At 70.5% G+C, this 448003-nt stretch carries 429 protein-coding genes, 3 tRNA genes, 7 pseudogenes and 2 riboswitches (1 of these 441 only partly in view); of the genes and pseudogenes, 268 read left to right on the top strand and 171 right to left on the bottom strand.

What is annotated here, in order from left to right; all coding sequences use genetic code 11:
* Positions 1-194: 194 nt before the first annotated feature.
* From Q9S36_RS06695 to Q9S36_RS06670, 6 genes are all read left to right on the top strand, one after another.
* A complete protein-coding gene (locus Q9S36_RS06695; protein WP_311284431.1) occupies positions 195-506 on the top strand; it encodes an antibiotic biosynthesis monooxygenase in 312 nt (103 codons plus the stop codon).
* 229 nt (positions 507-735) lie between these two features.
* Positions 736-1857, top strand: a complete 1122-nt coding sequence (locus Q9S36_RS06690) for a GuaB3 family IMP dehydrogenase-related protein (protein ID WP_064001230.1) — start codon at positions 736-738, stop codon at positions 1855-1857.
* Entirely contained in the window at positions 1857-2714 is an 858-nt protein-coding gene (locus Q9S36_RS06685) for an SURF1 family cytochrome oxidase biogenesis protein (protein ID WP_311284430.1), read from the top strand. Before Q9S36_RS06690 ends, Q9S36_RS06685 begins: the two co-directional genes overlap by 1 nt.
* Before the next feature lie 10 nt (positions 2715-2724).
* Complete coding sequence (locus tag Q9S36_RS06680; protein ID WP_217531549.1) at positions 2725-3243, top strand: DUF3817 domain-containing protein; 519 nt, start codon at positions 2725-2727, stop codon at positions 3241-3243.
* Positions 3240-4820, top strand: a complete 1581-nt coding sequence (guaA, locus tag Q9S36_RS06675; protein WP_311284429.1) for a glutamine-hydrolyzing GMP synthase — start codon at positions 3240-3242, stop codon at positions 4818-4820. Before Q9S36_RS06680 ends, guaA begins: the two co-directional genes overlap by 4 nt.
* 124 nt (positions 4821-4944) lie before the next feature.
* Entirely contained in the window at positions 4945-6537 is a 1593-nt protein-coding gene (locus Q9S36_RS06670) for a PAS domain-containing sensor histidine kinase (protein WP_311284428.1), read from the top strand.
* Positions 6538-6607: 70 nt separating this feature from the next.
* Here Q9S36_RS06670 and Q9S36_RS06665 read toward each other — a convergent pair whose 3' ends face one another.
* Positions 6608-7516, bottom strand: coding sequence for a Bax inhibitor-1/YccA family protein (locus Q9S36_RS06665; RefSeq protein ID WP_311284465.1), 909 nt, complete (start codon positions 7514-7516; stop codon positions 6608-6610).
* 163 nt (positions 7517-7679) lie between these two features.
* On the opposite strand from Q9S36_RS06665, the gene Q9S36_RS06660 reads away from it, so the two are divergent.
* From Q9S36_RS06660 to Q9S36_RS06640, 5 genes are all read left to right on the top strand, one after another.
* Positions 7680-8675, top strand: a complete 996-nt coding sequence (locus tag Q9S36_RS06660; protein ID WP_311284427.1) for a glycerophosphodiester phosphodiesterase family protein — start codon at positions 7680-7682, stop codon at positions 8673-8675.
* A gap of 93 nt (positions 8676-8768) precedes the next feature.
* Positions 8769-10040, top strand: coding sequence for an MFS transporter (locus Q9S36_RS06655; protein ID WP_311284426.1), 1272 nt, complete (start codon positions 8769-8771; stop codon positions 10038-10040).
* A gap of 10 nt (positions 10041-10050) precedes the next feature.
* Entirely contained in the window at positions 10051-10983 is a 933-nt protein-coding gene (locus tag Q9S36_RS06650) for an ABC transporter ATP-binding protein (protein WP_311284425.1), read from the top strand.
* Positions 10980-12053 carry an ABC transporter permease subunit gene (locus tag Q9S36_RS06645; protein ID WP_311284424.1) on the top strand — a complete coding sequence of 358 codons (1074 nt, stop codon included), beginning with the start codon at positions 10980-10982 and terminating at the stop codon, positions 12051-12053. The genes Q9S36_RS06650 and Q9S36_RS06645 overlap by 4 nt, the downstream gene beginning before the upstream one ends.
* 153 nt (positions 12054-12206) lie before the next feature.
* On the top strand, positions 12207-15320 hold the full coding sequence (locus tag Q9S36_RS06640) for a S8 family serine peptidase (protein WP_311284423.1): 3114 nt from the start codon (positions 12207-12209) through the stop codon (positions 15318-15320).
* Positions 15321-15381: 61 nt separating this feature from the next.
* On the opposite strand, the gene Q9S36_RS06635 is transcribed toward Q9S36_RS06640, so the two are convergent.
* The gene (locus tag Q9S36_RS06635; RefSeq protein ID WP_311284422.1) at positions 15382-15810 is read right to left on the bottom strand and encodes a hypothetical protein; all 429 of its coding nucleotides are present in this window, start codon (positions 15808-15810) and stop codon (positions 15382-15384) included.
* Positions 15811-15879: 69 nt separating this feature from the next.
* Here Q9S36_RS06635 and Q9S36_RS06630 point away from each other — a divergent pair, with 69 nt between their 5' ends.
* Entirely contained in the window at positions 15880-16509 is a 630-nt protein-coding gene (locus Q9S36_RS06630) for a DUF1684 domain-containing protein (protein WP_311284421.1), read from the top strand.
* Positions 16510-16555: 46 nt separating this feature from the next.
* Positions 16556-17512 (top strand): aldo/keto reductase, encoded by a 957-nt coding sequence (locus Q9S36_RS06625; protein WP_311284420.1) that lies wholly within the window; start codon positions 16556-16558, stop codon positions 17510-17512.
* A 295-nt stretch (positions 17513-17807) separates the two neighbouring features.
* Here Q9S36_RS06625 and Q9S36_RS06620 read toward each other — a convergent pair whose 3' ends face one another.
* Together Q9S36_RS06620 and Q9S36_RS06615 are read right to left on the bottom strand one after the other, a co-directional pair.
* On the bottom strand, positions 17808-19988 hold the full coding sequence (locus tag Q9S36_RS06620) for a hypothetical protein (RefSeq protein WP_311284419.1): 2181 nt from the start codon (positions 19986-19988) through the stop codon (positions 17808-17810).
* Between the two features lie 259 nt (positions 19989-20247).
* On the bottom strand, positions 20248-20406 hold the full coding sequence (locus Q9S36_RS06615) for a hypothetical protein (protein WP_311284418.1): 159 nt from the start codon (positions 20404-20406) through the stop codon (positions 20248-20250).
* 25 nt (positions 20407-20431) lie between these two features.
* Here Q9S36_RS06615 and Q9S36_RS06610 point away from each other — a divergent pair, with 25 nt between their 5' ends.
* Positions 20432-21247 carry a hypothetical protein gene (locus Q9S36_RS06610; protein WP_311284417.1) on the top strand — a complete coding sequence of 272 codons (816 nt, stop codon included), beginning with the start codon at positions 20432-20434 and terminating at the stop codon, positions 21245-21247.
* A 31-nt stretch (positions 21248-21278) separates the two neighbouring features.
* Here Q9S36_RS06610 and Q9S36_RS06605 read toward each other — a convergent pair whose 3' ends face one another.
* Positions 21279-22175, bottom strand: coding sequence for a DUF6615 family protein (locus tag Q9S36_RS06605; protein WP_311284416.1), 897 nt, complete (start codon positions 22173-22175; stop codon positions 21279-21281).
* Between the two features lie 158 nt (positions 22176-22333).
* Positions 22334-22786, bottom strand: coding sequence for a single-stranded DNA-binding protein (locus Q9S36_RS06600; RefSeq protein WP_311284415.1), 453 nt, complete (start codon positions 22784-22786; stop codon positions 22334-22336).
* 311 nt (positions 22787-23097) lie between these two features.
* Between Q9S36_RS06600 and Q9S36_RS06595 the strand changes: the two are divergent.
* Positions 23098-23373 (top strand): annotated as a pseudogene (locus Q9S36_RS06595) (tyrosine-type recombinase/integrase); the annotation flags it as partial.
* A 3-nt stretch (positions 23374-23376) separates the two neighbouring features.
* Here Q9S36_RS06595 and Q9S36_RS06590 read toward each other — a convergent pair.
* Positions 23377-23451, bottom strand: a tRNA-OTHER gene (locus Q9S36_RS06590).
* An 82-nt stretch (positions 23452-23533) separates the two neighbouring features.
* A complete protein-coding gene (locus Q9S36_RS06585) occupies positions 23534-25015 on the bottom strand; it encodes a protein kinase domain-containing protein (RefSeq protein WP_311284414.1) in 1482 nt (493 codons plus the stop codon).
* A gap of 211 nt (positions 25016-25226) precedes the next feature.
* Here Q9S36_RS06585 and Q9S36_RS06580 point away from each other — a divergent pair, with 211 nt between their 5' ends.
* The 5 genes from Q9S36_RS06580 to ligD all read left to right on the top strand — a co-directional run bounded on the left by Q9S36_RS06580 (position 25227) and on the right by ligD (position 33107).
* The gene (locus Q9S36_RS06580) at positions 25227-26330 is read left to right on the top strand and encodes an FUSC family protein (RefSeq protein ID WP_311284413.1); all 1104 of its coding nucleotides are present in this window, start codon (positions 25227-25229) and stop codon (positions 26328-26330) included.
* 51 nt (positions 26331-26381) lie between these two features.
* Positions 26382-28829 (top strand): UvrD-helicase domain-containing protein, encoded by a 2448-nt coding sequence (locus Q9S36_RS06575; protein ID WP_311284412.1) that lies wholly within the window; start codon positions 26382-26384, stop codon positions 28827-28829.
* Positions 28830-28902: 73 nt separating this feature from the next.
* On the top strand, positions 28903-30897 hold the full coding sequence (locus Q9S36_RS06570) for a hypothetical protein (protein ID WP_311284411.1): 1995 nt from the start codon (positions 28903-28905) through the stop codon (positions 30895-30897).
* A gap of 68 nt (positions 30898-30965) precedes the next feature.
* Positions 30966-32048: an SseB family protein gene (locus Q9S36_RS06565; protein ID WP_311284410.1), complete on the top strand. Its 1083-nt coding sequence runs from the start codon at positions 30966-30968 to the stop codon at positions 32046-32048.
* A 45-nt stretch (positions 32049-32093) separates the two neighbouring features.
* The gene (gene ligD / locus Q9S36_RS06560) at positions 32094-33107 is read left to right on the top strand and encodes a non-homologous end-joining DNA ligase (RefSeq protein ID WP_253034964.1); all 1014 of its coding nucleotides are present in this window, start codon (positions 32094-32096) and stop codon (positions 33105-33107) included.
* Positions 33108-33110: 3 nt separating this feature from the next.
* Here ligD and Q9S36_RS06555 read toward each other — a convergent pair whose 3' ends face one another.
* From Q9S36_RS06555 to Q9S36_RS06540, 4 genes are all read right to left on the bottom strand, one after another.
* Positions 33111-34307, bottom strand: a complete 1197-nt coding sequence (locus Q9S36_RS06555; RefSeq protein ID WP_311284409.1) for an AI-2E family transporter — start codon at positions 34305-34307, stop codon at positions 33111-33113.
* Between the two features lie 44 nt (positions 34308-34351).
* Entirely contained in the window at positions 34352-35392 is a 1041-nt protein-coding gene (locus Q9S36_RS06550; RefSeq protein WP_311284408.1) for an ATP-dependent DNA ligase, read from the bottom strand.
* A gap of 54 nt (positions 35393-35446) precedes the next feature.
* Positions 35447-36673, bottom strand: coding sequence for an acyl-CoA dehydrogenase family protein (locus Q9S36_RS06545; protein WP_311284407.1), 1227 nt, complete (start codon positions 36671-36673; stop codon positions 35447-35449).
* A 68-nt stretch (positions 36674-36741) separates the two neighbouring features.
* Positions 36742-37404: a helix-turn-helix domain-containing protein gene (locus Q9S36_RS06540; protein WP_311284406.1), complete on the bottom strand. Its 663-nt coding sequence runs from the start codon at positions 37402-37404 to the stop codon at positions 36742-36744.
* Positions 37405-37477: 73 nt separating this feature from the next.
* Between Q9S36_RS06540 and Q9S36_RS06535 the strand changes: the two genes are divergently transcribed.
* Positions 37478-38992 (top strand): FAD-dependent oxidoreductase, encoded by a 1515-nt coding sequence (locus tag Q9S36_RS06535; RefSeq protein WP_311284405.1) that lies wholly within the window; start codon positions 37478-37480, stop codon positions 38990-38992.
* 1 nt (position 38993) lies between these two features.
* On the opposite strand, the gene Q9S36_RS06530 is transcribed toward Q9S36_RS06535, so the two are convergent.
* A complete protein-coding gene (locus Q9S36_RS06530) occupies positions 38994-39494 on the bottom strand; it encodes a small multidrug efflux protein (protein WP_311284404.1) in 501 nt (166 codons plus the stop codon).
* 152 nt (positions 39495-39646) lie between these two features.
* On the opposite strand from Q9S36_RS06530, the gene Q9S36_RS06525 reads away from it, so the two are divergent.
* The 5 genes from Q9S36_RS06525 to sucD all read left to right on the top strand — a co-directional run bounded on the left by Q9S36_RS06525 (position 39647) and on the right by sucD (position 44441).
* The gene (locus tag Q9S36_RS06525; RefSeq protein WP_311284403.1) at positions 39647-40843 is read left to right on the top strand and encodes a histidine kinase; all 1197 of its coding nucleotides are present in this window, start codon (positions 39647-39649) and stop codon (positions 40841-40843) included.
* The gene (locus Q9S36_RS06520) at positions 40840-41442 is read left to right on the top strand and encodes a response regulator transcription factor (protein WP_311284401.1); all 603 of its coding nucleotides are present in this window, start codon (positions 40840-40842) and stop codon (positions 41440-41442) included. The genes Q9S36_RS06525 and Q9S36_RS06520 overlap by 4 nt, the downstream gene beginning before the upstream one ends.
* 3 nt (positions 41443-41445) lie before the next feature.
* Complete coding sequence (locus Q9S36_RS06515; protein WP_311284400.1) at positions 41446-42198, top strand: phosphotransferase; 753 nt, start codon at positions 41446-41448, stop codon at positions 42196-42198.
* A 136-nt stretch (positions 42199-42334) separates the two neighbouring features.
* Positions 42335-43501, top strand: a complete 1167-nt coding sequence (gene sucC, locus Q9S36_RS06510; RefSeq protein ID WP_064001263.1) for an ADP-forming succinate--CoA ligase subunit beta — start codon at positions 42335-42337, stop codon at positions 43499-43501.
* Between the two features lie 37 nt (positions 43502-43538).
* Positions 43539-44441 (top strand): succinate--CoA ligase subunit alpha, encoded by a 903-nt coding sequence (sucD, locus tag Q9S36_RS06505; protein WP_064001264.1) that lies wholly within the window; start codon positions 43539-43541, stop codon positions 44439-44441.
* Positions 44442-44528: 87 nt separating this feature from the next.
* Here the strand turns inward: sucD and Q9S36_RS06500 are convergent, their stop codons facing one another.
* Positions 44529-45944: an NCS2 family permease gene (locus Q9S36_RS06500; RefSeq protein WP_311284399.1), complete on the bottom strand. Its 1416-nt coding sequence runs from the start codon at positions 45942-45944 to the stop codon at positions 44529-44531.
* Between the two features lie 55 nt (positions 45945-45999).
* On the opposite strand from Q9S36_RS06500, the gene Q9S36_RS06495 reads away from it, so the two are divergent.
* The 28 genes from Q9S36_RS06495 to Q9S36_RS06360 all read left to right on the top strand — a co-directional run bounded on the left by Q9S36_RS06495 (position 46000) and on the right by Q9S36_RS06360 (position 74613).
* Positions 46000-46341: a DUF2200 domain-containing protein gene (locus Q9S36_RS06495; RefSeq protein WP_311284398.1), complete on the top strand. Its 342-nt coding sequence runs from the start codon at positions 46000-46002 to the stop codon at positions 46339-46341.
* 65 nt (positions 46342-46406) lie between these two features.
* Positions 46407-47720 carry a DUF6350 family protein gene (locus Q9S36_RS06490; RefSeq protein WP_311284397.1) on the top strand — a complete coding sequence of 438 codons (1314 nt, stop codon included), beginning with the start codon at positions 46407-46409 and terminating at the stop codon, positions 47718-47720.
* Between the two features lie 4 nt (positions 47721-47724).
* Entirely contained in the window at positions 47725-48306 is a 582-nt protein-coding gene (gene purN / locus Q9S36_RS06485; RefSeq protein ID WP_064001268.1) for a phosphoribosylglycinamide formyltransferase, read from the top strand.
* A 37-nt stretch (positions 48307-48343) separates the two neighbouring features.
* Positions 48344-49951: a bifunctional phosphoribosylaminoimidazolecarboxamide formyltransferase/IMP cyclohydrolase gene (purH, locus tag Q9S36_RS06480; RefSeq protein ID WP_217531582.1), complete on the top strand. Its 1608-nt coding sequence runs from the start codon at positions 48344-48346 to the stop codon at positions 49949-49951.
* 98 nt (positions 49952-50049) lie between these two features.
* On the top strand, positions 50050-50754 hold the full coding sequence (locus tag Q9S36_RS06475) for a hypothetical protein (protein ID WP_253034955.1): 705 nt from the start codon (positions 50050-50052) through the stop codon (positions 50752-50754).
* A gap of 2 nt (positions 50755-50756) precedes the next feature.
* Positions 50757-51056: a hypothetical protein gene (locus Q9S36_RS06470; RefSeq protein ID WP_311284396.1), complete on the top strand. Its 300-nt coding sequence runs from the start codon at positions 50757-50759 to the stop codon at positions 51054-51056.
* 69 nt (positions 51057-51125) lie between these two features.
* Positions 51126-51776 (top strand): hypothetical protein, encoded by a 651-nt coding sequence (locus tag Q9S36_RS06465; protein WP_311284395.1) that lies wholly within the window; start codon positions 51126-51128, stop codon positions 51774-51776.
* Positions 51773-52888 (top strand): hypothetical protein, encoded by a 1116-nt coding sequence (locus Q9S36_RS06460; protein WP_311284394.1) that lies wholly within the window; start codon positions 51773-51775, stop codon positions 52886-52888. Before Q9S36_RS06465 ends, Q9S36_RS06460 begins: the two co-directional genes overlap by 4 nt.
* 135 nt (positions 52889-53023) lie before the next feature.
* Complete coding sequence (locus tag Q9S36_RS06455) at positions 53024-53644, top strand: hypothetical protein (protein WP_311284393.1); 621 nt, start codon at positions 53024-53026, stop codon at positions 53642-53644.
* Complete coding sequence (locus tag Q9S36_RS06450; RefSeq protein WP_311284392.1) at positions 53641-54243, top strand: hypothetical protein; 603 nt, start codon at positions 53641-53643, stop codon at positions 54241-54243. Before Q9S36_RS06455 ends, Q9S36_RS06450 begins: the two co-directional genes overlap by 4 nt.
* Positions 54240-54791, top strand: coding sequence for a hypothetical protein (locus Q9S36_RS06445; RefSeq protein WP_311284391.1), 552 nt, complete (start codon positions 54240-54242; stop codon positions 54789-54791). Before Q9S36_RS06450 ends, Q9S36_RS06445 begins: the two co-directional genes overlap by 4 nt.
* A gap of 25 nt (positions 54792-54816) precedes the next feature.
* Entirely contained in the window at positions 54817-55680 is an 864-nt protein-coding gene (locus tag Q9S36_RS06440) for a hypothetical protein (RefSeq protein WP_311284390.1), read from the top strand.
* The gene (locus Q9S36_RS06435) at positions 55677-57050 is read left to right on the top strand and encodes an RDD family protein (RefSeq protein WP_311284389.1); all 1374 of its coding nucleotides are present in this window, start codon (positions 55677-55679) and stop codon (positions 57048-57050) included. The genes Q9S36_RS06440 and Q9S36_RS06435 overlap by 4 nt, the downstream gene beginning before the upstream one ends.
* Positions 57051-57105: 55 nt before the next feature.
* Positions 57106-61704 (top strand): FtsK/SpoIIIE domain-containing protein, encoded by a 4599-nt coding sequence (locus tag Q9S36_RS06430; protein ID WP_311284388.1) that lies wholly within the window; start codon positions 57106-57108, stop codon positions 61702-61704.
* Between the two features lie 83 nt (positions 61705-61787).
* Positions 61788-62486 carry a WXG100 family type VII secretion target gene (locus Q9S36_RS06425; RefSeq protein ID WP_311284464.1) on the top strand — a complete coding sequence of 233 codons (699 nt, stop codon included), beginning with the start codon at positions 61788-61790 and terminating at the stop codon, positions 62484-62486.
* A 3-nt stretch (positions 62487-62489) separates the two neighbouring features.
* On the top strand, positions 62490-63119 hold the full coding sequence (locus Q9S36_RS06420) for a polymorphic toxin type 15 domain-containing protein (RefSeq protein WP_311284387.1): 630 nt from the start codon (positions 62490-62492) through the stop codon (positions 63117-63119).
* 9 nt (positions 63120-63128) lie between these two features.
* On the top strand, positions 63129-63689 hold the full coding sequence (locus Q9S36_RS06415; protein WP_311284386.1) for a GAD-like domain-containing protein: 561 nt from the start codon (positions 63129-63131) through the stop codon (positions 63687-63689).
* Positions 63690-63725: 36 nt separating this feature from the next.
* Entirely contained in the window at positions 63726-64286 is a 561-nt protein-coding gene (locus Q9S36_RS06410) for a GAD-like domain-containing protein (RefSeq protein WP_311284385.1), read from the top strand.
* A gap of 36 nt (positions 64287-64322) precedes the next feature.
* Positions 64323-64883 carry a GAD-like domain-containing protein gene (locus tag Q9S36_RS06405; protein WP_311284384.1) on the top strand — a complete coding sequence of 187 codons (561 nt, stop codon included), beginning with the start codon at positions 64323-64325 and terminating at the stop codon, positions 64881-64883.
* Positions 64884-64913: 30 nt separating this feature from the next.
* Positions 64914-65474 carry a GAD-like domain-containing protein gene (locus tag Q9S36_RS06400; protein WP_311284383.1) on the top strand — a complete coding sequence of 187 codons (561 nt, stop codon included), beginning with the start codon at positions 64914-64916 and terminating at the stop codon, positions 65472-65474.
* Between the two features lie 84 nt (positions 65475-65558).
* Entirely contained in the window at positions 65559-66119 is a 561-nt protein-coding gene (locus tag Q9S36_RS06395; protein WP_311284382.1) for a GAD-like domain-containing protein, read from the top strand.
* Positions 66120-66299: 180 nt separating this feature from the next.
* The gene (locus tag Q9S36_RS06390) at positions 66300-66590 is read left to right on the top strand and encodes a WXG100 family type VII secretion target (RefSeq protein WP_232321638.1); all 291 of its coding nucleotides are present in this window, start codon (positions 66300-66302) and stop codon (positions 66588-66590) included.
* Between the two features lie 108 nt (positions 66591-66698).
* Positions 66699-66923, top strand: a complete 225-nt coding sequence (locus tag Q9S36_RS06385) for a hypothetical protein (RefSeq protein ID WP_064001283.1) — start codon at positions 66699-66701, stop codon at positions 66921-66923.
* A gap of 7 nt (positions 66924-66930) precedes the next feature.
* Positions 66931-68610: an ABC transporter substrate-binding protein gene (locus tag Q9S36_RS06380; protein ID WP_311284381.1), complete on the top strand. Its 1680-nt coding sequence runs from the start codon at positions 66931-66933 to the stop codon at positions 68608-68610.
* 68 nt (positions 68611-68678) lie between these two features.
* Positions 68679-70184, top strand: coding sequence for an AlkA N-terminal domain-containing protein (locus tag Q9S36_RS06375; RefSeq protein WP_311284380.1), 1506 nt, complete (start codon positions 68679-68681; stop codon positions 70182-70184).
* A complete protein-coding gene (locus tag Q9S36_RS06370) occupies positions 70181-70672 on the top strand; it encodes a methylated-DNA--[protein]-cysteine S-methyltransferase (RefSeq protein WP_217531599.1) in 492 nt (163 codons plus the stop codon). The genes Q9S36_RS06375 and Q9S36_RS06370 overlap by 4 nt, the downstream gene beginning before the upstream one ends.
* Before the next feature lie 312 nt (positions 70673-70984).
* Positions 70985-72805, top strand: coding sequence for an ABC transporter ATP-binding protein (locus Q9S36_RS06365; protein ID WP_311284379.1), 1821 nt, complete (start codon positions 70985-70987; stop codon positions 72803-72805).
* Positions 72802-74613, top strand: coding sequence for an ABC transporter ATP-binding protein (locus tag Q9S36_RS06360; RefSeq protein ID WP_311284378.1), 1812 nt, complete (start codon positions 72802-72804; stop codon positions 74611-74613). The genes Q9S36_RS06365 and Q9S36_RS06360 overlap by 4 nt, the downstream gene beginning before the upstream one ends.
* 195 nt (positions 74614-74808) lie before the next feature.
* Here Q9S36_RS06360 and Q9S36_RS06355 read toward each other — a convergent pair whose 3' ends face one another.
* The 3 genes from Q9S36_RS06355 to Q9S36_RS06345 all read right to left on the bottom strand — a co-directional run bounded on the left by Q9S36_RS06355 (position 74809) and on the right by Q9S36_RS06345 (position 77040).
* Positions 74809-75645 (bottom strand): DUF559 domain-containing protein, encoded by an 837-nt coding sequence (locus tag Q9S36_RS06355; RefSeq protein WP_311284377.1) that lies wholly within the window; start codon positions 75643-75645, stop codon positions 74809-74811.
* A 220-nt stretch (positions 75646-75865) separates the two neighbouring features.
* Positions 75866-76789, bottom strand: coding sequence for a BadF/BadG/BcrA/BcrD ATPase family protein (locus tag Q9S36_RS06350; RefSeq protein ID WP_311284376.1), 924 nt, complete (start codon positions 76787-76789; stop codon positions 75866-75868).
* Positions 76786-77040 carry a glycoside hydrolase family 113 gene (locus Q9S36_RS06345; protein WP_311284375.1) on the bottom strand — a complete coding sequence of 85 codons (255 nt, stop codon included), beginning with the start codon at positions 77038-77040 and terminating at the stop codon, positions 76786-76788. Before Q9S36_RS06345 ends, Q9S36_RS06350 begins: the two co-directional genes overlap by 4 nt.
* 16 nt (positions 77041-77056) lie before the next feature.
* Here Q9S36_RS06345 and Q9S36_RS06340 point away from each other — a divergent pair, with 16 nt between their 5' ends.
* Positions 77057-77212: a hypothetical protein gene (locus Q9S36_RS06340; protein ID WP_311284374.1), complete on the top strand. Its 156-nt coding sequence runs from the start codon at positions 77057-77059 to the stop codon at positions 77210-77212.
* A gap of 6 nt (positions 77213-77218) precedes the next feature.
* On the opposite strand, the gene Q9S36_RS06335 is transcribed toward Q9S36_RS06340, so the two are convergent.
* Positions 77219-78187 carry an acetylxylan esterase gene (locus Q9S36_RS06335; protein WP_311284373.1) on the bottom strand — a complete coding sequence of 323 codons (969 nt, stop codon included), beginning with the start codon at positions 78185-78187 and terminating at the stop codon, positions 77219-77221.
* 136 nt (positions 78188-78323) lie between these two features.
* On the opposite strand from Q9S36_RS06335, the gene Q9S36_RS06330 reads away from it, so the two are divergent.
* On the top strand, positions 78324-80540 hold the full coding sequence (locus Q9S36_RS06330; protein WP_311284372.1) for an NADP-dependent isocitrate dehydrogenase: 2217 nt from the start codon (positions 78324-78326) through the stop codon (positions 80538-80540).
* Between the two features lie 63 nt (positions 80541-80603).
* Here Q9S36_RS06330 and Q9S36_RS06325 read toward each other — a convergent pair whose 3' ends face one another.
* The 3 genes from Q9S36_RS06325 to Q9S36_RS06315 form a co-directional block, all read right to left on the bottom strand.
* Entirely contained in the window at positions 80604-81056 is a 453-nt protein-coding gene (locus Q9S36_RS06325) for a GNAT family N-acetyltransferase (RefSeq protein WP_217531611.1), read from the bottom strand.
* A gap of 67 nt (positions 81057-81123) precedes the next feature.
* Positions 81124-82548: a L,D-transpeptidase family protein gene (locus Q9S36_RS06320; RefSeq protein WP_311284371.1), complete on the bottom strand. Its 1425-nt coding sequence runs from the start codon at positions 82546-82548 to the stop codon at positions 81124-81126.
* Positions 82549-82659: 111 nt separating this feature from the next.
* Positions 82660-83091, bottom strand: coding sequence for a hypothetical protein (locus Q9S36_RS06315; protein ID WP_311284370.1), 432 nt, complete (start codon positions 83089-83091; stop codon positions 82660-82662).
* A gap of 87 nt (positions 83092-83178) precedes the next feature.
* On the opposite strand from Q9S36_RS06315, the gene Q9S36_RS06310 reads away from it, so the two are divergent.
* Positions 83179-83301: a hypothetical protein gene (locus Q9S36_RS06310; protein ID WP_311284369.1), complete on the top strand. Its 123-nt coding sequence runs from the start codon at positions 83179-83181 to the stop codon at positions 83299-83301.
* On the opposite strand, the gene Q9S36_RS06305 is transcribed toward Q9S36_RS06310, so the two are convergent.
* On the bottom strand, positions 83292-84656 hold the full coding sequence (locus Q9S36_RS06305; protein ID WP_311284368.1) for an FAD-linked oxidase C-terminal domain-containing protein: 1365 nt from the start codon (positions 84654-84656) through the stop codon (positions 83292-83294). The genes Q9S36_RS06310 and Q9S36_RS06305 overlap by 10 nt on opposite strands.
* Positions 84653-85051 carry a YrdB family protein gene (locus Q9S36_RS06300; protein ID WP_064001298.1) on the bottom strand — a complete coding sequence of 133 codons (399 nt, stop codon included), beginning with the start codon at positions 85049-85051 and terminating at the stop codon, positions 84653-84655. Before Q9S36_RS06300 ends, Q9S36_RS06305 begins: the two co-directional genes overlap by 4 nt.
* A 106-nt stretch (positions 85052-85157) precedes the next feature.
* On the opposite strand from Q9S36_RS06300, the gene Q9S36_RS06295 reads away from it, so the two are divergent.
* Positions 85158-86294 carry an ROK family transcriptional regulator gene (locus Q9S36_RS06295; RefSeq protein ID WP_311284367.1) on the top strand — a complete coding sequence of 379 codons (1137 nt, stop codon included), beginning with the start codon at positions 85158-85160 and terminating at the stop codon, positions 86292-86294.
* 371 nt (positions 86295-86665) lie between these two features.
* Here the strand turns inward: Q9S36_RS06295 and nagA are convergent, their stop codons facing one another.
* The 3 genes and pseudogenes from nagA to Q9S36_RS06280 form a co-directional block, all read right to left on the bottom strand.
* Positions 86666-87814: an N-acetylglucosamine-6-phosphate deacetylase gene (gene nagA / locus Q9S36_RS06290; protein WP_311284463.1), complete on the bottom strand. Its 1149-nt coding sequence runs from the start codon at positions 87812-87814 to the stop codon at positions 86666-86668.
* Positions 87802-88656: a family 20 glycosylhydrolase gene (locus tag Q9S36_RS06285; protein WP_311284366.1), complete on the bottom strand. Its 855-nt coding sequence runs from the start codon at positions 88654-88656 to the stop codon at positions 87802-87804. The genes nagA and Q9S36_RS06285 overlap by 13 nt, the downstream gene beginning before the upstream one ends.
* A 67-nt stretch (positions 88657-88723) precedes the next feature.
* A pseudogene (locus Q9S36_RS06280) lies at positions 88724-89257 on the bottom strand (family 20 glycosylhydrolase); the annotation flags it as partial.
* Between the two features lie 91 nt (positions 89258-89348).
* Positions 89349-89432: riboswitch (ZMP/ZTP riboswitch) on the top strand.
* Between the two features lie 38 nt (positions 89433-89470).
* Between Q9S36_RS06280 and glyA the strand changes: the two are divergent.
* Complete coding sequence (glyA, locus tag Q9S36_RS06275) at positions 89471-90745, top strand: serine hydroxymethyltransferase (protein ID WP_311284365.1); 1275 nt, start codon at positions 89471-89473, stop codon at positions 90743-90745.
* Between the two features lie 124 nt (positions 90746-90869).
* Positions 90870-91760, top strand: coding sequence for a bifunctional methylenetetrahydrofolate dehydrogenase/methenyltetrahydrofolate cyclohydrolase (locus tag Q9S36_RS06270; protein ID WP_253034772.1), 891 nt, complete (start codon positions 90870-90872; stop codon positions 91758-91760).
* 207 nt (positions 91761-91967) lie between these two features.
* Here the strand turns inward: Q9S36_RS06270 and Q9S36_RS06265 are convergent, their stop codons facing one another.
* Genes Q9S36_RS06265 through Q9S36_RS06255 form a run of 3 tightly spaced genes read right to left on the bottom strand, consistent with a single transcriptional unit; the run spans position 91968 to position 94425 of the window.
* Complete coding sequence (locus Q9S36_RS06265; protein ID WP_311284364.1) at positions 91968-92702, bottom strand: amino acid ABC transporter ATP-binding protein; 735 nt, start codon at positions 92700-92702, stop codon at positions 91968-91970.
* Positions 92699-93544: an amino acid ABC transporter permease gene (locus tag Q9S36_RS06260; RefSeq protein WP_253034774.1), complete on the bottom strand. Its 846-nt coding sequence runs from the start codon at positions 93542-93544 to the stop codon at positions 92699-92701. The genes Q9S36_RS06265 and Q9S36_RS06260 overlap by 4 nt, the downstream gene beginning before the upstream one ends.
* A gap of 20 nt (positions 93545-93564) precedes the next feature.
* Positions 93565-94425 (bottom strand): ABC transporter substrate-binding protein, encoded by an 861-nt coding sequence (locus Q9S36_RS06255; RefSeq protein WP_311284363.1) that lies wholly within the window; start codon positions 94423-94425, stop codon positions 93565-93567.
* A gap of 179 nt (positions 94426-94604) precedes the next feature.
* Between Q9S36_RS06255 and Q9S36_RS06250 the strand changes: the two genes are divergently transcribed.
* From Q9S36_RS06250 to Q9S36_RS06240, 3 genes and pseudogenes are all read left to right on the top strand, one after another.
* Positions 94605-95399 carry an NAD(P)H-binding protein gene (locus Q9S36_RS06250; RefSeq protein ID WP_311284362.1) on the top strand — a complete coding sequence of 265 codons (795 nt, stop codon included), beginning with the start codon at positions 94605-94607 and terminating at the stop codon, positions 95397-95399.
* 63 nt (positions 95400-95462) lie between these two features.
* Positions 95463-96433: pseudogene (locus tag Q9S36_RS06245) on the top strand (squalene cyclase).
* A 23-nt stretch (positions 96434-96456) separates the two neighbouring features.
* Complete coding sequence (locus Q9S36_RS06240) at positions 96457-96699, top strand: PLDc N-terminal domain-containing protein (protein ID WP_311284361.1); 243 nt, start codon at positions 96457-96459, stop codon at positions 96697-96699.
* A gap of 10 nt (positions 96700-96709) precedes the next feature.
* Here Q9S36_RS06240 and Q9S36_RS06235 read toward each other — a convergent pair whose 3' ends face one another.
* Positions 96710-98368 (bottom strand): thiamine pyrophosphate-binding protein, encoded by a 1659-nt coding sequence (locus Q9S36_RS06235; RefSeq protein WP_311284360.1) that lies wholly within the window; start codon positions 98366-98368, stop codon positions 96710-96712.
* 170 nt (positions 98369-98538) lie between these two features.
* Between Q9S36_RS06235 and Q9S36_RS06230 the strand changes: the two genes are divergently transcribed.
* A complete protein-coding gene (locus tag Q9S36_RS06230) occupies positions 98539-98883 on the top strand; it encodes a DUF6054 family protein (RefSeq protein WP_064001314.1) in 345 nt (114 codons plus the stop codon).
* A gap of 187 nt (positions 98884-99070) precedes the next feature.
* Here Q9S36_RS06230 and Q9S36_RS06225 read toward each other — a convergent pair whose 3' ends face one another.
* A complete protein-coding gene (locus tag Q9S36_RS06225; protein ID WP_253034784.1) occupies positions 99071-100504 on the bottom strand; it encodes a helix-turn-helix transcriptional regulator in 1434 nt (477 codons plus the stop codon).
* A gap of 110 nt (positions 100505-100614) precedes the next feature.
* Here Q9S36_RS06225 and Q9S36_RS06220 point away from each other — a divergent pair, with 110 nt between their 5' ends.
* On the top strand, positions 100615-102516 hold the full coding sequence (locus tag Q9S36_RS06220; RefSeq protein WP_311284359.1) for a phosphoenolpyruvate carboxykinase (GTP): 1902 nt from the start codon (positions 100615-100617) through the stop codon (positions 102514-102516).
* An 89-nt stretch (positions 102517-102605) separates the two neighbouring features.
* On the opposite strand, the gene Q9S36_RS06215 is transcribed toward Q9S36_RS06220, so the two are convergent.
* A complete protein-coding gene (locus Q9S36_RS06215; RefSeq protein ID WP_311284358.1) occupies positions 102606-104480 on the bottom strand; it encodes an ABC transporter ATP-binding protein in 1875 nt (624 codons plus the stop codon).
* A 59-nt stretch (positions 104481-104539) separates the two neighbouring features.
* Here Q9S36_RS06215 and Q9S36_RS06210 point away from each other — a divergent pair, with 59 nt between their 5' ends.
* Genes Q9S36_RS06210 through Q9S36_RS06200 form a run of 3 tightly spaced genes read left to right on the top strand, consistent with a single transcriptional unit; the run spans position 104540 to position 107177 of the window.
* On the top strand, positions 104540-105481 hold the full coding sequence (locus tag Q9S36_RS06210) for an ABC transporter ATP-binding protein (RefSeq protein WP_311284357.1): 942 nt from the start codon (positions 104540-104542) through the stop codon (positions 105479-105481).
* Complete coding sequence (locus tag Q9S36_RS06205; RefSeq protein ID WP_311284356.1) at positions 105478-106359, top strand: ABC transporter permease; 882 nt, start codon at positions 105478-105480, stop codon at positions 106357-106359. The genes Q9S36_RS06210 and Q9S36_RS06205 overlap by 4 nt, the downstream gene beginning before the upstream one ends.
* Positions 106356-107177, top strand: coding sequence for an ABC transporter permease (locus Q9S36_RS06200; RefSeq protein WP_311284355.1), 822 nt, complete (start codon positions 106356-106358; stop codon positions 107175-107177). Before Q9S36_RS06205 ends, Q9S36_RS06200 begins: the two co-directional genes overlap by 4 nt.
* 3 nt (positions 107178-107180) lie before the next feature.
* On the opposite strand, the gene Q9S36_RS06195 is transcribed toward Q9S36_RS06200, so the two are convergent.
* The 8 genes from Q9S36_RS06195 to Q9S36_RS06160 all read right to left on the bottom strand — a co-directional run bounded on the left by Q9S36_RS06195 (position 107181) and on the right by Q9S36_RS06160 (position 114977).
* Complete coding sequence (locus tag Q9S36_RS06195) at positions 107181-108173, bottom strand: NADP-dependent oxidoreductase (protein ID WP_311284354.1); 993 nt, start codon at positions 108171-108173, stop codon at positions 107181-107183.
* A gap of 127 nt (positions 108174-108300) precedes the next feature.
* Entirely contained in the window at positions 108301-109749 is a 1449-nt protein-coding gene (locus Q9S36_RS06190) for an MFS transporter (RefSeq protein WP_311284353.1), read from the bottom strand.
* Positions 109750-109919: 170 nt separating this feature from the next.
* Entirely contained in the window at positions 109920-110267 is a 348-nt protein-coding gene (locus Q9S36_RS06185) for a Fe-S protein (RefSeq protein ID WP_311284352.1), read from the bottom strand.
* Positions 110268-110325: 58 nt separating this feature from the next.
* Positions 110326-110799 (bottom strand): 6,7-dimethyl-8-ribityllumazine synthase, encoded by a 474-nt coding sequence (ribH, locus tag Q9S36_RS06180; RefSeq protein WP_311284351.1) that lies wholly within the window; start codon positions 110797-110799, stop codon positions 110326-110328.
* Positions 110796-112076: a GTP cyclohydrolase II gene (gene ribA, locus Q9S36_RS06175; protein WP_311284350.1), complete on the bottom strand. Its 1281-nt coding sequence runs from the start codon at positions 112074-112076 to the stop codon at positions 110796-110798. Before ribA ends, ribH begins: the two co-directional genes overlap by 4 nt.
* Positions 112073-112720, bottom strand: coding sequence for a riboflavin synthase (locus Q9S36_RS06170; protein ID WP_217531042.1), 648 nt, complete (start codon positions 112718-112720; stop codon positions 112073-112075). The genes ribA and Q9S36_RS06170 overlap by 4 nt, the downstream gene beginning before the upstream one ends.
* Complete coding sequence (ribD, locus tag Q9S36_RS06165; protein ID WP_311284349.1) at positions 112720-113739, bottom strand: bifunctional diaminohydroxyphosphoribosylaminopyrimidine deaminase/5-amino-6-(5-phosphoribosylamino)uracil reductase RibD; 1020 nt, start codon at positions 113737-113739, stop codon at positions 112720-112722. Before ribD ends, Q9S36_RS06170 begins: the two co-directional genes overlap by 1 nt.
* Positions 113740-114017: 278 nt before the next feature.
* Entirely contained in the window at positions 114018-114977 is a 960-nt protein-coding gene (locus Q9S36_RS06160) for a sugar-binding transcriptional regulator (RefSeq protein ID WP_253034795.1), read from the bottom strand.
* Between the two features lie 130 nt (positions 114978-115107).
* Between Q9S36_RS06160 and Q9S36_RS06155 the strand changes: the two genes are divergently transcribed.
* Positions 115108-116805, top strand: coding sequence for a glycerol-3-phosphate dehydrogenase/oxidase (locus Q9S36_RS06155; protein ID WP_253034796.1), 1698 nt, complete (start codon positions 115108-115110; stop codon positions 116803-116805).
* A gap of 54 nt (positions 116806-116859) precedes the next feature.
* The gene (gene glpK, locus Q9S36_RS06150; RefSeq protein WP_311284348.1) at positions 116860-118392 is read left to right on the top strand and encodes a glycerol kinase GlpK; all 1533 of its coding nucleotides are present in this window, start codon (positions 116860-116862) and stop codon (positions 118390-118392) included.
* A gap of 1 nt (position 118393) precedes the next feature.
* Here glpK and Q9S36_RS06145 read toward each other — a convergent pair whose 3' ends face one another.
* Positions 118394-119257, bottom strand: a complete 864-nt coding sequence (locus Q9S36_RS06145) for an Fpg/Nei family DNA glycosylase (RefSeq protein WP_217531047.1) — start codon at positions 119255-119257, stop codon at positions 118394-118396.
* 43 nt (positions 119258-119300) lie between these two features.
* Positions 119301-119858 carry a GNAT family N-acetyltransferase gene (locus Q9S36_RS06140; protein ID WP_311284347.1) on the bottom strand — a complete coding sequence of 186 codons (558 nt, stop codon included), beginning with the start codon at positions 119856-119858 and terminating at the stop codon, positions 119301-119303.
* Positions 119859-120059: 201 nt separating this feature from the next.
* Here Q9S36_RS06140 and Q9S36_RS06135 point away from each other — a divergent pair, with 201 nt between their 5' ends.
* Complete coding sequence (locus Q9S36_RS06135; protein WP_311284345.1) at positions 120060-120923, top strand: DUF559 domain-containing protein; 864 nt, start codon at positions 120060-120062, stop codon at positions 120921-120923.
* A gap of 112 nt (positions 120924-121035) precedes the next feature.
* On the opposite strand, the gene Q9S36_RS06130 is transcribed toward Q9S36_RS06135, so the two are convergent.
* From Q9S36_RS06130 to sdhC, 8 genes are read right to left on the bottom strand one after another with little or no spacing between them, the layout of a single operon-like run.
* Complete coding sequence (locus Q9S36_RS06130; protein WP_311284344.1) at positions 121036-121485, bottom strand: hypothetical protein; 450 nt, start codon at positions 121483-121485, stop codon at positions 121036-121038.
* On the bottom strand, positions 121478-122482 hold the full coding sequence (gene trpS, locus Q9S36_RS06125; protein ID WP_082886045.1) for a tryptophan--tRNA ligase: 1005 nt from the start codon (positions 122480-122482) through the stop codon (positions 121478-121480). Before trpS ends, Q9S36_RS06130 begins: the two co-directional genes overlap by 8 nt.
* Before the next feature lie 47 nt (positions 122483-122529).
* Entirely contained in the window at positions 122530-123369 is an 840-nt protein-coding gene (locus Q9S36_RS06120; protein WP_311284343.1) for an exodeoxyribonuclease III, read from the bottom strand.
* Positions 123370-123379: 10 nt separating this feature from the next.
* Positions 123380-124543 carry a YihY/virulence factor BrkB family protein gene (locus Q9S36_RS06115; protein ID WP_311284342.1) on the bottom strand — a complete coding sequence of 388 codons (1164 nt, stop codon included), beginning with the start codon at positions 124541-124543 and terminating at the stop codon, positions 123380-123382.
* A 21-nt stretch (positions 124544-124564) separates the two neighbouring features.
* The gene (locus Q9S36_RS06110) at positions 124565-125332 is read right to left on the bottom strand and encodes a succinate dehydrogenase iron-sulfur subunit (protein WP_064001349.1); all 768 of its coding nucleotides are present in this window, start codon (positions 125330-125332) and stop codon (positions 124565-124567) included.
* Positions 125332-127158: a succinate dehydrogenase flavoprotein subunit gene (gene sdhA, locus Q9S36_RS06105; RefSeq protein WP_311284341.1), complete on the bottom strand. Its 1827-nt coding sequence runs from the start codon at positions 127156-127158 to the stop codon at positions 125332-125334. Before sdhA ends, Q9S36_RS06110 begins: the two co-directional genes overlap by 1 nt.
* 47 nt (positions 127159-127205) lie before the next feature.
* Complete coding sequence (sdhD, locus tag Q9S36_RS06100; protein ID WP_311284340.1) at positions 127206-127667, bottom strand: succinate dehydrogenase, hydrophobic membrane anchor protein; 462 nt, start codon at positions 127665-127667, stop codon at positions 127206-127208.
* Entirely contained in the window at positions 127667-128101 is a 435-nt protein-coding gene (sdhC, locus tag Q9S36_RS06095) for a succinate dehydrogenase, cytochrome b556 subunit (protein WP_311284339.1), read from the bottom strand. Before sdhC ends, sdhD begins: the two co-directional genes overlap by 1 nt.
* Before the next feature lie 232 nt (positions 128102-128333).
* Here sdhC and Q9S36_RS06090 point away from each other — a divergent pair, with 232 nt between their 5' ends.
* The 8 genes from Q9S36_RS06090 to Q9S36_RS06055 all read left to right on the top strand — a co-directional run bounded on the left by Q9S36_RS06090 (position 128334) and on the right by Q9S36_RS06055 (position 137839).
* Positions 128334-129446, top strand: a complete 1113-nt coding sequence (locus Q9S36_RS06090; protein ID WP_311284337.1) for a mannose-1-phosphate guanylyltransferase — start codon at positions 128334-128336, stop codon at positions 129444-129446.
* Between the two features lie 175 nt (positions 129447-129621).
* Positions 129622-130746, top strand: a complete 1125-nt coding sequence (locus Q9S36_RS06085) for a BMP family protein (protein WP_217531220.1) — start codon at positions 129622-129624, stop codon at positions 130744-130746.
* A gap of 111 nt (positions 130747-130857) precedes the next feature.
* Positions 130858-132372 carry an ABC transporter ATP-binding protein gene (locus Q9S36_RS06080; RefSeq protein ID WP_311284336.1) on the top strand — a complete coding sequence of 505 codons (1515 nt, stop codon included), beginning with the start codon at positions 130858-130860 and terminating at the stop codon, positions 132370-132372.
* Entirely contained in the window at positions 132369-133679 is a 1311-nt protein-coding gene (locus tag Q9S36_RS06075; RefSeq protein ID WP_217531057.1) for an ABC transporter permease, read from the top strand. The genes Q9S36_RS06080 and Q9S36_RS06075 overlap by 4 nt, the downstream gene beginning before the upstream one ends.
* A complete protein-coding gene (locus Q9S36_RS06070) occupies positions 133676-134962 on the top strand; it encodes an ABC transporter permease (protein ID WP_311284335.1) in 1287 nt (428 codons plus the stop codon). Before Q9S36_RS06075 ends, Q9S36_RS06070 begins: the two co-directional genes overlap by 4 nt.
* A 22-nt stretch (positions 134963-134984) precedes the next feature.
* Positions 134985-135410 (top strand): cytidine deaminase, encoded by a 426-nt coding sequence (locus Q9S36_RS06065; protein ID WP_308210407.1) that lies wholly within the window; start codon positions 134985-134987, stop codon positions 135408-135410.
* Positions 135407-136699: a thymidine phosphorylase gene (locus Q9S36_RS06060; protein WP_311284334.1), complete on the top strand. Its 1293-nt coding sequence runs from the start codon at positions 135407-135409 to the stop codon at positions 136697-136699. The genes Q9S36_RS06065 and Q9S36_RS06060 overlap by 4 nt, the downstream gene beginning before the upstream one ends.
* Positions 136700-136723: 24 nt before the next feature.
* The gene (locus Q9S36_RS06055; RefSeq protein WP_064001357.1) at positions 136724-137839 is read left to right on the top strand and encodes an adenosine deaminase; all 1116 of its coding nucleotides are present in this window, start codon (positions 136724-136726) and stop codon (positions 137837-137839) included.
* A 113-nt stretch (positions 137840-137952) separates the two neighbouring features.
* Here the strand turns inward: Q9S36_RS06055 and Q9S36_RS06050 are convergent, their stop codons facing one another.
* The 8 genes from Q9S36_RS06050 to Q9S36_RS06015 all read right to left on the bottom strand — a co-directional run bounded on the left by Q9S36_RS06050 (position 137953) and on the right by Q9S36_RS06015 (position 145529).
* Complete coding sequence (locus tag Q9S36_RS06050) at positions 137953-138768, bottom strand: DUF559 domain-containing protein (protein ID WP_311284333.1); 816 nt, start codon at positions 138766-138768, stop codon at positions 137953-137955.
* A gap of 390 nt (positions 138769-139158) precedes the next feature.
* Positions 139159-139917 (bottom strand): alpha/beta hydrolase, encoded by a 759-nt coding sequence (locus Q9S36_RS06045; protein ID WP_311284332.1) that lies wholly within the window; start codon positions 139915-139917, stop codon positions 139159-139161.
* Positions 139914-141077 carry a mannitol-1-phosphate 5-dehydrogenase gene (locus tag Q9S36_RS06040; RefSeq protein WP_311284331.1) on the bottom strand — a complete coding sequence of 388 codons (1164 nt, stop codon included), beginning with the start codon at positions 141075-141077 and terminating at the stop codon, positions 139914-139916. The genes Q9S36_RS06045 and Q9S36_RS06040 overlap by 4 nt, the downstream gene beginning before the upstream one ends.
* On the bottom strand, positions 141074-141514 hold the full coding sequence (locus tag Q9S36_RS06035; protein WP_311284330.1) for a PTS sugar transporter subunit IIA: 441 nt from the start codon (positions 141512-141514) through the stop codon (positions 141074-141076). The genes Q9S36_RS06040 and Q9S36_RS06035 overlap by 4 nt, the downstream gene beginning before the upstream one ends.
* Before the next feature lie 83 nt (positions 141515-141597).
* Entirely contained in the window at positions 141598-143223 is a 1626-nt protein-coding gene (locus Q9S36_RS06030; RefSeq protein WP_253035481.1) for a PTS mannitol transporter subunit IICB, read from the bottom strand.
* A gap of 29 nt (positions 143224-143252) precedes the next feature.
* The gene (ptsP, locus tag Q9S36_RS06025; protein WP_311284329.1) at positions 143253-144920 is read right to left on the bottom strand and encodes a phosphoenolpyruvate--protein phosphotransferase; all 1668 of its coding nucleotides are present in this window, start codon (positions 144918-144920) and stop codon (positions 143253-143255) included.
* Positions 144921-144927: 7 nt separating this feature from the next.
* A complete protein-coding gene (locus tag Q9S36_RS06020; RefSeq protein ID WP_311284328.1) occupies positions 144928-145203 on the bottom strand; it encodes an HPr family phosphocarrier protein in 276 nt (91 codons plus the stop codon).
* Complete coding sequence (locus tag Q9S36_RS06015) at positions 145200-145529, bottom strand: PTS sugar transporter (RefSeq protein ID WP_311284327.1); 330 nt, start codon at positions 145527-145529, stop codon at positions 145200-145202. Before Q9S36_RS06015 ends, Q9S36_RS06020 begins: the two co-directional genes overlap by 4 nt.
* Before the next feature lie 141 nt (positions 145530-145670).
* Here Q9S36_RS06015 and Q9S36_RS06010 point away from each other — a divergent pair, with 141 nt between their 5' ends.
* Positions 145671-147563, top strand: a complete 1893-nt coding sequence (locus Q9S36_RS06010) for a PTS sugar transporter subunit IIA (protein WP_311284326.1) — start codon at positions 145671-145673, stop codon at positions 147561-147563.
* Here the strand turns inward: Q9S36_RS06010 and Q9S36_RS06005 are convergent, their stop codons facing one another.
* The 3 genes from Q9S36_RS06005 to Q9S36_RS05995 are packed head-to-tail and all read right to left on the bottom strand — an operon-like array spanning position 147564 to position 150630.
* Positions 147564-148142, bottom strand: a complete 579-nt coding sequence (locus Q9S36_RS06005) for a GNAT family protein (RefSeq protein WP_311284325.1) — start codon at positions 148140-148142, stop codon at positions 147564-147566.
* A complete protein-coding gene (locus Q9S36_RS06000) occupies positions 148139-149803 on the bottom strand; it encodes a phospho-sugar mutase (protein WP_311284324.1) in 1665 nt (554 codons plus the stop codon). The genes Q9S36_RS06005 and Q9S36_RS06000 overlap by 4 nt, the downstream gene beginning before the upstream one ends.
* Entirely contained in the window at positions 149800-150630 is an 831-nt protein-coding gene (locus tag Q9S36_RS05995) for a purine-nucleoside phosphorylase (RefSeq protein WP_217531069.1), read from the bottom strand. Before Q9S36_RS05995 ends, Q9S36_RS06000 begins: the two co-directional genes overlap by 4 nt.
* A gap of 84 nt (positions 150631-150714) precedes the next feature.
* On the opposite strand from Q9S36_RS05995, the gene Q9S36_RS05990 reads away from it, so the two are divergent.
* Positions 150715-152175, top strand: a complete 1461-nt coding sequence (locus Q9S36_RS05990) for an NAD(P)H-quinone dehydrogenase (RefSeq protein ID WP_374209376.1) — start codon at positions 150715-150717, stop codon at positions 152173-152175.
* Positions 152176-152290: 115 nt separating this feature from the next.
* The gene (locus tag Q9S36_RS05985; protein ID WP_311284323.1) at positions 152291-154516 is read left to right on the top strand and encodes an FG-GAP-like repeat-containing protein; all 2226 of its coding nucleotides are present in this window, start codon (positions 152291-152293) and stop codon (positions 154514-154516) included.
* Positions 154517-154531: 15 nt separating this feature from the next.
* On the opposite strand, the gene Q9S36_RS05980 is transcribed toward Q9S36_RS05985, so the two are convergent.
* From Q9S36_RS05980 to Q9S36_RS05970, 3 genes are all read right to left on the bottom strand, one after another.
* A complete protein-coding gene (locus tag Q9S36_RS05980; protein WP_311284322.1) occupies positions 154532-155005 on the bottom strand; it encodes a hypothetical protein in 474 nt (157 codons plus the stop codon).
* A gap of 36 nt (positions 155006-155041) precedes the next feature.
* Positions 155042-156823 carry a biotin carboxylase N-terminal domain-containing protein gene (locus tag Q9S36_RS05975; RefSeq protein WP_311284321.1) on the bottom strand — a complete coding sequence of 594 codons (1782 nt, stop codon included), beginning with the start codon at positions 156821-156823 and terminating at the stop codon, positions 155042-155044.
* 81 nt (positions 156824-156904) lie between these two features.
* Positions 156905-157570, bottom strand: a complete 666-nt coding sequence (locus Q9S36_RS05970; protein WP_311284320.1) for a Maf family protein — start codon at positions 157568-157570, stop codon at positions 156905-156907.
* A gap of 71 nt (positions 157571-157641) precedes the next feature.
* On the opposite strand from Q9S36_RS05970, the gene Q9S36_RS05965 reads away from it, so the two are divergent.
* Genes Q9S36_RS05965 through Q9S36_RS05950 form a run of 4 tightly spaced genes read left to right on the top strand, consistent with a single transcriptional unit; the run spans position 157642 to position 161881 of the window.
* On the top strand, positions 157642-158922 hold the full coding sequence (locus Q9S36_RS05965) for a TRAM domain-containing protein (protein ID WP_311284319.1): 1281 nt from the start codon (positions 157642-157644) through the stop codon (positions 158920-158922).
* Positions 158923-158938: 16 nt separating this feature from the next.
* Positions 158939-159595 carry a response regulator transcription factor gene (locus tag Q9S36_RS05960; RefSeq protein ID WP_253036099.1) on the top strand — a complete coding sequence of 219 codons (657 nt, stop codon included), beginning with the start codon at positions 158939-158941 and terminating at the stop codon, positions 159593-159595.
* Complete coding sequence (locus Q9S36_RS05955) at positions 159585-160799, top strand: ATP-binding protein (protein ID WP_311284318.1); 1215 nt, start codon at positions 159585-159587, stop codon at positions 160797-160799. The genes Q9S36_RS05960 and Q9S36_RS05955 overlap by 11 nt, the downstream gene beginning before the upstream one ends.
* A complete protein-coding gene (locus Q9S36_RS05950; protein ID WP_311284317.1) occupies positions 160796-161881 on the top strand; it encodes a hypothetical protein in 1086 nt (361 codons plus the stop codon). The genes Q9S36_RS05955 and Q9S36_RS05950 overlap by 4 nt, the downstream gene beginning before the upstream one ends.
* A 217-nt stretch (positions 161882-162098) precedes the next feature.
* Here Q9S36_RS05950 and Q9S36_RS05945 read toward each other — a convergent pair whose 3' ends face one another.
* Complete coding sequence (locus tag Q9S36_RS05945; protein WP_253036102.1) at positions 162099-162329, bottom strand: acyl-CoA carboxylase subunit epsilon; 231 nt, start codon at positions 162327-162329, stop codon at positions 162099-162101.
* On the bottom strand, positions 162326-163915 hold the full coding sequence (locus tag Q9S36_RS05940) for an acyl-CoA carboxylase subunit beta (RefSeq protein ID WP_396653718.1): 1590 nt from the start codon (positions 163913-163915) through the stop codon (positions 162326-162328). The genes Q9S36_RS05945 and Q9S36_RS05940 overlap by 4 nt, the downstream gene beginning before the upstream one ends.
* 139 nt (positions 163916-164054) lie before the next feature.
* On the opposite strand from Q9S36_RS05940, the gene Q9S36_RS05935 reads away from it, so the two are divergent.
* The 11 genes from Q9S36_RS05935 (at position 164055) to Q9S36_RS05885 (ending at position 179526) form a co-directional block, all read left to right on the top strand.
* Entirely contained in the window at positions 164055-164837 is a 783-nt protein-coding gene (locus Q9S36_RS05935) for a biotin--[acetyl-CoA-carboxylase] ligase (protein ID WP_311284315.1), read from the top strand.
* Between the two features lie 51 nt (positions 164838-164888).
* A complete protein-coding gene (locus Q9S36_RS05930; protein WP_253036104.1) occupies positions 164889-165443 on the top strand; it encodes a PH domain-containing protein in 555 nt (184 codons plus the stop codon).
* A gap of 55 nt (positions 165444-165498) precedes the next feature.
* Positions 165499-166626: a 5-(carboxyamino)imidazole ribonucleotide synthase gene (locus tag Q9S36_RS05925; RefSeq protein ID WP_311284314.1), complete on the top strand. Its 1128-nt coding sequence runs from the start codon at positions 165499-165501 to the stop codon at positions 166624-166626.
* Positions 166627-166723: 97 nt separating this feature from the next.
* Positions 166724-167191, top strand: coding sequence for a 5-(carboxyamino)imidazole ribonucleotide mutase (gene purE / locus Q9S36_RS05920; protein WP_253036107.1), 468 nt, complete (start codon positions 166724-166726; stop codon positions 167189-167191).
* Between the two features lie 25 nt (positions 167192-167216).
* Complete coding sequence (locus tag Q9S36_RS05915; RefSeq protein ID WP_311284313.1) at positions 167217-168671, top strand: LCP family protein; 1455 nt, start codon at positions 167217-167219, stop codon at positions 168669-168671.
* Positions 168672-168690: 19 nt separating this feature from the next.
* Positions 168691-169800, top strand: coding sequence for a glycosyltransferase (locus Q9S36_RS05910; protein WP_311284312.1), 1110 nt, complete (start codon positions 168691-168693; stop codon positions 169798-169800).
* 90 nt (positions 169801-169890) lie between these two features.
* Positions 169891-172950 carry an SH3 domain-containing protein gene (locus Q9S36_RS05905; protein WP_311284311.1) on the top strand — a complete coding sequence of 1020 codons (3060 nt, stop codon included), beginning with the start codon at positions 169891-169893 and terminating at the stop codon, positions 172948-172950.
* Positions 172951-173047: 97 nt separating this feature from the next.
* Positions 173048-173944, top strand: a complete 897-nt coding sequence (locus tag Q9S36_RS05900) for an ABC transporter permease (RefSeq protein WP_311284310.1) — start codon at positions 173048-173050, stop codon at positions 173942-173944.
* Positions 173944-174684: an ABC transporter ATP-binding protein gene (locus Q9S36_RS05895; protein WP_064001387.1), complete on the top strand. Its 741-nt coding sequence runs from the start codon at positions 173944-173946 to the stop codon at positions 174682-174684. Before Q9S36_RS05900 ends, Q9S36_RS05895 begins: the two co-directional genes overlap by 1 nt.
* The gene (locus Q9S36_RS05890; protein ID WP_311284309.1) at positions 174632-176845 is read left to right on the top strand and encodes an acyltransferase family protein; all 2214 of its coding nucleotides are present in this window, start codon (positions 174632-174634) and stop codon (positions 176843-176845) included. Before Q9S36_RS05895 ends, Q9S36_RS05890 begins: the two co-directional genes overlap by 53 nt.
* Positions 176842-179526 (top strand): CDP-glycerol glycerophosphotransferase family protein, encoded by a 2685-nt coding sequence (locus tag Q9S36_RS05885; RefSeq protein WP_311284308.1) that lies wholly within the window; start codon positions 176842-176844, stop codon positions 179524-179526. Before Q9S36_RS05890 ends, Q9S36_RS05885 begins: the two co-directional genes overlap by 4 nt.
* Before the next feature lie 19 nt (positions 179527-179545).
* Here Q9S36_RS05885 and Q9S36_RS05880 read toward each other — a convergent pair whose 3' ends face one another.
* Positions 179546-180943 (bottom strand): bifunctional cytidylyltransferase/SDR family oxidoreductase, encoded by a 1398-nt coding sequence (locus Q9S36_RS05880; protein WP_311284307.1) that lies wholly within the window; start codon positions 180941-180943, stop codon positions 179546-179548.
* Positions 180944-181037: 94 nt separating this feature from the next.
* Here Q9S36_RS05880 and Q9S36_RS05875 point away from each other — a divergent pair, with 94 nt between their 5' ends.
* Positions 181038-182510 (top strand): glycosyltransferase family 2 protein, encoded by a 1473-nt coding sequence (locus Q9S36_RS05875; RefSeq protein WP_311284306.1) that lies wholly within the window; start codon positions 181038-181040, stop codon positions 182508-182510.
* Here the strand turns inward: Q9S36_RS05875 and Q9S36_RS05870 are convergent.
* The 3 genes from Q9S36_RS05870 to Q9S36_RS05860 form a co-directional block, all read right to left on the bottom strand.
* A complete protein-coding gene (locus Q9S36_RS05870) occupies positions 182507-184804 on the bottom strand; it encodes a CDP-glycerol glycerophosphotransferase family protein (RefSeq protein WP_311284305.1) in 2298 nt (765 codons plus the stop codon). The two genes, Q9S36_RS05875 and Q9S36_RS05870, sit on opposite strands and share 4 nt — an antisense overlap.
* A 323-nt stretch (positions 184805-185127) precedes the next feature.
* Positions 185128-186396, bottom strand: coding sequence for an O-antigen ligase family protein (locus tag Q9S36_RS05865; protein ID WP_311284304.1), 1269 nt, complete (start codon positions 186394-186396; stop codon positions 185128-185130).
* Complete coding sequence (locus Q9S36_RS05860) at positions 186393-187793, bottom strand: O-antigen ligase family protein (RefSeq protein WP_311284303.1); 1401 nt, start codon at positions 187791-187793, stop codon at positions 186393-186395. The genes Q9S36_RS05865 and Q9S36_RS05860 overlap by 4 nt, the downstream gene beginning before the upstream one ends.
* Positions 187794-187852: 59 nt before the next feature.
* Between Q9S36_RS05860 and manA the strand changes: the two genes are divergently transcribed.
* From manA to Q9S36_RS05840, 4 genes are all read left to right on the top strand, one after another.
* The gene (gene manA, locus Q9S36_RS05855) at positions 187853-188995 is read left to right on the top strand and encodes a mannose-6-phosphate isomerase, class I (protein ID WP_311284302.1); all 1143 of its coding nucleotides are present in this window, start codon (positions 187853-187855) and stop codon (positions 188993-188995) included.
* Between the two features lie 140 nt (positions 188996-189135).
* Entirely contained in the window at positions 189136-189456 is a 321-nt protein-coding gene (locus Q9S36_RS05850) for a WhiB family transcriptional regulator (protein WP_082886057.1), read from the top strand.
* Positions 189457-189522: 66 nt separating this feature from the next.
* Positions 189523-192363 carry a glycosyltransferase gene (locus Q9S36_RS05845; RefSeq protein WP_253035203.1) on the top strand — a complete coding sequence of 947 codons (2841 nt, stop codon included), beginning with the start codon at positions 189523-189525 and terminating at the stop codon, positions 192361-192363.
* The gene (locus Q9S36_RS05840) at positions 192360-193748 is read left to right on the top strand and encodes a DUF5719 family protein (protein ID WP_311284301.1); all 1389 of its coding nucleotides are present in this window, start codon (positions 192360-192362) and stop codon (positions 193746-193748) included. Before Q9S36_RS05845 ends, Q9S36_RS05840 begins: the two co-directional genes overlap by 4 nt.
* Positions 193749-193760: 12 nt before the next feature.
* On the opposite strand, the gene Q9S36_RS05835 is transcribed toward Q9S36_RS05840, so the two are convergent.
* Together Q9S36_RS05835 and Q9S36_RS05830 are read right to left on the bottom strand one after the other, a co-directional pair.
* Positions 193761-194183 (bottom strand): metallopeptidase family protein, encoded by a 423-nt coding sequence (locus tag Q9S36_RS05835; RefSeq protein WP_217531100.1) that lies wholly within the window; start codon positions 194181-194183, stop codon positions 193761-193763.
* Positions 194184-194212: 29 nt separating this feature from the next.
* Positions 194213-194848 (bottom strand): TetR family transcriptional regulator, encoded by a 636-nt coding sequence (locus tag Q9S36_RS05830; protein WP_253035201.1) that lies wholly within the window; start codon positions 194846-194848, stop codon positions 194213-194215.
* Positions 194849-194900: 52 nt separating this feature from the next.
* Here Q9S36_RS05830 and Q9S36_RS05825 point away from each other — a divergent pair, with 52 nt between their 5' ends.
* From Q9S36_RS05825 to hpf, 12 genes are all read left to right on the top strand, one after another.
* On the top strand, positions 194901-195521 hold the full coding sequence (locus Q9S36_RS05825; RefSeq protein ID WP_217531102.1) for a biotin transporter BioY: 621 nt from the start codon (positions 194901-194903) through the stop codon (positions 195519-195521).
* Entirely contained in the window at positions 195518-196207 is a 690-nt protein-coding gene (locus tag Q9S36_RS05820) for an ABC transporter ATP-binding protein (RefSeq protein WP_311284300.1), read from the top strand. The genes Q9S36_RS05825 and Q9S36_RS05820 overlap by 4 nt, the downstream gene beginning before the upstream one ends.
* A complete protein-coding gene (locus Q9S36_RS05815) occupies positions 196201-196794 on the top strand; it encodes an energy-coupling factor transporter transmembrane component T (protein WP_253035221.1) in 594 nt (197 codons plus the stop codon). Before Q9S36_RS05820 ends, Q9S36_RS05815 begins: the two co-directional genes overlap by 7 nt.
* A 51-nt stretch (positions 196795-196845) precedes the next feature.
* Entirely contained in the window at positions 196846-197052 is a 207-nt protein-coding gene (locus Q9S36_RS05810; protein ID WP_064002410.1) for a DUF3499 family protein, read from the top strand.
* 22 nt (positions 197053-197074) lie between these two features.
* Entirely contained in the window at positions 197075-198532 is a 1458-nt protein-coding gene (ahcY, locus tag Q9S36_RS05805; protein WP_311284299.1) for an adenosylhomocysteinase, read from the top strand.
* A gap of 62 nt (positions 198533-198594) precedes the next feature.
* Positions 198595-199029, top strand: a complete 435-nt coding sequence (locus tag Q9S36_RS05800) for a Fur family transcriptional regulator (protein ID WP_311284298.1) — start codon at positions 198595-198597, stop codon at positions 199027-199029.
* Positions 199030-199066: 37 nt separating this feature from the next.
* Entirely contained in the window at positions 199067-201406 is a 2340-nt protein-coding gene (gene katG / locus Q9S36_RS05795; protein ID WP_311284297.1) for a catalase/peroxidase HPI, read from the top strand.
* 142 nt (positions 201407-201548) lie between these two features.
* Positions 201549-202229: an MtrAB system response regulator MtrA gene (gene mtrA, locus Q9S36_RS05790; protein ID WP_311284296.1), complete on the top strand. Its 681-nt coding sequence runs from the start codon at positions 201549-201551 to the stop codon at positions 202227-202229.
* Positions 202230-202248: 19 nt separating this feature from the next.
* Positions 202249-203928, top strand: a complete 1680-nt coding sequence (mtrB, locus tag Q9S36_RS05785) for an MtrAB system histidine kinase MtrB (protein WP_311284295.1) — start codon at positions 202249-202251, stop codon at positions 203926-203928.
* The gene (locus Q9S36_RS05780) at positions 203925-205598 is read left to right on the top strand and encodes an LpqB family beta-propeller domain-containing protein (RefSeq protein WP_311284294.1); all 1674 of its coding nucleotides are present in this window, start codon (positions 203925-203927) and stop codon (positions 205596-205598) included. Before mtrB ends, Q9S36_RS05780 begins: the two co-directional genes overlap by 4 nt.
* Before the next feature lie 91 nt (positions 205599-205689).
* Complete coding sequence (locus Q9S36_RS05775) at positions 205690-206364, top strand: phosphoribosyltransferase family protein (protein WP_311284292.1); 675 nt, start codon at positions 205690-205692, stop codon at positions 206362-206364.
* Positions 206365-206464: 100 nt separating this feature from the next.
* Positions 206465-207124: a ribosome hibernation-promoting factor, HPF/YfiA family gene (gene hpf, locus Q9S36_RS05770; protein WP_311284291.1), complete on the top strand. Its 660-nt coding sequence runs from the start codon at positions 206465-206467 to the stop codon at positions 207122-207124.
* Between the two features lie 68 nt (positions 207125-207192).
* On the opposite strand, the gene Q9S36_RS05765 is transcribed toward hpf, so the two are convergent.
* Positions 207193-208020: a serine hydrolase domain-containing protein gene (locus tag Q9S36_RS05765; protein WP_311284290.1), complete on the bottom strand. Its 828-nt coding sequence runs from the start codon at positions 208018-208020 to the stop codon at positions 207193-207195.
* Positions 208020-209345 (bottom strand): hypothetical protein, encoded by a 1326-nt coding sequence (locus tag Q9S36_RS05760; RefSeq protein WP_311284289.1) that lies wholly within the window; start codon positions 209343-209345, stop codon positions 208020-208022. The genes Q9S36_RS05765 and Q9S36_RS05760 overlap by 1 nt, the downstream gene beginning before the upstream one ends.
* 177 nt (positions 209346-209522) lie before the next feature.
* On the opposite strand from Q9S36_RS05760, the gene secA reads away from it, so the two are divergent.
* Positions 209523-212297, top strand: coding sequence for a preprotein translocase subunit SecA (gene secA / locus Q9S36_RS05755; protein WP_064001414.1), 2775 nt, complete (start codon positions 209523-209525; stop codon positions 212295-212297).
* A 72-nt stretch (positions 212298-212369) separates the two neighbouring features.
* On the top strand, positions 212370-213593 hold the full coding sequence (locus Q9S36_RS05750) for a pyridoxal phosphate-dependent aminotransferase (RefSeq protein ID WP_064001415.1): 1224 nt from the start codon (positions 212370-212372) through the stop codon (positions 213591-213593).
* A 12-nt stretch (positions 213594-213605) separates the two neighbouring features.
* Here the strand turns inward: Q9S36_RS05750 and Q9S36_RS05745 are convergent, their stop codons facing one another.
* On the bottom strand, positions 213606-214043 hold the full coding sequence (locus Q9S36_RS05745) for an Rv3235 family protein (protein WP_064001416.1): 438 nt from the start codon (positions 214041-214043) through the stop codon (positions 213606-213608).
* Between the two features lie 142 nt (positions 214044-214185).
* Here Q9S36_RS05745 and Q9S36_RS05740 point away from each other — a divergent pair, with 142 nt between their 5' ends.
* On the top strand, positions 214186-214779 hold the full coding sequence (locus Q9S36_RS05740; RefSeq protein ID WP_311284288.1) for a hypothetical protein: 594 nt from the start codon (positions 214186-214188) through the stop codon (positions 214777-214779).
* A 22-nt stretch (positions 214780-214801) separates the two neighbouring features.
* On the opposite strand, the gene Q9S36_RS05735 is transcribed toward Q9S36_RS05740, so the two are convergent.
* On the bottom strand, positions 214802-215050 hold the full coding sequence (locus Q9S36_RS05735) for a helix-turn-helix domain-containing protein (protein WP_064001417.1): 249 nt from the start codon (positions 215048-215050) through the stop codon (positions 214802-214804).
* A gap of 121 nt (positions 215051-215171) precedes the next feature.
* Between Q9S36_RS05735 and Q9S36_RS05730 the strand changes: the two genes are divergently transcribed.
* Genes Q9S36_RS05730 through Q9S36_RS05720 form a run of 3 tightly spaced genes read left to right on the top strand, consistent with a single transcriptional unit; the run spans position 215172 to position 218567 of the window.
* Positions 215172-215801, top strand: coding sequence for an SAF domain-containing protein (locus Q9S36_RS05730; RefSeq protein ID WP_253035795.1), 630 nt, complete (start codon positions 215172-215174; stop codon positions 215799-215801).
* Entirely contained in the window at positions 215798-217033 is a 1236-nt protein-coding gene (locus Q9S36_RS05725) for a hypothetical protein (RefSeq protein WP_311284287.1), read from the top strand. The genes Q9S36_RS05730 and Q9S36_RS05725 overlap by 4 nt, the downstream gene beginning before the upstream one ends.
* Before the next feature lie 40 nt (positions 217034-217073).
* Positions 217074-218567 (top strand): sensor histidine kinase, encoded by a 1494-nt coding sequence (locus Q9S36_RS05720; protein WP_064001420.1) that lies wholly within the window; start codon positions 217074-217076, stop codon positions 218565-218567.
* 18 nt (positions 218568-218585) lie between these two features.
* On the opposite strand, the gene Q9S36_RS05715 is transcribed toward Q9S36_RS05720, so the two are convergent.
* Complete coding sequence (locus Q9S36_RS05715) at positions 218586-218834, bottom strand: WhiB family transcriptional regulator (RefSeq protein ID WP_018188706.1); 249 nt, start codon at positions 218832-218834, stop codon at positions 218586-218588.
* Positions 218835-219053: 219 nt separating this feature from the next.
* Here Q9S36_RS05715 and Q9S36_RS05710 point away from each other — a divergent pair, with 219 nt between their 5' ends.
* Positions 219054-219458, top strand: coding sequence for a histidine kinase (locus tag Q9S36_RS05710; protein ID WP_311284286.1), 405 nt, complete (start codon positions 219054-219056; stop codon positions 219456-219458).
* Here Q9S36_RS05710 and bcp read toward each other — a convergent pair whose 3' ends face one another.
* Genes bcp through aroA form a run of 3 tightly spaced genes read right to left on the bottom strand, consistent with a single transcriptional unit; the run spans position 219459 to position 222313 of the window.
* A complete protein-coding gene (gene bcp / locus Q9S36_RS05705) occupies positions 219459-219923 on the bottom strand; it encodes a thioredoxin-dependent thiol peroxidase (RefSeq protein WP_311284285.1) in 465 nt (154 codons plus the stop codon).
* 21 nt (positions 219924-219944) lie between these two features.
* Positions 219945-220988, bottom strand: coding sequence for a ribosome small subunit-dependent GTPase A (gene rsgA, locus Q9S36_RS05700; RefSeq protein WP_311284284.1), 1044 nt, complete (start codon positions 220986-220988; stop codon positions 219945-219947).
* Positions 220985-222313 (bottom strand): 3-phosphoshikimate 1-carboxyvinyltransferase, encoded by a 1329-nt coding sequence (gene aroA / locus Q9S36_RS05695; protein WP_311284283.1) that lies wholly within the window; start codon positions 222311-222313, stop codon positions 220985-220987. Before aroA ends, rsgA begins: the two co-directional genes overlap by 4 nt.
* Positions 222314-222516: 203 nt before the next feature.
* On the opposite strand from aroA, the gene Q9S36_RS05690 reads away from it, so the two are divergent.
* Together Q9S36_RS05690 and Q9S36_RS05685 are read left to right on the top strand one after the other, a co-directional pair.
* Entirely contained in the window at positions 222517-223110 is a 594-nt protein-coding gene (locus Q9S36_RS05690; RefSeq protein ID WP_197471557.1) for a sigma-70 family RNA polymerase sigma factor, read from the top strand.
* A complete protein-coding gene (locus Q9S36_RS05685; RefSeq protein ID WP_064001424.1) occupies positions 223107-223352 on the top strand; it encodes a hypothetical protein in 246 nt (81 codons plus the stop codon). The genes Q9S36_RS05690 and Q9S36_RS05685 overlap by 4 nt, the downstream gene beginning before the upstream one ends.
* 71 nt (positions 223353-223423) lie before the next feature.
* Here the strand turns inward: Q9S36_RS05685 and Q9S36_RS05680 are convergent, their stop codons facing one another.
* Positions 223424-227134 carry a multifunctional oxoglutarate decarboxylase/oxoglutarate dehydrogenase thiamine pyrophosphate-binding subunit/dihydrolipoyllysine-residue succinyltransferase subunit gene (locus Q9S36_RS05680; RefSeq protein ID WP_311284282.1) on the bottom strand — a complete coding sequence of 1237 codons (3711 nt, stop codon included), beginning with the start codon at positions 227132-227134 and terminating at the stop codon, positions 223424-223426.
* Positions 227135-227282: 148 nt separating this feature from the next.
* Here Q9S36_RS05680 and Q9S36_RS05675 point away from each other — a divergent pair, with 148 nt between their 5' ends.
* From Q9S36_RS05675 to Q9S36_RS05665, 3 genes are all read left to right on the top strand, one after another.
* Positions 227283-228755 carry a GuaB1 family IMP dehydrogenase-related protein gene (locus tag Q9S36_RS05675; RefSeq protein WP_311284281.1) on the top strand — a complete coding sequence of 491 codons (1473 nt, stop codon included), beginning with the start codon at positions 227283-227285 and terminating at the stop codon, positions 228753-228755.
* A gap of 116 nt (positions 228756-228871) precedes the next feature.
* Entirely contained in the window at positions 228872-230200 is a 1329-nt protein-coding gene (locus Q9S36_RS05670) for a hemolysin family protein (RefSeq protein ID WP_311284280.1), read from the top strand.
* Complete coding sequence (locus tag Q9S36_RS05665) at positions 230197-231249, top strand: hemolysin family protein (RefSeq protein WP_311284279.1); 1053 nt, start codon at positions 230197-230199, stop codon at positions 231247-231249. Before Q9S36_RS05670 ends, Q9S36_RS05665 begins: the two co-directional genes overlap by 4 nt.
* A 28-nt stretch (positions 231250-231277) precedes the next feature.
* Here Q9S36_RS05665 and Q9S36_RS05660 read toward each other — a convergent pair whose 3' ends face one another.
* Entirely contained in the window at positions 231278-232351 is a 1074-nt protein-coding gene (locus Q9S36_RS05660; RefSeq protein ID WP_311284278.1) for an NADH:flavin oxidoreductase/NADH oxidase, read from the bottom strand.
* A 22-nt stretch (positions 232352-232373) separates the two neighbouring features.
* Here Q9S36_RS05660 and Q9S36_RS05655 point away from each other — a divergent pair, with 22 nt between their 5' ends.
* From Q9S36_RS05655 to Q9S36_RS05630, 6 genes are all read left to right on the top strand, one after another.
* Positions 232374-233207, top strand: a complete 834-nt coding sequence (locus tag Q9S36_RS05655) for an ADP/ATP-dependent (S)-NAD(P)H-hydrate dehydratase (RefSeq protein WP_311284462.1) — start codon at positions 232374-232376, stop codon at positions 233205-233207.
* A 35-nt stretch (positions 233208-233242) separates the two neighbouring features.
* Positions 233243-234457 carry a glycosyltransferase 87 family protein gene (locus Q9S36_RS05650; RefSeq protein WP_311284277.1) on the top strand — a complete coding sequence of 405 codons (1215 nt, stop codon included), beginning with the start codon at positions 233243-233245 and terminating at the stop codon, positions 234455-234457.
* 16 nt (positions 234458-234473) lie between these two features.
* Positions 234474-234815 carry a thiamine-binding protein gene (locus Q9S36_RS05645; protein WP_311284276.1) on the top strand — a complete coding sequence of 114 codons (342 nt, stop codon included), beginning with the start codon at positions 234474-234476 and terminating at the stop codon, positions 234813-234815.
* A complete protein-coding gene (locus Q9S36_RS05640; protein ID WP_217531128.1) occupies positions 234812-236026 on the top strand; it encodes an MFS transporter in 1215 nt (404 codons plus the stop codon). The genes Q9S36_RS05645 and Q9S36_RS05640 overlap by 4 nt, the downstream gene beginning before the upstream one ends.
* A 63-nt stretch (positions 236027-236089) precedes the next feature.
* The gene (locus tag Q9S36_RS05635; protein ID WP_064001434.1) at positions 236090-236572 is read left to right on the top strand and encodes an SRPBCC family protein; all 483 of its coding nucleotides are present in this window, start codon (positions 236090-236092) and stop codon (positions 236570-236572) included.
* On the top strand, positions 236569-238020 hold the full coding sequence (locus Q9S36_RS05630; RefSeq protein WP_311284275.1) for an NAD(P)/FAD-dependent oxidoreductase: 1452 nt from the start codon (positions 236569-236571) through the stop codon (positions 238018-238020). Before Q9S36_RS05635 ends, Q9S36_RS05630 begins: the two co-directional genes overlap by 4 nt.
* A gap of 7 nt (positions 238021-238027) precedes the next feature.
* Here Q9S36_RS05630 and Q9S36_RS05625 read toward each other — a convergent pair whose 3' ends face one another.
* Positions 238028-239230, bottom strand: a complete 1203-nt coding sequence (locus tag Q9S36_RS05625) for a homoserine O-acetyltransferase (RefSeq protein ID WP_311284274.1) — start codon at positions 239228-239230, stop codon at positions 238028-238030.
* A gap of 165 nt (positions 239231-239395) precedes the next feature.
* On the opposite strand from Q9S36_RS05625, the gene Q9S36_RS05620 reads away from it, so the two are divergent.
* On the top strand, positions 239396-240202 hold the full coding sequence (locus tag Q9S36_RS05620) for a hypothetical protein (RefSeq protein WP_311284273.1): 807 nt from the start codon (positions 239396-239398) through the stop codon (positions 240200-240202).
* Positions 240203-240470: 268 nt separating this feature from the next.
* Here the strand turns inward: Q9S36_RS05620 and Q9S36_RS05615 are convergent, their stop codons facing one another.
* Complete coding sequence (locus Q9S36_RS05615) at positions 240471-240830, bottom strand: hypothetical protein (RefSeq protein WP_311284271.1); 360 nt, start codon at positions 240828-240830, stop codon at positions 240471-240473.
* Positions 240831-241030: 200 nt separating this feature from the next.
* Positions 241031-242353: a bifunctional o-acetylhomoserine/o-acetylserine sulfhydrylase gene (locus Q9S36_RS05610; RefSeq protein ID WP_311284270.1), complete on the bottom strand. Its 1323-nt coding sequence runs from the start codon at positions 242351-242353 to the stop codon at positions 241031-241033.
* Positions 242354-242518: 165 nt separating this feature from the next.
* Between Q9S36_RS05610 and Q9S36_RS05605 the strand changes: the two genes are divergently transcribed.
* Positions 242519-243304 carry an SDR family oxidoreductase gene (locus Q9S36_RS05605; RefSeq protein ID WP_311284268.1) on the top strand — a complete coding sequence of 262 codons (786 nt, stop codon included), beginning with the start codon at positions 242519-242521 and terminating at the stop codon, positions 243302-243304.
* A gap of 6 nt (positions 243305-243310) precedes the next feature.
* Here Q9S36_RS05605 and Q9S36_RS05600 read toward each other — a convergent pair whose 3' ends face one another.
* A complete protein-coding gene (locus Q9S36_RS05600; RefSeq protein WP_311284461.1) occupies positions 243311-244756 on the bottom strand; it encodes an MFS transporter in 1446 nt (481 codons plus the stop codon).
* Positions 244757-244871: 115 nt separating this feature from the next.
* Here Q9S36_RS05600 and Q9S36_RS05595 point away from each other — a divergent pair, with 115 nt between their 5' ends.
* The 3 genes from Q9S36_RS05595 to Q9S36_RS05585 are packed head-to-tail and all read left to right on the top strand — an operon-like array spanning position 244872 to position 246732.
* Entirely contained in the window at positions 244872-245390 is a 519-nt protein-coding gene (locus Q9S36_RS05595) for a phosphoribosyltransferase (RefSeq protein WP_064001441.1), read from the top strand.
* Entirely contained in the window at positions 245387-246073 is a 687-nt protein-coding gene (locus Q9S36_RS05590; protein WP_311284267.1) for a uracil-DNA glycosylase, read from the top strand. Before Q9S36_RS05595 ends, Q9S36_RS05590 begins: the two co-directional genes overlap by 4 nt.
* A 35-nt stretch (positions 246074-246108) precedes the next feature.
* Complete coding sequence (locus Q9S36_RS05585; RefSeq protein WP_217531138.1) at positions 246109-246732, top strand: GNAT family N-acetyltransferase; 624 nt, start codon at positions 246109-246111, stop codon at positions 246730-246732.
* Between the two features lies 1 nt (position 246733).
* On the opposite strand, the gene Q9S36_RS05580 is transcribed toward Q9S36_RS05585, so the two are convergent.
* The 8 genes from Q9S36_RS05580 to Q9S36_RS05545 all read right to left on the bottom strand — a co-directional run bounded on the left by Q9S36_RS05580 (position 246734) and on the right by Q9S36_RS05545 (position 254102).
* Entirely contained in the window at positions 246734-247042 is a 309-nt protein-coding gene (locus Q9S36_RS05580) for a protealysin inhibitor emfourin (RefSeq protein WP_311284266.1), read from the bottom strand.
* Positions 247026-248084, bottom strand: a complete 1059-nt coding sequence (locus Q9S36_RS05575; RefSeq protein ID WP_311284265.1) for a M4 family metallopeptidase — start codon at positions 248082-248084, stop codon at positions 247026-247028. The genes Q9S36_RS05580 and Q9S36_RS05575 overlap by 17 nt, the downstream gene beginning before the upstream one ends.
* A gap of 41 nt (positions 248085-248125) precedes the next feature.
* On the bottom strand, positions 248126-248878 hold the full coding sequence (locus Q9S36_RS05570; RefSeq protein WP_311284460.1) for an ATP-binding cassette domain-containing protein: 753 nt from the start codon (positions 248876-248878) through the stop codon (positions 248126-248128).
* Positions 248879-248919: 41 nt separating this feature from the next.
* Complete coding sequence (locus Q9S36_RS05565; RefSeq protein WP_311284264.1) at positions 248920-249711, bottom strand: ABC transporter ATP-binding protein; 792 nt, start codon at positions 249709-249711, stop codon at positions 248920-248922.
* Positions 249708-250589, bottom strand: a complete 882-nt coding sequence (locus Q9S36_RS05560; protein WP_311284263.1) for an ABC transporter permease — start codon at positions 250587-250589, stop codon at positions 249708-249710. The genes Q9S36_RS05565 and Q9S36_RS05560 overlap by 4 nt, the downstream gene beginning before the upstream one ends.
* The gene (locus Q9S36_RS05555; protein ID WP_311284262.1) at positions 250589-251539 is read right to left on the bottom strand and encodes an ABC transporter permease; all 951 of its coding nucleotides are present in this window, start codon (positions 251537-251539) and stop codon (positions 250589-250591) included. The genes Q9S36_RS05560 and Q9S36_RS05555 overlap by 1 nt, the downstream gene beginning before the upstream one ends.
* Positions 251536-253044: an ABC transporter substrate-binding protein gene (locus Q9S36_RS05550; protein ID WP_311284261.1), complete on the bottom strand. Its 1509-nt coding sequence runs from the start codon at positions 253042-253044 to the stop codon at positions 251536-251538. Before Q9S36_RS05550 ends, Q9S36_RS05555 begins: the two co-directional genes overlap by 4 nt.
* Positions 253045-253148: 104 nt before the next feature.
* Positions 253149-254102, bottom strand: coding sequence for an alpha/beta hydrolase (locus tag Q9S36_RS05545; RefSeq protein WP_311284260.1), 954 nt, complete (start codon positions 254100-254102; stop codon positions 253149-253151).
* A 44-nt stretch (positions 254103-254146) separates the two neighbouring features.
* Here Q9S36_RS05545 and Q9S36_RS05540 point away from each other — a divergent pair, with 44 nt between their 5' ends.
* A complete protein-coding gene (locus Q9S36_RS05540; protein ID WP_311284259.1) occupies positions 254147-254626 on the top strand; it encodes a carboxymuconolactone decarboxylase family protein in 480 nt (159 codons plus the stop codon).
* The gene (locus Q9S36_RS05535; RefSeq protein WP_311284258.1) at positions 254623-255336 is read left to right on the top strand and encodes a tyrosine-protein phosphatase; all 714 of its coding nucleotides are present in this window, start codon (positions 254623-254625) and stop codon (positions 255334-255336) included. The genes Q9S36_RS05540 and Q9S36_RS05535 overlap by 4 nt, the downstream gene beginning before the upstream one ends.
* 6 nt (positions 255337-255342) lie before the next feature.
* On the opposite strand, the gene Q9S36_RS05530 is transcribed toward Q9S36_RS05535, so the two are convergent.
* The 4 genes from Q9S36_RS05530 to Q9S36_RS05515 all read right to left on the bottom strand — a co-directional run bounded on the left by Q9S36_RS05530 (position 255343) and on the right by Q9S36_RS05515 (position 259436).
* A complete protein-coding gene (locus Q9S36_RS05530; RefSeq protein WP_311284257.1) occupies positions 255343-255789 on the bottom strand; it encodes a Fe-S oxidoreductase in 447 nt (148 codons plus the stop codon).
* On the bottom strand, positions 255786-256598 hold the full coding sequence (locus tag Q9S36_RS05525) for an arginase family protein (protein ID WP_311284256.1): 813 nt from the start codon (positions 256596-256598) through the stop codon (positions 255786-255788). The genes Q9S36_RS05530 and Q9S36_RS05525 overlap by 4 nt, the downstream gene beginning before the upstream one ends.
* A gap of 64 nt (positions 256599-256662) precedes the next feature.
* Positions 256663-257397, bottom strand: coding sequence for a PspA/IM30 family protein (locus Q9S36_RS05520; RefSeq protein WP_217531150.1), 735 nt, complete (start codon positions 257395-257397; stop codon positions 256663-256665).
* A 74-nt stretch (positions 257398-257471) separates the two neighbouring features.
* Positions 257472-259436, bottom strand: coding sequence for a TPM domain-containing protein (locus Q9S36_RS05515; protein ID WP_311284255.1), 1965 nt, complete (start codon positions 259434-259436; stop codon positions 257472-257474).
* A 152-nt stretch (positions 259437-259588) separates the two neighbouring features.
* Here Q9S36_RS05515 and Q9S36_RS05510 point away from each other — a divergent pair, with 152 nt between their 5' ends.
* From Q9S36_RS05510 to Q9S36_RS05500, 3 genes are read left to right on the top strand one after another with little or no spacing between them, the layout of a single operon-like run.
* Positions 259589-260422 (top strand): DUF3097 family protein, encoded by an 834-nt coding sequence (locus Q9S36_RS05510; protein ID WP_253035775.1) that lies wholly within the window; start codon positions 259589-259591, stop codon positions 260420-260422.
* Positions 260423-260481: 59 nt separating this feature from the next.
* Positions 260482-261228 (top strand): tRNA (guanosine(46)-N7)-methyltransferase TrmB, encoded by a 747-nt coding sequence (trmB, locus tag Q9S36_RS05505; protein WP_311284254.1) that lies wholly within the window; start codon positions 260482-260484, stop codon positions 261226-261228.
* Complete coding sequence (locus Q9S36_RS05500; RefSeq protein ID WP_311284253.1) at positions 261228-262130, top strand: CPBP family intramembrane glutamic endopeptidase; 903 nt, start codon at positions 261228-261230, stop codon at positions 262128-262130. Before trmB ends, Q9S36_RS05500 begins: the two co-directional genes overlap by 1 nt.
* 9 nt (positions 262131-262139) lie before the next feature.
* Here the strand turns inward: Q9S36_RS05500 and Q9S36_RS05495 are convergent, their stop codons facing one another.
* Positions 262140-262640, bottom strand: coding sequence for a hypothetical protein (locus tag Q9S36_RS05495; protein WP_311284252.1), 501 nt, complete (start codon positions 262638-262640; stop codon positions 262140-262142).
* A 125-nt stretch (positions 262641-262765) separates the two neighbouring features.
* Here Q9S36_RS05495 and Q9S36_RS05490 point away from each other — a divergent pair, with 125 nt between their 5' ends.
* Both Q9S36_RS05490 and Q9S36_RS05485 read left to right on the top strand, forming a co-directional pair.
* Positions 262766-263248, top strand: a complete 483-nt coding sequence (locus Q9S36_RS05490) for a pyridoxamine 5'-phosphate oxidase family protein (protein WP_311284251.1) — start codon at positions 262766-262768, stop codon at positions 263246-263248.
* Positions 263249-263346: 98 nt separating this feature from the next.
* Complete coding sequence (locus Q9S36_RS05485) at positions 263347-263502, top strand: hypothetical protein (RefSeq protein ID WP_311284250.1); 156 nt, start codon at positions 263347-263349, stop codon at positions 263500-263502.
* A 115-nt stretch (positions 263503-263617) separates the two neighbouring features.
* On the opposite strand, the gene Q9S36_RS05480 is transcribed toward Q9S36_RS05485, so the two are convergent.
* Together Q9S36_RS05480 and Q9S36_RS05475 are read right to left on the bottom strand one after the other, a co-directional pair.
* Positions 263618-263800: a hypothetical protein gene (locus tag Q9S36_RS05480; RefSeq protein WP_311284249.1), complete on the bottom strand. Its 183-nt coding sequence runs from the start codon at positions 263798-263800 to the stop codon at positions 263618-263620.
* An 81-nt stretch (positions 263801-263881) separates the two neighbouring features.
* Positions 263882-265114 (bottom strand): DUF222 domain-containing protein, encoded by a 1233-nt coding sequence (locus tag Q9S36_RS05475; protein WP_311284248.1) that lies wholly within the window; start codon positions 265112-265114, stop codon positions 263882-263884.
* Between the two features lie 73 nt (positions 265115-265187).
* Here Q9S36_RS05475 and Q9S36_RS05470 point away from each other — a divergent pair.
* The 3 genes and pseudogenes from Q9S36_RS05470 to Q9S36_RS05460 form a co-directional block, all read left to right on the top strand.
* A pseudogene (locus Q9S36_RS05470) lies at positions 265188-265784 on the top strand (tyrosine-protein phosphatase); the annotation flags it as partial.
* A gap of 143 nt (positions 265785-265927) precedes the next feature.
* A riboswitch (guanidine-III (ykkC-III) riboswitch) is annotated at positions 265928-265991 on the top strand.
* A gap of 12 nt (positions 265992-266003) precedes the next feature.
* Positions 266004-266321 (top strand): multidrug efflux SMR transporter, encoded by a 318-nt coding sequence (locus tag Q9S36_RS05465; protein ID WP_217531235.1) that lies wholly within the window; start codon positions 266004-266006, stop codon positions 266319-266321.
* A gap of 85 nt (positions 266322-266406) precedes the next feature.
* Positions 266407-266556 carry a hypothetical protein gene (locus Q9S36_RS05460; protein ID WP_311284247.1) on the top strand — a complete coding sequence of 50 codons (150 nt, stop codon included), beginning with the start codon at positions 266407-266409 and terminating at the stop codon, positions 266554-266556.
* Between the two features lie 58 nt (positions 266557-266614).
* On the opposite strand, the gene Q9S36_RS05455 is transcribed toward Q9S36_RS05460, so the two are convergent.
* Positions 266615-266687, bottom strand: a tRNA-Arg gene (locus Q9S36_RS05455).
* Between the two features lie 71 nt (positions 266688-266758).
* Here Q9S36_RS05455 and Q9S36_RS05450 point away from each other — a divergent pair.
* Positions 266759-267484 carry a CoA pyrophosphatase gene (locus Q9S36_RS05450; RefSeq protein ID WP_311284246.1) on the top strand — a complete coding sequence of 242 codons (726 nt, stop codon included), beginning with the start codon at positions 266759-266761 and terminating at the stop codon, positions 267482-267484.
* On the opposite strand, the gene Q9S36_RS05445 is transcribed toward Q9S36_RS05450, so the two are convergent.
* On the bottom strand, positions 267472-268476 hold the full coding sequence (locus Q9S36_RS05445; RefSeq protein ID WP_311284245.1) for a DUF2510 domain-containing protein: 1005 nt from the start codon (positions 268474-268476) through the stop codon (positions 267472-267474). The two genes, Q9S36_RS05450 and Q9S36_RS05445, sit on opposite strands and share 13 nt — an antisense overlap.
* 127 nt (positions 268477-268603) lie before the next feature.
* Between Q9S36_RS05445 and Q9S36_RS05440 the strand changes: the two genes are divergently transcribed.
* Positions 268604-269248, top strand: a complete 645-nt coding sequence (locus Q9S36_RS05440) for an NAD(P)H-binding protein (protein WP_253035765.1) — start codon at positions 268604-268606, stop codon at positions 269246-269248.
* Between the two features lie 4 nt (positions 269249-269252).
* On the opposite strand, the gene Q9S36_RS05435 is transcribed toward Q9S36_RS05440, so the two are convergent.
* Positions 269253-270044, bottom strand: a complete 792-nt coding sequence (locus Q9S36_RS05435; protein ID WP_311284244.1) for a GDSL-type esterase/lipase family protein — start codon at positions 270042-270044, stop codon at positions 269253-269255.
* 66 nt (positions 270045-270110) lie between these two features.
* Between Q9S36_RS05435 and Q9S36_RS05430 the strand changes: the two genes are divergently transcribed.
* From Q9S36_RS05430 to prfA, 10 genes are all read left to right on the top strand, one after another.
* Positions 270111-270935: a transglutaminase-like domain-containing protein gene (locus Q9S36_RS05430; RefSeq protein WP_311284243.1), complete on the top strand. Its 825-nt coding sequence runs from the start codon at positions 270111-270113 to the stop codon at positions 270933-270935.
* Positions 270936-270969: 34 nt separating this feature from the next.
* Positions 270970-272142 (top strand): GAF domain-containing sensor histidine kinase, encoded by a 1173-nt coding sequence (locus Q9S36_RS05425; protein ID WP_311284242.1) that lies wholly within the window; start codon positions 270970-270972, stop codon positions 272140-272142.
* 29 nt (positions 272143-272171) lie between these two features.
* Positions 272172-273839, top strand: coding sequence for an arginine--tRNA ligase (locus tag Q9S36_RS05420; protein ID WP_311284241.1), 1668 nt, complete (start codon positions 272172-272174; stop codon positions 273837-273839).
* Between the two features lies 1 nt (position 273840).
* Positions 273841-274614, top strand: coding sequence for a DUF2993 domain-containing protein (locus Q9S36_RS05415; RefSeq protein ID WP_311284240.1), 774 nt, complete (start codon positions 273841-273843; stop codon positions 274612-274614).
* Between the two features lie 106 nt (positions 274615-274720).
* Positions 274721-276148 carry a diaminopimelate decarboxylase gene (gene lysA / locus Q9S36_RS05410; RefSeq protein WP_311284239.1) on the top strand — a complete coding sequence of 476 codons (1428 nt, stop codon included), beginning with the start codon at positions 274721-274723 and terminating at the stop codon, positions 276146-276148.
* A complete protein-coding gene (locus Q9S36_RS05405; protein WP_311284238.1) occupies positions 276145-277482 on the top strand; it encodes a homoserine dehydrogenase in 1338 nt (445 codons plus the stop codon). Before lysA ends, Q9S36_RS05405 begins: the two co-directional genes overlap by 4 nt.
* Position 277483: 1 nt before the next feature.
* Positions 277484-278566 carry a threonine synthase gene (thrC, locus tag Q9S36_RS05400; protein ID WP_253035758.1) on the top strand — a complete coding sequence of 361 codons (1083 nt, stop codon included), beginning with the start codon at positions 277484-277486 and terminating at the stop codon, positions 278564-278566.
* Positions 278563-279495, top strand: coding sequence for a homoserine kinase (thrB, locus tag Q9S36_RS05395; RefSeq protein WP_064001473.1), 933 nt, complete (start codon positions 278563-278565; stop codon positions 279493-279495). The genes thrC and thrB overlap by 4 nt, the downstream gene beginning before the upstream one ends.
* A 164-nt stretch (positions 279496-279659) precedes the next feature.
* Positions 279660-281633, top strand: a complete 1974-nt coding sequence (rho, locus tag Q9S36_RS05390; protein WP_311284237.1) for a transcription termination factor Rho — start codon at positions 279660-279662, stop codon at positions 281631-281633.
* Between the two features lie 10 nt (positions 281634-281643).
* On the top strand, positions 281644-282723 hold the full coding sequence (gene prfA / locus Q9S36_RS05385) for a peptide chain release factor 1 (RefSeq protein ID WP_311284236.1): 1080 nt from the start codon (positions 281644-281646) through the stop codon (positions 282721-282723).
* 4 nt (positions 282724-282727) lie between these two features.
* On the opposite strand, the gene epsC is transcribed toward prfA, so the two are convergent.
* Entirely contained in the window at positions 282728-283333 is a 606-nt protein-coding gene (gene epsC / locus Q9S36_RS05380) for a serine O-acetyltransferase EpsC (RefSeq protein ID WP_311284235.1), read from the bottom strand.
* A gap of 26 nt (positions 283334-283359) precedes the next feature.
* The gene (gene cysK / locus Q9S36_RS05375) at positions 283360-284295 is read right to left on the bottom strand and encodes a cysteine synthase A (RefSeq protein ID WP_311284234.1); all 936 of its coding nucleotides are present in this window, start codon (positions 284293-284295) and stop codon (positions 283360-283362) included.
* 131 nt (positions 284296-284426) lie between these two features.
* Here cysK and prmC point away from each other — a divergent pair, with 131 nt between their 5' ends.
* The 13 genes from prmC to Q9S36_RS05310 all read left to right on the top strand — a co-directional run bounded on the left by prmC (position 284427) and on the right by Q9S36_RS05310 (position 295484).
* Positions 284427-285317 carry a peptide chain release factor N(5)-glutamine methyltransferase gene (prmC, locus tag Q9S36_RS05370; RefSeq protein WP_311284233.1) on the top strand — a complete coding sequence of 297 codons (891 nt, stop codon included), beginning with the start codon at positions 284427-284429 and terminating at the stop codon, positions 285315-285317.
* A 58-nt stretch (positions 285318-285375) separates the two neighbouring features.
* Positions 285376-286071: an L-threonylcarbamoyladenylate synthase gene (locus Q9S36_RS05365; RefSeq protein ID WP_311284232.1), complete on the top strand. Its 696-nt coding sequence runs from the start codon at positions 285376-285378 to the stop codon at positions 286069-286071.
* On the top strand, positions 286068-287228 hold the full coding sequence (locus tag Q9S36_RS05360) for an MraY family glycosyltransferase (protein WP_217531173.1): 1161 nt from the start codon (positions 286068-286070) through the stop codon (positions 287226-287228). Before Q9S36_RS05365 ends, Q9S36_RS05360 begins: the two co-directional genes overlap by 4 nt.
* Positions 287225-287719: a hypothetical protein gene (locus Q9S36_RS05355; protein WP_311284231.1), complete on the top strand. Its 495-nt coding sequence runs from the start codon at positions 287225-287227 to the stop codon at positions 287717-287719. The genes Q9S36_RS05360 and Q9S36_RS05355 overlap by 4 nt, the downstream gene beginning before the upstream one ends.
* A 129-nt stretch (positions 287720-287848) precedes the next feature.
* Entirely contained in the window at positions 287849-288637 is a 789-nt protein-coding gene (atpB, locus tag Q9S36_RS05350) for a F0F1 ATP synthase subunit A (protein WP_311284459.1), read from the top strand.
* A 46-nt stretch (positions 288638-288683) separates the two neighbouring features.
* The gene (gene atpE, locus Q9S36_RS05345) at positions 288684-288917 is read left to right on the top strand and encodes an ATP synthase F0 subunit C (protein ID WP_311284230.1); all 234 of its coding nucleotides are present in this window, start codon (positions 288684-288686) and stop codon (positions 288915-288917) included.
* Between the two features lie 28 nt (positions 288918-288945).
* Positions 288946-289497 (top strand): F0F1 ATP synthase subunit B, encoded by a 552-nt coding sequence (locus Q9S36_RS05340; RefSeq protein ID WP_311284229.1) that lies wholly within the window; start codon positions 288946-288948, stop codon positions 289495-289497.
* Entirely contained in the window at positions 289497-290285 is a 789-nt protein-coding gene (locus tag Q9S36_RS05335) for a F0F1 ATP synthase subunit delta (protein WP_311284228.1), read from the top strand. The genes Q9S36_RS05340 and Q9S36_RS05335 overlap by 1 nt, the downstream gene beginning before the upstream one ends.
* A gap of 74 nt (positions 290286-290359) precedes the next feature.
* The gene (atpA, locus tag Q9S36_RS05330; RefSeq protein WP_253035920.1) at positions 290360-292000 is read left to right on the top strand and encodes a F0F1 ATP synthase subunit alpha; all 1641 of its coding nucleotides are present in this window, start codon (positions 290360-290362) and stop codon (positions 291998-292000) included.
* Between the two features lie 23 nt (positions 292001-292023).
* Positions 292024-292920 carry a F0F1 ATP synthase subunit gamma gene (locus tag Q9S36_RS05325; RefSeq protein ID WP_311284227.1) on the top strand — a complete coding sequence of 299 codons (897 nt, stop codon included), beginning with the start codon at positions 292024-292026 and terminating at the stop codon, positions 292918-292920.
* 22 nt (positions 292921-292942) lie between these two features.
* Positions 292943-294391: a F0F1 ATP synthase subunit beta gene (gene atpD, locus Q9S36_RS05320; RefSeq protein WP_311284226.1), complete on the top strand. Its 1449-nt coding sequence runs from the start codon at positions 292943-292945 to the stop codon at positions 294389-294391.
* 1 nt (position 294392) lies between these two features.
* The gene (locus tag Q9S36_RS05315; protein ID WP_064001487.1) at positions 294393-294653 is read left to right on the top strand and encodes a F0F1 ATP synthase subunit epsilon; all 261 of its coding nucleotides are present in this window, start codon (positions 294393-294395) and stop codon (positions 294651-294653) included.
* Between the two features lie 66 nt (positions 294654-294719).
* Complete coding sequence (locus Q9S36_RS05310; protein ID WP_311284225.1) at positions 294720-295484, top strand: peroxide stress protein YaaA; 765 nt, start codon at positions 294720-294722, stop codon at positions 295482-295484.
* Here Q9S36_RS05310 and Q9S36_RS05305 read toward each other — a convergent pair.
* Positions 295474-296025 carry a DUF4870 domain-containing protein gene (locus Q9S36_RS05305; RefSeq protein WP_311284224.1) on the bottom strand — a complete coding sequence of 184 codons (552 nt, stop codon included), beginning with the start codon at positions 296023-296025 and terminating at the stop codon, positions 295474-295476. The genes Q9S36_RS05310 and Q9S36_RS05305 overlap by 11 nt on opposite strands.
* 178 nt (positions 296026-296203) lie before the next feature.
* Between Q9S36_RS05305 and Q9S36_RS05300 the strand changes: the two genes are divergently transcribed.
* Together Q9S36_RS05300 and Q9S36_RS05295 are read left to right on the top strand one after the other, a co-directional pair.
* Positions 296204-297022 (top strand): PP2C family serine/threonine-protein phosphatase, encoded by an 819-nt coding sequence (locus tag Q9S36_RS05300; protein ID WP_064001490.1) that lies wholly within the window; start codon positions 296204-296206, stop codon positions 297020-297022.
* A gap of 66 nt (positions 297023-297088) precedes the next feature.
* The gene (locus tag Q9S36_RS05295) at positions 297089-299812 is read left to right on the top strand and encodes an FtsK/SpoIIIE domain-containing protein (protein WP_311284223.1); all 2724 of its coding nucleotides are present in this window, start codon (positions 297089-297091) and stop codon (positions 299810-299812) included.
* A gap of 17 nt (positions 299813-299829) precedes the next feature.
* Here the strand turns inward: Q9S36_RS05295 and Q9S36_RS05290 are convergent, their stop codons facing one another.
* Complete coding sequence (locus tag Q9S36_RS05290; RefSeq protein ID WP_311284222.1) at positions 299830-300819, bottom strand: asparaginase; 990 nt, start codon at positions 300817-300819, stop codon at positions 299830-299832.
* A gap of 61 nt (positions 300820-300880) precedes the next feature.
* On the opposite strand from Q9S36_RS05290, the gene Q9S36_RS05285 reads away from it, so the two are divergent.
* On the top strand, positions 300881-301375 hold the full coding sequence (locus Q9S36_RS05285; RefSeq protein ID WP_311284221.1) for an OsmC family protein: 495 nt from the start codon (positions 300881-300883) through the stop codon (positions 301373-301375).
* Here Q9S36_RS05285 and Q9S36_RS05280 read toward each other — a convergent pair.
* The gene (locus Q9S36_RS05280) at positions 301344-302123 is read right to left on the bottom strand and encodes a lysophospholipid acyltransferase family protein (RefSeq protein WP_217531184.1); all 780 of its coding nucleotides are present in this window, start codon (positions 302121-302123) and stop codon (positions 301344-301346) included. The two genes, Q9S36_RS05285 and Q9S36_RS05280, sit on opposite strands and share 32 nt — an antisense overlap.
* Positions 302124-302263: 140 nt before the next feature.
* On the opposite strand from Q9S36_RS05280, the gene Q9S36_RS05275 reads away from it, so the two are divergent.
* Both Q9S36_RS05275 and dxr read left to right on the top strand, forming a co-directional pair.
* Positions 302264-303223, top strand: coding sequence for an FKBP-type peptidyl-prolyl cis-trans isomerase (locus Q9S36_RS05275; RefSeq protein ID WP_311284220.1), 960 nt, complete (start codon positions 302264-302266; stop codon positions 303221-303223).
* Positions 303224-303266: 43 nt separating this feature from the next.
* Positions 303267-304349 carry a 1-deoxy-D-xylulose-5-phosphate reductoisomerase gene (gene dxr / locus Q9S36_RS05270; protein WP_311284219.1) on the top strand — a complete coding sequence of 361 codons (1083 nt, stop codon included), beginning with the start codon at positions 303267-303269 and terminating at the stop codon, positions 304347-304349.
* A 31-nt stretch (positions 304350-304380) separates the two neighbouring features.
* Here the strand turns inward: dxr and Q9S36_RS05265 are convergent, their stop codons facing one another.
* The 3 genes from Q9S36_RS05265 to Q9S36_RS05255 all read right to left on the bottom strand — a co-directional run bounded on the left by Q9S36_RS05265 (position 304381) and on the right by Q9S36_RS05255 (position 307345).
* Positions 304381-305955 (bottom strand): UDP-N-acetylmuramoyl-L-alanyl-D-glutamate--2,6-diaminopimelate ligase, encoded by a 1575-nt coding sequence (locus Q9S36_RS05265; RefSeq protein WP_311284218.1) that lies wholly within the window; start codon positions 305953-305955, stop codon positions 304381-304383.
* Positions 305956-305995: 40 nt separating this feature from the next.
* Complete coding sequence (locus Q9S36_RS05260; protein ID WP_311284217.1) at positions 305996-306673, bottom strand: DUF1775 domain-containing protein; 678 nt, start codon at positions 306671-306673, stop codon at positions 305996-305998.
* A 90-nt stretch (positions 306674-306763) separates the two neighbouring features.
* On the bottom strand, positions 306764-307345 hold the full coding sequence (locus tag Q9S36_RS05255) for a hypothetical protein (RefSeq protein WP_311284216.1): 582 nt from the start codon (positions 307343-307345) through the stop codon (positions 306764-306766).
* A gap of 86 nt (positions 307346-307431) precedes the next feature.
* Between Q9S36_RS05255 and Q9S36_RS05250 the strand changes: the two genes are divergently transcribed.
* A complete protein-coding gene (locus Q9S36_RS05250) occupies positions 307432-308745 on the top strand; it encodes a site-2 protease family protein (protein ID WP_311284215.1) in 1314 nt (437 codons plus the stop codon).
* 8 nt (positions 308746-308753) lie between these two features.
* On the opposite strand, the gene Q9S36_RS05245 is transcribed toward Q9S36_RS05250, so the two are convergent.
* Positions 308754-310655, bottom strand: a complete 1902-nt coding sequence (locus Q9S36_RS05245; protein ID WP_311284214.1) for a chorismate-binding protein — start codon at positions 310653-310655, stop codon at positions 308754-308756.
* Between the two features lie 239 nt (positions 310656-310894).
* Here Q9S36_RS05245 and ispG point away from each other — a divergent pair, with 239 nt between their 5' ends.
* The gene (gene ispG / locus Q9S36_RS05240; RefSeq protein WP_311284458.1) at positions 310895-312025 is read left to right on the top strand and encodes a flavodoxin-dependent (E)-4-hydroxy-3-methylbut-2-enyl-diphosphate synthase; all 1131 of its coding nucleotides are present in this window, start codon (positions 310895-310897) and stop codon (positions 312023-312025) included.
* 42 nt (positions 312026-312067) lie between these two features.
* On the opposite strand, the gene Q9S36_RS05235 is transcribed toward ispG, so the two are convergent.
* Genes Q9S36_RS05235 through Q9S36_RS05225 form a run of 3 tightly spaced genes read right to left on the bottom strand, consistent with a single transcriptional unit; the run spans position 312068 to position 315223 of the window.
* Complete coding sequence (locus Q9S36_RS05235) at positions 312068-313087, bottom strand: 1-aminocyclopropane-1-carboxylate deaminase (RefSeq protein WP_311284213.1); 1020 nt, start codon at positions 313085-313087, stop codon at positions 312068-312070.
* Positions 313084-313743 carry a GntR family transcriptional regulator gene (locus Q9S36_RS05230; RefSeq protein WP_311284212.1) on the bottom strand — a complete coding sequence of 220 codons (660 nt, stop codon included), beginning with the start codon at positions 313741-313743 and terminating at the stop codon, positions 313084-313086. Before Q9S36_RS05230 ends, Q9S36_RS05235 begins: the two co-directional genes overlap by 4 nt.
* 46 nt (positions 313744-313789) lie before the next feature.
* Positions 313790-315223, bottom strand: a complete 1434-nt coding sequence (locus Q9S36_RS05225; RefSeq protein ID WP_253035985.1) for an RNB domain-containing ribonuclease — start codon at positions 315221-315223, stop codon at positions 313790-313792.
* A 260-nt stretch (positions 315224-315483) separates the two neighbouring features.
* On the opposite strand from Q9S36_RS05225, the gene Q9S36_RS05220 reads away from it, so the two are divergent.
* Complete coding sequence (locus Q9S36_RS05220) at positions 315484-316497, top strand: hypothetical protein (protein WP_311284211.1); 1014 nt, start codon at positions 315484-315486, stop codon at positions 316495-316497.
* Here the strand turns inward: Q9S36_RS05220 and pcp are convergent.
* Complete coding sequence (gene pcp / locus Q9S36_RS05215; protein WP_253035987.1) at positions 316490-317125, bottom strand: pyroglutamyl-peptidase I; 636 nt, start codon at positions 317123-317125, stop codon at positions 316490-316492. The two genes, Q9S36_RS05220 and pcp, sit on opposite strands and share 8 nt — an antisense overlap.
* Before the next feature lie 62 nt (positions 317126-317187).
* On the opposite strand from pcp, the gene Q9S36_RS05210 reads away from it, so the two are divergent.
* Together Q9S36_RS05210 and Q9S36_RS05205 are read left to right on the top strand one after the other, a co-directional pair.
* Positions 317188-318981, top strand: a complete 1794-nt coding sequence (locus tag Q9S36_RS05210) for a proline--tRNA ligase (protein ID WP_311284210.1) — start codon at positions 317188-317190, stop codon at positions 318979-318981.
* Between the two features lie 61 nt (positions 318982-319042).
* Positions 319043-320122 carry a TIGR00730 family Rossman fold protein gene (locus Q9S36_RS05205; RefSeq protein ID WP_311284209.1) on the top strand — a complete coding sequence of 360 codons (1080 nt, stop codon included), beginning with the start codon at positions 319043-319045 and terminating at the stop codon, positions 320120-320122.
* Here the strand turns inward: Q9S36_RS05205 and Q9S36_RS05200 are convergent, their stop codons facing one another.
* Positions 320123-320923: a DUF1206 domain-containing protein gene (locus Q9S36_RS05200; RefSeq protein ID WP_311284208.1), complete on the bottom strand. Its 801-nt coding sequence runs from the start codon at positions 320921-320923 to the stop codon at positions 320123-320125.
* A 120-nt stretch (positions 320924-321043) separates the two neighbouring features.
* On the opposite strand from Q9S36_RS05200, the gene nusA reads away from it, so the two are divergent.
* The 4 genes from nusA (at position 321044) to rbfA (ending at position 325689) form a co-directional block, all read left to right on the top strand.
* The gene (nusA, locus tag Q9S36_RS05195) at positions 321044-322033 is read left to right on the top strand and encodes a transcription termination factor NusA (protein ID WP_064001510.1); all 990 of its coding nucleotides are present in this window, start codon (positions 321044-321046) and stop codon (positions 322031-322033) included.
* A gap of 9 nt (positions 322034-322042) precedes the next feature.
* Positions 322043-322309, top strand: a complete 267-nt coding sequence (locus Q9S36_RS05190) for a YlxR family protein (protein WP_311284207.1) — start codon at positions 322043-322045, stop codon at positions 322307-322309.
* A gap of 92 nt (positions 322310-322401) precedes the next feature.
* Positions 322402-325116 carry a translation initiation factor IF-2 gene (infB, locus tag Q9S36_RS05185; protein ID WP_197471562.1) on the top strand — a complete coding sequence of 905 codons (2715 nt, stop codon included), beginning with the start codon at positions 322402-322404 and terminating at the stop codon, positions 325114-325116.
* Positions 325117-325254: 138 nt separating this feature from the next.
* Positions 325255-325689 carry a 30S ribosome-binding factor RbfA gene (gene rbfA / locus Q9S36_RS05180; RefSeq protein ID WP_253036074.1) on the top strand — a complete coding sequence of 145 codons (435 nt, stop codon included), beginning with the start codon at positions 325255-325257 and terminating at the stop codon, positions 325687-325689.
* Between the two features lie 9 nt (positions 325690-325698).
* Here rbfA and Q9S36_RS05175 read toward each other — a convergent pair whose 3' ends face one another.
* On the bottom strand, positions 325699-326565 hold the full coding sequence (locus Q9S36_RS05175) for an A/G-specific adenine glycosylase (RefSeq protein WP_311284206.1): 867 nt from the start codon (positions 326563-326565) through the stop codon (positions 325699-325701).
* A 23-nt stretch (positions 326566-326588) separates the two neighbouring features.
* Here Q9S36_RS05175 and truB point away from each other — a divergent pair, with 23 nt between their 5' ends.
* The 4 genes from truB to Q9S36_RS05155 are packed head-to-tail and all read left to right on the top strand — an operon-like array spanning position 326589 to position 329312.
* Positions 326589-327482, top strand: a complete 894-nt coding sequence (truB, locus tag Q9S36_RS05170) for a tRNA pseudouridine(55) synthase TruB (protein ID WP_311284205.1) — start codon at positions 326589-326591, stop codon at positions 327480-327482.
* Positions 327479-327847, top strand: a complete 369-nt coding sequence (locus Q9S36_RS05165) for a hypothetical protein (protein WP_311284204.1) — start codon at positions 327479-327481, stop codon at positions 327845-327847. Before truB ends, Q9S36_RS05165 begins: the two co-directional genes overlap by 4 nt.
* Positions 327848-327891: 44 nt before the next feature.
* Positions 327892-328350 carry a hypothetical protein gene (locus Q9S36_RS05160; protein WP_064001516.1) on the top strand — a complete coding sequence of 153 codons (459 nt, stop codon included), beginning with the start codon at positions 327892-327894 and terminating at the stop codon, positions 328348-328350.
* Positions 328347-329312, top strand: coding sequence for a bifunctional riboflavin kinase/FAD synthetase (locus Q9S36_RS05155; RefSeq protein WP_311284203.1), 966 nt, complete (start codon positions 328347-328349; stop codon positions 329310-329312). The genes Q9S36_RS05160 and Q9S36_RS05155 overlap by 4 nt, the downstream gene beginning before the upstream one ends.
* Positions 329313-329342: 30 nt before the next feature.
* On the opposite strand, the gene deoC is transcribed toward Q9S36_RS05155, so the two are convergent.
* Positions 329343-330053 (bottom strand): deoxyribose-phosphate aldolase, encoded by a 711-nt coding sequence (gene deoC, locus Q9S36_RS05150; protein ID WP_311284202.1) that lies wholly within the window; start codon positions 330051-330053, stop codon positions 329343-329345.
* 238 nt (positions 330054-330291) lie between these two features.
* On the opposite strand from deoC, the gene Q9S36_RS05145 reads away from it, so the two are divergent.
* The 3 genes from Q9S36_RS05145 (at position 330292) to Q9S36_RS05135 (ending at position 334529) form a co-directional block, all read left to right on the top strand.
* Positions 330292-332448, top strand: a complete 2157-nt coding sequence (locus Q9S36_RS05145) for a DEAD/DEAH box helicase (protein ID WP_311284201.1) — start codon at positions 330292-330294, stop codon at positions 332446-332448.
* 94 nt (positions 332449-332542) lie between these two features.
* Complete coding sequence (locus tag Q9S36_RS05140; protein ID WP_064001520.1) at positions 332543-333571, top strand: ATP-dependent 6-phosphofructokinase; 1029 nt, start codon at positions 332543-332545, stop codon at positions 333569-333571.
* Between the two features lie 10 nt (positions 333572-333581).
* Entirely contained in the window at positions 333582-334529 is a 948-nt protein-coding gene (locus Q9S36_RS05135) for a DMT family transporter (RefSeq protein WP_311284200.1), read from the top strand.
* A 5-nt stretch (positions 334530-334534) separates the two neighbouring features.
* Here the strand turns inward: Q9S36_RS05135 and Q9S36_RS05130 are convergent, their stop codons facing one another.
* The 3 genes from Q9S36_RS05130 to msrB form a co-directional block, all read right to left on the bottom strand.
* Positions 334535-334813 (bottom strand): hypothetical protein, encoded by a 279-nt coding sequence (locus Q9S36_RS05130; RefSeq protein WP_311284199.1) that lies wholly within the window; start codon positions 334811-334813, stop codon positions 334535-334537.
* A gap of 95 nt (positions 334814-334908) precedes the next feature.
* On the bottom strand, positions 334909-336150 hold the full coding sequence (locus Q9S36_RS05125) for a serine/threonine-protein kinase (RefSeq protein ID WP_311284198.1): 1242 nt from the start codon (positions 336148-336150) through the stop codon (positions 334909-334911).
* A 121-nt stretch (positions 336151-336271) separates the two neighbouring features.
* Positions 336272-336676 (bottom strand): peptide-methionine (R)-S-oxide reductase MsrB, encoded by a 405-nt coding sequence (msrB, locus tag Q9S36_RS05120; RefSeq protein ID WP_064001523.1) that lies wholly within the window; start codon positions 336674-336676, stop codon positions 336272-336274.
* Between the two features lie 87 nt (positions 336677-336763).
* On the opposite strand from msrB, the gene Q9S36_RS05115 reads away from it, so the two are divergent.
* From Q9S36_RS05115 to Q9S36_RS05105, 3 genes are all read left to right on the top strand, one after another.
* On the top strand, positions 336764-337024 hold the full coding sequence (locus Q9S36_RS05115) for a DUF3263 domain-containing protein (protein ID WP_064001524.1): 261 nt from the start codon (positions 336764-336766) through the stop codon (positions 337022-337024).
* Positions 337025-337033: 9 nt separating this feature from the next.
* Positions 337034-337666 carry a LytR C-terminal domain-containing protein gene (locus Q9S36_RS05110; protein WP_311284197.1) on the top strand — a complete coding sequence of 211 codons (633 nt, stop codon included), beginning with the start codon at positions 337034-337036 and terminating at the stop codon, positions 337664-337666.
* 142 nt (positions 337667-337808) lie between these two features.
* Positions 337809-338012 carry a cold-shock protein gene (locus Q9S36_RS05105; protein ID WP_064001526.1) on the top strand — a complete coding sequence of 68 codons (204 nt, stop codon included), beginning with the start codon at positions 337809-337811 and terminating at the stop codon, positions 338010-338012.
* A 10-nt stretch (positions 338013-338022) separates the two neighbouring features.
* Here the strand turns inward: Q9S36_RS05105 and Q9S36_RS05100 are convergent, their stop codons facing one another.
* Positions 338023-338193 (bottom strand): hypothetical protein, encoded by a 171-nt coding sequence (locus Q9S36_RS05100; protein ID WP_311284196.1) that lies wholly within the window; start codon positions 338191-338193, stop codon positions 338023-338025.
* 237 nt (positions 338194-338430) lie between these two features.
* Between Q9S36_RS05100 and groL the strand changes: the two genes are divergently transcribed.
* Both groL and Q9S36_RS05090 read left to right on the top strand, forming a co-directional pair.
* Complete coding sequence (gene groL, locus Q9S36_RS05095; RefSeq protein ID WP_311284195.1) at positions 338431-340050, top strand: chaperonin GroEL; 1620 nt, start codon at positions 338431-338433, stop codon at positions 340048-340050.
* A gap of 217 nt (positions 340051-340267) precedes the next feature.
* Complete coding sequence (locus Q9S36_RS05090; RefSeq protein WP_064001529.1) at positions 340268-340462, top strand: hypothetical protein; 195 nt, start codon at positions 340268-340270, stop codon at positions 340460-340462.
* Positions 340463-340532: 70 nt separating this feature from the next.
* On the opposite strand, the gene Q9S36_RS05085 is transcribed toward Q9S36_RS05090, so the two are convergent.
* The 3 genes from Q9S36_RS05085 to Q9S36_RS05075 all read right to left on the bottom strand — a co-directional run bounded on the left by Q9S36_RS05085 (position 340533) and on the right by Q9S36_RS05075 (position 343359).
* Positions 340533-340820, bottom strand: a complete 288-nt coding sequence (locus Q9S36_RS05085; RefSeq protein ID WP_253035785.1) for a WXG100 family type VII secretion target — start codon at positions 340818-340820, stop codon at positions 340533-340535.
* 112 nt (positions 340821-340932) lie between these two features.
* Positions 340933-342552 (bottom strand): HAMP domain-containing sensor histidine kinase, encoded by a 1620-nt coding sequence (locus Q9S36_RS05080; RefSeq protein WP_311284194.1) that lies wholly within the window; start codon positions 342550-342552, stop codon positions 340933-340935.
* A gap of 114 nt (positions 342553-342666) precedes the next feature.
* Positions 342667-343359, bottom strand: a complete 693-nt coding sequence (locus Q9S36_RS05075) for a response regulator transcription factor (protein WP_036311868.1) — start codon at positions 343357-343359, stop codon at positions 342667-342669.
* 99 nt (positions 343360-343458) lie between these two features.
* On the opposite strand from Q9S36_RS05075, the gene Q9S36_RS05070 reads away from it, so the two are divergent.
* Complete coding sequence (locus Q9S36_RS05070) at positions 343459-344832, top strand: type II CAAX prenyl endopeptidase Rce1 family protein (protein ID WP_311284193.1); 1374 nt, start codon at positions 343459-343461, stop codon at positions 344830-344832.
* 19 nt (positions 344833-344851) lie between these two features.
* Here Q9S36_RS05070 and Q9S36_RS05065 read toward each other — a convergent pair whose 3' ends face one another.
* The 3 genes from Q9S36_RS05065 to Q9S36_RS05055 all read right to left on the bottom strand — a co-directional run bounded on the left by Q9S36_RS05065 (position 344852) and on the right by Q9S36_RS05055 (position 348544).
* Positions 344852-346495: a DNA repair helicase XPB gene (locus Q9S36_RS05065; RefSeq protein WP_311284191.1), complete on the bottom strand. Its 1644-nt coding sequence runs from the start codon at positions 346493-346495 to the stop codon at positions 344852-344854.
* A 62-nt stretch (positions 346496-346557) separates the two neighbouring features.
* Positions 346558-348264: a helicase-associated domain-containing protein gene (locus tag Q9S36_RS05060; protein WP_311284190.1), complete on the bottom strand. Its 1707-nt coding sequence runs from the start codon at positions 348262-348264 to the stop codon at positions 346558-346560.
* A 1-nt stretch (position 348265) separates the two neighbouring features.
* Positions 348266-348544 (bottom strand): multidrug ABC transporter ATPase, encoded by a 279-nt coding sequence (locus Q9S36_RS05055; protein ID WP_311284189.1) that lies wholly within the window; start codon positions 348542-348544, stop codon positions 348266-348268.
* 106 nt (positions 348545-348650) lie between these two features.
* On the opposite strand from Q9S36_RS05055, the gene Q9S36_RS05050 reads away from it, so the two are divergent.
* Positions 348651-349034, top strand: a complete 384-nt coding sequence (locus Q9S36_RS05050) for a cold-shock protein (RefSeq protein WP_311284188.1) — start codon at positions 348651-348653, stop codon at positions 349032-349034.
* Positions 349018-349773, top strand: coding sequence for a DUF3027 domain-containing protein (locus Q9S36_RS05045; protein ID WP_311284187.1), 756 nt, complete (start codon positions 349018-349020; stop codon positions 349771-349773). The genes Q9S36_RS05050 and Q9S36_RS05045 overlap by 17 nt, the downstream gene beginning before the upstream one ends.
* Before the next feature lie 72 nt (positions 349774-349845).
* On the opposite strand, the gene serC is transcribed toward Q9S36_RS05045, so the two are convergent.
* A complete protein-coding gene (gene serC, locus Q9S36_RS05040) occupies positions 349846-350964 on the bottom strand; it encodes a phosphoserine transaminase (protein WP_311284186.1) in 1119 nt (372 codons plus the stop codon).
* A gap of 108 nt (positions 350965-351072) precedes the next feature.
* On the opposite strand from serC, the gene Q9S36_RS05035 reads away from it, so the two are divergent.
* From Q9S36_RS05035 to Q9S36_RS05005, 7 genes are all read left to right on the top strand, one after another.
* Positions 351073-351777, top strand: a complete 705-nt coding sequence (locus Q9S36_RS05035) for a metal-dependent transcriptional regulator (RefSeq protein WP_311284185.1) — start codon at positions 351073-351075, stop codon at positions 351775-351777.
* A 361-nt stretch (positions 351778-352138) separates the two neighbouring features.
* The gene (locus tag Q9S36_RS05030; RefSeq protein ID WP_311284184.1) at positions 352139-352870 is read left to right on the top strand and encodes a M23 family metallopeptidase; all 732 of its coding nucleotides are present in this window, start codon (positions 352139-352141) and stop codon (positions 352868-352870) included.
* Positions 352871-353175: 305 nt separating this feature from the next.
* Positions 353176-353673 carry an HNH endonuclease gene (locus Q9S36_RS05025; RefSeq protein ID WP_064001540.1) on the top strand — a complete coding sequence of 166 codons (498 nt, stop codon included), beginning with the start codon at positions 353176-353178 and terminating at the stop codon, positions 353671-353673.
* Between the two features lie 224 nt (positions 353674-353897).
* Positions 353898-354884: a nuclease-related domain-containing protein gene (locus Q9S36_RS05020; protein ID WP_311284183.1), complete on the top strand. Its 987-nt coding sequence runs from the start codon at positions 353898-353900 to the stop codon at positions 354882-354884.
* Positions 354885-355010: 126 nt separating this feature from the next.
* Positions 355011-355697, top strand: a complete 687-nt coding sequence (locus Q9S36_RS05015; protein WP_311284457.1) for a hypothetical protein — start codon at positions 355011-355013, stop codon at positions 355695-355697.
* Positions 355697-357280: a DNA polymerase Y family protein gene (locus Q9S36_RS05010; RefSeq protein WP_311284182.1), complete on the top strand. Its 1584-nt coding sequence runs from the start codon at positions 355697-355699 to the stop codon at positions 357278-357280. Before Q9S36_RS05015 ends, Q9S36_RS05010 begins: the two co-directional genes overlap by 1 nt.
* The gene (locus Q9S36_RS05005; protein WP_311284181.1) at positions 357280-360951 is read left to right on the top strand and encodes an error-prone DNA polymerase; all 3672 of its coding nucleotides are present in this window, start codon (positions 357280-357282) and stop codon (positions 360949-360951) included. The genes Q9S36_RS05010 and Q9S36_RS05005 overlap by 1 nt, the downstream gene beginning before the upstream one ends.
* A gap of 198 nt (positions 360952-361149) precedes the next feature.
* Here the strand turns inward: Q9S36_RS05005 and Q9S36_RS05000 are convergent, their stop codons facing one another.
* The gene (locus tag Q9S36_RS05000; RefSeq protein WP_217532333.1) at positions 361150-361551 is read right to left on the bottom strand and encodes a low molecular weight phosphatase family protein; all 402 of its coding nucleotides are present in this window, start codon (positions 361549-361551) and stop codon (positions 361150-361152) included.
* Between the two features lie 18 nt (positions 361552-361569).
* Positions 361570-362238, bottom strand: a complete 669-nt coding sequence (locus Q9S36_RS04995) for a helix-turn-helix domain-containing protein (protein ID WP_311284180.1) — start codon at positions 362236-362238, stop codon at positions 361570-361572.
* 48 nt (positions 362239-362286) lie between these two features.
* Here Q9S36_RS04995 and Q9S36_RS04990 point away from each other — a divergent pair, with 48 nt between their 5' ends.
* Both Q9S36_RS04990 and Q9S36_RS04985 read left to right on the top strand, forming a co-directional pair.
* Positions 362287-363039 carry an MIP/aquaporin family protein gene (locus tag Q9S36_RS04990; protein ID WP_311284179.1) on the top strand — a complete coding sequence of 251 codons (753 nt, stop codon included), beginning with the start codon at positions 362287-362289 and terminating at the stop codon, positions 363037-363039.
* Positions 363040-363049: 10 nt separating this feature from the next.
* Positions 363050-364432 carry an FAD-dependent oxidoreductase gene (locus Q9S36_RS04985; protein WP_217532337.1) on the top strand — a complete coding sequence of 461 codons (1383 nt, stop codon included), beginning with the start codon at positions 363050-363052 and terminating at the stop codon, positions 364430-364432.
* Positions 364433-364653: 221 nt separating this feature from the next.
* Here the strand turns inward: Q9S36_RS04985 and Q9S36_RS04980 are convergent, their stop codons facing one another.
* Positions 364654-365187: a PepSY domain-containing protein gene (locus Q9S36_RS04980; protein WP_311284178.1), complete on the bottom strand. Its 534-nt coding sequence runs from the start codon at positions 365185-365187 to the stop codon at positions 364654-364656.
* Between the two features lie 132 nt (positions 365188-365319).
* Between Q9S36_RS04980 and Q9S36_RS04975 the strand changes: the two genes are divergently transcribed.
* Both Q9S36_RS04975 and Q9S36_RS04970 read left to right on the top strand, forming a co-directional pair.
* Complete coding sequence (locus Q9S36_RS04975) at positions 365320-365574, top strand: hypothetical protein (protein ID WP_311284177.1); 255 nt, start codon at positions 365320-365322, stop codon at positions 365572-365574.
* A 33-nt stretch (positions 365575-365607) separates the two neighbouring features.
* A complete protein-coding gene (locus tag Q9S36_RS04970) occupies positions 365608-365967 on the top strand; it encodes a hypothetical protein (protein ID WP_311284176.1) in 360 nt (119 codons plus the stop codon).
* Positions 365968-366028: 61 nt separating this feature from the next.
* On the opposite strand, the gene Q9S36_RS04965 is transcribed toward Q9S36_RS04970, so the two are convergent.
* A complete protein-coding gene (locus Q9S36_RS04965) occupies positions 366029-366310 on the bottom strand; it encodes a Fe-S cluster assembly protein HesB (RefSeq protein ID WP_311284175.1) in 282 nt (93 codons plus the stop codon).
* Between the two features lie 190 nt (positions 366311-366500).
* On the opposite strand from Q9S36_RS04965, the gene Q9S36_RS04960 reads away from it, so the two are divergent.
* Genes Q9S36_RS04960 through Q9S36_RS04950 form a run of 3 tightly spaced genes read left to right on the top strand, consistent with a single transcriptional unit; the run spans position 366501 to position 368503 of the window.
* Positions 366501-366965 (top strand): hypothetical protein, encoded by a 465-nt coding sequence (locus Q9S36_RS04960; protein WP_311284174.1) that lies wholly within the window; start codon positions 366501-366503, stop codon positions 366963-366965.
* A gap of 43 nt (positions 366966-367008) precedes the next feature.
* Complete coding sequence (locus tag Q9S36_RS04955) at positions 367009-367587, top strand: hypothetical protein (RefSeq protein WP_311284173.1); 579 nt, start codon at positions 367009-367011, stop codon at positions 367585-367587.
* 19 nt (positions 367588-367606) lie between these two features.
* Positions 367607-368503 carry a hypothetical protein gene (locus Q9S36_RS04950; RefSeq protein ID WP_311284172.1) on the top strand — a complete coding sequence of 299 codons (897 nt, stop codon included), beginning with the start codon at positions 367607-367609 and terminating at the stop codon, positions 368501-368503.
* Between the two features lie 7 nt (positions 368504-368510).
* On the opposite strand, the gene Q9S36_RS04945 is transcribed toward Q9S36_RS04950, so the two are convergent.
* The 3 genes from Q9S36_RS04945 to Q9S36_RS04935 form a co-directional block, all read right to left on the bottom strand.
* Positions 368511-368651, bottom strand: a complete 141-nt coding sequence (locus tag Q9S36_RS04945) for a hypothetical protein (RefSeq protein ID WP_311284171.1) — start codon at positions 368649-368651, stop codon at positions 368511-368513.
* A gap of 171 nt (positions 368652-368822) precedes the next feature.
* Complete coding sequence (locus Q9S36_RS04940) at positions 368823-369944, bottom strand: GDSL-type esterase/lipase family protein (RefSeq protein ID WP_311284170.1); 1122 nt, start codon at positions 369942-369944, stop codon at positions 368823-368825.
* Complete coding sequence (locus Q9S36_RS04935) at positions 369941-370498, bottom strand: WHG domain-containing protein (protein ID WP_311284169.1); 558 nt, start codon at positions 370496-370498, stop codon at positions 369941-369943. Before Q9S36_RS04935 ends, Q9S36_RS04940 begins: the two co-directional genes overlap by 4 nt.
* A gap of 118 nt (positions 370499-370616) precedes the next feature.
* Here Q9S36_RS04935 and Q9S36_RS04930 point away from each other — a divergent pair, with 118 nt between their 5' ends.
* From Q9S36_RS04930 to Q9S36_RS04920, 3 genes are all read left to right on the top strand, one after another.
* Complete coding sequence (locus tag Q9S36_RS04930) at positions 370617-371327, top strand: hypothetical protein (RefSeq protein ID WP_311284168.1); 711 nt, start codon at positions 370617-370619, stop codon at positions 371325-371327.
* Between the two features lie 32 nt (positions 371328-371359).
* Positions 371360-372325: a hypothetical protein gene (locus Q9S36_RS04925; RefSeq protein WP_311284167.1), complete on the top strand. Its 966-nt coding sequence runs from the start codon at positions 371360-371362 to the stop codon at positions 372323-372325.
* A gap of 68 nt (positions 372326-372393) precedes the next feature.
* Positions 372394-372612: a hypothetical protein gene (locus tag Q9S36_RS04920; protein ID WP_311284166.1), complete on the top strand. Its 219-nt coding sequence runs from the start codon at positions 372394-372396 to the stop codon at positions 372610-372612.
* A gap of 337 nt (positions 372613-372949) precedes the next feature.
* On the opposite strand, the gene Q9S36_RS04915 is transcribed toward Q9S36_RS04920, so the two are convergent.
* Positions 372950-373276, bottom strand: a complete 327-nt coding sequence (locus Q9S36_RS04915) for a hypothetical protein (RefSeq protein ID WP_311284165.1) — start codon at positions 373274-373276, stop codon at positions 372950-372952.
* Between the two features lie 150 nt (positions 373277-373426).
* On the opposite strand from Q9S36_RS04915, the gene Q9S36_RS04910 reads away from it, so the two are divergent.
* From Q9S36_RS04910 to Q9S36_RS04895, 4 genes and pseudogenes are all read left to right on the top strand, one after another.
* The gene (locus tag Q9S36_RS04910) at positions 373427-374299 is read left to right on the top strand and encodes an HNH endonuclease signature motif containing protein (protein ID WP_311284164.1); all 873 of its coding nucleotides are present in this window, start codon (positions 373427-373429) and stop codon (positions 374297-374299) included.
* A 101-nt stretch (positions 374300-374400) separates the two neighbouring features.
* Entirely contained in the window at positions 374401-374721 is a 321-nt protein-coding gene (locus Q9S36_RS04905; protein WP_311284163.1) for a nucleotide pyrophosphohydrolase, read from the top strand.
* Positions 374708-376459 (top strand): annotated as a pseudogene (locus tag Q9S36_RS04900) (DNA/RNA helicase domain-containing protein). Before Q9S36_RS04905 ends, Q9S36_RS04900 begins: the two are co-directional and overlap by 14 nt.
* Positions 376449-376850 carry a (deoxy)nucleoside triphosphate pyrophosphohydrolase gene (locus tag Q9S36_RS04895; RefSeq protein ID WP_311284162.1) on the top strand — a complete coding sequence of 134 codons (402 nt, stop codon included), beginning with the start codon at positions 376449-376451 and terminating at the stop codon, positions 376848-376850. The pseudogene Q9S36_RS04900 and the gene Q9S36_RS04895 overlap by 11 nt, the downstream one beginning before the upstream one ends.
* On the opposite strand, the gene Q9S36_RS04890 is transcribed toward Q9S36_RS04895, so the two are convergent.
* Positions 376847-377776, bottom strand: a complete 930-nt coding sequence (locus Q9S36_RS04890) for a hypothetical protein (protein ID WP_311284161.1) — start codon at positions 377774-377776, stop codon at positions 376847-376849. The two genes, Q9S36_RS04895 and Q9S36_RS04890, sit on opposite strands and share 4 nt — an antisense overlap.
* Before the next feature lie 24 nt (positions 377777-377800).
* Positions 377801-378619: an endo alpha-1,4 polygalactosaminidase gene (locus Q9S36_RS04885; protein ID WP_311284160.1), complete on the bottom strand. Its 819-nt coding sequence runs from the start codon at positions 378617-378619 to the stop codon at positions 377801-377803.
* A gap of 47 nt (positions 378620-378666) precedes the next feature.
* On the opposite strand from Q9S36_RS04885, the gene Q9S36_RS04880 reads away from it, so the two are divergent.
* From Q9S36_RS04880 to Q9S36_RS51600, 4 genes and pseudogenes are all read left to right on the top strand, one after another.
* Positions 378667-378738, top strand: a tRNA-Arg gene (locus tag Q9S36_RS04880).
* Positions 378739-378970: 232 nt separating this feature from the next.
* Positions 378971-379135, top strand: a pseudogene (locus tag Q9S36_RS51605) (nucleotidyltransferase domain-containing protein); the annotation flags it as partial.
* A gap of 36 nt (positions 379136-379171) precedes the next feature.
* Positions 379172-379753, top strand: a complete 582-nt coding sequence (locus tag Q9S36_RS04875) for a hypothetical protein (protein ID WP_311284159.1) — start codon at positions 379172-379174, stop codon at positions 379751-379753.
* A complete protein-coding gene (locus tag Q9S36_RS51600; protein WP_396653717.1) occupies positions 379750-380358 on the top strand; it encodes a metallophosphoesterase in 609 nt (202 codons plus the stop codon). The genes Q9S36_RS04875 and Q9S36_RS51600 overlap by 4 nt, the downstream gene beginning before the upstream one ends.
* A 1-nt stretch (position 380359) precedes the next feature.
* On the opposite strand, the gene Q9S36_RS04870 is transcribed toward Q9S36_RS51600, so the two are convergent.
* On the bottom strand, positions 380360-381793 hold the full coding sequence (locus tag Q9S36_RS04870) for a tetratricopeptide repeat protein (RefSeq protein ID WP_311284157.1): 1434 nt from the start codon (positions 381791-381793) through the stop codon (positions 380360-380362).
* Between the two features lie 260 nt (positions 381794-382053).
* Between Q9S36_RS04870 and Q9S36_RS04865 the strand changes: the two genes are divergently transcribed.
* The 4 genes from Q9S36_RS04865 to Q9S36_RS04850 all read left to right on the top strand — a co-directional run bounded on the left by Q9S36_RS04865 (position 382054) and on the right by Q9S36_RS04850 (position 384509).
* Complete coding sequence (locus Q9S36_RS04865) at positions 382054-382257, top strand: hypothetical protein (RefSeq protein ID WP_311284156.1); 204 nt, start codon at positions 382054-382056, stop codon at positions 382255-382257.
* A 312-nt stretch (positions 382258-382569) separates the two neighbouring features.
* Positions 382570-383391 (top strand): SDR family NAD(P)-dependent oxidoreductase, encoded by an 822-nt coding sequence (locus tag Q9S36_RS04860; protein ID WP_311284154.1) that lies wholly within the window; start codon positions 382570-382572, stop codon positions 383389-383391.
* 44 nt (positions 383392-383435) lie between these two features.
* Positions 383436-383711, top strand: coding sequence for a DUF6412 domain-containing protein (locus Q9S36_RS04855; RefSeq protein WP_311284153.1), 276 nt, complete (start codon positions 383436-383438; stop codon positions 383709-383711).
* 84 nt (positions 383712-383795) lie between these two features.
* Positions 383796-384509, top strand: coding sequence for a membrane protein insertase YidC (locus Q9S36_RS04850; RefSeq protein ID WP_311284152.1), 714 nt, complete (start codon positions 383796-383798; stop codon positions 384507-384509).
* A gap of 5 nt (positions 384510-384514) precedes the next feature.
* Here the strand turns inward: Q9S36_RS04850 and Q9S36_RS04845 are convergent, their stop codons facing one another.
* Entirely contained in the window at positions 384515-385075 is a 561-nt protein-coding gene (locus Q9S36_RS04845) for a hypothetical protein (RefSeq protein WP_311284151.1), read from the bottom strand.
* A gap of 118 nt (positions 385076-385193) precedes the next feature.
* On the opposite strand from Q9S36_RS04845, the gene Q9S36_RS04840 reads away from it, so the two are divergent.
* Both Q9S36_RS04840 and Q9S36_RS04835 read left to right on the top strand, forming a co-directional pair.
* Complete coding sequence (locus Q9S36_RS04840; RefSeq protein WP_311284150.1) at positions 385194-385556, top strand: YidC/Oxa1 family membrane protein insertase; 363 nt, start codon at positions 385194-385196, stop codon at positions 385554-385556.
* A 4-nt stretch (positions 385557-385560) separates the two neighbouring features.
* The gene (locus Q9S36_RS04835) at positions 385561-385713 is read left to right on the top strand and encodes a hypothetical protein (RefSeq protein ID WP_311284149.1); all 153 of its coding nucleotides are present in this window, start codon (positions 385561-385563) and stop codon (positions 385711-385713) included.
* A 27-nt stretch (positions 385714-385740) separates the two neighbouring features.
* Here Q9S36_RS04835 and Q9S36_RS04830 read toward each other — a convergent pair whose 3' ends face one another.
* Entirely contained in the window at positions 385741-386364 is a 624-nt protein-coding gene (locus tag Q9S36_RS04830; RefSeq protein WP_311284148.1) for a cyclodeaminase/cyclohydrolase family protein, read from the bottom strand.
* Between the two features lie 102 nt (positions 386365-386466).
* On the opposite strand from Q9S36_RS04830, the gene Q9S36_RS04825 reads away from it, so the two are divergent.
* A complete protein-coding gene (locus Q9S36_RS04825; protein WP_311284147.1) occupies positions 386467-388827 on the top strand; it encodes a glycosyl hydrolase family 65 protein in 2361 nt (786 codons plus the stop codon).
* 66 nt (positions 388828-388893) lie between these two features.
* On the top strand, positions 388894-390207 hold the full coding sequence (locus tag Q9S36_RS04820) for a DUF222 domain-containing protein (protein ID WP_311284146.1): 1314 nt from the start codon (positions 388894-388896) through the stop codon (positions 390205-390207).
* Here Q9S36_RS04820 and Q9S36_RS04815 read toward each other — a convergent pair whose 3' ends face one another.
* Positions 390208-390411: an SDR family NAD(P)-dependent oxidoreductase gene (locus Q9S36_RS04815; protein WP_396653716.1), complete on the bottom strand. Its 204-nt coding sequence runs from the start codon at positions 390409-390411 to the stop codon at positions 390208-390210.
* A 102-nt stretch (positions 390412-390513) separates the two neighbouring features.
* Here Q9S36_RS04815 and Q9S36_RS04810 point away from each other — a divergent pair, with 102 nt between their 5' ends.
* Positions 390514-391392, top strand: coding sequence for an oxygenase MpaB family protein (locus tag Q9S36_RS04810; RefSeq protein WP_311284456.1), 879 nt, complete (start codon positions 390514-390516; stop codon positions 391390-391392).
* 8 nt (positions 391393-391400) lie between these two features.
* On the opposite strand, the gene Q9S36_RS04805 is transcribed toward Q9S36_RS04810, so the two are convergent.
* Complete coding sequence (locus tag Q9S36_RS04805; protein ID WP_253034118.1) at positions 391401-391790, bottom strand: DUF2510 domain-containing protein; 390 nt, start codon at positions 391788-391790, stop codon at positions 391401-391403.
* Between the two features lie 39 nt (positions 391791-391829).
* Positions 391830-392099, bottom strand: a complete 270-nt coding sequence (locus Q9S36_RS04800; protein WP_311284145.1) for a hypothetical protein — start codon at positions 392097-392099, stop codon at positions 391830-391832.
* 69 nt (positions 392100-392168) lie between these two features.
* On the opposite strand from Q9S36_RS04800, the gene Q9S36_RS04795 reads away from it, so the two are divergent.
* Positions 392169-392705, top strand: a complete 537-nt coding sequence (locus Q9S36_RS04795) for a hypothetical protein (protein WP_311284144.1) — start codon at positions 392169-392171, stop codon at positions 392703-392705.
* Positions 392702-393103, top strand: a complete 402-nt coding sequence (locus Q9S36_RS04790; protein ID WP_311284142.1) for a GNAT family N-acetyltransferase — start codon at positions 392702-392704, stop codon at positions 393101-393103. The genes Q9S36_RS04795 and Q9S36_RS04790 overlap by 4 nt, the downstream gene beginning before the upstream one ends.
* A gap of 3 nt (positions 393104-393106) precedes the next feature.
* Here Q9S36_RS04790 and Q9S36_RS04785 read toward each other — a convergent pair whose 3' ends face one another.
* The 4 genes from Q9S36_RS04785 to Q9S36_RS04770 are packed head-to-tail and all read right to left on the bottom strand — an operon-like array spanning position 393107 to position 396151.
* On the bottom strand, positions 393107-393985 hold the full coding sequence (locus Q9S36_RS04785; RefSeq protein ID WP_311284141.1) for a DUF6999 family protein: 879 nt from the start codon (positions 393983-393985) through the stop codon (positions 393107-393109).
* Position 393986: 1 nt separating this feature from the next.
* A complete protein-coding gene (locus Q9S36_RS04780) occupies positions 393987-394667 on the bottom strand; it encodes an iron-containing redox enzyme family protein (RefSeq protein ID WP_311284140.1) in 681 nt (226 codons plus the stop codon).
* Positions 394664-395803 carry a 3-oxoacyl-[acyl-carrier-protein] synthase III C-terminal domain-containing protein gene (locus tag Q9S36_RS04775; protein ID WP_311284139.1) on the bottom strand — a complete coding sequence of 380 codons (1140 nt, stop codon included), beginning with the start codon at positions 395801-395803 and terminating at the stop codon, positions 394664-394666. Before Q9S36_RS04775 ends, Q9S36_RS04780 begins: the two co-directional genes overlap by 4 nt.
* A gap of 51 nt (positions 395804-395854) precedes the next feature.
* Positions 395855-396151 (bottom strand): rhodanese-like domain-containing protein, encoded by a 297-nt coding sequence (locus Q9S36_RS04770; RefSeq protein WP_217532533.1) that lies wholly within the window; start codon positions 396149-396151, stop codon positions 395855-395857.
* 63 nt (positions 396152-396214) lie between these two features.
* On the opposite strand from Q9S36_RS04770, the gene Q9S36_RS04765 reads away from it, so the two are divergent.
* From Q9S36_RS04765 to Q9S36_RS04745, 5 genes are all read left to right on the top strand, one after another.
* Positions 396215-397099: a hypothetical protein gene (locus Q9S36_RS04765; protein WP_311284137.1), complete on the top strand. Its 885-nt coding sequence runs from the start codon at positions 396215-396217 to the stop codon at positions 397097-397099.
* 127 nt (positions 397100-397226) lie between these two features.
* The gene (locus Q9S36_RS04760; RefSeq protein WP_311284136.1) at positions 397227-398096 is read left to right on the top strand and encodes an aldo/keto reductase; all 870 of its coding nucleotides are present in this window, start codon (positions 397227-397229) and stop codon (positions 398094-398096) included.
* 40 nt (positions 398097-398136) lie between these two features.
* Complete coding sequence (locus tag Q9S36_RS04755) at positions 398137-398457, top strand: hypothetical protein (protein ID WP_311284135.1); 321 nt, start codon at positions 398137-398139, stop codon at positions 398455-398457.
* A gap of 40 nt (positions 398458-398497) precedes the next feature.
* Positions 398498-398662 (top strand): hypothetical protein, encoded by a 165-nt coding sequence (locus Q9S36_RS04750; RefSeq protein ID WP_311284134.1) that lies wholly within the window; start codon positions 398498-398500, stop codon positions 398660-398662.
* Positions 398663-398699: 37 nt separating this feature from the next.
* Positions 398700-399500 (top strand): MOSC domain-containing protein, encoded by an 801-nt coding sequence (locus Q9S36_RS04745; RefSeq protein ID WP_311284133.1) that lies wholly within the window; start codon positions 398700-398702, stop codon positions 399498-399500.
* Here Q9S36_RS04745 and Q9S36_RS04740 read toward each other — a convergent pair.
* From Q9S36_RS04740 to Q9S36_RS04710, 7 genes are all read right to left on the bottom strand, one after another.
* Positions 399438-399941, bottom strand: coding sequence for a hypothetical protein (locus tag Q9S36_RS04740; RefSeq protein ID WP_311284132.1), 504 nt, complete (start codon positions 399939-399941; stop codon positions 399438-399440). The two genes, Q9S36_RS04745 and Q9S36_RS04740, sit on opposite strands and share 63 nt — an antisense overlap.
* A 75-nt stretch (positions 399942-400016) precedes the next feature.
* Positions 400017-401972, bottom strand: coding sequence for a primary-amine oxidase (locus Q9S36_RS04735; protein WP_311284131.1), 1956 nt, complete (start codon positions 401970-401972; stop codon positions 400017-400019).
* Between the two features lie 26 nt (positions 401973-401998).
* Complete coding sequence (locus tag Q9S36_RS04730) at positions 401999-403483, bottom strand: aldehyde dehydrogenase family protein (RefSeq protein ID WP_311284130.1); 1485 nt, start codon at positions 403481-403483, stop codon at positions 401999-402001.
* Positions 403467-404630 carry an amidohydrolase gene (locus tag Q9S36_RS04725; RefSeq protein WP_311284129.1) on the bottom strand — a complete coding sequence of 388 codons (1164 nt, stop codon included), beginning with the start codon at positions 404628-404630 and terminating at the stop codon, positions 403467-403469. Before Q9S36_RS04725 ends, Q9S36_RS04730 begins: the two co-directional genes overlap by 17 nt.
* The gene (locus tag Q9S36_RS04720; protein ID WP_311284128.1) at positions 404623-405288 is read right to left on the bottom strand and encodes a DUF1028 domain-containing protein; all 666 of its coding nucleotides are present in this window, start codon (positions 405286-405288) and stop codon (positions 404623-404625) included. The genes Q9S36_RS04725 and Q9S36_RS04720 overlap by 8 nt, the downstream gene beginning before the upstream one ends.
* A complete protein-coding gene (locus tag Q9S36_RS04715) occupies positions 405285-405725 on the bottom strand; it encodes a RidA family protein (protein ID WP_311284127.1) in 441 nt (146 codons plus the stop codon). Before Q9S36_RS04715 ends, Q9S36_RS04720 begins: the two co-directional genes overlap by 4 nt.
* The gene (locus Q9S36_RS04710; RefSeq protein WP_311284126.1) at positions 405722-407044 is read right to left on the bottom strand and encodes an NAD(P)/FAD-dependent oxidoreductase; all 1323 of its coding nucleotides are present in this window, start codon (positions 407042-407044) and stop codon (positions 405722-405724) included. Before Q9S36_RS04710 ends, Q9S36_RS04715 begins: the two co-directional genes overlap by 4 nt.
* Before the next feature lie 153 nt (positions 407045-407197).
* On the opposite strand from Q9S36_RS04710, the gene Q9S36_RS04705 reads away from it, so the two are divergent.
* Positions 407198-408139: a LysR family transcriptional regulator gene (locus Q9S36_RS04705; protein ID WP_311284125.1), complete on the top strand. Its 942-nt coding sequence runs from the start codon at positions 407198-407200 to the stop codon at positions 408137-408139.
* Here the strand turns inward: Q9S36_RS04705 and Q9S36_RS04700 are convergent.
* Positions 408124-409842 carry an amidohydrolase gene (locus Q9S36_RS04700; RefSeq protein ID WP_311284124.1) on the bottom strand — a complete coding sequence of 573 codons (1719 nt, stop codon included), beginning with the start codon at positions 409840-409842 and terminating at the stop codon, positions 408124-408126. The two genes, Q9S36_RS04705 and Q9S36_RS04700, sit on opposite strands and share 16 nt — an antisense overlap.
* 104 nt (positions 409843-409946) lie before the next feature.
* Between Q9S36_RS04700 and Q9S36_RS04695 the strand changes: the two genes are divergently transcribed.
* From Q9S36_RS04695 to Q9S36_RS04645, 11 genes and pseudogenes are all read left to right on the top strand, one after another.
* Positions 409947-410954, top strand: coding sequence for an ABC transporter substrate-binding protein (locus tag Q9S36_RS04695; protein WP_311284123.1), 1008 nt, complete (start codon positions 409947-409949; stop codon positions 410952-410954).
* Positions 410955-410983: 29 nt separating this feature from the next.
* Entirely contained in the window at positions 410984-411826 is an 843-nt protein-coding gene (locus tag Q9S36_RS04690; RefSeq protein ID WP_311284122.1) for an ABC transporter permease, read from the top strand.
* Positions 411826-412593: an ABC transporter ATP-binding protein gene (locus Q9S36_RS04685; protein WP_311284121.1), complete on the top strand. Its 768-nt coding sequence runs from the start codon at positions 411826-411828 to the stop codon at positions 412591-412593. The genes Q9S36_RS04690 and Q9S36_RS04685 overlap by 1 nt, the downstream gene beginning before the upstream one ends.
* A complete protein-coding gene (locus Q9S36_RS04680; RefSeq protein WP_311284120.1) occupies positions 412586-414091 on the top strand; it encodes an FAD-dependent oxidoreductase in 1506 nt (501 codons plus the stop codon). Before Q9S36_RS04685 ends, Q9S36_RS04680 begins: the two co-directional genes overlap by 8 nt.
* A 122-nt stretch (positions 414092-414213) precedes the next feature.
* Positions 414214-415335, top strand: coding sequence for an SGNH hydrolase domain-containing protein (locus tag Q9S36_RS04675; RefSeq protein ID WP_311284119.1), 1122 nt, complete (start codon positions 414214-414216; stop codon positions 415333-415335).
* 195 nt (positions 415336-415530) lie between these two features.
* Positions 415531-416341 (top strand): annotated as a pseudogene (erm, locus tag Q9S36_RS04670) (23S ribosomal RNA methyltransferase Erm).
* 15 nt (positions 416342-416356) lie between these two features.
* A complete protein-coding gene (locus Q9S36_RS04665; RefSeq protein WP_311284117.1) occupies positions 416357-416791 on the top strand; it encodes a hypothetical protein in 435 nt (144 codons plus the stop codon).
* On the top strand, positions 416791-417006 hold the full coding sequence (locus Q9S36_RS04660; RefSeq protein WP_184216259.1) for a helix-turn-helix transcriptional regulator: 216 nt from the start codon (positions 416791-416793) through the stop codon (positions 417004-417006). The genes Q9S36_RS04665 and Q9S36_RS04660 overlap by 1 nt, the downstream gene beginning before the upstream one ends.
* Before the next feature lie 3 nt (positions 417007-417009).
* Positions 417010-417993 carry an NAD(P)-dependent alcohol dehydrogenase gene (locus tag Q9S36_RS04655; RefSeq protein WP_311284116.1) on the top strand — a complete coding sequence of 328 codons (984 nt, stop codon included), beginning with the start codon at positions 417010-417012 and terminating at the stop codon, positions 417991-417993.
* Positions 417994-418018: 25 nt separating this feature from the next.
* A complete protein-coding gene (locus tag Q9S36_RS04650; RefSeq protein WP_311284115.1) occupies positions 418019-419035 on the top strand; it encodes a Gfo/Idh/MocA family oxidoreductase in 1017 nt (338 codons plus the stop codon).
* A 25-nt stretch (positions 419036-419060) separates the two neighbouring features.
* Positions 419061-419360 (top strand): Dabb family protein, encoded by a 300-nt coding sequence (locus Q9S36_RS04645; RefSeq protein ID WP_311284114.1) that lies wholly within the window; start codon positions 419061-419063, stop codon positions 419358-419360.
* A gap of 16 nt (positions 419361-419376) precedes the next feature.
* On the opposite strand, the gene Q9S36_RS04640 is transcribed toward Q9S36_RS04645, so the two are convergent.
* From Q9S36_RS04640 to Q9S36_RS04625, 4 genes are all read right to left on the bottom strand, one after another.
* Positions 419377-420465: an alkene reductase gene (locus Q9S36_RS04640; RefSeq protein ID WP_311284113.1), complete on the bottom strand. Its 1089-nt coding sequence runs from the start codon at positions 420463-420465 to the stop codon at positions 419377-419379.
* A gap of 28 nt (positions 420466-420493) precedes the next feature.
* Entirely contained in the window at positions 420494-422548 is a 2055-nt protein-coding gene (locus Q9S36_RS04635) for an ABC transporter ATP-binding protein (RefSeq protein ID WP_311284112.1), read from the bottom strand.
* Complete coding sequence (locus Q9S36_RS04630; RefSeq protein WP_311284111.1) at positions 422545-424272, bottom strand: ABC transporter ATP-binding protein; 1728 nt, start codon at positions 424270-424272, stop codon at positions 422545-422547. Before Q9S36_RS04630 ends, Q9S36_RS04635 begins: the two co-directional genes overlap by 4 nt.
* Before the next feature lie 74 nt (positions 424273-424346).
* Complete coding sequence (locus Q9S36_RS04625) at positions 424347-424718, bottom strand: response regulator transcription factor (protein WP_253034101.1); 372 nt, start codon at positions 424716-424718, stop codon at positions 424347-424349.
* Between the two features lie 148 nt (positions 424719-424866).
* On the opposite strand from Q9S36_RS04625, the gene Q9S36_RS04620 reads away from it, so the two are divergent.
* Together Q9S36_RS04620 and Q9S36_RS04615 are read left to right on the top strand one after the other, a co-directional pair.
* Complete coding sequence (locus Q9S36_RS04620; RefSeq protein ID WP_311284110.1) at positions 424867-425550, top strand: hypothetical protein; 684 nt, start codon at positions 424867-424869, stop codon at positions 425548-425550.
* Positions 425547-426098: a hypothetical protein gene (locus tag Q9S36_RS04615; RefSeq protein WP_311284109.1), complete on the top strand. Its 552-nt coding sequence runs from the start codon at positions 425547-425549 to the stop codon at positions 426096-426098. Before Q9S36_RS04620 ends, Q9S36_RS04615 begins: the two co-directional genes overlap by 4 nt.
* 398 nt (positions 426099-426496) lie before the next feature.
* Here Q9S36_RS04615 and Q9S36_RS04610 read toward each other — a convergent pair whose 3' ends face one another.
* The 4 genes from Q9S36_RS04610 to Q9S36_RS04595 form a co-directional block, all read right to left on the bottom strand.
* Positions 426497-427840 carry a hypothetical protein gene (locus tag Q9S36_RS04610; RefSeq protein WP_311284455.1) on the bottom strand — a complete coding sequence of 448 codons (1344 nt, stop codon included), beginning with the start codon at positions 427838-427840 and terminating at the stop codon, positions 426497-426499.
* Positions 427841-427927: 87 nt separating this feature from the next.
* A complete protein-coding gene (locus Q9S36_RS04605; protein WP_311284108.1) occupies positions 427928-429622 on the bottom strand; it encodes a tripartite tricarboxylate transporter permease in 1695 nt (564 codons plus the stop codon).
* A 12-nt stretch (positions 429623-429634) separates the two neighbouring features.
* Positions 429635-430192, bottom strand: coding sequence for a tripartite tricarboxylate transporter TctB family protein (locus Q9S36_RS04600; RefSeq protein WP_311284107.1), 558 nt, complete (start codon positions 430190-430192; stop codon positions 429635-429637).
* Entirely contained in the window at positions 430189-431208 is a 1020-nt protein-coding gene (locus Q9S36_RS04595) for a tripartite tricarboxylate transporter substrate binding protein (protein WP_311284106.1), read from the bottom strand. Before Q9S36_RS04595 ends, Q9S36_RS04600 begins: the two co-directional genes overlap by 4 nt.
* Before the next feature lie 173 nt (positions 431209-431381).
* On the opposite strand from Q9S36_RS04595, the gene Q9S36_RS04590 reads away from it, so the two are divergent.
* The 3 genes from Q9S36_RS04590 to Q9S36_RS04580 are packed head-to-tail and all read left to right on the top strand — an operon-like array spanning position 431382 to position 434223.
* The gene (locus Q9S36_RS04590) at positions 431382-432953 is read left to right on the top strand and encodes an ATP-binding protein (protein ID WP_311284105.1); all 1572 of its coding nucleotides are present in this window, start codon (positions 431382-431384) and stop codon (positions 432951-432953) included.
* On the top strand, positions 432950-433612 hold the full coding sequence (locus Q9S36_RS04585; RefSeq protein WP_217532227.1) for a response regulator: 663 nt from the start codon (positions 432950-432952) through the stop codon (positions 433610-433612). Before Q9S36_RS04590 ends, Q9S36_RS04585 begins: the two co-directional genes overlap by 4 nt.
* A 20-nt stretch (positions 433613-433632) precedes the next feature.
* The gene (locus Q9S36_RS04580) at positions 433633-434223 is read left to right on the top strand and encodes an SRPBCC family protein (protein ID WP_311284104.1); all 591 of its coding nucleotides are present in this window, start codon (positions 433633-433635) and stop codon (positions 434221-434223) included.
* Positions 434224-434501: 278 nt separating this feature from the next.
* On the opposite strand, the gene Q9S36_RS04575 is transcribed toward Q9S36_RS04580, so the two are convergent.
* Positions 434502-437831, bottom strand: coding sequence for a GH32 C-terminal domain-containing protein (locus Q9S36_RS04575; RefSeq protein WP_396653726.1), 3330 nt, complete (start codon positions 437829-437831; stop codon positions 434502-434504).
* 341 nt (positions 437832-438172) lie between these two features.
* Positions 438173-439180, bottom strand: a complete 1008-nt coding sequence (locus tag Q9S36_RS04570; protein WP_311284103.1) for a LacI family DNA-binding transcriptional regulator — start codon at positions 439178-439180, stop codon at positions 438173-438175.
* 172 nt (positions 439181-439352) lie between these two features.
* On the opposite strand from Q9S36_RS04570, the gene Q9S36_RS04565 reads away from it, so the two are divergent.
* The 9 genes from Q9S36_RS04565 to Q9S36_RS04525 all read left to right on the top strand — a co-directional run bounded on the left by Q9S36_RS04565 (position 439353) and on the right by Q9S36_RS04525 (position 447467).
* Positions 439353-440462 (top strand): substrate-binding domain-containing protein, encoded by a 1110-nt coding sequence (locus tag Q9S36_RS04565; protein ID WP_311284102.1) that lies wholly within the window; start codon positions 439353-439355, stop codon positions 440460-440462.
* Between the two features lie 103 nt (positions 440463-440565).
* Entirely contained in the window at positions 440566-441600 is a 1035-nt protein-coding gene (locus tag Q9S36_RS04560; protein WP_311284101.1) for an ABC transporter permease, read from the top strand.
* Positions 441597-442397, top strand: a complete 801-nt coding sequence (locus tag Q9S36_RS04555) for an ATP-binding cassette domain-containing protein (protein WP_311284100.1) — start codon at positions 441597-441599, stop codon at positions 442395-442397. Before Q9S36_RS04560 ends, Q9S36_RS04555 begins: the two co-directional genes overlap by 4 nt.
* Entirely contained in the window at positions 442394-442726 is a 333-nt protein-coding gene (locus Q9S36_RS04550) for an antibiotic biosynthesis monooxygenase (protein ID WP_311284099.1), read from the top strand. Before Q9S36_RS04555 ends, Q9S36_RS04550 begins: the two co-directional genes overlap by 4 nt.
* A complete protein-coding gene (locus Q9S36_RS04545) occupies positions 442723-443643 on the top strand; it encodes a carbohydrate kinase (protein ID WP_311284098.1) in 921 nt (306 codons plus the stop codon). Before Q9S36_RS04550 ends, Q9S36_RS04545 begins: the two co-directional genes overlap by 4 nt.
* A gap of 326 nt (positions 443644-443969) precedes the next feature.
* A complete protein-coding gene (locus tag Q9S36_RS04540) occupies positions 443970-444437 on the top strand; it encodes an SRPBCC family protein (protein WP_311284097.1) in 468 nt (155 codons plus the stop codon).
* A gap of 85 nt (positions 444438-444522) precedes the next feature.
* A complete protein-coding gene (locus Q9S36_RS04535; RefSeq protein WP_311284096.1) occupies positions 444523-446190 on the top strand; it encodes an AAA family ATPase in 1668 nt (555 codons plus the stop codon).
* 15 nt (positions 446191-446205) lie between these two features.
* Complete coding sequence (locus tag Q9S36_RS04530) at positions 446206-446595, top strand: hypothetical protein (protein WP_311284095.1); 390 nt, start codon at positions 446206-446208, stop codon at positions 446593-446595.
* A 29-nt stretch (positions 446596-446624) separates the two neighbouring features.
* Positions 446625-447467 (top strand): hypothetical protein, encoded by an 843-nt coding sequence (locus Q9S36_RS04525; protein WP_311284094.1) that lies wholly within the window; start codon positions 446625-446627, stop codon positions 447465-447467.
* Here Q9S36_RS04525 and Q9S36_RS04520 read toward each other — a convergent pair whose 3' ends face one another.
* Positions 447468-447737 carry a hypothetical protein gene (locus Q9S36_RS04520; protein WP_217532311.1) on the bottom strand — a complete coding sequence of 90 codons (270 nt, stop codon included), beginning with the start codon at positions 447735-447737 and terminating at the stop codon, positions 447468-447470.
* A 103-nt stretch (positions 447738-447840) separates the two neighbouring features.
* Positions 447841-448003, bottom strand: the end of a protein-coding gene (locus Q9S36_RS04515; protein ID WP_311284093.1) for a LysR family transcriptional regulator ArgP. The gene runs 719 nt beyond the window's last position; the window shows 163 of its 882 coding nt (coding positions 720-882); its start codon lies off the right edge, out of view — the gene reads right to left on this strand; it ends in the stop codon at positions 447841-447843.

Below are 448003 nucleotides of genomic sequence, written 5' to 3'. Positions count from 1 at the left end.
AGCTCCGTCGGCCACCCGCAAGATGTCGATGATCGACGCGATAGCCGAACCGAAGCAGCCGTCGATCGCGATCAGTCCGATACGCATGACGTAAACAGTAGCAATCCTGCCGTATACGCCACTGCCCGCCGGCCCTTGCTCGTCATACGCTGAACTCGTCCCACGAAGAACCCCGACTGCAAGGAGAGTCCCTCATGTCCACACCCGCATCACTTCCGTATGCCTTCGTCGCCAAGATCGTCGCGGCGGATGGACAGCACGACGCGGTCGCCGATCTGCTCGCCGGCGCTGTCGCACTCGCCAACGAGGAAGTAGGGACGGTTGTCTGGTTCGCGGTCAGGACCCACGCCGACACCTTCTGGATCTTCGATGCATTCCCCGACGAGGCCGCTCGCGACGCCCACGCCAACGGCGCCATCGTCGCAGCCCTGATGGCCAACCAGCACCTCCTCGGCGCAGCACCCGAGATCCTGGCGGCCGACGTCCTCGCGTCCAAGCTCCCGTAGTCCGCCAACGCACGAGACGATCGCGCCCCGCCGGGCCGTCGGACCCGTCCAGGTCGCGACACAACGCCCCGCCGCGTTGCCGAGCGGTGCGAGGCCTACCGGCACACGGACAGGATGCCGGCCGCGAGCGCTCAGCCGGCGGAGGGTCCGTCGCGGAGGAGAGCGACGCCGCGCCCGGTGAGCAGGCGGGGCAGCGGTCGGGCCCCGACGGTAGGCTGGGACGGTGACCATGGAAATCGAGCTCGGCCGCGCCAAGCGCGCGCGTCGCGCGTACGCCTTCGACGACATCGCCGTCGTGCCCTCGCGGCGCACGCGCAACCCCGAGGACGTCTCGACCACCTGGTCGATCGATGCCTACAGCTTCGGCATCCCGGTCCTCGGGGCGCCGATGGACTCGGTGATGAGCCCGCGCACGGCGATCATGCTCGGTCAGCTCGGCGGCCTCGGTGTGCTCGACCTCGAAGGGCTGTGGACCCGGTACGACGACCCGGAGCCGCTCCTCGCCGAGATCGCCGCGCTCCCCGCGGACGGCGCGACCCGTCGGATGCAGGAGCTGTACTCCGCGCCGATCAAGCCCGAGCTGGTCCGCGACCGCCTCGCCGAGATCCGCGCCGCCGGCGTGACGGTGGCCGGCGCGCTCACCCCGCAGCGCACGCAGGATCTGTACGAGACCGTCGTCGCCGCCGGCGTCGACCTGTTCGTCATCCGCGGCACCACGGTCTCGGCCGAGCACGTGTCCAGTGTCGACGAGCCGCTCAACCTCAAGAAGTTCATCTACGACCTCGACGTCCCCGTCATCGTGGGCGGTGCGGCGACCTACACTGCTGCGCTCCACCTCATGCGGACCGGCGCCGCCGGCGTCCTCGTCGGGTTCGGCGGGGGAGCGGCATCCACCACTCGCGCCACCCTCGGCCTGCACGCGCCGATGGCCACCGCGGTCGCCGACGTCGCCGGCGCGCGCCGCGACTACCTCGACGAGTCGGGCGGGCGCTACGTGCACGTCATCGCCGACGGCGGTGTCGGCACGTCGGGCGACATCGTCAAGGCGCTCGCCATGGGCGCCGACGCCGTCATGCTCGGCGTCGCCCTCGCGCGCGCGACCGACGCCCCCGGCCGCGGCTTCCACTGGGGACCCGAGGCGCACCACGCCAAGCTGCCGCGCGGCACCCGTGTCGAGGTCGGTCAGGTCTCGCCGTTGGAAGAGATCCTCTACGGCCCGGCCCCCGTCGCCGACGGCACGGCGAACCTCATCGGTGCGCTGCGGAAGTCGATGGCGACGACCGGCTACTCGGATCTCAAGGAGTTCCAGCGCGTCGAGGTCGTCGTCGCGCCGTACGCGTCGTCCCACTAATGACCGGAACCCCCGCCGTCGACGATCTTCCCGACGTCTTCCCGCCGACGCTGCGGGAGGTCATGACCCGTCCGTTCTGGATCGGGATGCTGGGCCTCGCCCTGCTCGTGGCCGGGATCTTCGCGTGGCTCGGGCAGTGGCAGCTGGGGAACGCCATCGACACCGATCCGCCGCCCGCGGGCATGACCGAGCAGGTGCGTCCGCTGGGTGAGGTCGTGGCTCCCGGCGCTTACCTGCCGGAGCCGCTCGTGGGCCAACGGGTCGAGGTGACGGGTTCCTTCGTGGCAGGCGACTTCCGCGTCGTCACCTCCCGCTACGACGACGGCACGCCCGGATACTGGGTGGCGGGACAATTCCGCGTCGACCCGACGACCGCCGGGGTGGACGGTCCGACCTCGCTCGCAGTGGCGGTCGGGTTCACGCCTGACCGGGAGAGAGCGGATGCCGCGGCATCCGCTCTGAGCGACGCGCCGCCGCAGGACGTCACGCTGACGGGACGGCTCATCTCCGACGAGGGCGCGAAGGAGCCGCCGCGGGACGCCGACCCTCTCGAGATCACCGCGATGTCTCCGGCCGCGCTGCTCTCGCAGTGGAGCGACATCGAGGGGCTCGACGTCTACCGTCCCTACCTCGTCTCCGCGGAGGCCTTCGGCGCGCTGCAGCAGATCCATGCGCCGGCCCCGACCGAGCTGTCGTCGGTGAACTGGCTCAACATCTTCTACGCCATCGAGTGGGCGGTGTTCGCGGGCTTCGCCTTCTACATGTGGTACCGACTGGCGCGCGACGCGTGGGAGAAGGAAGTCGAAGCGCTCTCCGACGACGGCGAGGGCGCCGAGCAGCCCCTGCCGCGCCCGTAGACTGGAAGCCATGCCCGTCCAGCCCAAACTCGCCACGTTCCCGGCGATCCGCGGCGCCCTGCGGTTCTACCAGATCGCATCGATCATCACCGGTGTCGGCCTGCTTCTGCTGGTCGCCGAGATGATCCTGAAGTACACGCCGCTCCACGTCGAGCTCTTCGCCGGCGGCTCCGGTGGGCTGCTGTGGTTCGCGACGGCGATCCCCGGCCCCGACTGCCAGTGGTACTCGCTGTTCGCGCCGATGACGAACACGTGCGACATCGTCTCCACCGGAGACGGCGTCAACATCTCGCTCGCGATCCTCGTCGTGCACGGGTGGTTCTACGTCGTCTATCTCTTCGCGTGCTTCCGGGTGTGGAGCCTCATGCGGTGGCGCTTCCCGCGTTTCATCGTGCTCGCGCTCGGCGGCATCGTGCCCCTCCTGTCCTTCTTCATGGAGGCGAAGGTCGCTCGCGAGGTCAGGGAGTACCTGGCCGAACGGGAGGCCGCCGCATCCGTCCCCCTCGAAACCCCCACGGAGACCCGGTGACAGAGCAGACCGAAACCTCCCAGCGACCCGTGCTGGTCGTCGACTTCGGCGCCCAGTACGCGCAGCTGATCGCCCGTCGCGTTCGCGAGGCCGGCGTGTACAGCGAACTGGTGCCGCACACCGCGACGGCTGCGGAGATCGCCGAGAAGAACCCTGTCGGGATCATCCTCTCGGGCGGTCCCTCGTCGGTCTACGAGGAGGGAGCGCCGCAGCTGGATGCCGGTGTCTTCGACCTCGGTGTCCCGACGCTCGGCATCTGCTACGGCTTCCAGGTGATGGCCAAGACCCTCGGCGGCGAGGTCGCGAACACCGGCCTCCGCGAGTACGGGGCGACGGATGCGACGATCGTCACCGACAATGTGCTGCTCGACGGACAGCCCGTGGACCAGAACGTGTGGATGAGCCACGGCGACCAGGTCAGCGCCGCTCCCGACGGCTTCGAGGTCCTCGCGCGGACCGCGGCCACCCCCGTCGCCGCCTTCGCGAACGACGCCCGTAAGCTCTACGGCGTGCAGTGGCATCCCGAGGTCAAGCACTCCGACCACGGCCAGCGCGTGCTGGAGAACTTCCTGCACAAGGCGGCGGGACTGCCCGCCGACTGGAACAGCGACAACGTCATCGCCGAGCAGGTCGAGAAGATCCGCGCGCAGGTCGGGACGGGCCGGGTCATCTCGGCGTTGTCGGGAGGCGTCGACTCGGCGGTGTCCACCGCCCTCGTGCACAGGGCTGTCGGCGACCAGCTCACCGCCGTCTTCATCGACCACGGTCTGCTCCGCAAGGGCGAGCGCGAGCAGGTCGAGAACGACTACGTCGCCTCGACCGGGGTGCGCCTGATCACCGTCGACGCACGGGAGACCTTCCTCGACGCCCTCGCCGGCGTGAGCGATCCCGAACAGAAGCGCAAGATCATCGGCCGGGAGTTCATCCGCGCCTTCGAGAAGGTCCAGTCGGACCTCATCGCCGAGGCCGCCGCGGAGGGCGACCCGATCCGGTTCCTCGTGCAGGGCACCCTGTACCCGGATGTGGTGGAGTCCGGCGGCGGTGCCGGCACGGCCAACATCAAGAGCCACCACAACGTCGGCGGGCTTCCCGAGGACCTGCAGTTCGAGCTGGTCGAGCCGTTGCGCACCCTGTTCAAGGACGAGGTCCGCGCGATCGGTCGCGAGCTGGGTCTGCCGGAGGCCATCGTCGGGCGCCAGCCCTTTCCGGGGCCCGGCCTCGGCATCCGGATCGTGGGTGAGGTCACCGCTGACCGCCTCGAGATCCTGCGTGACGCCGACGCCATCGCCCGTGCGGAGCTGACGAAGGCGGGACTGGACGGCGAGATCTGGCAGTGCCCCGTGGTGCTGCTCGCCGACGTCCGCTCGGTGGGTGTGCAGGGAGACGGGCGGACCTACGGGCATCCGATCGTCCTGCGCCCCGTCTCGAGCGAGGACGCGATGACGGCGGACTGGACCCGCCTGCCGTACGACGTGCTCTCGAAGATCAGCAACCGCATCACGAACGAGGTGCGCGAGGTCAACCGGGTGGTGCTCGACGTCACGTCGAAGCCCCCGGGGACCATCGAATGGGAGTGAATCGCGGGGGGAACCCCCGTGACGAGCTGCGTCGCCAGCCCTTGACACGGCGTATCCGGCACGGCCAGAGTGAGCCCGGGCTCCTGCCCCGGTCTGCACCGCCGTCTGAGGAGGGGGTGAGGCGTTGATCGAGCGTCCGCGTACACAGCCGTACGCGCAGTTCGTCCTGGCCATCTCGGCCCTCATCGTCGTGCTGATCCTCGGGACGATCGACAGCGCCCGCATCACCCCGCTGCTGCTCGCCGGCTTCGGCGTCATCGTTCTGAGCACGGCGGCCATGACCGCCGTCTGGCTCGTCCAGCCGACCACGCACACGGAGTGGCTGGCGGCCATCCCGCTCGTGCAGATCCTCGCGTGCCTTCCCCTGCGGGACGCCGGTGTGGAGGTCCTGCCCGCGGCGGGCCTGCTGGTGATCTTCCCGCTCGGCTGGCTCGCCTTCGCCTTCCCGCCCGCCACCGTCGTGGCCGGCGTGCTGCTGACCGCTCTCGGACCGCTCATCCAGATCATCCGGACCGGTGGATTCCGCGACGCCGCCGACGTCGTCTCGGTCGTTGCCCTGCCCATCATCGCGGGGCTCATCGCGGGGACCGTCGCCCTCATCGCCCGGGACCTCAGGCGGATGCGGGCGCACACCGAGGCCGTGTCGGACGAACTCGATCATGCGCTGCGGCTGTCCGGCCGCGACACCGCCATGCTGCGGGCCACGCTCGACGCGACCGACAACGCCGTCGCCGTCTTCGGACCGGATGGGCGCCCGATCCTGCTCAACGCCGTCGCCGCCGAGATCAGCGGACGATCCGGGATCGACGAGATCGACCGGGACGGATTCCTCTCGGTCATCTGGCGCGCCGACACCTCGATGCCCGCCGAGGCCACCTCGGCCGATTTCGTCGAGCGCGTGCGCTCGGGAGACTTCGCCGCGCCGCGGACGGTGGAGTTCGGCGGCGACCCGCGGCGCGTGCTGCAGGTCATCGTGCGTCCCGTCGTCGCCGGCGGCGAGGAGGTCGGGATCGTGATCGTCGGTCAGGACGTCACCGAGCTCGTCGGTGCCGTCGAAGTCCGCGATCGGTTCCTCAGCACCGTCGGTCACGAATTCCGCACGCCCCTCACGGTGATCCTCGGGCACACCGACATCGCCCTCATGAACGAGTCGGCCGAGACCGAACGGTGGGAAGCCGTCGAGCGGTCAGCGGAGCGCCTGCTGCGGCTGGTCGAGCGCCTCATCGCGGCCGGACAGTCGACACGCGACGTCGAGGCGCGCTCGGGAGCCTCCCACGTCGGTCCCGTCGTCAAACACGCGATCTCGGAGGTCGCAGCCCGCGCGCGGGACCGCCGCATCCACATCCAGATGGGCGCGATGCCCGACCGGGCCGCCCGCATCGCCGTCCGCGATCTCGCGTCGATCCTGGAGGAGCTTCTCCGCAACGCCGTCGAGTTCACCCCCGCGGGAGGCGGCGACGTCGTGGTCTCGGCCTACGAGGAGGGACGCGAGATCGTCGTCACCGTCGCGGACCAGGGTGTCGGGATGACCGAGCAGGAGCGCACGCACGCCTTCGACCGGTTCTACCGGGCTCCGTACGCACACGATGCCGCCATTCCCGGCACCGGCATCGGGCTCTCCAACGCCGCGTCGCTCGCCGAGGCCTACGGGGCAACCGTGGCGCTCGAGTCGCACGCCCCGCGCGGCACGGTCGCCGTCCTGCGGCTCCCTTCCTGAGCACGCGGATCGCCCGCAACGACGAAGGCCGCCCGGTTTCCCGGACGGCCTTCGTCGTGTGAGGCGGGGGTCAGTCGTTGCCCCGCAGGATGGCGATGATGCGGAGGATCTCGACGTAGAGCCAGACGACCGTGACCATGATGCCGAAGGCGCCGATCCAGCCGAACTCGCGGGGAGCGCCGTTGCGGGCACCCTGCTGCACGAGGTCGAAGTCCTGGACGAGCGAGTACGACGCCATGAGGACGACCAGCAGGCCGATGATGAGGCCGAGCGGGATGCCGAAGAGCTCCTGGCTGTAGAGGCCGAAGGTGCCCTGGGTGACGCCCGTCCACATGAGGACCAGGTTGACGAGGCCGAACACCAGGTAGCTGACCATCGCGATCATGAAGATCTTGTTGGCCTTCTTGCTGACACGGACCTTGCCGCTCGCGAAGAGGGCGAGGGTCACGCCGACCACCACGAGGGTCGCGATGGTCGCCTGCAGGACGACGCCCGGCCAGATGAACTCGAAGTACGCCGAGATTCCACCGACGAACAGACCCTCAGCCGCCGCGTACGCCCAGACCAGAGCCGGGCGGACCTTCTTGCGGGACGTGAAGCTGATGACGAGCGCGAGGACGAAGCCCACGAGCGCGCCGATGATCCAGGGCATGATCGTCAGGTCGGCCGGCTCCACCTGCGTAGGCATGAGCGACCCGCCGAGGGTCCAGAACCAGCCCACGAGTGCGGTCACGAGCAGGATGCCGAACAGGCCCGCCGTCTTGACGACGGTGTCCTCGACCGTCATCCGGCCGGTGTTGGCGGAGGATGCGGTGGGGGCCGCGTACATGCCCTCGAGCTGAGCGCTCGCGGCGAGGTCGGCGGCCTGGTGCGAGGCGGCCGAGTAGTTCGTCGGGGCGGCAGGGGGAGTCAGGCCGGGACGGCGCTGATCCTCCTGGAACACCGGATTGTTAAAGGCGAAATTGCCGGACGCTGCCATTGTGTGTCTCACTCCAAAAGTCGACTCACAGCGCTGTGCTGTCGATCCAGCGTATCGGACCGTGTTTCCGCGGGTGCGGGCCCCCGCTGTGAGAGGACTATGAGGCCCCTCTGGCCGCGCTCCTGCGGCGGGTCGCGTCACCCGAGCTGGGTAACCTGACCGCATGTCCGTGAACCGCCCGCTCGTCATCGGTCACCGCGGCGCGCCGGGGTACCTGCCCGAGCATTCGCGCACCTCCTATGACCTCGCTCTCGCCTCCGGGGTGGACGCCGTCGAACCGGACGTCGTCTTCACCGCGGACCGCATCGCCGTGGTCCGGCACGAGAACGAGATCGGGTCGACGACCGACGTGGCCGACCATCCCCAGTTCGCGTCCCGCCGGACGACGAAGGTCGTCGACGGCGCGGACCTGACCGGATGGTTCACCGAGGACTTCACGTGGGACGAGCTGGCCACGCTGCGGTGCCGGGAACGGCTGCCGCACCTTCGGCCGGGGAGCGCGGCGAGCGACCGCGGTCAGCCGATCCTGCGGCTGCGCGAGCTCCTCGACCTCGTGGCTGCCGCCCCGGCGGGAGCCGGCGTCGTGCTGGAGGTGAAGCACGCGACGTACTTCGGATCGATCGGGTACGACGTCGCGGGGCTGCTCGCCGACGAACTGCGCAGCGCCGGATGGGATGTCGGGGCGCGGCCGCTGGTGATCGAATCGTTCGAGCAGCGGATCCTGCAGGAGCTGCGGGGTCGCGGCATCCGTGCCCGCTACGTCTACCTGCTCGAGGCGGAGGGGTCCGCGTGGGACCTCCGGGCGGCGGACGGCGACGACGCGGTCACCTACGCCGACCAGCTCACCCCGGAGGGACTCGACCGGCTCGCAGGGGAGGTGGATGGGATCAGTCTCGACAAGCGGATCGTGCTCGAGCATCCGTCCGTCGTGGCGGACGCGCACGGTCGCGGGCTCGAGGTCTACGTGTGGACGTGCCGACCGGAGAACGCGTTCCTCGACCCGCTCTTCCGCGGACCCGGCGACGACGCGACGTTCGGCGACTGGGAGGGGGAGTGGCGCCGGATCGCGGAGACGGGCGTCGACGGCGTCTTCGTCGACCACCCCGACCTCGGCGTCGCCTTCTTCGCCCGCCCGGGACGCTCAGGTGACGCGCGGTAGAATGGATGCCGGTGCGCCGGCACCCCGTGTAACTACCTGATCCGTGGAGAGTCAAGGCGGCACGACGCCTCAGCTGCACGGAGGTCATGACACATGCCCCTCACCGACTCGACACCGGTGCGCGCCCCCGAACGCGACAGCCCCCTCCGGACGCTCGCTGCGTCCGTGGGTATCGGATACTTCGCCATCGCACTGATCGCGCGACTGCCGTACGCGATGATCGTCGTCGGCGTCCTCACGATGGTGGTCGACGCCCGGGGATCGCTCGCCGTCGGCGGGCTCACCTCGGCGATGGTCGGCCTCGGCACCATCGCGACCGGCCCCCTCATCGGTGCGGCCGCCGACCGCTGGGGTCAGCGACCGGTGCTGCTGCTCGCGACGCTCGTCCAGAGCGCCGTCCTGGTGACCCTCGTCGCCGTCGCCTACGGCGACACCCCGGACGGTGTGCTCCTGGCCGTCTCGGTGCTCGCCGGGGCGACCGCCCCGCAGGTCTCGCCGATGTCGCGCGCCCGACTGGTCGGTTCCATCGGCCGGATGCGGCTCGACCGCGTCGCCCGCGGCCGACTCCAGGAGTCGACGATGGGCTACGAGTCGGCCGTCGATGAGATCGTCTTCGTCTTCGGGCCGGTCCTCGTCGGCGTCGTCGCGATCGCGGCGAGCCCCGCCGCCCCGGTTCTCGCCGCCGCCGCCCTCACCGTCGTCTTCGTCACCACGTTCGCGCTGCACCCGACCGCTCGCACCGCGGGCCACGCGGACCAGGGTGCGGCGCGTGAGCCGGCGCGGGCCGTGCTGCGCCCCGGCATCCTCGTCGCCGCCGCCGGCACCTTCGCGACCGGACTGTTCTTCGGAGCGATGCTGACTTCGCTCACCGCCTTCGCGGACGAGGGCGGGTTCCCCGAGCAGACCGGCATCCTCTACGGGATCATGGGCATCGGCTCGGCGATCCTCGCGCTCGGGGTGGGCCTGTTGCCGCGACGCTTCGCGTTGCCGTGGCGCTGGATCGGCTTCACCGCCGTCCTGCTGATCGGTGCGGTTCTCGCCGCCGGGGCAACGGGGGCGATCTCGATGGGGTGGGCTCTCGCGCTCGCCGGCTGCGGCATCGGCCCGACGCTCGCGACGATCTACGCGCTCGCCGCCGCTCGTTCGCCGCGCGGACACGAGGCGACGGTCATGGCCGTGCTCGGTTCGGCGGTCGTCGTCGGACAGGCCTTCGCGAGCATGGTGGTCGGCGCGCTGGCCGAGTCCGCCGGGGCCGCGGTGGCCCTGTGGGCACCCGTCGTCGCGGTCGCGCTGCTGCTGACCTTCGGCCTGCTCAATCTGCGTGTGCGTCCGCGCGTTCCCCAGGAGGACACCTCCGCCCCCTAGGGTGAGCGGTATGACTGATGCCGGCATCGTCGCCCAGGGGGTGCGACGATCCTTCGGGAACGTCCACGCCGTCCGCGACGTCACCTTCCAGGCGCCCGAGGGCGCGGTCACGGGCCTCGTGGGCCCGAACGGCGCGGGCAAGACGACGCTGCTGCTGATGCTCGCTTCGCTCCTGGCCCCCGACGCCGGCACCATCCGGATCGCCGGGATCGATCCCGTAACCGACCCCGCGGCGGCGCGGGCGAAGCTCGGGTGGATGCCGGACAGCCTGGGCGCGTGGCCCTCGCTCTCGGCCCGCGAGACGATCGCCGTCACCGGCCGGCTCTCCGGCCTCGACCGGACGGCCGCCGCGGCACGCGCCGCGGAACTCCTCACCACCGTCGGCCTCGAGTCTCTCGGGGATGCTCCGGCCCGGGTGCTCTCCCGCGGCCAGAAGCAGCGCCTCGGCCTCGCGCGCGCCCTCGTCCACGACCCGCGGGTGCTCCTGCTCGACGAGCCCGCCTCGGGTCTCGACCCGCAGGCGCGCATCGACCTGCGCCTGCTGCTGCGATCGCTCGCGGCGGAGGGACGCACGGTGCTGGTCTCCAGCCACATCCTCTCCGAGCTCGAGGAGGTCGTCGACGACGCCGTCTTCATGACGCAGGGCGAGACCGTGAGCTCCGAGCGCGTCGCCGAGGCGGCCGGTCGGGCACGGACGTGGCGGATCCGCCTCGCGGATCGGGATGCCGCGACCGCCGCCTTGCCGGTGGCCCAGGCCCTCGGGCTCGACGTCGCGACCCTCCCCGTCGACCGACGCGACCTGCTCGTGAGCTTCGCCGGCGACGTGGCCGCGGCGCAGGGACTCGCCGCGCTCGTCGCGGCCGGCCTGCCGGTCGCGGAGTTCTCCGCGGCCAGCGGCATCCTGGAACACACCTTCCTCGACCTCGAAGGAGGTGCGCGATGAACCTCTCGCGACTGTGGACCATCGCCCGCCTCGACCTGACCCAGCGCATCCGCACGGTGTCCTGGTACGTGCTGCTCGGTGTCTTCGCGCTCGTCCTCGTCGGGACGACCGCGCTCGCCTTCCTCTCCTTCTCGGGCCAGGAGGACTCCGGACCCGGCGTCTACTCGGTCGTCGTCTTCGTCACGCTGCTGCTGGTCGTGCTCGTCTCGCCGACCCTCAGCGGCAACTCCATCAACGGCGACCGGGATGCCGCGACCCTCGCCCCGTTGCAGGTCACCCAGGCGACGACCCGCGAGATCGTGCTCGGCAAGTTCCTCGCCGCGTGGCTGACGGGGCTCGCGTTCGCCGTGGTCGCCGTGCCGTTCCTCGTCATCGCCACCTTCGGCGGGGGCATCAACCCGCTCGCCGTCGTGGTCTCGGCCGTCGTGCTGGTCGTCGAAGCGGGTGTCGTCGCGGCGCTCGGGACGGCGTTCAGCGGCATCCTCGCCCGTCCGCTGTTCTCCGTCGCGACGACCTACCTCGTCGTGGCGGCCCTCACCGTCGGGACGGTCATCGCGTTCGGCTTGCTCGGGTCGAGCGTCCGCACCGAGCGCGTGGACCGGTACCAGTCGGCGCAGTACGACGAGACCGGCGCGCCCGTGTGCGCGGACGGCTCGTCGAACTGCCCGAACGATCCGGAGCAGTGGGTCTGCGGCGACTGGGAGAGCACCACCTCCGAGGTGCCGCGGTTCGACTACTTCTGGTGGATCCTGGCGGCGAACCCCTTCGTGATCCTCGCCGACGCGACACCGTCGAGCTTCAACGAGTACGGGAACCCCGACGACCTGTTCGGATGGACGAAGTACTCCGTCCGGCAGTCGCAGATCGCCCCCGAGCCGGTCAGCTCGTACAGCGACTGCGTCGTGCAGGACAGCGGCCCGACACCGGAGGAGATCATCGCGTCGACGGTGCCGAGTTGGTTCGTCGGCCTCGGCGTGCAGGTGATCGCGGCGGGCCTCCTGCTGTGGTGGGCGGGTGTGCGAACCCGCACCCCGGCGCGTCGTCTGCCGCCGGGGACCCGCATCGCGTGACGCCCGCCGGGTGAGGATCCTCTCATCTGCGCATCTTCCTCTTGGGGAACGGTCAGGGGGTGCATAGCCTCCTATCAGCCTCGGCCGCGGCATCCGATCGGATCCCGCCCAAGCCAGCCGAGCGCTCTTCCCAGAAGGAAAGGCGGTCCCCCCTTGCACCGACGCATCCTGGCGGTTGCGGGCGTCCTCGCGCTCTCACTGCCCACCACCGCGGCCCTCGCCGCGACGCCGGACGACGATCCCACCGCGCGGTTCGACCGCAGCACGTCGACCGGCGCTCTCGACAGCGACATCTCGGCGGCCGCGATCGACCCCGATCGGCAGGTGTCGGTCGTCATCGAGATGGAGGGCGAGCCCGTCGCCGTCGTCGAGGCCGAGGAGGGCCGCTCGCTGAGCAAGACCGAGCGGACCGACGTGAAGAAGGACCTGAAGGCCGCGCAGGACGCCATCCGCGGCGACATCACCCAGCGCGGCGGCAAGATCCGCGCGCAGATGCAGTCCGCCTACAACGGCATCCAGGCCATCGTGCCCGCCGCCGAGCTCGACGACGTCGCCGCGCTCCCCGGTGTCGTCGCGGTCCACCCCGTCGTGACGCACGAACTCGACAACGCCGTCTCCGTGCCGTTCCTCGGGGTCCCCTCGGTCTGGCAGAGCACCGGGTACACCGGTGAGGACGTCAAGGTCGCGATCATCGACACCGGCATCGACTACACCCACGCCGGCTTCGGCGGCCCGGGCACGGTCGAGGCCTACGAGAAGGCTGCGGCCGCCTCGGATGCGCCCGCCGACCCGAAGCTCTTCGGGCCGAGCGCCCCGCGCGTCAAGGGCGGCATCGACCTCGTCGGTGACGACTACGACGCCGGCGGCACCGGCGACGCCCTGATCCCGAAGCCCGACAACAACCCCCTCGACTGCGAGGGCCACGGCTCCCACGTCGCCGGCACGACCGGCGGATCGGGCGTCACCACCGACGGCAAGACCTACACCGGTCCGTACGACGAGACGACGCCGTCCGTCGACTTCCGGGTCGGACCGGGTGTCGCGCCCGAGGCCGACCTGTACGCCGTCCGCGTGTTCGGCTGCGACGGCTCGACCGACGTCACCATCCAGGCCATCGACTGGGCCGTCGACAACGGCATGGACGTCATCAACATGTCGCTCGGCTCGTCCTTCGGCCGCGGCGACGACCCGAGCGCCGTCGCCGCCGCCAACGCGGTCGGGGCGGGCGTGGTCGTCGTGGCGTCGGCCGGCAACTCCGGACCGAGCCCGTACCTCACCGGTTCACCGGGCAGCGGTGACGGCGTGATCGCGGTGTCGGCCGTCGACAGCACGGCATCCTTCCCCGGCGCCACCCTCACGGTCGGCGGCAAGAAGGTCCAGGCGATCAACGCGAACGGTGCCGCGCTCGACGACGTCGGGCAGTTGACGGTCGTGCGACTGACCGACGACCCCGCGACCGCCGCCAACGAGGCGCTCGGGTGCGCGGCATCCGACTACACCCGTGCCGGGATCACGCAGGGCGGCGGCCAGATCGCCGTCGTCGACCGCGGCACGTGCGCCCGCGCGGCCAAGCCGATCTTCGGGCAGCAGGCCGGAGCCGAGGCGGTCGTCATGGTGAACTCCACGAACGACCTGCCCCCGTACGAGGGCGTCATCACGGAGAACCCCGACGACGGCACGCCGTACGAGGTCACGATCCCGTTCTTCGGCGTCCGCTCGTCCGACGGCGCGGCTTTCACCTCGGGGGCGGTCGTGACTGTCCAGGCGGCGCAGATCGCGAACCCCGCGTTCCGTGACTACGCCTCCTTCAGCTCGTCCGGTCCGCGCAGCGGCGACAGCTCGATCAGCCCCGATGTCGCGGCGCCGGGCGTCTCGATCTCGTCGGTCGCCGTCGGCACGGGTGGCGACGCGTCGGTGCTCTCGGGCACCTCGATGGCCGCCCCGCACGTCGCCGGCGTCGCCGCGCTGACGGTGCAGGCCCACCCGACGTGGGACACCGAGCGGATCTCGGCGGCGATCGTCTCGACCGCCGACCCCGACGGCGTCGCGCGGATCAACCCGACCCGCGGCGGCGTCGGCCTCGTCGACACCGCGCAGGCGGTGCGGACGACGGTGACGGCCACGGGCGACAGCTTCCGCACCGACAGCGGTCGTGTGCGCGAGGCGGCGCTGAGCTTCGGCTTCGACGAGTCGAGCTCGACGCTCGGCGGGACGAAGAAGGTGACCGTCCGCAACGAGGGCACGAAGAGCGTGACCTTCACGGTCTCGACGCAGGCGTCGCCCCAGTCGCTGAAGGCCAAGGTCACGACGAGCACCAAGAAGGTGACCGTGAAGCCGGGTCGCACGGAGAGCGTCCGGGTGACGGTGTCCGCTCCGGCGTCCTCGGTGCCGGGCTCGCTGAGCGCGGACGACCAGTTCTCGTTCGCCGAGATCTCGGGTGATGTCGTCTTCACCGCGCCGGGGTCGACCCTGCGGGTGCCCTACCTGCTCGTCCCGCGCTCGAACAGCGAGGTGACGGTGAAGGGCTCGCTCAGCTCGCGCGGCCGCGTGGCCGACGCCGACCACGTCCTCGACCTGCGCAACCGCAAGGGTGCGCTGGATGCGGCAGCGGACGTGTACACCTGGGGTCTGACGGACAAGAAGGATGCCCCGAAGGCGATCTCCGACACGGGTTATGACCTGCGCGCCGCGGGTGTGCAGTCGTTCGCGACCGCGAGCGGTGACCAGCTGGCCGTCTTCGCCGTGAACACGCACTCGCGGTGGTCGAACGCCGCGAGCAACGAGTTCGACGTCGTCATCGACACGAACCGCGACGGCACGCCCGACTGGGTCGTGTTCTCGTACGACTCCGGGGCCGTGCGCAGCGGTTCGGTCGACGGTGTCGCCGAGGTGTTCGTGCAGAACGTGAAGACGGGCGCGCTCACCGCGAGCGGGTTCCTCGCGCAGGCGCCGACCGACAGCAGCACGATCCTGCTGCCGGTGAACCTCGCCGACCTGAAGATCACCGGGCCGTTCGACTACACCGTGCAGTCGTTCAGCCTCACGACCGACGGCAGCGACGCGTTCGCGGCGACGGCGACGTACAACCCGGGCGATCCCGCGATCACCAACGGGCAGTACGAGGTCGTGCCGAAGGGCGGCCGGGCCTCGGTGACCGTTCGCACGGACGCCTCCGCCTACGCGGCGCAGAAGCCGCTCGGCGCGATGGTGGTCGTCGTCGACAACGAGTCGGGCGCGGACGAGGCGCTGCTCGTCCCGGTGAAGTAAGGCCGGATTCACGAGAGGGGCGGTGCGTCAGCGGACGCGCCGCCCCTTTCGGCATCCGTCGTCAGCGCTCGCAGAGGCGGGGCTCGTCACCCGACCCGAAGCGGTAGTCGAACGTGCGGCCGTCCGCCCGCACGACGACGCGATAACCGTCGACGATCGCCTGCCTGTAGGACATGCCGGGGGAGGGGCACCCGAGCGAGCCGTCTGAGAACTCGACCCGTTCCGCCGACACGAGGACGGGCTCGCCGGCCACTCCGCGCGCGGCGAGGTCGGCGACGATCGCCTCCCACTTCGCCGGCGGGAGGTCGGCCGGCGACCCGGTCGGGCCGAGCGGGGCGGGGCTCGCCGTCCGGAACGGCGGTCGTGCGGAGGGGCTGGTGTCGCTCGTGTCGCCGGGGGAGGGCATCGAGGTTCCTTCCGTCGCGCAGGCGGCCAGGGTGAGCGCCGACAGCAGGATCGCTGCGGCGAGGGCGGCGCGTGGTGCGGGCATGATTCTCCTCCCGGCGAGGTTACGCCGGGATCCGGCCCGGAGACAGTGCCGGCCGCATAGCCTGAAGCCATGATCAGCGCTCCGGCACGTACCGCCCTCGAGGTCGCCGACTGGCGTCGTCGCGTCTTCGCCCTGTACGCGGAGGTGCGGACGGCCGGCGATCCGCGACGTGCGCACGACCGGTGGCGGGCGGAGCGCGACGACCTGTTCGCGCGGCATCCCGCCAGCCCCCTCCTCCCCGAGGACCGCGACGGCTTCGCGGGGCTGCCCGTCGCGCCGTACGACCCGGCCTGGCGGTTCGAGGTCCCGCTGCGCGAGGCGGAACCCGGCGGATTCGAGTTCCCGACCGGCACCGACGGCGTCGTCCCGTTCGAACGCATCGCAGTCGTCGACCTGCCGGAGGTCGGCAGTCTCGACGTCTGGCGGTTGACGACCTACGGCGGCGGGGTCTTCATCCCGCTTCGTGACGGCCTCGCCAGCGTCGCCGGGGGGACGTACGGCGGCGGACGCTATCTGATCGACACGATCAAGGGTGCGGACCTCGGGACGGATGCCGCGGTCGGCACGATCGTGCTCGACCTGAACTTCGCCTACAACCCGTCGTGCGCGTACGACCCGGCCTGGGCGTGCCCGCTCGCGCAGCCGGGCAATGTGCTCGCCCGGGAGGTCCCGGTCGGCGAGCGGTACGCCGCGTCCTGAGCATCTCCGGGCGCCGGCTGTCTCGTGACGCTCGATCCGGGGCAACGTGCCCGTCACCGAGGTCGGATTCGGGGCCGCGCAGCTGGGGAACCTCCATCGCGCGACGACGGACGACGAATCGACCTCTGCGGTCCACGCCGCGCGTGCCGCCGGCATCACCTACTTCGACACGGCCCCGCATTACGGCCTGGGTCTGTCCGAACGTCGCTTGGGGCGGGCGCTGGCGGGGACCCCGCGCGAGGAGATCATCATCTCCACCAAGGTCGGTCGCCTGCTCGTCGACAGTCCCGACACCGCCGACCTTCAGGACGGCGAGGGATTCGTCGTTCCGGCATCCGTCCGCCGGGAGTGGGATTTCTCGGCGGACGGCGTGAAGCGGTCCATCGAGGACAGCCTGACCCGTCTGGGCACGGACCGGATCGACATCGTCTACCTCCACGATCCCGACGACCACGAGGAGCAGGCGACACGCGAGGCGCTGCCTGCCCTCCTCGATCTGCGCGCACAGGGTGTGATCCGTGCCGTCGGCGCCGGGATGAATCAGTCGGCGATGCCGGCTCGGTTCATCGAGGCGCACGACCTCGACGTCGTGATGCTCGCGGGTCGGCTGACGCTCCTGGACCAGACGGGATCGACGGATCTGATGCCGCTTGCGGCCCGACGAGGGGTGGCCGTCGTGGCCGCCGGGGTCTACAACTCGGGGCTGCTCAGCTCGACGGAGATCAGCCCCGACGCCCACTTCGACTACGCGCCGGCGTCGAGCGAAATGCTCGCCCGCGCTCGCCGGCTCGCCGCGATCTGCCGCTCGCACGGCGTCGACCTCCCGTCTGCCGCCGTGCAGTATTCCCTTCGGCATCCGGCGGTCGTCTCCGCGGTGATCGGGATGCGTACTGCGGCGCACGTCGAGAGCAGCATCGACCGGCGCACGACGGACATTCCCGATGAATTGTGGGTCGAACTCGACGCCGAAGGACTCGCTCCGGATCTGACGAAGGGGAACTGACAGAGGCTGTCCGGTCGAGGCCCAGGTCGGTCGACCTCGCGCTTCGATCGATCAGACCTCCGACGCGACGGCGGGAGTCGAAACTTCTGTTGCGCGGATGTCAGTGCTGCTGGAGAAGCGCGAAATCACGCGGGTTCGGCCGTCCTGCCGCTGAAAATCAAGTACGTGCGGGCTGTGACGGAGTCTCGTGTCGTTCGGTTCTGATCAGCGAAATCGGTGTGGATCTGCGCGGATTGTGTCCACATGGTGTCCACTCGTGGCAACGGAGTTGGCGGGTCCGTGGGTCGTAGTTGCGTCATTCGCCCTCGTTTACCGGAGACGCCGGATACTTCGCGCGCCACGCCCGAGCATCTGCCGGCTGCCACGAGGGCGCGGAGACCCTCATGGCAAGATCGATGGCTAGCCGATCCATGATCCACCCGAGCTCGAGACGGGTGACGATTGCGTGTGGAAGCGACTCGAATCCATGCGCCGCTCCCAGAAGGGCGAAAGCGACCGGAGCTATGTCCCGCCCGCGCGCCGCGCGCGAGCAGAAATCGAGTGCACCCTCGGCGCCGTCGTGGTCAGCGAACGAGGCAGCGACGTACAGCCCTCCCAGTAGTGCGCCGAGGGCATTGCCCTCTGCTACGAGCCGGCTGAGGTCATCGCGGCTTCGAGGTGCCGTTAATCCGCGATCGATTGCACTGGTGATAGAGGCGCGAGGGAACCCGCTCATGCTAGTGAACCCAGGCAGGGAGAGCACGGAGTTTGCAGCGACACCGAGAGTCTCAGACAGGCTCGCGGTGGAACGGAGAACCTCGACGACAAGGAACGTTGAAACCACCGCACCGCCCGTGACGTGAGGATGGGTATGAGTCTCGGTTGCGAGCATTCCTCCGTAAGACGCGACCTTGTCGGCGCCGCTGTGACTGAACTCACCGGCGCCTGCCAGGGCCCCGTACGGGAGACCTTTAATCACGCCTCGCGAGCTCGGCTCCCGCGTCGGATTGCCCGTCAGTGCGACCTTCATCATCGTGGGAGAGGATCCATGCGGGATCGTCATCTCGGGGGTGTCGATCAGCCAACCGCGTGCGACCCGGCCATCCACTATTGGAAGTGGATCCCACCCGGGATCTAGAGAGCTCGCGCCCCTAAGCAGCGCCCATCGCTGGTATGCGTGCATCACCTCATTCGGCGACTGAATTGCCCAGTCGTAAGAGGTGAAGGTTCGCAGCAATCCTTCTACAGTCCACCCAGCCAGTTCGGTGGCAGCCCCTGCCTTGAGCCGCGTTCCGCTGGTTCCCGTCGAGCCGATGCTACCGACGGAGTCTCCGAGCGCGATGCCCAGCATTAGTCCGCGGACCCTGCTCGTCCAGGTCGCGACCGAAATACGCTCGTCGCCTACGGACGATCCGCGCGCGAGAGACCGGTCGGAGGTACGCGTAAGCGCCGGTCGGGGTGTCGTCGGCGTTCGCTGCCCACATCGATGCGGCTCGACGAGTTTGCGAACGAGTTGTTCGACCTCCTCGGGTGTCTTCGGGAGTTGGCTTTCCATACCGCCGGTATGGATAGCGCCCGCTTCATCAACGAGCACGAGCGGTTGGCCGTCTTTCAATCCCACCCACATCGGCTCGTGCCAGTATTCGGGCCGATGTGTTGCCACGCCCTCCGCGTACTGCGTTTCAAGGAGACCGAGGTACTCCATCATCGATGGTTGTGCAGTAATGAACCGGGTTTCGATCGACGTCACGGAGAGTGGGTCATCGTCGTTGCCGATGAACCGCGCGGGCATCACTCGCCAGCTATCGTCGAGACATATCAGCGTTGCCAATGCGTGATAGGCCGCGCACTTCGGAGTGAAGGATTCGTTGTCGTCGGCTGGCCCCCAAGTGGTCGACCAGGCATTGTGATCCGCGAGCGTCTCTGTCCACGTCAAGCGGATGATGCCCTCCGGAGCAGCGAAGGTTGGTCCCGTGACGCTATCAAAGTGGAGAGCGGGACCAATCGGGCCATCGTGGACGGCTAGGTGTGGCGTTTGGTCTGGGTGAGCAACCCAACTCATCGTCAGCCATGGGCGGGCGCGTACGTGATGCGCGCCGCATATCCAGGACAGGCGACGTCCATCACTTTCATCGAGTTCGCCAGCCGGCATCCCGTCATTCAGAAGTGAAAGCGGTGCTCGGTCAGAGATACGCGGGTGGCACTTCGGGCATTTGCCAACCCTGTACCACCAATGTCCTTGTGGCTGCTCCGTCCATTCCCAACCGCAGAGGTCGTGCGTGTCGTCGAGCAGGTCCCGACGGATGCAGTCGGCGACGTGCGCGGTGTAGGGAGGATTGGAGGCTGCGAACTTGTCGAGATCCTTCACCTCAAGCGTGACGTAGTCGCCGGTGACCGCGTCCTCGAGCACGAGACTGCCATCGTCGAGAATCGTGACGAATTCTTGAGAGATGACGTCGATCTGGATCAGGTAGGTGCGGCCGCGAGAGGCGCTCATTGCGCGATCACCACGTCGCAGTGCTCTTCGACGCCAGGACTGCCATCCCACCTGTTCGTTTTCGAGGTCGCCGACCTGCCTCGTTTGCTCGCCATTCGCATGACCGTCCCACCTCTCCGAACGAGAGCCTAGAAGAGGTCGCGGACAGTTGCAGCCGGTAGCCCCACGCTTACGACTTCAAGCCCGCGCTGCAGTGTCACGAGCCTGAACTTCGCAGCCGACGTGACAGCTAAAACGGAGAGTCACGTAAAAGAGAAAGTCACGCGCCGGCGGGCCGACCCACATTCAATGTCATCCCCACAAGCCAGCCAGCGGCTCTGGCCTTCTGGACCCAATCCGATGCGGTCCGCTCGGGCACGTCCAGTTCGAGGGCGATGAGCTCAACGGGTGGGAGGTCGGCCAGCGCGGCGGTGAGCACGTCGTGGACGATCTCGGCTACACCGATGCGCCTGACCCTCGACCGGATCGCGGTTGGGCAGGGCGAGCAGCGGCTTCTGGAAGGCGACGTCGCCCAGATTCCCCGCAATGACCGCGCGACCGGTGTGGAGAACCGCGCGGTATGGACTGTTCACCGGATCACATCAGCGGGCCTTGAGCTGCGCAGCGTCGACGATGCGATCGACACCCGCGTCGTGAGTTATGAGTACGCGGCCGAGCACGTGCACCTCGCGTACGCGTCGACGGTGCACGGCATCCAAGGTGAGACGACGGATGCCTCGATCGCCGGGCCAGGGGTCGACGCTTCGGGTCTGTACGTCGGCCTGACACGTGGTCGTGCGCACAACGAGGCGATCGCGATCGCGCGTACGGATGCTCTGGCGCGTGACGAGATCGCGGACAGGATGATGCGGGGCATCCCCGAGGTCAGCATCGACGACTCGATGCGAGCGGCGCGAAGCGAGCTAGGGAGAGCAGCACGGCTGGCCGCAGACGCCAATGATGCCGACCTCGCGCAGTTGAACCAGTGGCTGCGTCGAGCGAGACGAAAGCTGCTGAATCTCGGCAGCGAAATCAGTGCTGGTGAGTCATATAGACATGGACGCGGGCGAAGCGTTGACAGCGATTGGGCGAATGTCGAAGCCCGGGACTTACTCGCTGAGCGATATCGGCGGGCCGAAATCCTCTATGGAGACGAGTTGCGCCGCCGTAGCGAGGCTGCTTCTGACAGCGGAGGAGGCGAGACTTGGTCGAGAGTGGCAGTGAGCGCCCCGCACCACGCAGAAGCGGCGCACGGGGTTGCCACGGGCCCGCTCCGCTGAGTGGGAGAGCTTGACGACCGTGCTCCCGCCCTCACCCGTGGTACCGGCCACGAGTCTCTCCACCAAGAACCAGCGCAAAAGCTGGAAGATGGGGGTCGTTGGGAGGATCATCGCTCGGAGCTCGATCGACGTACCGGGGCAGACTCGAAATGATGCCGCTCGCGGCGCCCTGCAAATCGCTATCCGTTAGATACGCCGCGAGCTTGGAGAAGTCCTCCTCAACTCCAAACCCCCCTCGCAGGCGAGGGCTTGATGGCGTCGGCGGCAACGAGGTCACCGCGTTCGGCGCATTATTCGTGGCACTGCCCGATCGTTGTTCGAGTCGGAAGAGGTCTGACCAGGGGAACACGAAGTCCACAAAGTGCATGAGCTTGTTTGTATTGCTCTTCGCCGCGGGCCCGCGACCCTCTCGAATAGATCTCAGCTTGTGCGTAGAGATTGCGGCGCACCCGAACAGCTCCCGGTCTTCGTCGTCGAGGTGAGCGAACGGAAGGTAAGGGTCCCTTCGGCGCCATCCGTTGTAGAGCACATGAATGGGGATAGACCCGATCTGCGATGAGTGGTCGATCAGTGTGTCGTACTGGAAAGTGCCGGGCGCCAGGCCCGGATGGCCCAACTCCGTATAAACCGGGTGGCGCTGCGCCAAGTGCACGCGTTTAGCCTGCATCGAGAGTGCGAAGAAGTTCCCATCGTGTAGCCGCACAAAGAACTCGAAGTCCGCGCCGAGCTTGTTCTCTTGTACCGCACTGATTTGCTTGATGCTGATTGGCAGCCCCGCCGAGTCCGCGAAATGCGCGAGAGAGAGAAGCGCCCAGCTCGTGATCGATGGCTCAGGGAAGGGTTGCTTGAGACTGGATGCGACGGACAGGATCCTCCACGTAAGCAGAGACTGCTGGTCCATGTGGTCGGCAAACTTAGCGAACGACATACCGAGTCCTTTATCCCGCAAGTGCTGTGCAACTGACCGTAGCCGATGCTCGACTCTGGGTTGGGAGTCGGCCGCATGACCAGGTCGCTCGTCACGATCGTGCGAGAGCGGCCGCGGGAGTACGATGACTCCCACGCCGCTCTCCTGTTGCGGATGGGTCAGCGAGCAACCCCGACGCCGGTGGTCGAGACCGGCTGGGCTACTGGCCCCGTGGCGGATCTGTCCGCGGCGGGGCCGTCAGTCTTTGGGGTGCGGTCCACCGAGACCGTCGCGAACTTGAGCGACGCTCCGATGCTGTCGGCGACGATGTCGCGCGTCTCGCGGGTGTTACCGGTCTCCTTGTCGGTATAGGTGCCGAACCGCAGGTCGCCGGCGACGATCACGCTGTCGCCCTTGCGCAACGAGTTCGCGACGTTCGGCGACTGCTGGTTGAACACGACGACGCGGTGGAACACCGTGCCGGCGTCCTTCCATCGGTTCGTCGTCTCGTTGAGGCGGCGGTCGTTGACGGCGATCGTGAAACGGGCGTACGCGTTGCCCGATTCGCTCGCGCCGTATTCGGGGTCGCCGGTGAGGTTGGCCTCGATGGTGACCGGGATTCTGGTGGTCATGCTTTCTCCTTCCATTCAAAAACGCCGAGGCGGCTCACTCGGCGTGGGCCCGGCTGGTCCACGCCTGCCATTCCTGCTCGTCGACCACCTTCGTCCAAAAGCGAGGTTTGTAGCGGTTGCACCCGCGCGTGCACCCGCCGGCGTACGCCCTACGCAGACGGGGGAACGCGAGCGTGAGCCGCTCGTGCCATCCGATCGGGCCGAACCCGGAATCGGACGGATGAAACGCCACCGTGTGCGCGCCGTGGCCCCGTTCTTCGGGCGCGTCGCGTTCGTGGATCATGCGTGCGCTCGCGAATGCAGGTCCGCCCCGGATTACGGTGCACGATCTGAGACACACCGCGGCATCGCTCGTGATCGCGTCGGGAACGAACGTCAAGGCGGTCCAGCGGATGCTCTACCACGCCTCCGCAGCCATGACGCTGGACGTTTACGCAGACCTCTTCGATGACGGTGTCGATGCGTTTCGGCTGCGTTCGACCAGGCTCGCACGCCAGCGATCGTGTCCAGACCACGTCCATTCGCGCATTCCGACGCTGAGTGAGCGGCGGCGATGCCTTGAGAACGCTGGGATCGCGGCCCCCTGAGAGTGGACGCGACGGCGGGAGTCGAACCCGCTTCACATCCGGTATGACCCGGTGCCCGGGACCACCCGGACCGTCGCGATGACCTCACGCTAACCCGAGGCTCCGACCTCCGGTCGGGTCATGACCCGGGATGACGTCCGGTGTCCCCGTGTGACGCGGTTCATCCCTTCGCGCCCTTGCCTTTGCCGTTGTCGTTCTTGCCGTTCTTGTTCTTGTCCTTCGCGTTCTGCTGACCCTTGCCGACGTTCGGGGTCCTCCCGTGGACCGCGGCGTTGTCGGCGGCGTGCTGCTTCGCCTTCTCGTTCGCCCTGTCCTGCGCCCGCTGGCTCGGTTCGTCGCCGGCGTCTTGAGTGTTCGCGGGAGCGACGTCCGATGCGGGCTCCGCGGGCGCGACCGGCTCGGTCGGGGTGTCCGTCGTCGACGCCTGGTCGTCGGGCTGATCGACGGTGACGACGGCGGAGTCGCTGTCGTCGTCCGCGACGAGCTCGGCGGGGGCCGGTGTCGTCGGTTCGGTCAGCGTCTGCTCGGGCGCCGGCGCCTCACCCGGCGCGCCGCCGGCCCAGAGAGCGCCGACGAGGATGTAGGCGGCGACGATCACGGTCGCCGCCCCGGTGAGAAGCCAGACGCGCATCCGCCGCGTGCGACGTGCCGGTCGCGAGGCGAGGCGGGTGCGGGGGACGTGATCCTGCAGTGCGGTCGGCGCGGACGCCGCGCCGACGACCGCGGGTGCCGCAGCCATCGCGTCGAACGCCTGCGTGTCCTCGTCGAGGGTGACGGTGGCGGGGCGCGCCGGGCGGACGACGTCGCGCGGGAGTGAGCGGGCGCGGCAGGCCACCTGCGCCGCGGTCGGCCTGTCGGCGGGCTCGCGCGCGATCATCGACGCGATCAGCTCCGACCACTCAGGGCCGAGCCACACCGGGATCTCGGGGGTCTCGACAAGGCGAGCCATGACACGACCAATCCCGGATGCCTCGGGGAAGGCCCGGTCGCCCGTGATCGTCTCGAGCAGCAGCAGACCGAGAGCGTAGACGTCGGCGGGGGGACCGGCGGGTTCGCCGCGGACCTGCTCGGGGGCGAGGTAGGCGGCCGTTCCGATGACCGTGCCGGGGCTCGTATGCCGTGTGCTGTCGGCGAGGTAGGCGACACCGAAGTCGGCGAGCTTCGGCCAGAATCTGCGCCCCGGCGCCGTCGATGCGGCGAGCAGCACGTTCGACGGCTTGACGTCGCGGTGGACGATGCCCGCACGGTGGACCGTGTCGAGACCCGACGCGAGTTCCGCGGCGATGCCGGCGGTCTCGGAGGCATCCAGGGGGCCGTCCTGCAGCGCGACGGCAAGCGACGTGCCCTCGACGAACTCCATCACGAGGTACTCGGGCTGGCCCGGGACGACCTTCGCGTCGAAGAGCGTGACGAGTGACGGGTGGTTCAGGGACGCGAGCAGGGACATCTCGGTGCGCGCACGCGGCGGGATCGCGGGATGCTCCGCCTCGGTGCGCATGATCTTGATCGCAACGGTGCGACCCAGGACCACGTCTTCAGCGCGGTACACCCGCGCCATGCCGCCCTGACCGACGCAGCGCCCGAGGACGTAGCGCCCATCGAGCATCCCCGAGGTGATCGGTTCGGCGGGCAGTTCGGTCACGGCCACTCCTGCGGGTGTTCCGGGCTGCGGCGGGCCCGTCGGTACGTCGCCTGCGGCGCGACATCCCGACGGTATGACCTCTACGGATTCAGGTCTGGCGGCTTGACTCCGGGCTCGATCAGTGCATGCACCGCACGCCGACGGCTACGACGCCGCCGCCGTGGACGCAAGGGGGCCGCGGGGGTGGCGTGTGCGCGGCTACGGTTCCAGCATGGCCCCTTCGCTTCCTCGACGCACCGCGGCGCAGGTCGCGCTCGGCGTGCGGCGAGCCGGAGGCGACGTGTTCACGCCGCGACGACTGATCCTCGCGCTCAAGACCGCGGTCGCTGCTGCGGTGGCGTGGTTCTTCGCGCCCCTCGTCCCGTTCGCCGACGCGGACTACTCCTACTACGCGCCCCTCGGTGTGCTCGTCAGCATGTACCCGACCGTGGCGGACTCCGCCCGCGCGGGCGTCCAGTCGCTCGTCGGCCTGGCCTGCGGCATCGCGGTCGGGTTCGGAGGCCTCGCGATCGTCGCCTCGGGCGCTCCGGGGATCGTCGCCGTCGGTGCGGTGGTGCTGGTCGGCGTGGCGGTTGGCGGCATCCGTGCCCTCGGTGTCGGCCGGGACTGGGTGGCGCTGGCCGGGCTTTTCGTCCTCCTGCTCAGCAAGAACGATCCCGACGGCTTCTCGTCCTCGTACCTCGCCACGATGGCCTTCGGGGTGCTCGTGGGGGTCGTCGCGAACTACGTGCTCGTGCCGCCGCTGTACCTGCAGTCGGCGCGCGACCGGTTGTCCGAGCTGCGCGCCGCCGTCGCCACCGCGCTCGACCGTGCGGCGGACTCCGTGGCCCAGGGGCGGCCCGACGCCGGGGTGCTGCGCGAGGACGGCGAGGCGCTCGCCGAACTGTCGATCGCGGTGTCCGCCGACGTCGACGAGGCGTCCCGGTCCGAGCGCGCCAACATCCGCGCCCGCGGTGTCGGCGGTGTGCACGACGAGAACGCGCAGCGGTGGTGGGGTCTCGAGCGCGCGACGTATCTCGCCCGCGACCTGCTCGACGTCCTGGCGCAGCACGAACGGCTCGACGAGCGGCACGGCGATCCGCAGGCGCTCGCCACGGCGATGAGGTCCGTCGCGGACCTGCTCGCGACGCCGCCGGGAGACGCCGAGACGGGGGCGCGGACGGATGCCGCGTGGCGCGACATCGACACCTACGGCGCGTCGCTGCCCGCCCCCGACGAGGCCACCGACACGCACGACCAACCGGGGCTCTGGCTGGCGGCGACGCTGGGACGGATGACCGACATCTCGAGACGGGTCTCGGACGCCCTGCCCTGACCCAGGCCGGGCGGGATCGATGTCGGTGGGCGAACGTAGACTCGTGGGGACATGAGCGACTCCATCAAGCCCGTGATCGTCGGCGCCGGAGCGTCCCGCCCCGCCGGCGATTCCCGACCCGACGAGGACCTGCTGGCAGGGCTCAACCCGCCGCAGCGCGAGGCCGTCATCCACCGCGGTCCGGCGCTGCTGATCATCGCCGGCGCCGGCTCGGGCAAGACGAGCGTTTTGACTCGGCGCATCGCGTCGCTGCTGCGCACACGCGAGGCGTACCCCAGCCAGATCCTCGCCATCACCTTCACGAACAAGGCCGCGGGTGAGATGCGCGAGCGCGTGCGGCAGCTCGTCGGCGAGGGCGCCCAGGGCATGTGGATCTCGACGTTCCACTCCGCCTGCGTGCGCATCCTGCGCCGCGAGGCCGACCAGTTCGGCTTCACGAAGAGCTTCACGATTTACGACTCGGGCGATTCCCGCGCCCTCATCAAGCGCCTCGTGAAAGAGCACGAGGGCGACTCGTTCGGCTTCACCCCCGCGGCCGTTCAGGGTCGTATCTCCAAGCTCAAGAACGAGTTGGCGGATGCGGAGTCCTACGCGCGCCAGGCGAACATGAGCGACCCCGCCGAGCGCGTCTTCGTCGACATCTTCGCCGACTACCAGCGCTCGCTGCAGAAGGCGAACGCCTTCGATTTCGACGACCTGATCGCGCAGACCGTCTACCTGTTCCGCGCGTTCCCGCACGTCGCCGACGTCTACCGCAAGAGGTTCCGGCACATCCTCGTCGACGAGTACCAGGACACGAACCACGCCCAGTACGCCCTCATCCACGAGCTGACCCGGCCCGTCGTCGGCAAGGCCGGTGACGCCTTCTCCAGCGGCGGCATGATGATCTTCGAGCCCGATGAGGCGCCTGAGGTCGAGGGAGCGTCGCTCACCGTCGTCGGCGATTCCGACCAGTCGATCTACGCCTTCCGCGGGGCGGACATCCGCAACATCAGCGAGTTCGAGCGCGACTTCCCCGGCGCGAAGGTCGTGCTCCTCGAGCAGAACTACCGCTCGACGCAGAACATCCTGTCGGCCGCCAACGCCGTCATCGGCCACAACTTCGACCGCAAGGACAAGAAGTTGTGGACCGACGTCGGCGACGGCGACCCGATCATCGGCTTCACCGGCTACTCGCAGCACGACGAGGCGCAGTTCGTGGCCGACGAGATCGAAGCGCTGCACCGCAAGGGCGTCGATTACGCGCAGATGGCGGTGTTCTACCGCACCAACTCGCAGTCCCGTGCGCTCGAGGAGATCTTCATCCGCTCGGCCGTCCCGTACAAGATCATGGGCGGCACGAAGTTCTACGAGCGCGCCGAGATCAAGGACGCGCTGGCCTACCTCGTCTCGGTCGCGAACCCCGCCGACGAGATGGCGGTGCGCCGCATCCTCAACAAGCCCCGCCGCGGCATCGGCGACGTCACCGAGACCGCGATCGCCCGCTATGCGGCATCCGAGGGGATCACTTTCCGCGACGCGCTCGCGAACTCCTCCGCACTCGGCGTCGGCGCGAAGGTGCAGAAGGCGATCGCCGACCTCGACGCGGTCCTCGCCGAGGCATCCGAAATCATGCTGCCGAGCTCGGGCGAGATCGCGCCGTCGACGTCGGTGACCGAGGGGCTCCACGTCCTGCTGAACAAGTCCGGCTACTACGACGCCCTGCGCATGTCGAAGGACCCGCAGGACGAGGCCCGCGTCGAGAACCTCGACGAGCTCGTCGCGGTCACGCGCGAGTTCGCCCGCAACAACCCCGACGGCACGCTGCTCGACTTCCTCACCGAGGTGACGCTGGTGTCGGATGCCGACGACCTCGACGATGCCAGTGGTTCGGTCTCGCTCATGACGATGCACACCGCGAAGGGCCTCGAGTTCGACGCCGTGTTCGTCACCGGTGTCGAGGAGGACCTCATCCCGCACCGCATCTCGGCGGGGGAGCCCGGCGGACCGCAGGAGGAGCGGCGCCTGTTCTACGTCGCCCTCACCCGCGCCCGCAAGCGTCTGCACCTCTCGTTGGCGATGACCCGCGCGCAGTTCGGCGAGGTGTCTGCGGCGATGCCGAGCCGCTTCCTGCAGGAGATCCCGCACGAGCTCATCGACTGGCGGCAGTCGCCGGGCGACGTGAACTCGCGCGGCGGGACGCAGTCACGGGCGCTCAACGGGCGGTCGGGCGGATCCCGCTTCGGCGGCTCGAACCGCTACGGCGACGACCTCGTGCCGCTGCCGCCCCGTGAGAAGTCCGACGCGCTCGCGAAGTTCGCCAATCGCATCCCGGCGAAGATCCGCGACAACGGCGACATGGAGCTGGCGGCGGGCGACCGCATCCGTCACGACGATTTCGGCGAGGGCAAGGTCGACATGGTCACCGGCGAAGGCGCGAAGCGCGTCGCGCACGTGCGCTTCGACACCGCGGGCCCGAAGAAGCTCCTGATCAAGGTCGCGCCCATCACCAAGCTGTGAGGCGGGTGTGGTCTGGTAGGAATGTCGCAGCGTCGTCCTCCAGGGTGCGCAGGAACGGGATGAGGCGACAGCGGTGGGCTCAGGCAGCGTGCAACAGTCCGGGTGGCGCCGTTTAGGAAGCCTCCTCGTCGGCGGGGTCACCGTCGCAGCCCTCGCCCTCGGAGCGACTCCGGCTGTCGCTGACGATGCGGCGACGGGCGTCCTCAGCGGAGTGGTGTCCGCTCCGTCGGGCGCGATCCACCCCCGCGGCAGCGTCATTGCCTACGAGGTCGACACGGCCGGCGAATCTCACGACGGCGGCAGGACGGCGGATGTCGGGACGGACGGCCGCTTCACCTTCCACGCGCTGCCCGCAGGCGACTACAAGGTCTTTGTTCGCGCCGACGCGCGCGGCGTCCTCGACGAGTATTGGCCGGACGCCGTGACGGAGCGGGACGCCGCGATCGTGACGGTACCAGCGGGAGGTGCAGCGGCGGAACTCCGGGTCCGATTGGATGCGGCTGCCGTTCTCTCGGGCGTCCTGACCGATTACACCGGGGACCCCTTCCCCGGTGCTCGTGCCACCCTCTATCGGTTGGTGAACGGGGAGCCCGATCGAACCCCCGGCCGCACTGTCGTGGCCGACGCACAGGGGCGGTACGAGTTCGACGATGTCGTAGAGGGGTCCTATCGGGTCATTTACGGACCGCCCTACGACCCGACTCGACGAGCGACCCCCAGCGAGACCGACGAGACGTTGCAGATCGGTCGAGGCGAGGTGCGACCGGGGCTGAACAAGCGGGTCTGGTACGTCACCGATATCCGGGGAATTGTCACCGATGCCCGCGGCATTCCCGACGCGGAAGCGGAGGTGGTCCTGCACTATCGGGGTGGCGAATCCGTCTCCACGACTGCCAACGGTCGGGGAATCTATTCGTTCCACTACCTCCATCCGGGTGAGGCGACACTCGCCTTCCGGAGCTACGGAACCTCTGAGTGGACTTGGCTCGGCGGCGCTCCCTCGGTCTCATCCGCTCGATGGATCGCGGTGGATGAGGACACGATCGATGCCTCTCAGCAGCTCCGCCCGCGCACTTTCACCGGGCTGCGGGCAGGGGTGAGTGGTCTGCCGTATGTGGGGAACACGCTGCTGGGCGGGGCCGATGGCGGCAACTACGAGACGACTCGCGCGATCCAGTGGCTCGCGGACGGCATCCCCATCCCCGGGGCGACGGGGGACGAGTTCCGTCTGACCGCCGCGTACCGAGCAAAGCGCATATCGGTTCGAGTGACATGGTCCGAGCCGGGGTACACGACAGTCGTCCGAACCAGCTCCCCGACGTCTCCCGTGGCTGCGGGGACCCTCCTCGCCCCTCGCCCCTCGATCAGCGGGACCGCCAAGGTCGGGGGGACGCTCACCGCGAAGTCGGGGACGTGGACCAAGGGCACCACGCTCGGTTACCAGTGGTACGCGTCCGGCAAGGCGATCAAGGGCGCCACGAAGTCGACCTACAAACTCCCGGCATCCCTCGTCGGCAAGAACGTGACCGTCAAGGTCACCGGCAAGAAGGCGGGATACGTCACCGCAGCCAAAACGTCGAAGGTGACGCCCAAGGTGACTCAGTCCGCCACTCCCACCATCAAGGGGACGGCGAAGGTCGGGCAGAAGCTGACGGCGAACCCTGGAAAGTGGGGCTCCGGGATGAAGCTGACCTATCAGTGGTACGCGAACGGCAAGGCGATCGCAAAGGCGAAGGGGAAGACCCTGACCCTGACGTCCGGCGTGACGGACAAGAAGATCACCGTCAAGGTCACGGGAAAGAAGTCCGGGTACGCGACGGTGACCACCACCTCCAAGGCGACCGCGGCAGTCAAAGCGAAGACCGTCGCGAGTGCGGTCGCCAAGCCCGTCAGCAAGACGTCCTGCCCGAAGAGCCATCCCATCAAGGGCAACCAGACCACTCGGCATACGACGGACTGGATCTACCACGTGCCGGGCGGCCAGTTCTACAAGGCGACGCACCCCGAGCAGTGCTTCGCGACCGAGGCCGCAGCCAGGAAGGCCGGCTACCGCGCGTCGAAGCGATGACGACCGGCCGGACCCCGGACAGCTGAAGTCCGGCGTCCGGCCGCCCGCATCCCGCGTACCCTGAAGCAATGGCCCTGTTCTCCCGCCGCCCGAAGAAGGACTCCGACCCGAAGGGCGAGGTCCCCGTCGACGCGCAGGCCGACGTCGACGAGGTGCAGCAGGACGTCAACGCCGCCGTCGCCGCCGAACAGGGCGAAGACACGGATGCCGAGCCGGTGCCCCACGTGCCGATCTCGGTCTCGACCTACGGCAAGCCCGTCCCGCGCCCGGCCCCCGAGCCGGAGCGTCTGCCGAAGACCCCCGAGACCGCGCCCGCCCCGAGCGAGAGCCGTCCCGGGATGCCCGACAACACCCTGCTCAGCACGGTGCTGCAGGAAGTCCCCGAAGAGGTCTACAACGCCGCGATCCTCGCCGTCATGCGCCAGGCGCTGCAGGGCACCCTGTACCTGCGCATCCTCGGCGACGCTCGCGCCCAGGCCGCTGCCGGTGAGCCGCTGCGTCTGGCGATCTCGATCGTGAACGACAAGAAGTTCCTGCTCGCCTACACGGGGGCGGCCGCGCTGCAGGCGGGGCTCGGCGACGAGGCCCAGAGCACGTCGATCCTGGCTCAGCCTTCTCAGCGTGTGCTCCGCAACGTCATCGACGCCGGGTACGACGGCATCGTCTTCGACCACGCCGGCCCCGGCCGCCGCATCGTCCTGCCGACGGGCCTCATCCAGCGCAGCCTCGACCAGGCCGACCCCGAGTTCACGATCAAGAATCTCCTCGCCGGCCCGCGTACCGACGAGACCGCCCGCGCCGTCGTCGACGCGCTCGTCGCGCGCGGCGCCTGGATCGCGGCAGGCCCGCGAGCCGACGGTCAGGGGATGGGCGTCGCGGAGGCCCGCTCGGCCGAGGGCGGCCGCTACCTGCAGGTCTTCTCGCACCCGCTCGAGGTGCTAACCCTGCATCGCGAGGACCAGCCCATGCCGCTCACGGCCGCCCAGCTGGGCGCCGCGCTCAAGAGCGAATCGGGCCTCGACGGATTCCTCATCGACCCCGCCGGCCCGTGGATCCGCATCGAGCGCGCCGAGCTGGATGCGCTCATCACGATCGCCGACGCGGCCGAAGCCGTCGACGCCGCTGCCGACACCGACGGCGACAAGGCCTGAGCAAGCCCCTGTCCCGACCCCGAGTCCGCCCCTAGGGTGGGGCGCATGGCGTCGGAGCGGATCACCCTGCAGTTGCCCGGAGGCAGGGAGCTCTCGCTCTCGAGCCCCAACCGGGTCGTCTTCCCCGAGGCGGGGATCACGAAGCACGAACTCGCCGAGTACCTCCTCACCGTCGAGGTCCCGTTCCTGCGCGCGAACGGGCACCGCCCGGTGTCGCTCGAACGGTTCCCCGACACGGTCGACGGCGACAGCTTCTTCTCGAAGAACCCGCCGAAGGGGACTCCGGACTACGTCGACCAGGTGATGTGCACCTACAACAGCGGACGCCGGCACCCGCAGGTGGTACTCGGAGAGATCGCCGCGGCCGTCTGGGCCGTGCAGATGAACACCGTCGTCTTCCACCCGTGGGCCTCCCTCGCGTCCGACACCGACAACCCGGTCGAACTGCGCATCGATCTCGACCCGCAACCCGGGACGGATTTCGCGGATGCCGCCGCCGTCGCACCCGTGCTGCGCGAGGTGCTGCGCGAGGCCGGGCTCGAGCCCTGGCTGAAGACGAGCGGCAATCGCGGCCTCCACGTCTTCTGTCCCATCGAGCCGACGCACGAGTTCCTCGACGTCCGCCACGCCGTGATCGCCGCGGGTCGCGAGCTGGAACGGCGGATGCCGGACCGGGTCACGACGAACTGGTGGAAGGAGGAGCGCGGCGAGCGCATCTTCGTCGACTTCAACCAGGCCAACCGCGACCGCACGATGGCCGGCGCCTACAGTCCGCGCGCGCTGCCAGGCGCGACGGTCGCGACCCCGATCACGTGGGATGAGCTCGCCGACGGCGTCGACCCGACCGCGTTCACCGTGCGGACCGTGCCCGAGAGGCTGGCGGACAGCGGGGACCCCTGGGAGGGGCTGCAGGACTCGCCCGGACGCATCGACACGCTGCTCGAGTGGTGGCAGCGCGATCTCGAGGCGGGCCTGGGCGAGCTGCCGTTCCCGCCGGAGTTCCCCAAGATGCCGGGCGAGCCGCCGCGGGTGCAGCCGTCGCGCGCGAAGAAGGACTGACGCTCAGTCGGCGGTCCGGGGCGTGCCCGCCGTGACCGTGTCGGCCTTCTCCTCGATGGGTTGTTTGCGTCGTGCCCACCGGGCGGGCGTGTTCGGCCCGTCCCACACCTGGATGATGCCCCACACGGCCGCCGTGAGCGGCACGGCGAGGATCGCGCCGACGATGCCGCCGAGCACGGTGCCGATCGTCAGGGCGATGAGCACCGCGAAGGCGTGCAGCTTCATGGACCGTCCCATGAGGAAGGGCTGCAGGAAGTTGCCTTCGAGCTGGTTCACCGCCACGACGATCACGACGACCCAGATCGCTGCGATGAGGCCGTTCGTCACGAGGGCGACCAGCGCCGCCAGGATCCCGGCGACCGTCGCTCCCACGATGGGAATGAACGCGAGGACGAACACGAGTGCGCCGAGCGGGAGGGCGAGCGGGATCTGCAGGACCAGGAGACCGATCGTGATGCCGACCGCGTCCACCGCCGCAACGGCCGCCGTTCCCCGGAGGTAGGCGCCGAAGGTCTGCACGGCCTTGTGCCCGACTCGTACGGCGCGCTCGTAGTCCGATCCGCGGAAGGGGCGGATGAGGAACTCCCAGAGCTGCGGGCCGTCCTTCAGGAAGAAGAACAGCGTCACGATCATCAGGACGAGCCCGGTGAGGAAGTTGGCGACCGCGCTGACGCCGGCGAGAGCACCGGAGCCGAACTGCGCGCTTGTGAGGAAGTCGGTGGCCGTGCCGACCCATTCGTCGATCTGTTTCTGGTCGATGTCGAACGGCAGCGACTCGGCCCAGGCGAGCACGCTCTGGAACCCGTCCTGCGCCTTCTTCGACAGGTCGTCGAACTGGTCGCGGACGGCATCGACCACGAGCCAGCCGATTCCTCCGAGCACGACGACGAACGCGAGCAGCGTCAGGATGGTCGCGAACACCGAGGGGATGCCGTGCCGTCGCAGCCACCCCATGAGGGGCGCGGCTGCCGAGGCGATGATCAGTGCCAGGAGCACCGGGATGACCACGACGGTGAGCTGCAGCATCCCGAGGATGAGCGCCGTCGCGATCACGCCGACGATGATCACCTGCAGCGACCGGGTCGCGAGGGTGCCGAAGCCGTCGGACCACATGCTGCCGGGCTTGCCGGCTGAGGTCACCAGCAATGGCTTGTTCTCATCGGGTCGCACCGTGCGGGAGGAGGAGAAGAACAGGCCCATGCAGCGACCCTATCGACCGGCTGTCTCCGGTGAGGGCCCTTGACTCAGCTGAGGACGTCGGCCAGGTCGTACGCGGTCACGGTCTCGAGCTGGTCGAACGTGCACGAGCGGGCGTCGCGCTCGGGACGCCACCGCTGGAACTGCACAGTGTGGCGGAAGCGGTCGCCCTCGAGCTGGTCGTAGGCCACTTCGAGCACCCGCTCGGGTCGCAGACGCACGAACGAGGTGTCCTTCGAGGCGGTGAAGCGGGATCGGTCGGACTGGCCGGTCACCGCGTCACCGTCCTCGTCGCGGACGACCAGCGGTGCGAGCTCGTCGATCAGTTCGAGCCGGCGGGCGTTGCTCCACGCCGCCACGCCACCCACCTGATGCAGGTGCCCGTCGCCGTCATAGAGCCCGACGAGCAGCGAGCCCACTCCCTGACCGCTCTTGTGGATGCGGTAGCCCACCGCGACGACGTCGGCCGTCCGGGCGTGCTTGATCTTGAACATCGTGCGCTTTCCGGGTGCGTAGGGAAGGGCGAGAGGTTTCGCGACGACGCCGTCGAGACCCGCGCCCTCGAACTCGGCGAGCCACCGCTCGGCGACGGTCGGGTCGTCCGTCGTGCGGGTGAGGTGGATCGGATGCGGCACCTCGCCCAGCAGGTCCTCGAGCTGCATCCGCCGCTCGGCGAACGGCTCCTCGCGCAGGTCGCGGTCGCCGCGGGCGAGCAGGTCGAACGCGACGAACATGGCCGGGGTGGTCTCGCTGAGCATCGCGACGCGGGAGGCGGCGGGGTGGATGCGCTGCGACAGCTGCTCCCAGTGCAGCCGCTGCGCGCCCGGCTCGCCGTGGGCGACGACGATCTCGCCGTCGAGCAGGCACGGCTCGGGCACGAGACGGGAGATCGCGTCGACGAGCTCGGGGAAGTAGCGCGTGAGCGGCTTCGAGCCGCGCGACCCGATCTCGACCTCGGACCCGTCCCAGCCGATGAGGGCGCGGAAGCCGTCCCATTTCGGTTCGTAGAGCAGGCCGCCGGCGGTCTTTCCCGGATCGGGGATGCCGGGGACGGACTTCGCGAGCATCGGCGCGGGGATCTCGTACATGCCGCCCATCCTGCCCGCCCGGCCTTCGTGCCGGAACGGGGTTGCGGCGACGGGTCAGGCGAACGCGCTCACGCCGGTGATGTCGCGACCGAGCAGCAGCGCCTGCACGGACTCGGTGCCCTCGTACGTGTGGATCGCCTCGATGTCGGCCATGTGCTGCATGACCCCGTTCTCGAGCAGGATGCCGTTGCCGCCCAGCAGGTCGCGTGCCGTCGCGGCGACCCGCCGTGCGGCACGCGTGTTGTGGAACTTCGCGAGCGACGCCTGCGTGGGGCGCAGCCCGCCGGCGGTTTCGAGGTCGGCGAGGCGCCGGCAGTAGAGCTGCATCGCGGTGAGGTCCTCGAGCATGTGCGCGAGACGCTCCTGCACCATCTGGAACCGGGCGAGGGGCTTGCCGAACTGCACCCGCTGCTGCGCGTACTGCAGCGCCGTCTCGTAGCAGGCGGTCGCGTGGCCGAGCGCCGACCACGCCACGCCGGACCGCGTCGCGTACAGCACGGTCGAGGCATCCTTGAACGTCTTCGTGCCGGGGAGGACGGCGTCCGCGGGCACGCGCACGTCGTCGAAAGCGATGTGGGCCTGATGGATGCCGCGCAGCGACGCCTTGCCCGCGATCACGGTGCCGGTGTAGCCGGGCCGGTCCTGCTCCACGAGGAAGCAGCGCACATTGCCGTGGTGCTCGTCGCCCTCGGCGTCGACCCGCGCCCACACGAAGGTGATGCCGCCCGAGGCGCCGTTGCCGATCCACTTCTTCGCGCCGCGGATGACCCACTCGTCGCCGTCGCGGCGGGCGACGGTCTCGAGCGACACCGAGTCGGAGCCGTGGTCGGGTTCGGTCAGGGCGAAGGCGGCGGGCACCTCGAAGCGGGCGATGGGAGTCAGCCACCGCTCCTGCTGCTCGTCGCTGCCGAAGAGGGCGAGGGTGCGCAGCGCCAGCCCGCCCTGGACGGCGAGGACGGTGCCGAGCGACCCGTCGCCGCGCGAGATCTCCATGTTGACGAGCCCCGCGGCGAGGGGCGAGAACCGGGTGAGCCGCGGGTGGTCGATCCCGTCGTTCAGCAGGTCGAGCTCGCCGAAGCGCCGGGCGATGTCGAGCGGGTACTCGGCGGTGTCCCACGCGTCGCGCATCCGGTCGCCGACCTCGTCGACGAAGGCCCGCGTCCGCTGCCACACGTCCCGGTCGGCGGCCGGGATGTCGGCGAAGACGGCGTAGTAGTCGGTGTCGAGGGGGCCGAGCACGTCGTAACGGCCCGAGGCGCCGCCGGGCAGGGGAGTGGTCATCGCGCCAGGATACGCCGGGTTGGCATCCAGTTCCACCGAGGGTGGAACGGCGTATCAGGCTCTCCGTGTCACCGGAGGGAGCCGAGCCGACGTGCGACCTCGGCGGGCGGCATCCGTCGGGGGAACGTCGCGACGACGATGTCGTCCGCCGCCGGCGGCTCGGGGTCGGGGTGCACACCGAAGCGGCGGAGCAGCTCGTCGTAGGCGGACTCGAGGACGGCGGCGGGGACCCGCTTCGATCCGCGCAGCAGTCGACGCAGCACATGGTTGTGCACGGCGGTCACCGCCGCGGCGAAGGCCACGGCGTCGACGGGGTCGAGCCCGGGGACCGAGCGTCGCAGGTAATCGTCGAAGAGTCGCTCGTAACGGAAGACCGTGACGATCTCGCGGTCGCGGAGCGACGGTACCTGACGGACGACGGCGTAGCGACGCCGGGCGACCTCGGGGTCGGCGGCGAAGTGGCGGTACACCTGCACCGACGCCTCGCACACCGCCGCCCACGGGTTCTCGTGAGTCTCGGCGAGATACGTGCGGAGCATCTCGAGCAGGACCTCGTGGTCGGCGAAGACGACGTCGTCCTTGCCGCCGAACTGCCGGAAGAAGGTCGATCGCGAGACGCCCGCCGACTGCGCGATCTGCTCGACCGAGGTCTGCTCGTAGCCGTGCTCGGTGAACAGCGCGAGCGCGGCGGCCACCACTGTGCTGCCCGTGGGACGGAGGTCGTCGGCCATGGAGGGAAGCCTAGTCCGGCGGCCGTCTGTCAAGGCCTGTGCCGTCGGCGACGCGACACCGTTGACTCGGCCCATGTCCTCCCTGTGGAAGCAGCACCTCTCCGAGTCCCCCGGCATCCCCGTCACCCCCGGCAGTCGCCACGAGGTGGTCGTCGTCGGTGCGGGACTCACGGGACTCGCGACCGCGTACGAGCTCGCGCGGTCCGGCGTCGACGTCGCCCTCGTCGAGCGCGGCGGCGTCGGCCAACTCGCGTCGGGATCGAACACCGGCAAGGTGTCGCTGCTGCAGGGGACGACGCTCTCGTCGCTGCGATCGGGGCACCCGGCATCCCTCGTCCGGGCCTACGTCGAGGCGAACCGCGACGGCTTCGCGTGGATGACGGACACCGCCGACCGTCTCGGTGTGCCGCTCACCTCACGCACCGCCTACACCTACGCCCAGGGCGACGAGGGCCGGCGCTCGGTCGTGAAGGAGTACGACGCCGCGCGCGAGGCGGGCCTCGCGGTGCGCCTCGTCGACGATGCCGAGCTCCGCGAGGCGGCCGTGCCGATGGTGGCCGCCGTCGCGCTCGACGACCAGCGCGCGGTCGATCCGATGCAGCTGCTCGCGGCGCTCGCCGACGCGTTCGTCGCCGCGGGCGGGACCCTCCACCTCGGCGTCCACGTGCGCGGGGTGAAGGTCTTCCCCGAGCCGCGGGTGGAGACCGACCTGGGGCCGCTCCTCGCCTCGCAGGTCGTGGTGGCCACCGGCATCCCGATCCTCGACCGCGGCCTCTACTGGGCGAAGGTGAGCGGGATGCGGTCGGCCTGCGTCTCGTTCACCCTCACCGCTCCGCTGCCCGACGGCATGTACCTCTCCGCCGACGAGCCGACCCGTTCGGTGCGCACGATCCTCCCGGGCGACGGACCCTCCGATGTCGCGCAGATCGTGGTCGGCGGAGCCGGCCACCCCGTCGGACGCGCCGCGTCGGAGCGCGCGATGCTCGATGAGCTGTCGCAGTGGGCGCAGCAGACGCTGCCGGTGGGGGAGGAGACCCACCGGTGGTCGGCGCAGGACTACGTCTCGCATAACCGCATCCCGTTCATCGGCGCGATGCCGCGCTCGCTCGGCCGCGTCCGTTTCGCGACGGGCTATGCCAAGTGGGGGCTGACGAACGCGCCCGCGGCGGCGCTGCGCATCGTCAGCGAGCTGCGTGGCGAGAGCTGGCGTGACCGGCCGCGGTGGATGACGCAGATCGGCACGCGTCTGACGATGCCCGCCGACATCGCACAGGGCGCGGTCGAGAACGCGAAGGTCGGGCTCGCGGCGGCGAAGGGATGGGCCGCCGCCGAGGCCGAGGCCGTCCCGGTGCCGCAGCCGGCCGAGGGGGAGGGCGTGGTCGCGCAGCGAGGCGGCCGTCCCGTCGGGATCTCGACGACCGGGGGCGAGACCCGCGCGGTGAGCGCCGTGTGCCCGCATCTCGGCGGGGTCCTCGAGTGGAACGACCTCGAGTGCACGTGGGACTGTCCGCTGCACGCGTCGCGGTTCACGGCATCCGGGGAACGCATCGAAGGCCCCGCATCGCGAGGGCTCCGACGCGTGGACTGACTCAGCCGGCCGCGGCGATCACCCCGGTGATGATGAGGGTGACGAGGGTGGTCCACAGCACGATCGCGAGGCCCTGCCAGAAGAGCACGGTGCGCGTCGGCACACCGGTGCCCTTGAGGGCGGCCGCGGTGAACTGGGTGGGCAGGATGAGCGGGCCGAGCAGGCTCACCCCGGGTGTGCCGTAGCGGTGGTACGCCTTCTGGAACTTCTCGGAGCGCGCCGACACGGGCTTCTCGGCCGCTCCGGCACGGGTGGTGACGGCGGTGCGCACGCGCGCGGTGGCGAGCGCGACGATGGCGACGCAGAGGAAGTTGCCCGCGGCGCCGGCGAGCGCGGCGGCGACGGGGTGGATGCCGCCGATGATGCCGATCGCGGCGGCACCCTCGCCCTCGATGAAGGGGACGGCGCCCGCGAGCGCCACGATGAGCGGCTGCACGAGGTCGGGCACCTGCGCGACGAGGTCCTGGAAACCGGCGACGAGGTCGGAGACGGGGTTCGACATGATGTCCTCTCGGGTGCGGCGACCGGATCTCGTAGCGCCGTGATCCCATCCCACCGAGGATGCGGTGGCGGCGGCAGTGCCGCGGCGTCACCTCTCGCCGGGAGATGCGATGACCCGAGGGGTGACATTCGTCATGGTCGTACTGTGGCCGTGTGACCAGCCCCGACCCGACCCCGACGCGCACCGCCGTCTCCCTCGCCCGCGGGGTCACCGCGACCGGGTGGTACATCGCGTCCTCGATGGTGTTCTTCCTCATCGGTGGGCTGCTGGTGTGGGGTGTCATCGTCCTGGTGGCGCGCGGCGGCTGGCGCGACCCCGTCACGCTCGTGGGGTTCCTCGGCTTGTCGACCGTCGTCGTCGTGACGACGATCGTGCTGCTCGCCCGCTACCGCCGCGACGGCGACCTCGATGACACCGACCGTCCGTCCGGCGGTCGGCGTTTCCTGTCGCTGCCCGTCGTCGCCGGGGTGCTCGCATCAGTCGGCGTCGGCCTCGTGTCGGCCTCGGCGCTGCTGGGGGCGGCGCTCGTCGGCACCGTCCTCTGCCTTGTCAGGTGGGCCCCCGGCATCCGCTGGCGCGGTGTCGTGCTACTCGAGGTCGCCCTCGCCGTCCTGTGGGTCGTCGAACTCAGTCGGGCGTCGGGGGGCAGCGACGCCTTCCTGCCTGCGTTCTTCGCGCTCAGCCTGCCCGCGATGCAGGCGCTCTCGCTCTGGTCGTGGGACGTCGTCCTGGAACTCGACCGCGCGCGCCGGACCGAGGCGCGGCTCGCCGCGGTGCAGGAACGCCTGCGTCTGGCGGGCGAACTGCACGACCTGCAGGGGCACCACCTGCAGGTGATCGCACTGCAGCTCGAACTCGCCGAGCGCATGATCGGACGCGACCCGGATGCCGCCGCGCACCGGATCGCGCTCGCGCGCGCGTCCGTCGACGAGGCGCGCGAGGGCACCCGGTCGCTCGCCGGTCGCTTCCGCGGGGTGCCGCTGCCCGACGAGCTCGCCAACGCGGCGGACCTGCTGCGTGCGGCCGGTCTGGAGGTCACCCTCGACGTCGCCGCGGATGCGGCATCCGCTCCCGCCGACCTGCTGGGGCCGGTCGTCCGCGAGTGCACGACCAACGTGCTCAAGCACGGCGGCGGCCGGTGGGCGCGGCTCGGTCTCGAGCGCGCGGGACAGTACTGGCGGCTGACCGCCGCGAACGATCCCGGGCCCGGCTCGACCATCGGCGCGGGCGCGGGGCTCGAGGGCATCGCCCACCGGGTCGGCGTCGTCGGGGGCGACGCCGTCACCCGCCGTGAGGACGACCGATTCGAGCTCATCGTGACCGTCCCCGCCGACGGAGGCCCCGCATGATCCGCGTGCTCATCGCCGACGACGAGGACATGATCCGCACGGCGCTCGCCGCCCTGCTCGGTCTCGAGGACGACCTCGAGGTCGTCGCGGAGTGCGCCGACGGCGAGAGCGCCGTCGCCCGCGCGCTCGAGCTGCGGCCCGACGTCTGCCTGCTCGATCTCGAGCTGCCCGGCATCGACGGCGTCGAGGCGGCCGCCCGCATCCGTCAACGCATCCCCGCCCGGTGCGTCGTCGTCACCCGCCACGCGCGTCCGGGGGTGCTGCGACGCGCGCTCGGCGCGGGGGTCGACGGCTTCGTGCCGAAGTCCCGGCCCGCAGGCGACGTCGCCGCCGTCATCCGCGAGGTCGCCGCCGGCCGCCGGTACGTCGACCCCGAGATCGCCGCCGACGCCCTCAGCGACGAGCGCTCGCCGCTCACCGACCGCGAGCTCGACGTGCTGCGCGCCGGCGCCCGCGGCGAGACGATCGCCGACATCGCGGCATCCCTCCACCTCTCCGCCGGCACCGTCCGCAACCACGTGTCGTCGATCCTCGGCAAGCTCGGCCTCGCGACCCGCCAGCAGGCGGCGATCACGGCGCGCGAACGCGGCTGGATCTGACGGATGCCGCACGAAGAGCCCCTGCCGGGCGGCAACGCGAGCGGGGCCGTCGTCCGCATCGGCGACACGGTGCGCAAGCCGTGGACGGCGTCGACGCCGAGCGTCATCGCCTACGCGCAGGCGCTGCGAGCGGCGGGTGTCGACGCGCCCGAACAGCGCGGGCGGGACGATGCCGGGCGGCAGATCCTGGAGTACGTCCCCGGTGAGCTCGCGATCGGGCGCGGGCCGATGTCGGTGGGCGAGCTGCGGCGCGTGGGCGCGATGGTGCGGGCCATCCACGACGCGAGCGCCGCGTACGCGGTACCCGCCGACGCCGTCTGGGAGACCGCGATCCCGGCGCCCGGCGCCGAGCTCGTGTGCCACAACGACCTCGCCCCGTGGAACCTCGTCGTCGGCGAAGACCGGTGGGTCTTCATCGACTGGGATGCGGCCGCCCCCAGTACACGGCTGTGGGACCTCGCCTATGCCGCGCAGGCGTTCACGCTTAACGACACCTCGGTCGTCGCCGCGGAGGCGGCGCGCGGACTCGCCGCCTTCGTCGAGGGCTACGGCGCCGAGGCTCGGCTCCGCCGCGAACTGCCCGAGGCGATGGCGCAGCGGACCGCCGCGATGCACGACCTCCTCCGGACATCGCACGAGGCCGGCGCCGAGCCGTGGTCGTCGATGTTCGCGGACGGGCACGGTGCGCACTGGCGGAACGTGACGGCCTACGTCGAGCAGCACCGGCGGGTCTGGCGCGCCGCACTCGAGCGCTGAACGCACCCCCGCCGAACGAGGGTGCTCCCGCGCGGGGCACTCAGGCGCGGGTAGTAGGCTTTTCGACCGGGCGATCTCTCGACATCGAGATAATTCCGCGCCCGTCACCCCCACCGTCGCCCAGCGAAGGATTGCAGTGGACCTTTACGAGTACCAGGCACGAGACCTGTTCGAGAAGTACGAGGTGCCGGTGCTCGCCGGCATCATCGCCGACACCCCTGAGGAGGCGAAGGCGGCTGCCGAGAAGATCGGCGGTGTCGTCGTCGTCAAGGCTCAGGTCAAGACCGGAGGTCGCGGCAAGGCCGGCGGCGTCAAGGTCGCCAAGACCCCCGACGAGGCCTACGCGGCAGCCGAGGCCATCCTCGGCCTCGACATCAAGGGCCACGTCGTCCAGCGCGTGATGGTCGCCCAGGGCGCCGACATCGCCGAGGAGTTCTACTTCTCGGTGCTGCTCGACCGCTCGAACCGCTCCTACCTGAGCCTCTGCTCGGTCGAGGGCGGTATGGAGATCGAGGAGCTCGCCGTCGAGCGCCCCGAGGCGCTCGCGCGCATCGAGGTCGACCCGCTGCAGGGCATCGACAAGGCCAAGGCCGTCGAGATCGCGAAGGCCGCAAACTTCCCCGAGGACCTCGTCGAGAAGGTCTCGGACGTGTTCGTGAAGCTCTACGACGTCTACAAGGGCGAGGGCGCGACGCTCGTCGAGGTCAACCCGCTCGTCCGCACCGGCGCCGGCGACATCGTCGCCCTCGACGGCAAGGTGTCGCTCGACGACAACGCCAGCGAGGTGCGCCACCCCGAGCACGAAGAGCTCGAGGACAAGGGCGCCGCCGACCCGCTCGAGGCGAAGGCGAAGGCATCCGGCCTCAATTACGTCAAGCTCGACGGTCAGGTCGGCATCATCGGCAACGGCGCGGGCCTGGTCATGTCGACCCTCGACGTCGTCGCCTACGCCGGCGAGAACCACGGCGGCGTCAAGCCCGCCAACTTCCTCGACATCGGCGGCGGCGCGAACGCGCAGGTCATGGCCTCGGGTCTCGACGTCATCCTCGGTGACGAGCAGGTCAAGAGCGTCTTCGTCAACGTCTTCGGCGGCATCACGTCATGCGTCGCCGTCGCCGAGGGCATCGTGAAGGCCCTCGAGATCCTGGGCGACGCGGCCACCAAGCCGCTCGTCGTCCGCCTTGACGGCAACCAGGTCGAGGAGGGTCGCGCGATCCTCGCAGAGGCCAACCACCCGCTCGTCACGCTCGCCTCGGGTATGGACGAGGGCGCCGACAAGGCCGCCGAGCTGGCGAACGCCTGAGACGCGCCGAGACTACCGAGACACAGGGACAACAGACATGTCTATCTACCTCAACAAGGACTCCAAGGTCATCGTCCAGGGCATCACCGGCGGTGAGGGCACCAAGCACACCGCCCTCATGCTGAAGGCCGGGACGAACGTCGTAGGCGGCGTCAACGCCCGCAAGGCCGGCACGACCGTCACCCACGAGAAGCCGCACGAGGGCGAGGTCGACCTCCCCGTCTTCGGCTCGGTCGCCGAGGCCATCGAGAAGACCGGCGCCGACGTCTCCATCGCGTTCGTGCCGCCCGCCTTCACGAAGGACGCCATGATCGAGGCGATCGACGCCGAGATCCCGCTGCTCGTCGTCATCACCGAGGGTGTGCCCGTCGGCGACACCGCCGAGGCGTGGGCCTACGCGAAGAGCAAGGGCAACAAGACCCGCATCATCGGTCCGAACTGCCCCGGCATCATCACGCCCGGCGAGGCGCTCGTCGGCATCACGCCCGCGAACATCACCGGCAAGGGCCCCATCGGCCTCGTGTCGAAGTCGGGGACCCTGACCTACCAGATGATGTTCGAGCTCCGTGACCTCGGCTTCTCGACGGCCATCGGCATCGGCGGCGACCCCGTCATCGGCACGACGCACATCGACGCCCTCGAGGCGTTCGAGGCCGACCCCGAGACCAAGGCCATCGTCATGATCGGCGAGATCGGCGGCGACGCCGAGGAGCGCGCGGCCGACTACATCAAGGCGCACGTGACCAAGCCCGTCGTGGGTTACGTCGCCGGCTTCACCGCTCCCGAGGGCAAGACCATGGGCCACGCCGGCGCCATCGTCTCGGGCTCGGCGGGCACCGCGCAGGCCAAGAAGGAGGCCCTCGAGGCCGCCGGCGTCAAGGTCGGGAAGACCCCGTCCGAGACCGCCGACCTGATGCGCGCCATCATCGAGGCGCTCTAAGCCACACGAACGAAGGGGCGGATGCGAGCTGCATCCGCCCCTTCGTCGTTCCCGGAACGCCCGTGAACGACCTCGACGTGGGGGCGGTCAGACCCCGAAGGCGGCTTCGATGGGGCCGCGGGCGAAGTACAGGACGAAGCCGGCCGCGACGATCCAGAGCAGCCAGTGGACCTGCTTCGCCTTGCCCGAGAACGTGTTGAGCACGACCCAGCTGATGAAGCCGGCGCCGATGCCGTTCGCGATCGAGTACGTGAGCGGCATGACCGTGGCGGTGAGGAACACGGGCAGCAGGACGTTGAAGTCCGACAGATCGATGTTCTTGATCTGCGTGAGCATGAGCGCGCCGACGAGAACGAGCGCGGCCGCGGCGACGAAGCCGGGCACGAGGCCCGTCACGGGCGTGATGAACATCGCGAGCAAGAACAGGACGCCGGTGACGACGTTGGCGAGACCGGTGCGGGCTCCCTCGCCGATGCCCGAGCCGGACTCGACGAAGACCGTCGCGGAGGACGACGAGGTGCCACCGCCGACGACGGCGCCGACACCCTCGACGATGAGCGCCGACTTGATGCGCGGGAAGTTGCCGCGCTCGTCGGCGAGTCCCGCCTCGCGCGCGAGGCCGGTCATCGTGCCCATGGCGTCGAAGAAGTTCGTGAAGACGAGGGTGAACACGAACATGACGAGCGCGAGCACACCGACCCGCCCGAGGTCGAACCCGAAGTCGACGGCGCCCACGAGGCTGAGGTTCGGGGCCGCGAAGATGCCGTTCGAGAGCCCGAAGTCGGCGATCGGCGTGAAGATGTTCACGATCGCGGCGAGGATCGTCCCCGCGACGAGCGCGATGAGGATCGCGCCCTTCACCCGCAGGGCCATGAGGATGCCGCCGATGAGCAGCGTCGCGATGAACAGGAGCGTGGCGGGCGAGGTGATCGAGCCGCCGACGCCGAGCTCCAGCGGGGTGCCCTCGGCGGGGTTCACGAACCCGGCGTTGACGAACCCGATGAAGGCGATGAACAGGCCGATGCCGACCGTGATGGCGAGCTTCAGCTGCACGGGCACGGCGTCGAAGATCAGCTTGCGCAGGCCGGTCGCGGCGAGCAGCACGATGATGAGACCGTTGATGACGACGAGCGCCATCGCCTCGCCCCACGAGACCTGTCCGACGACCGAGAACGCGACGAAGGCGTTGATGCCGAGACCCGCCGCGAACGCGAACGGCAGGCGTGTGACGAGGCCGAACAGGATCGTCATGACGCCGGCGGTGAGGGCGGTCGCCGTGGCGACGGCCGCCGGCGCGAGGGTGATGCCCTCGACGTCGGGCGTCGACAGGATGGCCGGGTTCAGGATGACGATGTAGGCCATCGTCACGAAGGTGACGACGCCGCCGCGGATCTCGGTGCCGACGGTGGAGCCGCGGCGGCTGATCTCGAAGTAACGGTCGAGGAACGACGCGGATGCCGGGGCTGCGGTCCCACGGGACGAGCGGGATGTGGTGCTGTTCACCCTCCGAGGGTAGTGCGTCCTGGCGGGCCTCGCGGGGCGGGCGTATCCTCACCGCATGCACCGCATCTTCGGCACGCCGTTCGCCGCGGTCTACCCGCTCTACCTCGCGAAGGTGGAGCGCAAGGGGCGTACCAAGGCCGAGCTCGATGCGGTCGTGGAGTGGCTTACCGGCTTCGACGCCGCCGCCCTCGCCCGGCAGATCGAGAGTGAGGCCACGTTCGAGCAGTTCTTCGCCGCCGCCGAGCTGAATCCCGCCGTGACGCGGATCACCGGGGTCGTCTGCGGGGTGCGCGTCGAGGAGATCGAGGACCCGTTGATGCGCCGCATCCGCTACCTCGACAAGCTCGTCGACGAACTCGCCCGGGGCAAGGCGCTCGACAAGGTCCTGCGCGTCTGATGCGTCGGTCCGTGCCGGAGCGGGAGCCCGGCGGGAGGCCTGCGCGCGGGTAGGGTCGGTCTGTTGTGAATCGCCTGCTCGTCTCCCTCCTCGCCGCCGTCGACGCCCTCCTGGCCGTCGCGGTCGGTGTCGGTGTCGTGCTCGCGCCCGTGACCCTCGTCTGGATCTTCGGGATCGGCGGCGACGCGGACTGGGCGGCGTTGTGGCCCGCGGCCGCGACGATCTGGCAGCTCGGCCACTTCGCGCCGGTCGCCGTCTCCCTGCCCGCCGAGCTCGTCGTCTCGAGCGGTCTGCCGTCGGGCGGTGCGCAGTTCACCCTGTCGCTCGCCCCCACCGCCCTCGCGGCGTTCACCGCGATCTCGGCGTGGCGCTCCGGCGCACGCGCGGCGCGGGCGGGCGCGTGGGTGACGGGCGTGGCCGGCGGCACCGTCGCGGTCGCCGTCGTGTCCACCCTCATCGCCGTGTCCGGTCGCGCCTCGATCGCTGCGGTCGACCTGCTGCCCGCCGTCGCCGGCCCGACGCTCGTGTTCGCCGTTCCCGCCCTCGTCAGCGCCGTCATCCGCGCCTGGAACGACGGCGACGACGGCATCATCGATGCGCTCTCCGAGCGGCTCCCCGACGACGTGCAGGAAGCAGTGGATGCCGGTGCCCGCGGCGTCGCGATCTGCGTCGCCGGGATCGTGGCGGTCGGCGCCGTCGTCCTCGCCATCCTGTTCTTCGCCCGCGGCGGCGAGGTCATCGCATTGACGCAGGCCGCGCAGGCCGATCTCCTCGGCGTCGTCGTGCTCGCCCTCGGCAGCATCCTCTACCTGCCCACCCTGGTGATGTGGTTCGCCGGCTTCGCGGTCGGCCCCGGCTTCGCCGTCGGCACCGGGACGGCCGTCTCCCCGGCGGGGACGAGCCTGGGTGTCGTCCCCGGCATCCCTGTCTTCGGCGTCATCCCCGACTCGACGTCGGGGTGGCTGCTGCTGCTCGGACTCGTGGTGGTCGGCTTCGGCGCGCTGGCCGGCGCCGCGACGCGCAGCGCCCTGCTGGTGGGACCTGGGGCGGATGCCGAGCCGCTCCGCCCGCGCCTGGTCGCCCTCGCCGTCCTCGTCGTCGGCACCGGGGCCGTGGTCGCCGTCCTCGCGTGGGCGGCGCAGGGGTCGATCGGCCCGGGCCGCCTCATCCACGTCGGACCCGAGCCCTGGCTCGTCGCCCTCGTGGCGGCGGCCGAGGTGGCCGTCGGTGCCGCCGTCGTCCTCCTCTCACCGCGCGGTGAGGACACCGAGCAGCCCCTTGTGCGCGAGACGCCGGCGACGACCCCGACCGCCGAGTCTCGTCCGGCACCGGCCGCCGCGGTCTCGCCCGATGAGTTCCCCACCACCCCGCTAGACTGAGCCGGTGCTCACGGTCGCCGTCCTCATCTCGGGCACGGGATCCAATCTGCGTGCCCTTCTCGACGCCGCGAGCGAGCCCGACTTCCCCGCGCGCATCATCGTGGTGGGGGCCGACCGGCAGGCCGACGGCTTCGCTCATGCGGAGGCGTACGGCATCCCGACCTTCATGGTCCCGTTCCAGGAGTTCGACAGTCGTGAGGCCTGGGGCGAGGAGCTCCTGGCGCACCTGGATGTCTGGGAGCCCGACCTCGTCGTGCTGAGCGGGCTCATGCGCCTGCTGCCCGCCGCCGTCGTGGCGGCGTGGGCGCCGCGCCTGATCAACACGCACCCGGCCTATCTGCCAGAGTTCCCCGGCGCTCACGGTGTGCGGGACGCGCTCGCCGCCGGTGTCACCGAGACCGGTGCGAGCGTCATCGTCGTCGACGACGGCGTCGACACCGGGCCGATCCTGGCGCAGGAGCGCGTGCCGGTGCTCCCCGACGACACCGAGCACACCCTTCACGAGCGCATCAAGCCGGTCGAGCGCCGGCTGCTCATCGACGTCGTGCGTCGCATCGCGACGGGCGAGCTCGACCTCACTTCCTGAACCGCACCCGAACGCCCCCGACCCGAGGAGTTCCCGCATGGCCGGACCGCAGATCGATCCCTCCCTCTACCGCGACCGCGACGTCGTGCCGGTGCGCCGGGCGCTCGTGTCGGTGAGCGACAAGACCGGGCTCCTCGAGCTCGCGCAGGCCCTCGCCGCCGCCGACGTCGAGATCGTCTCGACCGGCGGATCCGCCGCGCTGCTGCGCGAGAACGGCATCTCCGTGAAGGACGTGTCCGAGATCACCGGCTTCCCCGAGTCGCTCGGCGGACGCGTGAAGACGCTGCACCCGAGCGTGCACGCAGGCCTCCTCGCCGACCTGCGGCTGGAGGACCACGAGACCCAGCTGGGCGAACTCGGCATCCTTCCCTTCGAGCTCGTCGTCGTGAACCTGTACCCGTTCGTCGAGACCGTCGCCTCCGGAGCGGAGGGCGACGCGGTCGTCGAGCAGATCGACATCGGCGGACCGGCCATGGTGCGCGCCTCGGCCAAGAACTTCGCCAACGTCGCGATCGCGGTCTCGCCGGAGTCCTACCCGGCGATCATCGACGCGCTCGGGCAGGGCGGGACGACCCTCGCGCAGCGGCGAGAACTCGCCGCCCGCGCCTTCGCGCACACCGCCGCCTACGACCGCGCCGTCGCGACCTGGTTCGCGGAGGAGACCCTCGAGGGCGAGGGCGACCTGCCGCAGCACCTCACGATCAAGGCGGAGCGTCTCGCGACGCTGCGTTACGGCGAGAACTCGCACCAGCGCGCGGCGATCTACACCCGTGTCGGCGGGCACGGCATCGCGCAGGCGACGCAGCTGCAGGGCAAGGAGATGTCGTACAACAACTACGTCGACGCCGATGCCGCGCTCCGCGCCGCGTTCGACCTGATCAAGCCGGCCGTCGCGATCATCAAGCACGCGAACCCGTGCGGCATCGCCATCGGCGCCCCGCAGGCGCTCGACCCGATCGCGTCGGCGCACCTGCGCGCGCACGAGTGCGACCCGGTCTCGGCCTTCGGCGGCGTCATCGCCGCCAACCGCACCGTGACGCTCAAGATGGCCGAGAACCTGCGCGACATCTTCACCGAGGTCATCGTCGCCCCCGACTTCGAGCCCGAGGCCCTCGAGGTGTTCAAGTTGAAGAAGAACCTGCGCGTCCTGCAGCTGCCCGCCGACTGGCGTCAGGAGCCCATGGATGTGCGTCTGGTCTCGGGCGGCCTCCTCCTGCAGGATGCCGACCGGTTCCCGAACGAAATCGAGTCGCTCGTCGACTCGTGGCAGCTCGTGTCGGGCGAACGCCCCGCCGACGACCAGCTCGAGAACCTATCGTTCGCGTGGAAGAGCTGCCGCGCCGTGAAGTCGAACGCGATCGTCCTGGCGAAGAACTCTGCGACGGTCGGCATCGGCATGGGGCAGGTCAACCGCGTCGACTCCTGCCGTCTCGCGGTGGAGCGCGCGGGCGACCGCGCAGCCGGATCGGTCGCCGCGTCCGACGCGTTCTTCCCGTTCGCCGATGGTCCCCAGGTGCTCCTGGACGCCGGGATCACAACGATCATCCAGCCCGGCGGGTCCGTGCGCGACCAGGAGGTCATCGACGCCGCCCAGGCCGCCGGGGTCACGATGTACTTCACCGGGGAGCGTCACTTCTTCCACTGAACAGGTGGCGGCGGATACTAGCGGGTCGGAGCCGGGGGAGTTCTCCCCATCGAAATCGGTCCCGTCGTTCGCCTAATGTCGTCGCGGGAGGTTCCGCCATGGGAATGATGCTGCCGAACGAGCTCATCTGGGTGATGGAGAAGCTCGGCTTCGACTGGCCTGACGTCGATGAGGACGAACTCCGCCGCGGCGGCCAGATCATCGAGGTGTTCCGCACGGAGCTCGAGGGCAAGCTGCAGGCGATGGACCGCAAGGTCAACACCGAGCTCGCCGTGGCGCTGCGCGGCCAGGCGGGCCCGGCGTACGTCGGGGCCTGGAACGCGAACCGCGCCCAGAACCTGCAGAAGCTGCTCGACATCCTCGGGCCCGTGCCGACCGGGGTGGACATCGCCGCCGGTGCCGTCACCGCGCTCAAGATCAAGGTCATCGCCGACGTCACCTCGACGATGATCGCGCTCGTCGCGATGCTGACGAACCCGATCACCGCAGCCGGGGCCGGCCCGATGCTCATCATCAAGAAGAAGCTGCTCAACGCTGCCGTCGACATGGCTGTCGAGCAGGTGCTGAACCAGGTCCTCCCCATGGTCATCGAACCGCTCGCGAACGAGCTGCCCGGTGTCATCATGGCCGCCCTCGACTCGCCCATCGTCGAGGCTGTCGCGGGCGACCCCGACGAGTTCTACGCCGACCTGCAGGCTCTCGAGCAGGCGCAGGGCGAGATGGAACAGCACGCCGCCGACGTCGAAACCCTCACGGAGAGGCTCATGTCCGACCTCGCCGGCCTGAACATCGGGGGCGATTGACCGTGCGGGACGCCGTGGTCACCGACGACGATCTGAGCGCCGCCATCGTCGCTCTGCTGGGCTGGGGGACGTCATCGCACCCTCGCTCTCGCGCGCAGGAGACCCCGGGCGGGGTCTCGCCCCTCGAAGATCGCGCCCAGGCGGCAGTGACCGAGTGTCTCGTCATCGCTCCCTATTGGACCCGCGACGACCTCCCCACGGCGGGTCGCCGAGCGCGGGCGCAGATGGTGGCGCGGCATCCGGAACTCTCGTCGGGCGCCCTGGATGCGCTGGCCTGGGCCTACACGTACAACTGGCGATGAAAGGGAGTGAGGTGAGTCATGAGGATCGGTAGCGAGGTCGTTCGACCCATGATGAATTCGCTCGAGGGGATGCCTGTCCACGTCCGTCAACTCGCGCAGATGTTCCGCAAGCACGGGCAGAAGCAGAATCAGAGCACGAACCGGGTGACGGACCTCGACGCGACAGACGTGCCCCAGCCCCTCCGCGACGGCTGGAAGAAGGACTCCTGGCACACGCCGGACCGCATCGTCGGATCGGGGAAGCCGAATCGGCCCTACCCGGCGGAATACCTCGACGCCGACTACATCCAGCAGCACCTGCAGCGGTTCGAAGGTGGCGCGACTCGGTTCTACCGCAGCGAGAGCCTGGACCGTTACGGGCCCGGCAATCAGGGCACGACGTTCGTGTTTCCGACCTCCGAGATCGACAACATCATCCAGCAGGCCGACGGTGACCCGAAGAAGCTCGGCGTCATGCTCGGCTTGGGGGAGTACTTCTTCGTCGATGCCAACGGCAACGCCGTCGACATCACGCGGGCCGACTTCAGCTACGAGGAGATCGTCAACGGGAACCTCCGGATGCCGCGGGGTAACGAAGCCGGCGCGAACGAGGCGTGGATCCCCGGCGGCTATCTGCCCGAAGGGATCCCCGAGGCCGTGCTGAACACTCATCCCGATGCCGGTCGCGGTGACCCGTCGGCCGGCGGGACGTGGGGCTCGTACACGCCCTTCCGACTGTGACCCTCGGCGACGCGGGCGCGGTCCGATACCCGGAGCGATTCGAGATCCACCGGCTCGAGGCCCTCGGCGAGAACCCGTATCTGACCGACGACGATGCCCGCCGCCGGTACGAGGACGGCAAGGGACTGAGCGTGGTCGCGGCGTCGACCCCGCCGACGTGGTTCCTCGATGTGTCTGTACGCCGCCACCGGTTCTCGGTCACGTTCTACGCACCGACGAAGACGCCGATCCGCCGGGTCGGGTGGGAGGAGACCGACGGGCGCCTGCTGCGTCGGAGTGCGGTCGATCTGTTCTATCCCGAGGGCGATCCGGGGCGGCGCGTACCGTACTCCCAGCTGCTGCGAGTCGAGCACCGCTGGTACGCGGACGGCGTCGTCCACATCGAGCGCTCCTCTCCGATCGATGAGGACCTCGTCACCGAGATCAGCGCGCCGCAGGAACTGCGGTGGCTCGACGTCCCGGCCTTCGGCGACTGGGGGCCGGTCATCGCGGCATCCGCTCCGCCCGAGTTCGCCCGGTTCAACCTGGATGCGATCGACGCGGCCGAGGCGTACGCGCGTGCGGAGATCGCCGCCGGTGGTTCCGCCTCCGAGCAAGGCGGCTGGATTCTGCCGGCATCCGATACCACCGTCCTCGACGCGGTCACAGCGCTCACCCGTTTCGAGCCGGTGCCCTCGGCGGTGCCGGTGATCGAGCGAGAGGCGGCGAGGATCGTGCCGGTGATACTGCAGGGCACCGCGCCGCGCGCATCCGGGCGGGATGCCGCGGAGGAGCGTCGACGCGTCGACGATCGTGCAGCGGGGCTCGCCGGCGCCTTCGAGTACGCCGCCGGGCGACCGATCGATCTGCCGCTCGACGGACGCGGCGACGGACCGGTGGCCGCCTACGCGGCGGCGCTGCGTGCGGCGGACGTCCGCGACGCACGATGGTGGGTCCTGAACGAGACCGGCGTCGTCCTCGTCCGCTCCGGAGATCCGGAGGCGGGCGATCTGGCGCTCGCGGTGCACCTCGTGCCGGCGCGCTGGGTGTCGGGGCGCAGTGCGACGACGTCCGGACGTGCGCCCGCCGACCTGCAATGGTCGAGGGCGGACATTGAGCCATGGACGGCCTGAAAGCAAGACCTGGGTGGCCGGCGATCGTCGTGGCTACCTTGAACGGGGAGGGGCATCATGGGCATCGGTGAGGTCATCAGACCGTTGAAGAACTCGCTGGACGGCGTTCCCGTCCACGTGCGTCAACTCGCGGACATGTTCCGTAAGCACAGTCAGCGCCAGGACCTGAACCGTTCGCAGGTCACTGCGCTCGACAACGTGAGCGGTGCGTGGCGCACCGACACGCACTGGACGCCGGACGCCGTCGTGAGCTGGAAGGGCGGCGCGCCCGACCCCGGCGACTACCTCGACGGCGACTACATCTCCCAGCACCTGGCGCGTTTCGACGACGGCGCCAGCAGGATCTACTTCTCCGACACGCTGCACACGTACGGCCCCGGGCAACGGGACGGCTCGACCTTCGTCTTCCCGACGTCCGAGCTCGACGAGATCATCCGCAATGCCGACGGCGACGTGAACATCATCGCCGATCAACTCGGCATGGAGCGCAGCTGGTTCTTCGACGACAACGGCAATCCGCTGCCCCTCGAAGTGCGCCATTTCGACCCCTCTGAGTTGACGAACCTCCGGATGCCGTCCGGCAACGAGGCGGGCGCGAACGAGCACTGGATCCCCGGCGGGTATCTGCCCACCGGCATCCCTGAAGCGGTCATCGACATCCCCCCCTCGGCGACGGGCGTGGGGCGCGACCTCGACGGCGACTACAACCCGGGCTTGTGGCCGGGCAGGGCGCAGAGGTTGGACCTGAACTCATGACTCAGCCCGACGCGACCGTGTCGGGAGAGCCCTGGCTCACGGGTCACGTGATCGATGCGGCCGACGTCCGCTCGGAGGACGGCGAGGGCGCCCTCGTCAGAGGCGGCCGCATCGTGGACGAGATCGAAGCGCGGCTCGTCGATGCCCGCGGCGACGAGCCTGACGGCGAGCTGATCCCGGGGACGCCGCTCCTCCGCCGCGGCGACGTGTCGATCGTGCCGCTCTCGTGGGAGCCCGCGGCGAGCGACGAGATCCGCGCGGCCGTGCGCGAGCGCGCCAGCGAACTGTGGCGGAGCATCAGCAGCGCCTGCGAGTACCGTCACGGCGCCGCCCTGGCCGTGGAGCAGGGCGACGCGCCCTCCAACGCGTATGTGCGGGCGTTGGAGCGCCACGGGGTCCGCCGCGCCGACTGGTGGGGCTCCGGCGACAGGGCGATCGTCCTCGTCGTGCACGGCGAACCGCTCCCGGCGCCCGCGTCGGCCAGTGCCGTCCACATCGTGCCCCTCGGATGGCTGTCGACGACTCGGCCGACGCGCAGGATCCCGCCCGTCGACCTGACGTGGTCGCCGGCGACGGACGGTCGTGGGGGCGACCGATGACAGCCGCGACCCGGCAATCGACGATCCTCCCCGAGGAGGCGCGGCGCGCGCTGGTGAGCGCGTACGCGGCGCCGGCAGGAGCGGTCAACGCGACGGATGACGGCCTGATCGAGGGAAGTGTCCCCGTTCTCGTCCGTGGCGAGGCGCGGATCGTGCCGCTGGCGGAGTGGCATTCCGCGGGAACACCTGCGGACGCCGAGGAACTCTGGCATTCGTTGAGCGCAGCGTGCCTGTATCGCGCGGGCAACTGGTCGCTGCTGGACCTCGACGCCGAGCGCGACGACGCGATCGGCGATTACACGGCGGCGCTGCGCGCTGTCCTTGCCACTCGGGTCCGGTATTGGATCTATCCGGACGGGGTCGGCGTGGCGCTCGTGCGAGCCGGGGACGGGTCCCCGGAGGCGACGGCATCCCTCGCCCTGCACCTCGTTCCCGACGGGTGGGTGTTCCACCGGTCGCCCGGCCCGAGCCAGGACGTCCCCGACCTTCGGTGGTCGTGGGGAGACGTCGACGCGCTCAGCGCCGATGACCGAGGACTTAGTCTGTGAGAACGCTGATGAGAGGGCTGAACCGATGAGTGCGATCGCGACGGATGTGACCGTGCGTATCTATGGTGCGAGCGAGCTGGGAGTGCTCGCGCAGACGGCTCCGGGGCCCGCGCACCCGCGGGTCGAGTACGTCGGCGGTGAGGTCTTCGTCGGGCTCGATCACCGTGATCGGGGCTCCGCCGTCACGCAGGGGGAGACGGAGGGGGCGGATGCCGGGTTCCGGGACGCCCTGCGCGCTGCGGTATCGCTCGTCGGTGAGCCCCCCTCCGCGGTGGAGGGGACGGTGGTCATCGAGGACGAGGCGCTCGCCGCTGCGGTGCTGCTCGACCCGTCGCGGGTGGCGGGGCTCGAGCTCTCCGGCGACCCGGTGGTGTTCCCGTACGCCCGTGATCGAGTGGTCATCGTGGGTGCGGAGGATCAGGCCGCCATTGCGCGGACGCTGGACGTCGCGGAGGAGCTGTTCGACGCGGACCGGCCCCTGGTGAGCGCGCACCCGATGGTGCGGACCGACGAGGGGTGGGCGCCGTTCCCGTGGCGGGAGCGAGTGCCGGAGCTGGCGATGCGGTTCGAGCGCGTGCTGCGGTTGTTCTCGGTGCGCGCGTATGACGTGCAGACCGTCGCCCTCCAGCGCCCCGACGTGCACATCGCGCCCGCGAAGATCCGGGTGCTGGAGTCGGGGGTGACCACGACGTTCGCGACGTGGCCGCAGGGCACCGCGACGCTTCTGCCGGTGGTCGACAATGTCATCATCGCCGACCCGTCGGGGACCCTCAGCGTCGCGACGCTGACCCAGTTCCTCGACGCCGCCGGTGACGCGGTCGTGCGCACCGGGCTCTCACCCGCGCGCTACTTCGTGCCCGGCGATCAGCCCGCAGCACCGACGGCATGATCTGGGAGATCGATCAGCCGGAGGACCGGCCGGACGGCGTCGACGCGATGGGTCGGCCCGACCCCGCGTACGCGGCCGCCCTGGGCCTCGTCCGTGCACCGTTCGGTCGTCGATCCCTCGCCTTCCTCCTCGACATCCTCATCTGGGCCCTCCTGCAGCTGCCGCTGTGGCTCGGGGCCGTCCCGCTGCTCCTGAAGCTCGCGACCGGGGCGATCTCGCCCTATGGACTCGTCAACCACCCCGGCTTCGTGCTGGCCGCCGTGATGGCGAGTATCACCGTGGCGCTCTCACTCGCCTTCCTCATCGTGCAGTGGGTCCTGCAGGCGCGGCGCGGGGTGACGATCGGCAAGGGGTTCACGGGGCTCCGGAGCATCAACGTCCGCACGCTCGAGAAGCCCGGCGCCGGAGCCGTCCTGCTCCGTGCGCTCATCGTCGGCCTCGCCGGCGTCATCCCGGTCATCGGCACCGCGGTCATCCTCGCTTCACCCACCTTCGACCCGCAGGAGCGGGGCCGCGGGCTGCACGACCGTGCCGCGCGGATGTGGTTGGTCGACATCCGCCGCGGCCTGAACCCGTATGACGAGAAGCGGATGCGGATCGCCCGGAAGACCGTCAAGGCGGAGCCTGTCCCCGAACGCCCGGAGCGCCCGTCGCTCGCCACCCCCACCCGTCCCGGCGCGCGCCCCGACTACCGTCCCGGCAACCGCATCAGCGCGGGAGTCCTCGGCGTGAATCGCGGATCCGACGGCCGCCCTGCGGCGACGGAGGATGCCGCGGCGTCGGCCGCTCCCGGGGTCATCGACGCCGCCCCCGGCCTCGCGACCCCCCGCGTCGGGCCCGCACCGTCGCCGGCACCGGCCCGCGAAGCCGCGCCCGCGCCCGCACCCGAGCTCTTGCCGGCACCGGCACGTGAAGCCGCGCCCGCGCCCGCACCCGAGCTCGTGCCCGCACCGGCACGTGAAGCCGCGCCCGCGCCCGCACCCGAGCTCGCGCCCGCGCCCCAGGTCGCGCCCGTGCCCACACCCGAGCCCGCGCCCGCGCCGTCGCCCCGGTGGGGCCTGCGCTTCGACACGGGGGAGACGGTCGCCGTCGCCGGGCCGCTCCTGATCGGTCGCGATCCCGACCCGGCGAGTGCACCGGGTGCCGAGCCGCACCGCCTGCTCGACGAGAGCCGTTCCCTCTCGAAGACCCACGCGATTCTGATGCCCACCGCCCACGGGCTCGAGGTCGTCGATCGCGGGTCCACCAACGGCAGTGCGGTCGTCCGTGCGGGCGTCGAGACAGCGGCCGTCGCCGGGGTGGCACTCGCCGCGGCCGTCGGCGACACCGTCCGCCTCGGAGACCGCCTCGCCGAGGTCGTCGCACTGTGATCGTCCCGCCCGCACCCGTCCGCCCGACGCGTCCCCACCCCCTCGGAGAAGAGCAATGCGGCTGAAGCTCACCCTGCACCGGCACGACAACGACCCCGTCGACATCGTCGTGACAGCCGACTCCACGGCGACCGTCGGCGACGTCGCGCGGTACATCGCAGCATCCGATCCCGCCCGGTCGACCACTTTCGCCGAGGACGACGTCCTCACCCTGTCGGTCGCGCCGCCGACCGCGTCCCGCGCCGTCGAACTGCCCCACGACCTGCCGATCGGCGAAGCGCCCCTCGGGTCGGGGTTCGCGGCATCCATCGTCAACTACGGTGCCGGATACATCCGCGCCGGACGCGGCGAGACCGTGGGCATCCTGAGGGCCACCGCCGGGCCGCTCGCCGGACAGGAGTTCGCCCTGTCGGCAGGTCACGTGACCATCGGGCGCGACCCGAGCAACGACGTCGTGCTCACCGACCCCATGGTCTCGAAGCGCCACGCGCGACTCGAGGTCGGTGCGCACGCCGAGGTCGTCGACCTGAACTCCGCCAACGGCGTCCTCGTCGACGGCGTCGAAGTGCAGCGTGTGCGCGTCGAGGACGGTCGGCCCTTCGTCATCGGCGCGACGACGCTCGTCGTCTACCTCACGAACGCGTGGGACGGTGCCGCCGCCGACGACCCGATCATCGAGCGTGGCGGCGGGCTGCTGTTCAACCGCAGTCCGCGCGTCGAGGTCCGCTACCCGGGCACGCGCTTCAAGCCGCCGCGCCTGCCCACCGAGAAGATCGGCAAGATCTTCCCCTGGCCGATCATGGTCGCCCCGATCCTCATGGGTGCCGCGCTGTTCGCGCTCAACGGCAATCCCCGCGCGCTCCTGCTGATCGTCATGACACCGCTCATGGCGTTCGGAAACCTCATCAACCAGTCGGTCCAGAGTCGCAAGAGCGAGGACCACGAGCGTCTGCTCTTCGAGCGGCAGTTCGAGCAACTGGAGGAGGACTTCTTCCGCGGCAAGCCCGAGGAGGAGGCGGCTCGCAACGCCGAGGCGCCGGCGGTCGCCGACGTCTTCGAAGAGGCGATGCGGCTCGGTCCGCTGCTGTGGACCCGACGTCCCGAGCACTGGAACTTCCTCGCCCTGCGACTCGGGACCTGCTCGCTCCCCGCGCGCAACGGGATCGACGACGCCGAGACGCCCGATGGGCTGCCCGAGTACATCGACCGCGTCGATCGGTTGCGGCTGCGCTACGAGATGGTCGACGACGTCCCCGTCTTCGAGACGTTCCCCACCTCCGGTTCGATCGGCATCGCCGGTCCGCGCGCGCTCGTGGCCGATGCGATGCGCGGCGTGGCCGTGCAGGTGTTCGGCCTGCACGCGCCCAACGATGTCGTGACCGTCGCCTTCTCGGACTCGTCCTGGACGCCCGAGCTCGAGTGGCTCAAGTGGCTTCCGCACACGACCGCCGAGCGCAGCCCGTTCCGCTCGGCGCCGCTGGCCGATTCCGCGCCGAGTGCCGCGGGCCTGCTCAACTCGCTCGAGGAGTACGTCCGTCGCGCCTCGGCCGGTGGCCGCGAGGGCGAGCCCCGTGGCCCGTTCAAGGACGACTGGAATCCCCTCCTCTACGGGACGGATGTCGCTCGTGCCGCCGAGGACCGCGTCCGCACACCCCCGATCTCGGTGGTCGTCTTCGTCACCGGCGATGCGCCGGTCGACCGCGGGCGCCTCACCGACGTCCTTGAGCGGGGCGCCGATCACGGTGTCCACGCCGTGTTCATCTCCGAGACGGTCGAGTCGCTGCCCGCGGTCTGCCGCAGCTTCATCGAGCTGCGGAACGACCTCGCCGATGCGCGGGTCGGTCTCGTCCGCAACGGCGAGGCCTTCGAGCACGTCGCCGTCGAGGGGGTCTCGAACGCCTACATGGAGATGTTCGCGCGACGCCTGTCGCCGGTGGTGGATGCCAGCACGGTCGTGCACGACGCGTCCGACATCCCCAACTCGGTCAACTTCCTGCAGCTCATCGACCCCGCGATCGCCGAGAACCCGCACGCGGCGATCGAGCGCTGGCAGCAGAACAACACGATCGTGGACCGCACGCCGACGCCGCGGCCCCGTCTGAAGAAGGCCGGCACGCTCCGCGCGATCATCGGGCAAGGGCCGAGCGACGCGATGGCGCTGGACCTGCGGACGCAGGGACCGCATGCGCTCGTGGGTGGCACGACCGGTTCGGGCAAGTCCGAGTTCCTGCAGGCGTGGGTGCTCGGCATGGCCGCCGCGCACAGCCCCGATCGCGTGACCTTCCTCTTCGTCGACTACAAGGGCGGCTCGGCCTTCGCCGACTGCGTCGACCTGCCGCACTGCGTCGGTCTCGTCACCGACCTCAATCCGCACCTCGTCCGCCGGGCGCTGACGAGCCTGCGCGCGGAGCTGCAGCACCGCGAGCACCTGCTGAACCGCAAGAAGGCCAAGGACCTCCTCGAACTCGAGAAGCGCCAGGACCCGGAGTGCCCGCCGTCGCTCGTGCTCGTCATCGACGAGTTCGCCGCCCTTGCCTCGGAGATGCCCGAGTTCGTGGACGGCGTCGTCGACATCGCCCAGCGCGGCCGCTCCCTCGGCATCCACCTCATCATGGCGACCCAGCGCCCCGCCGGTGTCATCAAGGACAACCTCCGCGCGAACACGAACCTGCGCATCGCCCTCCGTATGGCGGATGAGGCGGACTCGCGCGACGTGGTGGACGATGACGTCGCGGCGAGCTTCCCCGCGTCGGTCCCCGGGCGCGCGATCGCCAAGACCGGCCCCGGCCGCCTCGTGCCGTTCCAGTCCGCCTACACCGGCGGCTGGACGAGTCTGGAGGACACCGCGGTCGCCGAGGTGCGCGTCGCCGAGCTGCGTTTCGGTGCGGCCGCCGAGTGGGAGCCCGACCGCCCCGCCGAGTCGGACTCGCACGAGGAGGACCTCGGACCGAACGATCAGAGGCGCATCGTGTCGAACCTCGTGACCGCGTGCGAGGTCGCGGGTCTGCCGCGCCCCCGTCGTCCCTGGCTCGACGACCTGTCGGCGCTCGTCGACCTCGCGAACCTTGCGAACGAGGGCGACACCCGCATCCCCATCGCCCTCATGGACGTGCCCGAGAAGCAGCAGCAGGAGCCGGCGTTCTTCGTTCCCGACCGCGACGGATCGCTCGTCGTGTACGGCACGTCCGGGTCGGGCAAGTCGACCGTCCTCAAGACGATCGGTACGGCGGCGGGCATGCGACCGGACCGCGGCCGGGTCAACGTCTACTGCCTGGACTTCGCGACCGGCGCGCTCGGCGCGCTGTCGGCCCTCCCGCACGTCGGGTCGGTCGTCGACGGCTCGGACGTCGAGCGCATCCAGCGTCTGCTGCGCACCCTCGACGGCGAGATGGACCGCCGCGCGTCGGCATTCTCGGCGGCCAGCGCCGCGACGCTGCAGGAGTATCGCGAGATCGCGGACCCGAACCTCCCGCGCATCATCCTGCTGATCGACAACTTCCCCGAGTTCAAGAAGGACTGGGAGGTGGCGCCCGGTCGCGGCCCGTTCTACCGCACCTTCATGCGTATCCTCGGCGAGGGTCGCACGCTCGGGGTGCACACGGTCCTCACGGCCGACCGTGGCAACGCGGTCCCGAGCGCCGTCGCCTCGAACATCTCGCGCAAGGTCGTCCTGCGGATGGGCGACCCGTCGCAGTACATGCTGCTCGGCACTCCGCGCGACGTGCTCGACGAGCAGTCCGTTCCCGGGCGCGCCGTCATCGACGGTCACGAGGCGCAGATCGCCGTCCTCGGCGGGACCTCCAACGCCGTCGAGCAGACGAGGGCGCTCGGGGTCCTCGGTGACAAGCTCCGCGCGGAGGGCGTGCGCGATCTCCCCGAGATCGGTGCCCTGCCGACCGCGGTGCCGGCCACGGACATGCCGGCCCGGGTCGACGGGATGCCGGTGTTCGGCGTCGCCGACGACACCCTCTCGGCGCACGGTTTCGAGCCGATCGGTTCGTTCGTGATCTCGGGGCCGCCGGCATCCGGTCGCACCAACGCTCTCAAGTCGCTCGTCATCGCGATGGAACGCTTCGACCCGGGCGTCCAGCTCTACCACTTCGGCAGCCGGCGCGCCGAGCTCAAGGACTTCCGTCCGTGGGTGAAGAGCGCCACCCGTCCCGACGACGAGAAGGAGCTGGCCACCGAGCTGGCCGAGCTCATCACGCGGGATGTGTCGGAAGGCCGCATCCTCATCGTGATCGAGGACATGCCGCACCTGTCGGACGGCCCCGCCGACCGCCCGATGCGCACCCTGCTGCAGGCGATGAACGACAGTGAGCACATGCTGATCGGCGACGCCGAGATCTCGCGGGCGAGCGGCAGCATCGGTGTGCTGGGGGAGTGGAAGGCGGGCCGTCAGGGCATCGTCCTCAAGCCCGACACGTATGACGGCGAGGCGATCTTCAAGACGCCGTTCGGTCGGGTCAAGCGGTCGGACTTCCCCGTCGGTCGAGGCATCTTCGTGCAGGCGGGTCGCTCGGTCACCGTGCAGATGCCGCTCGTCGCCGATGTGGCACCCCCGCCGCAGCCGACGGTCGCGCCCCCGACGACACGGGCGGCCGCCCGCGAAGCGGTGACGGCGGATGCCGCGGGTACGACGCTCGGTGCCTGACCCCCGATGAGCCGGGGACTTCTCCCCATGTACCTCACGGCCGATCTTGCCTACTCTCGCTGGGGAGGTGATGCGCCGTGGGCATGATGCTGCCGAACGAACTGATCTGGGTGATGGAGAAGCTCGGATTCGAATGGCCCGACGTCGACGAGGACGAACTGCGACGCGGTGCGCAGATCGTTTCGCACTTCCGGGACGACCTCGAGGACTCCCTGCAGGCCATCGACCGGAAGGTGAACGGCGACCTGGCCGCGGCGATGCGAGGCCAGGCGGGACCCGCGTTCGTCTCGGCGTGGAACACCAACCGGTCGCAGAATCTGCAGAAGCTCGTCGACCTGCTGGGGCCCGTCCCGCCCGGGATGGACATCGCTGCCGGCGTCGTGCTGGGGCTCAAGATCAAGGTCATCGCCGATGTCACGACGACGATGATCGCGTTGGTGGGCATGCTCACCAACCCGATCACGGCGGCCGGTGCCGGCCCGATGCTCATCATCAAGAAGAAGCTTCTGAACGCCGCGGTCGATGTCGCGATCGAGCAGGCGCTGAACCAGATCCTGCCGACGGTCATCGAGCCGCTCGCCGATGAATTGCCCGCTGTTGTCATGGCGGCGCTGAACGCTCCCGTCGTCGAGGCCGTGGCCGGCAACCCAGACGAGTTCTACGCCGACCTGCAGGCGCTCGAGCAGTCCGAGGAGGAGCTCGATCTGCGCGCTGCCGACATCGAATCGTTGATGGACCGGCTCATGGCCGACCTCGCCGGACTGAACATCACGGGGGACTGACACATGGCTCGAGTCGGAGACGAACTCATCAAGCCGATGCTGCGGGCGCTGGACGACATCCCGGTCCACGGTCGGCAGCTCGGCGAGATGGTGCGAGGCTTGCGCGGCAAGCAGCGACGCAACCGCGACGGCGTCGAAGACATCGACACGTTCGATGTCACCTTGCGTCCGTTCAAGCGGAACAAGAAGCACGACCCGGTCGAGTACGACCGCCAGTACAACGAGCAGATGGATGCCCTGCAGCAGATGCCGCTGTCCGACTGGCTCCGCAACCGTACGGAGTACGTGCAGAACGGCCGCACGCCCGATTCGCTCCGGGCGCAGGAGTATGCGCGGGGCAACGCCCTCAAGGACAAGATCACCGAGTTGCGCGGCGAGGGGATGTCGAAGACCGACGCACAGGCAGCGGCCGATGCATGGTTGCGTACTCAAGCGGCGACGCACCGACTCGACGGTATCGCCGGCGGCAACGTCACGGATATCTCGGGCGTCGGAGATTCTCGGATCAACTCGTCGCTCGGTTCCCAATGGCGAACGCGAGTGGGTGATATCGACGCTGCGGTCGTTCAATTTATTCAGAACAATCCAGGTGTGAATCTCAACGATGTCTACATGAACGTCACGTTCGGATAAGTTTGAGCAATGGTGGAAATCGCGGATTTCGTCGTACATGCGCCCGTCGAGCCTGAGATCATTGAGACGTTTCGCGACCGCGTGCCCTCAGAGATAGTCGAGATTTGGGAGCAGTACGGGTACGGCACCTTCGGCGAGGGTTTCATTCGGGTGATCAACCCCGCGGTTTATGGTGCCGAGCTCGGAGACCGGATCGGGAAAACGCAGGGTGACGGCATCGCGATACCGGTGATGGTGACAGGGTTGGGCGATCTCATCACCTGGGAGCCCAGCCTCGGAGGACTGGTGGCGCTGCTTTTCCGGAAGAATCGCGGCACGGGGCTCGGAAAGCCGTCCTCGTTCCTGACCCTTCTGAGGCTCGACGGTGCGGAGCACCTCGAGGACGAGTTTGACTGGGGTATCTTCCCTGACGCGGTTGAGCGGCAGGGTGCACCCTCTTTCGACGAGTCCTTCGTATTCGTTCCTCTTCCTTCCTTGGGTGGACCGGGCACGGTCGACACCCTGCAGAAGCGTCAGACGCTGTCGGCTATCCAGGTCATGGTCGACCTGCAGGGGCCCATCGGGCACTGACCGGCCGCACCTGGGTTTGTCCCTAGGTTGGAGACCATGGTTCAGATCGCAGATTTCGTCCCGCATGCTCCGGTGGAGCCGGAGGTGGTCGCTGCGTACCGTGACCGGGTTCCCGCGGAGATCGTCGAGATCTGGGAGGAGTACGGTTACGGCACTTTCGGGGAAGGCTTCATCCGCGTCATCAACCCCGGCGTGTACGAGGCGGAGCTCGGCGACCGCATCGGTAAGACGCAGGGTGACGGGATCGCGATCCCCGTCATGGTCACCGGTCTCGGTGACCTGATCACGTGGGAGCCGAGTCTCAACGGGCTCGTCGTACTCATGTTCAGGAGCAACCGCGGGACGGGGATGGGCAAAGCCGCTACTTTCCTCGGTCTGTTGAAGCTGGACGGCTCGGATTACTTGTCGGAGAAGTTCGGGTGGGATGTCTTCCCTGAGGCGGTCCAGCAGCAGGGGGCGCCCGCATTCGACGAGTCGTTCATCTTTGTTCCCCTTCCTTCCTTGGGTGGACCTGGCACGGTCGACACCCTGCAGAAGCGTCAGACGCTGTCGGCTATTCAGGTCATGGTCGACCTGCAGGGGCCCATCGGGCACTGATCGGCCGCACCTGGGTTTGTCCCTAGGTTGGAGACCATGGTTCAGATCGCAGATTTCGTCCCGCATGCTCCGGTGGAGCCGGAGGTGGTCGCTGCGTACCGTGACCGGGTTCCCTCGGAGATCGTCGAGATCTGGGAGGAGTACGGTTACGGCACTTTCGGGGAAGGCTTCATCCGCGTCATCAACCCCGGCGTGTACGAGGCGGAGCTCGGCGACCGCATCGGTAAGACACAGGGTGACGGAATCGCGATCCCCGTCATGGTCACCGGCCTTGGCGACGTGATCACCTGGGAACCGAGCCTCGGCGGCCTGATCGCGCTGATGTTCCGTGGCAAGCGAGGCGCGGGTTTGGGCAAGGTGTCCAGCTTCCTGACCTTGACGCGTGCAGGCGGCGCACGTCACCTTGCGCGTGTTCTGGACTGGGGTGTATTCCCACAAGCGGTCGCGGCCCAGGGCGCGCCGGACTTCGATGAGTCGTTCATCTTCGTTCCGCTGCCGTCGTTGGGTGGGTCGGGCACGGTCGATACGTTGCAGAAGCGGCCGACGATCTCCGCCGTCCAGGTCATGGTCGATCTCCAAGGGCCTATCGGTCACTGATCGGCCACTGCGGGTTCTAGGTTGAAAACCATGGTCCAGATCGAAGATTTCGTCGCGCACGCGCCGGTCTCGCAGGAAGTCATAGCCGCGTATCGCGACCGAGTTCCCTCGGAGATCGTCGAGATCTGGGAGCAATACGGCTACGGCACGTTCGGCGAGGGGTTCATCCGCGTGATCAACCCTTCAGTGTTCGAGGCTGAGCTCGGTGATCGGATTGGGAAAACCCAGGGCGACGGCATCGCGATCCCCGTCATGGTGACCGCCCTGGGCGATCTCATCACCTGGGAGCCGAGCGTCGATTCACTCGTTGCGATCCTCTTCCGGAAGTTCGAGACGGTGGGTCTGGGTTCGCCCAAGACCTTCCTCGGCCTGACTCGCCTCGACGGGGCGGAGCACCTGGAGGAAGAATTCGCGTGGGACCCCTACCCGGAGGCAGTTGCCCGTCAAGGGGCCGTGACGTTCGACGAGTCGTTCATCTTCGTCCCGCTGCCGTCGTTGGGTGGTCCGGGCACGGTCGACACTCTGCAGAAACGCCCCACCATCTCGGCCATTCAAGTAATGGTCGATCTGCAGGGTCCGGTCGGTCACTGAAGTCGGCCGCGCCTGGGGTCAAGACTGTCCGCTGGCTCGAGTCGGAGACGAAACCACCATCGTCATCGTCGATAGGTTGTGGGCATGATCGAGTTCGCTGACTTCGTCGAGCATGCACCTGTCGAACCCGAGGTCGTGGCTGCCTATCGCGATCGGGTTCCCGCGGAGCTGGTCGAGGTCTGGGAGCAGTACGGCTACGGCACGTTCGGGCAAGGTTTCATCCGCGTCATCAATCCCGCGGTCTACGAGGCTGAACTCGGCGACCGAATCGGCAAGACCCAGGGTGACGGTGTGGCGATCCCCGTCATGGTCACCGGGCTGGGAGATCTCATCACCTGGGAGCCCAGTCTGGGTGGACTTGTGGGTCTCATCTTCCGCGAGAACAGAGGCGTCGGCCTGGGGGACGTGGATTCATTCCTTCTTCTCACCGAGGCGGTGGGCGTGGACCATTTGGCCGCGGAGTTCAACTGGGGCGTCTTCCCCGAAGCGGTTGCGACGCAGGGCGCACCGGACTTCGACGAGTCGTTCATCTTCGTTCCCTTGCCATCCCTGGGCGGCCCGGGCACGGTCGACACACTTCAGAAACGCCCGACCCTCTCAGCGATCCAGATGATGGTCGACCTACAAGGCCCCATCGGGCACTGAGCGCACGCGCGGAATTCCGCCGTCGACCAGCCCTTCGCCTCGGCGCGCGACCGGCCCGACGGAGGATTGTCAAGAGGGGACTTCTCCCCATGGGGCGGGGGAGACCTCTTCGCTAGCATCGTTCACGCGGGGGAGGAAAACGGTTCTCCGCACCACGACGACACGCTGGGAGGCGGGTTCATGGCTCACGATTTTGGTGCAACATACAGCGAGATGGAGAGCGCGGCGCAGCGCCTGCGCGATGGTCGTCAGACCGTCACCGACACGCTGAAGGAGCTCCAGGGCATCATCGATGACCTGGTGCAGGACGGCTTCAAGACCGAGAACGCGTCCGAGGCATTCTCGACCGCGTACTCGGAGCTCACGACGTCGCTCGACGACGCCGCCGAGGCCGTCAACGACATGGCGCAGGCGCTCGACCGCATGGCGGACCGCATCCGCGACACGGACGCCGAGCTCGCCGGCGGTTGATCCCTCCACACGCTCACGGGCCGCGATGCGATCTCAGGATCCGCATCGCGGCCCGTTGCCCGTGTTCATGATGATTAGGATCAGGATGACGAACGGAGTGTCGCGACGATGACCACCTCGCAGACCTACTGGTACAACCTCTCGACCCAGTCCGTGGTGCGCGACGACGAGCGCCCGTCGGAGGACTGCCTGGGCCCGTTCGCCAGCGCAGCCGAGGCGGAGGACTCGCCCGCCGTGCTGCTCGAGTACGCGAAGAGCTGGCTCGAAAGCGAAGAGAGCGAGCCGTACCGGCAGATGGCCGAGGAGCTCGGCGACGACACCGACCGCATCTGATCAGCGGATGCGAGCTTCCCGCCGCACCGCGGTCGCTGCTGTCGCGGTCGCCGTCCTGGCGTTGTGCGCGTGCGCGCCGGCGCTCCCGCCGTCCGTCGTCCCCGACAGCACGGTCACCGTCGGCTGGGCCGGTCCGGTGACATCCCTGAACGCCCGGGTCGATCCGACGCCGGGCAACCGCGACATCGCGGCGGTGACCCGATCGTCCTTCGGTCGCGTCGTGGACGGTGAGGTCGTCCCGGACGAGTCGTTCGGCACGGTCCGCATCCTTCAAAAAGACCCGTTCACCGTCCGTTACGACCTGGCGGAGCCGTCGTGGTCGGACGGCATCCCGCTCGACGCCGCCGACCTCGTCCTCGGATGGGCGGCATCCGTGGGTCTGCTGTCCGAGGACGGCCCGTCGGATGCCGCGCTGGCGGCCGAGCCGCCGGCGATCGACGAGTTCGCGCGGTCGATCGACGTCACGTTCGCAGCACCGACCATCGCGTGGCAGACCGCCGTGTCGGCGGACGCCCCGGCGCACACCGTCGGCATGCGCGCCTTCGACCTCGACGACCCCATGGAGGCGAAGCAGGCGGTCATCCGGGCCGTCCTCGATCGGGATGCCGGTGCCCTCGCCGCGATCGCGGAGGTCTGGAACACCGCCTTCGCCGTCTCGGGCGACACCGTCGACGCCGATCTCGCGCTCTCCAGCGGCCCCTACGTCGTCGCAGACATCGAGGACGAGGGCGCGAGCGTCACGCTGGCGCCCAACCCGGCCTACACCGGTGCGGCCGCGCCGAAGATCGCCGACATCGAGCTCGTCCCGCGCGGCGACGATCCCGTCGCGGCGGTGGGGGAGTCGCTCGACATCGTCTCCCTGAGCCCGACCCCCGACGACCGGGAAGCCGTCCGTCAACGCGAGCGACGGGACTTCGTCGTGCAGACGACGCACGACGGCACCATCTGGACGCTGCTCCTCAGCCCCGACGGGATCTTCACGGAGCGCGCCGCGCGCGCGGCCTTCCTGCGTGTCGTCCCCGCCGACGAGATGGTCGCCGCCGGTGCGGGCGAGTGGGCGCAGGCGTACCCGAAGACCACGTCGATGGTCACGGCGCCGGGGTCCCGCGCCTTCGACGTCGTCACGGAGGATTCCGGGTTCGCCGAGGCACTCGGCACCCCGGCCGACGACGCCGCCCTGGACCGGACGGCGGCGGGTGTCCGCGACGACGCGCGCGTGTGCGTCCTCTACGACTCCCGCAGCGGCTTCGCCAAGGGGGCGTTCGGCGCACTGAAGACGGCGGCTGCCGAGGCGGGATGGGACGTCGTCGACTGCGCCACGGACGACCTCGACGCCGCGCTGAAGGCGCCCGGGTGGGATGCCGTCATCCGGCGCGTCCGCGTGCCGCAGACTCCTCGGGCGATCGCCCAGCAGTGGGGCACCGACGGATCGTCGAGCCTCGTCGGCCAGGCCGACCCCGCACGCGACGAGCTGATCGCGACGCTCCAGCAGACCCTCGACGTCTACGCCGCGCGGGATCTGCTCGCCCGGATCGAGTCGACGATCGTGCAGGCCGCCGTCGCGCGGCCGCTCGCCGCCGTGCCGCGCGTGACGATCGTCGCACCCGACGTCACCGGGGTCACGGTGCGCGACGGTGACGACGCCCCGCTGCTCTCCGATGTCGCGGGGTGGACGCCCGCCGGCTGAACCGCGGCATCCGCTGTCGTGTCCGATTTCCGCGAGTCGGTGTCGGTGGCGCGTGTCAGGCTGGAACCATGACGATCGCGCCGATGACCTTCGACGAGCGGTACCGCGCGATCGACGCGCGGGACGCGCGGTTCGACGGTCAGTTCGTCACGGCCGTCCACTCGACCGGCATCTACTGCCGACCGAGCTGCCCGGCCCGCACGCCGAAAGCCGCGAACGTCACCTTCTACCCGACGAGCGCCGCCGCGCACGAGGCCGGTTTCCGCGCGTGCAAACGCTGCCTCCCCGAGGCGACCCCGGGCTCGCCGCAGTGGAACCTCCGCGGCGACGTCGCCGGTCGCGCGATGCGCCTGATCGCCGACGGCGTCATCGACCGGGAAGGGGTGTCGGGGCTCGCACGGCGTCTCGGCTACTCGGAACGCCACCTCACGCGTCTGCTCGCCGCCGAGCTCGGGGCGGGCCCGCTCGCCCTCGCGCGGGCCCACCGGGCGCACACGGCCCGGACCCTGCTCGTCGACACCGAGCTGCCGATGGCCGACGTCGCGTTCGCGGCGGGCTTCGGCAGCATCCGTCAGTTCAACGACACGATGACCGAGGTCTTCGCGCTGTCGCCGACCGAGCTGCGCGCGAGGCGGCGGGGCGGGACCACGACCGCCGGCCGCATCGACCTCGTCCTGCCCGTCCGCGAGCCCTTCGACTCCGTCGGCCTGTTCGGGTGGATGCGCGCCCATGCGATCCCGGGTGTCGAGGTGGGTGAGACGGCGTCGTTCGCGCGCACGATCCGGCTGGACGGCGGACCGGCGTGGTTCGAGGTGCGGCGGGATGCCGCGGGACGGATGCGGCTGCGCGCCGACCTCGCCTCGTTGCGCGACCTCGCCCCGCTCCTGTCGCGCGTCCGTCGCCTGTTCGACCTCGACGCCGACCCCGCCGCCGTCGACGCGGCGCTCGCCGCGCACCCCGAGCTGCGGCCCCTCGTCGCTCGGGTGCCCGGCGTGCGTCTGCCCGCAGCGATCGATGCGGACGAGATGCTCATCCGCGCGATGATCGGCCAGCAGATCAGCGTCGCGTCGGCGCGGACGGTGATGGGCCGCCTCGCCGCCGCCCTCGGCGAGCCCGTCGAGACCCCGGACGGACCCGCCGTCCTGTTCCCGACGCCGCAGGCCGTCGCCGAGCACGGTGCCGAGGTGCTCCGGGGACCGGGCGCGCGCATCCGCGCCATCGTCCACGCGGCGACGGCCCTCGCCGACGGCTCGCTCCGGCTCGGACCCGGCGACGACACCCACGAACAGCGCGCCGCCCTGCTCGCCCTCCCGGGGATCGGGCCGTGGACCGCTGACTACGTGCGCATGCGGGTGCTCGGCGACCCCGACGTCCTGCTGCCCGGGGACGTGGCGGCCCGGGCGGGAGCGGCGGCCGCCGGCATCCCGTCGGACGCGAAAGGCCTGACCGCCTGGGCGGCGCGGGTCGCGCCCTGGCGCAGCTACCTCATGGCGCACCTCTGGTACGCCGCGCCCGTCACGCAGGCCTGGCGTGCCGTGGACCTCGATCCCTCTTCCCGGAAGGCCGCCTCATGACCGCGATCCTGCAGACCATCGACACCCCCGACGGCCCCTTCACGATCCTCGAGGACGACGGCCGGGTGCTGTCGTCCGGGTGGACGGACGACCCCGAGCGCATCCTCGGGCGCCTCCGCGCAGACCGCGTGCCGCCGCACGTCGCGCCGGGGCGGACGCAGGCGGCGGCGCGGACGCTCGCGTACTACGACGGCGACCTCACCGCGATCGACGACGTGCCCGTGATGCAGGACGGCACCGCCCTGCAGACCGCGGGGTGGGCGGCCCTGCGTCGCATCCCGGCCGGGGGGCCGCTCACGTACCGCGAGTTCGCGGCCCACCTCGGATCGCCGAACGCGGTCCGGGCCGCGGCATCCATCTGCGCGCGGAACGCGCCGGCGCTGTTCGTCCCGTGCCACCGGGTCCTGCGCACCGGGGGAGCGCTCGGCGGGTTCGCGTGGGGGCTGCACGTGAAGCAGAGCCTGCTGCAGCGCGAAGCGGGGAAATGATCAATCCATCTGAGTAAGCGCTTGCTTACAGCGAATCCTCAGGGATATCCTGGAGGGCTCCCGCACGATGCGGGCGCCTCGTCCGGCCCCATCAAGGAGGAAGCCATGTCCCCGGAGATCGTCTACACGAAGTCCGCCGCCTTCCTCGTCGCCGGACGCCCCGTCCGTCGGGGATGACGAGCGAGGTCTGACCTCGCGCGGAAGCTTCCCGCGCCCCTCTTCGTTCTCCTCCGACGGGTCCCCGCGACCTGATCGTCCGCGCCCCGCTGCGCTCCGCGCCGCCCGGCATCCGCTCCACTCCTGTGCAGGATCATGACCTCCCCGACGCATCCCCGTCTGTCCACCGCCCGTTCCCTCGCCCGCCTGATCCCCTTCGCGAAGCCCGTGCTCCCGCGCCTGGGGCTCGGCGCCCTCAGCGCGCTCATCGCGAGCCTGCTGGGTCTCACCATCCCCCTCGTGCTCGAGCAGATCGTCGGCACGAACGGCCCCATCGCCTCGGGTGACCCGTGGCTGATCGCCCTCGGCGCCGGCGCCGTGCTGCTGCTCGGCCTCCTCGAGGCGCTCATGGTGTGGGCGCGCCGCTGGTTCGTGCTCGCCCCGGCCACCGCCGTCGAGTACGAGCTGCGCACCGACTTCTACGCGCGCCTGCAGCGGCTGCCGGTCGCTTTCCACGACCGCTGGCAGTCCGGCCAGCTGCTCAGCCGCATGATGCAGGACATCGGCCTCATCCGTCGGTGGATGGCCTTCGGTGTCGTGCTGCTCGTCGTGAACATGATCACGATCGTCGTCGGCTCGGTGATCCTGTTCAGCTGGCACTGGCTGCTCGGCACGATCTTCGTCGTCGTCTCCGCACCGCTGTGGATCGCCGGCTACGTCTTCGAGAACCGCTACGGCATGCTCTCGCGGCAGAGCCAGGACCAGGCCGGCGACCTGGCGACCGCCGTCGAGGAGTCGGTCCACGGCATCCGTGTCCTCAAGGCCTTCGGCCGCGGCAGCCACGCCCTGCGCAAGTTCACGCGTCAGGCGGAGACGCTCCGCGAGACCGAGATCAGCAAGGCCAAGGCCGTCGGCTGGATCTGGTTCTGGCTGGTGCTGCTCCCCGACATCGCGTTCGCGCTGTGCCTGGGCGCGGGCATCTACCTCGTGTCGGTGGAGCAGATCGACACCGCGGCGCTCATCGCCTTCTTCGCGATGGCGACCATTCTGCGGTGGCCCGTCGAGTCCATCGGGTTCCTGTTCTCGTTCCTCGTCGACGCGCGCACCGCGACGGACCGCATCTTCGAGGTCTTCGACGAGCAGAACACGATCGTCGACCCCGAGAACCCCGTCTCGATCGCCGAACCCCGCGGCGAGCTGGTCTTCGAGGGGGCGCGGTTCCGGTATCAGGATGCCGCGGCCACCGAGCGAGACCTGCTCGACGGCATCGACCTCTCGCTGCGGCCGGGCGAGACCATGGCGCTCGTCGGTCTCACCGGCTCGGGCAAGACAACGCTCACGACTCTGCCCGGACGCCTCTACGACGTCACCGGAGGCCGCGTGCTGCTCGACGGCGTCGACGTCCGTGACCTGGCGCTGACCGAGCTGCGCCGTCACGTCGGCATGGCCTTCGAGGACGCCACGCTGTTCTCGCAGACCGTGCGCGAGAACGTCCTCCTCGGTCGTGAGGACCTCGACCCGCACAGCCCCGAGGGCGAGCGCGTCCTGCGCGAAGCCCTGCAGGTCGCGCAGGCGGCGTTCGTCGACGACCTGCCCGACGGCGTCGACACCGTCATCGGCGAAGAGGGGCTGAGCCTCTCGGGCGGTCAGCGTCAGCGTCTCGCACTGGCCCGCGCCGTCGCCGCCCGCCCGGCCGTCCTCGTACTCGACGACCCGCTGTCGGCTCTCGACGTCGACACCGAGGCGCTCGTCGAGGACGCCCTCCGCGTGGTGCTCGCCGAGACGACGGCCCTCGTGGTCGCCCACCGGCCGTCCACCGTCACGCTCGCCGACCGCGTCGCCCTCCTCGAAGAGGGGCGCATCACCGCTGTCGGCACGCACTCCGAGCTCCTGCGCACCAGCGAGCACTACCGGCACGTCATCTCGAGCCTCGAGGACGAGCAGGAACGTCAGCAGAAGAGGGAGGTGTCCCTGTGAGCACCGTCACGGGCACCAGCGGCGAAGACCGCTCCGATTACACCCGCGAGGAGAGCCGGCAGATCCGGCGACGCTCGCTGCGACTGCTCGGGTCGCTCGTCACGCCGCTGAAGATGCAGCTCGTCCTCGCGGGCATCGTGCTGGTCATCTCGACCGTCCTCCGCGTCGCCGGCCCCGCCCTCGTCGGCTGGGGCATCGCGAACGCGCTGCCTGCCGTCCAGAAGGAAGCCGACTGGATGCCGACGATCGCCGTCGTCGCGGTGTTCCTGGTCACTGCGATCGGCGGTGCGGCCCTCATCGGGTGGTACGCGGTCGTCGTGGCGCGGCTGACTCAGGCGGTCATGCTGGACCTCCGCAAGCGGATCTTCCTGCACACGCAGAAGCTCAGCCTCGAGTTCCACGAGTCGTACACGTCCGGCCGCATCATCTCGCGTCAGACGAGCGACCTCGACACGATCCGCGAGCTGCTCGACGGCGGCCTGAACGAGCTGGTCTCGGGCCTGCTCTACGGCGGTTTCACGCTCGTCGCGCTCATCCTGCTCGACTGGCAATCCGGCCTGGTTCTCGCCGCGATGGGCATCCCGCTGTTCTTCCTCATGCGCTGGTTCTATCTGCGCTCGCAGGTCGTCTACCGCGAGTCCCGCGTCGTGAGCGCCAAGGTGATCGTCAAGTTCGTCGAGACGATGACCGGCGTCCGCGCCGTCAAGGCGTTCCGCAAGGAGCCCGCGAACGACCGCGAGTTCGGCGGCCTCGCGAGCGACTACCGCGACATCAACATGCGCTCGATCCGCCTGTTCGGCACGTTCGAGCCCGCGATGATGGCCCTGGCATCCTTCGCCCTCGCGGCCGTCGTGCTGTGGGGCGGGCTGCGCGTGGTCAGCGGTGCGCTCGAGCTCGGCTTCCTGCTGTCGGCGGTGCTCTACGTGCGCAACTTCTTCGCGCCCATGCAAGAGGTCGCGTTCTTCCTGAACTCGTACCAGTCGGCCACCGCCGCGCTCGAGAAGGTGTCGGGCGTGCTGGAAGAGGACCCGACGGTCCCCGACCCGACGAAGCCGGTCGACCTGCGTCAGGCCACGGGGCACCTGCGCTTCGAGGACGTGACGTTCGGATACTCCGAGTCGAAGACGATCCTGCCGCACTTCCAGCTCGACATCCCGGCGGGGCAGACGATCGCGCTCGTGGGCACCACGGGTGCCGGCAAGTCCACGCTCGCCAAGCTCGTCGCGCGGTTCTACGACCCGACGAAGGGGGCTGTGACGCTCGACGGGGTCGACCTGCGGGAGCTGCACCCGAAGGATCTGCGTCGCGCGATCGTCATGGTCACGCAGGAGGCCTACCTGTTCAGCGGGACCGTCGCCGACAACATCGCGCTCGGCAAGCCCGATGCGACGATGGACGAGATCCGTGCGGCTGCCCGTGCGGTCGGTGCGGACGGCTTCATCGAGAAGCTGCCCGACGGGTACGACACCGACGTGAACAAGCGCGGTGGTCGGGTCTCGGCCGGTCAGCGTCAGCTGATCTCGTTCGCGCGCGCGTTCCTTGCCGACCCCGCGGTGCTGATCCTCGACGAGGCGACGGCGTCGCTCGACATCCCGAGCGAACGGCAGATCCAGGAGGCCCTCGGCACCCTGCTCGCCGACCGCACGGCGATCATCATCGCGCACCGTCTGTCGACGGTCGCGATCGCCGACCGCGTGCTCGTCATGGAGCACGGCCGGATCATCGAGGACGACACCCCCGACGCCCTCATCGCCGGCACGGGCAAGTTCGCGCAGCTGCACCGCGCCTGGCGCGAATCGCTCGTCTGAGTCGGCGCTGAGCCGCTGACGGATGCCGGGGCCCGAAGTCGGGGCCCCGGCATCCGTCGTTCGTGGTGCGGTGTGTCCCGGATTCGGATCGCGACCTCGGATTCGGACCCGCAGGCGCGGTCCCGTCCGAATCCGAGGCGGATGTCCGAATCCGAGGCGTGCGGTGTCGGCGACGAGCGGCGCGGGGAGGGGTCTTCAGGTGGAGAGGTGCGCGCCCTGGGCGATGGCGCGAGCGATCGCCCGCTCGACCACGTCCCAGCGGTGCAGGACTTCTGCGTAGGTGAACCGCAGCACGGTGAAGCCGCGGGCGATGAGTTCGCGATCATGCGCGACGTCGCGGGTGCGGTTGGCGGAGGTCGAGTGGAAAGCGAAGCCGTCGAGTTGCACGACCAGTCGCTCGCCGATGAGCGCGTCCACGGGGTGGCCGGCCACGAACTGCTGGAAACGCACAGCGACTCCGGCGCTCCTCATCCTCACCGCGAAGATCGTCTCCAGACCGGAATCGTGCAGTCCGGTGATCTGGTCGCAGAGCTCCCGAGCGGATGCTGACCGCCACCGCACCCGCCGGAGATCGGCGGGCGTGAGTCTCTCGACACGGCAGGCCGACTCCCAGAGGACGGTCGCGGTTTCGCGGTCGACGCACGCGGAGATGTGGTCGAGAGCGTCGTGGACGGACTCCACGAGCGATGCGCGTCCCACGGGGGCGAGCGGCCGCGTCCAATGCGCGACGCGGTCGCCGCGCGGAGGCTCCGCGTGGGGGAGGACGTGCAAGTGCAGCCTCGCATCGACCTCAGGCGGCATCCACCACCCGCGGTGACGTGCGGCGGAGACGCAGGCGACGCGCGCAGTCGAGAGTGCTGCGGCGCGCAGATGCGCCGGCGCGGAGGGTGTGGCGAGCCAGTATCGGCGCACACGCTCGATCTCGCCTCGCGCTGCCGCGCGTTGCAGCGCCCGCGGGGATGCGCAGGCAGCGAGGAGCACCGAGCGGTGCACGATGCCACCGCGACTGTCGACGAACGCGCGAAGTTCCATACGGTGAGCGTGGCGCGCTGGAAGCCGTGCACACCCGCAGGAGCCGGTTCTTGTGCGCGCGTGCCGCGCCGGCCTGTTCGTGGAGAAGACGAGGGCGTGCGTCGGATTCGGATCCCGGCCCTGGATTCGGACGTGTTCGCGCGATCACGTCCGAATCCAGGGCACATCTCCGAATCCGCGACAGAGGGTCGGATGCCGCAGGTCGGCAGCAGGCCGCGGGTCAGATCGCGCCGGCGCGGTGCACGGCCGTACCCAGGGGGTGGGCCGTCGTGATCTCGGCCAGGGCGAGGGCGCCGTCGATCCCGACGCCCTGCGGGGCGACGAGTCGCAGCCCCGCGCCCTCGCCGAGCGCGGCCTCGAAGGCGTCGTGCAGCGTCCGCGAGGCGAACACCCCGCCGATCGCGCAGACGTCGAACACCGGCTCATCGGTGCGCACGCGGCGGACGGCGGTCCGAGCGGACCACGCGAGCTGCTGCGCGGCACGGTGCGAGATCTCCCGCGCGACGGCGTCGCCCGCATCCGCCGCCCGCGCGACGTTCCGCGCGAGCGACGCGACCACCCGCACGCGATCGTGATCGGCCTGCAGGGCCATGTACGCCTGCGAGAGGTCGGGCCACCGGGCGAGGGCATCGTCGGTCAGCAGCGTCGCCGGTCCGCGGCCGTCGTATGCGCGCATGACGGCGTCGAGCGCCTCTCGACCGATCCAGTAGCCGCTGCCGGCGTCGCCCATGATCCAGCCCCACCCGTCGACACGGGCCGTGTCGGTCGCGCCGACGGCCAGGGTGACCACTCCCGTTCCGGCCGCGACGACGGCGCCGTGCCGGTCGCCGAGCGCACCGAGGAACGACGTCGTCGAGTCGTGCGCGAGCATCGTGGCCCGCACGCCGTCGGCGTGGACGAGCGAGAGCAGCGCGTCGGCATCCGCGTCGCGGTCGGTGAGTCCCGAGATCCCCGCCGCGACGACGTCGGGTTCGGTGCCCGTGCGCTCGAGGGTCTCGTGGACGACGCGCGCCAGCTGGGGCAGGAGCGGTCCGCCGGTGTGGATGCCGCGGAACGCGAGGTCCTCCCGACGTGAGCCGTCGTCGACCCTCACCTTGATGTCGCTCTGGCCGGCGTCGATGGCCAGCACGCGGCGCGCGCTCATCGTCCTCCTCCTGTGGCAGCCGTCGTCAGCGCACGATAGTGCGAGCGCAAGAACTCACCCGCCGGCTTCCCGTATGGACAGTAGTCGTCGTTGTCCTCCGCCGCGTCGGGGGCGTAGAGCTCCGCCGGCCAGTCCCAGAGGAAGAAGCCCGACACCCACTCCCGCTCGCCCCACGCGTCGAAGATCACGCGGTAGCTGCGCGCACGGGACGACCAGCGGACGGCTCTGATCGGCTTCGACGACTTCGACACCGCCGACGTCCTGGGGGTGTCCGTCATCTCCTACGACCCGCTCGAGCTGGGGCGTCGCGCGGCGACGCTCGCGATGGAGCGCATCGGCGACCCGTCGGGGTTCGTCCGCCAGATCACCCTGCCGACGTGGATCATCGAGCGGGGGACCGGCGAGCGGCCTCCGTTCGACTGATCCCGGTCAGACCCGCGCGGCGAGGAACTCGGCCTGCCGCAGCCACTGGTGCGCCTGACCGCCCTCGTGCTCGTTGAAGGGGAACACCTCGATCTCCTTGTCCGCCCCCGCCCATGCGTTGAACGCGGCGAACACCGTCGACGGCGGGCAGATCGGGTCGAGGAGCGCGACGGAGAAGAGGGATGCCGCATCCGCCCGTGCGGCGAAGCTCACCCCGTCGAAGTACGACAGGGTCTCGAAGACGCGTTCCTCGGCGCCGCGGTGCACGGCGAGGTACCGTGCGACCTCCTCGTACGGGTCGCGGCCGGTCATGCCCACGGCGCGCTCGAAGTGGCAGAGGAACGGCACGTCGGGCATGGCGGCGACGAGCCCGTCGCTCAGTGCGGCCGCGGCGATCGCGATGCCGCCGCCTTGGCTGCCCCCTGTCACGGCGACGCGGGAGGCATCCACCTCGGGAAGGGTGCGGACCGCGTCGATCGCACGCACCGCGTCGGTGAATACGCGCCGGTAGTAATAGGTCTCGGGGTCGTCGATGCCCCGCGTCATGAAGCCGGGGAAGGCGGGGCCCGAGCCGTGCGGATCGGGCGTCGCGCCGCCCGCCCCCCACGCGCTGCCCTGGCCGCGCGTGTCCATGAAGAAGTGCGCGTACCCGGATGCCGCCCACCCGAGCCGCTCGACGGGGAGCCCGCGTCCGCCGCCGTAGCCGTTGAACTCGACGACGGCGGGCAGCGCCCCGTCACGGTGCGCGGGCAGGAGCAGCCAGCCCTTGACCGGGTCGCCCGCGAACCCGGGGAACGTGACGTCGAACGCCTCGATGCCGCGCAGCGGCGTCGTCACGGGCGTGACGACGGGCGCTCCGCCCGCCTCGCGAGCACCCGCGATCGTCGTCGACCAGAAGTCGTCGAAGTCCGCGGGGACGCGGACCTCGGGACGGTAGTTGCGGAGGTCGGACAGAGGCAGATCGAAGCGCGGCACGCGCTCACCCTAGCGGTCATCCGGCCGCGCACGCAGGTGTCGTCCGCTCCGGCCGAGATATCTCGACATCGAGAGAAACGGGGGTGGTGCGATACGCTGAGACCGATCCGCGACGCCCTTTTCTTGGAGACGACACGTGCCCGATTCCACCATCATCTACACCTACACCGACGAGGCTCCCGCGCTGGCGACGGCGTCCTTCCTGCCGATCGTCGAAGCGTTCGCCGGAAAGGCGGGCGTCGGCATCGAGACGCGCGACATCTCGCTCGCGGGGCGTATCCTCGCCGCCTTCCCCCAGAACCTCACCCCTGAGCAGCAGGTCGGCGACGCGCTCGCCGAGCTCGGCGGTCTCGCGACGCTCCCCGAGGCCAACATCATCAAGCTGCCGAACATCTCGGCATCCATCCCGCAGTTGAAGGCGGCCATCGCCGAGCTCCAGTCCCAGGGCTACGACATCCCGGACTACCCGGACGAGCCCAAGGACGTCGCCGAGAAGGACGTCCGCGCGCGCTACGACCGCATCAAGGGCTCCGCGGTGAACCCGGTCCTGCGCGAGGGCAACAGCGACCGCCGTGCGCCGCTGTCGGTCAAGAACTACGCGCGCAAGCACCCGCACCGCAATAAGCCGTTCGCGGAGGGTTCGAAGACGCGCGTCGCGACGCTCGGCCACGACGACTTCAAGTCCAACGAGACCTCGACGGTCATCGAGAACGACGACGTCCTCACGATCCGTTTCACGGGGGAGGACGGCTCCGTCACCGAGCTGAAGTCGGGTCTGAAGGTCCTGCCCGGTGAGGTCGTCGACGCGACGTTCCTCTCGGCGAAGGCCCTCGACGCCTTCCTCGCCGACACGATCGCCCAGGCGGCGGCCGACGACGTGCTGTACTCCGTGCACCTCAAGGCCACGATGATGAAGGTCAGCGACCCGATCATCTTCGGCCACGTCGTGCGCGCGTTCTTCGCCGACGTCTTCTCGCGCTTCGGTGACACGCTCGCGGCTGCCGGACTCACCCCGAACGACGGCCTCGGCGCGATCCTCGCCGGTCTCGGTGGCGTCGAGGGCGGCGACGAGATCCGCGCGGCGTTCGAGGCGGCCATCGCCGACGGCCCGCGCCTGTCGTACGTCAACTCGGACAAGGGCATCACGAACCTGCACGTCCCCTCCGACGTGATCGTGGATGCCTCGATGCCGGCGCTCATCCGCAACGGCGGCAAGCTGTGGGGCGCCGACGGCGGCGAGGACGACACCATCGCCGTCATCCCCGACTCCTCGTACGCCGGCGTCTACCAGGCGACGATCGACGACGTCATCGCCAACGGTCCGCTCGACCCGGCCACGATCGGCTCCGTGCCGAACGTCGGCCTCATGGCGCAGGCTGCCGAGGAGTACGGCTCGCACGACAAGACGTTCGAGATCGCCGCGGCCGGCGCCGTCGAGGTCGTGAACGCGGCGGGCGAGGTCCTCCTCTCCCACGCAGTCCAGCCCGGAGACATCTGGCGCGCGACGCAGACCAAGGACGTCGCCATCCGCGACTGGGTGAAGCTCGCGGTCACGCGTGCACGTGCGACGGGTGCGCCCGCCGTCTTCTGGCTCGACGAGAACCGCGCCCACGACGCGAACCTCATCGCGAAGGTGAAGACCTACCTCGCCGAGCACGACACCGACGGTCTCACGATCGAGATCCTCGCCCCGGCCGACGCGACCCGCTACTCGCTCGAGCGCATCCGCCGCGGCGAGGACACCATCTCGGTGACCGGCAACGTCCTGCGCGACTACCTCACCGACCTCTTCCCGATCCTCGAGGTCGGCACGAGCGCCAAGATGCTCTCGATCGTCCCGCTGCTGGCCGGCGGCGGACTGTTCGAGACCGGCGCGGGCGGCTCCGCCCCCAAGCACGTGCAGCAGCTCGTCGCGGAGAACTACCTGCGGTGGGACTCGCTCGGCGAGTTCTTCGCGCTGGCGGCATCCTTCGAGCACCTCGCCGACTACACCGGCAACCCGCACGCGAAGGTCCTCGCCGACACGCTCGACGCCGCGACCGGGACCTTCCTCGAAGAGGACAAGTCGCCGGGCCGTGCCCTCGGCACGATCGACAACCGCGGCAGCCACTACTACCTCGCGACTTACTGGGCGCAGGAGCTGGCGCGCCAGACCGTCGACGCCGAGCTCGCGGCGGCGTTCGCCCCGGTCGCCGAAGCGCTGACCGCCGGCGAGGAGACCATCGTCGCCGAGCTGGTCGCCGTGCAGGGCTCGCCCGCCGAGATCGGCGGCTACTACCGTCCCGACCCGGCGCTGGTGGAGAAGGTCATGCGGCCCTCCGCGACGCTGAACGGCATCATCGACGGACTCTGATCCGCACAAACGGATGCCCCGGCCGCGAGTGCGGGCCGGGGTATCCGTGCGTTCGGGGGAGCGTCAGAGCCGGATCTGCGCGACGACCTCGCCGTACTCGGTCTCGTCGACGGGGGTGAAGCCGACGCGGCGGAAGAACGCGTCGGGCCCGCCCTCTCCGGCCTCGTAGATGACGTTCACGTGATCGAACCCGCGCGCGCGGGCCTCGTTCATGAGCTGCTCGACGGCGTAGCGCCCGACGCCGCGACCCTGGTCGTCGGCATCCACGTTGATCCGCCACAGCACCGAGCGGAAGTGCTCGTGCGGGGCGTCGGCGTCGAAGCCGGCGCTCACGAAGCCGACCACCTCGTCACCGTCGAGGATCACACGCTGCCACGAAGTGGCGGGGTCGACCACCGTTGCGGCGATCGCGTAGCTCTCGGGCGCGATGAAGCGTTCCTGGCCCGGCTTGAGCGAGAGGGTGTTCACGGCGACGATCGTCGACGCCGACAGTTCTTCCACGCGGAGGTCAGCCATGAGCACAGGCTAACCGTGATCGCAGCCCGTCGCACGGGGACGACGGATGCGGGTCGTCAGATGACGCTCAGGAGTGGATCCAGACGTCGCCGCCGTCGGGCATCCAGTCGTAGAGCTTCTTCGCGAGGGCGGGCGGCATGTTCACGCAGCCCGCGCTCATCTGGTTGCCGAAGTTGTTGTGCCAGTAGGCGCCGTGGAAGGCCTGGTTGCCATTGAAGTACATCACCCACGGCACGTCAGGCTGCGTGTACTTCGTCCCGGTGTCGCGGGAGGTGCCGGTCATGTCCTGCAGGGGCGTGCGCCAGCCGATGGAGTAGTGGCCCGTGAAGGTCACCGCGCCGTCGCGGCCGCTCGAGATGAGCCAGGTGTCGACGACCTTGCCGTTCTCCTTCAGGTACAGGCGCTGCTCGCCCAGGTCGACCTCGGCCAGACGCACCGTGCTGACGGTCTCCCGCGGCGTGACGTCGACCGGCAGCGCGTACGACGCATCGCCCGTCGCGAGCTGGTCGGCGAAATCACGCGCGACGCCGGACGTGTCGCCCAGCACGCGCCCGTCCTGGCCTTCGACGATCGTGGTCAGGACCTCACCGGCCTCGTTCGCGAGCACCTGGGCCGTGACCGGGTCCTGGTTGACGACCTCGGGGAGCTCGTCGACGGCGAGCTGGATCGCGGCGGCGTCGGCGGTGATCGTGAAGGCGCCGGAGGCGTCGGTCTCGACGGTCAGCCACGAGGCGAGCTCCGCGGCGGAGACGGGGACCGCGCGGTCGTCGCCCGCGTAGAAACCGGCCTCGGCGATCATGCCGTTGAGGCGCTCGACGGCGGACTCGGCGGCGGCGGTCGTCACGGTGGCGGGGACGGCTTCGGGAGTCGCGTCGACCGTCGCCGTGGAGGCGCCCGACGCGAGAGCGGATCCGAGGGCGTCGCTGACGGCGGCGAGCGAGATGCCCGTGCCGTCGACGGCGGGCGTGCTGACGTAGGCGCCGTCCTGGAAGGACACCGCGGCGGGAGTGGGATCCACGTACGCGTCGGGGAGCGCGGCGCGCAGCGTCGTCGCGGCGCGCTCGGCGTTCAGGGTGACCGTCGGCGTGCCGTACTCGGCGAACCACGCCGAGACGTTCCAGAGGGGGCTGCCCGCGAAGGCCTCGTCGGCGAGGGCGGATGCGTCGACGGTCGCGCCGAGGTCGGCGGCGGACACCGTCGGGCCGCCGTCGCCCAGGGAGACCTGGATCGAGGAGAGCCGCGAAGAGATGGAGTCGGCGGCCATGCCCACCGTCTGCCCGCCGACGGGGACGCCGGCGGCGGTCGTGCCGGGAGCGATCAGCACGAGGGAGCAGACCGTCGCGGCCGTCACGACCGCGGCGACGGGCAGACCGATCTTCAGCCAAAGGCGACGGGGGCGCGGCGCGGGCTCGGCGGGAGCCCAGCGCACGTCGAGGTGCTCGCCCGAGGCGGGCGTGTCGCCGGTGTCCTGGCGTGTGATGATCTCCGACATCGGTCTCCCCCGAGCTGTGGCCCGGCGTTCCGGACGCCACGGGGATCCGGGGTCTCGTCGTCAGGCGAATGTCGCTTCAGGAAATGGTACGTGACGAGGGCGGATCACCGGTCATCCGCTGCACAGATCGTGATACTCGGCGAGGCCGGTGCGGATGCGATCGGTGGCGTCGGCGAGTCCCGTCGCGCCGGCGATGTCGCCCTTCGAGGCCGCGGCGGTGGCCTCGGCGAGGACGTCGAACCCCGCCCGCAGATCGGCCGCGACGGCCTCGACGCGCGCGTTGCCGATCGACGTCACCGCGGCGGCGAGGTCGTCGCGCACCTCGGCGGTCGCCTGCGCCGCGGCGGCCGGGTCGGCGGCATCCGCCTCGGTGAACGCCGTCATCGCCTGCTCGACCGAGTCGGCGAGGGTCGCGCACCCGGCGGCGACGCTCTGGCCGTCCGCCTCGGGATGCGACGACGACGTGCACGCGGCGCCGCCCAGCGCGACGAGGCCGGCCACGACCAGCGCACCGGTCGTGCGGACGGAGCGGGATGCGGGCACAGCGGACCTCCTCGAGGACGGGACCGTTCGAGACTGCCACGATCGCCCTGAGGGAACGGTGGACCGGGGGCGCGCGGACCCGTCGGCGTGCTGCCCGCGACCATCCCGGGTGTCGTCGGCATCGTCTCCATGGTGCTGGCGGTGACGACGAGTCCCGCCGCGCCGCGCGAGACGACCGCGGCGGCCGGCGCGACCGCGCGTCACGGCTGAGCGGCGAACACCTTGCCCGGATTGAGGATGCCGGCCGGATCGAACACGGCCTTGATGCCGCGCTGCAACGCCCACTGATCGTCGCCGATCTCGTCCGCGAGCCACCGGCTCTTGAGGACGCCGATCCCGTGCTCCCCGGTGAGGGTGCCCCCGAGGGCGAGCGCGGCGCGGAAGAGCGCGTCGGCGGCCTGCCAGACGCGCTCGGGGACCTCGTCGCCGTCGAAGATGAAGTTGGGGTGCAGATTGCCGTCGCCGGCGTGGCAGACGGTCGGGATCGTGAGGCCGAACTCCGCCTCGATGCGCGCGATCTCGTCGAACATCGCCGGAAGGGCGCTGCGCGGCACCGACACGTCTTCGATGAGCGCCGTCCCGAGGCTCTCCATCGCGGGGTGCATCGCCCGGCGCACCGCCCACAGCTGCGCCGCTTCGGCGTCGTCGGCGGCCAGGCGCACCGCGCCGCCCGCGGCGGTGAGGATCTCGGCGATCTCCGCCTGATCCGCGGCGGCGACGCCGTCGGTCTGGACCGTGAGCTGCGTCGCACCCGGTGTGGGGCTCGGCAGCCCGAGCAGCGCGTGCGCGGCCGCCAGGCTCACGGCATCCATCAGCTCCATGATCGCGGGCTGCACCCCGGCGGCGGTCACGGCGGCAGCACCCGCGGCGGCGGCGCGCACATCGGCGAACTGCGCGGTCAGGGTGCGGGACTGCCCCGGCACGAGCCGTCGGAGCTTGAGCGTCGCACCCACGACGACCCCGAGCGTGCCCTCCGAGCCGATCATCAGCGCGGTCAGGTCGTAGCCGGTCACACCCTTCACGCTGCGGTGGCCGGTCGAGATGAGGCGCCCGTCGGCGAGGACCACGTCGAGCGCGAGCACCGCGTCGCGGACGACGCCGTACTTCGCGCAGAGCAGTCCGCCCGCCCCCGTGGCGATGTTCCCGCCGACCGTGGAGATCTCGCGGCTGGCGGGGTCGGGCGCCCACCACAGGCCGTGGGGAGCGAGGGCGCGGCCGAGATCCGCATTGAGGATGCCGGGTTCGACGACCGCGAGCAGGTCGTCGGGGCGCACCTCGAGGATGCGGTCCATGCCGCGCAGCGAGAGGGCGATCTCGCCCGAGCCGGTGTTCGCGCCGCCGGCGAGGCCCGTGCCGGCGCCGCGGGTGACGACCGGCGTGCCCGTGGCGGATGCGATCCGCATCGTGGTCTGCACGTCCGCGACGGATGCCGCCCGCACGAGCGCGAGCGGTCGTCCCGACGCGCGGTGCCCCGACTTGTCGGCGCGGGCGTCTTCGAGGGCGGCCTCGCTCGTGTCGACGCGCTCGCCGAGCGCGTCGCGGAGGCGGTCGACGACGTCGGTCACGACAGCCGTCGACGACCCGCCAGGACGCCGACGACGACGGCGACGAGGGCGAAGCCCAGGCCGATCCAGGCCTGACCGGCGCTCCACCACGCGATCGTCGCCGACAGGTAGATGAGCAGTTCCACGAGGCCGCGCACGAACGGGTGGACCCGGACCACGGCGCGCGGTGAGGCGAACAGGCCCCAGACGATGAGGGTGGCGAGCGGGGTCGCGATGCCGAGGACGACGTTCCACGGGGCGTCCCACGCCGTGAAACCCCAGATGGCGAGCGACACGACGGCGAACATCGCGCACAGGAAGCTGAGGAGGTCGAGTCCGGAGAGACGTGCCGGGGCGGTCGCGGCGGGTGCGGGCTCCGCGGGTCGTTCGGGCCGGACGTGGGGGAGCTCGGACATGGTTCGATCCTACGCGGGCGGGGAAGTGTAACGAGTTTGTTAAGACTGCTCGCAAACAGGGTCGGGCGTCTTGTGGCGACCCTATTCGTAAGGTCTACTAACAAACATGTCGACCCCGACGCGACCCGCCCCCGCGACCCGTAGCCGCCGCACCGCCGGCAAGATCCTGCCCGAGCACGCCCGCGCCCACAACCGCGCGCTCGTGCTCCAGGCGCTCTTCACGCAGGGCGCCATGAGCCGCGCCGATCTCGCCCGCGAGACGGGCCTCACCCGCGTCACGATTTCGGACCTCGTCGCCGGCCTCATCGACGACGGCTACGTGATCGAGCAGGGGGTGCGCGAGGCATCCGGTCCCGGAAAACCGGCGATCCTCGTCGACATCGACCGCGACGGCCACCGCATCGCCGGGCTCGACCTGTCGGGCAGCGAGCAGTTCGCGGGCGCCGTGCTCACCCTCGACGGCGAGATCGTCGCCCGGCACGCCGTCGACGTACCCGCCGACCGCAGCGACGTCTTCGCCGCGATCGTCCGCCTCGCGCGCGACGTCATCGCCGACGCGCACGCGCCGGTGCTCGGCCTCGGCGTCGGCACGCCCGGTGTCGTCGACGACCGCGGCGTCGTGCTCGCGGCGCCCGGATTCGGGTGGACGGACGTCGATCTCGCTGGGCAGCTGGAGGCCGAGCTCGGTCTCCCTGTCCTCGTCGCCAACGACGCGAACGCGGCCGTCCTCGCCGAGCACACGTTCGGGGGAGCGGGCGACGACGTCATCCTCGTCCGGGTCGGCCGCGGTGTCGGTGCGGGGCTCCTCACCGGCGGCGAGCCGCTCGCCGGCGCCCGCTTCGCCGCGGGCGAGATCGGCCACGTGACGGTCGGCACCGACGGCGGCCCCGCGTGCGCCTGCGGCAGGATCGGATGCCTCGAGGCCTGGCTCGCGGTCCCCGCCCTCACCGAGCGGCTCGCCGCCGCAGACGACCCGCAGGGGGTGCTCCGCGACGCCGGCGAGCGCCTCGGCATCGCCCTCGCGCCGATCGTCGGCGCCCTCGATCTGTCGGAGATCGCCCTCTCCGGCCCCGCCGACCTGCTCGGCGGCACCCTCGCCGAGGCTGCCGCCGAGACGGTACGCACCCGGACCCTCGCCACGTTCCACGACGGGCTCCAGGTGCGCATGTCGACCCACAGCGAGGACATCGTCCTGCGCGGTGCGGCCGTCATGGTCCTGTCCGGCCGTCTCGGCGTGTCCTGAAAGCGCCGAATCCGCCGACCTGACCGTCTGGCTCGTCGGCACCGATACCCCCCCCAGGACGCGCGCGACGACCTTGAGGAGACCTTCGAGGAGCAGAACGACGGGTGGACCCTCACGATCCGACGAGAAGACCTGGGCCGACACCGCTGAAGGGTACGTCGCCGCGCTGTCGTCCAGCGATGCGCCCGACATCGTCGAGGTGGGCAACACCCCGGCGCCCGGCGCTCCTGGCGGGCGCGAGCGCGGTGACCGGGGTCTGAGACGGGCCGCGGTACGGGATTCCGTCCCGGCGAGTCGCTCACGGTCCCAACGACCCACGGATGCCTGATCCGGGGACGACGACGCGAACCCTGCGTCGAGCGGATGCCGCGTCAGACCGTGCCGGTGAAGACCCGCCGCACCTGCAGACCGGCGTCGAGCAGCACCGCGTCGGCGACGGCGCCGAGGGCGAGCGAGCCGAGCTCGGGCCGGCCGATCGTGCGCGCCGGCGTCGAGGTCAGGGCCGTGACCGCGTCCGGCAGCGCGACCCCCGCCGCGACCGCGGTGCGCAGAGCGGCGTCCTGCGTCAGCGTCGACCCCGCGATCGTGCCGTCCGCGAGCCGCGCGACGCCCGCCTGCACCGTGACGGACAGCGATCCCAGGCGATAGGTCCCGTCGGCCGCCCCGGCGGCGGCCATCGCGTCGGTCACGAGCGCGATGCGGGCGGGGGCGGCGGCGAAGAGGATGCGGATGACGTCGGGGTGCACGTGCACGCCGTCGGCGATGACCTCGATCGTCACGCGCGGGTCGCCGGTCGCCGCGCCCACCGGGCCCGGGGCGCGGTGGTGCAGGCCGGGCATCGCGTTGAACGCGTGCGTGAGCAGCGTGGCGCCCGCCTCGAACGCGTCGCGGGCGAGGTCGGCGTCGGCGGAGGTGTGTCCCACCGCGACGACTACCCCCGCGGCGGTGAGGCGTGCGATCGCGTCGAGCCCACCGGGCAGCTCGGGGGCGAGGGTCACCTGCACGAGCGAGCCGCGCGCGGCGGCGATCAGCGCCTCGATCGCGTCGGGTGTCGGGTGAGCGAGAAGTGCGGGGTCGTGCGCGCCGTGGTGACCCGGGTCGAGGAACGGTCCCTCCAGGTGCGCGCCGAGGACCGAGGCATCCGTCTCCGCCAGATCCGCGATGACTCCGAGGCGGGTCTGCAGATCCGCCGGCGAGCCGGCGACGAGGGAGACGACGGCGCGGGTCGTGCCGTGGGCGAGGTGCAGCGCGCGGGCCGCGAGGATCGCGTCGCGCCCCTCCTCGTGCGCCCGGCCGCCGCCGCCGTGGCCGTGCAGGTCGACGAAGCCGGGTGTGAGCAGCGCCGCGTCGCCGGCGACCTCCCGCGCGTCGACGACCTCGTCCGCGTCGAGCCCGCGCCAGGTGTCACCTGTGCCGGATGCCGCGACGCGGCCGGCCACGACGTGGATCCACGCGTCCGGGGTCTCGGTGCCGCCGTCGACGAGTCGGGCCGAGTGGACGATGCGGCTCAGGTCGTCCACGGGACCTCCTCGAGGGCGGGGAAGCGGATGCCGAGGGTCGTCCACAGCGGTCCGAGACCGCCGACCCGGCTGCGGAAGGACGCCCACGAGCGCTCCGCGCCCGACGCGGGCGACCAGGCGATCTCCGCCGCGGCCGCGATGCGGGGGAACGCGAGGGCGTCGATGTCCTCGAGGGTCGCGACGGTCTCGGTCCACAGGGGCGCCTCGACGCCGAGGATCGCCGCCTCGTCGACACCGTCCACGACACGGGTCGGCTCCCAGTCGTACGCACGGGCGAGGCTCGTCGGACCGTTCGCCCAGGTGAACCCCAGCGGGGAGTCGGCGGTGGGCTTCATGTCGAGGTAGACCGCGTCGGCGGGCGACAGGATGAGCCGGCCGCCCCGCTCGGCGAACGCGCGCGCGTGCCGGGCCGCGGCATCCGTCGGCGAGACGAAGCCCCAGAACTGGCCGACCGTGCCGGGCGCGAGACCCGCCGCGGCGCCGGCCTCGTGCCAGGCGACCGGGGTCTTGCCGAGTGCCGTGATCGCGGCGCTCGCGGACGCGACGAAACGCGCGAAGTCCTCGGGCGTCGTGCCGAGCGACTCGTCGCCGCCGAAGTGCAGCCAGGGGCCGGGGGTGAGGTCGGCGAGCTCGGCGAACACGTCGCGCACGAACGCATCCGTCGCCTCCTCCCAGATGCGCAGCGACGAGAACCCGACGCCGATCCCGGTGTAGGGCTCGCCGGCGACCGGCGTCGACCCCTCGCTGATGACCTCGACGGCGGGGGCCTCTGCGAGTTCGGGGTATGCGAGGCCGACGGCGTGCGTGTGGCCCGGCATGTCGAACTCGGGCACGACCGTCATGTGACGGGGATGCCGCGTACTCGACGATCGTGCGGTAGTCGTCCTGCGTGTAGTACCCGCCGGGGGCGCCGCCGACGGCGGTCGCCGACGCCTTCGCGGTGAGCTCGGGGCGCGAGCGCAGCTCGAGCCGCCAGCCCTGATCGTCCGACAGGTGCAGGTGAAGGACGTTGAGCTTGAGGGATGCCGCCCGGTCGATGTACGCCCGCACGGTGTCGACGTCGTGGAAGTGCCGCGCGACGTCGAGCATGACACCGCGGTAGGCGAAGCGCGGGCTGTCGACGATCCGCACGGCGGGGACGACCCACGCGTCGCCGTCGCGTCCGACCAGCTGGACGAGGGTCTGCACGCCGTAGAAGAGGCCCGCGGCATCCGCTCCGGTGATCCGGATGCCCGTGGTCGACGCCTCCAGCCGGTACGACTCCGCCGGGCCCGACCCGTCGACCGCCAGTGCGATGCCGTCGCCCGTGCCGAGGTCGAGTCCCGTGCGGGTCCGGACGAGCGCGCGCAGGTGCGCGGCGGCATCCGGATCGCCCGTCACCGCCGCCCCCGTCAGCGCGAATGGCGCGCCGTCCGCGACGGCGACGTCTGCGGGAAGGGGCACGAGGGGGAGGGGGAGCACCGCCACCACCGTTCTGTAAGGTGTCCTAACAAAACCGATCAGGCCAGCCTAGCAGCGGCGGCATCCGTTATGCTCGCAGTGTCGCGACTGGCGTTGAGGTGGGCTACCACCGGGGAGCGATTGACACGGCATTCGACCGCGCGCCTGGGCCGATGCGAGATTCCTCATCCCGAAAGCCGTCGTCAGGAGATCGTCATGACCGATTCGCTGTTCAACGCCCCCCTCTCCGAGGTCGATCCCGAGATCGCCGATGTGCTCGAGCGCGAGCTCGACCGCCAGCGCGGGTTCCTCGAGATGATCGCCTCCGAGAACTTCGTTCCCGTCTCGGTGCTGCAGTCGCAGGGCTCCGTCCTCACCAACAAGTACGCCGAGGGCTACCCCGGTCGCCGCTACTACGGCGGCTGCGAGGTCGTCGACGTCGCCGAGGAGCTCGCCATCGAGCGCGCCAAGGCGCTGTTCGGCGCCGAGTTCGCCAACGTCCAGCCGCACTCGGGCGCCTCAGCCAACGCCGCCGTGCTGCATGCGATCGCCCGCCCCGGCGACACGCTGCTCGGCCTCTCGCTCGACCACGGCGGCCACCTGACCCACGGCATGAAGATCAACTTCTCGGGCCGTCTCTACGACATCGTCGCGTACGGCGTCGACGCCGAGACCTCGCTCGTCGACATGGACGAGGTGCGGCGTCTTGCCCTCGAGCACAAGCCGAAGGTCATCATCGCGGGCTGGTCCGCCTACCCGCGTCAGCTCGACTTCGCCGCGTTCCGCGCGATCGCCGACGAGGTCGGGGCCCTCCTCTGGGTCGACATGGCGCACTTCGCCGGTCTCGTCGCGGCCGGCCTGCACCCCTCGCCCGTGCCGCACGCGCACGTCGTCTCGTCGACCGTGCACAAGACGATCGGCGGCCCCCGTTCGGGCTTCATCCTCACGAACGACGCCGACATCGCGAAGAAGATCAACTCGGCCGTCTTCCCGGGTCAGCAGGGCGGCCCGCTCATGCACGTTATCGCCGCCAAGGCGACCGCGTTCAAGCTCGCGGCGTCCGACGCCTTCAAGGAGCGCCAGCAGCGCACCGTCTCGGGCGCGGCGATCCTCGCCGACCGGCTCTCGCAGCAGGACGTGAAGGATGCCGGCATCTCGGTCCGCTCCGGCGGCACCGACGTGCACCTCGTCCTCGTGGACCTGCGCGACGCGGCGATCGACGGCAAGCAGGCCGAGGACCTGCTCCACGAGATCCGGATCACCGTCAACCGCAACGCGGTCCCGAACGACCCGCGCCCGCCGATGGTCACGTCGGGGCTCCGCATCGGCACCCCGGCGCTCGCGACCCGCGGCTTCGGCGACGCCGAGTTCACCGAGGTCGCCGACGTCATCGCGCTCGCGCTGCAGCCGGGTGCCGACCTCGAGGCGCTGCGCGCGCGCGTCGCGACGCTCGCCGACGCCTTCCCGCTCTACCCCGGCCTGCAGCAGTGACCGCCGGCATCCGCCCCCTCCTCCGCCCGCGAGACTGCACGCACGCCTCGAGACAGTGGTCGCGGACCGCCGTCTCGTGCTCTCCGTGCAGTCTCGCGGTCGAGGGGCGACGACAGGAGACACGATGACCGCGGCGGTCCTCGACGGCAAGGCGGCCTCGGCCGCGATCAAGACCGAGCTGGCGGAGCGAGTGGCCGTGCTCAAGGAGCACGGTGTGACGCCCGGGATCGCCACCGTGCTCGTGGGGGCGGACCCGGCATCCCAGCTCTACGTGGGGATGAAGCACCGGCAGTCCGAAGCGATCGGGATGAACTCGATCCAGCGGGAGCTTCCCGCCGACGCGACGCAGGAGCAGGTCGAGGCGCTGATCGACGAGCTCAACGCCGACCCCGCGTGCCACGGCTACATCGTGCAGCTGCCCCTGCCGAAGCACCTCGACACCGACCGGATCCTCGAGCGCATCGACCCGGAGAAGGATGCCGACGGCCTCCACCCGACGAACCTCGGCCGCCTGGTGCTCAACGTCAACACCCCGATCACCTCGCCGCTGCCGTGCACGCCGCGGGGCGTCATCGAGCTGCTGGTGCGCAACGGTTACGACCTGGCGGGCAAGCACGTCGTCGTCGTCGGCCGCGGTGTCACGATCGGCCGGTCGATCGGTCTGCTGCTCACGCGCCGCGAGTACAACGCGACCGTGACGCTCACCCACACCGGCACGACCGACCTCGGCGCGCACCTGAGCGAGGCCGACGTCATCGTGGCCGCAGCCGGTGTGAAGCACATCGTCACCGCCGAGCACGTGAAGCCCGGCGCGGCGGTGCTCGACGTCGGCGTCACCCGCGAGGACGACCCCGAGACCGGCAAGAGCCGCGTCTACGGCGACGTGCACCCGGACGTCGCTGAGGTCGCCGGCTGGCTCTCGCCGAACCCCGGCGGCGTCGGCCCCATGACCGTCGCGCTCCTCATGACGAACGTCGTCGAGGTCGCCGAGCGCGCGGCGGGCCTGCGCGCCTGACGCACACGTCGTGAACGAGGGATGCCGGGTGTCGCCCGGCATCCCTCGTTCTCGTCTTCGGAAGCCGCTCGCCTGTCGCAATCTGCGGAGGTGCGCCGCGTGTCGTGACAGGGGAGACGTGGGGGTAGTGCCCGACGCCGCTCGCCTGTCGCAAACTGCGGGGGTGCGCGGCGTGTCGTGACAGGGGAGTGACCCGCGCGGGGCGCCTCAGGCGGTGAAGCGGGCGAGGAAGGCGCGGGTGCGCTCCTCGCGGGGATGCCGCAGCACCTCCGACGGCGGGCCCTGCTCCACGATCGTGCCGGCGTCGAGGAAGACGACGTGGTCGGCGACATCGCGGGCGAACGCCATCTCGTGCGTCGCCATGAGGATGGTCGCGCCCTCGGACGCCAGATCGCGGACGAGCTCCAGGACCTCTCCGACGAGCTCGGGGTCGAGCGCGGAGGTGATCTCGTCGAGCAGCAGCACCTCGGGGTCGGTGGCGATCGCGCGGGCGATCGCCACGCGCTGCTGCTGACCCCCCGACAGTCGGTCGGGGTGGTCCTTCGCCTTGTCGGCGAGGCCGACGCGTGCCAGCAGGTCGCGGGCGCGGCTCTCGGCCTCGCGCCGCGGCACACGGTGCACGACGCGCGAGGCGAGCGTCACGTTGTCGATCACGGACAGGTGCGGGAACAGGTTGAAGCTCTGGAACACCGCGCCGAGCCGTGCCCGCACGCGGTTGCCGTCCACGCGCGGATCGGAGATGTCCTCGTCGCCGAGGAAGATCTGCCCGTCGTCGATGGGTTCGAGCAGTCCGAGGCAGCGCAGCAGCGTCGACTTGCCCGAGCCGCTCGCGCCGATGAGGGCGACGACCTCGTGCGCGGCGAGTGACACGTCGACGCCCTTCAGCACCTCGCGGTCGCCGAAGGACTTGTGGATGCCGGTGGCTCGCAGGACCGCGCTCACAGCACCGATCCCGTCTGCTCGCGCTCGCGCAGCCGCGCCGTGTACCAGTCCGCGAGGCGGATCGTGGGGATCGCAAGCAGGATGAACAGGATGCCGGCCACGACGTACGGCGTGAAGTTGTACGTCGTCGCGGTCACCGATCGCGCCCCGGCGATCGCGTCGATCCCCGCGATGATCGAGATGAGTCCCACGTCCTTCTGCATCGAGATGAAGTCGTTCATGAGCGCCGGTGTCATCTTGCGCAGGGCCTGCGGCAGCACGACGCGGCGGAGCGTCTGCACGTGGCTGAGACCGAGCGCGCGGGCGGCGAGGCGCTGCGACGGGTGCACCGACTCGATGCCCGCGCGGATCACCTCGGCGACGTACGACGAGTAGGTGAGGGTCACCGCGAGCACACCGAGGAACAGCTCGTCGATCCGCTCGCCGACGATCGTCGGCAGACCGAACCCGACCAGGTAGAGGACGATGATGAACGGCAGGCCGCGGAACAGGTCGGTGTAGCCGGCCGCCAGCATCCTGACCGGGAAGAACACCGGACCGCGGAGCGTCCGCAGCAACGCGATCGCCAGCGCGACGCCGCCGACCGTGAAGATCGAGACGCCGAGGACGGTGAGGTTGACGAGGAACCCGTCCCATACCTTGGGCAGCGCCTGCAGCGCGACGGCGGGGTCGAAGAAGCTCTGCTGGACCTTCGACCAGCCCTCGGTGTTGATCACCGTCGCCCAGACGACGACGGCGAAGACGAGGGTCGACGCGATGGCGATCAGCACGGATCGCCGTTCGCGGCCGCGCCGGTACGCGCGACGGTCGAGCTCGAGCTCGCTCGGGATGCGGGTGGTCACGGATCGACGCTAGCGCGCCCTCACGGGAGCTCGGTGACGCCCTCGGTCAGACCCGAGAGCCATTTCTCCTCGAGGTCGGCGAGGGTGCCGTCCTCGCGGAGCTCGTCGACGGCGGCGCTGACGGCGGGGGTCAGCGGCGAGTCCTTCGCGAGGAGGAGGCCCCACTGGTCCTCGATGCCCGACTTCGGCAGCTCGCCGACGAAGAACGAGTTCTCGATGTAGAAGTTCACCGCGACGTAGGCGGTCGGGGTGTCGAGGACGACGGCGTCGACCTGGCCCGCACTCAGGGCGGCGGTGGCGTCCTCGTTCGAGTTGTAGAGCTTCGGCTCCAGTCCGAGGTCGAGCGCGTCGAGGGTGAGGGCGCTCGTGGAGTTCGCCATCGCTCCGATCGTGATGTCCTTGAGCCCCGCGAGGTCGGTGACGCCGTCGGCCTTCCCGCCCTTGAGGGCGATCAGCGACTGGCTGGCGGAGTAGTAGGGCGACGAGAAGTCCACGCCCTGCTTGCGCTCGTCGGTGATCGTGTACTGCTGGACGTTGAAGTCGAAGCTCTTCGGTCCCGGAGCGATCGCCGCGTCGAAGCTCGTCCGCACCCACTCGACGTCGTCCTTCGCGAAGCCGAGCTTGTCGGCGACGGCGTAGGCGACGGCGGCTTCGAAGCCCTCGCCGGACTCCGGGTCGTCGTCGATGACGTACGGCTCGTACGCGGTCTCGCCGGTCGCGATCGTCAGCTTGCCGGGGGTGACGTAGTCGTCGGGGGAGGGGCCCGCATCCGACGAGGACGAGGCGCTCGGCGCGGCGCTGGTCGCGCAGCCTCCGAGGAGCAGGGCGAGGGCGGCAGCGGATGCCGCGAGTGCGGTGCGCAGGGCGGGACGACGGGACATGAGGGCCTCCGGAGGCGCCGAGCAGGCTCGGTCGAGGGGGGTTCGGGTGGCGACGCCGCGCGATCGGGCGGGTGCCGACCCTCATTCTCGCGCGGGGAGGGATGCCGCGGGCCCGGAGCGTCGCTTTGTTACACGCCCGTCATCGCCGCTGGTCGGTGAGCGCTTGAGAGGATGACGGGGTGACTCCTTCTCGCACTCTCATCGTCGGGTCCGGTCGGATCGGCTCGCGTGTCGCGGCCGCGCTGCGCGACGCGGGCGGCGAGGTCTGGACACTGCGGCGGTCGGCGGCATCCGAGCCCGACAATCACCACATCGCGGCCGACCTCTCGCGTCCGCTGGAACGCCCGCTGCCGGCCGTCGACGCCGTCGTCGTGACACTGCCGCCCGGGGACGACGACTTCCTCGCCGCGGCGGCGAGCCATCTGGCGGCGGCGCTTCCCGCGGCGCCGGGGCGGACGGTGTGGGTCTCGTCGACGCGCGTCTTCGAGGGGTACGGCGACGACCGCCCCCTGACCGAGGCCGACGAGCCGCGCCCGGCGGGTCCGCGCGCGCAGCAGCTCGTCGACGGAGAGGTGCGCGCCGTCGACCTGCTGGACGCGGTCATCCTGCGGCCGGCGGGGATCTACGGGCCCGGGCGCGACCGCCTCATCCGCCAGGTGCAGGGCGGCGTGCCGATCGACCACGAGCGCCGGACCAACCGCATCCACGAGACCGACGTCGTGCGGACGATCCTCGCCCTGCTCGCGGCGGACGCCCCGCCGCGGGTGGTGCACGGCACGGACGAGCGCCCCGCCACGCTCGGCGAGGTCGTGACGTTCCTCGCCGGACGCCTCGGGCTGCCGGTGCCGCCGCGCGGCGCACCGGGTGAGCGGCGCGGCACCGTGCTCGACGGTGCGCTGCTGCGCTCGGTCGTCGGCCCGCTCGCCTACCCGACGTTCGAGGACGGCTACGGCGAGATGCTCGCCGAGCGCTGACCGCCGCGGGAACCTGGGCGTCGACCCTTGGCGGGTGTCGGTGGCGCGCGGGAGGATGAGCACATGAGCGTCGACCCCCGGATCCTCGACTGGCTGCGCGACTCCGACCCGTCGCTGCGATGGCAGGTCGAGCGCGACCTCGCGGGGGAGCCGGCCGAGGTGTGGCAGGCGACGCGCGCCCGCGTGTCGCGACGGAGGGGTACGGCGCGGCCCTGCTCGCGCAGCAGGGTCAGGACGGACAGTGGGAGGGCGGCGCGTACTTCCCGGTCGGGTTCTTCGGCAGCCCCGAAGCGGAGATGCCGGGGCAGCCGTGGACGGCGACGACCTGGACGCTGAAGGATCTGCGCGAGTGGGGAGTCCCGGCATCCACCCTCGGGGACACCGCTGACAAGCTCGACCGCCACAGTCGGTGGGAGTACGACGACCTGCCCTACTGGGGCGGCGAGGTCGACGTCTGCATCAACGCCTTCACGCTCGGGACCGGGGCCTGGCTCGGCGCCGACGTCTCGCGGCTCGCGCAGTGGTTCCCCGAGCATCAGCTCGCCGACGGCGGGTGGAACTGCGAGGCCGAGGAGGGTGATTCCGTCCGCAGCTCGTTCCACTCGACCCTCAACGCCCTACGGGGCATGCTCGCTTACGAGGAGTTCACGGGCGATACCGCCCTGCGCGACAGTCGCCGACGCGGTCAGGAGTATCTGCTCGAGCGCCGCTTGCTGTACCGGCTGTCGACCGGCGACCTCGTCGGACCCTTCGTGACGCAGTTCGTCTACCCGAACCGGCACCGTTACAGCGCACTCGCCGCCCTCGACCATTTCCGCGAGGCATCCCTGCACGACGGCGTCGCCCCCGACGAGCGACTCTCGGACGCCGTCGACCTGGTGCGGGCCGCGCAGCAGCCCGACGGGACGTGGCACCAGGGTCGCGTCCTCGAAGGGCGCCGCTGGTTCGATGTCGACGCTCCCGAGGGACAGCCCTCGCGCTGGCTCACCTTCCTCGCGCTCCGCGCGCTGCAGTGGTGGGATGCCGACCGGTGAGCGGACCGCGTAGGTTCAGGGATGTGATCGTCAACCCGCTGCTCCCGTCCGTCTACGACGTGGTCTGGTCGCTCGTCGCGGTGATCGTGGTCGCGCTGGCCGTCGTCGCGCTCGTGTCGCTCGCGCGCGCAGGGCGAGGCTTCACGTCGGTGCAGGCGCTCGCCGGGGTCCTCGTGGTGCTGTTCGTCCCGGTCCTCGGCCCCGTCGCGTGGCTCGCGGTCGGTCGGCGGGCCGGCCTCGAGGGCCGCCCCGACGCCCGCACCTGACGTTCGCGCCTCAGCGCCGCAGGTTCACCTGCAGGATCTCCTCCTGGTACGGCGCGCGGACGGCGCCGGACACGCGCAGGTCCAGCAGCAGGAACGGGCGCTCGTCCGCCGGCAGCTCCCGCCAGTGTGCGAGCGCGTCGAGGTCGTCGAGGGTCCGCACGACGACGCCCTCGGCACCGACGGCGCGGGCGAGGCCGGCGAAGTCGACCTCGGGGATCTCCATCGGCCCGCGCGCCAGTCCCATCACCCCGTACAAATGCACCTCGGCGCCATACGCGCCGTCGTTCCACACGACCGCGAGGCCGCGGCCGCGCGCGACCCGGACGGCGGATTCGAGGTCGGCGATCGCCATGAGTCCGCCGCCGTCGCCGGTCGTGAGAACGATCGTCGACTCGGGACGCGCCGTCGCCGCACCGGGGACCGACGGGAAGCCGAGCCCGATCGACTGATATGCGGTGCCGACCATCATCATCCGGTCGGGTGAGGCGACCGGCCAGAACATGTTGGCCCAGCCGATGAAGTGGCCCCCGTCCGAGACGACGACGCGGTCCTCGGGCAGCAGCTCCGCGATGGCCGCCGCCGCGCTGCGGGGATCGAGCCGGCCGTCGGGGGCGATGCCGTCGCCGTGCTCCCGCGCGCGCAGTGCGGCGACGTCGACGCCTTCCCGCCAGCGCGACGCGCCGCCGCCGAGACGCTCGAGCTCGTCGGCGATCGCCCGCGCGGCGAGGGCGGCATCCGCCCGCAGGTACCGGCCGACCTGCGGATGCGTCGCCGCGGGTGCGACGTCGACCTGAACGATCGTCGCGTCGGGGGCGAACAGTTCGCCGAAGCGCATCGTGAACTGGTTGAGCGAGGCGCCGAAGACGACGACGACGTCGGCCTCGCGGACCGTCGCCATGGCCCGCTCTGCCCCGAAGCCGCCCGTGACCCCCAGGTCGAACTCCGCGCGCGGGAAGATCCCCCGGCCGAGGGCGGTGGATGCCGTCAGCGCGCCGGCTGCGTCGGCGAGACGTCCGAGCTCGTCGCCGGCCCCCGCGGTCCATGCGCCGCGGCCGGCGAGCAGCAGGGGTCGCTCCGCCGCGGCGAGCAGACGCGCGATCGTCGCGACGGTCGCCTCGGCGTGCGCACCGGTGGGTACGAGCGGGGCGGGCAGCACCGGATCGGGTGTCGCGGGGATCTCGCCCGCCTCGCGGCCGCCGACGTCGTAGGGGATCGCGAGGACGACGGGGATGCGGAACGACAGGGCGTGCTCGATGGCGATGACCGTCGTGGCCGCGGCATCCGTCCGTCCGACGGTGTAGGTGCGGACGCCGACCGCCGACGCGAGCGAGAGCTGGTCGACGTCCCACGGACGCGGACCCGAGGTCGGTTCGTCGCCGACCACGAGCACGAGCGGCACCCGAGCCTGTGCCGCCTCGGCGAGCGCGGTGAGCGTGTTCGTGAACCCGGCGCCGTAGGTGGCGGTCGCGGCGGCGAGCCCGCCCCCGGCCCGATGGTGCGCGTCGGCGGCGACGACCCCGCCCGCCTCGTGGCGGACGGCGGTGAAGGTGACGTCGTCGCGACGCTCGAGGGCGTCGAGGACGAGGGCGTTGCCGTTGCCCATCACGCCGAAGACATGGTCGATGTGGGCGGCGAGGGCGGAGGCGACGTGGGCGGCGACGGTGGGCATGGGTGCTCCTGGAGACGATGACGACGGATGCCGTATGTGTCTCGCTCCCCGCGGCGTCGCGGGTGGCTGCGTGCCCCTTTTCCGAGCACCAGGGTCGGTCGCGGCCCTGGACGGCATTCAGTGTAGCTACGACGCGCGCGGGAATCACGCCCGCGTGCCACACTGCGGTCATGTTGCAGACGATGGAGATCAGCCTCACCCCGTTCGACGCGGCACGCATCGTCCTCGACCATGTGCAGTCGTCGGGCATGACGGTCGAGTGCGTGGGGCAGCACGCCACGGCGACGGAGTCCGGTCACCAGATGGCGCTGCTGATCTTCGAGAAGTACTACATGCGCACGAGCAGTCGCGCGTCCCTCACGGTCGTGATCGAGAACCTCGCCGGCCCGACGAAGGCCGTCTTCCGCGGATCCGGCGGGGGCGAGGGGGCGCTGTTCCGCTTCGACTGGGGCGCGAGCGCCGACTTCGCCTCCAGCGTGATCGACGCGCTCGAGCCCTACGCGACGTCGGCCTGAGCGGATTGGATGCCGAGATGACGGATGCCGCGACGGTCCGCGCGCACCGGCTCCGCTCGCACCTGCTCGCCTCGCCCGCGGCGAGCGTCGTGGAGGTCGCCGAGCATCTGGGCGCCCTGCAGGCGCAGGACTTCAGGCGAACCTCACTCGCGCTACACCCGTCCCGCGGCGGCGATCAACACGACGTTCACGCGTGTCGGTCGAGGAACGCGTACACCTCGCCGTCGTCGACTCCGGGGAACATCCCGCGCGGCAGCGGCGAGAACATCTGCATGTGCACGCGGGCGCTCGGCCACGCCTTGCCCTGCCAGCGTTCGGTGAGATCGGCGTCCGGCCGCCGGCAGCAGGCCTCGTCGGGGCAGGTCGACGTGGCGCGCTTCTGCGTCTCGCGCCCCCGGAACCAGCGGGCATCGTCGAAGGGTACGCCGACGGTGATCGAGAACTCGCCCTCGGCGGTCGTTCCCGTCTGACTCGAGCACCAGAAGGTGCCGCCGGGGGTGTCGGTGTACTGGTAGTGCTCGGTCGTGCGGTTCTGCTCGGCGAACGCCGACCGCGCCGCGAACTTCCGACAGACGACCTGACCCTCGACCGAGCCGGTGACGTCCATGGGCAGCGGGAGACCGTCGTTCTCGTAGACGCGGTTGATGGCACCCGCCCCGTCGACGCGCAGGAAGTGCAGCGGGATGTCGAGGTGCTGCGTCAGGAGGTTCGTCAGCCGCATCCCGGCCGCCTCGTGCGTGACGCCGAACGCGTCGCGGAAATCCTCGACGGCCAGGTTGCGCTCCTTCTTTGCCTGCGACAGGAACGCGACGGATGCCGTCTCGGGCATGAGGCAGCACGCGGCGTAGTAGTTGATCTCGAGGCGCTGCTGCAGGAAGTCGGCGTAGTCCGTGGGTGGGGCGTGCCCGAGCAGGCGGTGCGCCATCGCCTGCAGGGCCATCGAGCGCAGGCCGTGTCCGCCGGGGATGGATGCCGGGGGCAGATAGATCCGGCCGTTCTCCAGGTCGGTGACCGAGCGAGCGGAGTGGGGGAGGTCGTTCGCATAGATCAGCTCGAAGCCCAGCTGTTCTGCCATGATGCTGACGGTGCGGTGGGTGAGCGCACCGGTCGTGTGGCCGGCTGCCTTCAGCTTCTTCTCCGCGAGCTTCTCGATGTCGGGCAGATAGTTGTTCTGCTCTCGCATCCGCAGTCGCAGTTCCGTGTTGGCGCGACGTGCCTCCTCCGGGGTCGCGATCGACTCGCGCTCCCGGCGCTCGAGTTCGCGGTGGAGCGCGAGGATCCCCTCGATCGTCTCGTCCGTCATCGTCTTGGTGACCTTGACGGGCGCCACGCCCAGGCGGCGGAAGACCGGGCTCTGCTGCGCGCGCTCGAGCTCGAGCTCGAGCGCGGCCCGCCGGTTCGGCGGCTCGTTCGAGAGCAGGTCGGTGACATCGGTCCCGGTCGCCGTCGCGATCGCCTGCAGGACCGACAGTTTCGGCTCGCGCTTGCCGTTCTCGATCAGGCTGAGCTGGCTGCCGGCGATGCCGACGATCGCCCCGAGCTCGTCGAGCGTGTACCCGTGGGCCTGGCGCTGATGACGGATGCGGTGGCCGAGGGTCGAGAGCTGGAGGGGCGTCGCCATGATCTTGAGCCTAGCGAAAAATTTCGGATTCTTTACGTCGAGAATCCCGGAAAGCGCCGCGATCCACCCGGCACAGTGGAACCACGACCACCCCGACCGAGGAGCGCCGAATGGCCATCGCAGACCTGTTCACCCGCCCCACCCGCATCGCGCCCACGCCCGCTGCGCACACAGCCGCGGCGGCGCCCACCGGCATCCGCCCCACCGTCACGGGTGAGGGCATGGCGGCCCTGCACGCCTGGGTCGACGAGATCGCCGCCCTCACTCAGCCCGCCCGCATCCACTGGGTCGACGGCTCCGCCGCCGAGAACGAGGCGCTCCTGCGCCAGCAGGTCGACGAGGGCAAGCTCATCAAGCTCAACCCCGAGTGGCGGCCCGGTTCGTACCTCGCCCGCTCGCACCCGAGCGACGTCGCCCGCACCGAGGCGCGCACCTTCATCGCGTCGGAGCGTGAAGAGGATGCCGGGCCCACCAACAACTGGATCGCGCCCGACGAGATCCGCGCTACCATCACGCCCCTGTTCGAGGGCAGCATGCGCGGTCGCACGATGTACGTCGTCCCGTTCTCGATGGGAGCCGTCGGCGGGCCGCTCTCGCACATCGGTGTGCAGGTCACCGACAGCGCCTACGCGGTCACCTCGATCGGGATCATGACGCGGGTCGGCGCGTCGGTGCTGGAGCAGATCGCCGACGGCAAGCCCTGGGTCAAGACGGTGCACTCCGTCGGCGCTCCGCTCGCGCCCGGCGAGCAGGACGCCGCCTGGCCCTGCAACGACGAGAAGTACATCGTGCACTTCCCCGAGACGCTCGAGGTGTGGTCCTTCGGCTCAGGCTACGGCGGCAACGCGATCCTCGCGAAGAAGTGCTTCGCGCTGCGCATCGCCTCGGTCATCGGACGGGACGAGGGCTGGCTCGCCGAGCACATGCTGCTCATCCGCGTCATCGACCCGGCCGGCAAGGCCTACCACGTCGCCGCCGCGTTCCCCTCGGCCTGCGGCAAGACGAACCTCGCCATGCTCCGCCCGACGATCCCGGGCTGGCGCGTCGAGACCCTCGGCGACGACATCGCGTGGCTGCGCCCGGGCGACGACGGACGCCTCTGGGCGATCAACCCCGAGGCCGGCTTCTTCGGCGTCGCGCCCGGCACCGGTGAGTCCACCAATGTGACGGCGGTCGACACGCTCTGGGGCAACACGATCTTCACGAACGTCGCGCTGCGCCCCGACGGCGACGTCTGGTGGGAGGGTCTCACCGACGAGGCGCCCGCCGAGCTCACGGACTGGGAGGGCAAGCCCTGGACCCCGGCATCCGGTCGTCCTGCGGCCCACCCGAATTCGCGCTTCACGGTCAGCGCGGACCAGTGCCCCCAGATCGCCGAGGACTGGGATGCCCCCGAGGGGGTGCCGCTCGACGCGATCCTCTTCGGCGGGCGCCGCGCGACCAACGTGCCGCTCGTGGTCGAGGCGACCGACTGGACCCACGGCGTGTTCATGGGCTCGAACATCTCGTCCGAGCGCACCGCGGCCGCTGAGGGACTCGTCGGCGAGCTGCGCCGCGACCCGTTCGCCATGCTGCCGTTCTGCGGCTACAACATGGCCGACTACTTCGCCCACTGGCTGAAGGTCGGGCAGCAGCTGCGCTTCGACCGCGCTCCGCGCATCTTCCAGGTCAATTGGTTCCGCAAGGGGTCCGACGGACGCTTCCTGTGGCCGGGCTTCGGCGACAACGCGCGCGTCATCGACTGGATCATCCGCCGGATCGACGGGTCCGTCGGCGCCGTCGACAGCCCCGTCGGACGCCTTCCGCGCACCGAGGACCTCAACCTCGCGGGTATCGAGGTGCCGCAGGCGGATCTCGACGAGCTGTTCGCGGTGGACCCGGCATCCTGGCTCGCCGAAGCCGACCTCACCGAGGAGTTCTACCGCACCTTCGGCGGCAAGGTCCCCGCGGCCCTGTACGCCGAGCTCGCCGCCCTCCGCTACCGCCTGAAGCGCACCCAGCAGCGCGCCTGACGCGCGACGTTTCGGCCGCCGACCCGACGCGAACGGCTGTTCCCGGATGCCGGGAGCCGCCGTTCGCGTCGGCTCGCGGTGCGTTCGGGTCAGACGAGCAGCTGACGGGCGGCGAGGTCGCGGTAGAGCGGCACGTCGCGGATGAGCTCGTCGTGCGTGCCCTGGCCGACGACGCGGCCGTGGTCGAGGACCACGATGAGGTCGCTGTCGACGACGGTCGAGAGCCGGTGGGCGATCACGACGAGCGTGCGGCCGGCCGCGACGGCGTCGATCGCCTCCCGCATCCGTTGCTCATTGAGCCCGTCGAGCGACGACGTCGACTCGTCGAGCAGCAGGATCGGAGGAGCGGCCAGCAGCGCCCGCGCGATCGCGAGGCGCTGGCGCTCGCCGCCCGAGAGCATGACGCCCGCTTCGCCGACCGGCGCCTGCAGCCGCAGCGGCGACCGCTCGAGCACGTCCGTCAGGTTGACGGCGGCGAGGACCCGTTCGCAGTCCGCATCGGAGGCGTCGGGTGACGCGAGCCGCAGGTTGTCGGCGATCGTGCCGGCGAGGGTCGGGGCGTCCTGCTCGACGTAGCCGAGGCGGGCGCGCAGCGAGAGCCGGTCGAGCGCGCGGGCGTCGACGCCGTCGATGAGCACGGCGCCGGCCGTCGGGTCGTAGAACCGCTCGATGAGTGCGAGGGTCGTCGACTTCCCGGCGCCGGACGGGCCGACGAGGGCGACGCGGGATCCGCGCGGCACCCGGAACGAGACGCCCCGCAGCACCGTGGCCTCGGGCTCCGGCTCGGCGTCCTCGGGCAGGGGTGCGCGCGCGTCCGCGAGGGTCTTCAGCGCCTCGTCCTGCGCGCTGCGGCGGGCGCGGACGACCGCCTCGGGGTAGGAGAAGTGCACGTCACGGAACTCGATCGCCGCCGTGCCGTCGGGGGAGGGGGTGACAGCGGATGCCGCGATCGCGGCATCCTCTGCCGTCTCGTCCGGCAGGTCGAGGACCTCCTGGATGCGGCCGAGCGCGCCGAGGGCCTGGTTCACCGACGTGATGGCTCCGAAGAACGAGGCGAGGGGCTGAACGAGGAAGAAGAGGAACATGACGAAGACGACCAGCTGGGCGATCTCGATCGCGCCCGACGCGACGCGGAAACCACCCACGCCGAGGACGACGAGGAGCGACACCTGCAGCGCGATGCCCGCGACGGGGACGACGACCGCCGACGCCTTCGCGACCGACACGCCGGCGTCGTACGCCTCGCTCGCGGTGGCCGAGATGGCCGCCTGCTCGCGGGACTCGGCGCCCGATGCCCGGATCGTGCGGATCGAGCCGATCGCGCGTTCCACACCCGAGGCGAGGGCGCCGACCTTCTCCTGCTGCACGGACGTCGCTCGCCGGATGCGTCCGCTCAGGACGCCGACGACGGCGGCCGAGGCGCCGATCACGACCACGATGAGCAGCAGCAGCACCGGGTCGATCACGAGCATCGCGACGATCGCGCCGACGAAGATGAGCGCGTTGCCGATCGAGTCCGCGAAGCCTTGCGTGAGGACCGCGTAAAGCAGTGTCGTGTCGGTGCCCACGCGCGAGACGAGGTCGCCGGTGCGCCGCGCGTCGTACTCCTGCACCGGAAGGTGCAGGAGCTTCGCGATCAGACGCCGCCGGCTCGAGTAGACGACCGCGGTGCCGGTGCGCTGCAGGAGGTAGTGCTGGAACCCGCCGATGAGGGACGAGACGACCACGAGGCCCACGAGGACCCAGACGAGGATGCCGAGGGCCTGGCCGGCCTGCACGCGCCCGATGACGTCGCCGACGAGGAGCGGCTGCACGAGGGTGGCGACCGCCTCGAGGACGCTCAGGACGGCGACGACGACGAGGACGCCCTTGTGCTCGAGCAGGAAGGGGAGGAGCTGGCGGAGGCTGGCGCGGGGGCCGTCGTCCTTCGAGGGGCGACGCAGACCGCGGCGGGGCGTGGACATCCCTCTATCTTCCCCCTCGCGGCTGAGGGGATGTCCGATGCCGTCGGTAGGGTGGTGCGGTGCCAGAAGCCGTGATCCGCGCCGAGAGCCTCGTGAAGGCCTACAAGACCAAGGGCAAGCCCGACTTCGTCGCCGTGGACGGCCTGTCGTTCGAGGTCGCGCCGGGCGAGTCGTTCGGTCTCCTCGGCCCGAACGGCGCGGGAAAGTCGACGACGATGAAGATGATCGGCGCCGTCTCGACCCGCACGAGCGGCGATCTCTCGATCCTCGGGCTCGATCCCGACCGGTACGGACCCGAGATCCGGTCCCGGCTCGGCGTGGTCCCGCAGCAGGACAACCTCGACGGTGAGCTCAACGCCCGCGAGAACCTCTACATCTACGGCCGGTACTTCGGGCTTCCCGGGAAGGTGTGCGCCGAGAAGGCCGACGAGCTGCTCGCCTTCGCGCAGCTCGAGGACAAAGCCAAGAGCAAGGTCGACCAGCTCTCCGGCGGCATGAAGCGTCGCCTCACGATCGCCCGCGGACTCATCAACGACCCCCGCATCCTGCTCCTCGACGAGCCGACGACGGGGCTCGACCCGCAGGCGCGGCACGTCCTGTGGGACCGCCTGTTCCGCCTCAAGGAGCGCGGGACGACCCTCGTCCTCACGACGCACTACATGGACGAGGCCGAACAGCTCTGCGACCGGCTCGTCGTCGTCGACAAGGGGCGCATCATGGCCGAGGGGAGCCCGGCCTCCCTCATCCGCGAGCACTCCAGCCGCGAAGTCCTCGAGGTGCGCTTCGGGTCCGACCGCAACGAGCAGGTCGCGGCGCAGCTGCAGGGGGTCGGCGATCGCATCGAGGTGCTGCCCGACCGCATCCTCGTGTACGCGCACGACGGCGAGGCCGCGCTCGAGCGCGTCACGGCCGCGGGCCTGCAGCCCCTCACGAGTCTCGTGCGCCGCTCGAGTCTCGAGGATGTCTTCCTCCGTCTCACCGGACGGTCGCTGATCGAATGAGCGGAACGACCGCGTCGGTGCAGCCGACGCTCGACGAGTTGCGCGCCGAGGCCCTGGAGTGGGGCCGAAAGCCGCGCCGGTACGGCAGCTGGTACGTGACTGAGCACATGGTCCGCGCGATGCGCGCGTACGGGTGGACGATCGTCGTCGGCGCCCTCGGGCAGCCGGTGCTGTATCTGCTGGGTCTCGCGGCGGGTCTCGCCGCCCTCATCCAGGCGCCCATCGACGACCGCGGCGTGCAGGTGGACTACCTCGTGTTCGTCGCCCCTGCCCTCCTCGTCACGGCGGCGATCTCGGTCGCCTCCGAGGAGATGACCTACCCCGTCATGGCCGGGTTCAAGTGGCGGCGCTACTTCTTCGGGTTCAACGCGTCCGCCCTGTCGAGCCCGCAGATCGCGAACGGCGTCGTCATCGGCGCCGCCGCCCGCATGACTTTCGCGGTCGCGGCGTACTACCTCTTCATCTGGCTCCTGGGTGCCCTCGGCATCGGGTGGACGACCGTGCCGCATCCCGAGACCGGCTGGCTCGCGATCCCGGCGGGTCTGCTCGCGGGCCTCGCCTTCGGCATCCCGCTCATGGCGTACGCGGGGTCGATCGAAGACGACAAGGGGCAGTTCGCGCTCGTCCAACGGTTCGTCTTCATGCCGATGTTCCTGTTCTCGGGCACCTTCTACCCGCTCGAGACCCTGCCGGTCTGGCTGCAGTGGATCGGCTGGGTCTCGCCGCTCTGGCACGGCGCCGAGCTCGGCCGACTGGCGACGTACGGTGCCGCCGTGCCGCCGGTGCTGATCGCCGTCCACCTCGCGTACCTCGTCGTGCTCGCGGGCGTCGGCTACCTGTGGGGCCGCAAGGTCTTCGTCGAGAGGCTTGCGAAGTGAACGCCGCGACGGTGCAGGCCTCCGCGCGTCGCGGCGGAGTGCGGGCGCTGTGGGCCGGCAACCCCGGCGCGGTCGTGCAGCGCGGCTTCCTCGCCGCCCGGTCGTCGAGCTGGGCGGTCGTCCTCTCCGGCTTCTTCGAGCCGGTGTTCTACCTCGCGTCGATGGGGCTGGGGCTCGGCGCGCTCATCGGCGACGTCGAGACCTCCCAGGGAGTCCCGGTGAGCTACGCCGCGTTCATCGCTCCCGCCCTGCTCGCCGTCTCGGCGATGAACGGCGCGATCTACGACTCCACCTGGAACGTCTTCTTCAAGCTCAATTACGGCAAGCTCTACGAGGGCATGCTGGCGACGTCGCTCGGCCCGCTCGACGTGGCGCTCGGAGAGATCCTCTACGCGCTCCTGCGTGGCCTGCTCTATGCCACCGGGTTCATGATCGTCATGCAGATTCTCGGGCTGAACCTGGCGTGGACGGCGATCCTCGCGATCCCGGCGGTACTCCTCATCGCGTTCGGCTTCGCCAGTCTCGGCATGGCCGTCACGAGCTACATGAAGACGTTCCAGCACATGGACTGGATCAACTTCGTCCTGCTGCCCATGTTCTTGTTCTCGGCGACGTTCTACCCGATCACCGTGTACCCCGAGTGGGTGCAGTCGATCGTCATGGCGCTGCCGCTCTGGCACGGCGTCGAACTGATCCGCGGGCTGACCACCGGCATCCTGTCGGCGGGCATGCTGTGGCACGTCCTGTACTACGTCGTGATGATCGCGGTCGGACTCGTCTTCACGACGAAGCGCCTGCGCGCGCTGTTCCTCGACTGAGGGTCAGCGTCCCGATTCCATGACCTCGCGCGCCTTGCGGATGCGGCGGGGGTTGACCGGATGCGTCGCGAGCACGACCTTGCCGCGCGAGTGCAGCTTCTGCAGGTCGTCGTATGCTTCGGCGACGTCGGCGAGCGGGTAGAAGCCCGACACGAGGACGTTGACCGCCCGCTTCTCGGCGAGCTCGACGACCTTGCGCAGCTGGTCGGTGCCATGGGCGACGGCCGCGGGGTCGTCCGACAGCAGGGCGACCTCGCGATCGCGACGGTCGGCGCTCGAGCGGAACTTGCTCGCGGGGACGCCGAGGGCTTCGGCGATCTCGTGTCCGTCCTGCCCGAAGTTGTCGATGTACGCGCTGACCCCGTCGGGGGCGAGGGCGCGGATCCGGTCGACGATCCCCTCGCCGTAGCGCACCGGCTTCACACCGAGCTGACGCAGGTAGTCGAAGTTGCGGTCGCCGCACGTCCCGATCACGCGAGCACCGCGGTGCATGGCGATCTGCGCCTCGACGCTGCCGACACCGCCCGCCGCGGCTGAGACGACCACCGTGTCGCCGGCGCCCACCTTGAGTTCGTCGAGGATGTCGAGGGCCGTCGTGCCGGCGAGGTAGAGACCGCCCGCGGTCTCGAACGTGACGTTCTTGGGCTTGCGCACGAGCCGGTCGGTCGACACCGTGAGGTGGCTGGCCTGCGCTCCCGAGCGGACGTGACCGACGACGTCGCTGCCGACGGGGAAGCCCGCCGTGTCGGGGCCCACGGCGATCACGGTGCCGGCGAAGCAGCTGCCTGATCGGCGGGGGAACGGGTCGTCCCATTCCTTCTCGGCGCCCGAGCGGACGAAGCCGTCGATGTGGTTGAGGCCCATCGTCATGACCTCGACGGTCACCTCGCCCGGGCCGGGCTCCGGAAGCGGGCGGGTGACGAGGTGGAGCACCTCGGGTCCGCCGGTCTCGTCGTACTCGACGACCGATGCCTGTGTGACCTTCTTGATGGCCATCGTCCACTCCTCACGTGCCTGTGGGGCCGACGATAGTCCTGCGCCCGGACGGAGGGGAGCTCTTGACAGACGGATGCCGCGACCCTCCCGGTGGGGTGGGGCGCGGCATCCGCTCGTCAGGGTCGGGTCAGCGTGCGCCGAGGTCGACGTGTCCGATGTTCGTCTCGTACTCGACGTCCTTCGTCTCCTTCGACAGCCACAGGGCGATGAAGGTGAGGACGGCCGAGCCCGACAGGTAGACGCCGACGAGCCACGGCGATCCGCCGGCGGCGGCCCAGAGGGCGGTCGCGACGATCGGGGCGAGCGCGGCGCCGAGGATCGACGACACGTTGTAGGAGATCGCCGACCCGGTGTACCGGACGTTCGTCGGGAACAGCTCGGGGAGCAGGGCACCCATCGGGCCGAACGTCGCACCCATGAGCATGAACCCGAAGATCAGGAAGGCCTGCACGAGGGCGCCGCTGAACTTCGGGTCGAGCTGGGGCAGGAGGAAGACGTTGAAGAGCAGACCGAAGACGGCGATCGCCCCCGTGATCCACAGCAGCAGGCGGCGACGGCCGATCGTGTCGGCGACGGGGCCCGAGAGCAGCGTGAAAACGCCGAAGAAGACGACACCGACGATCTGCATGATGACGAAGTCGGTGTACCCGAACCCGAGGCCCGGCACGTAGGTGGCCGCATCGAACGCCGTGCCCGCAGCCTCCGCTGCGGCGGCGGCTCCCTCGGCCGTGGCCTTCGTGCCGTAGGCGAGGGTGAAGCTCGTCATCAGGTAGAAGAGCACGTACGTGGCGAGCATGATGAACGTGCCGAGGATCAGCTGCTTCCAGTGGCGACGGACGACCTCGCCGAGGGGGAACTTGCGGATCGCGCCCGTCTTCTCGGCCTTGGCGAACGTGTCGGACTCGACGAGCTTGAGACGCACGTACAGGCCGACGATCACCATGACCGCCGAGAACAGGAACGGCACGCGCCAGCCCCAGGCGAGGAACTCCTCGCTGCGCTGCGCGGGGCCGTCGGGGTGCGGCAGCAGGAAGTAGATCATCAGGAACACCGTGTTGGCGATGATGAAGCCGATCGGCGCGCCGAGCTGCGGGAACGTGCCGTACCAGGCGCGCTTGCCCTTCGGGGCGTTCTCGGTCGCGACGAGTGCGGCACCCGACCACTCGCCGCCGAGGGCGAAGCCCTGCGCGAGGCGGAGGACGAGCAGCAGGATCGGGGCGAGCACGCCGACCTGGTCGAACGTCGGCAGGAGGCCGATGACGAAGGTCGCGACACCCATCGTGAGCAGCGACCCGACGAGGGTCGCCTTACGTCCGAACTTGTCGCCGAAGTGGCCGAAGATGACGGCGCCGACGGGGCGGGCGACCATGGCGGCGCCGAAGATGCTGAACGAGAGCAGCAGGTTCGTGGTGTCGTTGCCGGCGGGGAAGAACAGGATGGGGAAGACGAGGACGGCGGCGGTCGCGTAGACGTAGAAGTCGTAGAACTCGATCGTGGTGCCGATGAGGCTCGCCGTGATGACGCGGGAGCGGGGATTGGCGGGTGCGGTGGATGCCGCGGGTGCTGCGGATGACATGCGGGGGACCTTCGGAACGAAGCGGTGGGTCCTCATGGGACGCGTCGGCGGCGGACGTCCTCGCAGGGGTGATGCGAGGGCGTCACAGCTCTGGGATCACCGAGGCGCCGACGGAGTCGCCGGCGCCAAACCTCAAGCCTACTCCCGCATGTCCCCGCGAGCGGGGGTCGTCACCAGATGACCGCGAGCCCGGCGTTGAGGAGGGTGAGGATGCCGATGGGCCAGAAGATCCCGGCGGGCACCGACCCCGACTTCCGCAGGCGTCCCGCGCCGGCACCGAGGAGGCCGCCGATGAGGACGAGGACGACGAGCTTGATGCCGATCTTGGCGTAGTTCAGGTCGTGGTCGAGACCCCACGGCGCCGAGAGCGCGAGGCCCGCGACGAGTGCGATGCCGAGGCCCCAGTGCATGATGCGCGTCACTCGGCGCTGTCCGACGAGTTCGACCACCCAGGCCCCGAAAAGCGTCGCGAAACCGACGAGGTGGACGAGGACGACGATGCTGCGCAGGATCTCCATGCCCTCAGGCTACCTGAAGGTCGAAACCCCGCGCAGCATCGAGAAGGCGTGACGCGCGTCAGCCGCGGAGGTCCCGCAGGACGAGCGCGGTGCGGATGGCGGCATCCGCTGCTTCCGCGCCCTTGTCCTCCTTCGAGCCGTCGAGGCCGGCGCGGTCGAGGCCCTGCTGCTCGTCGTCCAGCGTCAGCACGCCGAAGCCGACGGGCTTGCCGGTGTCGAGGGCGACACGGGTGAGGCCGTCGGTCGCGGCCGACGAGACGAAGTCGAAGTGCGGGGTCCCGCCGCGGATGATGACGCCCAGCGCGACGGCCGCGTCGGCGCCGGCGTCGAGCGCGGCCTTGGCGGCGACGGGCAGCTCGAACGAGCCCGGAACGCGCACGAGGCGCCACGTGGCGCCCGAGGCGTCGAGGATGCGCTTCGCGCCCGCGATCAGGCCGACGGTGATCGTGTCGTGCCACTGCCCGGCGATCACGACGACGGACAGGCCGCTCGCGTCGACCGCTTCGGCCCGGGGTGCTCCGTGTCCGCTCATGCGGTGTGCTCCTCACTGTGCGCGAGGGCCTCGCGCAGTTCGTCGGCGTCGATGATGTGGCCCATGCGGTCGGCCTTCGTCGCCAGGTACTGATGGTTGTTCGCGCCGACCCCGACCAGCAGGGGCACCTGGTCGACGATGGTGAGACCGAGGGCACGCAGCTGCGCGACCTTGTCGGTGTTGTTGGTCAGCAGACGGATCTGCTTCACGCCGAGGTCGGACAGGATGCCGGCGGCCGCCGCGTAGTCGCGGGCGTCGGCCGGCAGGCCGAGCGCGAGGTTCGCATCGACGGTGTCGAGGCCCCGCTCCTGCAGGCTGTACGCGCGCAGCTTGTTGATGAGGCCGATGCCGCGGCCCTCGTGGCCGCGCATGTAGATGACGACGCCGCCGTCCTGCTCGATCGCGTCGAGCGCCGCCTCGAGCTGCGGTCCGCACTCGCACTTGAGCGAGCCGAACGCCTCACCCGTGAGGCACTCGGAGTGCACGCGCACGAGCGGTGCTTCCTCGGTGAGGTCGCCCGAGACGACGGCGATGTGGTCGGTGCCGGTGATCCGATCCTTGTAGGCGAGGAAGCGGAACTGGCCGTGCGAGGTGGGGACCGTCGCCTCGGCGCGCAGGCTCACGCGCCGCTTGGCGGTGTGGTCGGTGTGGGCGGCGGTGCCGTCGCCGTCGGCCGCGCTGACGTGCGCGATGAGCTGCTCGATCGTGATGACGGGGATGCCTTCGCGCTCGCCCATTTCGAGGAGTCCCGGCATCCGCATCATGCTGCCGTCGTCGGCGACGACCTCGCCGATCACGGCGACCGGTTGCAGGCCCGCGAGCTGCATGAGCTCGACGGCGGCCTCGGTGTGGCCGGCGCGCTCGCGCACGCCGCCGTCGACGGCGCGCAAGGGGAGTACGTGCCCCGGGCGGATGAGCGAGGACGGCACCGAGTCCGGGTCGGCCAGCACGTTGGCCGTGCGGGCGCGGTCCGAGGCGCTGATGCCGGTCGTGACGCCCTCCGCGGCGTCGACGCTCACCGTGTACGCCGTGCTCCGAGCATCCTGGTTCTGCTCGACCATGGGAGGCAGGTCGAGGCGGTCGGCCCAGTCGGCCGGCATCGGGGCGCACAGGAACCCGCTGGACCAGCGGATGGTCCACGCGAGCCACTCCGGCGAGGCGAGCTCGGCGGACAGGACGATGTCGCCCTCGTTCTCGCGGCTCTCGTCGTCGGCGACCAGGATCGGTCGGCCTTCCTTGAGGGCTGCCAGGGCGTCGGGGATGGACGAAAGGCTCATCGGGAGCCTCCTTCTTCTGCGGACGGGATGCCGTCGGTTGAGGCGAATCGGAGCAGGCGCTGCACGTGCCGCGCCAGGATGTCGGTTTCGAGGTTGACGCGGTCGCCGGGGGCGAGCGTGCCGAGGGTGGTCACCTCGAGCGTCTCGGGGATGAGGGAGATCTCGAACCAGTGCGACGCGGCGTCCGGCTCGGACACGTCCGAGACGGTGAGCGAGACGCCCTGGACCGTGATGGACCCCTTGTCGACGACGAGCGGGGCGAGGTCGGCCGGCAGCGAGACGCGGATGACGCGCCACTGCTCGCCGGGGCGGACCTCGAGGACCTCGCCCGTGCCGTCGACGTGTCCCTGCACGATGTGCCCGCCGAGGCGCGTGTGCGCGGCGAGGGCACGCTCGACGTTCACTCGGGAGTCGACCCCGAGGGTGCCGAGCGTCGACATGTCGAGCGTCTGCTTCATGACGTCGGCCGTGAACCCCTCGGAGGTCTGGTCGGTGACCGTCAGGCAGACGCCGCTGATCGAGATCGAGTCGCCGCGCTGCGCGTCCGAGACGGCGAGGGGCGCGCGCACGGTGAGTCGCACGCCGTCGCCGGAGGGCTCGATCGCCGTGATGACGCCCTGTTCTTCGATGATGCCGGTGAACATCAGGCCTCCTGTGGGATGAGGGTGACGAGGATGTCGTCGCCGAGTCGGTCGACGCCCGTGATGTCGAGGCGTCGCTGCTGGGAGATGGTCGCGACGCCGATGTCTCCGACCGCGAGGCGGTCGCCGCCGATCAGCGTCGGTGCGATGTAGACGAGGAGCTCGTCGACGAGCCCCTGGCGCAGGAAGGATGCCGCCAGTGTCGGGCCGCCCTCGATGAACACACGCTGGGCGCCGAGCTCGCGGAGGCGGTCCAGCAGGTCCCGCAGGTCCTCGCCCTCGTCCTGCATGAACGGCCGCGGGTGCTTGCGCAGTCGCGCCTCCTGCGGCACGGCGCGGACGCCGACCACGACGGGTCGGGGCTGGTCCTCGTAGAGTCCGCCGTCCTCGCGCCGTGCCGTCAGTGCGGGATCGTCCGCGAGGACGGTTCCCGTCCCCACCACGATCGCGTCCGCCAGCGAGCGTCGGCGGTGCACGTCGGCGCGGGCCTCGGGTCCCGTGATCCACTGGCTGGTGCCGTCGGATGCCGCGGCCCGCCCGTCGAGCGACTGCGCCCACTTCAGGGTCACGTGGGGCCTTCCGAGGCGCTGCACGGTCAGCCACGACGCGATGAGCGTCTCGCCCTCGTCGCGCAGCACGCCGCCCTCGACCTCGACGCCGGCGTCCCGGAGCCGCGCGGCGCCCCCGGAGGACACCTCGCCCGGGTCGTCGACGGCGTACACGACGCGGGCGACGCCGGCCTCGATGAGCGCGACCGCGCAGGGGCCGGTGCGCCCGGTGTGGTTGCACGGCTCGAGGGTCACGACGGCCGTCGCGCCGCGCGCGGCATCCGGTCCGAGCTTCGAGAGGGCGTCGATCTCGGCGTGCGGCGTCCCCGCGCCGTGATGCCAGCCCTCGGCGAGCACCTCACCCGCGGGGGAGAGGATGACCGCGCCGACCTGCGGGTTGACCCCCCGCGGTCCACGCTGAGCGAGCGCGAAAGCGTGGCGAAGCGCGGCGCGCTCTGCGTCGGTGGCACTCATCCGGATCCTCACGATGGGGTGCTCCGGGGCGCGGGCGCGTCAGGCGGTCCCGCAGGGTCGCTGCAGGCGCCCGTGCTGCCTCCCATCCGGACTAGCGACTCGCGTCGCATCACCGTCGGTTCCGGATTTCCACCGGATCAGCAGGACCTCGGGTCCCGCTCGCGGACTGTCACCGCCGGTTCGGATTCCCACCGACCCCGGAGCACGTTTCTTGCTCTCGAAGTGTAGTCAACCGGGATGACGCGGATTCATTCCCCGTCATCTCTTGACGCGGACGCTCATCCGGTCAACGCGCGGGCGGTGGCCTCGTCGACGACGAGCTCGGTGACCAGCCGCGCCGCGAGCGCACCCCGGAGGCTGTCGCGTTTGTCGACGCCCGACACGATGCACACCCGGCTCGGCACGCGACGCAGCACCTCGAAGCGGGGCCCGGTCGCCCGGTCGTTCAACTCGATCCCGCGGGTCGACCCGTCGAGGCGGTAGAAGACCGTGGCGACGTCGCCCACCACGCCCTCGCGGTCGAGCGCCGCGAGCTCCTCGGGTTCGAGGTAGCCGCCGGAGTACACGTGGCTGGGGACGCGCGAATCCGCCGCCCCCACGCTGAAGACGACGAGGTCCATCGCCGCCTGCATGGCCAGGATGCGGGTGGTGCTCCGCTCGCGCCACATGGCCTGCTTCGTGCGCGGATCGTCGAAGAACGCGGGCACCGGGAACTGCTGCGCGCTGCCGCCGTAGGCGACGGCGAAGCGGCTCAGGATGTCGCTCGCATACAGCAGGCCCGTGGTGCGGGTGTTCCCGGAGCCGTTCAGCTGCACGAAGGTCGTGCCGTGCACGGCCTTGGGGACGAGGCGGCGGCTGACCGCGGCGGTGGTGGATCCCCACGCGACGCCGACCGTCGCATCCGCTTCGATGAGATCGCCGAGCAGGTGCGCCGCGGCGGTCGCGACCCGCTCCAGTCGCTCCACCTCGCTCGCGTCGTCGGGGACCGGGACGACGTGAGCGGTGATGCCGTAACGATCGGCGAGCTCCTGCTCCAGCAGCTGCGGAGCGGCGAAGGGGGAGCGGATGCGGATGTCGACGATGCCCGTCGCGCGGGCGCGCGACAGCAGACGCGAGACGGTCGACCGCGAGGTGCCGAGCTCCCGGGCGATGGCCTCCATCGTGCGGTCCTGGACGTAGTACAGGTGCGCCGCGGTGAGCGCGCGTCGGATGTCGTCGGGGTCCAGGGTCTCGTCCACGGATGACAGTGTGCACGTATGTGCAACCGGACTGCAATCCCGTCCACCGCTGTCATCATGGTCCCATCGGCTTCTTCGGAAGCGGTCTGAGGCAAGCGGGGCGAGAGCCCGGCAGAAGTGGGAGTGTGACGTGGATACCGAGACCCGACAGGCGACGACGGCGCTGCGCGAGCGGCCGCAGGCGGACGTGCTCATCATCGGCGGCGGCATCAACGGCGTCGCGACCTTCCGCGACCTGGCGCTGCAGGGCGTCGACGTGGCTCTCGTCGAGCGCAGCGACTTCCTCTCCGGTGCGTCGGCGGCCTCGAGCCACATGATCCACGGCGGCATCCGTTACCTCGAGAACGGCGAGCTCCGCCTGGTCCACGAAGCGGTCACCGAGCGCAACGACCTCCTGACGACGGCGGCCCACTACGTGCGTCCGCTGCGGACCACCGTGCCGATCTTCTCGACGTTCTCGGGTCTGCTCTCCGCGCCGCTGCGCATGGTGCTCCACCGCAAGACCGCCTCCACCGAGCGCGGCGCCCTCCTGATCAAGGTCGGCCTCATCATCTACGACTCGTTCTCGCGCGGCGGCGGCCGCGTCCCGCGGCACACCTTCCGCGGTCGGCGCCGCTCGCTGCGGGAGCTCCCCGACCTGAACGCCGACGTGAAGTACACGGCGACCTACTGGGATGCCTCCCTCCGCGAGCCCGAGCGCCTCGGCCTCGACCTCGTCCGTGACGGCGTCGCGCTCGGCGGCAGCCGCGCCCGCGCCGCCAACTACACCTCCGCGGTCGGAGTGGACGGCGGCAAGGTCGTCCTCCGCGACGAGGTCACCGGCGAGGAGTTCCCGTTCGCGGCATCCGTCGTCCTCAACGCGGCCGGCCCGTGGACCGACCTCGCCAACGAGGCCCTCGGCGACGCGACCCGGTACATGGGCGGCACCAAGGGCTCGCACATCGTGCTCGACCACCCCGAACTGATGCAGGCGACCGGTGGTCGGGAGATCTTCTTCGAGCACTCCGACGGTCGCATCGTGCTCATCTACCCGCTCAACGGTCGGGTCCTCGTCGGCACGACCGACCTCGAGCACGACATGTCCGAGCCCGCCGTCTGCACGGAGGAGGAGGTCGACTACTTCCTCGACCTCATCGGCCACGTCTTCCCGTCGATCCCCGTCGACCGGTCCCAGATCGTGTTCCGTTACTCGGGCGTCCGCCCGCTCCCCGGTCACGGCGACATGGCCGCAGGTTTCGTCTCGCGCGACTACCGCATCGAGGAGGCGACGCTGCCGGGTTCCGACGGCGTGCCGGTGCTCAGCCTCGTCGGCGGCAAGTGGACGACCTTCCGCGCCGTCGCCGCACGCCTGGCCGACGAACTGATGTCCCGGATCGGACGCACGCGGGTCCGCTCGACGAAGGGGCTCCCCATCGGCGGCGCCGTCGGCTTCCCCCGCACCGACGCCGAGCGCGACGCCTGGGTGCACCACCACCTGTCGGACTTCGGTGCCGAGCGCGGCACCCGTCTGCTGCACCGCTACGGCACGCATGCCCTCGCCGTGGCAGCCTCGCTCCGGCAGGACGCCCAGGACGCACCCCTCAGCTCGCTGCCCCGCTTCAGCTCGGGCGAGTTCCGCCACATCGCGCGCACCGAATCGATCGTGCACCTCGAGGACATCCTGCTGCGCCGCACCAACATCGCGTTCCGCGGCGAGGCGACCCCCGAGGTCGTCGAAGAGGTGGCCGACGCCGTCGCGGATGTGATGGGCTGGGATGCCGCGACGCGCCGCACCGAGATCGATCGGGCGCTCGCCGCGGTGCACGCCGCCGATCCCGTCGCCGTCTGACGCCGGCATCCCCGTCGCCGCACCGGCGATGAGCACTCGAAGAGGAGACGAGACGTGACCGATCACGTGATCGCCATCGACCAGGGAACGACCTCGACACGAGCGATCGTGTTCGACGGGGAGGGCACCCTCGTCGCGACCGCGCAACGGGAGCACGAGCAGATCTTCCCGCGTGCCGGCAGGGTCGAGCACGACCCGGTCGAGATCTGGACGAACACCGAATGGGTGCTCGCCAACGCGCTCGGGCAGGTGGGCCTGTCCGCCGCCGACGTCGCCGCGATCGGCGTCACCAATCAGCGCGAGACGGCGATCGTCTGGGACCGTCGCACCGGCCGGCCGATCCACAACGCCCTCGTCTGGCAGGACACCCGCACGCAGCCCGCGATCGACCGCCTCATCGAGGCGCGCGGGGTCGACGCCTTCGCCGAGGTGACCGGGCTCCCGCTCGCGTCGTACTTCTCGGCGTCGAAGATCGCATGGATCCTCGACCACGTCGACGGGGCGCGCGAGGCGGCACGCCGCGGCGACCTGCTCTTCGGGACGCCCGACACCTGGGTCGTCTGGAACCTCACGGGCGGCAGCGACGGCGGCATCCACATCACCGACGTCACCAATGCGAGCCGCACCCTGCTCATGGACCTGGCCACGCTCGACTGGTCGGACGAGATGCTGCAGGTGTGGGACATCCCTCGCGAGATGCTGCCCGAGATCCGCTCGTCGTCCGAGGTCTACGGCGAGGTCGTGCAACCGCGCGTCGCCCGCGGCATCCGCATCGCGGGCATCCTCGGCGACCAGCAGGCGGCGACCTTCGGTCAGGCCGCCTTCGACGCCGGGCAGTCCAAGAACACCTACGGCACCGGCAACTTCCTGCTCGTGGGCACCGGTACCGAGCTGGTGCGCTCGGATGCCGGCCTCATCACCACGGTCGCCTACCGCCTCGGGGACGAGCCGCCGCACTACGCGCTCGAGGGTTCGATCGCCGTCACCGGTTCGCTCGTGCAGTGGCTGCGCGACAACCTCGGGATCATCTCCGAGTCCACCGAGGTCGAACGGCTCGCCCGCACCGTCGAGGACAACGGCGGCGCCTACTTCGTGCCCGCCTTCTCGGGCCTGTTCGCGCCGTACTGGCGCCCCGACGCCCGTGGCGCGCTCGTCGGCCTCACCCGCTACGTCACGAAGGCCCACATCGCGCGGGCCGCTCTCGAGGCCACCGCGTTCCAGACGCGCGACGTCATCGCGGCCGTCGTCTCCGACACCGGTCGCGAGCTCGAGGAGCTGCGCGTCGACGGCGGGATGACGCGCAACGACCTGCTCATGCAGTTCCAGGCCGACATCCTGGGCATCCCCGTCGTCCGCCCGAAGGTCGTCGAGACCACGGCCCTCGGCGCCGCGTACGCCGCGGGACTGGCCGTCGGCGTCTGGTCGGGGAAGGACGCCCTGCGCGGCTACTGGCAGGAGGACTGCCGGTTCGAGCCGCAGATGGATCCCGACGAGCGGGACCGCCGCTGCCGCCTGTGGGCCAAGGCCGTCGAGAAGTCCATGGGATGGGTCGACGACGACGCGCGCGTGCTCGCCGGGACCGTCTGAGCTACTTCAGCAGCCGCGACAGCCGGCGGTCGGCGAGGATCTTGCCGCCCGTCTGGCACGTCGGGCAGTACTCGAGGCTGTTGTCGGCGAAGAAGACCGACCGCACCTCGTCGCCGCACACCGGGCACGCCTCGCCGCGGCGGCCGTGGACGGCCATCCCGCGCCGTTTGGCGTCCTTGAGGTCGGCGGGCGGTTTGCCGGATGCCGCGGCCACCGCCTCGGCGAGCGTCTGCTGCATCGCGGCGTAGAGCCGATCGATCTCGGCATCCGTCAGCGTTGCCGCCAGGGCGTAGGGAGACATCTTCGCGGCGTGGAGGATCTCGTCGGAGTAGGCGTTGCCGATGCCGGCGATGATCGACTGGTCGCGCAGGACGCCCTTGATCTGCGTCCGGCGTCCGGCGAGGAGCTCCGCGAGCGTGTCGCGGGTGAATCCGTCGTCGAGCGGATCGGGACCGAGGCGTGCGATCCCCGGGACGTCGGCGGGGGAACGCGCGGCGTAGTACGCGAGCGACTTCTTGGTGCCGGCCTCCGTCAGGTCGAACCCGGAGCCGTCGTCGAAACCCACCCGCAGGGCGATCGGGGTCTTCCCCGGTCGGATCACAGTTGCGGGAAGCTGGTCGTACCACCGCAACCAGCCCGCCTTGGCGAGATGGAAGATGAGGTGGGCACCGGCATCCGTCTCGAGGTCGACGAACTTGCCGTGCCGCTGCGCACCCGTCACCGTCGCGCCCGTCATCGCGTCGATCGGCGGGTCGTACGTCTTCAGCGCGGCGATGTTCGCGACCGACACCTTCGTGACGGTCAGTCCCGTCGCGCGCTCGCGGAGGAAGTCGACCAGTCCCTGCACCTCGGGCATCTCAGGCATGCGGTCATCCTGCCACCCCGGTCCGACTGCGGTGAGGGGGTTGTCAGATCACCGGCCAGGGCACCGGGGTGCGGGCGTCGGTCGGCAGGAGCCCTGCGATCCAGCCGTCGTGGCGTCCGCGGGGGTCGTTCAGACCCTGCCGGAGGAGGCCCTCGTACCGGAAGCCGAGCTTCTGAGCGACGCGCGCCGACGGGACGTTGCCGACGATCGCGCGCCACTGGATGCGCGCGAGCCGGAGCGGTTCGGCGAAGCCCGCGTCGATCACGGCGGTCGCCGCCTCGGTGAGGTAGCCGTGGCCGCGGGCCGCGGCATCCATCCAGAACCCGATCTCGGCGGACCCCTGCTTCTCGAACCGGTGCAGCCCGATCATGCCGATCCAGCGGCCCTCGGTGCGTATACCCCAGGTGAGTTCGCTCTCCTCGTCCCACCAGGCGGCGGCCTTGGCGATGAACTCCTCGGCGTCGCGACGCTCGTACGGCGCAGGGAGCGTCGTCCACCGCGGCACCTCGGGGTCCTGCGCCGCGGCGGTGATCGCGTCGACGTCGTCCGCCGTCGGCACCGACAGCTCGAGCCGTGCGGTCCGCAGGGTCACCGGTTCCATCCTCCGACCCTATCCACGCACGTGCCGTCTTCCGTTCCGGATGCAGGTGCAGATGCGCCGTGGACGGCGTTCGTCGATGTATTCGCCTTCTCCTCCTGCATTCGGCACGGAGACTCCTCCCCGAGGTCGTCTTCGGAACGACCGACCACATTTCCCGCCGAAGCAGGCTGCGCACTGGGCGGTGTCGGGGAGCGTCGTCGCATGACCTCGTCGCACGATCGGCGTGCCTTCGCCGCCGAAGCAGAGACCCTCCTCGCCGTCCGGTCACAGACCGCGCACGAACTCCGTTCGGCAGGGATGTCGAAACGGTCGATCGCGCGGGCTGCGGCGGATGGCATGATCCTGGCGGTCCGTCGCGGCCGGTACGTCGCCTCGGACGCGCCGGTCGATGTCATCCGCGCCGCGCGCGTCGGCGGTCGACTGACCTGCGTGAGCGCGCTCCGGCTCTTGGGGATATTCACCCTCGCATCGGAGGATCTGCATGTGCACGTCCCGCCGCACGCGGCTCGCCTCCGGATACCGCAGGAGGGAGCCTTCCGGCACTGGTCGCCACCGATCGGGCAGCGACCTTCCGGCGCCGGCATTTCTCACCCATGGGACCTCCTCGCCCACGCGATCGTCTGCCAGCCACCCGCGGCGGCTGTGGCGACCCTCGACAGTGCCCTGCACCGGGGCCTGGTCGCTCCGTCTGAGCTCGATCTCGTCTTCGCCGCCGTGCCTCGGAAGTACCGCGTCATCCGGAATCTGCTCGACGGCCGAGCCGAGTCCGGGCCGGAGTCGTTGATGCGCCTCATCTTGCGTCGCCTCGGCGTGAGGGTGGAGTTGCAGGTGAGGATCGACGGCGTGGGGAGGGTCGATCTGCTCGTCGACGGATGGCTTGTCGTCGAGTGCGACAGTGATGCGCACCATTCCGGTCCGCTCGCCCACCGGGTCGACCGAGGCCGCGACCTGGCGCTCGCTGCACTCGGCTACACGACGCTTCGGCCGATGGCGGCCGACATCATGTGGAATCCCGACCGGGTGGTTGCAGCGGTGGGGGGATTGCTGCGCGCGCGGCGACGCTGACGCTGTGCCGAACGCAGGTTCAGCGTCGGTGATGCGGTCGGAAACGTCCTGAATGCGCGTCTGAACCTGCATCCGGTACGCGAACCGTCGTGCACTCCGCGCTCGTGCGGCGTCAGCCCTCGGGGTGCTGCTGGATCCAGACTGCCATCGCGGCCAGGTTCGCCAGCGGGGCCATGGCGCCGATCGCGGGGGCGTCGAACACCATCGAGGCGACGCCGGCCTCGGCGTAGGAGGCGACCCACCCTGCGGCATCCGGCAACGGCACGGCCAGCAGCCTGCCGGTCTCCTCGGGCGGGATGCCGAAGCCCGCCGCAGCGGCCTGTGCACGCTCCGGCGTCGAGAAGGCGAAGATCGCCGGACCCTGCTCGGTCGAGGCGGCGAACGGCGTGGGCTCCTCGTCGGTGCCGCGGGCGATGAAGATCCACTTCTCGAGCGCGAACACCGCCCGCCACAGGCGTTCCTGCGCGGCGCTGTCGTCGGGCGCGGCCATGGACGGGCCGGCCGCCGCGTCGATCGCGGCGACGAGCTCCGGCGCGGGGCTGAGCCTCGGTTCCTCAGACACGTCGCAGCAGTCCGAGCTTGTCGTACACGTCGTTCAGGGTGCGGTCGGCGACCTCGTCGGCGCGCGCCGCGTTGGCGGCGAGCACCCGGTCGAGCTCGGCCGGGTCGTCGAGCAGTTCGAGCGCCCGCTCGCGCACGGGACCGAACTCCGACACGACGACCTCGGCGAGCCCCTTCTTGAAGTCGCCGTAGCCGCGGCCGGCGTACTCGTCCTCGATCGAGGGGATCTGCCGCCCCGTCAGAGCGGCGTAGATCACGAGCAGGTTCGACACCCCGGGCTTGGCCTCGCGGTCGTACCGGACGACACCCTCCGAGTCCGTGACGGCGCGCATGACCTTCTTCGCCGACTTCGACGGGTCGTCCAGGAGCCAGAGCACACCGGCATCCGATTCGGCGGACTTCGACATCTTGGACGTCGGGTTCTGCAGGTCGTAGATGCGGGCGGTGTCCTTCTGGATCACCGGCATCGGCACGCGGAACGCCTCGCCGTAGCGGCCGTTGAAGCGCTCCGCCAACGTGCGGGTCAGTTCGACGTGCTGCTTCTGGTCGTCGCCGACGGGCACGATGTCGGTCTGGTACAGCAGGATGTCGGCGGCCATGAGGATCGGATAGGTGAACAGACCGACGTTCGTGGCGTCGGTGCCGTAGCGAGCCGACTTGTCCTTGAACTGGGTCATCCGGTTCGCTTCGCCGAAGCCGGTCACGGTCGACAGCACCCAGGCGAGCTCGGCGTGCGCACGCACGTGCGACTGCACGTACAGCGTCGACTTCGACGGCTCGATGCCCGCGGCGATGTACTGCGCCGCGGTCCGCCGGGTCTTCTCCCGCAGCTCGGCGGGGTCGTTCGGCTGGGTGAGGGCGTGCAGGTCGACGACCGAGAAGAACGCGTCGTAGGACTCCTGCAGGTCCCGCCACTGCATGAGCGCCCCGATGTAGTTGCCGATCTGGAGGGAGTCGGCGGAGGGCTGCATTCCGGAGTACAGGCGGGGTTTGCTCACCCTACGATCCTAGGCGCGAACGGATGCCGCGCCCTTCGCCGCCGGCTTCAGCCGCCGAGCGTGTAGTCGGCCACGACGGGCGCGTGGTCGCTCCAGCGCGTGTCCCAGGAGGGCGCCCGGACGACGTGGTAATCGGTCGCGCGGGTCGCGAGTTCGGTGGTCGCGAGGTGGTAGTCGATGCGCCAGCCGGTGTCGTTGTCGAACGCCTTGCCGCGGTTCGACCACCACGTGTACGGCCCGTCGATCTCTCCGGCGAACGAGCGCCCGACGTCGACCCAGCCGAGGCCGCGACCGCTCTCGCCGTCGACCGAGGTGACGGTCTCGCCCGCGGGTGCGGTGAACCGGTCGAAGTACGCCCGCTCGCGGGGCAGGAAGCCGGCCTTCTTGACGTTGCCCTTCCAATTGCGGATGTCGAGCTCGCGATGGCCGACGTTGAGGTCGCCGGTGATGAGCGCGAGGTCGCCGAGGTGCGGCATCCGCTCTTCCATTGCGTCGAGGAACGCGTACTTCGCGGCCTGCTTCTCGGTGCCGGCCTCGCCGGTGAAGACGTAGGCGCTGACGACCGTGAGGCTCTCGCCCTCGACCTCGATGTCGGCTTCGACCCAGCGTCCCTTCGAGTCGAGCGTGTCGTCGCCCAGCTCGATGCGCCAGACGTCCAGCGGCTCGCGGGCGGCGATGGCGACGCCGGCACGCCCCTTCGCGAGGGCTTCGTCGTTCACGATGTGCCAGCCGGGCAGGGCGGCGGCGAGATCGGATGCCTCGGCCCGCACCTCCTGCAGCGTGAGGATGTCGACCCCCGCCGTTTCGAGCCAGCCGTGCATGCCCTTCCGGGCGGCGGCGCGGATGCCGTTGACGTTGACGGAGGCGATGCGGACGGTTCGAGGCACGCCGTTCAGCCTAAGCGGGGCCGCCGACACCGGTCGTGCCGCGGGTCTGCGCGAGCAGGTCCTCGGCGCGGCGCAGGTCCCGGCGCGCGCCGGGGCGTTCCCACCAGCGCGCGCGGGAGAGCGCCGACCGGGCCTCGCGCACGCCCGCCTCGGCGACGACCCGCAGCGCCTCGCGCTCTGCGGCGCGCTGCTGCTCGGCGGTCGGGGGCGCGAGGGGGATGTCGGCATCCCGAACCGCGACCCCGATCCAGGATGCCGCGACGAGCATCACGATCCCGGCCAGACGCAGCCACAGCAGCAGACCGACGACGACGGAGAAGGTGGCGAGCAGGGGGTTGGTGGGGGAGTAGGCGGCGAGGAAACCGAAGCCCAGCTGCAGGAGCGCGAGCGTCGCGCCGCCGGCGGTCGCCCCGGGGATGATGGAGCGCCACGGCAGCGAGGTCCCGGTGAGGAAGCGGATCAGCAGCGTCAGAGCGGCGGAGTTGAGCGCGACGCTGACGACGACCGACCCGATCCGGCTGGCGAGTTCGGCGGCCGATGAGGGCACGTCGACCTCCAGCCACCGCAACGCCTGCGTCAGGACACCGCCGGCGACCAGCCCCAGGCCGGCGCCGAGGACGAGCGCGGCGCCGAACAGGATCGCCGCGACGAGGTCGCCGAGTTTCAGCAGCACGAAGCTGCGGGTGTCGAACGGCAGCCCGAAGATGTTGCGGACGGCCCGTCGGGTGAAGGTGACGAACCCGATGGCGGTCCACACGGCGACACCGAGGGCGATCGTTCCGGTGACGGCGAGCAGGCTGCCGCTGTCGCGGGCGATCGACGCCACGTCGTCGGGATCCACGGGCCCCGCCTCACCGATGAAGCCCGGGATGTAGGAGTTGACGACCCGGATGAGGCCGTCGATCGCCGCCTGCGACCCGCCGAGCCACAGGCCGACCACGGCGAACGCCGAGTACAGCGTCGCGAACAGCGCGAACAGGGACTGGTAGCTGATGGATGCCGCCAGCAGGAACCCGTTCCGACGCAGGAAGTGCCGCCACACCCGCACCGGGAACGACGCGACCGTCGCCCGGGTGAGCTGGGCGGCCCGCTCGATCGGCTGATCGAGGCGCTCACGAAGACGAGACGCCTCCCACCGCTCGCGCAGGGGAGGCGTCGTGTCGTCCGAGGTCACGCCTCGAGGCTATCGGCCGGTTCAGCCGCGCAGGACCGCCTGCTTGACCTCGGCGATGGCCTTCGTGATCTCGATGCCGCGGGGGCAGGCCTCGGTGCAGTTGAAGGTCGTGCGGCAGCGCCACACGCCCTCCTTGTCGTTGAGGATGTCGAGGCGCACGTCGCCCGCATCGTCGCGCGAGTCGAAGATGAAGCGGTGCGCGTTGACGATCGCGGCGGGGCCGAAGTACTGACCGTCGGTCCAGAACACGGGGCACGACGAGGTGCACGCGGCGCAGAGGATGCACTTGGTGGTGTCGTCGTAGACGGCGCGATCCTTGATGGACTGGATGCGCTCCTTGCCCGGCTCGGGCGCGGTGTTCGCCTGCAGGAAGGGCTGCACGTCGCGGAAGGACTCGAAGAACGGGTCCATGTCGACGATGAGGTCCTTCTCGAGCGGCAGGCCCTTGATCGCCTCGACGTAGATCGGCTTCGAGATGTCGAGGTCCTTGATCAGCGTCTTGCAGGCGAGGCGGTTGCGGCCGTTGATGCGCATGGCGTCCGAGCCGCAGATGCCGTGGGCGCACGAGCGGCGGAAGCTGAGCGTCCCGTCGACGTCCCACTTGATGCGGTGCAGCGCGTCGAGCACGCGGTCGGTCGGGTACATCTCGACGTCGTAGTCCACCCAGCGGGGCTCCGCATCCACTTCGGGGTCGAAGCGCCGGATGATGAAGGTGACCAGGTACGACTGGATGCCGGAGTCCGTGGACTCCTGCGTGCCGGTCGGAGCGTCGGAATCGACGATGGTCATCAGTACTTCCTCTCCATCGGCGGGTAGTTGTACTCGCCCTGCTCGTTCTTGGTGAACACGACCGGCTTCCAGTCCAGGCGGATGTGGTCCTCGGGGTTCGCGGAGTGCGGGTCGCCCGTGAGGTAGGCCATCGTGTGCTGCATGTACTTCTCGTCGTCGCGGTCGGGGTAGTCCTCGCGCATGTGACCGCCACGGCTCTCACGCCGGTTGCGGGCGGCGTAGGCGACGATCTCGGCGATGTCGAGCAGGAAGCCCAGCTCGACGGCTTCGAGCAGGTCGGTGTTGTACCGCTTGCCCTTGTCGTCGACGTGGACTTTCTTGTACCGCTCGCGCAGGTCGTTGATCGTGCCCATGACGTTGGTGAGCGTCTCCTCGGTGCGGAACACCTGGGCGTTGGCGTCCATCTCCTCCTGCAGCTTCTTGCGGAGGGTGGAGATGCGCTCGGTGCCGGTGTTGTTCCGCAGGCCCTCGATCATCTCGCGGACCTCCTTCGCGGGGTCCTCGGGGAGGGGCATGAACTCGGCCGTCTTCACGTACTCGACCGCATTCTGGCCCGAGCGCTTGCCGAAGACGTTGATGTCGAGCAGCGAGTTCGTGCCGAGACGGTTCGCACCGTGCACCGACACGCACGCGCACTCCCCGGCGGCGTAGAGGCCGGGGACGATGGTGTCGTTGTCGGCGAGGACCTCGCCCTTGGTGTTGGTCGGGATGCCGCCCATCGCGTAGTGCGCGGTCGGCATGACCGGCACCGGCTCGACGACCGGGTCGACACCCAGGTAGGTGCGGGCGAACTCGGTGATGTCGGGGAGCTTGGTCTCGAGGACCTCTGCGCCGAGGTGCGTGCAGTCCAGGTAGACGTAGTCCTTGTTCGGGCCGGCGCCGCGGCCCTCGAGGACCTCCTTGACCATGCACCGGGCGACGATGTCGCGGGGGGCGAGGTCCTTGATGGTGGGGGCGTAGCGCTCCATGAAGCGCTCACCCGAGGCGTTGCGGAGGATCGCGCCCTCGCCGCGGGCACCCTCGGTGAGGAGGATGCCGAGGCCTGCCAGGCCTGTCGGGTGGAACTGGAAGAACTCGATGTCCTCGAGCGGCAGACCCTTGCGCCACACGATGCCGACGCCGTCACCGGTCAGGGTGTGCGCGTTCGAGGTGGTCTTGAAGATCTTGCCGAAGCCGCCGGTGGCGAAGATGACGGCCTTCGCGTGGAAGACGTGCAGGTCGCCGGTGGCGAGCTCGTAGGCGACGACACCCGCGATGCCGGTGCGACCCACGGCATCCTTCACCGTGATCAGGTCGAGCGCGTAGAACTCGTTGAAGAAGTTGATGCCGAGCTTGACGCAGTTCTGGAACAGCGTCTGCAGGATCATGTGGCCGGTGCGGTCGGCGGCGTAGCAGGCGCGGCGGACCGGGTTCTTGCCGTGCTCGGCGGTGTGGCCGCCGAACCGGCGCTGGTCGATCTTGCCGTCGGGCGTGCGGTTGAAGGGCAGGCCCATGTTCTCGAGGTCGATGACCGCGTCGATGGCCTCCTTCGCGAGGATCTCGGCCGCGTCCTGGTCGACGAGGTAGTCGCCGCCCTTGACGGTGTCGAAGGTGTGCCACTCCCACGAGTCCTCTTCGACGTTCGCCAGCGCCGCAGCCATGCCACCCTGCGCCGCGCCGGTGTGGCTGCGCGTGGGGTAGAGCTTCGTGATGACGGCGGTCTTGGCCCCGGGACCCGCCTCGATCGCGGCGCGCATGCCCGCGCCGCCGGCGCCGACGATGACGACATCGAACTGGTGGTAGTGGACGCCGTCCTTGACGACGGAGTCCGCGGTCTGAGTGCTCACGTGACGATTGCCTCTGTTCTATCCGTATGCGGGCCGGTCGTACCGGCTCAGCCCTGCGCCTTGCAGACCTCGGCGACGATGCTGCCGTCGAGGTTCGGGATGCAGGGGTCGAAGGTGAAGACGACGAGGGTGCCCAGCAGGATCATGAATCCGGCGACGACCCACAGGCTGGTGACGAGCACCTTCCGCACCTTCGCGTTGGTGACGTAGTCGTTGACGATCGTCCGCATGCCATTCGTGCCGTGGATGAACGCGAGCCACAGCATCAGCACGTCCCAGATCTGCCAGAACGGGTTCGCGAACTTGCCCGCCACGAAGGCGAAGTCGAGCGCCGAGATGCCGTCGCCGACCATCAGGTTGACGAAGAGGTGGCCGAAGATGAGCACGATCAGCAGCACGCCCGAGACGCGCATGAAGACCCAGCCCCACTTCTCGAGGTTCGGTCCCTTCTTGCGGACGGCGGCCTTGCCCTGCGGGGTGCGGGGCGCGACGAGGGTGTCGGCGGTCATCAGCGCTCGCCTCCCATGTGCGAGAAGACGTTCGGAAGGTGGCGGGCGGAGAACCCGACGAGCGCGACGGCCCAGACGGCGAGGACGCCCCACCACAGTTGACGCTGGTGGCGCGTGGCCCACGGCCACAGGTCGACCGCGATGATGCGGAGCCCGTTGAACGCGTGGTACACGATGGCGGCGACCAGCGCGACCTCGCCGAGACCCATGATCGGGTTCTTGTACGTGCCGATGACTGCGTTGTATGCGTCGGGGGAGACCCGGATGAGGGCCGTGTCGAGCACATGCACGAGCAGGAAGAAGAAGATGGCGATGCCGGTGATGCGGTGCAGCACCCACGACCACATGCCCTCGTTGCCGCGGTACAGCGTGCCGCGCGGGGTCTTGGACGTGGTCTCAGCTACCGACGGCGTGACGCGTGCTGGTGCAGACACGGTCGTCCTCCCTTGGGTGAGATGGGTCGCGCTGCGCGGCGAGGTCACGGCATCCCGAGGGAATGTCGCCCATCGTCGCAAGCGGGCGCAGCGTCCATCCTAAGCGGCCCTGAAGGTGCCGGGCGAGGAAGGGGAGCCTTAGAACATCTTGGTCACGGGCGCGGCCTCGGCCGACCGTCGTCGTCATGCGTCCGGAACGGGGGCGTCACGAGCGGCCGGTAGGGTTCGGAGCATGGTCGAACACATCGAGGACTTCTACGCCGTGATCCCCGCCGGAGGCGTCGGTTCGCGGCTGTGGCCGCTCTCACGGGCGGATGCGCCGAAGTTCCTCCACGACCTCACCGGCTCGGGGCATTCGCTGCTGCGCGACACCTGGAACCGGCTCGAGCCCCTCGCCGGCCCCGACCGGATCGCCGTCGTCACCGGGCGCGCCCACCGTGCCGCGGTCGAGGCGCAACTGCCGGGCATCCCCGACAAGAACGTCATCCTCGAGTCCGAGCCGCGGGACTCGGCCGCGGCGATCGGTCTCGCAGCGGCGATCCTGCACCGCCGGCATCCCGACGTCGTCATCGGCTCCTTCGCCGCCGACCACGTCATCCGCGGATCTCGCGTCTTCGAGTTCGCGGTACGCGACGCCGTCGAGGTGGCCCGCGAGGGGTACATCTGCACGATCGGCATCCAGCCCTCCGAGCCCGCCGTGGGCTTCGGCTACATCAAGAGGGGCGGCGAGTTGATCGTCGACGGCGCCCGGGATGCCTCGCTGGTCGAGCGCTTCGTCGAGAAGCCCGATCTCGAGACCGCCAAGGCCTACGTCGCCGACCGCTCCTACCTCTGGAACGCGGGCATGTTCATCTCGCGGGCCGACGTGCTGCTCGCCGAAATCGAGGCCAACAACCCCGCCCTGCACGCGGGGCTCGTCGAGCTGGCGGAGGCCTGGGACGACCGCGACCGGCGCGGTCCCGCCGTCGACCGGATCTGGCCCACGCTCGAGAAGATCGCCATCGACTACGTCGTCGCCGAGCCCGCCGCCGAGAAGGGCCGGCTCGCCGTCGTGCCGGGCCACTTCGACTGGGACGACGTCGGCGACTTCGCGAGCCTCGCGAAGCTCAACTCCGGCGGCCGCACCGACCTGGCCATCCTCGGTCAGAACGCACGCGTGCTGTCGGACCGGGCCAGCGGCATCGTGGTGTCGCAGACGAGCCGGGTCATCAGCATCATCGGCGTGAAGGACATCGTCGTCGTCGACACCGACGACGCGCTGCTCGTCACCACCGCCGAGCACGCCCAGCGCGTCAAGAGCGTCGTCGACGCCCTGAAGGTCACCGGGCGCGGCGACGTGCTCTGATCGGCGTCATCCGGGATTCGCAATTGTGCAGGATGCCGCTCCCGTGACGGGATGATTGCGGCTTTGTAACCATTCCGGCGTACGGCCTGATCACGCTGCGTCCTCGGCGTCACAGTAGGTAACTTCAGTTGCGCACACCCGCGAAGTCCGCGGGTTCTCTTCCGTGGAGGCACTCTTGACCATCTCGAACCCGAAGAAGCTCGCCGGCATCGCCGGTGCCGCGCTTCTCATCGCCGCGCTGGCTGGCTGCGGTACCGCACCCGAGGCCAACCCGACGTCGTCCGGCGGCGCCGGTGGCGGCGACGTCGTCGACGGCTTCAAGCCCTGCCTGATCTCCGACGCTGGTGGCTGGAACGACAAGTCCTTCAACGAGTCGGCCAAGAACGGCATGGATAAGGCCGCCGATGAGCTGGGCATCGAGCCCCTCGAGTTCGAGTCGACCAACGACAACGACTACGAGCCCAACATGACCACGGCGATCTCCGAGGGCTGCACCCTCATCGTCTCGGTCGGCTTCAAGCTCGCCGCCGCGACCGTCGAGGCGGCTAAGGCCAACCCGAACCTGCAGTTCGCGATCATCGACGACTACGCGGATACCGACCAGGACGGCAAGACCGACGCCCCCAACATCAAGCCGCTCGTGTTCAACACGGCTGAGGCTGCCTACCTGGGCGGCTACGCCGCCGCTGCGTGGTCCGCGGAGGCCGGCGTCAACAAAGTCGGTACCTTCGGTGGCCTCCAGATTCCCTCGGTCGCGGTCTTCATGGACGGCTACGCCCTCGGCGTCGAGAAGTACAACGAGGACAAGGGCGCCGACGTCAAGCTGTTCGGCTGGGATGTTGCGGGCCAGAAGGGCGCCTTCACCGGCGGCTTCGACGCGAACGACACCGCCAAGCAGACCGCACAGTCGGTCCTTGACCAGGGCGTCGACGTCATCCTCCCCGTCGGCGGTCCGATCTACACGAGCGCGGCAGCGGCGATCAAGGACAGCGGTGACGACACTCTCATCCTCGGTGTCGACAGCGACCTCGCCGTCGCCGACGAGACGGTCTCCGACATCACACTGGTCTCGATCATGAAGGCGATCGACGTGGCCGTCTACGACACCACGGTCGCTGCGTCGTCCGGAGAGTTCGATGCTGCGCCGTACGTCGGCACCCTGGAGAACGAGGGTGTCAAGCTCTCGAGCTTCCACGACTTCGAGTCGAAGCTCCCCTCCGGTCTGACCGACGAGCTCGCCGCGCTCCAGAAGTCGATCATCTCCGGCGACATCACGGTGGAGTCCAAGAACTCGCCGTGATCTGAACGACATCCATTCGGGGCGGGCAGCGCAGAGCTGTCCGCCCCGAATGACGTTCGCTCAACGTTTTATGGCGGGTACTTCCACACACCCGCCGGTTAGGGTTCTCGTATGAAGCTCGAGCTCCGCGGAATCACGAAAAGATTCGGCAGCCTCGTCGCCAACGATCACATCGACCTCGTGGTCGAGCCGGGGGAGATCCACGCTCTTCTCGGTGAGAACGGCGCCGGCAAATCCACTCTCATGAACGTCCTCTACGGCCTCTATCGCGCCGATGAGGGACAGATCCTCCTGGACGACGCCGTCCAGAATTTCCGGGGTCCCGGCGACGCGATGGCGGCCGGCATCGGCATGGTGCACCAGCACTTCATGCTCATCCCCGTGTTCACCGTCGCTGAGAACGTCATGCTCGGTCACGAGAAGACGACAGGCCTCGGCAAGCTCGACCTCGCGCAGGCGCGCGCGCGCGTGCGCGCTGTCGCCGACCGATTCGGCTTCCAGATCGACCCCGACGCCCTCGTGGGCGATCTCCCCGTCGGCGTCCAGCAGCGGGTCGAGATCATCAAGGCGCTCTCCCGCGACGCGAAGGTCCTCGTCTTTGACGAGCCGACCGCGGTCCTGACCCCGCAGGAGACGGATGAACTCATGGGGATCATGCGTCAGCTGCGCGACGAGGGAACCTCGATCGTCTTCATCACCCACAAGCTTCGTGAGGTCCGCGAGGTCGCCGACCGCATCACCGTGGTACGCCTCGGCAAGATCGTCGGCACCGCGTCGCCGACGGCGACCAACGCGGAGCTCGCCTCCCTCATGGTGGGTCGTGCCGTCGAGTTGACTGTCCAGAAGGAGCCGGCGAAGCCGAGCTCCGGTGGCCTCGAGGTGCGTGACCTGCGCGTCCTCACCCCCGGCGGTGCCATCGTCGTCGACGAGGTGTCGTTCGATGTGCGCCCCGGCGAGATCCTCGCCGTCGCTGGTGTGCAGGGCAACGGCCAGACCGAGCTCGTCGAGGCGATCGTCGGCCTCGCCGCCCGCACCGAGGGCTCCATCAGCCTCGACGGCACCGAGCTCGTGGGCAAGAGCGTCCGAAGCATCCTGGATGCCGGTGTCGGCTTCGTCCCCGAGGATCGCAAGGAGGACGGGCTCGTCGGCGGCTTCTCGGTCGCCGAGAACCTCATCCTCGACCGCACCGCCGATCCTGCGTTCTCGCGCGGGGGCACTATCCGCCGCGCCGAACTCGACGCGTTCGCGCGTGCACGGATCGAGGAGTACGACATCCGCACGAGGGGTCCCGAAACCCCTGCCGGCACGCTGTCCGGCGGAAACCAGCAGAAGGTCGTCATCGCCCGCGAGATGAGCCGCGACCTGAAACTCTTCGTCGCCGCTCAGCCGACCCGCGGCGTCGACGTCGGATCCATCGAGTTCATCCACAAGCGCATCGTTGAGACGCGCGACGCAGGCATCCCCGTCATCGTGGTGTCGACGGAGCTCGACGAGGTCACCGCTCTCGCCGACCGCATCGCTGTCATGTACCGCGGGCGCGTCGTGGGCATCGTGCCCGGTGACACCCCCCGCGAAACCCTCGGCCTCATGATGGCCGGCGCAACCGACCCGGAGGTGGCTGCATGAGCGGCACGACGCCCGGCGCCGCCGACGCGGCGCATCCCGCTGCGCAGCTTCCCAGCGCGAGCGGTCCGCTGACGGGGGAGAAGGAGCCGAAGCAGCCCACTCGCACCGACGTGTTCTTCCGCGAACTGATGCGCGGCAGCGCCGTCACGACGATTCTCGCCTTCGTTTTGGCCATGGTCGTTGGCGGCGTACTCATCGCGGCGACGAACGAGGACGTGCAGCGCACGAGCGGCTACTTCTTCGCGCGTCCCACCGACACGCTCGTCGCCGCGTGGAACGCCATCTACACCGGTTACGAAGCGCTCTTCCGCGGCGCCGTGTTCAACCCGCGCGTCGCCGACTTCTCCGCGCAGATCCGCCCGCTGACCAACACGCTCGGATTCGCCGCGCCGCTGATCGCCGCCGGTCTCGGCGTCGCGCTGGCGTTCCGAGTCGGCCTGTTCAACATCGGTGCGCGAGGTCAGATGCTGGTCGGCGCCCTGTTCGCAGGCTTCTTCGCGTTCAACCTCGACCTGCCGCTGCTCGTGCACCTGCCCCTCACGCTGCTCGCCGGCATCCTGGGCGGAGCGATCTGGGGCGGTCTCGTCGGCCTGCTGAAGGCGCGCACCGGTGCGCACGAGGTGATCCTCACGATCATGCTCAACTACGTCGCGTACTACTTGCTGCTGTGGATGCTGCGCACCCCGGGTCTCCTGCAGGCCGAGGGCAGCAACCAGCCGCAGTCACAGCCGACGCCCGCGACCGCGCAGTTCCCGGACCTTCTCGGCCCGACGTTCCCGCAGCTGGATTGGGGCTTCGTCGTCGTGGTGCTGGCCACCGTCTTCGTCTGGTGGCTCATCGAGCGCTCCAGCCTCGGTCTCCGGATGCGCGCCGTCGGTGAGAACCCGCACGCCGCGCGCGCGGGCGGCATCAACGTCGAACGCATCTACATCTACGCGATGGTCTTCGCCGGTGGTCTCGCCGGACTCGCCGCCATGAACCAGATCCAGGGCAACGTCACGACCGGCTTCGCTGCGACCATCGATGCCGGCATCGGCTTCGATGCGATCACGGTGGCCCTCCTCGGGCGCAGCCGCGCGTGGGGGACCTTCGCCGCGGGCATCTTGTTCGGCGCGCTCAAGGCAGGGTCGTTCTCGATGCAGGCGCAGGGAATCCCGGTCGACATCGTGCTCGTGGTCCAGTCGCTCGTCGTGCTGTTCATCGCGGCGCCGCCTCTGCTCCGCGCTGTGTTCTTCCTTCCCCAGACCGAGAACGAGAAGGCGGAGAAGGCGCGAGCCAAGGCCGCGAAGAAGGCGGTGGCGGCATGAGCGCTCCGGCTCCCGCAGTCGAATCCGACGGCGCCATTCAGCTGACCGTCGTTACGGCGCGTCACATCAAGGTGCCGATCGTCTTCGCCGTCGTCGTCGTCCTAATGGCGCTGCTGTTCGTCCTCGTCCCTCGAGGCGTCGTCACGACCTTCCGCCTCGGCGACGCGACCTCGTCGATCGCCGTCCCGAACGTCGAGGTGCCGACCGGCCCGACGAGCTGGGCGATGGTCGTCGTCCTCGTCATCCTGACGGCGCTCGCCGCATGGAACGCGTGGAACTACCGTCGGACGCCCCTATGGCTGACCACGGTCTTCGCCGTCGTGGCCGTCGTCGCCTTCATCGTGTGGGCCGCCGCCGGGGGGACCTTCCCCGTGACGAGCCTGCTCTTCGGAGCGGTGTCGCTGTCCGTCCCGCTGGTGTTCGGGGCGCTCGGCGGTGTGATCGGTGAACGTGTCGGCGTCGTCAACGTCGCCATCGAGGGCCAGCTGCTGCTCGGTGCATTCTCGGCGGCGCTCCTGTCGAGCATCACGGGCAGCCCGTTAGTCGGCCTGATCGGGGCGATGATCGGCGGTGTCCTGGTGTCATTCGTCCTCGCGGCGTTCGCGATCAAGTACCTCGTCGACCAGGTGATCGTCGGCGTCGTCCTGAACGTCCTCGTGACCGGTCTGACCGGCTTCCTCTACGGAGCATTGCTGGTTCCCAACGAGGACACCTTGAACCGTCCCGAGCGATTCGGCCGCATCGAGATCCCGCTCCTGAGCGAGATCCCGATCATCGGTCCGGTGCTGTTCAACCAGACCTTCATCGTGTACCTCATGTACGTCACGGTCGCCGTCGTCTCGTGGAGCCTCTACCGCACGCGGTGGGGCTTGCGTCTGCGCGCTGTCGGTGAGCACCCTCAGGCCGCGGACACCGTGGGCATCAAGGTCAACACGACGCGATTCTGGAACGTCTCGCTCGCCGGTGCGATCGCCGGCATCGGCGGCGCGTACTTCACGCTCGTCTCGGTCCCGCAGTTCGGCAAGGAGATGACCGCCGGGCTCGGCTTCATCGCTCTCGCGGCCGTCATCTTCGGCCGGTGGGACCCGATCCGTGCGACGCTCGCCGCGCTCCTGTTCGGCTTCGCGACGAACCTGCAGAACCAGCTCACCGTGCTGGACACCCCCATCCCCAGCGAGTTCATGCTGATGCTGCCGTACGTCGTGACGATCCTCGCGGTCGCCGGTTTCGCCGGTCAGATCCGCGGACCCGCGGCCGCAGGTAAGCCCTACATCAAGGGCTGACCGGGATGCCGCGACCCGCGGCATCCGCTCAACTACAGAGGAAGAAGTCGTGACCGACATCGATTGGGATGAGCTGCGTTCGGCAGCCGTCGAGGCCATGGAGAAGGCGTACGCGCCGTACTCCCGTTACCGCGTGGGCGCTGCGGCGCTCGTGAGCGACGGACGGATCGTGACCGGCTGCAACGTCGAGAACGCGTCGTACGGCGTCGGCCTGTGCGCCGAGTGCGGCCTGGTCGGGAACCTGCACATGACCGGCGGCGGCGAGCTCGTGGCGTTCGTCTGCGTCAACAACGACGGCGAGACGATCATGCCGTGCGGACGGTGCCGGCAGCTGCTCAACGAGTTCGCGATCCCCGGGATGCTGCTCGAGACCGTGTCGGGAATCCGCACGATCGACGAGGTCCTGCCCGACGCCTTCGGTCCGCGCGATCTGGAGGCCGCCCGGTGAGCGGGGTCGAGGCGTTCGACGCCGTCGACGTCATCCGCATCAAGCGCGACGGGGGAGCGGTCCCCGAGGACGCCCTGCGCTGGATGATCGACGCCTACACGCGCGAATACGTCGCGGACTCGCAGATGGCGGCCTTCGCCATGGCGGTGCTGCTGAACGGCATGAGCCGCGACGAGATCCGCGTCATGACCGACGCGATGATCGCCTCCGGTGAGCGGATGAGCTTCGCCGGTCTCGGCAAGTCGACCGTCGACAAGCACTCCACCGGCGGTGTCGGCGACAAGATCACCCTGCCGCTGGCCCCCCTCGTCGCCTCGTTCGGTGTCGCGGTGCCGCAGCTCTCGGGCCGCGGCCTCGGCCACACCGGCGGCACGCTCGACAAGCTCGAGGCCATCCCCGGCTGGCGGGCAGCGCTCAGCAACGACGAGATGATCGCGCAGATGCAGGGCGTCGGCGCCGTCATCTGCGCGGCCGGATCGGGGCTCGCCCCCGCCGACAAGCGCCTGTACGCGCTGCGCGACGTCACCGGCACCGTCGAGGCGATCCCGCTCATCGCCTCGAGCATCATGTCCAAGAAGATCGCCGAGGGCACCGACTCGCTCGTCCTGGACGTGAAGTTCGGCTCCGGTGCGTTCATGCAGGACGTCGACAAGGCGCGCGAGCTCGCCCGCACGATGGTCGCGCTCGGCACCGACTCGGGTGTCGCCACGACGGCCCTCCTGACCGACATGAACACGCCGCTCGGCCTCGCCATCGGCAACGCGAACGAGGTCCGCGAGTCCGTCGAGGTTCTCGCCGGCGGCGGCCCTGCGGATGTCGTCGAGCTGACCGTCGCGCTCGCCCGCGAGATGCTCGCCCTCGCCGGTCATCCCGACGCGGACGTCGAAGCCGCGTTGAGGGACGGTCGTGCGATGGACTCGTGGCGCCGCATGATCCAAGCGCAGGACGGCGACCCGGATGCCGCGCTCCCGACCGCGCGCGAGACGCACACCGTCACCGCGACCGAGTCCGGCGTGATCACGCGCCTCGAGGCCCTGCCGTTCGGGATCGCCGCGTGGCGCCTGGGCGCGGGCCGGGCACGTGCGCAGGACCCCGTCATCCACGCCGCCGGCATCGACCTGCACGTGAAGCCGGGCGACACCGTGACGGCCGGACAGCCGCTGTTCACCCTGCTGGCCGACGATGAGAACCGCTTCGCGCGGGCCACCGAGGCGCTCGAGGGCGCCTGGGAGATCGGTGCCGAGGCGCCGGCATCCACTCCGCTCGTCCTCGAGCGCATCACCGCCTGACCCCCTCACGACAGGACTGCACCCATGGCCATCGACCAGCACGGCGACGCGAAGCTCGAGGGCGTCTCGATCCGCTCGCTCCCCAAGGTCTCGCTGCACGACCACCTCGACGGCGCGCTGCGCCCGCAGACGATCATCGAGATCGCCGACGAGGTCGGCGTCGAGGTCCCCGAGGCGGCCGCCGACGACCTCGCCGACTGGTTCGAGGACCAGTCCGACAGCGGCTCGCTCGTCGAGTACCTGAAGACCTTCGATCTCACGATCGCCGTGATGCAGACCCGCGACGGCCTGCGCCGTGTCGCGAAGGAGTTCGTCGAGGATCTCGCCGCCGACGGCGTGATCTACGGCGAGGTCCGCTGGGCTCCCGAGCAGCACCTGCAGGGCGGTCTGAGCCTCGACGAGGTCGTGGAGGCCGTGCAGGAGGGCATCGAAGAGGGTGAGGACGCCGTCGAGGCGTCGGGCCGCGACATCCGGGTCGGCCAGCTCATCAGCGCGATGCGCCACACCGACCGGTCGCTCGAGATCGCCGAGCTCGCCGTCCGCCACCGTGGGCGCGGCGCGGTCGGATTCGACATCGCCGGTCCCGAGGCCGGGTTCCCGCCGTCGAACCTGCGCCCGGCGTTCGACTACCTGGCATCCGCCTTCTTCCCCGCCACGGTGCACGCGGGTGAGGCAGCAGGCCTGGACTCGATCCGCTCGGCCCTCATCGACGGCCGCGCCCTGCGCCTCGGGCACGGCGTGCGCATCGCCGAGGACCTCGACGTCGTCGAGCAGAAGGGCGAGGAGGTGCAGGTGCGCTTCGGCGACCTCGCCCGCTGGGTGCGCGACCGCGAGATCCCGCTGGAGCTCTCGCCGTCGTCGAACCTGCAGACCGGCGCGATCGCCGCGTGGGGGACGCAGCTCGAGGACCACCCCTTCGACCTGCTCTACCAGCTCGGGTTCGCCGTCACGGTGAATGTCGACAACCGTACGATGAGCCGCACGTCGCTCACGCGCGAACTCTCGCTGCTCGCCGACGCGTTCGAGTACACGCTCGAGGACCTCGAGGCGTTCCAGCTGAACGCGGCCGCGGCCGCCTTCCTCACGATCGAGGAGCGCGAGGAGCTCATCGAGCTCATCGGCGAGGGCTTCTCGGCCTGACGGCTCTCGAGGTCCCGCGGCGCGCGCGGCTCACCGGCACTATCCGCGGAGATCTCCGGGTCCTGGCCCGCAATTCGGTCCGGAGCGGTGACGCACCCTCCGATTCTCCGCGGTCAGTGCCGGGCGAGGGCACAACTGATCGACGTTCGGACGCGATCACGGTGGTACTGGATGTCCTCCGCGAGCGGGCGCACCGTGGCGTAGCCGAGCGCGGCGGCCGCGAGGTCCCGTCTGCGGTCGCGCTTCTGCGCCTCCCACCCCTCGTGGTGGGCGCGGCTGTCGCATTCGATGATCAGCCATCCCTCCACGACGAAGTCGACCCGCCCGACGGTCGGGATCCTGACCTGCGTCTCGAATCGGCAACCCAGCGAGCGGAGGATCAGTCGCATCAGGGTCTCCGGTCCGGACTCTGCCGATGGGTCCATGAGGGATCTGAGGCTGCGATGCCTCTGGGGGAGCCGGCGGAAGGCCTCCGCGATGGCGGTCTCGTCGATGAGACCCAGGTGCCAGGCGCTGTCGAGGGTCGCGACGGCGGCTCGAGGTTCCTGGCACCGGACGGCAGCCACGACCGCGCTGACGATGTCGACGGCCGTCGCGGATGTCGGCAGCGATGCGGGCCGCCAGTGTCGGACGACGTCGGGCTCAGCCGGCGCGAGGCTGCTGCGGTGCGGCGTCACCTGGACGTGCAATCGCGTATCCGCGAGGACGTACACGCCGAGCGTCCGCAGCAGCGATACGCAGTCCAGGCGGTCACCCGATCGAGCAGCGCGAATCAGGTCGGGATGCGCGTTCCCCGGGAGGTAACGGTCCCGACGTACGCGTACGAGTCGGCCGGCGGCCACGGCGTCGTCAATGTCCCGACGTCGCATGCCGGCGTCGCGGAGCTCCCGCCGAGAAAGGGCGTGGGTGGGGAGTGTGTGAGCAGACATGCGCCCCAGGGTGACGGTTCCGGCGGAGACGCTTGCCGCGGCGGGACCGACCTGGGGAGCAGCGCCTCGATCCCGCGTCCGGGGAGGAGCCGGCGTCGACCCTGTGCGCGGAGTTCTGGGCCCGTACCGGGTTGCCTGCGCCCCGCGCGGAATTGGCCGTGTAGCGCCATCCGAGGAGTCTTGTCGCCGGGCGGCCGCTCAGGTCCGCGATCGACGGGGCCGAAGGAGATTTCTCCGCGGTTGGAGCTCGCGGAAAGGTCGGAGTGGGGCGGCAGTCGGAAGTGGAGACGAGAGTTTTTCCGCGGCTGTGGCCGGAGGTCCGGTGAGGGCCGGTTCCGCGGCTGTCGCCGGGCGTGCGGCTACCCGGCCGGAGTGGGACCTCGGCGGCGCTCAGCGGCGGGGGAGGAGCTCCGCGACGGATGCCGTGATCTCGGCCGTCATGTCGGCGTCGTCGATCGTGGGGGTGCCGTCACCGGCCTGGGGGCCGTAGTCCCCGAAGGAGGCGTGCGCGGCTCCCGCGATCTCCACGAACGCGGCGTCGGCGGGCAGCATCCCGCGGGCGTCCTGGATCTTCTCGGGCGTCGACAGGCCGTCCTCCGCGCCGGAGATGCTCAGCACCGGCAGGCCGGAATCCGACAGGTCGTTCGCGCAGTACGAGCCGAAGAGGACGAGCCCGTCGGCATCCGGTGCGAGCTGGCACGCGCGCACGCCGCCCAGGGAGTGGCCGCCCACGAGCCAGGCGTCCACATCCGGTGCGGCGGACGTGAAGTCCGACAGCGGCCGCGGGTCGAAGAACGCGAGGTTCAGCCAGGGACGGGTGATGACGACCGTCATCCCGTCTTCGGCGACGAGACCCGACAGCTTCGCCTCGTAGGCCTCGGCCTGGACCTTGGCTCCCGGGATGAAGACGAGACCGACCGTGCTCTCGCCGGACGCCGGCGACATCACGACGTTCCCGCCGGTGTCGGCGACGACGATCCGGTCGTCCTCGCGGACCGAGGCGAGCGGGCCGGCCTCGGCATCCATCACCCCGACCTGGCTCCAGACCACGATGCCCACGACGCCGGCGACGAGCAGCCCCGCCAGCGACAGCGCGACGATCGTGATGACGCGCCGTGCGCGCGACCGGGGCCGCTTCGCCGCGCTCACGCGCGGTAGACGCCGAGCTCGGTCTGCCGCTGCGCGACCTGCTCGAGCACGCGCGCGAAGAGCGGATGCTCCGCGTCGAGGCCCGTGACGGAGGTGGTGAAGGCCGCGGCATCCTCGGTCCGGATGCGCTCCTGCAACTCGACCGCTTGCGGATCCGCGGCGTCCTCGAAGCGCAGAGCGGCGGCGATCGCGGCGACGAGACCGTCCACCGGGAGTCCGCGCTCGGCGGCAGCAGCTGCCGGTCCGATGAAACGTTCGTGGCGCGAGAGCTTGCGCAGCGGCTGCCGGCCGACCCGCTGGACGGTGTCGGGGAGCGCCTCGTTCGAGAACCGGTCGAGAATGGTCGCGCGGTAGTCGGCGAGCTCGCCGGCATCGAGGCCGTGGGTGGCCGACAGGAAGGCGGACGTCTCCTCAAGGGCCCGCTCGACCTCGGTGCGGATGCCGGGGTCGGCGAGGGCGTCCGAGATGCGTGTGATCCCGGCGACGTACCCGAAGTAGGCGGTCGCAGCGTGGCCGGTGTTGACCGTGAAGAGCTTGCGCTCGATGTAGGGAGCGAGGTCGTCGACGAAGTGCGCGCCGGGGATGTTCGGCAGGTCGTCGCCGAAGGGACCGCGCTCGATCGCCCACTCGAAGAACGGCTCGACGGTGACGTCGACGCCGGCGCCCTCGGGCTGGCCCGGGACGATGCGGTCGACCGCGGTGTTCGCGAAGACCGCGCGGGCCTGGAGGTCGCCCCAGGCATCGCCGGCGAGCTTCTCGATCTCGGCGCGGAGGGTGTCGGTCGCGCCGATCGCGTTCTCGCACGCCATGACCTGTAGGGGCTTCGCGTCTGCCGCTCGACGGGCGAGCCCTTCGAGGATGTGCGGTGCGACGAAGGGCAGGATGTTGGGCCCGACCGCCGTCGTCACGACGTCCGCCGTCGCGATCTCGTCGGCGACCGCGTCGGGGTCGGCCCGGCTGTCGAGGGCGCGGAAACCGGTGACCGTCTTGTCGCCGCCGCCCGGTCCGACCTCGTGGACGGTGTAGGCGGATGCCGCGTTGATCGTCTCGACGAGGGTGGGGGCGACGTCGGAGAAGACGAGGTCGTACCCGCCCTCGTGAAGCAGCAGGCCGACGAAGCCGCGACCGATGTTGCCGGCGCCGAAGTGGACGGCTTTCATGCGTTGTTCACCGTCGCGAGCAGCTGGTACAGCTCCTCGGGGGTCTGCGCGGCCTTCAGCTTCGCGACCTCGTCGTCTTCGGAGAACAGCAGGGCGATCTGCGACAGGATCTCGAGGTGCTCGTCGCCCTTGCCGGCGATGCCGACGACGAACGTGACGTGCTCGCCGCCCCAGTCGACGCCGCCGTCGTAGCGGACGAAGGAGAGCGCCGAGTCGAGGATCGCGTCCTTCGTCTCGTTCGTCCCGTGGGGGATGGCGAGTTCGTTGCCCATGTAGGTCGAGACCGCGACCTCGCGCTGCTGCATGGCGTCGAAGTAGGCGCCGGTGACGGCGCCGGCGGCCTCGAGGATGTCGGCCGCCTCCTTCATCGCCTGCTCCTGGCTGACGGAGCCGGAGTGGATGCGGATCTGACCGAGGGTGAGGACGTCGCGAGCCATGACTTTCTCCTTCTGGGGACTGTGTGTGGGAAAAAAGCGCTGCGGGGCCGGGACCATTGTCTCCGACCCCGCAGCGGACCGCATCAGGCGTCGCCGCGCTGGCGGCGCACCATTTCCACGACCTCGTCGTACTTCGGCGAGTTCATGAAGTTGTCGACCGAGACGTGCACCGAGCCGGGGGTGACCCCGCGGGCACGATCGGTCAACTGTGCCTGGGTGATGACCAGGTCGGCGGACGGGTCGAGGTTGGCGATCGCCTTGTTGGTGACCGTGACGCCCTCGACGCCCGCCTTCTTGAACTTGTTGCGCAGGACGCTCGCACCCATGGCGGACGACCCCATGCCGGCGTCGCACGCGAACACGATGTTGGAGATCTCGCGGTCGGCCACGGCGGTGCCGGCCGGAGCGGATGCCGCAGCCGCCGCCGTGCCGGAGCCGCGGAGCGCGTCCATCGCCGAGGACGACTTCCCCTTGTTCGCCTCGGTCTGCGCGATCGCGGCGCCGAACGTGTCGCCCTCGGCGGCGAGGTCCCGCTTGCGGGAGGCCCGCAGGATGACCGCGGTGATGAGGAACGTCACGACGGCCGCGACGATCACCGAGAGGTACACGACGAGCAGGTTCGGCACACCCGCGCCGACCGCGGCCGCGGTGACCGCGATGATGCTGCCGGGGGCGGCCGGGAACTGGAGTCCGCCGTTGAAGAGCATGTTGACGGTCACGCCGCTCGCACCACCCGCAATGAGGGCGAGGATCGTAGCCGGCTTGCTCAGGGCGTACGGGAAGTAGATCTCGTGGATGCCGCCGAGGAACTGGATGATCGCCGCACCGGGGGCGGAGGCCTTGGCCTGACCGACACCGAAGAAGGTGAAGGCCATCAGCAGGCCCAGGCCGGGGCCGGGGTTGGCCTCGATGAGGAACAGGATCGACTTGCCGGTGTCCTCCACCTGCTGCAGGGCCAGCGGGGTGAACACGCCGTGGTTGATGGCGTTGTTGAGGAAGAGCACCTTCGCGGGTTCGACGAAGATCGACAGCAGCGGGAGCAGGCTGAGTGAGACGAGCCAGTCGACGATGCCGCCGAGGAACGCGCTGACGCCGAGCATGATCGGGCCGAACGCGAAGAACCCGATGATCGCGAGGATCATGCCGAGGATGCCGGCGGAGAAGTTGTTGACGAGCATCTCGAAGCCGGGCTTGATCTTGCCGTCCCACAGCTTGTCCATCTGCTTGGTGATCCAGGCCGCCAGCGGACCCATGATCATCGCGCCGAGGAACATCGGGATGTCGGTGCCGACGATGACACCCATGACGGCGATCGTCGCCACGACGCCACCGCGGGCGTCGTAGACCATGCGACCTGCCGTGTTGGCGATGAGCAGCGGCAGGAGGTACGTCACCATCGCGCCGACGAGGCCGATGTACCCGGTGTAGGTCCCGGCGTCACCTTCGGTGAGCGCGGTGCGGGCACCCTGCCACCCGATCTGGGCCACATCTCCGCCGCCGCCGAGGATCTCGGCGACGGGGAACCAGTGCCAGCCGAACGGGCTGCGGGCGCCGAAGAAGCCGTCGGGGATGAAGAGCATGGTGATGAAACCCCATGCGATGAACGCTGCGATGTTCGGCATGATCATGCCGGACAGGAACGTCCCGAATCGCTGCACGCCGACGCGTGCGCGGCTCGGTGCGCGGGTGGCTGTTGTCGCCGTTGACATGTGCTGGTTCTCCTTTGGTGTGCCGCGGGTCATGCGGCGGTGTGCTGTGCTGCGGCTTCCTGGGCCGCGGCTCGGGCGGATGCCGCATCGGATGCGGCGAGGGCTGCTTCGGCGATGCGCTTCGCGTCGTCGAGGCTGTGGTGCAAGAGAGTGGCGCGCACGTCGGCGAGCGCCGTCGGTGCCATGGAGAGCGTCGTCGCGCCGAGGCCGACGAGGACGACCGCGAGCAGCGGGTCGGCGGCGGCCTCGCCGCAGATGCCGACCGGCTTGCCGTGGGCACGGCCGCCGTCGCCGGTGAGCTTCACCAGCTGCAGGACGGCGGGATGCCACGGGTCCTGGAACGAGGCGACCGAACCGAGCAGGCGGTCGGCCGCGAGCGTGTACTGGGTGAGGTCGTTGGTGCCGATCGAGGCGAAGTCGGCGTGGGCGAGCACCCGGTCGGCGAGGAGGGCCGACGACGGGACCTCGACCATGACACCGGCCGTCTTGATGCCGTACTCCTTCGCGAGGGTGACGAAGTACTCCGTCTCCTCGACGGTCGACACCATGGGGGCCATGACCCACAGGTCGGCGTCGGTGGCGGCATCCGCGTTCGCAAGGGCGGTCAGCTGCTCGCGCAGGATGTCCTCGCTCGCGCGCAGTGCGCGGAGCCCGCGCAGACCGAGGGCCGGGTTCTCCTCGTGCGCGTCGTTGAGGAAGGCGAGCGGCTTGTCGGCGCCGGCATCCAGGGCGCGGACGACCACCTTCTTGCCGGGGAACGCCTGCAGCAGCTCGGTGTACGCCGTCGTCTGCTCCTCGACGGTGGGAGCCTGCGACGAGCTGAGGAAGAGGAACTCGGTGCGGAAGAGCCCGACACCCTCGGCGCCCAGCTCGACGGCCTTGGCGGCGTCGGCGGGCTTGCCGAGGTTCGCGAGCAGCGGCACCGTCGTGCCGTCCGCCAGCGCGCCGGGCGTGATCGGCGCGTCCGCGGCGGCGGCGCGGTCGGCCTCGCGGCGCTCGGCCTGCGCGATCTCGTCGTCGGTGGGCCGGGTCGTGACGATGCCGGCGGCGGCGTCCACGATCACCGTCTCGCCCTCGGTCAGCCCCGAGGCGCTGTGCACGCCGACGACGGCGACGATCGACTTCTCGCGCGCGAGGATCGCCGTGTGCGAGGTCGGGCCGCCTTCGGTCGTGACGAGGGCGAGCACTTTGTCGAGGTCCAGCAGGGCGGTGTCGGCCGGAGCGAGGTCCTTCGCGACGAGGACGAACGGATGCCCGGGGTCGGGCACGCCCGGTGCCGGCACCCCGCGCAGGTGGGCGATGACCCGCTGCGCGACGTCGTCGAGGTCCGCGGCGCGCTCGCCGAGGTAGCCGCCCATGGCGGCGAGGGAGTCACGGAACGAGGCGAACGCGTCGAAGACGGCGAACTCGCCGGTCGCGCCGGCGGCGAGACGGGTGGCGACCTCGTCCTCGAGGGCGGGGTCCTCGGCCATCATGGCCTGCGCCTCGAGTACCTCCTGCGCGGCTCCGCCGGCGGTGGCGCCGCGCTGCTCGAGCTCGCGGGCGACCGCCTCGATCGCCGCGGCGACGCGGGCCTTCTCCTCCTCGGCGCTGAGCGTGCTCTTCTCATCCTTCGGCGCGGGCAGCGGCTCGGCCATCCGCGCGACGGGCCCGTGGCTCACGCCCAGGCCGATTCCTACTCCTCGAAGCTCAGTCATGTGTCCCTCAGGCGTCGTGGTCGGTGGTCAGAAGTTCGGTCAGGGTGTCGAGGACGTCCGCCGCGCCCGGCCCGTCCGCGGTGAGCGTGACGTAATCGCCGCTCTCCGCGCCGAGCGAGATGACGCTCAGGATGCTCGCCGCGTTGACCGCGCCGCCGGCCCCCTTCGAGATGGTGACCGGGATGCCGGCATCCTTCGCCGCCTGCGCGAAGAGCTTCGCGGGGCGGGCGTGCAGGCCGTGGGAGGAACCGATCCTCACCGTCCGGCTGGCCGGTGCGCTCATCGCGGGGTCCTTTCGATGCGGTCGGCGGCGGTCGCGGTGGTGACGAGGGCGAGCGTGCGGGTTCCGTCACGATCGTCGAAGACGTCCTCCGGGAGCAGAACGACACGCGCCTGTCGGGTGGCGGCATCCCGCTCGATGTCGGGGAGGGCGGAGGCAAGATGCGGACCCACGAGCACCACGTCGCCGGCCTCAGTCCCCGTGGCAACCATGCCGGGGACACCCGCGTGGACGAGCAGTTCCCTGCCTTCGCGCTGTGCGGCCTGCCGCAGACGCTGGGCGACGAACGTGCTCGACGCGCCGGCGCCGCAGACGACGAGGATCTTCATCGATCCGCCTCCTTGTCTCCCCGTAATTCTCATCCGACTCCCAGGAAGCGACAACCAGGCCTTCTTCCGCGGGGGAGGAAACCCCGGTGGTCCCGCGGATGGTTGACTGGACCCGTGAGTCGGACGAGGCAGGATCGCGTCATGGCGCTCCTGGCGAGGGATGCCGGGTGGCGTACCGCCGGCGAGCTCGCCGACCTCGTCGGGGTGACGCCCCGCAGCATCCGTTCGTACGTGGCCGCCCTCAACGCGCGGGTGCCCGGCGGCGACGCCGTCGAATCGGGTCCGTCCGGCTACCGCGCGGGTGCCGGGGCGGCGGGGGCGCTGCAGCCCGTGTCGGAGGAGACCCCCCGCGACCGGTTGCACCGACTCGTCCGCGACATCCTCGATGCGCCGGACGGCATCGACGTGTACGCCGCGGCGCAGCGCTTCCACGTGAGCGACGCCACCCTCGAAGCCGACCTCGGGCGCGTGCGCGCACTGCTGAGCGGCACGCAGCTGACCCTCGAGCGCTCCGCTGAGCGCGTGCGGTTGGTGGGGACGGAGATGGCCCAGCGGCGCCTGCTCAGCCGACTGGCGCACGACGAGATGGAGCAGGGTGCGTTCGACCTGCGCGCCCTGCGGCGCGCCCTCGGCGAGAGCACCGCCGAGACATCCGCGCTCGCGGCGTTCAAGGACGACCTGGTGGCGGGCCTCGGCGACCTGGGATACCTCGTCAACGAGTTCGGCATCGGCGACGTCATGATGCACATCGCGATCGCCGCCGACCGGGTGGGGCGCGGACGCGGACTCGACGGCCCTCCGGTCGACGACGCGCCCGCGCGTGCGCGCATCGCCGCCCTGCTCGACCGCCTCGCCGTGAGTCACCTCGGCGTCCGGCTGGGCGACGGCGACCGCGACCACCTGGCCGCGCTCGTGCAGACCCGCGTCGTGGCGCCGGGCGCGGCCGAACCCGACACCGTCATCCGGGGCCGGCTCGATGCGGACGTCGAGACCGCCGTGCGCGGGATCGTCGCGCAGGCGGCATCCGAGTTCCTCGTCGACATCGATCACGACGACTTCATCCTGCGCCTCGCCCTCCACGTCCAGAACCTGCGTCAGCGCGCGCAGGACCAGGCCTGGTCGCGCAACGCGCTCACCCGTTCGCTCAAGTCCAGCTACCCGATGATCTTCGAGGTCGCCGTCTTCATCGCCGAGCAGCTGCGCGACGTCGTCGGCGCACCTCTGTACGAGGACGAGATCGCCTACATCGCAATGCACGTCGGTGGCCGGCTCGAGCGGTCCCGCCAGTCGGCTCGTCTGCTGACGGCGACGCTCGTGTGCCCGGGGTACTACGAGATGCACGAGCTGCTGCGGGCGAGCATCGACCGCGCGCTCGGTCGCGAGATCGAGGTCGTCGCCGTCGAGACGCGCGTCGACCCCGACTGGGCGGGGCTCGACACGGATCTCGTCCTCACGACGATCGATCCGCCCGCGCCGTCCGACCGCATCGTCCGGGTGCAGCCCTTCCTCACCGAACCCGACGTCGAGCGCGTCCAGGGCGCGGCGGCCCGCGCCCGCCGCGCGCGACGCCTGGCGGGCCTGCGCGCGGAGCTCGAGCGGTACTTCTCCGCCGAGGCCTTCGTGCCCCGCCTGCCCGCCGATGCGGACGAGGAGACCGTCATCCGCGGGCTCGGCGGACTGCTGGCGGCCCAGGGCGTCATCACCGAGGACTACGTCACCCGCACGCTCGAGCGGGAGCGGATCTCTTCGACGGCTTTCACCGATGCGCTCGCCGTCCCGCACGCCATCGGGATGACCGCGACCCGCACCGCGATCGCCGTGGGCCTGGCCGACCCGTCGATCCGCTGGGGCGACGGTCGGGTGCAGGTCGTGACGATGGTCGCGTTCTCCGAGTCCGACCGCGAGGCCTTCCAGACGGTGTTCGAGCAGCTCGTCGAGGTGTTCAGCGAACGCGACAGCGTGCAGCGGATCCTGCGCCGCGGCACGACGTTCGCCGCGTTCCTCGACGAGCTCGTCGCCGTCGTCGACGGCTGATCAGCGCGCCAGGCGCGCCTCGAGCCCCATCTTCACCCCGGGCCACTCGTGGGGGAGGATCGAGTACACGACGGTGTCGCGCAGCGTGCCACCCGGGCCGATGCGGTGGTTGCGCAGGACGCCGTCTCGGCGCGCCCCGAGCCGTTCGATCGCGGCCTGCGACTGCCGGTTGTGCCAGGACGTGCGGAATTCCACCGCGATCGCTTCGCACGCCTCGAACGCGTGCCCGAGCAGCAGCAGCTTCGCGGTCGTGTTGACGTCGGTCCGCTGCGCGCTCGGCGACAACCACGTGTAGCCGATCTCGACCCGGCGGTTGACCTGGTCGATGCCGCAGAAGGTCGTCATCCCGCTCGGGGTGCCGTCGACGAGGACCGCGAACGGGTTCATCCGCCCGGCTGCGTGCTCGGCGCGCCGCCAGCTGATCTCGTCGGGGACGGATGCCGGGATGGCGGTGTACCAGGCGTACTCGAGCCCCTCGCGGGCCGCCGCGAGGTCGTCGGCGTGCGCGGCGTCGAGCGGGACCAGGTGCACACGACCTCGGCTCAGGACGACCGGCTCCGTCAGCGGGGTCGCCGTCACGTCTGCGCCGCGGCGAGGATCTCCCGGACGCCGGCGTCCACCGCCGCCAGCCGGGCCGCCGCATCCTCCGCCGAGTCGCCGCGGACGTCGAGATAGGCCTTGAGCTTCGGTTCGGTCCCGCTCGGGCGCACGATGACGCGCGATCCGTCGGTCAGCCGCACCCGCAGTACGTCGCCGCGCGGCGAGCCCTCGGGTGCAGTGAGCAGGTCCTCGATGCGCTCGACGGCGACCGTACCGACGGATGCCGGGGGCGCCGCCCGCAGCGCGCCCATGATGCGCCCGATCACCGACACGTCGTCGACGCGGAGGGACACCTGCCCGCTCGCGAAGTGCCCGAAGGTCGCGGCCGACTCGTCGAGCAGGTCGCCGAGCGTCCGGCCCTCCTCGCGTGCCTCGGCGACGAGGCCCAGCACGGCGACGGCGGCCGAGATGCCGTCCTTGTCGCGCACGGTGTCGGGGTTGACGAGGTAGCCGAGCGCCTCCTCGAACCCGTAGACGAGCCCGGGGGCGCGCGAGATCCACTTGAAGCCGGTCAGCGTGGCGGCGAAGTCGAGGCCGTAGTGCTCGGCGATCGCCTGCAGGCCGGGCGACGAGACGATCGAGCACGCGAGGGTGCCCGCCGTCGCGGTGCGTGCGGCGCGCCAGCCGAGGAGCAGCCCGACCTCGTTGCCGGTGAGCCGGCGCCAGCCGCTGGGGGCGGCGGCATCCGGGATCGCGACGGCGAGCCGGTCGGCGTCGGGATCGTTGGCGAGGATCAGCTCCGCGCCGGCGGCGCGGGCCGCCTCGAACGAGAGGTCCATCGCGCCGGGCTCTTCCGGGTTGGGGAAGGCGACCGTCGGGAACCGCCCGTCGGGCTCGATCTGGTCGGCGACCACCGTCGGCGCCGGGTACCCCGCGGTCTCGAGGATGCGCGAGAGGGTCTCGTGACCCACGCCGTGCATCGCGGTGTAGACCCAGTTCAAGCCGGCCGCACCGGCCGGGGCGGGGGCGACGAGCGCCGTGGCGCGCACGTAGGCGTCCACGACGTCCTCGCTGGCGGTCTCGTAGTCCGCGGAGCGGGGGATCGCGCCGAGGTCCGCGCGGGCGGCGACCTCGTCGATGTGCGCCGCGATCTCGGCATCCGCCGGTGAGACGATCTGTGCGCCGTCATCGGCACCACCGAGGTACACCTTGTAGCCGTTGTCGTCCGGCGGGTTGTGGGATGCCGTCACCATGACCCCGGCGGAGGCGCCCAGGTGCCGGACGGCGAACGCGAGCACCGGCGTCGGCAGCAAGCGGGGGAGGAGGATGGCGCGCAGGCCCGCGCCGGCGAAGATCTCCGCGCTGTCACGAGCGAACACGTCGGAGTTGCGACGACCGTCGTAGCCGACGACGACCGACGGGATCTCGTCGGTCGCGCGCTCGCGCAGGTACGCGGCGAACCCGGCGGCCGCCTGTCCGACCAGCACGCGGTTCATGCGATTCGACCCGGCGCCCAGGGCCCCGCGCAGCCCCGCGGTCCCGAAGGCCAGCCGCGTGTCGAACCGGTCGTGCAGGTCGTCGAGCGCCGCCGCGTCACCGGCCTCGGCCCGCTCGATCAGCGCCCGCAGCTCGTCGCTCGTCTGCGGGTCGGGGTCCTGCGCGAGCCACCCGCGGGCGGCGTCGAGGACGCCCTCGCTCACAGGACGCCGATCACGCGGGCGAGCAGGTCGGAGATGACCGGCTCGGCCTCGCGGCCCGCCTCGATGACCTCCTGGTGGCTCAGCGGGGTGGTCTGGATGCCGGCGGCGAGGTTCGTGATGAGCGAGAAGCCCAGGATCTCCATGCCCGCCTGGCGCGCGGCGATCGCCTCGAGGGCCGTCGACATGCCGACGATGTGCCCGCCGATCGCCTTGGCCATCTGCACCTCGGCGGGGGTCTCGTAGTGCGGTCCGCGGAACTGGCAGTACACGCCTTCGTCGAGCGACGGGTCAACGGTGCGGGCGAGGTCGCGCAAGCGCCGCGAGTAGAGGTCGGTGAGGTCGATGAAGGTCGCGCCCTCGAGGGGGGAGTCGGCCGTCAGGTTGATGTGGTCGCTGATGAGCACGGGCTGCCCCGGCGTCCACGACGTCTTGATGCCGCCCGCGCCGTTGGTGAGGACCATCGTCTTGGCGCCGGTCGCGGCGGCCGTGCGCACACTGTGCACGACACGACGCACGCCGTGCCCCTCGTAGTAGTGCGTGCGCGCGCCGATCACGAGCACGCGCTTGCCGTCCGGGGTGAGGATGCTGCGGATCGATCCGACGTGCCCTTCGAGGGCGGGCTTGCTGAACCCGGTGACATCGGTCGCGGCCAGGGTCGCCGTGGTCTCGCCGATGAGCTCGGCGGCCTTGCCCCAGCCACTCCCGAGCGTCAGGGCGACGTCGTGGTGGTCGACGCCGGTGAGGCGGGCGATGTCGTCGGCGGCGGTCCGTGCGACCTCGAACGGGTCGGCGGTGGGGTCGTCGAGCGGGTGGGTCTCCTCGTGCATGCTCCCACTCTAGGAACCCGGGGACGGCTCGGCCACACGGCGCGCATCGCGTCGCGGCGCATGGGGACCCTGCGGACTGGAAGAATGGTGCGCATGTCTGTGAGCTTCGAGACCACCCAGAGCGTCGCGATCATCGGCGGCGGCCCCGGCGGATACGAGGCGGCTCTCGCAGCGGCCCAGCTGGGCGCCGAGGTGACGCTCGTCGAGCGCGCGGGCATCGGGGGATCCGCGGTCATCACGGATGTCGTCCCCTCCAAGACCCTCATCGCCACCGCCGACGCCGCCGTCGCCATCCGCGGCGCCTCCGATCTCGGGGTGCAGCTGTTCGCCCGGGGCGACAGCGGCAAGCCGCTCAAGCCCGAGATCGCCATCAACCTCGGGGCGGTCAACAAGCGGCTCCTGTCCCTGGCGCGTCAGCAGTCCGACGACCAGCGCGCGCAGCTGGTGGATGCCGGGGTCCGCATCATCTCCGGCCACGGCCGCCTCGACGGGACGCACGCCGTCGTCGTCTCGACCGGCCCCGGCGGCACCGACTTCGACCGGATCGAAGCCGACACGCTCGTGGTCTCGGTGGGCGCCTCGCCGCGCGAGCTCGACAGCGCGAAGCCCGACGGGGAGCGCATCCTGACCTGGACGCAGCTCTACAACATGTCGTCGCTGCCCGAGCACCTGATCGTCGTGGGATCCGGCGTCACCGGCGCGGAGTTCGCCGGCGCCTACATGAACCTCGGGTCGAAGGTGACGCTGATCTCGAGCCGCGACCAGGTCCTCCCCGGTGAGGACTCCGACGCGGCGGCCGTCATCGAGAAGGTCTTCACCCGCGGCGGCATGGAGGTGCTGTCGAAGTCCCGCGCCGAGAAGGTGGAGCGCACGAAGGACGGCGTGGTCGCGACGCTGTCCGACGGTCGCACCGTCGAGGGCAGCCACTGCCTCATGGCCGTCGGATCCATCCCGAACACCGCCGACATCGGACTGGAGGATGCCGGGGTCCAACTCACCGGTTCGGGTCACATCCAGGTCAACCGCGTCGCGCGCACGTCGGTGCCGAACATCTACGCCGCGGGCGACTGCACGACGTTCCTCCCGCTCGCCTCGGTTGCCGCCATGCAGGGACGCATGGCCGTCTTCCACGCGCTCGGCGACACCGTCATCCCGCTCGAGAAGCACCGCGTCACGGCGAACATCTTCACGGCGCCCGAGATCGCCACCGTCGGACGCCAGGAGCGCGACATCGAGTCCGGCGCGGTCAACGGCACGGTCCACAAGCTCCCGCTGGCCGCCAACGCGCGCGCGAAGATGATGGGCGTCAAGGACGGGTTCGTGAAGATCATCGCCCGCGAGGGGTCGGGCACCGTCATCGGCGGCGTCATCGTCGCCCCGCGCGCCTCCGAGCTGATCTACCCGATCGCCATCGCCGTCGAGCGGCGCCTCACGGTCGACCAGCTCTCCCGCGTGTTCGCGGTGTTCCCGTCGCTCGCGGGCAGCATCACCGACGCGACCCGCGCGATGCACCAGGTCGCCCGGGACGAGGACACCTACAGCTGATCCGCGTACCCGGGACGCCGCGTCGGCGTCAAGCCCCCTGGCGAGAGCCGACGGGCACGTAGAGTGGGAGCGTCCTGGGGAGGGCGAGCTGATCTGGGGAAACCCGGAGAGACCTATGCGCGCACCAGCCAGAGCCATGTTGAGCATCGCCGTTGCAGCGTCGGTCGTTCTGGCTTCTGTGCCGTTGTCGGCGGGCACACTGTTCGAGCCGTCGGCGACGACCTCGTCGCAGATTGGCGAAACCGGCGCCGACCCGAGCCCGCCCCCCGCACCGGAGGAGTCCCCGGCGCCGACACCGGATCCGCCGACATCGACACCGGATCCGGCGATACCGACACCGGATCTGTCCGCCGATCCCACGCCCGCCCCCACCGCGTCGGCGAGCCCGGAATCGACTCCCGGGACATCACCATCACCATCACCGTCACCCGAAACGGCCCCGGAAGAGGACCACGAGCGCGACGGTCCCACTCTGCCGCTCACGCGTGACCTCCCACCGGACTCATCGATTCCCGTCGCGCCCTTGCGTCTCACCGTTCCGCAGTACGGACCGCAGCCCGTGTTCCGTCTGCCCTTCGCCCCCGGGATCCGTTGGGGCGCGAGCGGATCCCACTCCGACAGCGACGGCATCAACCGCGGCGCGATCGACTTCTCGCCGCTGTCGTCCAAGGATCGTGCGGTGCGCACCGTCGCGGCTGGAACGGTCTACCGTGTCCGGTGCAGCACAGGGTGGTTCCTGGGCGTCGACCACGGCGGCGGCTGGATGTCGGAGTACTACCACTTGACCAATGCCAAATCCTCGCTCGTCGGCCAGTGGGTGGAGGCCGGGACGACGATCGGCACCGCCGGTCAGACGCTGCCGTGCGGCGGCACGCCCGGAGACAGTGCGCACGTGCACCTTTCCATCCTCAACGCGGCTCTCGACGTGCCCAGCGGCAAGCGCAAGTACGTCTCGGTCAGCGGCATCCAGTTCGACAACTACACGCTCCGCGACTCGAGCGGTGCCTATAACGGCGTCTGGCGGAACCTCCAGGGCGACGTCGTGCTGACGTCGCGCCGGGTCACCTGCTGCCTGACGGCATCCACCCGGATCGGGCCGACCGGCGGGTCCACCCTGCCCGACACCGACGGCAACGGGATCGACGACTACAGCGAAGCCACGACGTGGGATACCGACCTCAACAGCAACGGCTTGCCCGACATCGTCGCGTTCGGCGGCGCCGGTGTCTACACCGCTTTCAACAACGGCCGCACGTTCGGCTCCAATCGTCTCGCCCTTTCTAACTTCGGCACGTCGAAAGGCTGGCAACGCAGTTCGCATCCGCGCATGGTGCTCGACGTCACCGGCGACGGTCGCCCTGATGTCCTGGGCTTCGGTGCGTCCGGAGTCTCGGTTTCGGCGGGCAGTGGAGGCAGCTCGTTCGCCACGGCCCGCAAGTGGAGCTCGGACTTCGGGTCGGACAAGGGATGGCGCGTCGGTGTGCATCAGCGGGTCGTCGCCGACGTGACCGGCGACGGCCGTCCGGACGTCATCGGCTTCGGTGGTGCGGGGGTGTACGTCGCTCGGAATACCGGCTCAGCCTTCGCGTCGGCGCAGCTGTGGTCGCGACAAATGGGCTCGGATGGCGCGTCGGGCGGATGGCGGGCGTCCGCGCACCCGCGCTTCGTCGCAGACGTCACCGGCGATGGTCGTGGCGACCTCATCGGCTTCGGCGCTCGCGGCGTCTACGTCGCCCGCAACACCGGCAGCGGCTTCGCACCGATGCAACCGTGGGTCTCGGATTTCGCGGTGTCGCAGGGCTGGACCGTCGTGAACCACCCGAGATACGTCTTCGACATCGACGGCGACGGGCGGGCGGACATCGTGGGGTTCGGCGCCAACGGCGTCCAGGTCGCTCGGGGGACCGGATCCGGCTTCGCGGCGACCACGCGGTGGTCCGGTTCGTACGGCAGCTCAGCGTCGGCGGGCTCGTGGCGTGGGAGAGTGCATGCCCGGACCTTCGCCGACGTCAACGGCGACGGGCGTCCGGACGTCGTCGCTTTCGGGACGTCGAGAACATTCGTCGCGTTGAACCGCGGATCCTCCTTCGGCCCGTCCACGGCGTGGACCGATGATTTCGGTTCCCGCGAATGGACGCAGGGGTGGATGCCGAGAGTCGCCGTCGACGCGAATGGCGACGGGCGTGCCGACATCGTCGGATTCGCCCGTGATGGCGTGCATGTCGCACTGAGCACCGGCTCGCGATTCGGCGCGGCGACGCACTGGACAGGATCGTTCGGCTGGGACGCGTCGGCAGGCGGCTGGCGTGTCGGCTCGAATCCGAGGGCTATCGGCTTCTAGCCGGACGGCCTGAGGTCATTGCTCCACGCGCAGCTCGATGATCGCCGTTGCGTGCAGGTAGGTCGGAGCGCTGGCGACCCCCTCGATCATGAGGCTGTCGGCGGCTGTCGGCCGCAGGTCGACAGCGTGCGCCTCCTCGTCGCAGGGAATCTCTCGCTCGATGGTGTCATCGACGCCGTCTTCGGTATCCAGGGTGATCGTCACCACCGTGGAGATCGTTTCGACGTCTCCTCCATAGCAGCGGGCATCGACGCGGGTGAGTACGGTCCCTGGTTGGAGTTCCAGCAGCATCACCCCGGACTCCGACTCCTCCGTGCCGACTTCGGTCGCGGCGGCTCCCGCAAACCCGGGGCCATCCGACGCGGCAGCCCTCACCTCGTCGGCCCACTGCCTCGCTGCAGAAAGGTCGACACCCGGGTCTTGGGCGCAGCCCGCCAGCAGAAGCAGGGGGATAGCTGCCGCGGCGGCGATCGGACGTGTCGTCTCCATCCCCACACCATAGGTGGCGCGGCGACACCCCATGCGTCAGGAGATCGTGAGCAGCTGATGCCCCGCCGACACGGTCGTGCCGGCCTGCGCGTTGATCGCGCCGACCACGCCGTCCTTGTGCGCCTGGATGGGCTGCTCCATCTTCATCGCCTCGAGGACGACAACGAGGTCGCCCTTGACGACCTGCTGCCCCTCCTCGACGGCGATCTTGACGACGGTGGCCTGCATGGGCGACGCGACGGCGTCGCCGCTCGCGCCCGAGACGGCACTCGCGGTGTGCGAACGACGCGACGGGGGCACGGCGACGGGGCGTCCGACGGCGGCGGGTGCGTGGGTCAGGCGGTCCGGCAGGCTCACCTCGAGGCGCTTGCCCGACACCTCCACGACGACGGTGTGGCGGCCCTCGGGTTCGGCGGCGGGACCCGCCTCGCCGTCCCATGCGGGGATGTCGTTGTGGAACTCGGTCTCGATCCAGCGGGTGAAGACGCCGAACGTGCCGTCCTCGGCCGTGAAGGCGGGGTCGCGGACGACCTTCCGGTGGAAGGGCAGCACCGTCGGCATCCCGGCCACCTCGAACTCGTCGAGGGCGCGGCGCGACCGCTCGAGGGCCTCTTCGCGCGTGCGTCCCGTGACGATGAGCTTGCCCAGGAGCGAGTCGAAGGCGCCCGAGACGCTGTCGCCGGCGGTGACACCGGAGTCCAGGCGCACGCCCGGTCCGCCGAAGGTCTTGAACACGTGGATGTCGCCGGGGGCGGGCAGGAAGCCGCGGCCCGGGTCCTCACCGTTGATGCGGAACTCGAACGAGTGGCCGACCGGCTCGGGGTCGGCGTAGTCGAGCGTGCCGCCCTCGGCGATGCGGAACTGCTCGCGGACGAGGTCGATGCCGGTGACCTCCTCCGAGACCGGGTGCTCGACCTGCAGACGGGTGTTCACTTCGAGGAACGAGATCGTCCCGTCGGCGCCGATGAGGAACTCGCACGTGCCGGCCCCGACGTAGCCGACCTCCGTGAGGATGGCCTTCGACGCGGAGTACAAGGTCTCGTTCTGCTCGGCGGTGAGGAACGGTGCGGGAGCCTCTTCGACGAGCTTCTGGTGCCGGCGCTGCAGCGAGCAGTCGCGGGTCGAGACCACGACGACGTTGCCCGCGGCATCCGCGAGGCACTGCGTCTCGACGTGGCGCGGCTTGTCGAGGTACTTCTCGACGAAGCACTCGCCGCGACCGAACGCCGCGATCGCCTCGCGGGTCGCCGATTCGAAGAGCTCCTCGACCTCGTCGAACTCGCGCGCGACCTTGAGGCCGCGTCCGCCGCCGCCGTACGCGGCCTTGATCGCGATGGGCAGGCCGAACTCGCGCGCGAAGGCGACGACCTCGTCGGCGCCCTCGACCGGCCCCGGCGTGCCCGGGGCGAGCGGGGCGCCGACCTTCTCGGCGACGTGGCGGGCGGTGACCTTGTCTCCGAGCGCCTCGATGGCCTCGGGGGAGGGGCCGATCCAGACGAGCCCCGCGCCGATCACGGCGCGGGCGAAGCCGGCGTTCTCGGCGAGGAAGCCGTAGCCCGGGTGGACGGCGTCGGCGCCCGAGCGGCGCGCGACCGAGAGGATCTTCTCGATGGAGAGGTAGGTGTCGGCGCTCGTCGAGCCGCCGAGGCCGTACGCCTCATCAGCCAGCCGCGCGTGCATCGCATCGCGGTCCTGGTCGGCGTAGACCGCCACCGACGACTTCCCCGAGTCGCGTGCGGCGCGGATGATGCGCACCGCGATCTCGCCTCGGTTGGCGATCAGCACTTTCGAGATTCCGGTGGTCACGCTCTCAGGCATGGCTTCGAGCCTACCCACGAGTGAGGCCGCTCCTTTGGATCACTCGCACAAGATCATCGGGGTTTCGTGTCGCGGATCCCACTAAGCGGATGCCGCGCCGCCGCCGCCCGCGGAGTTCCACAGCGTCGTCCACTCGACCCCGAGCTCGCGGACGAGTCGGCGCAGGGTCGACAACGACATCCCGACCACGGTCGACGGGTCGCCCTCGACCCGCTCGATGAACGCGCCGCCGAGGCTGTCGACGGTGAAGGCGCCCGCCACCAGGAGGGGCTCACCGGTCGCCACGTACGCGTCGATCTCGGCATCCGTCACATCCGCCGCGAAGGTCACGGACGCGGCGGCCACCGCATGGGCCTCGACGGGGTCAGCGCCCGGGCGGACGAGGAACACGCTGTGCCCCGAGTGAAGCACGCCGGTGCGGCCCCGCATGGACTGCCACCGGGCGCGCGCCGCCTCGGGTGTGTAGGGCTTGCCGAGGATCTCGCCGTCGAGTTCGAACATCGAGTCGCCGCCGACGACGAGGCCCTCGAAACCTTCCGCGGCGACGGTCGCCGCGACGTCGGCCGCCTTGCGTCGGGCGAGGAGGAGCACGTGTTCCTCCGACGGCAGCGTGCGGGCCTGCGCCGCCTCGACCGCCGCGATCACGGCCTCCTCGTCGACCTGCGGTGAGCGGGTGGTCGGCTCGATGCCGACCTGGCGCAGCAGCATCAGACGGGCGGGGGAGGTGGAGGCGAGGCACACGCGCATACCGACCACGGTAGCCGCGCGGGCGGGAGTGGATGACGGTCCGCGGCGACCCGGTGTGACAGCATCGGAGCATGCAACCGGGAGACCTCCTCGACCTCGAGATCACCGCCGTCGCGCACGGCGGTGTGTTCGTCGCCCGGCACGAGAACCGTGTCGTGTTCGTCTCGGACGCGATCCCCGGCGAGCGGGTGCGCGTCGCCCTCACCGACACGCGCAAGGCGTCGTTCTGGCGGGGCGACACCGTGGAGGTGTTGGATGCCTCGCCCCACCGCCGTCCGCACGTGTGGGAGCCCGCCGATGTCAGCATGCCTCCCGACGCCCGGCCCGGCGGTGCGGACTTCGGTCACATCGCCCTCGCCCATCAGCGCGAACTGAAGGCCGACGTCCTCCGCGACGCGCTGTCCCGCTTCGCCGGGTCCACCGCTCCCGTCACGATCGAGCCGCCCCTCCCGCAGACGCACGGCGACCGTCTCGTCGAGGAATCCGCCGACGGCACGGGATGGCGCACCCGGGTCAGCCTGCACGTCGACGACGAGGGACGCATCGGCCCGTTCGCGGCCCGCAGCCACCGCGTCATCCCCGTCGACGACCTGCCCCTCGCGACCGCGGGCATCGCACGCGCGGCGAGCCGTCGGCGCGGCGGCTCCGCCGGCCGCCTCGACCTCGTGCAGCCCGCAGACGGACGCGTGCGCGTGATCCCGCGTGCCGAGCCCGGGCGTTCCCGGCGCCCGGCTCCGGTCGACCCCGCGGCCCGGGAGGTCGTGGTCGAGACCGTCGGCGACCGGGAGTTCCGCGTCGATGCGGGTGGCTTCTGGCAGGTCCACCGCCTCGCCGCCGGCACCCTGCACGACGCGGTCGCCGACGCCGTCGCGGATGCCGTCGACCCCGACGGGTGGCACCTCGATCTCTACGGCGGGGTCGGGCTGCTCGCCGCATCCGTCGCCGATGTCGGCGGTCCCGCCACCCGGATCACCTCGGTGGAGTCCGACGCCCGCGCGACCGAGCACGCGGGGGAGAACCTCGCCGCGTGGATCGGAGCCCGCGCGGAGACCGGCCGGGTCGACCGGTGGCTCGGAAACCTCGTCCAGACGGCCACCCCCGCGCAGCGCGCCCGGCTCGCGCGCGGCACCGTGGTCCTCGACCCGCCCCGCGCCGGCGCCGGACGCGACGTCGTCGAACAGCTCGTCGACCTCTCACCGGCGCGCATCGTCTACGTCGCGTGCGACCCCGTCGCCCTCGCCCGCGACCTCGGCACCTTCGCCGCGCACGGATACACGACGCCCGCGGTGCGGGCCTTCGACCTCTTCCCGCACTCGCACCACGTCGAGGCGATCGCCGTGTTGACGCGGTGACGGCTAGGGTGAGCGCATGATCCGCGTCGCCTTGATCGACGACCACGAATCCGTGCGTCTCGGCCTCGAGGCCGCGTGCAGCCGCACGGACCACCTGCGCGTCGTCTTCTCGGGCGAGAGCGTGGCCGCCTACCTCGATTGGCGGACGCTCACGCAGGAGAACCCCGCGGACGTCGTCGTCCTCGACCTCATGCTCGGGGACGGGGCCACCGTGACCGAGAACGTGACCCGCCTCGTCCACGACGGCTCGCCGGTCATCATCCACAGCGTGGCCGATCGCCCGGCCGCCGTCCGCGAGGCGCTGGTCGCGGGGGCTGCGGGCGTGGTGAGCAAGGCGTCGCGCATCGACGACGTCATCGCGGCGATCGACACGGTCGCCCGCGGCCATGCGCTCGACAACGTCGAGTGGGCGTCCGCCGTCGACGGCGACCGGGCCTTCGCCGACGCGCAGCTCTCCTCGCGCGAGCGCGACGTGCTGCGTCTGTACGCCGCCGGTCTGCCCCTCAAGACGGTCGCCGAGCGACTCGGGGTGGCCTACTCGACGGCGAAGGAGAACATCACCCGCGTCCGCGTGAAGTACGTGGAGGTCGGTCGGCCCGCCCCCACGAAGGTGGATCTGCTGCGGCGCGCGATGGAGGACGGCCTGGTCGCGGAGGAACCCGGTGGCAGTTGAGGTCGCACCGGCGGGAACGCTGACGATCCCGCCCGACTCGACCTTCTTCTCCCGCGAGAGGGTCGAGCGCATCCTCGCGCTCGTCGTCTCGGTGGGATGCGCCATCCTGGGCTTCCAGTCCCTGTTCCACGCGATCGGTTCCACGCAGGAGACGCCGACGTGGAACCTCGTGCTCAGCGTCGTCACCTTCGGCCCGCTGGCGCTCATGATCGCCGCCGGCGTCGTCGGACGCTTCTACCGGGCGCCCGCGGCCGTCTTCGCGATCGTGTTCCCGCTCGTCCTGGTCGTCTGGCCGCTCGCGACCGCGGGGCGGGAGGGCGGCGCGGCGGCGGAGCCCTGGATCTGGTACCTCCTCAACGTCGCGACGGTGGCGACCGCCCTCGTCTTCCCGCTGAGGTTGCAGTACGTGTGGTGCGGCCTCGTCCCGGTCCTCTACGGGGTCGTCCGACTGATTCAGATCGGTGTGGACGGCGCGAGCGTCATCCTCGTCTCGCGTCAGGTGGTCTACGCGATCATCCTCGCCGTCGTCATGATCATGATCGGGTGGATGCTGCGCCTGCTCGCCGAGCGCCTCGATCGCACCCGCGAGGAAGCGGTCCGTTCGTACGCGGCGGCGGCCGCCGCCGACGCGGTGGAGCAGGAGCGGATCTCGGTCGCCGCCCTCATGCACGACAGCGTGCTCGCCGCGCTCATCGCTGCCGAGCGCGCCTCGACGCCGCGCGAGCGCGATCTCGCCGTGGGCATGGCACGTGACGCGCTCACCCGCCTCGCCAACGCCGACCGGGAAGCCGAGGAGGGCCCGGACGAGCCAGTCGACCCGGCGTTCATCGTCGACGGGTTGCGCCGGGCGGCCGCGGAACACGATCTCGACCTCGACCTGCGCGTCACCGTCGATCCGCGGGCTCCGCGGCTTCCGGGACGGGTCGCACGCGCCCTCGTCCTCGCTGCCGATCAGGCGATCGTCAACGCCGTCGAACACGCCGACGCGGTCGGACTGTACGTCGACGTGAGCGCCGACGACCGTCGGGTCATCGTCCGGGTCGTCGACGCGGGCACGGGCTTCGACGTCCAAGCCGTCCCCGAGGACCGCCTGGGCATCAGCGGCTCGATCGTCGCCCGCACCGCGGCGGTGGGCGGGCAGGCGCTCGTGCGCAGCTCGCGCCGGGGCACCGTGGCCGAACTGCGCTGGGAGTACCCGCGATGAACGTGCGCGTCCAGACGGGACTCTCGATCGTCGCGGTCGTCTTCACCGCCTACCTCGCCGTCGGCGGACTCGTGTGGACCGCGCCGGTGGCGCAGCCGGCGCTGTTCATCGCCGCCCTGTCGCTGTACCTCGTCACCACCTGGCTCTGCGTGTTCTGGGGCTTCACGCCGCGGTCGGCTCCGACGGCGACGGCTCCGGTCGCGGCGGACGCGGACGGCCTTCCGCGCGGTGCCTCGCTGCCGCTGTGGCTGTGCCTGCTGGTCCTCGGCACAGCGGTCGTCGTGCCGTTCGCGACCTGGGCGGCGGTCGGCGAGGACCTCCGTCGCGCGACCTTCGCCACGTGGAGCCTCGGCGGCATCGGGGCGCTCCTGACGGTCGTCGTCGTCCGGCGCCGACCGCTCGTGGCGTGGATCGGTGTGGTCCTGCTCGGGGTGTCGTCGTCGTTCTGGATCGGCATCTTCGATTCCCTCGCCCTCGGACTCGTCGGCGCCGCCGTCTGGGTCGTCGCCGCGCAGCTCCTGACGCGATTGGTCGACCGGGCGGCCGTCGACACGGCGGAACTCACCGGCATCCAGCGCCGCTCCTTCGAGTGGCTCGCGAGCCAGGAGGGCCGTCGACGGGAGCGTCGCGTCCGCGTGCAGCAGGCACTCGCCGTCGCCGGCCCCATCCTCATCCGCACGATCGAGTCCGACGGCGACCTCGAGCCCGACGAGCGCGAGCGGGCGCGGCTGGCGGAGGGATCCCTGCGTGACGAGCTGCGCGGGCCGCGCCTGCTCGACGAGGCCGTGCGTGCGCGGCTGCAGGAGGCGCGGCTGCGCGGCAGCACCGTCACCGTCCTCGATGAGGGGGGATTGGATGCCGCCGGCCCGGCCGCGCTCGATCGCATCCGGGCCGAGCTCGCCGACGCCCTCCGCGGCGCCTCGTCGGAGCGGATCTACATCCGCACGTCGCCGCACCCTCGCGTCGCGGTCACGGTCGTGGGCCGGTCCCGCCGACGCGACGACCCGGACGGCGACGAGGTCGTCGACCTCTGGCACGAGATCGCCCATCCGCGACCGGTGGTAGATCGCCCGGCGTCCTGACGGCACCGCGCCGAGAGGACGCGCCGAAAAGAAGAGGCGAGGGGCGGCGAAGCCGCCCGCCCCTCGCCATGCGAGTGGTTACCCGAAAACCGACCCGCACATGTCGATCCGCGCTCTGAGGGATACGAATCGACAGAACGCAGAAGCGTTCCAGCGCTATTAGTCTCTCTGATCGCGAAAAGCGTGTCTGTAGGTACTTTGGGGGACAAATCGGGCGTCAGCCCGCCCACCGGCCCCACGGCACGTCGCGACGCAGATCGTTCCCGACGCCGCGGGCCGAGATCCGCCACGCCGACACGGTCGGCTCGTCCGCGACCGCGGTGCTCGCCTCCTGGGCCAGCGACTCGCTGACGACGGCGATCACCGCGGCGATCTCCTCGGGAGTCGCCGAACCGCGCCGCACCTGGAGGTGCGTCGCATCCGGGCGTGCGTCGTCCGACTCGCTCACAGCGGAATGTTCCCGTGCTTCTTGGCCGGCTGGCTCGCCCGCTTGCCGCGGAGGGCGCGCAGCGCCTTCGCGACGGCGACGCGGGTCTGCGCCGGCTCGATGATCCCGTCGAGCTCACCGCGTTCGGCGGCGAGGAAGGGGGAGGCGACGTTGTACGTGTACTCGTTGGCGAGGCGGGTGCGCACGGCGGCGACGTCCTCGCCGGCTTCCTCGGCGCGCTTGATCTCGCCGCGGTACAGGATGTTGACCGCACCCTGACCGCCCATGACGGCGATCTCGGCGGTCGGCCACGCGAGGTTGATGTCGGCGCCGAGCTGCTTGGAGCCCATCACGATGTACGCGCCGCCGTAGGCCTTGCGGAGGATCACGGTGACGAGCGGGACGGTCGCCTCCGCATAGGCGTAGAGCAGCTTCGCGCCGCGACGGATGACGCCGGTCCACTCCTGGTCGGTGCCGGGGAGGTAGCCGGGGACGTCGACGAGGGTGAGGATCGGGATCGAGAACGCGTCGCTGAACCGGACGAACCTGCTCGCCTTCTCGCCCGCGTCGATGTTGAGCGTTCCCGCCATCTGCGACGGCTGGTTCGCGATGATGCCGACCGTCCGCCCCTCGATGCGACCGAAGCCGATGACGATGTTCGGTGCGAACAGCGGCTGGACCTCGAGGAAGTCGCCCGCGTCGACGATGTGCGAGATGACCTCGTGGATGTCGTAGGGCTGGTTGGGGGAGTCCGGAATGACCGTGTTGAGGACGCGATCGGAGTCGGTCGTCTCGAACTCGAAGCCGGACTCGTACCCCGGGGCATCCGACATGTTGTTGTCGGGCAGGAAGCTGATGAGGGTGCGCGCGTAGTCGATCGCGTCGTCCTCGTCCTCGGCGAGGTAGTGCGCGACACCCGAGCGGGTGTTGTGGGTGTGCGCACCGCCGAGCTCCTCCATGCCGACGTCCTCGCCGGTGACGGTCTTGATGACATCGGGGCCGGTGACGAACATCTGGCTCGTCTTGTCGACCATGATCACGAAGTCGGTGAGGGCGGGGGAGTAGACCGCGCCGCCGGCGGCGGGTCCCATGATCAGCGAGATCTGCGGGATGACGCCCGAGGCCGCGGTGTTCAGGCGGAAGATCTCGCCGTACTTGCCGAGCGCGACCACACCCTCCTGGATGCGCGCGCCGCCGGAGTCGAGGATGCCGATGATCGGGATGCCGCTGCGCAGCGCCAACTCCATGACCTTGATGATCTTCTCGCCGGCCACCTCGCCGAGCGATCCGCCGAAGGTCGTGAAGTCCTGCGAGTACACCGCGACCGTGCGGCCGTGGATCGTGCCGGTCCCCGTGACGACCGAGTCGCCGTACGGGCGGGAGCGGTCCATGCCGAAGGCGGTCGTCCGGTGCCGGACGTACTCGTCGAGTTCGACGAAGGAGCCCGGGTCGACGAGCAGTTCGATCCGCTGGCGGGCGGTGAGCTTCCCCTTCGCGCCCTGCTTGGCGCGGGCGGTCTCCTCGGCGGAGACGACGGCTTCTTCGTAGCGGGCACGGAGGTCGGCGATCTTGCCGGCGGTCGTGAAGAGGTCGGGCTGATCGGTCACGCGTTCCACCCTAGCGAGCGCGGTCCCGGCGGCGTTGGATACCGGCGACAATCGCCGCGCGGATCCGCTGTGGCATCCCTCAGGATGTCGGCTGTCAAGCCGCCCGGCGCTCGACGCGGCCGCGTCTAGGGTGGGCGGCATGTCGATCCCCGAGAACGGTTATCCCCGCGCCGCCGCGGTCAGCCCCCGCCTCCACGTCGCCCCGAGCGTCGACTCGACCAACAAGAAGCTCCTGAAGGACGCCTTCGACGACCCCGACGGTCATCCGCACCTCTCCGCCGTGGTGACCCGCGACCAGACGGCCGGCCGCGGTCGCCTCGACCGCACGTGGGTCACGCCGCCGGATTCCGCGCTCGCGGTGTCGGTCCTGCTGCGGGTCGAGGCGGTCCCCGTCGCGCAGCGGGGGTGGATCCCCCTCATCGCGGGCGCGGCGATGACCGCGGCCGTCCGGGCGCAGCTGGAGGACCGCGAGGTCGGACTCAAGTGGCCGAACGACGTCCTCGTCGGGGGCCTCAAGATCTGCGGCATCCTCGCCGAGGTCATGCCCGGCGATCCGCACGCCGTCGTGGTGGGAGCGGGCGTCAACACCCGGATGACCGCCACGGAACTGCCGGTGCCGACCGCCACCTCGTTCGCGGCACTCGGCCGCACCGCCGACGAGGATCAGCTGCTCGCGGACTACCTCACGAGACTCCGCGACGGGATCGCCGACCTCGCCGTGGGCGGCACCGCCGCGGGCCTTGCGACGACCGCGGTCCGCGACGCGTGCACGACTGTCGGCAGCGACGTCTCCGTCTCCCTTCCCGACGGTTCCTCCCTCATCGGCAGGGCGACCGGCATCGACGATGAGGGGCGGCTGGTGGTCGAGGCCGCGGGCGTCGCGCACGTCGTGTCCGCCGGCGACGTCGTGCACGTCCGGTGACGGTGGGCGCGTCGGCGCACCCGGCATCCGTCGTCGCGCCATGATGGTCCCGTGAGCCAGCCGACCGCGTATCCGGGTCGTCCGCGGACGCCCGCTCCGGGTGCCGCCGCACCCGAGCTCGTGATCGCGCGCTTCCGCCGGCACGGACGCCGACTGCTGTGGCCTGCGATCGTGCTCATCGCCGTGGCGGGGACGACGGGCTACGTCAGCGGCAACCTCCCGTCGCCGTGGGAGGACTGGATGCTGTGGGCCGCCGCCGGGCTCGTGGTGCTGCTGCTCGCAGCCGTGCCCTATTTGCGGTGGTTGTCGCACACCTACACCGTGACCACGCGGCGCGTCATCGAGCGGACGGGTCTCGTCCAGCGTCGCCGCGTCGACATCCCGCACGCCCGCGGCTACACCATTTCCGAACGGCGGGGTCCGGTGCAGCGGCTGTGGGGGAGCGGCACCCTGATCCTCGCCAACGGGGTCGACGAACCGGTGCGGCTCGTCGATGTCCCCTCGGTCCGTCTCGTGCACGAGACGCTGTCGGACCAGGTCGAAGTCAGCCAGATCCTCGCCCACCGCGACTCGCACAGCGTCCCGGTCATCGCGACGGACGACTGAGCGTCTGCGGGCGCCCGCCCGGATGCGCGAGAATGTCGGGGTCGGGAGGAGACGCATGGCACTGCAGGTCGGAATCGTCGGAGGCGGTCAGCTCGCGCGGATGATGATCGCGCCCGCTGTGGAACTGGGACTCGGCGTCCGGGTCCTCGCGGAGGAGCCCGGGATGTCCGCCGGTCTCGCGGCGACCGCGGTCGGCGACTACCGCGACCTCGACACCGTCCTCGCGTTCGCGAAGGACGTCGATGTCATCACCTTCGACCACGAGCACGTCCCGCAGGACGTGCTGCGCGGCCTCGTGGACGCCGGTGTCGCCGTACACCCCGGTCCCGACGCGCTCGCCTACGCGCAGGACAAGATCGACATGCGCACGAAGCTCGGCGAGCTCGGTCTGCCGCAGCCCGACTGGGCTGCCGTGACGGATGCCGCGGCCCTCGACGCCTTCATCGCCGACCACGGCGGCCGCGCCGTTGTGAAGACGCCGCGCGGCGGATACGACGGCAAGGGTGTGCGCGTCGTCTCCTCCTCCGCCGAGGCCGCCGACTGGCTCGACCGCCTGACGGACGGAGCGGCGCTGCTCGCCGAGGAACTCGTCCCCTTCACCCGTGAGCTCGCCCAGCAGGTCGCCCGCCGTCCCTCGGGCGAACTCCTCGTCTACCCGGTCGTCGAGACGGTGCAGCAGGGCGGCGTGTGCGCCGAGGCGATCGCGCCGGCACCGCACTCCGCCGGCCGCCTCGCGGACGTCGCCGCCGAGATCGGCGAGGCGATCGCGACGGGCCTGGGGGTGACGGGCATGCTCGCCGTCGAACTGTTCCAGACCGGCGACGAGCGGCTCCTCGTGAACGAGCTCGCCATGCGTCCGCACAACAGCGGGCACTGGACCCAGGACGGCTCCATCACGAGCCAGTTCGAGCAGCACCTGCGCGCCGTCCTCGACCTGCCGCTGGGCGACACCGCGATGCGCGCACCGCACGCCGTCATGGTCAACATCCTCGGCGGCCCGGCCGAGGGGACCCTCGGTGAGCGGCTCCCCGACGCGCTCGCCGCGCACCCCTCGGCGAAGGTCCACACGTACGGGAAGGACCCCCGCCCCGGGCGCAAAGTCGGGCACGTCAACGTGGCCGGGGACGACCTCGACACGGTCGTCTACGAAGCGCGCGCGGCGGCGGCGTTCTTCCTCGATTGACCCGTGCCGTTCCGGAGTTCTCCAGGCTCGCGCGCCTAGCCTTGATCGGGTGAACAGCCCCCTGCACTCATCGACCGCTCCGCTCATCGGCGTCGTGATGGGATCCGATTCGGACTGGCGTGTGATGTCCGACGCGTCGCAGGCGCTGACCGACTTCGGCATCCCTCACGAGGTCGAGGTGGTGTCCGCCCACCGCACGCCCGACAAGCTGCTGCGCTACGGCCGCGAGGCGCGTGGGCGGGGCCTGCGCGCGATCATCGCCGGTGCCGGCGGCGCGGCGCACCTGCCGGGCATGCTCGCCTCGGTCACGACGCTCCCGGTCATCGGCGTTCCGGTGCAGCTGTCCACCCTCGACGGCCTCGACTCCCTGCTGAGCATCGTGCAGATGCCCGCCGGCATCCCCGTCGCGACGGTCTCGATCAACGGGGCGAAGAACGCGGGCCTGCTCGCCGTGCGCCTGCTCGGCTCGGCCGATCCCGAGGTCGCCGACCGCGTCGCCGCCTACGCCGCCGACCTCGAAGTGCAGGTCGAGGAGAAGAACCGCCGCCTGAAGGACTCCCTGTGAGCCGCCGCCCGGTGGGGGAGCTCCGGTGAGCGTCCTGAGCCCGCCGCGGGCGACCTCGTCGCCCGGCCGTGCTCTCGTCGAAGAGCGTCCGCTCCGCAACCCCGATGCCTCGGCCCCCGGCATGATGTCGCGGCGCGCGTGGTGGCTCGTGGCATCCAACTTCCTCCTTCCCGGGTCCGCGCAGATCCTCGCGGGTGGTCGACGTCTGGGCCGCGTCGGCCTCATCTCGACGATCGTGATGTGGGTGTTCCTCTTCACGACGGTGCTCCTGGCGCTGATGTGGCGCTCGATGCTGACGACCCTCGTCGCATCGTGGTGGACGCTGACCTTCGCGCAGGTGCTGCTCTGGGCGTACGCCGCGCTGTGGGTCGTCCTGACGATCGACACGCTCCGGCTCGCTCGGCTGCGGCGCGTGCCCGGACGCACCCGCGCCGCCGTGTCGATCGTCGCGCTGGTCCTCGCGCTCGTTCCCGCCTCGGCGGCCGCATACACGGCCCAGTCGGTCGTCGCGCCGCTGCGCTCCGGGCTGTCGATCTTCGCCTCCGGCCCGAGCGTGCCCCCGTCGGACGGCTACTACAACTTCCTCCTGCTCGGTGCCGACAGTGGGCAGGGACGCGACTCCATGCGCTTCGACAGCATCTCGGTGGTGTCGGTGAACGCGGACTCCGGCGCGGTGACGATCTTCGGCATCCCGCGCGACCTCCGCCACGTCCCCTTCTCGGACGGACCGATGCGCGACCTGTACCCCGACGGGTTCGAGGGCCACACCTCGTCGACGTGCGGGTGGTCGTCGGGCATCAACCAGCTCATGAACGCCGTCGAGGTGTGCCGCGAGGATCGCGGGGCGAGCCTCTACCCCGATGCCGCCGCGCAGAATTCGACACCGGCCGTCGAAGCGACGAAGGACGCCGCGGAGGGGATCCTCGGCATCGAGATCCCGTACCACGTCTTCATCGACATGCACGGGTTCGCCGACCTCGTCGACGCCCTCGGTGGCGTCAAGATCACGGTCAAGGAACGCCTCCCCGAAGGCCCCGGCCCGCGCTTCGAGGGTCAGCCCGCGGAGGAATGGGCGACCGGATGGATCGAGAAGGGCACCCAGGTCATGGACGGCGAGACCGCGCAGTGGTACGCGCGATCGCGGTACACGACCAGCGACTGGGACCGGATGCGGCGCCAGCGGGAGCTCCAGACCGCGATCCTCGCCCAGGCGACCCCGTCGATGGTCGCGACCCGCTTCAGTGAGGTCGTGGCGGCGGGCAAGAACCTCGTGCAGACCGACATCCCGGACTCCCTGCTCCCGTTCCTCGTCGATCTCGGCGTGAAGGCGAAGGACCAGAAGGTCCAGGATCTCGAGCTGACGCCGAAGGGGGTCGGCATCGATCCGGAGGACCCCACCGCCGAGGACTGGGCGAAGATCCGCGGCGAGGTCCAGGCGCTCCTGCATCCGCCGACGCCGACACCGACGACCGCGCCGTGAGCGCACAGGGGGAGTTCCGATGACGACCACACTGCGGGTCGTGTTCGACCCGTCCGCTCCCGGCACCGGGCCCGATCTCGCGACCGCCTCTCGGGAGCTGGCCGCCGCGCTCGTGGCGACGGCGCCCAGCGGGTGCGAGGTGCGCGCGATCGTCCCCAGCGACGCGGGGGACGACACCTTGGCCGCGCAGGGCGTGGCGGCCGCCGATCGCCTCCCGGTCGGCTCCGCCGCCGCCGCAGCCCTGTGGCGGCGCGGACTCCGCGCGGGCGCCGGCGACGGCCTCATCCACTCGGCGACGCTCGCAGCGCCGCTCGTGCGGCACGACCGCGTCCACGACCACGACCAGACGGTCGTGACACTGTGGGACGTCCGTCCGTGGGACCACCCCGACGAGGTGCCGCGGACGGATGCCGCTTGGGCCCGCGCCATGCTGCGCCGGGCCGTCCGGCACGCCGACGCCGTCGTGGTGCCGACGCACGAGCTCGCCCACCGGGTCGCCGAGCTGGCGCCTCTCGGGGACCGGATCCGGGTGATCGCAGGAGCTCCCGAGAGCGCCCTCCGCGTCCCCAGTGACGAGATCGGACGTCGGCGCGACCTCGGCCTGCCCGAGGGGTACGTCCTGCTCTCGGGGTCGTCGGCGGCATCCGACCGTCTGCGCACCGGTTTCGAGGCCGTCGTGACATCCGGACGGGACACGGCCGTCGTCGTGATCGACGCGCCCGACGGCCAGGAACCCGCGATCGCCGAGCTCGCCGCCGCGGCGGGCCTGCCCGAGCGACGGGTGCACGTGCGCGGCCATCTCGAGGCGCCCGATCGCGCCGCGGTCCTGGCCGGCGCCGTCGCTTTCCTCGTGCCGTCGGACAGCACGGCCTTCCCTTGGCGGACGCTGGATGCGCTCCGACTGGGGGTCCCCATCGTGGCCGCCGACAGCGCGACGCACCGCGAACTCCTGCTGGACGGAGCGACCTTCGCGCCGGGCGACGCCGGGTCGCTGGGGGACGAGCTCGCCGCGACACTCTCATCGACCTCCGCGGTGGAGCGCCTCGCCGTCCTTGCCGCCGATCGCGGGCGAGCGTTCAGTTGGGCGGGAGCGGCGGAGCGCGTCTGGCAGCTCCACGCCGAACTCTGAGGTCGTCCGAACGCCGGGAAATCGGCGTGTCGCACAAGTGATGTCCAGCCACGACTGGTAACGGAACGTGACTTCAGTAACACTGTTCACATGCGCCTCACATCTTCCGTGCCCCGTCGGTCCCTGCGGAGCATGGCGATGGTGCTCGCGGCGCTGCTCTCGATCTCGGTCCTGATGGCCGTCGCGCCGACATCCGCTGCCCGCGCCGCTGAGCTCCCGTCATCCATCACGGACGGCGGCTACATCATCAGCGACGCCGAATTCTTCAACGGAAACTCGATGACGGCGGCGCAGGCGCAGACGTTCCTCGAGGCCCGCGTGCCCTCGTGCAAGGCGACGACCGGGCCGACGTGCCTGCGGAACTTCACCGCTGACCTCCCCGCGAAGGCGAAGGACTCCTATTGCAACGCCATCACCGGTAAGAAGAAGGTGCGCGCGTCCGAGATCATCGTCACGGTCGGCAAGGCGTGCGGGATCAGTCCGAAGGTGATCCTGGTCATGCTCCAGAAGGAACAGGGACTCGTGACCTCGACCAAGCCGAGCGACTGGAGCTACCGCGCCTCGATGGGCATGAACTGCCCCGACACGGCGCCGTGCAGCGCGGCGTCCGCGGGGTTCGTCAACCAGGTCTACCTCGGCGCGCGCCAGCAGCAGGTCTACAAGAAGAACCCCACGAAGTACGGTTACCGCGCGAATCAGGTCAACACGGTCAAGTGGCACCCGGACAGCGCGTGCGGGACGTCGAAGGTCTTCATCAAGAACCAGGCGACCGCGAATCTCTACATCTACACGCCGTACCGTCCGAACATCGCGGCGCTCGCGGCGGGCTACGCACAGGGCGACGGGTGCTCCAGCTACGGCAACCGGAACTTCTACAACTACTACGTGCAGTGGTTCGCTCCCAGCGCGGTCCCGAACGCCACCGGCGCGCCGGCGACGGTCGCCGCCTGCACCGTCCCAGCGACGGCCGACGTCGTGTCGACTTCGGGAACGGCGACCGTCACGACGGCGACGACGGCGCGGAAGGCGCCCGTCGCATCCTGCACGTCGGGGACCAAGGCGCTGGCGACGTCGACCGCCGTGACGGTCAAGGGCACCTACGGCTCATGGGTGCAGATCGCGAACGGGTCGGGCACCTTGTGGGTCGCGAAGTCCGCGCTGCGGATGCCGGTCGGCTCGCCGGCCGCCGGCTCGGACGCCTGCAAGCTTCCTGCGGAGTCGAGCATCACGAAGGCGTCGGGCGAGGCTGTGGTCGTGACCAAGTCGTTGAACGCGCGCAAGGCTCCGACGACCAGCTGCGAGACCGGCAAGCGATCGATCACCGATGGGCAGACCTTCGCGCGGACGGGCACGTACGGCGCATGGTGGCGGCTCACCGTCAGCGGTTCGACGTACTGGGCTCACAGCGACTACCTCACCCTCAAGGCGGCGCCCGCGCCGGTGTCGATGTTCACGACGGATGTGGTGCATCTGCGTCCGCAGAAGAGTCAGAGTGGGATGACGGCGACGGCGCGCAAGGGTGAGCAGGTCTCGGTCGTGAAGGTCGAGGGTGCGTGGACTCAGGTGAAGCTGGGTGGGGCGACGGGCTGGGTCGATAGTAAGCGTCTGGTGGTGAAGAAGCCGTCGGTGTCTGCTCCGGTGTCGGCGACGACGACGGTGGCGGTGACGGTGCGTGCGGGTGCGTCGGGTTCGACGGCGTCGGTGGTGTCGTTGGCGAAGGGGGCGAAGGTCTCGATCGTCGATTCGTATTCGGGGTGGCGTGCGGTCACGTCGGGGAGTTCGACGGGGTGGGTGCTCGCGAGTGCGGTGACCACCGCGCCGGTGTCGATGTTCACGACGGATGTGGTGCATCTGCGTCCGCAGAAGAGTCAGAGTGGGATGACGGCGACGGCGCGCAAGGGTGATCAGGTCTCGGTCGTGAAGGTCGAGGGTGCGTGGACTCAGGTGAAGCTGGGTGGGGCGACGGGCTGGGTCGATAGTAAGCGTCTGGTCGCGAAGAAGCCGTCGGTGTCTGCTCCGGTGTCGGCGACGACGACGGTGGCGGTGACGGTGCGTGCGGGTGCGTCGGGTTCGACGGCGTCGGTGGTGTCGTTGGCGAAGGGGGCGAAGGTCTCGATCGTCGATTCGTATTCGGGGTGGCGTGCGGTCACGTCGGGGAGTTCGACGGGGTGGGTGCTCGCGAGTGCGGTGACCACCGCGCCGGTGTCGATGTTCACGACGGATGTGGTGCATCTGCGTCCGCAGAAGAGTCAGAGTGGGATGACGGCGACGGCGCGCAAGGGTGATCAGGTCTCGGTCGTGAAGGTCGAGGGTGCGTGGACTCAGGTGAAGCTGGGTGGGGCGACGGGCTGGGTCGATAGTAAGCGTCTGGTCGCGAAGAAGCCGTCGGTGTCTGCTCCGGTGTCGGCGACGACGACGGTGGCGGTGACGGTGCGTGCGGGTGCGTCGGGTTCGACGGCGTCGGTGGTGTCGTTGGCGAAGGGGGCGAAGGTCTCGATCGTCGATTCGTATTCGGGGTGGCGTGCGGTCACGTCGGGGAGTTCGACGGGGTGGGTGCTCGCGAGTGCGGTGACCACCGCGCCGGTGTCGATGTTCACGACGGATGTGGTGCATCTGCGTCCGCAGAAGAGTCAGAGTGGGATGACGGCGACGGCGCGCAAGGGTGATCAGGTCTCGGTCGTGAAGGTCGAGGGTGCGTGGACTCAGGTGAAGCTGGGTGGGGCGACGGGCTGGGTCGATAGTAAGCGTCTGGTCGCGAAGAAGCCGTCGGTGTCTGCTCCGGTGTCGGCGACGACGACGGTGGCGGTGACGGTGCGTGCGGGTGCGTCGGGTTCGACGGCGTCGGTGGTGTCGTTGGCGAAGGGGGCGAAGGTCTCGATCGTCGATTCGTATTCGGGGTGGCGTGCGGTCACGTCGGGGAGCTCGACGGGGTGGGTGTTGTCGTCGGCGTTGGTCGCACCGGCCCCGAAGCCCGCCACGAAGGTCACCACGGCTGCGCTGAACCTCCGGTCCGCACCGTCGACAACGGGGGGCATCATCACGACCCTGGCGAAGGGGACGACGGTGACGATCGTCTCGACGAAGGGGGAGTGGCGGCAGGTCAAGGCGGCTTCACGCACCGGTTGGGTGCACGGAGCCTACCTCCGTTGACCGCGCGCCGAGGATTTCCAGGCAGGGGTCCATTAGACTCGATCCGGCCTGCCCGGTGCTGATCACCCGGTCTGGATCCCGACCCGCTAGGAACCTTGTGACACAGATCGATTACAGCGCCTTCGAGACGCCCGGCCGCGGCCGCGGTCTTCTGGATGTCTTCCGCTACCACTATCTGCTGCGCCTGCTCATCGGCAAGAGCACGTCCCTGCGTTACCGCAACTCGGTTCTCGGGTGGTTCTGGTCTTACGTCCGGCCGACTGTGCAGTTCCTCGTCTACTACCTCGTCGTGGGGCAGATCCTCGGCCTGCACAACCAGGTCCCCGCCTTCCCGCTCTACCTTTTCAGCGGTCTCGTGCTGGTCAACCTCTTCAACGACACGATCTCTGCCGCGACGAGCTCCATCGTCAGCAACAAGGCGCTCGTTCGAAAGATCTACCTGCCGAGGGAGCTGTTTCCCCTCGCCGCCATCATCGGGACCTTCACGCACTTCCTTCCGCAGCTGGCCGTCCTGGTCGTCGTGAGCCTCCTCTTCGGGTGGCTGCCGTCGTTCGCATCGATCGGCCTGGCACTCCTCGGCATCCTTCTCGTCGTCACTTTTGTCGTGGGCATCGGGTTGTTCTTCTCCGCCGTGAACGTTCGTTTCCGCGATGCAAGCAACATCGTCGACATCATCCGGACGATCGCGACGTGGTCCGTCCCCATCCTCTACACGTGGGAGATGGTTCGGAAAGTGACGACCGATTACGCGGTGCCGTGGCTGTTCGACCTCTATATGGCCAACCCGCTCGCGGTGGGCGTCGAGTTGTACCACCATGCCTTCTGGGGTTCGCTCCCCGTTGTCAATGACGCGCGGCCTCGCCCCGTCAACCTCGATTGGCCGCCTCAGTTCGAGTGGCACTTCGTCGCTGCCATCGGGGTCATCGTCCTCTCCCTGGTCATCGGCCAGTTCGTCTTCCGGCGCTTCGAGCGCAGCTTCGCACAGGACCTGTGATGTCGATTTCCGCAGAGACCCAGCCCCGCATCATCGTCGACCACGTGTCGAAATGGTTCAGCAAGCGCAGCACGCGGTCGATGAAGGATGCCTTCATCGCTGCGGCGCGACGACAGCCGGTGAGGGCTCGACAGTTCCATGCATTGAAAGACGTGTCGTTCTCGATCGGCGAAGGGGAGTCCGTCGCTGTGATGGGCCTGAACGGGTCGGGGAAGTCCACGACGCTTAAGCTCGTCTCGGGAGTTCTCGAGCCGGACTCGGGGCGTGTCCTCACCCGAGGGAAGGTCGCGGGTCTCATCGAGGTCGGAGCCGGGTTCCACCCCGATCTCACCGGGCGGGAGAACGTCTTCCTCAACGCCGCCATTCTCGGGATGAGTGAGAAGGAGACCAAGGAACGGTTCGATGAGATCGTCGCATTCAGCGAGATCGGCGACTTCATCGATCAAGAGGTCAAACATTACTCGTCCGGCATGTTCATGCGGCTGGCGTTCAGTGTCGCCATCCACGTGGAGCTCGATGTGCTTCTCGTGGACGAGGTGCTCTCCGTCGGCGATGCCCCTTTCCGCGCCAAGTGCAACGCGAAGCTGAAGGAACTCGCGGCCCGTGGCGTGACGATGATGGTCGTCAGCCACAGCAAGGGCCAGGTCAAGGAGCTCTGCACCCGAGGAATCGTGCTGAGCAAGGGCGATGTCGTGTTCGACGGGCCCATCGCGGAAGCACTCGAGGTCCTCGAATCCTGACGTGCAGTTCGACATGCCTCCGGCGGTTCGGAGAATCCACCGAGACGTCAGCTCGAACATGAGCGGCACCCTCTCGTTGCCCTCCCATCGGCGACCCGCGGATCATGAGGTTCGCGCTCCGCGCGCGGACATCCAGGCGTTACGAGCGATCGCCGTCGGCGTCGTGGTCGTCTATCACTTCTTCCCCGATCTGCTTCCCGGAGGCTTCGTGGGGGTCGACGTCTTCTTCGTCATCTCCGGCTTCCTGATCACAGCTCATCTCATCGACAGGCCGCCCCGGTCGGGACGTGACCTGGCCGCGTTCTGGGGACGTCGCATCCGTCGGCTGCTACCCGCATCCTTCCTGGTACTCGGAACCACTTTCGTGCTCGTCCTCCTGCTCGCGCCGGCGACGGTTCGGACGCAGACCGCTGAAGAGATCGCTGCATCTGCGCTCTACGTGCAGAACTGGTTCCTCGCGGGCGAGGCGGTTGATTACCTCGCAGCGGACAATGCGGCATCCCCGGTCCAGCACTTCTGGTCGCTGTCGGTCGAGGAGCAGTTCTACCTCTTCTGGCCCGTCCTGGTGATGATCGTCTCGCTCGCGGTCGCTCGACGTCGTCTCCGTTCCCTGCGGGGCGGTATCGGGGTCGCTGTCGTGCTGGTGTCGGTGATCTCGTTCTCGGCGTCCGTGGTCCTCACCGCAACCGACCCGGGCTCGGCGTACTTCGTCACCTGGACGCGGATCTGGGAGCTGGGCGTCGGCGCTCTCGCTGCGTGCCTCTTCCCGGCGATCCAGCACGTCCTGGCGGGACGTCGCGGGCTCCGCACCGTTCTGGCCTACCTGGGTATCGCCGGAATAGCGGGTGCGGCTTTCATCTTTTCGGAATCGCTGCCGTTCCCCGGGAGCGTCGCCTTGCTGCCGGTGCTGTCGACCGCCCTGGTGCTCGTTGCCGCCGTGGAGCGGGACCGCCTGTCTCCGTCCGTCCTCATGGAGTGGCGACCGGTGCAGCTGGTCGGTGACCTGTCCTACAGCATCTACCTGTGGCACTGGCCTGCGCTTATTCTGCTCCCTGTCGTCCTCGATCGGGAGGTTCGGGGATGGCAGAAGATCGTGGTCCTCGCCGGTGTCGTCGCTCTCTCGTGGGCGACCAAGCGCTGGGTGGAGGACCGGTTCCGCGGGACTCGGCCTTTGGGACGGCCCCTCCGGCGATCGTTCGTCTTCGCGGGAGTCGGGATGCTGGTCTTCGTGCTCGCGGCGGGCGCGACGGTCCATGCTCAAGCGCGGGCGGTGGCGGACGAGCAGGCGCGGATCGATGCATTGGTCGACGGCTCGGCGCCGTGCTTCGGGGCGAGGGCACTCATCGATACCGAGTCGTGTGATCCACACGGGACCGAGTTGCTGACATCGCCGGGTTTTGCCGCCGCTGATCGCCCCGACCCCTATGAGGACGACTGCTGGACCCTCGCCGACTATTCGGAAACGCGAACGTGCGAGTACGGATCCGATGCTCCCGATGCGACGCGGGTAGCACTGATAGGCAACTCGCACGCGGGGCACTGGCTCCCCGCTCTGCAGGAGATCGCCGCGGAACGCGGGTGGCGCATCACGACGTATCTCATCAGCGTGTGCTACACCGTGGATGTGAAGATCGACCTCGGCTCCGAGCCGGCATCCAGTAATTGCCTGGCGTGGAACCGGCGCTCCATCGCCGATATCGCCAACGGCGGATACGACCTCGTCGTGATCTCGGATCGCACGTATCAGCCGATCGAAGGCTACGACCGTGCCGACAACGCCACCGTGGCTCAGGAGGCCTACGGTCGTGTCCTGGATCGATGGTCGGATGCCGGGGTACCCACCCTCGTCCTACGCGACACGCCGTACGCCACGGACCTCGCGAACGTGCCGCAGTGCGTGGAGGAGGCCGGCGATGATCTCGCCGCGTGCGACGGGACGCGTCGGCGCGAGGTGGTCGACCCCCTGGCCGACGCTGCGGCGCTGCGGTCGGACGACCCGAACGTCCGTCTCCTCGACCTCACCGACCGCATCTGCTCGACCGACGTCTGCCAGTCCGTCGTCGGCGGCGTCATCGTCTACTTCGATCGCGGCCACCTGAGCGCGACATTCTCCCGAACTCTCGCTCCAGACATCTGGGCGACCGCGAAAGGATTGCTATGACCTCACACCGCGACGTTCCCCGCACCGGGCGTACCATCTCAGTCGTCTCGCCCATGTACAACGTGGCGCGGTACCTCGACGACTACTTCGAGTCCCTCTTGCGCCAGACGTGCGGCTTCGAGAGCCTCGAGGTCATCCTGGTGGACGACGGCTCCACTGATGAGACGGGAGAGTTGGCGCAGGCGTTTGCGGCGCAGCATCCCAACGTCTCCTACGTCTACAAGGAGAACGGCGGGCAGGCTTCTGCGCGCAATGTCGGTCTCGAGCAGGCGACCGGGGTATGGGTGACCTTCCCCGACCCGGACGACGTTCTGACACCCAACTACTTCGCCGACGTGCTGGCGCAGATGTCGGAACCCGGCGCGGCGGATGCCGCCATGTTCAGCGCGCGCATGATCCTTTGGTTCGAAGCGCGGGAGGCGGACGCGCTTCGAGACACGCACGCCCTCACCTGGCGGTTCGCGGAGGGCACTCGACTGGTCGACCTCTCGCAGGAGCCGACCGTCATCCAGGCTCACGTGACGACCGGCTTCCTCCGTCGCGAGGTGCTGCTCGCTCATGGGATCCGATTCCGCGAGCGTCTGCGCCTGCGTTTCGAGGACGGCAACCTCGTCTCCCGCTACCTGCTGCAGTTCGATGCCCCGCTGGTCGGACTCGTGAGGTCGAGCGAATACCACTACCGCCAGCGTGCCGACGCGTCGTCGACCGTCCAGGCGAACGTCGCGGATCCGCGCAAGTACACCGACACCATTCGCTACGGATACCTCGACGTCGTCGACGCCGCCCAGGGGAGGCTTCCGCGCTGGGCGCAGAACCTCATGGTGTACGACCTGCTCTGGCTCTTCCGCAGCTCTCAAACACCGACTGTCCGTCGCACGCAATTCCCTGCGGCGATGCATGACGAGGTGGACGAGTTACTGCCCTTGTGGCTGGCGCACATCGATGAGGACACCCTCATGGAGTGGACCATCATGCCCGTTCCCAGCTGGATGACGGAAGCGTTGGTCCTCGTCAAGCGCGGCACCGGACACAGCGATCTGCATTTCGGGAGCATCGATCCCAAGCGTGGGCTCGTCTCGCTCGTGTACCGCTACCGGGGTGATCGCCCCTCGGAGGTCGTCCATGCGGGCGACCGAGGGGTCGAGCCCCGATACACAGCCGAGGTCGGTCTCGAATACCTCGGCAGGCGCATCGTCTGGCAGCGCTACCTGTGGCTCCCCGTGGAGTCCGGACTCACGGTCGAACTCGGCGGTGAGCCGGCCAGCATCCATCTGCGAGCCAACGCGGGGCGGTCCGCCGGGATCGACGGGGACCTCCTGGCGGCGAGGACGGCGTCGGCGGAGTCGCGAGCGGAGCCCCAAGCGACCCTGCGCGGGCTCCGTCGGTTGCGTCGCCGCGGCGGGCTCATGCTTCGGGAGGTGAAGGCGCTGGCGCGCGAACGCCCCACCATCTCCGTTGCGTTGCGCCGGGTCGGCGTCGCGTGGGGAGCGATGTCGCCACGGCTGGGACGAGAATTCGAAGGCGCCTGGGTGTTCATCGACCGGGACGTCGACGCGAATGACAGTGCGGAGATCCTCTACCGGTGGGTCAAGCAGAACCGCCCGGAGATCAACTCGTGGTTCGTCCTCCGGCGGGGATCCGTGGACTGGGGGCGGCTCGAGAAGGAAGGCTTCCGACTCGTCGAATACGGCTCGGCGCGGTTCGCGGCGCTCATGATGGCTGCCGAGCACGTCGCGTCGAGCCACGCCGACCGCTTCATCACCGACCCGCTCCCACGGCGTTTCGGGCGTCGGCCGTGGAACTTCACCTTCCTGCAGCACGGCGTCATCAAGGGCGACATCTCGGGGTGGCTGAACACCAAGCGCATCGCGACGTTCGTCACCTCCACGGAGGACGAGTACGACTTCATCGCCGGCCCGTCCCCCTTCCGGTTCGGTCCCAAAGAGGTGCGGCTCACAGGGCTGCCACGTTTCGATGCGCTACTGGCGCAGGATGCCGCGGTCTCCGAGGACGAACGCGACATCGTCCTCGTCATGCCGACGTGGCGTGACTATCTGGTCGGGAAGATGATGTCGTCCTCGCGGGATCGGGAAGGGGTGCAGGACTTCGGTGACACCACCTACGCACGAGCGGTGCAGGGTCTCCTGACGAGCGACTCGCTGCGATCGGCCGTGACGACGCGCGGCATGCGCGTCGTCTTCATGCCGCACCCGAACATGCGGGTCTACCTCGATCGTTTCGAGGTCCCCGACTTCGTGGAGATCGTTTCCTACGACGACGTCGACGTCCGCGAGATGATCGCGCGCGCCCGCGTACTCGTCACCGACTACTCCTCAGTCGCCTTCAACATGGCGTACGTCCAGCGCCCCGTCGTCTACTTCCAGTTCGACCGGGACGAGTATTACGCAGGGCACACCGAGCGTCCGGCCTACTTCACGTACGAGACCCACGGTTTCGGTCCGATCGTGGAGACCGCCGATGACGCCGCGCGGGCGGTCGAGGAGGCTCTGTCCGGCGCCGTGGATGCGGTCTTCCTCGAACGGATGAGGCGGACCTTCCCCGTCCGCGATGGTCAGAACTCACGCCGGGTCTTCGACGCGATGGTCGAGTCTCGGACGCGGAGACCCCTCACGGAGCGATCGATAGCAGCGCCGATCGATCGATGGCAGAACCTGACGTGATGCACGCCGGCGGCGCCCGTCAGCGCAGGTTCTTCATCTCAGACACCTGCACGGTCACGATCTGACCGGTCAGGTCTGAGCCGAGGATGCCGAGGGTCACCTTCGCCACGTCGTCGGCATCGAGAAGGGAGCCTTCGGGTTCGTCACCGAACGCGGCGGTGCGCATGGGCGTCGCCGTGCGCTGGGGGTTGATGCAATTGATCCGGACGCCGTTGTCGGCCCATTCCTCGGAAAGCGCCTGGGTGAGGTTGACGACGCCTGCCTTCGTGGCCGAGTAGGCCGCGTAACCCGATCGGCCGCGCGTGTACGAGCTCGACGTGAACAAGATGACCTGCCCGCCGTGGCGCGCGAGGTGGGGATAGGCCTCTCGGGCGATCACCGCCGGGGCGAGCAGGTTGGTTTCGATGGTGTGCTCGAGGTCCTCCTGCGACGTCTCGACGAGAGGTCCGATCCGGAGGACACCGGCCGTCACGATGACGGCGTCGATACGCCCGAGGGTCTGAGCCGCCTCTGTGAGCGCGTCCCCGACCTGGAACGCGGAACGCACATCGGTGCCCGTTGAGGTGCGGCTGAACTCCATGACGTTCGCGCCACGTGCACGGGCCAGGTCGACGATGCTCGCGCCGATGCCGTAGCTCCCGCCGAAGACCACGATGCCCGCGCCGGACAGGTCGGGGAGCTCTTTCACCAGACGCTCCATGGAGAGGCTCGCGGACTGCAACTGGAACAGCTTGTCCGCGATGTGCACGTCGATCGGCTCCGTGACCTTCATGTTCTCGGGGGTGCCGTCGACGACGAAGATGGGGACGTCGGGGAGATAGGTGAACACCACTCCGCAGTCGTCGGTGGCTCGGAACTCGGGGTCGCCCTCGGCGATCTGGTACGCGCGTCGGATGGTCCCGAGCCGGAAGGCTTGCGGGGTCTGACCGCGGCGCAGCCGCGAACGATCCGGGATGCCGGTGATCAAGCTGGACCGATCGACTTCGATGATGGTGTCGGCTGAGGGGATCGCGGTGTCGACGGCGTCGTATGTGTCGAGGGCGTTCACGCAGTCACGGATGATGCGCGCGTCGATGAAGGGTCGGACGGCGTCGTGGAAGAGAACCTTGGTGTCCTCACCCTCGAGGACGCTGATCGCCAACTTGGTCGTGTCGTTCCTGGTCGCCCCGCCCGGAAGGATGCGGCTCAGCTTGGAGAAACGGCCGCTGGAGATCAGGTGATCCAGCTCACCTATGGACTCCGCGTTCATCATGACGAGGATCTCGTCGACGTCCGCGCTGGCCTCGAGGGCTTCGAGAGTGTGCTCGACGATCGCCTTGCCCGCGATCTTGAGGAGCTGCTTCGGGATGCCGAGGCCCACGCGGACCCCGATCCCGCCCGCCAGGACGACGGCGACGGTTCGGCTCTGAGCGGTCATGTGACTCCTCCGGTGGGGACGGTCCATCCTATCCGGCGGCCCCCTTGGTCCCCGCGGCCGGGAGCGGCGCGGACGGCCGTTCTACAATGATCGAGTGCGCGGGGGAGAGTCGTCGGTCTCGGTCAGGATCACCGCCGTCATCCCCCTCTATCGCGTCGAGCCGTACCTGCCCGATCTGCTCGGTTCCCTCCGAGCGCAGCACCTCGGCCCTTACGAGCTCGACCTCGTCTTCATCGACGACGGTTCGCCGGACGCCTCGGGGGACGTGGTGGAACGTTGGCTGCCGACATCCCCGTTCCCGGCTCGACTCATCCGGCAGGAGAACGCTGGGGTCAGTGCGGCGCGGAACCGCGGGTTGGACGAGGCCGCGGGGGAGTGGATCACGTTCCCCGACTCGGATGACGTGCTGGCGGACGATTACTTCGCCAGCGTCGCCCGGTTCCTCGTTCGCGATGCCCACCGCCTCGATGTCGCGTCGGCCCGTCTGCTCCGCCTCCGCGAACCGAATCCCACCCCCGAGGACGTCCACGCACTGAGTTTCCGCTTCGCGGGCGGCGATCGTGTCGTCCCTCTCTCCGCGTATCCGGATTTCTTCCAGCTCAACGTGGCGTCGGCGTTCTTCCGGCTCGGCGACCTGCGGCGTGCGGGGGTCCGGTTCCGAACCGGGCTCCACGCGTCCGAGGATGCGCTTTTCGTCGCCGAGTACCTGCTCGGTCTGCCTTCCCCGCGGCTCGGTCTCGTCGCCGGCGCGTCGTACATCTATCGCCGGCGCGCATCGCGCGACTCCGCCGTCGACGCCTTCCGCACCGATCAGCGAGCGTACTTCGAACGATTCGAGGCGGGTTACGAGCCACTCATGCGCTCGTGTGGCGAGAGCGGCGTGCCGGAGTGGCTGCAGTCGATGTTCCTCTACGAGTGCCAGTGGTTGCTTCCCGTTCAATTCACCCCCGATGGCCGCGCCGATGTCCTCGACGAGGAGGGCCGTGCTCGCGTCCTCCGCGCGCTGGGCGCATGCGCTGTGCACGTCAGCGAGTCCCGTCTCTTCGGCTACGACGCGACGGCTCTTCCGCTCGAGAGTCGGCTCCTCCTGCAGCTGCTCGCGGGCCGCGACCTGCCGCGCTGGGTCGGCGCCTACGCCGTCAGTGAGGGCGGGGAAATCCTCACCTCGACGCCGATGCGCCTCGGCTCGGCGGTGGCGGTCACCTGCAGCGAAGGGTCTCGCCTGCCCGCATCCGCTGTCGACACCGTCGTCCCGGACTACTTCGGACAGACGGTCCTCGCCGTCGCCCGGATCACGACGTCGAGCCCGCTTCGGAGTGTGACGGTCGACGGGCGGGCCCGCCGCATCGTACGCGCGCGCCGAGGGGAGCAGCTTGCGGAGGTCACGGACCGGGACCGTCGCCGCCGTGCGGGGTCGTGGGCCATCCCTGCGCGTGAGGGTGAGGTGCGTGTGTGGAAGCCGATCACCGGCCCAGACGCTGGTCCGGTCCACCGTCTGCGCCGCCTGCTCCGAGTGGCCCGACGCCAGCTCGCTCGCACGATCAACCGGCGTCGCCGAGGTCGTTAGCGCATCGTCTCGAGGACCATCGTCGCGATGGCGTCGGCGCAGGGAGTGGCTCCTGCGGCTGAATGAACGGGCGCCTGCACCCACCGGTCGGCGAAGCGACGTGCATCCTCCGTCGAGGCCGCGTCTGCCGCGACGGCAGTTGTCAGTTCGTCCACCGTGCGGACGATCGGGCCGGGAAGGTCTCGCCGGTAGTCGAGGTAGAAATCGCGCGATTCGAGGTAGGTCTCGAGGTCGGGCGCGAGGAAGTAGGTGGGGATGTCGAGGACGGCTGCTTCGTAGAGCGCTGAGGAATAGTCGGTGATGAAGAGGTCGGCGATCGCGAGCATCTCCTGCGTCGAGAAACCCCCGCCCGTATCCACCTCCGGACCGAAGTCCGCGTGCATGAGGGGGTGAAGCTTGACGACCGTGTGGATGCCGACGGCTTCGAGCGCATCGGACAGGGCTCGCACGTCGACCGCCACGGTCCCGTCGAGGCGGAAGGTGGGCGCGAAGACTGCGATCCGCCGACCGGCCAGGTGCGGGAGAGCCTCGAGGATCCGCTCGCGGGTTCGGGCTCGGGCCTCCGGGTCGCGAAGACGGTCGACGCGCGGCAGGGGTGCCACACGCACGCGTTCGAGAGGCGCACCGAAGGCCTCGGCGAACGCCGGTCGGCAGTCCTGTCCGCTGGTGAGCACGATGTCATACCCCGCATGCATGCGCATCGCCCGCGCGAGCCGCTGATCGCGACCCTCCTCACGCCCCAGAATGCTGAGGCCGAACTTCTTGAAAGCTCCCAGGGCATGCCACATCTGTATGACGGTGAGTTCGTCCCGGTGTCGGAGGACGCTCGCCACGATCGCGTAGGTGTCGACGACGACCACGCGTGCGGTGGCCACGTGATACAGCTGGTGCAGCAGGTGTGCCGCGTAGCGGATCTTGCGAATCACCCCCGGGGGCACCATCCGCACGAGCATCACCACGCGCACATCCGGGTCCTGACGGATGAGGGATGCGGCCAGGTCGGTGAAATCGTCCGGTACGGTCGGGTGCTCGCGGCTGATCATGACGACCTTGCGCTGCACGGGCAGGAGCTTCAGGGGCGCATACACAGCCGACAGGGCGATTCTCGTCAGATGCGCCGCCAGGACTCGGAGGCCCATCAGCCCGTCAACTCGAGTCGGCTCCACGGACCCCGGCGCTACCGTCTCCTCGTCGACGTCAACGCGCGTGGAGTCGCTCAGCAGCATCCGGTCGACGATCCTCTGCGTCGACCGGCCGTCGAGCGCGCCGCAGAACTCCTCCAAGAATGCGGTCAGCGCGGCCGGGTCGACGGTGGCATCGCGCAGAGCGTCCACGAGTTCCGACGGGTCCTCGACCACGGGTCCGGTGACGTAGGCCGAGAAGGGACGGTAGAACGAACGCGACCCGGCGTATTCGGTCAGATCGGGAACGAACAGGACGATCGGCCGGCGGAGAAGGGCGAACTCGAAGATAGAGGATGAGTAGTCGGTGACGAGCACGTCGGTCGCCATGAGCAGATCATTCATGTCGGCCGTCGAGCCGTCCAAGACGTGCGGGGGGAGAGGCGGCGCGGATGCGGCCGCGAAGGGGTGCTGGCGGACCGCGACCCGGAATCCAGCTCCCAGGCTGTCGGCGATCGCCCCCCAATCGGCGCTTCCCTCGGAGCGGGCGCTGAGCTGGCCGTTGCCACGAAAGGTGGGGGCGTACAGGACGAGACGCTCTTCTTCGCTGACGCCGAGCTCGGAACGCACCCGACGACGTGTGCGTTCGACGTAATCGGTGTCGAAGAAGACATCCGTCCGCGGAACACCGAGCGCCTGCACACGTGCGACATCGATGCCGAAAGCCTCGGCATAGTCCTTTCGCACCGATTCCGAGCTCACCGGTACGTGCGTGTAGTTGCGGTGGATGTCGCTGCCGGGGACCGGGCCTCCGGGCAGACCTGCGCGGCTGTGCCCGACCTGCTTGAACGCTCCGGCCGCGTGCCAGATCTGCACGAGACGGGCACCCCGTCGGATCGGGAGGGGGTAGATGATCGGATAGAAATCGTCGACGACGATCGTGCCGCTCGTCGCGAGCAGCCAGGGGAGTCTCAATACATCCCGAAGGGGACGGGGCGCGTTGAGGCTGGGTTTGAAGACGCCGACCACCTCGGCCCCCGGCATCCGGCGCAGCAGCTCGTCTCGGACGAATCGCATGTTCCCCTCGAAACCGAGGTGGGAGTCAGACAGGAAGAGGAACCGGTCACGGCGGAGTCTGAGTACTCGGCGGAGGATCCGGTAGGGGACAGCCACGGGGAGGGCACGGAGCCATCGGAGGAGCCGACTGGCCCGAAGACGTTCGCGCACGCGCAGTCACCGCTTTCACAAGGGAATCCTCGAGATTCTACGAGATCCGGCCTCCGAGTCCGGCGTGACCGAAAGGGCCGGAACCCGCGCTGTCCAGAATTCGATCAGGACGCATCCGGTGGGATCGGTCAACGCCTGAGTGACGGTGTTCGCGGTGATCGTCATCGTCCCCGGTCACGAGTCTCCTCGCGCGGTATTCCGGAGCTCCCAGGGGTGGAATTGTGGATCGCGATCGACCATTCCGCGCTAACCGCGAGACGAAACCCGCCTCAGCCCCCGGCACGCTCCGACAGGTCCCGACGCCACCCGCGCACCTTCGACGCGCTGACGCTGCACACGACGAGAAGGAACCAGCCGAAGCCGCCGAGCAACGCGCTCGTGACGACCGAGTCGGCCAGGAGGATGATGAGCACGAGCGGCGTCCAGGTGTAGACCGTGGAGCGTCGCTCGGTCGCGCTCATCCACGAGCGGGCGAGTGCGAAGCCGGCGAGCAGGGCGAGGAGGGCGACGCCGACGCCGCCCGCCTGCAGGAGCATGTCCACCCAGGCGTTGAGGGCGGACCCGTGGTCGCGCCCTGTGATCAGCCGGATGTAGGAGTACGGCGAGAGATACTCGGGCCACGTGCCGACCCATCCCCATCCCTGCACCGGCCGGCTCTCGGAGAGGTCGATTGCCGCGTTCCACAATCGCGATCGCACGAGGAAGTCCGGCTCCGCGTTGAGCCAGTAGACGAGCGGGCGACGGAAGACGTAGGCGAGGACGAGCCCGAGGGCGACAGCTCCGCCGATCACCCGCTGAAGGGCGGGCCGTGCCGGCGCGGGCGCCCGCCGCAGGAGCGCGAGGATGAGCGTCGCGAGCACGGTGACGACGGCCATCATCAGGACGATGGGGGAGTCCGTGAAGACGGCGAGGACGGCGGCGAGGACCACGGAGAAGAGGGAGATCCCCGGTGCGACAGACCGGGTCCGCCACTCGACGAGGAAGGTGATGAGCGCGATCATCGTGACGACGCCCAACACGGTACGTGTGCCGAAGATGCCTTGGATGGGGCCGCCGAGCGCGAGGTTGCCGCCGATGCCCAGAAAGCGGATCGGTCCGTCGAGGAGGATGCCGCTGAGGATCTCGAGTCCGAGCGACACAGCGAGCAGGAAGCGGAGCACGTCCCCGGTCGATCGGACGGTCTGCAGCGTGTCGCGCAGTTGAGCGACGACGACGGCGAGGAAGGTCGGGACGGCGAGTTGCAGCCAGCCGGCGAACGTCTGCGATGCGGACGGTCCCCAGAAGAACGAGGCGAGCAACCAGACGAGGAGAAGGCCCAACGTCGTCGGCATGATCTCGACGACGCGAAGCTCGCGTCGGCGGGCGACGAGCATTCCCGCCCCGATGACGCACAGGGTGGTCGTGACGGCCCCCAACCCGGCGTCACCCATGAGCTGACGGAGCGCGTGCGTGGCGAACAGGGCGCCGATCGTCGCGCTGGTGTAGGCGGCTGCGAACTCGCTCGAGCGGAGGACGTCGAGGACGCGCACGGTCCTCATCGCTCGGTCGGCCTGTCGCCCTGTTCGCCGATGAGGCGCTCCTCGGATGGTCCGCGGCCGACCAGCGGCGCCTGCTTGATCTTGAACGCGAAGAGGATGAGCAGGAACCATCCCCAGTTCAGCAGCGGCGTCGACTCGGCGAGGCCCTGCACGAGGAGGATCGCGCCCGTGAGGGTCGGGAGCAGCGTCACCGCGGTGTACGGCCGGTCCGCCACGAGGTCCCACCGGGGGCGGTCGACGGCGAAGAACCACGACCGCCAGACGAACGCGACGTACGCGGCGGCGATGAGGACGACGCCGACGGCGCCGAGCTGCAGGAAGACGTCCACCCACATGTTGTGCGCCTGCATGACGGTCTGACCGTGGTCCACGATCCAGCGGTCGAATGCCGGTTCGGTCGGGATCCAGGGCGTGGAGAAGCCCCAGCCGATCACCGGGTGCGCGACCGCCCGCTCGAGGACCTTCTCCCAGATCGACTCGCGGCCGGTGAGGTCGCTCGAACGCCCGAGCGCCGAGAAGACGCGGTCTCGCAGCGCCCAGACCGCGAGCAGCCCGCCCACGGCGACGATCGCGTAGACGAGGTAGTAGCGGGTGCGCTCGCCGGCCCGGGTCGTCGTGCGCATCACCAGCACGGTGATGAGCACCACGACGACGGCGACGGCCGACACGGTCGCGGTCGCGGACCCCGCCCGGACGAAGAGGTACACCGCGAGGAGGATCCACAGCACGAGGACCGGGCGCCGAGGCGCGCGGGAGGCGATCCGGATGGCGAAGACGACGATGGCGAGGAGCGCGACGTAGGCGAGCGCGTTGGCGTTGCCGAAGACGCCCTGGATCCGCCCGCCGTCGAGCAGGTTGTCGCGAGACCACAGCACGATCGGATCGTCGACGGGCCCGTCGGGGCGGACGAAGTGCGGCAGGATCGGGCCGATCCAGACGAGGCTGACCCAGAGCTCGAAGAGGATCGACAGCGCCAGCATCCATTTCAGAGCGGATGCCAGGGCGCGCACGACCTCGCGCCAGGTGAGCACGGCGCCCACGAACAGGGCGCCGACCGTCGTCACGATGAGGAGGGCGACGGTGGCGAGGGTCGCGTCCGGCCAGCGCGACCAGAGGAGGGAGAGGACGGCGAAGGCGAGGTAGGCGAGCGCGTACCACGGCAGTCGGCGCCACTGCACGCGCGGGCGGATCGTCACCCACAGCACGACCGAGACGAGGAAGCTCACGATCCCGATGCCCGCGGCGACCTCTATACCGAAGGCGAGAGGGAGGGCCGTGCCCGACAGGGTGATGACGAGCAGGAGGATGCACCAGCCTCGCAGGAGGATGTGGCTCGTCCGCTCGCGCGGCGGGGCGGCCGGCGGCGCCGAGACCGGGTGCGAGGAATGGACGGCCATGGTGACAGAAGGGTACCGCGCGGCCCTGGTCGTTCCTCCGCACGCCCTAGGCTGATTGCGTGCTGCAGACCCTCTCGAACGAGCCCCGCGACTACGCCTGGGGATCCCCGTCCGCGATCGCCGACCTGCAGGGGCGGGTGCCGACCGGCGGCCCCGAGGCCGAGGTGTGGTTCGGTGACCACCCCGGCAGCCCCGCCCGCCTCGGTGACGGGCGGTCCCTGCCCGAGGCGCGCGCGGCGGCCGGAGAGCCGCCGCTGCCCTTTCTCCTGAAGATCCTCGCCGCCTCGTCGTCGCTGTCGATCCAGGCCCACCCCGACCTCGCGCAGGCGAAGGCGGGCTTCGCCGCCGAGGAGGCCGCCGGGGTCCCGCGCGACGCCGGCGACCGCATCTACCGCGACGACAACCACAAGCCCGAGGTCATCGTGGCGCTGAGCGATCCGTTCCGCGCGCTCGTCGGTCTCCGCCCCGTCGCGGACACCCTCCGGCTCCTCGACGGACTGGGCGATGCCGCCGGGGTCGACCGTCTGCGCTCCGCCCTGACGGCGACCGACGCGTCCGCCGCCCTGCGCGGGGTGATCGAGGAGGTGCTCACCGGACGCGCCGAGGACGTCGTCCGCGACGTGTCGGATGCCGTGGCGGATGCGGTCGTGCCCGGCTTCGCGCAGGAGCTCGACGTCCTCCGCGCGATCGTCCGCGACTTCCCCGGGGACGCGGGCATCGTCGTCGCGCTCCTGATGAACCTCGTCGTCCTGCGTCCGGGGGAGGCCGTCTTCGCCCCGGCCGGTGTGCTGCACGCCTACCAGGACGGTCTCGGCGTCGAGTTGATGGCCGCGAGCGACAATGTCCTGCGCGGCGGTCTCACCCCGAAGCACATCGATGTCCCGGAGCTCCTGCGGATCGTCGACACCGAACCGGGACCGGCGCCGCTGCTGACACCTGTGCCGGAGGGTGAGGGCGAGGTGTTCGACGCCGGCGTCCCCGACTTCCTGCTCACGCGTCACGTCCTCGCCGGCGCGCCGGTGCAGGCGCCGCTCAGCGGTCCCGCGATCGTCCTGGTCGTGTCGGGAAAGGTCACCGTCGGGATCGCGGAGCGCGAGGTGACGCTCACGCCGGGGACGGCGGCGTATGCCCAGGACGAAACGTCGATCGCCCTGTCCGGCGACGGGGTCGCCTACCTCGCTCAGCCCGGCCGACCCGCCTGACGCGGCGACACGCCGGAAGCGTCAAGAAGATTCAATCACCGGTTGAGGGTTTACGATTTGCGACTTGACCGGAGCGAATCACACGGGTGTAATTAGGCATCGGCCGCACCGCGGCGAGTGTCTACAGGTGGGAGAGCAAGATGACGGGTTACCGTTCCGGCGTTCCCGAGAATTGGTTCGTCGACCCGGTGAACCTCGGGGTGCCCGGTGTCCGCCGGCGTGTCGAGACCGACGAGGACACCGCGCTCGCGTGGCAGGCCGATGCGCTCTGCGCACAGACCGACCCCGAGGCGTTCTTCCCCGAGAAGGGCGGCTCGACGCGTGACGCCAAGCGGATCTGCACGTCGTGCGACGTCCGCGGCGAATGCCTCGAGTACGCGCTCCAGAACGACGAGCGCTTCGGCATCTGGGGCGGACTGAGCGAGCGCGAGCGCCGCAAGCTCAAGCGTCGCGCGTCCTGACACGATCCGCGCCACCCCGTCCGTCCTCCCCGAGTCGGGCGGGTCGCGACCTAGGCTGACCTGGTCATGCCCGCCCGAGTACACGCGATCCTCGTCGTCCGCCCCCACGGACGAGGCCCCACGGATCTCCATCTGAGCCGCACGCTGCGCGCGCTCGCCGCCCAGACGCGGCGAGCCGACGTGCTCACCGTGGTCCTCTGCGGACCCGACGAGACCCTGACCCGCCTCGCCTCCGAGTCCGGTGCGGAGGCGGTGATCGTCGCGGGCCGGAACACCGGCTTCGCGGAGGCCCTGCGTCTGGCCGGCCGTCGCATCTCGGGCGACGCGGTGTGGCTGCTTGCGCAGGACACCGCCCCCGCCCCCGATGCCCTCGCCCGGCTGGCCGGTGCTCTCGAGACCGCGCCGTCCGTCGCCCTCGCGGCGCCCAAGCTCGTCTCCTGGGACGATCCGACCCGCATCGTCTCGCTCGGCGTCACCCTGACGCGGACGGGCCGTACCGTCGGACTCGCCGACGGCGAACTCGACCAGGGCCAGCACGACGCCGGCGAGGACGTCCTCGGCTCCGACATCCGCGGCGTCCTCGTCCGTGCCCAGGTGTGGCAGGCGCTAGGGGGCGTCGACCCGGGGCTCGCCGGCGCGGACGAAGGTCTTGACCTCGGCATCCGCGCCCGATTGGCCGGCGGGCGCGTCGCTCTCGCACCGACCGCGATCGTCGCCGTCGCAGGAGACGGTGTCGCCGGTACCCCCACGGCGCGCTCCGCGGGTGCGCGCGGCCGGCGGCTCTACGCGGTGCGCAAAGCGCAACTGCACCGCCGGCTCGTCTACGCCCCGGCCCCGGTCGTCCCTCTGCACTGGCTGTCACTCCTGCCACTGGCCCTGTGGCGCACCCTCGGTCATCTCGTCGCGAAGAACCCGGGCAGGATCGGTCCGGAGTGGGCGGCATCCGTCTCGGTCCTGGTCGGACTCGCGTCCGTCATCCGGGCGCGCCGCACGATCCGCCGGACCCGCACGACGTCGTGGCTGTCCCTCGCGCAGCTGCGCATCGGTCGACGGGACCTGCGCGAACGCCTCGAAGACGAAGCGGATGCCGCGACCGCGCCGCGCGAGGAGCTCCGGTTCTTCAGCGGCGGCGGGGCGTGGGTCGTGCTGGGCGCCCTGGCCACGTCGCTCCTCTCCTTCAGTGCCCTGCTGGCGTGGCCGGTCCTCGGCGGCGGCGGACTCGCGCCGCTGCGCAGCGGCGTCCTCGCGCTCTGGACCGACGCCGCCTACGGGCCGCGTGCGCTCGGATGGGACACCGTCGGGCCCGCCGATCCGTTCGCGGCGGTCGTCGCGCTCATCGGCTCGCTCTCGCCGCTCGCGCCCTCGCGCGCTCTCGTGATCCTGTGGCTGCTCGCGCTGCCTCTGGCCGCCCTCGGCGGCTGGTTCGCGGCCACCCGCGTGACCGAGCGCTCGGTGCTGCGCTGCACGGTCGCGTTCGCCTGGGCGGTCGCCCCGACCTTCCTCGTCGCGCTCGTCGAGGGGCGGCCGGCGGCCGTCATCCTCCATCTCGCGCTGCCGTGGCTCGTCTACACGGCGACCGCGGCGCGTCGTTCCTGGAGCAGCGCTGGTCTCGCCTCGATCCTCCTCGTCATCGTCGTCGCGTGCGCGCCGTCGCTCGCCCCCGCGCTCGGTGCGCTGTGGCTCGTCGCCCTCATCCTCGCGATCGTCGTGCGGCGGGGCCGCGGGGCGGGCCGCATCATCTGGCTCGTGATCCCCTCTGTCGCCGTCTTCCTCCCCCTCGTCTGGTACCACCTGACGAGGGGCGACCCGTTGGCCGTGTTCGCCGACCCCGGGCGCCCGCTGGCCGTCGCCGGCAACCCCGACGGACTGCTGCCGAAGATCCTCTTCGCCTTCGGCTACCCGTCGACCGACGGCGCCGGCTGGCTGCAGTTCCTCGGCGAGGACGGCCGGGCATGGTGGGTCGCGGCCTTCACCGCACCCGTGCTCGTGCTGGCGCTGCTGGGCCCGGCCCTCGGCCGGCTCCTCCCCGCCTCGCTCGCGCTCGTGGCGGCGGGCCTCGGCGTCGCGACCGCGGTCCTGGCCTCCGGCATCGCGCTGACGGCAGGCAGCTCCGGACCGGTCGCGATCTGGCCGGGGAGCGCGCTCTCGCTCGCGTGGGCGGGCCTGCTCCTCGCCGCCGTCGCCGGGCTCGACGGGTTCCGCCGCGTCGACGCGCTCGTGCCGGTGGCGGCATCCCTCGTCATCGCGTTCCTCGCCATCGGCGCCGTCCCGGCCCTGACCGCGGTGATCCGCGGCGACGCGGCCCTCACGGACGGGCCCGCCAGCACCCTGCCCGCCTACGTGCAGACGGCGGGCAGCGAAGGGGAGCGGGACGGCGAGCAGACGGCGACCCTGGTCCTCACGGTCCAGGCGGATGCCGCCTACTCGGCCGCCGTCGTCTGGGGAGCGAGCGAGACCCTCGGCGGTCAGACGACCGTCCAATCCACGCGCCCCGCGCTCACCGCCGGTGACCGCGAGCTCGCCCACGTGACCGCCGACCTGGTCTCGACCGCGACGGGTGACGTCGTGGCGGACCTCGCCCGGCACGGCATCGCGTACGTGCTGCTCGAGGAGGCGCCGGGGGAGAGCGACGTCGCGCGCGCGGCCCGCCTCGGCGCGCAGAACCTGCTCAATCAGCGAGCCGACCTCGTCAGCGTCGGCGAGACGGCGCGCGGGGCGCTGTGGAGCGTCGACGGGACGATCTCCGAGCGCACCGTGGACGACGCCTCAGGTCCGCATTCGATCCGCGTCGCCCTCCTGCAGCTCGGTGTCATCGTGGTCGCGCTCCTGCTCGCCGTCCCGACCCGCGCCAGCCTGCGCGCCGGGCGCCGGCATCCGCGCATCATCGGCGAAGGGGTCCGGCTGTGATCGCGGCGCGGACCGTCCGCCGCGGGGTCGGGGCGATCGTGAGCCTCGCCGTCGTGGCCGGCGCGTTCCTCGTCATCACGACGCCGTGGCAGGGCGTCGAGCGCTCGACGCTGTCGATCACGACGCGACCCGAGCCCGCGACCTCCGTCCTCTCCTGCGACGGTCCGCTCGTCGCGGTCGGGCGTGACGTCGAGGACCCGGGTGCCCTGCAGGTCGCCGCGGGCGCGAGGATCGTGTCGGGCACGGCCGCCGGGTCGCCCGAACCGGTCCCCGGCGAGATCGCCTCGGCGATCGAGGGCGCCGACCCGATCCCGTCGTTCTCCGCCGAGCCCGTCGACCGCATCCGCGCGGACCTGGCCGCCGCGCAGTCCGCCCGGGTCGCAGCCGACGACCTCGCCGGCTTCGCCGCGTCGACGTGCGCCCCGCCCGCTATGGAGACCTGGCTCGCCGCCGGCAGCGGTCTCACCGGCGCCGCCGACCTGGTGGTGATCGCCAACCCCGGCGACGTCGCGTCGCGGGTCGATCTCACGGTGTTCGGCGCCGAGGGCCGCACCGCCCCGGAGGCCGGCACGAACATCCTCGTCCCCGCGGGGGAGCAGCGGATCGTCCCCCTCGCGGCGCTCGCCCTGAACGAGGCGAGCCCCGTCGTCCTCGTCTCCGCGAGCCAGGCACCGGTGCAGGCCGCCCTCCAGTCGATGCTCACCCGGACGCTCGTCCCCGTCGGCGTCGACCAGGGCGGCGCCACCGGACTGCCGCGCATGCAGCAGACGATCCCGGCGTTCTCGGCGGTGGGCGGCGGCGACGAACACACCGACACGACGATCCGTCTGCTGGCGCCGTCCGACGACACGACGGCATCCGTCACCGTCACCCCCGTGGGTGGGTCGATGACGGCCGCGTCGTTCACCGACCTCGCGCTCACCGCGGGGGTGCCGATCGAGGTCGACCTCGAGACGCTCCCCGAGGGGCGCTACCGCGTCGAGGTGCAAGCGGGTGCCCCCGTCGTCGCCGCCGCGCACACCTCCACGGGAGCGGATGCCGGGTCGGACTTCGCGTGGTACGGCACCGCCGACGACGTCCGCGTCCCCACACTGGTCGCGGTCTCGGACGGCCCCCGTCCGCAGCTCGCGCTCGTGAACCCGGGCCCGCAGGAGGTCGCCGCGGTGCTCGCGGACGGCGCCGGGGCGGGCGAGCCGCGCGAGGTCCGCGTGCCCGCCGGCGGGTCGGTGTCCGTCGACCTCGCCGCCGGGGAGCTCTACCGCCTGGATCCGGCGGGCGGGACGCTGCGGGCGAGCGTGACCTTCACCGCCTCCGACGCGATCGCGGGCTACGCGGTCGTGCCGGCCGACGCGGCGGCCGCACCCGTCGAGGTCCGGCCGCGCTGACGGGATCGCGGGTCAGAACCGGAAGCGGTCGGGACCGAGGTCCCAGGGATCGCGGTCGAGGTATTCCGCGGCCGCGCGGAACACGCAGCTCTCGATCATCATGCGCCGGTGCAGCTCGTCGTTGCGGTGCAGCCGCGCGAGGCGCTCGATGGGCAGGCGGAACAGCACGATCCGCTTCTGCTCGGACTGCACCACCCAGCGCGGGATGCCGTCGTCGTCGGCGGCGTCCGGCATCCATCCGATGTCGAAGCGGACCTCACGCAGTTCGGGCCAGGCGCTGCGCAGGAACTCGACGGCCGTCGTGACGGTCAGGTCGAACTTCTCGGCGCGCGTCTCGATGGCCGGCAGCGGCGGCCGGACGACCGGGCTGCGGTCGAGGCGTCCGTGCCGGCCGTGGCGGTCGGGGCGTGCGGTCGTGCGGGCGCGACGCCTCACGAATCCCCCTTGCAGCGCATGACGCCATCCTAGGCGCCCGGTGCCGCCGCGTCGGGCGCTCGCCCGATGTCCGCGCGCCAGGGGGCGATGCCGCGGGCGATCAGCGCGAGCGCGGCCTCGAAGGCGTCCGGTGCCGGTGCGGCGGCCGACTCCGGTGAGAGGGCGACAGTGGATGCCGCGGTGCCCCAGGCATCCGCCGCTCGCCGCTGCTGCTCGTGGAAGGTGACGCCCATGACGTAGTGTGTGACCGCGTCGGCGACGACGTCCGCAGCGAGGGAGTGGTCGATCGCGCGGAGGGCGTCGTGCACCGGGGAGGCGACCAGTCCGAGGGCGAGCGAGCTAGAGACGACCTCCGCGCCGTCGCGGTGCGCGAGCAGGCGGTCGTGCAGGCGGCGCCCGAGCGTCACCGCGGCCCGCTCGAGATCGTCGGAGTCGCCGTCGCGGAGCGCGACCGGGGCGAGGATGCGGGCGCTCACCTGAGCCAGCAGCTCCTGCTTGCTCGCGACGTGCCAGTAGAGCGCGCTGGGCTGCACCCCGAGCTCCTCGCCGAGGCGGCGCATCGACAGGTCGGGCAGGCCGACACGGTCGAGCAGGACGAGGGCCGCGTCGACGACGTCGTCCTTCGACCGCCGCGCGCCGCGGGGGTTTGGATCGCGCGGAGACATGCCGCTACCCTACCTGAACGGTGTTCACGTGAACGCTGTTCAGGAGGATGAGATGACCCACGACCACCCCGCCCGCACCCCGCGGCTCGACACGACCGACCTAGCCCGCGCCGCCGTCTTCGCCGGTGTCATCGCGATCCTGGGGCTGCCGGGGTCGTTCTCCGTCTTCGGCGGGGTGCCGATCACGGCGCAGACCCTCGGCGTCATGCTCGCCGGCGCCGTCCTGGGACCGCTCGTGGGCGCCGTCTCGGTCGGCACGCTGCTCGTGCTCGTCGCCGTCGGCCTGCCGCTGCTCGCGGGCGGACGCGGGGGAGCAGGTGTCTTCGTCGGCCCCACCGCGGGATACCTGGTCGGCTGGCTCGTCGGTGTCGTCGTGATCGGCCTCATCGTGCACCTGGGCGGCCGGCGGCCGGTGTGGTGGCGGACCCTCGCGGGCGTCGTGATCGGTGGGGTGGTCGTGGTCTACGCGTGCGGCATCCCGATCCAGAGCCTCGTCATGCGCATCGGAGTGGACCAGGCCCTCCTCGCGAACCTCGCGTTCGTCCCGGGCGACCTCGCGAAGGCCGTCGTCGCGACGGTCGTCGTCGGCGCGCTCGTGCGCGGCTATCCGCGCGCGTTCCGACGGACGTGGGCGCGCGCGGCCGCCCCGCGTGAGGCGGCGCCGGTCCGGTGACGAGCGCGCTCCGCCTCGCCGACGTGTCGGTGCGGCTGGCCGACACCGACGTCCTGCGGGGGATCGACCTCGCCGTGGATGCGCGGACCGTCGCGATCGTCGGCGACAACGGGTCCGGCAAGTCGACCCTCGCGCGGCTGATCGGCGGGCTCGTCCGTCCGACGAGGGGCCGCGTCGAGGTGCTGGGGCTCGACGCGGCGAGGGATGCCGCGGCCCTCCGACGTCGCGTGGCGGTCGTCTTCAGCAATCCCGACGCCCAGATCCTCATGCCGACGGTGGCCGAGGACGTCGCCTTCTCGTTGCGTGCGGACCGCCTGCCGCGGGCGGAGCGCGACGCCCGCGTCGCCGCAGCGCTGGAGCGTTTCGGGCTCACCCCGCTCGCGGACCGGCCCGCGTTCGAGCTGTCGGGCGGGCAGAAGCAGCTCCTCGCCCTGTGCGGCGCGTTCGTGCGGACGCCGGATCTCGTCGTGGCGGACGAGCCGACCGCGTTCCTCGACGGTCGCAACGCCCACCTCGTCGCGGGTCACCTGCTCGCCGACACCGGCCACCGCCTCGTCGTCGTGACGCACGACCTCGAGCTCGCCGCGCGATGCGACGTCGCGGTGCGGGTCGACGACGGACGCATCGCCCAGGTGGGGGAGGCGCCGGACGTGGTCGCCGCACACACCGCGAGGTGGCGGTGCTGACGCTGTACCGCTCCGGCGACGGCCCGTGGCACCGGATGCCCGCCGGACGCAAGACCGTGCTGCTGCTCATCCTCGTCCTCGCCGTCTCGCTGCTGCCTCCCGTCTGGCCGGCCGCGGTGGCGGCGTCCGTGCTGTGCCTCGCGTGCTACGCGGTGCCGGGCGTCGGGGTGCGGGAGCTCGGGCGGCAGGTCTGGGCGCTCCGCTGGCTCGTCCTCGTGGCTTTCGGCATCCCGTGCTTCTTCCTGGGTGTCGAGGCCGCCGCCGTCGGCACGGTCCGCATCGTCGCCGCGGTCGCCCTCGCGGGCCTGCTGTCGCTGACGACGCCGGTCGCGGTCCTCCTCGACGTCGTCGAGCGGGCGCTGCGACCGCTGCACCGCGTGGGGGTGGATGCCGCCCGCACGGCCCTCCTGCTCGTCGTCGCGCTCGGCACGGTGCCCACCCTGGCCCGTCTCGCGCGCGAGGTGCGCAGCGCGCAGCACGCGCGCGGCGCCCGCGGCATCCGGGTGTTCGTCGTCCCGTTCCTCGTCCTGGCGCTGCGTCACGCGGACGACCTGGGCGACGCCCTGACGGCGCGCGGCGTCCGCTGAACCCGGCGCGGCATCCCGGTGGCGGGGGAGGCGCCGGATAGCGTGGAAGCGATGCTCGACAGACTCTGCTCCAAGGTGGGCTGCGCCCGCGAGGCCGTGACGACCCTGACCTACGACTACGGCGACCAGATGGCCGTCCTCGGTCCGCTCGGCGCCGGGAACGACCCGCATGCGCACGACCTGTGCGCCATCCACACCACTCGGATGTCGGTGCCCAAGGGCTGGGTCGTCGTGCGTCACGAGACCCTCCGCGTCTGAGCCCGCGTGGGAGAATGGGCGCGTGCCCACTCCCGTGAAGACCATCGAACACGTCGTCGCCGACCTCTCGCTCGCCGATGCCGGCCGTCACCAGATCCGCCTCGCCGAGAACGAGATGCCGGGTCTCATGGCGCTGCGCGAGGAGTACGGTCCCTCGCAGCCCCTCGCCGGCGCGCGCATCGCCGGTTCGCTGCACATGACCGTCCAGACCGCGGTGCTCATCGAGACCCTCGTCGCCCTCGGCGCCCAGGTCCGCTGGGCCAGCTGCAACATCTTCTCGACGCAGGACGAGGCCGCCGCCGCCGTCGTCGTGGGACCCTCCGGCACCGTCGCCGAGCCCGCGGGGGTGCCGGTGTTCGCCTTCAAGGGCGAGACGCTCGAGCAGTACTGGGAGCTCGCCGACCGCATCTTCGACTGGTCGGAGGAGGGCTTCGACGGCCCCAACCTCATCCTCGACGACGGGGGTGACGCGACTCTCCTCGTCCACAAGGGCGCCGAGTTCGAAGCCGCGGGCGCCGTGCCCGAGGCGGGCCCCACCGACTCCGCCGAGTACCGCATCGTGCTCGAGACGCTCCGGCGCTCGCTCGCGCGCGACCCGCAGCGCTTCACGCGCATCGCGGCCGGTCTCCTCGGGGTGACGGAGGAGACCACGACCGGCGTCCACCGCCTCTACGAGCTCCACGCCGCGGGCAAGCTCCTGTTCCCCGGCATCAACGTCAACGACTCCGTCACGAAGTCGAAGTTCGACAACAAGTACGGCATCCGGCACTCGCTCCCCGACGGCATCAACCGGGCCACCGACGTCCTGATCGGCGGCAAGGTCGCGTTCGTCGTCGGGTACGGCGACGTCGGCAAGGGGGCCGCCGAGGCGCTGCGCGGCCAGGGCGCGCGCGTCATCGTGAGCGAGGTCGACCCGATCTGCGCCCTGCAGGCCGCCATGGACGGCTACCAGGTCGCCCGGCTCGAGGACGTCGCCGACCAGATCGACATCGTCATCACGGGGACGGGCAACACCCGCGTGGTGACCGTCGACCACCTGCTCTCCCTCAAGCACCTCGCCATCGTCGGCAACGTCGGTCACTTCGACGACGAGATCGACATGGCCGCGCTCGAGTCGCTGCCCGGTGTCGAGAAGATCGAGATCAAGCCGCAGGTGCACGAGTACCGGCTGCCGACCGGGCGCAGCATCCTGGTCCTGTCCGAGGGGCGTCTGCTGAACCTCGGCAACGCGACCGGACACCCGTCCTTCGTCATGAGCGCGTCGTTCACCAACCAGGTGCTCGCCCAGATCGAGCTGTACACGAAGCTCGACGAGTACCCGACGGGGGTCTACGTCCTGCCGAAGGCACTCGACGAGAAGGTGGCGCGGCTGCACCTGCCGGCCCTGGGCGTGCAGCTGACGCAGCTCACCGACGAGCAGGCCGCCTACATCGGAGTGCCCGTCGACGGACCCTACAAGCTCGATCACTACCGCTACTGACCACGCGACACGCCCGGCTCGACTCTCTTTTGATCTGATCAAAAAAGAACTAGACTGAGGGCATGACCGATCCCGCCCCGAACCCCGACATCGCGCTCCGCGACGCCGGTCTGCGGGTGACGGAGTCGCGTCGTGCCGTCTTCGCCGCGCTCGCCGCCCACGCGCACGCCAGCGCGGAGGCGCTCTACGCCGCCGTGGCGGACGAACTCCCCAAAGCGAGCCGGCAGTCGGTCTACAACGCGTTGCACGACTTCGCGGATGCGGCCCTCGTCCGCCGCATCGAGCCGGCCGGGCAGCCGATGCTCTTCGAACTCCGGGTCGACGACAACCACCACCACCTCGTCTGCACGTCGTGCGGGCGTGTGGAGGATGTGGACTGCGCCGTCGGCGCCGCTCCGTGCCTGCATCCCTCCGACGACCGCGGGTTCCGCATCGCGTCCGCCGAAGTCACCTACTGGGGTCTCTGCGCCGACTGCGCCGCCGAGACCGCCGCCTGACCATCCCCTCTCCCACACCCCGAACGGAAGGATCACCATGAGCGACCGTGACCCCCAGGCCGAGCCCCTCGGCGCCGAGGCCACCGACGTCGACCAGGCCGTCACCCCCATCGACACGCCCGTCGACGAGCGCGCCGACGGCGAGGACCGTCCGCGTTCCAACGAGGCCGACGGATGCCCCGTCTTCCACGGCGCGCCCGGTGCCGACCGCGAGAACCACGGCGCACAGCCGCACCCGACCGTGGGGTCTGCGAACCAGGTCTGGTGGCCGAACCAGCTGAACCTCCGCATCCTCAAGAAGAACCCCGCCGTCGGCAACCCCGTCGGCGAGGACTTCGACTACAAGGCCGCGTTCGAGAGCCTCGACCTGGCCGCCGTGAAGGCGGACATCGCCGAGCTCCTCACCACCTCGCAGGACTGGTGGCCCGCCGACTTCGGCAACTACGGGCCGCTCATGATCCGCATGGCGTGGCACTCCGCCGGCACCTACCGTGCGACCGACGGTCGCGGCGGCGGCGGCACCGGACAGCAGCGTTTCGCGCCGCTGAACAGCTGGCCCGACAACGTCAACCTCGACAAGGCCCGCCGACTCCTCTGGCCCGTCAAGAAGAAGTACGGCCAGTCGCTGTCGTGGGGCGACCTCATGATCCTCGCCGGCAACGTCGCGCTCGAGACCATGGGCTTCGAGACGTTCGGCTTCGGCGGCGGCCGCCCCGACGTGTGGGAGCCGGACGACGACGTGTACTGGGGACCCGAGACGACGTGGCTCGCCGACGAGCGCTACAGCGGCGACCGCAACCTCGAGAAGCCGCTCGCGGCGGTCCAGATGGGTCTCATCTACGTCAACCCCGAGGGCCCGAACGGCGAGCCCGACCCGCTGAAGTCGGCCCGCGACATCCGTGAGACCTTCGGGCGGATGGGGATGGACGACGAGGAGACCGTCGCGCTCATCGCCGGTGGTCACACGTTCGGCAAGACCCACGGCGCCGCGCCTGACACGAACGTCGAGGCGAACCCCGAGGCCGCCGGCCTCGAGCAGCAGGGCCTCGGCTGGAAGAACAACCACGGCGCCGGGAAAGGCGACGACACCATCACGTCGGGCCTCGAGGTCACGTGGACCTACCACCCGACCCGGTGGGACAACGAGTTCTTCCACATCCTCTACGCCTACGAGTGGGAGCTCATGCGCAGCCCCGGCGGGGGGCACCAGTGGCGGCCGAAGAACGGTGCCGGCGCCGACATGGTCCCGCTCGCGCACTCCGACGGGCGCCGCGAGCCCCGCATGCTCACGAGCGACCTGGCGCTGCGCACCGACCCGGCGTACGACGCGGTCTCGCGCCGCTTCAAGGACGACCCGGTCGCGTTCGGCGACGCGTTCGCCCGCGCGTGGTTCAAGCTGACCCACCGTGACATGGGCCCCGTGGCCCGCTACCTCGGACCCGAGGTGCCGCAGGAGGAGCTCATCTGGCAGGACCCCGTGCCCGCGGTGGACCACCCGCTGATCGACGAGGCCGCCGCCGCCGACCTGAAGCAGCGCATCCTCGCGACCGGCCTGACGGTGTCGCAGCTCGTCTCGACGACGTGGGCCGCGGCATCCACCTTCCGCGGCAGCGACAAGCGCGGCGGCGTGAACGGCGCCCGCATCCGTCTGGCTCCGCAGAAGGACTGGGAGGTCAACAACCCCGCCCAGCTGCAGACGGTCCTCGCCGCCCTCGAGGGCGTCAAGGCCGCCTTCGACGCCGAGCGGACGGACGGCACGAAGGTCTCGCTCGCCGACCTCATCGTGCTGGCAGGCAACGCCGGCGTCGAGAAGGCCGCGAAGGATGCCGGGGTCGAGGTCACCGTGCCGTTCCACCCCGGTCGTACCGACGCGTCGCAGGAGCAGACCGACGAACTGTCGTTCGGTTACCTCGAGCCGGCGGCCGACGGGTTCCGCAACTACTACGGACCGAACGCGTTCCTGCCCGCCGAGCACCACCTCATCGACAAGGCGAACCTGCTGACCCTGAGCGCGCCCGAGACGACCGTCCTCGTCGGCGGCCTCCGCGCCCTGGGGGCGAACTGGGACGGCTCGTCGCACGGCGTGTTCACCGACCGGCCCGGCGTCCTCACGAACGACGTGTTCGTGAACCTGCTCGACCTCGGTGCCACGTGGAAGCCGCTCGACCCCGGATCGCATGCGTTCCGCGGAACGGCGGCGGACGGTTCCGAGATCGGTGTCGGCACCCGCGTCGACCTCGTCTTCAGCGCGAACTCCGAACTGCGCGCGCTCGCCGAGGTCTACGCCTCGGACGACGCCGCGGAGAAGTTCGTCCGCGACTTCGTCGCCGCGTGGACGAAGGTCACCGAGCTCGACCGGTTCGACCTCCACGCCTGACCCCCGCCGGTCACCCGCACGGCCCGTCCCTCCGGGGCGGGCCGTGCGTCGTCCCGGAGGGCAGGTCACGGTTCGGTTACTGTGGACTCACCCGTGGGCGGAGCACCGGCATCCGCTGACCCCGAAGGACGACATCGGCCCTATGACATCGCGCATCCTGGTTGTCGACGACGACACCGCTCTCGCAGAGATGATCGGCATCGTGCTGCGCACCGAAGGCTTCGACGTCGCCTTCTGCGCCGACGGCGGCGCCGCGGTCGACGCGTGGCGGGACGAGCGTCCGGATCTGATCCTGCTCGACCTCATGCTGCCGGGGATGGACGGGATCGAGGTGTGCACGCGCGTGCGCGCCGAGTCCGGCGTCCCGATCATCATGCTGACGGCCCGCACCGACACCGCCGACGTCGTTCGCGGGCTCGAATCCGGCGCCGACGACTACATCGTCAAGCCCTTCAACCCGAAGGAGCTCGTCGCGCGGATCAAGACCCGGCTGCGCCCCACGGCCGAGGCGCGCTCCGAGAGTCTGCGCATCGGGGACCTCACCGTCGACGTCGCGGCCCACGAGGTGCGCCGCGGGGATTCGCCGATCGCCCTCACGCCGCTCGAGTTCGAGCTCCTCGTCGCGCTCGCGTCCAAGCCGCAGCAGGTCTTCACCCGCGAGATGCTGCTCGAGCAGGTCTGGGGTTATCACTACAAGGCCGACACGCGCCTGGTGAACGTGCACGTCCAGCGCCTGCGGGCGAAGGTCGAGCGCGACCCCGACAACCCGCAGATCGTGACCACCGTGCGCGGCGTGGGCTATCGCGCCGGCGCCGCGGTGTGACCACCGGGAGCACCCCGCCGTGTCGGTGACCGCCCGCACCGGCACGCACACCGTCGTCCCGCCGTGGCGCGACTGGCGGTCCTGGCAGCGCCGCGTGCAGTACGCCTGGCGTCGCTCGCTGCGCTTCCGCACCCTGTCGGTGACCCTCACCCTCACGGCGCTGACGATCCTCGTCGCGCTCGTCTGGATGTCGCTCGCGATCCTCACCGACCTCTACGAGTCGCGCGCCGAACAGGTGCAGGATGCCGCGCAGCGCGCGACGCAGGCGGCGCAGAGCACGTTCGACGCGGCGGTCGTCGACAGCGACGAGGTCGCCCTTCAGGTGCTGATGGACGAGGTCCGGCGCGAGATCCTGTCGCGGCAGGCCGGGACGACGATGCTCGCGGTCTTCCGCATCGACGACGAGCCGTCGGCGATCGCGCCGCAGAACTTCGAGGCGGGCGGTCTCGAGGAGTCGATGATCTCTCCCGAGCTGCGCGAGAGCGTCCGCCTCACGGGGGACCGGCAGTGGTGGCAGTCGATCGGGCTGCCCGAGGCCGACGGGGGCGAGACACCCGGGATCATCGTCGGTCAGCAACTGGTGCTGCCCGAAGCGGGGGCCTACGAGGTGTACTTCGCCTACGACCTCGGGTCCGAGGCGCAGACCCTGCAGTTCGTCCAGGTGACGCTGTGGGTCGTCGGTGTCGCCCTGCTCGTCCTCATCGGCGGGATCTCGCTCTTCGTGCTGCGTTCGGTGACCGTCCCGATCGCCCAGGCCGCCGAGACGAGCGCGAAGCTCGCGGCGGGGGACCTGGGCGTCCGACTGCCGGTGCGCGGCGAGGACGAGTTCGCGACCCTGGGCCGGTCGTTCAACGCGATGGCCGACAGCATCGAGGGGCAGATCAAGGAGCTCGCCGAGCTCTCGCTCGTCCAGCAGCGGTTCGTGTCGGACGTCTCGCACGAATTGCGGACGCCCCTGACGACCATCCGACTCGCGGCCGACATGATCAACGATCAGCGCGACGAGTTCGACGCGTCGACCGCGCGTGCCGCAGAGCTCCTGCACGCGCAGGTGCAGCGGTTCGAGGTGCTCCTCGCCGACCTCCTGGAGATCAGCCGCTACGACGCCGGCTCGGTGCAGCTCGAACTCGAACCGACGAGCCTCGCACACCTGGCGGAGGACGTCATCGAGTCGATGGCGCAGCTCGCCGAGCAGCACGGCAGCGACGTGCGACTGGTCGCCCCCGGAGGCTACTCGCCCGTCGACATGGACCCGCGCCGCATCCGCCGTATCGTCCGGAACCTCCTCGGCAACGCGATCGAGCACGGCGAGGGCCGGCCGATCGTCGTGACCGTCGACAGCGACCAGCGCGCCGTGGCCCTCGGCGTCCGCGACTACGGTCTCGGGATGAGCGAGGCCGACGCCGAGCGGGTCTTCGACCGGTTCTGGCGCGCCGACCCGTCGCGTCGACGCACGATCGGCGGGACGGGTCTCGGACTCTCGATCGCCCTCGGCGACGCGCGACTGCACGGCGGCACGCTCGAGGTCTGGTCCGAGCTGGGCGGCGGCAGCCACTTCGTCCTCACCCTGCCGCGGCAGGCGGGAGAGCACCTCTCAGGCCCGTCGCCCATCGAACTCGATCCCCGGGACGACGCCGCCCTCGGCGACCTCGGCCTCACCCAGCCCATCTCCCTGCCGCCCCGGGAGGAGAACCCGTGACCGTCCGTCGTCCGCTCGGTGCCGCCGTCCTGGTGGTCGTCGCCCTCGTCCTCTCGGCCTGCGCCGGGCTGCCCCTCGGGGGTCCCGTCCACGTCGGCAAGGCGATCGACGAGGTCGAGGGTCCGCCCGACTTCGCGTTCGTCCCGGACGGTCCGGTGAAGGATGCCACGCCCCAGCAGATCGTCGAGGGGTTCGTCGCGGCCGGTTCCGGCCCCCGCGGCAACTGGGAGGTCGCGCAGGAGTTCCTCACGACGCAGTTCCGTCAGCAGTGGCAGCCGCAGGCGAACGTCACCGTCTATCGTCCGGGGGAGAGCTCGATTTCCTCGCCCGCCGAGAACGAGATCGTCTTCACGGTCGACCCGGTCGCCAACGTCGACGCCACCGGATCGTACGAGCCGGCCGAGCAGGGCCGCATCCCGTTCGCCTTCTCCCTCGCGCAGGAGGACGGGCAGTGGCGCATCTCCCAGGCGCCTGACGGCATCGTCCTCGACGCCAACCGCTTCGCCTCGGTCTTCCAGAGCTACGATCTCGCCTACTTCGACCGCGGGTGGGACACGGTGATCCCCGACGTCCGCTGGTTCCCGTCGACCAACGCCGCCACGCGGATCACCGCCGCGCTCGTGTCGGGCACGCCGAGCCCGTGGCTGGCCGAGTCCGTGCGCACCGCGTTCACGGGCGAGGTGGGTCTTGCGCAGCCGTCGGTGCCCGTCGAGGCGGGGGTCGCGCGCATCTCGTTCGACCCGGCGATCCGCGACCTCGGCCGCGAGACGATCGCGCGCATGAAGACCCAGCTCGGCGCGAGCCTGGCGGGCGCCGGCATCCTCGACGTGCAGCTGCTCGTCGGGGACGAGCCGTTGGACGTGACCGCCGTCCCGACCCGCTCGACCGCGGTCGACGCGCGCCCGCTCGTCCTCCAGGACGGCAGGTTCGGGTTCCTCTCGGGCAACGATCTCGACGAGGTCGACGGCTTCGGGGAGGCCTTGCAGAGTCTCGACGCCCGGGCCGTCGAAACGGATGCCGCACGCCGGACGGCGGCGGTCCGGACGGGCTCCGGCGCGATCCTCCGCGTGCCCGCGAACGGCGAGTACACCGAGCTCGACACCCGCTCGGGCATGACGAAGCCGTCGATCGACACTGAAGGCTACATCTGGACGGTGCCGCGGGACCAGCCGGAGGAGGTCGTTGCGTACGGTCCCGACGGTACCGCGCAGACCATCCCGTCCGGCTGGGTGGGCGCAAGCGAGGTGAGCGCGATGCGGGTCTCCCGCGACGGTGCCCGGATCGCCGCGCTCGTGCGCAGCGGAGGCGGGTCGGCCGTCTGGGTGGCCGGCATCGTCCGGGACGAGAACGGGGCGCCGGTGTCGCTCGGCCAGCCGCTGCTCGTGGCGAACCTCGCCGGTCGCGGTGTCGACCTCGCGTGGGTCGACGGCGCGACGCTCGCCCTCGTCTTCGTCGACGGCGATCAGCGCGTCGTCCGCGAGCAGACGATCGGCGGGCAGGGCACGGAGGTGCGCGCGCCCGACGACGTCGTCGCGATCGCCGCCGGGAACCAGAGCGGCAGCGCGCGGCTGCTGACGTCCGACGGCAGCCTCTACGTGCAGCGCGGCTCCTGGCAGGTGATCGCCTCCGACGTGTCGGCCCTCGCCGTCCAGCAGGGTCTCCCCGGGTGAGTCCTCCTCCCCACCCGCCGCGATGGGGAGACCCTCCTCGTTCTGCGCCGCCCGCGGGTGGGCGGGCCTGCCGGGGCGGCAGGCTGAGCGGATGCCGCCTCCCGCCGCTCCCGTCGTCGCCGTGCGCCGCGCCGTCGCCGACGCGCTCGCCGTCGTCTTCCCGGTCGCCTGCGCCGGATGCGACGAGGCGGATCGCGACCTCTGCGGCGCGTGCCGGCGCCTGCTGAGCCCGACGCCGATCGTCCGCCGCCTGCCGAGCGGTCTCGAGGTCCGGAGCGGTCTCGTCTTCGAGGGGGTGCCGGCCCGCGTCATCCGTTCGTTCAAGGAGGACGGGCGCACCTCGCAGGCCCGGGCGCTGGCCGCTGCGCTGGCGGCGGCGTGGCCCCTCGACGTCGACGCCGTCCCCGTCCCGGTGCCGGCGAGCCCGGCCTCGCTCCGCCGCCGCGGGTACGCGCCCGTCGAGCTGCTCTGTCGGCGCGCGGGATGGCGGCCGCACCGGCTCCTGCGTGTCGCGCGGCGCACCGCCGATCAGCGGTCTCTCGCGAAGGAGCAGCGCGCCGCGAACCTCGCCGGCGCGCTCGCCGTCCGTCCTCGGGCGCATCGCCTCCTGGGGGATATGCGCGTCGTCCTCGTCGACGACGTCGTGACCACGGGAGCGACCCTCGAGGAGGCGGCGCGTGCCCTCCGTGCGGCCGGGATCCCGGTGGTGGGCGCCGTCACGGTCGCAGCCACGCCCCGGCGCGCGGGCTCAGGGGATTCATCGTGATCGGGTCGTGACACGAGCGGGGACCGGCACTACGGTGGGGGGACACAAGGCGAACCGAGGTCCGCCCTTGACCGGGTGGACCGGAACAAGGAGGTCAGGGATGGAGATCAACATCGTCGGTGTGGGCGTGAGCGTCAGCGATCGTTTCCGCACAGTCGTCGAGGAGAAGTCCGCCCGCATCGAGCACCTTGCCCCTCGAGCCCAACGGCTCGACATCAAGGTGACGCATCACACCTACCACAACGGGGGCCGCGAGGACGAGACCGTCGAGGTCACCCTCACCGGCAAGGGACCCGTCGTCCGCGCCGAGGCGGTGGACGGCGACAAGTTCGCCGCCCTCGATCTCGCGATCACCAAGCTCGCCGAACAGATCCGCCGCGCGAAGGAGAAGCGCGTCGACGCACGCAACCACCCGCGCGGCGCCAAGCTCGAGAAGGGCACCGGCACGCTGCAGGGCATCGACGTGCAGCCCGCGTCCGTCGACGTCATCCGCGCCGTCGCGACCGGCGAGGTGCCCATCATGACCGGCGCCGAGGACGAGGAGGACTACACCCCCGTGGTCATCCGCACCAAGCGGTTCGACCCCGAGTGGATGACCGTCGAGGACGCCGTGGACCGGATGGAACTCGTCGGTCACGACTTCTTCCTCTTCATCGACGCCCGCACCGACCAGCCGAGCGTCGTCTACCGCCGCAAGGGCTGGGACTACGGCGTGATCTCGCTCACGACCACCGCCGCACCCGCGGAGCTCGTCTCCTGACCGACGAGCGGTGACATTGAGGGCGGATGCCGCGCGGCATCCGCCCTCTTCCGTGTCCGGCGTGCGGCTCAGTGTGCCGCGAGGGCTGCGAGGACCGCGTCGCTGAAGGGTGGCCAGGCCTCTGCCGCCCATTCGCCGAACGGCCGGTCGGTGAGGGCGACGAGGGCTGCGCCCGCCCGCGGGTCCACCCAGAGGAAGGTGCCGGACTGGCCGAAGTGGCCGAAGGTCTCGGGGGAGTTGTGCGCCCCGGTCCAGTGCGGGCTCTTCGTGCCACGGATCTCCGGACCCAGGCCCCAGTCGTTCTCGCGCTGCAGACCGAAGCCGGGGAGGACGCCCCGCAGGCCCGGGAAGGCCACACCCGTCGCTGCGGCGAGCGTCGCGGGGGCCAGCAACCGCGGCCGCTGCAGCTCCGCCGCGAACCGGGCCAGATCGGTGCACGAGGACGCCCCGCCCGCCGCGGCGGAACCGCCGATCTTGGTGGACGTCATCCCGAGCGGGGCGAAGACCGCCTCGTGCGCGTACGCATCGAAGCCGATGCCGGTCTCCGATTCGAGCAGGTCCGCGAGCACCTCGAACCCGGTGTTCGAGTAGAGGCGCCGCTCGCCGGGCTCCGCGCGGAGCGTCGACGTCGAGAAGTCGTATCCGGCCGTGTGGGCGAGCAGGTGGGCGACCGTCGCCCCGGGCGGGCCCGCGGGCTGGTCGAGGGCGAGGGCGCCCTCCTCGACCGCGACGAGGGCGGCATAGGCGCTGAGGAGCTTGGTGACCGAGGCGAGCCGGTAGACGCGGTCCTGGTCCCCGGCGGACGCAGCCGTCCCCTCCGCCGTCACGACGACGGCGGAGGCGTGGGGGACGCCCCAGGTCTGCGAGAGGGCGAGCGCGTCGTCGAGGGCGGCCATCAGTCGAACATGCCGTCCAGCAGACCGCCGATGACGAGTCCGCCGAGCAGGCCGCCTGCCAGGCTGCCGCCGCCCATCCCGCCGCCCATCCCTCGGCCGCCGTATCCGCCGTTCCCCCAGTCGTTCGGCCGGGACGAGTCGATGTCGCGCTGCGCCAGCTGGAGCGCCTCGCCCGCCAGGTGCGCGGCGCGACGGGCGAGACCCATCGCCTCCTCGCGGTCGTCCTCGCCGATCGGGCCCGAGAAGCGCAGCAGGTCGCCGCGGATGCGCTCGGCCTCGGCGAGCCGGGTGCGGGCGTCGGCGCCGATCCACCCGCGGTGGCCCGAGATCACACTGCGCGCGACCCCGATCTGGCGGTCGGCGTCGTCGATCGCGTGGCGCACGTGCTCCTCGGACGGCACCGGACGCTCGGCGCGTTCCCGCGCCTTGGCGACGGCCGCGTCGAGCGCGGCGTTGGCGGCGCGCAGACGGGTCAGTTCGGCGAAGGGGTCGGGCTTGCTGCCCGCGGGGGTGAGCGAGGCGAGCGCCGCCTCGAGCTCGGCGGCGGCCGCCGCGACGGCCGGGGTGCCCAGCATCGGCTGCGCGACGATCAGGTCGTCGCGCGAATCGTCGACGATGGCCGCCAGGGTCGACTCCGCCCGCAGGGCCTCGATCTCGAACGTGTCGACGGCCTCGACGAGCGTGCCCGCCCGCCGCGAGGCCTCGATCGCGGTCTCGAGGGCGAGGTTCGCCTGCTCGCGCTGACCGCTGTCGCGGCGGCGCTCCGAGACCTCGGCGCTGTGCTCGGCGAAATCCAGCAGCTGGGCCGCTTCGGCCGCATTGCCCAGCACGGTGCGCATCGCGGCATCCGAGTACCGCGTGGACAGTCGCTCGAGGCTCGCGTTCAGTGCGGGGAGGCGCTCCCGCAGGCGCGTCACGTCCGCGCGGATGCCGGCGATGATCTCGGGCGCGCGCCGGGCACGGGCGATCGCCTCGGCGAGGGACTCGGTGCGGTCGTCGAGCAGGTCCTGGGCCCATTCGCACAGCTGGACGATGCGCGCGTTGCGCGTGCGCAGCTCCTCGGGGGTGTCGGGGATCTCGTCGTGGTTCAGCTGGTGCAGCTGGAACGCCTCACCGAGGTGCTGCCGCACCGCCGCGAGCGCCTCGCGCAGCGGAGCGGTCGCCTCGCGCCCGAGCTCGATCTCGGCGTAGGACAGCTCGTCGTCCGTCACGCGGATGCGTTCGTCGGCCGAGACGAGAGCGGCTCCCGCCTTGCGGCTGAGCTCGGCGTCCTGTGCCTCGATCTCCGCGTCCTCGCGCTTGCGTCTTCCCCAGAAACCGGCCATGGGCCGATCTTACGGGCCGACGGATGCCGCCGGTCGACGCACGGGGGAGAGGCCGGATGCCCCCAGCAACCTCGTAGGTCACAGGCGGATAACATGGCGGTGTATGTCTGCGCGTCCCGCGCACCGGCATCCCGACATTGCACGTCGGGGTGGCGAATCGACAGATGGAGATCCTCCGTGGCGAACCCCCTCGAGAAACTGCTTCGTGCCGGTGAAGGCCGCGTCCTGCGCAGGCTGCAGCAGGTCGTGAAGGCCGTGTCGGCCCTCGAAGAGGACTATGCGCACCTCACCGACGAGGAGCTGCGCGGCGAGACCGCCGAACTCCGCGCCCGCTACGAGGCGGGCGAGAGTCTCGACAAGCTCATGCCCGAGGCCTTCGCCGCCGTCCGCGAAGCCGCGAGCCGCACCCTCGGCCAGCGCCCCTACGACGTGCAGGTGATGGGTGGGGCCGCCCTCCATCTCGGCAACATCGCCGAGATGAAGACCGGTGAGGGCAAGACCCTGACCGCCGCCCTCCCGGCGTACCTCAACGCGATCGCGGGCAAGGGCGTCCACGTCATCACGGTCAACGACTTCCTCGCCTCGTACCAGTCCGAGCTCATGGGTCGCGTCTACCGCGCGCTCGGGATGACCACCGGCACCGTCGTCTCGGGTCAGAACCCCGAGGTGCGCCGGCAGCAGTACGAAGCCGACATCACCTACGGCACCAACAACGAGTTCGGCTTCGACTACCTGCGCGACAACATGGCGTGGCGCCGTGAGGACCTCGTGCAGCGGGGTCACTTCTACTGCATCGTCGACGAGGTGGACTCGATCCTCATCGACGAGGCGCGGACGCCGCTCATCATCTCGGGCCCGTCCTCCGGTGAGGCGAACCGCTGGTTCACCGAATTCGCGAAGATCGCCCGCACCCTCGAGGCCGGTGTCGACTTCGAGGTCGACGAGAAGAAGCGCACGATCGGTGTGCTCGAGCCCGGTATCGAGAAGGTCGAGGACTACCTCGGCATCGACAACCTCTACGAGTCGGCGAACACCCCGCTCATCTCCTTCCTCAACAACTCGATCAAGGCGCTCGCCCTGTTCAAGCGCGACACCGACTACGTCGTGATGAACGGCGAGGTGATGATCGTCGATGAGCACACCGGCCGCATCCTCGTGGGGCGTCGCTACAACGAGGGCATCCACCAGGCGATCGAGGCGAAGGAGGGTGTCGCGGTGAAGGCCGAGAACCAGACCCTCGCCACCGTGACCCTGCAGAACTACTTCCGCCTCTACGAGAAGCTCTCCGGCATGACCGGTACCGCCGAGACCGAGGCGGCGGAGTTCATGTCGACCTACAAGCTCGGTGTCGTCCCGATCCCGACGAACAAGCCGATGATCCGCAAGGACCAGTCCGACCTCGTCTACAAGAACGAGCAGGCGAAATTCGCGCAGGTCGTGGAGGACATCGCCGAGCGTCACGCCTCCGGTCAGCCGGTCCTCGTCGGAACCGTGAGCGTCGAGAAGAGCGAGTACCTCTCCCGCCTCCTGGCGAAGAAGGGCATCAAGCACGAGGTCCTCAACGCGAAGAACCACGCGCGCGAGGCCGAGATCGTCGCCCGCGCCGGTCGCTACGGCGCCGTGACGGTCGCCACGAACATGGCCGGTCGAGGCACCGACATCATGCTCGGCGGCAACGCCGAGTTCCTCGCCGTCTCGGAGATGAAGGCCAAGGGCCTCGACCCCGTCGAGACGCCGGACGAGTACGAGGCCGCGTGGGAAGAGGTCTACGCTGCCGTCAAGGAGAAGGTGCAGGAGGAGGCCGACCGCGTCGTCGAGGCGGGGGGACTCTACGTCCTCGGCACCGAACGACACGAGTCACGCCGTATCGACAACCAGCTCCGCGGTCGCTCGGGCCGTCAGGGCGACCCCGGTGAGAGCCGGTTCTATCTGTCGCTCACGGACGACCTCATGCGACTGTTCCAGTCGGGTGCGGCCGAGGCGATCCTGGCCCGCACGAACTTCCCCGACGATGTGGCCATCGAGTCCTCGATGGTCTCGCGCGCGATCAAGAGCGCTCAGGCGCAGGTGGAGGCGCGCAACGCCGAGATCCGCAAGAACGTCCTCAAGTACGACGACGTCCTCAACCGGCAGCGCGAGGCGATCTACGCCGACCGCCGGCACATGCTCGAGGGCGACGACCTCTCGGAGCGCATCGAGCACTTCCTCGAGGACACCATCGCCGCGATCATCGACGAGCACACCGGTTCCGGCCACAACGAGAGCTGGGACTTCGATGCGATGTGGGCCGAGCTCGGCACCCTCTACCCGGTCGGCGTCACGATCGACGAGGTCGTCGCCGAGAGCGGCAGCAAGGGCAAGGTGACCCCCGAACTGCTCAAGCGCGAGCTGCTCTCCGACGCCAAGATCGCCTACCGCAACCGCGAGGAGAAGCTCGGAGCGCCCGCCATGCGCGAGCTCGAGCGTCGCGTCGTGCTGCAGGTCCTCGACCGTCGCTGGCGCGACCACCTCTACGAGATGGACTACCTCAAGGACGGCATCGGCCTGCGCGCCATGGCGCAGCGCGACCCGCTCATCGAGTACCAGCGCGAGGGGTACCAGATGTTCCAGTCGATGATGGCCCAGATCAAGGAGGAGTCGGTCGGCTTCCTCTTCAACCTCGAGGTCGAGGTCCGTCAGACCGAGGGGGGCGACATCGAGGCGAAGGGCCTCGCCGCGCCCGAGATCGACGCGCAGAAGCTGCAGTACACCGCCCCGAACGACGCGGGCGAGGTCGAGGTGCGCAACGAGCGCGGCCAGGTCCAGCAGGCGGCGACCAGCAAGGCACGCCAGCGCGAGGCCGAGCAGGAGGCCCCCGCCGACGCCCCTCGCGGCTCCTTCGGGCAGCAGGTGCAGGCACCGGCCGAGGCGGGCAACCGCGCGCAGCGACGGGCGTCCGGTAAGAAGAAGTGATGTCGGTCCGACGGTGTCGGCCGGGCCACCGGACCGCCATTGGCCCCGTCGGGTCCCCGATATCCTGAACCGATGAGCCCGCGCACCTTCGACCAGTCATCCAAACTCAAGGACGTCCTGTACGAGATCCGCGGAGCCGCCCTGGTCGAGGCCGACCGGCTGCAGGACGAGGGTCACACGATCCTCAAGCTCAACACCGGCAACCCCGCGATCTTCGGATTCGAGGCGCCGTTCCAGATCGTCCGCGACATGATCGAGGCGGTCCCGCAGGCGCACGGCTACTCCGACTCCCGCGGCATCATGTCCGCGCGGCGGGCGATCGTCTCGCGGTACGAGGAGGAGCCGGGCTTCCCGAAGTTCGACCCCGATGACGTCTACCTCGGCAACGGTGTGTCCGAGCTCATCACGATGACGATGCAGGCGCTGCTCGACGAGGGCGACGAGGTCCTCATCCCCGCGCCGGACTATCCGCTGTGGACCGCCATGACGAGCCTCGCCGGCGGCACCCCGGTGCACTACCTCGCCGACAGCGAGAACGGCTGGCAGCCCGACCTCGAGGACATCCGGGCCAAGGTGACGCCGCGCACCAAGGCGATCGTCGTGATCAACCCGAACAACCCGACCGGCGCCGTCTACACCCGCGAGGTGCTGCAGGGGATCGTGGAGATCGCCCGCGAGCATCAGCTCCTCTTGCTCTCCGACGAGATCTACGACCGCATCCTCTTCGACGGCGCTCGGCACATCCCGCTCGCGACCCTCGCGCCGGACCTGCTCTGCCTGACCTACAACGGACTGTCGAAGACTTACCGCGTCGCCGGGTACCGCTCGGGGTGGATGGTCATCACGGGACCGAAGAAGCACGCTGCGGGCTTCCTCGAGGGCATCCAGCTGCTCGCCTCGACACGTCTGTGCCCCAACGTCCCCGCGCAGTTCGCCGTCCAGGCGGCGTTGTCTGGTGTCCAATCCATCGATGCGCTCATCGCACCGACAGGTCGGCTCCATGAGCAGCGTGATGCCGCCTGGGCCGGCCTCACCGCCATCCCCGGCGTCACCTGCGTCAAGCCCGAGGGCGCCCTGTACGCCTTCCCCCGGCTCGACCCCGAGGTCCATGACATCCACGACGACGCCAAGTTCGTCTACGACTTCCTCGTCGCCGAGCACGTGCTTCTCGTGCAGGGGACCGGGTTCAACTGGCCGACGCCGGATCACTTCCGCATCGTCACGCTGCCCGAGGCGCGGGTGCTCACCGAGGCGATCGAGCGCCTGGGCAACTTCCTCGCGTCGTACAAGCAGTAAGGGGCCGCGAGGTCAAAGCAGGGCGAGGGAGGTCGCGCGCCAGCGCCCGTCCCAGCCCTCGAGGCGCATCGCGACGGCACGTGTGCGGATCGGACCGCCGACGACCACGACCGCCTCGAGCACGCCGTCGGCGGGTTCGCAGGTGCGATCGCTCAGGATGCGGTGCGCCGGCCGGACGGCGGCGACGCCGCGTGCGCTCCGCGCGCGGGCCGACAGGTTCGCTCGGGTGACGAGCGCCCGGTACGCGTCCTCGCCGAGCCAGCGCGCCAGCTGATCGACGTCGCGCACGCCGGCCAGCACCTCGAGGACGCCGATCGTGAGGTTCTTCACGAGGGGGAGCGGGTCGGGCAGATCGGCCGTCGAGGTGCGCTGCGGTGCGAAGTACTCGGCGACCTCGAGGGCGCTCCCCGAACGCGGTATCCGGCTGTCTTCGGTGGCGGTGAGGGCCATGTCGGTTCCTCTCGGGCGACAGGTGTCTGCGGGTCGATGAACGCCACGAGTACAGCACAGGGTGACGAGAGGGTGGATGAGAATACTCCAACCTGTGGACAAACCCCGCGGTGCCGGCGGGTGGTCCTCTACATTCGCGATCGTGCGCTGGGATCGATTCTTCGAGGATCTCGAAGACCAATTGGACTCCGAATGGGAGGCCGAGCGCGCGGCGCTCGACACCGAGGCCGAGCGGCTGCGACTGGCCCGGCTGTCGCTGTTCCAGCGGTTGCATGCCCTGGTGGGTGCCGTCGAGGACGCGATCACCCTGGATCTCGTGGGCGGCGCCGCCGTGACCGGCGTACCCGTCGCGGTCGGACCGGATTGGCTCGCGGTGGACGACGGCGGCGCGCGGGGTGCCCTGATCGTCCCCCTGGCCGCCCTCGTCGCGGTGGGGCCGACGCACGCCGACCTGCTTCGCAGCGCCCGGGGGAGTGAGCCCGGGCGGCTCCGCGAGCGGATGACGCTCGGCTTCCTCCTGCGCGACCTCGCGCGGCGGCGTGTCCCCGTGACGCTGTACACCGTCGACGGGCGGGAGTACTGCGGCACGATCGACCGTGCGGCATCCGATCATCTCGATCTCGCCCTGCACGACCGCGGTTCACCCCGTCGCGCCGACCTCGTGAGCGGATACCGCATCGTGCCGCTGTCGGCGGTCACGGCCGTGCGGCTGGAAGCGCCGGCCTCGCTCGCGTGAGCGCGGCGTGATCAGGCCGTGATCATTCGCCGCCGCGGCGGCCGCGCCCCCAAAGCTCGGGGAAGCTCGCGGCGTTGGACTCGCGCCAGAGCGCGTGGAGTCGCGCGTCCTCCGCCTGTTCGTCCAGGTAGTCCTCGACGCTGTCCGCCTCGATGCGCCACGCGAGCGGGGAGCCGAGCCGAGCCCCCCGCAGACGTCCGTCGAGGATGAGAGCCACGACCTCGTCGACCTCCAGTTGCAGCATCTCCGCGACCTGGGCGGGCGTGAGCATACGCAGGGGGGACGCATCGGGCATGAGGCCATTATGGGCCCGCGTACCGGTCGCATCGGTTGCATCGCCGGCTTGTGGATAATCGCGGTGGCACCGCCGCGGGCTCGGTCACCATGGCGTCATGACCACTCCCGACACCGTCCGGCCCGCGCCGCGTGCATTCTGGGCCGACGCGCGATTCCTCCTCGGTATCGCGCTGATCATCGCGTCCGTCGCGGGCGTCTGGCTCGTCGTCGCCTCGGCGCGTCAAACCGCGCCGGTGTTCGCCGCCGCCCGCACGATCGTCCCCGGTCAGACCGTGACGGCGGACGACCTGCGGGTGGTCGACGTCGCCCTGGGGTCCGCGGGTGACACATACGTCTCGCCCGCCTCGCTCGAGCCCGGCGTCATCGCGACCCGCACGATCCTGGCGGGCGAACTCGTCCCGCACGCGGCCGTGGACGAGGCGGATGCCGCGACCACGACGAGCGTGGTGATCCGGACGGCCGGAGACGTGTCCGACGCCGTCACCGCGGGCTCGGTCGTGGAGGTCTGGGCGGCACCGGCCGAGGAGGGCGGCGAGGTCGGCGAGCCGCGGATCCTCGTGCCCTCGGCGACGGTGGTTACGGTGACGAAGGACGACGCCGTCGTCTCGGGCAAGGACGTGTCGCTCGAGATCGTCATCCCCCGCGCCGATGTCGCCGCGACGCTCGCCGCGGTGTCCGACGACTCCCTCCTGTCGGTCGTGCCCGTGGCGGGGGAGTCCCGGTGAGGGTCGTCGTCGCGGCGGACGGTCCCCGCGCGGACACCCTCGCCGCGCGACTGCGCCACGAGGACGCCGACGTGCGCGCGGTGGTGGCGGCATCCGCCCCCGCTGCCGCCGCGCTCGATGCGATGGCCGCGCCCGAGGCGGCGGAGCTCCTCGCCGAGCTGGCTCGGGCGGACCTCCTGATCGTCGAGGGGCGGGCGGCGACCCTGACCGCCGAGCTCGTCGCCGCCTGCGACCGTCTGTCGGTGCGCATCGTGCCGCTGTGCGCTCGAACCTCGGATCGGCGCCTCGCCGCATCGCTCGGGCTCGCGGCCCACGATCCGGACGCACCGGCGGCCGAGCTCCTCGCGAGCCCTCCGTCGTCCCTTCCCGTCGAGCCCACCCGCGGCCGTGTCATCACCGTGTGGGGCGCACAGGGGGCGCCCGGGCGGACGACCCTCGCCATTGAGATCGCCTGTGCACTTTCGAGTGCCGACCACCGCGTCGCGCTCGTCGACGCGGACTCCCACGCGCCCTCGCTCGCCCTCGCGACCGGCCTCGCCGACGAGGGCCCTGGGTTCGCCGCCGCATGCCGGCAGGCCGAACGCGGCACGCTCACGGTGGCCGAGCTCAGCCGCATCGCGTCGACGCTGGCCGACGTGGACGTGCTCACCGGCCTCAATCGGCCGGGACGGTGGCCCGAGCTGTCCCATGCCCGCGTGCTGGCCGCGCTCGAGGCGTGTCGCGGATGGGTGGATGACACCGTCGTCGACACCGCGGCATCCCTCGAACGCGACGAGGAGATCGTGAGCGACCTCGTCGACGGTCCCCGCCGGAATGCCGCGACGCTCGCGGCCGTCGAAGCGGCCGACGTCGTCCTCGCCGTCGTCGCCGCCGATCCCGTCGGGATGTCCCGTTTCGTGCGGAACTGGCCCGAGCTCCGCGCGGCGGCGGGCACCGCCCCCGTGCGGGTGGTGGTCAACAAGATCCGCGCCGGCGCCCTCGGTGTCGACGCCCGCGGACAGGTGCGGCGCACACTCGAGCGCTACACGGGCGTGACGGACGTGTCCTTCGTCCCGTGGGATGCCCGGGGGACGGATGCCGCGCTCCTCGCCGCGCGCCCGATCGCTCACGTCGCACCGCGCTCGTCGGTGCCGACCGCGGTGCGACGCCTCGTGGCCGAATCGCTCGCCCCGCGGCGTGCCGCGGAGGCCGCGACCCGGCACTCGCTGCGCCGCCTGGCCCGGAGCGCGTAGAGCGCGGGAAGCCCCCGGGAGGAGGATCTAGGGTGGAGGCGTGTCCACCCTCAGCGACCTCGTCTACGCCCAAGGCCGATCCACCGCGGAGGATGTGGAGTGGCTCCACCGCCTGGCCGGTGACGGTCAGCTCCTCGCCGACCTGGCCTTCGCGGACATCGTCATCTGGGTGCCGACGTCGGACGACTCGTTCATCGCCGTCGCGCACACCCGGCCGAGCGGCGCCGCGACCCTGTTCTACCGCGACATCGTCGGCGATGCCGTGCGACCGCAATGGCGCACGCAGGTCACGGACGCGTTCACGCAGGTGCGCGTCGTGGATTCGTCCTCGCCGGACTGGTTCGAGGAGACGCCGACCCGCGTGCGGGCCGTGCCGATCGTGCGCGAGCGCGCGGCGGAGGGACGCGAGAGCCGGGTGATCGGCGTGCTGACCCGGCACACCAACCTCGGTGAGGCCCGCACGCCGTCGCGTCAGCAGATCACCTTCAACGACTGCGCGGACGACCTGTTCGGGATGATCGCATCGGCGGACTTCCCCGACCTCACGGCGCCGACCTCGCCGCGCCGGGGCGCCCCCCGCGCCTCGGACGGCCTCATCCGTCTCGACGTCGACGGGATCACGACGTTCGCGAGCCCGAACGCCCTGTCGGCCTTCAACCGGCTCGGCTTCGACGACGAGCTCGAAGGCGAATCGCTCATGGAAGTGGCGACGAAGATCATGCCGGCGTCGCGCCAGTTCGACGAGTCGCTGCCGATCGTGATGGCCGGTCGTGCGCCGTGGCGTGCGGACGTCGAGGCGCGCGGCGTCACCGTGTCGCTCCGCACGATCCCCCTGCGCGAGAACGGCACCCGCATCGGTGCCATCGTCCTGTGCCGCGACGTGAGCGAGATCCGCCACCAGGAGCAGGAGCTCATCACGAAGGATGCGACGATCCGCGAGATCCACCATCGCGTCAAGAACAACCTGCAGACCGTCGCGTCGCTCCTGCGCATCCAGGCGCGGCGAACCCATTCCGACGAGGGTCGGGACGCCCTGACGCAGGCCATGCGCCGGGTGAGCGCGATCGCTGTCGTCCACGACACCCTGTCGGAGGGGCTCACGCAGAGCGTGGACTTCGACGACGTGTTCGAGCGCGTCCTCAAGCTCGTCGCCGAGGTCGCGGCGGCGCCCAACACGCGTGCCCGCACGGTCAAGACCGGCACGTTCGGGACGCTGCCGAGCGAGTACGCGACGCCGCTCGCCCTCGCGCTTACCGAGCTCGTGACGAACGCCGTCGAACACGGTCTGGCCGACAAGGAGGGCGAGGTCGAGATCATCGCCGAGCGCGACGAGGACCGGCTCGCGGTCCGCGTCCGCGACACCGGTGTCGGCCTGCCCGAGGGTCAGGTCGGTCGGGGTCTCGGCACGCAGATCGTGAGGACGCTCATCCAGGGTGAGCTGAGCGGGACGATCGACTGGCACACCCTCATGGGCAGCGGGACCGAGGTGACGATCGAGATCCCGATGCGGTACATCGAGCGCGCGCGGGCCTGAGGCCCGCGCGCGGCGGTGTCAGGACGCGCGGCGGGCGCGGGCGGCGCGGCGCTTGAGGGCGCGGCGCTCGTCTTCGGAGAGACCGCCCCAGACACCCGAGTCCTGGCCGGTCTCGAGGGCGTACTGGAGGCAGAGTTCGGTGACGGTGCACCGGGCGCAGACGGACTTCGCCTTCTCGATCTGGTCGACGGCGGGCCCGGTGTTCCCCACGGGGAAGAACAGTTCGGGGTCGACGGTCAGGCAGGCGGCTTTGTCGCGCCAATCCATAGCGGTGCTCCTTGTGGGGGATCGGAAGTCGGGATGCGACGCCGGGCGACGTCGACTAACCTGAGTGGTGTGCGAGCTGATGCTCGCCCCACGCCGCTGTGGGAGCACACTTGTCCGTCAATATTCCCATGCCCGGGCATGGGAATCAAGGGTTACGTGAATCACGGGTTAACGGAGTATTTCGGCGCCTCGCCGTGCCCCGGGCGCCCAGGAGGAGCAGTGAACGTGCGTACCACCGGCGTCGAGCGGATCGCGGCCGGTTGGCTCGCCCTCGAGGCGATCGGCGTCCTGGCCCTCGCCGCGTGGGAGCTGTTCGCGCTGGTCCGCGGCGACAGCGAGAGCGTGCCGAGTTCGCTGGCGCTCCTCGCCCTGACGGTGATCGGCGCGGCCGCCGTCGCAGGCTTCGCCGTCGCCGTGTGGCGCGGCGGGTCGTGGGGACGCTCCGGCGGCGTCGTCGTGCAGTTGCTCGTCCTGTCCGTCGCGCTCGGGACCCTCACGGGGGAGGGAGCCGACACGCGCCTCGCCGCGACGATCGCGGTCCCCGCCGTCGTGGGGCTCGTCCTCCTGATCGCGGCCGCTCGGGCGGCCGGCGCGCGATCGCGGAGCGAGGCCGACGAGGTCTGATCAGACTTCGAGCAGGCTCCGGATCCGCGCGACGTGGCCAGTGGCCTTCACGTTGTAGAGCGCGTGCGCGACCGTGCCGTCCTCATCGATGACGAAGGTCGAGCGGATGACGCCCTCGACGACCTTGCCGTAGTTCATCTTCTCGCCCCACGCGCCGTAGGCCTCGTGGACGCTGTGGTCGGGATCGCTCAGGAGGGCATAGGGGAGGGCGTCGCGCTCACGGAACTCGCGCAGCTTCGCCGGCTCGTCGCGGGAGATCCCCACCACGGTGTACCCGGCCGCCTGCAGCGGCGCGACGCTGTCGCGGAAATCGCAGGCCTCGGTCGTGCAGCCCGGCGTCATGGCGGCGGGGTAGAAGAAGACGATGAGGCGCCCGCCGCGGAAGTCGCTCAGCGAGACGGCCCCACCGTCCTGGTCGACGAGGGTGAAGTCGGGGGCGGGGGATCCGGGGTTCAGGCGCGGCATCCCCTCATTTTAGTCGGCCGCTCAGGTCGCGAAGGTGGCGAGGAGTCGCTGCAACGAGTCCAGTCGCGCAGGACCGCGCTCGCCCAGCCGACCCTCCGCCACGGCCTCGACGATCGCGCAGTCGGGGGCGTCGGGCAGGTGCGTGCACCCGCGCGGGCACTCCTCGGCGACGGCGGCGAGATCGGTGTAGGCGCGGAGGATGTTGGCGGGGTCCACGTGGCCCAGACCGAACGACCGGACGCCGGGGGTGTCGATCACCCAGCCGCGACCCTGGTCGCCGACGTAGCGGAGCGAGACGGCCGAGCTCGACGTGTGGCGGCCGCGCCCGGTCACCTCGTTGACGTGTCCGGTCGCGCGCGCGGCGTCGGGGACGAGGGCGTTGACGAGGGTCGACTTGCCGACACCGGAATGGCCGACGAACACGGTGGCGTGCCCGGCGAGGCGTTCGCCGATCTCGGCGACCGGCATCGCGCCCGTCCCGCTGGTGAACACCTCCAGGTCGTCGAGGCCCTCGAAGTGCGCGAGGAAGGATGCCGGATCGGCGAGATCGGTCTTGGTGACGACGAGCAGCGGGTGCATGCCGGCATCCAGCGCCGCGATGAGGTAGCGGTCGACGAGGCGCGGGCGGGGTTCGGGGTCGGCGGCGGCCACGACGATGAGCAGCTGATCGGCGTTCGCGACGATGATGCGCTCGACCTGGTCGGTGTCGTCCGCGCTGCGGCGCAGCAGCGAGGTGCGCTCCTCGATGCCGACGATGCGCGCGAGGGTGCCGTCGTCGCCGGAGGTGTCGCCGACGACCCGGGCGCGGTCGCCGTTGACGATCGGCTGCTTGCGGAGTTCGCGGGCGCGCGTTGCGAGGATCTGGCGCTCGTCCGGGCCGTCCTCGTCGATCAGGACGGTGTAGCGGCCACGGTCCACGCCGAGCACGCGGGCGGTCTGCGCATCCGCGTGCGCGGGGCGGCGCTTGGTGCGGGGGCGGTTGGCCTTGGGATTCGGCCGGACGCGGATGTCGGCCTCGTCGTAGTCGAGGTCGTCGTCGTCGCCATCGTCGTCGAGCCAGCTCACGCGAGCATGCCCGCCCACAGCCGGGGGAACTCGGGCATCGTCTTGGCCGTCGTCCCGATGTCGTCGACGACCACCCCGGGCACCCGCAGGCCGATGACCGCGCCCGCCGTCGCCATGCGGTGGTCGTGGTGGGCGCGCCACACCCCGCCGTGCAGGGGCCTCGGGACGATGTGGATGCCGTCCTCCCGCTCCTCCGCCTCGCCGCCGAGCGCGCGGAGGTTCTCCACGAGTGCCGCGATCCGATCCGTCTCGTGGCCCCGGATGTGACCGATGCCGTGGAAAGCCGTGGGCGCGTCGGCGAACGCGGCGAGCGCGAACAGCGTCGGGGTGAGCTCGCTCGCCGCCGACAGGTCGAGGTCGAGGCCGGCGATGCGGTCGCCCGCGGTGACGGTGAGCGCTCCGGCTCGGCGGGAGACGTGCGCTCCCATGACGGGCAGGATGTCGGCCAGCAGCGCGCCCGGCTGGGTGGAGTGCGCGGGCCAGCCGGGGACCGTCACCGACCCGCCGGTGAGGACGGCGGCGGCGAGGAACGGAGCGGCGTTGGAGAGGTCGGGTTCGATCGCGATCTCCTTGCCGCGCACCGGTCCCGCGGGCACGAGCCACTCGTTCGGGGTGGGGTGCTCGACGTGTACCCCGCGGCGGGCGAGTGCCTCGACCGTCATCTCGATGTGGGGGAGGCTCGGCAGGCGCTCGCCGTCGTGGATGAGACGCAGGCCGACGTCGAAGCGCGCCGCGGCCAGGAGCAGTCCGGAGACGAACTGACTTGACTGGCTCGCATCGATCGTGACCTCGCCGCCACGGAGGTGCCCGTGGCCGCGCACGTCGAAGGGGAGCGACCAGCTGCCGGCGTCGTCGATGTCCGCCCCGATGTCGCGGAGGGCATGGATCATCGCCCCCATCGGGCGGTGCAGGGCGGTGGGGTGCGCGGTCACGTGCACGTCGCCCACGGCGAGGCCGGCGATCGGGGAGACGAATCGCATGACGGTGCCGGCCTGACCGCAGTCGATCGTCGTATCGCCGGTGAAGCGGGACGGCGGGGTGACCTCGAGGTCCGGACCGAAGGGGGAGTCGCCGGCGACCGGCTCGATCCTCACGCCGAGGCGACGGAGGGCGTCGATCATGCGCGCGGAGTCGTCCGAGTGGAGCGCGCCGGTCAGCAGGCTCGGTCCGTCGGCGATGGCGGAGAGGACGAGTTCGCGGTTGGTGAGCGACTTCGACCCGGGCACCGTCACGTGCGCGCGGACCGGCTCGCCCGGCGTGGGCGCCGGCCACGACCCGCCGGGGATCTCGTGGGCGGTGGCGGGGGAGGAAGGGGCGTCGCTCATCGCTCCCAGCCTACTGATGACACGGAATCCGTTCACCCGTCGCCGCGACCTGAGCCGCGGCATCCGCGAACCTGGGAATAGGCCCCGCCCTTCGTCCGTTGACCCCTCTGTCGACACCGTGCATGCCAGGGGAGAGGAGCGCGATGATTGCGACAGCTGATGCGCCCGTGCTCGCCGAAGGGGCCGACGTAGACTGGCCTGCGATGAACGATCAGGCGGTCGACGACCCGCGTACCCAGTTCGAGGAGCAGGCGCTCCCCTTCATGGACCAGCTCTACGCTGCGGCCATGCGGATGACCCGCAACCCGGCCGACGCGTCGGATCTCGTCCAGGAGACCTTCGTGAAGGCGTTCGCCGCGTGGGCGTCGTTCACGCAGGGCACCAACCTCAAGGCGTGGCTTTACCGCATCCTCACGAACACGTACATCAACACGTACCGGAAGAAGCAGCGCGAGCCCTACCAGGGCACGATCGACGACCTGGAGGACTGGCAGCTCGGCGGGGCCGAGTCGACCACGGCGTCGTCGGCGCGATCGGCCGAGGCCGAGGCGATCGACCACATGCCGGCATCCGTCGTGAAGGACGCGTTGCAGGCGCTTCCGGAGGACTTCCGACTGGCCGTGTACCTCGCGGACGTCGAAGGATTCGCGTACCAGGAGATCGCGGACATCATGAAAACCCCCATCGGCACGGTCATGAGCCGTCTGCACCGTGGCAGACGTCAGCTCCGCGACCTGCTGTCCGAATATGCGAAAGAGCGCGGCATCGATGTGCCCGCCACGAGGAGTGCGAAATGACCGACTGCGGTTGCGACAAAGCCCGGCAGGACCTCGAGGAGTACCTGCGCAACGAGATCTGCCACACGCGCCACTCGGACATCACCGAGCACCTGGAGAACTGCGCCGCGTGCCGTGACGAAGCCTTGGTCGCCACCACCCTGACCGCGGTGGTCGCGCGCGCGTGCAAGGAGGCGGCGCCGGAGGACCTGCGCGATCAGGTGCTCGCGCGGCTGCGCGCGGAGCAGGCGACGCACCACTGACCGGACACCACCCTCCGTCCCACGAAAGAAGAGGCCCCGCCGAAGCGGGGCCTCTTCTTTCGTGAAGGCGCTCAGAAGGTGAGCGCCTTCTCCATGATCGCGGCGTGCTCGCGGGCGTGGACCTTCGGCGAGCCGGTCGCCGTGGAGGCGGCCGAGGAACGCGAGATCCGCTTGATCGTGCGGCCGTGGAGGTGCTTGACGACCTCGAGCGCCATGAACGGCCAGGCGCCCTGGTTCTCGGGCTCTTCCTGGACCCAGAACAGCTCGGCGTTCGGGTAGCTGTCGAGCACCGCGTTCAGCTGGTCGATGGGGGCCGGGTAGTACTGCTCCAGGCGGACGAGCGCGACTTTCTCGTTCGGGTTCTTCTCGAGCTCGGCGGCGAGGTCCCAGTGAATCTTGCCGGAGTGCAGCAGCACCCGGCTGACCGCCTCGCGGTCGAGGGAGCGGCTGTCGTCGATCACCGGCTCGAACCGGCCGTCGAGGAAGTCCTCGACGGGGCTCGTGGCGTTGCGCAGGCGCAGCATCGCCTTCGGCGTGAAGACGACGAGCGGCCGGCGCGGGCGGGCGTACGCCTGACGGCGCAGCAGGTGGAAGTACGACGCCGGCGTCGACGGACGTGCGACGGTCATGTTGTCCTGCGCACACATCTGCAGGTAGCGCTCGATGCGCGCCGACGAGTGGTCGGGTCCCTGGCCCTCGTAGCCGTGGGGGAGCAGGAGCACGACGCCGGACTGCTGGCCCCACTTCTGCTCGGCCGAGGAGATGAACTCGTCGATCACCGACTGGGCGCCGTTGGCGAAGTCGCCGAACTGGGCCTCCCACAGCGTGAGGGTGTCGGCCCGCTCGACCGAGTAGCCGTACTCGAACGCCATCGCGGCGTACTCGCTCAGGAGCGAGTCGTACACGTAGAAACGGCCCTGGTTGTCGCTCAGGTTCGCCAGCGGCAGCCACTCCTGACCGTTCGCACGGTCGTGCATGACGGCGTGACGCGTCACGAACGTGCCGCGTCGGACGTCCTGACCGGCGAGGCGGACGTTCGAGCCCTCGACCAGCAGCGAACCGAACGCGAGCAGCTCGCCGAAGCCCCAGTCGATCTTGCCGTTGCGGCTCATGTCGTGCCGCTTCTCGAGCAGCTGCTGCAGCTTGGTGTGGACCGTGAAGCCCTCGGGCTTGTTGACGAAGGCGTCCCCGATGCGCTCGATGACGTCGCGGGCGACCCCGGTGGTCTCGGGCTCACCGACGGCCCTGTCGGCCGGTTCGTCCGCCGCGATGACCGGCGAGGTACCGGTCTGGGCGGCGTGCGTCTCGGCGAAGGCGATCTCGAGGCGGTTCTGGAAGTCCTGCTTGGCCTTCTCGTACTCCTCCTCGGTGATGTCGCCGCGACCGACGAGCGCCTCGGTGTAGAGCTTGCGCACCGAGCGCTTGGCCTCGATCAGGTTCGTCATGAGCGGCTGCGTCATCGAGGGGTCGTCGCCCTCGTTGTGACCGCGGCGCCGGTAGCAGACGAGGTCGATCACGACATCCCGGTTGAACTCCTGCCGGTAGCGGAAGGCGAGCTCGGCGACGTGGACGACGGCCTCGGGGTCGTCGCCGTTCACGTGGAAGATCGGCGCCTGGATCGTCTTGGCGACGTCGGTCGCGTAGATCGACGTGCGCGCGTCCAGGGGGAGCGTCGTGAAACCGACCTGGTTGTTGACGACGACGTGCACCGTCCCGCCCGTGCGGTAGCCGCGCAGACGCGACATCTGCAGGGTCTCCATCACGACGCCCTGGCCGGCGAAGGCCGCGTCGCCGTGGACGAGGATCGGCAGCCACGAGAACGAGCCGATGGGGAGGCGGTCCTGCTTGGCGCGGACGATGCCCTCGAGGACGCCGTCGACCGTCTCGAGGTGCGAGGGGTTCGCCGCGAGGTAGACGGGGAGCTCCTCGCCGCCGTCGGCGACGAAGGTGCCCTGGGTGCCGAGGTGGTACTTGACGTCGCCCGAGCCGCTCTTCGAGCCGACGGCGACGGACCCCTCGAACTCGCGGAAGATCTGGCTGTAGGTCTTGCCGGCGACGTTCGTGAGGACGTTGAGGCGACCGCGGTGGGCCATGGCGATGGCGGCGCCGTCGAGGCCCTCGGCCGCCGCGCCCTGCAGGATCTGGTCGAGCAGGGGCACGAGCGACTCGCCGCCCTCGAGGCTGAACCGCTTCTGGCCGACGAACTTCGTCTGCAGGAAGGTTTCGAACGCCTCGGCCTCGTTGAGCTTGCCGAGGACGCGCAGCTGCTCGTCGTGGCCGGGCTTCTGGTACTTGACCTCGAGGTTGTCCTGGAACCACTTGCGCTGCGTTGGGTCCTGGATGTGCATGTACTCGACGCCGATGGTGCGGCAGTACGAGTCGCGCAGGATGCCCAGGATGTCGCGCAGCTTCATCGTGCGCTTGCCGCCGAAGCCGTTCGTGACGAACTCGCGGTCGAGGTCCCAGAAGGTCAGGCCGTGGTTCTCGATCTCGAGGTCGGGGTGCGTGCGCTGCACGTACTCGAGCGGGTCGATGTCGGCCATCATGTGGCCGCGGACGCGGTAGGAGTTGATGAGCTCCTGTACGCGAGCCGTCTTGTCGACGCGCTCGGCGACGTCGACCTTGATGTCGCTCGACCAGCGGATGGGGGAGTAGGGGATGCGGAGCGCCGCGAAGATGTCGTCGTAGAACCCCTCCTGGCCGATCAGCAGCTGGTGCACGATCTTCAGGAACTCGCCCGAGCCGGCACCCTGGATGACGCGGTGGTCGTAGGTGCTCGTGAGCGTGATGGTCTTGCCGATGCCGAGCTCGCCGAGCGTCTTCTCGCTCGCGCCCTGGAACTCGGCCGGGTAGTCGAGGGCGCCGGCGCCGATGATGCAGCCCTGGCCCTTCATCAAGCGCGGGACGGAGTGGACCGTGCCGATGCCGCCGGGGTTGGTCAGCGAGACCGTCGTCCCCTGGAAGTCCGCCGCGGTGAGCTTGTTCTTGCGGGCGCGCTGGACGAGGTCCTCATAAGCGGTGAGGTACTCGCCGAACGTCAGCGTCTCGGCCTGCTTGATGCTCGGCACCATGAGGGCGCGCGTGCCGTCGGGCTTCGGCAGGTCGATCGCGATGCCGAGGTTGATGTGGGCGGGCGCGACGACGGACGGCTTGCCGTCGACCTCGGCGTAGTACACGTTCTGGGTCGGGAAGGCCTTCAGGGCCTGGATGAGCGCCCACCCGATGATGTGGGTGAAGCTCACCTTCCCGCCGCGCGTGCGGGACATGTGGTTGTTGATGACGATGCGGTTGTCGATCATCAGCTTCGCCGGGATCGTCCGCACGCTCGTCGCGGTCGGGACGGTGAGGGACTCGTCCATGTTGGCCGCGAGGGTCTTCGGCAGTCCGCGCAGCGGGGTGACGGTGTCCTCGAGGACGGCCTTATCCGCGGCGGGTGCGGCCTTGGGAGCCTCGGCCGGGATCGGCTGCGGAGCGGCCGGACGCGCGGTCGTCCGGGCGACGGGCGGGGCGCCGGCCGCGGCGGGACGGTTCTCCGCTGCGGGGGCCGCCGGTGCGGAAGCCGGTGCGGCGGATCCGGCCGGTGCGGATGCCGCCGGTGCGGGTTCCGTTGCGGGTGCGCCGGAGGCTCCGTCAGGGGTGTAGGCCTCGAGGATCGGCCACCACTCCTTGTCCACCGAGTTCTTGTCGCGGCTGTACTGCTCGTACAGCTCCGCGACGAGCCATTCGTTGGCTCCGAACTCCCCGTCGCTCGTAGTTCCCACGCCGGTCGCCTGACTGGACACGGTTCCGCCTGCTTTCGTCGTCGACGTTCGAAATGTGCGGTGCCCGCGCGGCCTCGCGCACAGAGATCAAGGGTATCCCAGGTTCGCGCGCGCCCGACCCGCTCACGCCGTCCGGCGCAGGGGCTCGACGGTCGCCTAGCGTGGGAGTATGCACTTCTCCGGTGAGCGGCCCGCAGGCGACCTGACCTACTCCGACGTGTTCCTCGTCCCGCGACGGTCGGACGTGACGAGTCGCCTCGACGTCGACCTCTCACCCGGCGACGGGACGAGTGCGACGATCCCGCTCGTCGCCTCCAACATGAACTCCGTCACGGGACCGCGCCTCGCGGCGACCCTGGCCCGTCGCGGCGGGCTCGCGGTGCTGCCCCAGGACATGCCGCTGCAGGAGGTCGACGCGGCTATCCGGTGGGTCAAGGACCAGCCGGTGCGCTGGGACACCCCGCTCGTCCTGCCGCCGGAGGCGCTCGTGTCGGAGGCCGCCGCACTCCTGCCTCCGGCCGCGGGTCACGCCATCGTCGTCGCGACGTCCTCCGCGCACGATGCGGGCGCACCGCGGGTGCACGTCGACGACATCCTCGGCATCGTTCCCGCCGAGCGGCTCGGGACGGCCCTGCCGGACGCGCGGCTCGGCGACCTCGTGCGGGGGCGGGCGGCATCCATCGACGCCGACGACGTGGACACTGCGCGGGCGGCCTTCGACCTCCTGGTCGCGGCGGATGCCGACATCGTCACGGTCCTGCAGCACGGCCACCTCGTGGGCACGCTGTCGCAGCGGACGGCCCTGCGCTCCTCGCTGTACCGGCCGGCGGTCGACGCGGACGGACGCCTCATCGTCGCCGCAGCCGTCGGGATCAACGGCGACGTCGCGGCGAAGGCGCGCGCCCTTGCGGCCGCCGGTGTCGACGCGCTCGTCGTCGACACCGCGCACGGTCACCAGGAGAGCATGATCCGGGCGCTCCGCGCCGTCCACGCCGAGGGTCTCGACCTCCCCATCGTCGCCGGCAACGTGGTCACCGCCGAGGGGGTCCGCGACCTCGTCGAGGCGGGCGCCACGATCCTGAAGGTCGGCGTCGGCCCGGGCGCCATGTGCACGACCCGCATGATGACGGCCGTCGGCCGTCCGCAGTTCTCCGCCGTGCTCGAGACCGCCGAGGCGGCGGCCGCCGCCGGTGCCCACGTCTGGGCGGACGGGGGTGTCCGCTACCCCCGGGACGTCGCCCTGGCCCTCGCGGCGGGCGCGGCATCCGTCATGATCGGCTCGTGGTTCGCCGGCACGATCGAGTCGCCGGGCGAGCTGCGGGTCGACGCCGACGGGCGGGTCTTTAAGGAGTCGTGGGGCATGGCGTCGACGAAAGCGGTACAGGGACGCTTCGGTCGCCTCGACCCGTTCGAGCGCGCCCGGAAGGAGCTGTTCGCCGAAGGCATCTCGTCGTCGCGCATCTACCTCGACCCTTTGCGCCCGAGCGTCGAAGACCTGCTCGACATGATCACCTCGGGCGTGCGTTCGTCGTTCACGTACGCCGGAGCCGCGACGGTCGCCGACTTCCACGAGCGGGCGACGGTCGGTTTCCAGTCGGCGGCGGGATACGAGGAGGGCAAGGCCCTGCCCGTCAGCTGGTGAGCCGCCGCCCCCGGGCGGGGGCGGGCGTGCCGTAGAATCGTCCGCACAATGGACGACCCTCCCAGTAGACCCTCGCCCCACCGACCCTGCTCCCCGATGATCGGGGGTGACGTGTGATGGACTACGTCATGTTGGGCGTGGGGCTGCTCCTGACCGTGGGAACCGGTCTGTTCGTCGCGAGCGAGTTCGCCCTCGTGAACCTCGACCGCGCCGACCTCGAGGCGCGCCGCGCCGCCGGCGAGAGCCGTCTGTCGCTGACGATCAACGCGCTGCGGATCACCTCGACGCACTTGTCGAGCGCGCAGCTCGGCATCACGCTGACGACGCTCCTGACCGGTTACACGATGGAACCGGCGCTGTCGAACCTGCTGAACCCGGTCTTCGCCCTCTGGGGCGTGCCGGAGGCGGCATCCCGTCCCATCGCGACCGTCGTGGCGATCACGGTCGCGACCGTCTTCTCGATGATCATCGGCGAGCTCGTCCCGAAGAACTTCGCGCTCGCCGTCCCGCGGCAGACCGCGAAGCTCGTGATCGGGTTCCAGACGGTCTTCACGACGGTCTTCCGCCCCGCGATCCTCCTCCTCAACGGCAGCGCCAACGCGGTGCTGCGTGCCATGGGCGTCGAGCCCAAGGAGGAGCTGTCGGGTGCCCGCACCGCCGAGGAGCTGTCGAGCCTCGTGCGGCGCTCCGCGAGCGCCGGCGTCCTCGAGGAGGACACCGCGTCGCTGCTCGATCGCACCCTGACCTTCTCGCGGCTCACGACCGCCGACGTCATGACGCCCCGGCCGAGCGTCCACGCCGTCGCCGCCGACGACAGCGTCGAGGAGATCGTGCAGCTGGCGCGCCGCACCGGCCACAGCCGGTTCCCCGTCTACGGCGAGTCGATGGACGACATCACCGGCATCGTCCACCTCAAGCAGGCCGTGTCGGTGCCGCGCGAGCGTCGCGCCGACGTCCCCGCCGCCGCGATCGCGCAGGAGCCCCTGCGCGTCCCCGAGGCGGTCCACCTCGACGGCCTCATGTCCGAGTTGCGCTCGCGCGGGTACCAGATGGCGATCGTCGTCGACGAGTACGGCGGCACGGCGGGTGTCGTGACGCTCGAGGATCTCGTGGAGGAGATCGTGGGCGAGGTGCTCGACGAGCACGACCGCAGCCGCGCGGGCGTCGTGCGGGCGAAGGGGTCGATCATCTTCCCCGGCGACCTGCGTCCCGACGAGGTGCTCGACCGCACCGGCATCCGCGTCCCCGAGGGTGACGTGTACGACACCGTCGGCGGCTTCATCATGGCCACGCTCGAGCGCATCCCGGCGGTCGGCGATCAGATCACCCTCGAGGACGGGACCATCACCGTGCAGCGGATGGACGGTCGCCGCGTCGACCGCGTCAAGTTCGTGCCCGCTCCCGTGCCGGTCGGCGCCGAGACCGAAGGGGGTGAGCGCCGATGAGCGACTGGGCCGGAATCGCCTGGCTGGTCGTCCTCCTCGTGGCCAACGCCTTCTTCGTCGGCGCGGAGTTCGCCGTCATCTCGGCGCGACGCTCGCAGATCGAGCCTCTCGCCGAGAAGGGGTCCCGCTCGGCGAAGACCGCGCTGTGGGCGATGGAGCACGCCACGCTCATGCTCGCCACGTGCCAGCTCGGCATCACGATCTGCTCGCTCCTGATCCTGAACGTCTCGGAGCCGGCGATCCACCACCTGCTGGCCGTGCCGCTGGAGGCGATCGGTCTGCCGTACGCGGTCGTCGACGTGACCGGTTTCGTCATCGCGCTGCTGCTCGTGTCGTACCTGCACGTCGTGTTCGGCGAGATGGTGCCGAAGAACCTCGCGTTCTCGCTGCCGGACCGCGCGGTCCTGCTGCTCGCGCCGCCGCTCGTGTTCGTCTCGCGGGTCTTCCACCCGGTGATCGTCGCGCTCAACTGGATCGCGAACCACGTCGTCCGGCTGTTCCGCGTCGAGCCGAAGGACGAGGCCGCCTCGACCTTCACCCTCGACGAGGTCGCCACGATCGTGAACCAGTCGCGCATCGAGGGTGTGCTCGACGACGCGTCGGGCGCCGTCGCGATGGCGGTCGAGTTCACCGACAAGAAGGCGAAGGATGTCGCGGTCCCGCTCTCGGAGCTCGTCACCCTGCCCGAGCACACGACGCCCGACGAGATCGAGCGGGCCGTGGCCCGTCACGGGTTCTCGCGCTACGTGATCGTCGACGACGAGGGGATGCCGCTCGGTTACGTCCACCTCAAGGACGTGCTGCGCGCGGCGGACGGGGCGGATGCCGAGGCGACGGTCGACGCCCCGATCAAGCCGAAGCGCATCCACCACATGATCCCGATCGGCGAGGCCACCGACCTCGAGGACGCGCTCGCGCTCATGCGGCGTTCGAGCCGCCACCTCGCGCAGGTGCGCGATTCGGCGGGGGAGACGACGGCGGTGCTGTTCCTCGAGGACATCATCGAGGAGCTCGTCGGCGAGGTGCACGACGCGACGCGGCGCCTCTGAGGTCGCCGGCGACGCGTCGCGGGGCGGCTCAGCGTCGCCGGGCACGGAGGTACTGCGGCGGCCACAGCGTCGCAGCCTCCGCGTCGCCGAGCTCGTCGGCGGCGCGCAGAGCGAAGTGGGGGTCGCGGAGCCAACCGCGACCGACCATGACGGCGTCGGCGAGCCCGTCCTGCAGGATCGTCTCGGCCTGCGCGCCGTCGAGGATCTCGCCCACCGCCGTGACGAGGAGTCCGGTGCGCTCGCGTACCGTGGCCGCGAACGGCACTTGGTAGCCGGGACCGGTCGTGATGCGCTGGTGGGCGACGAGGCCGCCGGTGGAGATGTCGATGACGCTCGCGCCCCGCTCACCGACCCAGGCGGCGACCGTCGCCGTCTCTTCTACGCCCCAGCCGCCGTCGGCCCAGTCGGTGGCCGAGAACCGGACGGCGATCACCCGGCTCGGCGCGGCCTCGCGGACGGCGGTGACGACGCGCAGCAGGAGGCGCGCACGGTTCTCGAGCGATCCGCCGTAGGCGTCGGTGCGCTCGTTCGACAGCGGCGAGAGGAACTGGTGCAGCAGGTAGCCGTGGGCGGCGTGGACTTCGAGGAGATCGAACCCGGCCTCGTCGGCGCGGCGGGCGGCCTGCGCGAAGGCGTCCACGAGGACGTCGATGTCGCCGTTGGTCATCGCGACCGGCTGCGCGTAGCCGTCGAACGCGATCGCCGAGGGGGCCACCGTCGTCCAGCCGCCCTCCGCGGGGGCGACGGAGCCGCGGGCGTCGTCCCACGGCCGGTGGGTCGAGGCCTTGCGGCCCGCGTGCGCGAGCTGCACTCCGGCGAGGGCGCCGCGGGCGTGGATCGCGGCGACGATCGGAGCCCAGGCGTCCCGCTGCGCGTCGTTCCAGAGCCCCGCGTCGTGCGGGGTGATCCGCCCCTCCGGGGTGACGGCGGATGCCTCGGCGATGACCACGCCCGCACCGCCGGTCGCGAACTGGGCGAGGTTCACGTGGTGCCAGTCGTTCGGCACGCCGTCCACCGCCGAGTACTGGCACATCGGCGAGACCCACAGGCGGTTGCGCGCGGTGGCGCCGGCCAGTTCGAGGGGGCGGAACAGCAGGGTCATGGGCGGACTCCGTCGCAGTAGGGTGGGCGCCATGGCGGCGCGGGGATGGACGAGGGCGGACACGGCCGAGGTCGTCTTCGGGCCAACGGCGGACGACGACAAGTATTCCCGCGGTGTGGTCGGCCTGCGGACCGGATCGACGGCCTTCCCCGGTGCGGCGGTGCTCGGCGTCGAAGCCGCCTGGCGGACGGGCGTCGGCATGGTGCGCTATCTCGGACCGCAGCGCGCGGCGGACCTCGTACTCGCCCGGCGCCCGGAGACGGTGACCGCGGACGGTCGCGTGCAGGCGTGGGTGGTCGGGTCGGGGACGGATGCCGCGCACCGCTCCGCGCGCGAGCGCGCCGCGCTCGGCGGCATCCTCTCGGGGGAGGTCCCCGTCGTGGTCGACGCCGGCGCCCTGGATCTCGCCCCGGCGGCGGCTGCGCCGGTCGTGGCGACACCGCATGGCCGCGAGCACGAGCGGCTGCGGCGGATGCTGGGGCTCGACCCGGACGTGGACGATGCGTCCGAGACGGCGGCCGTCCTCGGCGGTGTGGTGGTACGGAAGGGCGCGATGACGGTGGTCGCCGCGCCCGGCGAAGAGGCGATCGGGATCACGGCTCCCACCTCGTGGCTTGCGACTGCCGGCACCGGCGACGTCCTCGCCGGGACGGTCGGTGCCGTGATCGCCGGCGTCGTCGGGCGGGGCGGGGCGCCGGGCGACCTGGGCGCGCTGCAGCGGGCCGCGGCATCCGCTGTCTGGCTGCACGGCCACGCGGCGGCGCTCGCCGTCGCCGCCCACCGCGGCGGACCGATCGCGGCGCTCGACGTCGCGGAGCACCTGCCGTACGCGGTCGCCGAGGTGCTGGCCGGCTGACACGCGTCGGTCGGCGGCGCCCGTAGGCTGGGCGCGTGACGAACCGCGTGCTGCTGTGGACCGTGTTCGTCCTCGTCCACGCGGGTGTCGGCCTGCTGGGGTTCCTCCTGCCGAACGAGCCCATGGGCGACGTGTACCGCGTGTACGAGCCGTGGTCGCGCGCGGTGTTCTCGGGCGGCGGCGTCGTGGGCGTGACGCAGGACTGGGTCTATCCCCAGCTCGCGCTGCTGCCCATGCTGCTCGCCCATCTGCCCGCCGGCCTCGTGGGCGACTACACGGTCGGCTGGGCCGTGCTCGTGACGCTGGTCGACGCGGTCGCCTTCGGTGTGCTCGTCGGCCGCGGACGCTCCCGCGGGCGCGTCGTCGCCGCCGTCTTCTGGCTCGCGGCGATCGTCTGCCTCGGCCCCGTCGGCCTGTATCGGATCGATGCGGTCTCGGTACCGCTGGCGATCCTCGGATGCCTGTGGCTGTTGCGCCGGCCCGCGCTCGCCGCCGCGCTCCTCGCGGCCGCGACCTGGATCAAGGTGTGGCCCGCCGCCCTCCTCGCGGCGGCCGTCGTCGCGGTGCGCCGCCGCGCGAGGGTGATCGCCGCCGCAGCGCTCGTGAGCGTCGCGGTGCTGGGTGTCGTCGTCGCCGCCGGCGGAGCGGACCACGCGCTGGGATTCGTCACCGGGCAGACCGGGCGCGGACTGCAGGTCGAGGCGCCCGTGAGCGCGCCGTACGTCTGGGGTGCGCTGCTGGGCGCCGACGGGTCGGCGGTGTACTACGACCAGGGCCTGCTCACCTTCCAGGTCACCGGCCCGCAGGTCGACCTCGTCATCGCCGCGATGACGCCACTGCTCGCCCTCGCGGCCGCCGGCGTCCTCCTGCTCGGGACCTGGCAGGTGCGTCGCGGAGTGCCGTTCGTGCGCCTGTTCCCCGTCCTCGCGCTCGCCCTCGTGCTCGTGCTCATCGTCGCGAACAAGGTCGGGTCGCCGCAGTTCCACACCTGGCTGTTCGCCCCCACCGTCCTGGGCCTCGTGATCGACCGGCGCCGATGGGTGGCTCCCGCCGCCCTCGTGCTCACGGCCGCCGCGCTCACCCAGCTCGTGTATCCCGTCCTCTACGGCGGCATCATCACACCGGCGGTCCTGCCCGTCGCGGTCCTCACGCTCCGCAACCTCGTGCTGGTGGGCCTCCTGGTGTGGATGGTCGCGCGCCTCGTCCGCCTTCCCGCATCCGTGTCCGCTCCCGTCCGCGTCGCCCCCTGATCCCGGAGGTCCTCCCATGCTCGTCGCCTTCTCCGTCGCCCCCTCCGGTGACGGCAACCCGGACGGTTCCGTCCACGACGCGGTCGCCGCGGCCGTCACGGTCGTCCGCGCGTCGGGGCTGCCCCACCGCACCACCAGCATGTTCACCGAGATCGAGGGGGAGTGGGACGAGGTGATGGCCGTCGTCAAGGGCGCCGTCGACGCCGCGCAGCCCTTCGGTTCCCGTGTCTCGCTCGTGCTGAAGGCCGACATCCGCCCGGGGTACACCGGCGAGATCGACGGCAAGATCGCCCGGTTGGAGACGGCGATCGAATCGATTCGTGGCGAGCAGGGGAGCGGGACTACGATCTCGGAGTGATCTCCGCCCCCACGCGTCCCCGCCGCGCGCTCCTCGCGCTCGCCGTCGGCAGCTTCGGCATCGGCATGACCGAGTTCGTCGTGATGGGGCTGCTCCCCGAGATCGCGCGCGAGCTGCTGCCCGCCGCGTGGGCGAGCTCGCAGGAGGACGCGATCGCGCAGGCGGGGTGGCTCATCACGCTCTACGCGCTCGGGGTGGTCATCGGAGCGCCGACGATCGCGGCATCCGTCGCCAAGTACCCGCGTCACCGCGTCATGATCCTGCTCGCGGCGGCGCTGACGCTGTTCAACGCGCTGACCCTCGTGCTGCCGACGTTCGAGCTCGTCGCGGCATCGCGCCTCCTGGCGGGACTGCCCCACGGCGCGTACTTCGGCATCGGCGCGCTCGTGGCCGCCGACGTCATGGGTCCGGGGAACCGGGCCAAGGGCGTCGCCTTCGTGCTGACCGGTCTGACGGTCGCGAACGTCGTCGGCGTGCCGCTCGGCACCTTCCTCGGGCAGAACCTGGGCTGGCGGTGGGCGTTCGTGCTCGTCGTCGCCATCTTCGCCGCTGCGACCGCCGCGATCGCCGTGACGGTGCCGCGCCGGGCGGGGGAGCCTTCGCGCACCCTCCGCGCCGAGCTCGGGGTGTTCCGCATCGGACAGGTCTGGTTCGCGCTCGGGATCGGCGCCATCGGCTTCGGCGGCTTCTTCGCCGTCTACACGTACGTGTCGCCGCTCGTGACCGAGGCCGCCGGGTCGCCCGCGTGGGTCGTCCCGATCACGCTCGTGATCCTCGGGATCGGGATGACGGTGGGCAACCTGGTCGGCGGGCACCTCGCCGACGTCGACCTGATCCGCGCGATGTTCGGGCTGCTCGGCCTGCTGGCGCTGTCGCTGCTGCTGCTCGCCCTGACCTCGGGGTGGATCGTGACGGTCGTGATCTTCGTCTTCGCGGTCGCCTTCGCCGCGTCGGCGGTGAGTCCCACCATCCAGACCCGCCTCATGGACGTCGCCGGCGACAACCAGTCGATCGCCGCCGCGCTCAACCACTCCGCCCTCAACACCGGCAACGCCATGGGAGCGGCCCTGGGCGGTGCCGTCATCGCCGCGGGGTTCGGCTTCGCGGCGCCCGTGTGGGTCGGCTTCCTCCTCGCGCTTGCCGGGCTCGGCATCGCCGCGCTCAGCGTCACCCTCGAGCGGCGGCACGCCCGCACACCCGCTCTGGTCTGACACGCCGCAGCGGGCGGCGCAACCCCGTCCGCGACCGAGCCTGCGACTCGCTAGCGTCGAGCCATGTCCCGTAACTCGCGCCGGTTCGCCTGCACACCCGACGACGTGTTCGCCGTCCTGGCGGACGGCTGGCTGTTCCCGTCATGGGTGGTCGGCGCGTCCCGCATGCGTGAGGTCGCCGACACGTGGCCGCAGGTGGGCTCTCGGCTGCACCACTCGTTCGGCGTCTGGCCGGTGCTCATCGACGACGCGACCGAGGTGCTCGTCTACGACCCGCCCCGCCACGTGCTGCTGCGGGCGAAGGGATGGCCGATGGGCGAGGCCCAGGTCGACATCCAGGTCAAGCCGCACCGGGACGGGTGCATCGTACGGATCCAGGAGGAGGCGGTCGCGGGGCCGGGCAGCCTCGTGCCGCAGCCGCTGCTCGATGTCGTCCTGCAGCTGCGCAACCACGAGACGCTGCACCGGCTCGCGTACCTCGCCGAGGGGCGGGCCGCGCGGCCGACGGACGAGACGACCGCCGAGGACGAGGGCGTCGCCGAATGAACGACCTCGACGTCGTCGTCGTGGGGGCGGGCCCCAACGGCCTCGCCGCGGCCGTCACCCTCGCCCGTGCGGGCTTGGCCGTCCGCGTCTACGAGAAGGGCGCGACGATCGGCGGCGGAGCTCGCACCGCCGAGATGACCCTCCCCGGGTACCAGCACGACGTCTGCTCCGCCGTGCACCCGCTCGCCTTCGAGAGCCGCTTCTTCCGCGAGTTCGGCCTCGGCCGCCGCGTCGAGTTCGTCGTCCCGGAGGCCTCGTTCGCGCATCCGCTCGACGGCGGTCGCGCGGGCGTCGCCTACCGTGACCTCGACCGCACCGCCGACGGCCTGGGCCGCGACGGCGACGCCTACGCGCGGCTCCTGCGCCCGCTCGTCGAGCGTGCGTCGGAGGTCGCGGACTTCACCGGGCATCCGCTGCTGCGGGTGCCGCGGCATCCGCTCGCGGCGGGCTGGTTCGGCGCCCGCACGCTGGAGCAGGGGAGTCCGCTGTGGAACGCCCGGTTCCGAGAGGATGCCGCGCCGGCGCTGCTCACAGGGGTCGCCGCGCACACGATCCTGCCGCTGCCGAGCCTCGCCGGTGCCGGGGCGGGCCTCGCGCTCACGACTTACGCCCACGCACGCGGCTGGCCGATCCCGGTCGGCGGCAGCCAGGCGATCGTCGACGCGATGGCCGACGACCTGCGCGCCCACGGCGGCGAGATCGTGACCGACCACGAGGTCACCTCGATCGCCGAACTGCCGCCGGCGCGCGCCGTGCTGCTCGACGTCATCCCGCGCGCGTTCCTGCGGATGGCCGGCGACGCCGTGCCCGCGGGGTACCGCGGTGCGCTCGAACGGTTCCGGTACGGCGGGGCGGTCGCGAAGGTCGACTTCGCCCTGTCGGGACCGGTGCCGTGGGCGAATCCCGAGGTCGCGGCGGCCGGCACGGTGCACGTCGGGGGCACGCGCGCCGAGGTCGCGGCATCCGAGACCCTCATCGCGCATGGGGGCCTTCCGGACGCGCCCTACGTGCTCGTCGCGCAGCCCTCGTCGTTCGACGCGTCGCGCGCGCCGGCGGGCGGCCACACCCTGTGGACGTACACGCACGTCCCCGCGGGGAGCACGGCCGACCGGGCCGAGGCCGTCATCCGGCAGATCGAGCGCTTCGCCCCCGGCTTCCGCGACCTGATCCTGGCTGTCAGTTCGCGGAACGCCGTCGAGGTCGAAGCCGAGAACCCGAACTACCCCGGCGGGGACATCGCGGCGGGGGCTCCCGCCCTCTGGCAGCTGCTCAAACGGCCGGTCGTGTCGCGTGAGCCGTGGCGCACGCCGCTCGACGGGGTCTACCTGTGCTCGGCGTCGACGAGTCCGGGGCCCGGTGTGCACGGCCTGGCTGGGTGGCATGCGGCGAGGTCGGCGCTGCGCCACACGTTCGGCACGCGGATCTCCCCGGATCTCGCGCCGCGGTAGTCGGACGTCAGCTCTCGAGCAGACGGCGCAGGTGCCGACCGACGGGCTCGGTCTCGATGAGGAACCCGTCGTGGCCGAAGTCGCTGTGCAGCACGACGGTGTCGTCGTCGATGGCGGTGCGGATGCCGCGGCTGATGCGGTGCTGGCCTTCCACGGGGAACAGCCGGTCGCTGTCGATGCCCAGCACGAGCGTGCGCGCCGTGACGCGTGCCAGGGCGTCCTCGACGCCGCCGCGATCGCGCCCGACGTCGTGCGAGTTCATCGCCTCGACGAGGGTCACGTACGAGTTCGCGTCGAAGCGGCGCGTGAAGCGGTTGCCGTGGAAGTCGAGGTAGCTCTCCACGGCGTACCGGCCGCCCGCGCCGAAGGGACTCTTGTCGGACTGCCACGACCGCTGGAACCGCTGGTTCAGCTCGGTGGGCGTGCGGTAGTTCAGCAGGGCCATGCGGCGCGCGAGCGACAGGCCGCGATGCGGACCGTCGCCGTCGGGTGCGTCGTAGTAGTGGCCCCCGGCGAACCGCGGGTCCATCTGGATCGCCGCGAGCTGCACGGAGTTGAGCGCGACCTGGTCGGCGGTCGTCGTCGGCGGGGAGCACAGCACGCCGAGCCGCTCGACCCGCTCGGGATGCGTGACCGCCCACTCGAGCGCGTGCATGCCGCCCATCGAGCCGCCGACCACGCCCGCCCACACGTCGATGCCGAGGGCGTCGGCGAGCATGACCTGCGCGGCGACCTGGTCGCGGATCGTGAGGAAGGGGAACCGCGACGCCCACTCGTAGCCGTCGGGGGCGATGCTCGCGGGGCCGGTCGACCCCTGGCATCCCCCCAGGATGTTCGGTGCGACGACGCACCAGCGGTCGGTGTCGATCGGGGCGCCCGGGCCGACGATCTCACCCCACCAGCCGTCGGTCGCGTGGCCCGGGCCGGCCTCGCCGCGCACGTGGCTGTCGCCCGTGAGGGCGTGCAGGATCAGCACGGCGTTATCGCGGGCGGGGGACAGCTCGCCCCAGGTCTCGTAGGCGAGTCGGATGCCGGGCAGGCTTGCGCCGCCCTCGGTCGCGAACGCGCCGAACCGCGCGAACCTGCGCTCCCCGATCGGGTCGCCGTCGCGCCAGGCGCCGGTCGCCGGTGGGCGCCCGAGGAGCGACCGGGCGTCTGCCTCGGTCACCGGAGCCGAGGGCACCGTGTCTTCCGAGGTCTGCCAGTCCATACGACCATTCTCCCGGCCGATGGGGAGGGTCAGCGCAGTGTTACGGGGGGCACGGACACCTTCGAAAGTTTCCGCCGAAAGGCGGGCGCGGGACCTTCGGACCCGTCGTTAGCGTCGGGGAGATCACCATTCTGTGACCTGATCGCTCCACCGGAAGAGACCCTGATGACACGTTCCTGGCGCCGCACCGCCTCCCTCACGATGGTCACAGCGCTCCTGGCGTCGACCATCGTGGCATTCCCCTCCATCGCATCGGCGGACGACGAGGTCGACGCGGCCTCGATCGCCGTCGCTGCGCAATCACTGGCGAATCTGGATGAGTCACTGCTCCTTGCTGCATCCGATGGAGCCGGGACCGGGACGGTGCAGACCAGCCAGGGCACCATCGGTGTCCCGTCGCGGTTGACGGACGGGGTGTCTATACACTCTCCCGGGCGGTCGCCCTTGACGATCGATCTCCCCGAGGCGGACGCGGCGGACGATGCCGTCCTCCTCCAGGGTGGGGCGGTGACCTACCCGGGTGAGTCCCTGACCAATTCTGTGATCGTCGGTGACGCGGGTGTGCAGATGCTGACGACGATCACTTCCGCCGACGCGCCGGAGCATCTCGAGTACGACGTCGACCTCGGCGTCGGCGAGTCGTTGCGATCGACCGAGGACGGCGCCGCGGTCGTCGCCGCTGACGGCACTGTCCTCGCCGTGGTCGCGGATGCCTGGGCACTCGACGCGGACGGCGACCCTGTCGCGACGCACTACGAGATCGAGGGCTCCACGCTCATCCAGGTCGTCGATCACCGCGCGGCGGGGGTCGCCTACCCGGTGGTGGCGGATCCGATCTGGATCGCTCCGTGGGTGTTCACGTGCCTCCTGGGCCTCGGGCTCAAAGGGCCGCAGATCACGCAGGCCTTCGCCACCGGCACGATCTGGGGTGGCCTCGGCGCGGCCGCGCTCGCCTGCGCACTGGGCAAGTGATCGCCGTGCAACCTGAGGAGCTGGCACGGAGGATCGCGAAGGTCGATTCTCAGATCGCGGCGCACCCGCTGTCCAGCGAACGCGTTACGCAGGCGCATGCCGTCATCGAGGCGCACGGGGGCACGGACGACTCCGATGCGATCTCGCGCGAGTTGGCCTCTCGAGGGCTCCCGAGTCTGGTGGAGCTCGGCCGTATCCAGGCGCGGAGCTCGTTCAGCTGGTGGCGGCTCCACCGCAAGCGGCGAGCACTGCTCCGTCGCGCGGATCGCTAGGCGACCCGCGCGCGGCGGACCGAGGAGACGATCGAGTCCAGCACAGCGTTCGACTGACGCAGCAGCGGGCGGGACGCGGCATCCTCGACCAGACGGTCCATGAGCAGCTGGGTCCTCGACACGATGGGACGCCAGTAACCGCCGGGGTGGTGCCGGTCCAGATCCAGGCGCAGTGACCCGTGGTCCGTCGTGAGCACGGCGGTGCCGGGCGCCAGGTCGAGGTCCGGGTCGGTCTGCGTGATCATGACCAGGACGGAACTCCACAGGCCCGAGAACGCGCCGGGGAACGGGAACCGTGTGGTCCTCAGGTCCAGGGTGGCACCCCGGATCTCGGTCCAGTCGACCTGCTGCGTCACGGCGGGTCCATCTCGGTGACTGATGGTGTCCACGCCGAGGACGAGGTGACGCCGACCGGGATCGCCGATCGCGAGCCCGTCAGGCACAGCGTGAAGAGGTCCGTAGCGTTTCATCGTCTTCCCTCGAGCGTATCGGGCCGGACGCGCGACACCCCGCCGCGGTGACCCGGGCGGGGTGTCGGTCTCCTGAGGAGGGGAGGTCAGGCGCGGGCGGCCTCCGAGAGGCGGCGCGCGGCGGCGAGGGCCTGGTCGAGGTCGGCCTTCAGGTCGTCGATGTTCTCGAGGCCGACCGAGAGGCGGACGAGGCCCGGAGTGACGCCCGAGGTGAGCTGCTGCTCCGGGGTCAGCTGCGAGTGCGTCGTGGATGCCGGGTGGATGACGAGCGAGCGCACGTCGCCGATGTTCGCCAGGTGGCTGAACAGGGTGAGCGCGTTGACGAACTCGCGACCTGCGGCCACGCCGCCCTTGAGCTCGAACGACAGCACCGCGCCGACGCCCTTGGGGGCGTAGCGGTTCGCCGCGGCGTACCAGGGCGAGGTGGGCAGACCCGAGTAGTTCACCGAGGCGACGTCGGGGTGGTTCTCGAGCCACTCCGCGATCTCCTGCGCGTTCTGCACGTGACGCTCGATGCGCAGCGACAGCGTCTCGACACCCTGGATGAGGTTCCACGCGCTCTGCGGCGAGATGGCCGAACCGAGGTCGCGCAGCAGCTGCACGCGCGCCTTGATGATGTAGGCGAGGGCGTCGCCGACCGCTGCGGTGTAGACGGCGCCGTGGTACGACTCGTCGGGCGTGGTCAGGCCGGGGAAGCGCTCGGCGTGCTGGGACCAGGGGAACGAGCCGCCGTCGACGATGACGCCGCCGATGGTCGTGCCGTGGCCGCCGAGGAACTTGGTCACCGAGTGGACGACGATGTCGGCGCCGTGCTCGAACGGACGGATCAGGTACGGGGTCGCGATGGTGTTGTCGACGATGAGCGGCACACCGGAGGCGTGGGCGACGTCGGCGACCGTCCGGATGTCGAGGACGTTGATCTGCGGATTGCCGATCGTCTCGGCGAAGAAGAGCTTCGTGTTCGGGCGGACCGCGCGGCGCCATTCTTCGGCGTCGTCCTGGTTCTCGACGAACGTCGTCTCGATGCCGAGCTTGGCGAGCGTGTACTTGAAGAGGTTGTAGGTGCCGCCGTAGATCGAGCTCGACGAGACGATGTGGTCGCCCGCCTGTGCGATGTTGAGGATGGCGAAGGTGGAGGCCGCCTGGCCGGAAGAGACGAGGAGGGCGCCGGTGCCTCCCTCGAGGCCCGCGAGACGCTGCTCGAGGACGTCCTGCGTCGGGTTCTGGATGCGGGTGTAGATGTTGCCGAACTCCGCCAGGGCGAACAGGTTCGCGGCGTGGTCGGCGTTGTCGAAGACGTACGAGGTCGTCTGGTAGATGGGTGTGGCGCGGGCCTTGGTGACCGGGTCCGGAGCGGCGCCGGTGTGGATCTGCTTGGTCTCGAAGCGCCAGTTCTCGGGTGCGGACATGACGGGCTCCCTGCGTGAGTGGACGGTGGGGTGACGGCCTGCGGACGGATGCCGCGGGCTCGACACCGACGTTACGAGCCGCACCCGGCGAGGACAACGGAACGGACACGCGGCGTAACGTGACGGCGTGCCGGGGGCGGGTCGCGAGTGGCTAGCGTGGACCTCATGGCGAATCGACGTGCAGTGGTGACCGGCGCGAGCTCGGGGATCGGTGAGGCGGTCGTGCGCGACCTCCGCGCGAGGGGCTGGGACGTCGTCGGAGTGGCCCGGCGCGCGGCGCGCCTGGAGGCCCTCGACGCCGAGATCGGGTCGCGCTCGTACGCCGCCGACCTCACGAGCGAGGCGGACGTCGCGGCACTCGCCGCGCACCTCGCCGACACCGGTCCGGTGCACGCGTTCGTCCACGTCGCGGGCGGCGCCCGCGGGACGCAGCGCGTCGAGGACGGCGACGCCGCCGACTGGCGCTGGATGTTCGAGGCCAACGTCCTGTCGGCGCAGCTGCTGACGGCAGCCCTCCTGCCGCTCCTGCGGCGCGCCGCCGAGGCCGACGGTCACGCCGACACGGTCTACGTCACCTCGACCGCGGCCCAGACCGCCTACCCGGGCGGTGCGGGGTACAACGCGGCGAAGGCGGGCGAGTCGATGCTGGTGCACGCGCTGCGGCTCGAGCTGAACGGCGAGCCGATCCGCGTCGTCGAGATCGCCCCCGGGATGGTGCAGACCGAGGAGTTCTCACTCAACCGCCTCGGCGGCGACCGGGCCGCGGCCGAGAAGGTCTACGACGGCGTCGACGAGCCGCTGACGGCGGCCGACGTCGCCGACGTCATCGGGTACGCGCTCGAGGCGCCGGGACACGTGAACCTCGACCTCGTCACGATGCGACCGGTCGCCCAGTCGGCGCAGCACCTGCTGGCGCGGGGGCGCCTCCGCCCCCGCAGCGACAAGGACTGACCGCGCTCAGCCCGCGGGCGGGGCGTCGGCGAACGCCACCTTCGGCACGAACACCAGCAGCACGGCGGCGAGGAATCCGCCGGCCGCGCAGATCGCCCACACCGTGAGGTAGCCGCCGAGCGAGCTCGCCGTCTGACCGACGACGCTGCCGGCGCCGGCGGCGAGGACCACGCCGAACACGGCGGACGAGAACGCGCCGCCGATCGTCTTCGTCGTGTTGGTCAGGCCGGAGGCCTCACCGGTCTTGCCGAGCGGGGCGGCCGCCGCCGCGGCGGCGGGCAGGGCACCCACGAGCGCGCCGCAGCCGATGCCCGCGATCGACAGGTTCAGCAGCACCTGCCACACCTCGAGGTGGAACGGCAGGAAGAGCGCGTACCCGATGCCCACCAGGGCGGCGGAGGCGATGAGCGCGAGGCGCGGGCTGACCCGTCGCGAGGTGACGGCGAACAGCACCGCGCCGACGATCAGCGACACGAGGTACAGCCCGATCACGTACGAGCGCTCGGTCGCATCCAATCCGAGTCCGTAGCCGAGCGAGGAGTCCGTCCCGGCGTAGGTGGACAGCGGGCCCTGCGCACCGAGCAGGCTGATGCCGATGAGGAAAGCGGTCGCCTGCACCGGCCACATGTCGGGTCGGGCGAGGACCCGCACGTCGATCACCGGGGAGGCGTGGCCCCGCTCGTGACGGACGAACCAGACGAGCACGCCGACGCCGACCACGAACAGCCCCACGACCCCCGCCCACGCGACCGGGCCGAGTGCGAGCTCACCGATGAGCCGCATCCACGCCAGTGCGCCGGTGACCAGCAGCAGACCCCATGCGAGCAGGACGACGCCCCACGTGTCGAGGCGCCGTTCGCCGCTTGGCGTCGACTCGGGGACGAAGAGCCAGATGACGACCGCGATGAGCGAGACCGCGACGGCGGGCACCATGAGGGTGAGGCCGAGGTCGCCCGTCGCCGCGTAGATGCGACCCGCCGCGAGGGCGCCAATGATGGCGCCGGCCTCGAGCCCCACGACCAGCAGACCCGCGGCGCGCCGGGTCATCGAGACGCCGCGGTTCTGCTGCCGCCCCCGTTCGAAGATCAGCGCGATCTCGAGAGGGAGCCACACGACGTAGAAGCCCTGCAGCGACCAGAACAGCAGGAAGGTCCAGAACGAGTCGGCGAAGACGAGACCCCACGAGGCGAGCGCGGTGAGGATCGCCGCGACGAGCAGGATGCGCTTGTGGCCGAACATGTCGCCGAGCTTCGCGAGGATCGGCACGACGAGGGCGCTGAGCAGCAGCTGCCCCGCCTCGAACCAGTTGACGTCGGCGTCGCGGATCCCGAGCTGGATCACGATGTCGCTGAACAGGGGCACGTAGAACCCCTGCAGGATGCCGCTGACGATCTCGACGAGGATGAACCACCCGATGAGCCCGGCGGTGATCCCCGCGGCCGAGGAACGCAGCGCGGACGATTGCAGGGCCGAGGAGCGCGCGGAGCCGGTCACGAGCGCGAGCCTAGCGCCGGAGGAGCCCGCGACCGCGAAGGCGCCCGCCCCGCAGGTCGTAGTCTGGGACCTCATGGACGAAGGGATGCCGGTGGCCGCCGAACGCGAGACGTTGACCTGGGACGATTTCGGCGGGGCGACCCGCGACCTCGCACGATCGATCATCGCCGACGGGTTCGCTCCCGACATCGTCGTCGCCATCGCCCGCGGCGGACTGCTGCCCGCCGGAGCGATCGCGTACGGCTTGGGGGTGAAGAGCTGCGGCGCGTTGAACGTCGAGTTCTACACGGGCATCGGCACGGTGCTCGACGCTCCCGCGCTCCTGCCGCCCGACCTCGACCTCGGCGCCCTGCCCGGCAAGCGCGTGCTCCTCGTCGACGACGTCGCCGACAGCGGCCGCACCCTCGCGCTCGCCGTGAAGATGCTGCGGGAGGCCGGCGCCGACGTCCGCTCGGTGTGCATCTACACGAAGCCCGGGTCGATCGCGATGCCCGACTACTCGTGGCGCGAGACCGACCTCTGGATCGACTTCCCCTGGTCGTTCCGGGGAACTGTGGTCCAGGAGGACCAGGGGCTCCCCGCCGGCGCATGACCGCCCGCTCGCTCGACGACCTGGCCGCCGACGGTCTGCTCGACCCGGAATGGGCGCAGGCGCTCGGGCCCGTGGCATCCGACATCGCGGCCCTCGGCGACCGCCTGCGCGCCGACGAGCGCGGCTACCTGCCCGAGGGACGCCACGTCCTGCGCGCCTTCGCGCAGCCGCTGTCGCGGGTGCGGGTGCTCATCGTCGGTCAGGACCCGTACCCCACCCCGGGGCATCCGATCGGCCTTTCGTTCGCCGTCGAGCGCCACGTGCGCCCGCTGCCGCGCAGCCTCGCCAACATCTACGCCGAGCTCTCGGCCGATCTCGGCATCCCCCCGGCCCCCCACGGCGACCTGTCGAAGTGGACCGAGCAGGGCGTCCTGCTCCTCAACCGCGTCCTCACCGTCGCGCCCGGGGAGGCGGGCTCCCACCGCGGCTGGGGGTGGGAACGCGTCACCGAGCACGCGATCCGCACCCTCGTCGCGCGGCCCGGTCCGCTCGTCGCGGTGCTGTGGGGGAGGGATGCCGCAGGCCTCATCCCCATGCTCGGCGACACCCCGCGCGTCGAGTCGACGCATCCGTCCCCCCTCTCGGCGCGGCGCGGCTTCTTCGGGTCGCGGCCGTTCTCCCGGGTGAACGCGCTGCTCGAGGCGCAGGGAGCGGCCCCCGTCGACTGGCGGCTGCCCGACTGACGGGACGGGCCGCCGGTGAGCCGTATGCTGGCGGCATGCTGGAGGACGAGTACGAGCGCGATCGTCGCCGCCTGCCCCGTCACCTCCGCCGCCGGCCCGAGCCCGAGCGCGAGTTCTCCTTCGAGCTGCGCCCCGCCGTGCGCACCGACATGCCGGACGTTCGGGAGATCTACAACTACTACGTCACCAACTCGGTCGTGACCTTCGACGAGAAGCGCTGGACGCACGCGCAGTGGGTGGAGAAGTTCGACCACCTGACGAAGCTCGGGCTGCCGTTCCTCGTCGCCGTCTCGCCGACCGGGCAGATCCTCGGCTACGGCCTGGTCTCGCCGTGGACGGGCAAGAGTGGCTTCCGCTACACGGTCGAGAACTCGATCTACCTGGGTCAGGCGGCCACCGGCAAGGGACTCGGCACGGCGCTCCTGCAGGCCCTCATCGCCGCGTGCGAGGAGAAGGGCATCCGCGAGATGGTCGCCGTCATCAGCGACAAGGGTGCCGAGGGCTCGCTCGCCCTGCACGAGCGGCTCGGTTTCGTCGAGGTGGGCCGGATGGGCCGCGTCGGGTACAAGTTCGGGCGATCGCTCGGCACGATCTACCTGCAGAAGCACCTGAACCCGAAGAAGAAGGAATCGATCCTCTCGCGCATCCGCGCGCGCTGAGTCAGGGCGCCGGAACCGTCGCGCCGTCGGCCTGCACCCGGTCGATCAGGTCGCGCCACGGCCCGGCGGCGTCGCCGTCGCCGAGCGACGCCCGGCGGTGGCACGAGCCGCCGGCCACGGCGACCTCCCACGAGAACCGGTCGGCACCGGGAGCGGATGCCGGTGGCTCCTCCCACGGGCACGCGTCGATGAGCGGCATCCACCCGTCCGTCTCCTCGGGAGCGACCTCGACGCGCCACGCCCGGCGCAGCCCCGCGAAGCCGCCGGTGCGCACCACGACGATCGTCATCGGGTCAGCGAGTTCGGGCATCCTCCACGACTCCGACGCTCGCCCACGCGGTGCGGACGGCGACGGCCTCCTCCGAGTCCTCACCGTACTCCCGCGCCGCCGTGTCCGCGGTCGCCGTCGCGAACTGCGCGAAGGTGGCGGTGGGGCTGAGGGAACCCGCGGTGAGGGTGAGGTACCAGATGCGTCCCGCGCGCTCCCAGGCGTAGCCGCCGAGCGCCGTGGCGACGAGGTGGAACGCCTTGTTCGGGATGCCGGAATTGATGTGCACGCCGCCGTTGTCGCCCGAGGTCTCGACGAAATCGCGCATGTGCGAGGGCTGCGGGTCCTTGCCGAGCACGTCGTCGTCGTAGGCGGTGCCCGGGGCGGCGAGCGAGCGCAGCGCCGATCCGGTGACGGCGTCGGTGAAGATCTCGGCGCCGATGAGCCAGGTCGCGGCATCCGCTGTCTGTCCGCGGTGATGCTGGTCGGTGAGCGCCCCGAAGACGTCGGCGATCGATTCGTTGAGCGCGCCGGACTGCCCCGAGTAGTCGAGGCCGCCGGCGCTCTCGATGACGCCGTGCCCCAGCTCGTGCGCGATGACGCTGAGCGAACGGGTGAACCCGGCGAACACCTCGCCGTCGCCGTCGCCGAACACCATGCGCTCGCCGTCCCAGAACGCGTTGTCGTACGCCCGGCCGTAGTGCACGGTGGCGGCGAGAGCGCCGCTGCGGCCGTCGAGACCGACCCGCTCGAAGGCGTCCCAGAGCAAGGTGAAGGTCGCGCCGAGCCCGTCGTATGCCTCGTCGACCGCCGCGTCGCCGGTGGGGGCGGCGCCCTCGGCGCGGGCGGGGGTGCCCGGCAGCTCCTCCCGGTTCTGCGCGTCGGAGATCAGCCGGTCGGGGTCGGGCGCCGCCGAGACGACGAGGGCGTCGCCGTCGACCGACAGGTCGAGGTGCGCGCGCATCGGCGCGTACGCCCGCGGGACGGCGAGGGTCGCGCGTGCGGCGGCGACGGCGTGCGGGAATCGTTCGGCCGGAGCGGCCGCGAGACGGGCGAGCAGGTACGGCGGGACGATGGCGTGCATGCCGCCACGCTAGTGCCCGGCGCCGACACCCGGGCCGTCGGTCAGCGCTCGCGCGGGTCGATGACGGGGATCGACGCGAGCAGGCGACGGGTGTAGGCGACCTGCGGATCGAGCAGGACCTTCTCGGTCGGGCCCTCCTCGACGACACGGCCCTCGGTCATGACGACGACGTCGTCGCAGAGGTTCTGCACCACGCCGATGTCGTGCGAGACCATCACCAGGGTCAGGCCGTCCCGCTGCCGCAGGCCCCGGATGAGATCGAGGATCTGCGCCCGGACGGTCACGTCGAGCGCCGACAGCGGCTCGTCGCCGACGAGGACGTCGGGACGGTGCACGAGGGCGCGGGCGAGGGCGATGCGCTGCCGCTGACCGCCTGAGAACTCGTGGGGGAACCGCTCCGCGGTGTCGGCGGGCAGGCCGACGTCGTCCAGCACCTCCCGCACGCGCGCGCGGTGGTCGCCCGGGATCTCGAGCGCCGACAGCGGCTCGCCGACGATGCGTCCGACGCTCATCCGCGGGTCGAGCGACCCGTACGGGTCCTGGAAGACGATGCCGGTCCGCCGTCGCAGCCAGTGCAGGGAGCGAGCGGGTGCGCTGCCGTCGACGGGACGCCCGTCGAACTCGACGGTGCCGACGGTCGCCGTGTCGAGGCCGAGAAGCAGGCGCACGAGCGTGGACTTGCCCGAGCCGGACTCGCCGATGATGCCGAGGGCGCTGTGGGCGCGGACGTCGACGTCCACGTCGTCGAGCGCCGTCGTCCACCGTTTCGGTGCGAAGGCGCCGGCCCGCGGCATCCGGTACCGCCGCGTGAGTCCGCGCGCACGGATCAGTTCGCTCACGCGTCCCCCCTCGGTCGCCACAGGGTCGCCGTCGCGTCCCGCAGCAGGGCCTGCGTGACGGGGGAGGCGGGGGAGCGCAGCAGCGTGCGGAGCGGTCCCTGCTCGACGACCCGTCCGGTGTCGAGGACGACGGCGTCCGTCGCGATCTGCGAGAGCACCGCGAGGTCGTGCGTGATGAACACGAGCGACATCCCGTCCTCGTCGACGAGCTGGTGCAGCAGGTCGAGGATCTCGGCCTGGATCGTCACGTCGAGCGCCGTCGTGGGCTCGTCGGCGATGAGCAGGCGCGGCCGGCAGGCGAGGGCCATGGCGATCGCGACGCGCTGACGCTGCCCGCCCGAGAGCTGGTGCGGGTAGCGGCGGACGATCGACTCCGGATCGGGCAGGCGCACCCGGCGCGCCTCCTCGACCGCCCGCGCCCACGCGTCGGCGCGGGAGACGTCGCGATGGTGGATGCGGATCGACTCGGCGATCTGTCGCCCCACCGTGCGGATCGGGTTGAGCGCCGTCTGGGGCTCCTGGAACACCATGCCGATCTCGTCCCCGCGCAGCTGCGCGAGGTCGCGGTCCCGCATCCCGACGAGCTCCCGCCCGTCCCAGCGGATGCTGCCGCCGACCTCCGCGCCGTCGGGGAGGAGCCCGAGGATCGCGAGCGCCGTGAGGGACTTGCCCGACCCCGACTCGCCGATGAGGCCGACGCGGTCGCCGTCGCCCACCTCGAGGTCGACGCCGTCGACGACGCGGCGACCGCCGACGTCGATCGTGAGTCCCGCCACCGAGAGCGTCATGCCGTCACCGCCGCGGGCGGTTCCGCGCCGACCGGGCCGACACGGCGCGACAGCGTGGGGTCGGTGGCGTCGCGCAGGGCGTCGCCGAGGAGGTTGAAACCGAGCACCGTCAGGGTGATCGCGAGCCCCGGCCACACCACCGAGAGCGGGTGGACGCTGATGAACCGCTGCAGGTCGGCGAGCAGCAGCCCCCACGACGGCTCCGTCACGGGGGCGCCGAACCCGAGGTAGGACAGTCCCGCCTCGGCGAGGACGGCGACGGCCATGCCCCAGGACAGCTGCACGATGAACACCGGCGCGACGTTGGGCAGCAGGTGGCGCCACAGGTTCTGCCAGGGGGTCAAGCCCGAGGCGCGTCCGGCGAGCACGAAGTCGCTGTGCAGCACCCGGCGGAGCTCGGGCCGGGTCACCCGGGCGATGTTGACCCCGAACCCGATGCCGACCGAGACGACGACCACGAGAAGGGAGCCGCCCCACACCGCCGAGATCATCATCGCGATGAGCAGCACGGGGAAGGCGATGAGGACGTCGATGAGCACCGTGACGGCCTCGCGGACGGGCCGCGGGGTGAGCGCCCCGAGAGCCGCGAGCAGGAGTCCGATGACGGTCGCGATGACCCCGGCGCCGACGGCGACGAGGACCGTCGTGCGCGCACCGGCCATGAGCAGGCTGAGGATGTCGCGGCCCGAACCGTCGGTGCCGAGCAGATGCGCGGCATTCGGTCCGGACCACCGGTTCGGGACGTCGACGCGTTGCGGATCGAACGGTGTCCAGACCAGCGAGACGGCGGCGACGACGAGGATCACCAGCACGACGACGACGCCGAACCGTCCCGTGCCCGACCCCCAGAGCCGCTGCGCCCACGCGAACCGCTGCATCACTCGGCCTCCCGCTGACGCGGATCGAGGAGGCGGTGCGCGAGGTCGACCGCGAAACCGATGACGAGGACGAGGCCTGTGAGGACGAGCAGCTCGCCTTGCACCTTCACGAGGTCCCGGTTGCCGGTGTCCTCCACGAGCATGCGGCCGATGCCGGGGAGGCTGAAGAGTTGCTCGATCACGACGGCGCCGACCATGATGCCGGCGACCTGGACGCCCAAGACGGTGACGACCGACAGGCCGACGCTCGGCAGGCCGTGCCGCAGGAGCGCCTGCGTGCGGGTGAGTCCCTTCGCGGCCGCCGTCCGCACGAAGTCCTGCCCCATCGCCTGCAGGGTCGCCGAGCGCACGAACCGGAGCAGGACCGCGCCCTCGACGACGCCGATCGTGAGGGCCGGCAGGAGCAGGGCGCGGACGGCCGCGCCGGGGTCGGACCAACCGGCCCGCGGGAACCCCTGGGCGGGCAGCCAGCCGAGCGACACGGCGAAGACGACGACGAGCATCATCCCCGCCCACACGACCGGGACGGCGGCGAGGGCCTGCGCGCCGACCGAGACGAGGACGCCGTCCGGTCGGCGGCGCCGGACCGCGGCGTGCACGCCGAACGGGACCGCGACGATGAGGGCGATGACGAAGGAGAGGATGCCGAGGGGCACCGTGACCTCCGCCTTCTGCAGCAGCTCCGAGGCCACCGGCGTGCCGGTCAGCTGCGAACGTCCCAGGTCGCCCGTGAGGATGCCCGCGATCCAGTCGCCGTACTGCACGGGCAGGGGCCGGTCGAGTCCCAGGCGCTCGCGGATCCCTGCGATCTGCTCGGGGGTGGAGTTGACGCCCGCGATGAGCTGCGCGACGTCACCGGGGAGGATGCGCAGGGTCGTGAAGATCAGCGCACTGGCGACGAACAGGCCCAGCACCAGCAGGGCCAGTCGCGTCAGCGCGTAACGGATCACCCCTCGCTCTTGGCCAGTTCTGCGACGTTGAGTCGCTCGTTGACGTTGACGGTCGGCATCCCGCTCACGTTCGAGCCGACCGCCACGACGGACGCACCGTTGTAGAGCCAGTCGGCGGCGTCGTCCTCGGACACGATGCGCGCGGCCTGCGCGAGCAGGTCGGCGGCCTCGGCGTCGTCGGTCGCGGCGACCGACTGCGCGTACAGCGCCTGCACCTCGGGGTTGTCGTAGGTGAAGTAGTAGTCGGGGTTCGCCCAGTTCTCGAAGTCGCGCGCCTCGGTGTGCAGCACGAAGCTCAGCTCGTAGTCCTTGTTGACGTACACGTCATTGATCCACGCCGGGAACTCGACGGGGTTCACCTGGAGGGTGATCCCCACGTCGCGCAGGTTGGAGACGAGGATCTGCGGGACCGTGGTGCCGTACGCCGAGGGGATCGTGAGCGTGAGGGTGAGGTCCTCGGCGCCCGCCTCGGCGAGCAGGGCGCGCGCGGCCTCCGGGTCGAACGGGGCGACGTCGGCGAGGTCCTCGTAGCCCGGGTCGAGCGACGGGATCGGGCCGTACATCGTCGTGCCGGCGCCGAGCGCCTCGACGATCGACGCGTTGTCGATCGCCTGGCGGATCGCCTGGCGCACGCGGTCGTCGGCGAGCGGACCGGAGGTCTGGTTGAACGCGAGCGTGCCCTTGTCGGTGGACTCGCCGATCTCGAGCGAGAAGTCGCCGTTCGCCTCGATCTGGTCCTTCAGGTTCGCGTCGAACCCGGTGAGCACGTCGAACTCGCCGGCCAGCGCGCCGCTGAGGGCGGCCTGGTTGTCGCCCACATAGGAGAAGACGACCTCGGCCGCGGCGGCCGGGGTGCCCCAGTACTCGGCGAAGCGCTCGAAGACGATGCTGTCGCCCTCGCGCCATTCGGTGAGACGGAAGGGGCCGGTGCCGTTCGCCGCGGTCTTGCGGTCGATCTTGTCGCCCTCCTTCAGGACGAGCCCGGCGCGACCGGTGAGGCTCCACAGGAGCGTCGAATCGGGCGCCTTCAGCGTGAGGGTCACGGTCTGCCCGTCGGCGGCGATGTCCGCGACGTTCGCGAGCCGCGCGGAGTCGCGGAAGGTCGAGGTGTCGCGCACCTGCGTCAGCGACCACACGACGTCCTGGGGGGTGAGCGGCTGACCGTCGTGGAAGGTGACGCCTTCGCGCACCGTGAAGGTGTAGGTCAGCTTGTCGTCGGAGACCTCGTAGTCGCTCGCGAGCGCCGGGACGATCTCCTGGTCGGGGGTGCGGGCGACGAGGCCCTGGTAGACGTTGTCGACGAGGATCTGGTCGAGGGCCGAACCGGCCGTCTCGCGGATGTCGAGGTTGCCCGGCTCGAGCACGAGACGCACGTTGACGGATGCGTCGGGGTCGGGGGTGCCTGCCGAGGCGGACGGACCGGGCTGGGAGCCGGTGCAGCCGGACAGGAGCAGGGCGCCGGCAGCGACGAGCGCGGCGGCGGCCAGGGCGGTGCGGCGAAGCATGTGCGTGGGGGATCCTTTCGGCACGATGGGGGTCGTCACTACGGCCGCGCCATCGGAGTGCTCGGGTGCGCGTTACAGCCTAGAGTCCCGCGCGCGCAGTTCGGTCACCGGCCGTCATGTGCCGCGCGCACGGCCGCGGCGAGCTCGACGGGGCGCTCCTCCTGCACGTTGTGCCCCGACTCCAGCTCGAGATGGCGTGCGGCCGGCATCCGCTCCCGGAACTCGCGCCGGTCCGCCTCGGTGAGGAAGCCCCGCGTGCCGGTGACGAGGGTGACGGGGGCGGTGACCGCGGCGAGGTGGTGCCATCCCGCGGCGGAGAGGACACCGGCATCCGCCCGCTGCGCGGCGTCGACCGCTGCGGCGGCCCCCGGGTCCGCCGCGAGCCGGTTCGCGAGGTGCGCGTAGTGGTGCTTCCACTCGACGCGGCCGTCGGGGCGGATGCGGGAGTTCAGCGACACCCCTCGCGTGGCCGCCTCGCGCGAGCCGCCGAGACCGAACGAGAGCGCGCGGTCGACGAGCTCGTCGCGGCTGGCCCAGTCGGTGGGACCGGCGAAGAAGGCGCGGATCGAGGCGGCGGCGCCGTTCGGGTCGATGCCGGGGGAGATGTCGACGAGGACGAGGGCCGCGACGAGCTCGGGATGCCGCGCCGCGAGGGCCGCGGCGGTGAGCCCGCCGAGCGAGTGCCCGACGAGGGTCTGCGGGCGGCCGCCGGTCCAGGCGGTGACGGCGGGTGCGATGTCGGCGGCGAGGGTGTCACCGGTGTACTGCGCGTCGCTGCGCCACGACGAGTCGCCGTGCCCCGGCAGGTCCAGGACGAGCGCCGGGAGACCGGCGGCGAGGACCGTCGTGTCCCACGTGTGGGCGTTGAGTCCGGCGCCATGGAGGAACGTGACCTCGTCCGCGAGGCCCGGGTCGCCGAACCGCAGGGCGCTCACCCTCCGTCCGTCCGGCAGCTGGTGCGTCAGGCGGCGCACCGGCGGGACGGGGACCCCGAGGGCGTCGCCCTGCGCGGGGAGGTAGGAGAACTCGTCGAACGCGTCGTCGCTCACGTTCCTCATTGTCGCCGATCCCCGGTGGCGGGGACGCGGCTACGGTGGACGGCATGAGCGATCCCCACCGCGTGCACCTGGCCCGCGCGAGCCGGCCGGCCTACGACGCCCTCGAGGCGTTCGCCAAGACCGTCGGCGACCTCGCCGCCGAGGCGGGGATCGACGCCCGCCTGCGGGAGATCGCCCTCATCCATGCCTCGCAGCTGAACGGATGCGCCTACTGCGTGCGCGTGCACGCCGATCGTGCCGCCAAGGCGGGGCTCACGATGGACGTCGTCGCGCAGATCGCCGTCTGGCGTGAATCGGGCGTCTTCACCGAGCGGGAGCGCGCGGCGCTCGAGCTCACGGAGGCCTACGTCTTCATCCACGAGGAGGGCGTCCCCGACGACGTCTACGACCGGGTCGGCGGCATCCTCTCCGAGGAGGAGTACGTCGCGCTCAGCTGGCTGCTCGTCTCGATCAACGCCTTCAACCGGATCGCGATCGCGGGGCGCTACCCCGTGCCCGAGCGCCCGGCGCCGCCGACACCGTGACGGTCCACGACGTCCCCGGCGTCTTCAACGTCCGCGACGTCGGCGGGCTGCCCGCGGACGGCGGCCGCACGAGGGACGGCGTCCTGTTCCGATCGGGGCACCTGGCGCGGCTGACCTCGGAGGGTCGCGAGCGGCTCGCGGCGTTCGGCATCCGTCGCATCGTCGACCTCCGCGACGAGCAGGAGCGACGCGACGAACCGTCCCGCATCGACGGGCTCGGCGTCGAGACCGTGTTCCTGCCGATGTTCGCCGGGTCGGCCGCCTCGTTCTTCGACGACGACCTCTCGCTCGACGACCTGTACCGGGCGCTCGTCGACGGTTCTGCGTCGCGGCTGGTCGAGGTGGTGCGCGCCGTGCTGGCGGCGCAGCCGGTGCTCGTCCACTGCACGGTCGGCAAGGACCGCACCGGGCTGTCGGTCGCCCTCGTCCTCGCCGCCGCGGGGGTCGACGAGGAGGCCGTCGTCGCCGACTACGCGCGCACCGAGCACCTGCTGCCCGCGGCCCGCAACGACGCCGTCCTGCGCTTCCTCCGCGCCCGCTACCCGCACGCGCGACACCTCGAGGACCTCGCGACGCGCTCGCCGGCAGAGGCGATGCGCGCCGTCTTCGAGGACCTGCGGCTGCGCTACGGCGGTCCGGTCGACTACCTGCGGGCGTACGGACTGCGCGACGACGAGATCGCCGAGCTCCGCCGCATCCTCATCGCGTGATGCCCCTCAGCGGCGCGGCACGTAGCGGCCGTCCTCCAGCCCCGCCTCGATCTCGAACCGGTTGGTGAGGGGGTCGCGGCCGGCGAACAGGTACAGCAGCGGCATGAGCATGCCGTAGCGCCGCCACTGCTCCCGGTGCACCGCTTCGTGGGCGAGCAGCCGGTCGTCGATGGGGCCGGTGCCCGTGAGGAAGCAGCCGCCGACGCAGACGCCACCGCGTCCGAACGTCACCTCGGGCATGCCGCGGAACACCCAGAGCCCGCCGCGGCGTTCGACCCGCCCCGTCGACCAGAGCGACCCCCACACGAACCCGAAGGCGGTGCCGGCCAGATACCCGAGGCGGCTGAGCGGGGAGTCGAGCAGGATGCCGGGGATCCACCGGTCCCACCGTCGCCCGCGGTCGAGGGCACGCTCCGCGCGCTGCTCCCATCCGGACGGAGGGAGCGGACTCACGCGAGGGCTCCCAGCAGGCGGAGGATCGTGCCGAGGTCCTCGACCGCGGCGTCCCGGCTCGCCGGGGCGAAACCCGCGACGGAGGCGCCGACCAGCGGCATCCGCTCTCGCAGTCGTCCGATCGCGGCGACGACCTGGGCGGGCTGGGCGCCGAACGGCACCGGTTCGAGCACGCCCGTGATCGTGGCCGGGTCGAGGACATCGAGGTCGATGTGGACGTACACCGCGTCGGCGCCGGTCGCGGCGACGGCGTCCGCGAGGGCCGCGGGGTCGGCGAGGGCGTCGGCGGCGAGCATCGTGACCGGCGAGGAGTCGAGCACGTCGGCCTCGCCGTCGTCCAGCGCGCGCGCCCCGACGAGGACGGTGCGCGCGGCGGCGGCGGGAGGCGCGTCCGTGAACGGACCCGGCGCGATCGCGGCGCGCAGGGCCATGCCGGCGAGGGCGCCCGAGGGCGAGGACGCGGGGGTGTGCAGGTCGCCGTGCGCGTCGAACCAGACGACGGCGAGGGAAGGATGCCGCGCGGCCGCGGCCGCGATCCCGGGCACCGCGACGGCGCAGTCGCCGCCCACGACGACGGCGGGCTCGTCGGCGCCGTCGAGCGCTTCGGCGATCGCATCGCGCACGCGGGTGAGGGTGCTGAACCGACGGATGCCGGTGCCGAGCGCCTCACCTGCTTCGGCGGGGACCTCGATCCGCGTGAGCGCGGACCGGGGGAGGTCGTCGGCGATCGCCTCGGCGCCGTCGATGAGGCGCATCGCGCGGGCGGACGGCGAGCCCTGCCACTGCGGGGCGACGACGAAACGGGTCATGGACACCTCCGGGGAGCAGGACGGCGCCGGACCCGAGGGCCCGGCGCCGTCCGTGCGGATGGGTTTACTGCTCGATCGCGCCGGCGTTGCCGCCGGTCTTGAGCGCGGCCAGGCGCGCCTCGACCTCGGTCAGCTCGCCGATGTCCTCGAGCTGGTTGAACTGCGCGTCGATCGACGACGCCGCGATCTCGGCCTTGCCGGCGGCGAGGGCCTCCTGGCGACGGACCTTGTCCTCGAAGCGGCCGAGCTCGCTCGTCGGGTCGAGCACGTCGATCGACTTGACGGCGTCGTGCACCTTGTTCTGCGCCTCGGCGGTCTTGGCGCGCGCCAGCAGCTCGGAGCGCTTCGAGCGCAGCTGGTCGAGCTTCTGCTTCATGCCGTTGAGGCCGTCCTTGAGCTTCTCGACGACCTCGGTCTGCGCGGCGATCGAGGGGGCGATGGCGCGGGCCTCGTTCTCCTCGCTGATCTGGCGCTGCAGGGCGATCTTGGCGAGGTTGTCGAACTTGTCGGCATCCGTCGTGTTCCCGGCGGCGCGCAGCTCGTCGGCCTTGCGGCTGGCGGCGATGGCCTTGTTGCCCCACTCGGCGGCGGCCTTGACGTCCTCATCGTGGTCGCGCTCGAGCAGACGCAGGTTGCCGATGGTCTCGGCGATGGCCGTCTCGGCGTCGGCGATGTTGTTCGTGTAGTCGCGGACGAGCTGGTCGAGCATCTTCTGCGGGTCCTCGGCGGAGTCGAGGAGGGCGTTGATGTTCGCCTTCACCAGAGTCGAGATGCGGCCGAAGATGGACTGCTTTGCCATCGTGTTTCCTTTCCTAGCGGGAGGTCGTGAGGTCGAGGTCGGTGGGGAGGTCGTGGCCCTGCGGCGTCGGAAGATCAGAAGCGACCGCCTCCTCTGCGGGATCGGGAGCCGCCGCTGGAGCGTCCGATGGATCCGCCGCTGCGACCGCCGCTGCGCCGGGAGGAGCCGCCGCCGAACCCGCCGAACCCGCCGGAGGAGCGACGGGACCCGCCGCCGCTGAGGAGGGATCCCATGATGATGCCGCCCAGCATGCCGCCGAAGTCGCCTCCGCCGCCAGCATTTCCGCCGCCGGCGAACGACCCCACGTCGCTCTGCGCGCGCCGTGTCGCCTCCTCCGCCAGGCTCGCGGCGCGCTGCGCCAGGGCGAGCGCCCGTTCCGGGTCGCCGTCCTGCGCCTGCGTGGCCTGCACCAGCGTGGCTCCGGCCTCGGCGAGCCGGGTGCGCGCGGTCGCTCCCACGGCGCCGCGACGGGCGGTGATGAAGTCCTCCGCGGCGGAGATCTGCGCCCTCGCCTGCAGCAGGGTCTGCGAGAGCACGCTGCGAGCGCGGTCGGCGCGCTGCTGCGCTTCGCGGACCTGGCCGAGCGCACCGTCGATCGCGGTGTTCGCGCGCTCGAGCAGGGTGAGGGCCGAGAGCGGGTCGCGATGCGCGCCCGTGAGATCCTCGCGCGCCGCGTCGAGGTTCTGCCGCGTGGCGGCGATGACGGGGGCGAGGCGGGCGTCGGGATCGGGTGTCGCCGCCGCGGCCGCGAGATCCGCTTCGAGCTCGGTGACGAGGGCGGCGCCGTCGCGTTCCGCGGCCTCGAGGTCGGCGGCGAGCTTCGTGATCGCGTCCTGCAGTTGGGCCGCCTGCGCGACGGCTTGCTCGGCCGCGCGGATGCCGACGGCCGCCGCAGCGCCGTCGCCCGCCGCGACCTCGCGTTGCGCCTCGGCGAGCCGCGCGTCGGCGAAGGTCAGCCGGTCGCGCGCCTGGTCGGGGTTGTCGGCGACGGCGCTCAGCGCCTCTGCGCGGTAGGCGGCGCGGAGCTGCGTCAGCCGGGCGTCCGAATCCGCGGCCCGCGCGCCGACCTCGGCGCGGCGCTGCTGCACGCGGGCGAGCGCCTCGGGGGCGTTCGCGGCGAGGTCCCGCAGGGCTTCGAACGCGCCCGCCTTCTCCGCCAGGGCCGCTTCGGCGGCGCGCGAGCGCTCGAGGATCTCCTCGTACCAGGCGCGGCGCTGCTCGGGGGAGTCGGGCGTCTCGTCATCCATCTTCTGCTGCAGGGCGAACGCCTGCTGCAGCGAGGCGCGCGCCGCGGCGATCGCCTGTTCGAACTCGCCCGTCGCGGCATCTCCGAACTCCGCCTTCGCGAAGCCGAGCTCCTGCGCGCTCGTCGAGATGGCGTCGTCGGTGCGGACCAGGGCTGCGCCGGCCTGTCGCTCGAGCTCCTCCAGCGGGACCTGGGCCTTGCCGGATGCCGCACCCGCCCCGCGGCGTCGACGCCGCACGAGCGCCCACACGACGAGGGCCGCCAGCGCAGCCACGACGATCACCACGACCCAGACGAGTCCGCCGCCACCGCCCCCGGACCGGGCCTCCTGGAGCCCGTCGGCCGCGGCGGTGCCGGCGCCCGCCCAGTCGCGGTCGCTCAGGGCGGGGAGCACGCGTTCCTGCTCGATGCGTGCGACGGCGTCCGGGGAGATCGGGCCGCTCGAGTCGGCGGAGAGGTAGTACGCGCGCCCCTCGGTCGCGACCGCGAGGAGGTACTGGTTCGGACCGAGGTTGTTGCGTTCGGCGGTCGCGTCCGCCCAGTCCTCGGCGCTCGACGGATCGGTGAAGTCGTCGACGTAGACGACCCACAGGCCGAGGCCGGTGTCGTCCTGCAGCTGCGCGAGACGGGCGTCGAGGCGGGCTTCCTGCGCGTCCGTGAGGACGTCGGATGCGTCGAGCACACGGGTCTCGTCGAGGGTGACCGGCTCGGTCGCGGCGGCCGGTGCGGCGACGGCGGCGCCGAAGAGGACCGCGAGCGACACCGCCACGACGGGCGTCAGGCGGGATCGCATCGTCCAGACCTCCGGGAGTCGCTCGAGTGCGGTCGGAACCGCCTGTCGCGAGTCTATGCCGCGACCCGTATGCCTCGGTACCGGCATCCGACCGGAGCGCCTGTGCGTTCGCTCTGTGTTCCTCCTCTAGGCTTCCCGATTCGGAGGTGCCGATGGACGACCGGTATGGAAGCGACGTGCTCGCCGCGGGATGGCGCGACAAGGGGCGGCCCACGGTGGCGACGGTCCCCGCCGAGCGGGGTCTCGTCGTCGAGGTCGCGCTGGACGACTTCGTGGGTGCCGTGACCGGCGTGACGGCGGGCCACGTCGAGCTCGAGGACCGGCACGGCCGTGTGCGGCTGTTCCCGATCGGCGGCGGGTTCCTCGTCGACGGTCGGCCCGTTCACCTCGTCCCGCCCCGCGCCGCAGCCCCCGCGGGACGGACCCGCACCGCATCCGGGTCCTTCGCAGACCCGCAGGCGCGGGCGCGCGTCGCCCGGGCCTCGCGCATCCTCGTCGAGGGTCGCCACGACGCCGAACTCGTCGAGAAGGTCTGGGGCGACGACCTCCGCATCGAGGGGGTCGTGGTCGAGTACCTGCAGGGCGTCGACCTGCTGGAGGATCTGCTCCGCGCCGAGCCGCCGAGTGCGGAGCGTCGCTACGGCGTGCTCGTAGACCACCTCGTCCCGGGGTCGAAGGAGACGCGCATCGCCGAGCAGATCCTGCGGGGTCCGCACGGACCGTTCCTGAAGATCGTCGGACATCCCCACATCGACGTCTGGCAGTGCGTGCTGCCGCGCGCGGTCGGCATCGCCGCCTGGCCGGAGGTGCCGCGGGGGATCGAGTGGAAGAAGGGCGTCAGCCGCGCCCTCGGCTGGCCGGCCGAGGACCAGACCGACATCGCCCACAACTGGCAGCGCATCCTCGGGTCCGTCACGACCTACCGCGACCTCGACCCCGCCCTCCTCGGCCGCGTCGAGGAACTCATCGACTTCGTGACCGCATGAGCGGGCGACGCAAGGGCCGGCCCGCGGGGGCGCGGGACACCGCGGGATACCCTGGTCGCATGCCCGACCCCGATGCGCCCGAGGCCGCGCCGCGCTTCCGTGACAAGCCGGTGTCGTTCGTGCGGCGCAGCGGACGCATGAGCGATGCACAGGAGCGCGCGTGGGACGAGCTCTCGGGCACGTACCTGCTCGAGGTCGAGCGGGATGCCGCGGCCACCAGCATCCGCCCCGGTTCCACGATCGACCCCGCCGCCGAGTTCGGCCGCGCGGCCCGGCTCGTCGTCGAGATCGGCTCCGGGCAGGGGCACGCGATCGTGCACGCCGCGGCGGCCGACCCCGCCACCGACTTCATCGCCGTCGAGGTGTTCCGCGCCGGGCTCGCCCGCACGATGCTCGACGCCGACCGTGAGGGCGTGCGGAACCTGCGGCTCGTCGAGGCGAACGCGCCCGAAGTCCTCGAGCACCTGCTGCCCGAGGCATCCGTCGACGAGGTGTGGATCTTCTTCCCCGACCCGTGGCACAAGACCAAGCACAACAAGCGCCGGCTCATCGCCGACGGATTCCCCGCGCTCGCCGCCCGCGCGCTGCGGGACGGCGGGGTGTTGCGGCTCGCGACCGACTGGGAGGACTACGCGCTGCAGATGCGCGAGGTCCTCGCCGGCGCAGAGCAGCTCGAGGCGACGTTCGACGGGGAGTGGGCGGCGCGGTTCGAGGGTCGCATCATGACCGCGTTCGAGCGCAAGGGCATCGCCAAGGGGCGCGACATCCGCGACCTGACGTACCGCCGCCGGCCGCGGACGCCGTGATGGTGCGCGCCGACGCAGGAGCACGTCCGCTCGTCGGTGTGCGCCTCGTGCCGGCGCTGCTCGTCTGCCTGGCGGCGCCGGCGTTCTTCGTGCTGCTGACGCCCTGGCTCGGCTGGATCCTGCTCGCCGCGGGGCTCGGGAGCGCTGCGCTGATGGAGCGCGGGCGTGGTGGTGAGGTCGTCTCGGTGGGGTCGACCCTCGAGTCGTCCACGCAGGTGGGCGTCGCCCGGACCCCGTCGCTCACGCGCGACCTCTCGCTCATCGCGATCGGGATGCTGATCGTCAGCGTCATCCCGTTGAAGGCCGAGCTCGACGACGCGGCGATGGTGCGCTTCACCCTGGCGCTGGGCGGCGCGGTCCTCGTGCCCTACCTCGTGTCGCGGTTCGTCTACCGGGACCATGCGATCCGGTTCCCCTGGCGCGGCGGCGGGCGGTGGACGCGATGGCAGTGGGCCTGGCTGGTCGCGGTCCTCGTGCTCGGCTGGCTGATCCTGCCGTTCTACTTCATCACGTCGGGCGTCTACGAGAACTGGCCCGTCGTGGACACACCCGACCTCATCGCGCGCCTGTTCGTCGGTGTCGGCGCGGTCGGCATCTGGGACGAGCTGTTCTTCAACTGCACGTGCTTCGCGCTGCTGCGCCGTCACTTCGCGGATGCGACGGCGAACGTGCTGCAGGCGATCGTGTTCGTCTCATTCCTGTGGGAGCTGGGATACCGCGCATGGGGTCCCGTGCTGACGATCCCGTTCGCGCTGCTGCAGGCCGTCATCTTCCTGCGGACGAAGTCGCTCGCCTACGTCGTGACGGTGCACCTGCTGTTCGATGCGGTGGTGTTCGGTGTGCTCGTCCACGCCCACAACCCGGGACTGCTCGACGCGGTCTTCCTCGTTCCGGCGCCCTGACCCGGGCCGTCAGGCGGGAGAAGCGGATGCCGTCGCGCGCGCCGACGTCGCGTGCGCGACACCCCAGACGACCAGGGCCATCGCCGCGACGGCGCTCGCCGCCATCAGCACGGCGCCGCCGGGGGCGTGATCGCCGCCGCCGATCATGAACGTGTCGGCGAGCGACATCCCGGGCCCGAACGAGGCCATGAAGTACGCGGGCGCGCCGCCGACGATGATCGCGAGGTAGGAGGCGGCCACGGCGCGGGTCGAGGCGTGACGGACGATGAGGGCCGGGACCAGGACGAGGAGCGCGAGGCCGACACCGACCGCGGCGAACACCCAGGGGACGGGGGTGAACACGGTCTCGCCGCGGGCTGCCGCCGTCTCGCGGATCTCGTCGAGGGTGAGTCCGGGTGCGGCTGCCAACGGGTTCCAGACGGCGATCTGGAGGACGAACACGGCGGCGTACGCCGTGACGGCCACGGTCCCGAGGATCGCGAGGAGGGTGCGGAACGATCGCGGCGTCATGGCCCGAGCCTGGCACGGGTCGGGCGGCGGCGGTACCTCGGGTCGCGCATCCGATCGAGGGTGTCAAGCCCTGCAATCGCGTCGCGCCCCGGTGCGAGCCTGGCGGAAAGACGAAGGAGGGCCTCATGGCCGATGAGAAGGATCCGCACGCGACACTCATCGACCTGCTGCCGAAGTTCCGCTTCGCGATGGTCACCACGATGAACGAGGAGGGTGCCCACACGGCGCGGCCGTTGACGGTGCAGGATCGCGAGTTCGACGGCGACCTGTGGTTCATCGTCGGTCGTGACTCGTCCGTCGTCGCGCATGTCGCCGCCCGTCCTCAGGTCGGCGTCGCGCTGAGCACGAACGACGCGTGGGTGTCGATCGCGGGCAACGCCGAGGTGGTCGACGACCTCGCGCGATTGCGTGAGTACTGGTCGCCCGCGGTCGAGGCGTGGTTCCCCGACGGCCCCGAGGACCCGAACGTCACGATGCTGAAGATCGATGCGGTGTCGGGGGAGTATTGGAGCAGCCCGGGAGGGGTCGTCGCCTCGGTGGTCAGCCTCGTCAAGTCGAAGATCACGGGTGAGCCGTACGAGGGGCGCAACGCGACCGTCGACCTCTGAGCGTCCCCGGCGCATCGGGTCTGTCAAGGCCCTGAGCGGGACGAGGGCGGCTGCGTAGCGTCGCCGACACGTGACCGACAACGACCGGAAGGACTGCGATGAGCGACACGAACGGCTCGGACGAGCACAACACGCAGGGTGTCCCCGACGAGAGCGCTGACGCCGACACCGCGTCCGGCGGATCGCCCGACGAGAACCCGCCCGTCACGACGGACGAGGACGGAACCCCCATCGAGAACCCGTCGGGCGGCTGAGTCCGCCCGACGCAAGGCCTGCCGTCGCACGAGGATGTCCGCCTTCGTGCGACGGCAGTTCCGTGTGCGGGCATCGCTGAGCCGACGCGGATGCCGCGCCCCGCCGCGCCTGGTGTCAGAACAGGGCGAGCAGGGACGCGCCGAAGGTCACCAGGAGGGCGACCGGGACCACGAGCAGACCGATCGCCGCGATGCCGATGGCGACGATCGTGCCGAGCACCGACAGCACGGCCGCCGAGGCCGCGCCACCTGCGCGGGCGACGGAATGCGAGCGTGTGGAGAGGGTCGCGGTAGCCATACTCCGACGCTACGAACCGGCGCTCGCCGGCGCGTCCGCCGCGAGGGTGGCCGGGGTCATCCTCGGGGATGATGTCGGCCGCTAGAACGGCGGTGGTCCGGGTGGGTCGGTGGCGAAGGTGGGGATGCGGCGCTCGGGCCTCACGAGGTAGACCCGGCCGGCGGGTGAGGTCCATTCGAGTGCGCCGCCGGGTTTGGCTCTGACCTGCCAGTCGGAGTGGTGTTTGAGGGTGTGGTGCCCGCGGCACAGCGGGGCGAGGTTGTCGGCGGCGGTGGTCCCGCCGTGGTGCCAGTCGATGGTGTGGTCGAGGTCGCACCGGTCCGCGGGGATGCCGCAGCCGGGTGCCATGCATCGGGCGGCCCGCCAGGTGACGAGCCGTCGGAGGTCGGCGGGTGGCCGGTACTGCTCGCGCCCGACAGAGAGGACGACCCCGGTTTCGGGGTGGGTGAGCACCCGCATCCACCCGGATGCTGCTCCGCAGAGTTCGCGGGCGCGGTCGAGGGGGATCGGGCCGATGCCGTCGACCTGCGCGGCCGGGCCGTCGCCGGTGAGAAGGGTCAGGGCGGGGACGGTGATCGCGACGGTGGGGCGGATCCCTCGCGCGGAGTCGGGGAGCGCGTCGGTCTCACCGTCGAGGAGCAGGTCCCCGAACACATCGGCGCGCTTCTGATCCAACGTCCGCTCATCGTCGAGCGTCTTCGCGATCGCGGTGAGCCTGCCGGCGATCGCGTGTGCTTCGACTGCGGGCAGGTGCGCGGTCAGCCACGCCATCCCATCCACCCCCGCATCCACCCGCACGTATCGGTGCGCGACGGCGGCGGCGTGCTGTTCGGCGAGGGTCGCTTCCTGCTCGCGGTCGACGATGCGTTTCATCGCGCGCCGGAACGGCCCGGTCGGGAGTTCTTCCGCGAGGCTCAGCACCTCAGACACGAGCCCCGCGGTCACGTCGTCGAGCTGATCGAACCCGTCGACGATGATCGTCGCGTGGGTGTCGGTGATGTCCGCGCGGCTCATCGCCTCCCACACCTTCGGGTACCGACGCAGCAGCGCGTGCCCGACACCCATCAACCGTCCCGCGGCGTGCTCGGTGATCCGCAACGCGGCGGCGACCTCGAGCCGCACCGACCGTTCCACGAACGCGACCGGCTCCTCCCGACGGCGCGCGTGGGCGATCGCGTCATCCCACAGTTCGACGATGCACGCGTACCGTTGCGCGGCATGGATGGTCGCCATATCCGCGCACATCACCACCCAGTCCAGGGTCGTCGGGATCCCCTCCGGGACCTCATCGCGACGATCGGCTGAACTGGACATAGTCCCAGACTAGGAGGGGGTTCCGACATCGATTCCGGCACGGTGCCACCCCCCGGCGTGGAAGGATCGGGGCATGCAGACGCCTCTGGGGATCGATGGGTTGGCCAACGCAAGAGACCTCGGTGGGCTCGAACGGATCGACGGTTCCCGCACGCCGACCGGCGTCTTCATCCGGGCTGAGACGCTCGACCGTGTGACCGACGCCGGGTGGGATCGCCTCCGAGCGCACGGCTTGGGAACCATCGTCGACCTCCGCCGTCCGAGTGAACGAACGGCGTCCGTCCCCCGCGACATCGCCGTCCGGCACGTCGATCTCGACGGGAACGAACGGCACTTCTGGGAATCTCGGGAGAAGGACGGGCAGTGGGGAACTCCGCTGTACTACCTGGACCACGTCGGGGAGCTGCCGCATCGGCTCGCGGGTGCCCTCGAGGAGATCGCGCGAGCCCCTACGGGCGGCATCCTTTTCCACTGTGGCGCAGGCTGGGATCGGACCGGCCTGCTGGCTGCGGTCCTGCTGAAGGCCGCCGGTGTGACCGAGGATGCCGCGACCCGCGACTACCTCTCGTCGTTCGCCAACGCCGTGGCCATGGCGGAGCTCCACAGCCGTTCGTTCGACGTCGCTGAGCGTCTGAGCGTCCTCGACCGCTTCGGGCATACGCCGGAGTCCGCGTTCCGCGACATGTACCGCCGGCTCGATCTCGGCGCGTGGCTGAGCTCGTACGTCGACGGCGACACCGCCAGGGCCATCACGACGTGGCGCGGCGCCATCGCCTCTGCACCGGGTCTGCAGGCAGCCTCGATAGACTCGGCGGCGGGCCCCGACCAGGCCCCCGGACGAGGGTTCAGTACCCGGTGAGCGACAAGACTGGCCAGGAGGTCAGTGATGTTGTCGTGGATCGTTCTCATCGTCGCCGGGATGCTCGAAGCCGTGTGGGCCACCGCGCTCGGGCGCTCCGAAGGCTTCACGAAGCTGTGGCCGACGGTCACCTTCGGTGTCGCGCTCGTCGCCAGCATGGGCGGTCTCGCCTTCGCGCTGCGCGAGATCCCCACCGGGACGGGGTACGCCGTGTGGGTCGGCATCGGGGCATCCCTCACCGTGGTCTGGGCGATGGTGACGGGCGCCGAGTCGGTCTCCGTGGTGAAGATCCTGCTCATCCTCGGCCTCGTCGCGTGCATCGTCGGGCTCAAGCTCGTCTCGGATTGACGCGCCGCGCTGTCAACCCCGGGCATCCGCGCGAGCGTCGCGTTAGCGTCACGTCCACAGAGGACACCGACCGACGGAGGGCGACATGACCGGCGACGACCGCAGCATCGATGACAACGCGTACGAGGGGCCGGATGTGGAGCTCCCCACCCACGACGGCGCGGTACCGGGCGGCGTGCCGCCATTCGGCCATCCCGCCCACCCGGACGAGGACCAGGACGCGCGCGAGGACTGAGGTCCCGTGGAACGACGAAGGGGACCCGGCGCGATGCCGAGTCCCCTTCGCTTCCGTGTGCCCCCGGAGGGATTCGAACCCCCGACTTCTGGTACCGGAAACCAACGCTCTATCCCCTGAGCTACGGAGGCGTACCGATCGAGACTATCACCGGTGCGGCCGCTCCCGCGCGCACGTCCACGCCGTCGCCTAGCCTGAAGCGATGACCTCCTCCGCTCCCGCCCCGACCGCGCGGGAGCAGCTCGTCGGCCTCGTCGAATCCGTCGCGAGCGGCGCCGCCCAGCCGGGTTTCGAGGTGCTGCGTTCGATGCCGGAGGTGCCGGGTGCCCGGCCGGCGGCGGTGCTCATCCTGTTCGGCGTCCTCGACGAGGTGCCGGCCGACCGCGACGCGGCCGAAAATGCCGTCTCCCGCGATCTCGACGTGCTGCTGCTGTCCCGCGCCGAGACGCTGCGCGCCCACCCGGGACAGGTCGCGTTCCCCGGCGGACGCGTCGATCCGGGGGATGCGGATGCCGTCGCGGCATCCCTCCGCGAGGCGTGGGAGGAGACGGGGCTCGAGGTCGACGGGGTCGACGTCCTCGGCACGCTCGAGCCGATCCCGCTCGAGTTCTCCCGCCACCTCGTGACACCCGTGGTCGCGTGGTGGCGCCGCCCGTCACCCGTGCGCGTCGTGGACGAGGCCGAGTCGGCGGACGTGTTCCGCGCTCCCGTCGCCGATCTGCTCGACCCCGCCCACCGGGGCGTCACCGTTGTGCGGAGCGACCGGGGCGAGTTCCGAGGGCCCGCGTTCCTCATCCCGACACCTCGCGGCGACCGCCTCGTGTGGGGGTTCACCGCCATGATCCTGGCGGGCCTGTTCACCCGGCTCGGCTGGGAGGAGCCGTGGGATGCGGGCCGCGTCATCCCCCTGCCGGGTCAGAACGCGTAGAAGTTCGCGTAGTCCGACAGCAGCAGGTCGGTCGCATCCTCCGGGACGAGGTAGGCGACGAGACCCTCGACCGTCTCGCCCTCGGCGATCGTGCCCTGGTCGACCAGCAGCGTCGTGTCGTCAGGCGGCACGACGTACGCACTCGGGTAGCTCATCCCGTCCGGGGTCGCGACCGACAGGTCGTACGACGCGTACGACGCCTCGATGCCCTCGGGATCGAGTCCCGTCACCGTCATCTCGACGAGGACGTACCGCATGCCGGTGATGTCCCTCTCGTTGTAGGCGTTCCACCCCAGGATCTCGTCGGTGGCGTCCTCGTCGACGAGCCGGACGTCGGCACGGTACTCGTCGCGCGACGACGGACCCGCCACGTACGGCAGGGGGAGCGGGTCCTCCAGGGACCCGGGACCGGTCTCGGGGGCGTACGGCTCGAAGCCGCGGTCCGAGGGGGATGCCTCGGGTGCCGGTGCCGCGCCCGCATCGGGATCGCTGTACGACGGGCTCGGTGCCCAGATCAGGGAGCCGATCGAGATCGACACGATGAGCGCCCACGCCAGTCCGAGGCCGGAGAGGACCGTGCCCGTCACCGCGAGCGCCTTGCGCTGCCGGCGGACGAGGGCGATCACGCCGATGACGGCGCCGGTCAGGGCGATGAGGAGTCCGAGGAACGGGATCCACGCCGACAAGAAGGCCGCGATGCCGAGCACGAGTGCCGCGACCGCCCACCCCTGCGGCGCGCTCGGCGCCAGGACGGGGCCGCCGTACGGTGCGTACCCCGCCGGCGGCGCTCCGTACGGTGCCGGCGGCGCTCCGTAGGGCGCGTGCGGCGGCACCGGGCCGTACGCGTGCACGGGACCCTGCGCCGGAGGAACGGCGGCGGCGTCGGCGGGGAGGAACGGGGGAGCGGCGTGCCACGCCGCGCCGTCCCAGTAGCGGAGTTCGTTGCCGGCGTGCGGAGCCGGATACCACCCGGGAGGCGTCGTCTCGCTCACGTCCGTGTTCCCCCTCGTCGATGCATCGGGAGCCCACCGGCCCCTTCCACGTCGAGCGTACAAGCGCAAGGGGACGCGCCTCCGGGGCTGTCCACCGTAGCGTCGAGGCGGTAGGAAGGGAGCCCACATGGCACGCATCACGATCATCGGGGGACACGGGAAGGTCGCGCTGCTGCTTGCGCCGCTCCTGGTCGAGGCCGGACACGACGTCACGTCCGTCATCCGCAACCCGGAGCACGAGCAGGACGTCGCCCGCACGGGCGCCCGCCCGGTCGTCGCCGACGTCGCGGCATCCGATCTCGACGCCCTCATCGATCTGCTGGCCGACAGCGACGCGGTCGTCTGGTCCGCCGGCGCCGGTGGCGGCTCGCCCGAGCGCACCTACGCGGTGGATCGGGATGCCGCGATCCGATCGATCGACGCGGCCGTCGCCGCTGAGGCGCGCCGCTACGTCATGGTGTCCTACTTCGGCGCCGGGCCGGATCACGGGGTCGACCCGTCGGACGGCTTCTACGCGTACGCCGAGGCGAAGGCGGCGGCGGACGAACACCTGCGGGGCGCCGACCTCGACTGGACGATCCTCGCGCCGTCAGCGCTGACCCTGGATGAGCCGACGGGGAGGATCGACGCCCGCTCCGACGAGGGGACCTCGGTCCCGCGTGCGGACGTCGCCGCCGTGATCGCGGCGGTGCTGGCGGAACCGGCCACGATCGGACGGACCGTCTCGTTCAACACCGGCGACGTGCCGATCGCCGAGGCCATCCGGCCGTGAGAGGTCAGGGCCGGACGGGCGCCGACTCGTCCTCGGCCGGGGCGACGGCGTCGGTGCTCGCGCTGCGGTCGACGAGCGCCTGCTGAAGCCGCTCGGCGAGGTACGCGTGACCCCGGTCGGAAGGATGCCGCTTGCCGGCGCCGACGTCGATCACGTCGAGGTAGTTGGCGGGGGTGACCCACTGCTCCTGGAGCGGCGAGATGTACCACCAGTGCCGGTCGGCGGCCGCCTTCTGGAGGTCGCGGTCGATGCGGGCGGTGCCCTCGTCGATCGGGAACTGGTGCGGGGTCGGCCCGAAGATCACGATCTGCGCGTGCGGGTACAGCCGGGCGAAGACGTCCCAGGTGGCGTCGACGGCCTCGCGGTAGCCGCGCTCGCCCTGCTGACGGTCGTTGATGGAGCCCTGGATGATGATCAGGTCGTAGTCGGCGGCCGGGTCGAGCCACTTCGCCCGCGTGCGGAAGTCGGGACCGTCCCACCCGGGCTTCATGTAGCCCGAGCCGCGCACGCCGTCGACGGTCACGTCCCATCCGGTGAGCCGCCCGAGGCGGTACGCGTAGCCGTCCGTGGGGACGGTCGCTGCCGCGCCGTAGGTCCAGGAGTCGCCGAAGACGAGCACGTCGGGGTCGGCGGGGAGCGAGAGCGGCTCGACGGTGGAGACGCCGTCCGATGAGGAGGCGGCGTCGACGGCGGAGATGCTGCGCCACGGCTGCCACGCGGCGAGCGCGACGATGGCGGCGACTCCGACGGCGATGATCCCCAGTCCCCACCCCCGAGCGCGTCGTTCAGAGGTCATGCGACGAGGGTAAGCGATGATCCCCGAACTCGCCGAGCACGATCTTCACCGTGGGAGGATTGCTCGGTGCAGCGTGTCGTCACGGCGGAACTCGACCTCGACCTCGAGGGCGAGCTCGACCTCATCCTCTCCGTCGCCGTGGCCGCCGGCACTCCGCTCGCCCACGAGCGCCTCCGCATCCTGCGGAACGGCGAGGATCTGCCCGCCGTGACGGTGACGGATGCCGTGGGCACGCGGTTGCACCGCCTCCGTGTGGGGGCGGGCCCCGTCCAGGTGCGGTACGAGGCGCGCGTCGACGGGCCGCTCGCCGTGGCTCCGGCCTCCGATCTCGACACCGCCGTCTACCTCCGGCCGAGCCGCTACGCCCCGTCGGACTCCGTGTTCGCGCAGGCGCGCCGCCAGTTCGGTGGGCTCCGCGGCACCGACCTCCTCGCCGCCGTCGAGTCCTTCGTCGCCGAGACCGTGACCTATTCGCCCGGTCTGTCGCTCGGCACCGACTCGGCCGTCACGACGCTCGCCACGGGGCAAGGCGTCTGCCGCGATTACGCGCACCTCGTCATCGCGCTCCTGCGGGCGATGGACGTCCCCGCCCGCTACGTCGCGTGCTACGCACCGGGTCTCGTCCCGATGGACTTCCACGCGGTCGCCGAGGCGTGGATCGACGGGCGCTGGCTCGTCGTCGACGCGACCCGGCTGTCGAACCGTCGCGGGCTGGTGCGCATCGCGACGGGGCGGGATGCCGCGGACTGCGCCTTCCTCAGCTATTACGGGGCGAACCTGGCGCTGCGACGGCTCGTCGTGGACGCGCGCATCGACGCCGACGGCGCGGTCGCCGCCGCGGCATCCGATCCGCAGCAGGACGATCGGGCAGCGCTGGTCTCGATCGGGTGATTAGGGTGATGCGTAGGACATCGGGGAGGTGCGGGTGAAAACCGCAGATGACGCCATTCGGCGAGCGATCATCGAGGACTACCGCGTGCTGGGCGAGGCCCCGGAAGCGGACCTCCAGGGCCTGGTGCAGCTGGCCGCCACCGTGTGCGGCGTCCCCACCGCGGTCATCAACCTCATCGACGATCGGTTCCAGCATCAGATCGCGGCGGTCGGCATCGAGCCGGCCGTCTGCAGCCGCGAGGACTCGATGTGCGCGGTCGTGTTCCGCAAGCCGGGTCACACCGTCGTCACCGACGCGAGCCTCGACGAGCGTTTCGCGGGCAATCCGTTCGTGACCGGGGAGATCGCCAACGTCAAGTTCTACGCCTCGAGCCCGCTCATCACCCCGATGGGGGTGCCCATCGGCACCATCTGCATCTTCGACGAGGTGCCGCGTGAGCTCCCCGAGGACGAGAGCGCGGCGCTCGCCCTCATCGCGCGCCAGATCGTCGACGTGCTCGAACTGCGACGCATCACGCGGGAGCTGGGGGAGTCGAACGAGCAGCTCGAGAACTTCGCGGCGCAGGTCGCGCACGACCTCCGCAACCCGCTGACCGCGCTCACCGGCTACATCGAGCTCGCCGCGGACGTCCCCGAGGTCGCAGGTCTCCCCGCGGCGTCGCGCGCGCTCGCCCGCGCCGAATCGGTCGCCGACAGAATGTCGGGGATGATCGCGCGGCTGCTGGACTACGCGCGCATCGGCGGATCGCCCATCCGTCGTACCGCGGTCGACGTCGAACCGCTCGTCGCCTCGACGATGGAGGACCTCCGCAGCGCGGGCGAGGACAACGGTGCCGAGGTGACGGTCGAGGCATCCGTCCCCGTCCAGGCCGACCCGACCCTGGCAAGCGTCCTCGTGCAGAACCTCGTCGGGAACGCGGTCAAGTTCGCCGGGACCGGCGGTCGCCTCCCGCGGGTCGTCGTGTCGGTCGGAACGGTCGCGTCCGGCGTGCGCATCGTCGTCGACGACAACGGCCCGGGTGTCCCGGTCGCCGAGCGGGAGCTCGTGTTCGAGCCCCTCGAGCGCGGATCGAATGCCGAGGCCCCGGGCTGCGGCATCGGCCTCGCGACGTGCCGTCGCATCGTCGAGTCCCACGGCGGCCGCCTCGGGATAGACGACTCGCCGCTCGGGGGAGCCCGCATCTGGGTCGTCCTGCCGTCGGCGTGAGGACCTCCCGACCGTAGACTTGTCGGGTTATGACTCCCGACGCCCTCTCCGCCGCCCTCCTCGCCGTCGTCCTCCCGCTCGTCGAGGCGCGACGACCCGGCGCCGGTGAGGCGCTCACCGTCGCCGACTTCCCGGTCGAGCGTCCGAAGAACCGCGATCACGGCGACTGGGCCTCCAACGCCGCCCTGAAGCTCTCGAAGCAGGTCGGAGCGAACCCGCGCGAGTTCGCGGCCGACGTCGCCGACGCGCTCGCCGCCGTCGACGGGATCGCCTCGGTCGAGGTCGCCGGTCCCGGGTTCATCAACATCCGACTGGATGCCGCCGCCGCCGGCGCGCTCGCGAAGACGATCGTCGACGCCGGTGCGAGCTTCGGACACGGGCGCGCGCAGGCGGGCAACACGATCAACCTCGAGTTCGTCAGCGCGAACCCGACCGGTCCCATGCACATCGGCCACACGCGGTGGGCGGCGCTCGGCGACGCGATCGCGCGTCTGCTGCTGGCCAGCGGCGCGACCCTCGTGCGCGAGTTCTACATCAACGACGCCGGTGCGCAGATGGATCGCTTCGGCCGCTCGGTCCTCGCCCGCATCGAGGGCAAGCCGACGCCCGAGGACGGGTACGCCGGCGCGTACATCGACGACCTCGCGACCCGGGTCGCCGCCGCCGAGCCGGGTCTGGGCGACCTGCCCGAGGCCGAGCGCGTCGCGGTGGCCCGGGACAAGGCCTACGAACTGCAGCTCGCGGAGCTCCAGGCATCCCTCGAGAAGTTCAACGTGCACTTCGACGTCTTCTTCAGCGAGCGCACGCTCCACGCGAAGAAGCCGGACGGCGGCCCGAGCCTCGTCGACGAGGCCGTCGACCGCCTCCGCGCGCAGGGCCACGTGTTCGACGCCGAGGGTGCGGTCTGGGTGCGCACGACCGACTTCGGCGACGACAAGGACCGCGTCATCCGTCGGTCCAACGGCGAGTACACCTACTTCGCCGCCGACGCCGCCTACTACTTGAACAAGGGCGACCGGGGCTTCGCGCACAAGATCTACCTGCTCGGCGCCGACCACCACGGGTACGTGCACCGCCTCAAGGCGCTCGCGGGGGCCGCCGGCGACGACCCGGAGAAGGACATCGAGGTGCTCATCGGGCAGCTCGTGTCGGTCAACGGCGCGCGCCTGTCCAAGCGCGCGGGCAACATCATCGAGCTCGACGACCTGCGCGAGTGGCTCGGCACGGACGCGCTGCGGTACTCGCTCGCGCGCTACCCGGCCGATTCGCCGTTGACGCTCGATCCCGAGATCCTGCAGAAGCGCACCAACGACAACCCGGTGTTCTATGTGCAGTACGCCCACGCGCGCACGCACAACGTCGCTCGGAACGCCGCGGACTCCGGCGTCTCGCGCGACGCATTCGCGCCCGAGCTGCTCACGCACGAGACCGAGTCCGCTCTCCTCGGCGCCCTGCAGGAGTTCCCGCGCCTGGTCGCCTTCGCGGCCGAATTGCGCGAGCCGCACCGCATCGCGCGCTACCTCGAGGAGCTCGCGAGCCTCTACCACCGCTGGTACGACTCCTGCCGTGTGACGCCCCTCGGCGACGAGGAGGTCACCGACCTGCACCGCACGCGTCTGTGGCTCAACGACGCCACCGGCCAGGTGCTGCGCAACGGTCTCGACCTGCTCGGCGTGAGCGCGCCCGAGCGGATGTGACATGACGACCGTCACGGCGCCCCGCCGACGTCGCCGCGGCTGGGTCGTGGTGATCGTCGTCGTCGCGGTGCTCGCCGCCCTGGTGGTCGCGGCGGAGTTCGCGGCGCGGGCGATCGTGCCGCAGGTCGTCCGCTCGCAGCTGATCGAGAACCTCGGCCTGCCTGCGGACCAGGCGATCGACGTCGAGATCCCCGGGCTCGTCCTGCCCCAGCTCGCCGTCGGCAGCATCGCTCAGATGAGCGTGTCCGCCGACGACGTCGACGTCGAGGGGATCTCGGGCGATGTCCGGGTCGACATCCAGGATGCCCCGGTCCGGGGCGGCGACTGGAGCAGCGCCCGCGCCGTCGTCGTGCTGGACGAGGACCAGGTGCGCACGATCTTGTCACGGGTGGACGGTTTCCCGGTGGACGCCTTCCGCCTCGCGCCCCCAGGGGTCGCCCTCGATACGGAACTGAACCTGTTCGGGGCCGCCATCCCGCTGGGTGTGCGCCTGTCCGCGGCCGCGGAAGACGGCGACCTCGTCCTCTCGCCGACGACCTTCCGGCTCGGCGACGTGGACGTGAGCGCCGACGCGCTCCGCGAGCAGGTCGGGCCGCTCGTGGGGTCTTTCGCACAGAGCTGGCCGGTGTGCCTCGCGCAGTACCTGCCGCGGGCGCTCACGCTGACGGGCGTCGCCGTCGAGGAGCGCGGGGTCGTCGCGACGTTCGACGTCGACAGCGCGATTCTCCGCGACGAGACCGCGCAGCAGCCCGGTTCCTGCTCCGACGCCTTGTAGCGTCACGGGGCCGGGGGCGGCGGCCGGGGTGCCCTAGACTGTGGGCACCGTCGGGGCGTGGCCACACCGCCCGACGATCCCGTTCCCACCCGATTGGTGCCCCTGCGTGTCCACCGCCTCCGACCGTCCCGCCGTGCCCGAGTGGCTCTCGAAGCCGGATGATGCGAATGTGCTCGTCGAGGCCGTCTGGCCCGCCGGCGCGACGCGCGACGACACCGGCGCGCTCGTCCTCGGTGGCGTGCCGGCGACCGAGCTGGCCGAGCGGTTCGGCACGCCGCTCTACGTCGTCGACGAGGACCTCGTCCGCGCCCGCGCCCGCGAGGTGCTGACGGCGTTCCGGGATGCCACGGCCCGCCACGGCGGCGCGGCGCGGGTCTACTACGCGGGCAAGGCGTTCCTCACCACCGACGTCGTGCGCTGGGTGACCGCGGAGGGCCTCGGCGTCGATGTCGCCAGCGGCGGCGAGCTGGGGGTGGCCCTGGCCGCGGGCGCGGACCCGAGCCGTCTCGGACTCCATGGCAACAACAAGCTCCTGCCCGAGATCGCCCGCGCCGTGCGCGCGGGCGTCGGCTCGATCGTCATCGACTCGCTCGTCGAGATCGAGCGGATCGCGGCTGAGGCCGCCTCCCAGGGCGTCGTGCAGACCGTCCTCGTCCGCGTCAACAGCGGCGTCCACGCCGAGACGCACGACTTCCTGGCGACCGCCCACGAGGATCAGAAGTTCGGCTTCGCCCTGACGGATGCCGAGGCGGCGGTCGCCCGCATCCGCGAGCTGCCTTCGCTGCGCTTCGCGGGCCTGCACTGCCACATCGGCTCGCAGATCTTCGGCACGGCCGGGTTCGCCGAGTCCGCCGCCCGCGTCGTCGAGGTCCACGCGCGGCTGCGCGAGGGCGGCGAGGTCCCGATGCTGAACCTCGGCGGCGGCTTCGGCATCGCCTACACGTCGAAGGACGACCCGACCCCCATCGCGGAGCTCGCCGAGGGGATCGTCGCGGCGGTCGCCCGCGAGTGCGCGAGCCGCGGCATCCCTCTTCCCGAACTCGCGTTCGAGCCGGGACGGGCGATCGTCGGCCGCGCCGGCGTGACCCTGTATTCGGTCGGCACGGTGAAGCCCGTGCGCGTCTCGGACGACCTCGAGCGGCTGTACGTGAGCGTCGACGGCGGCATGAGCGACAACGCGCGGACGGCGCTGTACGGCGCCGACTACAGCGCCCGCATCGCGAGCCGCCGCAGCGACGCGGACGCCGCGCTCGCGCGCGTCGTCGGTCGGCACTGCGAGGCGGGCGACATCGTCGTCGGCGCGGAGTACCTCCCCGGCGACGTGGCCCCGGGCGACCTGCTGGCCGTCGCGGCGACCGGCGCGTACTGCTTCTCGCTCGCGAGCAACTACAACTACCTGACGCGCCCTCCCGTGGTCGCCGTCGGCGGCGGTGCCGCCCGGCTGATCGTCCGCGGAGAGGACGAGAACGACCTGCTGGCGCGCGACCTCGGCGTCGCACCGGCCTCATCCCGCACCACCGAGGAGTCCGCATGATCGAACCCCGCCGCCTGCGCGTCGCGCTGCTGGGAGCCGGCGCCGTCGGATCCCAGGTCGCCCGCCTGCTGCTGACCCACGCCGACGAGCTCGCCGACCGCGCCGGTGCACCGCTCGACCTCGTCGGGATCGCCGTCCGCGACGTGGACGCCCCGCGCGAGGCCGACCTGCCGCGCGACCTGTTCACGACCGACGCCGACACACTCATCGCCGGCGCCGACATCGTGATCGAGGTCACCGGCGGTCTCGAGCCGGCGCGCACCCGGATCCTCCACGCCCTGTCCTCCGGCGCCGACGTCGTCACCGCCAACAAGGCGCTGCTGGCCACCCACGGCAGTGAGATCTTCGACGCCGCCGACCAGGTCGGTGCGACCGTCGCCTACGAGGCCGCCGTCGCCGGCGCCATCCCGATCATCCGTCCGCTGCGCGACTCGCTCGCCGGCGACCGCGTCCGACGCATCATGGGCATCGTCAACGGGACGACGAACTACATCCTCGACCGTATGGACCGCGAGGGCCTCGGCTTCGACGAGGTGCTCGCCGAGGCGCAGCGGCTCGGGTACGCCGAGGCCGATCCGACGGCGGATGTCGAGGGCTACGACGCGGCGCAGAAGGCCGCCATCCTCGCGAGCCTCGCCTTCCACACCACCGTCCCGCTCGAGGCCGTGCACCGCGAGGGCATCACGGCGGTGGATGCCGGCGTCATCGAGGCTGCCCGCAAGGCGGGCTACGTCGTGAAGCTGCTCGCCGTCTGCGAGCGTCTCGTCGACCAGCCCGACGCTGCGCCCACGGGCGAGGCCATCTCGGTGCGCGTCTACCCGGCGCTGGTCCCGCGCGAGCATCCGCTGGCGTCCGTCCACGGCGCCAACAACGCCGTGTTCGTCGAGGCCGAGGCCGCCGGCGACCTCATGTTCTACGGCGCCGGCGCCGGGGGAGTGCAGACCGCGTCGGCCGTGCTCGGCGACGTCGTCTCGGCCGCGCGTCGTCACGTCGCCGGGGGGCCGGGTGTCGGCGAGTCGACGCGGGCCGGACTTCCGATCGTGCCGATCGGCCGCATCCGCACCAGCTGCCAGATCACGCTCGAAGTCGATGACCGACCGGGCGTCCTCGCCACCGTCGCCGGCATCCTCAGCGACGGGAACGTGTCGATCGCGACCGTCGAACAGACCACCTCGGGCGGCGCCGTCGCCCAGGGGAGCGGGGATGCCGTCGCGCACCTCGTCATCGGAACCCACACGGCCCGGGAGCAGGACCTGGCCGACACCGTCGAGCGCCTCGCTGCCACCAGCGCGGTGCGTCGGGTGGTCTCGGTCCTGCGCGTAGAAGGAGACTGACATGGCACACGTCTGGCGCGGAGTCCTCCGCGAGTACGCCGATCGACTGGGCGTCACCGACGCCTCGACCGTCGTGACCCTCGGCGAGGGCGGCACCCCGCTCATCCCCGCCGCGTCGCTGTCGCGCATCACCGGAGCCGACGTCTACATCAAGTTCGAGGGCATGAACCCGACCGGCTCGTTCAAGGACCGCGGCATGACGGTCGCGCTCTCGCGTGCCGTCGAGCACGGGGCCGAGGCCGTCATCTGCGCCTCGACGGGCAACACCTCGGCATCCGCTGCCGCCTACGCGGCGCACGCCGGCATCACGGCGGCCGTCCTCGTCCCCGAGGGCAAGATCGCGATGGGCAAGCTCAGCCAGGCCGTCGCCCATGGCGGCAAGCTCATCCAGATCCGCGGCAACTTCGACGACTGCCTCGAGATCGCGCGCGAGCTCGCCGTCGGCTACAAGGTGCACCTCGTCAATTCGGTCAACCCGGACCGCATCGAGGGGCAGAAGACCGCCGCCTACGAGGTCGTCAGCCAGCTCGGCGACGCCCCCGACTTCCACTTCATCCCGGTCGGCAACGCCGGCAACTACACCGCCTACTCGCGCGGGTACCGCGAGGAGGCCGAGCGCGGCGTCGCGACGCGCGTGCCCCGCATGTTCGGCTTTCAGGCCGAGGGTTCGGCGCCGCTCGTGCGCGGCGAGGTCGTCAAGAACCCCGAGACGATCGCCTCGGCCATCCGCATCGGCAACCCCGCGTCGTGGGACCTCGCTCTCGAGGCCCGCGCGGCGACCGACGGGTGGTTCGGCGCGATCGACGACGAGCGCATCCTCGCGGCGCAGAAGCTGCTCGCCGGGACCGTCGGCGTCTTCGTCGAGCCGGCCTCCGCGATCAGCGTCGCGGGTCTGCTCGACCGTGCCGAGGCCGGCGTCATCCCGAACGGCGCCAAGGTCGTGCTGACCGTCACCGGCCACGGACTGAAGGACCCGCAGTGGGCGCTGCGCAACGCCGACGGCTCGCAGGTCGAGCCGCTCGTCGTGGATGCCGCGACCAGCGAGGTCGCGTCCGCGCTCGACCTCACGCGCGTGGCGGGATGACGCTCGCCGGGCGCAGCGTCGCCGTCCGCGTGCCGGCCACGAGCGCCAACCTGGGCCCGGGCTTCGACACGTTGGGCCTCGCCCTGAGCGTCCACGACGAGCTCGTCGTGACCGCGCTCGACGCGCCGGGGCTCGAGATCGAGGTCACCGGCGAGGGTTCCGCGGACGTGCCGACGGACGCCTCGCACCTCGTCGTGAAATCTATGGCGTACGCGTTCGAGGCCGTCGGCAGGCCGATGCCCGGCATCCGATTGCGCGCGCACAACGTGATCCCGCACGGCCGGGGCATGGGATCGTCGGGGGCCGCCGTGGTCGCGGGCCTCCTCGCGGCGCAGGGACTGCTCGAGGGGGACGTCACCCTCGGGCCCGAGACCCTGCTGCGCCTCGCCACCGAACTCGAAGGGCACCCCGACAACGTCGCCCCGGCGCTGTTCGGCGGTCTGACGATCGCGTGGATGGACCAGGACGGTCCGCAGCACAAGAAGCTCGCGGTCCACCGCGGTGTCTCGCCCCTCGTGTTCGTTCCCGAGTTCACGATGTCGACGTCGGTCGCGCGGGGACTCGCGCCGCTCCACGTCACCCGCGAGGACGCCGTCTTCAATGTCTCGCGGTCCGCGCTGCTGATCGCGGCGCTCACGCAGAGCCCTGAGCTGCTGATGGCGGCGACCGAGGACAAGCTGCACCAGTCGTACCGGGCGCAGGCGATGCCCGCGACCGACGCGCTGGTGCAGTCGCTCCGGGGCGCCGGTTTCGCCGCCGTCGTCTCGGGCGCCGGCCCCAGCGTGCTCGTCCTGGCCGACGGCCCCGGACGCCGCCTCGAGGCGGTCGAGTTCGCGGCGCGGTCCACGGACACGCCATGGAAACCCCTGCTGCTGGCCGTCGATGTCCGGGGTGGTACAGTGAAGGACCATACGGAGGATGCCACGTAATCACGTGAATCTGCCCTCCATCGCAATCTGCGAACCACCGCACACCCCCTTCTGACGGGCCTGCGCAACTTCTGTGCCTGCGCGAACACCCCGCTGAGGAACCGGATCTGTCGTGGACGGAACCACCTGCGGTTATGACTTTCCACATCTGAAAGGGAGAACTCGTGGAGTCCATCTCCGAGATCCAGACCGGCGACGACGTCGCCACCGGCGGCACCGTCGCCGACGAGACCACCGCCGATGCCACCGCCGAGTTGGCCGCGCCCGCGACCGAAGAGACGCCCGTCGAGGAGACCCCCGCGGACGAGGCGCCCGCCGCCGAGGCGCCCGTCGAAGAGGCCCCCACCGCGGACCCCGCCCCCGTCGCCGACGAAGAGGTCGCCGCTGCGCAGCCGGTCGACGAGACCCCGGCCGAGGAGAAGCCCGCCGAGAAGCCGGCGAAGGCGCCGCGCAAGCGCGCTCCGCGTCGCGCGAAGAGCACCGATGTGCCGGCCGCCGATGCCGCCGTCGCTGCCGACGCTGCGGAAGCCCCCGCCGTCGAGGCCCCCACTGCCGAGGCCCCGGCCGCCGACGCCGCCGAGACTCCGGCCGCCGATGCCGCGTCCGCCGGCGAGGCACCCGCGGCCGACGCCGCCCCCGAGACCACCGAGCAGGCCGCGACCACCGAGGCGCCGACGGTTGATGCCGCGGCACCGACGGCATCCGCCGACGACAGCGAGAACGCCGGCGAGGGCAACGGCCGCAGCCGCAGCCGTTCGCGCAGCCGCAGCCGCAACCGCAACAAGGGCGAGAACGCCCAGAACGGCGGCGCCCAGAACGGCAACGCCCAGAACGCGCCCGCCGACAAGCCCGCCGTCGAGCAGGCCTCCGACGACGAGCAGGGTCAGGGTCGCGGTCGCCAGCGCAACAAGCGTCGCGGTCAGTCCACGAACGACGAGTTCGACACCGAGATCGGCGAGGACGACGTCCTCATCCCGATCGCCGGCATCCTCGACGTCCTCGACAACTACGCGTTCGTCCGCACGACCGGCTACCTCCCCGGCCAGAGCGACGTCTACGTCTCGCTCGGTCAGGTCAAGAAATACAACCTGCGCAAGGGTGACGCCGTCGTCGGCGCCATCAAGCAGCCGCGCGAGGGCGAGCAGTCGAGCCGTCAGAAGTACAACGCGCTCGTCAAGGTCGACGCCGTCAACGGCCTCTCGGTCGAGGACGCCGCGACGCGTGTCGAGTTCGGCAAGCTCACGCCGCTCTACCCGCAGGAGCGCCTGCGCCTCGAGACGGCCCCCGAGAAGCTGACGCAGCGCATCATCGACCTCGTCGCCCCGATCGGCAAGGGTCAGCGCGGCCTGATCGTCGCGCCGCCCAAGGCCGGCAAGACGATCGTCCTGCAGCAGATCGCGAACGCGATCGCGACGAACAACCCCGAGGTCCACCTCATGGTCGTGCTCGTCGACGAGCGCCCCGAAGAGGTCACCGACATGCAGCGGACGGTCAAGGGCGAGGTCATCGCCTCGACGTTCGACCGACCCGCCGAGGACCACACGACGGTCGCCGAGCTCGCCATCGAGCGCGCCAAGCGCCTCGTCGAGCTGGGCCGCGACGTCGTCGTCCTGCTCGACTCGATCACCCGCCTCGGTCGCGCCTACAACATCTCGGCGCCGACCTCGGGCCGCGTGCTCACCGGCGGTGTCGACGCATCCGCTCTCTACCCGCCCAAGCGCTTCTTCGGCGCCGCGCGCAACATCGAGAACGGCGGATCGCTCACGATCCTCGCGACGGCCCTCGTCGAGACCGGTTCGAAGATGGACGACGTCATCTTCGAGGAGTTCAAGGGCACCGGCAACAGCGAGCTGCGCCTGTCGCGTCAGCTCGCCGACAAGCGCATCTTCCCCGCCGTCGACGTGAACGCGTCGAGCACGCGTCGCGAGGAGATGCTGCTCTCGGCCGACGAGGTCAAGATCACGTGGAAGCTGCGCCGGGCCCTCGCGGGTCTCGACCCCCAGCAGGCCCTCGAGGTCGTCCTCGGCAAGCTCAAGGAGACGACGTCGAACGTCGAGTTCCTCGTGCAGATGCAGAAGTCGATCCCGGCGCCCGCCGCGGGCGGCCACGGCCACGGGCACGAGAACAGCATCCGCTGACCTTCGCGTAGTGTTCGAGTCCGTCCAGACGCTGATCGACGAGCACCGCGCGGTCCAGGAGGAACTCTCCGACCCCGCGGTGCACGCCGATGCGGCGCGCGCCAAGCGCGTCAACCGGCGGTACGCGGAACTCTCGCGCATCGTCGCGGCGCACGATGCCTGGCGGGCCGCGGAGGAGGACCTCGCGGCTGCGCGGGAACTCGCGAAGGAGGATGCCGCCTTCGCCGACGAGGTCCCCGCCCTCGAGCAGCGGCTCGCCGAGGCGCAGGAGAAGCTCCGCCGCCTGCTCATCCCGCGCGACCCCGACGACGCCCGCGACGTGATCCTCGAGATCAAGGCGGGAGAGGGCGGCGCCGAGTCGGCGCTGTTCGCCGCCGACCTGCTGCGCATGTACCTGCAGTACGCCGCCTCGCAGGGGTGGAAGACCGAACTGCTCGAGCGCAACGAGTCCGATCTGGGCGGCTACAAGGACGTCCAGGTCGCCATCAAGGGCTCCTCGAGCGATCCCGCCCAGGGAGTGTGGGCCCACCTGAAGTACGAGGGCGGCGTGCACCGTGTGCAGCGCGTGCCCGCGACCGAGTCGCAGGGCCGCATCCACACCTCCACAACGGGAGTCCTCGTCTTCCCCGAGGTCGACGAGCCCGAAGAGGTGCAGATCGACGCGAACGACCTCAAGATCGACGTCTTCCGCTCGTCGGGTCCGGGCGGTCAGTCGGTCAACACGACCGACTCCGCCGTCCGCATCACCCACCTGCCCACGGGCATCGTCGTGTCGATGCAGAACGAGAAGAGCCAGCTGCAGAACCGCGAAGCCGGCATGCGTGTGCTCCGCGCGCGCCTGCTCGCCAGGCAGCAGGAGGAGCGGGATGCCGCGGCCTCCGACGCCCGCAGGTCCCAGATCCGCGGAATGGACCGGTCGGAGCGCATCCGCACGTACAACTTCCCCGAGAACCGCATCGCCGACCACCGCACCGGGTACAAGGCGTACAACCTCGACCAGGTGATGGACGGCGCGCTCGGACCGCTCATCGAGTCCGCGATCGCGGCCGATGAGGAAGCGCGGCTGGCCGCCGTCGGCTCGGAGGCCTGACCGCTCAGATGTGGTACTCGGGCGCCGTCAGGATCGCCCGGCTGTCCTCGCCGACCGCCCGCCGTCGGGCCCGCGCCGGCACTCCGACGAGCACGGAGTCGGACGGCGCGTCCTTCGTGACCACGGCGTTCGCGCCGATGACCGAGTGCGCGCCGATGACGATCGGTCCGAGGATCTTCGCTCCCGCGCCGACGGCGACGCCGTCTTCGAGGGTCGGATGCCGCTTGCCGCCGTCCCGCGTCCGGCCGCCCAGCGTCACCCCGTGGTAGAGCATGACGTCGTCGCCGACCTCCGCCGTCTCGCCGATCACGACACCCATGCCGTGGTCGATGAAGAAGCGTCGCCCGATGCGGGCGCCGGGGTGGATCTCGATGCCGGTGAGCCAGCGGGTGACCTGCGAGAGCGCCCGCGCGGGGAAACGCCGGCCCCGCCGCCACAGCGCGTGCGATACCCGGTGGCTCCACACGGCGTGGAGGCCCGGGTACAGCAGCGCGATCTCGAGCCCGCCGCGTGCGGCCGGGTCGCGCAGCTTCGCCGCCGCGATGTCCTCGCGGACGGCGCGGAGGACGGCGACGAGGCTGCGGCGCAGGGAGCGGGCGATGCCGGGCACGACGGACCTTTCGGAGACGACCGGGATCAGTCGCGGAACTCCTCGAAGAGCGCCGTCGAGAGGTACCGCTCGCCGAAGGAGGGGATGATCACGACGATGTTCTTGCCCTCGGCCTCGGGACGTGCGGCGACCTGGAGCGCCGCCCAGATGGCGGCGCCGGACGAGATGCCCACGAGGATGCCCTCGGTCGTGGCGACCTTCTTGGCGGTCACGATCGCGTCGTCGAACGTGACATCCTGGACTTCGTCGATGACGCCCTGGTCCAGGATCGGCGGGATGAAGTTCGGGCCGATGCCCTGGATCTTGTGAGGTCCGGGCTTGCCCTCGGTCAGCAGGGGGGAGTCCTTCGGCTCGACCGCGACCACCTTCGCGGCGGGCACGCGCTCCTTCAGCACCTGGCCGACGCCGGTGATCGTCCCGCCGGTGCCGATGCCGGCGACGAAGTAGTCGACGGCGCCGTCGGTGTCGCGCAGGATCTCCTCGGCGGTGGTCTTGCGGTGGATCTCGACGTTGGCCTGGTTGGCGAACTGCTTCGCGAGCACGGCGCCGGGGGTCTCTGCGGCGATGCGCTCGGCCTCGCCGACGGCGCCCTTCATACCGAGCGACGGGTCGGTCAGGACGAGCTCGGCACCGTAGGCGCGCAGCAGCATCCGACGCTCGATCGACATCGAGGACGGCATCGTCAGGATGACCTTGTAGCCGCGGGCCGCGCCCACCATGGCGAGGGCGATGCCGGTGTTGCCGCTCGTGCCCTCGACGATCGTGCCGCCGGGCTTCAGCTCACCGGAGGCCTCCGCGGCGTCGACGATCGCGATGCCCAGGCGGTCCTTGACCGACGAGGCGGGATTGTAGAACTCGAGCTTGGCGAGGATGGTCCCCGGCAGCCCCTCGGACACGCGGTTCAGTCGGACGAGGGGGGTGTTGCCGAATGCGCTCGTGATGTCGGAGTGGATGCCGGTCATGGGATGCCTTCCGTGCGGGTCGGATGAATTGGGTGCGGCTCAGGTGTCCGCGATGCGCCCCCCAGCCTACGGTCCCGGCGACCCGGGCGGCCCTGTGTGACGATGCCGTGCGCGGTATCCTGAGGCTTCCCATGTCGACTTCACGGACTTCCGACGCGCCCACGGGCAGCGACCTCGCCCCCCTCGTGCGCCGCGCCGCCGAGCGCCTCGCCGCGTCCGGCGTGCCGTCCGCCGATGTCGACGCCGAACTCCTCGCCGCGCACGTCCTGGGCATCGGCCGGGGGGAGCTCGCCGCCGCCATGATGCGCGGTGATCGGATGCCGGAGGCCGCCGCCACGCGCTTCGCCGAGCTCGTCGAGCGCCGCGCCGCGCGCGAACCGCTGCAGCACCTCACCGGGACGGCGCCGTTCCGCCACCTGGAGCTCCGGGTGGGGCCGGGGGTGTTCGTCCCGCGTCCCGAGACCGAGATGGTCGCGCAGCTCGCGATCGACGCGCTGCGCGCCGCGCCCGGTCCCGAGCCGGTCGCCGTCGACCTCGGCACGGGCAGCGGCGCGCTCGCCCTGTCGCTCGCGACCGAGGTGCCGCACGCGCAGGTGCACGCGGCCGAGAACTCTGTCGACGCCTTCCTCTGGGCGAAGGAGAACTTCGCCCTCCACGCCCCGCATGCCCGTCTCGCGTTCATCGACCTCGCCGATGCGTTCCCCGAGCTCGACGGCACCGTCTCGGTCGTGGTGTCGAACCCGCCATACGTCCCCGACGACGCGATCCCGCGCGACCCCGAGGTGCGCTTCTGGGACCCGCCGGCGGCGCTGTACGGCGGCCCCGACGGCCTCGACGTCGTGCGCGTGCTGTCGCACGTGGCGCTGCGGCTGCTGCATCCCGGCGGCACGCTGGTGATCGAGCACGGCGAGTGGCAGGGCCCCGGCATCCGCGATCTGCTGACCGCCGACGGGTGGCGCGGCGCGGCCACGCACCGGGACCTCACGACGCGCGACCGCGCGACGACGGCGCTGCGTCCCTGAACCGGGGCCGCCCGCGTGCAGGCGGTCCCGAGCCCGGTCCTCGTAGAATGCTGCGGATATGTCTCCCGTCCTCGACTGCCGCGACGCCGACCAGCTGCTCCCCGCTCTCCGCCAGGCCCGCCAGGCCATCGGCCGCGGCGAACTCATCGTGATGCCGACCGACACCGTCTACGGCGTGGCCGCCGACGCGTTCAACGCCTCCGCCGTCGCGCGCCTGCTGGCGGCCAAGGGCCGCGGACGGCAGTCACCCCCGCCGGTGCTCGTCTCGGGACCCGACACCATGCGTGCGCTCGTGGCCGAGGTGCCCGAGCCCGTCGATCGCCTCGTGGAGCGGTTCTGGCCGGGGGGTCTCACCATCGTCCTGCCCGCCCAGCCCTCGCTGCGCTGGGACCTCGGCGAGACCCGCGGCACCGTCGCGGTGCGGATGCCGGACGACGTCTTCGCCCTCGAACTGCTGCAGGAGACCGGTCCACTCGCCGTCTCGAGCGCGAACCTGACGGGCAAGCCCGCGGCGCTCGAGATCGACTCGGCGATCGAAATGCTCCGCGACAGGATCTCCGTCTACCTCGACGGCGGGCTCGTCGACACCGGGGTCGCCTCCACCATCATCGATGCGACGGGACTCGTCGGCCGCGATCCGCGGCCCGTGACGGTGCTGCGCGACGGTGCCGTCTCCCGCGCCGCCCTGCGCGAGGTGCTTGGCGACCTGCTCGAGCCGGATCCGGTCTCGCCCGACGAATCCGACGACGCGTGAGGGACTACCTGCTCGCGTTCGTCATCACCGGCGCCCTCACCTTCGTCTTCTCGTGGGCAGTCTGGCGTGTGGCGATGAAGTTCGGGCTGCACCCGGCGATCCGCGAGCGGGACGTCCACAAGACCCCCACGCCCCGGCTCGGGGGCGTGGCGATGTTCATCGGCATGCTCGGCTTCTTCGTGCTGTCCTCCCAGCTCCCCGCCTTCGCGATCGTGTGGCAGGAGCCGTCGATGGTGTGGTCCCTGCTGGGGGCCGCCGCCCTCATGGTCGTGGTCGGCGTCGCCGACGACCTGTGGGACCTCGACTGGATGATCAAGCTCGGCGCCCAGTTCGTCGCCGCCTGGATCGTCGTCTCGCCCGGCGGCATCCAGATCTTCTACCTGCCCTTCGGCCAGCAGGTCGTCGTGTCGAGCTGGGTCAGCATCAGCCTGTCGATCCTCCTCATCGTGATCGTCATGAACGCCGTCAACTTCATCGACGGACTCGACGGGCTCGTCGCGGGGGTGTGCCTCATCGCGAACGCGGTGTTCTTCGCCTACTCGGCGATGCTCGTGCGCGACTTCGACAACAGCGAGCAGAGCAACACCGGGGTGTTCATCGCGATCGTGCTGCTCGGGATGTGCGCGGGCTTCCTGCCGTTCAACTGGAATCCGGCCCGCATGTTCATGGGGGATGCCGGTGCCCTCCTCCTCGGGCTCATGATGGCGTCGTCGGCGATCGTCGTCACCGGCAACCTGCCGCCGAACCTCCTGAGCGATAACGACCTCTTCGGCCGCTCTCAGCTGCTCGGTGCCTTCATCCCCGTCATCCTCCCCGTCGTCATCGTGCTGTTGCCGCTCGTCGACTTCGGTCTCGCCGTCGTCCGGCGGATGGCGCAGGGCAAGTCGCCGTTCTCGCCCGACCGCAAGCACCTCCACCACCGGATGCTCGACATGGGCCACACCGACCGCAACGCCGTCTTCGTGTTCTACGCGTGGACCGCCGTCGTCTCGCTGTCGGTCCTGCTGATGTACATCGGCACGACGAAGGGCTGGCCCGGCCGGTACTGGCCCGGCGTCGCGTTCCTCGTCATCGGCTGCATCGCCTGCGTCCTCGTCACACTGCCCCCCGCGCGCCGCGCCCGATCGGTCGCGCCCGAACAGAAGGCCCTCTCGTGAGCTCCCTGTCCTCCACCTCCATGCTGCGCACCGCCCTCGTGTGGTCCGGAATCGTGACCGCGGTCCTTCTCGTCGCGGGGGGAGCGGTCGGACTGCTCGTCGCCGGGACGTCGGGCCTGTGGAGCGCCCTCGTCGCCGTCCTGATGGCGGCGGTCTTCCTGGGCTTCACGATCGTGTCGATCCTCATCGCCAACCGTTTCTACGGCGATCCGCTGTTCGTGCCGATCTTCTTCGGTTCCGTCATGGGCGGATGGATCCTCAAGTTCGTGGTCTTCCTCGTCGTGCTCTTCGTCCTGCGCGATCAGCCGTGGCTGACCCCGCTGGTCTTCCTCGTCTCCCTCGTCGTCAGCATCGTCGCCTCGCTCGTCGTCGACGTCGTCGTCATGCTCCGGATGCGGACTTCCGCCGTCAGCGACACGACACTGCCCACCGCCGCGGAGGTGGAGGCCGGGGAACGCCCGCCCGGGGACTCGGTGGCGCCCCAGGACTGATAGGCTGTTCTCGAGCCCGCCTGAACCCCGACGGGAACGTCTGCGGAGTCAGCTCACCGACCATCGTCGCCCGATCTGTTGATCGACGCCCCGAAGCTGGAGCCAGCGCTGTTTACTCAAGCTGCGACCCTGATCGCTACTGCCGCCGAAGAAGCCCCTGAGTTCAAGGGGCCTTCGATCTCCGAGTTCTTCCCCGAGACGCTCTTCCAGATCGGCTTCCTCGAAGTCAACCGGATCCACCTGATCCAGTTCCTGTCGACGATCGCGATCGTCCTCATCTTCTGGCTCGGCACCCGTCGCATGACGGTCGTCCCCGGCCGCTTCCAGAGCGTCGTCGAGATGGGCCTGGACTTCGTCCGCGTCAACATCGCCGAGGACCTGCTCGGCAAGAAGGACGGCCGCCGGTTCCTGCCGATCCTCACCACGATCTTCTTCATGGTGCTGTTCATGAACATCACCGGCATCATCCCGGGTCTGAACATCGCGGGAACCTCGATCGTGGCCGTCCCGCTCCTGCTCGCCGTCGTCAGCTACGTGACCTTCATCTACGCCGGCATCAAGAAGAGCCCGAAGAACTTCTTCAAGAACTCGCTCTTCCCGACCGGTGTGCCGTGGCCGATCTACATCATCGTCACGCCGATCGAGCTGATCTCGACGTTCGTCATCCGTCCCGTCACCCTGACGCTGCGACTGCTGATGAACATGATGGTCGGCCACCTGCTGCTCGTCCTCTTCTTCGGGGCGACGCAGTTCTTCATCTTCGAACTGGGTGGCTGGTGGTCCGCTCTGGCCGCGGGCTCCCTCGCGTTCGGCTTCGTCTTCACCCTGTTCGAAATCCTGGTCGCTGTTCTCCAGGCCTACGTCTTCGCCCTCCTCACCGCGGTCTACATCCAGCTCGCGGTCGCTGAAGAGCACTAAGCGGTCCGGCGCACGCCGAACCATCCAACCGAAAGGAAACACCTCCGTGGACGCAACTACGGTTCTCGCCGCCCTCGAGGGCAACGTCGCGACGATGGGCTACGGCCTCGCCGCCATCGGTCCCGCCATCGGCGTGGGTATCGTCGTCGGCAAGACGATCGAGGGCGTCGCCCGTCAGCCCGAGCTGGCCGGTCGTCTGCAGGTCCTGATGTGGATCGGTATCGCCTTCACCGAGGCGCTCGCCTTCATCGGCATCGCGACGTACTTCATCTTCGTCTGATCCCCGAACAGATTCCTAAGGAGACAGGATGCTGAACGCTCTTGTCATCGCCGCCGAAGAAGGCGAGGCGTACAACCCGCTGTTCCCGGCGATCTACGACATCGTCTGGTCCGCGGTCTGCTTCGTCGTGATCCTGTTCGTCTTCTGGAAGGTCGCTCTTCCGAAGATGCAGGCTCTTCTCGACCAGCGCGCTGCCGCCATCGAAGGCAACATCGCGAAGGCCGACGAGGCGCAGCGCAAGGCGGAAGCCGCCCTCGAGGAGTACACGGCCCAGCTGGCCGAGGCTCGCAAGGAGGCCGGTGAGATCCGTGAGGCAGCCCGCGAGGACGGCAAGAAGATCGTCACCGAGGCCAAGGACAACGCCGCCGCTGAGGCGGCACGTCTGACCGCCGCTGCTCACTCCCAGATCGAGGCCGAGCGCCAGAGCGCGCTCGTCTCGCTCCGCAGCGAGGTGGGCACCCTCGCCCTCGACCTCGCCGGCGGCGTGATCGGTGAGACCCTGTCGGACGACGCCAAGGCCCAGGCCGTGGTCGACCGCTTCCTCGCCGACCTCGAGGCATCCGAGAAGGCGGCGAAGTAATGGGCAGCGCGACCACTCAGGCCCTCGCGGCGACGACGTCGGCCCTGCAGGCCGCGCCGGGCGTCGACCTCGACGTCGCCCGCGAGCTCTTCGCCGCGGCGCGCGTCCTGGCCGGCTCGTCGCAGCTGAGCGGCGCGCTCTCCGATGCGTCGGTTCCCGCGGAAGGCCGCCAGAAGGTCGTCGCGAACGTGTTCGGCACGTTCTCGCCGGCCACGGTGGCCGTCCTCGACGCCGCCGTCAGCGAGCGGTGGTCCTCGGCCGCCGATCTGCTGACCGGTATCGAGGAGGCGGGCATCCGTGCCGCCGCCATCGCGGCGCCGCAGGCCGACATCGAGGGCGAACTGTTCTCGGTGGCTCGCACGATCGCGGCCAACCCCGAGCTCGAACTGGCGCTCGGCAGCCGTCTCGGCGAGGCATCCGCCAAGGGTGCCCTCATCGAGAAGCTGCTCGCCGGCCGCGCCGCCGAGCCGACGGTGATCATCGTCTCCTCGCTCGCGCAGCTCCCGCGCGAGCGGCGGGTGCGTTCGATGCTGAGCTGGGCGCTCCGCGTCGTCGCCGAGCAGCGCGGTCGCGCTGTCGCGACGGTGTTCGCCGCAGCGGAGCTGACCGAGGCGCAGACCGCGCGTCTGCGGCAGACCCTCGCGGCGCGGTACGACACCGAGGTCTCGCTCAATGTCGTCATCGACCCCGAGGTCGTGGGCGGCATCCGCATCGAGATCGGCGACGACGTGATCGACGCCACCGTCTCGTCCCGACTGGGCGACCTCCGCCAGCGTCTGGCGGGCTGACTCTTCCCGCTCCACCGAGGAGCGGACCCGGCTGGCCAGGTGCCCGCCACAAGACCTCACTAAGAAGGAAGACCATGGCAGAACTGTCCATCAGCCCCGACGTCATCCGTGACGCGCTGAAAGACTTCGTCGCCGCCTACGAGCCCACCGGGGCTGCGGCGACCGAGGTCGGCACCGTCGTCGACGCCGCGGACGGCATCGCCCACGTCGAGGGCCTGCCCGGCGTCATGGCGAACGAGCTCGTCCGCTTCGAGAACGGCGTCGAGGGCCTCGCGCAGAACCTCGACGAGCACGAGATCGGTGTCGTCGTCCTCGGCGACTTCGCCGGCATCGAGGCCGGTCAGAAGGTCACCCGCACCGGCGAGGTCCTCTCGGTCGGTGTCGGCGAGGGCTACCTCGGTCGCGTCGTCGACCCGCTCGGCAACCCGATCGACGGTCTTGGCGAGATCGCGACCACCGGCCGCCGCGCGCTCGAGCTCCAGGCTCCCGGCGTCATGCAGCGCAAGTCGGTCCACGAGCCGATGCAGACCGGCATCAAGGCGATCGACGCCATGATCCCCGTCGGCCGCGGTCAGCGTCAGCTGATCATCGGCGACCGCCAGACCGGCAAGACGGCGATCGCGATCGACACGATCATCAACCAGAAGTCCAACTGGGAGTCGGGCGACGTCACCAAGCAGGTCCGCTGCATCTACGTCGCGATCGGCCAGAAGGGCTCGACCATCGCTTCGGTGAAGGGCGCGCTCGAGGACGCCGGTGCCATGGAGTACACGACGATCGTCGCGGCCCCGGCATCCGACCCCGCCGGCTTCAAGTACCTCGCTCCCTACACCGGATCGGCCATCGGCCAGCACTGGATGTACGAGGGCAAGCACGTCCTCATCATCTTCGACGACCTGTCGAAGCAGGCCGAGGCCTACCGTGCCGTCTCGCTGCTGCTGCGCCGCCCGCCGGGCCGCGAGGCGTACCCCGGTGACGTCTTCTACCTGCACTCGCGTCTGCTGGAGCGTTGCGCCAAGCTCTCCGACGAGCTCGGGGCGGGATCGATGACGGGTCTGCCCATCATCGAGACGAAGGCCAACGACGTCTCGGCGTACATCCCGACCAACGTGATCTCGATCACCGACGGCCAGATCTTCCTGCAGTCCGACCTCTTCAACGCCAACCAGCGTCCCGCGGTCGACGTGGGTATCTCGGTCTCGCGCGTCGGTGGTGACGCTCAGGTCAAGTCGATCAAGAAGGTATCGGGAACGCTCAAGCTCGAGCTCGCCCAGTACCGCTCGCTCGAGGCGTTCGCGATGTTCGCCTCCGACCTCGACGCCGCGTCGCGTCGTCAGCTCGCCCGCGGTGCGCGTCTGACCGAGCTGCTGAAGCAGCCGCAGTACTCGCCGTACCCCGTCGAGGAGCAGGTCGTCTCGATCTGGGCCGGCACCAACGGCAAGCTCGACACGATCGAGGTGGAGGACGTCCTCCGCTTCGAGCGCGAGTTGCTGGACCACCTGAAGCGGAACACGTCGATCCTCGACACGCTGCGCGAGACGAACGTCCTCGACGACAGCACCGTCGCGGAGCTCGACAAGGCGGTCGACGCCTTCGTGCTCGAGTTCCAGGGCGGCAAGGGTCAGGCACTCGGCGCGCCGGGTCACGAAGAGGTCGCTGCTGCGGACGCCGACGACGTGAACCAGGAGAAGATCGTCAAGGGCCGCCGCGGCTGACGCCGACGGGAGACTCATAACCAATGGGCGCACAACTCAGGGTCTACAAGCAGAAGATCTCTTCTGCTCAGACGACCAAGAAGATCACGAAGGCGATGGAACTCATCGCGGCTTCGCGCATCCAGAAGGCGATGGCACGCGTGCGCGCGTCCAACCCCTTCGCGCGGGCCGTGACGCGGGCCGTCTCCGCCGTGGCGACGCACTCGAACGTGCAGCACCCGCTGACCACCGAGCGCGAGGACCTCCGACGCTCCGCCGTCGTCGTCTTCGGCTCGGACCGCGGTCTCGCCGGCGCATTCAACTCCCAGGTGATCCGCGAGGCGCTGCAGCTCGGCGAGCTGCTGCGCAGCGAGGGTCGCGAGCCGGTGTACTACCTCATCGGTCGCAAACCCGTCGGCTTCTTCCAGTTCCGTCGCATCGCGACGGCGGGGGAGTGGATCGGCGACACCGACACCCCCGCCTTCTCGACGGCGGAGGAGATCGCGGCGGCGCTGATCGAGGCGTACGAGAAGGGCGGCGCGGACGGCGGCGTCGACGAGATCAACCTCGTCTACAACCGGTTCGTCAGCATGATGACGCAGACGCCCGAGACCGTGCGTCTGCTCCCGCTCGAGGTCGTCGAGGCGGAGGATGAGGCGTCCAGCCAGGTCTACCCGCTCTACGAGTTCGAACCGGATGCCGAGACGGTGCTCGACGCGCTGCTGCCGGTGTACGTGCAGAGCCGCGTGTTCAACGCGCTCCTGCAGTCGTCCGCCGCCAAGCAGGCCGCCACGCAGAAGGCGATGAAGTCCGCCAGCGACAACGCCGACAAGCTCATCACCGACTACACCCGCCTGCGCAACAACGCGCGTCAGGCGGAGATCACGCAGCAGATCGCCGAGATCGTCGGCGGCGCCGACGCGCTGGCGTCGGGCAAATAGACCACACGAAAGAAGAGAAGCCATGAGCCTCACCGCTGAGAAGACGGAGACCCCCGTCGTCGGTCGCGTCGCGCGCGTCACCGGCCCGGTCGTCGACATCGAGTTCCCGCACGACTCGATCCCCGAGGTCTACAACGCCCTCAAGACCACCATCACGATCGACGGCGAGTCGACCGAGATCACGCTCGAGGTCGCGCAGCACCTCGGCGACGACCTCGTCCGCGCCATCTCGCTCAAGCCCACCGACGGCATGGTCCGCGGCCAGGAGGTGCGCGACACCGGCGGCCCGATCACGGTCCCCGTCGGCGACGTCACCAAGGGCAAGGTGTTCAACGTCACCGGTGAGGTCCTCAACGCCGCGCCGGGCGAGACCATCGAGGTCACCGAGCGCTGGGGCATCCACCGTCAGGCGCCGAACTTCGACCAGCTCGAGTCCAAGACCGAGATGTTCGAGACCGGCATCAAGAGCATCGACCTGCTCACCCCGTACGTCCAGGGTGGCAAGATCGGCCTCTTCGGTGGTGCCGGCGTCGGCAAGACCGTCCTCATCCAGGAGATGATCCAGCGCGTCGCGCAGGACCACGGTGGTGTGTCGGTGTTCGCCGGTGTCGGTGAGCGCACCCGTGAGGGCAACGACCTCATCGGTGAGATGGAGGAGGCGGGCGTCTTCGACAAGACCGCCCTCGTCTTCGGCCAGATGGACGAGCCGCCGGGGACGCGTCTGCGCGTCGCCCTGTCGGCTCTCACGATGGCGGAGTACTTCCGCGACGTGCAGAAGCAGGACGTCCTCCTGTTCATCGACAACATCTTCCGCTTCACGCAGGCCGGTTCCGAGGTCTCCACGCTGTTGGGCCGCATGCCCTCTGCCGTGGGTTACCAGCCGAACCTGGCCGACGAGATGGGTGTCCTCCAGGAGCGCATCACGTCGACCCGCGGTCACTCGATCACGTCGCTGCAGGCGATCTACGTCCCCGCCGACGACTACACCGATCCGGCTCCGGCGACCACCTTCGCGCACCTCGACGCGACGACCGAGCTCTCGCGTGAGATCGCCTCGAAGGGTCTGTACCCCGCGATCGACCCGCTGACTTCGACCAGCCGCATCCTGGACCCGCGGTACATCGGTGAGGACCACTACCGTGTGGCCACCGCCGTGAAGCAGATCCTGCAGAAGAACAAGGAACTGCAGGAGATCATCGCGATCCTCGGTGTCGACGAGCTCTCCGAAGAGGACAAGATCGTCGTGTCGCGTGCACGCCGCATCCAGCAGTTCCTCTCGCAGAACACCTACATGGCGAAGAAGTTCACCGGTGTCGAGGGCTCCACGGTCCCGATCAAGGAGACCATCGAGTCGTTCGACGCCATCGTCAAGGGTGACTTCGACCACGTGGCCGAGCAGGCCTTCTTCAACGTCGGTGGCATCTCCGACGTCGAGGAGAAGTGGGCGCAGATCCAGAAGGAGAACGGCTGACATGGCGCTGACCGTCACCCTCGTCTCCGCTGAGGCGGAGGTCTGGCACGGCGAGGCGAGCCTCGTCGTGGCCAAGACGGTCGAGGGCGAGATCGGCTTCATGTCCGGTCACGAGCCCGTCCTCGCCATCCTCGCGGAGGGTGAAGTCCGGATCACGCAGTCGAACGGCGAGAAGATCGTCGCGACGGCGGAGGACGGCTTCCTCTCGATGGAGAACGACGAGCTCACCATCGTGGCCGGGAACGCAGCCCTGCAGTCCTGACACCCTTTGCGCGCAGCGCCGTCCGGTTCGCCGGGCGGCGCTGCGCTTTTCCCCGGAGGTGCCGCCGTGCTCATCCTGCTGCCCCCGTCCGAGACCAAGCGCCCCGGCGGCGACGGCCCGCGCTGGCGTCCGGACGCGCTCGCCTATCCGACGCTCTCGACGCAGCGCGAGCAGGTGATCGACGCGCTCGTCGCGCTCAGCGACGACGAGGAGGCCGCGGCCCGCGTGCTCAAGCTCTCCGCCCGGCAACGCGGCGAGGTCGCCGTCAACGCCGCGCTCCGCGGCTCCCCGACGATGCCCGCCGTCGACCGCTACACCGGGGTCCTCTTCGACGCCCTCGACGCCGCGACTCTCGACGACGCGTCGCGTGCCTGGCTGGCGGGCCACGTCGCGATCCACTCCGCCCCGTTCGGCGTGGTCGGGGCGCTGGATCCGATCCCGGCGTACCGTCTGGGAGCCGGCATCCGCGTCCCCGGACTCCCGCCGATGCGGGCAGTGTGGGCGGATGCCGTCGGTGCCGCGATCGCAGCATCCTCACCCTCGTTCGTCCTCGACCTGCGTTCGGAGGCGTACGTCGCCCTGGGGCCCGTGCCCGCCGGGATCCCGCAGGCGTACGTGCGGGTCGTGTCGGAGGGGCCGGACGGCGCCGTGCGGGCCCTGAACCACTTCAACAAGCACGCCAAAGGGGAGCTCGTCCGCCGCCTCGCGACCTCACGGCCGGACGTCTCCGGACCCGACGCTCTCAAGCGATGGGCGCAGGACGAACAGATCGTCCTGCGCCCATCGGCGGCCGGCGAGCTGGAGCTCGTCGTGCCGCCCGTTACGAGATGAACCGGAAGGTCACCGGGTAGCGGTAGCTGCCCCCGGCGTTGACCCGTACGGCCCCGAGGATCGAGAAGATGATGTTCGCGACCCACACGGCGAACGGGAGCAGCCCCCCGATGAAGCCGAGGAACGGGATGAAGGCCAGGATGCCCGCCACGATGTAGGCGACGATCATGGCGATCGTGAAGGTGATCTGCCAGTTCAGCGCCTCTTTGCCCTCGACGTTCGTGCGAGGACCGCGGTCCTTGAACACGAGCCAGATGATGAGGGCGGGCAGGAAGCCGACGATGCCGCCGAGGTGCGCGAACATCGCCCACTGCTTGTCCTGATCGGGGGTGAGAGCGGCGCCCGGCTGCGGCTGCCCGTAACCCGGCTGCCCGTAGCCCGGCTGGCCGTAGGGCTGCTGGCCGTTGGGCTGCTGGCCGTAGGGCTGCTGGGGCGGCGGCGGAGCGTAACCGCCCGGGTTCTGTCCCGGCGGAGGGGTCGGCGCGCCTGCGGGAGGAGGAGACGCGGGGCCGTCCTGCGGCGGCGTGTTCGGGTCGGTCATCGGTATGCCCTTCTGTCGGCGTCGCCGCGGCGCGCGGCGTTCAGCGCGCGTGCGCTGCCACACACGAAAGGTAGTGCCGGGAACGGGTCGGGGGCAACGCCCCGCGCCGCATGATGACGGGAGAGGACGTCCACTAGAGTGTGAGGACGCTGCACCGATCAGGAAGAAGGGTGGGAGCGTGCCCGAAGCCGTCACCTCGTCCCGCGTCGTCCCCTCCGGCGCGGGCCCCATCGAGGTGCGCTGGGCCGAGGTCACCCACCAGGGCCGCCGCCGCGAGAACAACCAGGATGCCGTGCTGTCGGCGTTCCCGCTCTTCGTCGTCGCCGACGGGATGGGCGGCCACATCGGGGGAGAGATCGCCAGCTCGCGCACGGTGGAGCGCCTCTCGGCTGCCGTCGACCGCGGCACGGTCTCGCCGGAGGCGATCGAGGACGCCCTCGAGCACGCGGTGGCCGACATCGCCTCGCACGCCGAGACGACCGACGACGGCACCGGCACGACGGTGACGGGTGTCTACCTCGACCTCACCGGTGCCGAGCCGACCTGGGTGACCCTCAACATCGGCGACTCCCGGGTGTACCTGCTCCGCGACGGCGCGCTCGCGCAGGTGACGACCGACCACTCCGTCGTCCAGGAGCTGATCGCCGCAGGCCGTCTCAGCCCGGAGGAGGCCGAGAATCACCCTTACGGCAACGTCATCACCCGGGCCGTCGGTCCGAGCGACGGGGTGGTGCCCGACTACGTGCGACTCGAGGTCGTCGACGGCGACCGCTTCGTGGTGTGCAGCGACGGACTCACGAAAGAGCTCACCGACTACGGCATCCTGCACTTCCTCCTGCAGAACCAGGACCCGGCTGCCGCGGTCGACGCGATGCTCGAGGCGGCGCTGGAGAACGGCGGCCGCGACAACGTGTCCATCATCGTCGTGAGCGCGCGGCACGTCCCGGCCGACGAGGACACCGCCACGGTCGAGATCTCCTCACCAGTGCGCCCCTGACGCGGATCGTCCACAGGACGTCCGTGCATCGGCCGCCGGACCGGGCCCTCCGCGCACAGTGGAGCGGTGTCCACCTACGCACCCGATGACCCCCTCGCGCTTCCCCGCCGTGCCGAGCCGGCACCGCGCCCGCCCCTCCCGCTCCTGACCGTCGTCGTACCGGTCGTCGGTGCGGGCGTGCTGTGGATGGTGACGGGGTCGGCCTACGCTCTGCTGTTCGCCGCCCTCGGCCCGCTCATCGCGATCGCCTCGGTCGCCGACGCGGCGCGCACCTCGAAACGGACGGCGAAGAAGGATGCCGCGGCGCTCCGCCGTCGGCTGGCGCAGGCGGAGGTCGACGTGGCGAACCGCCACGACGACGAGCGCGCCCAGCGTTGGGCGACGCATCCCGACGTCCCGCGCTTCCTCGCCCGCCCGGAATCGATCTGGCGCGTCGTCCCCGAGCGCGAGTCCATGCTCGTCGTCGGTTCGGGAGAGGACGTGAGTGCCCTGCGGACGACGGGCGGTGACGGGGACGACGCGTCGGCGGAGCTCCGCCGACGCGCGGCGCGGGTGGACGACGTGCCCGTCCTCGTGCCGCTCACGACGGGTGTCGCCGTGGTGGGGCCGCCGGCGCTGGCCGCCGCGGTCGCGCGCGCGCTCGCGTTGCAGGTGCTCCTGTGCCTCTCGCCCGGGCGCGTGCGTCTGAGCGACGCCGGTCCGTCATGGGCGGATGCCGCGCCCCACCGCGCCGCCGCGGTCGGGCCGCTCCTGCAGGTGCTCGAGGACGGCGGACTCGTCGGCGGCGGGGTCGACATCCCCATCGTCGTCGTGCCCGACGGCGCGCCGCCGCCGCCGCGGTGCGGGGCGGTCCTGCGGTTGACCGGGCCGACCCGGGCTCGGCTCGATCTCGACGGCCGGTCCCGTGACGTGACCGTGGACGTGCTCTCGGCGGCGCAGGCGGCGGATCTGGCCGGCCTCCTCGCCGATCGGGCGGAGCGCGCGCTCGGGCAGACCGCGGGGGACGTCCTGACCCTGCGCGAGACGCTGCGGCAGGCTCCGCCCGCCCGGCGCGGCGCACTGCCGGCGGCGTTCGGAAGCGCGGGCGGAGCGGCGGCGCCCGTCGACCTCGTGGCCGACGGCCCGCACGCGGTGGTCATCGGGATGACCGGGGCGGGCAAGAGCGAGCTGCTCACGTCGTGGGTCGTCTCGCTGTGCGCGGCGCACACGCCGTCGCAGCTGGGACTGCTGCTCGTGGACTTCAAGGGCGGCCGCACCTTCGACCATCTGGCACCTCTGCCGCACGTGACCGGTGTCCTCACCGATCTCGACGAGGCCACGACGCTGCGCGCCATCGAGAGCCTTCGCGCCGAGGTTCGCTTCCGGGAGCGCACCCTCGCGTCCCTCGGAGCGCGCGACGTCGACGAAGCGGGTGAGGGGCTCGGACGGCTCGTCATCGTGGTCGACGAGTACGCGGCGCTCGTGGCGGCGCACCCCCTGCTGCATGACGTGTTCGGTGATCTCGCCGCGCGCGGGCGGGCCCTCGGCATCCACCTCGTCCTCGCGGCGCAGCGCGCGAACGGCGTCTTCCGCGACGCCGTGCTCGCCAACGCCCCGCTCCGCATCGCGCTGCGGGTCGGCGATGCGACCGACTCCCGTGCGGTGCTGGGCGTCGACGACGCCGCGCGGCTCTCGGGACGAGCGGATGCCCGCGGCACGGCGCTTGTGCGACGATCCGGCGACGCGTCGCCGCAGCCGGTGCGGGTGGCTCTGTGCGATGCGACGGTGATCGCCGAGGCGGCGGCGAGGTACGAGGGCGAGAGCGCGCGACGCCCGTGGTTGCCGGCTCTTCCCGAGCGCATCCCGCTCGCCTCGGTCCGGCAGGCCGGCGTCGTCGTGCTCGGAACCGCCGACGAGCCCGAGCAGCAGCGCCAGCGCGCCGTGGTCTGGGACGAGCCGGCGCTCGCGGTGGTCGGCGGCCCGCGGAGCGGGAGGACGGGGGTGCTCCGGGCGATCGCCGCGCAGACGGAGACGCTCCTGGTGCCGGGGGATCCCGAGGGGGCGTGGGACGCACTGACGACCCTCGAGCTCGTGCCCGCCGGCACCACGGTGCTCGTGGACGACCTCGACGCCATGCTCGCCGCCCTGCCGGGGGAGTACGGCGCCGTCGCTGCCGAGTCGCTCGAGCAGGCCCTGCGCGGCGCGCGCCCCCGCGGCATCCGGATCGCCCTCACGACGCAGCGCGTCGGCGCCGGCGTTGGCCGGATCCTCGAGCTCGTGCCGCGGCGTCTCGTCCTCGGGACGGCCACGCGTGCCGACCACGTCGCCGCCGGCGGCGACGCGAGCGATCACCTGCCGGATCTGCCGCCGGGACGCGGACGGCTCGGGCGGACGCTCGTCCAGGTCGTTGACGCTGGCGCCCAAACCCTCTCCGTCGTCAGCGATCCGCCGCCCGTCTGGCAGCCCGGACGCCGGCCCGCGGCGGTCGTCGCGCCCGCCGGCGCGCGTCTGCGACGGCTCACGGCGGAGTGGGAACGCTGGGGAATCCCGGTGACACCCGTCGACGGGCAGGCGTCCCTGACGCGCGGCGGGGTCGTGATCGGCCCGCCCGACGCCTGGCTCGCCCAGTGGCGGCTGCTCGCCGAAGCGCGCGCGGACGCGGACCTCGTCATCGACGCCGCGTGCGCGGCGGAGTACCGCGCTCTCGTCGGGTCCCGCGACCTGCCGCCGTTCGTCGTCCCCGGTGCGGGTCGCGGCTGGTGGCACGTGCCCGATCGCCCGGTGCGGCGCGTCCTGATGGAGCGCGACTGAGCGGCGGGCTGCCGGGATCAGACGGTGGGACGGATGACGCCGACGTCCCTGCCGCCGCCGGTCACCGTCAGCGGCAGGTCGGCGAGGGTGCGCGCCACGTCCGCCGCCTGCAGGGCGCCGGCGCGGACGAGCAGCGTGAGCGCCGTCACGGCGCCCGCCCGGGTGCTGCCGTCGAGCATCTTCAGCACGGCGGTCGTGCCGTTCGGGGCGATCATGGCCATGACGCCCTCGGCGCCGTGCTTGGCGAACACGCCGAGGCGCTCCGTCACGATCGAGTCGGGCTGACCGGGGCCCTGGATCACCCACGGGTTCTCCCGGACGGCACGGACCAGGGTGCCCGCGCTCCGGTGCAGCGCGAACGGCGACTTCTCGGACGAGGCGCCGATGCGATGGAAGGCCCGGGCGAGGGCAGTGAGACTCATCGCGTGCACCGGGGCGCCGCATCCGTCCGTCGCCGTCGCCGTGATCTTCGTCCCGGTCAGGCGCTCGATGACCTCACGGGTGTGGATCTGCAGCGGATGCTGCGGGTCGAGGTAGGTCGTCGTGTCCCACCCGCTCGCTTGACAGGCCAGCAGCATCGCCGCGTGCTTGCCCGAGCAGTTCATCCGCACGCGCTGCGGCCCGATCAGCTCGCGGGTCATCTCGTCGCGCGCGGCCGGGTCGCCCGGCCACGCGGGCGGGCACTGCAGCGCATCCTCACCGAGACCGGCGGCGGTGAGGATGTCGGTGACGAGGGCCACGTGCCGGTCCGTGCCGGAGTGGCTGGCGGTCGCGACGGCGAGGTGCGGGCCCTCGAGGGTCGCCCCGGCCGAGACGCTCGCGAGCGCCTGCATCGGCTTCAGGGTCGAGCGGGGCAGGATCGGCGCCTCCACGGCACCCAGCGCCGAGACGACCCCGCCCTCGGGGTCGAGCACGATCGCCGAGCCCGCGTGACGGGACTCGATGAAACCGCTGCGTTCGACGACGGCGAGTTCGACGGCATCCGTCACGGCGAAGGTCTCAGGCACCCGTCCAGCCTAGCCAAGGCCCTCCCGCGCCCGCCCCGGCTGCGCGTGCGAGACTGGCCGCGTGCACGACGAACACCACTATCGCGTGAAGACCCTCTGGACGGGCGACCGGGGGAGCGGAACCAGCGGGTACCGCGACTACGACCGCGCCGTCACCGTGCAGGTCGAGGGCAAGCCCGACCTGCTCGCGTCGGCCGACAAGCCGTTCCGCGGCGACCCGACGCGCTGGAACCCCGAGGACCTGCTGCTCGCCGCCCTCTCGGAGTGCCACCTGCTGTCGTACCTGCACGCCTGCGTCACGGTGGGTGTCGTCGTGACCTCCTACGAGGACGACGCGACGGGCACGATGACGCTCGACGGCAGAGGAGGTGGCTCCTTCCGCGAGGTCACCCTGCGGCCGCGGGTGACGGTGGCGGATGCCGCGATGGTCCCCGCGGCGGAGGCCGCCCACCGGCAGGCGCGCGAGTGGTGCTTCATCGCGAACTCGGTGAACTTCCCCGTGCGCCACGAGGCCGTCGTGACCGTCAGCGACGTTCGTGCGGCAGGACCTGCTTGAGACGCTCGACCGGATTCTGCGCGGGCACCTCGTTGTACGAGCCGGCGAGCTCCTGACCCGAGAGCGCGTGGATCGCCGACATGATGTGGTCGGTGGCCTGGCGGCGGGCACGGCCCGACGACGCCGGACCGTGATGGGACAAATCCATCGGCTCGCCGTAGCGGATCGTCACCCGCGGCGACATGCGCGGCCACTTCGCGCCCACGGGCATCGCGTCGTTCGTGCCGACGATCCCCACCGGCACGACCTTCGCGCCGGTCTCCAGCGCGAGGAAGGCGACACCGGTGCGGCCCTTGTAGAGGCGTCCGTCGAGCGAGCGCGTGCCCTCGGGGTACAGCGCGATGGCCTTGCCGGACTCGAGGATGCGGCGCTGCTGGTCGAGGGCGTCGAGCGCGGCCTGGCCCGCCCCGCGCTGCACGGGGGTGGCGCCGAGGGCGCGGAAGAAGCGGTTGCTGAACCAGCCCTTGATTCCCGACCCGTCGAAGTAGCTCGACTTGGCCAGGAAGTAGACGGGCCGCGGCGCGAACAGCGGCAGCACGAACGAGTCGATGAAGCTCAGGTGATTGCTCGCGAGGATGATGGGGCCCGACCGCGGGATGTTGCCCACGCCCTCGATGCGGGGGCGGTAGATCAGCCGTGCCAACGGGCCGAAGCCCCAGCGCACGAGGTAGTAGAGGCCACCGGCACGCGCGAGTTCGTCGTCGGATGACCCGGCGGAGTTCTCGGGGGGAATCGGCGCTTCGGTCACCTGAAGAGGGTACTGCCAAACCCATGCGGGCCAGGACATGCCCCGGTGCATCGCGGCGCTCGGAACGCCGACTCACACCCGGGACAAAAGAAGGTGGGGGAGGATGGAGGCACTCCCCGTTTCTCTGTGAGGTCTACTCCGTGCGTCTTCGTCCCTTCGCCGCCCTGTCCGCTGTCGCCGTGACCGCGCTTCTGCTGACCGGATGCGGCTCCTCCGACACCGCCGCTCCGACGCCCACCGGCTCGGCGGCCGCAGATCTCTGCGACGCTGCTGCGAAGCCGGGCGAGGCATCCGATTCCGTCAAGGTCGACGGCACCGTCGGCTCGCCCTCCACCGCGACCTTCTCGACGCCGCTCGAGCCGAAGGAACTGCAGGTCACGGTGCTCGACGAGGGCGACGGCCCCGCCGTCGAGGCCGGCGAGTTCGTGTCGTACGCGATGACCGCGTACAGCGCCGAGGACGGCAAGGAGCTCGCCACGATCGGGTACGAGCCCGGCCAGTTCCTGCCCTCGCAGCTCTCGCCCGACACGGTTCTCGGTCAGGTCTTCGGATGCGGGCACGTCGGTAAGCGCGTCGTCGCCGCGTTCCCCGCCAGTGACACGGCGCAGGCCGAGGTCTACGTCCTCGACTTGCTCGGTACGGTGCCCACCGCGGCCTGGGGTGAGCCGCAGGCCGCCCCCGCCGGCTTCCCGACGGTCGAGCTCGCCGAGAACGGCGCGCCGAAGATCACGATCCCCGAGGGCGAGGAGCCCCCGACCCAGACCGAGGTCGCGACCATCAAGAAGGGCGACGGCTACACGGTCCAGAAGGGCGACTACGCCCTCATCCAGTACACCGGCGTCCGGTGGTCGAACGGCGAGACCTTCGACTCCACGTGGGACAAGGGATCGCCCATCGCCTACCCGACGACGAACTACGTCCAGGGCTTCCAGAAGGCGCTCGAGGGCCAGACCGTCGGGTCGCAGGTCCTCGTCGTGATCCCGCCCGCCGAAGGCTACGGCGAGGGCAAGATCAACGAGGCCGACCTGAAGGGCGAGACGATCGTCTTCGTCGTCGACATCCTCGGCGCGCAGACACCGGCGGCGGCTCCCGCGCAGTGACGGCGGCCCGGCCGAGCCGGTCCCCGCGGGTAGGGTGAAGCGCATGCGACGCATCCTGATCCTCGGTTCGACGGGCTCGATCGGGACGCAGGCGCTCGACGTCATCCGCGCGAACCGCGACCGCTTCGAGGTCGTCGGTCTCGCGGCGGGGCGGGATGCCGAGGGCCTCCGTCGTCAGGCGGAGGAGTTCGGCGTGGCCGCGACTGCGCTCGGGGCCGGCGGCGCCGAACGTCTCGTCCGCAGCGTCGAGGCCGACGTCGTCGTCAACGGGATCACCGGATCGGTCGGGCTCGGGCCGACGCTCGCGGTGCTCGAGACGGGCGCGGCGCTCGCGCTCGCCAACAAGGAGTCGCTCATCGTCGGCGGCGAGCTCGTCACCCGGCGGGCGGCCCCCGGCCAGATCGTCCCGGTCGATTCGGAGCACTCCGCGATCGCGCAGTGCCTGCGGTCGGGCGATGCGGGCGAGGTGCGCCGCCTCGTCCTGACTGCCAGCGGTGGCCCCTTCCGCGGGCGGAGCCGCGAGCAGCTGCGGGAGGTGACCCCCCGCGAGGCGCTCGCGCACCCCACCTGGGACATGGGGCGTGTCGTGACGACGAACTCGGCCACCCTCGTGAACAAGGGCCTCGAGGTCATCGAGGCGCACCTGCTGTTCGACGTCCCCTACGACCGCATCGACGTGACGGTCCACCCGCAGTCGATCGTGCACTCGATGGTCGAGTTCGTCGACGGGTCGACGATCGCGCAGGCGTCGCCGCCCGACATGCGGCTGCCGATCTCCCTCGCCCTCGACCACCCGCGCCGCGTCGCGGGGGTGGGTGCTCCGCTCGACTGGACGACGGCGTCGACGTGGACGTTCGAGCCGCTCGACGCGGCGGCCTTCCCGAGCGTCTCGCTCGCGAAGCAGGTCGGTGTCGCCGGGTCCACCTATCCCGCGGTGTTCAACGCCGCCAACGAGCAGGCCGTCGAGGCGTTCCACGACGGCGCGCTGCCGTTCCTGGGCATCGTCGACACGATCTCGCGCGTCGTCGACGCGCATGAGCCGCCCACGGAGCTGACGCGCGAGAGCCTCGCCGACGCCGAGCGCTGGGCGCGGACCACCGCGGACCGGCTCATCGCCGCCGGCTGAGGCTCCCTCGAGTCCCGACCCTCCCCGAACGTCAGGCGGGAACCGGCCATCCCGCGCGCCGCAGGGCGTCCGTCGCGGCGCCCTCGGCGTCGAACGGCGTGCGGACTCCCTGGATCTCGCGGTAGTGCTGGTGGCCCGGTCCCGCCCACAGGATGGCGTCGCCCTCGCCGACCAGCGAGACCGCCGTCGCGATGGCCTCCTCGGGCGGGGTGACCTCGTGGATGACGGCGTCCGGTCGCGCCGCGCGCGCCCCATCGACGAGCGCACGCCGGATGAGAGCGGGATCCTCCGAGCGGGGATGCTGGTCGGTCACGACGAGCACGTCGCTCCCGAGCGCCGCGACGGCGCCCATGTCGGCGCGCTTGGTGGTGTCGCGGTCGCCGTTGGCCCCGCACACCATGACGACCCGCCCGGGGGTGACCCGACGGACCGCGTCGAGGGTCTTCGCGAAGGCGTCGGGGGAGTGGCCGAAGTCCAGGTAGAGCGCCGGGCCGTCGGCGCCCGAGATCCGCTGGATGCGGCCGGGCAGGCGCGCGTCGATGGCGCGGTGGCCGATGAGGGCGGTCAGCGTCTCCCACTCCCAGCCCGCCTCGAGCAGCATGACGATCGCGAGGCCTGCGTTGGACGCCATGTGCGGACCGATCACCGGCACCGTCGTGGTGACCGAGCCCGCCGGGCCCGACAGCGTGAAGGTCGTGCCCTCGGGCGTCTCGGCGACGAGGTCGACGCGCCAGTCGGCGGCCGCCGTCGGGTCCTCCGCGATGGCGGCGGTCAGCACCGTCGTCACCGGGATGCCGGCACGCTCGGCGATCGCCTGTCCCGCCGGCTGGTCCACGCAGACCACCGCGCGGCGCGCGCGCTCGGGGGTGAACAGGGCCGCCTTGGCGGCGAGGTACTCGGTCATGTCGGCGTAGTCGTCGAGGTGATCGTGCGACAGGTTCGTGAACCCGGCGACGTCGAAGACGAGACCGTCGACGCGGTGCCGGGTGAGGGCCTGCGCGCTGACCTCGACCAGGATCGCCTGGACGTCCTTCTCGCGCATGAGTGCGATCAGGGCGTGCATCTCGGATGCCTCGGGGGTCGTCAGCCGTGAGGGGATGACTTCGCCCGCGATGTGGCGCTCCGCCGTCGACGACAGACCCGTCGTGACGCCGAGACCGTGCAGCATCCCCTCCATGAGGTGGGTGACGCTCGTCTTGCCGTTCGTCCCGGTGACGGCCAGGAGCGGCGGGAGGTCGGCATCCGCGCCCGTCCCGTAGACGAGTGCAGAGAGTCCGCCCAGGCGCGCCCGGGGGTCGTCGACGACGAGGACCGGGACGCGGACGTCCGCCAGGAGCGCCGCACCGTCGGCATCCGTCACCACGGCGACGGCGCCCTTCGCGATCGCGTCGGGCGCGAACTCCGCCCCGTGGCGATGTGCGCCGCGGACGGCGACGAACAACTCGCCCGCGCGCAGATCGGCGGTCGCGAGGGTCACACCGTGGACGGACACCCCCGCGAGGTCGCCCGACGCCGTCGCGCCGAGGTGGGCGGCGACGTCCTGCAGTGGCACGGCACGGGGGTGCGACGGCCGGAGGACGGGGGGAGGTGCGGAGGGGTTCTGCATGGTCCCTCCATCATCGCACCCGGCCTCCGGCCGGCCCGGGTCAGACCCGGCGTCGGTTCAGCAGGGCGACGACGAGTGCCGCGGCACCGAGCACGAGAGCGCCGCCCCCGAGCCAGGTCGCGACCGGGGCGCTCGCCGCGGCCTCCGCCTCGGGAGCAGCCCCGGCCTGGCCGTGGCCGTCGCCGTGCTCGGAGGTGCCCGCGGCCGACGCCGCAGCGACGGCCACGATCGGCGCGGGGGATTCGAGCTCCTCCGGGTCCTGACCGTCCTCGGCCACCTGCGTCCAGCCCGTCTCGCCCACCTCGCACCGCTGCGTCACGGGGAACGCGATGTCGGTGTCGCCCACGTCCGAGGAGAAGAGCGCGTCGAAGGATGCCGAGGCGGCGAAGCCGTCCTCGATCGGGGTGAGCGCGGTGTACGTCACCTGCGTCGGCGTGCCGTCGTCGCCGAGGACACGGCTGATCTTCCACACGCCGTCGACGACGGGGGTGACGTTGGCCACCCCCTCGGGGACGTCGAAGACGAGGGCCGTCGTGGGGGAGCCGTCGCACCCGTGGCTGAACGAGAAGTCCAGGCGCGACGTGGCGCCGGCGGCGGCACCGTCGGCGTGGACGTGGACGTGGGCGGATGCCGCCAGGGGGGCGGCGAGGACGAGGGCGCCGCCGAGGGCGATGCCGGTGAGGGTGAGCGCCGAACGGCGCGGGGAACGCGTGGTCATGAGTCGATGTCTCCCGAAGAGGTGTGCGGGGCGCGCCCGAGGGCAGGCCCGCGCGGAAAGGTGAGGAACGTGCCGCCGTGGACGGCCGGCTCAGCGGGGAGGTCCGCGGCGGGAGAGATCAGCGAGGGCGAGGCGGGGGCGGAGGCCCCGCGGCGTCGTGAGCGGAAGGGCCGGCGCGGGCCATCCGCCCGTCGGCGGGGCGACGACGGCGACGCGCAGGAGGGAGTGGATGCCGCGTGCCACGGCGCGCAGCATCCGTTCGCCGTGGCAGACCGCCACCGCGGTGACGACCGCGGCGAGGGCGTGGCCGGCGATCATCGCGCCGTCGACCGAGACGGTGCCCCCGGCGGTCGCGCCGAGCGCGAAGGCGGCGTGGTGATGGCCGGCGGGGGCGGCCGTCGGCTGGACGTCGCCGACGAGGGCGAAGGCCAAGTGGAGGAGCGCCTGCGCGGCGGCGACGGCGAGCCTCGTCCGGACGGCGGAGGGACGGGACCCCACGATCACGAGAGCGATCGGCCACGCGAGCAGCATCACGGTCGCGACGAGCCAGGGAGCGGGGGCGGTGCCCCCGCCGAGGGTGTGGGCGGCCGCCCCGGTCAGGGTCGCGACCGCAGCCGCCCCGCCCGCACGCACGACGCGCACGCGCCGCGAGTCGACGGGTCGGGGGATCACCCTCCCAACCTAGATCCGAGACGAGCCGCGATGACGGCGGCGACGTCATCGCCGCTTCATAGCGTCCGGGGGTAGCGTGTCGGCTCGTGACCGTACTCGCATTCATCATCGGCGTCGTCGTGCTGGTGGTCGGGCTCGCCGTGTCGATCGCCCTCCACGAGGTCGGACACCTCGCCCCCGCCAAGGCGTTCGGTGTCCGTGTGGGCCAGTACATGATCGGCTTCGGCCCGACCGTGTTCTCGCGCCGGGTCGGCGAGACCGAGTACGGCTTCAAGCTCCTGCCGCTCGGCGGTTACATCTCCATGGCGGGCATGTACCCGCCTTCGGCGGCGACCACGGGCGAGGGTGAGGACGCGCGGCCGCGCCGCCGCCGCCTGTTCGAGACGCTCATCCAGGACGCCCGCACGGCCAACGACGAGACGCTGCAGGGCGACGGTGCCGGGCGTGCCTTCTACCAGCTGCCGGTCTACAAGCGCGTCATCATCATGCTCGGCGGCCCCGCGATGAACCTCGTGCTCGCGATCATCCTCTTCGCGATCATGTTCTCCGGTATCGGCGTGCAGACGGCCACGACCACCGTCGCGTCGGTCAACGAGTGCGTCCTCCCGGCCGGCAGCACGCAGACCTCGTGCGCGGCGGACGATCCGGCCTCCCCGGCGGCGGCCGCCGGCATCCGTCCCGGTGACGTCCTCGTCTCGGTGGACGGCACCCCGGTCGACACCTTCGCCGAGGCGTCGGCGATCATCCAGAAGTCCCCGTACCGGCAGATCCCGGTCGTCGTCGAGCGCGGCGGCACGCGGCAGACGCTCGAGGTGACCCCGGTGCTCGCGACCCGCGAGATCGCGACGGCGGACGGCGGCACGACGACGGCCGAGGTCGGCTTCGTCGGGATGTCGGCGACCGTCGCGTTCGTGCCGCAGCCCATCTGGGACGGGCCGCAGGCGGCCCTCGCGCAGACCGGCCAGGTCGTGGGGATCATCTGGCAGCTCCCGGCCCGGGTCTACCAGACCGCCGTCGACACGATCACCGGCGCCGGTCGCGACCCGAACGGCCCCCTCTCCGTCGTCGGCGCCGGGCGACTCGCGGGCGAGGTCGCCGCGACCGAGACGCCGATCCTGAACCGCGTCTCGGGCATGCTCGCGCTGCTGGGTTCGCTCAACATCGCCCTGTTCGTGTTCAACCTCGTGCCGTTGCTCCCGCTCGACGGCGGCCACGTCGTCGTCGCGCTGTGGGACGGGCTCAAGCGCGTCTGGGCGCGGATGACCGGGCGCCGCGCGACGCGTCCGGTGGACGCGACGAAGCTCGTCCCGATCACCTACATCGTCGTGATCGGCCTGATCATCATGGGCGGCACCCTGATCCTCGCCGACATCGTCAACCCCGTGCAGCTGCTGGGCTGACGCGCGGCTCAGGCCTCGACGGGGCTGAGCGCGTGCGTGACGAGCCGCTCGAGGGTGGTGAGACCGTCGCGCGAGAGGATCGACTCGAGGTGGCCCTGCACCGACGCGTACGCGGGACCGCGCAGCGCATAGACGTCGCCGGTCCGCGCATCAGCCGACACCTCGGTCGCCCCCACGCGGGTCGTTCCCGGGGAGACGCGGGCCGTGAACGTGTTGTAGAAGCCGATGGATGCCGGGGTGCCGAAGACGTCGACGGTCTTCTGCAGGCCCTGGTGCGGGCTCGCGAGCGGCGCCAGCTCGAGTCCGAGGCGGTCGGCGAGCACCTGGTGGCTCAGGCACACCGCGAGCAGCGGCGCACCGGCATCCACCCGTTCCGCCACGATCTCGCGGAGACGGGCGATGCGGGCGCTGTCGGCGTCGCGCGGGTCGCCCGGACCCGGGCCCGAGACGACGAGGTCCGCCGCGGCGACAGCTGCCGGGGAGGCCTCGGACCAGTGCGCGATCGTCACGTCGAAGCCGAGGTGGCGCAGCTGGTGGGCGAGCATCGTCGTGAACCGGTCCTCGGCGTCCACCACGAGGGCGCGTCGCCCGGCGAGCGGACCGCGTCCCGGCTCGCCCTGGGGGTTCAGCCAGAAGGCGGCCAGGCGGGCGTTGCGCGAGGAGAGGAGCTCGGCGATGGCGGGATCCTCGGCGAGCGGCCGCGGGGCCGGGGCCGGGGCGTCCTCGTCGACGGTGCGGGCGACGACGTCGCGCGGGATCGCGCCGATGGCGCCCAGCACACCGGCCGCCTTGCCGTGGGTCTCGCCCACCTCGCCGTACGGGTCGGAGTGGCGCACGAGGGTCGCGCCCACAGGGACCCGCAGCCGGCCGTCGACGACGTACGCGGTGCGGATGAGGATCGGCGCGTCGAGGTCGTGTCCGCCGTCGGCGCGCGGCGTGAACAGGGCCGCCACGCCGGAGTAGTACCCGCGCGGGCTCTGTTCGTGGCGGGCGATGACGGTGCAGGCGTTCTGCATGGGCGAGCCGGTCACGGTGGGCGCGAACATGGTCTCGCGGAGGATGTCGCGCGGATCCATCGTGCTCGTCCCGCGCAGCATGTACTCGGTGTGCGTCAGCCGCGACATCTCCTTGAGATGCGGGCCCGTGATGCGGCCGCCGTCGCTGCAGACCGCCGACATCATCTTGAGCTCCTCGTCGACGACCATGAAGAGCTCCTCGGTCTCCTTCGTCGAGGAGAGGAACTCGGTCAGGGTCTCTGCCGTCGCGCCGCCCGCCGGGTGGCGGAAGGTCCCCGAGATGGGGTTCATCGTCACGACGCCGCCCTGGGCGCTGACATGCGCCTCGGGGCTCGCGCCGACGGCGAGGTGGTCGGGCGTCGACACCAGGAACGTCCAGTAGGCGCCGCGCTCGTGCTCGAGCAGCGCGCGGAACCACGTCAGACCCGCCGTCAGCGGGTCGCCGCCGACCTGCGCGACGTAGTCGCGGCGGATGACGAAGTTCGCCCCCTCGCCGCGGCCGATCTCGTCGGCGATGACCCGGCGGACGATGTCGGCGTACGCCTCGTCGTCGATGTCGAAACCGGCGTCCTCGAGGGCGACGGGCTCGGTCGGCAGTTGGGCGAGCGCCTCCGACAGGGGCAGGGAGTGCCGTTCGCCGACGACGAGGCAGCGCAGCGGCGCGCCGTCGTCGTGGCACGCGAAGCCGCGCTCGACGACCTGACGGAACGGGACGAGCGCGAGCACCTCGCGCGGGGACCCCGCGGCATCCGTGAGGGGGATGTCGGCGAGCAGCTCGACGTCGACCACCTCGCCGGTGAGCACCTCGACGGTCGCGCCGTCGCGGGCGAGGAGGGCGAAGGGGACGCTGCGCGCGGCGAGGTCGGCGAGGATGATCGGGGCGGTGCCGGTCATGGGGGATCTTCCGTTCGGGGCGGTCGCCGGTAAACGAGAAACGACCGCCGGGCTGTCAGCTCAGGCGGTCGTCGGGATGCACGTGGCGTCCGCCTCAGGCGGAGCGCCACCACGTGCGGTTCGCGAACATGGGGCCGAACCTACCACAGGCGACCCTCGCGGCATCCTCTCGGCCAGGTGCCGTGCCCGAGCGCCCCCCCGCGGCTTAGGCTGGAGCCGTGCCAGCTGTGAACATCGGGATGCCCCGCGTGCCGGAGGTCCTCGCGCCTCGTCGCAATAGCCGTCAGATCAAGGTCGGCAAGGTCCTCGTCGGTGGCGATGCCCCCGTCAGCGTCCAGTCGATGACGACGACGCCGACCACCAACATCAACGCGACGCTGCAGCAGATTGCCGAGCTCACCGCCTCCGGATGCGAGATCGTGCGGGTGGCCGTGCCGTCGCAGGATGACGCGGACGTCCTCCACATCATCGCCGCGAAGAGCCAGATCCCGGTGATCGCCGACATCCACTTCCAGCCGAAGTACGTGTTCCAGGCGATCGACGCCGGCTGCGCGGCCGTGCGCGTGAACCCCGGCAACATCCGCAAGTTCGACGACCAGGTCGGCGCGATCGCCAAGGCGGCCCAGGCCGCGGGTGTGTCGCTGCGCATCGGCGTCAACGCCGGGTCCCTCGACCGGCGCCTGCTCGAGAAGTACGGCAAGGCGACGCCCGAGGCCCTCGTCGAGAGCGCCGTGTGGGAGGCATCCCTCTTCGAGGAGCACGACTTCCACGACTTCAAGATCTCGGTCAAGCACAACGACCCCGTCGTCATGGTGAAGGCCTACCGGCAGCTCGCCGAACGGGGCGACTGGCCGCTCCACCTCGGCGTCACCGAGGCGGGCCCCGCCTTCCAGGGCACGATCAAGAGCGCGACCGCGTTCGGGATCCTGCTCGGCGAGGGTATCGGCGACACGATCCGTGTCTCGCTGTCGGCGCCGCCCGCCGAAGAGGTCAAGGTCGGCCACCAGATCCTCCAGTCGCTGAACCTCCGCGAGCGCAAGCTCGAGATCGTGTCCTGCCCGTCGTGCGGTCGCGCGCAGGTCGACGTCTACACCCTCGCCGACAACGTCACCGAGGGCCTGAAGGACATGACGGTCCCGCTCCGCGTCGCGGTCATGGGCTGTGTCGTGAACGGTCCGGGCGAGGCCCGCGAGGCCGACCTCGGCGTCGCGTCGGGCAACGGCAAGGGGCAGATCTTCGTCAAGGGCGAGGTCATCAAGACCGTCCCCGAAGAGGACATCGTCGCCACCCTCATCGAGGAGGCCAACCGCCTCGCCGACGAGATGGGGCCGGATGCGCCCCTCGGAACGGCGCAGGTCGTCACCTCCTGACGCGAAGCGGATGCCGGGCGGTCCCGGCATCCGCTGTTCTCGTCAGCTCCAGAGGGAGTGATAGGCGTTGATCGCCGGCTGCCCGCCCAGGTGTGCATAGAGGACGGTCGAGTCCTTCGGGATGTCGCCGCTCTTCACAAGGTCGATGAGACCGGCGAGCGACTTGCCCTCGTAGACGGGGTCGGTGATCATCGCCTCGAGCTGCGCGCCGAGCGCCATCGCCGCCATCGTGGAATCCACCGGGATGCCGTAGAGGTCGCCGGCCCATCCCTCGAGCACCTGGATCTCGTCGTCGCGCAGGTCGCGGCCGACTTCGATGAGTTCCGCGGTGTGGCGTGCGATCCTGGCGACCTGGTCACGGGTCTTCTGCAGCGTCGCGGAGGCGTCGATGCCGAGGACGCGGCGCTTCACACCGGTCAAGTCTTCGAGCGCGGCGAAGCCCGCGATCATGCCGGCGTGCGTCGAGCCGGTCACCGTGCAGACGATGATCGTGTCGAAGAAGACGCCCAGCTGCTTCTCCTGCTCGGCCACCTCGAAGGCCCAGTTCGCGAAGCCGAGGCCGCCGAGGCGGTGCTCGGAGGCTCCGGCGGGGATGGGGTAGGGGGTGCCGCCGGCATCCTCCACCTCCTGCAGCGCCTGCTTCCAGGAGTCACGGATGCCGATGTCGAACCCGGCGTCGTCGAGGCGGGAGTCCGCGCCCATCATGCGCGAGAGCAGGATGTTGCCGACCTTGTCGTTGACGGGCTCGTCCCACGGGACCCACTTCTCCTGGACGAGCCGCGCCTTCAGACCCAGGTGCGCGGCGACCGCGGCCACCTGACGCGTGTGGTTGGACTGGTAGCCGCCGATCGAGACGATCGTGTCGGCGCCGCTGGCGAGGATGTCGGGGACGATGTACTCGAGCTTGCGGGTCTTGTTGCCGCCGAATGCGAGTCCGCTCGAGACGTCCTCGCGCTTGGCCCAGATCTCGGCTCCACCGAGGTGCTGGGTGAGGCGCTTGAGGTGCTGCAGAGGGCTCGCGCCGAAGGTCAGCGGGTGGCGCGGGAACTGGTCGAGGATCACGGGGTCTCCTGGGTGGTGTCGGTGAGCAGGTCGAGCCAGAGGCCTTCGGCCACGGCTGCCGCGGCCTGCGCGTCGCGCGCCGCGCAGTGGCGGATGAGCTCGGCATGGCGGGTGGCGGAGGCGGTCGCGTCGTTCGAGGCGAAGCGCAGGCGCTCGGCGCGTTCGAGGACCGGTCCGTAGAGGGCGAGGACGGTGCGCACGGCCTCGTTGTCGGCGCGGTCGACGGCGACGGCGTGGAACGCGTGGTCGGCAGCGAGGGCGGCGGACGTGTCGCCCGCGTCGTGTGCGGCGACGAACGCGTCGTTCGCCTGACGCATGCGGTCGATGTCGTCGTCGGTGAACCGGGGTGTCGCCTCGACGACCGCGACCCGGTGCATCGCGGCGACGACCGCCGCGGCATCCCGGACCTTGTCGTCGTCGACGGGAGCGACGACGGTCGACCGGCCCGGGAGGGCGAGGACGAGGCCGGAGCGGGCCAGGTTGAGGAGCGCTTCGCGGACGGGGGTGCGGGAGACCCCGAGCCACGTGGCGAGCTCGACGTCGCGCAGCTGCTCGCCGGGGGCGAGGGTCCCGTCGACGATCGCGTCGCGCAGTCTCGTGCGGACTTCGTCGCGCAGCAGCCCGCGCGGGGGAAGGGAGGTCGAGGGCACCGGCATGCAATATATTGCACACCCGACGGCGGCCGGACGCACATCGGCGCGCTCAGGCGGGCGCGAACTCGACCTTTCCGGAGGCGACGTCGGCGGCGACGAGGCGCACCCGGATCGTCGCGCCGGGCTCGGCGTCGACGCCCGCGACCGTCGTCTCGAGGGGCGGGACCGTCAGGGCGACCCGCCCGCCGTTCTCGCGGCGACGGAGCACGACGGCGTCGAAGACCTCGCCCTCGCGACCGCGGAGGACCGCCGCGGCGACGTGCTCGATCGCGGCGGCGTCCACCTGCGACGCGACGCGCGAGGATCGTTCCATCGCCTCGGGCAGCTCCGTCAGCGACCCGCGGACCTCGGCCGGCACCTCCTCGCCGTTCGCGAGCGCGTGGCACACGAGCAGCGACCAGCGATCGACGAGGCGCCGCAGCGGCGCGGTCGTGTGCGCGTAGGGCGCGGCAAGGGCCGCCTGCGTCACGAGGTCCGGTACCTCGCCGTCGAGGACGGTGTACCCCGCTCCGCGGAAGAGGCCCGCGGCCTGCTCGCGGATCGCGCGGCCGACTGGGGTCCGCGGCAGATCGCGGAGGTAGTCGCCGTAGGGGACGTCCGGGTGCCACGGCACGCCGAGCCCGACGGTCTGCGCGCGGAACGCCGCGACGTCCTCCTCGGATGCCGGGGGCATCGTCCGGAGGATGCCCACCTTGCCGGCGAGCATGATCTCCGCGGCGGCCATCCCGGTCAACAGCGACACCTGGGCGTTCGCGTCCTCGAGCGGCACGCCCTCGTCGGCCTGCAGGTCGTACCCCTCGGGCGTCGCCACGACCCGGATCTCGGGCAGGTTCAGGCTGGCGCCGCCGCGCTCGCTCTCGCGCCGGGCGCGCTCGTCGCCGAACCACACGAGGTGCTGGATCGTCTCGGGGGCGTCGCCGCGCCCCAGCGCCGCCTGCGCGTCGACGTACGACCACTGCGCGCGGGACCGGATGACCCCGCGTGCGAGCGTGACGGCGGCTGGGCGGGCACCGGCATCCAGCTCGAAACGCCAGACGAAGGCGCGCCGGTCGCGATCCGGTAGCAACGAGGCCGCGTCCTCGCTGAGGACGGCCGGGTGCAGCGGGATGCGGCCATCGGGCGCGTAGACGGTCTGGCCGCGCCGCCGCGCCTCCGCGTCGACGGCGCCGCCCATCGGCACGAACGCGGGCACGTCGGCGATCGCGTAGTGCAGGATGCCGCCGCCGTCCGCGGTCCGCTCGAGGTGGACGGCCTGGTCGAGGTCGGTCGAGCCCTCGGGGTCGATCGTGAGGAACGGGATGCCGCGCAGGTCGTCGAGCTCCGCGGACGCCGACACCGGGACCTCGCGTGCCGCCCGCTCCGCCGCGGCCTGGACCTCGGCGGGGAAAGCGCCCGGCAGATCGAACCGCTCGCGCAGTGCGCCGAGTGCGGCACTCAGTTCCGACTGGACGGGGGAGACGAGGCGAGCGCGGCGGGAGGGCACGCGGTCAGTGTAGGCCGGGCTGCCTCAGCGGGTTCCTCGATTGCATCCAGCGCGCCCATGACGGAAGCGCATACCGTGAGCGGCATGAGCAAGCTCTCGCGACTGATCGGCGGGTGAGCAGGTCTCCGGCCTCGGGGAGCAGATCTCGGGCTTCGGGGAGAACCTCGGCGGCTTCGGGCTGCCCGGACTCGACGACATCTTCGGCCGCTGAATCCTCGCGCATCCTCGCGCGCGTAGGCGCGCTCTCTTAAGGTCGCCTCATGAGCACTCGGGGGAGCGGTACACGTCGTCGGATCACCGGAACGAGCCTGGCGGCTGCGGCCGCCGTCCTGCTGCTGGCGGGATGCGCGGGTGCCGTCGAGGCATCCCCGTCCCCCTCTTCGGCGTCACCGTCCGCGCCGTCCGCCGGACCGTCGCCCTCGCCGGAGGAGCCGGATGCCGGAGCGCAGGGCATCTCGGCGACGTGCGACGACCTGCTCGCCGATCCCTCGCTGAGCGATGCGACCGGCTCGGCGTCGTCGGCGGAACCCGACGGCCTGTGGTCGACGGCGGCGGAGGTGGCGGGCGGGCTCGTCTGCGGGTTCGACTCCGCCCAGCTGTCGGGCACGATCGTCGCGCTGCCCGCCGACCGGGCAGGGTCGCTGGCCGCCGCGGCGGACGCCGCATGCGCCCCGTCCTACGATGCCGTCGAATGCATCGGGACGGGTGCCGCGGACGGAATGACCGTCGCCGTGTCGTTCCTCACCGTGGAGCAGACGCAGGCGCAGACCGATCTCGTGACGCGACTGCGCGACGCCGCGCTCGACGCGGTGCGCGCCGCCGACCGGGCGCCGCTCGCCGAGCCGGCGGCGCTGCCCCCGTCGTGCACCGAGCTCGGCGACGCCATCGACCCGTCCGCCGTGCTGCGCGCCGAGGAGGTGTTCCCGGAGCCGATCATGGAGGGCGACCTCCCGTTCGACCGGCGGACCGTCGAGGCGGCGGAGCTCGTGCGCGCCTGCGACTGGTCCGAGTTGACCGACTCCCGCGAGCTGCAGGTCGTCATCGTCCCGGGTGGAGCGGAGAAGTGGGACGAGGTGAGCGACCGGCTCGGCGGCACGGCTGCGTCCGTCGACGGCGCCGACGCCACCGAGGTCCAGGAGGACAACCGCGTCCGGCTCCTCGTCCGCGGAAGTGTCGACCTGATCCTGGTCGAAGGCCGGTTCGGCGATCCCGAGCGAGCCGTCAGCCCGGAGGATCTCCGGACGGTGGCGCAGAAGCTCCTCGCCCTCAGCTGATCTCGCCGCCGACCCCGCCGGCGTCGTCACCGGCGTCGAGCGACACCCGGACCGCGACCTCGAGCGCGTCGACGAGGCGGTCGAAGGGCAGCGACGGCACGTCGCCGGGCCCGGTGCCGTCCGCCCACGGGAGGTGGACGAATCCCGCGCGCACCGGGGCACCGTCCGTGGCGTGCAGGGCGGCGTACATCACCGCGTTGCAGACGAACGTGCCGGCCGTGTGCGAGACGGTGGACGGGATGCCGCGGTCCGTGAGTGCCGCACCGATCGCCTTGACGGGGAGCGTCGCGAAGTACGCCGCGGGTCCGCCGTCGACGACGGGGGCGTCCTGGGGGCGGTGGCCTGCGTTGTCGGGGATGCGGGCGTCGGCCAGGTTCACGGCCACGCGTTCGGGGGTTACGGCCGCACGACCGCCGGCCAGACCCGTGGCGACCACGACATCCGGTCGATGCTCCTCGAGGAGCGCGGCCAGACGTGCCGTCGCACCGTCGAAGGTGACGGGCAGCACCTCGGTGATGAGGCGCTCGGGTCCGCGCCAGCGCGCGGCGAGTGCGCGGACGGCATCCCCCGACGGGTTCACCGCGTCGCCGGCGAACGGTTCGAATCCGGTCAGGAGGACGGTGCGCATCCCTTCAGGCTAAGCGCCTCGCCGCCACGGCGTCCCGGCCCGCGCACCTAGACTTGACCCTCGTGGTCACCCGTCTCTCGACATACTTCCTCCGCACGCTCCGCGAAGACCCGGCCGACGCCGAGGTCACCAGTCATCGCCTGCTGGTGCGCGCCGGCTACATCCGCCGCGCCGCCCCCGGCGTCTTCACCTGGCTGCCGCTCGGCCTGCGGGTGAAGGCGAAGCTCGAGCAGATCATCCGCGAGGAGATGGCGAACGCGGGGGCCTTCGAGGTCCACTTCCCCGCGCTGCTGCCGCGTGAGCCGTACGAGCAGACCGGACGCTGGACCTCCTACGGCGACGGGATCTTCCGCCTGCAGGACCGCAAGGGCGCCGATTACCTGCTCGCTCCCACGCACGAGGAGATGTTCACGCTCCTCGTGAAGGACCTGTACTCCTCGTACAAGGATCTGCCGCTGACGATCTTCCAGATCCAGGACAAGTACCGGGATGAGGCGCGTCCCCGCGCGGGCCTGCTGCGCGGCCGTGAGTTCACGATGAAGGACGCGTACTCGTTCGACTACACCGACGAGGGGCAGGACGTCTCGTACCAGTCGCAGCGCGACGCGTACGAGCGGATCTTCACGCGCCTCGGCCTGGAGTACGTCATCGTCGCCGCCGACAACGGACTGATGGGCGGTGCGCGCAGCGAGGAGTTCCTGCACCCGATCGCCGTCGGCGAGGACACCTTCGTCCGGTCCGCCGGCGGCTACGCGGCCAACGTCGAGGCCTTCACGACGGTCGTGCCCGACGCCCTTCCGCTGCCCGACGGCGCCCCGGTCGTCTTCGACTCCCCGGACACCCCGACGATCGACACGCTCGTCGCGCACGCCAACGCCCACCTCGACGCCCCGGCGCCCGGCATCGCCGGTCCCGCGACGGACGGCGCCGACACCTGGACGGCGGCCCACACGCTGAAGAACGTCGTCCTCGCCCTCACGCACCTCGACGGCACGCGCGAACTCGTGATCGTCGGCCTGCCCGGCGACCGCGACGTGGACGACAAGCGGGCGGAGGTCGCCTTCGCACCCGCCGCCGTCGAAGCGGCGACCGAGGCCGACTTCGCGAAGCACCCCGGCCTTGTGAAGGGGTACATCGGACCCTGGTCGCCGAGCGGTCCGGTCCTCGGCGAGGAGTCGACCACCGGCATCCGCTACCTCGTCGACCCCCGCGTCGTCGAGGGCACCGCCTGGGTCACCGGCGCGAACGAGCACGAGAAGCACGCCCACTCCGTCGTCGCGGGCCGCGACTTCACGCCCGACGGCGTCATCGACATCTCGGACGTCCGGGCGGGCGACCCTGCCCCCGACGGTTCGGGGCCGGTCGAGCTCGCGCGCGGCATGGAGATCGGGCACGTCTTCCAGCTGGGACGCTTCTTCGCCGAGACGTTGGGGCTGAAGGTCCTCGACGAGAACGGCAAGCTCGTGACGGTGACGATGGGCTCGTACGGCATCGGCGTGACCCGCATCCTCGCGATCCTCGCGGAGCTCAACAACGACGACCGCGGCCTCATTTGGCCCGAGTCGATCGCGCCGTTCGACGTGCACGTCGTCGCGACCGGTCGCGATGCGGTGGCGTTCGAGCTCGCCGAGAAGCTCGCCGCCGACCTCGAGGCCGCGGGCCGCGACGTGCTGCTCGACGACCGGCCGAAGGTCTCGCCGGGCGTGAAGTTCGGCGACGCCGAGCTGGTCGGCGTGCCGTGGATCCTCATCGTCGGACGCGGCGCCGTCGACGGCCAGGTCGAGCTGTGGGATCGCCGCTCGGGCGAGCGGTCGACCCTGGCCGCCGCCGACGCGATCGCCGCGCTCACCGCCTGAGCTGCGGCATCCGTTCTCATCCGTTCACCCGACGGATGCCGGATCGTGACAGCCTGGGGAGATGTCGCCGAGTCCCACCTCTTCCCTCGACGGTGACGTCACCGACGCCGTCCGTGCCCTCCTGACCGACGCCGGGGTGACCGACGACGCCGATCTCGTGGCCCGCATCCTCGTGACGGGACTCGGGATGGGGGTCGACGACACCGACCGGCTCGACCTGAAGATCGCGTCGGCGGCGCTGTCGGAGATGCGCTCCGCGTTCGGGCTGTTCGCGCCCTACCGCGGGACGCCGAAGGTGACGATCTTCGGCTCGGCGCGCACCCGGGCGAAGGACCCGCTGTATCGCGCGGCCGCCGAGATCGCCGGCGCGCTCGCGCAGCGCGGCTGGATGATCGTGACCGGCGCCGGTCCCGGCATCATGCAGGCCGCGGCGGAGGGCGCGGGTCCCGAGCACTCGCTCGGCGTGTCGATCCGGCTGCCGTTCGAGGAGAAGCCGAACGCCGTGATCGCCGAGGCGGACCGCGTCGTGGCGATGAAGTACTTCTTCACGCGCAAGCTCATGCTCGTCAAGGAGTCGCGCGGGTTCGTCTGCGTTCCGGGAGGTTTCGGCACCCTCGACGAGCTGTTCGAACTGCTCACCCTGCAGCAGACCGGCAAGGCCGAGCCGACGCCGATCGTGCTGCTCGACGCCCCTGGGGGGACGTTCTGGCAGGGTCTCGAGCGGTTCGCGTCCGACCATCTCATCCCGTCGGGGGTGATCTCGCCCGACGACCTCGACCGTGTCCTCGTGACCGATTCGGTCGCGGCGGCGGAGGCCGAGATCACCGGGTTCTGGCGCAACTACGACTCGCTGCGGTGGATCGGTTCCCGCCTCGTGCTGCGGTTGTGCGCGGAGCCGACGGATGCCGAGGTCGCAGACCTCAGCGACCGTTTCACGCACCTGCTCACCGGGGGCCGCATCCAGCGCACCGCACCCCTGCGCCGCGAGCGTCAGGACGACGATCGGCTGGAGATGCCGCGCCTGCTCCTGGACTTCGACCGGCACCGTATCGGCGAGCTGCACCACCTCATCCGCGCGATCAACGCGCTCCCCTCGGCGCCCCCGGCCACGCCGCCGACCGAACCCCACGCCGTCGGCTGATCAGAGCTTCGCGTAGCGGGTGCGGAGGAAGCTGAAGACCGCGTAGACGACGAGGCCGAGCCCCACGAGGAAGACGAGGACGGGACCGATCATCTGCGAGAGGAGGGCCTCGATGGCGGCGTCGAAGCCGCCGGCGGCCGCGGAGTCCTGCTTCACGGCCGCGACGATGAGGAGGATGCCGACGATGAGCACCGACACCCCCTTGCCGATGTAGCCGAGGATCCCCGACACGGTCACGGCGACGCCCAGCGCGCCGTCCGGGATGCGGACCTGCTTGTCGAAGGATCGGCGGACACCGATCGACGCGAAGACGAGCGCTCCGATCACGAGGCCCACGCCGGCCGCAGCGACGACGAAGACCCCGCCGGGGGTTTCCAGGAGACCGCGCGTGATCTGCTGTGCCGTGCGGTCGCCGTCGGGGCGCGCCCCCAGCGCGATGGTGACGGCGATGGCGCCGAGGGCGAGGTAGACGACAGACTGCCCGGCCGCCGAGCCGCGCCTGCCCCACGCCGCGGCATCCTTCCCCTTCACGAGGCAGGCGCGCAGGGCCTGGAACAGTCCGAGCGCGGTCAGGAGGAGGCCGAGGATCCAGACGAGCACGAGCCCGAGCGGCGCGTCCAACAGGGCCTTGAAGACCCCGGCCTGGTCCGATTCACCTCGGCCGCCGAACGAGATGACGATGACGACGACGCCGAAGACGAGGTGCACGACGCCGTTGGCGGCGTACCCGCCGCGGGCCAGGATGCGCGCGACGGGGGAGCGGCGTACGGTCTGTGCGACATCCTCCACGGCATCGGTCATCCGTCGATCTTCTCAGGTCGCCCGCGATCCGATCGGGTAACGTTGACGGGATGCCGCGACGCACCGGGAAGCCGGGCGTGATCGCGGCGCCGTGTTGAGCAACTGAAAAGGGAGGCACCTGTGGACATCGACCTGGGGCTGCTGAGGACTGTCGAGCGCGAGCGGGAGATCCCGTTCGACGAACTGGTCCGGATCATCGAGCAGGCCATCCTGACCGCTTACGCGAAGCACACGTCCCCCGACGGTGAACTCCCCGAGGGCGCGCGCGCCCGGCTCGACCGCAAGACCGGTCACGTCGCCGTGTACATCCCGCTGCGCGACGAGGAGGGTGCCGTCATCGGCGAGGAGGAGTCCACGCCGGACGACTTCGGCCGGATCGCCGCCTTCGCCGCGAAGCAGGTCATCAGCCAGCGTCTGCGCGACATCGCCGACGACGCGGTGCTCGGCGAGTTCAAGGGCAAGGAGGGCGACATCGTCGCGGGTGTGGTCCAGCAGGGCCCGAATCCGCGCATGGTGCACGTCGACCTCGGCACGATCGAGGCGATCCTCCCTCCCGAGGAGCAGGTCCCCGGCGAGGACTACGCCCACGGCTCCCGCCTGCGCGTCTACGTGACCTCGGTCTCGAAGGGCCTCAAGGGGCCGCAGATCACCGTCTCGCGGACGCACCCCGGTCTCGTCCGCAAGCTCTTCGCCCTCGAGGTGCCCGAGATCGCGTCGGGTGTCGTCGAGATCGTCTCGCTCGCCCGCGAGGCCGGCCACCGCACCAAGATCGCCGTCAAGGCGAACGACCCCGCCGTCAACGCGAAGGGCGCCTGCATCGGCGAACTCGGCCGCCGCGTGCGCGCGGTCACCGAGGAGCTCGGCGGCGAGAAGATCGACATCGTCGACTACGACGAGACCCTGCCCAAGTTCGTCGCGAACGCCCTCTCGCCGGCGAAGGTCACCTCGAGCTTCGTGCTCGACCAGGCCACGAAGGCCGTGCGTGCCCTCGTCCCCGACTACCAGCTGTCGCTGGCGATCGGGAAGGAAGGCCAGAACGCCCGGCTCGCCGCGAAATTGACCGGCGCGAAGATCGACATCCAGCCCGACAGCATTCTCGACGAGTCCTGACGCGGTAGGATGGAACCTGTTCGAACGTGCGTGGGATGTCGCGCGCGTGCCCCCCGGTCCTCGTTGCTCCGCATCGTGGCCCGGGACGGTGCCCTCGTCATCGACGAGAAGGCCGTCCTGCCGGGTCGGGGCGCGTGGGTGCATGACACGGACACCTGCGTGACGACCGCTCTCAAGCGGCGCGCATTCGGACGCGCACTACGGGCATCCACTCCGCTGGACACAGCGGTACTGGATGCGCGGACCACCAGAGAATCCCTCCAGCGAAACGGCTGAACGGCTATGGACACAAAGTGAACGGCTCGAAATGAGACCCGTCCGCGAATGACGGTCCGCCCTGTCCGGGGCGGGCCCCAGACAGGAGAATTGTGGCAAAACCACGCGTGCACGAGATCGCTTCCGAGCTCGGCGTCGACAGTAAGGTCGCCCTCGCGAAGCTGAAGGAGCTCGGCGAATTCGTCAAGAGCCCCTCATCCACCATCGAGCCCCCCGTGGCTCGCAAGCTCCGCGCCGCCCTCGAGGCGGAAGGCGTGAAGGCACCCGCCGCCGCGCCCGCGAAGCCCGCGGCGAAGGCCCCGACATCCGGTGCGACCCCCGGTCCCCGCCCGTCGGCACCCAAGCCCGCCCCGGCCCCCGAGCCCGCCGCGCCTGCGGCCCCCGCTCAGCCGGCCGCAGAGAAGCCCGCACCGTCGGCCCCCGAGGGCGGTGCGCCCAAGCCGGGCGCCCCCGCTCCCGCGAAGCCCGCGTCGCAGGCCCCGCGTCCCGGCGGCGCTCCGCGCCCCGGCAACAACCCCTTCGCCAGCTCGCAGGGCATGGGACAGCGTCCCGCCGGCCCCCGCCCCGGCAACAACCCCTTCGCCTCGGCGCAGGGCATGGGCCAGCGTCCGACGCCCGGCAACATCCCGCGCCCGCAGGCGCCGCGTCCCGGTTCCCCGCGTCCGGGTGCCCCGCGTCCCGGCGGCGCCGGTCGTCCCGGTGGCGGCGGTCGTCCGGGTGCACCGTTCCAGCAGCGTCCGGGTGGTCCCGGTCGCCCCGGCGGCGGCGGCTTCGGCGCTCCGCGTCCGGGCGCCCCGGCCGGTGGTTTCGCCGGTCGTCCCGGTGGCGGCGGCGGTCGTGGTCGTGGACCCGGCGGCGGTACCGCCGGTGCCTTCGGTAAGGGCGGCGGCAAGTCGAAGCAGCGCAAGTCGCGTCGGGCGAAGCGGCAGGAATTCGAGATGCGGTCGGCGCCCGTCGTCGGCGGCGTCAACGTCCAGAAGGGCAACGGCGAGGTCATCCGGCTCCGCCGCGGCGCGTCCATCGCGGACTTCGCCGACAAGCTCGAGGCGCTGCGCGGATACACCGTCCAGCCCGGCACCCTGGTGACGATCCTCTTCAACCTCGGCGAGATGGCCACGGCCACCGAGTCGCTGGACGAGGCGACGTTCGAGATCCTCGGTGAGGAGCTCGGCTACAAGATCCAGATGGTCTCGCCCGAGGACGAGGACAAAGAGCTCCTCGAGGGCTTCGGTCTCGACCTCGAGGCCGAGCTGGAGGCGGAGAACGAGGACGACCTCGAGATCCGTCCTCCCGTGGTCACCGTCATGGGCCACGTCGACCACGGTAAGACCCGACTGCTCGACGCCATCCGCCAGACCAACGTGGTCGCAGGCGAGGCCGGCGGCATCACGCAGCACATCGGTGCGTACCAGGTCTGGACCGAGCACGAGGGCATTGAGCGCGCGATCACCTTCATCGACACCCCGGGTCACGAGGCGTTCACCGCCATGCGTGCCCGCGGTGCGCAGGTGACCGACCTCGCGATCCTCGTGGTCGCGGCCGACGACGGCATCATGCCGCAGACGGTCGAGGCGCTGAACCACGCCCAGGCGGCGAACGTGCCGATCGTGGTCGCGGTCAACAAGGTCGACAAGCCCGACGCCAACCCGGCGAAGGTCCGTCAGCAGCTCACCGAGTACGGCCTCGTGGCCGAGGAGTACGGCGGCGACGTCATGTTCGTCGACGTGTCGGCTCGTCAGGGCACGAACATCCAGGCACTGCTGGATGCCGTCCTCCTCACCGCCGACGCGGGCCTGGACCTCACGGCCAACCCGAACAAGGCGGCGCGCGGTGTCGCGATCGAAGCGAAGCTCGACAAGGGTCGCGGTTCGGTCGCCACGGTGCTGATCCAGTCCGGAACGCTCCGTGTCGGCGACGCGATCGTCGCGGGCACCGCGTACGGCCGTGTCCGCGCCATGATCGACGAGAACGGCGATGCGGTCGACGAGGCCTACCCGTCGCGTCCGGTCCAGGTGCAGGGTCTGAACTCCGTGCCCCGCGCCGGTGACGTCTTCATCGTGACCGAAGAGGACCGCATGGCCCGCCAGATCGCCGAGAAGCGTGAAGCGGTCGAGCGCAACGCCCAGCTGGCCAAGGCCCGCAAGCGCATCTCGCTCGAGGACTTCACCCGCGCTCTCGAAGAGGGCAAGGTCGAGTCGCTCAACCTCATCATCAAGGGTGACGTCTCCGGTGCCGTCGAGGCGCTCGAGGAGTCGCTGCTCAAGATCGAGGTCGACGACAGCGTCCAGCTGCGCATCATCCACCGCGGTGTCGGTGCGATCACCGAGTCGGACATCAACCTGGCGACGATCGACAACGCGATCGTCATCGGCTTCAACGTCCGTCCCGACACGAAGGCCCGCGAGCGCGCCGCCCGTGAAGGTGTGGACGTCCGGTTCTACTCGGTCATCTACAACGCGATCGACGACGTCGAGCAGTCCCTCAAGGGCATGCTCAAGCCGGAGTTCGAAGAGGTGCAGTCGGGTGTCGCCGAGATCCGCGAGGTGTTCCGCTCCTCGAAGTTCGGCAACATCGCCGGTGTCATCGTCCGCTCGGGCACGATCACGCGCAACGCCAAGGCGCGGGTCATCCGCGACGGCGTCGTGATCGCCGACGGCCTGGCCATCGAGTCGCTGCGCCGCTTCAAGGACGACGTCACCGAGGTGCGTACGGACTTCGAAGCCGGTATCGGCCTCGGCAAGTACAACGACATCCAGGTCGGCGACGAGATCGAGACGACCGAAATGGTGGAGAAGCCGCGCGGCTGATCCACGGTGTTGCTACGGCGATGGATGCCGCCGGGATAACGGGACCCCCAAGACCCCGACTATCCCGGCGGCACCCATCGCCTCCGCAATTCATCCGTCAGCCGATCGCGGCCGGGGGAGAACAAGAGGAGAAGGACTATGGCCGGGGAACGGCAGGCACGGTTGGCGGACCGCATCCGCGTGCTCATCGCGGAGCGCCTCGAGAAGGGGCTGCGCGACCCGCGGCTCGGATTCGTCACGATCACCGACGTGCGTGTCACGGGCGACCTGCAGCACGCGTCGGTCTTCTACACGGTCTACGGCGACGACGAGGCCCGCGAGGGCACGGCTGCGGCGCTGAAGGCCGCGACGGGGATGCTGCGCAGCGAGGTCGGGCGTCAGCTCGGCACGCGCCTCACGCCGTCGCTGGAGTTCATCCTCGACGGGCTGCCCGAGAACGCGGGTCACATCGAGGACCTGCTGCGCGAGGCGCGTGAGCGCGACGCGGCCGTGGCGGCCACCGCCGCCGGCGGCACCTACGCAGGCGAGGCGGACCCGTACGTCAAGCCGCGCGAGAGCGACGACGAGGACTGAGCGGTCCGGTCAGCGGGGCAGGTGCAGGGCACCGTCCGTGACCTCCACCAGCCCGTCGGCGATCAGCGAGTCGACGGCCCGGTCGCGCTGAGCGGCATCGGGCCACTCCGAGGCCACCTCGTCCGCAGGGACGGGGTGGCCTCCGGCGTCCCGCAGCGCCTTCAGGATCGCTCCGCGGACCTGACGGTCGCTGCCCTCGTAGCGCGCCTGCTTGCGCCTGTCGTCGCCGGTGTCGGGGTATCCCGCCGCCCGCCAGGCGCAGACGGCCGCGAGCGGGCACGCCTCGCACCGCGGCGCACGCGCCGTGCAGACGATCGCGCCCAGCTCCATCGCGGCGGCGTTCACGACCGCGGCGTCCTCGTCGTCCGCGGGCAGGATCGCCGCCATCGCCGCGAGGTCCGCCTTCGCGGGCGGTCCGGGCTGCGAACGGCCGTCGACGGCGCGCGCCAGGACGCGTCGGGTGTTGGTGTCGACGACCGGATGCCGGTCCCCGTACGCGAACACTGCCACCGCGCGGGCCGTGTAGTCGCCAATCCCGGTGAGGGCGAGCAGGGCGTCCACGTCGCGGGGGACGACCCCGTCGTGCCGGTCCCGGATCTGCGTCGCCGCGCGGTGCAGCCACAGCGCCCGACGGGGGTAGCCGAGGTTCGCCCACAGCCGCACCGCGTCGGCCGGGGGAGCGGCCGCGAGGTCGGCGGGGGTGGGCCAGCGCGCGAGCCACTCCTCGAGCCGCGGGACGACCCGCGACACGGGCGTCTGCTGCAGCATGAACTCGCTGACGAGCGTGCCCCACGCGCCGAAGCCGTCGCGCCGCCAGGGCAGGTCGCGGGCGTTCTCGCGGTACCACGCGATGAGCGGCGAGGCGAGGTCGGGCACCGCTCCAGCCTAGGCTGGAAGCCATGCAGCAGAGCCAGGGGAGCGGCGGGATCCTCCTCGTCGACAAGCCGGGCGGCGTGACGAGCCACGACATCGTGGCGCGGGCGCGCCGCGCGCTGAACACCCGCAAGATCGGCCACGCCGGCACCCTCGACCCGATGGCGACCGGGCTGCTCGTCCTGGGCGTCGGTCACGCCACGCGGCTGCTCACCTACGTCGTCGGACTCGACAAGACCTACGAGGCCACCATCCGCCTGGGTGTCACGACGGACTCCGACGACGCCGACGGTGTCGAGACCGCCAGAGCGGATGCCGGTGGTGTCGCCGACGAGGCGATCCACCGCGGCATCCGCTCATTGACCGGACCCATCTCGCAGGTACCGAGCACCGTCTCGGCGATCAAGGTCGGCGGGCGCCGCGCGTACGACCTCGCGCGCGCGGGCGAGCAGGTCGAGCTGAAGGCGAGGGATGTCGTGATCAGCCGGTTCGAGGTGCGCGGCATCCGTCGGGGCGTCGACGTCGTCGACGTCGACGTGGTCGTCGACTGCTCGAGCGGCACGTACATCCGGGCCCTCGCCCGCGACCTCGGCGCGGACCTCGGCGTGGGCGGGCACCTCACAGCGCTCCGGCGCACGCGGATCGGTCCGTTCGACGTCGCCGACGCCGTCACCGAGCTGACCGAAGACATCCCGCTGCAGGATGCCGCGGGTGTCGCGGCATCCCTTCTCGGCACCTTCGCGGTCACCGCCGACGAGGCGCGCGATCTCCGTCACGGCAAGCGTCTGGTCGGGGCGGCGGACCGACTGCCGACCGACACACCCGCCGCGATCGCCCCGGACGGTGCGCTCGTCGGGATCGTCGGCCGTCGCGGCGACGACGTCAAGAGCCTCATGAACATGCCCGAGGAGCAGCCGTGATCGCGTGGTTCACCGTCGTTCAGATCGCCGTCGCGTGCGGGGCGGGCCTGCTGTGCACCGTGCTGGGTCTCGCCGGTCGTCGCCCGAGCGATCTCTCCGTGGGTACGCAGGCGCTCGTCCTGCTGCTGCTCATCGTGCAGGTCGTGATCGCGATCATCGCCCCGCTCGCCGGCAATCCGCCGACGGGGGACCTGCTGGAGTTCTGGGTCTACCTGGTCTCGGCGGTTCTCATCCCGCCGGCCGCGGTCGCCTGGGCGCTCATCGAACGCGGTCGCTGGAGCACGGTCGTCATGGGGGTCGCCGCGTTCGCGATCGCCATCATGATCTGGCGCATGAACGTCATCTGGACGGTGCAGGTCGCCTGACCCCGGCCGGGCCGCGTCCGCGGCGGTCGTAGGATTGAGGGGCCATGCCTGAGACCGCGCCGACCTCGACCGCTCCGTCGGCCGCCTCCCCGCGTCGGATGACCGGTGTCGGCCGTGTGCTCGTGGTCGTCTACGCGATCATGGCCCTCGGCGCGACGGGTCGTTCGTTCGTGCAGATCGTCCGCGAGTTCGACGACGCACCGCTCGCGTACTCGCTGTCGGCCCTCGCCGCGCTCGTCTACATCCTCGCCACCCTCGCGCTCGTGTTCAGCGCGTCCGAGCGGTGGTACCGCGTCGCGTGGGCGGCGATCGTCTTCGAACTCGTGGGTGTGCTCGTCGTCGGGACGCTCTCGCTGACGCATCCCGAGCTCTTCGACCACCCCACGGTGTGGTCGGGGTACGGCATCGGATACGTCCTCGTCCCGCTCGTGCTGCCCTTCCTGGGGCTCTGGTGGCTCATCACCCACCGGCACGCCCGGTCCGCCGCGGAGGGCGCCGCGTGATCGTCTTCCGCGATCCCGCCGAGGTGCCCGCGGGCTTCGGCCCGAGTGTCGTCGCGATCGGCAAGTTCGACGGCGTGCACTCGGGGCACCGCGCCGTCATCGACCGCGCGCGCGTGGCCGCGATGGACGACGGCGCACGCGTGGTCGCCGTCACATTCGACCGAAACCCGCTCGCCCTGCTGCGACCGGACCGCTGCCCCGAACCCCTCGTGAGCGTGGATCAGAAGATCGCCCTGCTCGCCGAGGCCGGTGTCGACGCGGTGCTCGTGCTGCGCTTCGACGAGGAGCTCGCCGCGCTCGCGCCCGAGGAGTTCGCGCAGCGCATCCTCGTCGACGCCCTGCACGCGGTGTGCGTCATGGTGGGGGTCGACTTCCGCTTCGGACGCGGCGGAGCGGGTGATCCCGCCTTCCTCACGACGTTCGGCGAGACCCACGGGTTCACGGTGGACGTCGTGGGTGACGTCCAGGGTGGCGGACGCCGGGTCTCGTCGACCTGGGTGCGCGAGATGCTCGCCGCCGGCCAGGTGGAGGACGCAGCGCGTCTGCTGGGGCGCCCGCACGCTGTCCGCGCCGAGGTGGTCCACGGGCTCAAGCGCGGCCGCGAGCTCGGCTACCCGACCGCCAACCTGTCGACGGATGCCGAGGGGTTCATCCCCGCCGACGGCGTGTACGCCGGCTGGCTGATCGACGAGGGGACGGATGCCGGGCGCGTCCGCGCCGCGACGCGATACCCGGCCGCCGTCTCGGTCGGCACGAACCCGACGTTCGACGACGTGCCCCAGCGTCAGGTCGAGGCGTACGTCCTCGACGAGACCGGCCTCGACCTCTACGGCCACACGGTGCAGGTGCAGTTCACCGCCCGCATCCGCGGCATGGTCCGCTTCGAGGGCATCGAGGCCCTCATCGAGCGGATGGATGCCGACGTCGCCGAGGTGCGGGCGGCGCTGCAGCCCGGCGCCTGAGTCCGAGCGGCGCCGGGCGAGCCGTGCCGGTCAGTAGGAGCCGGAGTCGACCGCTCCGGTCGCCTCGTCGCCGGCGTCGATGCGACGCGCTTCGCCGAGGATGACGGCGCTGCCGCTCGTGCCGAGGCGGGTCGCGCCGGCCTCGAGCATCGCGATCGCGTCGCCGTAGCTGCGCACCCCGCCGGAGGCCTTCACCTCGACGCCTGCACCCACGGTGCGACGCATGAGCTGGACGTGGGGGATCGTGGCCCCGCCGCCGGCGAATCCGGTCGAGGTCTTCACGAAGTGGGCGCCGCCGGCCTCGCTGAGGCGGCTGCCGCGCTCGATCTGCTCGTCGTCGAGCAGGGCCGTCTCGAGGATGACCTTCGTGACGCGGCCCTCCGCCGCCGCGACGACCGCGCGGATGTCCTCGACCACGACGTCGTCGAAGCCCGAGCGCAGCGCGCCGATGTTGACGACCATGTCGACCTCGCTCGCGCCGTCGGCGATCGCCTGTCGCGTCTCGGCCACCTTCGCGGCGGTCGAGGTGGTGCCGTGCGGGAACCCGATGACCGTGCCGACCGCGACGCCGGTGCCGTCGAGGCGCGCCACGGCGTGGGGGATGTCGCTCGGGCGCACGCAGACGCTGAACACACCCCATTCCGCGGCGATGTCGAGCTCGGCGTCCACGTCGGCGCGGGTGAGCTCCGGCTTGAGGATCGCGTGGTCGATGGTGGCGGCGAGTTCGCGTTCGGTGGGCATGACACCAGCGTACGCGGCACCGCGCGCGGCACCGCCGAGTCGCGGTGGGAGCCCGGGACCGCGACGCGCTAGAATGAGGGGGAAGGGCCCGTCCCGTCGCCGCCGCTCGCAGAAGCGAGTACCCGCAGCCGTGACGACCCGGGGACCACATTCGTGTCGCGACCGACCTCGCGGCCTCGCAGACCGTCGTCTCGTACGACGCTCGCCGGCATCTGCCGGTGTCACGCTCAGGAGGAGCATGCCGACCACGGCAGCCACCGCCCCCAAGACCGCCGCTCGGCGTCGTCGGGGATCATCGTCGCGCCGAGACGACGAGGCACCCCTCATCCCGATCCTCGCCCGGAAGGTGCGCGAGGTCGAGGCCAAGGCCCAGCGGGGCAAGCTCGGGCCGACCAACCGCGTCAAGTTCCAGGTGATCGCCTTCCTCGTGCGCGAGGAGCGCGCCCGCGTGAAGGCGGCGTCCGACATCGCCGACGGTGCGCGCGCCGAGCTGCTCAAGCGCCTCGACGGCGTGGCGACGATCCTCGCGAAGACCGCCGCTCGCGACACTTCGCTCATCCAGCTGCTCGAGGTCGATCAGGCGGCCTCGCCGGTCGCGCGCCGCATGCGTCGTGACTGGCTCCTCGAGTCCGGGGCGGAGCTGCCCGAGGACGAGCTCATCATCACCGACGCGAAGCCCGTGCAGGCTCCCGTCGTCCCCGAGGCGATCGCGGACCGTCAGGTGGTGCCGCCGCAGGTCGAGGCCCGCAAGGAGGCCAACCCCTTCCTCGCCCCCGACGTCGCCCTTCGCGCGCCCGTGTCGACGCCACGCCGCCGGCTCGACGGGTGGGAGCTCATGGGCCCGCTGTACAAGGCTTTCGAGACCGGTGCCGGGGGAGGGGCCGCGTCCATGGACTTGCCGCCCGTCCCCGAGTTCGACCGCATCTCGCCCAAGGGGCTCGACGTCATGCCGCACCAGTCGCGGTTCCTCGAGGCCGTCCGCACGGGGCACCGCAGCTTCCTGCTGGCCGACGAGCCGGGTCTCGGCAAGACGGCGCAGTCGGTGCTCGCGGCATCCGTCGCCGACGCCTACCCGCTGCTGGTCGTCGTCCCCAACGTCGTGAAGATGAACTGGGCGCGCGAGGTGGAGCGGTGGACCCCGCAACGTCGCGCGACCGTCATCCAGGGTGACGGCGAGACGATGGATGCCTTCGCGGACGTCTTCATCGTCAACTACGAGATCCTCGATCGCCACCTGTCCTGGCTCAGCTCGATCGGGCTGAAGGGCATGGTCGTCGACGAGGCCCACTTCATCAAGAACCTGACCTCGCAGCGCTCGCGCAACGTGCTCGCGCTCGCCTCGCGTATCCGCGAGCAGGTGCGCGATCCGCTGCTGCTCGCCCTGACGGGTACCCCGCTCATAAACGACGTCGAAGACTTCGACGCGATCTGGCGCTTCCTCGGCTGGACCAACGGCGAGAAGCCCGGTCCCGAGCTGATGGCGCGCCTCGACGAGACCGGCCTCACCCCCGCGGACAAGGCGTTCTACCCCGAGGCCCGCTCCGCCGTCATCTCGATGGGCATCGTGCGGCGCAAGAAGAAGGACGTCGCCGCCGATCTCCCCGACAAGCTCGTCGCCGACCTCCCCGTCGAGCTCGACGACGAGTACGGCCGGTCCATCCGCGCCGCCGAGCGGGAGCTCGGGGAGCGTCTGGCGGCGAAGTACCGCCGGATCATCGAAGCCCGCGGCGACCGCGTCGTCCGCGGCGAGGCCGACGAGGACATCGTGCGTCTCGTCGCGCACGGCGAGCTCGAAGAGGCCAAGGCTGCCGGCAGCGGCTCCGAGAACGTCTTCACGATGGTCCGCCGCATCGGTCAGGCGAAGGCGCAGCTCGCCGCCGACTACGCCGCGCAGCTGCAGCGCTCGGTCGGCAAGGTGGTCTTCTTCGCCAAGCACATCGACGTGATGGATGCCGCCGAGGCGCACTTCGCGTCGGCGGGGCTCCGCACCGTCTCGATCCGCGGCGACCAGACGACGCCCGTCCGCCAGCAGGCGATCGACGCGTTCAACGGCGACCCCGACGTCGCCATCGCGGTGTGCTCGCTCACGGCGGCGGGTGTCGGCCTCAACCTGCAGGCCGCCTCGAACGTCGTGCTCGCCGAGCTCAGCTGGACGGCCGCCGAGCAGACGCAGGCGATCGACCGCGTGCACCGCATCGGTCAGGGCGAACCGGTCACGGCGTGGCGCATCATCGCGGCGCACACGATCGACACGAAGATCGCCGAGCTCATCGACAGCAAGCAGGGTCTCGCGCAGCGCGCCCTCGACGGCGACGCGGTCGACCCGACCTCGAGCGACTCCGTCCAGCTGTCGGCGCTCATGCACCTGCTGCGGCAGGCGCTCGGCGCCGCCTGAGCCCGCTCGGCTGGCAGACGACGCCGTCGCGGCGATAGTGTCATCGAGGCAGCGTCGCCCCCAGCACCAACCCGAGATCACCTAAGGACCCCTCATGAAGATCGGTATCCTCACGAGCGGCGGCGACTGTCCAGGACTGAACGCCGTCATCCGGGGCATCGTGCTGAAGGGCACGACGACGTACGACATCGAGTTCGTGGGCATCCGCGACGGGTGGCGCGGCGTGGTCGACGGTGACTTCTTCCCGCTCACGCGCCACGAGGTGAAGGGTCTGTCGAAGGTCGGCGGCACGATCCTCGGCACGAGCCGGACGAACCCCTACGAGGGCCCGCGCGGCGGCGCCGAGAACATCTCGAAGACGATGTACGGCCACCGTCTCGACGGCATCGTCGCGATCGGCGGCGAGGGCACCCTGGCGGCGGCCGACCGGCTGCACAAGGACGGCATCAACGTCCTGGGTGTGCCGAAGACCATCGACAACGACCTCCACGCCACCGACTACTCGTTCGGCTTCGACACGGCGGTGAACATCGCGACCGAGGCGATGGACCGCCTGCGGACGACCGGTGACTCGCACCAGCGCTGCATGGTCGCCGAGGTGATGGGTCGTCACGTGGGCTGGATCGCCCTGCATTCCGGGATCGCGGCCGGCGCGCACGTCATCTGCATCCCGGAGCACCCGATGTCGATCGACGAGATCGCCGAGCAGGTCCAGAAGGCCCACGACCGCGGTCGTGCGCCGCTCGTGGTCGTCTCGGAGGGCTTCACCCTCACCGGCATGGACGAGGCGTACAGCGACAAGGGGCTCGACGCCTTCAACCGCCCCCGCCTCGGCGGCATCAGCGAGATCCTCGCCCCCGAGATCGAGCGGATCACGGGCATCGAGACCCGCGCGACCGTCCTCGGCCACATCCAGCGCGGCGGTTCGCCGTCGGGCTTCGACCGTGTCCTCGCGACACGTCTGGGCCTGCACGCCGCGGACGCCGTCGTCGACGGCGCGTGGGGCCAGATGGTCGCCATGCAGGGCACCGAGATCGTGCGGGTGCCCTTCGCGGAGGCGCTCGGATCGCTCCACACCGTGCCGGCGCACCGCTACGAAGAAGCCGCCGCGCTGTTCGGTTGAGTCGGCTCGCGTGACGGGCCCGTCCGCGCGGACCTCGCTGGCGCCCGCCCTGGTGGGTGCGGTGTCGGTCGGCGTCCTCACCGCCGTCCAGGCGCGCATCAACGGTCAGCTCGGCGTGCGTCTCGAGCACGCCATGGTGGCCGCCGTCATCTCGTTCGGCAGCGGTCTGCTGCTGATCGCGCTCGTCTCGGTGCTGACCCCGGGTGGGCGTCGCGGTGCGGTCCTGCTGAGCCGCGGCATCCGCGAGCGCAGCATTCCGTGGTGGATGCTGGTGGGCGGCGCCGCGGGAGCGTTGACGGTCGGTACGCAGGCCGTCGCCGTCGGGATCGTGGGGGTGTCGCTGTTCACGGTCGGCATCGTCGCAGGGCAGACGCTGGGCGGGCTGATCCTCGACCGGGTGGGGTACGGGCCCGGCGGGGCCGTCGCCGTCACGGTGCCGCGACTGGTCGGCGGCGCGCTTGCCCTGGCCGCCGTGGGCGTGGTGCTGGTCTCGGGGGACGGGCTGGCGGGCGTGCCCGTCTGGATGGTCGTGCTCCCCGTGGTCGTCGGAGCGGGACTCGCCTGGCAGCAGGCGACCAACGGCCGGCTGCGGGTGCGCGTCGGGACCCCGGTGACGGCGACGTTCGTGAACTTCACGCTGGGGACGGCGATCCTGGCGGTGCTGGCGGTCGTCGTGACGATCGTCGACGGACCGCCGGCGGCGCTGCCGTCGGAGCCGTGGCTCTACCTCGGCGGCGCGCTCGGCGTGGCGTACATCACGCTGACGGCCGCGCTGGTGGCCCGCACGGGGGTGCTCCTGTTCGGGTTGGCCGCGGTGTCGGGGCAGCTCCTCGCGTCACTGGCTCTCGATGTGCTCTGGCCTGCGCCGGCCGGACCGGGGGTCGTCATCGAAGCCGTCACGGTCGTCATCGGACTGGCGTCGGTGTTCGTCGCCGCGTTCTGGCCCGTCCGGCGCTGACGCGGTCAGCCGGTCGGGGCGGGCGACGGTTCGGCGGGAGCGGGGCTGTCGGCCGGGTCGGGCTCGGTGACGGCGTCATCAGTGGGTGCGGGGCTCGGCTCGACGGGGGCCGTGCCGCCGCCCTCGACGGTGCCCTCGTCGTCGGTGGCGCCCTCGGCCGGGGCCGTCTCCTCCGCCGGCTCCGTGGCGCCCTCGTCCGGTGTCGCCTCCTCGTCGGGCGCCTCGGTGGTCACCTCGGGCGTCGGCGTCGTTCCCTGCTCGTCCGTTGTGTCCGTGTCGCTCACGGTGTCGACCTCGTCGGGGGCCTCGTCCTCGGTGAGCGGGGCGGTCGGACTGACGTCCGGGGTGGGGTCGGTGACGGGAGCGGGGTCGGGGGGAGCTACCTCGTCGCCGCCGGCGGTGAGGGCCAGAATGCCGCCGGTCCCGGCGACGAGCGCCGCCGCGGCGGCCGCGGTGATCCAGACCGTCGCTCGGCGCCGTGACCGTCGGCGGGGCCGGCGTTCGGCCGGCTGGCCCTCGGCAGGGGCTGCCGGGGCGGGCGCCGCGTCGATGGTGCGGGTCGCCTCGGCTGCAGGCGAAGCGCTGGAGGCGGCCGCCAGCACCTGGTGGGGGCCGTCGCGGGCGTGGATGGAGGGGGAGCGGCGTCGGTCGCGGCGGCCCCGGCGGGCAGGAGAGCCTCGGTCGCCGCATCCGGAGCATGGTCGACAGAGCCCGCCGCCATCGCTGCGCCGGCGCTGCCGGCGGCCACCGCGCCGGCCGCGGGAAGCGATTCGGTGCGGGCGTCGGACGTGGTCGCGGCGAGCGCGCGTGCGCGCATCGCGACGTCGAGGGCCGTGGGCCGCTCGGCCGGGTCGATGCGCGTCATGTCGCGCAGCAGGTCCCGCCATTCCGGGTCGAGCTCCGCAGGGATCTCCGGTGGGGCCTCGAGTCGGGCGAGGGCGGTGGCGACGCCGGCCGCGTCGGGGAAGGCCCGTTTCCCTGTCAGGGATTCGATCAGGACCAGGCCGAGGGCGTAGACGTCGGCGGGCGGTGCCGGATCGACGCCCTGTACCTGCTCGGGAGCAAGGTAGGCGGCGGTGCCGATCACCTCGCCGGGGTTCGTCACCCGTGCGGTGTCGACGAGATATGCGATGCCGAAATCGGCGAGCTTGGCGCGGAACTCGTGATCGGGGAGGGGAGACGGTGCGAGCAGGACGTTGGATGGCTTGACGTCGCGGTGCACCACGCCGGCGCCGTGTGCGACGTGGAGGGCTTCGCCGAGCTCGGCGGCCATCGTCGCCGCCGCGGACGGGGTCAATGGAGACCGGGCGATGCGCGTCGTGAGGGTGGGTCCCTCGACGAGCTCCATCACGAGGTACGGCGGGTCCGCGTCGAGTTGCGCGTCGTAGAGCGTCACCAGCGACGGGTGGTTGAGCGCCGCCAGCACGCTGACCTCGCCGCGCGCACGGCTGTCGGCGGCGACTCCGTCGGCCCCCGAGCGCACGACCTTGATCGCGACCTCTCGGCCGAGGACGACGTCCTCGCCGCGGTGGACGTCAGCCATGCCGCCGCGGCCGAGCGTCTCACCGAGACGGTAACGGCCGCCCAGCAGGTCGTCTGCGTGGTCGGTGGTCTCGGGCATGTGCATCCTCCGACCGCGGCGTCCCTCACCGCGTCCGAAGCCACGGTAGACGCACGGCGCCGCGCCGACACCGGGGTTGACGGTGTCGGCGCGGCCTGCAAGCGGGGCGGTGCCCCGGAGGTCAGTCGTTCTTCGGGGTGAACGACAGCGACAGCGAGTTCATGCAGTAACGGTCGCCCGTGGGGGTGCCGAAACCGTCGGGGAACACGTGCCCCAGGTGCGAGCCGCAGTTCGCGCAGCGCACTTCGGTGCGCACCATGCCGTGGCTGCGGTCCTCGATGAGCTCGACGGCCTCCGGGCGGACCGACTCGTAGAAGCTCGGCCAGCCGCAGTGCGAGTCGAACTTGGTGCCGCTCTGGAACAGCTCTGCGCCGCACGCGGCACAGGTGTACAGGCCGGCGCGGTCCTCATCGAGGAGTTCGCCCGTCCACGCGCGCTCCGTCCCGGCCTGCCGCAGGACGGCGTACTGCTCGGGAGTCAGCTCCTCCCGCCACTGCTCGTCGGTCTTCTCCACGCGATAGCTCATGTGTTCTTCCTTCCCTCGACATATTCAACCGGACGAACCGCCCCGATGTTCCGGGATGTCGGAGGATCTCGGTCGTACCGTGGGGGAGTGCCCCTCTCCGATCGCGACCGCGCCGTCCTCGATTTCGAGGCGCGCTGGCACGGGCACTCCGGGGCGAAGGAGGAGGCGCTGCGCGCCGAGCTCTCGCTGACCCCTGCGCGCTACTACCAGCTGCTGGGGCGGATCCTCGAATCAGCGGATGCCGTCGCCTACGATCCGGTCCTCGTGCACCGTCTGCGGCGGCTGCAGACTGCGCAGGAGCGGGAGCGGCGCACCCGCTCCAGGGTGCTCCCGGCATCCGCCCGGTAGCATTCTCGGGTGCCGTCTCCGACCTCCCCGCCCGAGCCAGAGCAGCCCACCGCCGCGGACCCGTCCGAGACCGCGGCGCGCTCCGCAGTGAAGGATCGCTTCGACGACCTCCCGGCCCGTCCGGCTCGCATCGGGGCGCACCGCGCCGAAACCCCGCGGCTGCGCGTCGGCGTCATCGTGCTGTGGTCCGTGGTGGCCACCGTCGCCATCGTCGCGGCGGGGGTGCTCAGCACCCTGTTCGCGACCGGTCGACTGGACTTCAACTCCCGTTCGGCGCCCGGTTCGTCGTCGCAGGTGGTCGCTCCGCAGGTGGACACGTCGTACGAGGTGCTCGTGCTGAACGCGACCCCCGACGTCGCGCTGAGTGATGCCGTCCGCCAGGACGTGATCGCCGCCGGGTGGGCGGAGGCGGACGTCCAGGAGAGCAACGCCAGCTCCGACGACTTCCCGACCACGACCGTCTATTACGGCACGACCGCCGACGAGGCTGCGGCCCGCGGTCTGGCCGACGCGATCGGCGGCGCCGAGGTCTCCCTCGACGACACGTATCAGGTCGTCGCGCCGCCCGAGACGGCGAGCGCCGGCGGTGACCCTCGATCCCAGCTCGTGGTGATCGTCGGGCTCGATTTCGGCTCGGAGTGAGCCGTCCGCGGCGGCGCGGCCGTCGCGTGTTTCGCCGCCGTAAACACTTGGGTTCGGGAGTGTCAACAAAGCCGGGAACCGCCGGATCCGGTAGGGGGCCGTGGCTAGCATTTCGGGTGTCCTACAGCTTCAGGAGATGCGCATGACCCAGGGAACCGTCAAGTGGTTCAACGCCGAGAAGGGCTTCGGCTTCATCACGCTCGGCGACGGACAGGATGTCTTCGTCCACTACTCGAACATCGAGATGTCGGGGTTCCGCGTGCTCGAAGAGGGTCAGGCCGTCGAGTTCACCGTCGGAACCGGGCAGAAGGGCCCGCAGGCCGAATCCGTCCGCGTCGTCGCCTGACGCCGGTCGGTCAGCCCGCGTAGCGGGCGAGGAACGGCCCGCTCAGCTCGGGCGGGTTGAGTTCCGTGGCGGAGCGGTTCTCGATGGACTCGGACGCATTGCCGTCGAGCGTGGCGACGGCGTCATCGAATGCGGCGAGAGTCGCCTCGCGCAACACTGCACGGATGGCAGGGCGGCTCATCCGGGGACCTCTGCGACCGTGATCATCCATTCCTTCCGTGCGGTGAGGCGGCCGTCGCCGCGGTGCTCGCCGCGGCGTGTGCCACGGTAGCGCGAGCCGGTGTCGCGCGGCTTGCACTCCCTAGGGTCGAGTGCCAGAATGATTTAGCACTCACTCATCCTGAGTGCCAGAACTATCCCGCTCCCAGTCCCTGGGGGCACGGTACTGAACCTCACGTCCGGGAGGGACGACACACTTATGGCAAAGATCATCGCTTTCGACGAGGAGGCCCGCCGCGGCCTCGAGCGCGGCCTCAACACCCTGGCCGACGCCGTCAAGGTGACCCTCGGCCCCCGTGGCCGCAACGTCGTGCTCGAGAAGAAGTGGGGCGCCCCCACGATCACGAACGACGGCGTGTCGATCGCCAAGGAGATCGAGCTCGACGACCCGTACGAGAAGATCGGCGCGGAGCTCGTCAAGGAGGTCGCGAAGAAGACCGACGACGTCGCCGGTGACGGTACGACGACCGCCACGGTCCTCGCTCAGGCGCTCGTGCGCGAGGGTCTGCGCAACGTCGCAGCCGGTGCCGACCCGATCTCCCTCAAGAAGGGCATCGAGAAGGCCGTCAAGGCTCTCTCCGACGAGCTGCTCGCCGGCGCGAAGGAGATCGAGACGAAGGACCAGATCGCGGCGACGGCATCCATCTCGGCTGCCGACCCCGAGATCGGTGCCCTGATCGCCGAGGCCATCGACAAGGTGGGCAAGGAAGGTGTCGTCACCGTCGAGGAGTCCAACACCTTCGGCACCGAGCTCGAGCTCACCGAGGGTATGCGCTTCGACAAGGGCTACATCAACCCCTACTTCGTCACCGACGCCGAGCGTCAGGAAGCGGTCTTCGAGGACCCCTACATCCTGATCGCGAACCAGAAGATCTCGAACATCAAGGACCTTCTGCCCGTCGTCGACAAGGTGATCCAGGACGGCAAGGAGCTCCTGATCATCGCCGAGGACGTCGAGGGTGAGGCTCTCGCCACCCTCGTGCTCAACAAGATCCGCGGCATCTTCAAGTCGGCTGCCGTCAAGGCCCCCGGCTTCGGCGACCGTCGCAAGGCCCAGCTGCAGGACATCGCGATCCTCACGGGTGGCCAGGTCATCACCGAGGAGGTCGGTCTCAAGCTCGAGAACGCCACCCTCGACCTGCTCGGCCGTGCGCGCAAGGTCATCATCACCAAGGACGAGACCACGATCGTCGAGGGTGCCGGTGACGCGTCGCAGATCGAGGGTCGCGTGACCCAGATCCGTCGCGAGATCGAGAACACCGACAGCGACTACGACCGCGAGAAGCTGCAGGAGCGCCTCGCCAAGCTCGCCGGCGGCGTCGCCGTCATCAAGGCGGGTGCGGCCACCGAGGTCGAGCTCAAGGAGCGCAAGCACCGCATCGAGGACGCCGTCCGCAACGCGAAGGCGGCCGTCGAGGAGGGCATCGTCCCCGGTGGTGGCGTCGCGCTGATCCAGGCCGGCGAGAAGGCGTTCGCGAGCCTCGAGCTCGAGGGCGACGAGGCGACCGGCGCGAACATCGTCAAGGTGGCCATCCAGGCTCCCCTGAAGCAGATCGCGCTGAACGCCGGCCTCGAGCCCGGTGTCGTGTCGAACAAGGTCGCCGAGCTCCCCGCGGGTCAGGGCCTCAACGCCGCCACGGGCGAGTACGTCGACATGTTCGCCGCGGGCATCATCGACCCGGCCAAGGTCACGCGCTCCGCGCTGCAGAACGCCGCGTCGATCGCAGGTCTGTTCCTGACCACGGAGGCCGTCGTCGCCGACAAGCCCGAGAAGGTCGCGGCGCCGGCAGGCGACCCGACCGGTGGCATGGACTTCTGATCCACCGCTGAACGGCTCACGAAGGGCCCCTCCTCCGGGAGGGGCCCTTCGTTGTCCGGCTACGGCCCAGGCTTCCGCAGAGTCTCGTGCAGAAGTCAAGGGAGCATCCTTCTCGGTCGAAGCGGACGAGTCTGGGTCCAGGCGCCGAGCACGCAGCAGTGGTGGTCGTCATCGCGCAGCGTCGCACGGGCCGTCACGTCGATTCGAGGAGGTTCCCATGACAGACCACGATGACTCCGCCGCCCACGCCGACGACGCGCCCCCGCGGAACGGTTCGGACAGCGACGGGACCGAGAAGCCCGGAGGTCTCGGCAAGGACGGCACCATCCCCGCCGATCCGGACGGCGTCGCCGCCGGGCACAGCGACACCGCGTCCCACTTCAACGCGGAGGAAGACGAGGACGCGTCCTGACGGGCGGGAGACGTCTCGTCGGCACGAAGGGCCCCTCCTCCGGGAGGGGCCCTTCGTCGTCCGCCGACGGTCAGCGGAACATGCTGGCCGCGGCCATCTCGGTCTGCGCGTACTGCTGACCGACCGCGCCGAGCGCCGTGCTGATGTCGGCGAGCGCGGCATCCAGTTCGCGTTGCGCTGCGCGCCAGCGCTCGACGACGGACTGGAAGGCGACCGACGCGCTGCCTGTCCACGACCCCTGCAGCTGGGTCAGGTGCCCGAGCATCGCGGTGGTCTCGGACTGGACACGGTCGCCCGTGGCACGGATCGTGCTGGTGGCGGCGAGGACGGCGTCACTGTCGACGGTGAAGGTGGACATCGCGGTTCCTTTCGATCGGATGCCGCCACGCTAGGAGCCGGGCAGGAGCGATCCGCGAGCAGGCCGCGGCCCTGGGGACGCCAGCGGAAGGCGCGTGCCTGGGGAGGAGGCGTCAGACATCCTCTCGCGGGGCGCGCGGCAGCGGCTGGGTCGCGAGATCGAGTGCGGCGCCGGCCGTCGCCCGGTCGACCGCGAGCGGCAGCCACACCGTGAACGTCGCGCCGCCGCCGGGGGTGTCGGTCACCTCTATCGTGCCCTGCAGGGTCGCCACGATCGACGCGACGATCGACAGTCCGAGCCCCGACCCGCCGGTCTCGCGGGTGCGCGAGGAGTCCGCGCGCCAGAAGCGCTGGAAGATCTTGGCGCGGATCTGCTCCGGGATGCCCTCACCGTGATCGGCGACCGCGATCCAGCCGCGCGCGGTCTCGAGGTCCGCGCCGACGGAGAGCTCGATCGGCGAGCCTTCGGGGGTGTAGCGGCGCGCGTTGCCGAGGAGGTTCGCCACGACCTGCCGGATGCGGTTCTCGTCGCCGAGCACGATCGGCGCCGGGGTGGCGGGGACGACGGGCACGACGATCGGCGAGGTCTCCAGTGCGGGGGGCGGGGTATCCGCTCGGCCCCGTCGGCGCAGCAGTCGTCCGGCGCCGGCGATCGGTCCGCCGCGGCGCTTGGGCGATGCCGGGTCGGGCTCGGTGAGCATGGCGAGGGGGATCGCCGAGCTCGGCGCCTGCCCGGTGAAGGTGACCTCGCGATCGGGCGCCGCCGCGCGGGCGTCGAGCGCGGCGTCGCGGGCGATGGGCCGGAGGTCGACCGGGACCACCGCGATGTCGCGCTGCTCGTCGAGACGCGCGAGGGCGAGGAGGTCCTCGACAAGGGCCCCCATCCGGATCGCCTCCTTCTCGATGCGTTCCATGGCCTGCGCCGTCTGCTCCGGGTCCTGGATGGCGCCCATCCGATAGAGCTCGGCGTACCCGCGGACGGTCACGAGCGGGGTCCGCAGTTCGTGGCTCGCATCGCCGATGAAGCGCCGCATCCGCTCGACCGTGGAGTCCCGCTCGCCGAGAGCCTCGTCGATGCGGTCGAGCATGACGTTGATCGCGGTCTTCAGGCGCCCGACCTCGGTGCCCGGAGCGATGTCGCTCATGCGCTGACTGAAGTCGCCCTTCGCGATCGTCATGGCGGTCGATTCGACCTGCCCGAGACCACGGAAGGCGAGGGTGACGAGACCGCGGGTGAGGACCGCACTGCAGAGGATCGTGAACAGGGCGAGCGCCGTGTAGATGCCGATGTAGTTGGCGACGGTGCGGTTGACGTCGTTCAGGGGCAGCGCCACCAGCTGCGTGTAGTAGTCCCGGGAGCCGGGGATCGGCAGGGTGTCGACGCTGGCGCGGTAGCGGACGGTGCCGTCAGCCGAGGCGAGGTCGAAAGGCGCCGTTCCGTTCAGGACGGTCTGATCGAGGGAGAACGTCGAGGGGAACTGCGGCGGGGAGAGCGAGGAGTCGCCGCCCGCGACGGCGAGGAGCCGCCCGTCGCCCTTGCCGCTGTAGACGGCGACGGAGAAGTCGGTCGGCGCAGCCGCGATCGGGGTGAAGGTCGCCTCGCCGTCGTCGAGGTCGACGTTCATGAGGTTGCTCGCGATGTCGGTCGTGACCGTCTGGGTGAGCGACTGGTCGACCGCGTTCAACTGCGCGTTGCGCAGGAAGATCATGGTGCCGACGCCGGCGCCGATCATCCCGAAAGCGAGGACGCTGACGGTGACGCCGGTGACCTTCGCGCGCAGGCTGAGACCGCGCCACCACCGGGTGACGCGGTCCTGCTTCTCGGTCGGGCCCAGGGGCGCCTCCGTTCAGGCGGTGCGGTCGGCCTTCAGCATGTATCCGAAGCCGCGCTTGGTCTGGATGAGCGGCTCGGAGGAGTGCGGGTCGATCTTGCGGCGCAGGTAGGAGATGTAGCTCTCGACGATGCCGGCGTCGCCGTTGAAGTCGTACTCCCACACGTGGTCGAGGATCTGCGCCTTGCTCAGCACCCGGTTCGGGTTGAGCATCAGGTAACGCAGCAGCTTGAACTCGGTGGGGGACAGGTCGATCGAGACGTCGCCGACCTGGACGTCGTGCGTGTCCTGATCCATCGTGATCTCGCCGGCCTTGATGATCGAGTCCTCGTCGGCCTGCATCGTGCGGCGCAGGATCGCCTGGATGCGGGCGACGATCTCGTCGAGGCTGAAGGGCTTGGTGACGTAGTCGTCGCCGCCGGAGTTGAGGCCCTCGATCTTGTCCTCGGTCGCGTCCTTCGCGGTGAGGAAGAGGATGGGGGCGGTGTAGCCCGCGCCGCGGAGGCGCTTGGTGACGCTGAACCCGTTCATGTCGGGCAGCATGACGTCGAGGATGATGAGGTCGGGTTCTTCCTCGAGGACGGCCGAGATGGTCTGGGCGCCGTTCGCGACGGCGCGGACCTGGTATCCGGCGAACCGAAGACTCGTGACCAGCAGGTCCCGAATGTTCGGCTCGTCGTCGACGACGAGGATTCGCGCAGCGGTCATGAGCCCATACTGGCACCGGAATCCATCGGTTTGCTGGACATTCCGGCGCTGGGTCGCCTCAGGGTACGATCCCCGCCCGGCGTGGGACAGGATGGAACGGTGACTGTTCCGCAGCCCCGACCTCCCCAGCCCCTTCCCGCCGACGCGACCGGTTCCGGTCTCGCATTCCACCGGCTCGTCTTCGCGCGCCAGCGCCGCGGCTGGTGGGTGCCGATCGTCACCGGCATCCTCGGTGTCGTCTTCTTCCTCGTCGGCTCGCTCCTGATCGGGCTGGTCTTCGGGATCCTCGTGTTCGCTGCGGACCCCGGCGCCGGTGCCGAGGTGATGCTGCGACGGCTCACGGTCATGGACGTCACCGATCCGGTGGGGCTCGCGGTCATCCTCCTCTCGCTCGCCATCCTCTGGCCGTCGTACCTCTTCGCCTCGTGGATCGTCGCGGGCAAGCGGATCGGCCACATCTCGTCGGTCGCGGGTCGACTGCGGTGGCGATGGATGCTGGTGTGCACCGGTGCCGCCGTCGTGGTCTACATCGTGGTGTCGGCGCTGACCTTCCTGATCCCCGTCGAGGAGGGCTCGAGCGGTGACCTGGTCGCGCCGCAGGACAACCCGTCGTTCGTCGCGTCGCTCCTGGTCGTGCTGCTGTTCGTCCCGTTCCAGGCGACCGCCGAGGAATACGTCTTCCGCGGCTACCTCATGCAGACGGTCGGGCGCTGGCTGCGGCATCCTGCCTGGGCGATCCTCCTGCCCGTGCCGCTGTTCGTCCTCGGGCACGTGTACGACGTGCTGGGGCAGACGAGCGTGGCCGCGTTCGCCATCGCGGCGGGCTGGCTGACCTGGCGGACCGGGGGACTCGAGGCGGCCATCGCGCTGCACGTGATCAACAACATCGTCGCGTTCGGGTTCTCGGTCTTCGGCCTCAGCGACGCGAACGCGAACGACACGACCGTGCTCGGCCTGGTGTCGTCACTCGTGATGATCGGCATCTACGTCGGGGTCGTGGAGTGGCTGTGGCGCCGCGGCGACGGTCGCCGCACGCTGCGTCTGACACCCGCACCCGAGCCCGTGTACGCCTCACCCGTCTACGGGCAGCCGGTGTACGGCCAGCCGCCGGTGTACGGCCAGCCGCCGGTGTATGGTCAGCCGCCTGTGTACGGCCAGCCGCCGGTGTACGGGCAGCCGCCGGTGTACGGGCAGCCGCCTGTGTACGGCCAGCCGCCGGTGTACGGGCAGCCTCCCGTGTACGGTCAGCCGCCTCTTATCCCCGAGCCGCAGCCGACGCCGCCGGCCGAGCCGTACTCCGGGCCGCCGCTCGAGCCTCACCAGGCCCCGCGATGGGGCGAGTATGCGCCGGCACCCGACTCCTCCCCGAGCTCGGACCTTACGCCGACCGCCTCGGACCGGGGCTCGTCGTCGGACACCAGCGGCCCGTCGGGCGACGGCGGGGCATCCGGATCGTCCTCATCGTCGGACTGACGCCGAACCTCCGCGTCGCTCAGGCGGCGCGGAGGTCGTCGGCGTCGAGGATCGTGTAGCTGTAGCCCTGCTCGGCGAGGAACCGCTGGCGGTTCTGCGCGAAGTCCTGGTCGACGGTGTCGCGGGCGATGAGCGTGTAGAAGCTCGCCTTGTGCCCGTTCGACTTCGGACGCAGGAGGCGCCCGAGGCGCTGCGCCTCCTCCTGACGCGACCCGAACGAACCCGACACCTGGATCGCGACGGAGGCGTCCGGCAGGTCGATCGAGAAGTTCGCGACCTTCGAGACGACGAGCACCGGGATGCGGGCGTGCCGGAACGCGTCGAACAGCTCTTCGCGCTCGTCGACGGGCGTCGAGCCGGTGATCTTGGGTGCGCCGAGTTCCTCGGACAGCACGTCGATCTGGTCGAGGTACTGCCCGATGACGAGGATCTGCTCGCCCTGGTGCTTGGCGACGAGGTCGCGGACGACGTCGATCTTGGCGTGCGCGGTCGCCGCGAGGCGGTACCGCTCGTCGTCGGCGGAGGCCGCGTACTCGAGGCGATCGGATGCCGGCAGGTCGATGCGCACCTCGTAGCAGACCGCGGGCGAGATGAAGCCCTGCGCCTCGATCTCCTTCCACGGGGCGTCGAACCGCTTGGGCCCGATGAGGCTGAATACGTCGCCCTCGCGGCCGTCCTCGCGCACCAGTGTCGCGGTGAGGCCGAGTCGCCGCCGTGCCTGCAGGTCGGCGGTCAGCTTGAACACGGGGGCGGGCAGCAGGTGCACCTCGTCGTACACGATGAGACCCCAGTCGAGCGCGTCGAGGAGCGCGAGGTGGGCGTACTCGCCCTTCCGCTTCGCCGTCAGGATCTGGTACGTCGCGATCGTGACGGGCTTGACCTCCTTGGACTGGCCGGAGTACTCGCCGATCTCCTCGGGTGTGAGTGAGGTGCGCTTGAGCAGCTCGTCGCGCCACTGCCGGGCGCTGACGGTGTTCGTCACGAGGATGAGGGTCGTCGTCTTCGTGTCGGCCATCGCCGCGGCGCCCACGAGCGTCTTGCCCGCGCCGCAGGGGAGCACGACGACTCCCGAGCCGCCCTCGCTGAAGATGTCGACGGCTTTGCGCTGGTAGGGGCGCAGGGTCCAGCCGTCCTCGTGCAGCTCAATCTCGTGCGGGGTGCCCGGGGTGAAGCCGGCGTGGTCCTCGGCCGGCCAGCCGATCTTCAGCAGTTCCTGCTTGATCTGGCCGCGCGCCCACGCGTCGATGACATAGGTGTCGGGCGTCGGGTGCGCGATGAGGAGCGGCTGGATGCGGCGGTTCCGCGCGATCTCGGCGAGCACGGCCTTGTCGGTCGAGCGCAGGATGAGGGTGCCCTCGTCGTCGCGCTCGATGATCAGGCGCCCGTAGCGGCCGACCGTCTCGCGGATGTCGATGGAGACCGACGGCGGCACGGGGAACTTCGCCCACCGCTCGAGGGTCGCCAGCATGTCCTCGGCGTCGTGGCCTGCGGCGCGGGCGTTCCACAGGCCCAGCCGCGTCACGCGGTAGGTGTGGATGTGCTCGGGGGCGCGTTCGAGCTCGGCGAAGATCGCGAGTTCGTGCCGCGCGTTCTCCGCGTCGGGATGCGCCACTTCGAGCAGCACGGTGCGGTCGCTCTGGACGATGAGGGGGCCGTCAGCCATAACGGACGAGTCTACCGGCCCTGCCGGTCGCCCCGGCCCGACCGGCCACGGTGCGGGACCGGTCAGGCCGGGCGCACGCTCACGATGCTCGACAGCGGGAGGGTGCGTTCGACGTCGGCGGCGCGGTCGCGGCCGCGCAGGCGTCCGCCGCCGAGACCCGCCGCCTCGAGCGTCACGTCGCGCGAGGAGCCGTCCGGCATGCGCACCGTGATCTCGATCGTCGCGCGGGTGCGGACGGCCTGGTCGAGCTCGCGTTCCAGCCAGGCGGCATCCGCGTCGTCCGACAGACTCGCCCGGAGCGTCTCGATGAGGGTGCGGTACCGCTCGGATGCCGGGGGTTCGGGTCCGGCGTCCTCGACCGCCTCGTGCCGACCGAGCGCGCGCGGCGAGCCGTCGGCGTCCACGGCGAGCACGGGATAGCGGGCGTCCGCGAGCATCCAGTAGGTCGTCTCGGGGCTCGTGCGCGTGACGAGGTCGTCGCCGTCGAGCACGAGTCCGAGCGGACGCAGCGCCTGGTCGACGCCTATCGCCTCCAGGAGGTCGGGATCGCCCGAGACCCGCGTGTACCCCTGCTGGTCCGGTCCGACGCGCAGCCGACCGTGACGCGCGGCGGCGCGCTCGATCTCGTAGGCCAGCGGCTGCGGCACGCCCGTGAGCGACAGGTCGGTGAGGAAGGCGGTGAGGGATGCCGCGGTCTCGCCGGCGGCGAAGGCGGCGCCGATCGTCTCGGCCGTGAACCGGTACGTCGCGGCCTGCGCACGCGATTCGCGCCGCGCCGTCGTCCGCAGGCGCTGGTCGAGTCGGGGCTCGAGCGGACCGGGGGCGATCGCCGTCAGGTCGTTCTGGAGGTAGACCTTGTCGACCTCGTGGGGGAGGAGGGAGCGCAGGGTGCCGGCGTCGGCATCCGCACCGGCAGCGAGTCCCGCGGCCCAGGTGGGCGGCGTGCCGTCGGGGGCGGTCATGGCCCACTGCGTGAGCATGGCGGCGAGGTGGCCGACGCGATCGGGCCACGCTGGGTCGAACGGATGGGCACCGGGCCACTCGGCGGCGGGGCGCCATCCGCCGTCGGGCGTGCGGAGCGCGCGGGGGAGTCGGTCGCGCAGGCGGTGGGCGACGTCGAGCCAGCGCTCGAGGGTGCGCGTTCCGAGCCACCGCGTCCCCGCGTCGGAGACCGTCCAAGTCCGCTCCGAGCCCGACAGCAGTCCCGCGTGCGCCGCGATCGCGACGAGGGTGTCGGCGTCCTCCGACGTGTGCGCGGCTCCGATCTCGACGAGGCGGCGGCGGTCGCCGGCGCTGAGCGCCCCCGAACCGATGCGTCCGAGCGGGCTGCGCGAGGCGGCGTGCAGGATGTCGGCGAGCGAGGCCACGGCGTCGAAGGCGCGCTCGGCACTCGCGGCATCCGATTCCGCTCCGCCGTCGAAGACCGTCGGCGCGGTGACGGGCGTCGCCGAGGCGAGCGCCGCTGCGACCGCCTCATAGGGGCGTCCGGCGTCGTCGACGAGCGCGCGGCCCACCAGGCCGTCCCGGACGGCGGGGGAGACGGCCACGCCGTTTCGCGCGGCCGCGCGCACGGCGGCGGCGTCGACGTCGGAGACCTCCGCCAGTGCGCGGGTCAGCTGCGCTGGATCGAGCAGGGCGTCAGCGGCGTCGAAGAAGTCGGTCCAGGAGGTGCGGGGGGAGACGTGGCGGGCGTCGAAGAGGGCGGCGAGGGCGTCCGGATCGAGTGTCGCGAGGCGGGTCGCGAGAGCACGAGCGTCGGATGCGGTCACGTCAACGACCCTTGTTGGCCCGTCCCCGTCGCACGAAGGTCATGATCAGCAGGGTCAGCAGCAGCGCGAAGGCGATCGGCGGCGCGACGTAGACGATCAGCGTCACGACGGGCCAGAACCCGGTCGCGAAGTCGGCCTGCTCGAGGCCGCCCGGGCCGGACGCGATGATGATCGACAAGAAGCAGACGACCGAGAGCACCAGCAGCCCAAGGGACATGAACGCCAGGATGCGGTCGATGCGACGGACGGGAAGATCGCCGGCCGAGGGCGGAGTGCTCATCCGATCAGAGTAGCGGCTCGCCGGGGTGCCGTAGTCTGGTCGTGGGGCTGAGACGGTCCCACTTTTCCATGCCCGCACGCGGGCTCGAGCAGCGAGGTTTCGACACATGCCCACCGGCAAGGTCAGGTTCTACGACGAGGCGAAGGGATTCGGCTTCATCACCGACGACGATGGTCAGGACGTCTTCCTGCACGCGACGGCGCTCCCCGCCGGGACCACCACGATGAAGCCCGGTACGCGCCTGGAGTTCGGCGTCGTCGACGGCCGCCGCGGCCTGCAGGCGCTCGCGGTCCGTGTGCTCGACGCGCCCGTGAGCCTCAGCAAGCGCAACCGTCCGAAGGCCGACGACATGGCCGTGATCGTCGAGGACCTCGTGAAGCTCCTCGACGGCATCGGCGGCGACCTGCGTCATGGCCGCTACCCGAGCACGTCGCACGGCAAGAAGGTCGCGGCGATCCTGCGCAAGGTTGCCGATGACCTCGATGCCTGAGCAGCCCGCCGAGACCGAGCAGCCCGCCGAGGTCGAGCAGGCCGCCGAGGCGGAGCAGCCTGCCGAGGCGGAGCAGCCCGCCGAGGCCGAGCAGCCCGAAGCGGCGGAGCCTGCGGCGGTCGAGGAGCCGGAGTCCGCTCCGGACGAGCCGATCGTCGTCGACGAACGGCTGTTCCACGCGCACGACCTCGCGCGCGCAGCGCTGCGCGAGGTGACTCCGGAGTCGACGATCGGCGAGGCCGCCGGTTACATCGTCGAGGACGGCGGGGTCGTCTCGCTGCGGTTCGCCAACCGCATGGACGGCTATCCCGGGTGGTTCTGGACCGTCAGTGTGGCGGTCGTCGAGGGCGCCGAGCCGACCGTGCTCGAGGTCGAGCTGCTTCCCGGTGACGGCGCGCTGCTCGCTCCCGAGTGGCTGCCGTGGGCCGAACGTCTGGCCGAGTACCAGGCGGCCCAGGCCGCGGCGGGCGGGGACGACGAGTCCGAGGACGACGAGGACGACGACGCCTCCGATGAGGACGAGGACGACGCGGAGGACGCCGAAGACCTCGATGCGGCCGATTTCGACAGCGACGGGTCGCCGATCCTGCACGCCGGGGACGTCGACGGCGTCGACATCGACGAGCTCGACGACACCGCCGCCGATGCCGAGCAGACGGCCGACGACGACGATGAGTCGGACGACGACGACGAGGACGACGAGGACGACGAGTCGGGGGAGTCGCTGCGCGAGTACTGACGCGCGGCATCCACTGTCACACGACGGCGGCCCCGGGGAATCGCTCCTCGGGGCCGCCGTCGTACAGCCGGGTCAGTCGGCGAGGTGCTCGACCGTGTAGTCGATCGCCTGGATGAGCGTCCGCACATCGGACGGCTCGATCGAGACAAAGGTCGCGACGCGCAACTGGTTGCGGCCGAGCTTGCGGTACGGCTCGGTGTCGACGATGCCGTTGGCGCGCAGGCTCTTCGCGATCGCGGCGGCATCCACCGCCTCGTCGAAGTCGATCGTGACGACGACGGGGGAGCGGTCGGCGGGGCTCTGGACGAACGGGGTCGCGAACGAGGCGGCATCCGCCCACTCGTACAGCGCACCCGACGACTCCGCGGTGCGGGCACCCGCCCAGGCGAGCCCGCCGTTGCGGTTGATCCACTGCAGCTGCGTATCGAGCAGCTGCAGCGTCGCGATGGCGGGGGTGTTGAGCGTCTGCTGCAGGCGCGAGTTGTCGAGCGCGTTCTTGAGGCTCAGGAACTCCGGGATGTACCGACCGGATGCCGCGACCCGCTCGATCCGCTCGATGGCGGCCGGCGACACCGCGGCGTACCAGAGGCCGCCGTCGGAGCCGAGGTTCTTCTGCGGCGCGAAGTAGTAGACGTCGGTCTCGGTGACGTCGAAGTCGATGCCGCCGGCGGCGCTCGTCGCGTCGACGACCGTCAGGGCGCCGGCGTCGCCGAGCACGCGGGTGATCGCGGTCGCGACACCGGTCGACGTCTCGTTGTGCGGCAAGGCGTAGACATCCACGCCCTCGACCGCCTCGGGGGCGACGCTCGTGCCGGGCGCCGCCTTGCGGACGTCGGGGGCCTCGAGCCACGGGGCGGCGGCGGCCGCGGCGAACTTGCCGCCGAACTCGCCGAAGACGAGGTTCTGGGCGCGCTTCTCGATGAGGCCGAAGGCGGCGGCATCCCAGAACGCCGTCGAGCCGCCGTTGCCGAGGATGATTTCGTAGCCGTCGGGCAGGCGGAGGAGCTCGGCGAGACCGGAGCGCGTGCGACCGACGAGGTCCTTCACAGGGGCCTGGCGGTGCGACGTCCCGAACAGCGACGCTCCCTGCGTGACGAGCGCTTCGAGCTGCTCGGCACGGACCTTGGACGGGCCGCAGCCGAAGCGTCCGTCGACGGGCAGGAACTCGGGGGGCAGGGTCACAGTCGCCATGCCGAGAAGTCTAGGGCGAGAGCCCCCGGCGCCCCGGCCGCGTGACGCCCCGTGAGCGGATGCCGGATAGGCTGGGAACGCACTGTCTCCCGCGCGAAAAGGCCACTGATGACCGACCTCATCGACACCACCGAGATGTATCTGCGCACCATCCTCGAACTCGAGGAGGAGGGCATCACGCCGCTCCGCGCACGCATCTCGGAGCGCCTCGGGCACTCGGGTCCCACGGTGTCGCAGACGATCGGGCGCATGGAACGCGACGGTCTCGTCGTCGTGTCGGAGGATCGCAAGCTCGAGCTCACCGACCCGGGGCGCCAGAAGGCCGTCGACGTCATGCGCAAGCACCGCCTCGCCGAGCGGCTGCTCTCGGACGTCATCGGTCTCGACTGGGCCTACGTCCACGAAGAGGCGTGCCGCTGGGAGCACGTCATGAGCGAGCTCGTCGAGCGTCGCCTCATCGAGCTGCTCGATCACCCGACCGAGTCCCCGTACGGCAACCCGATCCCGGGACTCGACCAGCTGGGCGACGTCCCGGCGAACGCATTCGACAGCGGTGTCGTGGGTCTGGTCCGCCGACTGACGGATGCCGGTGGCCCGATCACCGGCAGCGTGCGGCGTTTGGCGGAGCCGATCCAGGTCGATCCCGAACTGCTCGCGCAGCTGCGTGACGCGGGTGTCGTCCCCGGACGCACGGGCACCTTCCGCTTCAACGAGGGGTACGTCCTCGTCGAGATGGACGGTGTCGACGAGGCCCTCGAGCTGCCCGTCGAGGTCGCCTCCCACATCTTCCTCGTGGACGTCCGCGAGATCTGAGCCGTCGTCACCGGCCCTCGGTTCGGGGGCGGGAGCGTGACATATTCGTTACCTTCGGGTAGCCTCGGAGAGTCCATCGGCGAGAAGCCCGCCACGGACCGCTCCGCGAGTTGCCTCTCCGGCTCGTCATTCGCGAAGTGCCCCGTACATCTGTGCCCGACACTGAGTGCCGACGAGCCAGCATCCTGCCAGCAGGGATGCGGAGGCGCCGGAGGACAGCTTGGCTGAAGAGTTCCACCCGTCGAACGAGATTTCTGAGGCGTCGACGGCCCCCCGTAGAGGTCGTCTGAGCCGCCGCGTCGCCGCGAAAGCGCCCGCGACCCGTTCGACCGCCACCCGTCCGCACCCCGTCCGCAGTTTCGTGACCGTCGCCGCCGTCGCCGGCATGGTCGCCACCGTGGCCATCCCCGCTTTCGCGGCGACCGACCGCGGCGACGTCGCCGAGGCGCGCACGCTGCAGCAGATCTCCGCCGACGACGCGCAGTCGCTCGTCGTCGCCTCGGAGGGCAGCCCCGAGACGCTCGAGCGCGGCGGCTACTCCGCCACGACGCCCGAGGAGATCGCGGCCGCCAAGGCGAAGAAGGCAGCGGAAGAGGCGGCCAAGGCTGCTCTCGCCGCGCGCCTCGCCGCGGCATCCAGCGCGTCGAGCTCCAGCTCGCGGTCGTCGAGCTTCTCGTCCTCGGTGCCGCTCGTCGCTCCGGGATCGGGCACCGTACGTCGCCCGCTCGCTAACTTCAACAACTTCGGCCGTCCGTACGCCGGTCACAAGGGAACCGACTACATGGACGGTCGCGGCGAGCCGATCTACGCGGTCGCCGACGGCACCGTGGTCGCCTCGTCCGAGTCCGGACCGGGGTGGGGTGTGTACGTGAAGATCGCCCACAACATCGGCGGCACGAGCGTCACCTCGCTCTACGCGCACATGGACTGGGGCACGCGTCGCGTCTCGGTCGGTGAGAAGGTCTCGGCCGGGCAGCTGATCGGTCAGGTCGGCGACACCGGCCGCGCCAACGGCACCCACCTGCACCTCGAGATCCGCGTGAACGGCGGATACACGAACGCCGAGTCCTGGCTGCAGGCCAACGCGGGCTGACGACACACGGCATCCGTTCGTCTGCTGTTCGCCCTCGGGCCTCCCTGGGTGTATTACCCTGACCCCGACGCTCGTTCGAGCCGAGGGGAGCCGCATGGACATCCAACCCCGCATTCGCAACCGGAATGCGCTAGGTCGGCATGTGCTGCGGCATCGTGTGCACGATTGCCACGACGTCGGTCGTGCGATGAAGGCGCTGTCATCATGACAGCGCCTTTTTTCGTGCCCGCACCCCTCTCGACCCGTGCCGCGTCGACGCAACGGAAGGCCGCTGAAGCCGTCACGGCAGTTCGAGAGGACACCCCATGCGCACCCTGGTGCTGAACGCAGGTTACGAACCCCTGGCCGTCGTCTCCTTCAAACGAGCGCTCGTGCTCGTCATGACGGAGAAGGCCACCATCATCGAGCGCGTCGAGGAGGATCCCGTCTGGGGGACCCGCGACGTGTACGACCGCCCCGCCGTCATCGTGCTGACCCGCTACGTGCGGATCCCCGCCGGGCGTCGCGTGCCCGTCACGCGCCGCGGGGTGCTGCGGCGCGACGGCAACCGGTGCGCCTACTGCGGCAAGAGCGCGACGACGATCGACCACGTGCTGCCGCGGTCGCGCGGGGGAGCGGACTCGTGGGAGAACCTCGTCGCCGCGTGCCTGCGGTGCAACAACGTGAAGGGCGACCGGACTCCCCAGGAGATGCACTGGGAGCTGCGGTGGACGCCATCGGCCCCGCGCGGCGCCGGCTGGCGCGTGCGCGGCACCGAGCGCACCGATCCGGCCTGGGAGCCGTACCTGGCGCTCGCCGCGTAGCGCGGGGGCCGGCGCGCGCGGTGCGCGTGGTGGGCGTGCCGTGGTGCGGCATCCGTCGAGACTGCATGACGCGCCCGAAACGGGAGCGTGTTTCGCGCGCGTCATGCCGTCTCGATGCGGGGGGGCGTTCCGCGGTGACGAGCGGGGGTGTGGGGAGTGGGCTCGCGTGTCGGAGCGCTCGCGTAGCGTGAGGTTCGACCGACACCACGGCCCGCGGGAGCATCATGGACACGACGACGGTAGTGCTGCCTGTGGTTCTGGGAGCTCTCGTCGTGGGTTTGGTCGGCTGGGTAGTGGTCTCGCATCGGCGGCACACGCGTCGGCTGACTGCTCTCGCGGATGCTGCCGCACGCGAGCGCCAGCAGTGGGAGATGCACCTGCAACATGTCGTACATGAGGCCACATCGGCCCATCTCGCCGAGGTCGCGGTGGAGCGACGGGAGAGGGAGGAAGTCGAGGCTCTCGTCGCTCGCTATCACCAGGCGTACACGGCATCCCTCAAGTGGGAGGTGGGGAGTCGGGCGACGCTCCTGGGGTTGCTGTCGCAGCACGGCCTGGACGGCGTGTTGTTCTCAGGGGTCGTCTTCACGACAGTCGGGCGTGGCCAGCAGAGATACGTGACACAGCTCGATCACGTGCTGCTCCTGGATGATCGCGTGATGGTGATCGAGGCGAAGAACTGGAAGGGCGTCGTGTTCGACGGGGTGGCTCCATCGTCCCTGCACGCGGCGTTCGGCGCGCTCATCGACGCCGGTTCGGACGGGGAGTTCGCCATCCACGTGCGGCGTCCGGAACAGGGAACAGGGCTCTTGATCACGCGGCATCCGGACCCGAGCGGTAGCTCGGAGAAGCACACCGTGGCTCCGCGCGCGCAGGTCCGAAGACAGGCCTTCGCGCTGCGCCGGCTCATCGAAGCCAGGACCGGTGAGGACCTCAGCATCGACGCGTGCGTGTTCTACTCCCACAAGAGCGTCCGACTCTTCACGCCGATGAAGGGGGCTCCGTCACGGACGCCGTACACCCCGGTCTTCGACACTGCGGGTATGGGGGCCCACCTCAGCGCGCTCGGCCCCGGTCGCGTGGGACCGGGCCTCATCGGGCGGCTCGCCCCGGGCCTGGGTTCGATGGCGACGGATGCGACGGGCGTTGGTGCGCACGCCGAGGCATGGCAGAGCGTTCTCGACGCCGGTCGGGGTGAGGCCGTGGGCTGAACCGCGTCATCCGTCATGCCGTCTCGATGCGGGGGTGGGAGCGATGTCCGTGGCCGTGCGTATCTTCGAACTCGACCGCTTGAGTCACTCGAACAAAGCTTCTACCATGTCGAGGTGAGATCCATCGTGCGAAACACCGCCACTGCCCAAGAGGTGCAGCGGCTGCGTGCGCAGATGGCCGCGATCCAGGGGCGCAAGCTCGATGCGCCGCCCCTTCCTACCCATCCTGCCCTGGCCGAGCTGCTGCCGGGCGGGGGACTGCGCCCCGGTTCGTCGTATGCGATCGGCGGATCGATGTCGCTGCTGTTCGGTCTGCTGGCGCAGCCGTCGCAGACGGGCAGCTGGTGCGGGGTGGTCGGGATGCCGGGGTTCGGCGCCGAAGCAGCCGAGAAGGCGGGGGTCGACCTCTCGCACCTCGTGCTGATCCCGGAGCCTGGGCCGCGCTGGCTCGCGGTGACCGCGACGATCGCCGACGTGCTGCCGGTCGTCGCAGTGCGGCCGCCGAGCAGAGCGAAGGATGCCGAGATCTCGCGGCTCGCGGCCCGCATGCGCGAGCGGGGGGTTGTGCTGCTCGTGCAGGGGCCGTGGCCGCAGACCGAGGCGATGATCGATGTGACGGATGCCCGGTGGTCGGGGCTCGGCGACGGGTACGGCGTGCTCGAGGGGCGCGAACTGACCGTCACGGTGACGAGCCGGCGCTTTCCGGTGCCGCGGTCGTCGCGGATGCTGCTGCCCGCCCCCGACGGGGCGATCGCGGTGCGCGAGCAGCCCGTTGCCCCCGTGGTCGACCTGCCGATGCGGGCGGTGAGCTGATGGATCCCGCGCTCGTCGACACCGGCACCGAGCCGGTCCGCAGCCTCGTCGTGTGGGTGCCGGACTGGCCGGTCGTCGCGCTCGCCCGCGAGGGCCTCGCCGACGCCGCACAGCCGATCGCCGTCTTCGCCAAGGGGATGGTCGCGGCGACGTCGCCCGCCGCGCGCGGCGACGGGGTGCGACGGGGGATGCGGCGCCGCGACGCGCAGGCGCGGTGCCCGCAGCTGCAGGTCGTCGACGCCGACGACGCGCGCGACCATCGCACGTTCGCGCCGCTCATCGCCCGGCTCGAGGAGATCGCGCCGGGGGTGCAGCTGCGCGAACCGGGGCTGTGCGCGCTGCGGGTGAAGGGTCCGGCCCGCTTCTACGGCGGCGAGGCGGGCGCGGCGACGGCCCTCACCGGCGCGCTCGCCGAGCTCGGCGTGCTCGACGTGCGGGCTGGCGTGGGCGACGGTCCGTTCACGGCGGAGCAGGCGGCGCGGGCGACCGGCGCCGACACTCCGCTGCGGATCGTGCCGCCGGGGGCGGCGGCCGCGTTCCTCTCGCCGCTGCCGGTGTCGGCGCTCGAGGACGAGGGAATCGCGAGCCTGTTCGCGCGTCTCGGCATCCACACCCTCGGTCAACTCGCCGCGCTGCCGCCGCAACGGCTCGTCGAACGGCTCGGTCCCCGTGGGGCGCGGCTGCACGCGCTCGCGTCGGGGCTCGACTCGCAGCCGGTGCAGCCGCGCACGCCGCCGCCCGAGCTCGAGCGCGAGGTGAGCTTCGAGCCGCCGCTCGAGATCGCCGACCAGGTCGCGTTCGGCATCCGGCTCGCCGCGGAACAGTTCATTTCGGGACTCGGCGCCGTCGACCTCGTCTGCACCGAGCTGAGGGTCGCGCTGACGGGCGACCGCGGCGATCACAGCGAGCGGGTGTGGCTGCATCCGGGCGCGTTCGATGCGGCGGCCGTCGTCGACCGGGTGCGCTGGCAGCTCGCCGAGCGGGGGCTCAAGAGCGCCGTCGCGAAGGTGCGGATCGCGCCCGAGAAGGTGGATGCGGCATCCCATCACGTGAAGGGGCTGTTCGGCTCGGGTCCCGAAGAGCGTGTGCACTCGGCACTCTCGCGCGTGCAGGCGATGCTCGGGCACACCGGCGTCGTCACCCCGCAGGTCGGCGGCGGGCGCTGGCTCGCCGAGCGGCAGGTGCTCGTGCCGTGGGGGGACCGTGCCGTGATCGCCGAGCGGGCGCGGCCGTGGCCGGGGAGCCTGCCCGACCCGCTGCCGGCGACGGTGTTCCCCGAGCCGGTGCCGGTCGCCGTCATCGACCGCGACGACGACATGGTCGCCGTCGACGGCCGCGGCGAGCTGACGGCCGAACCGGTCGCGCTGATCCTCCCGGGAGCGCCGGACGCGTCGGGGGCGCGCAGGCCCCGGCATCCGCGTCGCATCTCGTCGTGGGCGGGACCGTGGCCCGTCATGGAGCGGGGGTGGGATGCCGCCCGCGCCCGTCGCGCGCACCGGTTCCAGGTCGTCGACGAGGCGCAGACGGCGTGGCTGCTCGTGTGCGAAGAGGGTGTCTGGCACGCCGAGGGCAGGTACGACTGATGGGCTGGGGCAACAACCCGTCGGTGTCGTGGTCGGAGATGGAGCGGATCCTCAGCGACCGGCGCCGGCCCGAGGGGGCGCCGGCGGGCACCGACGGCGGCGACAGTCCGGCGTGGTCGCACAAGCGAGGGAAATACCGCGCGCCCGAGATCGAGCGGCCGCGGAATGCCGTGCCCTACGCCGAGCTGCACGCGCACTCGTCGTTCTCGTTCCTCGACGGGGCATCCTCGCCCGAGGACCTCGTCGAGGAGGCGGAGCGGCTCGGGCTGCACGCTCTCGCGATCACCGACCACGACGGGTTCTACGGCATCGTCCGGTTCGCCGAAGCGGCCGAGCACCTGCAGCTGCAGACCGTGTTCGGTGCCGAGCTGTCGCTGGGGCTGCCCGGTCCGCAGAACGGCGAGCCCGATCCGCACGGCACGCACCTGCTGGTGCTCGCTCGCGGCGAAGAGGGGTACCACCGGCTCGCCGCCGCCATCACGCACGCGCAGCTGTCGGGAGGTGAGAAGGGGCGTCCGGTGTACGACCTGCACGACCTCGCCGACCGGGCGGGCGGGCACTGGCAGGTGTTGACCGGATGCCGCAAGGGCGCCGTCCGGCAGGCGCTCGCCGCCGACGGGCCGGCCGCCGCGGCGTACGAGCTCGATCGGCTCGTCGACCTGTTCGGGTCAGAGCGGGTCGACGTCGAGCTCATCGACCAGGGGGCGCCGACGGACTCGCGCGACAACGACGTGCTCGCCGCCCTCGCCGCCGAGCGCGGGCTGCCGGTCGTCGCGACGAACAACGTGCACTACGCCGTGCCCGAGAAAGTGCACCTCGCGGCGGCGGTTGCGGCGGTGCGGGCGAACCGCGGGCTCGACGAGCTCGACGGCTGGCTGCCCTCGCATGCGAGCGCGCACCTGCGGTCGGGCGCCGAGATGGCGCGGCGGTTCCGGCGGTACCCGGGGGCTATCGAGCGCACCGTCGTGCTCGCCGACGAGCTCGCGTTCCCGTTGCGCCGCGCGAAGCCGGCGCTGCCGAAGATGCAGGTGCCCGAGGGGCACACGCCGATGACGTGGCTGCGGCACCTCGTATGGGAGGCGGTTCCCCGCAAGTACCCGGATGCCACCGACGCGAACCGTGCGCGCATCGAGAAGGAACTCGGCGTCATCGAGCAGAAGGACTTCCCGGGGTACTTCCTCATCGTGCACGGCATCGTGCAAGAGGCGCGGCGTCGCGGCATCCTGTGTCAAGGACGGGGGTCCGCCGCGAACAGTGCCGTCTGCTACCTGCTCGACATCACGGCGATCGACTCGATCTTCTACGATCTGCCGTTCGAGCGGTTCCTGTCGGCGCTGCGCGACGAGGAGCCCGACATCGACGTCGACTTCGACTCGGATCGGCGCGAGGAGATCATCCAGTGGGTCTACGAGACGTACGGGCGCGAGCGGGCGGCGCAGGTCGCGAACGTCATCCAGTACCGGCCGAAGAACGCGGTCCGCGACATGGCGAAGGCGCTGGGGCATTCGCCGGGGCAGCAGGATGCCTGGTCTAAGCAGGTCGAGCGCTGGGGGGCGGTGCTCGACACCCCGCCCGATCACGACATCCCGGAGCGGGTGATCGAGTATGCGGGGGAGCTGTTGAAGGCGCCGCGGCACCTCGGCATCCACTCGGGCGGGATGGTGCTGACGGATCGTCCGGTCGGTGAGGTCGTGCCGATCGAACACGCGCGCATGGAGAACCGCACCGTCATCCAGTGGGACAAGGACGACGCGGCGTGGATGGGGCTCGTGAAGTTCGACCTGCTGGGGCTCGGGATGCTCGCCGCCCTGCAGTACTGCTTCGACATGATCGCGGCGGCGACGGGGGAGACGTGGTCGTTGGATTCGATGCCGAAGGAGGAAGCGGCGGTCTACGACATGCTGTGCCGCGCCGATTCGATCGGCGTGTTCCAGGTCGAGTCCCGCGCGCAGATGGGGCTGTTGCCCCGCCTGCAGCCGCGGAAGTTCTACGACCTCGTGGTCGAGATCGCGCTCATCCGGCCGGGTCCGATCCAGGGCGGCGCGGTGCACCCGTTCGTGCGGCGCAAGCTCGGCGACGAGCCGATCACCTACGCGCACCCGAAGCTGAAGCCTGTGCTGGAGCGGACGCTCGGCATCCCGGTGTTCCAGGAGCAGCTCATGCAGATGGGCATGGCGATCGGTGACCTCTCGGGGGAGGATGCCGACCTGCTGCGCCGTGCGATGGGGTCGAAGCGCGGGATTGAGCGGATCGACTCGCTGAAGAAGAAGCTGTACGAGGGGATGGCGCGCAACGGCCTGACCGGCAAGGCCGCCGACGACATCTACGTGAAGATCCAGGCGTTCGCGAACTTCGGGTTCGCCGAGAGCCATTCGCTGTCGTTCGGGCTGCTCGTGTACGCGTCGTCGTGGCTGAAGCTGCACTATCCGGCGGCGTTCCTCGCCGCGTTGCTTCGCGCGCAGCCGATGGGCTTCTACTCGCCCGCGACCCTCACCGCCGACGCCCGGCGACACGGGGTGGAGGTGCGGCGCCCGGATCTGCACGCGTCGGGGGTGGACGCGGGGCTCGAGCCGGTTGACGAGGGCGGGGCTGGAGCGGAGGTCGGCCGTCGCGCGGGGATCGGCCGTGCCGCGGAGGTCGGCCTTGCCGCGGAGATCGGCCGTCACGAGGAGGTCGGCCGTGCCGCGGAGGTCGGCCGTGCCGCGGAGGTCGGCCGTGCCGCGGAGATCGGCCGTCACGAGGACGTTTCGAGCGGGATTCCTCCTCGGGAGCGCAGATCTCCGCTCGAAGGCCGGGATTTCGAAGGGCGGGATGCCGGGGGTGCCGGCCCGGGCGACGGCTCCGATGCCGAGCACCGCCGCCCGCCGACGGGCCGGGACTCGTGCACCGACCGCATCCAGCCGCCGGTGCCGGAGTTCGACCGGTCGCTACCGGACGACTCGGCGGCGCATCGGCGGGACGGCAACTTCGCGGTGCGGCTGGGGCTCGCCTCGATCACGGGCATCGGCGTGCCGCTGGCGACGAAGATCGTGGCGGAACGCGAGGCATCCGGTCCGTACCGGGACCTGCGCGACCTTGTGCGTCGCACCGGCGCGACGGCGGCGCAGCTCGAGGCGCTCGCGACGGCGGGCGCGTTCGAAAGCCTCGGGATCACGCGGCGCGAGGGCATCTGGCTGGCGGGGGATGCCGCGCAGGACCGGCAGGAGTTCCTCGAGGGATCGCTCGTCTCGGTGCAGCCGCCGCTGTTCCCCGACCAGTCGAGCTACGACGTGCTCGCCGCGGATCTGTGGGCGACGGGGGTGTCGGCCGACGACCATCCGCTGACGCACTACCGCTCGCAGCTCGACGCGCGCGGGGTGATCACCTCACGCGGGATGCGCGAGCACGAGGTCGGGCGGCGCATCGAGGTCGCGGGTCTGGTGACGCACCGGCAGCGGCCGGCGACGGCATCCGGGATCACGTTCCTGAACCTCGAGGACGAGCACGGCGTCATGAACGTCATCTGCTCGGTCGGGGTGTGGAACAGGTACCGCCGCATCCTGCGCGACAGTCCCGCCCTGATCGCGCGCGGCATGCTCGAGCGTTCACCCGAGGGCGTGACGAACCTCGTCGCCGACGGGTTCGAGGATCTGCGGGTCGGGGTGCAGCACCGGTCCCGGGACTTCCGGTGAGCTCTGCCCGGTGCCCGCCGGTCGCCCGCCCAACACGCGCGTCGCGCCCGTCGCCCGCCCAACGCGCGCGTCGCGCGCATCGCCCGCCCAATGCGCGCGTCGCGCATCCGCCGAATCACCATCCGCGTGCCGAGACACCCCCCGAATGCGCGGATTCGGGGGGTGATTCGGCGCGCGAGTGGTGACTCGGCGAGGGGGCTAGCGGGACAGCAGCTCGGCCCGGATTCGCTCCGCCACCGCCTCGCGGAGCGGGCGGACCGCGTCGACGTCCCACGACTCGGGATTCGGGAAGGACCACTCCAGGACTTCTCCCCGCGGATCGGCCGGCAGCGTCAGGCCGGGCTTCATGAGGACGACGACGTCGGCCTCGTCGAGGTCGGTGGGTGTGACCGACCGCGGCACGCGCGCCGAGATGTCGACGCCGATTTCGGCGAGCGAGGCGGCGACGGCGTCGTTCACTTCGTCGGCGGGGGAGAGTCCCGCCGAGGTCGCAGCGAACCTGTCGTCGGCGAGTGTCTCGAGGAGGGCGGCGCCGAGCTGGGATCGTCCGGCGTTGTGCTGGCAGATGAACAGGACGGTGGGGATGCGGGTGTCGCTCATGGTGTCTTTCGGGTCGGGTCAGCTCGCGGCGAGCCGGGGGGCGAGTTCGGCGATGCGCCGCTCGAGTTCGTCGTAGGCGTGGTCGAAGGCGTCGTCCGTCCCGATGCGCACGGGGTCGGGGATGGACCAGTGGAGGTCGCCCGGGACCTGGAGCTCTTCGTGCGCGTTGTCGCACACGGTGATGACGAAGTCCGAGTCCCCGAGGACGGCGTCGAGGGCCTGCGGGGGAGCGTCTCCCAGCGGGAGGTCGTGCCGCTCGGCGGCCGACACCGCCCCGGGAGCGATGTGCTCGGCAGGATGCGTGCCGCCGGACGCCGCCGGGATGCTGCTGCGCGCCGTCCAGATGGCCGCGGCGAGCTGCGAGCGGGCCGAGTTCGCGGTGCACACGAACACGACTCTGCGCGCGCGAGCGGTGCGTCCGGGCGTCAGGTCGGCAAGTGCCGTCTCGGTCAGCCGGACGTAATTGCGGCGGCGGTCGCCCTCCGAGCGTGAGCGCGTCACCATCCCGACCGACTCGAGCGCGCGCAGGTGGTGCGCCACGAGGTTGGACGGCATCCCTAGCGCGACGGCGATCTCGGTCGGCGACAGATCGCTCAGCGTCAGCAGATCGACGATGCGCAGGCGCGACGGGTCTCCCAGCGCGGCGTGGCGAGCCGCCCGGTGCACCAAATCTTGCTCAGCGTTCATTGACTCAATATTGACTGAATCATCCATCTCGGTCAAGATGAGGACGTCATGGAAGCCCCCTCATCGCTCCACCGCCGTCCCGCTCTGCCGCGACGACTCCTCGCGGAGTTCCTCGGCACCGCTCTGCTCGTCGCCGTCGTCGTCGGGTCGGGTGTCGCGGCGCAGCGTCTCTCGCCCGACGACGTCGGCCTGCAGCTGCTCGAGAACAGCCTCACGACCGCTCTGGCTCTCGCTGTCCTGATCCTCATGCTCGGTCCGGTGTCGGGTGCGCATTTCAACCCGGTCGTCAGCCTCGCCGACTGGTTCGTCGGGCGTCGCTCGCGCACCGGGCTTCCCTTCCGTGAGGCCGGGCCTTACGTGGCGGCGCAGATCACCGGTGGCGTCGGCGGCACGCTCCTCGCGAGCGTCATGTTCGATGCCGCTCCCGCCTTCTCGGGCAACGAGCGGGCCACGGGTGGGCATCTCGTGGCGGAGGTGGTCGCCACGGCCGGACTCGTGCTGCTCATCTTCGCGCTCGCGCGGACGTCGACCCCTGCGGTGATGGCGGCGGCCGTCGGCGCCTACATCGGCGCCGCCTACTGGTTCATGAGCTCCACCTCGTTCGCCAACCCCGCCGTGACCGTGGCGCGTATGTTCACCGACACGTTCGCCGGGATCGCCCCGGCATCCGTCGCTCCGTTCGTGCTCGCGCAGGTGGTCGGCGCCGCCGTCGGTGTCGGCCTGCTGCTCGCGCTCTACCCGTCCGCCCGTGACGCCGCGGGCGACGTCGTCGTCCCCACCCGACCCGAGACCACCCCCTGAGAGGCATCCCATGCACCTTGTCGCCATCGGAGGAAGCGACGCCGGTATCTCCACCGCGCTGCGCGCCCGCGAACTCGACCCCTCCGTCGAGGTGACCGTCGTCGTCGCCGACGCCTACCCGAACTTCTCGATCTGCGGCATCCCATACTACTTCTCGAGGGAGGTGCAGCCGTGGCAGTCCCTCGCGCACCGCACCCACGCCGACCTCGAGGCCACGGGCATGAACCTGCGGCTCGACACTCTCGCCACCGCGATCGACGTCGACGGGCGCCGGCTCACGGTGCGCGATGCCGACGGCACCGAGTCCGCGATCCCGTACGACGCCCTCATGGTGGGAACGGGGGCCTCGCCGTCGACGGCAGGTATCGCCGGGCTCGAGGAGCTCGGGCCGGAGGACGGGGTGCACCTGCTCCACTCCATGGGCGACACGTTCGCTCTCGAGCGCTACCTCGACGAGCACGAGCCCGAGTCGGCGATGATCGTCGGCGCGGGCTACGTCGGGCTCGAGATGGCCGAGGCGTTGACCGCCCGAGGGCTGAGGGTCACCCAGCTGCAGCGCGGGCCCGAGGTGCTCTCGACGCTCGACCCTGAACTCGGTGCCCTCGTGCGCGACGAGCTGACGCGCCACGGCGTCGACGTGCACACCGACACGCGCATCGAGGCCGTGCACCGGGACGGGACGCGCCTCTCGGTGACCGGCTCGCGGCACGGCGCGCCGGTGAGCCACGCCGCCGACCTCGTGCTCGTGGTCGTGGGGGTCCGGCCGAACACCGACCTGCTGACGAATGCGGGTGCGACGACCGGTGCGGGCGGCGCGGTCGTCGTCGACGAGCGGATGCGGACCGGCCTGCCGCACGTCTGGGCGGCCGGCGACGGGGTCGTGACGCACCACCGGCTGCTCGGCGTGACCTACCTTCCGCTCGGAACCACCTCGCACAAACAGGGGCGCGTCGCGGGCGAGAACGCGATCGGCGGTGACGCGAGGTTCGCGGGCAGCCTCGGCACCCAGGTCGTGAAGGTGTTCGACCTCGTCGCGGCACGGACGGGACTGCGGGATGCCGAGGCGTCCGTCGCAGGGTATCGGCCGCTCAGCCACACCGCCGTCGCGGACGATCACAAGCGGTACTACCCCGGCGCCACGCCCATCAGCATGCGGATCACCGGCGACGAGCGCGACGGTCGCCTGCTCGGTGCGCAGCTGGTCGGGACGCGCGGAGCCGAGATCTCCAAGCGCGTCGACACGTACGCGACCGCGCTGCATCACGGGATGAGCGTCGCGGCGATGAGCGAGCTCGACCTGTCCTACACGCCGCCGCTCGGGTCGCCGTGGGACGCCGTGCAGATGGCCACCCAGGCCTGGGAGGCCCGGGCGCGCGCCGCGCTCGCCGTCTGACCCGGCCGCGAGGCGCGCGTGCGCGCGAGGGCCCCGGCGGTCCGGGCTTCCGCCGCCGAATCACCACCCGCGTGCCGAATCACGACACGATGGCGCACAGTCGAGTGGTGATTCGGCAGCGGGGTGGTGACTCGGCGACGAGGAGGGCAGCGCGGTGCGCTTCGGCGAGGAGGAGGGCAGCCCGGTGCGCTTCGGCGAGGGGGAGGGCAACCCGGCGCAGCTCAGCGAGTCGCCGCGCGCCGCCGCTGCGCCGCGTCGACCGCGACGTCGATCACGACGAAGGCTGCGAGCGTCCAGCCGACGAGCGGCAGCGCGAGACCGATCAGCACCCCGCCGACGACGACAGCGGTGACACCCCACCAGGGGACGCCGTCGAGCACACCGCGACGGGGCGGCATCCCGACCCGCGCGGTCTTCGTCGGGCGGCGCTTCACCCACATGACGTAGCCGAGCACGACCATGCCGGCGATGCCGACGGCCAGCAGCAGCATGACGATCTGGTTGGCGAGGCCGAACATCGTGCCCGTGTGGAAGAGCAGCTGACTCGCGGTCGCGGCGACGGCGAGCCGGACGAGCGACAGGTGGCGTCCCGCGAGGGCGGTGCAGACGGCGACCGAGAGCACGAGCGGCACCGCGACACCGAGCCAGCCCGGCATCGCGCCGCCGGCGGCGACGTGCGAGAGCAGTGCGGCCCACGTGGCGAGGGATGCCGCGACCCCGCCGCGAGCGACGCGGGAGAGACGGGAGGGGCGCACGCGTCCACCATCTCAGGAGTGTTCCTGCTGAGATTGCAACCCCTGGGATCGCGTCGGCCCGCGCCCGTACCGTGAGGGGACGATCGAGGGTCGGAGGCCACCATGTCGAACCAAGCACAACGGAACGCAGCGATGCAGCGGAAGCAGATGGGCTCGGGCGCGTTCATCGCGATCTTCATCAGCCTCGTGTTCCTCGTCGTCGCCGCGGGCTTCGCGATCCTCGGGGTGCTGTTCATCACCAACCCGATGCCCGTGATCGTGCTGGGTGTCCTGATGCTGATCGGAGCCGTCGTGCTCCTCGCGACGAGCGGCGCCTGCATCGTGGCGAGTGTGCAGGCGATCGCCCGCCCGGCGAAGGCGAAGGCGCGCGTCGACCGCATGGCGTGACGAGCTGACGCCGATCGGTGCGAGGATCGGCGGATGCTGGCTGATGTGCTCGAGTTCCTCGGCGAGGCGGTCGTGGGAGTGCGCGAGGCTCTCCGGGGCCCGCGCTTCATCCACGGTCGCTTCCGGTTGATCGACGGCGCGGCGGACGGGGTGGCGCGCGGCGAGGAGATCTCGGCGGAAGCGATCGTCGATCACCGCACCATCACGCTCGGTGAGCTCGAGCTGACGGGCGTCGCGGTCTCATCGCAGGCGCTTCGGATCTCGTATCTCGGCGACATCGACCAGCGCGCGCAGGTGGTGCGCGTCGAGTTCGACGGCGGCGCCGGGGAATGGACGATCCCGGCATCCGTGGATCTGCGGAGACTCCGCAAGCGTATCGGCGCCTCGTTCTGACCCGGCCCGGACGCACGAGAGCCCCGAACCGATCGGTCCGGGGCTCTCGGGAAGTTCTGGCTCAGACGGCCTGCGCGAGGGCGAAGCCGACGGCGCCGTCCTCCTGCACGCGGGCGTCGAGGATGCGGTCGTCGAGCGCGACGCTGGCCGCCTGGTCGACGAACACTCGCGCGCCGTCGCTCTCGACGACGGTGTCGCCTTCTTCGGGAGCGGAGGCGAGGGAGAGGGCGTACCCGTTCTGCGGGTCGGCAGCCTCGGCGATACGGAGTCCACCTGTCTCGGTGGGGATCTGCGAGGCGAGGTTCTTGACGGCGCTGCTGGCGTTCTCGGTGAGAGTGAGCATGATGCTCCCTTCCGTGGATTGCGGGCGTGAGTCGGCCACGATTTCGAGAATCGGCTCGTCCTGCAACCGCTGACACACCTTGCCCCGGCACTCACACGGTTTACCGAGGTTCGCGGGATCATCCGCCCGGCGTACGCGGATCATCACGCGGGCCGATTCCCCCCGGCGGCGCAGCGGCTTGGCTGGAGTCATGTCCCACCTCACTGCATCCTCGTCGTCCCGTCGTCTTCGTCTCGCCGCTGCCGCCGGCCTCGTCGCACCGCTCCTCGCCCTGACTCTCGCCGCCTGCAACCCGATGGACGTGCTCGAGAAGGTGCACTCTGAGGAGTTCGACGACCGCGCGGCCGCTGAGAAGGGCTGGGTCGGGGTCGCCATGCCGGAGTGGATCCCGGCGGATGCCACGAAGATCAAGAACACCGCCACGAACGACGAGACCAATTCCGTCATCGCCGTCGAGGGCGGTAGCGCTCCAGAGGGCTGCGAGAAGAAGGAGCGTCTGGCGCTGCCGTTCGATGACCGTTACGGCGAGCTCGGCGAGCCGCTGCCGACGGAGGTGTTCGCCTGCGAGCCGTACGAGGTCGTGCAGACCGAGACCGGTTGGCTCGGCTGGTTCAACGCGCGCGAGGAGATTCAGACCCCCGACGACCTCCGGTGAGACACTGGAGCCTCGATCTCTCGGGGAGGCAACGATGGGGCGGATGAGGATGCCGGTGGCCGGCGCGTGTACCGGTGCGCTCGCCGCCGTCGCGGTGCTGCTGCTCGCGGGGTGCGCCCCCGAGCCCGTGCCGACCCCCACGGCATCCGTGTCTTCTCCGGCGCCGACCGCGTCGTCGCCGTCGCCGTCGGTAACGCCCTCCGCGTCGCCGTCGCCGAGCGCGACCCCGACGCCGACCCCGAGCGACAACCCGACTCCGACCCCGGTCGCGCCGCCCGCGACGCGTCCCGTCGAGCCGCCGACCGGCACCGACCCGGATGCCGCCGGCATGAGCGCCGCGCAGGCGGGAGAGCTCTGCGCCGCCGAGCAGCGGAACGGGCTGGGCGCGGGGGACACGCAGGTCGGAGATCCGACGGCGTACGAGCGGACGATTGACCCGCAGTGGTACGTGACGATCCTCGCCGAGAACGAGTTCGGGCAGTACTACCAGGAGTGCGTCCTCGGGGGCCCCGCCGACGACCCGGAGTGGTCGGTCGTGCAGCAGACGCCGAAGGATCAGCTCACGAAGGCGCATATAGAGCACATGCGCACCGAGAACGAGGGGTTCGACGAGGACCGCTGACCGCCGGATACGGTGAGGCATGGCCATCACCGTTTTTCCGCCGCGCGACTTCGCCCTCGACGGACAGCGCGCCCGCGTGCACGTCTACGACGTCGTGACGGGCACCGACCGCATCGTGTTCGAGACCGACGAGATCCTGCTCGAGGCACCGAACTGGGCGCCGGAGGGCCTGCTGCTGAACGGCGCGGGAAAGCTGTGGTCGCTCGAAGCGGATGCCGACGCTGGCGACCTCAGCGAAGTGCCGCTCACCGGCATCCCACCCATCAACAACGATCACGTGCTGGTGCCGGGGACGGCCGACATCCTGCTGTCGGCGAACGACGGCCAGATCTACCGCGCGCCGCGCGCCGGGGGAGAGGGCGTGCGGATCACGGACCCGAACGACCCGTTCATGCACTTCCTGCACGGGGTGAGCCCGGATGCCGCGTGGATCGCGTACACGGCGCTGTCGATCGACGACGGGCGGGTGCTGTCGGCGAATCTGCGGACGGCGCGGATCGACGGATCGGAGGATGTTCCATTGACGCTGGGTGACGTCGCCGACGGCAGCGAGTGGGCGCCGGACGGATCGTGGATCTACCTGAACACCGAACAGTTCTCCGAGACGCCCGGGCACGCCCAGATCGCGCGCATGCATCGCGATCGGTCGCAGCTCGAGCAGCTGACGTTCGACGACCGCGTGAACTGGTTCCCGCACCCGTCGCCGACGGGCCGGGATGCGGTCTACATCAGCTTCCCGCCGGGCACGCAGGGGCACCCGGCCGACCTCGAGGTCGAGCTGCGGCTCGTGCGGGGCGGGCGCTGGCGGCATCCCGAGACCGTCGCGACGGTGTTCGGCGGACAGGGCACGATCAACGTGAACAGCTGGACCTCGGACGGGTCGCGGTTCGCGTACGTCGACTATCCGGTGGGGTGAGGCGGCGTCAGCAGTCGACCTCGGGGACGGGTTGACCGTCGAGGGTGACCACCGAACGACCGTCGAGCGGTCCGTCGAGTTGCGTGACCAGAGTCGCCGGCGAGGCGTCCGCCGGGTAGGAGCCCGAGCCCGCCGTGTTCAGCGACATCGTCGGGAACCTGCTGCAGCTCGCGGCGTACAAGGCCTGAGTCTCACGGCGCGCGGCTCCCGGCATTCCGGCCGAATCACCATCCGGCTGCCGAGTCACCAGCGAGATGTGCGCGTTCGGGTGGTGATTCGGCACGCGAGCGGTGATTCGGCAGCGGCTACGGGCTGACGGTCAGAACGCGATCGCCGCGAACCTCTCGCCAATGAGGCGGTGCGCTTCGGGGCTCGGGTGCAGTCGGTCGGGGAGCGGGTGGGTGGCGGCATCCGCTTCGCCGTAGAGGGCGAGGCCGTCGACGAGGTGCAGGTTCGGGTCGTTCCGGCGGGCGTAGACCTCGCCGAGGGCGTCACGGATGACCTCGAGGGTGAGGCGTCCACCGGCGGTGTCGCCGGGGGTGCCGGCAGCGCCGAAGAGCAGCGTGCCGGTGGCGAAGGACTCGGGCTCGATGATGCCGGGGCCGGGGGTGTCTTCGTGGATGCCGCACCAGATAGGCGTGATGAGGTGCAGAGGCGTGTCGGGGTGGCCGTCGCGGATCGTGTCGAGGAATCCGTGGACCGCCGGGACGAACGCGCGCAGCCGCATGGCGTCGGCGTTGACGACGTTGATGCCGAGCGCGACGCTGATGACGTCGGCGGGGGTGTCGCGGATGACGCGGGCCATGAAGGGGTCGACCTGCGCGCTGCCGCCGACGCCGAGGTTGCGGAGGTTCAGTCCGGCGCGGCGCGCGGCGAGCGAGACCCAGGTGGAACTCGGCTGCGTCGCGTTGGAGCCCTGGCTGATCGAGCTGCCGTGGTGCACCCAGTGCGGCCGCTCGGTCGTGTCGGGGGTGGCGGCGGCGTCGGCGCGCAGCGCGATGAGCTCGATCGTCTCGTTGTGCGGCAGCCAGAGCTCGACGAGCATGTCGCGCGGGTCGAGTCCGTCGACGGTGATGCGCTGCGCGGGTCCGTCGACGAGCTGACGGATGCCGGTGGCCGGATCGGTGTCGACGGTGTCGCCGCCGTCGAGCTCGACGCTGCCGTGCAGGGCGCCGTCGATGCGGACGTCGACGCGTCCGCGCGGGCGGGAGAGTCCGCGCAAGGTGGCGCGGGTCGAGTGGAGGTCGAGCTCGAGGCGGGATGCCGCGGTCCGCACCGCGACGCGTGCGCCGGCGGGTTGCGCCTCGACGCCGAGCAGTTGCGGCTCGGGGTACTGCGTGCGGACCCAGGCGGGCAGGCGGTGCGGGCGCAGGCCGCGGTCGGTGGGTTCGAGCTCGGCGAGTCCGCGGACGGTCGTGGTGTCGAGGGTGATGTCGATCATGCGGGGTCCTTCGGAGTCCAGGTGCGGAGGGCGCGGTCGAGGGCGTCGAGGGCGCGGTTCCAGGAGGTGTCGGTGGTCTCGTCGCGGTGGGCGAACGACGAAGCGGATTCGAGGGCGAGGTAGCCGGCGATGGTGGCGCTCGCGAAGCGCACCGCGTGGACCGTCTCGCTCTCGGGTAGGGCGTAGTCGCCGAGCGATCCGACGACGAGCGCCGAGATGCGGGATGCCGCCGGCTCGGTGATCTCGTTGCGGTCGACCGGCTGCGAGATCATCGCCCAGCGCGCCGGATGCGCGAACGCGTAGGTGCGCTGCGCGTTGGCGAGGTCGCGGAGGGTGGGGGACTCCCCGATGGTGTCGGCGAGCTCGTGGAAGACGGCGGCCTGGACGGCGCTGCGGAGCGCGGCGAGGTCGCGGACGTGCGCGTAGAGGCTGGCGGTCTGCACGCCGACGCGGCGGGCGAGCGCCGACATCGAGAGCGCGCCCGGTCCGTCGGCGTCGATGAGATCGAGCGCCGCCCGGGTGAGCGCGTCGGGGGAAAGGTTCGCGCGGGGCACGAGGAGTAAAACTACACCCTTTAGGTTCATGCGTCGATCGCCGCCGAACCGTGACCCCGCGCCCGACCCTCGCGCGCTACGTTCGGCGCAAGGGGATCGCTCGGGCGAAGGGGCACGCATGGCCGGCAGCGGGACGAGGCGGTGGCGCATCGCCGCGACGGTCGTGGCGGTGCTGGGTCTGCTCGCCGGCGGTGCACCCGCGGCATCCGCTGCTGAGGGTGACACTCCTGCCGACGTGGTCGCGGCGTTCTCGGTCGAGAACGCCGTCGAGCTCGGGGCGGACGAGGCGAGTGGGCTCGAAGATCTGGCGGATGCGGCATCCTTCGGCACCGTGCACCGGGTGCACGCGTGGCGCGCGTCGCTGATCGCGGGGGAGGCGAGCGACCCGGTGTCGGCGATGGACGAGTGGGTGGCGCCGATCCTGTCCGCGTCGGGTGAGGCTGTCGGTGTCTACCGGGTCTGGCGTGAGACGCCGGACTCCGACGCGACGTTCGCCGGAGTCGACGGCGATGCCGCGACCGCCGCAGCGCTCGCCGAGGTCGCCGCCGGCGCGACGGTCGTCGAAGACCCGACGATCGCCGCCTGGTACACGCTGGATGCCGGGATGGTGACGCCGGTGGGTTCCGCACGGTTCGACGACATCCGTGTGGCGACGCCGATCGACCGGGTGGCCGAGATCGTGTCGGCCCGGTTCGCGCAGAATGTGCGGGATGCCGCGCCTCCGGTGGGTCTCTCGTACGAGAGCTGGATATGGGCCGGCATCGCGCTGCTGGTGGTGGCGGCGGTCGGGGTCGGCTTCGTGGTGCGACGGCGACGCCTGCCGGCGTGAGGGAGGGATCGCGCGCGTGGGAGCATGACGGCATGGATCCTGAGGATGAGCTGCCGCGCCTCCACAACCACGCTGTCGACCCCGCTGCGCTCGAGGGGGAGGGCGAACCGTTCGTCGACCTCGTGCGCAGGTGCGGTGCCGATCCGATTCCGGTGCCGGTGGCGCGGGGGTGGCGGATCCTCCGGCAACACGAGTCGAGCGCCGTCATCGGCGCCCCGGCCGACGCTGACCGTCAGACGTGGTGGGTGGGTACCGTCCACGAGGGCGAGAGCGTGTGGGCCGAGGGCAGCCCCGCGCGGCTTCGCGGCAGCTACGCCGAGCGGCGGCGCGGCTTGGCGCTGCGGTGGCCGGCAGGTCAGCGGACGGAGGCCGGGCCCGACGGGTTCGCGATCGACATCGTCAATGAGGGCGAGCGGCGGTGGGAACCTGACGGCGACACGTTCCACGTCGTCGGTGCGGTGGCGGGGCCGGAAGAGTCGCGCGTCGTGGTGCACTGGGCGGCTTCCGACGGGACGCCGGCGGTGGCGCTCGATCCCGGTGAGTATGCGCGCGTCCCGGTCGTGATCGACCGGGACTCGTGGGCGCAGTTGCAGCCGGGCGAAGCGACCCTGCGCGCGTGGCTGGTGCCGCTTTGGGTGATGGGTGAGCCGCTGCCGATCATCGTCACCGCGGCATCCATCGACGCCCTTCGTCCGAGCGAGAGGTGGGAGGACTCGGGCTGGTCGCTGCGGGAGATGACGCAGGAACTGAACCAGCAACGCGCGGTGTCGGATGCCGCATCTCGCCTCCCGGACATCGTCGCCGCACTCGAGGGGACGATGACCGACGACGAGGCTGTCGCCGCGATGGCTGCGCGCCTGGAGGTCGACGAGTCGGCGGCGGGCGCCATCTTCAACGCTTTCCTGCGGGACCTGCACCCGGCGTCGGCGGACGACCGTCGCGAGCGGATCGCCGAGCTCGAGCAGATGATGCAGCAGGAGCGCAACGTAGCCGACTGAATCCGTCGCGCGGGGGAGGTCCGCTGCGTGCGGCCAGGCCTAGCCTCGAACCGCGGAAGGAGTGAACCATGACGGAAGAGAAGGCTGAGGTACCTGTCGCGGTCTGGTACTTCGTCGGAGCGACGTTCGCCGGAGTGGCGCCGGTGCTGTTCTTCAACTTCGCGGAGTGGTGGGTGAAGCTGCTGTTCATCCCCGTGACGCTCGGTCTGATTGTGGCCGGGTTCGTGCAGCTGCGACGCGAGACCGGGTGGGGCAAGAGCGAGGGCGATCAGCCTCCGACGGGGTGACGCATCAGGACTGACCGGGCTTCCACGGGAACGGGTTGAAGATGAAGTTCTCCTGCAGGGTGAAGTCGCCCTCGCGCGTGCCGCCGTAGACGCCGTCGTACCAGTCCTCGGGCGACGTGCCTTCGTAGTTGTTCGGGAACGCGTCCGACAGGTACGCGTCGCGGATGACGTCGAGGTAGCCGATCGCGGCATCCTCATCGCCCCGGTCGAAGGCGGCGCGCGCGGCGTCGACGTTGGCGTACTCGAAGTAGCTCCAGATGCGGTTGGCGGTTGTGACCTCGGCCCAGTTCGGCCCGTCTTCGGGGCGGTCGTAGTAGCCCGGGTCGACGGGGAAGGACTACCCGGCGGGGAGCGGGAAGGGGAACGCCATCGCCGCGGCGCGGTAGTACTCGAGGATGCCGTCGAGGTCGCGGTGCAGCATGTGGTTCGGGTTCGCCTGCATGTAGGTGTCGGCGTACTCCGCGGGCGAGACCGGGTCGGAGGGGAGACCCTCCCAGTCGGGGGCGTGGGGGCCGCCTGTGATCTTCGGCGCCTCGGATGCTGCGGGGGTCGCGGCAGGCTTCTCGCTCGTCGCGACGATCTCCATGGCCGAGCATGCCGTGACCGATCCCGCCGTGAGGAGCGCCGTCGTGGCGAGAGCGAGGATCGTCGAGGCGCGGCGCATGGGGGCAGTCTGGCAGACGGGGTGGTGGGATGCGTCGCCCGATGAGGTGAGGTGGCGCGTGACTCCGCGGTGTGGACCTGACGCAATCGCCAGCTAGATAGAGTGAGCTGCTGATCCTGTGGTGGATGAGCTATTCACCCTGGGGGTCTGATGGTTGTCTTGGCGACGGCGCCTTTCGACATGTGGGCGATAGCGTTTTGGCTGCTTGGCGCGGTGGTTGCCGTTCTCGTCGCCGTCGGGGCAATCACGGCGGCGCGTGCCTCCATTCGACGGCGAACTCGTCGTCGGGTCGCTGAGTCGAGTGCGGCCCTCGAGATGCTGGGCCGCTTGAATCATCGATTTGAGGATGCCGTCGCCCCGTTACCGCCGATCTCTTTCTCATTCGAGGTGCGGCTCGATTCGAAGCCCAAGTTTGATGCTTTCAATCTCGGTCGCCGGTTTCGCGAGGAAGTGCTGCAACGCGAACCATTCATCGCAGAGCAAATGGATCTTCGGCGGCAGGTCCTCCGTCACTATCTGGACTACGAAGCGCGGGTTGGCGCCGAAGCGATGCCGAAGCTCGGTCGTAGCGAACGGCCTGATGTCCCGAAGGACCGTTTCGATGCGGTCGAGGGCGAACTCTTCACAGAGCTCCTCCTTGACCGGCCAACTCCGCAGGCGCGGATTCTCGGAGTGGCGCGATACACGAGCCCCCAGGGACGCAATTCCTATGAGAAGTCTCATGTGTGGGGCTTTGACGATCTGCGTCAGGAGCTGGGGCTTGCGCGGGAGGACAGGGAAAGACGCTCGACAACGCAGTTCCTCCGTGATCGCGAGCGCTCTCTTCTGACGCCGAAGCTGCGCATCGATGTCCTTCAGCGCGATGGGCGGCGATGCCGCGCATGTGGTGCTACCGCGGACGACGCCACGCTTCACATCGACCACATCGTCCCGGTATCGCGTGGCGGCTTGACCGAGATGTCCAATCTGCAGGTGCTCTGTCAGTCCTGCAATCTCGGGAAGAGCAATCGGTTCGTCGGCTGAGCCCCGACACCAACCTCAAGCCGCTCGCGCGCCTGCACTTCAACGGAAGCGGTGATCCGGTATCGCTGAGCTGTGTTCGAGGCGCTGATAGCGTCGGTCCTGTGACGAGTGAGCAGGTCAGGCGTGCGCTGCGCGACTTTGTCGAGGAGCGCGATTGGGCACAGTTCCACTCACCGGCGAACCTCGCGAAGAGCGTCTCGATCGAGGCCGCCGAACTCCTCGAATGCTTTCAGTGGAGCGACGACGCGGATGCAGCGCGCGTTCGAGAAGAACTTGCCGATGTGGTGACGTACTGCACCCTCCTTGCCGAGAAGCTTGGTCTCGATCTCGACGAGATCGTGCTTGAGAAGCTCCGAACAACGGCGCAGAAGTATCCCGTCGACCGCGCGAAGGGGACCAGCGCCAAATATGACGCCCTTTGAGATCGAGCGCTTTCCGTTCGCGAAGGACGCTGCGGATGCCTGGGCCCGAGCCGACGATCGTCGGCGCAATTGGCCGGTGGTCTATGTGCTTGATGGTGCGGGCAAAGCCGGTACATCGTCGGTGTACGTGGGTGAGACCGTCAATGCGGGTTCCCGGATGCGGCAGCACCTCGCCAGTGCGTCGAAAGCGAATTTCCGCCACGTCCGTGTGGTCTTCGACGAGACGTTTAACAAGTCCGCGTGTCTCGACCTAGAGTCCCACCTCATCAGATGGCTAGCCGGCGACGGGCAGTTCGAGGTGGTCAACGGCAACGAGGGGATCGTTGACGCTCGTTACTACGAGCGCGAGATCTATCGCGAGAGCTTCGCCGACATCTTCGATCAGCTTCGCTCCGAAGGATTGTTCCGACAGACCATCCCCGAGATCGAGAACAGCGATCTCTTCAAGCTGTCGCCGTTTAAGGTACTCACTGCCGAGCAGGCTGGCGCGGTGGAGAACATCCTGGATGGACTTTTCGAGGACCTCGCCGTCGGAGGCACGTCGACGAGCGTCATCGAGGGGCACCCCGGCACGGGCAAGACGATCGTCGCGATCTATCTCATGAAGCTGCTCGCCGACATCCGTGACTACGACTCAGCGGTCGATTTCGAACCCGATTCGGTGTTCGCCGAGCACTTCGTTCCCGAGAACAGGGAGCTCCTTCGCGACCTCCGTATCGGCATCGTGGTGCCGCAGCAGTCGCTTCGTGAGTCGATCAGGCGGGTCTTCCGGAAGACCCCGAAGCTGAGTCAGGCTCAGGTCCTCACGCCGTTCGATGTCGGTGCGTCTCCCGAAGAATGGGACATTCTCCTCGTCGACGAAACGCATCGGCTGAACCAGCGGGCGAACCAGTCGTCCGGGGTCAACAACAAGCGGTTCTCGAGTATCAATGCGGACCTGTTCGGTGCGGATGATCTGTCCAAGACTCAGTTGGATTGGATCCGCGCGAAGAGCAAGCACCAGATCTTCCTCCTCGATGCGGAGCAGACGGTTCGACCGGCTGATTTGCCACTGGCAACCCTCCGCGGCATTCTCGAGCAGGCGAAGGCCGAGAACCGTGCCTTCCATTTGATGACCCAAATGCGCGTCGCCGCGGGATCGGACTACGTGGCGGGCATTCGCGGCCTTCTCCGTGGCGAGTCGTCGCCGGACGCGCTGCGCGGTCTGGGGGACTACGACTTGCGCTTCTTCGATGACCTCGGCGAGATGCGTCGTCAGATTCTCGAGCGCGAGCGGGAACACGGGCTCGCCCGGCTCCTCGCCGGTTACGCGTGGAAGTGGCGAAGCCGCAAGGACCCGTCAGCCTTCGACATCGAGATCGGCGATGTTCAGCTGAGGTGGAACAGCACCGACAAGGACTGGATCAACCAGGCGAACTCGGTGAACGAGGTCGGATCCATTCACACCGTGCAGGGCTACGACCTGAACTACGCGGGCGTGATCGTCGGGCCGGACCTGCGATTCGATGAGACGAGCGGCCGGCTGTTCGTCGACCGTGCGGCGTATCACGACGCGAAGGGCAAGGAGAACAACAAGTAACTCGGCGTCGTCTACTCCGACGACGATCTGCTGACGTTCATCCGCAACATCTACGGGGTCCTGCTCACGCGCGGGATCCGCGGGACGTACATCTATGTCTGCGATGCACCGCTGCGCGAATACGTTCGAGACCAGCTGCGGAGCGTCCTTGAGCACTGAGCGTGCGCTGGATGTCGTTGCCGCTGTAGTCCTCCGCGACGGGCTGGTGTTCGCCGCGCGCCGAAGTCCAGAAAAGGCGCAGGGCGGCAAGTGGGAGTTTCCTGGCGGGAAAATCGAACCGGGCGAGACGGCCCGTGCTGCACTTATGCGCGAGATCAAAGAAGAGCTCGGTGTACAGCTGTCGGTCCGTCGCCATTTCGCGACCAGCACAACTCAGGTCGACGATCTGAAGATCCGCCTGCGTTGCTTCCTCGCGGACTTTGTCGACGGAGAGCCGGTCGAAAGCGCGGATCACGACCTTCTACGGTGGGTGCCATCAGAGGAGCTGGTGGAACTGGATTGGGCGCCCGCAGACCTGCCAGCCGTGGCTCTGCTCAGCACCCAGGGTTAGGCAGCTGCAGTCTCGAACCCTGTGGCAGTCTCGTACGTTAGACCAAACCCCGACGACCAAATCAGATCCCGCAGATCCGCTGTCGGTCGCGATGGGGGGAGGACGGCGCATTTCAGATCGGGAACATCTACGTGTCGCCGGTAATCCAGCAGCTGTCCGATGGCCATACGTACGTCGGAGCGGCTAGTGATTGCCTTTGCCTCGAACAGTGTCCGCTCGTTCCGGTCGTAGACGTCCGTGAGGAGTGTTGTGCGTTCAGTCGGAAGTGAGATCGCCCAACGCTTGAACTCATGGGAGGGGCGGCTGGCGACATATCGTGCAACGAGATTCGACTCCCGCCGCACCGCGACCTGGTCCGTAGACCCGGTCCGCTCGAAGTACTCGACCGAGCTCAGCTCGACGGGCACTTCGATGGAGCGGATCGATTCTGTTATCTCGGACGTTCCGACTGCCGCGACTACCTCGTCGGGAACGGAACGTACCGGGAGCAAACGGAAGACCAGAACTGTCCTAGTTTTCCCGTGGCGGTCGGGTGCGGGCATCCGGTCGTAGGGGTGTGTCGGATCAAGCACAAACTCGCCAATGTAGCGCTGGAGTTTGGTGCTCGTGCCGGGCAAGACACCAGCGGGGCTGAACGCGTGGAGAGTGCGACCTTTTTGCGCGTGAGTCAGGATGGGAGAGTTGCTGCCACTTGTCTTCTGATCTCCGTCGCGCCCAGCGCCCGTGTAATGGAGAACCTTCCCATCGACTGAAAACCCGTCGTACACGTAACCGAACTGAGTGCCTTCATCCGGATCGGTGAAGACGAACACCGTGTTCGAGGTGGTGCTGGGGACTATTCCGCCGGATTGGACGCTCCCGCCATACTCAAGGACGAGGTCAGAGCGGGTGACAACGTCCCCAGCTCGCAGATTGACCATCGACACTCGATCACCATAGCGACACGCGCGTCAATCCGGGCACGTCTCGAACCTGTACGCCGGCTCATCCGGCGGGACGAGGTCCCGGTCTCGCAGAACGACGGATGCCGGTGTCTCCGGGTCGGCGCAGACCTCGTCCCACGGGCGGGGGAGGTTGTCGGTGTACTCGATGGCGAGGACGTGGTCGCCGTAGACCTCTGTGTAGCCGGCGCACTCCTCGTAGGCCGCGCACTCCTCGACCACGGCGAAGTCGAAGCCGGCGCGCGAGTGGAGGAGCGAGGCGTCCTCGGCGGCGTTCTTCTGCCCGGCCGCGAGTCCGACGTCGTGCGCCGTGTCGACGAGCAGGGTCGCGAAGTCGAGCGCGTCGTCGCGGGTGAGGGTGCCGTCGGTGCGGGTGTAGGTGTCGAGGTTGTCGAGCTCGACGGCGTCGAACCCGTCGGACGCGCACTCGCGGATCCATGGCGCGACGATCTTTGCGATCTCGTCCGCCTTGCGGGTGTCGAGGATGACCTCGTCCGGCCAGTCCGGGTCGATCACCGGCTCGCCGTCGTCATCGTGGAGCAGGAGCTCGTCGGGCCAGGTCTCGAGCTCACCCGGCTGCGTCTGGAAACCGTTGACGTAACAGACGGAGTAGAGGTCGTCGACGGATGCCGCGGCCCGGTCGCGCACAACGATCTCGACGCCATTGGGCGGGTCGTAGGCGCCGCCAAGCTGGTAGTCGAGCTGACCTCCGGCGGGTGGCAGCTGCGGTCCGGCGGGCGGGTCCCAAGGCGGAGGCGACTGGCCGGCGCATCCGGTGAGCAGCAGCGCGGTCGCGGCGAGCAGGGGGAGTGCGCGCCGGACGGTCATGTCGCGAACCTACCCGACGCCGGGGGATCGGTAGACTCGACGGGCCAGCCTCTGTAGCTCAATGGAAGAGCAGTTCCGTCCTAAGGAAACGGTTGGGGGTTCGAGTCCCTCCAGGGGCACCGTTTCTGACACTGACTGTCTCTCAGCCGTACCGAGGCAGCGTCAGCGTGGGCAACCGGTTTGATGATCGACCGATGGAGTCGAGACCGGCGATCTCCAAATCGGGGCCGTGGCCGCGTCTGGTGCTCCGTCGAAACGGTTGACATTCGTGCAGGGATGCCTGACTGCGCAACTAAGGAATGCGTTGAGCGGTTGGCGACTCGAGATCGATGGCCAGTAGGTTGAGTGACGATGCGAAAAGGACGAGTACTGCGTATTCTCCGTGACCTGGAGCTGCCTCCGGAGATGATCAAAGGCTTCCCTCGCCTACCGCGAGATGTCCAGGGACTACTTATGTATGGAAGCCGTGCACGTGGAGACGCTCTTCCGGATTCAGATCTCGATCTGCTCGCCCTTGTTCCCAGTGCGCGCGCCAGCATCACCCGGGCCAACGTGAGCGTGAGCTTCTATACCTCCGCCCAGCTTGCGACGGGGGTCGGTACACTCTTCGGCGCACATCTTCGACGGGATTCGCGCGTGCTGTGGGACCCAGCTGGCAGCATTGCGCAGTCAGTCGGTTCGATGGGAGATGTGGACACCGCACGTCTTCGCCGCAGGGTCAAGGCGATGACGACGATATTCACTACTCCCGAAATGGACCTCCCCAAGTATCTGGAGGGTATGGTCCGCCATGCGCGCTACCTACTACGCAGTTCCCTCTACTCGCAGGCGATCGAGCAGGGTGAGCCGTGCTTCTCAGTTCGAGAGCTCGAGGATCGCCTAAAAGACCCCGGGCTAGCAGCCGTGCTCGCCTCGCGGCGCGCGTCCGCCGCGACCCAGGAGGAGCTGGCCGACTGCCTTAAGCGGCTCGAGGCGATCGTCGGTGCATTTCCCGCCAATCATCATGGCTCCCTCGAGGCCACCGTCGTCAATGAGTGGGGGCGGCGAGGGGACATATTGTCGGGTGCGTTCCTCGTGCTCGGATCCTCAAGTTCAGGATCCGTCTACGCGGAAGTAGACAAGATCCTGCTATGAAAGGACTCGCGTTCGTAGGTGACATTCACGGCTCGATAGATGCGCTTGAGGGAATCCTCGATGTGCTCGCCTCACATAATCTGCGTCGTATTGTCTTTCTGGGTGATTACATCAACAAAGGCCCAGACTCCAGAGCGGTGCTCGAGAGACTCCTAGAGCTCGATCCGTCATGTGTGTCAGTCCTCCGCGGCAACCACGAGGACGGAATGTTGAAGGCGCTACAAGATCACGATCTGTCGAGTTTCTTGAAGATGGGCGGAGCCGCGACTGTCCGGTCCTACATCGCTGGTGATGCAGATGCAGACGTCGCTGCTCAGTTCCTCGCGGCTGTCCCGGAGGTTCACTTGAACTTTCTGCGTTCGATGCCTCTGGAGTTCAGGTCACGGGGCATTGTGGCGCGCCATCACCCTTTGAGAACACTCGATCTCAATTATCGAGTGAGTGCTCACCGGCCCGTCGGAAGTAGACCACGTGTTGGCCCGCGGTCTGCGCACATCGACACGGGTTGCGGTGATGACGAGGGTCGGCTGACAGCATTCCTCTGGCCAAGCAGACGATTCGAACAGGTCGACATGAGCGGAAATCGTGTGTCCCCGCGGAGCTGACTCATGCCGACATCTGCTCCAGCAACCACTGCGCTCGATCGGCACCTCGAGAATTCCCCATCTCTAGGTTCAGCCGTCGACATTCTCGTGCGTGCTCGGCGGCGCGATCATGATCGCCCATCGCGCGGAAGATCTGGGCGAGGAGAAGCAACGCGATCGCCTCACCGGTTGTGTTTGCAAACTGTTCATTGTAGGCGAGCGCGCGCTTTGCATGAATGATCGCTTCTCCCTGGTCTCCGCGTCGCAGGTGGATTTGCGCAAGTAGGGTCGCCGCATTGGCATGCAAAGACGTCGGAGCGGCATTCCGAAGTAGATCATTCGCAGTGACCGCGTGTGCGATCGCTGCATCCAAATCCTTCCTGCCCACCTCGAGCCGCGCGAGGTTAATGTGCGACTGCGCAACGTCTCCCGAGCGCGTCCCAGACATTCGAATTTCGAGCGACTCAGCGAAGGCCTCGGCGGCGTCGTCAAACTCGTCGAGTTTCTGGTGCGCCAATCCGATTTCATCGAGAATTCTTGCTTTGATGCTCGCAGCGAATGGATCGGAGTCGAGCAACAACGTTGAAGCACTCCTCAAGCGACCAATCGCTGCGTTATGGTCGCCTTTCCGACGCAGTATGCCCGCCTGTGCGGCGAGCGCTTCAGCAGTCAGCGTCGCGTAAAGGTCGGAGGCACCGCTGAGACACTGGTCGATGGCGATCTGCGTCGATTCAAAAGCCCCGTCGAGATCACCTTGCCGGGCGAGGAATTGGCCGAAGGCAAGGTTCTCCGCTGGGCCGCCTATCGCGGCCGCCTCCTCGAGGCTGGCGCGGCCCGCAGCGGGCTGGCCGAGTTCAACGAGCTTTTCCCCTGCGATCCGCAGGCGTGCCGCCCTCAAGACTTCCTTGCCCGTAGACGATATGAGGTCGACATGCCGGGACCGCTTGCTTGAGGCCATGTCCTCCCAGCTAAGGAGTCGCGCTTTAAGCCGTTCCTTCAATTCTCGGATTCCAGGTATCGACTCGAACAAAAGCGCATGGTCACGGACCAGTTGTTCCCGGAGCCGCTCCGTGCGTTCATGAGGTCTTGCGTGCGCCATGAAAGTGACCCAGACGTCTCTCATTGGCTGTTCGGTCTCGCCTAGCTCGAGGAGACCGGTGAACAGTTCCTCTTCGGTCCCTGATGTATACCCCCAAGGACTGCCCGGTTCACTCCCCCACTTTTCCTTGAACATGACAATCATGAAGTGGCTCTCGCGTATGAGCTCGTTGATCGCCTCCTGCGGGCGTCGCGCGGTGCCGCGGACCTGTTCCCAACCCACTACCTCGAAGTGGACGTTCGAGAGTCGACGCCGGCGCCGATTGTGTTCTTCGACGGCAGACAGCACCACTCCTCGTTCGTCCTGCAGATCGCCGGGAGTTGCGAGGAAAATGCGTAGAGGAATCGATTCGGTCACAGCTAGACCATATCGACTGGGCGGCACAGCAACCGGTATGCAACAACGGATCGGTCGCCGGAAATGAGCCGCGGTGAGACACAGCCGCTTCATTCGGCTGACGTCCTGAACCCCTGTCGAATGAGGGTCCGCACTTAGTAGGTGGACTCCCGTACCAAACTGATGAAGCGACCGGGGACTGCGTGCGGTCACCGTTAGGAGGGCATTGACTTCGCGTGACGGAGCCCTACCGGTCGGGGGGCGTGCTTCAGTTTCGCGAGGTGCCCACCGACCTCATCCCGTCGCCGATCGTCACATTGCTCTATTCCGTGTTCATCCACGAAAGCATCGCTGGTCACACCAACGAGCCGCTGTCGCAGACGCTGTTCGGCGTTCAGCTCGGCACGAGCCTACTGCGGGCCCGCGCGACCGGAACGTCAGATATTGCGGCCTGGCTAATGATCGAATGTCCCCTAACGATCTAAGCGGCGAGAGAGATCTGCTCACGAGCCTGTTGGACGACCGGCTGGTCGAGATTGAGCTATCCGTCATCCTGACCGCGGGCTCGGCGGCGCGGCTGTTCTCAATGCTGTAGGTAGGGAGATAAGGGCCACGACGTGGGGTCGGTCCGAACTGAGGAATCCTTCTCACCGGCGTATCCGGTCTGTTACGGTCCTGCTCCTCACCGCGGCGTCTCGGTGAGGAGATCGGTCAGTGACGGATGCCGGGGCCCTGCACCCGGCAGCCGTGCCGTCAATGGTTCCGCCGACATCCGCCGCGGGTGTGACACTCGCCTGATGCGCACCATCGTCATCACCGGAGCCAGCGACGGGATCGGGGCCGCGGCATCCCGTCAGCTCGTCGCTCGTGGCCACCGTGTCGTCCTCGTCGGCCGTTCGCCGAAGAAGACGCGGGCCGTCGCGGCTGAGCTCGGCACGCCGTACCACCTCGCCGACTTCTCCGACCTGGCGCAGGTGCGCCGGCTGGCGGGGGAGCTGCTCGAGGCGTACTCGCGCATCGATGTGCTCGCGAACAACGCGGGCGGGGTGTTCGGCAAGCGGCAGCTGACCGGTGACGGGTTCGAGCAGACGTTCCAGGTGAACCACCTCGCGCCGTTCCTGCTGACGAACCTGCTGCGCGAGCGGCTGGTCGAGAGCGAGGCATCCATCATTCAGACCGCGAGCGCGGCGGCGCGACTGTTCTCGCGCTTCGACGTCACCGACCTCAACGCCGCGCGCAGGTACTCGGGGTGGCGGGCATACGGCAACGCGAAGCTCGCGAACATCCTCTTCACCCGCGGGCTGCAGCGCCGGTGGGGGAGCGACGGCGTCTCGGCGGTCGCGTTCCACCCCGGCGTGGTCGCGACGAACTTCGCGGGCAACACGGGCGGTGCGCTGCGCTGGATGTACCACAGCCCCCTCGCGCGCCGTGTGCTGACGACGACGGAGGAGGGCGGCAAGCGCCTCGTGTTCCTCGCCGACGGCACCCCGCGCGAGGACTGGCTGCCCGGCGCCTACTACGAGAACGACCGCGTCACGAAGACCCACCGACTCGCGACCGACCCGCGCCTCGCGCAGGAACTGTGGGAGCGCAGCGCCGAGATGGTGCAGCTCGGATGAGGCTCCGTTAGCCTGAGGTCCACACGACGCGACGGGAGGCGAGCATGATCCACGATCTTTTGCGCGTCATCCTCGAGGTCCTCGGGCTGCTCGTCGCCGTCGATCCGTCGCTGAGCGGGTCCGCCCTCACCGTCGCGCTGCTCGCGCTCGCCGTCCTCACGCTCGCGCTCCTCGCGACCGCCGTGCATGCGAGCACGCGCGGAGCGGCGCCGCATCCCACCCGTCGCATCGAACTCACAGCACCGCTCGCGCAGAGCGATCCCGACGCGGCCGGACACGTCCGCCGTCGCGGGCCCGGTCAGGTGACCGCGGCCGCGTAGCGTCGAACCGTCCGGGCACCTGTTGCCCCGGCATCCGTTCGCGGCCGATCAGCCGACCCTGATCGCTCCGACGAACGGAACCCTGTGGACATCACCACCCTGCCTGTCATCTCCACCCTGCTCGACCTCACCTCGCGCGGCCTGCTCGCCCTGACCTCGCTGCTCACCCCCTGGACGGGAGCGTTCGCCGGCGCGCTCGCCATCGTGCTCGTGACCCTCGTGGTGCGGTCGACGCTGATCCCCGCCGGCATCGCGCAAGCCAAAGCCGACCAGGCGAGGATGCGGCTCGCGCCGCGGCGGCGCGAGATCCAGACCCGGCACCGCGGCGACCGGGAACGCCTGCAACGCGAGACGATGCAGCTCTACCGCTCCGAGAACGTGTCGCCGTTCGCGAGCTGCCTGCCGATCCTCATCCAAGCGCCGATCGTCGGGCTGCTGTACTCCGTCTTCATCCACGCGAGCATCGCCGGCCACGCCAACGAGCTGCTGTCGCAGACGCTGCTCGGCGTTCCGCTCGGCACGAGCCTGTTGCACGCCGTCACGACCGGAACCGCCGACCCCGCGACCTGGCTGGTGATCGGATGCCTCGTCCTCGCGATCGCGGCGGTGGGGGAGATCACGCGCCGGGCGTTCCGGGTCGAACCGGTGGAAGGGGTGCCGTTGGGTGTGCTGGGAGCACTGCAGTTCGCCACCGCGGTCGTCGCCGTGTTCGTGCCGCTCGCGGCGGGGGTGTACCTGCTGACGACAGTGACGTGGACGCTGGCGCAGCGGGTGGTGCTCAGGCGGGTGTACGGGTGAGCTCGCTAAACGTGTGCGCACCGCTCGCACTGGTTGCGGGTCCGGTCCTGGTCTTTACCGCTGACGAACAACCAAAGCATCAAGGGCAGCGCGAGTGTTATCACCGCGAGGATGATCCAAGAGGCGAGCATCAAGTCTAGGGTCACGCCCAATCTAAGCCCCGCGACAACAAAGGCGGCGGTGAGTGCGCTCACCGCCATCAGCTTGCCGAAGTGATCTGCCTTTTTCGCCCAGAACTCTCGTCCGTGGGCCACTGCCCTGAGCATGCCACCCACCAGACCGATCAAACCGCTGACGAGCACGACTGCCCCTAGGGTCGCGGCGGTGCGGTTCGCCTCGGCGGTCGATCGGAGAAACTCCTCGCGAGCGAGAATTGCGAATTGCAGAGGACCAGGCGAAACCCCGGCGATTCCCGATCGATAGTTCTCTAGCGGAAGCAGCGAATCGGTGGCCAGAAGGAGGCCAACCGCGATTGCCCATCCCGCACTAATGCTCAACGCGACCAGAACTGAATTGCCCTGACGGAGAGACGTCAACTGAGAAAGTCGGTCCATCAGCGCACGCACCTGGACATCCTCGCACGGCGTACGCCTTTCCGTCAGAGCGGCAAGATCCGAGGGAGCCCCATTACTCGCGAGCCCGGGCCCCGCCGGCATCACGCAAGCCAAAGCCGACCAGGCGCGGATGCGTCTCGCCCCGCGCCTGCGCGAGATCCAGACCCGCTACCGCGGCGACCGGGAACGCCTGCAGCGCGAGACGATGCAGCTCTACCGCTCCGAGAACGTGTCGCCGTTCGCGAGCTGCCTGCCGATCCTCATCCAGGCGCCGATCGTCGGGCTGCTGTACTCCGTGTTCATCCACGCGAGCATCGCTGGGCACGCCAACGAGCTGCTGTCGCAGACGCTGCTCGGCGTCCCGCTGGGCACGAGCCTGCTGCACGCCGTCACCACCGGAACCGCCGACCCCGCGACCTGGCTGGTGATCGGATGCCTCGTCCTCGCGATCGCGGTGGTGGGGGGAGATCACGCGCCGGGCGTTCCGGGTTGAAGCGGTGGAAGGGATGCCGGTGGGCGTGCTGGGAGCGCTGCAGTTCGCCACCGCGGTCGTCGCGGTGTTCGTGCCGCTCGCGGCGGGGGTGTACCTGCTGACGACGGTGACGTGGACGCTGGGGCAGCGGGTGGTGTTGCGGCGGGTGTATGGGTGAAGCGCGCGGTCCGTCGCGCTCGCCGGTCTACTCGGACGACCAGCCCGCGACGATGCGCGTGCACTCCGCCCGCGCCTCGGCGAGGTCGACGAGGTCCCGCTCGAAATTGGCGACCTGTGAGTCGAGGTGGTCGTTCGCTGTCCGATGCCTGACCAAGAGGTCGAGGTTGGCTCGCGCAGTGTGGTCCGTGCCCTCGAGCGCCGCCCTCAGAGCCTCCACCGCGACGCGGAGATCCGCCTCGACATGCGGATTGCCGATGTCCACCAGCAGTCGGACCTCCTCGAGAAGGGATGCCGCGATCCGGCCGACATCCAGGACAGACGAGAGGGCGTCGACCGTCGCCTCCCGGACCGCCCTTTCCCGGTCGGGGCCCTGCTCCATCGCGAGAGCCGCACCGAAAGCCGCGGACCGGACGCCGTCCTCCTCGGCGGCCTCCATCGCCCGGCGCCGTTTGTCGCTGAGTCGCTGCTCAGCCCGTCGAGCCTCGAGGTCGTCGGCGGTGTAGGCCGCCACCATCCCGAGCAGCCCTGCGGCGATGCCTGTCATCACGCCACAGGCGGCGCCTCCGCCCGGTGCGCCGTTCGCCTGGGCGAGGCGGTCCACCCATTCGGCGAGCGGCGTCTCTGCGGGGTCGATGTCATCGCTGGCCATGCGACGACGCTACCCGGCGAGGATACGGCCGGCGAGGATACGGCCGCGGTCGCCCGCTGCAACCCTTCGAGGCGAAAAGACACCGTGCTCTACCGTGACACCATGACCCGCCCCCTGCCCTTCGACGTCGCGCCGTGGAGCATCGGCCTCAGCGGCGTCGACGTCGACCGCCTGCCGCACCGCGAATCCGTCTTCGCTCTCTCCAACGGGCACATCGGCTGGCGGGGCCTGCTCGACGAGGGGGAGCCCCACGGCGTGCCGGGCAGCTATCTCAACGGCGTCTTCGAGGAGCATCCGATGCCCTACGCCGAGGACGGCTACGGCTACCCCGAGTCCGGGCAGAGCGTCATCAACGTGCCGAACGGCCAGGTCATCCGCCTCACCGTCGACGACGAGCCCCTCGACATCCGCGAAGGCACCCTCCACGACCACGAGCAGCACCTCGACTTCCGCGCGGGCACCCTGGAACGCACGCTCACCTGGACCTCGGCCGCCGGCAGCACCGTCCGCATCCGCTCGACCCGCCTCGTCTCGCTCGCTCACCGCTCCGTCGCGGCCGTCCGCTACGAGGTCGAAGCCCTCGACGACCCGGTCACGATCACCGTCCAGTCCGAGCTCGTCGCGAACGAACCCCTGCCCGAGCCGCACCCCGACCCGCGCGTGCAGGACATCCTCGAGACTCCGCTGCGCAGCGCGGGCAGCTTCGTCTTCGGCAGCGCCGCAACCCTCGTCCACGAGACCCGCAACAGTGGGATCGGCGTTGCCGTCAGCATGGACCACCTCGTGTCGGGCGCGACCGCCGAGGTGCGCACCGCGGCATCCGACGACCTCGCGCGCACCACCATCCGCGCCCGCCTCGCACCCGGCGAACGGCTCGAGGTCGTCAAGATCGTCGGGCACGCATGGGCGCCCGGACTCTCGGCGCCCGCACTGCGCGACCGCGCCGAAGCCGCCGTCGCCGACGCGATGCGCGACGGCTGGAGCGGCCTCGCCACCGCGCAGCGCGAACGCCTCGACGACTTCTGGGCCTACGCCGACGTCCGCGTCGACGGGCAGCCCCGCCTGCAGCAGGCGGGGCGGTTCGCGCTGTTCTCGGTGTTCCAGGCAGCCGCGCGTGCCGAGCAGCGCTCCGTCCCCGGCAAGGGGCTGACCGGCGCAGGCTACGCGGGCCATACGTTCTGGGACGTCGAGGCCTACGTTCTGCCCGTCCTCACGGCGACCGCACCGGATGCCGCGAGGGAAGCCCTCCGCTGGCGCCACGCCACCCTCGACCACGCCCGCGACCGTGCGCGCCAGCTGCACCTGCGCGGCGCGGCGTTCGCGTGGCGCACCATCGACGGACGCGAGTCGTCGGGATACTGGCCCGCCAGCACCGCAGCGTTCCACATCAACGCCGACATCGCCGCCGCCGTCGTCCACTACATCCGCGCCACCGGCGACGTCGACTTCGAACGCGACGCCGGCTTGGAGATCCTCATCGAGACCGCCCGCCTCTGGCAGTCCCTCGGCCGCACCGACGCCGACGGTCGCTTCCACATCGACGGCGTCACCGGCCCCGACGAGTACACCGCCCTCTACGACGACAACGTCTTCACGAACCTCATGGCCCGGGCGAACCTCGAAGCCGCCGCGGATGCCGCGCGTCGGCATCCGGATCTCGCCCGTGCTTTCGGGGTCGACGACGGCGAGATCGGCGGGTGGGTGCGCACGGCCGGCGCGATGCACGTGCCGTACGACGAGGAACGCGGCGTGCACCCGCAGGCGGCGCGGTTCACCGAGCTGGAGCGGTGGGACTTCGAGACGGACACCCCCGGCGACGAGCTGCTGCAGGAGCGCTACCCGTACGTGCAGCTCTACCGCAAACAGGTGCTCAAGCAGGCGGATCTCGTGCTCGCCCTGTTCTTCTGCACCGACGCGTTCACGGCGGACGAGAAGGCGCGGGCGTTCCGCTACTACGAGGCGCTGACCGTGCGCGACTCCTCGCTGTCGGCGGCGATCCAGGCGGTGGTCGCCGCCGAGGTCGGGCACCTCGGGCTCGCGGCCGACTACCTCGCCGAGGCCGCGACGATCGACCTCGACGACCTCCACGGCAACGCCGAAGACGGACTGCACATCGCGTCGCTCGGCGGCATCTGGACGGCGCTCGTCGCCGGCTTCGGCGGCATGCGCGACACGGCCGACGGACTGCGATTCGCCCCTCGGCTGCCGGAACAGCTGACGGGGCTCGCGTTCGGCATCCGCTGGCAGGGGCGCACGCTGCACCTCGAGATCACGCCGGATGCCACGACCTATCGCGTCAGTGCCGGTACGCCGCTGACGATCCGGCACTTCGGCGAGCCGGTGGAACTGACGTCCCGCGCGGACGTGACGATGCCGACACCGCCGCTGCCTGACCCGGGGGAGCGCCCGACCCAGCCGAAGGGGTGCGCGCCGCGGCCGTTCGCGGAGGCGTTCGCGGAGTGACGGTGCGGGTCTCGCTGGCCCCCGGCATCCGAAACCGATGTCGGAGGCCCTCACCACAATGGGGGTATGACCACCTGGCACGGCACGATCGGCACGCGGGAGCGACTCGCGCCCCTCGCCGACATCGCGCACGAGGCGGTCATGGCCGAGAAGCTGCTCACCCAGGCGCAGATCGTGCAGCTGCAGGTCCTCGCCCGCGCGGGCGAGCTCGCCGAGAAGCAGGCCGCTGATTCGCCCGCGCGCGTGCAGGCGCACGACATGGCGCTGCGGGCGATCGCCGCCGAGCTCGGTGGGCTCATGCACCTCACCGACCGCGCCGTGCAGCGCCGCATCACCCGCGCCCGCACGATCGTCGAGGACTACGCCGCCTCGCTCGCGGCGTGGCGCGCAGGCTCCATCACCCGCGCGCACGTCGACATCATCGTCGACGCCGGCGCCGACCTGCCCGCCGACATCCGTCTGCCGTTCGAAGCCGTCGCGATCCAGCGCTGTCGGCGCGACACCCCCAACCGCGTGCGTGCCGAGATCGAGATGCTCGCCCTGCAGATGCACCCGCGCACCTTCACCGAACGCCATCAGGATGCCGCCGCCCACCGCGCCGTGCGCCTCGTCCCCGGGCGCAACGGCATGAGCGACGTCGTCGCCACGGTGCCCACCGTGATCGCCGAGGGCATTCACGACCGGCTCACCCGCCAGGCCCGCGCGGTCATCGACACGCGCACCGAACGCTCCAGCGACGTCGTCGACACCGACGGCCGCACCATCGACCAGGTCCGAGCCGACGTCTTCGCCGACCTGCTCCTCGCCGGAACGCCGGCCCTCGACGACACCCGCGACACGACCGCCGGCCCGCTCGGAGCCATCCGCGCCCACGTGCAGGTCGTCATCCCCGCGCTCGCGCTGTCCGGCACCGAGGTGCCGTGCGACCTCGTCGGACGCACCCCCATCGACGCGGCCACAGCGCGGCGCCTCGCCGGCGACACTCCCTCGTGGGAACGCCTCGTCACCGACCCCGTCACCCATACGGTGCTCGCCGTCGACACCTACCGGGTGCCCTCTCCGCTGCGCCGGCACCTGCGCGCCCGCGACCAGCACTGCCGATTCCCCGGATGCCGCGTCCCCGCCATCCGCTCCGAGATCGACCACACGCACGACCACGCCCTCGGCGGCCGCACCGAACGGGCGAACCTCGCCCACCTGTGTCAACGGCACCATTCGATGAAGCAATTCACCGCCTGGAGGGTCCGACAACTCGGGGGTGGCGTCCTCGAATGGACCTCACCCCTCGGCAGGATCTACCGCGAAGACGCACCCACCCCGGCCGTCGCGTTCACCCCTGCCAGGCGGAAACCGCACAGCCACGAACCCGCGCCGTTCTGATCAGGGCGCCCCGGCGACGCCCCGGACCGCAATCCCGCCCAGCGACGCGACCGCCTGCGAGACGCGCTCCTCGTTTCGGCCGTTGATCACGACGTCCGCGCCGGCCTCGGCGAGCCGCCGCGCGATCGCGAGCCCGATGCCCTGCGTCGAGCCGGTCACCACCGCCGTCTTGCCGCTCAGATCCAGAGTCAGTCCGTCAGTCATAACTCGTCCTCTCTCGTCCCTCCTTCGACGCTCGCAGACCCACGCTGCCCCGGCGCCGCCCGGCGGTGGCACGCTGGAAGGGTGACGTCCGCACCGCCCTACATGACCCGCATCCGCGGGCGCGTACTCACCGCCCTCGCGGGCGACCCGACCGGAATGGCGCCGTACGTCCGCGCCCTGGCCGAGGGCGACGACGCCGGACACTTCGCCGAGAACGGCCCCGCCTGGACGGTCCACGCCGGCATGGGCACCCTCGTCGCCGGCATCCGCGCGCTGCTCCTCCAAGCCCTCCACCCGGGCGCCCTCGCCGGCGTCCACGACTGGTCGCGCTACCGCGACGACCCGATCGGCCGCCTCACCGGCACCGTCCGCTGGGTCATCACCCTCACCTACGGCTCGACCGAACAAGCGGATGCCGAGACGGCCCGCGTCGGCCGCTTCCACCGCCGCGTGCAGGGCGAGTACGTCGCCGGCGACGGCTCCGCCCGCACCTACACCGCCGAGCAGACCGACCTCGTGCGCTGGGTGCACCTCGCCTTCACCGACGCGTTCCTGCGCAGCCATCAGGCCTACGGCGGACCCATCCCCGGCGGACCCGACGCCTACGTCGCCGACTGGGCCACCGCCGGACGCCTCATGCGCGTCACCGACCCGCCCCTCACCGACGCCGCCCTTCGCGCCGAGATCGACGGCTACCTCGACCGCGGCGAACTGCGCCGCGACGACCGCGTCGACGACGTCGTCCGCTTCCTCAAGAAGCCGCCGTTCACCGGGATGATGGGCGTCGCCTACCGCGTGCTGTTCGCCGCCGCGGTCGCGACCTTCCCGCCGCGCATCCGGCGGATGCTGGGCCTCCGCCGCTCGTGGCTGCCGGTGAAGACGGCGACCCGGATCGTCCTGCGCGTCACCGAGCGCGCGCTCGGGTCGGGGCCCCGCGCACAAGACATGGCGCGCCTGCGGCTGCGTCGGCTGGGGCGGTAGCCGACCGGTCAGACCAGCTTCTCGAACACCATCGTCGCCTGGATGCGGTCACCGCCGCCGAAGCCCGTACTGCCCGACGACGCCGTCGTGATCGTGTGCAGGCGATACCCGAGCGCCGCCTGCCGGTTGATCGCCGCCTCGAGCTCGACGAGGTTGTTCGACCCCGCGCCCCACATCTTCTCCTTCAGCACGACCTGCAGCACGACGTAACTCATCCCGGCCGGGGCCTGCCGCGGCTGCGCACCGGCGACAGCGTCTGCCTGTGCCTGCGCGATGAAGCCGCCGAGACCACCCTGCGGGGGAGAGGCGGGCTGGGTCTGCTCGGTCCAGGCCGTGCCGTCCCACCACCGCATCGTGCCCGAACCGTCGTCGTACCACCCTGCTGCCGTGTCGCTCATGTCGTCACCGTAGTGGCCCCGAACGTCCGCGGTGAAGAGTCAGGCGCTGCCGGGCGCGCCGATCAGCCACGCCATCAGGGCGATCGTCGAGATCAGCCCCGTGATCGCCGCGACCGCGCCGAGCGACCCGCCCGTCAGCGCGAGCGGCTTCGACTGACCGCGTGTGAGCGCGAACACCCCCAGCGCGAACGCCGACAGGCCGAGCAGCAGCCCGACCCACGGGATGAGTCCGGTGAAGAACGCGAAGATGCCGACGATCAGCGTCGTGATCGCCAGACCGTTCTTCGGCTTCGCCTCTGGCTGTGTCATCGTTCCCCGTTCCGTTGCGGCCCTCCCACGCTAACGCGAACCACACCCCACCGATGCCAGGATGGTCCGGTGGCCGAAGCCGTGAACGCGCTCCAGAATCACCCGGGTGACGTCGAGTACCCCGTCCGCTCCCGTCGTCGGTACACCCGGGCCCTCGACGCCAAGCGCAAGGCCGACCCGGCCGAGATGCGCCGTCGCGCCCTCCCGGTGACGCTGATCGCCTCCCCGTTCGGCACCGCCGCCTTCACCCCGACCTTCGCCGAGCTGCCGCAGGAGCTCCGCGCGAAGCACCGCGACGGCGAGGAGGGTGCACCCTGGTTCGCGCTGCCCGTGGCCTCTCTCAAGCAGCTCCGCAGCGCCCTCGACGAGCAGTTCAAGATCGTCACGAAAGCCGACGCCGAGCTCCTGCTCGAACCCTCCGTCGAGAAGGCGTTCGCCACCTACCGCAGCTGGGACGAGTACTGGCGCGAGGTCGTCATCGCGACCGCGTTCCGCACCGATTCGCTGCAGGCCGTGCAGAGTCAGCGCGACGCGCTCGCCGAACTGCGCACGTCGCGGTGGCCGGCGGCATCCGTCCCCTGGCCGATGGGCGGGGCAACCGCATGAGGGTCACGACCGACCTCGCCGAGATCGACCTGGACGTCGTCCACCGCTGGCTGTCGGAGGGCGCGTACTGGGCTCTCGGCCGCAGCCGCGACCTCGTCGAACGCGCCGCGCAGAACTCCCTCAACTTCTGCGCCCTCGACGACGACGGCACACCCCTCGGCTACGCGCGCGTCGTCACCGACTCGGCCACGTTCGCGTGGCTGTGCGACGTATACGTGGACCCGGGGGCGCGCGGAAAGGCCGTCGGCAAGACACTCGTCGGCGCCGTCGTCGACGCACTCGAGCCGATGGGACTGAAGCGCACACTCCTCGTGACCGCGGACGCGCACCGGCTGTATGAGCAGTTCGGCTTCGAGCTCCACCCGACGCCCGAACGCGTCATGCAGCGCGGCGCCTGAGGCTCAGTCGAACGTCGCCGGGGTGTCGCGCGGATACTCGCCGCCGGCGAGCTTCACGAGGTGCGCGTGCGCGTACTCGCACACCAGCGCGTGCCGGTAGACCATCTGCGGCACGTCCACGTTCGAGTCCATCCACAGGCTCAGCGCGCCGACCTTCCACGCGCGGAACGTGTCGTCACCCGTGATCGTCGTCAGGATCTCGAGGAACGAGTCGTCGAACTTCATCGAGTGCACCGCCCGGCGGTACTCCTCGACGGTCAGCGCCATCGAGAACGGGATGTTCATGAAGCAGAGCGCCGTCTGGATGTCGAGACGGATCAGCCGGCGCACGTGCCGCTCGGCATCCACCCGCGGGATGTCGAGCTGCTGGAAGTCGAGCTCCGCCCGCTCCGTCACCCGCACGGTGTCGAGCGCGATCAGCACGTCGTAGACGTTGACGTCGTGCTCGACCACCGCCGAGTCGCCGAGCCCCGACAGCGCCGTCGGCCGCAGCGTCACCGGCGCCATGTCGACCGGCGTGTTCCGGATGATGAAGTTCACGAGGTTCGTCTCGACGACGAAGTGCCGGATCAGGAGGTCCACCGCGCTCGGCGACACGAAGTGCCGCAGGAACCACACGCACAGCGCGTCCATGACGCGCAGCGGCATCCACCGGAACGGCAGCACCCGCTTCACCACCGACACGACCCCCACCACGACCCGGGAGAACACCCGCGCGATCGGGTACAGCCACCGCCGCGACAGCCGCCGCTGGTCGTTGATGATCTGCCGGATCACGGCACGGTCGAGCGGCACCGACGGGTCGGCGTAGATCGCCTCCCACATGCTCGGGTCGCTCTTCGCGAACTCCGGCACGACCGGCAGCGGCGGCCGCTTCGCCACGTCAGCGATCCAGCTCTTCGAGCTGCAGCGCGTACAGCCGCGCGACGACCTGCGCGCACCGGACGATCTCGTCCGCGTCCTCGTCGGTGATGATCCCCGACGTCAGGATCGCCTCGAGGTCGCCCGTGTGGTTGCCGTCGGCGACCTCGTGGTACCGCATGAAGTTCACCTGGTTGTCGGCGAGCCCCAGCGCCTCCTGGAACCGCGCCGCCCAGCCCGCCGCGCGTTGCGCGCCGAGCCCCTCGATGATGAACATCGCGCCGAGCAGCCCCGTCGGGTTCGGCCGGTCGGCGTACGTGAACATGTACCCCGACAGCGCCTCGGACCCGAGGTTCTTGCGCCCCGCGCGCAGCTCGGCCAGCGACCCGCCGATCGCGACGTAGTCGCGCTCGAGCATCAGGTAGTCGCGGTGCTCCTCCTCGGCGTGCTTGATCGCCGCCGCCCGCAGATCGAAGTGCGCGATGTCGAAATTGGATGCCGCCCGCGAAATCCACGGCGACCCGTCGACCACCTGCTGCCGCAGGTTGAACAGCAACCGTTCGTAGTCGCACAGGGTGACGGTTCCGGCATCCAACCGCTGCAGGATCGGGACGCGCGAGAGGTGCTCCTCGAGCTCCTCCCACACCGCGGCGAGGCGGTCGGCGAGCGAGTCGACGGTGGCGGTGGCGGTGTCGGTGGTCATGACGATGCTCCTTGCTGCGGTGGGGCGACGACGGTCAGGTGGGCGAACGCGAACGAGAACCGGCCCGACTCGGGCACGGCGAGCAGGATCGTCTCGCCGGGGGAGAAGCGCCCGCTGCGGAACGCCTCCTCCAGCGCGATGAAGATGCTGGCAGCTCCCGTGTTGCCGCACGTCTCGAGGTTCGAGAACCAGCGGTCGGTGTCGAGCGTGGGCACGCGCTTGCGCAGGCCGTCGAAGGCCAGGTCGCGGAACGCGTTGGTGCTGTAGTGGCAGATGACGTGGTCGAGGTGGCTGATGTCGACCAGGCCGATGTCGACGAGCTCCTCGAACTGGGCGAGCCCGGCGCCCGCGAGGTCGTCGAGCATGCTGACGTCCTGCCGCAGCAGGAACATCCCGGCCGCGGCCGCGTCGTCGACCGGCACGTCCTGCCACGTCGAGCCGACGACCGGCTCCGGCCCCTTGATGCCCGCGCGCATGCAGACGTCGTACTCGTGCGCCAGCGACACGTGCCGCACCCAGTCGACCCGTAACGACAGGCGGGTCGGATGCGGCTGGAACTCGACGACGACCGCACCCGCGCCGTCCGAGAGCATCCACCGCAGGAAGTGCGAGTCCATCCCCGCACGGATGCCGTCGTACCGGCGCTGCCGCAGGCTACGGCTCGACAGCTCCGATCCCACGACCGCGGCGCGGGGGTGATCGCCGAGCTTGATCTTCGACACCGCGGCATCCAGCGCGGCAAGACTCGACGCGCACACGCCCGACGCCGAGAGCAGCTGCATCGGACCGCCGCCGAGCCGGCCGTGCACCATCGACGCGAAGCCGGGGACGAGCACGTCGCCCATCGTCGTCGCGGTCGCGAGCATCCGCAGGTCACCCGCCGCGATGCCGCGGTCGTCGAGCGCGGCGGTCAGCGCCTTGACGGCGAGCTCCTCGTTGAGCTCGGTCGGCTCGCCCTGCTCGTCGAGCGCGTAGTACCGCTGCCGGATGCCGTTCGCATCGAGCACGCGACGACGGATGCGGGCGGTCACCGCGTCGTCTCCGCCGAGGCGGCTCACGATGCCGTCGTTGTCGACCGGATCGCCGGGCAGGTACCGCCCGAAGCCGGTCAGGTATGCGGACGCCGTCGATGCCATGCGTCTGACCCTAGAGGGTCGGCGTGGTCGGACCGGGCTGTTATCCCCGGGTCACTTCTCGACGGGGCGCCCCTCGGCGATCCACGAGCCCGTGCCGCCTTCGACGTTCGTCGTCTCGAGCCCGTGGTGCTCGAGGAACGCCGCGGCGCGGGCACTGCGCCCACCGGCCTGGCAGATGAGGTGCAGGTCGTCGAGCTCGCGCAGCTCGTCGACGTGGTCGGGCACCGTGGCGAGGGGGATGTTGCGCGCGCCGGGCACGTGGCCGGCCGCGAACTCGTCGGGTTCGCGCACGTCGATGATGTTCGCGGGGGAGGCCTCGGCCAGCTGCGCCGTCGTGATGGAGTGCATACCTCGATGCTCGCAGATCAGAGCGGACCGAGGCGCGGCGTCGGCGATCGTTACCCTCGGATCATGCCGATCCGCTCAGCTCTTCGTGCCCTGAACGATTCGACCTCGATCACCCACGGCGTCGTGTCGTCGTGCGTCGTCGGTGTCCTCACCCTCATCGACCCCCGCCGTCTCACGGTGGGGCAGCGCCTCGTCTACCGGCTGGCGAACGCGGGGCTCGCCGCCTGGACCGTCGGCGTCGGATTCCGCAGCAGCGATCCGAGCGGCGCCGTGCCGCCGGTCGGGCGGGCGGCGCTCGTCGCGGGCGCCGCCGGTGCGGCCCTCGGCTTCGCCGATGCGGGCGAAGCGGTGGACGCCCGCGTGCAGGACGCGATCGCGCGCACCGGCGCCCGGCATCCGCGCCGTTGGCTGGCAGCCGGCGGGACCGTCCTCGCCTTCGGCTCGTGGTGGGCGAGTCGAACCCTCGACGCTCCGGAGGACGAGGACACCCCCGAGGTGCACGAAGCCGCCGTCGACCTGCCGGAGGACGTCCGCGCCCTCGCCGCGCATCTGCTCGCCGCCACCGACCTCTTCGGTGCGCCGGAGCTCCGCGCCCAACTCGCGCATGCGCAGCGTCTGGTCTTCGACGACAGCGACGATGGGTTCTGGCCGGTCGCGCAGTTCCAGGTCGACGTCGACCTGCCGCTGGCCGTTCCGGCGGACGCGACGTTCCCCGTCGTCGGTCGGTTCCGCGCCCTGGGCGATGTGACCTTCGACGTGCGGCTCGTGGTGACGGACGGTGTGCTCGCGAGCCTCTTCGTCGATGAAGGCGGCGACTGGACGCCCGAGCAACGCGACGCCTGGTATGAGTCCGGCGGCGACCTCGGAGCGCTCGGCGGCTGGCCCGCGCTCGGCGACCTGGAGATGCTCATCGAATCGCCCGAGGGGCTTCGCCCAATCGGCGTCTAGACTTGCCTGTCGGCGCTGTCGGGCGCGGGCGGCGTGATGATGATCGGGCTCGGCGGCGCGCTCGCGTTCACCGGCGCGAAGAGCTGACGCGGGAATGTTCCGGCGCCCCGATGCGCTGCAACCCGGCATGACGAACACCACGAAGCCTGCACAGTCATCCGGCACGTTCCGCATCGGCGGGGAGCTCGAGGTGAACCGCCTCGGGTACGGCACGATGCAGCTCACCGGTCCCGGTGTCTGGGGACCGCCGAAGGATCACGACGAGGCGATCCGCGTGCTGCGGCGCAGTGTCGAGCTGGGCGTGAACTTCTTCGACACCGCCGAGTCCTACGGCCCGTACGTCGCCGAAGAACTCCTCAAGGAAGCACTGCACCCCTACGCCGATGACGTCGTCATCGCGACCAAGTCCGGTCTCACGCGCACCGGTCCCAACGTGTGGCCGCCGCTGGGCCGCCCCGAGTTCCTGCGCCAGGGCGCCGAGATGAGCCTGCGCCGCCTCGGCCTCGAGCGCATCGACCTGTTTCAGCTGCACCGCATCGACCCGAAGGTCCCGCTCGAGGACCAGGTCGGCGAGCTGAAGGCGCTGCAGGACGAAGGCAAGATCCGCTACATCGGCCTCTCCGAGGTCTCCGTCGACGAGGTGAAGGCCGCGCAGGAGATCGCCGAGATCGTCACCGTCCAGAACCTCTACAACCTGCAGCACCGCGACGCCGAGGCTCTGCTGGACTGGTCGGAGGACCAGGGCATCGGGTTCATCCCGTGGTTCCCGCTCGCGACCGGCGGTCTCACCGGCGCCGACTCGCCGCTCACCGACATCGCCGAGCGCAAGAACGCGACGCCCGCGCAGATCGCGCTCGCCTGGCTGCTGAAGCGCTCGCCGGTGATGCTGCCGATTCCGGGCACCTCGAGCGTCGCGCACCTCGAGGACAACCTGCAGGGCGCCGTCATCGAGCTGACCGACGAGGAGTTCGCGGAACTCTCCGCGCTCGGCAGCTGACCCCCTCGCGTCACCCGCCCACCTCTGCCAGGGTGGGCGGGTGACGCATTCCAGTGGGCAGCCCGTCGTCCGTATGTGGACGGGCGTCGTCCGCACTGAGGACGAAGGCCGTTACGTCCAGTACGTCGAACGCACCGGCATGGACGCGTATCGCGCGACACCCGGGAACCTCGGTGCGTGGCTGTTGACCCGGGACCTGGGCGACGGCCGGACCGAGATCACCACCCTGTCGCGGTGGGAGAACTTCGCCGTCATCGCGGCTTTCGCGGGGGAGGACATCGAACGCGCAATCTTCTATCCCGAGGACAACGAGTTCCTCCTCGAACGCGACGAGCGGGTCCGCCACTACCGCCAGACGTGACCCGTATCTTCCGGGCACCATCGCGCGTACGGTGGGGCCTATGTGGACAGTGCTCATCATCTTGCTCGCCATCTGGGTGGTGCTGTCGATCGTCGGATTCGTGTTCGAGGGCCTCTTCTGGTTGGGCCTCATCGGAATCGTGCTCTTCGTCGGCACCATCCTCTTCGGAATGATCCGGCGCAGCGCCGCGAAGAAGAAGGCCTGAGCGGGCGGCATCCGCGTCGGTGGGGCAGGGTAGAGGCGTGGCCGTCGTCTCCGAGCTCTACCGCTATCCCGTCAAAGGGTTCACGCCCGAGCCCCGCACCGAACTCCGCGTGCAGGACGACGGTCGCATCGCCGGTGACCGTGTGCTCGCCTTCCGCTTCGCGGATGCGACCGAGCCCGAGGATGCCGGTGGCCTCGAGTCGTGGCCGAAGAGCAAAGGGCTGTCGCTCATGGACTTCCCCTCGATCGCGCGCGTGCGGGCGGTCTTCCATGCGCAGACCGGTCTGCTGCGACTGAGTGAGGACGGGCGGGTCCTGGCGGAGGCGGGCCTCGATGAGGCGGGACGGCACGAACTCTCGGCGGCCGTCACCGCGTTCGTCGAACGGTCCGCGGACGCGCGGCTGCTGCAGCGCCCGGGCGTGCTGCCCCTGCACCTCGTGGGAGACGGTCGCACCGCGCGGTTCCAGGATCGCGCCCGCGGCTACGTGTCACTGCACGGCGCGGAGACCGTCGCAGACGTGGATGCGGCGACGCCCGCGCCCGTCGACAGTCGCCGCTTCCGCTCGAACATCGTCGTCTCGGGGATCGCGCCCTGGGCCGAGCTCGACTGGTCCGGTCACGTCCGCATCGGCGGGGTGCGGTTCGAGGTGCAGCGTCCCATCGGACGGTGCGCCGCGATCACCGCGAACCCCGACGACGGACGGCGGGATGCCCGTCTGCTGCGGATCTTGACGACCGAGTTCGGCCAGAGTGAAGCGACCCTGGGGGTCCTGCTGCTACCCGCGGACGGCGGCGGAGTCGTGCGTGTCGGCGACGAGGTCGTCGTCGAGGCGGGCTGACCGTTCGAACGAGACCGTGGCGGCCAGCGTGGCCACCGCAGCGGCGCGGTCATTCTCCCGCGCGGCGAGGTCCATCGTCTGGGTCTCGACCTCGGCTTGTCGCGCGCGCAGATCGGTGCTGATGTCCGCGAGTCGATCGGCGAGGACGGCCGCGAGGCCGTCGTGGAGCTGTTCGAGCGTCGTGCCGTGGATCTCGAGGCGACGGTCGGCCACCGTCAACGTGACCGATCCGTAACCGGCGCCCGCCAACAGCCGCGCGGCGTCGTCGCCCACGATCTCGTCGAGTTCGGCCTTCTCGGGGCGGCGGTCGAACACCGCCTCGACGGTGTACCGCTCGGGTGCGGCCTGCGTCATCAGTCCGGCGGGAAGAGACCCGACGAGGACCGACCTGAGGCCGAGGACGTCGGCGGTGCCGCGTCCCGATTGCGTGTGTGTGCTCATCTTCGGACGTTACGCCCCTCAGATGTGCACCTCACAGGTTGGACCGGCGGGTGCGCAATAGAGGGACCGTGACGGTCAGCAGCACCCGCCCGCGTCGCCGCAGCCGCAGACGGCCGCGCCGGTGTGACAGGCGCCGTGCGCCGGCGTCGGGGCCGGTACGTCGAGCGTGGGGTTCTGGTCGAAGAACCCGTGGGGCACGAGCGAGAAGCCGGTGCTGTCCACGGGCATGATCGGCCAGTCCTCGGTGCGCGGGAAGTGGGTGAGACCGAACGTGTGCCACACCACGATGTCCTGGCCGTCGATGTCGGCGTCGCGCTCGATCCACCGGTCGATCGTGCCGTGGCCGTCGTTCTGGTTCACGAGCTCACCCGAGGGGAACCGCTCGGTGGGGGAGTACCGCGTCACCCACAGGTCATGGGTCGTGAACGCGGCCCGCCGTGCGATGGAGGACTCCGGGTCGGCGAGCAGGCTCGGCTGGCCCTCCGACCGCAGCGTGTAGCCGACCGGCTTGCCGACGATGTTCGTGACCTCGGGGTTCACGATGTGCCACACCCGGCCACGCTTGCCGTCGGCATCCCTCACGCCCTCGCGCTCGGTCCGCAGGCGCGTCGTCGAAAGCGTGAAGCCGTTGCCGTAGGGGTTCTCGGCCGAGATCGGCACCCGCTTCGCCTCGAGCTCGTCGACCGCGTTGCGCACCCCGTCGAGGGTGACGTCGAGGCGAGCCGAGAACAGGTGCTGGTGGTACGGAGCGCCGACGCCGGGGGCGATCTGCGACGCCCACGGATAGTCGCTCCCGTCGGGCTGCACGCCCGGGTAGGCCGAGGCGAAGACCACACCCGTCGCCTTGCATTCCAGCTCGATGCGCCCGTCGAGGTAGAAGTGCCAGTAGAAACCGTAGTCGTAGTTGCCGACCGTGATGAAGAACGAGACCACGAGCCGTCGGTTCCGGCGCACGTCGGTCGAGTGGTAGTACTCGTCGGTGTGCTTCCAGAGGATCGAGGCGTCCTCCTCGTGCATGCAGATCGCGTTCCGGATCGTCTGCGGACGTCCGTCGGTCGCCGCGATCGTCGCGTCGAAGTAGCGGATCTCGCCGAGGCAGTCGCATCCGAGCGCGAGCGAGTTCGCCGACTTGCCGAGGGAGTACTCGCCCGCGTCGAAGTAGTTCTGCCAGAACCGCACCGGGCTCGGGTCGCCGTAGGGGACGACCATCTCGGCCACCGACGCGCGGTACAGGATCGATCGGTGACGGTCGCCGTCCGTGAACCCCACCTCGTGCAGGGTCAGCCCTTCCACCTGGTTGAAGCCGATGCGGAAACGCCACTTCTCCCACTCGACGACGTCCCCGTCGACCGCGAAGCTCGGACCCTCCGGTTGCGTGATGACGATCGGCTTCTGCGTCGTCCGCGCCGGCGGCAGCTCGTCGGCACGGTGGAAGTTGTACGGCTCACGCGGAACGTCGAAGAGCCGGTCGTCGATGAGGCGGATCACCTCGCCCGTGATGAGATCGACATAGGCGACCACCCCGTCGACGGGGTGCGCCCAGGCGTTGTCGTCAGCGTCGAGCTGCAGGAAGGACAAGCAGCGGACGATGCGGCGCCCGTCCTCGTCGGCCAGGCCGAACCGCCCGGCCGAGAGCGCCGAGATGCGCACGAGCGACACGTCGTCGATCCCTCGCTTGGCCATCGCGGCCGTCCACCCCTCGTGTGCGCGCAGCAGCTCCTCGATCTGATCGAACTCCTCGAGCACGATCGGCGGCTGCCCCTCCGTGACGACGTCGACGACGCGCTGCGAGACGAGCACCCGGGCATCGACGTCCGTCGTCACCTCGGTCACCGTCCCGTCTCGCCGGTCGAGGAGGACGTTGCCGACGAGACGCCCACGCGCCGATCCGTCGAGGACGGCCGACTTGTCGGGCTCGATGAGGTTGACCAGCATGAACGCCGTCGCCTCCTCGTCGAAACCCGCTTCGAGGACGAGCGAACGGTTCGTCTCGATCTCTGTGCCCGAGAGTCGGGTGAGGGGATGCGTCATGGTCATGCTCCTGCAGCGATTCAGCGTCAGCGCCCGGCGAACCAGGTCGTCTTCAGTGCGGTGTAGTTGTCGAAAGCGTGGAGGGAGAGGTCGCGCCCGAAGCCGGACTGCTTCATCCCGCCGAACGGGGTGGTGACGTCGAGCGCATCGACGGTGTTCACCGACACCGTGCCGACCCGCAGCGCTCGCGAGACGCGCAGCGCTCGGTGGATGCTGTCGGTGAAGACGGATGCCGCGAGCCCGTACTCGCTGTCGTTCGCCAGCCGGATCGCCTCGGCTTCGTCGTCGAACGGCGTGATGGCCAGGACCGGGCCGAAGACCTCCTCGCGCCACAGCGTCGCATCCGTCGGAACGTCGGCGAACACCGTCGGCTCGAGGAAGAACCCGCCGTTCTGCGCGACGGCCCCGCCGCCGGCGACCAGACGTGCCACCGGTCGGGCAGCGTCGACGTAGCCGCGGACTCGCTCGAGCTGCGCAGCGCTCACCAGCGGCCCCATGCCGGCATCCGGGTCGAGCGGATCGCCGACGGTCAGGGCACGCGCACGTGCGGCGACCTTTTCGGTCAGCTCCGCCGCGATCGAGCGTTCGACGAGCAGGCGAGAATTCGCCGAGCACACCTGACCGCTGCAGGCGAAGATCCCCGCGACGGCGAAGTCGGCGACCGCGTCGAGGTCGGCGGCATCCGCGAAGACGATGTTCGCGCTCTTCCCGCCGCACTCCAGCCACACCGCTTTGCCGTTGGACCGGCTCGAGTACTCCAGGAACTTCTTGCCGACCGCCGTCGAGCCCGTGAACGCGATGACGTCCACGTCCTCGTGCAGGCCGAGCGCCTGACCCGCCTCGTGGCCGAACCCGGGGACGACGTTGAGCACCCCGTCCGGCAGGCCGGCCGCCGCGGCGAGCTCCGCGAGGCGCAGCGCGGACAGTGGCGTGTCCTCGGCCGGCTTCAGGACGACGCTGTTCCCGGCGGCGAGCGCCGGTGCGATCTTCCAGATCGCGGTCTCGAGGGGGTAGTTCCACGGCACGATCGCGCCGACCACTCCGACGGGTTCGCGTGTGACGACGGCGAGGTCGCTCCCCGCCGTCGGCGCGACCTCGCCGTACAGCTTGTCGATCGCCTCGGCGTACCACTGCAGAATCGCCGCGCTGCCGGGGGCGTCGATCGCCGAGGTGTCGGCGATGCGTTTGCCCCCGTCGAGGGTGTCGAGGAGCGCCAGCTCGTCGGCGGCACCCCGGATGGCGGTCGCGACCGCCAGCAGCACCCGCTTGCGCTCGCCGGGCGTGGCCTGGGACCACACGCCGGACTCGAACGAGGCGCGGGCGGCGGCGACGGCACGGTCGATCTCCGGTCCGCGGCCACGGGCGACCTCAGCGAGCACCTCTCCCGTGGCCGGGTTCACGGTCTCGAACGTGGCGCCGTCGGCGGCGTCGGTGAACGCGCCGTCGATCCACGCCCGAGTTCGCGGTGTGATCGTCGCAGCCAGACGCGTCCAGTCAGCGTGTGTGCGCATGAGTCTCCTGTTCGGGGTGGGTGAGCGCGTCGACGATCGTCTGCGCCATGAGTGTCGCACCGTCCAGCGCCGCGCGGTCGCCCGTCGGGGTGACGGTCGCGTCGGCGAAGGCCGCCTGATGGTTGACGGCGGGCGCCGAGTCGATGCCGAGGTACGGGTGGATGGCACGGACGCGGCGCGACACGTTGCCCATGTCGGTGGACGCGGTGTTCATGCCGCCCGGGCGCCGCTCGGCGGCATCCATGTCCCGTCCCAGCGTCGCCGCCCGTGCCGCGAAGGCGTGTGCCAACGGCTCGTCATTGCGGAACTCCGAGTAGCGCGGACTCGTCTCTCGGATTTCCAGAAAGCACCCCGTCGCGAGCGCGCCGGCTTCGAAGCAGGCGCTCACGCGCCGGAAGGCCTCTTCGAGCTCCTCGAGCGACGACGCACGGACGTACCAGTTTCCGAGCGCCGACCCCGGGATGGCATTCGGCGCGGTGCCCGCCTCGCGCACGATGCCGTGTACGCGGACGCTCGACGGAAGCTGCTGGCGCAGCAGGCCGATCGCCACCTGCGCGACGGTGAACGCGTCGGCGGCGTTGACCCCGAGTGTCGGGTAGGCCGACGCGTGCGATTCGCGGCCGGTGTAGACCACGTCGAAGTGGGCGACGGCGAGCGGCCGCGCCCACAGGGCGTCGGCGGGGCCGGGGTGGATCATCATGGCGAGGTCGACGTCGTCGAACACACCGGCATCCAGCAGATGGATCTTCCCGCCCCCGCCCTCTTCGGCGGGTGTCCCGATGACCTGGACGGTCGCGTCGAGCTCGTCGGCGAGCGGTGTGAGAGCGGCCGCCGCCCCGACCGCCGCCGCCGCGATGATGTTGTGCCCGCAGGCATGGCCGAGACCCGCGAGCGCGTCGTACTCCGCCACGAGGGCGACCGTCTGCGAGCCGGTTCCCGCGCGAGCGACGAACGCGGTGTCGAGTCCGCCCACCCCGGTCTCGACCTGCATGCCGAAGGAGGCGAGCGTCCTCGTCAGCAATCCCACGGATCGACGCTCGTGCCACGCCGTCTCAGGATCCGCGTGCAGGGCGTGGCTGACGCCGAGGATCACATCGTGGCGCGCAGCGACGGTCTCTGCGACGCGTGCTGCGAGAGCGTCATTCATCGCCGGGAACGCCGTACGACGGAGCGGATGCCGGGGCGACGGCCCGCGTCAGGTAGTCGGCCTTCTGGGGCGACCACAGCTCCCACAGACGCCGGAGCTCGACGATCGGCTGGTCGTGGTCGTCGACGCGCAAGTCGGTCGTGCGCCACGACGCTCCCTCGACCACGGCGAGACCCGCTGACCGGAGCGGTCCCGCCTCGCCTCCGGCGGCCACCGCGGCCTCCAGGGCCGCGAGCAGGCGATCCTCCAGCGGACCGGATGCCGCGGCGAACCCCGCGACCATCGCGTCGAGCACGTCGGCGCCGGCGAGGAGATTGCCGGCCGCGACGCTTCCGTCGCCGACCGACGCGCCGTGGATGCCGAGGGCCTGCGCCCCCGAGTGGACCGACACCCGGCCGGTCGTGTCGACGGCGGTGACTTGCCGGTAGTCGGCGTAGGCGTCAGCGGCGAGGGCGGCCGCGATCGCGGCATCCGGCGCAGCGCCCGCCGCGAGTGCGTCGAGCGTCGCCGATCCGAGCGCGGGATTCGTGACGTTCTGCGAGGCGACCGCACCCACGCCCGGGCGCAGATGTGCGCACCGGGAGGCGACGGCGGGGCTGGAGGAGGAGATGACGATGCCGAACGCACCATCGAGATGCGCGACGAGGGAGAGCGTCACAGGGTCACCTCCGTGTCGTCCGCGGGATCGCTGATGACCGCTGTCGCGTCGATCTCGACGAGCCATTCCGGTCGGGCGAGAGCGTCGACGACGAGACCGGTCGACACCGGATAGACGCCCTTCAGCCAACGCCCCATCGTGCGGTAGACCGGCTCGCGATAGCGGATGTCGGTGAGATAGACGACCACCTTCACGATGTCCTCGAGGCGCGATCCCGCCTCGCGCAACAGCAGGTCGATGTTCGCCATCGCCTTCTCGGCTTGAGCTTCGACGTCGCCGACGCCGACGCTCTCCCGGGTCTCGAGGTCCTGCCCGATCTGGCCGCGGAGGTAGACGACGCCGCCGGCGACGACTGCCTGGCACAGGTCGTTGTCGAGCGACTGCTCAGGGTACGTGACCTTCGTGTTGAAGGGGCGGATGCGGGTGTGCGCGGTCATCGGACTGTCTCCTTCTCACGTGCGGAGGATGCCGACTCGGTGGTCGGGCGGTATGCGGCGTACATCCGTTGGATGCCGATGTGGTCGGCGACGTGCTTCGCGTCGTGCCACACGCCCCAGATGAAGCTCGAACCGCGCCGGGACTGCCACGGCAGGCCGAGGAAGTAGATCCCGGCCTCCGCCGAGACACCGCGCCGGTGGGCGGGGCGGCCCGTGGCGTCGAGGGCGCCTGCGGGGAGCCAGCTGTAGTCGGACGTGAAGCCGGTCGCCCAGACCACGCTGTTCACTCCGGCGGCGGCGAGGTCCAGCTCACGGAGCGGCGCGGTCACGCAGGCCGGTTCCGGACCGAACTCGCGTGCTTCCGGCTCCTCGGGAAGATCCAGGCCGTGGCGCTCGACGTACGCGTCCGCCTCGTCGAGCAGGTCGAGGTAGTTCGCATCGCCGGCCGCGATGTTGCGCGCCAGGTCGTCACCGAACTCCACCACCCCGTTCCGGTATCCGTTCGCCCGGCCGACCAGGGTGACGCCTTCCTCGGCCAGTCGGCGGAAGTCCACCGTGTGTCCGCCGTCCGCGCCGCTCACAGCGATCGTCACGTGTTCGGCGCCGCGCGGGGGAGTGGCGGCATCCCACTTGTCCAGCACGCCCAGCCACCACACGAAGTCGCGGCCGCGGTAGCTGCGCGGCGGCCGGTCGTGCGGACCGACCGCCAGGTGCACATTTCGGCCCGACCGCTGCAGCTCGGCGGCGATCTGCACGCCCGAGCTGCCGGCTCCGACGACGAGGACGCCGCCCGCAGGCAGCTGCGCGGGGTTGCGGTACTGCGACGAGTGCAGCTGGACGATGTCGTCCTCCGCGGGGATGAGCGAGGGGATGACGGGGGTCTGGAACGCTCCGGTGGCCGCCACCACGTAATCGGCTCGGTAGACACCGTCCGTGGTGTCGACCTCGAAGCCGCGCGCTCCGTCGAGTCGGTGGACGCGCCGAACCTCGACGCCGCACCGCACCGGCGCGCCGAACCGCTCGGCATAGTCGGTCATGTATCGCGCGACCTGCTCCTTCGTCGCGAAGCCGTCGGGGTCGACATCGTCGAAGGCCATGCCGGGGAACCGGTCGTGCCAGGCCGGACCGTTCGCGACCAGCGAGTCCCAGCGCTCAGATCGCCAGCGCTCCGCGATGCGTCCGCGCTCGAAGACGAGGTGACGGATGCCGGCTCGCGACAGGTGCTCGCTCATCGCGACGCCGGCCTGACCCGCGCCGACGACGATCACCTCGACCTCTCGCGGAACGGGGGCGGTGGTCGACTGGGGGGTTGACGCCATGGTGCGGATGCTTTCGATCGGGGGGTGAAGTCCTCCCCGAGTCTCGGAAAGCCATCGGTGTGCGCGCAAATAGCGGATCACGCGCTTTCGCATCTAAAATGCAGATGCAAACTCCGTAGCAATATCTCTGAAACACATCGGAAATGTGAGCCCATGCGACCCACCTCCCGCCCGGACATCTCGCTCACCCAGTTGCGCTACTTCGTCGCGGCGGCCGAGCACGGCAGCATGACCTGGGCCGCGGAAGAACTCTTCGTCGCTCAGTCGGCCATCTCGACGTCGATCGCCAACCTCGAGAAGGCTCTCGGGACCCAACTGCTCATCCGCCGCCGCGCGAAGGGCTTGCAACTCACCGCGCAGGGGATCGACCTCCTGCAGCGCAGTCGCGGAATCCTCGCGGCGGTCGACGACGCCGTGCACGCCCTGCGTCCCGAGAACACCTCGGGTCGCGTGAGCGTCGGGTGCTTCCGCACCCTCGCACCCTTCTACCTGCCCGACATCGTGAGTGCTCTCGAAGACAGCCATCCCGAGCTGCAGCTCGACGTGACCGAGCTGCTCGCCGACGGCGTCAATGACGCGCTGCACGACCAGTCGATCGAGGTCGCGCTGAGCTATGACCTCGGGCTCGACGGGGACATCGACCGGGAGGTCCTCGCGTCAGTCCCGCTCTACGCCGCCGTCGGTGCGGAGCACCCGCTGGCCGGCCGCGACCGCGTGCGACTGGCCGACCTCATCGACGAGCCGATGGTCCTGCTCGACCTGCCCGTCAGCCGGGACTACTTCCTGCAGGCGTTCACCGAGAACGGCCTGCGGCCCTCGGTCCGTTACCGGTTCGCCAACTTCGAAGGCGTGCGCGCGATGGTCGCCAGTGGGCACGGATTCACCCTGCTCAACCAGCAGCCGAAGCTCGGCTACACGTACTCTGGTGGCGAGCTGCACCGGCTGGCGATCGTGGAACCGACGATGCCGCTCGACATCGTCCTGGCGCGGCGGGCGTCGTCGACGCGTCTCACGCGCAAGGCCGAGCTGTTCGCGGCGGAGGCCCGGAGCGCCGTCGCGCGCGTCCTGGGTGCGGAGACTCAATCCGCCTCGTAGACGACCTGCCCGCCGACGACCGTCCGGAGCACACGCGCGGCGCCCAGTCCTGTCACGTCCCTCACATCTCGATCGATCCAGACGAGGTCTGCGAGCATCCCCTCGCGGAGCGCTCCCGTGGTCTGTTCGAGTCGGTTGATCCATGCCGCCTGCGACAGGTAGGCGTCGAGCGCGGCCGACAGGGGTAACGCCTGCTCAGCGAGCAGCGGGACGGTGAGCACGTCGGTGCCGATCGCGTGCGGGTCCTCCGGGACACCCGTCCGGGTCACCGCCGTGCGCACTGACCACAGCGGGTTCGGGTCCGTCACTGGCCAGTCGCTCCCGCCGACGATGCGGCCGCCGGCTTCCGCGATGGAGGCGAAGGGGAAGTGCCTGCGAGCGCGCTCGGGCCCGAGCAGCGGGAGCTTCCGCGTCACGATCTCCTCGTCGGTCCGCGCCCACAGCGCCGTCACGTTCGCCGACACGTCCAAGGCCGCGAACCGCGCGACGTCGGCGTCGTCCACGACGTCGAGGTGAGCGATGTGATGGCGGTTCGGTGTGGCACCCCGGTGCGCGTGGATCGCCTCGACGGCGTCGAGACAGCTCCGGACGGCGCCGTCGCCCACCGCGTGATAGTGGATCTGGAAGCCCGCGGCATCGAGAGCCACGCTCAGGGCGTCGAGGTCCTCCTGCGCGATGAAGGTCACGCCGCGATCATCGCCGTGACCGTCGAAGGGCTCGAGCATGGCGGCCGTCCGGTTCTCGACCATCCCGTCCACCATCACCTTCACCGTGCCACCGTCGATGCGGCCCCCCGCGGCCAGTCGGTCGCGGATCTCGAGCAAGTCGTCGATCTGGCCGAGGCCGCGCGCCCTGTCCCACCAGAGTGCGGCGACCACCCGCGCCGTCAGCCGCCCGTCTGCGGCCGTGCGCTCGTAGGCAGGCAGGGCGTCCGGTCCGATGTCGGATGCGCCGACCGCGGCGTCCTGCCAGGCCGTGACGCCCATCGAGTGCAGTCGATCCTGTGCCGCGAGGAGCGCGGCGACCAGGGTGTCCGCATCGGGTTCCGGCAACAGGCCGACGATGAGTCCGACGGCGGCTTCGACGAGCATTCCGGTCGGATGGCCGGTCTCGTCGCGGAAGATGCGCCCGCCCGCGGGATCCACGGTCGAGGCGTCGATGCCCGCGGCGCGGAGGGCCGCGCTGTTGACCCAGACTCCGTGCGCGTCGTGGCTGTAGAGGACGACGGGTCGATCCGCAACGACCTCATCGAGATCGGATGCCGAGGGGAAGCCGCCCGGGAAGACGTCGCCGAACCATCCTCCGCCGCGCAGCACCGCAGCATCCGGATGCGCGTCGGCGAACTCGGCCACGATGCGGAGGTACCCCTCCCGTGAATGCGCCGGCGTGAGATCGACGCCGATGAGCTGCAGCCCCGCCAGGACGGGATGCACGTGCGCGTCCTGGAAGCCGGGAAGCAGCGTGCCGCCCCGAAGGTCGACGACCTGATCGGCGGCGGGCGCATGTGCGGCGGCGGGGAGGACGGCGGTGATCCGGTCCTCGTCGACGAGGAGGTGGCCGGGCTCATTCCGACCGTCGCCGAGGTAGAGCAGGCCGTTGGTGTAGAGCGTCGTGGACATGCTGTCCTCTCGATCGGGGGAGGCCCTCACTGTCCGGGGTCCGCGTTTCGCATTTGTAACGCCGATATTGCGGGCTAGTTGCATCACATTTTTTGATGTACTGTCACGATCTCCGCTATTTGCCGACCTCGCCGTGCGCTGTCGATCCTGGACGAACCCGCCCGACACTTGTCCCCGGAAGGACACCCATGTTCCGCTCCACCCGCTTCCCCCGTACGGCCGCCGCGGTCGGGATCGCCGCCGCATCCGCTTTCGTCTTCTCCGCCTGCGCCTCGACCGGCGGCACCTCCGGCTCGGCCGACGGCACCGACACCGTCGGCATGGGCATCCAGCCCTGGCTCGGCTACGGCCCCTGGTACGTCGCCGACGAGAAGGGGTACTTCGACGATGAGTCGGTCGATGTGACCATCACCAACTTCATGAACGACGCCGACATGAGCGCTGCCTTCGCCTCCGACCGCATCCAGGTCGCGAACGTCGCGAGCCACACCGCGCTGCAGCTCAAGGAGCAGGGCCTCGACATCTCGATCGTCCTCCTGCTCGACGCATCGCTCACCGCGGACGCGATCCTGACCGACGGCAGCATCACCGATGTCGCCGACCTCAAGGGCAAGAACATCGCCTTCGAGGAGGGCTCGGTGAGCAATCTCCTCCTCGGGTACGCGCTGGAGGAGGCGGGGCTCAGCCTGGATGACATCACTCCCGTCCCGATGGATCCCTCCGAGGCCGCGACGGCCCTCATCGGTGGAAGCGTCCCGGTCGCCGTCACCTATGAGCCCTACATCTCCGAGGCCAGCCGGGCCGGCGACTTCGAGAAGATCTTCACGGCCGGGGAGAAAACCGGACTCATCAGCGACGTGCTCATCGTCGACAACGGCTACCTCGAGGAGAACCCCGAAGCCGTCCAGAAGGTCGTGAACGCCTGGGGACCCGCCGTCGAGTTCTACAACTCCGACACCGATGAGGCCCGCGCCATCATCGCCGAGAACGTCGGCAGCGATGTCGAGGCACTCGCCACCGCGTTCGACGGCGTCGAGTTCTACTCACTCGCCGACAACAAAGAGCGCTTCGGCGGCGACTACGCGGAGTCGGTCCTGCCCGCCGTCGAAGCGGTCGCCACGCAAATCGGCCTGCTTGAGGGCGGTGCGGACCTCGCCGCGCTCATCGACACGGAGTTCGTCGAGAACGCCCCGTGACCCTCACCTCGACCCCGGAGGTCACTCCTATGACCATCACCCCTCCGACGGCTCCCGTCGCGCGCCGGTCGCGCGCGGCGGGCGCCGCCCGGCCCGTCGTCGGCGCGCCGCTGACGCGTCGGCAGTACCTCACCACCGCGGTCATCGGCTTCGTGGCCCTGGTCGCCGTGTGGACCGCGATCACGGTGTCGGAACTGGTCAACCCGCTGTTCCTGCCCTCGCCGATCGCCGTCGTGCAGAAGCTCGGAGAGCAGGCGGCGAACGGCGAGCTCTGGTCCGACATCGGCGTGAGCACGTACCGGGTGATGGTGGGCTTCCTCGCCAGCACCGTCCTCGCGATCCCGCTCGGCCTTCTGTGCGGTGCGCTGGTGCGCGTCGAGGCAGCGGTCGAACCCATCGTCGACTTCATTCGCTACATGCCGGTCGTCGCCTTCGTGCCGCTCACGATCCTGTGGGTCGGGACCGATGACGCGCAGAAGTTCCTCATCATCTTCCTCGGCACGTTCTTCCAGCAGGTGCTGCTGTTCGCGGACGCCGTCCGCCGCGTCCCGGTGTCCTACCGCAACCTCGGTGCGACGCTCGGTCTCACCCGCGGGCAGATCCTCGTCCGCATCGTCCTTCCCTCCGCCCTGCCCCGCATCTGGGACGCCCTGCGCATCAGCCTCGGCTGGGCCTGGACCTGGCTCGTGGTCGCCGAACTCGTCGCCGCCACATCCGGAATGGGCTATCGCATCACGCAGGCGCAGCGCTTCCTCGAGACCGACCTCATCATCGGCTACGTCATCGTGCTCGGGCTGCTCGGCCTCGTGTTCGACCAGATCATGCGCGCGCTCGGCCGCCGCTTCTTCCGCTACCTGAAGGGACGCTCCTGATGTCCGCGACCGCCGTCCTCACACCCAAGGTCCGCATCGACGCCGTCGACAAGCGTTTCGGTGACGTCCACGCCCTCAGTGAGGTCTCGCTGACCCTCGGCGATCAGGAGTTCGTCTCGGTCGTGGGTGCCTCCGGCTGCGGCAAGAGCACGCTCCTGTCGATCATCGCCGGGCTCGAGTCGCCGACAGCCGGCGAGGCATCCATCCAGGGCACCCCCATCCAGGGGCCCGGGCGCGACCGCGGCGTCGTCTTCCAGTCCGCGACGCTCCTGCCCTGGCTGAGCGCCATCGACAACGTCGTCTTCGCCCTGCGCGGAGAGCCCGGCATGACGCGCCGTCAGCGCGTGGACCGCGCACGGGACGTTCTCGCTCAGGTCGGACTCTCGGGCTTCGAGGACTCCTATCCCGCACAGCTCTCGGGCGGCATGCAGCAGCGCGTCGCGCTGGCACGCTCCCTCGCGTACGGTCCGGAGGTCCTCCTCATGGACGAGCCGTTCGGTGCCCTCGACGCGCTCACTCGTCGCACCATGCAGGAGCTGCTGACGACCGTCTGGGAACGCAACCGGATGACGGTCATGCTCATCACGCACGACATCGAGGAAGCCGTCTTCCTCTCCGACCGCGTCGTCGCGATGACCCCTCGGCCGGGCAAGGTCCGTGCCGAGTTCACGATCGACCTGCCTCGCCCGCGCGATCCGGAGGTCATCGGCAGTCCCGAGTTCCACCGGTACTACAGCGACATCCTCGGCCTCATCCACCATGGCTGAGGTCTTCGACTACGTCGTGGTCGGAGGCGGGACGGCCGGCTGCATCGTGGCCGCACGCCTCAGCGAAGATCCCGACGTGTCGGTGTGTCTCATCGAGGCCGGTCCGAGTGACGAGAACGAAGAACGCGCGGGGTCGATCCGCCGCTGGGCGGAGATGCTGGAGGGGGAGTACGACCGCGACTACCGGAGTGTGCCGCAGGCGCGCGGCAACTCGGGCATCCGTCAGGCCCGGCTCCGCATCCTCGGGGGGTGCTCGACGGCGAACACAATGATCACGTGGCGGCCGCTCCGCGGCGACCTCGAGGAGTGGGCGGCGCTCGGCGTCGAGGGGTGGGACTACGACACGGTCTCGCGCGCGTTCGACCGCGTCGTCGGACCGATCGGTCCTGTTGCCGTCCAGGATCGCAACCCGTACATCGCGGACGCGGTCGAGGCAGCGGCGTCCGCTCTCGGGCTCACGCGGCGGGAATCGTGGAACGACACCGAGTTCACCGAGGGTGCCGGGTTCTTCGAGATCGGGTACGACCCGGCGACCAACCTGCGCTCATCCACCTCTCGCGCCTACCTGCACGGTGTCGAGCGCCCGAACCTCACGCTCATGCTCGAGACCACGGTCGACACCGTCGTTCTCGACGACGGGCGCGCCGTCGGCGTCCGGGTGGAGGACGGGGTCGTCTCGGCGAGGCGAGAGGTCATCGTCAGCTGCGGCGCGATCGATTCGCCCGCGCTCCTCATGCGCTCGGGGATCGGACCCTCGCAGGTGCTCGCCGAGGCGGGCGTCGCCGTCGCGGTCGATCTCCCCGGTGTCGGTGAGAACCTGCAGGACCATGCGGAGGGTCTGATCGTGTGGGAGGCGACGGGGGAGCGCAGCGACGTGTGCGCAACGGGGTGGGACGCCGGCTACGTCTTCCGCGTCGATGCCGACAGCATTGTTCCGGATGTCTCGACACACATCCCGCTCGAATCGTGGACGGTTCACGCCGAGAATCACGGTGCGGAGATTCCGGAGAACAACGTGTCGTTCGCGCCGAACGTCGCGAAGCCGCGCAGTCGCGGCCGGGTGTGGATCACGTCCGCCGACGCCGACGCCGCTCCTCAGATCGACTACCGCGCGTTCACCGACCCTGAAGGGCGGGACGAACGGATGCTGGTCGCCGGGGTCCGTCGGGCACGCCAGGTCGCGCTGCAGGAACCGTTCGCCTCGCACGTGGTCCGCGAGGTGTTCCCCGGCCCGGGCGTTCAGAGCGACGAGGAGCTGTCAGCCGTCCTTCGCGCCACGCACCAGACGGTGTACCACGTCTCGTGCACCTGCCGGATGGGGGCCGACGACGACGCATTCGCCGTCGTGGACAGTGAGCTCAAGGTGCGGGGCGTGCAGGGTCTGCGCGTTGTGGATGCATCCGTGTTCCCGACCGTCGCCGCCCTGAATCCGGTGGGGACGGTGATGGCCGTCGCGGAGCGCGTCGTCGACCTCATCCGCGCCGATGCGGCGTCCTGACGTCGTGGGACCGATCCCATAGACACATCGTCGGCTCCCTCGCTCCCGCGGTCGCCGCGACGACCCGGCCCGCCGGGTGGACGCCCGGGACGCGCTACTACCCCGGGCGGACCCGACCGAGCGTGCCGGCGGCGGAGCCCGTCAGGGCCATCGCGGCGTCGGCGCCCGCACCCGCTCTTCCCGCGCCCACCACCGCGGCGGCAGCCCCCACCGAGTCCGCGGGCCTCGCAGCCTGGCGCGAACGTTTCGGCGGACAGGTGTTCCTCTCGACCGCCGCACTCGTCATCGTCGCGCTCGCCGGCGCCCTCTGGGTGACGGCGTCGGGCCATGGCCCGCGGATCACCCTGCCCGAGACGGCACACACAGCATCCACTCCCGCCGTCGTCGGGGATCCGGGCGCCGACCTCCGAGCCGAGCTCGCGGCGGCGGTGACCGCCGACGCCTGGCCCGCCCTCGACCCCTCGCTCGATCGGGTCATGGCCGCCTCGTCCGGAGCGAACCCGGCGCACGCGTGCTTCGATCCGGGTGCGACACCCGACCCGGCCTCCTGTTCGTGGGGAGTGGTGACGCGCCCGTGCACATCTGGGTCGTCGGAGACTCGACGGTCATGGCCTACGCGCGCGCCGGCCTTCCGGCGCATCGCCGACGACAGCGCCGGGGGCATCCGCGTGACCGCCATGGGCATGTACGGATGCCGCTTCACCGACGTCCTCGTCGAGAACGACGACCCGCAGGTCATGGCGGGCTGCCAGGAGCGCAAGGCCGCGGTGCGGGCGATGGTCCTCGCCGACCGCCCGGACCTCGTCGTGATGTCGACCGCGTTCACCCTCGGTCACACGGTCGCAGGTCAGGACCTGTCGGCCGACGCGCTGATCGGCGCGCAGCGCCGCGAGGCCGCGACCTACGACATGGGCGATCGGATGCTGTTCCTCGCTCCTCCGCCGCAGGGCGTCAGTCTCGCGGCCTGCTACACCCCGACGTCATCGCCGCGTGCGTGCGACAGTGCCGTCGACGGCACCTGGCGCACGATGGAGGCGATCTCCGAGTCGTCGGCGACGGCAGGCGGCGGCCACGCACTGTCGTCGCTGCCGTTCACCTGTGCCGACGATGTCTGCCCGCCGTTCGCCGGAACGATCCCCACGACGTACGACCAGACGCACCTGACGGTCGAGTACGCCGAACACATCGCGCCGGCGTTGCGCCAGGCGCTCGACGCGATGGGGCTGCTCGAGGCGTCGCGATAGACTCGTGCGCATGGGAACGATAAACGGAGCGCCGATGACGGCGTTCGTCTACTCGATCCGCGACCGCCGCGCCTGACGGCGCGTCGCTGATCTCCGCGTGATCGCGCCGTCTTCCGGGATGTCCTCGCACCCCGGCCGCGCGTCCTTCTCCGTACCCGCTCACCGGGGTGCTCCGAATCTTCCTTTGGAGCGCTCATGCGTACCCGTTCCGTTCACGGCGGCCGTCACGAACTCGGCCAGAACTTCCTCGTCCACCCGCTCACCATCGACCGGATCGCCGCCCTCGTCGCGGCGACCGACGGCGCGATCCTCGAGATTGGCGCCGGCGGCGGAGCGCTGACCACCGCACTCGCCCGCCTCGGCCGTGACCTCACCTCGATCGACATCGATGAGCGCCGCATCGCTGCGCTGCGCCGTTCGCACCCGGCGGTGCGCGTCGAGCACGCAGACGCGCTGCGGCATCCGTTCGACGCGCCGGTGATCGCCGGCAACGTCCCGTTCCACCTCACGACTCCGATCCTGCGCCGGCTCCTGCAGCGACCCGCCTGGCGCGACGCCGTCCTCCTCACGCAGTGGGAGGTCGCGCGCAAACGCGCGGGCGTCGGCGGCGGCACCCTCCTCACGGCGCAGGCCGCCCCGTGGTTCGAGTTCGCGCTGCACGGCAGGGTTCCCGCCCGCGCATTCCGCCCGATGCCGAGCGTCGACGGCGGCATCCTCTCGATCACTCGGCGCGGCTCGCCGCTCGTCCCGCTCGCCGAGCGACGCGCCTACGAACGGTTCGTGGGGGATGTCTTCACCGCACGCGGACGGGGGATGGCCGCCATCCTCTCGACGGTGAAGCGGATGCCGCGGCCCGCCGCCCGCCGCGTACTCGACAGCGCGGGGGTCGAGGGCGATTCGCTTCCGCGCGATCTCAGCGCTCGACAATGGTCGGACGTGTGGCGTGTAAAGGATTCTTGACACGCACGATCGCCCGTGTCATCCTTCCAATGTCAAACATTACTGACATCGGAGGTGCAGCATGGCTCGTGAGGAACGCGCCGCGTGGGTCGGACTCGTCGTCTCGCTCATCGCCATCGCGGTCTACGCCGCAGTCGTCGCGGGGCGGGCGGCATCCACCCCCATCCCGGAGGTCGACTGGCTCGGACCCATGCTCTGGACGATCATCGGCGGCATCGTCGTCTCGATCGTCGTCACGATCATCTGGGGTGTCGTCGCTGAGGGCGGGTCCCTCCGCGGCGAGAACGCCGCCGACGAACGCGACCGTGCGATCACCCAGATGGGCGACCGCGTCGGTGTCGCGTTCCTCGTCATCGGCGGCGTCGTCGGCATCGGCCTTTCCGCGATCGACGCCGCCCCGTTCTGGATCGCGAACACGCTCTACGCGGGCTTCGCCCTCTCGTCGGTCGTCGGCGGCATCGCCCGCGTCGTCGCCTACCGCCGCGGGCTCGTCTGATGGTCAAGCCGACACGCGTCACGAACGCCATCCGCGAGCTGCGCACCGACCGCGGGCTCACCCAGGCCGACCTCGCCGGCGCCGTCGGCGTGACCCGCCAGACCCTCATCGCCATCGAACAGGGCAAGTACTCGCCCTCGCTCGAGATGGCCTTCCAGATCGTCCGCGTCCTCGACGTCCCCTTCGACGCGGCCTTCCAGTACCCGGAGGACTGACCCATGACCGACACGATGACCGTCTGGCGCCAGCGCCGCTACGGTTCCGCCGACGCCGTCCGCCCCGAGACGGTCCCGGTCCCCGCACCGCGCGCCGGCGAGGTCCTGCTGCAGACGGATGCCGTCGCCCTCAACTCCGGCGACATCCACCTCATGCGCGGTGAGCCGGGACTCGTCCGCGTCGCGCTCGGCCTCCGCGGACCGCGCATCCGCGGCCGCGGCATGGACGTCGCCGGCACCGTCCTCGCCGTCGGCGACGGCGTCACCGAGTTCGCCGTCGGCGACGCCGTCGTGGGGTCGGGGCGCGAGACCCTCGCCGACCGCGTCGTCGTCCCGGCGAAGCGACTCACCCGCCTGCCCGAGACGGTCGCGCCCGCGATCGCTGCGACCCTGCCCATCGCCGGCAACACCGCCGTGCAGACCCTCGACGCCGGCCGCGTCGGCTCCGGCGCGCGCGTCCTCATCGCGGGAGCGGGCGGCGGCGTCGGCACCTTCCTCGTGCAGCTCGCCGCCGACCGCGGCGCCGAGGTGTGGGCGACGTGCGGAGAGCGCGCGCGACCCGTGCTCGAGCGTCTCGGCGCCGCTCGGACGTTCGACTACCGCGCGCTCGAACTCAGCGACCTGCCCCGCGGCAGGTTCGACGCCGTCGTCGACATCGCCGGCGAGCCGCCCCTCACGGTCCTCCGGGACCTGCTCGCCCCCGGCGGCACCGCTGCCCTGGTCGGCGGCGACGGGCATCCCTTCTTCGGACCCTTCGGACGCATCCTCCGCTCCGCCGTCACCCGCGGGCGGTTCCGCCCGATCACCGCCGTCACCCGCACCGAGACGACAGCGCAGCTGGTCGAGCTCGCGGCATCCGCGCGTCTCACCCCGCACCTCGAGCGCACCTTCCCCCTCTCGCAGGCGCAGGCCGCGCTCGCCTACGTCGAGGCGGGCCGCACCGTGGGTAAGGTCGTCGTCGTCCGCGACGGACTGCTCGACGCCTGACGCCGGGTTCCGACAGGATGGCGGGATGCCCCTCCTCCCCGCACCCCGCCTGATCGACCCCGCCGCCGTCCCCGCACTGCGGTGGGGCGTGATCGGCACCGGCATCGCCGACCGGTTCGTGCACGCCCTCCACGCGTACACGGGGCAGCGCGCGGTCGCCGTCACCGCGCGGGATACCGACAAGACCCGCGCGTTCGCCGACGCCCACGGCATCGGCCGCGTGCACCGGTCGGTCGCGGACCTGGTCGGCGACCCCGAGGTCGACGTCGTCTACGTCGCCACGCCGCACCCGCTCCACCGCGAGCAAGCGCTGGCGGCCATCGCGGCCGGCAAGCACGTCCTCATCGAGAAGCCGATCGCCCTCTCGGCCGTCGACGCGACCGAGATCCTGGCCGCGGGGCGCGCCGCCGGCGTCCTCGTCGCCGAGGCGATGTGGACGCGCTACCTGCCGCAGGCTGACGTCATCCGGCAGGTGCTCGCCGCCGGCACCCTCGGCGAGATCGACCTCGTCCGCGCCGACTTCGGCTCGCTCGTCCCGTTCGACCCCACCAGCCGCATGTTCGATCCCGCCCTCGGCGGCGGCGCCATGCTCGACCTCGGCGTCTACATCGTCGCGTTCGCGTCGTCCATCATCGGGCCGCCGAGCACGATCCGCTCGGTCGGCACCCTCGCTCCCACCGGTGTCGACGACAGCGCGACGATCGCCCTGAAAACGGATGCCGGGGCGCAGGCCGCGCTCACGACCACCTTCGGTGCGGTCACCCCCGTCGAGGCGACGGTGTTCGGCTCACGGGGGCGGCTCGACGTCCTCGCGCCGTTCTACGGCCCCACCGGTCTGCGGCTGCAGCTGCACGGTGCCGACGAGGAGGTGTGGCACGATGACGCGCTCCCTACCGTCTACGACGGCCTCGGTTACCAGGCCACGGCCTTCGCCTCGTTCGTCGGTGAGGGGCTCGTCGAATCGCCGCTGCACCCTCACGACGAGGTCGTCTCGGTGCTCGCGACGATCGACGAGGTGCGCCGACAGATCGCCGCCGATTGACCGGGCGGGGTTAGCCTTGGTCACCATGACCATTCAGCACACCGTCGTGTTCGCGCTGCACCACGCCGAGGGCTCCTCGGAGGAGAAGACGTTCCTGACGGACGCCCAACGGTCGCTGTCGGCGATCCCCGGCGTGCAGCCGTTCCGCATCAACCGTCAGGTCAGCGACAAGAGCGACCTGCGCTGGCAGTTCACGATGCTCTTCGACGACCAGGCCGCCTACGACGCGTACAACGAGCACCCCGACCACGTCGCGTTCGTCGAGAGCCGCTGGCAGCACGAGGTGCGCGACTTCCAGGAATACGACTTCGTCGCGGGCGACTGACCCGGCCGCAGGCGTGTCAACGCTCCGCGCGCACCTCGGCGAGCGACGGGTAGTCGGTGTAGCCGACGGCCCCACCCGTGTAGAAGAACTCCGGACGCGGCTCGTTGAGCTCGGCCCGCTGCTCCCACCGGAGGGCGAGGTCGGGGTTCGCGATCGCAGGTCGGCCCACCGCCACGGCGTCGGCCCAGCCCTCGAGCACGAGCTCCTCGGCCTCCTCGCGCGTCGTGACCGTGCCGAAGCCGGAGTTCACGATCGTCGGTGCGGCCGCCTCGTGCCGGATCCGCTGGACGATCGTGCTCTTCGGGTCGGCGTGCAGCAGGTCGACGAACGCGAGCCCGAGCGGGGCGAGCCCCTGGGCGAGCGCGGTGTACGTCGCAAGGGCGTCGGCGTCGTCGGCCTCGAGGACCCCGGGGATCTGGTGCTGCGGGGAGAGACGGATGCCGGTGCGCCCCGGACCGACCGCGTCGGCGACCGCGCGGGTCACCTCGACGGCGAAACGTGCGCGGTTCTCCGGGGACCCGCCGTAGGCGTCGTCGCGGACGTTCGACTCGGGGGAGAGGAACTGGTGCACGAGGTAGCTGTTTGCGCCGTGGACCTCGACACCGTCGAGCCCCGCGGCGATCGCGTTGCGCGCCGCCTGGACGAACTGCTCGACGACCTCGGCGACCTCCGCCGTGCTCAGCTCATGGGGGACCGGCAGCGCGACCTTGCCGTCCCGGGTGCGTCCCTCGCCGGGCGAGGCGATCGCGCTCGGGCCGACGACACGGTCGACGCCCGAGATCTCGGGATGCGACACACGGCCGCCGTGCATGAGCTGCATCACGATCGTGCCGCCCTCGGCGTGCACGGCCTCGGCGACGCGGCGCCAGCCCTCGACCTGCTCGGGCGTCTCGATGCCGGGCTGGCCGAGGTACGACATCCCCTCGCGCACCGGCCACGTGCCCTCCGTCACGATGAGTCCCATGCCCGCGCGCTGGCGGTAGTACTCGACCATGTCGTCGGTCGGCACACCGTCGTCGCCCGCACGTGTGCGGGTCAGCGGCGCCATGACGACGCGGTTGGACAGATCCAGATCACCGAAAACAGCGGATTCGTACAGGCTCATGCTGAGGGGGAACGACGCACACAGCGCGTTATTCCGTCGCGGCCTTCCCTTCCGCCGGTGCCGCGTCCACGTCTGCCGGCGCGTCGACGAGGTCGTCGTGCGCCTGCTCGAACTGCGAGCGGTACAGCCGGTAGTAGGCGCCCTGCGCCGCGATGAGCTGGTCGTGCGTGCCCTTCTCGACGATGTCCCCGTGCTCCATCACCAGGATGAGGTCGGCGTCGCGGATCGTCGAGAGCCGGTGCGCGATCACGAACGACGTGCGTCCTTCGCGCAGCGCCGCCATGGCGTGCTGCAGCAGCAGTTCGGTCCGTGTGTCGACCGACGAGGTCGCCTCGTCGAGGATCAGCACGGCCGGCTGCGCCACGAATGCCCGGGCGATCGTGATCAGCTGCTTCTCGCCGGCGGAGACGTTGGAGGCGTCCTCGTCGAGCATCGTGTCGTAGCCGTCGGGGAGCGAGCGAACGAGACGGTCGACACGCGTCGCGACGGCGGCATCCACGATCTCGTCATCCGTCGCCGACTCGCGGCCGTACCGGATGTTCTCGCGGATCGACCCGGCGAACAGCCACGGATCCTGCAGCACCATGCCGGTGCGGGAGCGCACGTCGTCACGGGAGAGCTGGGCGATGTCCTGGCCGTCGAGCAGGATGCGTCCGCCGTCTAGTTCGTAGAACCGCATCAGCAGGTTGACGAGCGTCGTCTTGCCCGCACCCGTCGGGCCCACGATCGCGACCGTCTGCCCGGGCTCGACACGGAACGACAGGTCGGTGATCAGCGGGTGTTCGGGCGTGTACGAGAACTTGACGTTCTCGAACTCGATGACACCGCGCCCGTCGCCCCGGGCGGGGGCGTCGGCGGCATCCGGTTCCTGCTCCTCGGCGTCGAGCAGCTCGAACACCCGCTCGGCCGAGGCGGTGCCCGACTGCACGACCGCCGCCATGCCGCCGAGCTCGGACAGCGGCTGGGTGAACTGCTGCGAGTACTGGATGAACGCCTGCACGTCGCCGAGGCGCAGCTGTCCGCTCGCGACCTGCAGACCGCCGAGCACGGCGATGCCGACGTAGGTCAGGCTGCCGATGAACGTCATGCCGGGCATGATCATGCCCGACAGGAACTGCGCCTTGAACGCCGCCTGGAAGAGCTCTTCGTTCTCCTCCTGGAACTTCGCCTGCGCGTCGGCCTCGCGACCGAAGACCCGCACGAGCGAGTGCCCCGAGAACGACTCCTCGACGCGGGCGTTGAGGCGACCGACCTTGCGCCACTGCACCCCGAACGCCTTCTGCGACTTAGGCCCGATGATGCCGAAGATGATCGCCATGAGTGGCAGGGCGACGAGCGCGACGATGGCGAGCTGCCACGAGATCGAGAACATCATGACGAGCACGCCCACGACCGTGAGGATCGCGGTCAGCGCGCCCGAGAGCGACTGCTGCATCGTCTGGGTGATGTTGTCGATGTCGTTGGTGACGCGCGAGATCAGCTCACCGCGCTGCACGCGGTCGAAGTGCGACAGCGGCAAACGGTTGAGCTTGGCCTCGACCTGCTCGCGCAGGCGCCACATCGTGCGGACCATGATCACGTTGATGACATAGCCCTGCATCCAGGTGAGGACCGCGGAGACGACGTAGATCACGAGCACCCAGGTGATGACGACCTTCAGCGCGTCGAAGTCGACCCCGGCACCGGGGGCGTAGTTCTGCATCGCGCCCACGATGTTCGCGAAATCGTCCTGACCCTGCGAGCGCAGCGCCGCGACGGCCTCGTCCTGCGAGAGCCCCGCCAGCGCCGGATTCTGCCCGAGGAAGTTCGAGAGGAACCCCTCGAAGACGATGTTGGTCGCCTCGCCCAGCACCTTCGGCGCGATCACGGCGAGCACGACGCCGACGGCGCCGGCAAGCGTGACGAGACCGAACCACCACTTGTAGGGCGAGAGCAGCCCGATCATGCGGAAGAAGCTCGGGCCGAACTGCGACGCCTTGCCGGGGGCGACGGAGTCCCAGTCGCCGCTGTTCAGGCGGGCCTGTTCGGCGAGCTCCGCCTCGAGGCGCTCCTCCTCGGTCATCTCCTTCTCGGGCGCGCTCATGCGTCCACCCCCAGCTGCGATTCGACGATCTCGCGGTAGGTGTCATTCGTGGCCAGCAGCTCGTCGTGCGTGCCGACCCCGACCATCCGGCCGCCGTCGAGCACGACGATGCGGTCGGCATCCGTGATCGTCGAGACGCGTTGCGCGACGACGATCTTGGTCACCTGCGGCAGCTCGCGCCAGAGGGCCTGGCGCAGTTTCGCGTCGGTCGACAGGTCGAGCGCCGAGAACGAATCGTCGAAGACAAGGATGTCGGGCTGGTGCACAATCGCGCGGGCGATCGACAGGCGCTGCCGCTGGCCTCCCGACACGTTGGTGCCGCCCTGCGCGATGCGGGCCTCCAGGCGGTCGTCCATCTCCTCGACGAAGTCGCGACCCTGCGCGATCTCGAGCGCGTGCCACAGTTCGTCGTCGGTGGCGTCCTCGCGGCCGAACCGCAGGTTCGAGGCGACGGTGCCGGTGAACAGGAACGCCTTCTGCGGGACGAGGCCGATGCCCTGCCACAGCCGGTCGAGGTCCGCCTCGCGCACGTCGACGCCCGCGACCCGGACGGATCCGCTCGTCACGTCGAACAGCCGCGGGATGAGCGACACGAGCGTCGTCTTGCCGGCGCCGGTGGATCCGACGATCGCGACCGTCTCGCCGCGCGCGGCCGAGAAGCTCACCCCCGAGAGCACGGGCTCGTCGGCTCCGGGGTAGGTGAAGGTGACGTCGTCGAACTCGACGGTGCCGGGCGTCGGGAAGACCGACACGGGCTGGGTGGGCTTCACCAGTCCGCCCTCGGCGGCGAGGACCTCGCCGATGCGGTCGGCCGAGACGGCGGCGCGCGGGATCATGATCGTGATGAACGTCGCCATCAGCACACCCATCAGGATCTGACCGATGTACTGCATGAAGGCGAACAGTGTGCCGATCTGCACCGACCCCTCGTTCACCTCGATGCCGCCGAACCAGATGACCCCGACGACGGTGACGTTCAGGATGAGCATCGCGAGCGGGAACATCAGCACGAAGAGCGACCCGACCTTGCGGCCGACGACCATGATGTCGGTGTTCGCGCCCCGGAAGCGCTCCTCCTCGATACGCTCGCGCACGAACGCGCGGACGACGCGGACGCCGGTGAGCTGCTCGCGCATGATGCGGTTCACCGCGTCGAGCTTCTTCTGGTAGCTGCGGAACAGCGGCACCATCCGACTGATGATGAGGATGCCGACGATCAGCAGCGTCGGCACCGACACACCGATCAGCCAGCTGAGTCCGACGTCCTGCTGCAGCGCCATGATGATGCCGCCGATGGCCAGCAGCGGCGCGGTGACGAGCATCGTCCCGCCCATCATCGCCAGCATCTGCACCTGCTGGACGTCGTTGGTGTTGCGGGTGATGAGCGAACCGGCGCCGAACTGCGTGACCTCGCGCTCGGAGAATCCGCTGACGCGCTGGAAGACGTCGCGGCGGATGTCGCGCCCGACGGCCATCGCGGCGCGGGCGGCGAAGAACGTGGCGATGATCGAGGCGACGATCTGCCCGAGGGCGATCGTCAGCATGAGGACACCGTGCGCCCAGATGTAGCCGATGTCGCCGCGGGTGACGCCGTTGTCGATGATGTCGGCGTTGAGGCGGGGGAGGTAGAGCGCGGCCATGGCGGAGGCGAACTGGAAGACCAGCACCCCGACCACCAGCCAGCGGTAGGTGCGCAGGTAGCGCACCAGGAGGGTTCCGAGCATGAGTCTCAGAGTGCCACCGCCCGCCGACATGCGCGTCCCCCTGCAGGGGGATGTCCGCTGACGGCGTAGCGCCGTCAGGCCACCGCGGCGAGCAGTTCCTTCACGTGCGCGACGATCTCGCGCGGGCGGAACGGTTTGGCGACCACCTCGTCGACCCCAGCGCGGAGCGCTTCCTCGCGGTCCGAACTGTGGACGCGTGCGGTGAGCATGATGATGTGGGGCTGCGGGATGCCGGCTGCCCGGATCTCACGCGCTGCCTGGATGCCGTCGGTGCCGGGCATCATCCAGTCCATCAGGACGACGCGCGGATGGTCGGCGACGACCCGTTCGACCGCCTCCCGGCCGTTGCCGGCGCGGCCGGCCACGATCCCGGCGCGGTCGAGGCTGGAGACGAGGAGCATAGCGATGTCGTCGTCGTCGTCAACCACGAGCACGGAAATCTCCACCCCCGTACTCTGACACGATCCCGGGGTGTGGACGAACCCCGGCCGCGGGCGGGGGTGTGCCGGTGTTCGACCACGCCCCCGGCCGAGGAGTTCGCGCTGTCGGCATGAGAGGGACGGATGCCGGTGCCCGCGTCGCTAGGATGACGCCGTGACAGCCTCCGGAGACGAGCCCCGGGGCATCCGTTCCCGGCGGAATGCCCGGTGGCTGCGCGAGGTCACCGACCGGGTCCCCACCGCGTGGCTCCCCGGCATCGTCACCGCCGTCTTCCTCGGCGCCGCGGCCGCGTTCGGCGGGCTCGAAGCCGTCGCCGCACCCCCCATCGCCGCCCTGCAGGCGGGCGACGAGCACCGCAACGACATGCTCGCGTTCACGGTGGAGCGGGCGGTGCTCATCGACTCGTTCCCCGAGGCGGGCGCGTCTGCGAACGCCGAGGAGGGTGAGCGGGTCCTCGCCGTCGTCGTGACCGCCGAGAACACGTGGGATCGCGCGGTGCCGGCGGAGAACGACGCGTCCCTGACCGGGATGCTCCGCGCGCCCTCGCTCGCGGACCCGGTACCCGTAGCGGCGGCCCGGTTCGATGACGGAACGAAGGAGCCATGGCTGCAGCCGGGCCTGCCGGCCGAGCTCGTCGTGACCTGGATCATCGGCGCAGATGAACTGGCTGCGGGCGATGAGCTCGAGCTCGAACTCCGAGACTTCACCCTCCAAGAGGGCCAGATCGTCTTCTCAGGCGAGGTGTGGATCGACCCGGTGGTGGGTGCGCGGGTGTCGGTGCCGGTGACCGACGTCGGATCCGGCGCCGACGCCCAGCCCGAGGAGGAGGGACAGTGAGGCGCTGGGCGGTGTGGACGATCGGCATCACACTGCTGGTCATCGCGTGGGGTGTCGCGAAGGTGACCCCCGGTACGGAACTCACCGAAGCCTCTTTCGTGACGGAGGCGCGAGTCGGAGAACGGGCCGTCGGCTCGCAGCTGGTGCTGACCGTCGTGGACATCGTGGTGGCGAGCGCCGTCTCTGACTCGCGCGGATGGACCGCGGAGGGAGAATGGCTGGTCGTGGATCTCGACGTTTCGGCGAGAACGAGCGAAGAGCTCGCCCTGCTCGCCACCGCGAACCTCATCATCGACGGCCGCACCTACCGGGCCAGTGAGCGACCCGAGTCGCTTCTCGGCGAGTCGCTCGGCGCGGGGATCACGACGAGCGGCAGCCTCGCGTTCGAGTTGCCTCAGGATGCCGACGCGAAGCACGCGACTCTGCGATTCGCGCCGAAGGGCGGCGATGTCCGTCTCGACTCCGTGACCGAGATGACGGTCGACCTCGACGACGTGCCTCGGCAGGGATCGCGCGAACTTCTACCGACCGTCGGAGGCGGACTGTGAGTGCGTGGTGGCGAAGGAATCGACGTGCGTTGCTCGCGGTCGTCATCCTGATACCGCTGACGGTCGGAGTCGCAGGCGGATGGGAGTTCTGGAAGCGCGTCCAGGGGCGACCGACGTTCGCCGTCACCGCCGCAGCCGGGAGCACGATCGATTTCGACGGCATCACCTTCGGTCCGGCGACGGCGGCGGAGGTCTCGTCCCCCGCCATCGATCTCGCTCCCGACTCGAAGGTCATCTCCGTCAGTGTGCCCGTCGATCGGCACGGAGCTGCAACCGCGTGCTCGATTCCCGTCCTCAGAGAGCTCAGCGGTCAGGGGCGGCTCTGGGAAGCCGACCACCAGCTTCTCCGCTGGGATTCGAGCCTGTACACCTTCTGCCCGTCGGATCCCAAGTGGGACTCATTCCCGGACGGGCCTTTCACGATCGACGTGCCCTTCATCGTTCCCGACGATGTCTCCGGCGAGCTCGGCGTCGAGTTCACGCTCATCGACGAGCTGCCGCGCTACCTTCGACTCGTCGTCGTGCCCTGAGTCGACGACCGGCGCTCCGATGAGGGCACCAACCGTCGCGTCGTATGCGCCCGCGATGAGCGACACCCGGATCGGTTCGATGACGAGCGCCGGGATACCGAGGAGGAGCCCGCCGGCGGCGCGCCAGAAGTCGTCGACGCCGTGCGGTCCGATCACCCGCGTCAGACCGAAAGTCAGGAGCGGGTCGAGCAATTGGACGACGACGTACGCAAGAACGTAGGCACCGACGAGGACCGGCCCGCCGCGCCACATGAGTACGAGCGTGCGCCAGATGGGTTGGAATCGAGATCCGACCCCGGAGCCGATGTCGCCGAGACGTCGACGCAGGCGTTGCGGGAGCGTGCCGTACCGAGCGCGTGCACGCTGCACGAGATCCCCGCGCCACTGCACGCCCTGGGGCGCCACCGCCTGGCCGTAGACGACGCCGGCGACGGTCAACCATGCGAGAGGAAGCGCGATCAACCCCACTGCTTCGCCGACGACGAGAGCGACGGTGTCCCAGGCCCACCCGAGCGGGGCGAAGAACGACCCGGCTGCCTCGCGGAGGCCATCGACCCACTCGATCGCGCGGCGTGACTGCACCCACGACGTGACCTCGGTGACGAGGTCCCCGAGCAGCAGCACGGTGAGGAAGACCCACAAGCCTTCCAGATAGGTCGCGGCGAGCCCGGTCCAGCGGGGTAGACGTGTGTTCCATCGCTCCCACGCCCACCGTCCGACGAAGGCGGCGATCACGACGGCGACGGTCCACGGTTCCCAGGCGAGGGAGGCGACGGTGCCCGAGGTGTCGACTTCCACGCCGGAGATCACTCCGGTCAGACCGCGGCCGAGTCTCACCTGGGCTGCCGTGTCGACGTAGACGGCGAAGTCCGCTTTCAAGAGGCCGATCGCGCCGTAGATCGCCATGAAGGGCAGAGTCGAGGAGAGCATCGCGTCGCGGAACGCCACCCGTCGAGCGCGTGGCTCCGTCGGCGGCGGTGCGATCGCACCGAGTCGCACCATCCCGTCGCGGAGCACGAGGAACATCGCGACGAGGCTGATGAGCTTCGCGAGGATCGCCAACGGGAGCAGCAGGATGCCGCCGAGTGCGGTGTACCCGCCGACGTACCCGGCGACCTCGAGGCCGACGTACCGGCCGAGCGTCCCCGCCAGGTACCACGCGAGCAGCGCCGGCCAGTGGCGCACGAGAAGGCGCCACGTGAGGCCGAGCATGGTTCGCACGGTCTCACCGTAGTGGCACCGACGCGGCGACGCCCGCCCGACCACGGGGATCGGACGGGCTTCGGCGGATGCCGCGGCTCAGCCCGCGCCGCCGCCCGAGGCGCCGGTTCCCCGGCGGCCCTGACGCTCGCGCGCCTCGCGCTTCGCGGCGGCCGCGGCGAGCTCGGCCCGGATCGTGTCGGTGGGGACGTCGGTCGGGCGGTCACCGGCATCCCACATCCGATCCACGGCCGCCTGCGGGTGCCCCTCCTCGGCGGCGAGCGACGCCTCGAGCGCGCGCTCGTACCGGCTCTGCCGGCGCTTGAGCCACAGACCCGCGACGAGCATGATCGCCAGCACCGAGTACGCGACGGCGGCGAACGGGTGCAGCACGAGGTCGGCGAGGTCGCCCTGGCTCAGCTGCAGCGCCTTGCGCAGCTGCTGCTCGCCCATGGGGCCCAGGATGAGTCCGACGATGAGCGGCGCGATCGGGAAACCGAACCGGCGCATGAAGTACCCGAGCGCCCCGACGATCAGCAGGATCGCGATGTCGAGCGTCGAGAAGCTGACGGCGTACGCCCCGAGGACGGCGAACGTGATGATGCCCGCGTAGAGGTAGGGCCGCGGGATCTGCAGCAGCTTCACCCAGATGCCCGCCAGCGGCAGGTTCAGGATGATGAGCAGCACGTTGCCGATGTAGAGGCTCGCGATGAGCGCCCACACCAGGTCGCCCTGGTTCTGGAACAGCTGCGGACCGGGCTGGATGCCGTATGACTGGAACGCCGTGATGATGATCGCGGCGGTCGCCGTCGTCGGCAGTCCCAGCGTCAGCAGCGGCACGAGCACACCGGCCGCAGCGGCGTTGTTCGCGGCCTCCGGACCGGCGACGCCTTCGATCGCACCGCGACCGAACTGGCTCTTGTTCTTCGACAGGCTCTTCTCGCTCGCGTACGAGAGGAAGGTCGCGACGTCCGCGCCGCCGGCGGGGATCGTCCCGACGGGGAAGCCGATGAACGTGCCGCGCAGCCACGGCTTCCACGAGCGCTTCCAGTCCTCGCGGGTCATCCAGTTGCGCCAGCCGCGGGTGACGGGGATCACCGGGATCGGTCCGTGCCGCAGGCGGGCGGCGACGTAGAACGCCTCGCCGATCGCGAACAGGCCGACCGCGACGAGCACGACGCTGATGCCGTCCGACAGCGCCAGGACACCGAGGGTGTAGCGCGCCTGGCCCGTGGTCACCTCGGTGCCGATGAGCCCGATGAGCAGGCCGATGCCGAGCGAGGCGAGACCGCGCGCCGGCGACGAGCCGAGCAGCGCGCCAACGGTGATGAAGGCGACGACGATGAGCGCGACGAAGTCCGCCGGCGCGAGGTTCACCGCGAAGCGCGCGATGATCGGGGCGAACAGCGTCAGCAGTGCCGTCGCGATCGTCCCGGCGACGAACGAGCCGATCGCCGCGGTCGCGAGCGCGGCGGCGCCCCGACCGAGCTTGGCCATCTTGTTGCCCTCGATGGCGGTGATGACCGACGCCGATTCGCCGGGGGTGTTCAGCAAGATGCTGGTGGTCGACCCGCCGTACATGCCGCCGTAGTAGATGCCGGCGAACGTGATGATCGCCGCCGTGGGCGACAGGGAGTAGGTCAGCGGCAGCAGCAGCGCCACGGTCATCGCCGGGCCGATGCCGGGCAGCACCCCGACCGCCGTGCCGACGATCACGCCGATGAAGGCGAAGAGGAGGTATTCGGGCTGCAGCGCCGTCGCGAAGCCCGCCATGAGGGAGTTCAGTGCGTCCATGATCTCTTCCGATCAGCCGAACAGGGGACCGGGGCCGTACCACCAGTCGAAGGCCATGCCGCGGGGAAGCGACAGGCCGAGGCCCTCGCCGAAGAGCAGCTGGGTGCCGATGCCGAGGATGAGCCCCGCCAGGAAGGCGACCCAGGGGCGCTTGGCGCCGAGGGTCCAGGCGGCGCCGCCGAAGAGGAGGGCGGCGACCATCCACCAGCCGAGGATCTCGAGCAGGACGATGACCGCGACGACGAGGCCGACGAGTTTGAGGATCGTCCACCAGTCCGTCTTGGCGTTCGGGTCGATGTCCTCGCCCTCTTCGGGGGCGGCGACCTGGCCGCGGACGGCGGCGACGACCAGGAAGGCACCCGAGGCGAGGAGGATCGCCGAGACGAGGAACGGGAACACCTGCGGGCCGATCACCCCGCCGGCGGGAACGCGGATCGAGAACGCGCCGACCAGGGCGAACACGCCCAGGGCGACGATCACGCCGGCGAAGATCAGGTTGCCGATGCGGTCCGCCCCCCAGCCGGGGCGCGCAGTCTCCTGCGCACCCCGGTCCAGAGTGCTCTCGCTCATGACACGAGACCGATGTTCTTCAGCGTGCTCGTCACGTCGGTGACGTTCTCGTCGACGAAGGTCGAGAACTCGTCGCCGGTGAGGAAGGCGTCGGTCCAGCCGTTGGTCTCGAGCGCCTCCTGCCAGACGGCCGACTCGTGCATCTCGGTGACGAGGTTCACAAGGCCCTCGGCATCCGCGTCGCTGATGCCGCCGGGGGCCAGCAGGCCGCGCCAGTTCGTGTACGTGATGTCGAAGCCCTCGTCGATCATCGTCGGGGTGTCGGGCAGCAGCTGGGCCGGCTCGTCGCTCGAGACGGCGAGGGCGCGCAGGTCGCCGGACTCGACGTACTCGGCGAACTCGCCGACACCCGAGATGCCCGCCGCCGCGTTGTTGCCGAGCAGCAGCGAGACCGCCTCGCCGCCACCTGCGTTCGGGATGTAGTTGAGCTTCTCGGTGATGCCGGCGCCGTCGAGGCCGGCCTCCTCGAGCAGGAGGCCCGCGAGGATGTGGTCGGCGCCACCGGCGGAGCCGCCGGTGATCGTGACCGACTGGCCCTCCGCGACGACCGCATCGACCAGGTCCTGCAGGGTCTGGTACTCGCTGTCGGCCGGAACGACGACGACGAGGGGCTCCTCGGTGAGGCGCGCGATCGGCGTGGTGTCCTCGATGCGGTTCTCGGCGGCGTTCGTCTCGACCGCGCCGACCATCACGAGGCCGGTCACCATGAGGGTGTACGGGTCCTTCTCGTTCGCGAGGCTCGCGAGGCCGACGGTGCCGCCGGCGCCGCCGATGTTGGTGACCGCGGCCGTGCCGACGAGGTCCTCGTCGGTGAGCACCGCCGAGACGGCGCGGCCGGTCTGGTCCCAGCCGCCGCCGGGGTCGGCGGGGACGATGATGCTGACGTCGTCGACCTGGGCAGCCGCCTCCTCGGACTCCGCGCCGCCGCCGCCGACGGCAGCGCCGCGGGGGTTGCAGCCGGACAGGGTGAGGGCGGCGACGCCCGCGAGGGCGATGATCGCGAGGGACTTGCGCATGGGGGGGACTCCTCTTCGAGTTCCGTCGAGGCATCCTCGCCCCGACGTCCGTTCGCACAGACGCTAGGCACCGCGCCGAGGGCTGTCGCGCTTGCGCAACTAAGAGCGAGTTCGGAAAGTATTGGTCCCGCTCGCGGTGGGCATGTCCGGGCGCCGCAGGGGAGAATGAGCGCGTGCCCCGAGCGATGTCGCTGAGATGGCAGCTGCTGCTGCTGCAAGCCTTCATCGTCTGCGTCGTCATCGTCATCACCGGGGTCGTCGCGATCTCCCTGCAGGAGGGATCGATCCGCGAGTCCTACCGGGAGCGGATGGTGGGGGTGGCCCTCTCGATCAGCAGGCTCCCCTCCATCGCCGAGGCGTTCGACGACCCCGACCCGAGCGCCACGATCCAACCGCTCGCCGAGGTCATTCGCGAGGCATCCGATCTCACCTACGTCGTCGTGACGGATGCCGCCGGCATCCGCTACTCGCATCCGAACGAGGACCGCATCGGCGAGGCCGTGTCGACCGACCCGTCGGCACCGCTGTCGGGTCAGGTGTGGTCGGGAACCGAGACGGGGACGCTCGGCGAGTCGTACCGCGTGAAGGTGCCGCTGTACGCCGGCGGCGCCGTCTCGGGCGAGGTCATCGGATCCGTCTCGGTCGGCGTGCTCGAGTCGGAGCTCGCCGCCGACGTGCAGTCGCGGCTGCCATGGCTGCTCCTCGCGCTCGGCGGCTCGGCCGTCGTCGGCGTGTTCGGTGCAGCCGGGGTCGCGACCCTCATCCGTCGTCGCATCCTGGGCCTCGAGCCGGAGCAGATCGCCGAGCTCGTGGCCGAGCGCGAGACGATGCTGCACCGTCTGTCGGAGGGGGTGGTCCGCGTGGACCGCGACGGGGTCGTCGCGAGCGCGAACGACGCCGCCGTGCGCCTGCTCGGGGCGGGACCGCTCATCGGCGAGCGAGCCTCGGACGTGCTCGAGGGACCGATCCACGAGGTCCTCGTCAACGGGGAGCGCGAGGGGCGCCTCGTCCTCGCCGGGGAGCGTCCGCTCATCGCCCGAGCGACGGGTCTGTACGACGACGACGGCAAGCCGGTCGGCGGCACCCTGCTGCTGCGCGACCATACCGAACTCCACCAGGCGGTCCGCGAGATGGATGGCCAGCAGTCGCTCACCGACGGACTGCGCGCGCAGGCGCACGAGTTCGCCAATTCGATGCACGTCGTGTCGGGGCTCCTCGAACTCGGGGCCTGGGACGACGCACGCGACTTCATCGCGCGGATGCAGCCGGGCGGCTCGCTCGACATCGGCGCCGCCAGCGAGCAGCTGGGGCCCGAGCTCGCGGCTCTCCTCTCGGCGAAGCTCGCGCGCTCGCGCGAACTCGGCATCACGTTCTCCATCGACGCCGAGGGCATGGTCCCCGCTGCTGTGACCGGGGACCTCGTCACGGTGGTCGGCAACCTCGTCGACAACGCGTTCGACGCGTGCCGCGCCGGCGACACGCTCGCGCTCGCCGTGCACGCCGGCGCCGAGGGCGTCAGCGTCGTCGTCGAGGACAGCGGGCCCGGTGTCGATCCCGCGCTCGCGGACCGGGTCTTCGACGAGGGGGTCAGCACGAAGGATCCGAGCGCCCGCACCCGCGGCGTCGGCCTCGCCCTCGTCCGCCGCATCGCCCGGCGCCACTCTGGCGACGTCGTCCTCAGCCGGTCCGCCCTCGGCGGGGCGCGCTTCGCCGTCGTCCTCCCCGTCCCCGCGAGGGTCTCGTGAGCCTCCGCGTCCTGGTCGTCGACGACGCCCCCGCCGTCGCCCAGCTGCACGGCCGCTTCGTCGACGCCCATCCGCAGTGCGAACTCGTCGGCACGGCGGCATCCGGTCCCGATGCCGTCGACGCCATCCGCTCCCTCGAACCCGACCTCGTGCTGCTCGACGTGCACCTGCCCGGCTTCTCGGGTATCGAGGCGCTCCGTGCGGTGAGAGCGGATGCCGCCGTCCGCCAGCCCGAAGTCGTCGCCGTCACCGCGGCCCGCGACGTCGAGACCGTCCGCGACGCGCGGCTCATGGGCGTGCGGCACTACATCGTGAAGCCGTTCACCGCCCACGACCTCCACCAGCGGATCGACGACGTCATCGCCGAGCGGGGAGCCGCGGCATCCGGCGGCACCCTCGACCAGACCCGGATCGATGCCGTCATGCGGCCCTCTGCCCGGCGCTCGCTGCCGAAGGGGCTGACACGCGAGACGCTCGAGCTCGTGCACGACGCGCTGCGCCGCCTCGGCGGCGGGACGGCCGCCGACCTCGCCGCGGAGCTCGGCCTCTCGCGGGTGAGCTGCCGGCGCTACCTCGAGCACCTCGCCGACGAGGGCGCCGCCCGCCGCACGATGGACTACGCGACCGCCGGGCGGCCGAGCACGCGATACGTCGTGTGAGCGGTGGATAGCCTGACGGGATGACGACCACCTTCGCCGAGGTCACGCGTGTGCGCTGCGCGCCGGAGGTGCTGTTCGACCTCTCGCTGTCGATCGACGCGCACCTCGACTCCATGCGGCGGTCGCGCGAGCGCGCCGTCGCCGGGGTGACGAGCGGGACGATCGGGCTGGGGGAGAGCGTCACCTGGCGCGCCCGCCACTTCGGCGTGATGTGGACGATGACCTCGCAGATCACCGCGCTCGAGCGCCCGCGTCGGTTCGTCGACGAGCAGGTGCGCGGACCGTTCCGGGTCTTCCGTCACGAGCACCGGTTCGACCGGGACGGGGACGTCACGGTCATGACCGACACCGTGACCCTGCGCTCGCCGCTGCTCGGGGTGATCGTCGAACCGCTCCTGCTGCGCCCGTACATGCAGCGGCTGATCCGTACGCGGAACGCGGTGCTGGTCCGGAAAGCCGCCGCGGCCTCGGGTGGCCGGGCGGCTGACGCGGCTGCCGTGGCTGCTCCTCGCGCTCGGCGGCTCGGCCGTCGTCGGCGTGTTCGGTGCAGCCGGGGTCGCAGCGCTCATCCGGCGCCGCAGGGTCATCTGGTCGCTGCGGCAGGTGATTGACGGCGTGAGACGTTGCCGCGGTGACCACCACTCAGCACACCGGCTCAGCGGGCGAGCTGCTCGTGCAGTACGGGCTGTCTGCTCCGGTGGCACCGTGGCCCTCTCGCTCAGCGTGACCGAAGAGCGCCTGCGCCTCTGGTTGAAAGACGGGGATGGCGATGGCTAGAGGAGGCCATGCCGGTCGCGTCAACGCCGGCCTGCCTTAGCTCCGAACGAATGTGTGAGGGGGAAGCGAACGCCGCTCAGCATTTGCCTCCCCCTCGCCGGTGTGCCCGTCGCTAGGGACGCACCACGTTCACCGTCACCGGCGCGCTTGTGGCGCTGCCGGCGGCGTTCGTGAACTCGACTCGATAGGTGTGCTTTCCCTTGCCGGCTCCGGTCACTTCAGCTCGTGCCGTCTGTGCGGTTGGGGTGCGGGGTGTGAGCGTTCCTTCGGCGATAACGGTGTCTCCCTCGATGAACCGGTAGCTGGTGGCGTTGGTCCCCCACCAGAGGTTGGCGGTGAGGGTGTAGCTGCCGTCGCCGTCGTAGTTGTTGTGGCTGAGGGCGGGAGTTGCTGGAGTGGCCTGTGCCACCTTGACAGTGATACTCGAGGTAGTTGTCACGCCCTTCGAATTGACGAGCTCGCCCGTGTACACGTAGGTGCCGTTCTTCTTCCCGGTGATGGGAACGCTCGCGGTTTGTGCGGCGGTGCCGCCGTATTCGAGCGGAACAGTGGCGATGAGCGTGCCGTTCTCGTAGAGCCGGAAGCTTGTCGCGTTCTGCCCCGACCACAGGTTCATGGTGACGTTGTAGTCGCCGTCGGCGAGGCCGGTGTCCCACCCGTTGTCGTGCGAGAGCGTCCCCTTGGCTGGTTTGGCGGTCGCGCCATCGGGAACGGTCACCGTGGCGGACCAGTCCGATCTCGGGGACTCGCCGGCCGCATTGACTGCGGTGACGGCGAACCGAGCTGTCGTGCCGGGTTTCAGTCCAGTCACGGTGGCTGTGGGTGAGGTCGTGGTGGCCACGGGTGCGTCTACTCCTTCCTTGTAGACGCGGTACTCAGTGATGGGGGAGCCGCCGTCGCTGGCCGGTGTCGTCCAGGCGATGGTTGCGCCTCCGGTCTTTGCGGTGGCGGTCACTGCGGTGGGTGCGCCCGGAGCCTCGATGGCGGGCGGGACCTTCCACATGGTGGGTGTGATGGGTGTGACGCTGATGCTTTCGATCACAGCTGCGCCTCCCGTGGACCATGCGCTGATCTGGTCAGCACCGGCGTTGGGGAATACCTGGTCGGTGATGGTGGTGCGCCCGTCCGCGGTGAACAATTCGACGGACGCCCGGTCGAGGTAGGCCTCGAGGGTGATGGTGCCGTCTTCGAGTGCGACCGGTGCATCCTGAACGGACGCGAAGGCCGGGTGGAAGTCCACGTTCCCGGAGTCGCGTCGATCGACGAAGACCCGACCGGTGGTGGTGTCGTAGCCGATGTGGGTGCCGGAGGTGGAGTCGCCGAAGATGGTGATCCCGGCCTGTTCCGCATCTCCCGGACGCAGCGTGACGTCAATCTTCACAACGTCTCCGTTCAGCTTGAGATCCGTCTCGCCGTCGATGCTCACGTCGGTAAGGGTCTGCGTGTTCGCGGTGTCGAGCTGGTCATCGATATGCGCCACTACCTTCTGGGTGAGACGCGGACCGTCCTCGGTACTGGTGAGGGTGACCTCGCGGGGAAGTGCCATCGAGCTGCGCCACGGGGAGGTGGGGATGTCGTTGGCGTAGTCCCAGTTGTTCATCCACCCCTGCATTACGCGGTAGTTCTCGTCGGGGGTGCCGGAGTACGACACCGTGGCGTAGTAGTCACGACCCCAGTCGAGCCAGTCGTAGCTTTCCAGCCGTGTGGGTGCGGCCTGGTCAGCGAACATCACCTGGTCGAGGAGGATGTGCCCCCATCCGGAACGGTTATTGTCCACGACACGGATGGTGGCTTGCTGTCCCTCGAACTCGGTGACGTTCCAGCTTGCCCAGTCGAGGGTTTCGCTGTTGGAGCCTGTCGCGGAGCGCACAACTTCACCGTCGACGATGAGGTTGACAGAGGTCTCGTCCGTGCGCACCTTGGCGGGGGTATCACCGACGACGACATGGTCGAAGGTGAGGTGACCCCATCCGCCGGTGGCGTCGTCACGGATTCGGATCTGTGCCTGCTGGCCGGCGAAGTCCGACACGTCCCAAGACGCCCAGTTCAATGCGCCGGCCTCAGGGCCGGTCTGTGATCGCACGACCTGTCCGTCGACGACGAGCTCGGCCTGCAGGGTGCCGTCGGAGCGCTTTCCGCCGCCGATGAGGAATGACACGTAGTCGCCGTCCAGAGCGAACGTGGGCGAGAGGAGCTCGCCGGTGTTGTCGTCGCCCCGCGGGCCGCCCTCCCACGTGTTGATCCGCTTTGCGCCCAGGTAGTACTCGCCGCCCGCGGTGGAGGGGTTGCGTGTCGGGTCGGTGGCGAAGTCGCCGGTGATCTGCCATCCCGTGTCTGCCAGGGTTTGCCCGTCCGCGGTTTCGAAGTCGAAGACGGTCGTGCCGGCCGGGGGTTCGTTGGTGAGTTGGGCGTCGTTGACGTGAGGGTGGCGACCGCCGCCGACGAGGAGGTTGATGTGCGAGTCGGACACGGTGAACGCGGGAGACTCGAGGGTGCCGACCGGCCAGTCGCCGTCGTGGAAGCCGTTCACCAGTCCCGCGCCGATGAAACCGGTGACAGGGTTCTGACCGTCCAGGGTTCCTGCTGCCGGTGCGAGACCCCAGGGGCCGTCCTTCCAGTTACCCGGTTCGTTGGCAACTGTCCATCCGTCGAAGTCGCCATCGTCGAAGCCTGCGAAGACGTCTCCGACAGGGGTGTCCTGCGCGCCCTGGGTGGTTTCGCTGGTGAAGGTGGTGCCGTCGAAATCGCCGACGAAGTACTGTCCGCCGCTGCCACCAGCAACTGCTCCGGGGTTGAGGTTCACGACCATGACCCACTTGGTGTTGGTCGGGTCGCCGTCCACGGGCAACTCGAACAGGTCAGGGACCTCCCAGATGCCGCCGGTCGAGTTGGCGGGGCCGAAGTCGGAGAGGTGTTCCCAGTCACGCAGGTTCGAGCTCTTGTACAGCACGACCTTGTGGTCTACCGCTTCGACGGCGACCATGATCCAGTATGCGCCGGCGGGTCCGTCGTACCAGAACACCTTCGGATCGCGGAAGTTCGCTGATCCGCGGTCCAGGACTGGGTTCTGTTCGAACTTGGTCCAGGTGTAGCCGTCGTCGAGGCTGTACGCGAGGGACTGTGCTTGCCGGCCGGCGAGGGTCGGATGGGTGGGTTCGTATGCGCTTGTGTAGACGGCAACGAGGGGCGTGTTGGTGCCGTCTCCGAATCCGGAGGTGTTGTTCGTATCGACGACGACGGAGCCGGAGAAGATGCTCTCGATGGCCTCCCCCTGGTCGTTCAGTGTCTGCGGGATGGCCAGAGGTTGTTCTGTCCAGGTGAGCAGATCCGGGCTCGTGGCGTGTCCCCAACTCATGTTGCCCCACCGGTCACCGCTGGGGTTGTGCTGGAAGTACAGGTGGTAGACGCCGTCGTGGAAAACGAGACCGTTGGGATCGTTCATCCAATTGCGCTCGGGGGAGAAGTGCACCAGGGGGCGGTACGCCTCGTCGCCAGGGGGGACGTCCGCTGCGTGAGCCCGGGGGGTGGCCACCGCTCCCAGCGACGCGGCCAGCGCGACGGCGATGACGGTGGCGATCGGTCGTGCGCGGTTCCGAGCCGACGCCGGTCTGGTGGTCCAGTGTTGTGTGCGAGTGTTCACACGCGCTCCTTTGTGCGTGCCGCCGTGAAGCAGCTGTTGACATCGATGTCAGGTCACTGAGTCAGACAGTAAATCCTGTCTACCGGACAATGCAACGACGAAATTTGACCGCGGTGTCATTCGATGTCAGCGCGTGGGAACTGTCAGCGTGCGGAGCGTGGTGCTGTGATCTCGCCGCTTCCTCGCGTGATGAGTGTGGTTGGGACGACGATGTGTTCCGGTCCGCTGTCGTCTCCGTCCAGACGGGCGAACACGCGCTCTGCAGCTACCCGTCCGATCTCGTATGGGTTCTGGGCGATAACTGAGATGCCGGGGTCGAGGAGGTCGGCGAGGGGCACGTCGTCAAAACCGATCAGTGCAATGGAGTGTTGAAGCCGAGCCTCGCGTAGTGCGTGTACGGCTCCGACGGTGACGAGGTTCTGTGCGCTGAAAACGGCCGTAGGCGGTTCCGGGGAAGCAAGCAGCTGGCGGAGGGCTTCGTGCGCTGCGCGTTCGTCGTGCAGTCCCATGACGACGGAGGTGTCCGCTGTCGGAATTCCAGCTTCGCCGATCGCGTCGAGAAAGCCCCGGTGCCGTTCGGCAGCGGTCTCGAGGTCGCTGCGGTCGGCAAGCAGGGCTATCCGGTGGTGACCGTGGCGGATCAAGTGCGCGGTGGCTCGTGCGGCACCGGAGCGATTATCGCTCGTGACGGAGTCGAGATCGACGTCGACTGGTTTCCTGTCGATGAATGCGGCGGATATGCCGCGACTGTGCAGGGTGCCAACGTAATCGGGCCGGGGTCGGGCGGTCGTCAGAATCAGCCCATCGACGCGGCGCTGAAGAAACGCGCGAACGGCTGAGTCCTCTCGGCTCGGATCATCGTCCAGGCTCGAGGCGAATACCGCGGTCTGCCGGTGCGCAGCTGCGTCTTCGACGGCACGTTGAATCGAGCCGGAGAAGGGGTTGTCCACGCTACCGACAAGTAGGCCCAGCGTCTTCGTACGCCCGTCGACGCGTCGCAGACTTCCAGCCTGGAGGTCGATCTGGTAGTCCAACGCTCGCACCGCAGCGTTCACACGGGAGGCGGTGTCCGCGGACACATTCGGCTCGTTGTTCAACACGCGCGAGACCGTTTTCACGCCCACACCCGCCAGGGCTGCTACCTGCTTCATGGTCGTCCGTTGCGTGCGGCTGCGGGGACTGGACGGGTTCGACATCGTTGTCACATTCTCATCACTCTCTGTTGCCGTACTTGACGCTATCGCAGGAGTGCAGTACGAACGTTTCTTGACATCGATGTCAGTCGGACGTCGAAGGCCCGAGAGGAATTCAATGAGGAATCACATGAACGCCAAGCGTCCCGCCCTGGCACTCGCAGCTGTTTCGACCGTGGCGGTTCTTGGTCTGGCCGGTTGTGCCGGTGGAGGCAACGGAAGCACCGGCGGGCAAACCGGCGACGGCGGCAGCGACGAGATCGGGGTGTCGCTGATCGTCAAGACGAACTCGAACCCGTTTTTCGTCGCCATGCAGGAAGGCGCACAGGCGGCGGCGGAGGAGAACGGCGTCAGCCTGACGCTCGCGGCCGGCAAGGAGGACGGCGACGAGGACACTCAGATCCAGGCGATCGAAGCGGCCATCTCCAAGGGCGATGCCGGTATCCTGATCACCCCGAATGGGCCCGCGGTGCTCGATGCGGTCGAGAAGGCGCGCGACGCAGGTCTGTTCGTCATTGCACTGGATACCGTCCCGGATCCTGCCGACGCCGTGGACATCACCTTCGCCACCGACAACTTCCTGGCCGGGCAGTACATCGGGCAGTGGACGGCTGAGACTCTGGCCGGCGGAGACGCGGTCATCGGTCTCATCGACCTGTTCGACGACAAGGTCGTGAGTGTCGACTACAACCGCAACCAGGGCTTCCTCGACGGACTGGGCATTGACCTCGGTGACGACGCCACCAACGGTGATGAAGAGCCCAGTGGCACGTACAGCGGTGGTCAGGGCGGCGACTACACCATCGTCGGCAACGAGGCATCGCAGGGCGCGGAGGACGGCGGGCGCACCGCGATGGAGAATCTCCTCGCCAAGAACCCCGACATCAACGTGGTTTACACCATCAACGAGCCGGCCGCCTACGGCGCGTACCAGGCCCTCGAGGCTGCCGGAAAGGGCCCCGACGATGTCATCATCGTCTCCATCGACGGCGGCTGCGCGGGAGTCGGACAGGTGGCTGAGGGGGTCATCGACGCCACGAGCCAGCAGTATCCGGTAGCGATGGCCGAGCTCGGGGTCGAGGCCATCGTCGAGCTGGTGAACACCGGAACGGCACCGGAGACGACCGAGGGTCTGGACTTCTTCAACACCGGTGTCGCGCTCGTCACCGACACCCCCGTCGACGGGGTGGAGTCCATCGACACCACCGAAGCCGCAGACATCTGCTGGGGCGGCGAGTAATCACCAGCCCCACTCGGGTCGCGGCCGGTCCCATCAACCGGCCGCGACCCGCCCGACCGAACCCATTAGGCGCCAGCGGCGTCGCCATCGACGGAAGTGACCTGTGACCCAACCCGCCCCGCCCACCTCGACGCTCGATCTGGCCGCCGAGTTCCTCGACCGTCGCACTCCTTTGGACCGCATCCGTGGAGTGCTGCACCGCTATCCCGCGATCAGCCCCGCGATTGTGCTGATTCTCGCGATCATCGTCTTCGGGAGCATCAACCCTCGTTTCTTCGCTCCTGCCAATCTCTCCCTCGTGCTCGACCAGGTCTCCGTGGTGGGCACGGTCGCGATCGCACAGACACTCATCATTCTCACCGCCGGGATCGACCTCTCCGTCGGGGCGGCAATGATTCTGGCCTCGATGGTGATGGCGCAGACCAGCTACCAGAACGGCTTCCCCGCGCCCATCGCTCTGCTCGTCGGTCTCGTGGCTGCTCTCGCTGCCGGAGCTCTCAACGGGTTCCTCGTTACGCGGGTGAAGCTGCCCCCGTTCATCGCGACACTCGGCACCTTCAACGTATTCGTGGCGTTGACACTCTTGTACAGCGGTGGTCAAACCATCCGTCGAGCTGAGATGCCCGAGCTGCTCACGTGGACAGGTACCGCCTTCCCCATCGGGGACGTCCGGCTTACCGTCGGTGTGCTGATCATGCTCGGCCTGTACGCCATCGTCGCGTACGTCCTGGGCCGCACCGCCTGGGGCCGGCACGTGTACGCCGTCGGTGATGATGCAGAGTCCGCCCGGCTGGCCGGTATCTCCACCAGCAAGGTGCTGATGAGCGTCTACGTCGTCGCCGGTGCGGTGCTCGCCGTCGCCGCATGGATCCAGATCGGCCGATCCGGGGCGGCAAGCCCCAACGCCGGCGCCGACCTCAACCTCGATTCCATCACCGCCGTCGTCATCGGCGGCACCTCCCTCTTCGGCGGCCGCGGACTGATCTGGGGCACACTCCTGGGCGCAGTCATCGTCGGAGTGTTCCGCAACGGGCTGTTCCTCGCCGGCGTCGATGGCCTCTACCAGACTCTCGCCATCGGAATTCTTGTCATCGTGGCCGTTGCCGTTGACCAGTGGATCAGAAAGGTACGCAAGTGACCCTCATCGAAGACGCCGTCACCCCTGAACCCACACCAGCGGGTACGCCGGTGCTGGAAGCGAAACGACTCGTGAAGACCTTCGGCCGTGTCGTCGGCTTGGACGGAGTGAGCCTGCAACTGCATGCTGGCGAAGTCCTCGCAGTCATCGGCGACAACGGCGCGGGAAAATCGACCCTGATCAAATGCCTCACCGGTGCCTACATCCCAGACGAGGGCGCGCTGCTCCTGGATGGTGAGCGCGTGCATTTCAAGCGCCCGCAGGACGCGCGCTCCGCCGGCATCGAGACGGTCTACCAGAACCTCGCCGTCTCACCCGCGCTCGATGTCGCTTCCAATCTGTTCCTGGGACGGGAGCGCCGCAAGCCTGGTTTGGCTGGGTCGGTGTTCCGAGCCCTGGACAAGAACGGGATGCGCAAAGAAGCCCGCGACCAGGTGCAGAAGCTTGGTATCTCTACGCTGCAGGACGTGACCGTTGCCGTGGAGAACCTCTCCGGTGGACAGCGACAAGCTGTGGCCGTGGCCCGTGCGGCTGCGTTCGGATCGAAAGTCGTCATTCTCGACGAACCGACCGCTGCGCTAGGCGTCCGCGAGTCCAATCAGGTTCTCGAACTCATCAGCCGGCTCAAGGAGCATGGTGTGCCGGTCATCCTGATCTCTCACAACATGCCGCACGTGTTTCAGGTTGCTGACCGTATCCATGTGCAGCGTCTCGGGAAGAAAGCTGCGACGATCACACCGCAGTCTCATTCCATGACCGACGCTGTCGCCATCATGACCGGGGCTGCCACCGCATGACCGACCTCGAAACGGGACGCGTGACACGGGAAGCAGAAGTCGTCCTGTACGCCGAGTTCACTGCGAAGCTTGCGCACGTCCGAGAAGTCGAGGACCTGATCCTCGCTTACGCTGAAGTCGTCCGCAGCGAACCCGGGAACGACCTGTTCGAGGTGTACCGCAAGAGCGACTCGACGCAGTTCGTCGTCTTCGAGAAGTACCGTGACCGCGCCGCCTTCGATGCGCACCTCGCAGCCGCGGAGGGGCAGACGTTCAACGACGCGCTCGCACCGCTCGTCGAGGGATCCGGCAGCGAGCTCACGTTCCTCACCAGATTGGACCAGCAGTGACCGATGCGGCCGCGTCATTCGTTCCAGAGGTGCTGGTCATCGGCGAAGCTCTCGTCGATGTCGTGGAAAAAGGTTCTTGGGCGACCGAACACGTGGGCGGAAGCCCCGCGAACGTTGCTGTCGGGCTGGGCCGCAGAGGTGTTCCGACGGCGCTCCTGACCCAGATCGGTGACGACCTGTACGGCCAAGTCATCGCCGATCATCTCGCTTCCTCGCACGTACATGTGTTGCCTCACTCGATCACGACGCGGCCAACATCCACCGCTGCCGCTCATATCGGTACCGACGGACAGGTGCAGTACGTCTTCGACGTTCATTGGGACAGCTTCGCGCCTCCGCAGACTGCAGCTCGACTCATCCACACTGGATCGATCGCGGCATTCCTTCACCCGGGGGCGACCGCGGTGCAGGAGACACTCGAGCAGGCCGGTGAGATCGAGATCACCTTCGACCCGAACATCCGACCCGCATTGCTCGATGAACATACGTCGTCTGTGGAGGCGTTCGAGAAGACTGCCAATTTGGCCACTGTCGTCAAGATGAGCGACGAGGACGCATCTTGGCTGTACCCCCTTCAAGACATCGACTTCACGATAGATGCCGTACTCGAGCTCGGGCCACGACTGGTCGCGATCACCCTCGGCGCCGAAGGGGCCGTGATTGCCACACCCAGCCACCGGGTTCGCATCCCGGCGGAGGCGGTTCACGCGATCGACACGATCGGTGCGGGGGACACCTTCATGGCCTCGATCATCTACTCGGTGCTGCAAACCGGCACGCGCGATCTAGATCGCACACAGCTTATCCGCCTCGGCGCTGACGCTGTACATGCTGCCGCTATCACCGTTTCCCGCGCCGGCGCAGATCTCCCCTGGGCACACGAGATAGATCAACACGCCCCTTCGTGCACCGGATAGTTGACCCGCTATCGCGAGGATCAGGCGGATCCCGGGCGGCGACGGGCTGGCACGTCAGACAGCAGCACACCTCAAAGTATCGGGAGGCGATTTCCACTGGCTGGGGCAACCGCATCGGCCTGCACGGGCCGCGGCCTATGCTCGTCATCTGGCACATCATCACCGGGCGGGGGAGGCCCTCGGCAGCCGCCTGCTGCGGTGAGCTGCGGCACATCTGCACGATCGGTGGGGCCCGTGTGTCCTCGAGCGACGCCGGAGGCGTCACCGTCTCCATGAGTGCTGCGGCGGTCGCCGGAGGCGTGCGTGAACCGGGCTAGGTTGGCTGGATGACGGCGACCTTCACCGAGGTGACCCGTGTCGCGTGCACGCCGGAGGTGCTGTTCGACCTCTCGCTGTCGATCGACGCGCACCTCGACTCCATGCGGCGGTCGCGCGAGCGCGCTGTCGCCGGGGTGACGAGCGGGACGATCGGGCTGGGGGAGAGCGTCACCTGGCGCGCCCGCCACTTCGGCGTGATATGGACGATGACCTCGCAGATCACCGCGCTCGAGCGGCCGCGTCGGTTCGTCGACGAGCAGGTGCGCGGACCGTTCCGGGTCTTCCGTCACGAGCACCGGTTCGAGCGGGACGGGGACGTCACGGTCATGACCGACACCGTCACCATGCGCTCGCCGCTGCTCGGGGTGATCGTCGAACCGCTCCTGCTGCGCCCGTACATGCAGCGGCTGATCCGTACGCGGAACGCGGTGCTGGTCCGGAAAGGCGCCGGGGCTTCGGGTGGCCGGGCGGCCTGACGCGACGACTCTGACCGTCCACCGGGGATTTCGGCGTCGCGCGCGATAGCGTGGGAGCGCGTCCGTCGCGCACCGAGAGGAATCCATGAGCACTGGCAGTGAACCGACACACGCCTCCGCGCACGTCACCGGTGGGTCGGCAAGGTTCACGACGGTCGACGGCGCCGAACAGACCCTCGACGCTCCTGACGCCGACGGCGCGCGCCGCCTCATCGTCGACCGGGTGAGAGCGGATGCCGCGGCCGCCGGCACGGCGATCGAACTGCGCACGAGCGGCGACCGCGGTGAGCATCGCCTGATCGTGGGACCTTCGGGTGAGATCGACGTCGAGGTGGATGACCGCACCGTCACCCGTGCGGAGCTGCGCCAGCAGGCGTGGTGGACCACGGACCCCGAGCCGGTGCACGAGGCCGAGGCTGACGAGGACGACGCTTCCGCCCCGGAGCCTGAGCCCGAGGTGGATGGCGCGGAGCCCGCGCTCGTCGCCGAGGTGCCGGCGTTCTTCCCGCCGTCGTCGAACCCTCTCCCGGAATCCGCCGAGCGGCCCCCCGTCTTCGACAGCGGGGACGACGACGACCTCGACGAGGACGACGCGGCGCCGGCCGAATGGGCGCCCGCCCGCGTGACCGAAATCCCCGCAGCCGCCCCGGCGACGGGAACCGACTCCGTCGACGTCGCGCGCGCGGACGAGCCGCAGCCCGGAGCCGATCCGGAGCCCGCGGACGAACCGGAGCCCGCAGCCGACCCGCACAGCACAGCGACCGCCACGCCCGAGGCGCCGGCCCCCACCGACGGCGCACCCGCGCCCGAGACCGCGTTCGAGGCATCCGCCTCCAACGGGTCCCGTCCGTCGTTCATCGAGCCTCCCGAGGTCCACCCCGCCACCGTTTCGGGCTGGCGCTCGTTCTTCGTGCGGATCGGCATCCCGATCAAGCCGTCGAAGGCGGAACTCGCGCGCGCCGAGCGCGAGAAGGCCGTCTCGCGCCAGTGGGCCGGATGCCGCGCCATCGCCGTCGCCAACGGCAAGGGCGGCGTCGGCAAGACCATGACGACCGCGGTGCTGTCGGCGGTGTTCGCGCGCCATGGCGGCGGCAACGTCCTCGCGTGGGACAACAACGACACCCGCGGCACCCTGGGGTGGCGCACCGAGCAGGGCGACTACGACACGACGATCCGCGACCTGCTCCCCGAAGCATCGCGGCTGCTCGAGGCGACCGCATCCGTCTCCGACATCGCACGATTCGTTCATCACCAGTCCGTCGACCGCTACGACGTGCTGCGCTCGAACCCCGAACTGCTCGCGGCCGACCAGCGCATCACGACCGCCGACTTCGACCTGCTCGCGCAGGTCGCGGCGCGGTACTACCGCATGGTCATCTTCGACTCGGGCAACGATGAGTCGGCCGACCGCTGGCTGCGCATGATCGATTCGGCGCATCAGCTCGTCGTCCCGACCCTCGCCGCCCCCGAGTCGGCCGAATCCGCCGCCCTGCTCCTCGACGCGCTGCGCAAGCGCGACGAGCACTCGCGCCGCCTCGCCGACGGCGCCGTGGTCGTCGTCGGGCAGTCCGAGCGTGCCGGCATCGGCGCCGCGCAGCGCATCGCCGCCGGCTTCGAGGGTCACGTCCGCGCGGTCGAGATCATCCCGTTCGACGACGCGCTCAAGGCCGGCCGCATCCGGTACGACGCCCTGCAGTCGCGCACGAAGGACGCCTGGATGCGCGCCGCCGCCGCTGTCGCGAACGGCCTGTGAGCGGGCGTCCGAGTCGTGCGTCTCGCGACAGCGGTGATGCTGGTCGTCGCGGTGCTGACCGGAGCGATCCTCCTGGGGGGACTCTGGCTCGACACCCGCGAGAGCGCGGACGCCCGCTGCCTCGCGGCTGAGATCCCTGCCGGCGTCGCCGTGTCGGAAGTGGCGCTGATCTCCGCCGAGGCGACGGCATGGCCGGTCGGACGCCGCTGCGAGTGGCAGGCGGCTTCGGGCGACGGCGTCGTCGTGACGCAGACGGGATGGCCGCGGACGATCGGCTTCGCCGTGGTCGGTGCGCTGTCGGCGTGCGTCGCGATCCTCGGGATGCGGCGACGTCGGCCGGCCACGATCGCGCCGCTCGCCGTCTGCCTCGTCATGTACGGCCTTGCGGTCTTCTGGGCGGGCTGACCGCACCGCCCCTGGGGGAGGATGGGGAAATGACCGGTGAGACGGACGCCACGCGGCTGATCGAGGTCGCCACGCGGCTGAGCGTGGCTCCCGCCGGTGATTTCGTCGCGTTGCGCACCGCAGCCGCGGCGGAGGCATCCGACAAGGATCTCGCGGCCGCGATCAAGAAGCTCCGCAAACCGGTCCTCGCCGCCTGGGTCGTCAACCTGCTCGCCTCAGATGACCCCGACGCGCTCACCTCGGCCGCCGAGCTCGCCGACGAGTTCCGCGAAGCAGTGGATGTCGGCGATGCTCGCGCTCTCGCCGATCTCACCCGGCGCCGTCGCAGCATCCTCCGTGACCTCGTCGATCGCGCCGTGCGGCGTGCGGGCGAGCGCGGTGTCGAGGTAGGCGGCACCATCCGCACCGCAGTCGAGCAGACCCTCGACGCCGCGCTGCGGGATCCGGATGCCGCGGCTGCCGTCGCGAGCGCCCGGTTGCTACGCCCCATCGAGGCGACCGGAATGGACGCGCCCGACCTCTCCGACGCGGTCTCGGGACCCTTCGACGTCGCCTCAGCCCGGCCCGAGCCGACCGACGACCTCGCCGAGCGTCGCGCGGCCCGCGAGGCCGCGCGGGCGGCGGCCGAGGCGCGACGTCACGCCGAGAGTCTCGAGCGCGACCTCGATCGCATCGAGGACCGCTGGCAGGCGGCGCAGGAGAGGGCGTCGTCGCTCGAGGACCGCCTGGCGGAACTCGACCGTGAGCGCGCCCGTCTCGAGGACGATGCCGAGCGGGCACGCGCCGAGGTCGAGGACCTTGCCGAGCAGCGCCGCCGAGCCCGTACCGCCGCGACGAAGGCACGGTCCGCGGCCGACCGTGCGGCCGACTGATCAGCCGCGCGCGCGGTGCTGGTCGAGTGCGGTCGTGGCGGTCGACCAGACGAGGGTCTGCGCGACCTCCTCGGCCCGGTCGTACCGCGGCCCCGTGAGGACCACGTAGACCGCGCCGACGACGTCGATGTAGCCGGCGACCTCGCCGGCGATCCGGACCTCGTAGCGGTCCTCCGCGATCAGGTCCCACTGGATACGCGACGCTCGGGGTGCGGCATCCGCCGGTCGACGCGTCGGCAGTGCGCGCAGCGTCTCCGAATCCACGAACATGTTCTGCACCTCGTTCCGCTCACCCCGTCGACACGTATCCCAGGTGATCACCATCGCCCCGCGCACCCGCGGCGGAGGGGATTGACGCGACTCGGGGCGCGCGCTACCCGACGGCGGGCGAGCGTTCCGCGGCCTCGCGGACGGCCGTCGTGACCGTCTCGAGGAGCGGCGACGAGAGGTTCCAGCGCTGCCAGAACAGGGGGACCTCGACCGTGTCGTCGGCCAGAATGACGAGCGAGCCGTCGGCGACACCCGCCTCGAATTGG

It is taken from the genome of Microbacterium sp. ARD31, assembly GCF_031844425.1.
This window is presented reverse-complemented; position numbering and strand designations above follow the sequence as displayed.

What these genes read in the sequence shown, in the direction of transcription:
- Q9S36_RS05630 (WP_311284275.1), top strand. Translation starts at nt 236,569, where the DNA reads ATGAACGACCTCGACGTCGTCGTCGTGGGGGCGGGCCCCAACGGCCTC.
- Q9S36_RS06185 (WP_311284352.1), bottom strand. Translation starts at nt 110,267, where the DNA reads ATGGAGATCCTGCGCAGCATCGTCGTCCTCGTCCACCTCGTCGGTTTC.
- Q9S36_RS06445 (WP_311284391.1), top strand. Translation starts at nt 54,240, where the DNA reads ATGACAGCCGCGACCCGGCAATCGACGATCCTCCCCGAGGAGGCGCGG.
- Q9S36_RS06405 (WP_311284384.1), top strand. Translation starts at nt 64,323, where the DNA reads ATGGTTCAGATCGCAGATTTCGTCCCGCATGCTCCGGTGGAGCCGGAG.
- Q9S36_RS05560 (WP_311284263.1), bottom strand. Translation starts at nt 250,589, where the DNA reads ATGCAGCGGTTCGCGTGGGCGCAGCGGCTCTGGGGGTCGGGCACGGGA.
- msrB (WP_064001523.1), bottom strand. Translation starts at nt 336,676, where the DNA reads ATGAGCTATCGCGTGGAGAAGACCGACGAGCAGTGGCGGGAGGAGCTG.
- Q9S36_RS04700 (WP_311284124.1), bottom strand. Translation starts at nt 409,842, where the DNA reads ATGCAACTAGCCCGCAATATCGGCGTTACAAATGCGAAACGCGGACCC.
- Q9S36_RS05420 (WP_311284241.1), top strand. Translation starts at nt 272,172, where the DNA reads ATGACTCCCGACGCCCTCTCCGCCGCCCTCCTCGCCGTCGTCCTCCCG.
- Q9S36_RS04640 (WP_311284113.1), bottom strand. Translation starts at nt 420,465, where the DNA reads ATGAGCCTGTACGAATCCGCTGTTTTCGGTGATCTGGATCTGTCCAAC.
- truB (WP_311284205.1), top strand. Translation starts at nt 326,589, where the DNA reads ATGCAGCAGAGCCAGGGGAGCGGCGGGATCCTCCTCGTCGACAAGCCG.
- deoC (WP_311284202.1), bottom strand. Translation starts at nt 330,053, where the DNA reads ATGCCCACCGAACGCGAACTCGCCGCCACCATCGACCACGCGATCCTC.
- Q9S36_RS06220 (WP_311284359.1), top strand. Translation starts at nt 100,615, where the DNA reads ATGGCCATCGCAGACCTGTTCACCCGCCCCACCCGCATCGCGCCCACG.
- ispG (WP_311284458.1), top strand. Translation starts at nt 310,895, where the DNA reads ATGCCCCGCGTGCCGGAGGTCCTCGCGCCTCGTCGCAATAGCCGTCAG.
- Q9S36_RS04655 (WP_311284116.1), top strand. Translation starts at nt 417,010, where the DNA reads ATGACCGACACGATGACCGTCTGGCGCCAGCGCCGCTACGGTTCCGCC.
- Q9S36_RS05745 (WP_064001416.1), bottom strand. Translation starts at nt 214,043, where the DNA reads ATGGCCCTCACCGCCACCGAAGACAGCCGGATACCGCGTTCGGGGAGC.
- Q9S36_RS05765 (WP_311284290.1), bottom strand. Translation starts at nt 208,020, where the DNA reads ATGGCCGCCCTCGACGACGCGCTCGCCCTCTCGCAGACCTGGGGCGTC.
- thrC (WP_253035758.1), top strand. Translation starts at nt 277,484, where the DNA reads ATGGCACACGTCTGGCGCGGAGTCCTCCGCGAGTACGCCGATCGACTG.
- Q9S36_RS05325 (WP_311284227.1), top strand. Translation starts at nt 292,024, where the DNA reads ATGGGCGCACAACTCAGGGTCTACAAGCAGAAGATCTCTTCTGCTCAG.
- Q9S36_RS06195 (WP_311284354.1), bottom strand. Translation starts at nt 108,173, where the DNA reads ATGGCCATCAAGAAGGTCACACAGGCATCGGTCGTCGAGTACGACGAG.
- Q9S36_RS06255 (WP_311284363.1), bottom strand. Translation starts at nt 94,425, where the DNA reads ATGTCCCGTCGTCCCGCCCTGCGCACCGCACTCGCGGCATCCGCTGCC.
- Q9S36_RS06515 (WP_311284400.1), top strand. Translation starts at nt 41,446, where the DNA reads ATGCCGCACGAAGAGCCCCTGCCGGGCGGCAACGCGAGCGGGGCCGTC.
- Q9S36_RS05510 (WP_253035775.1), top strand. Translation starts at nt 259,589, where the DNA reads ATGGACGACCGGTATGGAAGCGACGTGCTCGCCGCGGGATGGCGCGAC.
- Q9S36_RS05620 (WP_311284273.1), top strand. Translation starts at nt 239,396, where the DNA reads ATGACACGTTCCTGGCGCCGCACCGCCTCCCTCACGATGGTCACAGCG.
- Q9S36_RS06285 (WP_311284366.1), bottom strand. Translation starts at nt 88,656, where the DNA reads ATGACGGTCGTGCCCGAGTTCGACATGCCGGGCCACACGCACGCCGTC.
- ligD (WP_253034964.1), top strand. Translation starts at nt 32,094, where the DNA reads ATGGCGTCGGAGCGGATCACCCTGCAGTTGCCCGGAGGCAGGGAGCTC.
- Q9S36_RS04945 (WP_311284171.1), bottom strand. Translation starts at nt 368,651, where the DNA reads ATGTCGCTGAACACGGCGGGCTCGGGCTCCTACCCGGCGGACGCCTCG.
- Q9S36_RS04805 (WP_253034118.1), bottom strand. Translation starts at nt 391,790, where the DNA reads ATGAGCGACACGGCAGCAGGGTGGTACGACGACGGTTCGGGCACGATG.
- Q9S36_RS05365 (WP_311284232.1), top strand. Translation starts at nt 285,376, where the DNA reads ATGTCTCCCGTCCTCGACTGCCGCGACGCCGACCAGCTGCTCCCCGCT.
- Q9S36_RS05265 (WP_311284218.1), bottom strand. Translation starts at nt 305,955, where the DNA reads ATGCAGAACCCCTCCGCACCTCCCCCCGTCCTCCGGCCGTCGCACCCC.
- Q9S36_RS04630 (WP_311284111.1), bottom strand. Translation starts at nt 424,272, where the DNA reads ATGCTCGGAACCCTCCTGGTGCGCTACCTGCGCACCTACCGCTGGCTG.
- Q9S36_RS06425 (WP_311284464.1), top strand. Translation starts at nt 61,788, where the DNA reads ATGATGCTGCCGAACGAACTGATCTGGGTGATGGAGAAGCTCGGATTC.
- Q9S36_RS05975 (WP_311284321.1), bottom strand. Translation starts at nt 156,823, where the DNA reads ATGCCTGAGAGCGTGACCACCGGAATCTCGAAAGTGCTGATCGCCAAC.
- Q9S36_RS05440 (WP_253035765.1), top strand. Translation starts at nt 268,604, where the DNA reads ATGGCACGCATCACGATCATCGGGGGACACGGGAAGGTCGCGCTGCTG.
- Q9S36_RS05800 (WP_311284298.1), top strand. Translation starts at nt 198,595, where the DNA reads ATGACCGATCCCGCCCCGAACCCCGACATCGCGCTCCGCGACGCCGGT.
- Q9S36_RS06055 (WP_064001357.1), top strand. Translation starts at nt 136,724, where the DNA reads ATGGCCATCGACCAGCACGGCGACGCGAAGCTCGAGGGCGTCTCGATC.
- Q9S36_RS05670 (WP_311284280.1), top strand. Translation starts at nt 228,872, where the DNA reads ATGGACTACGTCATGTTGGGCGTGGGGCTGCTCCTGACCGTGGGAACC.
- Q9S36_RS06070 (WP_311284335.1), top strand. Translation starts at nt 133,676, where the DNA reads ATGAGCGCTCCGGCTCCCGCAGTCGAATCCGACGGCGCCATTCAGCTG.
- Q9S36_RS05000 (WP_217532333.1), bottom strand. Translation starts at nt 361,551, where the DNA reads ATGAGCGACACCCGCATCCCCACCGTCCTGTTCATCTGCCAGCACAAC.
- Q9S36_RS05435 (WP_311284244.1), bottom strand. Translation starts at nt 270,044, where the DNA reads ATGACCTCTGAACGACGCGCTCGGGGGTGGGGACTGGGGATCATCGCC.
- Q9S36_RS04595 (WP_311284106.1), bottom strand. Translation starts at nt 431,208, where the DNA reads ATGCGCAAGTCCCTCGCGATCATCGCCCTCGCGGGCGTCGCCGCCCTC.
- Q9S36_RS04730 (WP_311284130.1), bottom strand. Translation starts at nt 403,483, where the DNA reads ATGCGCACACACGCTGACTGGACGCGTCTGGCTGCGACGATCACACCG.
- Q9S36_RS06355 (WP_311284377.1), bottom strand. Translation starts at nt 75,645, where the DNA reads ATGGAACTTCGCGCGTTCGTCGACAGTCGCGGTGGCATCGTGCACCGC.
- Q9S36_RS05580 (WP_311284266.1), bottom strand. Translation starts at nt 247,042, where the DNA reads ATGCCCGAACTCGCTGACCCGATGACGATCGTCGTGGTGCGCACCGGC.
- Q9S36_RS05635 (WP_064001434.1), top strand. Translation starts at nt 236,090, where the DNA reads ATGTCCCGTAACTCGCGCCGGTTCGCCTGCACACCCGACGACGTGTTC.
- Q9S36_RS05645 (WP_311284276.1), top strand. Translation starts at nt 234,474, where the DNA reads ATGCTCGTCGCCTTCTCCGTCGCCCCCTCCGGTGACGGCAACCCGGAC.
- Q9S36_RS06600 (WP_311284415.1), bottom strand. Translation starts at nt 22,786, where the DNA reads ATGACCACCAGAATCCCGGTCACCATCGAGGCCAACCTCACCGGCGAC.
- Q9S36_RS05880 (WP_311284307.1), bottom strand. Translation starts at nt 180,943, where the DNA reads ATGACCGCTCAGAGCCGAACCGTCGCCGTCGTCCTGGCGGGCGGGATC.
- Q9S36_RS05480 (WP_311284249.1), bottom strand. Translation starts at nt 263,800, where the DNA reads ATGGCTACCGCGACCCTCTCCACACGCTCGCATTCCGTCGCCCGCGCA.
- Q9S36_RS06020 (WP_311284328.1), bottom strand. Translation starts at nt 145,203, where the DNA reads ATGAGCGCACCGGCCAGCCGGACGGTGAGGATCGGTTCCTCCCACGGC.
- Q9S36_RS05595 (WP_064001441.1), top strand. Translation starts at nt 244,872, where the DNA reads ATGGACGAAGGGATGCCGGTGGCCGCCGAACGCGAGACGTTGACCTGG.
- Q9S36_RS06620 (WP_311284419.1), bottom strand. Translation starts at nt 19,988, where the DNA reads ATGAGCGCCTCTCGCGGCCGCACCTACCTGATCCAGATCGACGTCATC.
- Q9S36_RS06080 (WP_311284336.1), top strand. Translation starts at nt 130,858, where the DNA reads ATGAAGCTCGAGCTCCGCGGAATCACGAAAAGATTCGGCAGCCTCGTC.
- Q9S36_RS04725 (WP_311284129.1), bottom strand. Translation starts at nt 404,630, where the DNA reads ATGAATGACGCTCTCGCAGCACGCGTCGCAGAGACCGTCGCTGCGCGC.
- Q9S36_RS06655 (WP_311284426.1), top strand. Translation starts at nt 8,769, where the DNA reads ATGCCCCTCACCGACTCGACACCGGTGCGCGCCCCCGAACGCGACAGC.
- Q9S36_RS04660 (WP_184216259.1), top strand. Translation starts at nt 416,791, where the DNA reads ATGGTCAAGCCGACACGCGTCACGAACGCCATCCGCGAGCTGCGCACC.
- Q9S36_RS06385 (WP_064001283.1), top strand. Translation starts at nt 66,699, where the DNA reads ATGACCACCTCGCAGACCTACTGGTACAACCTCTCGACCCAGTCCGTG.
- Q9S36_RS04520 (WP_217532311.1), bottom strand. Translation starts at nt 447,737, where the DNA reads ATGTTCGTGGATTCGGAGACGCTGCGCGCACTGCCGACGCGTCGACCG.
- Q9S36_RS04915 (WP_311284165.1), bottom strand. Translation starts at nt 373,276, where the DNA reads ATGCGCCGCGCCTCGACGATCCTCGCTCTCGCCACGACGGCGCTCCTC.
- Q9S36_RS05315 (WP_064001487.1), top strand. Translation starts at nt 294,393, where the DNA reads ATGGCGCTGACCGTCACCCTCGTCTCCGCTGAGGCGGAGGTCTGGCAC.
- purE (WP_253036107.1), top strand. Translation starts at nt 166,724, where the DNA reads ATGGGATCCGATTCGGACTGGCGTGTGATGTCCGACGCGTCGCAGGCG.
- trmB (WP_311284254.1), top strand. Translation starts at nt 260,482, where the DNA reads ATGCCCGACCCCGATGCGCCCGAGGCCGCGCCGCGCTTCCGTGACAAG.
- cysK (WP_311284234.1), bottom strand. Translation starts at nt 284,295, where the DNA reads ATGACCGGCATCCACTCCGACATCACGAGCGCATTCGGCAACACCCCC.
- Q9S36_RS06410 (WP_311284385.1), top strand. Translation starts at nt 63,726, where the DNA reads ATGGTTCAGATCGCAGATTTCGTCCCGCATGCTCCGGTGGAGCCGGAG.
- Q9S36_RS06030 (WP_253035481.1), bottom strand. Translation starts at nt 143,223, where the DNA reads ATGTCAACGGCGACAACAGCCACCCGCGCACCGAGCCGCGCACGCGTC.
- Q9S36_RS06230 (WP_064001314.1), top strand. Translation starts at nt 98,539, where the DNA reads ATGTTGCAGACGATGGAGATCAGCCTCACCCCGTTCGACGCGGCACGC.
- Q9S36_RS05020 (WP_311284183.1), top strand. Translation starts at nt 353,898, where the DNA reads ATGGACACGACGACGGTAGTGCTGCCTGTGGTTCTGGGAGCTCTCGTC.
- Q9S36_RS04665 (WP_311284117.1), top strand. Translation starts at nt 416,357, where the DNA reads ATGGCTCGTGAGGAACGCGCCGCGTGGGTCGGACTCGTCGTCTCGCTC.
- Q9S36_RS04575 (WP_396653726.1), bottom strand. Translation starts at nt 437,831, where the DNA reads ATGAACGATCCCAACGGTCTCGTTTTCCACGACGGCGTCTACCACCTG.
- Q9S36_RS05075 (WP_036311868.1), bottom strand. Translation starts at nt 343,359, where the DNA reads ATGACCGCTGCGCGAATCCTCGTCGTCGACGACGAGCCGAACATTCGG.
- Q9S36_RS05550 (WP_311284261.1), bottom strand. Translation starts at nt 253,044, where the DNA reads ATGCTTCGCCGCACCGCCCTGGCCGCCGCCGCGCTCGTCGCTGCCGGC.
- Q9S36_RS06690 (WP_064001230.1), top strand. Translation starts at nt 736, where the DNA reads ATGGAAATCGAGCTCGGCCGCGCCAAGCGCGCGCGTCGCGCGTACGCC.
- Q9S36_RS06300 (WP_064001298.1), bottom strand. Translation starts at nt 85,051, where the DNA reads ATGTCCGAGCTCCCCCACGTCCGGCCCGAACGACCCGCGGAGCCCGCA.
- Q9S36_RS04685 (WP_311284121.1), top strand. Translation starts at nt 411,826, where the DNA reads ATGTCCGCGACCGCCGTCCTCACACCCAAGGTCCGCATCGACGCCGTC.
- Q9S36_RS05140 (WP_064001520.1), top strand. Translation starts at nt 332,543, where the DNA reads ATGAAGATCGGTATCCTCACGAGCGGCGGCGACTGTCCAGGACTGAAC.
- Q9S36_RS05495 (WP_311284252.1), bottom strand. Translation starts at nt 262,640, where the DNA reads ATGACGCCGCGATCGTTCCGCACCCTCCTCGCGATCCTCGGGACCGTG.
- sdhD (WP_311284340.1), bottom strand. Translation starts at nt 127,667, where the DNA reads ATGACCGCCGACACCCTCGTCGCGCCCCGCACCCCGCAGGGCAAGGCC.
- Q9S36_RS05415 (WP_311284240.1), top strand. Translation starts at nt 273,841, where the DNA reads ATGACGACCGTCACGGCGCCCCGCCGACGTCGCCGCGGCTGGGTCGTG.
- Q9S36_RS04940 (WP_311284170.1), bottom strand. Translation starts at nt 369,944, where the DNA reads ATGATCGACATCACCCTCGACACCACGACCGTCCGCGGACTCGCCGAG.
- Q9S36_RS05775 (WP_311284292.1), top strand. Translation starts at nt 205,690, where the DNA reads ATGCCGCCTCCCGCCGCTCCCGTCGTCGCCGTGCGCCGCGCCGTCGCC.
- Q9S36_RS05935 (WP_311284315.1), top strand. Translation starts at nt 164,055, where the DNA reads ATGTCGATCCCCGAGAACGGTTATCCCCGCGCCGCCGCGGTCAGCCCC.
- sucD (WP_064001264.1), top strand. Translation starts at nt 43,539, where the DNA reads ATGTCTATCTACCTCAACAAGGACTCCAAGGTCATCGTCCAGGGCATC.
- Q9S36_RS05220 (WP_311284211.1), top strand. Translation starts at nt 315,484, where the DNA reads ATGAGCACTCGGGGGAGCGGTACACGTCGTCGGATCACCGGAACGAGC.
- Q9S36_RS05160 (WP_064001516.1), top strand. Translation starts at nt 327,892, where the DNA reads ATGCCTGAGACCGCGCCGACCTCGACCGCTCCGTCGGCCGCCTCCCCG.
- Q9S36_RS06190 (WP_311284353.1), bottom strand. Translation starts at nt 109,749, where the DNA reads ATGTCATCCGCAGCACCCGCGGCATCCACCGCACCCGCCAATCCCCGC.
- Q9S36_RS04760 (WP_311284136.1), top strand. Translation starts at nt 397,227, where the DNA reads ATGACGAACACCACGAAGCCTGCACAGTCATCCGGCACGTTCCGCATC.
- Q9S36_RS06090 (WP_311284337.1), top strand. Translation starts at nt 128,334, where the DNA reads ATGGTCGAACACATCGAGGACTTCTACGCCGTGATCCCCGCCGGAGGC.
- Q9S36_RS04860 (WP_311284154.1), top strand. Translation starts at nt 382,570, where the DNA reads ATGCGCACCATCGTCATCACCGGAGCCAGCGACGGGATCGGGGCCGCG.
- Q9S36_RS05860 (WP_311284303.1), bottom strand. Translation starts at nt 187,793, where the DNA reads ATGGCCGTCCATTCCTCGCACCCGGTCTCGGCGCCGCCGGCCGCCCCG.
- Q9S36_RS05460 (WP_311284247.1), top strand. Translation starts at nt 266,407, where the DNA reads ATGACCGGCGACGACCGCAGCATCGATGACAACGCGTACGAGGGGCCG.
- Q9S36_RS05260 (WP_311284217.1), bottom strand. Translation starts at nt 306,673, where the DNA reads ATGACCACGCGTTCCCCGCGCCGTTCGGCGCTCACCCTCACCGGCATC.
- Q9S36_RS04570 (WP_311284103.1), bottom strand. Translation starts at nt 439,180, where the DNA reads ATGAAGCAGGTAGCAGCCCTGGCGGGTGTGGGCGTGAAAACGGTCTCG.
- Q9S36_RS05910 (WP_311284312.1), top strand. Translation starts at nt 168,691, where the DNA reads ATGACGACCACACTGCGGGTCGTGTTCGACCCGTCCGCTCCCGGCACC.
- Q9S36_RS05520 (WP_217531150.1), bottom strand. Translation starts at nt 257,397, where the DNA reads ATGGCAAAGCAGTCCATCTTCGGCCGCATCTCGACTCTGGTGAAGGCG.
- glyA (WP_311284365.1), top strand. Translation starts at nt 89,471, where the DNA reads ATGACCGATTCGCTGTTCAACGCCCCCCTCTCCGAGGTCGATCCCGAG.
- Q9S36_RS05080 (WP_311284194.1), bottom strand. Translation starts at nt 342,552, where the DNA reads ATGATCGGCGCCGGCGTCGGCACCATGATCTTCCTGCGCAACGCGCAG.
- Q9S36_RS05050 (WP_311284188.1), top strand. Translation starts at nt 348,651, where the DNA reads ATGCCCACCGGCAAGGTCAGGTTCTACGACGAGGCGAAGGGATTCGGC.
- Q9S36_RS05100 (WP_311284196.1), bottom strand. Translation starts at nt 338,193, where the DNA reads ATGAGCCGCCCTGCCATCCGTGCAGTGTTGCGCGAGGCGACTCTCGCC.
- Q9S36_RS06475 (WP_253034955.1), top strand. Translation starts at nt 50,050, where the DNA reads ATGGGAATGATGCTGCCGAACGAGCTCATCTGGGTGATGGAGAAGCTC.
- Q9S36_RS05810 (WP_064002410.1), top strand. Translation starts at nt 196,846, where the DNA reads ATGCTCGACAGACTCTGCTCCAAGGTGGGCTGCGCCCGCGAGGCCGTG.
- Q9S36_RS04750 (WP_311284134.1), top strand. Translation starts at nt 398,498, where the DNA reads ATGTGGACAGTGCTCATCATCTTGCTCGCCATCTGGGTGGTGCTGTCG.
- Q9S36_RS06635 (WP_311284422.1), bottom strand. Translation starts at nt 15,810, where the DNA reads ATGCCCGCACCACGCGCCGCCCTCGCCGCAGCGATCCTGCTGTCGGCG.
- dxr (WP_311284219.1), top strand. Translation starts at nt 303,267, where the DNA reads ATGCGACGCATCCTGATCCTCGGTTCGACGGGCTCGATCGGGACGCAG.
- Q9S36_RS05205 (WP_311284209.1), top strand. Translation starts at nt 319,043, where the DNA reads ATGTCGCCGAGTCCCACCTCTTCCCTCGACGGTGACGTCACCGACGCC.
- thrB (WP_064001473.1), top strand. Translation starts at nt 278,563, where the DNA reads ATGACGCTCGCCGGGCGCAGCGTCGCCGTCCGCGTGCCGGCCACGAGC.
- Q9S36_RS06235 (WP_311284360.1), bottom strand. Translation starts at nt 98,368, where the DNA reads ATGCCCACCGTCGCCGCCCACGTCGCCTCCGCCCTCGCCGCCCACATC.
- Q9S36_RS04645 (WP_311284114.1), top strand. Translation starts at nt 419,061, where the DNA reads ATGACCATTCAGCACACCGTCGTGTTCGCGCTGCACCACGCCGAGGGC.
- Q9S36_RS06145 (WP_217531047.1), bottom strand. Translation starts at nt 119,257, where the DNA reads ATGCCTGAGATGCCCGAGGTGCAGGGACTGGTCGACTTCCTCCGCGAG.
- Q9S36_RS05025 (WP_064001540.1), top strand. Translation starts at nt 353,176, where the DNA reads ATGCGCACCCTGGTGCTGAACGCAGGTTACGAACCCCTGGCCGTCGTC.
- Q9S36_RS06010 (WP_311284326.1), top strand. Translation starts at nt 145,671, where the DNA reads ATGGCGCTCCTGGCGAGGGATGCCGGGTGGCGTACCGCCGGCGAGCTC.
- Q9S36_RS05625 (WP_311284274.1), bottom strand. Translation starts at nt 239,230, where the DNA reads ATGGACTGGCAGACCTCGGAAGACACGGTGCCCTCGGCTCCGGTGACC.
- ribA (WP_311284350.1), bottom strand. Translation starts at nt 112,076, where the DNA reads ATGAGCCTTTCGTCCATCCCCGACGCCCTGGCAGCCCTCAAGGAAGGC.
- Q9S36_RS04985 (WP_217532337.1), top strand. Translation starts at nt 363,050, where the DNA reads ATGCACCTTGTCGCCATCGGAGGAAGCGACGCCGGTATCTCCACCGCG.
- Q9S36_RS05545 (WP_311284260.1), bottom strand. Translation starts at nt 254,102, where the DNA reads ATGAGGAACGTGAGCGACGACGCGTTCGACGAGTTCTCCTACCTCCCC.
- prmC (WP_311284233.1), top strand. Translation starts at nt 284,427, where the DNA reads ATGTCGACTTCACGGACTTCCGACGCGCCCACGGGCAGCGACCTCGCC.
- Q9S36_RS05340 (WP_311284229.1), top strand. Translation starts at nt 288,946, where the DNA reads ATGCTGAACGCTCTTGTCATCGCCGCCGAAGAAGGCGAGGCGTACAAC.
- Q9S36_RS05685 (WP_064001424.1), top strand. Translation starts at nt 223,107, where the DNA reads ATGACCGACTGCGGTTGCGACAAAGCCCGGCAGGACCTCGAGGAGTAC.
- Q9S36_RS04955 (WP_311284173.1), top strand. Translation starts at nt 367,009, where the DNA reads ATGAGGATGCCGGTGGCCGGCGCGTGTACCGGTGCGCTCGCCGCCGTC.
- Q9S36_RS06035 (WP_311284330.1), bottom strand. Translation starts at nt 141,514, where the DNA reads ATGGCTCGCGACGTCCTCACCCTCGGTCAGATCCGCATCCACTCCGGC.
- Q9S36_RS06440 (WP_311284390.1), top strand. Translation starts at nt 54,817, where the DNA reads ATGAGTGCGATCGCGACGGATGTGACCGTGCGTATCTATGGTGCGAGC.
- Q9S36_RS04770 (WP_217532533.1), bottom strand. Translation starts at nt 396,151, where the DNA reads ATGCACTCCATCACGACGGCGCAGCTGGCCGAGGCCTCCCCCGCGAAC.
- Q9S36_RS05715 (WP_018188706.1), bottom strand. Translation starts at nt 218,834, where the DNA reads ATGGATTGGCGCGACAAAGCCGCCTGCCTGACCGTCGACCCCGAACTG.
- Q9S36_RS05045 (WP_311284187.1), top strand. Translation starts at nt 349,018, where the DNA reads ATGACCTCGATGCCTGAGCAGCCCGCCGAGACCGAGCAGCCCGCCGAG.
- Q9S36_RS06325 (WP_217531611.1), bottom strand. Translation starts at nt 81,056, where the DNA reads ATGGCTGACCTCCGCGTGGAAGAACTGTCGGCGTCGACGATCGTCGCC.
- Q9S36_RS06550 (WP_311284408.1), bottom strand. Translation starts at nt 35,392, where the DNA reads ATGTACGAGATCCCCGCGCCGATGCTCGCGAAGTCCGTCCCCGGCATC.
- Q9S36_RS04820 (WP_311284146.1), top strand. Translation starts at nt 388,894, where the DNA reads ATGACCACCTGGCACGGCACGATCGGCACGCGGGAGCGACTCGCGCCC.
- Q9S36_RS06110 (WP_064001349.1), bottom strand. Translation starts at nt 125,332, where the DNA reads ATGACCATCGTCGATTCCGACGCTCCGACCGGCACGCAGGAGTCCACG.
- Q9S36_RS06395 (WP_311284382.1), top strand. Translation starts at nt 65,559, where the DNA reads ATGATCGAGTTCGCTGACTTCGTCGAGCATGCACCTGTCGAACCCGAG.
- Q9S36_RS04635 (WP_311284112.1), bottom strand. Translation starts at nt 422,548, where the DNA reads ATGAGCGCGCCCGAGAAGGAGATGACCGAGGAGGAGCGCCTCGAGGCG.
- Q9S36_RS05950 (WP_311284317.1), top strand. Translation starts at nt 160,796, where the DNA reads ATGAACGTGCGCGTCCAGACGGGACTCTCGATCGTCGCGGTCGTCTTC.
- Q9S36_RS51600 (WP_396653717.1), top strand. Translation starts at nt 379,750, where the DNA reads ATGAAAGGACTCGCGTTCGTAGGTGACATTCACGGCTCGATAGATGCG.
- Q9S36_RS05890 (WP_311284309.1), top strand. Translation starts at nt 174,632, where the DNA reads ATGTCGTGTTCGACGGGCCCATCGCGGAAGCACTCGAGGTCCTCGAAT.
- Q9S36_RS05885 (WP_311284308.1), top strand. Translation starts at nt 176,842, where the DNA reads ATGACCTCACACCGCGACGTTCCCCGCACCGGGCGTACCATCTCAGTC.
- Q9S36_RS05675 (WP_311284281.1), top strand. Translation starts at nt 227,283, where the DNA reads ATGCACTTCTCCGGTGAGCGGCCCGCAGGCGACCTGACCTACTCCGAC.
- Q9S36_RS05090 (WP_064001529.1), top strand. Translation starts at nt 340,268, where the DNA reads ATGACAGACCACGATGACTCCGCCGCCCACGCCGACGACGCGCCCCCG.
- Q9S36_RS05010 (WP_311284182.1), top strand. Translation starts at nt 355,697, where the DNA reads ATGGATCCCGCGCTCGTCGACACCGGCACCGAGCCGGTCCGCAGCCTC.
- Q9S36_RS06205 (WP_311284356.1), top strand. Translation starts at nt 105,478, where the DNA reads ATGAGCGGAACGACCGCGTCGGTGCAGCCGACGCTCGACGAGTTGCGC.
- Q9S36_RS05610 (WP_311284270.1), bottom strand. Translation starts at nt 242,353, where the DNA reads ATGTCCGCACCCGAGAACTGGCGCTTCGAGACCAAGCAGATCCACACC.
- Q9S36_RS04975 (WP_311284177.1), top strand. Translation starts at nt 365,320, where the DNA reads ATGCAGCGGAAGCAGATGGGCTCGGGCGCGTTCATCGCGATCTTCATC.
- Q9S36_RS04910 (WP_311284164.1), top strand. Translation starts at nt 373,427, where the DNA reads ATGGTTGTCTTGGCGACGGCGCCTTTCGACATGTGGGCGATAGCGTTT.
- Q9S36_RS05865 (WP_311284304.1), bottom strand. Translation starts at nt 186,396, where the DNA reads ATGAGGACCGTGCGCGTCCTCGACGTCCTCCGCTCGAGCGAGTTCGCA.
- Q9S36_RS04610 (WP_311284455.1), bottom strand. Translation starts at nt 427,840, where the DNA reads ATGCTCGGCCTCACGTGGCGCCTTCTCGTGCGCCACTGGCCGGCGCTG.
- Q9S36_RS04960 (WP_311284174.1), top strand. Translation starts at nt 366,501, where the DNA reads ATGTCCCACCTCACTGCATCCTCGTCGTCCCGTCGTCTTCGTCTCGCC.
- Q9S36_RS05980 (WP_311284322.1), bottom strand. Translation starts at nt 155,005, where the DNA reads ATGGAGACGACACGTCCGATCGCCGCCGCGGCAGCTATCCCCCTGCTT.
- katG (WP_311284297.1), top strand. Translation starts at nt 199,067, where the DNA reads ATGAGCGACCGTGACCCCCAGGCCGAGCCCCTCGGCGCCGAGGCCACC.
- Q9S36_RS05660 (WP_311284278.1), bottom strand. Translation starts at nt 232,351, where the DNA reads ATGACCCTGCTGTTCCGCCCCCTCGAACTGGCCGGCGCCACCGCGCGC.
- Q9S36_RS04650 (WP_311284115.1), top strand. Translation starts at nt 418,019, where the DNA reads ATGCCCCTCCTCCCCGCACCCCGCCTGATCGACCCCGCCGCCGTCCCC.
- Q9S36_RS05830 (WP_253035201.1), bottom strand. Translation starts at nt 194,848, where the DNA reads ATGTCTCCGCGCGATCCAAACCCCCGCGGCGCGCGGCGGTCGAAGGAC.
- Q9S36_RS06215 (WP_311284358.1), bottom strand. Translation starts at nt 104,480, where the DNA reads ATGTCCACGCCCCGCCGCGGTCTGCGTCGCCCCTCGAAGGACGACGGC.
- Q9S36_RS06575 (WP_311284412.1), top strand. Translation starts at nt 26,382, where the DNA reads ATGAGCGACTCCATCAAGCCCGTGATCGTCGGCGCCGGAGCGTCCCGC.
- Q9S36_RS05305 (WP_311284224.1), bottom strand. Translation starts at nt 296,025, where the DNA reads ATGACCGACCCGAACACGCCGCCGCAGGACGGCCCCGCGTCTCCTCCT.
- Q9S36_RS04740 (WP_311284132.1), bottom strand. Translation starts at nt 399,941, where the DNA reads ATGAGCACACACACGCAATCGGGACGCGGCACCGCCGACGTCCTCGGC.
- Q9S36_RS06415 (WP_311284386.1), top strand. Translation starts at nt 63,129, where the DNA reads ATGGTGGAAATCGCGGATTTCGTCGTACATGCGCCCGTCGAGCCTGAG.
- Q9S36_RS06610 (WP_311284417.1), top strand. Translation starts at nt 20,432, where the DNA reads ATGCGCCTGACCCTCGACCGGATCGCGGTTGGGCAGGGCGAGCAGCGG.
- aroA (WP_311284283.1), bottom strand. Translation starts at nt 222,313, where the DNA reads ATGAGCGACGCCCCTTCCTCCCCCGCCACCGCCCACGAGATCCCCGGC.
- Q9S36_RS05850 (WP_082886057.1), top strand. Translation starts at nt 189,136, where the DNA reads ATGACGGGTTACCGTTCCGGCGTTCCCGAGAATTGGTTCGTCGACCCG.
- Q9S36_RS05035 (WP_311284185.1), top strand. Translation starts at nt 351,073, where the DNA reads ATGACCGACCTCATCGACACCACCGAGATGTATCTGCGCACCATCCTC.
- Q9S36_RS04830 (WP_311284148.1), bottom strand. Translation starts at nt 386,364, where the DNA reads ATGGCCAGCGATGACATCGACCCCGCAGAGACGCCGCTCGCCGAATGG.
- Q9S36_RS04840 (WP_311284150.1), top strand. Translation starts at nt 385,194, where the DNA reads ATGCGTCTCGCCCCGCGCCTGCGCGAGATCCAGACCCGCTACCGCGGC.
- Q9S36_RS06645 (WP_311284424.1), top strand. Translation starts at nt 10,980, where the DNA reads ATGAACCTCTCGCGACTGTGGACCATCGCCCGCCTCGACCTGACCCAG.
- Q9S36_RS06680 (WP_217531549.1), top strand. Translation starts at nt 2,725, where the DNA reads ATGCCCGTCCAGCCCAAACTCGCCACGTTCCCGGCGATCCGCGGCGCC.
- Q9S36_RS06270 (WP_253034772.1), top strand. Translation starts at nt 90,870, where the DNA reads ATGACCGCGGCGGTCCTCGACGGCAAGGCGGCCTCGGCCGCGATCAAG.
- Q9S36_RS04810 (WP_311284456.1), top strand. Translation starts at nt 390,514, where the DNA reads ATGACCCGCATCCGCGGGCGCGTACTCACCGCCCTCGCGGGCGACCCG.
- Q9S36_RS04885 (WP_311284160.1), bottom strand. Translation starts at nt 378,619, where the DNA reads ATGACCGTCCGGCGCGCACTCCCCCTGCTCGCCGCGACCGCGCTGCTG.
- Q9S36_RS06555 (WP_311284409.1), bottom strand. Translation starts at nt 34,307, where the DNA reads ATGGGCCTGTTCTTCTCCTCCTCCCGCACGGTGCGACCCGATGAGAAC.
- Q9S36_RS06495 (WP_311284398.1), top strand. Translation starts at nt 46,000, where the DNA reads ATGCACCGCATCTTCGGCACGCCGTTCGCCGCGGTCTACCCGCTCTAC.
- Q9S36_RS04930 (WP_311284168.1), top strand. Translation starts at nt 370,617, where the DNA reads ATGGCCGGCAGCGGGACGAGGCGGTGGCGCATCGCCGCGACGGTCGTG.
- Q9S36_RS05985 (WP_311284323.1), top strand. Translation starts at nt 152,291, where the DNA reads ATGCGCGCACCAGCCAGAGCCATGTTGAGCATCGCCGTTGCAGCGTCG.
- Q9S36_RS06370 (WP_217531599.1), top strand. Translation starts at nt 70,181, where the DNA reads ATGACCGCGATCCTGCAGACCATCGACACCCCCGACGGCCCCTTCACG.
- Q9S36_RS06455 (WP_311284393.1), top strand. Translation starts at nt 53,024, where the DNA reads ATGTTCCGTAAGCACAGTCAGCGCCAGGACCTGAACCGTTCGCAGGTC.
- Q9S36_RS04995 (WP_311284180.1), bottom strand. Translation starts at nt 362,238, where the DNA reads ATGAACGCTGAGCAAGATTTGGTGCACCGGGCGGCTCGCCACGCCGCG.
- Q9S36_RS05960 (WP_253036099.1), top strand. Translation starts at nt 158,939, where the DNA reads ATGATCCGCGTCGCCTTGATCGACGACCACGAATCCGTGCGTCTCGGC.
- Q9S36_RS04925 (WP_311284167.1), top strand. Translation starts at nt 371,360, where the DNA reads ATGGATCCTGAGGATGAGCTGCCGCGCCTCCACAACCACGCTGTCGAC.
- hpf (WP_311284291.1), top strand. Translation starts at nt 206,465, where the DNA reads ATGGAGATCAACATCGTCGGTGTGGGCGTGAGCGTCAGCGATCGTTTC.
- Q9S36_RS05995 (WP_217531069.1), bottom strand. Translation starts at nt 150,630, where the DNA reads ATGCACGAGGAGACCCACCCGCTCGACGACCCCACCGCCGACCCGTTC.
- Q9S36_RS06075 (WP_217531057.1), top strand. Translation starts at nt 132,369, where the DNA reads ATGAGCGGCACGACGCCCGGCGCCGCCGACGCGGCGCATCCCGCTGCG.
- atpA (WP_253035920.1), top strand. Translation starts at nt 290,360, where the DNA reads ATGGCAGAACTGTCCATCAGCCCCGACGTCATCCGTGACGCGCTGAAA.
- Q9S36_RS06170 (WP_217531042.1), bottom strand. Translation starts at nt 112,720, where the DNA reads ATGTTCACCGGCATCATCGAAGAACAGGGCGTCATCACGGCGATCGAG.
- Q9S36_RS05665 (WP_311284279.1), top strand. Translation starts at nt 230,197, where the DNA reads ATGAGCGACTGGGCCGGAATCGCCTGGCTGGTCGTCCTCCTCGTGGCC.
- serC (WP_311284186.1), bottom strand. Translation starts at nt 350,964, where the DNA reads ATGGCGACTGTGACCCTGCCCCCCGAGTTCCTGCCCGTCGACGGACGC.
- Q9S36_RS06380 (WP_311284381.1), top strand. Translation starts at nt 66,931, where the DNA reads ATGCGAGCTTCCCGCCGCACCGCGGTCGCTGCTGTCGCGGTCGCCGTC.
- Q9S36_RS06450 (WP_311284392.1), top strand. Translation starts at nt 53,641, where the DNA reads ATGACTCAGCCCGACGCGACCGTGTCGGGAGAGCCCTGGCTCACGGGT.
- Q9S36_RS05475 (WP_311284248.1), bottom strand. Translation starts at nt 265,114, where the DNA reads ATGTCCAGTTCAGCCGATCGTCGCGATGAGGTCCCGGAGGGGATCCCG.
- Q9S36_RS06605 (WP_311284416.1), bottom strand. Translation starts at nt 22,175, where the DNA reads ATGTCGTTCGCTAAGTTTGCCGACCACATGGACCAGCAGTCTCTGCTT.
- Q9S36_RS06520 (WP_311284401.1), top strand. Translation starts at nt 40,840, where the DNA reads ATGATCCGCGTGCTCATCGCCGACGACGAGGACATGATCCGCACGGCG.
- Q9S36_RS05335 (WP_311284228.1), top strand. Translation starts at nt 289,497, where the DNA reads ATGGGCAGCGCGACCACTCAGGCCCTCGCGGCGACGACGTCGGCCCTG.
- Q9S36_RS05905 (WP_311284311.1), top strand. Translation starts at nt 169,891, where the DNA reads ATGCGCCTCACATCTTCCGTGCCCCGTCGGTCCCTGCGGAGCATGGCG.
- Q9S36_RS05735 (WP_064001417.1), bottom strand. Translation starts at nt 215,050, where the DNA reads ATGCTCACGCCCGCCCAGGTCGCGGAGATGCTGCAACTGGAGGTCGAC.
- Q9S36_RS04815 (WP_396653716.1), bottom strand. Translation starts at nt 390,411, where the DNA reads ATGACTGACGGACTGACTCTGGATCTGAGCGGCAAGACGGCGGTGGTG.
- Q9S36_RS06390 (WP_232321638.1), top strand. Translation starts at nt 66,300, where the DNA reads ATGGCTCACGATTTTGGTGCAACATACAGCGAGATGGAGAGCGCGGCG.
- Q9S36_RS04855 (WP_311284153.1), top strand. Translation starts at nt 383,436, where the DNA reads ATGATCCACGATCTTTTGCGCGTCATCCTCGAGGTCCTCGGGCTGCTC.
- Q9S36_RS04525 (WP_311284094.1), top strand. Translation starts at nt 446,625, where the DNA reads ATGACCGGTGAGACGGACGCCACGCGGCTGATCGAGGTCGCCACGCGG.
- Q9S36_RS06050 (WP_311284333.1), bottom strand. Translation starts at nt 138,768, where the DNA reads ATGTCTGCTCACACACTCCCCACCCACGCCCTTTCTCGGCGGGAGCTC.
- Q9S36_RS06465 (WP_311284395.1), top strand. Translation starts at nt 51,126, where the DNA reads ATGCCTGTCCACGTCCGTCAACTCGCGCAGATGTTCCGCAAGCACGGG.
- Q9S36_RS06660 (WP_311284427.1), top strand. Translation starts at nt 7,680, where the DNA reads ATGTCCGTGAACCGCCCGCTCGTCATCGGTCACCGCGGCGCGCCGGGG.
- Q9S36_RS05750 (WP_064001415.1), top strand. Translation starts at nt 212,370, where the DNA reads ATGAGCCCGCGCACCTTCGACCAGTCATCCAAACTCAAGGACGTCCTG.
- Q9S36_RS04715 (WP_311284127.1), bottom strand. Translation starts at nt 405,725, where the DNA reads ATGACCGCGCACACCCGCATCCGCCCCTTCAACACGAAGGTCACGTAC.
- Q9S36_RS05190 (WP_311284207.1), top strand. Translation starts at nt 322,043, where the DNA reads ATGGAACCTGTTCGAACGTGCGTGGGATGTCGCGCGCGTGCCCCCCGG.
- Q9S36_RS05895 (WP_064001387.1), top strand. Translation starts at nt 173,944, where the DNA reads ATGTCGATTTCCGCAGAGACCCAGCCCCGCATCATCGTCGACCACGTG.
- Q9S36_RS04825 (WP_311284147.1), top strand. Translation starts at nt 386,467, where the DNA reads ATGACCCGCCCCCTGCCCTTCGACGTCGCGCCGTGGAGCATCGGCCTC.
- Q9S36_RS06400 (WP_311284383.1), top strand. Translation starts at nt 64,914, where the DNA reads ATGGTCCAGATCGAAGATTTCGTCGCGCACGCGCCGGTCTCGCAGGAA.
- atpD (WP_311284226.1), top strand. Translation starts at nt 292,943, where the DNA reads ATGAGCCTCACCGCTGAGAAGACGGAGACCCCCGTCGTCGGTCGCGTC.
- Q9S36_RS06135 (WP_311284345.1), top strand. Translation starts at nt 120,060, where the DNA reads ATGACCTCGTCGCACGATCGGCGTGCCTTCGCCGCCGAAGCAGAGACC.
- Q9S36_RS06540 (WP_311284406.1), bottom strand. Translation starts at nt 37,404, where the DNA reads ATGGCCGACGACCTCCGTCCCACGGGCAGCACAGTGGTGGCCGCCGCG.
- Q9S36_RS05485 (WP_311284250.1), top strand. Translation starts at nt 263,347, where the DNA reads ATGAGCGACACGAACGGCTCGGACGAGCACAACACGCAGGGTGTCCCC.
- Q9S36_RS06580 (WP_311284413.1), top strand. Translation starts at nt 25,227, where the DNA reads ATGGCCCCTTCGCTTCCTCGACGCACCGCGGCGCAGGTCGCGCTCGGC.
- rbfA (WP_253036074.1), top strand. Translation starts at nt 325,255, where the DNA reads ATGGCCGGGGAACGGCAGGCACGGTTGGCGGACCGCATCCGCGTGCTC.
- Q9S36_RS06365 (WP_311284379.1), top strand. Translation starts at nt 70,985, where the DNA reads ATGACCTCCCCGACGCATCCCCGTCTGTCCACCGCCCGTTCCCTCGCC.
- Q9S36_RS04710 (WP_311284126.1), bottom strand. Translation starts at nt 407,044, where the DNA reads ATGGCGTCAACCCCCCAGTCGACCACCGCCCCCGTTCCGCGAGAGGTC.
- Q9S36_RS06040 (WP_311284331.1), bottom strand. Translation starts at nt 141,077, where the DNA reads ATGAAAGCCGTCCACTTCGGCGCCGGCAACATCGGTCGCGGCTTCGTC.
- Q9S36_RS06015 (WP_311284327.1), bottom strand. Translation starts at nt 145,529, where the DNA reads ATGAAGATCCTCGTCGTCTGCGGCGCCGGCGCGTCGAGCACGTTCGTC.
- Q9S36_RS05450 (WP_311284246.1), top strand. Translation starts at nt 266,759, where the DNA reads ATGACCTCCTCCGCTCCCGCCCCGACCGCGCGGGAGCAGCTCGTCGGC.
- Q9S36_RS05590 (WP_311284267.1), top strand. Translation starts at nt 245,387, where the DNA reads ATGACCGCCCGCTCGCTCGACGACCTGGCCGCCGACGGTCTGCTCGAC.
- Q9S36_RS04680 (WP_311284120.1), top strand. Translation starts at nt 412,586, where the DNA reads ATGGCTGAGGTCTTCGACTACGTCGTGGTCGGAGGCGGGACGGCCGGC.
- Q9S36_RS04790 (WP_311284142.1), top strand. Translation starts at nt 392,702, where the DNA reads ATGAGGGTCACGACCGACCTCGCCGAGATCGACCTGGACGTCGTCCAC.
- Q9S36_RS04705 (WP_311284125.1), top strand. Translation starts at nt 407,198, where the DNA reads ATGCGACCCACCTCCCGCCCGGACATCTCGCTCACCCAGTTGCGCTAC.
- pcp (WP_253035987.1), bottom strand. Translation starts at nt 317,125, where the DNA reads ATGCGCACCGTCCTCCTGACCGGATTCGAACCGTTCGCCGGCGACGCG.
- Q9S36_RS06435 (WP_311284389.1), top strand. Translation starts at nt 55,677, where the DNA reads ATGATCTGGGAGATCGATCAGCCGGAGGACCGGCCGGACGGCGTCGAC.
- Q9S36_RS05145 (WP_311284201.1), top strand. Translation starts at nt 330,292, where the DNA reads ATGCCGACCACGGCAGCCACCGCCCCCAAGACCGCCGCTCGGCGTCGT.
- Q9S36_RS04970 (WP_311284176.1), top strand. Translation starts at nt 365,608, where the DNA reads ATGCTGGCTGATGTGCTCGAGTTCCTCGGCGAGGCGGTCGTGGGAGTG.
- Q9S36_RS05085 (WP_253035785.1), bottom strand. Translation starts at nt 340,820, where the DNA reads ATGTCCACCTTCACCGTCGACAGTGACGCCGTCCTCGCCGCCACCAGC.
- Q9S36_RS06140 (WP_311284347.1), bottom strand. Translation starts at nt 119,858, where the DNA reads ATGGAACCGGTGACCCTGCGGACCGCACGGCTCGAGCTGTCGGTGCCG.
- Q9S36_RS05515 (WP_311284255.1), bottom strand. Translation starts at nt 259,436, where the DNA reads ATGCGATCCCGCCTGACGCCCGTCGTGGCGGTGTCGCTCGCGGTCCTC.
- Q9S36_RS05690 (WP_197471557.1), top strand. Translation starts at nt 222,517, where the DNA reads ATGAACGATCAGGCGGTCGACGACCCGCGTACCCAGTTCGAGGAGCAG.
- Q9S36_RS06545 (WP_311284407.1), bottom strand. Translation starts at nt 36,673, where the DNA reads ATGACCACTCCCCTGCCCGGCGGCGCCTCGGGCCGTTACGACGTGCTC.
- Q9S36_RS05245 (WP_311284214.1), bottom strand. Translation starts at nt 310,655, where the DNA reads ATGACCGGCACCGCCCCGATCATCCTCGCCGACCTCGCCGCGCGCAGC.
- Q9S36_RS04965 (WP_311284175.1), bottom strand. Translation starts at nt 366,310, where the DNA reads ATGCTCACTCTCACCGAGAACGCCAGCAGCGCCGTCAAGAACCTCGCC.
- Q9S36_RS05585 (WP_217531138.1), top strand. Translation starts at nt 246,109, where the DNA reads ATGCTGGAGGACGAGTACGAGCGCGATCGTCGCCGCCTGCCCCGTCAC.
- Q9S36_RS05605 (WP_311284268.1), top strand. Translation starts at nt 242,519, where the DNA reads ATGGCGAATCGACGTGCAGTGGTGACCGGCGCGAGCTCGGGGATCGGT.
- Q9S36_RS05500 (WP_311284253.1), top strand. Translation starts at nt 261,228, where the DNA reads ATGGTGCGCGCCGACGCAGGAGCACGTCCGCTCGTCGGTGTGCGCCTC.
- Q9S36_RS04535 (WP_311284096.1), top strand. Translation starts at nt 444,523, where the DNA reads ATGAGCACTGGCAGTGAACCGACACACGCCTCCGCGCACGTCACCGGT.
- Q9S36_RS04920 (WP_311284166.1), top strand. Translation starts at nt 372,394, where the DNA reads ATGACGGAAGAGAAGGCTGAGGTACCTGTCGCGGTCTGGTACTTCGTC.
- mtrA (WP_311284296.1), top strand. Translation starts at nt 201,549, where the DNA reads ATGACATCGCGCATCCTGGTTGTCGACGACGACACCGCTCTCGCAGAG.
- Q9S36_RS06420 (WP_311284387.1), top strand. Translation starts at nt 62,490, where the DNA reads ATGGCTCGAGTCGGAGACGAACTCATCAAGCCGATGCTGCGGGCGCTG.
- Q9S36_RS04580 (WP_311284104.1), top strand. Translation starts at nt 433,633, where the DNA reads ATGACGACCACCTTCGCCGAGGTCACGCGTGTGCGCTGCGCGCCGGAG.
- Q9S36_RS04800 (WP_311284145.1), bottom strand. Translation starts at nt 392,099, where the DNA reads ATGACACAGCCAGAGGCGAAGCCGAAGAACGGTCTGGCGATCACGACG.
- ribH (WP_311284351.1), bottom strand. Translation starts at nt 110,799, where the DNA reads ATGAGCGGACACGGAGCACCCCGGGCCGAAGCGGTCGACGCGAGCGGC.
- Q9S36_RS05405 (WP_311284238.1), top strand. Translation starts at nt 276,145, where the DNA reads ATGATCGAACCCCGCCGCCTGCGCGTCGCGCTGCTGGGAGCCGGCGCC.
- Q9S36_RS04735 (WP_311284131.1), bottom strand. Translation starts at nt 401,972, where the DNA reads ATGACGCATCCCCTCACCCGACTCTCGGGCACAGAGATCGAGACGAAC.
- Q9S36_RS06530 (WP_311284404.1), bottom strand. Translation starts at nt 39,494, where the DNA reads ATGTCGAACCCCGTCTCCGACCTCGTCGCCGGTTTCCAGGACCTCGTC.
- Q9S36_RS04950 (WP_311284172.1), top strand. Translation starts at nt 367,607, where the DNA reads ATGGCCATCACCGTTTTTCCGCCGCGCGACTTCGCCCTCGACGGACAG.
- Q9S36_RS06375 (WP_311284380.1), top strand. Translation starts at nt 68,679, where the DNA reads ATGACGATCGCGCCGATGACCTTCGACGAGCGGTACCGCGCGATCGAC.
- Q9S36_RS04990 (WP_311284179.1), top strand. Translation starts at nt 362,287, where the DNA reads ATGGAAGCCCCCTCATCGCTCCACCGCCGTCCCGCTCTGCCGCGACGA.
- Q9S36_RS05065 (WP_311284191.1), bottom strand. Translation starts at nt 346,495, where the DNA reads ATGGCTGACGGCCCCCTCATCGTCCAGAGCGACCGCACCGTGCTGCTC.
- Q9S36_RS06225 (WP_253034784.1), bottom strand. Translation starts at nt 100,504, where the DNA reads ATGGCGACGCCCCTCCAGCTCTCGACCCTCGGCCACCGCATCCGTCAT.
- Q9S36_RS04550 (WP_311284099.1), top strand. Translation starts at nt 442,394, where the DNA reads ATGACCGACCTCGAAACGGGACGCGTGACACGGGAAGCAGAAGTCGTC.
- groL (WP_311284195.1), top strand. Translation starts at nt 338,431, where the DNA reads ATGGCAAAGATCATCGCTTTCGACGAGGAGGCCCGCCGCGGCCTCGAG.
- Q9S36_RS05925 (WP_311284314.1), top strand. Translation starts at nt 165,499, where the DNA reads ATGGCACTGCAGGTCGGAATCGTCGGAGGCGGTCAGCTCGCGCGGATG.
- Q9S36_RS05965 (WP_311284319.1), top strand. Translation starts at nt 157,642, where the DNA reads ATGCAACCGGGAGACCTCCTCGACCTCGAGATCACCGCCGTCGCGCAC.
- Q9S36_RS05200 (WP_311284208.1), bottom strand. Translation starts at nt 320,923, where the DNA reads ATGACCGATGCCGTGGAGGATGTCGCACAGACCGTACGCCGCTCCCCC.
- Q9S36_RS04780 (WP_311284140.1), bottom strand. Translation starts at nt 394,667, where the DNA reads ATGACCACCGACACCGCCACCGCCACCGTCGACTCGCTCGCCGACCGC.
- Q9S36_RS04540 (WP_311284097.1), top strand. Translation starts at nt 443,970, where the DNA reads ATGACGGCGACCTTCACCGAGGTGACCCGTGTCGCGTGCACGCCGGAG.
- Q9S36_RS06430 (WP_311284388.1), top strand. Translation starts at nt 57,106, where the DNA reads ATGCGGCTGAAGCTCACCCTGCACCGGCACGACAACGACCCCGTCGAC.
- ptsP (WP_311284329.1), bottom strand. Translation starts at nt 144,920, where the DNA reads ATGACTGAGCTTCGAGGAGTAGGAATCGGCCTGGGCGTGAGCCACGGG.
- Q9S36_RS05230 (WP_311284212.1), bottom strand. Translation starts at nt 313,743, where the DNA reads ATGCCGGTGCCCTCGACCTCCCTTCCCCCGCGCGGGCTGCTGCGCGAC.
- Q9S36_RS05005 (WP_311284181.1), top strand. Translation starts at nt 357,280, where the DNA reads ATGGGCTGGGGCAACAACCCGTCGGTGTCGTGGTCGGAGATGGAGCGG.
- Q9S36_RS04600 (WP_311284107.1), bottom strand. Translation starts at nt 430,192, where the DNA reads ATGAGCGAGAGCACTCTGGACCGGGGTGCGCAGGAGACTGCGCGCCCC.
- Q9S36_RS05565 (WP_311284264.1), bottom strand. Translation starts at nt 249,711, where the DNA reads ATGACGCTCTCGGTGGCGGGACTCACGATCGACGTCGGCGGTCGCCGC.
- Q9S36_RS05540 (WP_311284259.1), top strand. Translation starts at nt 254,147, where the DNA reads ATGAGCGATCCCCACCGCGTGCACCTGGCCCGCGCGAGCCGGCCGGCC.
- Q9S36_RS05125 (WP_311284198.1), bottom strand. Translation starts at nt 336,150, where the DNA reads ATGCCCGAGACCACCGACCACGCAGACGACCTGCTGGGCGGCCGTTAC.
- Q9S36_RS04605 (WP_311284108.1), bottom strand. Translation starts at nt 429,622, where the DNA reads ATGGACGCACTGAACTCCCTCATGGCGGGCTTCGCGACGGCGCTGCAG.
- Q9S36_RS05525 (WP_311284256.1), bottom strand. Translation starts at nt 256,598, where the DNA reads ATGACCCGTTTCGTCGTCGCCCCGCAGTGGCAGGGCTCGCCGTCCGCC.
- Q9S36_RS06695 (WP_311284431.1), top strand. Translation starts at nt 195, where the DNA reads ATGTCCACACCCGCATCACTTCCGTATGCCTTCGTCGCCAAGATCGTC.
- Q9S36_RS06320 (WP_311284371.1), bottom strand. Translation starts at nt 82,548, where the DNA reads ATGTCGGAGATCATCACACGCCAGGACACCGGCGACACGCCCGCCTCG.
- Q9S36_RS05970 (WP_311284320.1), bottom strand. Translation starts at nt 157,570, where the DNA reads ATGCGCGTGTGCCTCGCCTCCACCTCCCCCGCCCGTCTGATGCTGCTG.
- Q9S36_RS04565 (WP_311284102.1), top strand. Translation starts at nt 439,353, where the DNA reads ATGAACGCCAAGCGTCCCGCCCTGGCACTCGCAGCTGTTTCGACCGTG.
- Q9S36_RS06350 (WP_311284376.1), bottom strand. Translation starts at nt 76,789, where the DNA reads ATGAGCGCGCGCCGCGTGCTGGCCATCGACGCCGGCCAGAGCGACATC.
- Q9S36_RS06295 (WP_311284367.1), top strand. Translation starts at nt 85,158, where the DNA reads ATGTCGACCCCGACGCGACCCGCCCCCGCGACCCGTAGCCGCCGCACC.
- Q9S36_RS06665 (WP_311284465.1), bottom strand. Translation starts at nt 7,516, where the DNA reads ATGGCAGCGTCCGGCAATTTCGCCTTTAACAATCCGGTGTTCCAGGAG.
- purH (WP_217531582.1), top strand. Translation starts at nt 48,344, where the DNA reads ATGGCCGGACCGCAGATCGATCCCTCCCTCTACCGCGACCGCGACGTC.
- Q9S36_RS05825 (WP_217531102.1), top strand. Translation starts at nt 194,901, where the DNA reads ATGACCCACGACCACCCCGCCCGCACCCCGCGGCTCGACACGACCGAC.
- Q9S36_RS06630 (WP_311284421.1), top strand. Translation starts at nt 15,880, where the DNA reads ATGATCAGCGCTCCGGCACGTACCGCCCTCGAGGTCGCCGACTGGCGT.
- bcp (WP_311284285.1), bottom strand. Translation starts at nt 219,923, where the DNA reads ATGCCGCGCCTGAACCCCGGATCCCCCGCCCCCGACTTCACCCTCGTC.
- Q9S36_RS04765 (WP_311284137.1), top strand. Translation starts at nt 396,215, where the DNA reads ATGCCGATCCGCTCAGCTCTTCGTGCCCTGAACGATTCGACCTCGATC.
- Q9S36_RS05990 (WP_374209376.1), top strand. Translation starts at nt 150,715, where the DNA reads ATGGTGCGCATGTCTGTGAGCTTCGAGACCACCCAGAGCGTCGCGATC.
- Q9S36_RS05575 (WP_311284265.1), bottom strand. Translation starts at nt 248,084, where the DNA reads ATGCACGCCATCGTCCCGCCGTACCTGCTCGCCCGTCTCGCGGCCGCT.
- Q9S36_RS06565 (WP_311284410.1), top strand. Translation starts at nt 30,966, where the DNA reads ATGGCCCTGTTCTCCCGCCGCCCGAAGAAGGACTCCGACCCGAAGGGC.
- ribD (WP_311284349.1), bottom strand. Translation starts at nt 113,739, where the DNA reads ATGAGTGCCACCGACGCAGAGCGCGCCGCGCTTCGCCACGCTTTCGCG.
- Q9S36_RS05845 (WP_253035203.1), top strand. Translation starts at nt 189,523, where the DNA reads ATGCCCGCCCGAGTACACGCGATCCTCGTCGTCCGCCCCCACGGACGA.
- Q9S36_RS05730 (WP_253035795.1), top strand. Translation starts at nt 215,172, where the DNA reads ATGACCACTCCCGACACCGTCCGGCCCGCGCCGCGTGCATTCTGGGCC.
- Q9S36_RS05105 (WP_064001526.1), top strand. Translation starts at nt 337,809, where the DNA reads ATGACCCAGGGAACCGTCAAGTGGTTCAACGCCGAGAAGGGCTTCGGC.
- Q9S36_RS06650 (WP_311284425.1), top strand. Translation starts at nt 10,051, where the DNA reads ATGACTGATGCCGGCATCGTCGCCCAGGGGGTGCGACGATCCTTCGGG.
- Q9S36_RS04775 (WP_311284139.1), bottom strand. Translation starts at nt 395,803, where the DNA reads ATGGCATCGACGGCGTCCGCATACCTGACCGGCTTCGGGCGGTACCTG.
- Q9S36_RS05570 (WP_311284460.1), bottom strand. Translation starts at nt 248,878, where the DNA reads ATGCCGCGGGCCGGCGCCTTCGCACCGAAACGGTGGACGACGGCGCTC.
- Q9S36_RS05490 (WP_311284251.1), top strand. Translation starts at nt 262,766, where the DNA reads ATGGCCGATGAGAAGGATCCGCACGCGACACTCATCGACCTGCTGCCG.
- Q9S36_RS05760 (WP_311284289.1), bottom strand. Translation starts at nt 209,345, where the DNA reads ATGGCCGGTTTCTGGGGAAGACGCAAGCGCGAGGACGCGGAGATCGAG.
- Q9S36_RS04690 (WP_311284122.1), top strand. Translation starts at nt 410,984, where the DNA reads ATGACCATCACCCCTCCGACGGCTCCCGTCGCGCGCCGGTCGCGCGCG.
- Q9S36_RS04695 (WP_311284123.1), top strand. Translation starts at nt 409,947, where the DNA reads ATGTTCCGCTCCACCCGCTTCCCCCGTACGGCCGCCGCGGTCGGGATC.
- Q9S36_RS06685 (WP_311284430.1), top strand. Translation starts at nt 1,857, where the DNA reads ATGACCGGAACCCCCGCCGTCGACGATCTTCCCGACGTCTTCCCGCCG.
- Q9S36_RS06535 (WP_311284405.1), top strand. Translation starts at nt 37,478, where the DNA reads ATGTCCTCCCTGTGGAAGCAGCACCTCTCCGAGTCCCCCGGCATCCCC.
- Q9S36_RS05055 (WP_311284189.1), bottom strand. Translation starts at nt 348,544, where the DNA reads ATGAGCACTCCGCCCTCGGCCGGCGATCTTCCCGTCCGTCGCATCGAC.